Origin of the sequence: Chromobacterium paludis (assembly GCF_008275125.1) — a bacterium.
In the GTDB taxonomy this organism is placed as follows: Bacteria; Pseudomonadota; Gammaproteobacteria; order Burkholderiales; family Chromobacteriaceae; genus Chromobacterium; species Chromobacterium paludis.
In genome coordinates this window covers 3,446,814-3,898,327 of record NZ_CP043473.1, presented here as the reverse complement: position 1 = coordinate 3,898,327, position 451,514 = coordinate 3,446,814, and the positions used below count along the sequence as shown (strand labels likewise).

The following is a 451,514-nucleotide window of genomic DNA, read 5'->3' as shown; positions in this document are numbered from 1 at the left end:
TCGGTGCCCGGCCTGGCGCGGCTGGGCCTGGATTTCGCCATGGTGGCCACCTTCGCCGCCATCGTCGCGCCGCAATTGAAAAAGCGGCCGACGCTGGCCGCCGCGGCCACGGCCGGCGCGGTCGCGCTCGCCGCGCGCGGCCTGCCCTACAAGCTGGACCTGATGCTGGCCGCGCTGGCCGGCGTCGCCGCCGGCATGTTGACCGAAACAATGCAGAAAAGGAGCCAGCCATGAATGGATGGCAATACGGCGCGTTGATCGCCGGCATGCTGCTCGCCACCTTGTCGATGCGCGCGAGTTTTCTGATTTTCGGCCAAAAACTGGCCTTCCCGGCCTGGCTCAACCGCGCCCTGCACTATGTGCCGGCCGCCGTGCTGTCCGCCCTGGTGCTGCCGATGGCGCTGGCCCCGGCCGGCCATATCGACCTGTCCTGGCGCAACGCCTATCTGGTCGGCGCCGTGGTCGCCATCGCCGTGGCCTGGAAAAACGGCAGGACGCTGCTCGCCATCGTGGTCAGCTTCGCCGTCTACGGCGCGCTGCGCTGGCTGGCCTAAACAAAAAAAGGCCGCCCACACGGGCGGCCTCAGGCTTTGCGTCGCATCGCGCTCAGGCGTTTTCGCTCGCCAGCCGCGCCTTGCCGGCCTCCGGCTTCTTCAGGCGATAGCCCAGCCACAACAGGCCCAGCCAGATCGGCAGCGCATAAACCGACACGTCCATGCCCGGCGTGAACAGCATGATGCCCAGAATCATCAGCATGAAGGCCAGGCAGACCCAGTTGGACACCGGATGCCAGATGGACGGGAACACCAGCTTCTGGCCGGCCTTGGCGCGGCGGAACTTCAGGTGGGTCAAGCTGATCATGGCCCAGTTGGTCACCAGCGCGGCCACCACCAACGACATCAGCAGGCCCAACGCCTCGCCCGGCAGCACGTAGTTCAGGATCACGCAGGCGAAAGTGGCCAACGCGGAGAACAGCGTGGCGTAGACCGGCACGCCGCGCGTGTCCAGCTTGCCCAGCGCGCGCGGCGCGTTGCCCTGCTTGGCCAGGCTGAACAGCATGCGGCTGGTGGCGTAGACGCAGCTGTTGTACACCGACAGCGCGGCGGTCAGCACCACGAAGTTCAGCGCGTGCGCGGTGAAACCGGCGCCGATCTGCTCGAAAATCATCACGAAGGGGCTGCCGCCGGCCGCCACCTTGTTCCAAGGGTACAAGGACAGCAGCACCACCAGCGAACCGATGTAGAAGATCAGGATGCGGTAGATCACCTGGTTGACAGCTTTGGGAATCGTCCGCTGCGGATCGTCCGCCTCGGCCGCGGTCATGCCTATCAGCTCCAGGCCGCCGAAGGAGAACATGATCACCGCCATCATCATGAACAGGCCGGTGAAACCATGCGGAAAGAAGCCGCCGTCGTTCCACAGATTGCTGAACGAGGCCTGCGGACCGCCAGTGCCCGTCAGTAGCAGGTAGCCGCCGAAGGCGATCATGCCGATCACCGCCGCCACCTTGATCAGCGCGAACCAGAACTCGGTCTCGCCATACGATTTGACGTTGGCCAGATTGATGCCGTTGATGCAGACGAAGCACACCAGCGCGGTGAGCCAGGTGGGCACGTGCGGCCACCAGTACTGCACGTAAGCGCCCACCGCCGTCAATTCGGCCATGCTGACCAGCACGTACAGCACCCAGTAGTTCCAGCCGGACAGGAAACCGGCGAAGTTGCCCCAGTAACGATAGGCGAAATGGCTGAACGAGCCGGCCACCGGCTCTTCGGCCACCATCTCGCCCAATTGGCGCATGATCAGGAAGGCGATGAAACCGGCGATGGCGTAGCCGAGAATCATGGACGGGCCGGCGGACTTCAGCACGCTGGCCGAGCCGAGGAACAGGCCGGTGCCGACGGCGCCGCCCAGCGCGATCAGCTGGATATGGCGGTTTTTCAGCTGGCGCTGCAAACCAGGTTGGACTTCGCTCACGGTATCGTTCTCCTTGTGGGACTGGCGGGTGCAATGCCCATCTAACCATCGCGGGGCAGATGCGTCAAACGGCTGGATACAATATATATGCCAAAAATATGATAAAGGGTTTAGATTTGGAAATTAAAATCCACTTAATATGCATTTTTTTGACATATATTGCCAATATTTTCGCACTTCGCTGCAAACTGCCCAGCGCCGCGGCCATCCCCGCCGCTAACGTTCCGTTACCTGCGGTGACATTTGGCGAACACAGTTCCGGCAACTGAGCGCCTATGATCCGGGTCGAAGCCATATGTGACGACCGCGTCACCCCAGGGAGAGAACAATGAAACAATCCGTACTGATCGCCAGCGTGCTAGGCGGCGGCATCGCGCTCGGCGCCGTCGGCGTGGCCGGCATCCAGGCCTTGAAACCGTCCAAGCCGGAAATCGCCGCAACGGCCGTCGCCAGCGCCCCCTTGGCCCAGGCTTCCGCGCCGGCGGCGCAAGCGCTGCCGCCCAGCGCCGCCTCCTCCGCCATCGTCCAGGCTGCGCCGCAAGCCGCCACGGCAGCGGCCCCTGTCGCCCCCGTGGCGCCCAAACCCGCGCCCAAACCGCAACACGCCACGCATGCAAAGATCCTGGCCGTCACGCCGATCAAGGAAACGGTCAGCGAACCGAAACAGGTTTGCCATCAGGAACAGGTGGCGCACCAGGCGCCGGTGCAGGACCAAAACCGCGTCGCCGGCTCCGTGATAGGCGGGGTGGTGGGCGGCCTGCTGGGCAACCAAGTCGGCGGCGGCAACGGCAAGAAGGTGGCCACCGTGCTCGGCGCCTTGGCGGGCGGCCTGGCCGGCAACAAGGTGCAGGAGGGCATGCAGCAGCGCGATCAGGTGACCAGCACCCAGACCATCTGCAATACCGAGAACGTGGACAAGGAAAAAGTGGTGGGCTACGACGTGCGCTACTCGCTGGACGGCAAGACCGGCACCGTGCGCATGGACGAGAAACCGCAGGGCAAAACGCTGCCGGCCAAGGACGGCAAGCTGCGGATCTAAGCGCCAGACGCTCCCATGAAAAAGGCCCGGTTGCCCGGGCCTTTTTCACGAGAACCGCTCAAGCCGCCTGGCGGCGGCCCGACAGCCGCGCCCGCTGCCGCGCGGCCGCCTCTTCCGCCGCCTCCGGCGGGCCGAACAGCGCCGTCATGCGGTCGCGCCAGTTGTCCGCGCGCCAGGCCTCGGCCAGCATGTCTCGCCACTCCACCACGCTGACCCACAGCGGATTGAAGCTGTTCACCGGCTTCACCGTCCCGTATTCGCACGGCTCGCTGTCCAGTTCCTCGACATAGGTGCCGAACCAGCGGTCCCAGATCACCAGCACGCCGGCGTAGTTGTGATCAATGTAGCGCGGGTTCTTGGCATGGTGGCTGCGGTGGATGGACGGCGTGTTGAACACATACTCCAGCCAGCCCAGCTTGGGCACGATCTGCGTATGCACGAAGAACTGGTAAGCGAGGTTCAGCAGCACAATGGCCACCACCTGCTGCGGCGGGAAGCCCAGCCAGGCCAGCGGCAGCCAGAACACCCACATGCCGGCCACCGGATACATCAGGCTCTGGCGGAAGGCCACGCTGAAATTCATCTTGGTGGAGCTGTGGTGCACGCTATGCGCGGCCCACAGCCAACGCACGCGGTGGCTGACGCGGTGAAACCAGTAGTACAGAAAGTCCTGGCCCAGAAACAGCAGGAAGAAGCTGAGCCAGCTATCGGAAAAATCAAACAGACGGTGATGCTGGTAGATCCAGCCATACAAGGGCAACACCAGCACCCAGGCCAGCTTGTCCGCGCCCTGATGCAATAGCCCTAACGCGGCGCAACACGCCGAGTCGCGCCAGTCGTATACCGTCAGCCGGCCCTGCCGTCTCAAGCGCCACAACTCCCAGGCGACGAACAGCAGGAAAACCGGCACCAAGGCCAGCAGGATCAGTTCCACCGGAAATTTCATCGCAGGCCCTTTCGCCAGACAAAGCAAACACTCGATTGAAGTTTAAACTCTATCCGGCGGTAGCTGTCAATCGGCATGCGATTGCCATGAGGCGCGGCGGCCGCGCTGTGGCGCGCGCGCCATAGTCGCGGCTACTCGCGGCGCGCCAGGAAGGCGGCCAGCGCGGTGTCTTTATCCGTCCAGGCGCGGGCCACGCTGGGACGCTGTCCCAATTTTTGCAAATACGCCTCGATGCCGGGCAGCCGCAGCGTCATATCCTCGCCAAGGAAAGTGCGGCTCAGCAGCCCCACGATAGGCAGCACCCCGGCCGCGCTGAGGTCGGCGAAACTGAAGACGTCGCCGGCCAGCCACGGGCCATGCTGCGCCAGTTGGGCCACCGCGCTGATGCCGCGAGCGATGGATTGCCGCATTTCCTCGCATTGCGCCGCATCTGGGCGCCCGCCCTTGAACATATGCCCCACCAGCGGCCGCGCCGGCTGCATCACGTAGAACTCCAGCAGCAACATCAGCTCGCGCGACAAGGCGCGGCCATTGGGCGTCAGCGGCAGCAGCGAGGCGGTGGGATAGGCGTCTTCCAGCCACTCCAGAATCACCGTGGACTCCGCCAGCGGATGGCCGTTGATTTCGACGAAGGGGATCTTGCCCATCGGGCTTTTTTCCAGCAACCACTCGTCCTGCGAGGGCGGGGTCAGCACTTCCTGGAAGTTCACGCCCTTTTCCAGCAGGGCGATCTTGACCTTGTTGTAGTAGGGCGAAAAGGACACGCCGTGCAGTTTGATCATGCCAGCTCCAAAACGGGTTATGGAAAAACGGCGGGCCGGAAGGCGCTTCCCCCCGGCCCGCCGCGATAGCGACATCATCGCAGCCTTTAGCCCTATTTAGCCAGTTCCAGGCTCTTTTGCTGCAAAAGCGCGCGGATTTGCGGCAGGGCGCGCTGCGCCGCCTTCTCGCCCTCCAGGATGGCCTGGTTGCGGGCGTCGAAATCGGCGGAGCCGATATTCAATACGTCAGGCCGGATCACCACGTCGGCCTGCTTCAACTCCTGCGCCAAGGCCGGGCCGTTCATGATGTTCAGACTCTGGTCCAGCATGGACAGAAAGCCAACAGCCTGGCCGGGCTTGGGCCGCGCGGTGATGTCCACCGCGATGACGAACTGCGCGCCCATCTCGCGCGCGGCGCTGACCGGCACCGGGCTGACCAGCCCGCCGTCCACATAGCGCTTGCGGCCGATATGCACCGGCAGGAAGACATTGGGAATGCTGGCCGAGGCGCGCACCGCCTGGCCGGTGTTGCCCAGGCGGAACACCACCTTGCGGCCGGAGTCCAGCTCGGTGGCGACGGCGCCGAAGGGGATGGCCAGTTTTTCAATCGGCCGGTTGCCCACCTGGGCGTTGATCCAGTTCTGCAGCTTCTCGCCCTTGATCACACCCTTGCTGGACAGCGTCCAGTCGGTCAGGTCGGCCTGGTCCAGCTCGATGGCGCGTTGCTGCAGCTGCATGCCGTTGAGGCCGGAGGCGTACAGGCTGCCCACCACGCTGCCGGCGCTGGTGCCGGTGACGATGTCGGGCTTGATGCCGGCCGCCTCCAGCACCTTGATCACGCCGATGTGGGCGAAGCCCTTGGCCGCGCCGCCGCCCAGGGCCAGGCCGATTCTGGGCATGACCGGCTGCTTGGGCGCGGCGGGAGCGGTGGGGACAGTGGAGGTGGAACAGGCGGCCAGCAAGGCGGTCAGGCCCGCCGCCAGCCAAGGGCGGATCACTTTGGTGCTTATCATGTTTCCATCAGACTTTCAGACAACGGCGGCCTCTGCGGCCGCCTCAACGGGCGCGGGGTCCAGCATCACATAATTGAGATGCTTCGCGCCCTCCAATTCGAAATAGGTTTCGCCGTGGACCAGCATGCCCACCCGGCGATAGAAAGCGATGGCGCGCGCGTTGCCGTGCCACACGGTCAGCCACAGCCGCGGCTGGCCGGATTGAGCCTGCGCCCATTGCCGCGACGCCTCCATCAGCCGCCGCCCCAGGCCTTGCCCGGTATGGCTTTCCAGCAGATAGAGCCGCTCCACTTCCATGGTCGGGAAATCGCAGCCCTGGCACGCGCTGTCCAATTTCATTTGCGCGTAGCCGAGCAGATGGCCGTCCTCCTCCATCAGCAGCAGATGGCGCGCCGGGTCCGCGATCAAAGCCTCGAAAGTTTCCGGCGAGAACTCGGACAATACGTAATCCGCGATCCCGCGGCGGATGCCGCCGCCGATCAAATAAGTATTCAGCCATACCTGTATCGACAGCGCCGCCAGACAAGCCGCGTCATCGGCACGGGCGCTGCGGGTTGCTACTTTCATCACGGCTTTCTCCTCTGCGCGCCGCCGCTTCCCGCTCAGTCGGCCCGCGGCGCTTTCTTGACGAATTCGATCACTTGCCGGCCGTCCTCGCTCATCTTGGCCAGCTTCTTGCCGGTGCCTTTCCAGGCATGGCCGTACACCACCTCGTAGCTGGCCGGCAGCTTGCCGTCGCGGCGATGCTGCTCATAAGCCTCCTCCACCTTGCGCCAGGCCGCCTTGCCCATCAGGCCGCGGCCGCGGCCGGCGGTGGCGTTGTGCGCGCCTATGGCCTTCAGGTCGCGCATCACCGCCTTGGCGTCGTCGTAAGTCAGCACGATCTTTTCCATGTCCATCACCGGCTCGGCGAAACCGGCGCGCATCAGCGCGTCGCCGATGTCGTGCATGTCGATGAACTGATTGACGTGGGTGGCGCCGTCCACGCCGGAAAAGGCGCCGCGCAGCTCGGACAACGTGTCCGGCCCCAGGGTGGAGAACATCAGCAGGCCGTCCGGCTTCAGCACCCGGCGCAGCTCGGCGAACATCTTGTCCGGCACATTGATCCACTGGATGGTCAGATTGGACCAGATCATGTCCACGCTGGCGTCGGCCAGCGGCAGGCGCTCGATGTCGGCGTTGATCTGCCACGGCGCGCTGGGCTTGAACAGCTTCTTCAGCAGGCCGTCGCCCTCGCGGGCGCGCTCGCGCGAGGCCAGCAGCATGGCGTGCGCCAGGTCCAGCTCCACCACCCGCGCCTGCGGATAGCGCCGCCGCAGCTCGGCCGCGCCGTAGCCGGTGCCGGCGCCGGCATCCAGGATCAGCGCCGGCTGGTGCTTGATGTAATCGAGACGCTCAGCCATGCGGTCCGACACTTCGCGCTGCAGCACGGCGGCCGAATCGTAACTGGCCGCGGCCTTTTCGAACGAGGCGCGCACACGCGCCTTGTCGGTGTAAAACGCTTCACTCATGCCTGGGTTTCCAGATGCTCGGCAAGCGCGCGCACGAAGTCCGGCTCATGGGACAGGAAGGGCGCGTGCGACGCTTGCGGGAATTCATAAAGGACGGCGTCGGGCAGCGAGCCCTCCAGCCAACGGCCGGCGCCTATCGGGGTGATGGCGTCGCGCGCGCCGTAGAACAAGGCGGTGGGACAGGTGATGCGGCCGGCCAGCGCGCGCGCGTCGGCCTGCAGCAACAGTTCCAGCGCCGGCAGCAGGCCCTGCGGCCGGCCGTGGGAGAACAGTTCGCCGCGCAGCGCCTTCAGGGTGTCGCGCGCCGCCGGCGCGCCCATCATCTGCAAGGCGAGAAAACGCTCCAGCGTCTGCTCGAACGCGCCGTCCAGACTCTGGGCGACGGCTTCTATGGAGGCGCGCGCCTGCGCGTGCGGCCAGCTGTCGTCGCGCACGAAGCGCGGGCTGGTGGCGATCAAGGCCAGGCTCTTAACCTTGTCCGGATGGCGCGCCGCCCAGTGCTGAGCGATCAGCCCGCCCAACGACCAGCCCACCACATGCGTAGGCAGCGGGAAATGCGCCGCCACCAGATCGGCCACCGCGTCGGCGTCGAAGCGCGCCAGCGCCGGCGAGGCGCCGTGGCCGGGCAGATCCACCAGGTGCACGCAGAAGCGCGCCGACAATTGTTCGGCCACGCGGCTGAACACGCCGCCGTGCAGGCCCCAGCCATGCAGCATGACCACGTCCGGCCCCTGGCCCAGCGTTTCGACAAACAGATTCATGTACGGGCAAATTGGGCGAAAACGCTATTTTCGCAAGAGTGCGATGCGAAGGAAACCACCGAATCCGGCTTCTTCGTCGTGAATGCGTTGCAGTTTGGTGACGGCGACGATGTCGCCGAGGCGGCGATTGATGTCGGTGGCGACGATGCGGGCCAGCACATTGCCGGCCTGACGCCACAGCGGCGCGCGCCGGCTGTCGGCCAGGAACTTGTCGAACACCGCCACCCGGCCGCCCGGTTTCAGCACCCGCTCCACCTCCAGCAGGCAGGCTTGCGGGTCCGGTATCACCGCCAGCACCAGATGCAGCGCCACGACATCGAAACTGGCGTCGGGAAACTCCAGCTTCTGGCCATCCATCGCCTCGACGCGCACCGCCATGCCCAGCCGCTCCGCGCGCGCCTTCAGCTGCTGCAGCATGGCCGGCGCGATGTCGATGGCGGTGACGTGGCGGCAGCGCACCAGGAAGTCCAGGTCCAGGCCGGTGCCGGCCCCGACCAGCAGCACCTGCTCATTGGGCTGCGGATTGAGCAGGCTCAGCGAGCGTCGGCGCTGCGCGGCGAAGCCCTGCGCCAGCTTGTCGTACAGCGGCGCGTACAAATCGTAGCGCCAACGGTTGAAGCGGGTCGCCCATTCACGCCGCACTGCGGATTTCCTGTTCGAAGCGCGCCAGCCGCTCCCAGTCTATGGCGCGGGCCGGCGCCGGCGCGGCAAAGTAAAAGCCCTGCAGCTTGCTGCAGCCCATTTCCTGCAATATGGCCAGCTGGGTCGCGGTTTCCACGCCCTCCGCCACCACGTCCAGGCCCAGGGCCTTGGCCAGGGCCAGGATGGCGCGGACGATGGCGGCCGACTCTTCCTTGCGGTCCAATTCAAACACGAAGGACTGGTCTATCTTCAGCACGTCGAAGCGGTAGCGGTGCAGATAGGACAGCGCGGAATAGCCGGTGCCGAAATCGTCCAGCGCCAGCCTGACGCCCAGGCCGTGCAAGGCCTGCATCACCGTGGCCGCCATTTCCGGCTGGTCTATCAGCGCGCTTTCGGTGATTTCCAGATGCAGCATGGCAGGCGGCAGCTGATAGTGGGCGATGCGCTCCCCTATCCAGCTCACCAGGTCAGGGTCGTGGAAATTGGCCGAGGACAGGTTGATGTGCAGCGAAATCTGCTCGCCGACGCGGCCCTCGGCGCGCCAGGCCTGCAGCTGGGCGCAAGCGGCGTTGAGCATGTAACGGTCCAGGCGCGTGATCAGCCCGCTTTCCTCTGCGATGGGCAGAAAGACCGCCGGCGAGATCAGGCCGCGCTGCGGATGCTGCCAGCGCACCAGGGTCTCGAAGCCGACCAGCTTGCCGGTGGCGGCCTCGATGAAAGGCTGGTAGTAGGGCACCAGCTGGCTCTCCTCCTCCAGCGCCCGCCTCAGCTCGCTCTCCAGCGCCAGCTGGTCCGCCTGGTCTATGCGCAGCTGGTGGCTGAACAAGGTGTAGCCCTGGCGGCCCTGCTGCTTGGTGCAGTACATGGCGTGATCGGCGTCCCGCAGCAGCTCATCCGCCTTGCGGTAATGCTCGCGATCGGCCAGCACCACGCCGACGCTGGCGGTGGAGAAGACTTCGCGCCCGGCCAGGATCACCGGCCGCTCGAACTCGGCCACGATGCGGCGGGCGATCATCTCGCAGTCTTCCGGCACCGCGAGATCGAACATCAGCACCGCGAACTCATCGCCGCCCAGCCGGGCCAGGAAGTCGTAATGGCGCAGGCAGGAGCGGATGCGCGCGCCGGCTTCGAACAGCAGGTGGTCGCCGGCCAGGTGGCCCAGCGTGTCGTTGACCAGCTTGAAGCGGTCCAGGTCGATGAACAGCAAGGCAAAGCGGTCGCCGGAACCGGAGACATAGCTCTCCCAGGCGCGGCGCAGGGTCTTGGCGAAGTAGTTGCGGTTGGGCAGTTTGGTCAGCGGATCGTGCAGGCTGTCGAACTCCAGCTGCGCGTTGACGGCGTCCAGTTCGCTGGTGCGCTCGCGCACGCGCTGCTCCAGTTCGGCGTAGGCCTGTTGCAGGCTTTCCAGCGCGCGTACCCGCGCCAGCGCCGCGCCGATATTGTTGGCGACGAACTCCAGCACTTCCTGGTCGCGGAAGTTGTAGCTCACCTCCGCGTCGTAACTCAGCACGGCCAGCACGCCCAGCAACTCGTGGTCGCAATACAGGGGCACGCCCAGCCAGCTTTGTGGCCGCGCTCCACCGTCCTCGACCACGCCGGGGAGCTGGCTGTATGGATCCACCAGCAACGGCCGCCCGCTGTGCAGGACCTTTTCGATATACCCGGCGCCCGGCTTGCGCGGATGCAGCATTGCCACGTACTCGTCCGCGCAATAGGGAAAAGTCAGGTAATCATGGACCTTGTCGTACAAGGCCACCACGCAATTGCGCGCGGACACCATTTCCGACAGCAAGCGGTGCAGACCGCTCAGGAAGGCCTCCAGCGACAGGCTGGAGTTGGACAGCTCGGCGATGCGGAACAGCGCGTTTTGGAATTTCTCCGCCCGCTTGCGGCTGGCCACCTCGGCGCGCAGCCTGGCGTTGGCGCCTTCCAGCTCGCTGGTGCGCAGCCAGACCTGGCGCTCCAATTGACTGCGGTACAACACGCGGTCCAGAGTAAAACCGACATGGCGCGCCGCGAACATGAACAGCAGCTGCTCGGACGAGGTCAACGCCGGCTGGTCTTCGTAAGCGTGCAGGGTCACGGCGCCTATCGGGCAGCCGGCGGCATTGAGCAGCGGCGCGCCCATCCACAGCGTCGGCATCGCCGGCGGCGGCGACAAGCCCTGCTCCTGGCACAGCTCGGCGATGCGCGCCCCCGCCAGCACCATGGGCTTGCCGACTTGCTTGAGCCAGCCGGCCAGCGCGGCGTGCCCGTCGCTAAACGGCAACAGGGCGTCGGGCGAGGGCGGGGCGGCATCGCGCCGGTCCAGGTAAAACGGGAACTGCAGGGAGGCGCCGTCGTCGCCATACAGCGCGATGGCGAAATTGCTGGCGTCCATCAGCCGGGAAATCAGGCGGTGCAAGCGGGGCAGCAGCCGGTCCAGATGGGCGTCTTCGCCGGCCAGCAAACTGATCTCCAGCATGGTTTCATTGGCCAGCCTGGCGGCGGAGTACTCTTCCCGCAACAAGGCGCAATGCAGATGGCCCGCCAGCAGCGCGGCGATATCCTCCACTCCTTCCGGCGCCCGGCCGCGCCAGACCAGCCAGCCTACCGTCCGCTCGACCATGCGCAGCGACAGCGCGCCGCCATCCGGGCCGGGCAGACGGCCGCTCATCAAGGCGTCGGCCGTCGGCAGCCCTTCCACCGCGCCAAAGCCTGCGAGACGCTGCCAGGTCGCGCCGGCCTGCCCCCATACGGCGGCGGCAAACAGCGAACCATCGCGCCTCAACATCGCCAGGGCGCGCTCTGCGGCCTGGGTTGGGCTTTCCAAGAAATCAGCCGTGCTCATCATGTCGTTATCGTAGTACGAGTTAGCCGTAAATTCCGCCTGCCACACGCCTGGCGCTTCCCCATCGCCGGCGCAGCCCCCATTCAGTACGGACGCGCGCGCAAAAAAAACCGGAGTCGAAACTCCGGGTTTGCATGGCCGCGGCTAAGCGGAACAAGCTTCAGCCCGCATCCTGCAGCAGCGAATCGAGCAAGCCGTCCAACTGGGCCATTTCGTGCCGCGCCGACAAGGAAATCCTCAGCCGCGCGCCGTTCTCCGGCACCGTGGGCGGACGGATCGCGGGCACCCAAAACCCCTGCCGCCGCAAACGCTCCGCCCGTTCCAGCACATGCGCATCCGAACCTATGATAAAGGGTTGAATCGGTGTGCGGGAAGCCCCGCCGTCGAATCGGGTGCCGGCCAGCCTGTCGCGGCAGCGCGCCGCCAGTTGCGCCAAGCGCAGGCGGCGCGCCTCGCCCTCCGCGATCAGCCGCAAGCTGGTCTCCACCGCGGCGGCCAGCGCCGGCGGCTGCGCGGTGCTGAAGATATAGGTGCGGGCGCGGTTGATGAGCCAATCCACCAGCAGCCGGCTGCCGGCGACGAAGGCGCCGGCGAGGCCGGCCGCCTTGCCCAGGGTGGCCATATAAATCAGCCGCTCGCTGCGCAGGCCATGTTCGGCGGCCGCGCCGCGCCCCTCTCCCAGCACGCCGAAACCGTGCGCGTCGTCCACATACAGCCAGGCGTCGTAGCGCTCCGCCAGCGCCAGCAGGTCCGGCAAGGGCGCTTCGTCGCCATCCATGCTGTATACGGCGTCCACCGCGATCAGCTTGGTGCGGGCGGCACTCCCAGCCAGCAGCTGTTCCAGATGGCCGAGGTCGTTGTGGCGAAAGCGCTGGAAGTCGGCGCGCGACAGCAGACAGCCGTCATTCAGCGAGGCGTGGTTGAGCTTGTCGGCAAACACCGCGTCGCCGCGGCCAGCCAAACTGGTGATCACCGCCAGATTGGCGGCGTAGCCGGAGCCGAACAACAAGGCCGCCTCGCGCCCGACAAAGCGCGCCAGCGCGTCCTCCGCCTGCTGATGCGCCTCGCTATGGCCGGTGACCAGGTGGGAAGCCCCGCTGCCCGCCCCCCAGCACTCCGCGCCTTGTTGCAGCGCCCGCACCAGGTCGGGGTGGTCTGCCAGCCCCAGATAGTCGTTGCTGGCGAAGGATAGATAGGCGCGGCCATCCACCACAATATCTACGCCCTGCGGCGAAGCCAGTGTGGCCCGCCGGCGCAGGCGGTGATTCGATTCCAGGTCCGACAACGCGGCGGACAAGTCTTGCAGACGCATGATGGAGCACTCTTAACGCATGGATTGACCGCGCCAGAAGGACGGTCCGGCGCGGCATACTATATATATGTTTCCATTTAAGAAGACAGCCACTATCCATCAATATTTCTTACAAGGGCTGTAAGTCCAGCTTGGCCATCAGCGACTGGTCCGCCAACACGTCTGGATTGCCGGTGGTCAGCAGCTTGTCGCCGTAGAAGATGGAATTGGCGCCGGCCAGGAAGCACAAGGCCTGTGTCGCCTCGTCCATTTCCCGTCTACCGGCGGACAGGCGCACATAGCTGCGCGGCATGGTGATGCGCGCCGCGGCGATGGTGCGCACAAACTCGGTCCAGTCCAGCCGCTCGGCGCCCTCCAGCGGCGTGCCCACCACCTTGACCAGATTATTCACCGGCACCGACTCCGGCTGCGGATCCAGATTGGCCAGCTGCACGATCAGGCCAGCGCGGTCGCGGCGCGTTTCGTTCATGCCGACGATGCCGCCGCAACAAACCGATAATCCAGCCTGGCGCACCTTGCCCAAGGTGTCCAGCCTGTCCTCGTACTCGCGGGTCTGGATGATGTCAGCGTATTTATCCGGCGCGGTGTCCAGATTGTGGTTGTAGAAATCGAGGCCGGCATCCTTCAGTTGCTCCGCCTGGCCATCGCGCAGCAGGCCGAAGGTGGCGCAGGTCTGCAGGCCCATGGCCTTCACTTCGCGCACCATGTCCAGCGTCTGCTGCAAGTCGGCGTCCTTGGGGCCGCGCCAGGCGGCGCCCATGCAGAAGCGACCCGCGCCGTTCGCCTTGGCCTGACGCGCCGCGGCCACCACCTCGTCCACCGTCATCATCGGCTGTTCCGCCACCGGGGTATCGTGATGCACGGACTGCGGGCAATAGCCGCAATCCTCCGGACAGCCGCCGGTCTTGATCGATATCAGGGTGGACAGCTGTACTTTGGACGGGTCGAAGAACTGGCGATGGATTTCAGCCGCGCGGAAGACCAGCTCCAGAAAAGGCAGGCCCAGCAAGGCCTCCACCTCGTCCACGCTCCAGTTGGCCTTCTCCGGGTGGGGCGTCGCCGGTCGCTTGAACTCCATCGGCACAGTCTGCATCGCTTGCTCCATTCATCTAATGTCATTGCAACGAGGGCGAATTGCCCAAACCCGCACAGGCGGGCGGGCCAATCTTGGAGGGCGCGGCACCATGCTGTCAAATACATCAAAGTTAATTTTTGACAACTGCTCAATAATTAAGCAAAAGTGCCAACTCTGCGGCCACGCGGCGGCCCGCGCCGGCCTCTGCCCGCCTTGCCGCGACATGCTCCCGTCTCTGCCCGCCGAACACTGCCCGCGCTGTTCCGAACCGACGCCCGGCAGCGCCCTGTGCGGCGCCTGCCAGCGGCATCCGCCGCACTTCGACGCGCTACACGTTCCTTATCTTTTTGGCTACCCCCTCAGCGGCCTGATCCACGCCTTCAAATACGGAAAACGCCTGCAACTGGCCGGCGTCCTGGGGGGCTATTGCGCGACTTCGCCCGCCACTCCGGGGCAAAATACGACCTTGTCATTCCCGTTCCACTGGCAAATGAACGACTTGCGCAAAGGGGATTTAACCAGAGCGGCGAGCTTGCCCGCGCGATCGCTGGTACAATGAACAGCCGTTTTTCGGACGATCTGTGTTGGCGAAAATACAACACACCATCGCAGGCCTCGCTAGGCCGCGCCGAAAGACTGCGAAACGTGCGTCATGCATTCGGCGTAAAACGCCGCTGCGACGGGCTTTGCATCGCCATCGTCGACGACGTCGCCACCAGCGGCGCCACCCTCTCTTCCCTGGCCAGAGCGCTCAAAAAACAGGGAGCGAAACAGGTCGACGCATGGACCCTGGCCCGGGCGTTTTCCCCAAAAACTTGACCAAGATTTTGATTCCTTGGAACAATCCAGCCTGCCAACGATGTTCACTGTTGTTCTATTTCAGCCGGAAATTCCGCCCAACACGGGCAATGTGATTCGTTTATGCGCCAACACCGGCTGTGAACTGCATCTGGTCAAACCCATGGGCTTCCCGCTCGAGGATGCCAAGTTGCGGCGCGCGGGCCTCGATTACCACGAGTACGCCCGCGTCGTCGTCCACGAAGATTGGTCCGCTTGTTTGCGGACGCTTCAAGGACGGCGGATTTTCGCCGCGACGACGAAAGGCGCCACGCGCCATGACCGGATTTCCTACCAACCCGGGGACGTGTTTCTGTTCGGTCCCGAATCCCGCGGCTTGCCGCAAGATGTGCTGGCTGCCCTGCCGGCGCAGCAAAGGATTCGTTTGCCGATGCGTCCCGAATCGAGAAGCCTGAACCTTTCCAACGCCGTCGCGATAACGGTGTTCGAGGCTTGGCGCCAGATCGGTTTCGAAGGGGGGGCATAGCAGCTCACAAGGTTGGCCCAACAGCATAGGGAGGTTTATGCAACCTGTACTCCGATGGCTGTGGCTTGTTTTTGTCAGTCTCGTGCTTGTGGCCTGTTCCACCGTGAAGACGGCCAGCGCCACAAACCAGTCGGCTACGCCGACAAACAAGAAGACCGTCGCCAAGAACGGAGCTTATTTCCAGAACGACGGTCCGGCCGACCACATCCCGGTCAACCTGAATCTGGTGCCCGACGCCGTGCCGCAGGAAGAGCCGCTGATCAAATCGGCCAACCTGCCGTACTCGGCGCTGGGCATGAGCTTCCGTCCTGACGTGACCGAAAAGCCTTATCACGCCACAGGCCGTGCCTCTTGGTACGGCAAGCAGTTCCACGGTCGCAAGACGACCTCGGGAGAGCGCTACGACATGTTCGCCATGACGGCCGCCCACCCGACATTACCGATCCCGAGCTACGCCCGGGTGACCAATCTGAGCAACGGCAAATCCGTGGTGGTCCGCATCAATGATCGCGGCCCGTTCCACAAGAGCCGTCTGATGGACCTGTCGTACGCCGCGGCCTACAAGCTGGGCTTCGTCAAACAGGGCAGCGCCAAGATCGTGGTTGACCGCGTCTGGCCCGCGCCCGACGACACCTACACCGCCACGGCGCAGCCGACCACCCAGCCGGTACGCGAGCTGAAGGCGGGCGACAATCCAAAGTATCTGCAGCTGGGCTCGTTCTCCAAGCTGGCCAGCGCCGAGGCGCTGCTGCAGAAGATGCTGGACCAGCTGGACGACAAGTATGACTCCAAGCTGGGCATCATCAACCAGGAAGGCGTCTACAAGGTGCGCCTGGGCCCGTTCCCGTCGGACGAGGCCGTGCGCACCGTGGCGGAGAATCTGCACGTGGAAACCGTGATCTCCAGCCTGTAAGGCCGGTCTGTAGAATCGTATGGCACAGGGCGAAAGGCGAAGGATGCATCCTTCGCCTTTTTTCACGCCTGCCATCCGCGCCGCGGACATGAAAAAACCCCGGCCTGTGGGCCGGGGCAATGCCTGGATATCAACGATTCAGGCCCCGCTCAGGGAGCCAAGCGGGAGGTGCGGACACCTGCTGCTTAGTCGCAGCGTCCCGCTCAAAGTTCCAGCCCGACGTCGGCCGCCGGCGGCAGCGCGTCGAACCATCCCTTGACCACCGCCTCCACCTCGTCCACGCCGGCCTTCTTCAGGCTGGAGAACATCTGCACGCTGACTGCCGGGTAATCGGCCAGTTCGCGCTTCACCAGGGCCAGCACCTTGTTCTGCTCCTGGCGCGACAGTTTGTCCGCCTTGGACAGCAGGATATGCACGGGACGCCCGGTTTCGCGGAAAAATTCCAGCATTCTGCGATCCAGCTCCTTAAGCGGGTGGCGAGCGTCCATAATCAACAGGAGGCCGATCAGGCTCTGCCGCGTTTGCAGGTAGCGGCCCAGCAGCTCCACCCAGTGGGCGCGCACCGCCTCCGGCACTTCGGCGTAGCCATAGCCGGGCAAGTCCACCAGGAAGCATTCCGCGCCCAGCTCAAAGAAATTGATATGCTGAGTGCGTCCCGGCGTTTTCGACACGTAAGCCAGCCGCGTGCGGTTGGCCAGGGTGTTGATGGCGCTGGATTTGCCGGCGTTGGAGCGTCCCACGAAAGCGACCTCGGCGCGGGTGGCCGGCAGGTCCTTCATGTGGTTGACGGTGGTATAGAATTTAGCGTTCTGAAAAATCGACATGGTAGTAAGGTTAAATCAATTGGTATAGAATAACAGATTTGGAATTGCTACTTTTACAGATATTTTAGGGCTCACCCTAAAGGAGCGACCATGAAACGAACAATGCTGTTGGCGATGGCAACCTTTACCCTGGCCGGCTCCGCGCTGGCGGCGGCCCCGGGCCAGATTGGCGACCCGGTGAAAGGCAAGCAGATCGTCGACACCGTCTGTGCGGCATGCCACGGCGCGGACGGCAACAGCGTCGCAGCCGCCAATCCCACCCTGGCTGGCCAAAGCCCTCAATATCTGTATAACCAACTGAAGGCGTTCAAGAGCGGTCAACGCAAGAATCCGACCATGTTGGGCATGGCCTCGACGCTATCCGACGACGATATGCGCAATGTCGCCACCTATTTCGGCGAACAGAAGGTCAAAGACCGCGAAGCCACCGACAAGACGCTGCTGCCGCTGGGCGCCAAAGTCTACCGCGTCGGCAACGCCGCCACCCATGTGCCGGCCTGTATGGCATGCCACGGCCCGTCCGGCAAGGGTCTGCCTGACGAATTCCCGCGTCTGGGCAGCCAACACGCCGGCTACGTCGCCAAACAGCTGGCCGATTTCAAAGCCGGCGCGGACCGCAAGAACCCGATCATGGCCGACATCGCCAGCCGCATGACGGACGAGGAGATGAAGGCCGTGGCCGACTACATCTCCGGCCTGCGCTGAGCCTGATGCCCGACCCGCGTACCGCTCCGCGCGCGCAGCCGGCCCGCCGGGCGCAACTTTGCCGAATCGGCGCGTTCAAAAGGGAAGCTCCAGGCGAGCTTCCCTTTTTGTGTTACGGATCATGAAAAAAAACCACCGCCGCCACTCCACCGCCTACGCGCTGTACGAGCTGTTCAGCTCCATGCGCTTCGCCATCGGCCTGCTGACCATTCTGGCCATCGCCTCGGTCATCGGCACCGTGCTGAAGCAAAACGAACCCTATCCCAACTACGCCTTCGAATTCGGCCAGTTCTGGTTCCAGGCTTTTGAAAGCTTAGGCCTGTTCGACGTCTACCACTCCGCCTGGTTCCTGACCATCCTGGCCTTCCTGGTGCTGTCCACCACGCTCTGCGTGCTGCGCAACGGCCCCGGCTTCATCAAGCAGATGCGCTCCTACCGCGAGAAGGCCAGCGACGGCTCGCTGGCGGCCATGGCGCACAGCGCGGCCTTCTCCGCCGAAGCAGCCGATCCCGCCAGCCTGCAAGCCTATCTGCGGCTGCAGGGCTTCCGCTGGCGCGAAACGCCGCGCGCGGACGGCGGGCTGCTGATAGCGGCCAAGAAGGGCGCGGCCGGCAAGCTGGGCTATTTCTTCGCCCATATCGCGCTGATCGTGATCTGCATCGGCGGCCTGCTGGACGGCAACCTGCCCTTGAAGCTGGCGGAAGTCGCCGGCCGCATCGTGCCGGAAACGCGAGACATCCCGCAAAGCCAGATTCCCGCCGTCAGCCGGCTGGGCACGTCCAATCTGTCCTTCCGCGGCAACGTCAGCATCGCCGAGGGCAAGAGCGCCGACGTCACCTTTCTGAACTCCGGCAATGGCTACCTGGTGCAGGAGCTGCCCTTCATCGTCTCGCTGAAGAAGTTCCGCGTCGACTACTACAGCAACGGCATGCCCAAGCTGTTCGCCAGCGACATCGTGGTGACGGACAAGGCCAGCGGCAAGCGCACCGAAGCCACGGTCAAGGTGAACCATCCGCTGATCGTGGACGGCGTGGCCATCTACCAGTCCAGCTTCGGCGACGGCGGCTCGCCGCTGCGCTTCACCGCCTGGAACCTGGCAGCGCCGCAGGCGGCGCCGGTGCCGCTCGCCGGCGTGTCGATGAACAGCCAGCCTTTGCGCGCCAACGGCAAGGACTATTCGCTGGAATTCGGCGAAATGCGCGTGTTCAACATCGAGAATCTGGGCAAGCCGGAGGCCGCCCAGTCCTTCAGCCAGCGCCTGCACGACGCGCGCGAAGTGAAGCAGGACAAGACGCTGAAAAATTTCGGCCCGTCCATCAGCTTCAAGCTGCGCGACGCCCAAGGCCAGGCGGTGGAATACCTGCATTACATGGCGCCCATCGAGCAGGATGGCGCGCAGTACCTGATGGCCGGCATGCGCCGCACTCCCGCCGAGCCCTTCCAGTACCTGCGCCTGCCGCTGGACGACGACATGAAGCTCGACCGCTTCATGCGTCTGTACGCCGCGCTGCGCAACCCGGCGCTGTACGATGAGATCGCCGCGCGCGCCACCGCCAAGGCGCGCCAGGGCGGCGTGATCGACGGCAAGCTGGCCAGCCAGTTCGGCGACAGCGTCAAGGGTGTGCTGCAGCGTTTCGCCGACGGCGGCTTCGACGGCCTGGAGAAATTCCTGGACGAGCGCGTGCCCGCGGACAAACGCCAGGCGGTGGCGCAGACCTATATCAAGATCCTGCAGGGCGCGGTGATAGACGTGATGGCGGTGGCCGACGAGAAGGCCCATGCGCCGCCACTGAAGGCCGACGCCGCCCACTATCGCTTCCTGCTGGACGGCCTGGTGGCCGCCAGCGGCCTGCACGACTACGGCGCGCCGGTCTTCCTGCAACTGGACGGCTTCGACCAGGTGCAATCGTCCGGCCTGCAGCTGACGCGCTCGCCGGGCAAGACCCTGGTCTACCTGGGATCGGTGTTGCTGGTGCTCGGCATCGTGCTAATGTTCTATGTGCGCGAGCTACGGCTATGGATACGCATTGACGGCCGCCGGCTCAGGGTGGCCATGACCGCCAACCGGCATAACCGCGATCTGGATGCCGACTTCCAGCGTCATCTCGACGCGATCAAACAGCTGACACGGGGAGCATGATGGAACTCGTTAACTCTTCTTACGCCCGCGTGCCGTTCTGGCAACGGCTGAGCCTATGGGACTGGGCCTATGCGCTGCTGATCGCCGCCGCCGCGGCCTACGCCTTCCGCCTCTACCACGCCAATATGGATGTTTATGAACAAGGCATCCTGGCCGGCTCGGCGCTGGGCCTGATCGGCCTGGGCTGGTTCTGGAAAGCCTGGCGCTGGTTTTTCCCGCTGGCGGGCGCCCTGGCCCTGGCGGCCATTCCGCTGTACCAGCATGATCTGGCGCGCGGCCAGCACGCCTTCTGGCTCAAGTACGCGCTGTCCAGCCAATCCGCCATCATGTGGATGTGCACCTTGTTCTTCCTCGCCACCGGCGTCTACTGGACCGCGCTGCTGCGCCGCTCCGACTCGCTGGCGCGCATGGGCAGCGGCCTGACCTGGGCCGCCGCGGTGATGGGCCTGGCCGGCCTGTTCGTGCGCTGGTACGAGAGCTATCTGATCGCCCCGGATGTCGGCCACATCCCGGTGTCCAATCTGTACGAAGTCTTCGTCCTGTTCACGCTGATCACCTCGCTGATGTATCTGTATTACGAGGCTCGCTTCGCCGCGCGCCAGGCCGGCGCGCTGGTGCTGCTGGTGATCAGCGCCGCAGTGGGCTTCATCCTGTGGTACAGCTTCGACCGCAAGGCGCACGAGATCCAGCCGCTGATCCCCGCGCTGCAGTCGTGGTGGATGAAGATACACGTGCCGGCCAACTTCGTCGGCTACGGCGCCTTCTCGCTGGCCGCCATGCTGGGCGTGGGCGAGCTGTTGTCGCTGAAGGGCTGGCTGAAGGATCGCCTGCCCAGCGCCGAGGTGCTGGACGAGATGATGTACAAGGCCATTTCGGTCGGCTTTCTGTTCTTCACCATCGCCACCATCCTGGGCGCGATGTGGGCGGCGGACGCCTGGGGCGGCTACTGGAGCTGGGACCCGAAGGAAACCTGGGCGCTGATCGTCTGGCTGAACTACGCCGCCTGGCTGCATATCCGCCTGGTCAAGGGCTGGCGCGGCGCGCCGCTGGCCTGGTGGGCGGTGATCGGTCTCTTGGTCACCACCTTCGCCTTCCTCGGCGTCAATATGTTCCTGTCCGGCCTGCACTCCTACGGCGGCCTGTAAGCCCATCCGGCTATCCCGTCGCACCGAAGGACCCGGCCCTTGCGCCGGGTCTTTTGCATTTTCCGGGCCTGAGGCGATGGCATTTGGTATCCTTGTAGCGCTTTTTATCGTTTATTTACCGCACAAGGAACGCTTTACACCATCATGGACCTTTCATGGCTGTCCGACCCCGCCGCCTGGCTTGGCCTCCTGACCCTGATCATCCTCGAGATCGTCCTGGGCATAGACAACCTGATCTTCGTGGCCATTCTGGCCGAAAAACTGCCTCCCGAGCAGCGCGACCGCGCCCGCGTCACCGGCCTGTCGCTGGCGCTGGTCATGCGCCTGGGCCTGCTCGCCAGCATTTCCTGGCTGGTCACGCTGACCACGCCGCTGTTTTCGGTCTGGGGCCAGGGCTTCGCCGGCCGCGACCTGATCATGCTGGGCGGCGGCATCTTCCTGCTGTTCAAGGCCACCACCGAGCTGCATGAGCGGCTGGAGGGCGTGGAACACGCCAAGGGCGCCACCCAGCGCGCCTACGCCGCCTTCGCCACCGTCGTCGCGCAGATTCTGGTGCTGGACGCCGTGTTCTCCATCGACTCCGTCATCACCGCCATCGGCATGTCCGAGCACCTGGCCGTGATGATGCTGGCCGTGGTCATCGCCATGATCCTGATGATCGCCGCCAGCAAGCCGCTGACCGCCTTCGTCAACGCCCACCCCACCGTGGTGATGCTGTGCCTGGGCTTCCTGCTGATGATAGGCTTCAGCCTGATCGCGGAAGGCTTCGGCTTCCACATCCCCAAGGGCTATCTGTACGCCGCCATCGGCTTCTCGGTGCTGATCGAGGCCTTCAACCAGGTGTCGCAAGCCAACCGCATCCGCTACCTGAACCGCACCCAGAGCTTCCGCGAACGCACCGCCAACACCGTGCTGAGCCTGATGGGCAGCCGCCTGGCCGACAGCGCCGCCGCCGAAGCCAAACCGGAAACCGGCCCGCAGCCGGTGGAAGACACCGCCTTCGGCCACAACGAGCGCGCCATGATACACAGCGTGCTGACCCTGGCCGAACGCCCCATCCGCGTCATCGCCACCCCCCGCGCCGACATCCACAAGCTGGACCTGAGCCAGCCGGAAGCCTCCCAGCGCCAGGCGCTGCGCGACAGCCCCTACTCGCGCCTGGTGGTGATACGCGATGGCAGCATAGACGAGCCGCTGGGCATCGTCGCGCGCAAGGACCTGCTGGCGCAGCTGCTGGACGGCCGCCCGCTGGACATCGACGCCGCGCTGCGCCAGCCGCTGGTGCTGCCGGAAACCGTCACCGTGCTGAAGGCGCTGGAAAGCTTCCGCCAGCACGCCGCCGACATGGCCTTCGTGGTCAACGAATTCGGCAGCCTGGAAGGCATCGTCACCCAGAAAGACCTGATGGAGGCGATTGCCGGCGAATTCCCGGAAGAGCACGAACGCCATGAGCTGCCGGCCATCGTCGCCCAGCCGGACGGCGGCTACGACGTGGAGGGCAGCCTGGAGCTGGTGACCCTGGAGCAGTACCTGACCCTGGGCGATTTCGAAGACGAAGACTTCCATACCGTGGCCGGCCTGCTGATGGACTGCCTGGAGCGCATCCCGCGCGAGGGCGATGAGATCATCGTCGGCGACTGGAAGCTCTGCGTCACCGCGCAGAAGGGCAACCGCACCGAACGCGTGCTCATCAGCCCGCTGGCCAGCCATGGCGGCGACGAGCTGTAAATCCGACAGCCAGGGCCGGCCACGGCCCTGGTTTCTCTACGTGCTGCGCTGCGAAAGCGGCGCGCTGTACACCGGCGTCAGCACCGACGTGGACCGCCGCTACGCCCAGCACCAGGCCGGCAAGGGCGCGCGCTACACCCGCCTCAATCCGCCCGTCGCCATCGCCTTGGTCGTCGAATACCCGGACCGCTCCGCGGCGCTGCGCGCCGAATACGCTTTCAAGCAACTGTCGGTCGCCGCCAAACGGGATGTTTTGGCGCGGTATGGCCAGGCCGCCTGACCCGATCCAGTCCGTCCTCGCCGACAATTGTGAAGGGTCGTAAAGCGGCGGCCGTTTACAAATATGTACATATGCCTGGCCACACAGCGTTTCCTCCACCCGGCTTATGCTGGTTTCAGGCAATCGTCGCCTGACCCTCAAGCCGGAGAACATTATGAACACGCTCGCTCGCACCGTCCTGTCCGCCACCCTGCTCGCCGCTTGCGGCCTGGTTTTCGCGGGCGCGGCCCAGGCCAATGAAACCCGATGGCAACAACACCACCCGCGCCGCGTCGAGGTCAACAAACGCCTGGCCAATCAGAACAAGCGCATCCACCGGGAAGAGAAAAGCGGCCAGATCAACCAGGCCGAGGCGAACAAACTGCACCGGGAAGACCATAACATCCGCCAGCAAGAGCGCGGCATGGCCAAGCTGGACCACGGCCACCTGAGCAAACAGGATCACAAGACGCTGAATCAGGAGGAAAACGGGGTCAGCCGACAAATCAAAAACGGCGGCTGACGCGCTGACTGCCTTGCGCCGCCGGCCAAGCCGCCTTGCCGGCGCGCGCCTCCCCCCGCCGTCACCCGGCCTTGCCTGCGCTTGCGCCGGCAAACCGCCAAGCTGTGGGTAAAATAACTCCCTGCCCTTTTTCTGTGGATAACATCCCCCAGCGAAACCGCGCTGCACCCAAACGCCCCGCAGAAAAATTTTGCGCGCGACGCGGACACCACCCGCTCAAGACTGCGCGAACAAGGCCTCCGCCTCGGCGAAGCCGTAATGGTGTTCCGTCATGGCCGTCCAAACACCCGCTCTCGCTTCCTCCGCCATGCGCAGCGCCAGGCCCATCGCCGCCAGCATGGGGCCGACGCCCAGGCTGACCCGGGCAACCCCGACATCGAACCAGCCGGACGCGCCGGGCACGCCGGGCAGGGCCATCAGGTTCAGCGGGCCACCCAGATCCGCGGCGAGCCGCCGCGCCTCCTCCACGTCCGCCAGGCCAGGAGCGAACACCATGTCCGCGCCGGCCGCCAGATAGGCCTTGCCGCGCGCCAGCGTCTCGGCGAAACGCAGCTCGTCATCCAGGCCCAAGTCCAGCAAATAGGTGTCGACGCGGGCATTGATCCACAGCGGCGCGCCCAGCGCGTCGGCGGCCTGCCTCGCGGCCGCCAGCCGCTCGCATTGCGCCGCGATGGCGAACAAGGGCTGCGGCAGCGCGCCATGGCCATTGTCCTCCAGGTTGACGCCCACCGCGCCGGCCTCCAAGGCGCCGCGCACCGTCAACGCGACCTCATGCGGCGGCAAGCCATAGCCGGCTTCGATATCGGCGCTGACCGGCACGCCCACGCTGCGCACGATGGCGGCGATCTCCCGCAGCATGGCCTCTCGCCCCAACCGCTGGGCATCGCCCACGCCCCTCGCATAGGCGATGCCGCCGCTGGTGGTGGCGATGGCGGGATGGCCGGCGGCCTCGAACAAGCGGGCGCTGGCGGCGTCCCAGGCGCAGGGCAGCAACAAGCGGCCCTGCTGATTGAGTTGGCGAAACGATTGAAAGACGGACTGCGGCGCGATCATGGCGGCTCCTGGTGTGAAAACGCCGCCATCTTCGCCGGCCGCGGCCCGCCAGGCTGGCGGAAATCGGACCCGGACACCCCTGGGATGCTGGTCCGAAAAGCGCTGGCCCGCCGCCACGTTTGGCGCGATCATCGCGCCATGGAACTCGATCCCGATTTTTGCCACCGCGCCCTGGCCAGCCGCGACGCCCGCTTCGATGGCCGCTTCTTCATCGGCGTGCGCAGCACCGGCATTTACTGCCGGCCCATCTGCCCGGCCCGCACCGCCAAGCGCGAGAACATCCTGGTCTACCCCACGGCGGCGGCGGCGCAGGAGGCCGGCTTCCGCCCCTGCCTGCGCTGCCGGCCCGAGGCCGCGCCGGACTCCGGCGCCTGGCGCGGCGTGGCCAACAGCGGCCACTCCCACACCGTGGCGCGCGCGCTGGCCTTGATCGAGCGAGGCGCCTTGGACGAGGCGGGGCTGGAAAGCCTGGCGGACAAGCTGGGCGTGGGCGAGCGGCAGCTGCGGCGCGTGTTCTCGCGCCACGTCGGCGCATCGCCGTTGGCGGTGGCGCAAACGCGGCGCGTCTTGCTGGCCAAGCAGCTGATACATGAGACCCGGCTGCCGCTGACCGACATCGCCTTCGCCGCCGGCTTCGGCAGCGTGCGGCGCTTCAACGAAGTATTTCAGCAGTTGTATCAACGGCCGCCCGGCGCACTGCGCCGCGACGCCGACGCGGCGGACGCCTCCGCCGACCATATCAGCCTGCTGCTGCGCTATCGGCCGCCCTATCACTGGCCGGCCATGCTGGCGCATCTAAAGGACCAGGCCGCGCCGGGTTTGGAAATCATAGACCGGGAGCGATACATCCGCGCCATCGCGCTGGACGGCGCATGCGGCGTGCTGACGGCGGCGCACGCGCCGGAAAAGCGCGCGCTGCGAATCGATATTCACTTCCCGCACTTGCGCGTCCTGCCGCGGCTGCTGGCCCGGATCAAGGCCTTGTTCGACCTGGCGGCGGACCCGGAGCCGATAGAAACCCAACTGGCGGAAGACCCGCTGCTGGCGCGGCGGATTGCGATGCAGCCGGGCTTGCGGCTGCCCGGCGTTTGGGATGGCGGGGAAATCCGTTTCCGCCGGCTGTCCCCGCCGGACAAGCAGGCGTGGCTGGACGCGCATGGCCTGCCGCTGGCCCATCCGGCGTTTCCGGAGCTGCGCTACGCGCTGCCGGAATCGGATGAGGCCATGCCGGAGGAGGAGACGGATACCGTGCCGCTTGGCTTGGACTGGAGGGCGCTGCTGCGGGCCTGGGAGGGCGACGCGGCGGACCTGTCGCCCGCCCGCCTGGATAGCTGGCGCCCCTGGCGCGCCTACGCCGTCCAGCACCTGCTGCCTCGCGCTTGAGATAGCGCCTGGCCAGCCTGCGCCGAGTCCGCTTGACCGGATTCCCCTGTTCCCGGTCGCGCCGGCAGTTTGCGATATCGCGCAAGACAGCCGCCTGCAACATATGCGGCCGGGTACGACGCGACAAGGCGGCTATGGGTCTAGATGGCGGCCAGCGCGTTGATCGCTTGGGGAAAGTCAGGCGCGGTTTACCGTGCCGCTGGCCGCAAGCGTGGAGCCGTTGTTCGCGGCGCGTTCTGCCTGGCCGCCGCGGAAGACTTTGCTAGCGCTTGTCCGATCCCACTAAAATGACATGGGCTTGCCTTGCGCTCGCCGCGCCGACTTCGCCTTGGGATCGATCATGAAAACCGAACCTTGCCAGCACTGCCAACAAAACGAAGCGCTCGACTTTGCCTTCACCATGGCGTTCCAGCCCATCGTGGACATCGAACGCCGCGAAATCTTCGCCTATGAGGCCTTGGTAAGGGGCATGCAGGGAGAGGGGGCGGAGCAGGTACTGGCCAGGGTCGATGACGCCAACCGCTACCGCTTCGATCAGGCCTGCCGCATCCTGGCGGTGGAGTGGGCGGCGCGCCTGGGCGTGACGTGCTACGTCAGCATCAACTTTCTGCCCAACGCGGTATACCAGCCGGCCACCTGCATCCGCGCCACGCTGGCAGCGGCCAAGCGGCATGCCTTCCCTACCCACCAACTGATTTTTGAAGTGGCGGAACAGGAACAGGTGCGCGACCGCCAGCATCTGCAATCCATCTTCACGGAGTACAAGCGCCAGGGCTTTCTAACCGCGATCGACGATTTCGGCGCCGGCTATGCCGGCCTCAGCCTGCTGGCCGAATTCCAGCCCGATCTGGTCAAGCTGGACCTGGGCCTGATTCGCGGCATCCACCAGGACCGGGTCAAGCAGGCCATCGTCCACGGCAACGTCGGCGTATGCCGCGAGCTGGGCATCACCGTGATCGCGGAAGGCGTGGAAACGCGCGAAGAACTGGACTGGCTGCGGCAATGCGGCATCCGCCATTTCCAGGGTTTCCTCTTCGCCCGCCCCGCGATCGAGGCCCTGCCGGAAATCCACTGGCCTTGACTGGCGCCGGCCCAGGCCCCGGCCGGCCACCCTGGCGCAAAACTTACAGCCGGTTCAGCACCTGCTTGGCTTTTAGCGCGGCATCGCTCTTGGGATAGAGCTTGATCAGCCGACGGTAAGTATTCTTGGCCTGGTCCACTTGCCCCAGATCGCGCTGGCAGTTGCCGATATTGCGCAGCGCGTCCGGCGCGAAATGATTGGTCGGATACTGTTCGACGAAACGGCGGTGGATCTCGATGGCGGCGTCGTACTGGCGCAGCGCGGTATGGGCCACGCCCAGCCAGTAGCTGGCCTCCGCCGCTTGCGGCGCCTGCGGGTTTTGCTGGAGGAAGGCGGCCAGCGCGTTGATCGCGTTGGGGAAGTCGCGCGCGCGCAGGAGATTCAGCGCCTTGTCGTAGTCAGGCGCGGTCTGGCTGTCGCCGGCGGCTGCCTGCTGCTGGGCGGCGGCCGGTTGCGAGGCGTCCTGCTTGCCGCTGCCCTCCAGCTTGCTCAGGCGGCCGTCCAGATCGTTGTACAGGTCGTTCTGGCGCTTTTGCGTGGTCTGCAGATTGTAGTTCAGCACTTCAACGTCGCCGCGCAGCTTGGCGACTTCGGCTTTCAGCCTTTCCACCTCGTTGACCATTTCCAGCAATTTGTCGTTGGACAGCTTGCTTTCCACCGCGGCGATGCGGGTCGTGGCCTGCTGGTTCACCATGTCCAGCTGGCGTCGGGTGGCTTCCAGGTCACTGGTGCTGGCGCAGCCGGCCAGCGTCAACAGCAGGGCGCTACTGATGGCGATGCGGTTCATGGGCGTTCCGATGGATGAAGAATGCCGGACATCATAGCGGCTGTGCCGCCGCTTGGCATCCGGCTGGTGCAAACCAAAACGGGCGGCCATCCGGCCGCCCGCGACAGGCGCTTACTGGCCCTGGTAGACGATGTCGGCGCGACGGTTCTCGGCGTAGTCGGCCTCGGTGTGGCCCATCGCCTTCGGCTTTTCCTTGCCGAAGCTGACGGCTTCCAGTTGCTGTTCCTTCACGCCCAGCACTTCCATGGCATGCTTGACGCTTTCGGCGCGGCGCTGGCCCAGGGCCAGGTTGTACTCGCGGCTGCCGCGGGCGTCGGTGTTGCCCTGGATGATCACCTTCTGGGCGTCATGGCCCTTCAGGTAGTCGGCGTGGTTGGACACGGTGACCTTGCCGGCGCCGTCGATGGCGGAGGAGTCGAAGGCGAAGTAGACGCTGCGCTTGGCCAGCGGGCTGTTCGGGTCATGCAGCGGGTCCATCGCCACATTGCCGGTGTTGCTGCCGGAGGTCGTCGGCGCCTGAGTCACCGGCGCCTGGGCGACCGGAGCGGCCGGGGTTTCGGCCGGCTTGGTGCTGGCGCAGGCGGCCAGCAGGGTAGCGACTGCAGAGGCAAGTGCGAGTTGTTTCAGTTTCATCTTGTGGCTCCCGATCAAGGATTATTGAATGGACCCCATGCCGGGTCCTGTACATCACCATTGAGCACTGCCAGTTTCACCTTGCTGCTGCCGTCGGCGCTAGCCGCGTACAGCACGCTCTTGCCGCCGACATCGCTGGAATACAGCACCATGCTGCCATTGGGCGCGAAGCTGGGGCGCTCGCTGTAACTTCCATCTGACAATAAACGAGTGTCATTAGTTGCCAGGTCTTGCGACATCACGCGGAAATTGCCGGCCGAACGACGGATATAGACCAGGGTCTTGCCGTCCGGAGACAACTTCGGCGAAACATTATAGTTACCGTCCCAAGTAACGCGCTGGGCATCGCCGCCGTTTACCGGCACGCGATAGATTTGCGGGCCGCCGCTGCGGTCCGACACGAAGTAGATCATGGAGCCGTCGGGACTGAAGGCCGGCTCGGTGTCGATTCCTCCGTTATACATCAGCCGGCGCGGCGGACCGCCCAGCATATTTAATATATATATCTGAGAGTTGCCGCTGGTGGTCAGCACCACGGCCAGCCGGCTGCCGTCCGGGCTCCAGGCCGGCGCGGAATTGCTGCCCTTGAAATTGGCCACGGCGCGGCGCTGGCCGGTGGCCAGGTCCTGCACCCACACCACCGGCTTCTGGCTGGCGAAGGAGACGTAGGCGATGTGGCGGCCGTCCGGGCTCCAGCTGGGGGAGATGATGGGCTCGGTGGAGCGCAGTATGGTCTGGCTGCGCTGGCCGTCCACGTCGGAAATCTGCAGCGCGTAGCTGCGGCCGGATTTCAGCACATAGGCCAGGCGGGTGTTGAAGAAGCCCTTCTGCCCGGTGATGGCCTCGTAGATCAGGTCGGCGATGGCGTGCGCCACCTGGCGGCTGCGGTCCGGCGTGACGGTGAACTCGGCCCCGGCCAGCTGCTTCTGCTGCGACGCGTCCATCAGGCGGAAGCTGATCTTCAGTTGCCCCCCGGCGGCGTTTTCCACCTTGCCGATGGCGATGGACTGCGCTCCGGCGGCCTGCCACAGCGGGTAGTGGATGTCAGCCGGCTCAAACGGCGTATCTGCGACGGTGGACGGATCCACCAGCCGGAAGGCGCCGGATAGCGCCAGGTCGTTGCGGATCACCGGCGTCAGATTGCCCTGGGTGGGGGCTTCGTCCTTGAACGGCAGCACGGCAATGGCGTGGCGGCTGGCACCGCCGCCTATGATTTCGATGTTCAGTTCGGCGCGGGCGGTGCCGGCCAGCAGCATCGCCGCCAGCAGCGCCCCTCGCAACAGGGCTTTCAAACTCGGCATGTCTTCCTCAGGGCTGTGTCACACCGGCCGCTCAATGCGGCCGGAACGTCAGGGTAAACGTCCGGTAGCCATCGTTGAAATTGGCCCCGGCCGGTAATTTGGGGAAGGTCTTGGCCTCCCATACCGCACGCTGCACCGCGTCGTCATAGGCCGCCACGCCGCTGCTTTTCACGAGTTGCACGGACTTCACTTCCAGCGTGGGCAGCAGCGTCACGCGCAGCACCGCGGCGGGGTTGCCGCTTAAATTGGGCGGAACTTGCACCAGCGGCGTCACCTTGGCCTTGACCTTGTCTATCCAGCCGGCGCTGACGCCGGAGCCGTTGACCGCGCCGCCGGCGATGCCGTGCGGACTGCCGGCCTGGTCGCTGCGCGCATTGGGCTTGCCGCTGGTGCGCGTGCTGTCCAGGCTGGACAGCAAGTCATCCGCCGCCGGGTCGTAGGCTTTCGCCGTTTTATGACCGTGCTTGGCCGCGGGCGGCGGCGGCGGTTTGATGGCTTTCTTTTCCTCTACCGGCTTCGGCTTGGGTTCGGGTTTGGGCTTGGGTTCCGTTTTTTTCGGCTCAGGCTTGGGCTCGTGCTTCTTCGGCTCAGGCTTAGGCTCGTGCTTCTTCGGCTCAGGCTTGGGCGCTTCCATCGGCTTGGGCTTTTCTTCCGGCTTCGGCTTGGGCGCTTCCTTCTTGCCCAGATTGACCTCGGCCGGGGGCGCCTGGACCACGGGCGGCGGCGCTGGCGCCGGGGTCGGCGCCACGGTCACCGGGGCGGCGACGGGCGGCGGCGGCGGCGCCGTGGTCCACAGCTCCAGCGCCAGGGGCGCGGGGCTGGGCGGCGGCGTGGTTTGCAAACCGCCCCACAGCAGCAAGCCGATCACCGCGGCGTGAAATAGCGCCGACGCGATCAGCGACCATGGCCGCAGCGAACTGGACGGTTGCGCGCTCATTGCTTGGGCGTTTGCTTCACGGTCAGCGCCACGCGCTTGATGCCGGCCTGGTGCAGACGATCGGCTATCTTCACCACCTCGGCATACTTGAGGTTGGCGTCGGCCGAAATGGCCACCGGCCGCTGCGCGCCGGCCAGCAGGGTTTGCAGTTGGCTGGCCAAGTCGTCCAGCGAGTCGATGCGGGTTTTCTGCTCCCCGTCCACCAGCTCTATCTTGCCGGCGGCATCCACCGTGACTTCGATCGGCCGCACGTCGATGGCCGGCGCCTCGGACACGCTGGGGACATCAATCACGCCGGGCGTGAACATCGGGGCGGTAACCATGAAAATCACCAGCAAGACCAGCATCACGTCGATATAGGGCACGACGTTCATCTGGTTCATCTGGCGGCGGGGACGGCGGTTTAGCATGACGGATTCAGGCTCGGCTCGGTCAAACGATCATCATAGCATCGTCACTTCTAACGATGCTGAGGCCAAAAGGTTTCAGAGTGTTTGCAATTCGCGAAAGTTCTTCCGCCGCGTTCAGCGCCGGGTGCATAGCGTCAGGCCATCGCCTATCGGCAGCACGCACATGTGGACGCGCGCGTCGGTCTTCAGGCTGGCGTTGAATGCATGCACCAGGTGCACGCCGGGCGGGTCTTGCGGCTTGGGGTCCACCACGCGGCCGGACAGGAAGATATTGTCGATGGCGATGACGCCGCCGGGCCTCACCAGCTGCAGGCAGGCTTCGTAATAGTCGCGGTAGCCCGGCTTGTCGGCGTCGATGAAGGCGAGGTCGAAGCTGCCGGCGCGCCCCTGCGCCAGCAGCTCGCGCAGCGTGGCCAGCGCAGGCTGCAAGCGCAGGTCTATGCGATCGGCCACGCCGGCCTTGGCCCAGTATTCCCGGGCGACGGCGGTGAAGGTTTCGCTGACGTCGCAGGCCACCACCTGGCCGTCTTCCGGCATGGCCAGGGCCACGGTCAGCGCGCTGTAGCCGGTGAACACGCCGATCTCCAGATAGCGGCGCGCGCCGATCAGCCGCGCCAGCCAGCCCATGAACTGGCCCTGGTCCGGCGAGATCTGCATCTTGGCCAGGCGGTGGCCGGCGGTGAATTCGCGCAGTTCGCGCTGCGCCGGGTGCTCGGTCACGGCGATATCGAACAGGTAAGCGGAAAGGGCGCTGTCAAGCGCGACGGTGTGGCGGGTCATGTACGGGCTTCCAGAATGACAAAACGCCCGCGAGGGGCGTTGGATGCGAGCCGGCCGGCGCTTATTCCGGCTGGTAGACGTAAGGCTTTTGCGGCACGCGGGATTCTTTCCAGCGGCGCTGATCGTCCAGGCTGACCTCGCGGTCCCACAGCGTCAGACGCAGTTCGCGGCGCTGGCTGTCCACTTCCGGATGTTGCTCCAGGAAGCCGTTCATGAATTTGGTGAATTCGGACTGGTACATCGTCCCTACCCCTGATGGATGGATGCCGATAGTTTAAACGAATACGACGGCGACCGCCACGCCGCCTCACCGCGTTTCCTCCTCACGCAGCAGGCACTCGATGCGCTTGTCCGGCACCAGCCACATCAGCGCCACCGCCAGATACAGCGCCCCGGCCAGCCAGGCATGCCACCAGGCCAGGGCGATCGCCAGCAGGTAGATCACCGGGGACAGCTTGCCCTTGAAGTCGCCGCCCAGCGCTTCGGCCAGGCGGGTGCGGTTGCCGGGCAGGCACAGCAGGGCCTGCTGCATGATCCACCAGGCGATGGCGCACATCAGCAGCACGCCGCCATACAGCGCCACCGGCAGCGGCGCGTAGTGGTTCTCCCCCATCCAACCGGTGACGAAAGGAATCAGCGACAGCCAGAACAGCAGGTGCAGATTGGCCCACAGCACGCGGCCGTCTATGCGGTGGGTGGCGTGATAGAAATGGTGGTGGTTGTTCCAATAGATGCCTACGTAGACAAAGCTCAGCACATAGCTCAGAAACACCGGCAGCAGCGGCGCCAGCGCCGGCCAATCCGCGCCGTGCGGCACTTTCAGCTCCAGCACCATGATGGTGATGATGATGGCGATCACGCCGTCGCTGAACGCCTCCAGCCGGTTCTTGCCCATATCGTTCTCCTAGATGGCTTCAATCCGCCGCCCGACGGTAAGGCAGGCGGACGCGCGTGCGGTAGCGCTCGCCATGCCGCTCGCCGGTCAGGCTGGCCTCGGCGTCGAAAAACAATTCCAGCCGCTCCCGCAGATTGGACAGGGCCATGCCGCTGCCCACGCGGCCCCCGTCCTCCGCGGCCGGCACCGGGTTGTCCAGCGTCAGTTCCAGCTGGCTGCCGGCCAAACGCGCCGACACGTCGATCGCCACCTCGCCGGCCAGCCGCTCCGCGCCGTGATACACGGCATTCTCCACCAGCGGCTGCAGGATCAGCGGCGGCAGCGCGGCATCCAGCGGCGCCTCCAGCCGCCAGCGCACTTGCAGCCTGGGCCCCAGCCTCACCGACTCTATCGCCAGATACATCCGCGCCAGCTCCACCTCGCGCGCCAGCGTGGAGGCGCGCGCCGGGTCCGCCATCTGGGCGCGGAACAGCTCGGCCAGGTTTTCCAGCACCCCCTCGGCCTGGGCCGGCTGCTGTCGGATCAGCGCAATGGCGGCGTTCAGGCTGTTGAACAGGAAGTGCGGCCGGATGCGCGCCTGCAGCGCCGCCAGCCTCGCATCGGCCAAGGCCGGCGACAAGGCCCGCTGCCGTAGCGATAGATAATGCAGCCCTGCCGCCGCCGCCAGCATGGCCAGCAGCGGCGCGGCCGGAGCCGGCGGCGTGGCGTCGCGCAGACACCAGCCGCATCCGGCAAAACAAGCCCCAACCAGCGCCAGCGCCCACCACGCGCCGCGCCGTCGCCGCGTCAGCCGCGGTCCCGCCAACGCCAGCAGCGCCAAGGACAGCAAACTGCCCGGCACCAGGGCCAGCGCGGTCTGCAGCCAGCTCCACAACGGATCCGGCCGGCTCCAGGCCAGCAGGCCATCGCCCAGCAGCAGCGCCAGCGGCAACAGCAAGGCGCGCAGCATCACGCCCAGATTGCGAAAGTCCGGTAACGGCATCATCGGTGCATCAGTCGTGGGCGGCATGCGGCGATCATAGCAAGTCGGACGGCATGGCGACATGTAGATTGATATCAATCAAGACAAATCATGGGCAAACCATTCGCCCCATGTATAACTTTAGAGAATGCTGACAACGAGGTGAGTCCGCGATGAAAGCCCTGCCGGCGCTGCTATTGGCATTGTGCGTCTGGGCCGGCGCCGCCCCGGCCGCCGAGCTGCAGATCTCCACCGGCGAATACGCGCCCTGGTGCGGCGAACGTTTGCCCGCGCAGGGCTTCGTCAGCCGGGTGGTGCGCGAGGCCTTCGCCCGCGAAGGCGTGCAGGTGCGCTTCCGCTTCATGCCTTGGGCCAGGGCGTTGGAAGCCTTGCGCAACGGCGATGTCCAGGCCAGCTCGTTCTGGTTCGACGATCCGGTCAAGGCCAAGGAATTCCTGTACAGCGCGCCACTGTCCGAACACCGCGAAATGCTGTTCCACCGCAAGGACCTGGCCATGCCGCGCTGGCAAAAACTGCGCGACCTGAGCAGCCTGCGCTTCGGCGCCACCCGCGGCTACACCTACACCCCGGAGTTTCGCCAGCTGGAAAAGCAGGGCGCGCTATCGGTGGAAGAGGCCAACGACGACAAGACCAATCTGCTGAAGCTGCTGGCCGGGCGCATCGACATCTTCCCGCTGGATGAATTCACCGGCTGGCAGCTCTTGGCCTCCGACGCCTTCCCGCCTGGCGCGCGCGACCTCGTCACCACGGAGAATCGCCCGTTCAGCGCGCATTACGGCCATCTGCTGATGCAGCGCTCGCCGCGCAACGCGCAATGGATGGCCAAGTTCAACGCCGGCCTGGCCAAATTGCGCGCCGACGGCACCCTGGATCGCTTCAAGCTGGACCTGTATCGCGGCTCGGGGCAGTAGACCACCGCTGATCCAGCGCAAACCGCGGCGATTGCTGCGGTTTTCCCGGCTTTACACCGGCGCCGCGCGCGGCATACGGTCATCCCTTCACTGGGCGGTCACAGGCAATTCAGACGCCGCTGTCATATTTATTACATCCGCTTCCGCTTCAATCGAATCAGATCCGATGGGCACTGCACCCTGTCCAGTCTGTCAGACGATATACGGTAGCCAATATATGGCTTGCATAATGCACTGCAGCATGCTTTTAATATTTTTCAAACGTCCGTTCGAAAGCGCCGCGCACGGCCGTTCAAGATCCTGATTTCCCTATCCATTCGCAGGAGATTCTGAGATGCAAATCGCCATTCCAGCCGAAAGGCTGGCCGGAGAGCACCGTGTCGCGGCCACGCCGGAGACGGTGAAGAAACTGGTCGCCGCCGGCCACGCCGTCTCGGTGCAGGCGGGGGCCGGCCTGGCCGCCGCCATTCCCGATGCCGCTTACGCGGACGCCGGCGCCGCCATCGCCCCGCAACGCCAGCCGCTGCTGGCCGCCGCCGACATCGTGCTGTGCGTGCGCGCGCCGGAGGCCGACGACATCGCCGCGTTGAAAGCGGGCGCGGTCATCGTCGGCATGTTGTCGCCCTACCACAACCCCTTGCTGCCGCAGCTGGCCGCGCGCGGCGTCTCCGCCTTCGCGCTGGAGCTGTTGCCGCGCACTACGCGGGCGCAGAGCATGGACGTGCTGTCCAGCCAGAACAATATCGCCGGCTACAAGGCCGTGCTGCTGGCCTGCCAGTATTACCCGCGCTTCATGCCCATGCTGATGACCGCCGCCGGCACGGTGAAGGCCGCCCGGGTCCTGGTGCTGGGCGTGGGCGTGGCCGGCCTGCAGGCCATCGCCACCGCCAAGCGGCTGGGCGCGGTGGTGGAGGCCTACGACGTTCGCCCCGCCACCCGCGAGCAGGTGGAGTCGCTAGGCGCCAAGTTCGTCGAAGTGCCGATGAGCGAGGAAGAGAAGGCAGCCAGCTCCGGCGTCTACGCCCGCGAGATGACGCCCGAGTTCCTGGCGCGGCAGAACGAGTTGCTGGCCAAGCGCGCCGCCGCCGCCGACATCGTCATCACCACCGCCCTGATTCCGGGCAAGCCGGCGCCGCGCCTCTTGTCCGCCGCCGCCGTGGCCGGCATGCGGCCCGGCTCCGTCATCGTGGACCTGGCGGCCGAGGCTGGCGGCAACTGCGAGCTGACCCGCGCCGGCGAGGCGCATCTATCCGACAACGGCGTGCACCTGGTGGGGCTGGCCAATCTGCCCGCCATGCTGGCGGCGGACGCCTCCAGCCTGTACGCGCGCAATCTGCTGACCTTCCTCGGCCTCTTGCTGAGCCCGGAAGGCCTGAAGCTGGACCTGGACGATGACATCGTCGCCGCCACCCTGGTCGCGCACCAGGGCGAGCAACGCTTCGGCGCGCCGGCCAAACCGGCCGCCGCCGCCCAAACCGACAAGGAGCCGCACCATGGTTGATCCCTTCCTCACCAGCCTCACCGTCTTCGTGCTGGCCGTCTTCGTCGGCTACCACGTGGTATGGAACGTCACGCCCGCGCTGCACACCCCGCTGATGGCGGTGACCAACGCCATCTCCGGCATCATCATCGTCGGCGCCATGCTGCAGGTGGTGGATATCAACGGCCAGCAAATCACCCTCACCTCGGTGCTGGGCGCCATCGCCATCTTCCTGGCCAGCATCAACATCTTCGGCGGCTTCCTGGTCACCCAGCGCATGCTGGACATGTTCAAGAAAAAGAACAGGGGTTAAACGATGCAGAATATTTCCGCGGTTCTCTACCTCGTCGCCGCCGTACTGTTCATCCTGGCGCTGAAGGGGCTGTCCAGCCCGGCCTCGGCGCGGCGCGGCAACCTGTACGGCATCGTCGGCATGGCCATCGCCGTGCTCACCACCTTGCTGATCCTGGACAAGCCGGTGCTGGCGCTGATCGCCGGCGCCATCGCCGCCGGCGCCGTCATCGGCGGCTGGAAGGCGCGCACGGTGGAAATGACCGGCATGCCGGAGCTGGTGGCGGCCATGCACTCGCTGGTGGGCCTGTCCGCCGTGCTGATCGCCGTCGCCGCCATCTTCCACGCCGGCGTGGAGCACACGCCGGTGCAGAAGGTGGAGCTGTTCATCGGCGCCTTCATCGGCGCCATCACCTTCACCGCCTCGGTCATCGCCTACGGCAAGCTGTCCGGCCGCTTCGGCGCCAAGGCCGTCAGCTTTTCCGGCCAGCACCTGCTGAACCTGACCCTGGCGCTGGCCATGGTCGGCTTCGGCATCGCCTATTTCGCCACCGACAGCCAGGCCGCCTTCCTCGCCATGCTGGCCGTCGCGCTGGTATTGGGCGTGACGCTGATCATCCCCATCGGCGGCGCGGACATGCCGGTGGTGGTGTCCATGCTGAACAGCTACTCCGGTTGGGCGGCGGCCGGCATCGGCTTCACCCTGAACAACCCGGTGCTGATCATCGCCGGCGCCTGCGTCGGCTCGTCCGGCGCCATCCTGTCCTACATCATGTGCAAGGCGATGAACCGCTCCATCGTCAGCGTGCTGCTGGGCGGCTTCGGCGCCGAGGCGGCGGCCGGACCGGCGGCGGGCGACGGCGCGGCCAAGTCCTACAAGGCCGGCAGCGCCGAGGACGCCGCCTTCCTGATGGCCAATGCCGACCAGGTGGTGATCGTGCCCGGCTACGGCCTGGCGGTATCGCGCGCCCAGCACGCGCTGCAGGAGTTCGCCGAGCTGCTGCATGAGAAAGGCGTCGGCGTCCGCTACGCCATCCACCCGGTGGCCGGCCGCATGCCTGGCCATATGAATGTGCTGCTGGCCGAGGCCGAAGTGCCCTACGAGCAGGTGCTGGAGATGGAGGAAATCAACGCCGACTTCTCCACCACCGACGTGGTGCTGGTGATAGGCGCCAACGACGTGGTCAACCCGGCGGCGCAGAAGGACAAGGCCAGCCCGATTTACGGCATGCCCATCCTGGAAGCGCACAAGGCGCGCAACGTGATCGTGGTCAAACGCTCCATGAACGCGGGATACGCCGGGCTGGACAATGAGCTGTTTTACATGGATAAAACCATGATGGTGTTCGGCGACGCGAAAAAAGTGGTGGAAGACCTACTGAAAAACGCCGTACATTGACCACGCCGCCCGCGGTCCACACGCCCGCCGCTGGCGGGCGTTTCGCTTCTTCGCTCGATAAGAACAGGAGACCGCATGCCCACCCTCAGCGCCCTTCTCGTCAGCGGCAGCATGATACTGCCCAGCCAAGCCCTGCCAGACCTGCAACACACCGAATGGCGGCTGCAAGCGCCCGCCCAGTCCGCCCCCCTGCCCACCTTGAGCATCGCCGACAACCGCCTCAGCGGCTTCGCCGGCTGCAATCGCTTCACCCTGGGAATCGACCAGGACGGCAAACATCAGGTCGCCACCACGCGCATGGCGTGCGCGCCGGAGGTGATGCAGCGCGAACAGGCGCTGCTGAAATTCCTGGCCGCGCCCTTCCGCCTGCTGCCATCGGAAAACCGCCAATCCCTGACCCTGCAGGCCGGCAAAACCGCCTACCGCTTCCTGCGCGTCGCCGCGGGCGCGACTGCCGCTTACCCCGCCCCTGCCGCCAGTCCGGCCCCGACGGCGCAAGCCGCGCCAAGCGCCTTGCGTCCCGAAGTCGGCGAACAATACTGGTATGTCAGCAGCGGCACCTGCGTAGCCGGCGCCTGCCTGCGACTGCGCAGCCGGGAGGACCAACCCTGGCTCGACTACGACGGCTCGATCTTGGGCTTCCAGCCGCAGCCGGGACACAGCTACTACCTGAAACTGCAAGGCGAGCCGGCCGCCGACGGCGGACATCCCACCTTGCAGCTGGTCAGGGTGATCTATCAGGAAACGGCGGCGCCGCTAGCGGACTGAGGGAACCGCGGCGTCCCTCTCGCGTCCTATCCTATTTACATTAGGAAATCATGATGCGCATGAGTCTGATCGCGCCGACGCTGGCCGCCGTCGTTTTGGCCGGCTGCGCCGCCACGTCCCCCGTCCGCGTCGCGGACGCCCCCACGCTGTCCCAACTTCAGGGCGAGTGGCGCCAAGTGGACGCCGGCCCCGCCGCCGCCAAGCTGCAAATAGACGGGCAGCGCCTGTCCATCCGCGCCGGCTGCAACGGCATGTTCGGCCCGGCCGCGCTGGAAAACGGCAAGCTCAGCGCCAAGCCGCTGGCCGCCACCATGATGATGTGCCCGCCGGAAGCGATGCAGCGCGACGCCGCGCTGAGCCGCCAGCTGGAAGCCGGCATGCCGGTCAAGCTGGCGCGGGGCCAACTGCTGCTGGGCGAGGGCAAGGACGCCATGCGCTTCGAGAAGCTGCCGCAGGGCGAGATCAAGTTCATCTACGTCGCCGCCGAGCGCAAGCCATGCAGCGGCGTGGCGCCCATGCAGTGTCTGCAGGTGCGCGCCGACAAGAACCAGCCGTGGCAACTGCATTACGGCGAAATCGAGGGCTTCCAGCCCGAACCGGGCGTGGCCTACCGCCTGCGCATCAAGGAAGTGAAGGTGGACAATCCGCCAGCCGACGCCTCGTCCATCCGCTGGATACTGGACATGGTGGTGGAGCAGGAAGTGGTGAACAAGCCCTGAGGACCTGTTCCCATTCTGCTTGGCATGATTTGAAGCGGTAGGGCGGGCAGGGCCTGCTGCCTGCCCGCCCGACAGCTGCATGGATGCGTCCAAAACGGATCACCGCCCCCGCTCTGCTACAATCGCGGCATTGAAATTGCAGGAGGCCGCCATGAGCCTGATTCCCGAAATCAAACCCCAGCAATCGCTGGAGCTGCTCAAAGAGCTGCACATCCTCACCCGCGACGGCAAGATCAACCAGGACACCCGCCGCAAGCTGAAGCAGGTTTACCACCTGTACCAGTTCATCGAACCCTTGATGGCCGACGTGCTGGACAAGAAAGGCGCAATGACGCTGGCCGACCACGGCGCCGGCAAGTCCTACCTCGGCTTCATCCTGTATGACCTGTTCCTGAAGGACAAGGCCGCCGGCCAGGTCTACGGCGTGGAAACGCGGCAGGAGTTGGTGGACAAATCGCGAGAGCTGGCCGAGCGCCTGGGATTCGAGCGCATGGGCTTCCTGAACCTGACCGTGGAACAGTCCATCACTTCGACCGAACTGCCGGAGCAGGTGGACATCATCACCGCGCTGCACGCCTGCAACACCGCCACCGACGACGCCATCCGTTTCGCCCTGGCCAAGGACGCGCAATACATCGTGCTGGTGCCGTGCTGCCAGGCCGAGGTGGCCTCGGTGCTGCGCCAGAAAAAGAACGAGACCTTCGGCAAGACGCCGCTGTCCGAATTGTGGCGCCATCCCATCCACACCCGCGAGTTTGGCAGCCAGCTGACCAATGTGCTGCGCTGTCTGCAGCTGGAAGCGCGCGGCTACCAGCTGACCGTGACCGAGCTGGTGGGCTGGGAGCACTCGATGAAGAACGAGCTGATCATCGCCAAGAAGACCGGCAAGGGCAAAGCCAGCGCGCGCGAGCGCCAGCTGGCCATCCTGGACGAACTGAACCTGATGGACCTGCGCGAGCGCTTCGCCTACTGAACGCCGCATTCCGCTTTCTTTCGCCGCGCGATTGCCTAAGCTCAAACCTGAACGACGGGAGAGCGCGCATGCAAGTGGCGGAAATCTTCGAAAAGGCGACCGGCAAGCTGCCCATGGTGCCCAAGGTGGTGCAGGAGCTGATGGCCAGCTTCCATCGCAACGATATCAATATCGGCGAGATCACCGACATGGTGATGCATGACCAGGTGCTCAGCGCGCGCGTGCTGCGCCTGGCCAACAGCGCCCGCTTCGGCGGCAGCCGCCGCGTCGGCTCGTTGGACGATGCGGTGCTGCTGCTCGGCTTCGACAACCTCAGGGTGCTGGTGATCGCCTCCGGCATCACCGGCGCCACCCTGGGCATCCCCGGCTTCGACATGCGCGCGTTCTGGCTGCGCAGCTTCGCCATGGCCAATACCGCCAAGCTGCTGTCGCGGCTGTCCGGGCTGGATCCGCAGCTGGGCTACACCTGCGGCCTGCTGTCTAATATCGGCGAACTGGTGCTGTATGTCGCGGTGCCGGATCAGGCGCGCCAAGTGGACCGCATCATCGCCGGCGGCATGGACCGCATCGCCGCCGAACGCATGCTGCTGGGCATGGACCTGACGGTGCTGGGCGCGGAGCTGGCCAGGCGCTGGAATTTTCCGGACGAAATCCAGGAAGCCATCCTGAACCAGCATGACTTGCTGAACGAGGATGCCTCGCCGTTCGCGCTGTTGATCGGCCTGACCAACTGCATCGTCTCCGGCTTCCGCCACGGCATGCCCAGCGAGGAGATGCTGGCCAGCCTGCCGGAACGGGTGCTGGAGCGGCTGAACCTGGAGCGCGAACGCATGGAAAACGCGATAGACCCGTTGCAGCAGTCCAGCACCCTGGTGGACGAGCTGTTCTAAGCCACCTGCTTGCCGCTATGCCGGCTGGCGCAGTTCGCGCCGCAATATCTTGCCGACGTTAGACTTGGGCAGCTCCTCGCGGAACTCGACGTGGCGCGGCACCTTATACGCCGTCAGCTTGTCGCGGCAGAAGCCCAGCAGTTCGTCCGCCTGCAGCGCCGGGTCCTTGCGCACCACCACGATTTTCACCGCCTCCCCGCTGCGCTCGTCCGGCACGCCGATGCAGGCCACCTCGCGCACGCCCGGATGCTGCGCCACCACGTCCTCGATCTCGTTGGGATAGACGTTGAAGCCAGACACCAGCACCATGTCCTTCTTGCGGTCCACCAGCTTGAGCATGCCGTCAACCGTGCGCACGCCGATGTCCCCTGTGGCGAAGAAGCCGTCGGCATGAAACACCTTGGCCGTCTCTTCCGGCCGCTGCCAGTAGCCGGCCATCACCTGCGGCCCACGCACGCACACCTCGCCCGGCTCGCCGTCCGCCACGTCCTCGCCGGCGTCGTTGCGCAGCCTCACCTCGGTGTCCGGCACCGGCAAGCCCACCGTGCCGGTATAGGCCGGATTGGCCAGGGAGTTCACCGACACCAGCGGCGAAGTCTCGGTCAGGCCGTAGCCCTCCAGCAACGTCAGGCCGGTGATCTTCTGCCAGGAATCCGCCACCGCGCGCTGCACCGCCGCGCCGCCGCCGATGGAAACCTTCCAGCCGCTGAAGTCCAGCTTGGCGAAGTCCGCGTGATGCGCCAGCGCATTGAACAGCGTGTTGACGCCGATGAAGGCGTTGACCGGGTATTTGGCCAGCTCCGCCACCATGCCTGGAATGTCGCGCGGATTGGTGATCAGCAGGCTGGTGCCGCCGATGCGATTGACCAGAAAACAGTTCACCGTCAACGCCAATACGTGGTAAAGCGGCAGCGGCGTGGCCACCGCGGCTTGGCCCTCTACCAGGCCCCGGCCCAACACCAGCCGCGCCTGCTCCACATTGGCCAGCAAGTTGCGGTGGCTCAACATGGCACCCTTGGACACGCCGGTGGTGCCGCCGGTGTATTGCAGAATGGCCAGCTCGTCCGCCTGCACCGCCGCGTCGCGCCAGCGCGCGGCTTGACCGGCAGCCAGCGCGCGGCGGAAGGCGATGGCGTCCGGCAGATGATAGGGCGGCACCATTTTCTTGACGTAGCGCACCGCGGCGTTGACCAGCCAGCGCTTGGGCGTCGGCAGCAGGTCGCCCAGCTCGGTCACTATCACATGCTTGAGCGGCGTCTCGGCGCGAGCCTGCTCCACCACGGCGGCGAAATTGGCCGCCACCAGGATGGCGGCCGCGCCGGAGTCGGCCAGCTGATGATGCAGCTCGCGCGCGGTGTACAACGGGTTGACGTTCACCACCACCAGGCCGGCGCGCAGAATGCCATACAGCGCCACCGGGTACTGCAGCAGATTGGGCAGCATGATGGCCACGCGATCGCCGCGGCTCAGCCTCAGGCTCGTTGTCAGGTAATCGGCGAACTGCGCGCTCAAGCGCTGCAGCTCACGGTAGCTGAGGCTGCCGCCCATATTGCGGAAAGCGGGCTGATCCGGATAGCGGGCTGCCGTTTTGGCCAGCATCGCGCCCAAGGACGCGTAAGGCAGGTCGCCCAGCTTGGCGGGTAAATCCGGATGACGGGCAAAGTCCTGCATGTTTCTCCTCCTGTCGCCGCGGCGGCGGGCTTCGCGGCAGGTGACTGTTTTTATGGCGGGGATGCGGGTGAAACGGACGGCATGCGATGCGATGGGACGCCAACCCCGACGTTAATCCATCGTCATCGCAATTTCAATCAAACGTCCGAATCAATGCCGCGAGACCAGGAAGGAAAACAAGCGGACGGGCTGGCTGGCGACCGCTGCGCAAACCGCGCCGCCCGTCGCGGCAAGCCCGGAGAAAGGCTGGCATCGACGCTCCCCCGCCCATCGCCGCGCGGCACGGCATCTTGGAAAAGCGCCTAGCCGGGATGGCCGCTGCGGCGCGGACGCAACAGCGGAGGAAGCCTAGCCGCCGACGCGTATCGCCACCTTGCCGAAGTGGCCCGCCGCGCGCAGATAGGCATAGGCCTGCGCAGCCTGATCGAAATCGAATACCCGGTCGATGGCGGGCCACAAGCGATGCTGGCTCATAAACGCCGACAACTCGGCCAAATGTGCCACCGAGCCCACGGTGACGCCGACGATGTCGGCGTTAATGGTTTGCAAGCGGCTCAAGTCCGGCTTGGGTCCCAAACCGCTCAGCACCCCTATCTGGGCCAAGACGCCGCCGGCTGCCAATGCCTGCAGCGACTGCGGATAGGTGGCCGGCCCGCCCAGCTCCAGCACATGGCTCGCGCCCTCGCCGCCGGTCACTTCCCGCACGGCGCTCGCCCAGTCCGGCCTTGCTCGATAGTTGATTCCCTCACTCGCGCCCAAAGCCCGCGCCCGCTCCAGTTTAGCGTCCGACGAGGACAAAACGATCACTCGCGCCCCCAGCGCCACGCCCAATTGCAGGCCGAATAGGGCGACCCCACCCGTACCCTGCACCAACAAGACGTCTCCGGCGGACAGACGGCTGCGCGCCGCCAGCGCATGCCATGCCGTCACCCCGGCGCAAGGCAGGGTTGCCCCCTCAACGCCATCCCAATGCGACGGCATTGCCACCAGCGCGCCAGCCGGCACGATGAGGTATTCCGCCAGCACGCCGTCGCGCGCTTGGCCGCCCCAGGCCGACTCCATATAACGCGATTGGAATCGGCCTTCGATCCAATCGCGGAAAAACGCCACCGCCACGCGTTGCCCCGGCCGCCAATGGCTGACGCCCTCACCCAACGCGTCCACCGCACCGGCGGCGTCGGACAAGGGGACTCGGCCAGGCAGCATGCCGGCGCGCGCGGCGTCCTGAATCAGCAGATCGCGATAATTCAGGCTTGCCGCCTCCACTCTGACGCGTACTTCCCCCGGCCCCGGCTGCGGTAGGTCCGCCTCCTCCATGCGCAGTTCGCCGCCTGCATCGAAACGATAAATCTTCATGAATTTCATCCGATCATAATGGTGACAGCGGCATGCTAAACTGTGACACAACTGTTAGAGTCAAGCGGGGAAAACATGAAAATCGGCGAACTCTCGCGCCGCAGCGGCATCAGCGTGCGCATGCTGCGCTATTACGAGCAACAGGGCGTACTGTCCCCGCGCCGCATGGCTTCCGGCTACCGGGAATACGACGCTGCGGCGGAAGACGTCTTGCGCCGCATCGCCTTGCTGCGCGCGGCCGGACTGACGCTGGACGCCGTGCGCGAACTGCTGCCTTGCCTGCACAGCCAGCAGCGCTTCCAGCCCTGCGACAAGACGCGCCGCATACTGGGCGAGGAGCTGGCTTCTCTGGATGCGCGCCTGACCCAGCTGGGGCAAAGCCGCAAATTGCTGGCGGGCCTGCTGGCCGGCATTCCCGACGCGGACATCGCCTGAGGGTGGGCTTGCTGCGGAGCCGGCATGGCATTAATATGGAACAATCATTCCACAATTAACGATCAGATTCAGCATGCGTCCCAAGGAATTCGACGAAAACGCCGTGGCCGACGCCGCGATGCGCGTGTTCTGGCAGCGCGGCTACGCCGCCACTTCCATCCAGGATCTGGTGAATGGCACCGGCCTGTCGCGCAGCAGCCTGTACAACGCTTTCGACAGCAAGCATGGCCTCTATCTGCTTGCCCTGCGCCGCTATGGGCAAGTCGGCGCGGCCAACACAGCACGGCTGATCGCGCCGGAGCCCTTGCGGGAACGGGTGCGCGCGCTGCTGATGCGGGTGGTGGAAGACGAGCTGCGGGAGCAAGCCGGTCCCGGCTGCCTGGCCGCCAACGCCGCGCTGGAGGCGGCCGGCCGCGATGCGGCGGTGGACGCCGCGCTGGCCGAGCATTTCCGCCAGCTTGAGGCCGCCTTGCTGCAAACGCTGAACGAGGCGCGCGACGCGGGCGAGTTGCCGGCCGCGCGCGAACCTCAAGCGCTCGCCCGTTTCCTGATGTGCACCATCCAGGGCTTGCGAGTGCTGGGCAAGGGCACGGCGCGCCAGGACAAGGAGGCGCGGCTGAAAGACGTGGTAGAGGTGGCGTTGTCCTGCCTGGCGTGATCCAGGCGGCACGCGAATTTTTTTTGTCCATTTTGAAATGAATGTTCCAAAACTTATCGGCACACATGAGGAGAAAGACATGAGCCAAGCTCAACCCGCCGCCATCGCCGTGCTCGGCACCGGCATCATCGGCGCCGCCGTGGCGCGCAACCTTGCCCGCAAGAGCTTCGCCGTCCGCGCCTGGAACCGCTCGCCAGACAAGGCGCAGACGCTGGCCGCCGACGGCGTGGCGGCATGCGCGGCCGCGGCCGACGCCGTTCGCGGCGCCGATGTGGTCATCACCGCCGGCAAGGACGGCGCGGCGGTGGCGGAGGCCATGCGCCAGGCCGAGGCCGGGTTCGCGCCGGGCCAAATATGGCTGCAGCTGGCCACCATAGGCCTGGACGCGACCGCCGAGCTCAGCGCCTGGGCAACGGCGCGCGGGCTGGTTTTCTACGACGCGCCGGTGGTCGGCACCCGTCAGCCGGCCGAGGCCGGACAGCTGGTGATGCTGGCCGCCGGCCCTCTATCCCATCGCGAAACCGCGCAGGCCGCATTCGACGCCATCAGCCGCCGCACCGTCTGGATTTCCGAACGACCGGGCGACGGCAGCCGGCTGAAGCTGGTGATCAACAACTGGGTGCTGGCGCTGACCCACGGTGCGGCGGAAACGCTGGCGCTGGCGCAAGGCTTGGGCCTGGACCCGGCCATGGCGCTGGAAACCATCGCCGGCGGCCCGCTGGACGTGCCCTATCTGCAATTGAAGGGCAAGGCGATGCTGGCCGGCGATTACGCGGTCAGCTTCAGCGTGGACAACGCCGCCAAGGACGCCGGCCTGGTGCTCGCCGCGGCGGAGGCCGCCGGGGTCAGGATGGACGGCGCGGCGGCGGGGCTGGCCCGCTTCCAGCGCGCCATCGCCGCCGGCCACGGCGACAAGGACATGGCGGCCACCTTCCTTGCCTGAGAGGCCAAGTCGACCCTTGATACCGCGTCGCAGACGCTTGGCCAGCGGCGCCCAATCCAGGCAAACAAAAACCGCCGGGCCTTGCGGCGCGGCGGTTCGCTTTTCAGCATCGGAGCAAGCGGGCTCAGCCCTCTTCGTCTTCCAGGTCTTCTTCCACATGGTCCAGGCGGCCGATGTAGCGCAGCTCCACCTCCTGGGTCAGCAGGTCCACCTTGACCACCGACAGCTGGATGCGGTCGCCGCGGGCCAGTTCCGGCAGGCCGGGAATGCGCAAGCGCAGCGGCAGGCCGTCGATGCGCACCAGGTCTTCCTTGATCACGGCGGCGGTCGGCTCGGTGATGTTTTCCTGCAGCAGATACTTCAGGCACCAGTAGTGCTCCATCTTGTCCTGGAAGGACAGATAGGCGCCGTAAGTGGCGTCGAAGTCGCGCAGGATGGCGAACAGCATGGCGTCGCCCTGGGCGTATTGCGGCTTCTCGCCGCGGATCATGGACGCCAGCTGGCGCTGGTTGATGAAGTCGCTGGCGCGGCGCAGCGGCGAGGTGCTCCAGGCGTACTGGGCCACGCCCAGGCCCATGTGCGGCTCCGGACGCGTGGTCATGCGCACCTTGCCCATGCTCTGGGCGCGGTACATGGCCGGGATGTCGGCCTCGGCCAGCATGCGGCCCCATTCGCTGTTGGCCAGGATCATCAGCTCGGACACCAGCTTGTCCATCGGCGCGCCGCGCTTGCGGATGGTGATGGACACCTGGCCGTCGACCACGTCGATGTTGTAATCGTGCTGCACCGGGCGCGTCGGGTCGTATTTGCCGCGGCGCTTTTCCAGCGCCTCGGCGAACTGCCACAGCCACACCAGCTCGCGCTTGAACGGGTAGTCGACGCCCGGATCGTTGGCCAGGGTCTCCTCGTTGAATACCTGCTCCAGCTCGGCGTGGCGCAGGTTGGCGGCGATGTGGACTTTCTCGATGCGGTTTTCGAAGGCCACCGGCTCGAATTCCGGCGTCACTTCGGCATACAGAGAGAAGGCCGGGCAGTCGCGCCCTTCCTGCAGCGTAAACGCTTGCACCACATCGTCCGGCAGCATGGTGATCTTGTCGCCGGGGAAGTAGGCGGTGGACAGCCGCGACAGCACCATTTTCTCGATGTCGGAATCTAGCGGCACGCCCAGCGTAGGCGCGGCGATGTGGATGCCCACGCGCTTGTTGCCGTTGGGCAGCTCCTCCACCGACAAGGCGTCGTCGATTTCGGTGGTGTTGGCGTCGTCGATGGAGAAGGCGCGCGCGCTGGAAACCGGCAGCTCCGGCAGCTCGGCCGGCGGCGCGTACTTGCCGAAGCCAGTGCCCTTGGGAAAGTACTCCATCTGGAAGCCTGCCATCAGGTAGGCCGGCACCGACGGGATGCCGCCCACCTTGTCCGCCAGGCGCAGCGGCGGCAAGCCGGTTTCGCGGCTGGCCTGGTCGAAGGCCTTGAACTCCAGCGTGTTCTTGTCCGGCTTCCACAACAGCTGCATCAGCTGGGAGCGGATGGCTTCCGGCAATTCGCCGGCTTTCAGCTGGCTCACCCAGCCGTCGATCTGCTCCTGCTCGCGCTTTTTGCGCTCCACGCCGGCCAGGGCGGCCTGCAGCGCCTCTTGCGGCGCCTTCTTGTAGCGGCCCTTGCCCTTCTTGTAGAAGTACATGGGCGCGCCGTGCAGGCTGCTGATCAGCGCGGCGGCCTCGAAGGCGGACGGCTCATGGCCGAAGTAGTCGGCGGCCAAGTCCTGGTAGCCGAATTCATCATCCGGGCTGCACTCCCACAGGAAGTCCAAGTCGATGTCGGCCGCCAGCTTGTCCGCCGCCGGCAGGAAGTCCGCCAGCGGCGAATTGAATTCCAGGAACACGTTGGCGCTCTTGATCTTGGCGCGCTTGCCGTGCTGGGTGTCCACCTGCAGGCTGGCGTCGCTGCGCGACACAATGCTGCCCACCTTGAAACTGCCGCTCTCTTCGTAAAAAACGTTCATCAAAACATGCCAGGCCGTTGAATTTAAGGGCGGATTATAGCAGTTCGCCCCGCTTGCCGGAGAACGCCGCGCAAAACAAAACCCCCGCGCGGGGCGGGGGTGGAACAAGGGCGGCAAGCCGCCTTCCCGATCCGCGCAAGGCGGCTCGGGTGACTTCTTATTAGAAGTTGTACTTGATCGAGTAGATCACGGCGTTTTGGTACGCGGTGCTGCCCAGCTTCTGGTCAGCGTAGCGGTACTGGATGCCGGTGGTCACTTCCTTGACCGGGGTCCACCACAGCGACACGGCGCCGTTTTGGCCTACGCGCGGCTTGCCGCCGCTCTTGTACACGCCGATGAACTTGTCTTGGCGATCCAGTTCGGTTTCATGCCATTGGGTCACCATCATGTTCTGGCCGAAGGCTTGGAACGGGTACAGCAGCACGTAGCCGGTCATGAAGCCGTTGAAGCCGGAACCGGTGCCGAAAGCGTCCAGCTGGTTATGCACGCCGAAGAACGGCTTGATGTTCAGCTTGCCGAAGCTCAGGTCGGTACCCAGGCCCAGCACGCGGTTTTCGGTGAAGAAGTGGGCGTAAGGACCGAAGCCATTGCCGCGGGTGTCATAGATGTGGCCGTACAGTTGTACCGGCACGCCGCCGACTTGAGTCAGGTTGTAGCGAGCCACCACCTTAGTGGTGAAACGACGGTCACGGCCTTCGGTGTTGCCATTGCCCTTGCCCGGGTTTTCGATGTCGAAGAAGCCGTACAGCTCGCCCCAGTTGCCGCCCATGCCGCCTTCGGCTTCCAGGTAAGCGAAGTCTTTCTTGCCGCTTTGTTGGGTCGTGCGGTCAGACCAGTCCAGCCAGTTGGCGCTGATATTCTTGAAAGAGTAATCGGCGTGAGCCAGAGCGGAAGCGGCCAGCAGGGAAGCGGCCAGCAGGGTTTTGCGAGTATTCATTGTTTCACCAGACTATTTTCGTGTAGTAAGCAACCGACAGGGTCGGCGAGCGCCGCGCAGAATAGTCCCAGAAATGGCCTTACGCAAACGATTTGTCACAGTTCTGTCGTTTTTTTGCAAAGAAAGATGTCATTTCTGTAGCAAAATGCCGCCAGAATTACAAATTGTCGCGCCAATGCCACATGGAAATATCTCCACGTGGAGATAAGTATCTGAGCGCAAGCGGGATTTTAGTTTGTTTCAGGTCAAACTATCTAGCCAGTCCACTCGCAGACACGCATATCGACCTTGCCGCTGACATGAAATGCAACACCTTCTTCTTCCAAAAGCAGGCGCTGCCAGTCGGCGTGCTCGCTGCCGGGCCGGGACAGCCGCCCGCCGGCGCCGACCACGCGGTGCCAGGGCGCGGAAACGCCGTCCGGCAGATGGCCCAAGAGATGGCCGACATGGCGCGAATGGCGCGGGTAGCCGGCCAGCTCGGCCAACACGCCGTAGCTGACCACCCGGCCCGGCGGCACCTGGGCCAGCAGCGCCAGCACGCGGCGGGAGAACTCCGGCGGCATCAGCGGTAGCGCGGGTCGGCCACGTAGGGATTGCCGCGCTTCTCCGCGCCTATGGTGGTGAAGGGGCCGTGGCCGGGAATCACCGTGGTGGCGTCCGGCAGGATGAACAGCTTTTGCTGGATGGCGTCTATCAGCTGCTGATGATTGCCCATGGGAAAGTCGGTGCGGCCGATGGAGCCTTGGAACAATACGTCGCCCGCCACCAGCAAGCCGGCCGTGGGACTGTAGAACACTACATGGCCCGGCGTGTGGCCGGGGCAGTGGATCACTTGCAGCGTTTCCTGGCCCACGCTGACGGTATCGCCTTCTTCCAGCCAGCGTTGCGGCGCGAAGGCCTCGCTGCGCGGGAAGCCGAACATCTGGCCCTGGGTGGGCAGCTGGTCCAGCCAGAAGCTCTCCGCGCGCTGCGGCCCTTCTATCTCCACGTCCAGCGCCTGGGCCAGCTTGGCCGCGCCGCCGGCGTGGTCGATGTGGCCGTGGGTCAGCAGCAGTTTTTCCACGGTCAGGCCCTGGCCGTCCACCCAGGCGCGAATCCGCTCGATGTCGCCGCCCGCGTCCACGATGGCCGCCCGGCGGCTGACGCTGCACCACAGCACGCTGCAGTTCTGGGCAAACGGGGTGACCGGAATCACGTGGTATTTCAGGGCCATGGCTATGCTCGCGGACAAAAATCGGAATCCGCCATTCTGGCATGGCCAGGGGGGTTTGGGGAGGGGCCGGTGGCGCGGAAGTGCCGCTTGGGCTAGGAGCGGTTGATGACCGCCACCAGCCTGGGCCATCCGCGGGTGCCGTGAGTTTCTGCCGCTTGCGCATGAGCCGGCGGCGAACGGCTAACGGCGCGAGTAGCCGCAGGGGGGCGGCAAAGGCCCTAACCCCCATGCGGGCCAAGCCTGTTCAGGCTGGGTCGCTTGCGGGCATCGGAGCCTGCCCGTTGGCCGCGTCTCCGCCTTGGACATCGACATCGTCATTGACCGTGTCCTGCACGATCTTGCCCTGCTCCAGCACCACCACGCGTTCCGCCATGGCGATGGTTTCCGGCCGGTGCGCCACCAAGAGCCGGGTCATGGCGATGTCGCGCACCGCGGCGTTGACCAGTTTCTCGTTCCACACGTCCAGATGGCTGGTGGCCTCGTCCAGCACCAGCAGCTTGGGTTGCTTGTACAGCGCGCGCGCCAGCAGGATGCGCTGCTTCTGGCCGCCGGACAGGCCGGAGCCGATATCTCCGCACAGGGTGTTGTAGGCCATAGGCATGGCGATGATTTCGTCGTGGATGGCGGCCAACTTGGCGCATTGATATATGCGGCGCACATCCGGTTGGGGATCGAAGAAGCAGATATTGTCGCCGATGGAGCCGGCGAACAGCTGATCGTCCTGCATCACCGTGCCCAACATCTGGCGGTAATTGGCTAGGCCAAGCTGTTTCAGCGGAATGCCGCCGATCAGCACTTCCCCTTCGCTGGGCTCCAACAGCCCCAGCATCAGCTTGAGCAGGGTGGTCTTGCCGCAGCCGGACGCGCCGGTGATGGCCAGGCATTGGCCGGCGGGCACGATCAAATTGAGATTCTGCAGTACATAGGGCTCGCCGTCGGAGTAGCGAAAGCAGGCATTGCGTATTTCTATCGCCGGCTGCACCTGTTCCGGGTCGATCTCCACATCGCTGTATTCTGGCTCGGGCGCCGCCATCAAAATATCGGCCAGGCGTTCGCCGTGCAGACGCAGCATGCGCAGTTCGAACAGCTTGTCGATGAGGGAGGAGATGCGCTGGCTGAATTGGTCTTTGTAGCTTAGGAAGGCGATCAACATGCCGACGGAAAACTGATGATCTAGCACTGCCAGCGCCGCCAGCCACACCACGATGACGCGTTCCGCGTTGAATAGCAGAGAGTTGGCGGTTTGGAAGGAGATGGTCAGCCGGGCAATGCTCAAATCGGCGTTGAACTGATCGGCCAGCATATTCATCCACAAAATGCGGCGGGATTCCTGGCGGCCAAACAGGCGAATGCTTTGCGCGCCGCGCGCCGACTCGATGAAATGGGTGTTTTGCCGCGCGGCATGCACGATCTGTTCCGCGGTGGCTTCGCGCAGGCCTCTGAAAATGGCCCAGCGCAGCATGGCGTACAGGGCGACGGCGATCAAGCTAACGACGGAGAGCTTGGCGTTGTAGACCAGCATGACGCCCAGCGTGGCGAGCGCCAACAAGCCATCGATCGCGCCCTCGACGAATTGGCTGGTCAGGCTGCGCTGTATGGTTTGGATGGCGCCGAAGCGAGAGACGATATCGCCAAGATGGCGTTTCTCGAACCAAGCGAGCGGCAGCTTCATTAAATGGGCGAAGGCGTTGCCGAACCATTGGAAGTTGAGGCTGGTGGCCAGCGCCGTGGTGGCCCAGGCACGCACTGCTTCGATAGCCGATTGCAGCAGCACCAGCAGCAGGAAGCCGATGCCGAGCACGGTGATCAAATTGCGATCCGCCGCCAGCAGGGCCTCGTCCACCACCCATTGCAGATAGAAGGGCGCCGCCAAAGCGCACACTTGCAGCGCCAGCCCCAACAACAGCAATTGCGACACGCCGCGCCCTAAGCCGTCGACGCGGCCCATCAACGCCAGCAAGCTCACATGCTGCCTTTCCTCCATCGGCGTGAACTCGTGCCCGGGAACCAATTCCAGCGCGACGCCGGTGAAGTGTTTGGCGGCCTCTTCCAGCGACAGCTTTCTTTCGCCTACGGCTGGATCATGAATGACGATATGTTTGGCGGTGACGCGTTTCAGCACCACGAAGTGGTTCATATCCCAGTGCAACGCGCAGGGCAGCTTCAACTGGGGCAAGAACGGCATATCAAGTTTCAATGGACGGGTTTGTAGACCCAGACCTTGGGCCATGCCGATCAGGCTTTTCAGCGTAGTGCCCTTGCGCGAGACGGCGAAGCGGCGACGCATATTGGTCAGATCGATATGGTGCCCCCAATAACTGGCGATCATGGCGAGGCAGGCCAGTCCGCATTCCGCTGCTTCCGTTTGCAGCAGCAGAGGGAGCCGACGGCGGTTGAAAAAATGGAGTCCAGGGTGCTGTAAGCTCATGTCAAACCTTTCCGCTGATGCTGAACAGAGGCTCCAACACCCATTCATACAGTTTGCGCCGCTCGAGCAGCACGCTAGCATCCAGCGCCATGCCGGCCTTGAGAGCCTGCGGCTGGCCATAGGTATTCACCGATTGATTTTGCAGCCGGACGCGTATCCGATAGAGCGGCTCGGTCGCATTGGTGCCCATGGGCAGCTCATCTTTGGTCAGAGGGCTATGCGAGACCTCGCGGATCTCGCCCTGGAATTGGCCGAACTTCTCGAAAGGGTAAGCCTGGTAGCGGATTTGCACGATTTGGCCCGGCTTGGCGAAACCCGCCGCGCGGGACGGCGCATACAGCTCCGCCTCTAGCGGGGAGTCGATCGGAGACAGATTCGCCAAGGACATGCCGCTCGACACGGTTTGCCCGGCCTGCGTGGCGATGCCGCTAACGATGCCGGCTTGCGGGGCGCGAATCAGCGTCGTGCGTTTGGCTTCGTTTTCGGTGAGGTCTTGCTCCGCAGCATCGACATTGCGCTGGGCGGCAGCCTCGTCGCGGCGTATTTGGAAGCGCAAATCGTTCAAATCTTGCACCGCAGTATCCCGGTCGTTTTCAGTCGATGCTTTGGCGCGCTGAAGATCGGCAAGCTTAGCTTGCTGGTCTATCAGCTCCGCTTGCTTGTCTTGCAAGGCCGCCGCGGAAATGAAGTGCGACGATAGCAGAGTGTGATTGCGCTCAACCGCCTGCTCTGCCAGTTTGATGCGGCCTTTTTGCAGCATGATTTGTTCATCGATGCGCTGGATTTCACTGCCAAGGTCTCTCAGCCTGCGTTGCTGCGCATTGATTTTCTGCTCCATCTGATGATGCAGCAGCCCCGTTTCATTTTGCAGGCTATCGCGTCTCGCTTGCAGCAGGGCGCTAATCGCGCTTGCCGTATCGCCGCGGGTGGCGCTGGTTCTCTCGTTCGCCAGAACAAACAGCACATCGCCGGCGCTTACCCGCTGCCCTTCTTTGACTTTTACCGAGATGACCATCCCTGGCTGTAGCGGCTGAAGCCGAATCAATCCTTGCCTTGGCATTAATACGCCGTTGACTTGCTCTTTTCTCGTATAGCTAGCAAAGCAAAAGAAAAGAATGATGCAAAGCGCAAGCACGCCAAATATGCCAGTCAGCCAAGTCAGAATCCTGGGCTGTAGGATAACAATATTGCCATATTGGGTAACGCTGGCATGCGCCATGGCTTGTGGGCGAAATAAAGGCGGAGAAGGCATAGGCCGCAAAATCCATATGTCATTTTGATTCATTCTCTATTCGGATGAAACTTTTTGCAAGACAGTGCCGACATGGCATTGCCGGATAGGCTGAAAAACAAGCTAAGATATTGTTTTTAAATGGAATATTTTTCATTGAATCATTTGCTTCATAGTGTCTACCCAAGCCACACCCTGACAATCTTTGGAATTTAATATCAAAAAAACATAAAATTTATCAAAATTCTTGCGTTATACAACGATGTTGCGGAAGGCATCCACCTATTTTTCATTCATGTGACAAAAGTCCTCATTGACATATTGACCACACAAATTCCATTCGAATAGCATGAAATTGTCATGCGGCGAGATAGTTTGAAACGAGATTTCAAGCAATCTCCTGACATGTCGTCTTGTCTGGTTTTCATGTTTTCTTATGAAAAGATAGGTCGAATATTTTGACCATATCACATCAAGCCTAAGGGAGAATTAGAAATGCAAAACGAAAAGCAAGTTCAAGAAATCACCCATGACCAAGAAATCGCCGACGTGCTGGGCATTTCGGTTCTGTCTCCGCTGGAGGAAGTAACCGTTTCCGGCGGCGGCTCCGTGCATGTTGACGCCGGCAGCGTTCATGCTCACGTTGCCTGGTAATAGCTTATTTAAAGCGCTGCTAGTTTAATTTTTGCAGAGGCTCTAAATAACGAAAGCCCGGCACCTGATTGGCGCCGGGCTTTCTACATAAGAAACTTGAAACTAGAGAAATAGCTATACACAGGGAGTGCAGATGTCAGCTCAGTCCAATATATTTAGCAATGCATGGTGGGATGGGTTCGTTCGTGAGACAAAAAATCTAAGCTGCCCTGTCGTGTTTAAGAATATGCTTGCCCCTGATCGAATAAATTCGTATCGAGATGCTGTGGCTAGTATTATTTCGAGAGTGGCGGAGCTGCGAAGCACTCAATATGGCTTCCGTGTCTATTTGGATGGGCATCAAATAAATGGAGCCGAGATGGAGGCCATTTATGATGACCCTCCTCTAAGCGGGGAAAGCCTGCTTGCATGGGTTCATCGTGTATTTTCCGAAAAATCATTTGGCATTATCATAAATTCTGGGGAGAAATTTTCATCAGATTTCTCCAAGGATATTGCCACTATCATGGCACCTCTTTTTGAGAGAATTGGCTTCCCGCGCGATGGGATTCAATTCTCAATTTTCGTCGGCAATTACGACAAAACACCACTCGGCATACATCAAGATTATCGCGGTGAAAATGTCTTGCATTTTCATGTCGGGCCCGGCGACAAAACAATGCATGTGTGGGACAAGGATGAATACAGGAAGTTGACAACAGAAGGTGGGCTGCGAAAAGGAGACTTTCATGCATTGGAGCCTTATGCGCAGAGCTACCAGATACAGCCCGGGGATTTGTTTTTCATGCCGGAAGGCACATTTCATATTGGATCGCAAAAAGACCTTTCTGTCGCGATAACAGTATGGCAATACACCCATACAAATGAAAGATTCATCCAAGAGTTATTGAATCATGTTCATAAGCAGATTAAGCTTTCAGGGAAAGATGCTATTGAGCACGATGCTCGGCCTCCTCATGACGATAGCCATATCGATGATATCCTTCCAATTTCTGATTTGCCGGACGAGTATAAAGATTTGACTCTTCATGCGCTGGTTAAGAAAGCCTATCTGGACTGGCGCCTCGAAATTTCAAGCAATGCAGGATATCGCAACTCGCCTTTTAAAAATAAATGCCGAGAAATATTTTCCACTCAAGATATTGTTCAGATTGAAAATCCATACCGCATTTTAACACGAAGAATTGATGGTATGGAAAAACTGATGATTTATGTGAGGGGGCATAAATTTGAAATCAAGCACCACGATTGTTTGCTGGATTTGATAGCGGTCCTAAATGATGGGCAAGAGCATAAAGTCGATACTTTGCTGAAACTGCTGAACCCGCAATGGAGCGAGAAGGTCGGTTTGCATTTCTTGTCCGAGCTGCATGTGCATCAAGGCATTGTGAAAGTGGCTGATTCCAGCCAACCAATTCATCAAAATGAACTCAGCGGGAGCGAAGCGTAATGGGACGGATTGTGATCGACAAGCCTACTGTAGGGTTGAACTTGGAACAACTGCAGCATCAGTTTGGCGATGAGTGGTGGGATGGCTTCTTGGCGAAAACCGAGAACATGACAGTGCCGACCATACTCCCAACCTCTCTCAGCCGGGAGCAGACGCGAATCCTGCGAAGGTATATTTTGGACATACTGGCGGAAGTCGCCAGTGTTCATAAGGAGAAGTATGGATATCGTTTGTGGATAGATGGAGAACAAGTTCTCGAACTTGAAGAACACTTTGCCGCTCATCCTAAGCCAGGCGAAGATGCTGAGGAGTGGGTAAGCCGAGCATTTGGAGAGAAAAAATTCGGTATTATTTTGAATCGCGGGGAGAAATTCAGTGAGGCGCTTTCTCAGGCCACTGCCTTGATGTTGGAGCCTATTTTGAAAAAAATAGGCATGCCGACAGAGGGGATTCTCTATACGATTTTCGTCGGGAACTATGATATGACTCCGCTGGGAATCCATCGTGACTTCGCTGGCAAGAGCGTTCTGCACTTCCATCTTGGGCCAGGACCTAAGACCATGTATGTCTGGGAAGATGAAGATTATAAGACTGGGCCAGAAGAAAATCGATTCAATAATATGAATATTGAAAAGCATCTCCCCCATGCAACCAAGCATACTTTTGGCGAGGGTGAGTTTTATTTCATGCCGGAAAATAAATACCACCTTGGCATGCAAAATGAGCTTTCGATTGGGATTGCTTGCTGGTTTTTCAATCGTTGCGACTATGACTTTGCAAATCAATTGCTTGAGCGCTTCCGATCTAATTATTTGAAAAGCTCTAGAGTCATGCTGAAGGCGGACAAGAACCCCGTTGACGACATCAGCGCGGTAGAGCCGATTTTATCGTTGTTTGATCTGCCAGGCGGAGGCGATGTCGGCATCAAGTCTTTGCTTGGCGGCATCTATAAGGATTTCCGTTACTCTTTGTTCAGCAATGCCGGCTTTCGAAACCGTCCCGTTCCAAGGCACGAGGATGTCGACATCAAGCGGAGTGATCGCGTGTATGCCGACTTGCCCTATAAAATTGTCTGCCGGGAGGCAGAGGAAGCAGGCCATTTTGATCTTTTTGTCCGGGGGACAAAACTAACCCTGCGAAATTTCAAAGGACTTGACCAGATTGTCGCGCGAATCAACGATCAAGAAACCGTCGACGTGGAGCAACTAGTCGAGGCATTGGATGATCCATTAGCGGAGCAGAAAGTATGCTATCTGCTCAAGGTGCTGCATAAGCATCGCGGCATATCGCTGGCCTAGCGGCTCGCGCGTCGAGGTTGGCGCAAGCCGGCGTTCAGCCGACTTGCGCAGCGCTATTTCACCCCCAACCTCTCCATCCGATACCGCAATGACCGGAACGTCACCCCCAGCCGTTTGGCCGCCTGGGTGCGGTTGTAACGGGTGGCTTCCAGCGCCTTGACGATGGCTTCGCGCTCCACGCGGTCCAGGTAGTCTTGCAGCGGTTCGTCGCTGCCCGGCTCCGGGCTGTATTCGGCGCAAGGCGTCAGTTGCAGGTCTTCGCGCGATAGCGCGGGCGCGGCGGCCAGGGCCACGGCGCGCTCTAATATATTTTCCAGTTCGCGGAAGTTGCCGGGATAGGCGTAGTCCTGCAGCGCCTGGCGGGCGTCGGCGGTGAGCTGCGGCGCCGGACCCTGGCCAGCGAAGCGTTGCAGCAGCCGTTCGGCGAACAGCGGGATGTCTTCGCGCAGCTCGCGCAGCGGCGGCATGCGCAGCGGCAGCACATTGAGGCGGTAGTACAGGTCCTGGCGGAAGCCGCCGTCCTCCACCTTGGCGGCCAGGTCCTGGTGGGTGGCGCAGATGATGCGCGCGTCCACCGCTTCCTCTTGAGCGCTGCCCAGCTTGCGCACGGTTTTTTCCTGGATGGCGCGCAGCAGCTTCACCTGCATGGCCAGCGGCAGGTCCGCCACCTCGTCCAGGAACAGCGTGCCGCCCTGGGCCTGCTGGAAGAATCCGTCGCGTTCGGCGTCGGCGCCGGTGAAGGCGCCCTTGCGGTAGCCGAAGAATTCGCTCTCCATCAGGCTTTCCGGGATGGCGCCGCAATTGACAGCGACAAAGGGCTTGCCGGCGCGCGGGCCCAGCTCGTGGATCAGCCGCGCCGCCTGCTCCTTGCCGGTGCCGGATTCGCCGCCGATATACACCGCCGCCTGGCTGCGCGCCAGCTTGTCCACCAGCCGCAGCACCTCCTGGATGGCCGGTGATTCGCCCAGCAGCCGCTGTTGCGCAGCAGGCTTGGCGGACGGGGCCTCCACTTTCAGGGCGGATTTGACCAGGCTGCGCAGCTGGGCCAGGCTGACCGGCTTCTGCAGGTAGTCGAAAGCGCCGGCCTTCATCGCCAGCACCGCGTTGTCGGCGCTGCCGTAGGCGGTGATCACCGCCACCGGCAGGTCCAGCCCGGCCTCGCCGATGTGGCGCACCACTTCCAGGCCTTCGCCGTCCGGCAGCCGCATATCGGTCAAGGCCAGGTCGAAGCGGCCTGTCGCCAGCGCCGTTTTGGCCTGAGCCACGCTGCCGGCGCACACCGGGGCCAGGCCCATTTTCAGCAGCGTCAGCTCCAATAGCTCGCGGATGTCCGGTTCGTCGTCGACGATCAATACGCGCAGGGGGGTTTTAGTCATGGGCAAGTCGGCAGATCAGCCGGAACACGCCGCCGGGCGGGGTGTACTCCAGGCGCGCGTCGTTGGCCTCGGCCAGCTCGCGCGCGATGTACAGCCCCAGGCCGCTGCCGGCGCTTTCCGTGGTGAAAAAGGGTTCGAACAGGCGCGATTGCTCGGCTTCCGGCACGCCGGGGCCGTCATCCGTCACGCGCAGAATCAGATGGTTTTCCGCGCTGCCGGCCTCGATGCGCACCGCGCCCTGGCTTTGGCTGCCGTGGCGCCAGGCATTGGCCAGCAGATTGCCGAAGACCTGGGCCAGGTGGCCGCGGTCGAAGCTGAGGCGGCAGCCTTCCGGCAATTGGCAGACGATGGCGCCGGCCGATTGCGGCTGCACCAGCGCGAACTGCTCCAGCTGCTGGGCGATGAAAGGCCGCAGTTCTATGGTTTCGGTCTTGACGCGGTCGCGCCGGCCCAAGGTCAGCACGTCCTCCACCATGCCGTTGATGCGGCGGGCGTTGTCCTGGACGATGCGCAGCAGGCGCTGCCGCGCCGGGTCGGTTTCGTCCTCTGCCAGCAGGTCGCCGGCATGGCTGATGGCGGACAGCGGATTGCGGATTTCGTGGGCGATGTTGGCGGTGAGACGGCCCAGCGCCGCCAGTTTGACGCGCTTGGCTTCTTCCGCCATGTCCGCCATATCGCGCATGAACAGCACCACGCCGCGCAGCTGGCCCTCCGGCACGGGCACCGGCACCAGGCGCCCCACCAGCTGGCGGCCGCGCACATTGTGCTGGACAAAGGTGGACAGCGCCGGGTAGCCGTTTTGCCGCCAGCGCTGCACCAGCGGCACCAGTTCCGGCAGCAGCTGGCCGTGTTGCAGCCGGCTGAAGTAGCGTTCGGCCTGCAGATTGAATTGGCGCAGGTGGCCGTCCTCGTCCAGCACCAGCACCGCGTCGCGCTGGCTTTGCAGAATCAGCTCGTTCAGGTGGTTGAGGTTGGCGATTTCGCCGCCGCGTTGCGCCGCCAGCGCCTCCGAGGCGCGCGCCAGCCGTCCCAGCTGCCAGGTGGCGATGGCGGTGACGAAGCCGGCGGCGGATAGCAGGGCGCTGAAAGACAGGTCCACCGCGGACGCATTGCCCATCAGCCTTTCCCAGCCGGCGTAGCCCAGCAACATCAGGGTGGCGATGGCGGCGTAGAACAGCGCGTAGCGGCCGGTGGACAAGAGGCCGGCGGCGGCCAGATAGGGCAGCAGCAAGAGGCCGAAGCCGCCGCGCACGCCATCGTTCATCGCCATCAGCCACACGATCATGGCGATGTCAGCGGCGATGGCCAGCGTCAGCTGCAGCGTGTCGCCCAGGCGGCTTTGCCGCAGCGCGTACCAGCCGCCTATCAGCAGCAGGTAGACCCCGCTCCACAAATAGAAGTGCGGCCCGCCGTCTATCAGCGGCTGGCCGCTGTCGCCGCGGACAAGAGACAGCGAGAACAGCACCAGCAGCAAGATGGCGCGGAAGCCGTTGACGAACAGCAGCGCGGCGCGCGGGGACAGGGCTTGCGGCTGGGCTGTCAGTTTCATCACATCGGCAGCTCGCGGATGGCGCTGACCAGCCATTTCTTGGGCATCAGCTTGCCCTTCTTGGCGCGCTTGGCGACGAACTCCTCCAGCGCGATCTTCTCATCCGCCACCTTGCCGCGGACGGAGGTGGTGGACAGCAGCGCCTTGTCGCCGGCCACCAGGCCGACGGCGGTCATGCGCGCGCCCTCGTCCAGCGCCAGCAGCATCAGGCCGCGGCCCTTGGCCAGCTCCTTCAGCTCCGCCGCCGGGAAGGCCAGCAGGCGGCCGGCGTCGCTGGCGGCCACCAGTTGCAGCGTATCCAGCGGCGCGGCGGGCAGGCGCACCGGCTCCAGCACGGTTTCCTGCGCGTCCAGGGTGATGAAGGCCTTGCCGGCCTTCACTCGGCCCGCCATGTCGGCGATCTTGGCGATGAAGCCATAGCCGCCGCTGCCGGCGACGACAAAGCGGGCGTCGTCCGGGCCGGAGATCAGCTGCGCCGGCTTGGCGCCGTCCTGCAGGTCCACCAGGGAGGCGACGGGCACGCCGTCGCCGCGGCCGGTAGGCACGGTGGCCGGGTCTATGGTGTAGGCGCGGCCGTTGTGGTCCAGCACGATGGCGTTCCACACGGTGCGCGTTTCCACCGCCGCCGCCAGCGCGTCGCCGTCCTTGAAGCTCAGCGTCTCCAGCTCCAGATTGTGGCCGACGCGGGCGCGTATCCAGCCTTTTTGCGACAGGATCAGCGTCACCGGCTCATCGGCGGTGGTTTGGGTCAGCACGGCGCGCTCGGCGGCCTTGATTTCGCTGCGGCGCTTGTCGCCGTATTTGGCGGCGTCGGCCTGGATTTCGTCGCGGATCAGTTTGGTGAGCGCGTCCGGCGTGTCCAGGATGTGGCGCAGGCCCTCGCGCTCCTCGCGCAGCTCGGACAGCTCCTTCTCCAGCTTGAAGCCTTCCAGCCGCGCCAGTTGGCGCAGGCGGATTTCCAGGATGTCCTCGGCCTGGATCTCGGTCAGGCCGAAGGCCTTGATCAGGTCCGGCTTGGGCTCGTCTGACTCGCGGATCACCCGGATCACTTCATCGATGTGGATGAAGGCGATCATCCGGCCTTCCAGGATGTGGATGCGCTTGTCCACCTGGGCCAGGCGGTGCGCCAGGCGGCGGGTGACAGTAGCGCGGCGGAAGTCTATCCATTCGCTCAAAATCGGCTTGAGGCCCTTCTGACCCGGGCGGCCGTCCAGGCCTATCATCACCAGGTTCAGCGAGGCGTTGCCCTCCAGGCTGGTCTGCGCCAGCAGGATGTTCATGAACTCGTCCGGGTCCTGGCGGCTGGACTTGGGCTCGAACACCAGCCGCACCGGGTTTTCGCTGTCGGATTCGTCGCGCACGCGGTCCAGCAGGTCCAGCATCAGCTTCTTCAGGTTTTGCTGATCCTGCGACAGCTGCTTCTTGCCGGCCTTGAGCTTGGGATTGGTGGCTTCCTCAATCTCCGCCAGCACTTTTTGCGCGCTGGAGCCGGGCGGCAGTTCGGTGACGATGGCGCGCCACTGGCCGCGCGCCAGCTTGTCGATTTCCCACTTGGCGCGCACGCGCACGCTGCCGCGGCCGGTTTCGTAGGCGGACTGGATGTCGGCCGCCGGGGTGATGATCTGGCCGCCGCCGGGAAAGTCCGGGCCGGGGATGTATTGCATCAGCGCGGCGGTGTCCAGCGTCGGATCATCCAGCAGCGCCACGCAGGCGCCGGCCACTTCGGTCAGATTGTGCGGCGGGATCTCCGTCGCCATGCCCACCGCGATGCCGGACGCGCCGTTGAGCAGCACCATGGGCAGGCGGGCCGGCAGCAGCGAAGGCTCGTCGAAGGCGCCGTCGTAGTTGGGAACGAAGTCCACCGTGCCCATGTCGATTTCAGACAGCAACAGCTCGGCGATGGGCGTCAGCCGCGCTTCGGTGTAACGCATGGCGGCCGCGCCGTCGCCGTCGCGGCTGCCGAAGTTGCCCTGGCCGTCGATCAGCGGGTAGCGCAAGGTGAAGTCCTGCGCCATGCGCACCAGCGCTTCGTAGGCCGAGCTATCGCCGTGCGGGTGGTATTTGCCCAGGATTTCGCCCACCACGCGGGCGGACTTCACCGGCTTGGCGCCGTGGGCCAGGCCCATGTCGCGCATGGCGTACAGGATGCGGCGCTGCACCGGCTTCTGGCCGTCGGCCACCTCAGGCAGCGCGCGGCCCTTGACCACGCTCATCGCGTATTCCAGGTAGGCGCGCTCGGCGTACAGGTCCAGCGGAATCCAGTCGCCGCTGTCGGCTTGCGGCGCGGCCGGAGGCGGCGGCGTCAGGTCGCCGGCCGGGGAGTCGAAGAGATCGTGGTCGCTCATATATAAATGCTAGTGTCTTGATCTGGATGGCGGCACGCGTGCGGGCAAGATGCTATAGCATCGCTGACGACCGTGTCGGAAATGGGAGGATTCTACTATGGCAAACCGAATAGCGTGGCACTGCCACGGTTTTGACGACTTCACGCCGCGCGCGCTGTACCAGGCGCTGCAACTGCGCGACCAGGTATTCGTGGTGGAGCAGCAGTCCATCTACGGCGACGTGGACGGCGTGGACACCCACTGCCTGCACCTGAGCGGACGCGACGACGGGGACCAACTGGTCGCCTACGCGCGGCTGATCGCGCCGGGACGGAAATACCCGGACGCGGCGGCCATCGGCCGGGTGGTGGTGGCGCCGCAGGCGCGCGGCCAGGGCCTGGGCAAGGCCTTGATGGCGCAGGCGGTGGCGCAGTGCCACATCCATTTTCCGGGCCGCGCCATCATGCTGTCCGCGCAGTGCGACGCCAGCGCGCTGTACGCCGGTTTCGGCTTCCAGCCGGTGTCCGAGCCGTACGACGACGGCGGGATACTGCATGTGGATATGAGGCGGGAGGGGTAGCAAGCGTTTGATGCCCGCCGGCATGTAAAAACGGACAAGCGGCGAAAACCGCTTGTCCGTTGCCATGTCTGCCGTAGCGGCAAAAATTACATCTTGTACGAACCCTTCAGGAAGAAGCTGCGGCCGGTCGGGTCGGTCAGACGCGGATCGTAGTTCATCTGGGTCGAGCGCGTGATCTGATTGGAGAACGGCGGCTCCTGGTCGAACAGGTTCTTCACGCCGGCGGTCACGGTCAGCTGCTTGTTCCAGGTGTAGGAAGTCGACAGGTTCCAAGTGGAGTACGGCTTGACCATATGGGTCTCGTCGTTCGGGTTTTCATCGGTGTAACCGGACTTGTAGTTCTGCGACAGAATGGCGCTCCACGGGCCCCGCATCCAGTTCAGCGAGAGATTGTGCTGCCAGCGGAAGGTAGGCGCGCCATCGATGAAGACGCCAACATTGCTGAAGTACTCGCCGCCCTTCTCGTTCTGGTATTTGTACTTGGCCAGGTAGGTGCCGTCCAGGGACAGGGTGAACACGCCGACCTGGGTCTTGGGCAGGGTCCAGCTCAGCTTCAGGTCCACGCCGGATGCGCTCAGATTGCCGAGGTTGGAGTAGTCATCGATGATGTAATCCAGATTGCCCTTGGCATCCGCAACCAGGCGGTCCGAGTACTTAGAGGTGTTTTTGAAGATCAGGCTTTCATCCAGGATGCTGATCTGGTCGCGGATCATGGTCCACCACAGGTCGGCGCTGGCGGTGAAGTCCTTGACCGGCTCGATCACCATGCCAAACGACAGCGAGGACGATTTTTCCGGCTGCAAGCTTGGGTTGCCGGCGATGCGCTTGTTGCGTTGCACCTTGTTGCAGGCGTTGCCGTCGGTGCCCGGATTCTGCACGCCGTTCGGGCAGGCCACCGGATCCACATAGGAACGCGAGGTCAGCTGCAGCTGGTTCGGACGGTAGATGTTGTACAGCGAGGGCGCGCGGAAGCCGGTGCTGGCGGAGCCGCGGAACATCACTTTTTCATCGGGCTGGAACTTGAACGCCACCTTGGGGTTCAGCGAGCTGTCGGTATCGCTGTAGTGGTCGTAACGGGCGGCCAGCTGCACGTCCAGGTTCTTCAGTACCGGCACGTCGGCTTCGCCATAGATGGCATAGGCGGAGCGGCTGCCCGACGAGTCTTCCGTCTTGTCCTGGCCGGTGCTCAGCGCAACGCGCGTCACCGCCTTGTTGTAGACGGTGCTCAGGCTTTCCCGGCGCACTTCCGCGCCCAAAGCCACACCCAGCTTGCCTGCCGGCAGGTCGAACACTTCCTTGCTGACCTTGGCGTCGGCCATATCTATGGTGGACTTGGCTTCCTTGGTCTGGCCGGTCATGCCGACGGCGCGCCAGGCGGCCAAGTTGTTGCCGCTGAGGTCAAACGGATCCAGCGCGCCGCTGTCGACGGCGGCCTGCATCTTGCTCTTGCTGACGTAACCCGAGGTCAGGTTTTCCTTGATCAGGTTTTCCGAGCGGCCGATGCCGGCGCGGTAGTCCCAGCCGGCGACCAGGCCTTCCAGATTCAGCATCAGCCGCTGAGTGACGGCATTGGCCTCGGTTTCGCGGTTGCCCAGCGGCACGGTACGGACGTACAGCTTGTCGCGCTTCGTCGGATCGGTCGCGTTGGCGCGGGTGATGTCGCCGGATGTGGGCAGCGGCGCGCTTTGCGAGGTGGTGATGGTTTCGGTGCGCGTGTATTGCAGCGACAGCTCGTGATTATCGCCTATGCTCTTGGTCGCGCGCATGATGCCCGAGATTTGCTCCACCTGGGGCGTGATGCCGGTATAAAGCGGGAAGTATTCCTTGCAGATGCCGCCAATATATTGCGAGTACGGCGGGCGGCAGTTAGGCGCGGACGGGGTGACCCATTTTTTCTTCACGCTGTCGTAATAGTTGCCCGGCCAGGCGTTGGTGCTAGGCGAGGTGTCGGTGGCCGGCGTGATGGTGCTGGCAAAGCCGCGCTGGCTGGCCATGATCATGTCTTGTTTCAAATAATCGATGGCGCCGTAAACATTGAAGCCATCTTTACCCAGGTTGCCCAGGCCATAGGAGGCGTTGAGGCGCTTTTCGTCGCCGCCGCCATGTTGCGGGTTGGCGAAGCTGCCGCCCACGGTCAGGCCTTGCACACTTTTCTTGGTGATGAAGTTCATCACGCCGCCGATGGCGTCGGTGCCGTAGATGGCGGAGGCGCCGTCCAGCAGCACTTCCACACGGTCGATGGCGGACAGCGGAATGGCGTTCAGGTCAGCAGAGGTGCCGTCGATCGCCTGGTTGGCCATGCGGCGGCCGTCCAGCAGCACCAGGGTGTATTGGTTGCCCAGGCCGCGCAGGCTGGCGAAGGCGCCGCCGCCTGTAGAGGCGCCCACCGCGTAAGAAGCGCCTTGCGTGGACTGGTTGGCGGCGATGCTGTTGACCACCTGTTCCACCGTGGTCAGGCCCTGCTTAGCCAGATCCTCGGTCTTCAGGATGGTGACCGGCAGCGCCTTTTCCTGCTTGATGCTGCGCTTGATGTTGGAGCCGGTGATGGTCACGCGCTCCAGCTGGTTGTCCGATGTATCGGCGGCGTGGGCAAAGCCGCTCCCCAGCAGGCCGATAGCGGCGATCGCCTGGGCCAGAATCTTGACCTTCATCTCTTCTCTTCCTTTGTCATCACGGTCTCGTCTCCCTGAGCCGGGAAACGAGATGGATCGTCGCAGTCTCATGGCTGCGACATAATCTTGGCAGGTGATGAAAATGGCATTTAATAATGAATGGGGCAAGAAATTCGGCTGGCATTTCTCTTACAGGGCTTGCGCTTGGCATTTGCGCGCACTTGTTAAGCCACTGAAATTATGTGTGTTTTTTTGTTAATTCATGACAATTTGGCAATGTTTGTTTGTGTGTCGACTATGCAACATTCTTGTCATCCCAGCGCGTTGCGCCTGGATAGGCAAAAAAGCCCGCTCATGGCGGCCAACGGCGAGAGTCTGCGGCTGTGCTCGTTGAAGCGGTCGCTGAACAGGCCCACAGGCCGCAGACGTGAGTCGACACTCATGGCCATAATGCGGCGGTATTTGCTGCATCCTTTGAGAGATGGTTGCTTGGAGGCAGGGGATAGGTGTCGGGAATGACGCGCTACAGGCGCTCACGCGGTTGCCTAAGCCGAACCCGCTAGGCGTGGCCACACCCACAAAGGTGGCTGGTCATGGCAACCGCCGCCTTGCTCAATCTTATCCGTGGATCTCTTTTTTTCCATGAGACCGCGTAGCACAAGAAAAAAGGGAGCGATGCCCCCTTTAGTCAATACGCCGAAAAATTTATTTCAGCCGATACTCTATGCCTACAAAGCCAGATCGCCCTGTCGATAGGCCGACAAAGTCATTTTTATCGACCGAGAAGGGTGAATCTTTGCCAAACAGGTTATTGACGCCCAGCGTCACTTTACCAGACTTGTTCAATCTGTATGTTATGGCCAAATTGTAAGTGGTATAGGACGGAACATAGGTGTCCGGATTGGACGGAATTTTATTGCCTTCTGTCACATCGTGAACGCGGGCATTGGTATGGGCGGTCACCAACGTGTCCCACTTTCCAATCTCATATTCCACCGTGAGGCGGTTATCCCAGTTCGGATAGTAACGGCTATTCTTGCGCTGAGTCATCTCCATGCCTGCGACCTCAGACTGCTTGTAGCTAAGTAGGTAGCTATTTTGGTTGCGGAATGTCAGCTTGCCGAGATCGCCCAGCTTGATAGCGTACTTAATATCCGTATCGATTCCCGATGTATCAACCTTGCCTACATTCACGAAGGGGTCGGTAATGCGTTTCAGTCTGCCCTTGTTCAGGCCTGGATACTTGGCTTCGAGCGCGGGATTGCGCGGGTCGCGCTCGATCAGGGCCGCGAGGTCCGGATCGGAGTCCTCATGGTCGATAATGTATTGCGGGTCAAGACCTTGGATTACGTCCTTTTGTTTGATCTGATACCAATCAAAGCTGGCGGAAAGATCAGCGGTGGGCTGAAGAACCAGGCCAAACGAGAAATTCTGGGAGCGCTCTGGCTTCAGGTTTGGATTGCTGACAACTTTCAACTCTGGCGAATATTTACACTGCCCAGGGCCATAGCCAAGCGGGACACAGCGATCCCAGTCTTGGAGATAGTTGGGCGCGTAGGCCCGGCTGGGACCCATATGCAGTTGTTGCAGCGAGGGGGCCTTGAAGTTGGTGGTGTAGCCGCCGCGAATCAGCACCTCGTTCAACGGCTGGTATGAAAATGCCAGCTTAGGGTTCGTGGTGCTGCCAAAGTCGCTGTATTTGTCATAGCGAAGAGCCAATTGCAACTCGAGTTTTTTGGCTGCAGGGATGCTGAGCTCGCCGAATACAGATTGCACGGAGCGGCCGCCAGAGGCAGAAGTGGCGCCTCGACCCTCGATTAAATTGGCAACCAGCAAGGGATCGGGGTTGTCATTGGCGGTCTCACGCATCAGGCTGGCACCCCAAGCGAATCCTGCCGCGCCGGCCGGCAAGGTAAACAGCGTGGGATTCGACATCTTGAAGTCGAGCATGGACAACGTGGCTTTTCCGTCACGCTTTACGGTAGCAAACAGCGGATTCACAACGCTGGCCGGGTTCCACATGGCAAAGGGATCGTACCCTCCATTTTGGAAGGCATCAGTGATTTTGTCCTTGCGCAACACCTGATCAGTCTGCTTGGTTTGGTTGCTGCTATAGGTATAGCCGACCTCAGAGTCCCAGTCGCCGCGTGTCATTCGAGCACCGATCAGGCCGCGCCATGCACCAAGTTCAGTTTTTTTGTAACCATCCGGGCCATCGTATACCGCACGGTTGACGCGCAAGGGGCCGCCTGCCGTATTTCCTCCCAGGCCAGCGCGATAAGCCGAATCGCCAGGCTGAATCGGATGGTCATAACCGGAGATGGCCAAGGAACCATCGGAGAAGTAGGACTCTGTCTGGTAGTAGCTAAGCTCGGAAAAGAGCGTGCTGTTGTCATTTATTTGAAAGTTGTATTGTGCGCTGGCACCCGCGCGAGTGATGCGAGGCGCGAGCATGTCGCGATTGATATCATTGCGGCAGGCTTCATCTCCACGGTCGTCGATGGAGACTTCACCCTGGCATCCCGGCATGGCATGCGTGTGCGCATCGGTTTGCGAATAGATATACGTGCCGGGGAAATAGCTTACAGGGCGATCATCGGTTCCGCCGAATCGTCGGTGATCCTTGCTGCGCGTGGCCTCATGCTTGCTCGCATAAGTCGGTTCCGAGTGCGTGACATCCAATGACAGCAGCAGGTTTTGCTTGTCTTTGCGAATATCACCAAAACCAGCGGACACGCCCGCTACGGTCGAGGCTCCGTCTCCGGCAAAGTTCTGCGTGTAGGTAGCGTTGCTGCGTACGCCTTGGAAGTTTTGTTTGGTTTTGAAGTTGACGACCCCGGCGACGGCATCCGAGCCGTAAATGGCGGAGGCTCCATCGTACAGTACTTGGATCTCGTCGATGGCGGAGAGTGGAATGGAGTTCAAGTCGACAAAGCTGGTGTCGAAAGCCGCAAAACCATAGGCGGCTATACGGCGCCCATTCAACAATACCAGAGTGTTCTTGCTTCCCATGCGGCGCAGTCCGACTTGAGCCGCGCCTGCAGTGAAGCTATTGCTTTCCTCGCCCAGTACAACATCTGAGCCGGTCGTAATCGCGGCCAGTGCCTCGGCGGCGGTTTTGGCGCCAGTCTGTTCCACTTCGTCGCGTTTGATCACCTCCACACGCGACGGGCCTTCTTTATTGATTCTCTTGATATTGGAGCCAACTACGGTTACCCGTTCCAATTGGTTGTCTGCAGCATCGGCGGCGTGGGCAAAGCCGCTCCCCAGCAGGCCGATGGCGGCGATCGCCTGGGCCAGAATCTTGACCTTCATCTCTTCTCTTCCTTTGTCATCACGGTCTCGTCTCCCTGAGCCGGGAAACGAGATGGATCGTCGCAGTCTCATGGCTGCGACATAATCTTGGCAGGTGATGAAAATGGCATTTAATAATGAATGGGGCAAGAAATTCGGCTGGCATTTCTCTTACAGGGCTTGCGTTTGGCATTTGCGCGCACTTGTTAAGCCTCTGAAATTATGTTTGTTTTTTTGTTAATTCATCACAATTTGGCAATGTTCGTTTGTGTGTCGACTATGCAACATTCTTGTCATAAAACCCCTGCTCCGCCACCGTCCTCCCCGCACTTAGCCCTATGACTGGCGGCTGCCGCGGGACGGCGCGAAGCAGTTAGGCTAGAATGTCCTGTTTTCGTCTGCGGCCTTCGTTAGCCCATGCATCTGCTTGCCCTCGGACTCAACCACCACACCGCGCCCCTGGCGATACGGGAGAAGCTGGCCTTTCCGGCCGATGCCCTGCCGCGCGCGCTGGACAGTCTGGTGGCCTCGCAGGCCGCGCGCGAGGCGGCCATCGTCTCCACTTGCAACCGCACCGAGATCTACTGCCTGAGTCCGGACCCGCATGCGGCGCTGGACTGGCTGTGCCAGTTCCACGGCATGAACCGCGCCGAGCTGGAGCCCTATCTCTACCAGTTGGAAGCGACTCAGGCGGCGCGCCACGCCTTCCGCGTGGCGTCCGGGCTGGATTCCATGGTGCTGGGCGAGACCCAGATCCTGGGCCAGCTGAAGGACGCGGTGCGCAGCGCCGAAAACGCCGGCACCTTGGGCACGCTGCTGAACGGCCTGTTCCAGCGCACCTTCGCGGTGGCCAAGGAGGTGCGCTCCAACACCGCAGTGGGCGCAAGTTCGGTGTCAATGTCGGCGGCGGCGGTCAAGCTGGCCGAGCAGATATTTCCGTCCATCGCCGAGTTGAACGTCTTGTTCGTCGGCGCGGGCGAGATGATAGAGCTGGTGGCGACGCACTTCGCCGCGCGCAACCCGTCCTGTCTGACCGTGGCCAACCGCACGCTGGAGCGCGGCCAGCGGCTGGCCGAGCAGTTCGGCGGCAACGCCATCACCTTGGCGGAGCTACCGGAGGCCCTGGCGCGCTACGACGTGGTGGTGACGTCCACCGCCAGCCAACTGCCCATCATCGGCAAGGGCATGGTGGAGCGGGCGATCAAGGCGCGCCGCCATCGCCCCATGTTCATGCTGGACCTGGCCGTGCCGCGCGACATCGAGCTGGAAGTGGACAAGCTGGACGACGTGTTCCTGTTCAGCGTGGACGACATCGCCGGCATCGTGGAGGTGGGCAAGGAGGCGCGGCAGCAGGCGGCGGCCGAGGCCGAAACCATCATCCAGAGCCGCGTCGCGGAGTTTGCCGATTGGCTGAAGAAGCGAGAGACGGTGCCGCTGATCCGCGCCTTGCGCGACGAGGCCGACCGTACCCGCCGCCACGCGCTGGAAGGCGCGCTGAAACAACTGGCGCGCGGCGACGCGCCGGAAAAAGTGCTGGAGGCCCTGTCCGTCCAGCTGACCAACAAACTGATGCACCCGCCCACCCAGGCCTTGTCCTCGGGCAGCGGCGCGGAGCATGACGCGCAGGTGCAAACCATCGCGCGGCTTTACCGTTTACACCCGGAGTCGTAATGAAAGCGTCTATCGCGGCCAGGCTTGCCCAGCTGGCCGACCGTCTGGAAGAGGTGACCCACCTGCTGGCCAGCGAAACGGCCACCCAGGACATGGAGGCCTTCAAGAAACTGACCCGCGAACACGCCGAGCTGACGCCGGTGGTGGAAACCTTCGCCGCCTACCGGCAGTGCGAGGGCGACATCGCCGCCGCCGAAGAGATGCTGGCCGATCCGGAAATGAAGGAGTTCGCCCAGGCGGAAATCCTCGAGGGCAAGGACAAGCTGGCGGCGCTGGACATAGCGCTGCAAAAGCTGCTGCTGCCCAAGGACCCCAACGACGACAAGAACATCTTCCTGGAAATCCGCGCCGGCACCGGCGGCGACGAGGCGGCGCTGTTCGCGGCGGACCTGCTGCGCATGTACACGCGCTACGCCGAGCGCAACCGCTGGCAAGTGGAGATCGTCTCCGCCAGCGAGTCAGACCTGGGCGGCTACAAGGAAGTGATCGTCCGCTTGGTGGGCCAGGGCGTGTATTCGCGGCTGAAGTTCGAATCCGGCGGCCACCGCGTGCAGCGGGTGCCGGCCACCGAGACCCAGGGCCGCATCCATACATCCGCCTGCACGGTGGCGGTGATGGCGGAGGCGGATGAGATTGCCGAAGTGGTGCTGAACCCGGCCGATCTGCGCATCGATACCTTCCGCGCGTCCGGCGCAGGCGGCCAGCACATCAACAAGACCGATTCCGCGGTGCGCATCACCCACTTGCCTACCGGGATTGTGGCGGAGTGTCAGGACGGCCGCTCGCAGCACGCCAACAAGGCCAGCGCCATGCAGGTGCTGGCGGCGCGCATCTACGACATCCAGCTGCGCGAGAAAAACCAGAAGGAAGCGGCCGAGCGCAAGAGCCTGATCGGCTCCGGCGACCGCTCCGAGCGCATCCGCACCTATAACTACCCGCAGGGCCGCATCACCGACCACCGCATCAATCTGACGCTGTACAAGCTCGATTACGTGATGGACGGCGACCTGCAGGAGCTGACCGACGCGCTGATCGCGGAACAGCAGGCCGAGCTATTGGCCGCGCTGGGCGATTGAGGATTGCGGCCGGCGATAGTCGACGTTAGAATCACCTCCGGAAAACGGCGGACCGCAGGGTCCGCATGTTTCGGCCCGCCGGGCCGGAGCCCGTTTTTCTCCGAAACTTGGGGCCGCCGTTTGGGTGGCCTTTTCTTTTTTTCCCGCCTACAGCGTGGCCAGATAGGCCAGCAGCGCCTTGATGTCGTCCGGACTCAGCGTCTTCAAGATTTCCTGCATCTCCATGCGTGCCGGCGGCTGCGGCTGGTCCGATACCTTCATGCGTTCCGCCAGGTAGCCGGCATGTTGGCCGGCCAGCCGCGGCGCGGCGCTGCCGCCTTCGCCCTGCTCGCCGTGGCAGGTGAAGCAGGGCGGCGCGCCCACGGCCAGATTGCCCTCGGTGTACAGCTTGCGCCCGGCGGCCAGCAGGGCGGGATCAGCCGGTTTGGCCGGATGCGGCGCGGGGGACTGCGCGGCGAAGTAATGGGCGATGGCCTGGATGTCGGCGTCGCTCTTCAACGTATCCCAGACCAACTTGTGCGCGCCGCCGTCCTCGCGCTGGCCCAGCCGCATCCAATCCAGCTGTTGCGCGATATAGTCGGCCTGCTGGCCGGCCAGCCGGGGCGCCGATGGCGGACCATTGCCGTCCCGGCCGTGGCAAGCGGCGCAAAGCTGCAGCGCGAGCTTGGGCGGCGCGGCCAGCGCCGACGATGAGACGGCAAGGAGTAGGGCAAAGAGATGGGCTTTCATGCGCGGCTCCGGGCGGGCGATGATGAAGGTATAGCCGCCCATCGCCGCCGCGTCAGCCGCGCGCGCCCCAGGCGCGGAACAGCGCCATGCCGGTCAGCATGGCCGCCAGGAACAGCAAGCCGTCGGAAAGGCCGCTGCCGGCCAGCACCAGCGCCGGTCCGGGGCAGATGCCGGCCAGGCCCCAGCCCATGCCGAAAATCAGGCTGCCTATCAGCAGGCGGCGATCCGCGCGGCGCGCGGTGGGCAATTGCATGGCTTCGCCCAGCAGCGAGCATTGGCGGCGCTTAGCCCAGGCGAAGGCCGGCAGCGCCACGGCGATGGCGCCCGCCATCACCAGGGCCAGCGACGGGTCCCAATGGCCGCCGATATCCAGAAAGCCCAGCACCTTGGCCGGATTGGCCATGCCAGCCACGATCAGCCCCAGGCCGAAGATCAAGCCGGCCAGGCCGGCGCTTGCGATGCGTTTCATAGGCTTATCCCCAAATATGACGAACCAACCAGACCGTGGCGAAGCCGGCGGCCATGAAGGTCAGCGTGGCGGCCAGCGAGCGCGGCGACAACCGGGCCAGCCCGCATACGCCGTGGCCGCTGGTGCAGCCGGACCCCAGCCGGCTGCCCAAGCCCACCAGCAAGCCGGCGGCGATCAACAGCCCCGGTCTGTGGTCCAGCGCGATGGCCGGCGGCGCGGCGAACAGCCGGTATAGCCAGGGCGACAAGACCAGGCCGGCGACGAAGGCCAGCCGCCAGTCCTTGTCGCCGCCGGGAGCGAGCAGATGGCCGACGATGCCGCTGATGCCGGCCACGCGGCCGTTCAACAAGACCAGCCAGGCGGCGGCCAGGCCGATCAGCGCGCCGCCAGCCAGCGCGCTCCATGGGGTGAAATGGCTCCAGTCCAGGATCATGTCTATTCCTTGGGGCAATACAGCTGATAAAGCGTGGACAGCACGGCCAGGGCCTTGGGGTCCGCCACGGAGTAAATGATGCGTTTGCCGTCGCGGCGAGTGGCCACCAGCCCCTCGTTGCGCAAGACGCCCAGCTGTTGCGACAGCGTGGGTTGGCGGATGCCGACGGTCTCTTCCAGTTCGCTCACCGATTTTTCGCCTTGGCTCAGCTGGCACAGCAACAGCAGGCGGTCTTCATTGGACAGCGCGCGCATTAGGCCGCTGGCCTGGCCGGCGGCGGCGCGCATGTCGGAAAGGGTGATGGTGCTCATGCAGGACTTCCATGTATTCGACAAAACTTGACTTCAATATATCAATTGATATTATATAAATCAACATATCCATTCGATGGCGCATCGCAACAGGAGGCTGATATGAAAAGCAATGTGGGAGGTTGGGACCGGGTGCTGCGCGTTGTCGTCGGCGTAGCCTTGATCGTCGGCGCCGTATCCGGCGTCATCGGCGCCTGGGGCTGGCTGGGCTTGGTGCCGCTGGCCACCGGCCTGTTCCGCTTCTGCCCGGCCTATCTGCCGTTTGGCTGGTCCAGCTGCCGCGCGCCGTCATCCTCATCCCAAACGGAGCCCAAACCATGAGCCAAAACGTCAACTACCCGGAACTGACCCACGCCATCTCCAAGCACCTGGCCACCTTGCGCGCCGATGTGCCGGAGGTGATGCAGGGCTTCAACGACCTGGCCCGCGCCGCTACCCGCGATGGCGCGCTGGACAAGAAAACCAAGGAATTGATCGCGCTGGCGCTGGGCGTGGCCGCGCGCTGCGACGGCTGCCTGGGTTTCCACGCCCAGGCCCTGGTCAAGTTGGGCGCCACCAAGGCGGAAGTGGAGGAAACACTGGCCATGGCCGTCTACATGGGCGGCGGCCCGTCGCTGATGTATTCCGCCAACGCCCTGGAAGCCTTCGAGCAGTTCAGCGCCAAGGGCGGCTAGTCTCGATTCCCGCGCTGTGGGACAATCACGCGCAGCCGGGCTCATGCCCGGCTATGCTTTTTGAACCACAGCCGGATTTCACGCCCCATGTCTGTTTCTTCCCTGCGCGTGCTGTCGCTCATCCCGCCGATGACGCAGCTGAACACGCCCTACCCGTCCACCGCTTACCTCACCGGCTTCCTGCGCTCGCGCGGGGTGGCCGCGTTCCAGGAGGATCTGGCGCTGGCGCTGGTGTTGAAGCTGTTCTCCAGGGAGGGCATGGCCACGCTGCGCGAGCATGTGCAGCGCATCCCCATGCGCCAGCGCACGGACTGCATGATGCAGTTCGACATCTCTTATGATCGCTACGCCGCGACCATAGACGCGGTGATCGGCTTCCTGCAGGGCCGCGACGCCACGCTGTCCTACCGCATCGCCGGCCGCAACTACCTGCCGGAAGGGCCGCGCTTCGCCGCGCTGGACGTCTATGTGGACCCGGACGATCCGGACGGCGGCGACCCGCTGGCCTGGGCCTTCGGCGCGCTGGGCACCCAGGACCGCGCCCGCCACCTGGCGACGCTGTATCTGAACGATATCGCCGACGTGCTGCGCGAAGCGGTGGACCCTCGCTTCGAGTTTGTCCGCTATGCGGAATCCCTGGCGCTGTCCCAGCCCACCTTCGATCCGCTGGCCAAGGCCCTGGCCGCCGCGCCCAACTGGGTGGACGACACCCTGGCCGCGCTGACGCTAGCGGCCATGGACCAGCACCAGCCGCAGCTGGTGCTGGTCTCGGTACCGTTTCCGGGCGCGGTGTACGCGGCCTTCCGCATCGCCCAGACCATCAAGCGCCATTGGCCGGACATCAAAATCTGCCTGGGCGGCGGCTACGTCAACACCGAGCTGCGCGAACTGGCCGAGCCGCGGGTGTTCGATTACTTCGACTATGTCACGCTGGACGATGGCGAAAAGCCGCTGTTGGCGCTGATGGAGCACCTCGAAGGCAAGCGCGGCGTCAGCCGGCTTTCGCGCACCTTCTTGCGTCAGGACGGCGCGGTGCGCTACGTCAATATGCAGGAAGCCGACGTGCCGTTCTCCGAATCCGGCACCCCCACCTGGGACGGCCTGCCGATAGACCGCTACCTGTCCTTGCTGGACATGCTCAACCCGATGCACCGGCTATGGAGCGATGGCCGCTGGAACAAGCTGACCATCGCCCACGGCTGTTACTGGAAGAAATGCAGCTTCTGCGACGTGACGCTGGACTACATCTCGCGCTACGAGACGGCGTCGGCCGAGCTGCTGGTGGACCGCATCGAAGCCATCATCGCCGAAACCGGCCAGACCGGCTTCCACTTCGTCGATGAGGCCGCGCCGCCCAAAATGCTGAAGGCGCTGGCCGAGGAACTGCTGCGGCGCAAGGTATCCATCTCCTGGTGGGGCAATATCCGCTTCGAGAAATCGTTCACCCCGGAGCTGGCCCAACTGCTGGCCGAGTCCGGCTGCATCGCCATTTCCGGCGGTTTGGAAGTGGCCTCGGACCGGCTGCTCAAGCTGATGAAGAAGGGCGTGTCGGTGGAGCAGGTGGCGCGCGTCACCCATGGTTTCGCCGAGGCCGGCGTGCTGGTGCATGCCTATCTGATGTACGGCTTCCCCACGCAAACGGTGCAGGACACGGTGGACGCGCTGGAATACGTGCGCCAGCTGTTCGACGCCGGCTGCATCCAGTCCGGCTTCTTCCATCGCTTCGCCTGCACCGTGCACTCGCCGGTGGGGCAGAACCCGGAAGAGTACGGCGTGCAGCTGGTGCCGCTGCCGCCGGGCAACTTCGCCAAGAACGACGTCGGCTTCATCGACCCCACCGGGACCGACCACGAACTGATGGGCCGCGGCCTGAACAAGGCGCTGTACAACTTCATGCACGGCATCGGCCTGGACGGCGACGTGCGCGGCTGGTTCGATATCCGCGTGCCCAAACCCAAGGTGCCGCGCCAGTTCATCGAGCGCGCGTTGTACCAGTAGGACGAAGTCCTGGCCGGCTGCATTCCGCTGAAACAACTGGGACTGGGCAATTACCGCCAGTTATTGGAATCGTGATGCAGGACACGGACAATGCTGCGGCCATCCGATGTTGGCGCGGCGGAGGAACAAGCGCAGACGGCGGCGGCTGACCCAGCCTGAGCCACCCGCCACGCTCAAGCTTGCGGCTCCTTGCCGAACACCTGCGGATACTCTCGCCGATACCAATCCGCCGCCTGCCCATGCTCCAGCGACAGAAACTCGCTAAAGCGCGGCACCCATAGATAGCCCAGGCAAGACAGCATCATCAACAGGCCAGCCGCGCCATACACCGTCGCCACGCTGCAGCGCGAAAGCGCCACGCCTATCAGGGCGGGGCCGATGGCGCCGGCCAGCTGCGTGCTCATGGACGACACCGCGGACAAGCGCACCCGGTAATCCAGGGGCAAGCCCAGCGAGCGGTGCGTGGCGCCCACCAGGCTCATCGCCGCGTTGCAGAAGCCGCCTGCGACCAGCGCCGCCAACAGCCACGGAGCGGAAGGCGAGAAACCGGCAGCCGCAAAGCACAGCCCTTCCAACATGCCCAGCCCCACCCGCACCCGGTACCGCCCCAATCGCGCCACCAGCCATTGCGAACCCACAGCGCTGCCGGCGAGCACGCCCAATGACAATGCGGTCAGGCAATTGCCCAGCCAGCCGCCGCCCAGGCCCAACGCATGCACCTTGAGCGGAATCAGCATGCCCACCGCCGGTCCTTGGAAAATCCATAGTACGAAGTTGACCGCCGTCCAGCCACGCTCCATCGGCACCTGCCACTTGGCGCGGAAGCCCTCCGCCAGCTGCGCCGCCCATGCGCCCGGCCGCAGCGCGGGCCGCCGCGCCGGGGCCTCCCGCGGCACCCGGCGCATCGCCAGCGCGGCCAACACGTACAAAGCGGCAGACAGCCATAGCGCCCCGGCCACGCCCAGCCAATGCAAGCCGGCCGCCCCCAGCATGGGGCCCAGGATGCCGCTGAGCGATTGACCCGTCTTGCGCCACCGCAGCGCCTGCGGCAGCGCGGATGCCGGAATGCGCTCCGGCAAGATATTGTTGCGCCCCTGATCGGCAAACGCCCAAGCCAGCATCTGCACGCTCCCCAGCAGCAGCACATCCGCCAGCCGGAACGCCGGCCGCATCGCCAGCCAGGCCAGCGCCGCCCCCAGCAAGGCGAGCAGGCAGGACGAGCGGACCATCTGCGCGGACTTGCCATAGCGGTCGCCCAGGGGCGCGGCGAACAGCACCGCGGCAAACGCCGCCACGGCCAAGGCGGAGCTGAAGCGAGCCAGCGCGCCCGCCCCGCCCTGGCTGGCTATCCACCAAGGCAACACGGCAGCCTCGGCCAGGTAGGCCAAGCGCAGCAGGGCGTCAGCCAGCAGCAGGGCCGGCAATACGCGGCATGGCGCGTAAGACAAGGCGGCATCGGAAGGACGCTCAAGCATTGAGAAATAACCCAGGCAACTAAGCAATCAAGACGCAAATTAAACCAAGGGCATATCAAAGCACATGCGGAGAGCCATGGCCAAGGCATGCGGCAGGAAAGCAAGAAACCACCGGCAAGCGGTGGTTTCTTGGCGCGCGATGCGATGGGCCAGCGCCTGCGGCGGGGCTGGCGCCCCCAAAACGAGAGCCATCCGCCATTTCCTGGCGCAGCCCTATCGGACGGGCCGCGGTGGAACGCCCAGCCTAGCCGGGCTTCCGCCCTACGGCCTTACTTGCCAATACAAAAGCGGGAGAAGATCACGCCCAAGAGGTCATCGGCGGAGAATGCCCCGGTGATCTCGGACAAGGCGTTTTGCGCCAGGCGCAGTTCCTCGGCGAAGATTTCCACCAGTTCCCAGTCCGCTTCCGCCAGTTCCAGGTGGTCCGCCGCGCGGGCGATGGCGTCCAGGTGGCGCTGGCGAGCCAGGAACACGCCTTCGTCGGCGCCGCTGAAGCCTATCATTTCCAGCAGCTTGGCCTTGAGCAGGTCCACGCCCTGATGCGTCTTGGCGGACAGCCGCACCAGCGGGTGGCCGTCTTCATCGGCGATGCCGGGCGCGTCCGTGGTCAGGTCCACCTTGTTGAAGACATGCACGCGCGGCAGGCCGGCCGGGATGCGCGCCAGGATGGCCTGCACCTCGTCGGTGAGGCCGTGGCGGCTGTCGGTCAGCACCAGGGCCAGGTCGGCGCGCTCCACCGCCTGCCAGGTGCGCTCGATGCCTATTTTCTCCACCACGTCGTCGGTTTCGCGCAGCCCGGCGGTGTCGATGATGTGCACCGGCACGCCGTCGATGACGATTTCCTCGCGCACCGTGTCGCGGGTGGTGCCGGCGATATCGGTCACGATGGCGATGTCGTCGCCGGCCAGCGCGTTCATCAGGCTGGACTTGCCGACATTGGGCTGGCCCACCAGCACCACGTGCATGCCTTCGCGCAGGATGGCGCCCTGCTTGGCCGTGGCCTGCACCCCCACCAGCTGCGCGCGCAAGCGGCGCAGGCGGCCGATCGCGTCAGCCTGCTTCAGGAAATCTATCTCTTCTTCCGGAAAGTCCAGCGTGGCTTCCACCAGCATGCGCAGATTGATCAGCTCGTCCACCAGGCCGTGCACCTGGCGCGAGAACGCGCCCTTCAATGACTTCAGCGCGCTGCGCGCCGCAGTTTCGCTGCTGGCGTCGATCAGGTCGGCCACGCTCTCCGCCTGGGCCAGGTCCAGCTTGTCATTCAGGAAGGCCCGCTTGGTGAACTCGCCCGGCTCCGCCAGCCGCGCGCCCAGCTCCACGCAGCGCGTGAGCAGCATCTTCATCACCACCGGCCCGCCATGGCCCTGCAGCTCGATCACGTCTTCGCCGGTGAAGCTGTTGGGGCCGGGGAAGAACAGCAGCAAGCCGTTGTCTATGGCCTGGCCGTGGCCGTCGAAGAAGTCCGTATACATCGCGTAGCGCGGCTTGGGGGTCTTGCCATTGGAAATGGCCTGCGCGAACGGCAGCAAGTCCTTGCCGGAGACGCGGATCACGCCGACGCCGCCGCGGCCGGGGGCGGTGGCGATGGCGCAGATGGTGGCGGGGGTGTAGCTGAGGTTCATTGCCATTCCTTGGATTTTTAGCCACGAAATCCACGAAAGGACACGAAAGAACGATCGCAGGCCGGAGGCCGTCCCTGCGCCGCCTCGGAGGCGATTCGCGTTCGTGTTCTTTCGTGGGGTTCGTGGCAAATTGTTTTGAGATCTTTCCCAGATTATCCAGCAAAAAACCCGGCCAGCGGCCGGGTTTATTCAAGCTTCAGGACTAAGCGCTCAGGATTGCAGCGCCGCCTTGTTGGCCTTGTTGATCTGCTTGTTGATGAACCACTGCTGGGTCATGGACAGCACGTTGTTGACCACGTAGTACAGCACCAGGCCGGCCGGGAAGAAGAAGAACAGCGCGGAGAAGGCCAGCGGCATGATCTTCATCATCTTCGCCTGCATCGGGTCGGCCGGCGGCGGGTTCAGGAAGGTCTGCAGGAACATGGTGATGGCCATCAGCGCCGGCAGGATGTAGTACGGGTCCGGGCGGGCCAGGTCGGTATACCACAGCACCCACGGCGCGCCGCGCAGCTCCACGGAGGCCAGCAGCGCCCAGTACAGGCCGATGAACACCGGGATCTGGATCAGCATGGGCAGGCAGCCGCCCAGCGGATTGACCTTCTCGGTCTTGTACATCTCCATCACCGCCTGCTGGAACTTCATGCGGTCGTCGCCGTGCTGTTCCTTCAGGCGCTCCAGGCGCGGCGCCAGGGCCTTCATCTTGGCCATGGAGCGGTAGGAGGCGGCGGTCAGCGGATAGAAGGCGCCCTTGACGGTCAGCGTCAGCAGAATGATGGCCCAGCCCCAGTTGCTCACCAGGCCGTGCAGCTTCACCAGCAGCCAGAACAGCGGCGAGGCGAAGATGTAGAACATGCCGAAGTCCTTGGCATATTCCATGCCGTCGGCCACCTTGGAGATGATGTCGTATTCTTCCGGGCCGGCGTACAGCGGCACGTTCACGCTCAGGCTCTTGCCCGGGGCGATGGCGGCATAGTCCACCAGCGCGGCGGCGGAGTTCAGGCCGTTGCTCTGGCTCAGCTCGAAGCGGCAGGAACGCTCGTCCTTGCACACGCTCTTGCCATCCAGCGGCTTCAGAATCCAGGCGGACATGAAGTAGTGCTGCAGCATGGCCACCCAGCCGTCGGTGGTGGACTTGGCGTAGTCGCCCTTGCCCTTGGCCAGGTCTTCAAAGCTGACTTTCTGGAACTTGTGCTCGGTGGTGTACACGGCCGGGCCGGTGTAGGTGTGGGCGAAACGGCCCTCGCCTTCCGGCGCCTGGCTGTCGCGCAGCAGGCGGTAGTAAGCCGTTGGGGCCACCGGGATGGCGCCGCCGTTCACGATGTCGTAACGGACGCCGATCTCGTAGCTGCCCTTGGTGAAGGTGTAGACCTTGCTCACCTTGACGCCGTTGGCGTCCGGCGCGCTCAGCTTCACTTCCAGCTTGTCGCCGGTCATTTCATAGCTGGGCTTGTCCGCGGTGAACACGGTTTTATGCGTCGGCAGGGCCGGATTGCTGGCGGCGATCAGGCCGGTTTGCGCCACATAGGTGCGCTTGGCGTCGTCTTCGAACAGCTTGAAGGCCTTGGTGTGATCTTCCGCGTCGCCGTGTTTCAGCAGCTGCAGCTCGCGCAGGTCGCCGCCCACGGTATCGATCTCGGCCTCAACCAGGTCCGTCTTGACGTGGATGCGCTGACCACGGGTCAGCTTATTGGCCTCGGCCGGCTGGGCCGCGCCGGAAGCGCCGGCCGCGGCCTGGGTCTTGGCCACTTGCTGTTGCGGGGGATGCTTGGGCATGAAGAACTCATTCCACCCAAACAGGATGCCCACGGACAGTACAACGAAGATTATCAGTCGCTTGGAATCCATCTCTCGATACCGGAAGGTTCAGGGAACCGGGTCATAGCCGCTGCCGCCCCAGGGGTGGCAACGGCAGATGCGTCTGGCGGCCAGTGAGCCGCCCCTCAGCGCGCCGTATTTTCTCACCGCCTCGATCGCGTAGCTGGAACAGGTGGGCTGGAAGCGGCAACGCGGTGCCAGCCACGGGCTGATAGCCAGCTGGTAAAAACGGATCAGGAGGATGAGGAGGCGCGACATCGTGCCAGTTTAGCAAACAACGCCTGCAAAGCCGTTACAGCTTCGGCGCGCTGTTCATATGTAAACGCGGTCTTGGCGCGCACCACGTAGTCCACGCCGCCCAGCGTCTGCTGATTCAGGCGGAACCACTCGCGCACGCAGCGCTTGATGTAATTGCGGCGCACGGCCCGCTTGGCAACTTTCTTGCCAACCACCAGACCCACGCGGGCATGGTCCAGGCCGTTAGGGCGGGCATACACCTGGAAGAACGCATTGCTGCGTTGTTGCCGCAAACTAAAAACGGATGAGAACTCATCCGTTTTTAACAGCCGGTGCGCACGGCGAAAGCGGTAAGCCACAAGGACTTAGACGGCCAGCTTCTTGCGGCCCTTGGCGCGGCGAGCGGCGATGACGGCGCGGCCACCGCGGGTCTTCATGCGGACCAGAAAGCCGTGAGTGCGTTTGCGACGGGTGTTGGACGGTTGGTAAGTACGCTTCATGATATGGGTTTCCTGTTTCGAAACGGAAATAAACGCGTGATTTGACTCGATAATGAGCCGTTTGTCAACGAGGAATTTTCTGCACCCCTGTGGATAACTTTGCAAAAAAACGTTAGAATGTCGGGGTTTACCGTTGCCGAGCGGCTGCACAACAAATGAACGCACCCAGGGTCCACTATCCCGCCGCGTTTGAAACAGCGCAGTTCGCCGGCCGCTTCCATACCGAACATCCGCCGTCCGCGCGCCGTTGCACCCGTGCCGCGAACGGCTCATCCCGCTGTTGCCAGCCGAGCGCGCTCAGCGGGTTTTTCGCTTTCACATGCGTGTATGTAATGACTGAACTGGATCAATTCTGGCCTGCCTGCCTCGCCCGACTGGAGGCCGAACTGTCTTCGCAACAGTTCAACACCTGGATCAAGCCGCTGACCGCCGAAGCCGGCGACGAAGGCATTGCGCTGTTCGCGCCCAACCGCTTCATCATGCAGTTCATCAAGGACCGTTTCCTCGCCCGCATCGAGGAGCTGGCCGTGGAACTGATTGGCGAATGTCCGGTGGAGCTGCGCCTGGGCGCGCCGTCGGCGCGTCCGCTGCAGCCGGCCGCCAGCAGCCAGCCCAAGGCCAAGGAGCCCGCCAAGGCCACGCCCAGCGCGCCGGCCGCGCCGTCCCCGGCCAAGCAGGCGGCAGTGAAGGCCATAGGCGGCAGCCATGAAAGCACGCGCCTGAACCCGTCCTTCACCTTCGACACGCTGGTGACGGGTAAGGGCAACCAGCTGGCGCGCGCGGCGGCCATGCAGATTGCGGAAAACCCGGGCGACCAGGCTTATAACCCGCTGTTTGTCTACGGCGGCGTGGGCCTGGGTAAGACTCACTTGATCCAGGCCATCGGCAACCACGTGTTCCAAAAGAACCCGCAAGCCAAGATCCGTTACATCCACGCCGAACGCTATGTGGCCGACATCATGCGCGCCTACCAGCACAAGGCCTTTGATGAGTTCAAGCGCTACTACCACTCGCTGGACCTGTTGCTGATTGACGACATCCAGTTCTTCGCCGGCAAGAACCGCACCCAGGAAGAATTCTTTTATGCCTTCAACGCGCTGATAGAGGGCGGCAAGCAGGTGATCATGACCTGCGACAGCTACCCCAAGCAGATTGAAGGGATGGAAGAGCGGCTGATCTCGCGCTTCTCCTGGGGCCTGACGGTGGAAATCCAGCCGCCGGAGCTGGAAATGCGCGTGGCCATTCTGATGAAGAAGGCCGAGGCCGACAGCATCAAGCTGGAGCACAACGTAGCGTTCTTCATCGCCCAGAACGTGCGCTCCAACGTGCGCGAGCTGGAAGGCGCGCTCAAGCGCGTGGTGGCCTACGCCCGCTTCACCAACCAGAACATCACGCTGGAGCTGGTGAAGGAAGCGCTGAAGGACATCCTGGCCGCCGGCAACCGCCAGGTGACGGTGGACGCCATCCAGAAGACGGTGGCCGAGTACTACAAGATCAAGCTGTCCGACATGCACAGCAAGAAGCGCAGCCGCGACATCGCGCGTCCGCGCCAGGTGGCCATGGCCCTGGCCAAGGAGCTGACCCAGCTGTCCCTACCCAATATCGGCGACGCCTTTGGCGGCCGGGACCACACCACCGTGTTGCACGCGTGCAAAACCATTACCGAGATGCGCGCTAACGACGCGGACATCGCGCATGACTACGAAGCGCTGCTTTCCATGCTGCGCAATTAATCGAACCATGAAACGACTCTTCATCCTCTACTGGGAGCCCGCCACATGCTGATCCTGCAAGCCGAACGCGATGCCCTGCTCAAGCCCCTGCTGGCAGTCACCGGCATTGTCGAGCGTCGCCACACGCTGCCGATTCTGTCCAACGTCCTGATCGAGAAAAAGGGCGGCCAAGTCGGCTTCCTGGCCACCGACCTGGAAATCCAGATCACCACCGCCAGCAGCGACGAGCTGCCGGGCGAAGACTTCCGCCTCACCACCTCCGCCAAGAAGCTGCAGGACATCCTGCGCGCCATCCCGGGCAACGCCACGGTGACGCTGGAGCAGCTGGACGGCGGCCGCCTGGTGCTGAAGGCCGGCAAGAGCCGCTTCAACTTGCAAACGCTGCCGGCGGAAGACTTCCCGCTGCTGTCCGTGGCCAGCGCCGGCGAATCCAGCTTCAGCCTCTCCCAGCGCGAACTGAAGCGCCTGATCTCCCAGGTGCAGTACGCCATGGCGGTGCAGGACATCCGTTATTACCTGAACGGCCTGTTGATGCAGACCGACGGCAACCAGGTGCGCCTGGTGGCCACCGACGGCCACCGCCTGGCATTCGCCAGCGCCGACGTCACCGCCACCCTGCCCAAGGCCGAGGTGATCCTGCCGCGCAAGACCATCATCGAGCTGTACAAGCTGCTGCAAGACAGCGACGACGAAATCAAGATCGAAGTGCTGGCCAACCAGGTGCGCTTCAGCTTTGGCGCCACCGTCATCATCAGCAAGGTGGTGGACGGCAAGTTCCCGGACTACAACCGCGTCATCCCGCTGGACAACGACAAGATCTTCCTGATCGAACGCCTGGAATTCCTGCACGCACTGCAGCGCGCCGCCATCCTGGCCAACGAGAAATTCCGCGGCGTGCGCCTGGTGCTGGCGCCGGGCAAGATGTCCATCCTGTGCACCAACAGCGAGCAGGAAGAAGCCGAGGAAGAACTGGAAATCGCCTACCAGGGCGGCACCCTGGAAATCGGCTTCAACATCAACTACCTGCTGGACGTGCTGACCAACCTGCCGGCCGACACCCTGCAGCTGGCGTTTGGCGATTCCGCCCGCAGCGCGCTGTTCACCATTCCGGACGTCAGCAACTTCAAGTACATCGTGATGCCGATGCGCATCTGACGCAGCAAACGGAGTCAGCGGGCGGCCATGCGCCGCCTCCCGGATTTAAGAATGACCGGCCGCGCAGCCTGTTTCACCCCGGCGGCGCGGCCATATGGAAAGTGTGAGTATGAGCGAACAAGAATACGGCGCGGACAGTATCAAGGTGCTTAAAGGCCTGGATGCGGTGCGCAAGCGCCCCGGCATGTATATTGGCGATACCTCCGACGGCACCGGCCTGCACCACATGGTGTTTGAAGTGCTGGACAACGCCATTGACGAAGCGCTGGCCGGCCATGCCGACACCATCAAGGTCACCATCAACCCGGACAACTCCGTTTCCGTAGAAGACAACGGCCGCGGCATCCCCACCGACATCCACCCGGAAGAAGGCCGCTCCGCCGCGGAGGTCATCATGACCATCCTGCACGCCGGCGGCAAATTCGACAGCAACAGCTACAAGATCTCCGGCGGCCTGCACGGCGTGGGCGTATCCGTGGTCAACGCGCTGTCCGACTGGCTGAAGCTGAAGATCTGGCGCGACGGCAAGGTGCACGAGATGGAATTCCGCCGTGGCGACGCGGTGGCCCCGCTCACCGTCACCGGCCATACCAGCCACCGCGGCACGGAAGTTACCTTCTTTGCCAGCGTGGACACCTTCGGCCACATCGAATACCACTTTGACATCCTGGCCAAGCGCATCCGCGAACTGTCCTTCCTGAACCAGGGCGTGGGCATCCAGCTGATAGACAAGCGCAGCGGCAAGGAAGAAAACTTCGCCTTCTCCGGCGGCGTGGCCGGCTTCGTGGAATACATGAACCGCAATAAGACCGTGCTGCATCCCAAAGTCTTTTACGGCTATGGCGAGAAGGACGGCATGAGCGTGGAAGTGGCCATGCAGTGGAACGATTCCTACCAGGAAAACGTCCAGTGCTTCACCAACAACATCCCTCAGCGCGATGGCGGCACCCACATGACCGCGCTGCGCCAGGTGATGACCCGCACGCTGAACCAGTTCATCGAAGAGAGCGAAGCGGCCAAGAAGGCCAAGGTGGACACCACCGGCGACGACATGCGCGAAGGCCTGACCTGCGTGCTGTCCGTCAAGCTGCCGGACCCCAAGTTCTCCAGCCAGACCAAAGATAAGCTGGTTTCCAGCGAAATCGGCCCGGTGGTCAATGAAGTGATCAGCGAAGCGCTGAAAACCTATCTGCTGGAAAACCCCAACGACGCCAAGATCATCTGCGGCAAGATCGTGGAAGCCGCCCGCGCCCGCGAGGCCGCGCGCAAGGCCCGCGAAATCACCCGCCGCAAGGGCGTGATGGACGGCCTGGGCCTGCCCGGCAAGCTGGCCGACTGTCAGGAAAAAGACCCGTCGCTGTGCGAACTGTACCTAGTGGAGGGTGACTCCGCCGGCGGCTCCGCCAAGCAAGGCCGCGACCGCAAATTCCAGGCCATCTTGCCGCTGAAGGGCAAGATCCTCAACGTGGAACGCGCCCGCTTCGACAAGATGCTGCAAAGCCAGGAAGTGGCTACCCTGATCACCGCCATGGGCTGCGGCATCGGCAAGGACGAGTACAACCCGGACAAGCTGCGCTACCACCGCATCATCATCATGACCGATGCCGACGTGGACGGCGCGCACATCCGCACCCTGCTGCTCACCTTCTTCTACCGCCAGATGACCGAGCTGGTAGAGCGCGGCCACATCTACATCGCCCAGCCGCCGCTGTACAAGGCCAAGCACGGCAAACAGGAACGCTATCTGAAAGACGACGGCGAACTGAACCAATACCTGCTGCAGCTGGCGCTGGAAAAAGCCGAGCTGATCCCGGCCGAAGGCGAAGCCCCGCTGTCTGGCGAAACCCTGGGCGAAATCGCCCGCCAGTTCCTGCTGGCCCGCGCGGTGATGGAACGCGAAAGCCGCGTCATCGACCCGCTGGTGCTGGAAGCCATGCTCAAAACCGGCCCGCTGTCGCTGGAAAGCCAGCAACAGGCCGACCATACCGTGGCGGAGCTCTCCAAGCACCTGCCGGCGGAAACCATAGACCTGCAACTGCTGCGCGACGAAAAGAACGACGGCCACCTGATCAAGATCATCCGCAAACTGCACGGCAACGTGCTGGTGACGGTGCTGGACCAAAACTTCCTGGACAGCGGCGACTACGCGGAACTGAAGAAAACCGGCAGCCTGCTGGGCGGCCTGCTGCGCGAAGGCGCCCACGTCAAACGCGGCGAAACCGTCAAACCAGTCAACGAGTTTGGCGAAGCGCTGGACTGGCTGCTGGCCGAAGTGAAAAAGGGCATGAACATCCAGCGCTACAAAGGCCTGGGCGAGATGAACCCGGAACAGCTGTGGGAAACCACCATGGACCCAGCCGTGCGCCGCCTGCTCAAGGTGCGCATCGAAGACGTGATGGGCGCGGACGACGTGTTCACCACCCTGATGGGCGACGAGGTGGAGCCGAGACGTCAGTTCATTGAAGGCAATGCCTTGATCGCACGCAATATAGATGTTTAAAATAAATTTTTAATTTTAAACATTATGTTTAAAGCGGCCGAGCGGCCGCTTTTCTATTTCTGCTTTTGCCTGCCTGCGTCAGATCTCCGGTGGAGCGCCCCAATACAACAGGAGCCTCCGCCAACAGTGTGTGTTAGCAGTGCAAGATCAATGAGCTGCGATTGATGCTGTGGATTTCAGCGTTGTCTTTTGCGTAGCGGAAGCGCCCGGTAACCAGCCCAGGTCTTGCAGCTGTTGCCAGGCGGCAGCTACCTGCTCCGGCCTCATCAACTTTTTCTTGCGATCGTTCCACGCCTGTATGGCATGGAAGGCTTCATCTGTGGAATGGACAGACGGCTCATGCGTGGCCACCCAGTGCACGGTGGCCAGCAGCTCCATGCCATACGGCGATTGAAAACCTTCAATCAGCTGGCTCACCCGCTCCACCCGGGCGCCCAGCTCCGCCTGGCTTTCCGTGATAAACGCATCCGCCTCGGCCAGCGCCTCGGGGATGGGTTCAATCTCTGAGCTGCTTACGCCATCACCCAGGCCGCGAATAAAGTGGCCTTCCATCCGGGTCAACGCATGGCGCAGCTGATCTGAATACGGGCCAAACTGGTGTTTCACAAAAGTCAGGCGCAAGTCCTGCCCGGCGGCTTGCAGAAAGTACGCCAGTTTTTGCACTTCCACCTTGGTCAGGCCGTAATTGAGCTCGCGATAGGTATCCAGCACCTTCAGGATGGCCGCGCGGCCCGGCGTCATGCGCGGGCGTGCCGTGCGCACTTCCATGCTATGCGCGGCGGGGCTGCCAGCTGGCTCAAACAGCCGCACTGTTACATTAGGCAAGGCGGCAAAGGCCTGCTCGATCAAGGGCCGCACTTCGGCCCAGTCCAGCCTGCCGTTGCCACAACCTAATGGCGGAATCGCAATGGAACGGATGCTCAGCTGGCGAATCTGCGCCACCAGGTCTTGCAACCCGTCCTGGATGTATTCCAGTTTCGAGCTGCCACGCCAATGGTCTTTAGTGGGAAAGTTGACGATATAGTGCGGCTTGGCCAGCGCGCCGTTGTCGTGGATGAACATCTTGCCGGGGCGCAAGGTGCCGGCGCGGCAGGCCGCCTGGTAAGCCTGGAAGTTGGCCGGCCATTTGTGCTTGAATTGCAGCGCGATGCCCTTGCCCATCACGCCGACACAATTGACCGTGTTGACGATGGCATCGACATCCTCCTGCCGCAGCAAATCGCCGCGCATTGTCTCAATAGCCATGTCCGTCTCCTAGAAATACCAAGCTTGCTTCACTTTAACCGGCAAGTTTAGCCCATGCACGTCCAATATCGCACGCACTTCCTCGGCCTTAGCCTGCTTATACACCCCAATCCCCAACATATGCTGCAGCGGCACGCGCTCATGCACCAGAAACTCCGCCATGCGCCGCTCCATGCGGTCAGGATGCTTCGCATTGTTTTGCCAGTATTGGCAATAGCCATCCAGCCGCGGTTCGGCCAGCAATTCGTCCCACGCCACCAGGCTGTCCAGCTCGGCCAGATCGGTACTGGCCACGCTATAGCGCAGCGTGGCATTGCGGTCGTAAAACACAAACGGCGCGCCGTCGGCAGTAACGGCCTCCACCGTGGTGACCCAGTGCACGATATCGTCCTGCCGCAATGTGCAGCCATCCACCTGGCCGCCATGGATGGCATACAGCATGGGCGAGCGCGGCGCGAAATAGAAGGGCACAAAATCATGAATCCGCCCGCCCGGCGGATTGGGCACTTCCCGGCTCGCGCGCGTGCTCTGCGCCCCACGGTGGGCGATGTTTTGGTAATTGATGCCCGCCGCAGCACCGGCATTTTTGGCCAATAAGGCCCCCGTGGCCAGGATGGCCGGCAGATTGGCGATGGCCGTGATGTGGAACAGCTTCACCGGGCGCGGGGCGGGCATGGTTCAGTCACCGGCGCAGGCCGCCTTGCGCCCGCGTTTGGGCTTGGGTACAGCCGCGCGTTGCGCCGCCAAGCGTTTCAGCAGCTCGGCGGCCGGCTCGTCATTCGGGTCTTGCGGCACCAGCTCGCCACGGAAGGCTTTGGCCAGCAAGGATGGCGTCAGCTTGTCGGCTGCGCTTTGCGTGGCGGCGAGGCGAGCTTCCAGCCGGTCGGCGAAGGCGAATAGCGTTTCGACGCGGCGGACGATTTCGTATTGCTCTTCGAGTGGCGGTAAGTGAATAAGTAATTCCCGGACTCTTTGACAATTCAACGCCTGCGGTCCCGTACCACTACCTTCTGAGCGATTCTCCTCATATTTTGCTTGAAATGAATACCACAGATATTCTGAAGAAATCACTTCATCAAAAGGCACTACTGCAGCAATATTTTGATTAATCGTTGCTTCAATCTTCAAAATGGCTGATTGACCGCGTGTTTTCCCTTCACCAATCATAGCGATCAGCACACTACCTTTTGGCAGAACTTTAACTGAGCAAGAATCAAAACCTGCTTGCGAAATACACTCTCGGGCTTCATGAATAAGGTTATTTCTAACCTCACCGGAACTTACCCATGGTATCTCCCCACCCCAAAGTGAAACATCTGCACGCGAAGGCGTGCTACCATTCAAAACTAAGCCAACGACACCAACTGGGCATGTGTACCAATATTTTGGTAGATCTTCTGATGTTCTCACAACAGAAAAAAGTTGCATTACCTCATCACGACGTTTACCTTTTAATTCCTGCTCAATCCGTTTTCGTACGTTATTGAGTGGACTTAGAAAACTACGCTCATTGCCCAACACATTACTTTGCGTATTAGCAGGATTATCTGTCGGTCCAGCCCAGCACTGGGACGAGTAGCTAGCACTCCCTAATGATGCAGCAGCAAGCAGGCCAGGCTGAGCTTGCGAAGCCGAACATTCTTGAGATATGGCTGCCTGATCAACCAAACCGCCAACAGATACTTGAGCACCTGACTTGTAATCAGGTGCTCGCTCCGCCCGCCAATCCTCGGTCAAACGCCCCGAAGTTGCTGCCGCCAACACCGATTGGCGGAAGCGCTTGAGCAGCGGCTGGACGCGGGCCAGGCGCTCACGGCAGGCATCGACGCGCGCGAGCATGCTGTCGAGCTTGTCGGCGATACGTTTTTGTTCGGGGAGGGGGGCGAGGGGAATAGAAAGACCTCGAATATTACCCAGATTTACTCGTTGTCGAGTCGTCCCCTTAGTTATGCTCGCCAAGTAAGTGCATACTGCAGGAGAGTTTATAGCGTAAGCTATATATTTTCCGTTCGCGAAATTCTCATTGATGCGAAGGCGAACAATATCCGCCACAATTATACCAAATTCCAAAGCTGGAGGAACAATTGCCGCTTTACCAAGCGGGTCACCCAGCTTAGTTATAACAATATCCCCACTTAAAAAGTTATGACGAAATAACTGTTCCGACTTTGCACGGCTAAGATATTTAATGTTTTTTTCTATAAATTTGCATCGAGAAACATTTTGCAGTCGAATAATAGGCACGCCAGCATCAACATATTCAGACGCCTTTAGATTCGAACCAAAAGGACCATCAATAATATCTTGTTGCGGAGCAGGAACGATGTCTTGAAGCTCGGAGATTATCCATGAACCAGGGAATCTACTCATTCTTCGGTTACCTCCCCCAACTCCGCCAAAATCGCCCGCAGCTCCTCCATCGCCGCGTCCAGCTCGGCCAGTGCTTCATTGGCTAAAACTGAAGGTTCCGGCAGGTCGGCGGCGTCTTCGGCGTTGTCATCCTTGAGCCAGCTGATGTCCAGGCTGTCGCCACGCTCGGCGATCCAGGCACGGCTGAAGACGCGGAAGCGGCCGGTTTCGCCCAGGTCCTGGCGTGGGCCGTGCGACGGTGCCCCCTCGCCTCCCATGCCTCGCTCGTCAGCGGAGAGCGGGGCATAGGCGGCTTCGAACTCGGCAAAGTGACCGCGGGTCAGCGGCGTGCGTTTGCCGAACTTGGGCATATTGGCGCGCAGGTCGTAGACCCAAACTTGCTGGGTGCTGCCGGTGGCGTGTTCGCTGACTTTGTCAAAGAACAGCACATTGGTTTTGACACCCTGGGCGTAGAAGATGCCGGTGGGCAGGCGCAGGATGGTGTGCAACCGGCACTTATCCATCAGGCTGCGGCGGATGTCGGCACCAACGCCGGACTCAAACAACACATTGTCCGGCAGCACCACGGCGGCGCGGCCGCCGTCCTTGAGGTGGCGCACGATGTGTTGCAGGAAGGCCAACTGCTTGTTGCTGGTGGTGTGGGTCAGGTCGTCGCGAGTGGGGCCGCCGCCGCCCTTGGCGGTGCCAAACGGCGGGTTGCTGAGGATGATGTCGCTCTTGGGCAAGCGGCTGCCGGCGCTACCCAGAGTATTGCCCAGGTGCACCACGCCTTCCTCGTCGCCTTCCATGCCGTGCAGCAGGCAGTTCATCAGCGCCAGGCGGCGGGTGTTGGACACCAGCTCCATGCCGATAAAGGCTTTGTTGCGCTGGAAGGCTTGCTGCTGTTCGTTCAGGTCAAACAGATCATCCGTCTGCTTTTTGATGTAAGCATCGGCAGCAATGAGGAAGCCGGCGGTGCCGGCGGCTGGGTCTTGCACGGTTTCGCCCGCCTGCGGCCGCAGCAGTTCTATCATGCTGTCGATCAGCGGGCGCGGGGTAAAGTACTGGCCGGCGCCGGATTTGGTTTCGCTGGCGTTTTTTTCCAGCAGGCCTTCATACAGATCGCCCAGGCCGTCTTTCTGCGCGGAGAACCAGTCTATGGCGTCCAGGCTCTTGATCAACTGCTCCAGGTGGCGCGGTTCTTTGAGGCTGGTTTGCGCGTTGGCGTAGATGGCGGCGATCAGCGGGTCGCTATTGGTGCTGAGCTTGAGCAGCGTGGCGCGGTAATGATTGAGCAAGTTGGTTCCGCTCAATGCCGCCAGTACCGGCCAGCGCGCGGTCTCCGGCAGCATGTGCTTGGAGAGCAGGCCGCTTTGCGTGTTCTCGTGCTCCATCTTGATGAACAGCAGCAGCACCAGTTCGGTGACGTAGTCGGAGTAGTTGATGCCGTCATCGCGCAGCACATCACAGAGGTTCCACAGTTTCTGAACGATGTCGTTATTGCTCATGGGGTAGGCCTTGAATGGGAAAGCGGGCCTGGCGGCCCGCTGGAGTATCTATTGCTGAGTATTATGCCGCGCCAGTCCATAGCGTGTCTGCCAGTTGTTGTAGTACTGGCGTTAATTGGCCGCCCAGCAGCTTGTCCAACTTCTTAGCCCCGCCGTGGCTGGCGAAGACGCGGTTGACGAAGTCCGGGTCTATCACCACTTCATGCACCAGTTGCTTGGCCAGGCGGTCCAGCCATTGCCGTTGTACCGGGGTCCAGCTGGTCAACGCGTAGATGCGCTGCATGGCCTGGGCCACGCGCTGTTCAAACGGCAGCAGCGCCTCGCCCAGCGCGGCCTGGCGGATATAGCCGACGATGCTGGCGGCGATTTCATGGTTGGTCTGGTTACGCCAGGCAGTTTGCAGCTTGGCTTCGCTGTAGCCGTGTTCATCCAGCAGCAAGCGCACCGCCTTCAGTTGTTCGCGCGTCAGGTCACGCGGGCGGTTCACCACCACCGCCAGCGCGGTGGATTGGTTGAGGTGTTCGCGGATGAATTGGCCAAAGCTGTCCAGGTAGTCGGCCGGCTTGGCGTAAGCGCCATAATTTTGCTCACGCGCCACCAGTTCGTCCTTGTGCTGCGAGAGCAGCGGCAGATATTCGCTGCCCAGCAATTGCTTCACCTCGGCCAGCTGGCGCAGCAGCTGATGGTGCTGGCGCACAAAGTCAGCAGCGGCATGCGGGCCCAGCTTGCGCAAGTGTTGGTGCAATTGGTCAGGCGCCACGCCCCACAGCTGTTCTAGCTGGTTCAGCCGCTCTTTGAGCTCCGGCTTTTTCTCGGCCTTGTGACTGGCCTGACGCAAGACCCGCATTACCTTCTGGCTCAGAGCATCCAGCACGTCATGCGCGTGGCTATGATCGGGCTGGCTTCCTGGCGCATCAAAGCTGACCGGGTTATTCAATTCGTCCACCAGCTGTTCCAGCGTCACGTTGGGGTCTTTCACCAGCGGCTTCATGGTGTTGACCGCTTCCAGCGCGGCGTAGATGTCCACCGGGTCGTAAATCTTGAAGATGGTTTTGCCTATCTCGTCACAACGGCGGGTGGCGCGGCCTATCATCTGCTCGTACAAAATCCGCGAGCGTACCCGGCGCATAAACACCAGGTGGCTGATCTTGGGCACGTCTATGCCGGTGGTGAGCAGGTCTACCGTGATGGCGATATTGGGGTAGCGCTCGTTCTTGTAGCGCTTGATCAGCTGATCCACCTTGTCCGACTGGCCGGTAATCTTGCGCACGGCATCTTGGTTGTATTCATCGCCGTACAGCTCTTTGAACTCGGCATCCAGCAGGCGCTTGACCATATCGGCGTGGAGGTCGGTGGCGCAGAAGATCATGGTCTTGGCTTCGCCAAACGGGTCCAGCTCTTGCGCCAGCTGGGCGCAGATCACGCGGTTGAAGTCTTCGTTGATTACGCGCTTGTTGAAGCTTTCGACGTTGAATGTCATTTCATCGTCGAGTTCGGCGGTTTCGATTTCTCCGGTGGCGGTATTGATCGCCTCGACCTGCTCGCCCTTGGAAAAAGTAATACCGTTTTGGCTGAGTAGCGTTTGATAGCGGATGGGCGGCTCGTGGTCTATCAGCCAGTCATCCGCCACTGCCTCGCGGTAGGAGTAGGTGTATACCGGCTTGCCAAAGATTTCGGTGGTGTGCTTGGCCGGGGTGGCGGTTAGGCCGATCTTGACCGCGTCGAAGTAATCGAGCACACGGCGGTAGCTGGACAGGTATTGTGTCTGCTCACGCACCGCCATTTCGCCCTCGGTCATTTCCTGGTCCAGCGTATAGCCGCGGTGCGCCTCGTCAACGATGATGCAGTCGAACTCATCCACCGGCAGCGGCGTATCAGACTGGAAGATGCGCTTGACCATGGCTTGCACGGTGGCCACCTGGATACGGGTTTCTGCCTCTGCCGCCATGTCGCCCAGTTCCGCCACGTTATAAATGGTGGAGAGCGGCTGGTTTTGCTCTAGCGGCGCTTCGTTAAATGCATCAGTGGCCTGCTGCCCCAGCGCGGTGCGGTCTACCAGGAACAAGATACGGCGGAAGCGCTCGGCCTTAAGAAAGCGATACATCAAGCCGATGATGGTACGGGTTTTGCCCGTGCCGGTGGCCATGGCCAACAAGCAGTTGGGCCGGTTTTCCTCCAGCGCGGCCTCCACCGCCTGGATGGCTTTTTGCTGGTAGTCACGTAGCTTAAGGTAGCTGAAACCCTCTTGCTTGAGCAGGGCTTCGGCTGCCTGTTTGCTGCGCTTAAGCTGGTCGATCAGGCCGTCCGGGCTGTGGAAATCCATCAAGGGCCGCGCCAAGTTGGCCGGCGAGCGCACATCCCTAAACCAGGTGCCGCTTTGCTCGGCCAACTGCTGGATATAGTCGCGTCCATTGCTGGAATACACAAACGGCACCTGGAAATAGCCATCTTGCCCATCCGGCCACGGGCCAGCCAAACCGGCAAGTTGCCAAGCCGGCTGCTGCTCCGCCTCCAGGCGGAAACCACGCGCATAGCGCTCTGCCTGGGGGATTTTGCCTGCCACGTTGGCATTGGCACGTTTGGCCTCCACCACGGCGATAGGCGTGAGCCCGGCAAACAGCACGTAATCGGCGGCCTGGCGGCCGATGGTAGGCCACTCGGCAATGGCGCGGTATTGGTTTCTGGCTGGACGAGCCCCCTTGGCGTAGCTCAATTCGGTGGTATTGGCTTCCCAGCCGGCATCACGCAGCTGCTGGTCTATGATCTGGCGCGTAGCGGCTTCGTCCAATTGCACCTTGCGGGCCGCATCTGCCGCACGGCGGGCAAACTTGGGCAAGTCGCTACTCGCTATCGCTTTGGAGGCCTCTGCCAGTTGCTGGTCAAAGCTCGCCTTCAGCTCGGAATAGCGCTGGCTGGCTTCCTCTGCGAGCTGCTGATAAACGGCGCTCTCTTCCTGTGCACGTTGCGCCAACAGTTGTTCCTGTTCAGCCTGTTGGCTCAACAACTGCGCCATCTGCTCCTGTGCGCTTTGCGCGGCACCCAGTTCAGAATTAAGCGTGGCGATTTGCTGCTGCAGCGCTGCCAATTTGCGGCTAGGGTCATCCGGCAGCACAAACGGCCCGGGATTGAATTCTGTGGCCTTGCCAAAAGTGCGATGAAACCAGATGGCAATCTCACGTGCCACCTTGAGCGCTTCCAAGCCTTCGCGATAACCAATGCGCGCTCCCACTTCATGCGCCGCAATATTGCCGGTTTTGCGCAGCAAGTGAAAAAGATGGCGGATTTGCGGGTCCAGGTTGAAGCGGCCGTCAATTGCCCGCAGCAAGTCCACTTGGGTCTGCTGCTGCGGCACACCGATGCGGGCGGCAATTTCTTGCGCGAGTGATTCAGAAAGCAGGCGTAGCTTGACGACACAGCTTGGCGGATCAAACGGAAAAATGCGCTCGGCGGTGGCACCAAGATCTGCCAACAGCGGCGAGTGTTCACTTAGAAAGCTGAAATTACTTGGCTGAACCATGCGATTTTATCTTCCGTTTGATATGACGTAGCGCCTATCTGCTTTAGTGAATTGATTTGAACATCATCGAAAATCTCTATCCCGCAAGTGTACCCCAGATCGCACCTGCAGAGGCTGCAAACCAGCCCAGACGGAGCTGAACGGCTTCTCCCTGCCGCTGTTACCGAGCATGAAAATGAATGTTACGGCAATGATGGGTAAACCATATGGCATCTTGTATCATGACACTTTTGCATTTTTAGATCATTGACATGAGCCGCCTGTCCCAATCCCAAAAAGTTGCCCAGCTGCTGCGCAGTCACCCCGGCCAGCGTTTCACTGCCCGCCAGATTGCCAGCGCCATCGTGAATCAATACCCGGAAGACTACGCCGACAAGCGCAGTAACCCGCGCTTTGCCAACGACAAGGCATTTATCTCGCAGGTGGTGGCGGAGATTGGTGCACAGAAAGATGCCATCATCGGCGCGGATAGCCAAATACGCTGGCAGGACAAGCCTCGACCACGGGTGTACTGGTATGAAGCCATGGATGCGGCGGCAGAAACGGTAATTGAAGAAGACGAAGACGACAGCCCAATGGCCGAACAGGCCGATCTAAGCGAGCACCAGCTTTATCCGCTACTGATGCAATATCTGCAAACCGAACTGTCCTTGTATGGCCTGCGTGTAGACGAAAAACGCTCACGTAACCAGCGCGGCAGCGGCGGCAACCATTGGCTGCACCCTGACCTGGTGGCCATGCAACCAGTGGCTAAAGACTGGCACGAATTGGTGCGTAGCTGCGTGCTGCACGGTGGCGGACAAAGTGTGCGGCTGTGGGCTTTTGAAGTAAAGAAAGATCTGACCCGGGGCAATGTACGCAAGTCCTTCTTCCAGGCCGTCAGCAACGCCAGTTGGGCCAATGAAGGCTACCTGGTTTGCACCGGCATCGTCGGCAAAGACACGGAAGACGAATTGCGCATGCTATCCGCACTGCACGGTATAGGCGTCATCGTGCTGGACAGCAGCAACCCCAGCGAAAGCGAGATCGTTGTCCCTGCCCGCGCCCGTCAGGATGTCGACTGGCAATCGGTCCACCGACTAGTGGAAGAAAACGAAGACATGCGCGAATTCGTAGAACTGGTCTCCACCTACTACCAAACCGGCCGCCTACGGCCGCAAGACTGGAATAAGTGTTAATCCCAGCCTTGCCAGCCTGATCCCCCCACCGGATAATTGACCTCGTGCCGTTCAATAGCGGCACCGGGATTGGCGTCCCGACGAATCTCGGCGGACTGTAGCGAAAGCTCCAGTCCTCACACCATTGCTGCGCGCAATTATGGCGGGCCTTGGTGGGAGCATCCTAGATGCGCCGGTTCCGAGATTCCGGTAACGCCAATCCCGCCTTGTGCCTGCCACCCCCCGATTGGCGTCGGAGATGCAGGTGAGCACCTAAATCTCGGAGAGCCTTACCATGACAAGCATTTCCCGCAGTGCGTCTCACTTTGCCGTACCCCACTCCACGTCGTCCCGCCAGCGCTGGCTGGTCCATTCCGGTATGTCTACCCACCCTAGCCACGCCAGCCTGTTGGCCATGGCCCAGCTGCATACGGCGTTTGAAGCGCTGCAAGTGCTGCTGTCCCAGCCAGACCATGCAGACCTGCGCGCACCGGCAGCCCAGCTGGCCCACCTGTGCCGGGAGATCGAGCACGCGGTGGTGGAGTCTGTTTGCCTGCTGGCGCAAAGCCAGCTGGGCCTGCAGGCTTTGCTGGACCTGCTGTCTTGCCTGGGTGAGGACATCCGCCTGCCTTCCAGCCGGCTGAAGGAGCTGTTGCAGCCGGTGGATAAGCAGATCACCGCCTCGCTTGGCTACCTGAGCAAGGTGCTGTAAGCCACCCGCGCTGGCCGGGCCGGCCCGGTGCAGGCCCGGCTTTTTTCCTGTCCACGCCTCAGGAGGATGGACCATGCCCCGCGTTTTTTCCCCGCACCCCAAACCGCGCCGCCATGCCTCTGCCCGCGCCCGCTGGCTGGGCGGCCATACCCTGCCCGCATCCGCCTTGCCGCTGGTGGAACTGAACCAAACCTTTGCCCAGCTTCAAAGCCTGCTGTCCCACTCGGCCCATGCAGACCTGCGCCTGCCGGTAGCCCGCCTGGCGCGGTTGTTTGCCGATATAGACGAAACCATGACGGAAAGCAGCCAGACCCTTGCCCGCGCGGCCAACCGGTTGCACTCACTGCTGGACATGCTACGCCTGGCGGACAAAAACACCCTGCCCGCCCGCCAGCTATACAGCCTGCTGATGCCGCTTTACCAGCAACTACTGCAGGCCCGTTTCCAGCTGGAAGGCCGGGGGTAACCAAAAGCCCACCCAGCCTGATGGCGGGGTGGGCTTTATCTCTTTCAAACGCAGGCTCATTACAGATTCCGGCGCTGCTGTAGCGCGGGTTGGCTACATGCCATGTCCGCAGTCCTGCCGCTCGTACTTGGTAGCTCGGCAATCGCTCCCGCTCGTCCCTGCCACTTGCGCCATGAGAAGCAAGAGGCTTCCCGGCGTAGTGCTCCGGTTAGCGGCGCCCTCTCCGTAATCCCTGCCTGCGCCGCTTGGCTGCGCTGTTCGCCATTTCAGGCCAAAAAGTGCATGCGCCTACGGTGAAAACGGGCGGGTGGGGATGTTGAGGCTTTGGCGGCGTTGCTGGGCATGACTTATTCATGACCAATGTGTATGGCTGGCTGCTGCTACATCTATCTAGCGCGTCCATGCCGTCGGCACTTAGCAAGCCATGCCACCATAATCTCAGCAACCGTTTGCCTTAGCAGGCCGTTGAAAAACACGTCGATCTTGCCCCAACCCATTTCCGTATGAACAAAAATGGGCGGTTTCAGCGGGCAGAATGCCAATAAGTCCGTTCTCTGCCTGGGTTTTCAGGCTGTTTGCCAGTTATCCGGCGATTTTGGGCGCAATACGCCCTATACATGCGATCCGCCCCAGCAACCGGACAGGCTGCCCATGCGGATCAGGTTATAGGTCGCAAACGCTAAAAAAGTTTGCCCGGCCAGTTTGGCCCGGCCGATCAGTTTGGTTTTGCGAAGGCCTCCGACGGTTTTCAGCCAGCCGAAGCATTCCTCGATCCGTTTGCGTCGCCGCTGGCTGATCGCGTAACCCTCATGGCGCGTGGTGCGGCTGTCGATGGCGCTGCCGACACGCTTGCGCGCCACGTGCGGCGTGATGCCCAAGCCTCGGCAGCCGTTCACGAAAGCAGGCGTGTCATAGCCCTTGTCCGCGCCGACGGTGCTGCCTTTCTTGGCATTGCGCAGCAACAGGCTCAGCGCTTCGACGTTTTCGGCGTGGCCATTGACCTCGGACACCGAGACGTCCACGACCAGGCCGTTGCGGTTCTCGGTCAGGATATGGGCCATATGGCACAAGCGGCTGGCGTCGCCGGCGCTCTTGCGGGCCAGTCGCGCTTCCGGATCGGTTCGCGATTGATGCGTCTGGTTGCTTCGCTTCTCGCCCCGGAAATCGACGTCCGGGTTGCGCCCTGCGGGTGGGGAGGTATCGTCATCCTTGCGAACAAAGCTTTTGTGCGAAGCCCAGGCATCGATCAGCGTGCCGTCGACGCTGAAATGTTCGTCGCTGGTGAGCTTGCCCCACTCGGCCAGGCTGCGTACGCGAATGAAGAAGGCGCGGGCGACGTCTTCGGTAAACAAGCGGTCGCGATTTTGCGAGAAGGTCGAGTGATCCCAGACGCGGGCATCGGCGGAAAGGCCGACGAACCAGCGAAACAGCAGGTTGTAGTCCAGTTGCTCGACCAGCAGCCGCTCGGAGCGGATGGTGTAGAGCACTTGCAGCAGGGAGGCGCGCAGCAGATGTTCAGGCGGAATCGAAGGCCGCCCGACGCGGGAATATAAGCCGTCGAATACCTCATTCATCGAGCCGAGCACCAGGTCGACCATCTGGCGGATCTTGCGCAGCGGGTGATTGGCCGGGATGCGATCTTCCAGCTGGATGTAGCTGAACAGGCTCGTCTGACTGTCGTTGCGGACGCCTCTCATCGGGTGCTTTCGCGGTTCGTTGGATGTTGATGATTATACCAAATGAATGGCTGTTGGTTTTTCAACGGCCTGTTAGGCGTAGTTTGCAACGGCCTTGGACCGCACCACGGTGAAGGGGCGCAGTATCCACTGCGGGTAACGGTCGTAATCCAGCTCGGTCAATTCCAGCGGGTGCAATTTATCGGTTCCGGCGCACAGGCCAATCGCCAATGTAGGGTCGGCATAACTGATGATATCGCCTGGAGCGGAGAAGATATCCCAGCGTTGCTTATCCTTGTCCGCATCATCCAATAGCTGCATTTTCAATGGTGCGCCTAATTCGATTTTCTCTGCGCCGATGACCAGCTGGTTGCCGCTGGTGGCGAGTCCAAACAGCCCGCTGACAAAGTCCACATTAAATAGGGCCAACATGTTTCCCTGCAATGGCTTCAGCACCAATGGCGCGCCTTTGATGGAATCTTCGGCGCAGAGCGCTAATTCTGGATTGTCAGCGTAAGTAATAAAGAAGGGCACACTGGTGAAGGACATCCATATCTCCCAGAAAAAACAAGGAGGGGGCATGGCCCCACTCCCGGTGCGCGTGCGTGGAATTAAGCTTGTTCAGAGAACAGCAGTTCCGAGCGCTGGGCCGAAGTCAACGGCTTGAATGCCCATTGCTGAGCCGGCGAGGCGTTGAATTCAAACAACCAGATCAGGCTGCCATTGCCGCCGCGGTTCTGGTTATCGATCACCAGATTGGGGTTCTGGCGACTCAGGATGAAACCCGGACGGGTGTAGAAGTCCCAACGCTGAGTCATCGAACTCGAATTGTACGGCTTCAGCACCAACGGCTTGCCGCTGGCCATTTCGCTGACATCCAGCACCAGTTGGTTGCCGCTGGTAGCCAGACCAAACACGCCATTTTCGAAATCAATGTTGAACAGGGACAGGAAGTTGCCTTGGATTTGGCGCAGCGACAATTGGGAGCCGCTCATCGAGTCATTGGCAGTGATGCCCAGGGTGGTATTTTGGCTGTAGGTAAGGAAATAGGGAAAAGAAGAGAAAGCCATTTTTAGATACCCTCATTTTTTAGCCAGCAACTTACTGGCCTTGTAGCTATAGCAGAGGTTTTCTCTCAATCAAGGTCATTCACTTTAATTTCACACCCACAAAGAATTATTTCAAGAAAGTTGTTTTAAATCATAAGGATAGGTGAGCTAAGTGCAAATACCTAATTTTATTTGGGTATGGATTATTCAAATCGCCATATCCAGCTTGCAGATTATGTTTCCTATCTCAATACAATAAAACATAAGGGGGAAATTTACCGCCTGCACTACTCTTGCTTGCGGCTTTACCGTCATCACCACCACACTCCATTGCTAGGCCCATTCATTCACATCCAAACAATCAGACGAATGGCTTGTGTTTGATTTTCTTCAGTACATTTAATCTATTCAATTTCTATTCTAATGTGATCCCATGCCTGGCAAATCCATGCCCTCTCGCCCATGCCCCTGCTCTATGGGCTATGTGCGCAATGATTGATCGCCCCGCCTCGGACTGCCGTGCGCCGCCTCAAACCCAGCAGAGGAGTACCGCGGCAAATCATGATGGCCGCGAGAAGGCTGCGCCATCGCGCAGGCCCCTGCCACTGCCGCATGGCTAGGTATTCCTACGCTGATGCCTTGGCCGGCAATCCGCCTTATAACGCCAGCAGGCCTCGGTCATCCCCATGGTTCAGTTGCGCGCGTCACCGCCATTGCCGGCCGACGCCAAACTGCCAGTGCTATGCCATGGCCAGCCAAGGCTTGGCTCTGCTTTTTCATTCGCCGCAGATGGCGTTCATACAGGCAAGAAAGGATTGACATGGGCAACAATGTTTACCAGCCGCCGTTCTATGTCCCGCCGAAAACTTCCACGGCCTACCCCGGCACGTGCCCGTCTGGCCAGATCATTCTGTACAAGGACAATAACTGGAACAGCGCGTCCCTCACCATCGACACCACCAGCCCGCAGTATCCATCCGGCCATTTCTTTTCCTTCTCCGGCACCTCGCTGCAAGACAATGCAACCTGGATCGTATTTAATCTGCCGGAAGGGGTGGTTTGCACGCTGTGCGACAACGTGGTGCAAAACGCCAATCCTTACGATTTTTCCAACGCCGGCGTCTGCGTGGACCTGATCGGCAACGGACAGACCCAAACCATAGACTTGGTGGCCTACGGCGCCAACGATTGCCTCAGCGGCGGCATCTGGCGCGATGTCGAGCTGGACCAAGGCTGGTTCCAGCTGTTTGCCGACACCACCCAACGCGGCACTTTCGCCACGATCTTTCTCACGGAATGGCCCACCGCCCAGCCGGTATCCATCGCCAAATGGTGGCTGCAGGATAAAGGCTCTTCGGTCAACTTCCCCAGCCTGACGCCGCCGCAGCAGCTGACGCTGTCCAACAATGCCGATGGCAGCGGCCAGTCCATCACCCTAGGGGCGAGCAACGCTTTCGGCACGTACACCACGCCGGCCGCGGTGGACCTGACCACCAGCGGCATGAACGACAAGGTCAGCGCGTTCTCCTACAGCCTGATTGCGCCGGTCAAGACGGTGGTGTCGTCGGTCACGGTCGATGTCGACTCGCCCATTTTGCCCGGCCAGACCTTTACCGAAACCATCAAGGGCACCAATGCCTCGTCCGAGGTGCTGACCGTGACGGACACCGTGGCGGTGGGCAAGACGGTGGAAATCTCCAATACCACCACGCAGCAATACGAAACCATGGCGTCGATCTCCGCCACCGTCACGGCGACGGAGGGCGTGCCGGATGTGGATTCCATCCAGGCCAGCCTGACCACCTCGTTCTCGGTGACGTCCACCACCTCGTCGTCGCAAACCACGACCAATACCAACACCGTCAGCCTGGAGCAGCAGATCACCTTCAACGTGCCGCCGCAATCCAGCTACTCCGGCGTGGCCACCATCTCCATCGGCCAGGTGCCGCCCACCACGGTGACGCAGAACGGCTTGTACTACTACAGCCAGAACCTGCCGGGATCGGTCAAGCAGCCGGACGGCACCTATCTGCTGACCTCTCCGGTCACGGTCAATATCAGCGGCGAGGTGGGTTCTTCCGTGCAGTTCACCGTCACCTCCACCCCGCTGACCACCAAGACGCTGAACGCCAAATAGGCCTGCGATGCGCGGCCGGCCACTGGATTGGCTAGGCGCGATTCAAGCAGCCCACCCTGCCGCAAAGCGGGGTGGGCTTTTTTTCCGGGCGCGCTACAAGCGGAAGCGGCCTATCAGGCCCTCCAGCTCCTCGCCCAGCCGCGCCAGCGCTTCCGTGGCCTGCCGCGCCTGGTGGATGGAATCGTCGGTTTGCAGCAGCATGCCGTGGATGTTTTCGATATGGCGGGCGATCTCCTGGCTGGCGCTGGACTGCTCCGCCGTGGAGGCGGCGATGTCGCCCACCGCCGTCACCACCTCTTGCGCCTGGCCGCTGATTTGCCGGATGGACTGCGAGGATGCCTCGGCCAGCCGCACCCCGCGCTCCACCTGGCCCAAGGCGCCGTCCATGCTGCCGGTCGCGTCGGCGGTATCGCGCTGCATGGTCTGGATCACGCCGCCTATCTCCAGCGTGGCCTGGGCGGTGCGCTCGGCCAGCTTGCGCACTTCGTCCGCCACCACGGCGAAGCCGCGGCCCTGTTCCCCGGCGCGCGCGGCTTCTATCGCCGCGTTCAGCGCCAACAGATTGGTTTGGTCCGCGATGTCGCGTATCACCAGCACGATGCCGGATATCTGGTCTGATCGCTCCCGCATGCCGGACAGCACTTCCGCCAATTGCCGCACGCTGCCGGCGATGCGGTTGATCTCGGCGGCGGTGGCTTCCACGTCGGCCGCCGCGCGGCCGGACAGCGTGTCCGCCTCGCGCGCGCGCTGCTCGGCCACGCGGGCCGATTCCGCGATATGGCTGACGCTGACCGACAACTGCTCCACGCTGGCGGCGGTGGCCGTGGCGGCCTGGGACTGGCGCGCCGAGCTGTCGCGTATGCTGGACACCTCGCCGCCCAGCTGCCGCACCGAGCCCAGCACGTCGACGGCATGGCGGCGCACGTCCAGCATCATGGCGCGCAAGGAGGCGATGAAGACATTGAAGGCGCCGGCGGCCTGGCCGATTTCGTCGCGGCTGGCGATGGCCAGTTCGCGCGTCAGATCGCCGTCGCCGGCGGCCAGCTCGGCCATCGCGCCTTGCAGGCGGCCCAACGGCCGCAGCAACTGGCTCAGGGTGGCGCCCAGCAGCAGCAGGATCAGCGCCAGGATGGCCAAGCTGATGCCGGCGGCCTGCCAGCTGGCGGCGCGCACCGGGGCGAAGGCCTCGTCTTCCGGGATGGAGATGCGCACGGCCCACGGCTTTTCCGCCTGGCCCACCGCGATGGGCATGATGAAATGGCGGAAGCCGTCGCCGCCGCGGTACTCATCCGGCTTGCCCTCGCGGATCGCGTCCTTGGCCTCGGCCGGCAGGTCCTGCGCCGGCTTGCCGTTGCCCTCCGGCCGCAAGCCAGCCAGCTGCATGCCGCCATTGGAATACAGACTCATATAGCCGCTGCCGTAGGGCCGCACCTGCTCCGCCAGTTTCTGCAGGTGGCCCAGCGCGATGTCGCAGCCGGCCACGCCCAGCACTTTGCCGCCCAGGCTGAGCGGGAAGGAAACCGTGCCCATCAGGATTTTGACGTCGGGGTCGATATAGGGCTCGGTCAGCGTGGGCTTGCCGCTGCGGCGCGGCTCGGCGTAATACGGGCTGCTGTCCACGCCGTCGCCGCCCCACACCACGTCCACCTTGCCGCCCTTGCGCACCCAGTACACGCCGTAGCGGCCGGTGCTGTCGTTTTCCGGCTTGCCGGCCAGTTCGGCGTCGCGGCCGTCGAAGGCGTTGGGTTCCCAATCCACCCAGTAGCCCACCGCGTCGGGATTGTTGGGCAACTGGCGTTTCACCACTTCGGACAGCATCGAGCGGCCGTTCGGCGGCATGGCGCTCTTGACCGCCAGGGCAGCTTCAGCCATCGCCTGCGCGGAGTCATAGGTCTGGCCCAGCTTGCGCTGCACCCGGCCGGCCTCGCTTTTGGCCAATAGGCGGGCGTGGTCCAGCACCGCCGCCTCCGCGTTGCGGTAGCTGTTGTAGATATTGGCGCCGGCCAGCACGCCGAAGCCTATCAGGATCAATAAGCCGGAACCGGCCAGGATCTTGGCCTTGATAGTGGTAATCATGAGAGCGCCCTCAGCCTTCGCGCCGCTTATGGCGCTGTTGTCCGGCCGCGGCGGCGCACGCGCGCCGCGGTCCTTGTTGTTCAGCTAAAGGTAGCGCTGCCGCGCGCTCCGCGCAAAGGCAGGATTACCGCATGTCATTCGCCAGCGCGGCGGCCATGCGCTTGGCGGAGGCGCCGGCTATCAGGTGGTGAAAGGGCGTGACCACGGCCAGATAGCCTCGTCCCAATGGATTGTGCGCGCGCACCAGGGTGGCGACGCACAGCTGGCCCGGCCGCCAGCGCAGCACCAGCCGGAAATCCAGATGGCGGTCGTCCTCGCCCAGCACCGCCTCGTGCTCACCCAGGTGCAATATGCGGAACACGCCCAGCTGCTGCCCTTGCCGATATGGGCCGGCGACCGCGTCCAGTTCCGTTTTCGCGGTTTTCAGGCCCAGCGGCGCCACCAGCCGGTCGCGCAGGCGCATCAGCATATTGGCCCACCGCGGCATGGCCTGGGAGAAGGCGCGCAGCAGGGTGGCGGCGTCCGGCGGCGGCGCGTCCATGGCCACCGGCACCAGGCGGATGTCCTGCCAGGCGTAGCGGCCGGCCTCGGCGGCCAGCAGAGGGATGTCGGGAAAGGGATTGGCGGTGGACATGATGGCGCTCCAAAGCGATGGCACAGCCTTCAGCATGCCATCATTCCGCAGGGGCGTCTTGAAGCCAAACGACATCAGCGCCGCGGCACGCAGGCCAGTCGCGCGCCCAGCTGCCGGCACTGGCCGTCCAGCGTTTCGCCGCGCGGCGTGGCGATGCGGCAAGCTTGTTCCGGCTGCAAACCCTGGCAGGCATTCACCGCCTCCCGCGGCGGCTGGCGCGGCGCGCGGCCGCCTTCCGGCACGGGCCGGGCATTATCGGTGCCCACCGCCGGCCTGGGCAGCGCCGCCGGCTCGCCGCGGAAGCAACCTATGCTGTACGGGTACTCCCGAGTCATCACGTAGTGGTACATCTCCACATCCTTGCCGTCCCAGCGGATGCGGCTGACCCGGCCGTGGCAGGCGTCCAGATCGGCATCGCGCAGTTCGCGGCCGTTCTCGTCCAGCGGGCTGAAAATGCCGAAGCCGTCGCGGGCGTAGCCCACCAGCCGGTTGGGCTGGTCCATGCCCGGCACGCAGGGACTGGGGCCGTGATAGTGATAGCTGCCGCTGCGCTCCGGGTGGCCGTTGCAGCGGTCCTGCACCTCGTGCGCCACGGCGTCGCGATGCGCGGCGTCCAAGGCGTTGAACAGCAAGACGCCGTTGAGCATGATGCCCACCGGCCCCATGGGCACGCAGGCGGGCTGCGCCGCCGGCCGCGGATCGCGCGGCAGCCGCCAGTCGATAGACTGGGCGGCGATGGCGTTGGGATTGCGGTCTATGCGGTAGGCGGGGTCATCCCGCGCGATGGGGAATTCGCCGGTCACACCGCCCACCGGCAGCGCGTTGCCGGTCAGCCGCCGCTGCCAGTCCTCCAGCGCGCTGGCGAAGCTGGCCTGCGGCCAATTCACCGCGCCGCGCACCTGCAGCTTGCGCGTGGCGTCCCAGCTGTCGCCGCGCATCCAGTCGCCGGCATGCTCGGCGCCCTGATTGCGCATCGGCCCCGGGCAGGCGTAGACATAGCCCCCGCGCGGCGCGGCGCTGACGCGGCCATCGCCCAGCGGCAGGTGGTGCGGGTCCAGCGTCCATTGCGCCTCATGCCCCAGCGCGGGCAGGGCCAGGCACAGCAAGCAGGTAAGCAGGCGACGCATGTGCTTCTCCCAAAACAAACCGTGTTTGCAGTGTAGCCTGCCCGCCAGGCAGCGATGCCGACTTGCCGTAATTCGGCAAAATGCCGATACTAACTGGGCAATTGCCCATGGAGATTACCATGTCCCTCACCTTGTTCTCTCCCGATTTCAGCGCGCTGCCGGAACAACCACGTACGCCATCGCGGCGTTTCGCCCGCCTATCCCGTCTCATCGGCCACAGAGTCCACTCAGACATAGAGCTGGCCCGCTACGTGGCTAACGGCGCGGACACCAGCCTGATCGACCAACTCGCCGGCGAGGGGCTAAGCCGCAAGGAGCTGGAGTTCGTCATTCCGGCGCGCACCTTGTCCCATCGCATCAAGAAGCACGAAAAGCTGAGCCGCGACGAATCCGAACGCGGCGTGCGCATGGCCAGCCTGCTGGTGCTGGCGCAGCAGGTGCTGGGCGAGGAGGCCGCCGGCTGGCTGCGCCAGCCGCTGCGCCGCTTCGACGAGCAAAGCCCCTTGCAGCTGGCGCAAACCGAACAGGGCGCGCGGCTGGTGGAAAACCTGCTGATTCAGATAGACGAAGGCTACGTAGCGTGATCGGCTGGCGCATCAGCCATTACGCCGACCTCAACGGCCTGGGCGGCTTGCGCGCCGACGGCCGCTGGCACCACGCCGGCCGCCCCATCGTCTACCTGGCCGACCACGCCGCCAGCGCCATGCTGGAAATGCTGGTGCACAGCGAACTGCGCCGGCTGCCGGCCAGCTTCCAGCTGCTGAAAGTGGCGCTGCCGGACGACGGCATGTTGGACCTGGACCCGGCCGCGCTGGCGACGGACTGGCGCGCGCGCCTGGAGGATAGCCGCCGGCTGGGCGACGCCTGGCTGGCGCAGGCCCCCAGCGCGCTGCTCAGGGTGCCCAGCGCGCTGGCGGTGGACAGCCGCAACTTGCTATTGAATCCGCTGCACCCGGATGCCGCCCGCTGCCGCATTTTGGAGGTCATCGCCGCGCCGCTGGACGCGCGGCTGCGCGCATAAAAAAACCGGCCGCGCGGGCCGGTTCAAACTTCAAGACACAAATTCTCAGTGGTAGCTCTGCGCCGCCTTGACTGCGGCGGCGGCGTCCACCAGGCCGGCGGAGCAGCCTTCGCAGTCGGTCGCCGGCGCGCGCGAGGTGTCGATCAGCAGCTTGCGCGCGGACTTCCAGTCCAGGTTGGGGTTGACCGCCAGCATCAGCGCCACCAGGCCGGCCACGTGCGGGGTAGCCATCGAGGTGCCGCGGTCGGCGCCGTAGATGTCGTTGCCCGGCGTGGTCTTGCCGTCGTTCAAGGTGGAAATGATGCCGGGGTCCTTGCCGATGAAGTCGCCGCCCGGCGCCGTCACCGCCACCATCGCGCCATAGTTGGAATACGACGCGATGCCGCCGTTCATGCCGTTGGCCGCCACCGTGATCACGCCCGGGCAGCTGGCCGGGGCAAAGTCGCGCGCGTTGCGCGTGGCGTTGCCGGCCGCCACCACCACGATGCCCTTGTGCAAGGCCACCTGTTGGATCACGTCGCGGTAGGTCTGGGTGCAAGGCTGCGCGGCGCCCAGCGACATGCTGATGATGCGCGCGGGGTTGGCGTTGGCCGGCACGCCGGGCACGGTGCCGCCCACCGCCCACAGCATGGCGTCGGCGATGTCGGCGTCGGTGCCGCCGCAGCGGCCCAGCACGCGCAGCGGCAGCAGCTTGGCCTTGGGCGCCACGCCGGTCAGACCCTGGCCCGTGCCGCCCGCGGCGGCGATGGTGCCCGCCACGTGGGTGCCGTGCCAGCTGCTGTCAGACGGCGCGGAGCCCGCTCCGCAGTCGCCCGCCGCAGCCCAGTCGCCCTGGTCCAGCGCATTGGCTTGACGCGCGCTGCTGGTGCCTGTCACGGCTGCCAGACGAGCCGAAGCCGGATCGGAGACAAAGTTGTAGCCCGGCTGCAGCAGATTGGGCACGAGGTCCTTGTGCGGACGGTAGCCGGTGTCCAGCACCGCTACGGTCACGCCCTGGCCCTGGGTAATGTCCCAGGCGGCCGGCAGATCCAAGGAGCCCGGCTGGCTGGCGCTGTCCTGCATGTCCCATTGCGCGCTGGCATACATGGGGCTGGACGGCACGTAGTTGGCCTTCTTGATGAAGTTGGGCTCGGCGTATTCCACCGTCGGGTCTTGCTGCTTGATGCGCTGCGCCATGGCGCGCGCCTGGCTGGCGTTCATCAGCTTGCCGCTGTTGAACACATAGGCGCCGGTGCCCATCTGGTGGTCAAAGCGCAGCGGCAGACCGGTGATGCTCTGCACCTGCTGGGCGCGCTGGGCAAAGTCCGCCGGACGCGCCGACAGGACTTGGCCGCGCGCCAGGCTGGCCGCCTGGCGAGCCAGCAGGGTTTGCGAGCCTTGCTTGTACTTGACGATGATGCCGGCCACGTCCGGGCCGCTGGACGCGGCCAGCACGGCGCCGCTCAGTCCGGCCAACAGCAGGCCGGAAATCAGTTGATGCATTTTCACGGAAAGCTCCTTCTACTTGCGTCGCGGCGCGATCAGCTCTTCAGGTACGGGATGGTGGTCAGGCCTGCCGGCAGCTTGCCGCCGCCCGCCGATGGGCTGCCCCAGTTGACGAGCTGGCCATCCTTGGACACCGCCAGGAAACCGCCCAGGCCCGTGCTGTAGATCGCGCGGATGTTCTGCAACTTGGCCTGCACCGCCGAACTGTCGCCGCCGTGCGCGGCCGCGCCCCAGGTCACCACCGTGCCGTCCTTCTTCAGCGCGGCGAAGGCGTAATCGTTGGAGAACAGCGCTACCACATTGCTCAGCTTGGCCTGCACGGCGGAACTGTCGCCGCCGCGGGTTTCATCGCCCCAGGTCACCACCGTGCCGTCCTTCTTCAAGGCGGCAAAGGCGGTTTCGGTGCTGGCCACGGTCGCCACATTGTTCAGCTGCGCCTGCACGCTGCCGACATCGTTGCGCTGGCTATCGCCCCAGGTCACCACCGTGCCGTCCTTCTTCAGCGCGGCGAAGGCGGTCTTGCTGGCAAACACCTTGGCCACGTTGGACAGGCCGCCCTTGAAGGCACTCAGGTCGGCGCCGCGGTCGAAGATCACGCTGCCTATGGTCGACACCACGCCGCTTTGGCTCAGCGCGGCAATCACATTGCGATTGCTCAGCAGGGACAGATTGGACAGCGGCATCGGCTCGGTACCGTCATACAGCCCGGTATCGTTGTTGTCGAAATTCATGCCCCAGGTCACTACGCTGCCGTCCTTCTTCAGGGCGGTGAAGCTGTAATCGGTGGAATAAAGCTTGACCACGTTGTTCAGCTTGGCGGCCACCGCGCTGGTGTCGCCGCCCACCGACGGGTCGCCGAAGGCGAATACCGTGCCGTCCTTCTTCAGCGCGGCCACCGCGCCTTCGCTATAGCTGACGTCGGTGATGTCGCGGAACTGGCCGATGGTGGACGAGCTGAAGAAGCTGGGAATCGGCAGGAAATCGCCGTTGCCGTCGAAAGGCACTTCCAGATTGCCCCAGGCGGTGGCGCTGCCGTCCTTATTCAGGGCGACAAAGCCGCGCTTGAGCGGCCAGAGCTTGGTCACGCTGTTCAGCGGCACCACCGGACCCATGTAATCGCCGCTGCCTACGCCGCCCTTGCCGTCATGATTGCCGCCGGAAGCGCCGCGGCCCCAGCTGATCACGGTGCCGTCTTTTTGCAACGCGGCCCAGGCGCGCTCACTGCCTGCTACCTGTACCACATTTTTCGGCTGAACGGCCAGCGCCGAGGTGTCGCCGCCCAGGCGATTGCTGCCCCAGACGGCCAGCGTGCCGTCAGCCTTGGCCACGGCGAATACCGAAGGCGAGGCGAAGACGGTTTGCGGCGCCAGGCTTTGCACCGCGGTGCGGAAACCGCAGCTGGCGCGCACCAGCAGCGGCGCGCTGGGATCCGGATCGTCGATATAGCTGCCCTGCTGCGTGCTGGGCTGGTTATAGCTTTGCCAGGTCAGTTGCAAATCGCCGTTGCAATTGCTGCTGGCGGCGGTCAGCGTGCCGCCGCGCGCGCCGTATACGTCCAGGCTCAGCGGCGCGCTGACCAAGGTGTTGGTATTGCCGCTGCTGCTCGAGGCGGTGTCGCCGCCGCCCCCGCCGCAACCGGCCAGCGTGCCGATCAGACCTATGCTCAGCGCCATCGCGCTGAGACGCCATGGCGTATGCGTCCTTGTCATCACGTCTCCCTTTCTCCAATGCAGAAAATTGTTTTTGTTTAATGCTCCAGGCATTAAACAAAAATGTAACAGCCATATTGGGAAATGGAAAAACCTTTACAACAAGAACGATATTTTCTGTGCATTTTCGCAACAAATTCAATAACAATGCATTGAATTTAACATTTTATCGAAGCAATTATGCATTAAACATGCTTCGCGACACACCAAAACATTGCCAGCCAAACAGCATAAAAAATAAAGGCTTGGTCTATTTCGCACGCCGATGGCACTTCCTGCCAAGCAGGCTCCTCCACGCTGGTAAAACGCAGCAGCAACATCCATCGCCACGGCATCGGCCATGCCTGCGCCGCACGGCCGGACACGGAAATGACTTATGGATATAAACTTATTTCTTTACATGAATTGAAAAACAAAAACCGCCCACAGCATCTGCGGGCGGTTTGGCAAAACAGGAAGCTGTCGGGCGGTCAGCCGCGGGCCAGTTGCGTCGCTTCGCGCGCCAGCTGGGTGATGCGGTCCCAGTCGCGCGCGGCGATGGCGTCGTCCGGCGTCAGCCAGCTGCCGCCCACGGCCAGCACATTGGGCAGGGCCAGGTATTCCGGCGCCTTCTTGATGTCGATGCCACCGGTGGGGCAGAAACGCAGGTCCGGGAAGGGGCTGGCCAGCGACTTCAGCAGCTTGACGCCGCCCACGGCCTCCGCCGGGAACAGCTTCAGCGTGTTGAAGCCTTCGTCTTGCGCCCACATCGCTTCCGACGGGGTGGCGATGCCGGGGATCAGGGTCAGGCTGGACGCGCGCGCCGCCGAGGCCAGCTCGCCGGTGAAACCGGGGCTGATGCCAAACTGGGCGCCGGCGTCCACCGCCGCTTCCAACTGGGCGCGGTTGCGCAGGGTGCCGGCGCCGACGATGGCTTCCGGCACTTCGTCGCGCATGCGACGCATCGCCGCCAGCGCGGCCTTGGTGCGCAGCGTCACTTCCAGCACCTTGATGCCGCCGGCCACCAGGGCGTGGGCCAAGTCCACCGCCACCGCGGCGTCGTTGACGATGATCACCGGCACCACCGGGCCTTGGCGCAATACAGTCAAAGCATCCATTCTTATCTCCTGTTAGCGGCCGGCGCGCCTGGCGCCCCGGCCTGCCGAATCATGTCAGTCCGCTCAGTTCCAGGCCGGATGGCGGAAGCTCATCGCGCCGGCTTCGGCGTCGTCCGCCACGTGGCGGAACACCGAGAACAGCTCGCGGCCCATGCCGTATTCATTGTGCGACAGATCGGCCTGCGCCAGCCCGCGCGCCGCCCATTCCGCCGCGTCCACCAGGGCGGACAGCTCGCCGGTCTCGGCGTCGACGCGGATCAGGTCGCCGTCCTGGATTTTGCCGATGGCGCCGCCGGACAGCGCTTCCGGCGAGATGTGGATGGCGGCCGGCACCTTGCCGGACGCGCCGGACATGCGGCCGTCGGTCACCAGCGCCACCTTGAAGCCGCGCTCCTGCAGAATGGTCAGCGCCGGGGTCAGCTTGTGCAGTTCCGGCATGCCGTTGGCGCGCGGACCCTGGAAGCGGATCACCGCGACGAAGTCTTTTTCCAGCTCGCCGCGCTTGAACGCCGCCAGCATGTCGTTCTGGTCGTGGAACACCACGGCCGGCGCTTCCACCACGCGGTGTTCGGCCTTCACCGCCGACACCTTGATCACGCCGCGGCCGATATTGCCGGCCATCAGCTTCAGGCCGCCATCGGCGGAGAACGGATCGGCCGCGGTGCGCAGCACGCTGTCGTCGCCGCTGACGGCGGGCGCATCGCGCCATTTCAGCTCGCCGTTGTCCAGCCAAGGCTCCTGCGTGTAATGCGACAGGCCGCGGCCCATCACCGTGCCCACGTCTTCGTGCAGCAGGCCGGCGGACAGCAGCTCGCGGATCACGAAGCCCATGCCGCCGGCGGCGTGGAAGTGGTTCACGTCGGCCTTGCCGTTGGGGTAGGCGCGCACCAAGAGCGGGATGATGGCCGACAGCTCGTCGAAATCGTCCCAGTTCACGTCGATGCCGGCCGCGCGGGCGATGGCGACGATATGCATGGTGTGGTTGGTGGAGCCGCCGGTGGCCAGCAGGCCGACGATGGCGTTGACGATGGTTTTTTCATCCACCATCTCCCCCACCGGGGTGAACTGCTCGCCCTGGGCGGCGATCTTGGCGGCCTGGGCCGCGGCCGCGCGGGTCAGCGCCTCGCGCAGCGGGGTATTCGGATTGACGAAGGCGGCGCCCGGCAGATGCAGGCCCATGATTTCCATCAGCATCTGGTTGGAGTTGGCGGTGCCGTAGAAGGTACAGGTGCCGGGGCCGTGGTAAGACTGGCACTCCGATTCAAGCAGCGCGTCGCGGCCCACTTTGCCTTCGGCGTACAGCTGGCGCACCTTAGCCTTCTCGTCGTTGGCGATGCCGGTGGTCATCGGGCCGGCCGGAACGAACAGCGCCGGCAAGTGGCCGAAGGTCAAAGCGCCTATCATCAAGCCTGGCACAATCTTGTCGCACACGCCCAGGTAGAGGGCGGCGTCGAACATTTGATGGCTCAGCGCCACGGCGGTGCTCATGGCGATCACGTCGCGGCTGAACAGCGACAGCTCCATGCCGGCCTGGCCCTGGGTCACGCCGTCGCACATCGCCGGCACGCCGCCGGCGAACTGGGCGGTGGCGCCGGCCGCCAGCGCGGCTTCCTTCAGCCAAGCCGGAAAAGCGGCCAGCGGCTGGTGGGCCGACAGCATGTCATTGTAGGAAGATACAATCGCCAGGTTGGGGCGGTGTTCTTCCTTGAGATGGATCTTGACGGTATCCGGCATCGCCGCGAAGGCATGGGCCAGATTGGTACACGACAGGTGCGCCCGCTCCACCCGGCCTTGCTGGGCAGCGGCGCGCACGCGCGCCAGATAAGCGCTGCGGCGCGGCTGGCTGCGCGCGATGATGCGGTCGGTAACGGCGGACAGGGTGGGATGCAAAGCCATGGTGACGTTCCGTGTTGAATAGAATCTGATAGTAGTTTTACTACACGCAAAAGGCAAGGCGAACTACGCGCCGCCTGCGGCGTCCAGTGGCGACTATCCTCTTTTCCATGAACGATTTCCAGCCAATTTGCCCAAATTTTGAGCCAAGGCAAAAGGTGTTGCAAAAGCGGCCCCGCGCGCGGCTTTCCCGTAGACAGCCGAGTGCTGGATGGTAATATAACTACATTAATTAAACTTCGAGATGGAAGATCAGGATGGAGACTCGTTCTACCCCTACCCCGGCCTTCGACATGGTGTTGTTCGGCGGCGCCGGCGATCTGGTGATGCGCAAGTTATTGCCCTCCCTTTATCAGGCACACAACGCCGGTCTGCTCAACGAGCAAGGACGCATCCTGGCGTTGGGCCGCAAGGACCTGAGCCGCGCGGACTACCTGGCTGCCGTCGAGAAACAATCCCGCATCCACATCAAGTCCCACTTTGACGACGCCGCCTGGCAGAGTTTCTGCGCGCGCATCGACTACCTCAAGGTGGATGCCTCCCAGGCCGCGGACTACCCGGCGCTGGCCGAGAAGATCGGCGCCGACGGCGGCAAGGTAGTGGTGTGCTACCTGGCCACCGCGCCCAATCTGTTCGCCGGCATCTGCGAGAACCTAGCCGCCGTCGGCCTCAACCGCGACAACGTGCGCGTGGTGCTGGAAAAACCGCTGGGCACCGACCTGGAGTCGTCCAACGAGATCAACGACGACGTGGCCCGCTTCTTCCAGGAAGAACAGCTGTACCGGATCGACCACTACCTGGGCAAGGAGTCGGTGCAAAACCTGATGGCCATCCGCTTCGCCAACGCGCTGTTCGAGCCGCTGTGGCGCCGCGAGTGGATACACGACGTGCAGATCACCATCTCCGAAGAGCTGGGCGTGGGCAGCCGCGGCGACTTCTACGACGGCACCGGCGCGCTGCGCGACATGGTGCAGAACCACCTGCTGCAGCTGCTTTGCATCGTGGCCATGGAGCCGCCGGCCAACCTGGAAGCCGACGCCGTGCGCGACGAAAAGCTGAAGGTGCTGAAGGCGCTGCGCCCCTTCACCGAGCAAGACGTGGTCACCAAGACCGTGCGCGGCCAGTACAAGGCCGGCGCCAGCGGCGGCCAGCCGGTGGTGGGTTATCTGGAAGAGGCCGGCATTCCGGAGCACAGCCAGACTGAAACCTTCGTCGCCATCAAAGCCGAGATCGACAACTGGCGCTGGGCCGGCGTGCCCTTCTTCCTGCGCACCGGCAAGCGCATGCAGGAACGCCTGGCCGAGATCGTCATCAATTTCCGCGACGTGCCGCACCAGGTGTTCGCCGGCCCCATGGGCGGCAACCACCACGCCAACCGCATGGTGATCCGCCTGCAGCCGGACGAAAGCATACGTTTGTACTTCCTGGCCAAGGAGCCGGGCGACACCATGCGCCTGCAGCCGGCCTACCTGGACCTGGACTTCTACAAGGCCTTCAAGGTGCGCCGCGCCGACGCCTACGAGCGCCTGCTCTTGGACGTGATCCGCGGCAAGCTGGCGCTGTTCATGCGCCGCGACGAGCTGATCGAAGCCTGGCGCTGGGTGGAGCCGATCATGGAAACCTGGGCCAACAGCAGCAGCAACCCGCCCAAGCAGTACACCGCCGGCAGCTGGGGTCCGGCCGCCTCCAGCGCGCTGCTGTCGCGCGACGGCATCAGCTGGCACGAAGAGTGTTGATGTCGGGTGGAAGCCCCTCCGGGGCGTTCCGCCTTTTTTCACATCCATAGCAGCACATGGCGGAACGCCCGCGCAACGGGCTTCCGCCCGACAGATGACAAGACCGGGGCGGAACGCCCCGAGCAAGACAAAGACCGAGGTACGCGCATGAACTGGTTGGAATTCCCCGACACCAAGCAACAGATCGATGCCCTGGCCAACAGCGTGGCCTCGCGGCTGTCCGCCGCCATCGAGAGCCGCGGCAACGCGGTGCTGGCCGTCTCCGGCGGCAAGTCGCCCATTCCGTTTTTCCAGCTGATGTCCAGCATGGCCATAGACTGGGAGCGCGTCACCGTGACGCTGGTGGACGAACGCTTCGTCGCGCCGGACCACCCGGACAGCAACGCCGGCCTGGTGCGCCAATACCTGCTGCAAGACCGCGCCGCGCCGGCCCGCTTCCTGCCGCTGGTGCGCGAAGCGCTGGACATCGAGGCCGAAGTGGCCGCCGCCAGCCGCGACTTCGCCGCGCCGGACGTGGCCATCCTGGGCATGGGCGAAGACGGCCACACCGCGTCCCTGTTCCCGGGCGCGCCGGAACTGAGCGCCGGCCTGGACCCGGCGGGCGCGCAGCCCATCCTGGCGGTCACGCCGCAAACCGCGCCGCACCGCCGCGTCTCCATGAGCTATGCCGCGCTGCTGCAGAGCGGCAGCCTGATCCTGTCGGTGCAGGGCGCCAAGAAACGCGAAGTGCTGGACGCCGCCCGCCGCGCCGTCAGCGATACGCTGCCGATCAGCCATTTCCTGGCCCAGGACAAGGTGCCGCTCGATGTCTACTGGACTGCCTGAAGCCTGGCCGCGCCTCTTAGGCGACGTGGGCGGCAGCAACGCGCGCTTCGCGCTGGAAACCGCGCCCGGCGTCATCGAAGATATCCTGACCCTGCCCACCGCGCGCTATCCCACGCTGGAAGACGCGCTGCGCGACTTCCTGGCCCAGGTGGGCGCGCGCCGGGTGGCCCACGCCGCCATCGGCATCGCCAATCCGCTGAACGGCGACTGGGTGCAGATGACCAATTGCCCCTGGTCCTTCTCCATCGAGGCCGTGCGCCAGGCCCTGGGGTTCACCACCCTGCTGCTGCTCAACGACTTCACCGCCCTGGCCTTGGCGCTGCCGCGGCTGCCGCGCGGCGAACTGTCGCAAATCGGCGGCGGCGCGGCGCGGGCGGATGCGCCGCTGGCGCTGATCGGCCCCGGCACCGGGCTGGGCGTGTCGGCGCTGGTGCCGCATGAAGGCGGCTGGCGCGCGCTGGCAGGCGAGGGCGGCCATGCCTCGTTCGCCCCGCAAGATGAAAACGAAGCGCGCATCTGGCGCTATGCCCAGGCGCGCTTCGGCCATGTCTCGACCGAAAGGCTGCTGTCCGGCGCCGGTCTCGCCCTGATTCACCAGGCGCTGTGCGCGCGAGACGGCGAGGACGACGCGCCGCGTGAACCCGCCTGGATCACCGCGCAGGGTTTATCCGGACAGGACGCGCGCTGCCGCGAAACGCTGGAAATCTTCTGCGGCGCGCTCGGTTCGGCCGCCGGAAATCTGGCCTTGACCCTAGGCGCCCGTGGCGGGGTATACATAGGTGGTGGTATTGTGCCGCGTCTAAGCGGTTTTTTTGAACAATCCCCATTTCGCCGCCGCTTCGAGGACAAGGGACGGATGTCGGACTTCCTGGCCGGCATCCCGGTATATCTGATCACCAGCGCCTATCCCGCCCTGCCGGGCGTGGCCGCCCACTTGGCGGACCATCTGGCGCCGCGCAGCAACCCTCCCCGGGTGGACGTCTCCACCCCTCCTCGCGGCGGCTCAGCAGGAGACATGCATGCTTGATCGCATCCGTGGCCAACTGGAGATGCTGTCCTCGGCCGAACGCAAGGTGGCCGAACTGGTGCTGGAGCAACCCTACACCGTCATCCAGGCCGCCGTGGCCGATATCGCCAAGAGCGCCGGCGTCAGCCAGCCCACCGTGATCCGTTTCTGCCGCACCGTAGGCTGTTCCGGCCTGCCGGACTTCAAACTGAAGCTGGCCGGCAGCCTGGTGACGGGCGTGCCCTACGTCCACTCCAGCGTGCGCCCGGAAGACCCGACGTCCGAGATCGTGGCCAAGGTGTTCGACAACACCGTGTCCGCGCTCTTGAAGTGCCGCAACGACGTCAACCCGCAGGCGATAGAAGCCGCGGTGCAATTGCTGACCGATGCCCATCGCATCGAGTTTTACGGCCTGGGCAACTCCGGCATCATCGCCGCCGACGCTCAGCACAAGTTCTTCCGTTTCGGCATCCCCACCGTGGCCTATTCCGACACCCACATCCAGATGATGGCGGCGTCGGTGCTGGGACCGGACGACGTGCTGGTGGCCATCTCCAGTTCCGGCCGCACGCTGGAATTGCTGGAAGCGGTGGACGTGGCCATCGCCTCCGGCGCCAAGGTGATCGCGCTGACCACCAGCGGCTCGCCACTGGCCCGCCGCGCCACCGTGTCGCTGATCGCCGACACGCTGGAAGACAATGAAACCTACAGCCCGATGATTTCGCGCATCGTGCACCTGGTGCAGATCGACATTTTGGCGGTCAGCGTGGCCCTGCGCCGCGGACCGGGGCTGATCCGCCAGCTGGAAAAGACCAAGCACAGCCTGAAGAACCGCAGGCTGGACAATAAACAACCGGAATAGGACGAGATATCATGAGTGAACTGACCGAACTGCCGGCCTGGCAGGCCCTGTGGGACCACTTCGCCGAGGCCAAGCACCTGCACATGCGCGAGCTGTTCGCGGCGGACCCGGAGCGCGCGGAGCGCTACTCGCTGGAAGTGGGCGGACTGTTCCTCGACTATTCCAAGAACCGCATCACCGACGCCACGCTGATGGGACTGATGGAGCTGGCCCGCGAAGCCGGCCTGCCCTCGCGCATCAAGTCCATGTTCAAGGGCGAGAAGATCAACCGCACGGAAAACCGCTCGGTGCTGCACATCGCGCTGCGCAACCGCACCAACGCCCCCATCATGGTGGACGGCGAGGATGTGATGCCGCGGGTCAACTCGGTGCTGGAACGCATGGGCAAATTCGCCCACGCGGTGCGCTCCGGCGACTGGCTGGGCTTCACCAACCAGCCCATCACCGACATCGTCAACATCGGCATCGGCGGCTCCGACCTCGGCCCGCTGATGGTCTGCAGCGCGCTGAAGCCGTTTGGCCATCCGCGGCTCAACATGCACTTCGTCTCCAATGTGGACGGCGCGCAGCTCAAGGAAACGCTGAAGAAGGTGCACCCGGAAACCACGCTGTTCATCGTGGAATCCAAGACCTTCACCACCCAGGAGACGCTGACCAACGCGCTGACCGCGCGCGAGTGGTTCCTGTCCCATGCGCGCGACGAAGGCGCGGTGGCCAAGCACTTCGTGGCCGTGTCCACCAATCAGAAAGCCGTGGCCGAATTCGGCATCGATCCGGCCAATATGTTCGAATTCTGGAACTGGGTGGGCGGCCGCTACAGCCTGTGGTCGGCCATCGGCCTGCCCATCATGCTGTATCTGGGCGAAGAAAACTTCACCGAGCTGCTCAACGGCGCCCACATCATGGACCAGCACTTCATGAACGCGCCGTTCGAGCAGAACATGCCGGTGCTGCTGGCCATGATAGGCGTCTGGTACATCAACTATTACGGCGGCGGCAGCCATGTGATCGCCCCGTACGACCAGTATCTGCACCGCCTGCCGGCCTTCATCCAGCAGCTGGACATGGAGTCCAACGGCAAGCAGGTGACCTTGTCCGGCCAGCCGGTCAATTATGAAACCGCGCCCATCATCTGGGGCGAGACCGGCATCAACGGCCAGCACGCCTTCTTCCAGCTCTTGCACCAAGGCACCCACATCTCGCCTATCGACCTGATCGCCTCGCTGGAGAACCGTTCCAGCCTGCCGGGCCACCACGAGATCCTGCTGGCCAATGTCTTCGCCCAGGCCGAGGCTTTCATGCGCGGCAAGACGGCCGAGGAAGTGCGCGCCGAGCTGACCGAGCAGGGCCTGAAGGGCGAGGCGCTGGAAGCGCTGGTGCCGCACAAGGTGTTCGGCGGCAACCGCCCCACCAACACCCTGCTGATGAGTCGGCTGGACCCGCGCAACCTCGGTTCGCTGATCGCGCTGTACGAGCACAAGATCTTCGTCCAGGGCGTGATCTGGCACATCAACAGCTTCGACCAATGGGGCGTGGAGCTGGGCAAGCAGCTGGCCAAGACCATCCATGCGGAACTGACCGGCAAGCTGGAGCACGCCGAGCACGACTGCTCCACCCGCCGCCTGATCGAGCTGTACCGCAAGGCCAACGGCTAAAACGCGCGCCACTGCTTGACCGCCGCCCCTCGCGCCAGCCTGGGGCGGTTTTCATTGGCCGCCGCGCATTGGGGATAACCCCGATTGCCCGGCTGGCGCGGCGCTGCTCAAATGACGGATTAATCCGAATAAAAACAATGCACTGAAGAAGACAGACAGGGATGAGTAAGTTACGCAGCATCATGCTGGCCAGCCTGCTGCTGACCGGCAGCCTGGCCGGCCATGCCGCCGGCCGGCTGATTCAGGTCGGCGAATCCGCCGACGCCATCACCCTCAGCGGCACCGTGGTCGGCCCCGTCGCCAGCGGCAGCAAGGCCGAAGGCACATTTTCCGAAACCTACCACCTGAAGCTGAGCCAGCCCATCGACCTGAACGACGCCGGAGCCTGCGGCCGGCGCCGCGTCTCCAGCCTGGCCCTGAGCCAGGAAGGCATGGCCCGTCTCAAGGGCCGCGCCGTCACCGTGAAGGCGCGGGTGTTCTGTCAGGAAGACCGCGGCGTGGCTTACCGGCTGGCCGACATCAGCGTGCGGTAAACAGACGGGCTAGCGCGCGCGCCGCCGTTTCGGCGTCCGGCGCGTCGAACAGCCCGCCTATCACCGCGACCGCGTCCGCGCCGGCCGCGATCACTTGCGCCGCGTTGTCCGGCGCGATGCCGCCTATCGCCACCGCATTCGCCCCCAGCCCCGCCGCTTCGGCAAACAAGGAAAGGGGCGCGGCCACCGCATGCGGCTTGGTCTGCGACGGAAACACCGCGCCGAAAGCCACGTAACTGGCGCCGGCCGCCATGGCTTGCCGCGCCAGCGCCAGCTGGTCGTAACAGGAGGCGCCGATCACCGCGTCCGGCCCCAGCGCCGCGCGCGCGGCGGCGATGTCGCCGTCGTCGCGGCCCAGATGGACGCCGTCGGCGCCGACCCGCCTGGCCAGCTCCACATCATCGTTGACGATGAACAGCGCGCGGTGGCTGCGGCACAGCGCGGCCAATAGATTGGCCTGCCACAGCCGATGCGCCGCGTCGCCGCTCTTGTCGCGGTATTGCAAGACGCGCGCGCCGCCGGCCAGCGCGGCGGCGGCCAATTCCAGCAGCCGCTCGCTGTCGTCGCACTGCGGGGTGACGGCGTACAGCCCCTCAACTCTTGGCGGCATCGCCGTCTTCCTCGTCGTCGCCGCGCGCCCAGAACATGCGGTCCGGCAAGAACTGGCCCATGCCGGGGCGGAAGCCGTTCAGCAAGGTCTGGTAGGTGTATTCCTGCGCCTCGCGCACCGCTTCCGGCAGCAACAGGCCGGTGGCCAGCATGCCGGCGATGGCCGAGGCCAAGGTGCAGCCGGAGCCGTGGTAGCTGCCCGGCAGCCGCTCCCAATGGTCGGCGCGCACTACGCCGTCCTGGCCGTACAGGCTGTTGATCACTTCCTTGGAATTCTCATGCGTGCCGGTGATCAGCAGATAGGGAACGCCCAGCGCCAGAATGCGCTCGGCGCACTGGTCCAGCGTCAGCTCCTCGTCCTCGTCCGGGTCGTTGCTGGCCAGGCGGCGCGCCTCCAGGCTGTTCGGCGTCAGGATGGACACCTGCGGGATCAGCATGTCGCGCATGGCCGCGATCACGTCCTCGTCGGCCAGGTCATGGCCGCCGCCGCTGGCCAGCACCGGGTCCAGCACCACCGGAATGTCCGGATAGTCGGCGATCAGCTGCGCCACCACGGCGACGTTTTCCACGCTGCCCAGCATGCCGATCTTGAACGCCGCCACCGGCATGTCCTCCATCAGAAAACGCGCCTGGTCGTTGACCCAGTCCGCGTCCATCACCATCAGGTCGTTGACGCCGACGGTGTCTTGCACCGTGATCGCGGTGATCACCGACAGCGGATGGCAGCCCAGGCTGGCCAGCGTCAGGATGTCGGCCTGGATGCCGGCGCCGCCGGACGGATCGGAACCGGCCAGGGTCAACACCAGCGGCGGGGTGGCGGGAGTGGTCAAGGGCAAACCTCTTCTGTCTTATTGCGTTGGCAAGATTTAGAATACCCATTTTATCCGAACACGAGGGTGAAGCGATGCGTACTTGGATGTGTCTGATCTGCGGTTTCATCTACGACGAAGAATCCGGCCGGCCGGAAGACGGCATTCCGCCGGGCACCCGCTGGGAAGACCTGCCGCCCAACTGGACCTGTCCGGACTGCGACGCGCGCAAGGACGACTTCCAGATGGTGGAAATCTAAGACATGGGCGCGCTGAAACGCTGGCTGGGCGGCGCGCTGCTGGCGGCGGGCCTGGCGGCCTGCGCCCAGGTGGCCACCACCTCGGGCGGCGCCGTCGGCGTCAACCGCGGCCAGAGCATGCTGCTGTCCAGCCAGGAAGTGGAACGCATGTCCGCCCAGGCCTACGCCCAGCAGCTGCAGCAGGCGCGCGCGGCCGGCAAGCTCAATGCCGACCCGGCGTTGACGGCCCGGGTGCGCCGCATCTCGCAGCGCTTGATCGCCCAGACGCCGGCCTTCCGCCCGGACGCGCGCAACTGGCGCTGGGAAGTGAACGTGCTGTCCACCGACGACATGAACGCCTACGCCATGGCTGGCGGCAAGATCATGGTCTACACCGGCTTGGTCAAGCAGCTGAAGCTGACCGACGCCGAGCTGGCGGCGGTGATAGGCCACGAGATTTCCCACGCGCTGCGCGAGCACACGCGCGAGAACATGAGCCAGGCTTATGTGCAGCAAGTGGGCCTGTCGCTGGTGGGCGCGCTGGCCGGTTTCAGCGCGGACCAGATGCGTTTGGCGTCCATGGTCACCGACGTGACGCTGAACAAGCCGCACAGCCGCGCCATGGAGTCCGAGGCCGACATCATGGGCCTGGAACTGATGGCGCGCGCCGGCTACGACCCCAACGCCGCGGTCAAGGTCTGGCAGAAGATGCAGGCGGCCGGCAACGGCGGCGGCCCGGAGTTCCTGTCCACCCACCCGTCCGGCCCCACCCGCATTCACGACCTGCAGGCGCGCATTCCGCAAGTGTGGCCGCTGTATCAAGCGGCGGCGCGGAAAGACTGAGCGATGCCGCTGCCCGCCGCCCTGTTAGACGAACTGCTGGCCCACGCCTGCGCGCTGCCCGGCGCGGCCTTCGACGTCAAGTGGGGCGGCCAGCGCGTCGTTTCCATCGGCGGCAAGATGTTTCTGGTTTGCGGCGGCGACGCGCTCAGCTACAAGGTGGACGACGAGGACTTCCTGCCGCTGTCCGGCCTGCCCGGCGCGCGGCCGGCGCCCTATCTGGCCCGCGCGCGCTGGATACAGGTCAGCGACACCGAGGCGCTGTCGCCGGACGCGCTGCGCCAAGGCATCGCGCGCTCGCGCGAGCTGGTGTTGCAAAAGCTGCCCAAGGCGCAAAGAGCCTGGCCATGAAACGCAGGAACCACCAAGCGGCGCCGACGGTCCATCGTTCATTCCTTCAATCCTGCCCTGCCTCGGTCATCGCATCGTGAACTACCTCTATCTCAAAGCGTTTCACATCTTCTTCGTCGTGTCCTGGTTCGCCGGCCTGTTCTACCTGCCGCGGCTATTCGTCAACCTGGCCCAGGCCGGGCACCCGGCGGAATATGACCGCCTGCTGCTGATGGCGCGCAAGCTGCTGCGCTTCATGACGCCGCTGGCCGCGCTGGCCATCGCCTGCGGCCTGTGGCTATGGCTGGGCTTCGGCATAGGCGGCGGCTGGCTGCACGCCAAGCTGACCCTGGTGCTGCTGCTGATCGCCTATCACGGCTACTGCGCCAAGCTGTACGCCGACTTCGCCGCCCGCCGTAACCACAAAAGCCATGTCTGGTTCCGCGTGTTCAACGAGCTGCCGGTGTTCGCGTTGCTGGCCATCGTGATCCTGGTGGTGGTCAAGCCGTTCTGAGCCGGGAGAGCAGGATGAGACCATTATTCGCCGCCAGCCTGTTGTTGATCGCCGCCACCGCCTGCGCGCGCGCGCCGCTGGCCCCGCCGCGGCCGGCTGCCCTGCAACTGAGCATGGAGCGCGACGGCGAGGCGCGGCGTCCCTTGACCATGTGCCTAGCCGCCGACGGCAGCTTCGCCGGCGCCAGCCACGAGGACGGCATGACCCTCAGCGTCAGCGGCCGCCTGACGGCGGCGCGCGGCACCGCCCTGCCTACCGTGAACCTGCATCTGGAAAAGCGAGAAGGCGAAGCGCGCCAACGCCTGGACAACCAGCTTGCGCTGGAAGCAGGCAAGACCCTGCTGGGGGCCATGCTGCTGCAGGTTCATCCGCAGGACGAGGCCTCCGGCGTGGAGCCGCAGCAGAGCAGCCTGACCTTTTACCTGGAGCCGCTGGCGGCCTGCCCGCCGGCTCCGCAACCGTGATTTGAAAAGGAGGGTGCGATGGCACTCGAAATCGAACGCCGCTTCCGCGTGAGCGGCGACGCCTGGCGCGGCCTGGCCCCCGGCGTGCCATACCGCCAGGGCTACCTGTCGGTGGAAAAGGAACGCACCGTGCGCGTGCGCGTGGTGGGCCAGCAGGCCTGGCTGACGCTGAAGGGCAATATCAGCGACGTCACGCGCCACGAGTTCGAATATGAAATCCCGCTGGCCGACGCGCAAACCATCATGGGCGCGATGTGCCCCATGGTGGTGGACAAGCTGCGCCACCGCATCGAGCATGGCGGCTTCATCTGGGAGGTGGACGAATTCTTCGGCGACAACGCCGGTCTGGTGCTGGCCGAGATCGAGCTGCCGGGCGAGGACACCCCGTTCGACAAGCCGGCCTGGCTGGGCGAGGAGGTGACGCACGACGGCCGCTTCACCAATGCCTACCTGTCCAAGCACCCGTTCAGCCGTTGGTAAGTCCTGTCCCGTCTCCCGAGCGGGAGACGGGCACCGCGTCACTTATCCACACCCGCCCCCCATTTCCCGTTTTTATCCACACCCCGCCCATCCGGCCCGCCTCTCGGGTAAAATGCCCGCATCACGGCGGCCCTCGTCGCGCCGCCGCGCCCTCTCACTTAGCGGCAGACGCCGCCAGACAAGGAAAAACCATGTCCCGCAATCTGGAACTGTTCGAACGTGGCAAGCAAGTGATCCCCGGCGGCGTCAACTCGCCGGTGCGCGCCTTTGGCCAGGTGGGCGGCACGCCGCGCTTCGTCGCCCGCGCCGAAGGCGCCTATTTCTGGGACGCCGACGGCAAACAGTATCTGGACTACGTCGGTTCCTGGGGCCCGGCCATCGTCGGCCACGCCCATCCGGAGGTGGTGAAGGCGGTGCAGGACGCGGCCGTGGGCGGCCTGTCCTTCGGCGCGCCGACCGAGGGCGAAGTGGTGATCGCCGAGGAGATCTGCAAGCTGCTGCCGTCGGTCGAGCAGGTGCGTCTGGTGTCGTCCGGCACCGAAGCGACCATGACCGCCATCCGCCTGGCGCGCGGCTTCACCGGCCGCGACCTGATCGTCAAGTTCGAAGGCTGCTACCACGGCCACTCCGACAGCCTGCTGGTGAAAGCCGGCTCCGGCCTCTTGACCTTCGGCAATCCGTCCTCCGGCGGCGTGCCGGCCGATTTCACCAAGCACACCCTGGTGCTGCAGTACAACGACGCGGAGCAGCTGGCGCGCACCTTCGCCGAGATCGGCGACCAGATCGCCTGCGTGATCCTGGAGCCGATCGCCGGCAACATGAACCTGATCCAGCCGTCGCGCGAATTCGTCCAGGCGCTGCGCAGCCTGACGGAAAAACACGGCGCGGTGCTGATCTACGACGAGGTGATGACCGGCTTCCGCGTGGCCAAGGGCTGCGCCCAGGGCCTGCACGGCATCACCCCGGACCTGACCACGCTGGGCAAGGTGGTGGGCGGCGGCATGCCGCTGGCGGCCTTCGGCGGCCGCGCCGACATCATGGGCAAGATCGCGCCCTTGGGCACGGTCTACCAGGCCGGCACCCTGTCCGGCAACCCGCTGTCCGTCGCCGCCGGCCTGGCCACGCTGAAGCTGATCCAGCAACCGGGTTTCTACGAGACGCTGGGCGGCCGCACCGCGCGCCTGGCCCAGGGCCTGGCCGACGAGGCCAAGAAGGCCGGCGTCACGCTGTCCACCGACAGCGTGGGCGGCATGTTCGGCTTCTACTTCAGCGACAGGGCGCCGAAGTCCTACGCCGAAGCCACCGGCTGCGACATCGAGCGCTTCAAGCGCTTCTTCCACGCCATGCTGGACGAGGGCATCTACTTCGCGCCCTCGGCCTACGAGGCGGGTTTCGTCTCCATCGCCCACAGCGACGACATGATTGAACAGACCGTCGCCGCCGCCGGCAGGGCCTTTGCCCGCGTCGCGGGCTGAGCCCGCCGGGTTGATCTGGCATAATGGCCGTCCGACATCTGTCCGACGGCTTTTTCATGTCTGCCTCCCCCCTGACTGCCCGCTTTGATGCCCTAAGCGAAATCCAGCAAGCGGTATTGTTCGCCCTGCTGATGTCGCTGTCCGGGCGCAACAAGACCGCCTTGCTCGCCCTCCTCAAAAGCATGGGCGTGCGCGCCAGCGCCACCCGCCAGCTCGATCACGCCGCGCTGGCCGGCCCGCTGGACGAACTGCTGGCGCAGGAATGGCTGGGCCTCAGCCAGGCCGGTTTGTACCGCATGCGGCGGCTGCGTCACAACGAGGCCTTGCTGGGTTTGTGGCGGCGCGGCGCGTTTGCCCGCTGGAAAGACGGCGTCAAAGCCTATCTGGATGGCCAGCGGCCCAGCTGGGGCCAGACCGGAACCGAACACTGCCCCATCGAAATGTGGCAGGCCCTGCTGGAAGGCGATGTCGCCAGCCTGATACGCTGGCTGCCGATCTGGGAATCCCACAGCCGGATGAAGCAGCATCCGCCGCTGGCGGAGATGCTGCTGGCCGACGCAGCCGGCCAACAGCTGTTGGCAGCCTTGCCGGCCACGGCCCAAACGGCGCTGCTGCTGCCGGTGCTGATCAGCCAGGGTTGGGAAATGCAAGCCGCCGCGCCGGCCTATCAATACGTCATCGGCAGGCTGGAGCATGACTTCAAGGACCAGCTGGCGCTGCAGGACGCGGCCGGACTGCTGGCCATCTGGCGCGGCGAGCTGGACCTGCTGGGCGAAATCTGTCCGGAAGGACTGGTCCTGGTGCCGGCCATCGCCCTGCATCTGGCACAGGGCCAACCCGAAGAAGCCCTGCAATCCATCGAATCCTGGCTGGCCCAGGTGCGCGCGCAAACGCGCAAGCGCAAGCTGGAACTGCCGCCCAACCTCAACCTGCTGTACGCGCTGGCCCTGGTGGCCAAAGGCGACATCGCCGGCAACAAGACCCTGGCCGAGCTGATCAAGCACGGCATCAAGCACCAATATGGCGAAGCCTATCCGCTGTTGCTGCGGCTGCAATGGCAAAGCGAGGGCAATGCCAAGGTGGCGCTGGAGCGGGAACCGCGCTTGCAAGGCCTGGATGGCCTGGTCTGCGCGCTGCTGCGCTACTGGCTGGATGATCCGGCAGCCAACACGCCGCAATGGGAAGCGGCGCTGCAGATGTTCGCCAAGCAGCTGCGCCGTGATGGCTACGCGCTGGCGGCCGAGGAAATCGACGCGCTGATGGAAGCGCAGTTCGGCCAGCCGCGCGCGCAGTCGGACTGGCATAGCCAGCGCAAGCTGGCGCCGTGGTTCCAGCTGTACCAGAAGCAGGCCGCCTGGCAACACGCGCTCAATGCCCTGGCCTTGCTGGGCAAGCCTGCTCCGCAGGCGGACAAGCCGGCGGCGGAGTCGCGCCTGGCCTGGTTGCTGACCCTGGGCCGCGGCGGCCCGACGCTGGAGCCGCGCGAGCAGAAGCTGTCCGCCAAGGGCCTGTGGAGCAAGGGCCGCGCCGTGGCACTCAAGCGCCTGCGCGAGGAAAGCGACAGCTTCGACTACCTGCTGGAGCAGGACCGGGAAATCATCGGCCATATCCGGCAAAACTATGATTACTACTACGGCGGCAGCCACTACGAACTGGATGGCGAGGCCGCGCTGCCGGCGCTGGCGGGCCACCCGGCGGTATTCTGGGCCGATGCGCCGGACACCCGGCTCGATGTGGCCATCGGCCAAGTCGCCTTGCAGCTGAAAGAATCGGCAAGCCAGATCCGGCTGCGGCTGATGCCGGACAAGATCCGCCCGGATAGCGCCCTGGTCTGGGACAAGGAAACACCCACCCGGCTCTTGGTCTATCCCGTCAGCGACGAGGCGCGCCAGATCGCCGCCATCGTCGGCAAAGAGTTATGCATTCCGCCGCAAGGCAAGAAACAGCTGATCGACGCCATCGGCGGCATCGCCCCCTTGCTGCCCATCCACTCCGACCTGCCGGAGCTGGCCGCCCACATCGACAGCGTGCCCGCCGACAGCAAGCTGTACGCCCACCTGCTGCCGTTGAACGAAGGCCTGCGCCTGCAATTGCTGGTGCGGCCGCTGCCTGGCGGCGGCTGGCAGCGGCCGGGCCAGGGCATGGAAAACGTGCTGGGCGAACAGGACGGCAAACCGGTGCAGGCGGTGCGCGATCTCAAGGCGGAGAAAAAAGCGCTGAAAACCGTGGAGGCCGCCTGCCCAGCGCTGCGCCTGGCCGACAGCGACGGCCGCGAATGGCAGCTGGACGAACCGCAGGCGGCGCTGGAAATGCTCAGCCAACTGCACGACATCGACCCTGCCTTGCTGGAGTGCGTCTGGCCGGAAGGCGAGCGCATGCGCATCCAGGGCCGGCGCGAAATGGGCGGCATGCGCTTCGCCTTGCAGTCGCACGGCGGCTGGTTCGAACTCTCGGGCGAGGTGGCGCTGGACGACGGCACCGTGCTGCAGCTGCGTCAATTGCTGCAGCTGATGCGCCACAGCCGCGGCCGCTTCGTCAAACTGGGCGAGGGCGACTGGCTGGCCTTGGGCGAAAGCCTGCGCCGCCGCCTGGAACAGCTGGCGCTGCTGGCCGATGGCGACGGCAGGCAGGGCGTGCGCTTCCATGCGCTGACGGCGCCGCTCCTGGCCGAGCTGCAGGCGGAAGCCGGCGCCTTCGAGGCCGACAGCGGCTGGCAAAAACAGCTGCGGCAACTCGAATCCCTGCGCGACTGGCATCCCGCCGCGCCCTCCACCCTGCAAGCCGAGCTGCGCGACTACCAGCAGGAAGGCTACCGCTGGCTGTCCCGGCTGGCGCGCTGGGGCGTCGGCGCCTGCCTGGCCGACGACATGGGCCTGGGCAAGACGGTGCAAACCCTGGCGCTGCTCTTGGAACGCGCGCCGGACGGCCCGCAGCTGGTGGCGGCGCCCACCTCGGTGGCGATGAACTGGCTGGCGGAAGCCGCCCGCTTCGCCCCCACGCTGAACCTGCGCGCCTTCCACCAGAACCGCGACCTGTCCGGGCTGGGACCCTTCGATGTGGTGGTGACCAGCTACGGCCTGCTGCAGCAGGAAGCCGACGCCTTCACCGCCCAGCATTGGCGCAGCGTGGTGCTGGACGAGGCGCAGGCCATCAAGAACGCGCAGACCAAGCGTTCCCAGGCCGCCATGGCGCTGAACGCTGACTTCCGCCTGGCCGTCAGCGGCACGCCGCTGGAAAACCACCTGGGCGAGCTGTGGAACCTGTTCCGTTTCCTCAACCCCTGCCTCTTGGGCAGCCAGGAACAGTTCAACCAGCGCTTCGCCGCGCCGATCGAAAACGGCGATGACGCCGCGCGCAAGGCGCTCAAGGCGCTGATCCAGCCCTTCATCCTGCGCCGCAACAAGACCCAGGTGCTGGACGAGCTGCCGCCGCGCACCGAAATCACCCACAAGGTCACGCTCAGCCGCGACGAGATGCACCTGTACGAAGCCCTGCGCCAGGAGGCGATGGACAAGCTGGACGCGCTGGGCGACGAGGACGGCAAACCGCTGCAGGTGCTGGCGGAAATCACCCGCCTGCGCCGCTTCTGCTGCCACCCCTCGCTGGCCGTCAAAAACAGCGCGCTGCCTGGCAGCAAGCTGGCCGCCTGCGCGGAAATCATCGACGAGCTGCTGGAAAACCGCCACAAGGCGCTGGTTTTCAGCCAATTCGTCGATCATTTGACCATCGTGCGCGAATATCTGGATCAACAAGGCATCGCCTACCAGTACCTGGACGGCGCCACCAGCGCCAAGGAGCGCAAGAACCGCGTGGACGCCTTCCAGGCCGGCGAGGGCGATATCTTCCTGATCAGCCTGAAAGCCGGCGGCACCGGCCTCAACCTCACCGCCGCCGACTACGTGATCCACCTGGACCCGTGGTGGAACCCGGCGGTGGAAGACCAGGCCTCGGACCGCGCGCACCGCATCGGCCAGCAAAGGCCGGTGACGGTGTACCGGCTGGTGGCCGAGCACACCATAGAAGAACAGATCGTCGCCCTGCACGCCAAGAAGCGCGACCTGGCCGACAGCCTGCTGGAAGGCGGCGAAGTCAGCGCCAAGCTGGACGCCGACGCGCTGCTGGCCTTGCTGAAAGGCGCGTGAGTTTGAGCGAAACCCTGCGCCTGATCTGGCGCCTGCGCCTGGCCGAATCCGGCGTCCAGTTGCAGCCGCTGCTGCAAAGCGCCGGCCCGGAGGGCTGGAGCCGCGGCCGCGCCTGCTCGCTGACTTCACTGTTGAACGAAGCGCGCGCCGCCGTAGCCGAACGCGACTTGCCCTTGCTGCGCCGCCTGCTCCACTGGCTGGAACAGCACGGTGGCGACGCCGGCTTGATCGACGCCGCGCCGCTGTTGCCGGTTTTGATAGACCACCCGCTGCTGTTCGACGCCGACGCGCCGGCGCGGCGCCTCCGCGTCGAGGCCGGCCAGGCCGCGCTGCAGCTGGAGCGCGTCGGCGCGGAGCTGCGCTTGAAGCTGCTGCCCGAGGGCCTGGCCAGCTGCGGCGGCCTGTTGTGGCAGCGGCCGCAGCCGGAGCGGGTATTGGTCTATCAACTGACCGACGAGCTGACGGCGCTGGCCGACCTGGTGGGCAATGGCCTGACCGTGCCCTGGCAGGCGCGGCAGCGCGTGCTGGAGGCGATACGCGAGGTCGCGCCCGGCCTGCCGCTGGTGGACGCCAGCCCGCAATTCGATCCCGCCCAGCCCTGCGAACCCGCCGATCCGACGCTGTACGCCTTGCTGACCCGCCAGCCGGAAGGCCTGCGCCTGCAGCTCAAGGTCAAGCCGCACCCGGCCGCCGCCTGGAGCGCGCCGGGCCGCGGCGCGGCCGGCCTGGTGCTGGACATAGACGGCGCCTACCGCCAGTTCGCGCGCGATCTGGCCGAGGAGGCGCGCCGGCTGCGCGCGCTGCGCGAGGCTTGCCCGGCCATCGCGCGCGGCCAGCGCGACGGCGACGGCTGGCTGTTCACCGACCAGCACTCGGCGCTGTCTCTGCTATCGCAATTGCAGGCGGCCGGCGAGGCGCGCGTGGCCTGCCTATGGCCGCAGGGCGACAAGATCCGCCTGGCCGCCGCCGAGGGCATGCCGCAGCTGAAACTGAAAGTGAAGCGGCGCGGCGGCTGGCTGCAAGCCGAGGGCGAGCTGGAGCTGGACGACGGCCGCATTCTGACCCTGCGCCACCTGTTGGCGGCGCTGGCAAATCAGAAGGGCAAGTATCTGCAGCTGTCCGACGGCGACTGGCTGGCCTTGTCCAGCAGCCTGCAACAGCGGCTCGGCGAGTTGGCCAGGATGGTGGACCACGCTGGCCCGGACGGGCTGGCCATCAGTCCGCTGGCCGGCCCGCGCCTGCAGGCGCTGGGCGAGGAGGCCGGCCAGTTCGACGGCGACGCCGGCTGGCAGCGGCAGGCTTCGCGCTGGCGCGAGGCGACGGCGTTCGAACCGCAAGTGCCGCCCACGCTCCAGGCCACTTTGCGGCCTTACCAGTTACAGGGTTTCGCCTGGATGGCGCGGCTGGCGCACTGGGGCGTGGGGGCCTGCCTGGCCGACGACATGGGCCTGGGCAAGACGGTGCAGACGCTGGCGCTGCTGCTGACCCGCGCCCAACTGGGCCCGCAACTGGCGGTGGCGCCCACCTCGGTCGCGCTGAACTGGCTGGCCGAAGCCGCCCGCTTCGCGCCCAGCCTGCGCCTGCGCGCCTACCACCAGCAGCGCCGGCTGGACGATATCGGCCCCGGCGACCTGGTGGTGGTCAGCTACGGCCTGCTGCAGCGCGAGGCCGAGGCGTTCGGCGAGGTGCATTGGGCATCCGTGGTGCTGGACGAGGCGCAGGCGATCAAGAACCCGCAGAGCCAGCGCGCCCAGGTGGCGCAAAGCCTGCGCGCCGATTTCCGCCTGGCGGCCAGCGGCACGCCGGTGGAAAACCATCTGGGCGAGCTGTGGAGCCTGTTCCGCTTCATCGCGCCGGGATTGCTGGGTAATCTGGCGCAGTTCGAGCAGCGCTACGCCCAGCCGATAGCCGATGGCGACGAGACCGCGCGCGCGCAGTTGAAGGCGCTGATCCAGCCTTATCTATTGCGCCGAACCAAGCGCGAGGTGCTGACCGAGCTGCCGCCCAAGACCGAGGCCACGCGCCTGATCGAGCTATCCGAGCAGGAGCGCCACGTCTACGAGGCGATGCGGCAGGAAGCGCTGGCCCGCGTGGCGGAGGCCGATCCGGCCGCCGGCGGCCAGACCATGCAGGCGCTGGCCGAGTTGACCCGGCTGCGCCGCTTCTGCTGCCATCCCAAGCTGGTACAGCCCGACAGCGCGCTGCCGGCCAGCAAGCTGGCGGCCTTCGCCGAGATCTGCGAGGAGCTGCTGGACAACGGCCACAAGGCCCTGGTGTTCAGCCAGTTCGTCGACCACCTGGCGCTGGTGGCCGAGCACCTGAAGCAGCAAGGCGTCCGCTTCCATTATCTGGATGGATCGACGCCGGCCAAGCAGCGCAAGGCCAGCATGGACGCCTTCCAGGCCGGCGACGGCGACCTGTTCCTGATCAGCCTGAAGGCCGGCGGCACCGGCCTCAACCTCACCGCCGCCGACTACGTGATCCATCTCGACCCCTGGTGGAACCCGGCGGTGGAAGACCAGGCGTCCGACCGCGCCTACCGCATGGGCCAGCAGCGGCCGGTGACGGTGTACCGGCTGGTGGCGGCCGGCACCATCGAGGAAAAAATCGTCGAGCTGCACCGCGACAAGCGCGCGTTGGCCGACAGCCTGCTGGCCGGCGGCGACGCCAGCGCGCGGCTGGACGGCGAGGCGCTGCTCGCCTTGCTGCGCGGGGTGGGCGGTTAGCGGAAGCGCCTGCCCGCGACGCCTCGTGGCGGCCGCATGTTCAAGGCCAACGTCGCCTTCGACGACCATCCCAACGAGCTGCGCTTCGCCGACCGCATCCAGACGGTGTCGGTCGACTCCATCATCCACTTCCTGGATGGCCGCGAGGAAGGCTGGAAAGTGGAAGAGATCGCCGGCCCCCAAGCCAGACGCTACTGAGGGCCGCCAACCAAACCCGGCAACGCGGCACCAGGAGCGGTCATCGGCGCTAAGCGCGATTCAGCCCCGGCGACAAGCGGGCAGCCGTGGCCGTCGGCTTGCCCTCCCGCGCCGCCAGCCAGGCGCCCAGGCTGACGCAAACCAGGCCCGCGGCCAAGTAGCCGGTCAACGGTTCGCCCAGAATCGGCACCGCCAGCAGGCCGGCCAGAATCGGGATCAAGGCGAACAGGGCGCTGACGCGCACCGTGCCCAGGATGGCGCTGGCGCGCAGATACAGCAGCATGGCGCAGATGGCCGCGCCCACGCCTTGGTACACGGCCTGGAAGGCCAGCGCGCCCCAGGACGCCTCCGCCAGATGCTTGGGCAGGAACAAGACATAGATAGGCAGGTAGAGCAGGGCCGCCATGATGGTGATGGCGCGCGTCAGCGGCCAGGGCTGGAAGCCCCAGCGCCGCGCCAGCACGCCGAAACTGGCCCAGCTCAGCGAGGACAGCAGCAAGAGCAGGTCGCCCGGCAGGGTATGGCCGCCGGCCGCGCCGAACATCGGCATGGCGCTGATGGCCAGGCCCAGCGCGATCAAGGCATAGCCCGGCAGCTTATGGCGCTGCAAGGCCTCGCCGGCGAACAGCCAAGCGAACACCGCCGCCAAAAAGGGCTGCAGCCCCGGCAGCAGCAAGCCGCCATGCGCCGCCGGCGCGTATTTGAAGCCGCAATAGGCGAAGATGCTGACGCCCAGGCCGCCCAGCAAGGTCAGCAGCCAGATCCTGGCGTCGCGCAGCGCGCCTGCCGGCAGGCCGCCGGCAAACAGCAAGGCCAACGCCGCCGTGCCCACGCGCAGCGCCAGCACATCGGTGCCGGCCAGCGCGCCCTTTCCCGCCAGGCGCGACACGATGTTGAAGCCGGTCCAGATGGCGACGGCGCCGAAGGCCGCCAGATAGCCCCGGCGCAAAGAGTGAACGGACATATCGGTTCTCCAGTGAGGAATGCGCCCATGCTAGCCCGCCCCATCATTCATTAAAAATGAATTATTATGATAATAATCATCTCAAGGAGAGAATGATGGAGCTAGACGAACTGCGTATCTTCCAGGCCGTGCTGCAGGAAGAAAGCGTCACCCGCGCCGCCCAGCGCCTGCACAGGGTGCAATCCAACGTCACCACGCGGCTGCGCCAGCTCGAAGACAAACTGGGCGTGGCGCTGTTCCTGCGCGAGGGCAAGCGGCTGATCCCCACCGACGCCGCCTGGCGGCTGGACGACTACGCCGAACGCCTGCTGGCGCTGTCCGAGGAAGCGGGCCAAGCCGTGGCCGACGGCGCGCCGCGCGGCCGCCTGCGGCTGGGATCGATGGAAAGCACGGCCGGCGCGCGGCTGGCGCCGCCCCTGGCCGCCTACCACCGCCGCTACCCCGAGGTGCAGCTGGAACTGCAAACCGGCGTCTCACGCGACCTGGTCCACGCCGTGCGCGAAGGCAGGCTGGACGCGGCGCTGGTCAGCGGCGCCTTCGGCGACGAGCGGCTGGAGGAAATCCCGGTGTTCGAGGAAACCATCGTGCTGGTGGCCGCGGCCGGCCGGGAGCGCCTGTCGCTGGACTGGCTGGCGGACTCCACGCTGCTGGCCTTCGGCAGCGGCTGCGCCTACCGTCAGCGGCTGGAGTCCTGGCTGCAGGAGCAGGGCCTGCAGCCGCGCCGCGTCATCGAGATGGGCTCCTATCACGCCATGCTAGGCTGCGTCGCTTGCGGCATGGGCCTGGCCATGCTGCCGCAAAGCCTGCTGGACAGCATGCCGCTGCAAGCGGCCCAGGTCTCGGTCCATCCGCTACCGGACGACTTGCGGCTGTCGCAGACCCTGCTGGTGCGCCGCCGCGGCGTGCGCCACCCGGCGCTGGACGCCATGCTGGAGCTGTTGCGGCAGGCGCCAGCCGCCGCGCTTGAGCCGGCGCAAGCGCCATCCATTCCCGCCCTTGGCGCGATGCACTAAGATGATCGGTCTAAGGAGAAATACATGACGCTGAACCTTGCCGACATCCGTTTGGAATACTCAAAGAAAGAGCTGTCGCCGGATGACTGCCTGCCCGATCCAGTCGCCCAGTTCGAGCTCTGGCTCAACGAGGCCATCGCCGCCCAGGTGCACGAGCCCACGGCGATGAACCTGGCGGCGGTCGGCGTCGACGGGCGGCCGTCTTCGCGCATCGTGCTGCTCAAGGGCGTGGAAGACGGGCAGCTGCTGTTCTACAGCAATTACCAAAGCCGCAAGGGACAGGCGCTGGACGCCAATCCCTTTGTCGCGCTCACCTTCTTCTGGCCGGAGCTGGAGCGCCAGGTGCGGGTGGAAGGAAAAGCCTGCCGCGTGGCGCCGGAAGTGTCCGACGCCTACTTCGCCAGCCGCCCCTACACCAGCCGCCTGGGTGCCTGGGCCAGCGAGCAGAGCAGCGAAATCTCGTCCAAAGCCGTGCTGGTGACGCGCGCCGCGATGTACGGCGCCCGCTACCCCATCAACGTGCCGCGCCCGCCGCACTGGGGCGGCTACGCCGTGGTGCCGGACCGGGTGGAGTTCTGGCAAGGCCGCCCCAGCCGCCTGCATGACCGCGTGCTGTACACCTTGGGCGAAAACGGCGGCTGGACGCTGTCTAGGCTGGCGCCCTGAGCCTGTCCGGGCCAGCCAGGACGCGAGTGTCATTTTTTTGCAAAAACCCTCTGTGAATAAAACCAAAGCCCGGATCATCCGGGCTTTTTCATTACCACGCTCCCGCCTCAAGCAGCACATCCCGCCCCGCCAGGCAAACGATCCAGCAAATTCCTGCGCAGAAAATCCCTGGCAACTGACTCAAAGAACAGATGCGGATGAGGGCGAAAAATCCAATACCTAACTTATGCATTTGGGATTAAACGGGTCAGGACACTAGCCTTTGTCCCGATCGCGCCGCCCGCCTGGCAGGGCGCCGGCCGATCCCCGCCCTCCCAAGGCTGCCGCGCAGACGCGGCCCGGACCAGCAAAACCGGGTGGCGAACCATGCAGCGGGGCGATGCGCACGGCCGCAACAGACAGCCGGCGAATCCACATCGTCCAGGCAGCATCGTTCGTCCTTTCTCCGACAAGAGAACGACAACCCGTCCGGCCCCGTATCGCGGCCCGTAGCCGCCGGCCATCCGCCGTCGGCGTATTGCGAGACACACCCAACTCTCGCCTTGTCTACATATGGAGTTACGTGATGAGAAAACAGCAACTGATGCTGCGTGGTCTGGTCCTGTCCGCCCTGGCTGTCTTCAGCTCGGCGGCGATGTCGGCGGAACGCATCAATCTGGAAAAAATGGGCAAGCTCCAGGCTGACAGCGCCTCGGCGTTCACCGGCGTCAATCAGGCAGACCTGAAGCCGCTGCGCAGCACCCAGTTCTCCACCGGCAAGGTGGTGACCCGCTATCAGCAGTACTACCAAGGCGTGCCGGTATGGGGCGAGGCCGTGGTCGAGGAAAAATCGGCCGCCGCGCTGAAAGCCGTGCCGGGCAAGCTGTCCGGCCACTACATCGCCGGCATCCAGTCCGACCTGGCCTCCGCCAAGCCGACCCTGAGCCGCGAGCAGGTCCTGTCCCAGGCCAAGTCGCTGAAAGCCAATGGCCAGCGCACGTACAACGACAAGACCGAACTGGTGGTGCGCCTGAACGATCGCAACGTCGCGCAGCTGGTCTACCTGGTGTCCTTCGTCGTCGACGACGGCAAGGCCCCCAGCCGTCCGAACTTCATCATCGACGCCAACAGCGGCCAGGTGCTGAAGCAATGGGAAGGCCTGAGCCACGCCGAAGCCAACGGCCCCGGCGGCAATGCCAAAACAGGCCAGTACTATTACGGCAAGGACTACGGCCCGCTGATCGTGACCAGCGATTGCAAGATGGACAGCGGCAACGTCATCACCGTCAACCTGAACGGCGGCACCAGCGGCAGCACGCCGTACAAGTTCGCCTGCCCGACCAACACCTACAAGCAGATCAACGGCGCCTATTCGCCGCTGAACGACGCGCACTACTTCGGCAACGTGGTGTTCAACCTGTACAAGGACTGGTTCGGCCTGCGCCCGATCAGCCAGAAGCTGTACATGAAGGTCCACTACAGCCGCAACTATGAAAACGCGTTCTGGGACGGCAGCGCCATGCACTTCGGCGACGGCTACCGCACCTTCTATCCGCTGGTCTCGCTGGACGTCTCCGCGCACGAAGTCAGCCACGGCTTCACCGAGCAGAACTCCGGCCTGGTCTACGACGGCCAATCCGGCGGCATCAACGAAGCCTTCTCCGACATGGCCGGCGAAGCCGCCGAGTACTACATGAAGGGCAAGAACGACTTCCTGGTGGGCGCGGAGATCTTCAAGAAGACCGGCGCGTTGCGCTACTTCGCCGACCCGACCAAGGACGGCGGCTCCATCGGCAACGCCAAGGACTACTACGACGGCCTGGACGTACACTACTCCAGCGGCGTGTACAACAAGGCCTTCTACCTGATCGCCACCAGCGCCGGCTGGAACACCCGCAAGGCGTTTGAAGTGTTCACCGACGCCAACCGCCTGTACTGGGACGCCAACGCCACCTACAACAGCGCCGCCTGCGGCGTGATCAAGGCGGCCGATGCCCGCGGCTACAACAGCGCGGACGTGACCAAGGCCTTCAGCGCCGTCGGCGTAAGCTGCCAGTAAGCCCCGCCTCGCGGCCCTTCGCGGGCCGCGGCTGACCACGGGCCGGCGCCGGGAGGCGCCGGCCTTCGCTCGGGAGTTCCTCATATGTTGAAACCCAAACCATCCGCGCTGCTGATCCTGATGGGCCTGGCCGGCGCGGTCCAGGCCAAACCGGTCTGGATATCCGTAGGCGATCAGGGCTACCAGCTGCTGCGCGGCATCGACGCGTCGGCCCACAGCCAGGAAAGCCGCAAGCTGGCGGCGGACGGCCGCCTGGCCAAGGGCAGCGCCGCCGCGGAAACCGTGCATCTGGTCCAAGTGGACGACGCGCTGCTGCCCAAGCTGTCCGACGCCATCCACCAAAACCTGCGCCACTGCGGCGGCTACATCGTGCACGGCAGCCTGAAAGAGGCCCAAGCCGCGCTGGCCGGCCCGGCCGCGCCGCTGGCTGCCCTGGCCGCGCCCAGCTACGCGATAGACAATCAGGCCGCGGTGAACAAGCTGCTGCCGCAGCTGCAGGACAGCAACATCCTCGGCACCATCCAGTCGCTGTCGAGCTACCAGAACCGCTTCTACACCACCAGCCACGGCGTCAATGCGTCCAACTGGATCGCCAGCCAGTGGAAGCAACTGGCCGGCAACCGCGCCGACGTCACCGTCGAGCAATTCAGCCACGCCGGCTTGCCGCAGAAATCGGTGATCCTGACCATAAAGGGCACCGACAACGCGGCGGAAACCGTCGTGCTGGGCGGCCACCTGGACTCCACCGTGGGCAGCGGCACCGGCGAGAACAGCCGCGCGCCGGGCGCAGACGACGACGCCTCCGGCGTAGCCAGCCTGACCGAGGTGGCGCGCGTGCTGCTGGCCGGCAACTACCAGCCGCGCCGCACCATCAAGTTCATGGCCTACGCGGCGGAAGAAGTGGGCTTGCGCGGCTCGGCCGACATCGCCAAACGCTTCAAGCAGCAACAGGCCAAGGTGGTGGGCGCGCTGCAGCTGGACATGACCAACTACCAGGGCGACGCGCAGGACATCTTCCTGTTCACCGATTACACCAACGCGGCGCAGAACGCCTTCCTGGCCAATCTGGCCAAGGCCTACCTGCCCAACCTGAGCGTCGGCTACAGCCGATGCGGCTACGCCTGCTCGGACCATGCCTCGTGGAACGCGCAGGGTTACGCGGCGTCCTTCCCCTTCGAATCCAGCTTCGACAATTCCAATCCCTACATCCACAGCCGCAACGACACGCTGGCCAGTTCTGGAAGCCAGGCGCGCCACGCGCTGAAGTTCTCGCAACTGGCCCTGGCCTACGTCGTGGAGTTGGGCAGCGACGGCCCAAGCGGCAAGGCACGCTGAGCGTTTTCCGCCGCGGTGGCGCGCCAGCCACGGCGCTTGTGGAAACGCGGGTCCGGCATAGCCGGCCCCGCGTTTTTTTTCCGCTGCTGGACGCGGTTTAACCGGTGTTGCGCAAGCCGGCGGAGGTGCCGTTGATGGTCAGGTGGATGGCGTACAGCGTGTCCTCGTCGTCCGGCTCGGCGCGCAGCCGCGCCAGCAGGTCCGCCTGCAGCAGGCCCAGCGCGTCGAGGAAGGGCAGCCGCGTCTCCAGGCTGCGGCGCAGCGTGGGGTTGCCCTCCAGCAGCTCATGCTGGCCGGTAATGGCGAAGAAGGCGTCATGCGTCTTCTGCCACTCAGCCTCGATGGCGCCGAACAAGCGCGCGGCCAAACCGCGGTCCGCCACCAGTTCAGAGAAGCGGCGCGCGATGCCCAGGTCGGCCTTGGCCAACACCTGTTCCATATTGGACAGCATCACCTGGAAGAAGGGCGAGTGCCGGTACAGGTGCTGCAACCTGGCCAGGCCGGCGTCGCCGTGCGCCTGCACATAGGCAGCCACCGCCGAACCCACGCCGAACCAACCCGGCAGCATCAACCGCGACTGCGACCAGGAGAACACCCATGGGATCGCGCGCAAATCGGCGATGGACGACAGGCTCTTGCGCGAGGCCGGGCGGCTGCCGATATTGAGCCGGGCGATGGCCGTCACCGGCGTCGCCTCCAGGAAGTACTGCATGAAGCCCGGCGTCTCCACCAGGCCGCGGTAGGCGGCAAACGCGCTGGCCGACAGCTCGTCGAACAAGGCGGCGTCGATCTCGCCGCCCGGAATATGCCCCAGGCTGGCTTCCAGCGTGGCCGCCACCAACGCTTCCAGGTTGCGGCCGGCGATGGCCGGGTCGGAATACTTGGCGGTGATCACCTCGCCCTGCTCGGTGATGCGGATGCGGCCGGCCACGCTGCCGGCCGGCTGGGCGACGATGGCCTCGTAGGACGGGCCGCCGCCGCGCCCCACCGAACCGCCGCGGCCGTGGAACAGCTGCAGGCGCGCGCCGGCCTCGGCGAACACCTTGACCAGGCGAGTTTCCGCCTGATACAGCTGCCACTGGCTGGTCAGGTAGCCGCCATCCTTATTGCTGTCGGAATAGCCCAGCATCACTTCCTGCACCCGCTCGCGGCTGTCCAGCAGCTGCTTGTACCAAGGCAGGGCGAACAGGGCGCGCATCACCGTCTCGCTGTTTTCCAGGTCGGCGATGGTCTCGAACAGCGGCACCAGGTTGACGCTGGCGCGCGGCACGCCATTGTCCAGCCGGATCAGGCCGGCCTCCTTGCACAGCAGGGCCAGCGCCAGGATGTCGCTGACGCTGGCGCAGTTGGAAATGATGCACTGGCCGATGGCCTCGACGCCGAACTCGCGCTGGATGGACGCCGCCTCGCGGAAGATGGCCAGCTCCTTCTCGGCCTGCTCGCCGTAGCGCAGATAGGGCGAGAACAGCAGGCGCGGCGTGGCCAGCTCGCGGCTCAGCACGCGCACGCGCGCCGCCTCGTCCAGCGCGCGGTACTCCTCCAGGCCGGCGGCGCTGAACAGTTCGGCCACCACGCCCTCATGCACGGCGGCGTGCTGGCGCAGGTCAAGCGGCATCAGGAAGAAGCCGAACACGTCCACGCTGCGCAGCAGCCTGGCCAGGCGGCCCTCGGCCAGCAAGGCGCTGCCGTGGGCGCGCAGCGAGGCCGACAACGCGGCCAGGTCGCGCGCCAGACCGTGGTGGTCGCGGTAGGGCGCGCGCTCGTCCCAGCGGCAGGCCAGCTCCACGCCGCGCAGGCGCGCGCTGGCGCGCAGCTTGCCCTGTATCGTCGCCAGCGCGCGGCGGTAGGGCTCCTCGGCGCGGCTCACCGCCGTGTCCGGCGAATCCTCCGCCAGCGCCATCACATCGGGGCCGGCTTCCACCAGCCGCGACGACAGCGACAGCTCGCGGTACAGGCTCTTCAATTCCTGCAGATAGTATTCGAACGCCTGCTGCGCCTGCCGCGTCACCGCGTGGCGCAGCAAACCGGCGTCGACATTGGGATTGCCGTCGCGGTCGCCGCCTATCCAGCTGCCGACGCGGATAAAGGACGGCAGATTGGGCGTCTCCTCCCACAGCTGGCCGATCTCGCGCTCCAGCCGCTGATACAGCGCCGGCAAAGCCTCGAAGAAGGCCAGCGGGTGGTAGGCCACGCCGTTGCTGATCTCGTCGCGCACCGTCATTTTGAAATGGCGGATTTCCGAGGTCTGCCACAAGGCCAGGATCACGCGCTTCAGCTTGGCCTCCAGTTCCTCGCGCTCCTCCGGCGTCAGGTCCGGCGCATTCAGCTGCGACAGGAAGCGGCGCACCGCGCGGTGGCCGTCCAGCACGCTCTGGCGCTGCACCTCGGTCGGGTGCGCGGTCAGGACGGCCCCGATCTGGGCATGGCTCAGCAGCTGGTGCAGCGCATGAAAGCTGACGCCGTCCTGGCGCAGCTTGGCCAAGGCCCGCGCCACGCTGCCTTGCTGCGGCGTGGAGCCGGCCTGCTGGTGGGCGCGGCGGCGGCGGTTGTGGTGCAGGTCCTCGGCGATGTTGAACAGCTGGGCGTACAGGCCGCAGGCCCGCAGCAAAGAGGCGGCCGCCTGCGGCGCCAGCTGCGGCAGCGGGTGGCTGCGCTCGTCGCCGCGGCGCAGGGCGATGGCCTGCACCGCGCCGGACACCAGCGCCCCTTCTTGTTCATTCACCACCTCGGCCAGCAAGCGGTCCAGACAGGCCAGGTCGGCCCGCAGCGGCAAATCCTTGTCTTGATCGTGCATATTATTGTCGTCCCTGGTTTTGACTCGTCAGGCATGGCCACGGCGGCCATGGCCATGCCTCACCGGTCAAGGGCAAACATTCATCATAAGCAGCTTGCGCCGCGTAGTGGTCACGCTACGCCATTTTTCCGCGCTTCGCCTTGATCTTGCCGCATCGCAGCAACAGGTAGGACAAGCCCATGACGGCCGCGTGGTAGAATTCCGCCCATCAACTGCAAGGGAATCCGCTTTCATGGACAAAATCGTCATCGCCAGCCGCGAGAGCCGGCTGGCCATGTGGCAGGCCGAACACATCCAGGCCCGCCTGCAAGCGCTGTACCCGCATCTGGCGGTGGAAATCCTCGGCATGACCACCCAGGGCGACCAGATTCTGGACAAGACGCTGTCCAAGATAGGCGGCAAGGGCCTGTTCGTGAAGGAACTGGAGCAGGCCTTGCTGGACGGACGCGCCGACCTGGCCGTGCACTCCTTGAAGGACGTGCCGATGACGCTGCCGGAAGGCTTCGCGCTGGCGGCGGTATGCGAGCGCGAAGACCCGCGCGACGCCTTCGTCTCCAACCGCTACCACAGCCTGTCCGAGCTGCCGGCCGGCAGCGTGGTGGGCACCTCCAGCCTGCGGCGCGAAGCCCAGCTGCGCGCGCGTTTCCCGCAGCTGGCGGTGAAACCCTTGCGCGGCAATGTGCAGACCCGGCTGAAAAAACTGGACGACGGCGAGTTCGACGCCATCATCCTGGCCGCCGCCGGCCTCAAGCGCCTGGGCCTGGCCGAGCGCATCCGCAGCGAGCTGGCGCCGTCGGAAAGCCTGCCGGCCGCCGGACAAGGCGCGCTGGGCATCGAGACCCGCGCCGACCGCGCCGACCTCTCCGCGCTGTTGGCGCCGCTGAATGATCCGGCCACCCGCGCCTGCACCGCCGCCGAGCGCGCGCTGGCCAAGGAGCTGGGCGGCAGCTGCCAGGTGCCGCTGGGTGCCTTCGCCACGCTGGCCGAGGGCACGCTGACCCTGGGCGGCCTAGTGGCGCACCCGGACGGCTCGGTGGTGCTGACCGCCAGCGCCAGCGCGCCGGCCGACTACGCCGAGGCGCTGGGCCGCGCCGTGGCCAAGAAACTGATAGACGACGGCGCCCGCCCGCTGATAGAGGCGGTGCTGGCCGATCCGCGCTGACGCGGAGCGAGCGATGGAAGCCTGCGTCGCGCTGCTCAGAGGCGTCAATGTCGGCAAGGCCAAGCGCATCGCCATGGCGGACTTGCGCCGCCTGGCGGCGGAGCTGGGCGCGGCGGATATCGCCACCCTGCTCAATAGCGGCAATCTGCTGTGCCGCCACGCCTCGGCGGCTACCTTGGCCGCCGGCCTGGAAGCCGCCATCGTCCGCGATTGCGGCTTTTCCGCACGCGTGCTGGCGCTGAGCGGCGCCGAGCTGGACGCCGTCGTCGCGAACAACCCCTATGCCGGACAAGCCGGCGACCCCGCCCGCCTGCTGGTGGCGTTTCCGCTGGAGCCGGCCGCGCTGGCCGACTGCGCGCGGCTGGACTGCGGCCGCGGCGGCGTCGAGCAACTGCATGTCGGCGACGGCGCGGCCTATCTGTGGTGCCCGGACGGCCTGCGGGACAGCCCGCTGGCCGCCGTCTTCTCCAAGCGGCTGGGCGAACGCTTCACCCTGCGCAACTGGGCCACCACGCTCAAACTGCAACAGGTCCTGCCGCGATGAAACGCGTCCTCGCCGCCCGCCCGCTGGCGCAGTGCGCCGGCCTGCTGGACAGGCTGCGCGGCGAGGGCTGGCAGGCCGAGCATCTGCCGCTGATGGAAATCGAGCCCTTGCCGGCGGCGCTGGCCGCGCTGCCGGCAAGGGCGGCGCGGGCGGACACGCTGTTCTGGGTCAGCCCCAGCGCCATCGACGCCAGCTGGCCCGCGCTGGCAGGGCAGGATCTGGCCGGCAAGCGCCTGGCCTGCGTCGGCGCGGCGAGCGCCAAACGGCTGGCCGCTCTGTCCGGCCAAGCCGTGCTGCATCCTATTGAAAACAGCGACAGCGAGGCGCTGCTGGCCTTGCCCGAGCTGGCCGATGTCAGCGGCCAGAACTGGCTGATCGTCCGCGGCCAGGGCGGCCGCGCGCTGCTGGCGGACACGCTGGCCCGGCGCGGCGCGCGGATAGACATCGCCGAAGTTTATCGCCGCGTCGCCGGCGCGCCGGATTGGGCGGCTTTCGACGCCGCGCCGCCCGATGCCGTCATCATCACCTCAGGCGAAATGGTAGAGCAATTGTTCCGTCTGGCTGGTCCGAGCCGGACCGGAGCGCTACAATGCTTGCTGTACTGCGTGCCGCATCCGCGCATTGCCGAGCGCCTGGCCGCCTTCGGCGCGGCGCGCGTCGTGACAACCCGGGCCGACGACGCCGCACTGGTCGCCGGCCTCAAAGAATGGTTCCGTCGTCACCCATGAGCGAATCCCAGATCCACGAAGCCATCCCGGCCCAGCCAACCGTTTCCCGCAAGCGCCACAACTTCGCCATCCTGGTGGCGGTGGCTGCCCTGGGCATATCCGGCTGGCAATTCTTCACCACCCAGCAACAACTGGATTCGATGCGCCAGGAGCTGGCGCGCCGACTGGCGGAAGGCAGCGGCGCCAGCAAGGAGCAGCGCGCCATCGCCGAGCAAGCCATGATGGCCGCGCGCGCCACCGACGGCAAACTGGCGCTGCTTGAGGCCCGCGTCAACGAATCGGCCGGCCAGTACGCCACCCTGAACGGCATGTACCAGGAGCTGACCAAGAACCGCACCGACTGGCTGCTGTCCGAGATCGAACACTCGCTGGCCATCGCCAGCCAGCAGCTGCAGCTGGCCGGCAACGTCAGCGCCGCCATCTCCGCGCTGGAAATGGTGGACGCGCGGCTGGCCAAGTTCGACCGCCCGCAGCTGATCAGCGTGAAGAAGGCCGTGGCCTCGGACCTGGAAAAACTGAAGGCGCTGCCCTATCTGGACAGCGTCGGCCTCACGGTCAAGCTGGACCGGCTGATGCTGGGCGTGGATTCGCTGCCGCTGGCGGTGGACTCGCACCGGCTGGCCAGCGTGCAGGCCGGCAAGCCCGTGCTGCCGCCGGCCACCGCGCCGTGGTGGGAACGGTTGTCCGCCGAAATCAGCGGCAGCCTGGGCGAGCTGGTGCACATTCGCCGCATGGACAAGCCCGAGGCGCTGCTGCTGTCGCCGGAGCAGGCCTTCTTCCTGCGCGAGAACCTGAAGATGCGGCTCTTGGACGCGCGCCTGGCGCTGCTGCAGCGCGACGGCAAGACCTACGCCGCCGACATCGCCGCCGCGCGCAGCTATGTGCAGCGCTACTTCGACCGCGACGCCGCGGCCACCACGCAGTGGCTGGCCACGCTGGGCGAGCTGGAAGGCGCGCCCCTGGACATCAGCCTGCCTGACATGAACGCCAGCCTGAAGGCGGTGCGCGACGCGCAAGGCAACAGCGGGGAGTAAACGGTGAGATTCGCATTGTGGATTACCGGCCTGTTCGCGCTGGCCGTGCTGGTGGGGCTGGCCTCCACCCTGAATACCGGCTACGCCATCCTGTTTTTGCCGCCGTACCGGATGGAAGTGTCGTTCAACCTGATGATCGTGCTGGTGGTGCTGCTGATCGTCGTCACCCATATCGTGCTGCGCCTGATCGCCTTGGCCGCCGACATGCCGCGCCAAGTGCAGCGCTTCCAGCGGCAGAAGAAGCTGAAGGCTTCCCGCCACGCCCTGCGCGAAGCCGGCATCGCCTTCTTCGAAGGCCGCTACCAGAAGGCCGAGCGCGAAGCCGCCAAGTCGCTGGATGACGAATACTCACAGGAAAACCGCGCGCTGGCGCTGTTGATCGCCGCGCGCGCAGCCGGCTATGCCGGCGCCGGCGACAAGCGAGACGGCTACCTCGCCCAGCTGGACGCCATGCCGGACAAGCTGCAACTGGCCCGCCACATGCTGGACGCCGAGCTGCGGCTGGAAGAAAAGGACGCGCTGGGCGCGCTGGCCGCCATCGAGCGCGCGCGCGCGCTGTCGCCCAACCTGACCAACGCGCTGAAGCTGGAGCTGAAAGTGCGGCTGATGCAGAAACAGCCCGACGCCATCCTCGGCCTGACCGAGAAGCTGCTGAAAGCCGACGCGCTGGAGCCGGAGCAGGCGCGGCGCTACCGGCTGGCGGCCTACCAGCAGCAGCTGGGTGGCCTGCTGTCCGAGCGAGAGGTGCGCGACTGGCTGCGCCGCATCCCCGACGCCGAACGCGGCAACCCGCAGCTGCAACAACAGGTGGTGGCCCACCTGATCCGGCTGCAGGCCTATGACTATGCCGCCACCCTGCTGGCCGAGGCGCTGTCCGGCGACGACATGGAGCTGCCGGAACTGGCGCGCGAACTGGGCCAGCTGGCCGCCCACCTCAGCGTGGACAAGCGGCTGGAACTGCTGAAAGCAGCCGACAACTGGCTGAAGCAGCGCCCGCGCGACCATTGGCTGCTGCTGGCGCTGGGCCGGCTGGCACAGGCGCAGCAACTGTGGGGCAAGGCGCAAACCTATCTGGAGGCCAGCGTGTCCATCCAGCCCACGCTGTGCGCCCACGCCGAATTGGCGCGGCTATTCGAGGCCACCGGCAAAGAGGAACAGGCGCAGCTGCATTACCAGAAGAGCCTGGAGCTGGCGCTGAACCAGGGCTGCTAGGCCCGCCGCGACGCGCCCGCCGCCGCCCGCCCTCGCCGGCCGGCGGCGTTTTCTTTATCTTGCGGGCAAAAAAAATCGGACCCCGCGGGGAGCCCGTGCATGCCAACGTGGACTGGCAGACAAATCATACGAGAGTGCAGCCGCCTCATTGTCAGACAATGTTGTCGCTTGTCAGACAAAGCTGTGCCAGAATCAACCGTTATGCATGATTGCGTTGTCAGCCATGCATTCCGGTTGCGACTGCCCACCGCCGCGACTGGCGGCGGCACTGCAGCAGAATAAGCGGTGGCGCCGATTCGCACAAAGCAGTTAAACTCATGAAAACTATGAAGAAAAGGCATGTAACAGCATGAAGCTGCCTCCGCTGAATGCCCTGCGCGTTTTTGTCGTCGCCGCCGAACATCTGTCGTTTACCCGCGCCGCCGCGGCGCTGAGCCTGACCCAGGGCGCGATCAGCCGCCACGTCCAGACGTTGGAAGAATACTACGGCGCCTCCCTGTTCACGCGCCAGGCCCGAGGCCTGGCCTTGACCGCAGAGGGCGAGGCCCTGGTCAAGCCGGCGCGCGAAGCCTTCCAGTTGCTGAACGAAGCCAGCGAAGCGCTGCGCCTGCGCCAGAGCGACCTGCGCGTGCGCATGCCGCCGACGCCGGCCATGCGCTGGGTGCTGCCCAACCTGGCGGACTTCCAGGCCCGCCACCCGGAATACACCCTGCACCTGCTGACCCAGCTGATCCACAACAAACCGTTCAACCGCGCCGAGTACGACCTGGCCGTGGTCGGCCTGTCCAGCCCGGAAGCCGCGGCGGACCTCCGACTGGAATGCATCTGCCGCGAGAAGCTGATCCCGGTGTGCGCACCCGGCCTCCTGGCCGGCAAGCACCCGCTGCACACGCCGGACGACTTGAAGCACCACACCCTGCTGCACCCCTGGCGCGACCAGAACACCTGGAAGCGCTGGCTGAAGCTGGCCGGCGTCAACAGCGTCAACCCGGAGAGCGGCGTCACCTTCGACGCGCTGGAGTACGCGCTGCACGCCGCCGTGGCCGGCATGGGCGTGACCCTGGCCCAGGCCTCCATGGTGACGCAGGACCTGGACAGCGGCCGCCTGGTGATCCCGTTCGATACCGTGCTGGAAACCGAGTGGGCCTACTATCTGGTCTATCCGCACGAGTTGGCCGAACTGCCCAAGGTGCGCGCCTTCCGCGACTGGCTGGTGCATACCGTCGCCCACAGCGAAGAGGCCAGCTGGCTGGCGCGCCAGGGTTACTGACCGCGTCCCGCAATATTTCTTAACCACTGCGTTCGCACAGCCGGCTCGGCTGGCGGCAAAATAGTTGCCTAAGCAACTATTGCCTTGTCAAGAATGAACGCTCCACAACCCCATCCTCCCCTTTCCGCCGCCTTGGATTTCCGCCAACGCCTGCTGGCCATGCTGGGCCTGTGCTGCGTACTGATCATGGTGGCGCTGGACCAGACCGTGGTCGGCACCGCCATGCCGACGGTGGTGGCCGACCTGCGCGGCTTCGCGCTGTATGCCTGGGTCGGCACCGCTTATCTGCTGACCTCGGTCATCACTGTGCCCATTTTCGGCAAACTGGGCGACGACCACGGCCGCAAGCCCTTCGTGCTGACCGCCATCGTCCTGTTCACCGCCGCCTCCATGCTCTGCGGCCTGGCGCAGACCATGCCGCAGCTGGTGCTGGCGCGCGCGCTGCAGGGCGTGGGCGGCGGCATGCTGGTGGCCACCACCTTCGCCTGCGTGCCGGACCTGTTTCCGCACACCGCGGAGCGGCTGCGCTGGCAGGTGATGCTGTCGGCCTCCTTCGGCCTGGCCAACGCCGTCGGCCCCTCGCTGGGGGGCTTCCTGACCGAGTACTTCGGTTGGCGCTCGGTGTTCTTCGTCAATCTGCCGGTGGGCCTGATCAGCCTGGGCTTTGTCTGGCGCTTCTTGCCGGTGATCCGCCACGCCACGCGGCCGCCGTCGCGGCTGGACTGGCAGGGCGCGGCGCTGATCGCGCTGTTTCTGGGCTCGCTGCAGCTGGCGGTGGAATGGCTGCCGTTGCACAAGCCGCCGCTGCTATTGGCTCTGCTGGCCGCGCTGAGCCTGGCCGCGCTCGCCATTCTGGTCTGGTGGGAAAAACGCAGCGACAACCCGCTGCTGCCGCCCAGCATGCTGGCCCACCCCGGCCTGGCGCCGCTGTTCGGCCTGTCTCTGCTGATGGGCTTCGGCATGTTCGCCGTGATGTATTACGCGCCGCTGATGTTCCAGGCCGGTTTCGGCCTGTCGCCGAATCAGGCCGGCCTGCTGGTGACGCCGCTGGTGGTGTTCATCACCATAGGCAGCATGGTCAACGGCCGCATCGTGCAGCGGCTGCGCCATCCCGCGCGGCTGCTGGGCCTGGGACTCTTGATGTTCGTGCTGACCGCGGCCCTGCTCAGCCGCGTGCAGGCGTCCACCGCGCACGCGGCCATCATCGCCATCATGATGGCGGGCGGCCTGGGCCTGGGCCTGCTGATGCCCAATCTGACCATCTTCGTGCAGCAGCTGGCGCCGCGCCAGCAATTGGGCGTGTCTACCGCCATGCTGCAATCCACGCGCATGGTGGGCGGCATGCTGGGCACCGCGGTGATGGGCGTGGTGGTCAGCCACCGCTTCCAGCAGGGCGTCGCCTCCATGCTGGCGACGCGCGGCGATGGACAATGGCAACGCTGGCTGGCCGATCCGCAAACCCTGCTCAACGCCGACATCCTGGCCCAGTTCCGCCACGCCGCCGCCGCGGCGCAGCCAGAAGTCTTGCTGGCCGCCACTCGGCTGGCGCTGGTGGACGCCATCCACTTCAGCCAGATCCTGGTGGCCGCATCGCTGTTGCTGGGCTTGTGGCTGGTGCGCAAGGTGCCGCCGGTGCAACTGGACACCCCCCTTTCCGCACAGGCGCCGCAACATGAATGACAGCCAACCCAATCTTCTGCAGCAGCTGGGCCGCAGCAGCCGCGCCATGTACGGCGCCTTTGAAAGCCTGGTGGGCGAGGCGCTGCCGCGCTGGCGCGTCCTGCGGGCGCTGGAAGAGCTGCGCACCGCCAGTCAGAAGCAACTGGCCGCCCATCTGCAGATGGACCCAGGGGCGCTGACCCGGCAGTTGAAGCAGCTGCAGGCCGATGGGCTGGTGCGGCGCGACACCGATCCGGCGGACAACCGCCAGACCCTGGTCACCCTGGATGCAGGCGGCCGCGCCCTGTTGACGCAGGCAGCCCCCCACAGGCAGGAATTTTTCCGCCAGGCGCTGGCGGACATTGATCCCGAACAGCTTGAGGTGACGCTGGAAGTGCTGCGGCAGCTGGAGACGCGCTTTCGCCGCATGAGCGCGCGCTAGGCGTCGTCCGCCGCCGGCATGTCCAGGCCGGCCACGATCATGCGGTTGCGGCCCTGCTGCTTGGCGCGGTACATCTCGCGGTCCGCCGCTTCGATCAACTGGCGGCTGTCCAGGTCTTCCCGCGGCATCATGTTGGCGCCGCCGATGCTGACGGTGACATAGGGGGCAACCGAGGAGCCGGCATGCGGCAGGCGCAGCTCGCGCACCGCCTCCAGCACCGCCTCGCCGACATAGGCCACTCCCTCCGGCGTGGTGTCAGGCAACAGGCAGATGATTTCCTCGCCGCCGTAGCGGGCCACCAGGTCCTGCGGCCGGCGCACGCTGCTGCGGATGGCCTGCGCCACTTCGCGCAGGCAATAGTCGCCGCTGACATGGCCGTAGTGATCGTTGTAAAGCTTGAAGAAGTCGATATCTATCATCAGCATGCCCAGCGCCGTCCCCAGCCGTCGCGCGCGCCGCCACTCACCGTCCAGGCTCTCCTCGAAGCAGCGGCGGTTGGCGATGCCGGTCACCGGGTCCACCCGCGACAAGGCCAGCACCTCGGCGTGCGACTGCTCCAGGGCCAGGGTGCGGATGCGCACCTGCTGTTCCAGCATCTCCTGCTGCTGGCCCAGCTCGCTCTTGATCCTGCGTTGCTCGGACATCAGCGCGCTGACGCCCAGCGACACCACGGTCAGGATGCCAAGGTAGGTCTGCAGGATCACCAGGGTGCTGTAGGCGGAATAGCCCAGATAGGGCCCACCGCCGTGGCGCGTGCCCCACAGCGCCAGCAGCATGATCAGCAGCAAGGCCAGCAACACCTCGCGCGTGGTGAAGCGGAAGGCGGCCCAAGCCACCAGCGGCAGCGCCAGCATGTCCAGCGGATAAGTGGTGTCCACCGTGGGATGCCACCAGATGAAGATGCCCGCGGTCAGCAAGGAAACCATGCCCAGATAGGCCAGGATTTCATACCAGGTTTCCCGGCTGTGGCGCGGGCGCCCCTGGTGGTAGAGATTCAGGAACACGCTGCCGAACAACAGGGTGCCGCAGCTGCTGCACAGCCACCACAGGCATAGCCGGGCCACCAGCTCCTTTTGCGGCAGCAGATGGGCAAGGTACAAGGTGGCGGTGCCGATCAGGCTGCCCAGCAGGGTCATGGCCACGATGATCACGCAAAACGCGATGCACTGGCTGAAGCTATCCAGCGGATTGCGCCGGCCAAAGTGACGATGCATCAGCCAGACGCCGAACAGCGTTTGCGCCAGCACGCCCAGCGCCACGCCCAGCGCCGGCTCCAGCCAGTGCATGCCGGCCAGCGCCAGCCGCCAGCGCCAGGCCTCGCTGAGCAGCGCGCCCAGCAGCACGCCGGGCCACACCCGCCAGCCCAGCAGCAGCATGGCCACCAGCGCCAGGCCCGGCTGCGGCCAGACCACGTTGTCCATGCCCAGCTCCAGCGTCAATAACTGGTCGCCCAGCCAGCTGGCCAGACAGTAAGCTGCCGCGGCCAGCAAGATGGCCACCCCGTCCGGCAGTCGGTAAATGCTCGAAACTACGCCGCGCATAATCTCCCTTTGCGTAAGAACCGCAAGGCGGCCTCGCAGGCGGCGGCAAATCGGTATTGTTCCCTCCCGCTCTGGCGGAAAGCGCCGCGCCTAGTGTCATCGTAGTTGGCGAATCCGCGCCTCGCACCTAGGACAATTTGACCCAAATAAAAAAGCCGAAGCGACGCTTCGGCTTTTTCATGGATCGGGCTCGACTTACATCTTCACGCCCAGCTCGCGCAGGCGCTCGTCCAGATAGCTGCCGGCGGTGTGGCGATCGGACAGCACCACCTCCGGGCGCGGGTGCAGGAACAGCGGCAGCGATACGCGGCTCTTCTTGGCGCCTTCGCCTGTCGGGTTGACCACGCGGTGCTGGGTGGACGGGTAGTAGCCGGCGGACGCTTCCTGCAGCATGTCGCCGATGTTGACCACCAGGGTGCCGAAGTCGCAGGGCACGTCTATCCAGTCGCCGTTCTTGTCCTGCACTTGCAGGCCCGGCTCGTTGGCGGCCGGCAGGATGGTCAGCAGATTGATGTCGCCGTGGGCGGCGGCGCGCAGCGAGCCGGCCGGCTCATCGCCGGTCAGCGGCGGGTAGCGCAGCACGCGCAGCAGGGTCTGCTCGCTGCCCTCTATCATGTGCGACAGCGGTTCGCGGTAGTTGGCGGCGATGTCGGACGGGGTGTACTGCTGCACCCAGGACAGCAGCTCTTGCGCCAGCTGGTTGGCGATGCCGTAGTAGCGGTCGGCGTCGGCCTTGAGCGCCGGCGGCACGCGGCCCCACGGGTAGATGTGGAAGTATTCCTTGATGTCCTTGAGCGTGGCGCCCTTGGCGGTTTCCGACACTTCCGGCGAGAACCAGCCATCCTGCTTTTCCACCGAGTAGGCGTAGTCGAACTTCTCTTCGCTATTGAAGAAGGCCAGCCAGTCGGCGTAGATCTTCTCGACCAGGTCTTGCGGGATGGGGTGGTTGGTCAGCACGCCGAAGCCGGTTTCGTGCAGGGAACGGGTGAACTGCTCCGCGGCGTCGGCGGCGCGGTAGTCGACAACTCTGACGTTCATGGGGTGGTTTTCCTGATGAACCCGGCGCCGCCATGCAATATCGGGGCGGTCGCCGGCCGCGCGCATTGTAACGGCTAAATTACACGCGGCCAAGCCGTCGACATGGCGACTGTTGGAAAACGACCAAGCGCCGGATTCGCTTGCGGCGCAAGGGCCATGCGCCATGCGGACGCGCGGGACCCGCCCGCGGCCCAGCTGCTCGACAGGCGCCGCCCCGGGCCAGGGCATGGCGCTTGGGTGTACTTTAATTACACGACGCTGTCAGCGCGCTACACCCGCTGATCCATGTCCAGCGCCGGCGTGCCCGGACAGGCCTGGGCCACCACGCGCGCCGGCACGCCGGCCACCGTGGTGTGGGCCGGCACGTCCTCCAGCACCACGCTGCCGGCGCCCACCTTGGCGCATTCGCCGACGCGGATATTGCCCAGCACCGCCGCGCCCGCGCCCAGCATCACGCCGTCGCCTATCTTGGGATGGCGGTCGCCGCGCTCCTTGCCGGAGCCGCCCAAGGTCACGCCGTGCAGGATGGACACATTGTTGCCGATGACGGCGGTTTCGCCCACCACCAGGCCGGTGCCGTGGTCCAGCATCACGCCCTCGCCGATGCGCGCGGCCGGGTGGATGTCGGCGCCGGTCACCTCGGAAATGCGGTTTTGCAGGAACAGCGCCAGCGTGGTGCGCCCCTGCTGCCACAGCCAGTGCGTGATGCGCTGGCTCTGGATGGCATGGAAGCCCTTGAAGTACAAGAGCGGCGTGGAATAGCGGTCGCAAGCCGGATCGCGCTCGTAGCAGGCGCGGATGTCCGCGCGCATCGCCGCGCTGATGGCCGGATCGGCCTGGAAGGCCTCGCGGAACAGCTCGAGCAGCGCGCGCGGGTCCATCACCGGACTGGCGAGCTTGCTGGACAAGTGAAACGCCAGCACGTCTTCCAACGTGGCGTGGCGCAGTACGGTCATGTGCAGAAAGCTGGCCAGCAGCGGCTCATCGTCGACCGCCGCCAGCGTTTCGTCGCGGATGGCCGACCACAGCGGATCAACCAGGGAGGCATTCATCGGGGACTCCGGAAATGAAATCTAGCCAGCTAGTGTAGCCTGCCGCGGGCCGGCTCGTCAGCCGACAGAATGCAGGCGCGGCGGCGACTAAGCTGAAAACAGGGGAGGGTGGACATGAAACGTCTTGCGATCTGGCCATTGCTGTTCAGCTTGGCCGCGTTGGCCGCCGCGCCGGAAGTGCCGGGCTGGGCCGATTACCAGGCAGGCCGGCTGGCCGCGGCCCGCATCGCCTTCTGGCAGGCGGCCGAAAAGGGCGACCGCGTGGCCGCCTTCGACCTGGCGATGATGGATTGGAAAGGCGAGGCCGGGCCCGTGGACAAGACGCAGGCGCTGTACTGGCTGCGCCGCGCCGCCGATCTCAAACTGGCCCAGGCGCAGCATGCGCTGGGCCTGTTGGCCGAGCGCGGCGACGGCCTGCCCAAGTCGCTGACCGAGGCCACGCGCTGGTTCCAGCTATCCGCCCGCCAGGGCTATCTGCCGGCGCAGATCGACCTGGCCACTCAATATTTCCTTGGCCGCGGCGCGCCGCAGGACGACCGCCTGGCCGCCTACTGGTACGAGGAGGCGGCCAAGCAGGGCGACGCCGGCGCGCAATACCTGACCGCCAGCATGTACGAGCACGGCCGCGGCGTGAAGCAGGACATCCCGGCGGCGATACGCTGGTACGCGCGCGCGGCGGCGCAGGGCGATGCCGGGGCGCGCGCCAAGGCACTGGACCTGGCCCGCCAGGAAACGGCGCGCCGCGCTCACAGCGCGTCCAGCGGCAGCTTCAAGTAGCGCACGCCGTTGTCCTCGGCCGGCGGCAATTGGCCGGCGCGGATATTGACCTGGATGGCCGGCAGGATCAGCCGCGGCATGTCCAGCGTCGCATCGCGCGCCTGGCGCATGGCGACAAATGCCGCCTCGTCCACGCCGTCGCGCGCGTGCAGATTGGCGCGTCGCTGTTCGGCCACGGTGACGCACCAGGCTGGCTGGCGGCCCGGCGGCGGGTAGTCATGGCACAAGAACAGCCGGGTGGCGTCCGGCAGCGCCAATAGCTTGCGGATGGAGCGGTACAGCTGAACGGCGTCGCCGCCGGGAAAGTCGCAGCGCGCGGTGCCCACGTCCGGCATGAATAGCGTATCGCCGACGAAAACCGCGTCTTCCACCTGATAGCCGATGTCGGCCGGCGTGTGCCCGGGCAGGGCCAGCACGCGCGCTTCCAGCTGGCCGATGCGGAACACGTCGCCGTCTTCGAACAATTGGTCGAACTGCGAGCCGTCGCAAGCAAAGCCCGCTTCCAGATTGAACACCCGCTTGAATACGGCCTGCACTTCGCCGATGCGGCGGCCGATGCCGATGCGGCCGCCGGCCCGCTGCTTCAGATAGGCCGCGGCGGACAGATGGTCGGCATGGGCGTGGGTTTCCAATATCCACTGCAGGGTCAGGCTTTGCTCGGCGAGGAAGGCCAGCAGCCTGTCGGCGAAGCGGTGAGCGGTGCGGCCGGATTTGGAATCGAAATCCAGCACCGGGTCGACAATGGCGGCGTGGCCGCCTGCCTGGTCGTACACCACATGGCAAATGGTCTCGGTGGCATCGTCATGGAAGCTTGCGATCTGGACGGGCATGGTTTTCTCCGCGTTGAGTCCTTTACATCATTATATTTATTTATATAATATTGTAAAGTATATCTTCCTGGAGCCATCATGACATCCACTCTAGACTACCTGGCCAGCGCCAGCCGCCCGCATCCGCGCCAAACGCGCCTGGAGGACTCGCCATGCTGCTGACGCTGACCCTGGGCGCACTGGTGGGGGCGGTGCTGGGCCTGACCGGCGCAGGCGGCGGCATCCTGGCCATTCCCGCCCTGATGGCGTCCCAGGGCTGGAGCCTGCCGCAGGCTGCCCCGGTGGCGCTGCTGGCCGTGGTGGCAGGCGCGGCGCTGGGCGCTTACGAGGGCTGGCGACGGCGGCAGGTGCGCTACCGCGCGGCCTTGCTGATGGCCGTCAGCGGCGTGCCCTTCACCTCGCTGGGCATCCGCCTGGCGCATCAGGTGCCGGCGGCCTGGCTGAGCGCGCTGTTCGCGTTGATCATGCTGATCGTGGCGGCCCGTTCCTGGCGCGCGGCCCGCGCCGCGCCAACGGCGGCCGCGCCGCACAGGGATGCCGTTTGCCAAGTGAATCCGGACACCGGCCGCCTGCGCTGGAACCCGGCCAGCCTGGCCGCGCTGGCCGGCGTCGGCGCCTTCACCGGCCTCCTGACCGGCTTGCTGGGCGTGGGCGGCGGCTTCGTCATCGTGCCGGCGCTGCGCCGGCTCAGCGACCTGGGCATGCACGCCATCGTCGCCACGTCCTTGCTGGTGATCGCCCTGGTGGGCAGCGGCGGCGTGGCGTCCGCGCTGTGGCATGGCGCGCGGTTGCCCGCGCTGCCCAGCATGGGCTTCGTGCTGGCGGCGATGGCCGGCATGCTGCTGGGGCGACGGCTGGTGCACCGGCTGTCACCCTCCCAGCTGTTGCGCGGCTTTGCCGCGCTGGTGGCGGCGGTATCGTTTTCCATGCTGTGGCATGCGGCCACCAGCCTGGCGTAAACCAAAAAGCCGCGGACAGGCCGCGGCTGAGGAGAGCGAAATCGGGTCCGCTCAGATATAGGCTTCTTCGCCGTGCAGGCTGACATCCAGGCCGGCCTGCTCCACGGCGGCCCCCACCTTGACCGGCGTGACGCGGTCTATCAGCCACAGCATGCCGTAGGTGAAGCCGAACGCCCAGGCGCCGGACACCACGGCGGCGACGATTTGCTTGAACAGGAAGCCGGCGTTGCCGTACAGCAGCCCGTCGGCGCCGGAGGCGTTCCAGCCCTTGGTGGCGAACACGCCCAGCAGGATGGTGCCCAGCAAGCCGCCCACGCCGTGCACGCCCCACACATCCAGCGCGTCGTCCCATTGCAGGCGGTTTTTCAGCTGCACCGCGTAGTAGCACACCACGGCGGCGATCAGGCCGATCACGGCGGCGCTGCTCAGCGACACATAGCCGGCGGCCGGGGTGATGGTGGCCAGGCCGGCCACGGCGCCGGTCAGCAGGCCGACGAACTTGGGCTGCTTGGCGTGCGACCATTCCAGCAGGAACCAGGCGGTGCCGGCGAAGGAGGCGGCCACGTCGGTGTTCAGGAAGGCGGAGGCAGTCACGGCGTCCACCTTCAATTCAGAACCGGCGTTGAAGCCATACCAGCCGAACCACAAGAGGCCGGTGCCCAGCGCGATCAGCGGCACATTGTGCGGCTTGTTTTCCACCAGCGAGCGGCGGCCGACATACAGGATGGACGCCAGCGCGGCGAAACCGGCGGTGTTGTGCACCACGATGCCGCCGGCGAAGTCCAGCACGCCCCACTTGGCCAGCAGGCCGTCCGGGCTCCACACCATGTGGACGAAGGGGAAATAGACCAGCACCAGCCAGCCGGTCAGAAACAGGAAATAAGCCTTGACCGTCACCCGGTTGGCGAAGGCGCCGGTGATCAGCGCCGGGGTGATGATGGCGAACATCATCTGATAGGCCACGTGCACGATCAGCGGAATGCCGGCGTCGTTGCCGGCGTACATGGTGTTCAGCGTGACGCCGCGCATGAAGGCGTAGTAGGTGGGATCGCCGACGATGCCGTGCCAACTGGGGCCGAAGCACATCGAGTAGCCGAAGGCGAACCACAGCACCGTGGTCCAGCCCAGAGACATGAAGCTCTGGGCCATGATGGTAAGCACGTTCTTGCGGCCGACCAAGCCGCCGTAAAAGAAAGCCAGTCCGGGCGTCATCAGCATGACCAGGCTGGCGCACAGCAGCATGAAGCCGGTGTTGCCGACATTGATGGTTGGGGAGAGCATGATCCAGTCCTCGCAAAGCAATATTAGAAAATCGTCTCGCTCGAATATTGCTGCTTGTAGCTGGACTATTACCTGCTTCAGATCAAGTTCTTACCAGAACATTAACAAATGTAAACACTTTGTAAATGCATTGATTTTCAAGACATAAAACCGCTTTGGCATATCCAATCAAACGGCAAAGTCGAATGCTTCGCCGCTGCCGGCGCGGATCGCCTCGGCCAGGGTGGAGAAGAACTCGGAGCCGTCGCGCGCGGCGATCCAATCCTCGCCGCGGCGGGCGAAGTGGTAGCCGCCGCTCTTGGCCGCGATCCACATTTCCTGATTGGACGCATGGCGGTTGACCACCACTTTCTCGCCGCTGTCGAACTCGATCTCCAGCACATTGCCCTGGCGCACGGTATCGACGTCCAGCTCGTGGTCGTCCAGCGCCTGTTCGATGCGGTCGAAGATGGCGTCGCTAAGTTGCAGAAATTCGCTTTCGGTCATGATGGTTCCTATGGCGCTGGCCGGCGCAACACGGCGCGGCGTGGTTTTGCTAGTATGTCGATTTTGCCACAACGGACTTCCAGTATGCGTACCCTGCTCGCCTGCGCCGGCCTGATCCTGCTCCTGACCGCCTGCGGCTACAAGGGCCCGCTAGTGCTGCCGCAGCAGCCCGGCCCCCAGCATGCGGCCTCCGCGGCCCGATGATACCGTTAGCATAAGGATATTTCCAAACGATTGCTTGTCCGATAAGGCCCTTGGCCTAGAATGGCCTCAATCCATTGGAATACCGGGAACCGTCATGCCTCATTACGCGCGCCATCTGGAACACCACACCATCGTCAACCCGTTTCCCGGCATCGCCAAGCTGGAAGCGGCGCTGGGCCACAAGGTGGCCAGCCGGCTGGGCGCCAATGAAAGCCTGGTCCGCGTCGACTCCCCACTGCTGGCGCAATGGGGCGAGGCGCTGGCCGAGCTGGCGCGGCTGTATCCGGATCCCTACGCGCTGGCGCTGCGCGAGCGCGCGGCCCGGTTGCACGGCGTGGAGGCCAGCCAAGTCTTGTTCGATGCCGGCGCGGACAGCCTGATCCTGCTGGCGCTGCGCCTGCGCTGCAACGCCGGCGACGCCGTGGTGTGCAGCGCCGGCACCTATCCCACCTTCCGCTATTTCGCCGAGGGTGTGGGCGCCCGCATCCTGGAAGTGCCCTATCGCCAGCAAGGCATAGGCCTGCGGCCTGACCTGGCCCGGCTATGCGAGGTGGCGCAGGCCGAGCGCGCGGTGGCGCTGTACCTGGCCAATCCGGATAATCCCACCGGCCACTACTGGTCCGCCGCCGACATTCAGGCGCTGCGCCAACAGCTGCCCACCCACACCATGCTGATCCTGGACGAGGCCTATGTCGACTTCTGCGTCGCGCCGCAGGAGGCGCCGCCAGCCGGCGTCCTGCCCAACACGCTGCGGCTGCGCACGCTGTCCAAGGCCTACGGCCTGGCCGGCCTGCGCATAGGCTTCGCGCTGGCCTCCGCCGACATCATCGCCAAGGCGGACCAGATCCGGCCGCAGTACGCGCTGTCCGGCCTGGCCCAGCACGCCGCCGCCCTGGTATTCGATGACCCGGACTACTCGCGCCAGCTGGTGCAAGCCACGCTGCAATTGCGCGACAAGCTGGAAACGGCGCTGCGCGGCCGCGACCTGACCGTGCTGCCCTCCCACACCAATTTCGTGGCCGTGCTCTACCCCAACGCCGCCGCCGCCGAAGACATCCAGCGCCGCCTGCTGGCCGACGGCGTGGCCGTGCACCGGCCGCCGCACCCGGCGCTGCGCCATCTGCTGCGCGTCACCGCCCAGCCTCCGGCCCTGTCCAGCAAGGTGCTGGACGCGCTGGCCGGACACCACTAAGACCCATCCAGCCAAGGCCGGCTTCTGCGCTGCGCCGCCTTGGCCCAGGCTCGCCAAAGAAGTTTGCCCAGCAAGGCCAAGCGCCGCCTAGCCTGACGCGCCGCCGCCGCTGCCGTTATCATTGCGGATGAGCCCACTATATGGAGTCCGCATGTTCCTGCCGTCCTCCCTGCCGCTGGCCGCCTTCGCGCTGCTGGCGCTAGGCCTGCTCTCCGCCAGCCTGCGCCACCAGCCGCCCGCCTGGATCGCGCTGTCTGCTAGCGCCGTGGTGGCGTTGGCCGCCGGCGTGCTGCAACCGCTGGGCGTGGTTTTCGCCGCGGCCGCCGTCGGCCTGACGCTGGCACAATTGCGCGCCCCCCGCGCCGAGCTGACCGTGGTGTGGATCGCCCTGCTGCTGGCGCTGGCGGTGCACGCACTGCCCGGCTTCGACAACCCCCTGCTATGGCAGGGCAAGGCCAGCGTGGACAGCGCGCCATACCGGCTGTTCTGGAGTTACGACAAGGGCTTGGCCGGCCTGCTGCTGCTCTTGGGCCTGAGCGCCTCGCCGCTGCCGGAGCGCCGGCTGGGCTGGCCGGCGGCCGCGGTGGGCGCGCTGGCGCTGCTGTTCGTGCTCGGCATCGCCGCCGCCACCGGCATCATCGGCTTCGCGCCCAAGTGGCCGGCCTGGCTGCTGCCCTGGCTATTGGCCAACTGCTTTTTGACCTCGCTGGTGGAGGAGGCTTTCTTCCGCGGCGGCGTCCAACGCTGGCTGGAGCTGCGCACCGAGCCATTCGCCGCGCTGCTGGCGGCCTCGCTCTTGTTCGGCTTGGCCCACCTGGCCGGCGGCTGGGCTTGGATGGCGCTGGCCACCCTGGCCGGCATAGGCTACGGCCTGGTCTACGCCGCGCGCCGCCAGCTGTGGCTGGCGGTGCTGGCCCACCTGGCCTTCAACACGCTGCACCTCTTGCTGTTCACGTATCCGAAACTGGCGTGAACCGTGCGATTCCAGACGGCTTTATGCGCTAACTGTCTTGATATGAAAATAAAAAACCATAACGGATAGCCGCCGGCCTCGGTTAAAATCGCGGTCTTCGTTCACCATACGCGAGCAGCACCGCCATGATTGAAGTCGGCATCGTGATGGGTAGCAATAGCGACTGGGAAGTGATGCAGCACGCCGCGAGCATGCTGAAGCGCTTCGGCGTCGCCTGCGAAACCCGCGTCGTCTCCGCCCACCGCACCCCGGACCTGTTGTTCCAGTATGCCGAAGAGGCCGCGCCGCGCGGCCTGGCGGCCATCATCGCCGGCGCCGGCGGCGCCGCCCACCTGCCCGGCATGCTGGCGGCCAAGACCCACGTGCCGGTGCTGGGCGTGCCGGTGCCGTCCAAATACCTGCGCGGCGAGGATTCGCTGCTGTCCATCGTGCAAATGCCCAAGGGCATACCGGTGGCCACCTTCGCCATCGGCGAGGCCGGCGCCGCCAACGCCGCGCTGTTCGCCGTGGCCATGCTGGCCACCACGCGGCCGGAGCTGGCCGAGAAACTGGTGGCCTTCCGCCGGGAACAGGAACAAACCGTGCTGGCGATGACGCTGCCGGAGGTCGAATAATGGCCGCCATCCTGCCGCCGGCCATGCTGGGCATACTCGGCGGCGGCCAGCTGGGCCGCATGTTCGCCGTGGCCGCCAAGACCATGGGCTACCGCGTCACCGTGCTGGACCCGGACGAAAACGCGCCGGCGGCGGCCTTCGCCGACCGCCACATCCGCGCGCCGTACAATGACCCGGCCGCGCTGCGCGAGCTGGCGCAAAGCTGTGCCGCCGTGACCACCGAGTTTGAAAACGTCAACGCCGACGCCATGCGCGAGCTGGCCAAGACCACCCGCGTGTCGCCGTCCGGCGACTGCGTGGCCATCGCCCAGGACCGCATCGCCGAGAAAAGCTGGATCAACAAGGCCGGCCTGCCGACCGCGCCGTATCTGGCCATCGAGAGCGTGGAAGATATCCAGGTGGACCTGGCGCCCTATCTGCCGGGCATCCTGAAAACCGCCCGCCTGGGCTACGACGGCAAGGGCCAGGTGCGGGTGAAAACCGCCGCCGAGGCGCGCGCCGCCTACGCCAATCTGGGCGGCCAGGCCTGCGTGCTGGAAAAGATGCTGGACCTCAAGCTGGAAGTGTCGGCCATCGTCACCCGCGTCAGCGCGGCGCAAAGCGCGGTGTTCCCGGTGGCGGAAAACCTCCACCAGGACGGCATCCTGGACGAATCCATCGTGCCGGCGCGCATAGCCCCGGCGCTGGCCGCGCAGGCGCAGGACATGGCCCGCAAGCTGGCCGACGCGCTCGATTACGTCGGCGTGCTGGCGGTGGAGTTCTTCGTATTGGCCGACGACAGCCTGGTGGTCAACGAAATCGCCCCGCGCCCGCACAACTCCGGCCACTACACGCTCACCGCCTGCCTGACGGATCAATTCCAACAACAGGTGCGCGCCCTATGCGGCCTGTTGCCGGGCAAGACCGACCTGCTCAGCCCGGTGGTGATGGTCAACCTGCTGGGCGACGTCTGGAAAGAAGACGGCGGCGAACCGAACTGGGACGTGCTGATGGAGGCGCCCAACGCCCAGCTGCACCTGTACGGCAAAAAAGCCGCGCGCCCGGGCCGCAAGATGGGCCACTTCAACGTGATGGCCGCCACGGCGGACGAGGCGCTGGAGCAGGCCAGGGCGTTGAAGGACACCTTGTAAGCCCGAAATGCCCATGTATAATCGTTCCATCCAGCCCCTGTCAGTAAGCCTGTTCACCCATCCCGAACTGCGCCGAACCCCGGGGCTTTTTGCTTTGTTGCCCCACGAAGCCGCTGCCCGGAAAACCCGCGCATGAACACGTCACTTTCGTCTTTGCGCGCGGCGCTGAACTCAGTCGCCAACCCATCTCGCGCGCCGGCGATGCGCGCCTATATGCGCGAGCAGTTCGATTTCCTCGGCGTCCCCGCGCCGGCCAGGCGCAAGGCCGCCGGGCCGTGGATCAAATCGCATGACGCGGCCGGCCCCGACGGCTGGCTGGAACTAGCCGAAGCGCTGTGGCGGCAGCCGGAGCGCGAATTCCAATACGTGGCGGTGGACCTGCTGGCCCGGCACGCCGCCATGCTGCCGGCCTCCGCCTTGCCGCGGCTGCTGGCGCTGGTTAGCGACAAATCCTGGTGGGACACCGTTGACGGCTTGGCCGCCTGGATCATAGGCGAACAGGTCCGCGCGCGGCGCGAGCTGCAGAGCGACATGGACAGGCTGTCCGGCGACGGCGATTTCTGGCTGCGCCGCATCGCCATCCTGCACCAGCTGTACTGGAAGCGCGACACCGACGTCGAGCGGCTGTTCCGCTATTGCGCGGCCAATGCCGCCGACACCGAATTCTTCATCCGCAAGGCCATAGGCTGGGCCTTGCGCGAATACGCCTACACCGACGCCGATGCCGTGCGCGGCTTCGTCGCGTCCGCCGCGCTGTCGCCGCTGTCGCGGCGCGAAGCGCTGAAACGAATCCAACAGAACCCCCTGCCCGCGAAGGAAGCATGATGACCGGACTGAACACCACCCACCTGACCAGCCTGAAGAAGATCTACTCCGGCAAGGTGCGCGATCTGTACGAGATCGACGAGCAGCGCATGCTGATGATCGCCACCGACCGGCTGTCCGCCTTCGATGTGATCCTGGACGACCCGATCCCGGCCAAGGGCCAGATTCTGACCGCCATCTCCAATTTCTGGTTTGAAAAACTGAAGGACGTGGTGCCCAACCACCTGACCGGCGACCAGCCGGAAGACGTGGTGGCGGCGGAAGACCTGCCGCAGGTGCAAGGCCGCGCCGTGGTGGCCAAGCGCTTGAAGGCGGTGCCGATCGAGGCCGTGGTGCGCGGCTACCTGGCCGGCTCCGGCTGGAAGGAATACCAGCAGTCCAACTCCATCTGCGGCGTCGCCCTGCCCGCAGGCCTGAAGGAAGCGGACCAGCTGCCCGAGCCCATCTTCACCCCCTCCACCAAGGCGGCGGTGGGCGATCACGACGAGAACATCAGCTTCGCCCAGTGCGAAGCCATCGTCGGCGCGGAGCTGGCGGCCCAGGTGCGCGACACCGCCATCCTGCTGTACAAGACCGCGGCCGCCTACGCCGCCACGCGCGGCATCATCATCTGCGACACCAAGTTCGAGTTCGGCCTGGACGAAAACGGCGTGCTGACGCTGATGGATGAGGCGCTGACGCCGGACTCCAGCCGCTTCTGGCCCGCCGACAGCTACCAGCCGGGCAGCAATCCACCGTCGTTCGACAAGCAGTTCGTGCGCGACTGGCTGGAAGCCTCCGGCTGGAACAAGCAGGCCCCGGCCCCGGCCGTGCCGCTGGACGTGCGCGAGAAAACCGCCGCCAAGTACCGCGAGGCGCTGGAGCGCCTGGCCGGCTAACGTCCTCTCCCAGCTGCCGCCGGCCGCGCCGGCGGCATGACTTGAGCATCAGGCCTAGTTGCGACTACCATCTACTGCCTTGTCATAAAGCCGCCACGCCATGAGCCTGATCCAACCCGCACTCGACACCCCGCGCCTGAAGCTGCTGCCGGCCCACCCGGACCTGACGGCGGCCGCGCTGGACTACCACAGCCGCAACCGCGCCCACCTGGAGCCCTGGGGGCCGACGCCTGGGCCGCAGTACTACAGCGAAGACTATTGGCGCACCCAGATGCGCCAGGGCGCGCGCTCCTGGACGGAAGGCCACAGCGCGCGCTTCCTGCTGGCGACGCGCGAACAACCTGACCGCGTCATCGGCACCGTGGGCTTCAGCAATATCGTGCGCGGCGTGTTCCAGGCCTGTCACCTGGGCTACGGCGTAGACCAGGCCTGCGAAGGCCAGGGCCTGATGCGCGAGGCGCTGCAGGCGGCGATACGCTTCGCCTTCGATGACTTGAAGCTGCATCGCATCCAGGCCAATTACCAGCCGGCCAACGCGCGCAGCGCGGCCCTGCTCCAACGCTTGGGCTTCACCGTAGAGGGTCAGGCCAAGGATTACCTGTTCCTGAACGGCGCCTGGCGCGACCACGTGCTGACTTCACTGCTGAACCCTAATTTCGACAGCCGCGTCTTGCTCGGCTGAGAGGCACCGCATGCAACGCTCCACCCTGACCGCCGCCGACGGCGTCGCCATTCCGCTGTGCCGCTGGCGGCCGGAAGGGCCGATCCGCGCCGCGCTGCTGATCTCCCACGGCATGAGCGAATACGGCGCGCGCTACGACCGCTTCGCGCGCACGCTGGCCGCCGCCGGCTACGCGGTGTACGCGCACGACCACCGCGGCCACGGCGCCTCGCCCGCGCCGCGCGGCTTCTTCGCCGCCGAAGACGGCTGGCGCAAGGTGGTGGACGATGTGGAAGCCGTGCGCCGCCACGCCGCCGCCGAACATCCCGGCCTGCCCATCATCCTGCTGGGCCACAGCATGGGCAGCTTCATCGCCCGCGCCTATTTCCTGCGCTACGGCGGCCAGCTGTCCGGCCTGATGCTGTCGTCCACCGGCTATCGCCAGCGCCCCTTGGCGCGGCTGCTGGGCGCGCTGGCGCGCTTCCTGGGCCGCCGCAATGGCTGGGATAAACCCAGCCGGCTAATGGCGGCGCTGGTGTTCGGCAGCTTCAACCTGGGCTTTCCGCCCTGGCGCACCGGCATGGACTGGCTGAGCCGCGACGCGGCCGAGGTGGACGCCTATCTCGCCGACCCGGACTGCGGCTTCGATCCGACGCCGGGCCTATGGGCCGACCTGTTCGGCGGCATCGTGGAGATGGAGGCCGGCGAGGCCGCCGGCGCGGGCATCAACCGCCGCTGCCCCATCCTGCTGTTCGCCGGCAGCCGCGACCCGGTCAGCCTGGGCAAGCTGGCGCTGGGCCAGCTGGAAATCCGCTACCGCGACGCCGGCGCGCTGGACCTGCAAAGCCAGGTCTATCCAGGCGGCCGCCACGAGATGCTGAACGAGAGCAACCGCGCCGAGGTGGAAAGCGATATCCTCGCCTGGCTGGCGCGCGTCGCGCCCGCCGCCTGAATCCCGGAGTCCGTCATGATAGAAGTCCACCACCTGAACCAATCGCGCTCGCGCCGCATCACCTGGCTGCTGGAAGAGCTAGGCCAAGACTATGCCGTCGTGCGCTACGAACGCGACCCGCAAACCCGGCTGGCGCCGCCGGCGCTGCAGGCCATCCACCCGCTGGGCAAGGCCCCGGTGCTGCGCGACGGCGACACGGTATTGATCGAATCCGGCGCCATCATCGACTACCTGATCCGCACCTACGGCAACGGCCGCTTCGCGCCCGACATCGCCTCGCCGGATTACAACCGCTACGCGCAGCTGCTGCACTATGCCGAAGGCTCGGCCATGCTGCCCATCCTGCTGCAGCTTTACGTCGGCTTCCTGGGCGAAGCCGGCGCGCCGCTGCATCCGCGCATCCACAGCGAGCTGGACAACCACCTGGGCTACCTGGAGCGCGAGCTGGACGGTCGCGACTACTTCGTCGGCGACGAGTTGAGCGGCGCGGACGTGCAGCTGTCCTTCGTCGCCCAGATCGCGGTGCGCGGCGACGGCCGCCAGCGTTATCCCAATCTGGCGCGCTTCGTCGACCGCATCGAGGCCCGCCCGGCCTACCGCCGCGCCGCCGAGAAACACGGCGAATAAACCAGCCCGCCATCAGGCGGGCTTGTCGCTTCCGTCTCTATCCGCAAGCCGGGGGCAACGATCAGGCTGGAATCGCCTCGGCCTTGCCGTCCAGGGCCATCAAATACGTGTCCACCGCCAGCTGCGGATGCTTGTCCAGAACGGCCTGCTTCAGCGCCGTCAGCGCCTTGGCGTGGATGGCCGTCTCCTTCTCCGGCTCCTTGGCGAAGTCCTCGCCGAACACCACCTTGTAAGCGCCGCAATCGCGGTGATCCAGCAACACCACCTTCTTGATGTGATGCAGGTCTATCGCCACGCCCAGGTGCTGCCAGAAGGTGGTGTTCCAGGCCGGGAACTTGTCGGTGATGGAAATCAGCGAGGCGCCGGCCAGCACGATGTGGTCGTAGTTGTCGCGCAGGCCCAGGCCGTTCATGAAGGCGGCGGTGTCGTCGACCAGCCGGTAATCCATGCAGGACAACAGCAGCACGTCGGTGCCGCCGGCCGCCCAGGCCGTGCGCGGCACGAAGCTGCCCAACAGCGCGACGCCGCCACCCAGCGCGGCCAGTTTAAGAAAACCGCGGCGGCCCAACGGGCGCTCCTGCAGCGGGGTCAGGCAATCGGTATGAGCGTGGTGCGTTTGGCACATCTTTTATTCTCCTTTGTTGGCGACGGCGCTAGCCGTCCGCAAGGATTATAAGTAGCGTTGGCCTTGGCATGCCAAGCGGTTTTTGGACAGCCTCGTTGACAACTTACTTACCAGTAAGTATCTTGACCGGCAGGGTTGACATCGCCAGACGAATCAAAGGCTTGGGCCTGCCCCAAGCGATAACGACACGAGGAAGAAACATGAGCGCTTACCCGCACCTGCTGGCCCCGCTGGACTTGGGTTTCACCACGCTGAAAAACCGCGTGCTGATGGGTTCGATGCACACCGGCCTGGAAGAATCGCCGAACGGCTTCGAGAAAATGGCCGCCTTCTACGCCGAACGCGCCAAGGGCGGCGTGGCGCTGATCGTCACCGGCGGCGTCGGCCCCAATCCGGAAGGCTGCGTGGCGGAAGGCGCGGCCCAGCTGTCGGACGAACACGAAGTGCCCAAGCACCAGCTGATCACCGACGCCGTGCACGCCGCCGGCGGCAAGATCGCGCTGCAAATCCTGCACTCCGGCCGTTACAGCTTCCAGGAAAAGTGCGTGTCGGCCTCGCCCTTGATCGCGCCGATCAACTTCTACAAGCCGCGCGAGCTGTCCGACGCCGACGTCTGGCAAACCATCGCCGACTTCGCGCGCTGCGCCAAGCTGGCGCAGCAGGCCGGCTACGACGGCGTGGAAGTGATGGGCTCGGAAGGCTATCTGATCAACCAGTTCATCGCCCGCGCCACCAATAAGCGCACGGACGACTGGGGCGGCAGCTTCGAAAACCGCATCCGCTTCGCCATCGAAACCGTCAAGGCGGTGCGCGAGGCGGCCGGCCCGGCATTCATCATCATCTACCGCCTGTCCATGCTCGATCTGGTGCAGGACGGCAGCAGCTGGGACGAAGTGGCCCAGCTGGCGCGCGAGATCGAAAAGGCCGGCGCGACGATCATCAACACCGGCATCGGCTGGCATGAGGCCCGCGTGCCCACCATCGCCACCATGGTGCCGCGCGGCGGCTTCGCCTGGGTGACCAAGAAGCTGATGGGCGCGGTGAAGATCCCGCTGATCACCACCAACCGCATCAACACGCCGGAAGTGGCCGAAGACATCCTGGCCAGCGGCTGCGCCGACATGGTGTCGATGGCGCGCCCCTTCCTGGCCGATCCGGACTTCGTCAACAAGGCGGCGGCAGGCCGCGGCGACGAGATCAACACCTGCATCGGCTGCAACCAGGCCTGTCTGGACCACATCTTCCAGGGCAAGCTGACCTCCTGTCTGGTCAACCCGCGCGCCTGCCGCGAAACCGAGCTGAACTACGAGAAAACCGCCGCGCCGAAGAAGCTGGCGGTGGTGGGCGCCGGCCCCGCCGGCCTGGCCTTCGCCACCGTCGCCGCCGAGCGCGGCCACGCCGTCACGCTGTTTGACGCGGCCAATGAAATCGGCGGCCAGTTCAACGTGGCCAAGCAGATTCCGGGCAAGGAAGAGTTCTACGAAACGCTGCGCTACTTCCAGCGCCGCATCGAAACCACCGGCGTCGCGCTGAAGCTGAACACCCGCGTCGCCGCGGCCGACCTGGCCGGCTTCGACGAGGTCATCCTGGCCACCGGCATCGCGCCGCGCACGCCGGCCATCCCCGGCGTCGATCACCCCAAGGTGCTGAACTACCTGGACGTGCTCAAGCACAAAAAGCCGGTGGGCAAGAAGGTGGCCATCATCGGCGCCGGCGGCATCGGCTTCGACACCGCCGAATACCTGACCCACGAGGGCGAATCCACCTCGCTGAACACCGAGGCCTTCATGCGCGAGTGGGGCGTGGACATGACGGGCGAAACCGCCGGCGGCCTGGCGCCGCAAGGCCCGCAGCCGCACAAGAGCCCGCGCGAGGTCTACCTCTTGCAGCGCAAGACCAGCAAGGTGGGCGAGGGCCTGGGCAAGACCACCGGCTGGATCCACCGCGCCAGCCTGCAGATGAAGCGCGTGCAGATGCTGTCCGGCGTCAGCTACGACAAGATCGACGACTCCGGCCTGCACATCACGGTGAAGGGCGAGCAGCAAGTGCTGCCGGTGGACAATGTGGTGATCTGCGCCGGCCAGGACCCGCTGCGCGAACTGCAGCAGCCGCTGCTGGACGCCGGCAAGACCGTGCACCTGATAGGCGGCGCCGACGTGGCGGCCGAGCTGGACGCCAAGCGCGCCATCGACCAGGGCTCGCGCCTGGCCGCGGCCATCTGAGCCTTCTCGCCCGCGTTCACTAGCCCCCGCCCAGCGGGGGCTTTTTCGTTAAATGGCAGGAATACGTTAAAAATTGTTTCCTGCCGCCCCTTCTTAACACGTCATACACAGTATTCCATCAGCATGACGCGCGGCCCCATGCCGGCCGCTTCACGTCAAAAAATCCCTATATCGGAGAAATGCCATGCCTGTTCCCGCCACCCTGCGCCGCAGCGGCCTGATCGCCGCGCTGACGCTGAGCGCGCTCGCCCCCCTGTCCCACGCCGCCCCATCGCCCTTGCTGGACGCCAGCCACCCGGTCAACTGGTGGTTCGCCTTCAAGTTCAACGCCGCGTCCTTTCCCGGCTGCGGCAGCGCCGCGCCGGTCAACAGCTGCCAGTTCGGCGGCAGCCCGCAGAGCTACAGCAGCGGCAAAAGCTACAGCCAGCAGTATGTCTACGCCAGCAGCAGCCAGCCCGTCTTGAGCCAGGGCGGCGGCTGCGTGGGCGACACCCCGGCCGACCCGGTGGGCGCCACCTTCGGCGAGATTTACAACGGCAAGCTGAACTATGTGGTGTGGAACGACCAGTTCTATGATGACCCGTCGATCGCCTCCTGTTCCGGCAATTCCTGCGGCGCGCCGTGGGGCCATTCCAAAGGCGTGCTGGCTTGGGACGACCAAGGCAACGGCGTGGTGATGCAGGTCAGCACGCCGTCCTGGCCGGCGTCCGGCAGCGCGCAATACCCGCGCACCAGCGACGGCAACACCCTGGGCTGCGTGCAGGACAACGACGTGGAAGTCAGCCAGCACTTCTTCTCGCTGAAACTGAGCCACGCCGACGTGCTGGCCGTGCTGCAGGGCTTGGCCAACGCCAGCGCGGTGACCGATCCGGGCAACCCGCAGATCGCCAAGAACGGCGGCCCGGCCGACATCCAGGCCGCAGTCAGCCAACTGGGGCAAAAATCCGACGGCGTGGCGCCGCAGGTCAGCAAGCTGTCCAGCGGCGTCACCCTGATCGCCAAACCTTCCAAGCTGCAAGTGCCGCCGTGGCAGCTGGTTTCGGCCGAATTGGGCGGCATCGCGCTGCGCGCCGCCACCTGGTGGGAGAGCAGCAAGACTACCGCCATCCCGACCACGACCAAGGCCGGCGCGCCGGCCTGCTGGGACAGCAGCCTGCCCAAGCCAGGCCCGGTGGCCATCGCCACATCGGGCAGCTGGGGCGGCAAAACTTTCTCGCTGAAGGGCGGCCTGGGCAAGAACTACAACCACGCCAAAATAGGCGTCAGCACCAGCGGCGGCACGGCTTACGCGATCTTCGGCGACATGAACCAGGAGGGCGCGCTGGCCGGCAATTGCGCCAGCGCCCAGAACGGCCGCGGCGGCCTGTTTTTCGCGCTGCCCAACGCCGCGCTGGCCGGTTCCATCGCCAAGCTGATAGGCGGCGACACCGCGCCGTCCACGAAGAGCCGCTAACCGCGCCCCTGAGCCAGGCCATGCCGGCGGCGGCGCGCCTCGGCTCAGGCGCTTGACTGGATTACGGAAGAATCGCGCAGGAGAGCGCATCGCCGCGGCGTATTGAAAACTCTGGGTTTGAAGTGATGGTCGCGCCGCCGGCTTAATCTCGGGACGATCCTGGGCGACACTGCATGCCAGATGCATGGGCATCAGCCAATCGACAAGGAACTCAACCATGATTCGCCAAGACGCGCAGTATCAAAAAGGCCTGGAACTGATAGAACGCTTGCACGGCGGCCACACCGGAGGAGAACGGGTGGCTGCCGTGGCGGACATCAGCCCGGATTTCGCCGACATGACCATCGCCTGGGCCACCGGCCACATCCTGAGCCGGCCCGGCCTGGACCTGGCCACGCGCGAACTCATCCTGGTGGCGGCCTGCGCCACCCAGGGCTTCGCCCAGGTGCAGCTGGTGGCGCATGCCGAGGCCGCGCTGCGCGCCGGCGCCACGCGGCAACAAATACACGAAACCATTCTGCAGCTGACCTTCTACGCCGGCGGACCGGCGGTCAGCAACGCGCTGGTGGCTTTGAAAGAGGTGCTGGCGGAACCCGCCGCCGTCTAAACCCGCGCAGGCTCCCGCGCCTGGGCGCCGCGGGCGGGTTTGGACACGCAAACCGCGCGCAAGCGCGGTTCTGCATTCCTCCTCCAAACCCGCTCTGCGCGGCGGCCCCCGGCAGAACGGCCTATTGCCATTGCTATTTGTCTATCCGTTTGCCATTTTCATCTTGAACCGTTCTATTGGAACAGCTTTCGCGATTTCCCCTTCACGCCGGCGCCGCCGGCTTTCTATCGAGGAGTTGCAGATGAAAATCCCAGCCTTGTTCGGCCTCATCGCCCTGCTGGCCTTGCCGGCGCTCGCCGCTGAGCCGTTGCCGGCCTTTCGCGGCGATCCCGCGCAATCATCGGTATCGGGCCTGTCCTCCGGCGCCTTCATGGCGGCGCAGTATCAGGTGGCCTATTCGGCGTCTGTCGTGGGCGCCGGCGTGGTGGCAGGCGGTCCGTACTACTGCGCCAGAGGCACCCTGGCCGGCGCCGGCCCCTGCATGAACATCGGCCAGCCGCCCGCGGTCGGCCCCTTGCTGGCCACCGCGCGCCAGTTCGCCCGAGCCGGCCATATCGACCCGCTGGACAAGCTGGCCAGCCGCCGCATCTATCTGTTCAGCGGCAGCGAGGACAATACGGTGAAAACCCAGGTGGTGGACGCGGCGGCGGAGTGGTTCCGCCAGGCGGGCGTGCCGAACGCGCAAATCGCCTATGAGCGCAGCCTGCCGGCCGGCCACGCCCAAATCACCCCGGCTTACGGCAACGATTGCGCCGCCACCCACACGCCCTACATCAATCATTGCGAGTCACAAGGCAAGGGCTACGATCAGGCCGGCGTGATTCTGCAACAGATCTACGGTCCGCTGCGGCCCAAATCCCAGACGCTCACCGGCAGCATCGTTCCCTTCAGCCAAAGCCGCTACGCGCCGGCGGGCAGCAGCATGGCCGAGGTGGGCTACGTCTACGTACCGCGCGCCTGCGCCGAGGGCGAGGCCTGCCGCGTGCACATCGCGCTGCACGGCTGCCAGCAATACGCCGCCAAGGTGGGCGACGCCTTCTACGCCCACGCCGGCTACAACAACTGGGCCGACAGCAACCACATCCTGGTGCTCTATCCGCAAACCACGACCTCCGCCGCCAATCCGCAAGGCTGCTGGGACTGGTTCGGCTACACCGGTCCGGCTTATGCCTGGAAGAGCGGGGTACAGATGCGGGCGATCAAGCGCATGGCCGACCATCTGGTCTCCCGCTAAGGCGGCCATCGGACCGCGCGGAAACGACAATGCCCCGTCTAAGCGGGGCATTGCTGTTTTACCACGACGCCGGCTTATTCGGCGCGCGCCCGGCGCGCCTTGACCGCATCGGCCAGTTCACGCAGCAGTTTTTCGGTATCGTCCCAGCCCAGGCAGGCATCAGTGATGCTCTGGCCGTATTTCAGCTCGCAGCCCGGCTTCTGGTCCTGGCGGCCTTCCACCAGGTGGCTCTCCACCATCACGCCGAAGATGTTCTGGTCACCGCCGGCGATCTGGCCGGCCACGTCGGCGCTGACCTCCATCTGGCGGCGATAGTCCTTGCGGCTGTTGGCGTGGCTGAAATCCACCATCAGCTTGTGCGGCAGGCCGACGGCGATCAGCTCGGCGGCGGCGGCGCGCACGTGCTCAGCCGAATAGTTGGGTTCCTTGCCGCCGCGCAGAATCACGTGGCAGTCCGGGTTGCCGCCGGTGGAGACGATGGCCGAGTGGCCGGTCTTGGTCACCGACAGGAAATGGTGCGGCACGCTGGACGAGCGAATGGCGTCGACGGCGATCTTCAGGTTGCCGTCAGTGCCGTTCTTGAAGCCCACCGGGCAAGACAGGCCGGAAGCCAGCTCGCGGTGCACCTGGCTTTCCGTGGTGCGCGCGCCGATGGCGCCCCAGCTGATCAGGTCGGCGAAATACTGCGGCGTGATCATGTCGAGGAATTCGGTGGCGGCCGGCATGCCCAGATTGTTCAGCGTCAGCAGCAGGCGGCGCGCGATGCGCAGGCCGGCGTTGATGTCGTAGGACTCGTTCAGGTGCGGGTCGTTGATCAGGCCCTTCCAGCCCACCGTGGTGCGCGGCTTCTCGAAATAGACGCGCATCACCACCACCAGTTCGTCCGCCAGCGCCTGGCGCAGCGGCGCCAGCTTCTGCGCGTATTCCACGGCGGCGTCGACGTCGTGGATGGAACAGGGGCCGATCACCACCAGCAGGCGGTCGTCCTCGCCGCGCAACAGGGCCGAGATTTCGCGACGCGTGTTGTAGATCAGCTCGGAGGCCGATTCGCTGATCGGCAGCTCATACAGGTGGGCGATAGGCGGAAGCAGTTCCTTGATCTCGCGGATTCTGACGTCGTCGGTCTGGCGTTGCATGCGGTTGTCCCTTGTGGCTATTTCGTTTTCTGCATAGCAGCAAGATAACCGGATTTGTCCGCGCTAGACAACCCGCCGGCGCAGGGAATGCTAAAGCGCCGCGGCCCGAGGGCGGCGGCGCTTGATGGAAAACGGTTGGGAGATCAGTCCGCGTACTGGCGCTTCATGCGCTCGCGGCGTTCCTGCGCCTCCACCGACAGCGTGGCGGTGGGGCGAGCCATCAGGCGCTTCAGGCCGATGGGTTCGCCGGTGTCTTCGCAGAAGCCGTAGGAGCCGTCTTCGATCTGGCGGATGGAAGCCTGGATCTTTTGCAGCAGCTTGCGCTCGCGGTCGCGGGTGCGCAGCTCCAGCGCGTACTCTTCTTCCAGCGTCGCGCGATCAGCCGGATCGGGCGTGGCTTCCTGTTCTTGCAGATGGTTGGCGGTCGCGTTGGCGTTGACCAGCAACTCCTGCTGCATCTGCAACAACCGGTCCTTGAAAAACTCAAGGTGGTCGGCGTTCATATAATCATCGCCTTCCCAGTTGAGGATATCCTGTTCGGTCAGCTTGGCCATGTTTGGTGCTTCCAGCATAGAGTTGGCAACAGGCGGAGAAGATTACCGGTGGGCCAATATTTGCGCAACTGTCTTGAGCTTATTTCCAAATAATCACTCGCAACTGCTAACATTTTTTATAGTCCGCTCCGGCATTGATAACAAGTCCGCCCGAATTCATAAAACATCAATAGACTCGCCGTTTTCGACAAAGCCATTACCCTACAAGTTCAAAGGCGGCCAAGGCCGCCTTTTTCAGCAGGCGGAAACGTTGCGCTTCCGCCTCAGCACAGCCGCCACGGCTGTTTATTTCTGGCTCAATACCCACTTCACCAGCGCCTTCAGGTCGGCGTCCGGAATATTCGGGTGCGGGGTCATCGGGATCGGGCCCCAGACACCGGAACCGCCGTTTTTCACCTTGGCGATCAGCTTGGCCTCGGCGCCCTTGTCGCCGGCGTACTTCTTCGCCACGTCCTTGTAGGCCGGGCCGACGATCTTCTTGTCCACGGCGTGGCAGGCGGTACAGCCGTATTTCTGGGCCATCTGCATATTGGCCATGGCCGGCGCGGCGACGGCGCTCAGCAGCAGGGCGGCGAGCAGGGTCTTCTTCATGTGGATTCTCCCTATCGTTCACATTGCCGCCGGCCAGAATGACCGGCGGACATCAAAAGTATGACAAATAACCCGCCTTACTGGATCACCACCTTGAGTTGGGTCAAGAAACCGGCTTCCAGCCAGCGAACCGGCAGCATCATGATCACCTGGATGATCAGCAGCAGCACCAGCGGCGACAGGTCCACCCCGCCGACCACGAAACGGCGGAACGGCCGCAGGAAGGGCCGGGTCAAGCTGTCCAGCACCGGCGCGATCGGGTTGTAGGGATTGACCCAGCTCATCACCGCCTGCACGATCACCGCACCCATCAGCAGGGTCAGCGACTGCTTGAACACTTCCAGCAAGGACAATAGCGCCAGCGCCACCCATACCTGCGGAAAGGCGAACACCTCCGGCAGCGAGCCCAGCAGCAGCATCAGAATATTGGCCAGCAGGCTCACCAGCCAGGCCAAGAGCATGGTCGCCGTATCGTAGCTGCGCACGGCCGGTATCAGCTTGCGCGCCGGCAGCACCACGAAGTTAGTGGCGGCCATGACAAACTGGCACAAAGGGTGCTTGAACGGCGCGTGCGCCACCTGCAGGTAGAAGCGCAGCAGCAGCACCAGCACGAACAAGCCGGACAGGGTTTTGATCAGGAACTGCAAGGTATCGACAAACATGATCGCGATTTACTCCTGGCTCAGTTGTTGGCCCATCTCGATGGAACGCTCGCGGCAGTCCATGGCGCCGGCGATGATGGCGGCCTTGACGCCATCGGCTTCGAAGCGGGCGATGGCGCGCTCGGTGGTGCCGCCCTTGGACATCACGTTCTGGCGCAGCGTGGCCACCGGCAGCGGGCTTTGCCGCGCCAGCTCCACCGCGCCGTCGAAAGTCGCCAGCACCAGCTCGCGCGCCTGGGCTTCGCTGAAACCGGCCTTCACGCCGGCTTCTATCATGCTCTCGATGAAGTAAAACACATAAGCCGGGCCGCTGCCGGAGACGCAGGTGATGTCGTCGATGCCGACCTCATCCTGCAGCCAGACGGTCAGGCCGGCGGCGCGCATCACGGTTTCAGCCGCCTCGCGGTCAGCCGCGGACACCGCCGCGTCGGCGTACAGGCCGGACACGCCCTTGCCCACCATGGCCGGGGTGTTCGGCATCACCCTCACGATGCGGTCCGAAGCCAGCCAGCGCCGCAGCGCGTCCAGGCGGATGCCGGCGGCGATGGACACCAGCAGGGCGCCGTTCAGCCGCGGCGCCAGCGCCAGGCACAGTTCGCGCAGCTGCTGCGGCTTCACCGCCAGCACCACCACGTCCTCGGCCGAAAAACGCTCCGGCAACGCTTGGCCGCCGCTGCAGCCGAAGCTGGCCGCCAATTGGTCCAGCTTGTCCTGCTGATGCTCCACCACGTGGATCTGGTGGCCGCCCTGGCGGGCCAGCCCGCCTATGATGGCGCCGGCCATATTGCCGCCGCCGATGAAGGTGATCCGCATGCGGTTCTCTCCCGGTCTGCTTGCCCGCCGGCGCATTGCCGACGCGCGGTATTTTAAAGTGGGTAGCTGCGCTGGCCGAAAATGGCCGAGCCCACGCGCACCACGGTGGCGCCCTCGGCCACCGCCAGCTCCAGATCGGCCGACATGCCCATGGACAGCGTGTCCAGGGCCAGGCCCTCGGCCGCCAGCTGTTCCTTCAAGCGGCGCAACTCGACGAACTGCGCCGCCAGCCGCGCCGCGTCCTCGGTCGGTTCCGGGATGCACATCAGGCCGCGCAGCCTGAGCCTGGGCAGCGCCGCCACCGCGCGCGCCAACGCCAACGCCTCCTCCGGCGCGCAGCCGCTCTTGCTGTCCTCGCCGGACACATTGACCTGCACGCACACGTTCAGCGGCGGCAGTTCGTCCGGCCGCTGCGCCGACAGCCGCTCGGCTATCTTCAGCCGATCTATCGAATGCGCCCAGTGCGCGCGTTCGGCGACGATGCGGGTTTTGTTCGACTGCAAGGGGCCGATGAAGTGCCATTCTATCGCTAGGCCGGCCAGGGCCTCGCTTTTCTGCTGCAATTCCTGCACATAGTTCTCGCCGAAGGCGCGCTGACCGCAGGCATGCGCCTCTTGCACATCGGTGGCGGGAAAGGTCTTGCTGACGGCCAGCAGCGTCACCGCCTCGGCCGGGCGCCCGGCCGCGGCGCAGGCGGCTTGCAGCCGGCCCCGCACCTGTTGCAGGCGGGTAGATAGGGAATCTGTCATGTAATGAGGGTCCATGAGCGTATGCCGGCCGCGGCCGGTCGTCACGGCGATTGTAGGGAAAGCGGCGGAGGACCACAATCAAGCCCCCGCCACGCGCAGGCAGACGCCGGGCCGCCGGCGGGTGCGTTTCGGGCACAGTCGGCCGGCGCCAAGCGCGAATGTGTTGCGCCGTCGCCCCGCTACGCTTGAGAATGCACGCATTCGCCGCGCCGCGAAGCGCGCCCCCGCAATCACGCAACGGGTCAAGACATGGAAATCTCCGAGCTGCTGGCATTCACCGTCAAGAACAAGGCCTCCGACCTGCACCTGTCGGCCGGCCTGCCGCCGATGATCCGCGTCAACGGCGACATCCGCCGCATCAATCTGCCGCCGATGGACCATCATGACGTGCACGACATGGTGTACGACATCATGAACGACTACCAGCGCAAGATCTTCGAGGACAGCTACGAGTGCGACTTCTCGTTCGAGCTGCCCGGCATCGCCCGTTTCCGCGTCAACGCCTTCGTGCAAAACCGCGGCATGGCGGCGGTGTTTCGGGTGATTCCAAGCAAGGTGCTGACGCTGGAGCAGCTGTCCGCGCCCAAGATTTTCCAGGACATCGCCAACTTCCCGCGCGGCCTGGTGCTGGTCACCGGCCCCACCGGCTCCGGCAAGTCCACCACGCTGGCGGCGATGATAGACTATGTCAACGAGAACTCTTTTTCGCACATTCTTACCGTGGAGGACCCAATCGAGTTCGTCCACGAGAGCAAGAAGAGCCTGATCAACCAGCGCGAACTGGGCCTGCAGACGCACAGCTTCGCCAACGCGCTGAAAAGCGCGCTGCGCGAGGACCCGGACGTGATCCTGGTGGGCGAATTGCGCGATCTGGAAACGATACGGTTGGCGCTGACCGCGGCCGAGACCGGCCACCTGGTGTTCGGCACCCTGCACACCAGCAGCGCGGCCAAGACCATAGACCGTATCGTGGACGTATTCCCGGCCGGCGAGAAGGAAATGGTGCGCTCCATGCTGTCCGAATCGGTGCGCGCGGTCATCGCGCAGACATTGCTGAAAACCAAGGACGGCGCGGGCCGCGTGGCGGCGCACGAGATCATGATGGGCACCCCGGCCATCCGCAACCTGATACGCGAAAACAAGATCGCCCAGATCAATTCGATGATACAGACCGGCCAGCAGCACGGCATGCAGACGCTGGACCAATGTCTGTCTGACCTGGTGCGGCGCAATCTGGTGTCGCCGGGCGAAGCGCGCGCCAAGGCCAGCAACAAGGACGCCTTCTAAGCCGCCCCGGCGCTAAGGATGCACCGCAATCGGCCGCAGCCAGCCAAGGCGGCGGACTAAACTGAAAGCAGCACACGCAGGATACGCCGTCATGGAAAAGGACCAGGCTTCAAAATTCATTCACGATCTGCTGAAGCACGCGATCGGCAAGAACGCCTCGGACATCTTCATCTCGCCGGAATTTCCGCCGGCGATGAAGATAGACGGCAAGATCACGCCGGTGGCGCCGCAGCCCTTGAGCCCGCAGCAGAGCAAGGCGCTGGTGCGCTCGGTGATGAACGACCGCCAGACCGAAGAATTCGAATCCAAAAAAGAAGCCAACTTCGCCATCAACCCGCCCGGCATCGGCCGCTTCCGCGTCAGCGCCTTCGTGCAGCAGGGCATGGTGGGCATGGTGCTGCGCAAGATCAACACCGAGATCCCCAACTTCGACCAGCTCAATCTGCCCGAGGTCTTGAAGGACATCGCGCTGATCAAGCGCGGTCTGGTGATCTTCGTCGGCGGCACCGGCTCAGGCAAATCCACCTCGCTGGCCGCGCTGGTGGACTGGCGCAACAGCACCAACCAGGACCACATCATCACGGTGGAGGATCCGATCGAGTACGTGCACGCGCACAAGAAATCCATCGTCACCCAGCGCGAGATCGGCGTCGACACCGAGAGCTGGGAAATCGCGCTGAAGAACACGCTGCGCCAGGCGCCGGACGTGATCCTGATGGGCGAGATCCGCGACCGCGAAACCATGAACTACGGCCTGCAGTTCGCCGAGACCGGCCACCTGTGCCTGGCCACCATGCACGCCAACAACGCCAACCAGGCGCTGGACCGCATCCTCAATTTCTTCCCGGAGGAGCGCCACCAGCAGGTGCTGATGGACTTGTCGCTGAACATGCGCTCCATCGTGTCGCAACGGCTGGTGCCGCATAAATCCGGCCGCGGCCGCGTGGCGGCGGTGGAAATTTTGCTGAACAGCCCCCTGGTCTCGGATATGATCTTCCGCGGCGAGATCGCCGGCCTGAAAGAAGTGATGTCGCGCTCGCGCGAGGCCGGCATGCAGACTTTCGACCAATCGCTGTTCGAATTGTACGAGGCGGACCTGGTCAGCTACGAGGACGCGCTGCGCAACGCGGACTCCATCAACGACCTGCGCCTGAAAATCAAGCTGTACAGCGAAAGCGCGCGCAATCGCGACCCGCTGGAAGGCATAGACCACCTGGACATTGTTTGACCCCGGCGCCACGCCCTTATCCATCATGCCTCTTGACGCCAACACCACCGTACTGATTGTCGAAGACTCCCACACCGTGCGCCAGAGCCTGCGCACCATGCTGTCCTCCGCCGGCATCACCCGCTCCGAGGCCGTCAGCAGCGCCAGCGAGGCGCGCAACCGCATGCGCAACAAGGACTACGACGTGGTGCTGTGCGATTACAACCTGGGCGAAGGCATGGATGGCCAGGAGCTGCTGGAAGCGATGCGCAAGGACGGCAACCTGCCGATGTCCACCATCTGGATCATGATCACCGGCGAGCGCCACTACGAACGCGTGGTGGCCGCCGCCGAGATGGCGCCGGACGACTACATCCTGAAGCCCTTCGCCTCGCAGATGCTGCTGGACCGGCTGAGCCAGTCCTACCAGCGCAAGGCCTTTCTCGCCCCGGCGCACCGGCTGGTGGCGCAGGGCAAACCGGAGCAGGCGATACAGGTGCTGATGCAGCAGGCGCGTGAAACATCCAACCCGCAGTACCGCATAGACGCGCAAAGACTGGCGGCCGAGCTGCTGGTGAACGAGGGGCGCCAGGGCGAGGCGCTGGCCATCTACCAAGAACTGCTGAACCTGCGCGTGATTCCGTGGGCCAAGATGGGCGTGGCGCGCATCGTGGCGGAGCAGGGCGAGACCCAGGAGTCCAACGCGCTGTTGCGCGAGATCATCGCCGATGCGCCGCGCTACACCGACGCCTACGACTTGCTGGCGCAAAACCTGATCGACGACGGCCAATACCAGACCGCCGCCATCGTGCTGGAAAAGGCGGTGGCCATCTCGCCGCGCAACTTCAACCGGCTCAAGAGCTGCGGCACCGCGCTGTTGCGCTGCGGCGACCCGGCCAAGGCCGCCGACTACCTGCAGCGCGCGGTGGAAGTCGGCCGCAACAACAATTTCTTCGGCCCGGACGTGCTGGTGGACCTGCTGCAAGCCTTCAGCGAAAGCGGTCAGACCCAGCAGCTGGACCGGCTGCAGGCCGAGATCGCCGCGCGTTCCGGCGAACTGGCGGGCGGCCAGCTGACCATGGCGGTCTGCCGCGCGATGACCGCGCTGGCGCAAAAGCGGCCGGCCGACGCCTTGGCCCAGCTGCAAACGGTGGCCGACGCGCTGCGCGCGCGCGAAACCGACTTCACCGCCGCCCAGCGCTTCCTCGCCGCCGCCGTGCGGCTGCCGCCGGAGCAAAACAGCGAGCTGCCGCCGCAATGGGCGCACAGCATCGCGCTGCGCTTCGCCGACGGCCGCCACGAACTGGGCACGCTCTTGGAAATCGCCCACAAGCACCCGGCCTGCCACGAGGCCATCCAGACCGCCTACGACACGCTGCAGACCGACAGCAACAAGGCAGTGGAGCTGGCCAGCAACGGCATGCTGGAAGAAGCCGCCGCCATGCTCTATCTGCTGTCGCAAAAGACGCTGAACGAGCGCATCAGCATGAACGCCTGCGCGCTGCTGCTGCGCACTTGCGAGTCCCGCAAGAAAGCCGGCCAGCCCTTCCCGGAAGAGGAAAAACAGGTGCAGCAGCTGCTGCACTGGCTGCCGGAAGAAAACGAGCGGGTGCGCGGCTTTGTGCGCCGCCACCAGGCACTGGACCCCGACTGCGCCTGACCGTCTGCAAACGAACCGTCTAAACTGAAGCCATGGCCGGACCGCCGGCCGCCACACTCTCGCCGCGAGGCAGCCCATGGCTTTCGATGACCACACCACCGCCCTGATCGTCGAGGATGCCCTCAGCATGGCGCAAAGCCTGCGCGCCATCCTGGCCATGGCCGGCATCACCCAGACCGACACCGCCAGCAACGCCGCCGACGCGCAGAACCGCCTGCGCGGCCGCCGCTACGACGTGGTGCTGTGCGACTACAATCTGGGCAGCGGCATGAACGGCCAGGAATTACTGGAAGCCCTGCGCAAGGACGGCCATCTATCGCTGTCCACGCTGTGGGTGATGATCAGCGGCGAACGCAATTACAGCCAGGTGGCCGGCGCCGCCGAGATGATCCCGGACGACTACGTGCTCAAGCCCTTCACCGCGCAACAGCTGCTGGACCGGCTGGACGCCGCCGCGCGGCGCAAGGACTGGCTGGCACCGGCGCACAAGCTGCTGGACAAGGGACGAACCGAGCAGGCCATCGCCCAGCTGCAGGAACTGGCCAAGCAGACCGAGAACCGCCAGCGCCGGCTGGACGCCCTGCGCCTGTGCGGCGAGCTGCAGACCCGAGAAGGCCAGCACGAAGCCGCGCTGCAGCTGTACCGCGCCGTCCTGGCGCAAACCGACCAGCCCTGGGCCAAGATGGGCGTGGCGCGCATCCTGGCCGAACAGGGCGACGGCGACGGCTCGCGCAGCCTGCTGGACCAGGTCATCGCCGTCGCGCCGCGCTACACCGAGGCCTACGACCTGCTGGCGCAGAACCTGATAGACGAGGGCGGCTACGCCCAGGCCGCCGCCGTGCTGGAAAAAGCGGTGGCGATCTCTCCGCGCAACTTCCGCCGGCTGCACCATTACGGCACCTCTCTGCTGCGCAGCGGCGAGGCCGAGCGCGCGGTGGCGCCGCTGCAAAAAGCGGTGGATATCGGCCGCAACAACAGCTTCTTTGGCCCGGACGCCATGGTGGACTTGCTGCAGGCGCGCTGCGAGAGCGGCCAGACCCAGCAGCTGGACCGGCTGCAAAAAGACATCGCCGCGCGTCAGGGCAAGCTCAAGGGCGGGCCATTGACCATGGCGGTGTGCCGCGCCCTGGCGGCGCTGGCGCTGCAGCAAGCTGGCCTGGCCCTGCCGCATCTGCAGGAAGCAGCGCAATGGCTGCGCGCGCCGGAAGTGGATTTCGCCAGCGCCCAGCGCTTCCTCGCCGCCGCCGTCCAGCTGCCGGACGACGCGGGGGGCGATCCGGCCCGGGACTGGGCCCGGCTGATCGGCCTGCGCTTCGCCGACGGCCGCCACGAGCTGGGCCTGTTGCAGGAAATCACGCGCGAACGCCCCGCCTGCCGCGAGGCCGTGGAGCAGGCCTTCGAGGAGCTGCGCGCGCTCAGCCGCAACGCGCTGGAGATGGCCAACCAAGGCCGGCTGGAAGAGGCGGCCTACCAGCTGCATGACGAAGCCATGCGCACGCTGAATGGCCATCTGGCCCACTACGGCTGCGCCATGCTGCTGCGCATCGCGGAAAACCATCATCAGCAAGGCCTGCCGGACGCGGGGGAAATGGCGGCGCTGCGCGAGCTGCTGTCCTGGCTGCCGCAAGACAACGAGCGCGTGCGCGGCTTCGTCAAGCGGCGCCAGGCGCTGCTGCGCCATGCCGCGTGAGATGCGCGCCTTTCTCGCCTGCTTGCCGCCGGACAGCTGCCTGCCCACGCTGCGCGCGTGGCAGCGCCAGTTGTGCCAGCAGGTCGGCGGTCGCGCGCTGCCCTCGCGGCAGCTGCATCTGACCCTGGTTTTCCTGGGCGAAGTGACGCCGCTGCAATTGCTGCTGGCCGCGGACTGCGCCGAGCGCGCGGCGCCGGCCCTGCCGCCCGCCGTGACGCTGGACGGTTGCGGCAGCTGGCACGACGTCGGCTGGTGCGGTCCCGGCAGGCCGCCGCCAGCCTTGCGCGCCTGGGTGGAAAAATTGAAAACGGAACTGCGCGCGGCCGGCATCGCGGTGGACGCCCGGCCCTATCGGCCGCATCTGACCTTGCTGCGAAGCCTGGAGCGCCCCTTGCCGCAGCAGGCCCTGCCGCCGCTGACCCTGCTGCTGGACGAAGTGACGCTGTTCGCCTCCGACTTGCGCGCCGGCGGCGCGCGCCATTACCGGCTGGACGGCTGGCGCCGCGCCGCCGCGCCCAGCCCGGATGCGTGAGTCAGTTCTTGTCGTTGAACAGGCCGCCCAACAGCGAGCCCTGCTCTTTCGATTCGCCGCCGGCGCGCGGCGCGGCGGCGACGATGCGGTCGGCCAGCCTAGACAAGGGCAGCGACTGCAGCCACACCTTGCCCGGCCCGGTCAGCTTGGCGAAGAACAGTCCCTCGCCGGAGAACAGCGCGCTCTTCAGCTTGCCCACGTATTCGATATCGAAATCGACGCTGGGCTGGTAGGCGACCACGCAGCCGGTGTCGACGCGCACCGTCTCGCCCGGATGCAGCTGCAGCTCGGTCAGCGCGCCGCCGGCGTGCAGGAAGACGTAACCGTCGCCCTCCAGCTTCTGCATGATGAAGCCCTCGCCGCCGAACAAGCCGGTGCCGATGCGCTTCTGCCAGGCCAGGCCCAGGCTGACGCCCTTGGCCCCGGCCAGGAAGCTGTCCTTCTGCGCGTACAACACGCCGCCCAGCTCCAGCAGGTGCACCGGCACGATCTTGCCCGGCGTGGCGGCGGCGAAGGCCACCTTGCGCCGGCCGGCCGCCTGATTGGCGAACACGGTGGTGAACACCGATTCGCCGGTCAGCAGCCGCTTGCCGGCGCCCAGCAGCGAGCCGAACACGCCGCCGTCGCGGTTGGAGCCGTCGCCGAACACCGTGTCCATGGCGATGCCGTCCTGCATGTAGTACAGCGCGCCGGCCTCGCCCACCGCCGCCTCGCCCGGGTCCAGTTCCACTTCGACGTACTGCATGTCGTCGCCGAACACCTGATAGTCGATCACGTCCATCGTCATGCCTGCTCTCCCGTTTCGTCCCAGCGCGCGGCGGCGGCTTCGTCGCTGGCCTTGGCGTCCACCCAGTGCCGGCCGCCGTCGGCCAGGATTTCGCATTTCCAGAACGGCGCCTGCCGTTTCAGATAATCCATCAGGAAGGACGCGGCCTCGAAGGCGTCGCGCCTATGACCGCTGGCCGCCACCACCAGCACGATATTGTCGCCCAGCGCCAGCCTGCCGACGCGGTGGATCAGCGTCACGCCCTTCAGCGACCAGCGCCGGCGCGCCTCGCAAACGATGTCGGCCAAGGCCTTTTCCGTCATGCCCGGATAATGCTCCAGCTCCAGCGCCACCACGTCCTGGCGGTCGCCGTAGTCGCGCACCAGGCCGGTGAAGCTGACCACGGCGCCGCAGGCCGGATTGGCCGACCAGCGCCTCACTTCGGCGCCGACGTCGAAATCCTCCGCCTGCACGCGGATGTGGTTGACCGCCATCTCAGCCCCCGGTCACCGGCGGAAACACCGCCACTTCGTCGCCGTCGGCCAAGGGCGTGTCCAGTGCGGCCATTTCCTGATTCACCGCCACGCGGAATACCTTGTCGGCAGACAGCGCCTGCGCCCAGGCCTGGCCGCGCTGGCGCAATTCGGCCAACAGCTCCGCCACGGTGGCGGCCTCGCTGTCCAGTTGCTCGGACTCCACGCCCAGCGTCTCGCGCAGCCGGGCGAAATACAGCAGATTCAATTTCATGTCATCCTCGCGATCGGGTTCGCTGCCTCGTTACGGCCAGTGTATGCAAACGGCGGCGGCGGCGAAAGCGCGCTCAATGCGCCAGCGCCTGTTTCAGCCACGCCAGCAACTCAATGGCGGCATCGGCCTCTCCACGCCGCTGGGCGGTGCACTCTGTCAGACCGGCACCAAGCAGCGGCGTACGCGCCGCCACCGCGCGCATCGCGCGCAGCAGGACATCGCGGCTCAGACCATCCGGCGTCGGGCAGCAAACATGGGGAAACTCGGCCGGATCGAGCACGTCGAGGTCCAGGTGCAGATAGGTAGGCCAGGCGGGGTTTAAGCCTTCCGCCAGGCACTCCGGCCTGGTCTGTAACGCGGCCGTCTTATGCCAGGTTATGCGGTTAGACTCGATATAAGTCGCCTCCGGCGGGTCTACCTCGCGCACGCCTGCCAGATGCACTTGCTCCGGTCTGAGAGGCACCGGTACGATGCGCAACAGGTCAGCATGGCCTTCGCCCAACAACAGCCGCAGCGGCATGCCGTGCAAGTGACCACTGGGCGAACTGTGCGGCGTATTCAGGTCCGCGTGTGCGTCCAGCCATACCACGTTCAGCCGGCCGCCATACAATTGGTTCAGATAGGCCAACGGCGCGATCTCGCAAGCACAGTCCCCTCCGCACAGCAGAATGCGCTGTGGAGCGACGGCGGCGATGGTCTCGGCACAAGCGTATAGTTGACGCCGCAGCGCCGGCAGGTGATCGACGCCATCTTCGCGCACGCAGCTCGGGCAAGCTTCGATAGCGATCTCAAGCGGCGCGTCCAGTTCCGCCTTCAGCAAATGGCCGCCATCGGCGATGCGGCGCCCGTCGCCGCTGCCCTGCCATTGCGCGAAACTCAAATGCAGAACCATGCTGTCTCCTCAAAAAAAAAAACCCGCCCTGCCGGGCGGGTCGGGCATGTCGCATGACGGCGCCGCACAAGCTGCGGACGGCGCTGCATAGCATTCCCTCTCCTGAAATGACAAATGAATTATCGCAGCGGTTAATTAGCGTGACAAGAGCTTTTACACTACGCTTACAAACCGCTGTCGCATTTTGTCATCGCCGGACTTAGCGCACGATCTGCGCCAGCTCGCCTTTCAGGTAGCGGTTAGCCATGGTGTCCAGATTGATGGCCTTGATCTTGCTGGCCTGGCCGGCGGCGCCGAAAGCCTCGTAGCGGGCGATGCAGACATCGCGCATCGCGTCTATGGTCTTGGCCAGGTATTTGCGCGGATCGAATTCGGCCGGGTTCTTGGCCATGAACTGGCGGATGGCGCCGGTGGAAGCCAGGCGCAGGTCGGTGTCGATGTTCACCTTGCGCACGCCGTGCTTGATGCCTTCCACAATTTCCTCGACCGGCACGCCATAGGTTTCGCCCAGATCGCCGCCGTATTGGTTGATGATTTGCAGCCATTCTTGCGGCACGCTGGAAGAGCCGTGCATCACCAAGTGGGTGTTGGGGATGCGGGCGTGGATTTCCTTGATGCGGTCGATGCGCAGCACGTCGCCGGTGGGCTTCTTGCTGAACTTGTAGGCGCCGTGGCTGGTGCCGATGGCGATGGCCAGCGCGTCCACGCCGGTATCCTTGACGAAGCGGGCGGCTTCTTCCGGATCGGTCAGCAGCTGGCTGTGGTCCAGCACGCCCTCGGCGCCGACGCCGTCTTCCTCGCCGGCCATGCCGGTTTCCAGGCTGCCCAGGCAGCCGATCTCGCCCTCCACCGACACGCCGCAGGCGTGGGCGAAGTTGACCACGGTGCGGGTGACGCCGACGTTGTAGTCATAGTCGGCCGGGGTCTTGCCGTCGGACTTCAGCGAGCCGTCCATCATCACCGAGGAAAAGCCCAGCTGGATGGAGCGCTGGCACACGTCCGGGCTGGTGCCGTGGTCCTGGTGCATCACCACCGGGATGTGCGGGAATTCTTCCACCGCGGCCAGGATCATGTGGCGCAGGAAGGGCGCGCCGGCGTATTTGCGCGCGCCGGCGGAGGCCTGCACGATCACCGGAGCGTCCACCTTGTCGGCGGCCTCCATGATGGCGCGCATCTGTTCCAGGTTGTTGACGTTGAAGGCCGGCAGGCCGTAGCTGAATTCAGCCGCGTGGTCCAGCAGCTGGCGCAGGGAAACGAGTGCCATGAATCTCTCCTCACGAAGCCCCGCCGCGCGGGGCCGGTTCGAAAAAAACGGCTGTCGATGGCGAATCGGCAGCCGTGATGCTTATTGACGAGTCAGGCCGGTCAGCAACAGGCCGGCGCCGACGAAGGCGCCGCCGCTGAAGCGGTTGACCAGGCGCAACCGGCGCGCGCTGTTCAGCCAACGCGCCAGACGGGCGCCGCTGCCGGCGTAAGTCAGCTGCCAGCAGGACTCGATCAGGAAAAAAGAGCTCGCCAGGATGGCCAGTTGCGGGCCTTCCGGCTGGTGCGCGTTCATGAACTGCGGGAACAGCGCGGTAAAGAAAATAAACGCTTTGGGATTGCTCATCGCCACCAGGAAACCGCGGCGGAACAGCGCCCATGGGCCATGCTTGCCGCTGTCGTCCTCGGCCACTTCCGCCACCGGCTGCGGCAGGCTGCGCCAAGTCTTGACCCCCAGATAGACCAGATACAGCGCGCCGGCGTATTTGACGATGGCGAACAGCAGCTCCGAGGTGGCCAGCAGCGCGCCCAGCCCGGCCACCGAGCCGGCCATGATCAGGCCCAGCGCGCTCATCAGCCCCAGGCAGGTCATAAGGGTGCGGCGCACGCCGTAATGGATGCCGTGCGTCATGGCCAGCAGCATATTGGGACCAGGCGTGGCGGAGACGAAAAACACGGTGGTGACGAACAACAGCCAAGTTTGCAGCGACATCACGTTCTCCTGGTGGGGGCATAGCCGCCAGTATAACGGAGCGTCAGAACTGGGCGTCGACTCATCTCGCATCCTTCATTTCGCACAAGCATCCTTCGACTCCGTCACAGCGGCATCGCCGCCATGACGGTCTCTCCCTTAGTTGGCGCGTTCGGCCAGGATGGCCACGGCCGGCAGTTCCTTGCCTTCCAGGAATTCCAGGAAGGCGCCGCCGCCGGTGGAGATGTAGCTGATGTCGTCGGTGATGCCGTACTTGGCGATGGCCGCCAGGGTGTCGCCGCCGCCGGCGATGGAGAAGGCCTTGGACTGGGCGATGGCCTGGGCCAGGGTCTGGGTGCCGTTGCCGAACTGGTCGAACTCGAACACGCCCACCGGGCCGTTCCACACCACGGTGCCGGCCTGGGCGATGATGGCGGCCAGTTCCTTGGCGGAATCCGGGCCGATGTCCAGGATCATGTCGTCGGCGGCCACTTCGGCCACGTTCTTGATGGTCGCGGCGGCGGTTTCGGCGAACTCCTTGGCGCACACCACGTCGGACGGCAGCGGCACATCGCCGCCGCGGGCGCGGATCTTGGCGATCACGCGCTTGGCGTCTTCCACCAGGTCGGCTTCGGCCAGGGACTTGCCGATGGCCTTGCCTTCGGCCAGCAGGAAGGTGTTGGCGATGCCGCCGCCCACGATCAGCTGGTCCACCTTGTCGGCCAGCGCTTCCAGAATGGTCAGCTTGGTCGATACCTTGGAGCCGGCGACGATGGCCACCATCGGGCGGGCCGGCGCCTGCAGCGCCTTGGAGAGGGCGTCCAGCTCGGCCGACAGCAACAGGCCGGCGCAGGCCACCGGGGCGAACTTGGCCACCGCGTGGGTGGAGGCCTCGGCGCGGTGCGCGGTGCCGAAGGCGTCATGCACGAACACGTCGCACAGCGCGGCGTAAGCGCGGCCCAGGTCTTCGTTGTTCTTCTTCTCGCCCTTGTTCAGGCGCACGTTTTCCAGCATCACCACCTCGCCCGGAGCGAGTTCGACGCCGGACTGGAAATCGGCTTGCAGGCGCACCGGCTTGCCCAGCAGCTCGGACAGGCGGGCGACGACCGGGGCCAGGCTGTCTTCCGGCTTGGGTTCGCCTTCGGTCGGGCGGCCCAGGTGGGTCATCAGCATCACACCGGCGCCGGCTTTCAGGCACAGTTCGATGGTGGGCAGGCTGGCGCGGATGCGGGTGTCTTCGCCGATCACGCCGTTTTTCAGCGGCACGTTCATGTCCACGCGGATCAGCACGCGCTTGCCGGAAAGATTCTGCTCGGAGAGTTTGTTGAATTTCATCGCTTCGCTCGCTCAAGTTGGGATGCGGGACGGTCCGGCAAGCGGACGAGGCTTGCGCGGGATAAGACGTAACCATGGCGATGGCGCCGCGCGCTGTTGCAAAGTTTCTGCCTGGGCTGCCCCGGCTTGCCGGGAGGCGGGCAGTCGCGCGCGGTGATCGCCCCTATCCGGCAGTGTATGCCGATTAAGCGGCGTCACTTTAACACCAATCAAATTTCTTGCGCGCGCCGTGTAACAAAACAACAGTGCATTTGGCATGCGGTCGCGGTTCTTGGTAGGGCGGAAGCCCGGCATGGCCGGCGTGCCGCCCCGCCAACCTGTCCGCCTCCAAGCCCGCTTGCCGAAGAAGATGGCGGATCGCCCCTAACGAGGCATCCGCCCTACGGCTGGATCAGCAGGCGAACATCGCGCGCGCGGTGCGCAGCATCTGGCAGCTGAAGCCCCATTCGTTGTCGTACCAGGCCAGCACCTTCACCAGATTGCCGCCGGTCACCTTGGTCAGCGTGGAGTCGAAGGTGGACGCCTGCTCGGTGTGGTTGAAGTCGCCGGACACCAGGGGCAGGGTGTTGAAGCCCAGAATGCCCTTCATGCTGCCATTGGCCGCGCCCTGCAGGATTTCGTTCACCTCTTCCTTGCTGGTATCGCGCATCGCGGTGAAGGTCAGGTCCACCAAGGATACGTTGATGGTGGGCACGCGCACGGCGAAACCGTCCAGCTTGCCCTTCAGCTCCGGCAGCACCAGGCCGACGGCCTTGGCCGCGCCGGTCTTGGTGGGGATCATATTGTCGGTGGCGGAGCGGGCGCGGCGCAGGTCCTTGTGCTTGACGTCGGTCAGCACCTGGTCGTTGGTGAAGGCGTGGATGGTGGTCATCAGGCCCTTCTTGATGCCCAGCGCGTCGTGCAGCGCCTTGGCCACCGGGGCCAGGCAGTTGGTGGTGCAGCTGGCGTTGGACACCACGGTCATGTCGGCCGTCAGCACGTCATGGTTCACGCCGTAGACGATGGTGGCGTCCACATCGTCGCCGCCCGGCGCGGAGATCAGCACTTTCTTGGCGCCGGCGGCGAGGTGGGCCTGGCACTTTTCCTTGGTGGTGAAGGAGCCGGTGCATTCCAGCACCAGGTCCACGCCCAGCGCCTGCCACGGCAGCTCGGCCGGGTTGCGGGTGCTGAAGAACGGAATCTTGTCGCCATTGAGGATCAGGTTTTCGCCGTCCTGCTCCACGGTGCCGGGGAAGCGGCCGTGCACGGTGTCGAATTGGGTCAGGTGGGCATTGATGGCCAGGTCGCCGGAGGCGTTGACCGCCACCACCTTGAAGTCGTCGTGCAACTTGTTTTCGTAGATGGCGCGCAGAACTTGGCGGCCAATGCGGCCGTAACCGTTGATGGCGAGGCGGATGGTCATGCTTCTCTCTTCTCCAGATGCTTTTTTGTAGTGCGACGACTACATGACACGGCAAAAAAAGACCACCGCTGCTCAGCGGTGGTCTGTCGATTGCTTAGCGCAGAACGGCGCGGGTCTTGGCGACCACGTTTTCCACGGTGAAACCGAACTCCTTGAACAGCTGGCCAGCCGGGGCGGATTCGCCGAAGTGGTCGATGCCGACCACGTCGCCGTCCAGGCCCACGTACTTGCGCCAGAAGTCCGGATGGCCGGCTTCGATGGCCACGCGCGGCAGGCCGGCCGGCAGCACGCTGTGCTGCCAGGCCTTGTCCTGGGCGTCGAACACATTGGTGCAGGGCATGGACACCACGCGCACGGCGATGCCTTCGGCGGCCAGGGTTTCCTGTGCCTTCAGCGCCAGCTCCACTTCGGAACCGGTAGCGATCAGCACGGCGCGGGCGTTTTCCGCGTCGCGCAGCACGTAGCCGCCCTTGCGGATAGCGGCGATCTGCGCCGCGTCGCGGGCGACGAAGGGCAGGTTCTGCCGGCTCAGCACCAGGCTGGAAGGCGTGGTCTTCTGCTCGATGGCGTGCGCCCAGGCCACCGCGGTTTCCGTGGTGTCGCACGGGCGCCAGGTGTGGTGGTTGGGGATGTAGCGCAGGGTGGCGGTCTGTTCCACCGGCTGGTGGGTGGGGCCGTCTTCGCCCAGGCCGATCGAGTCGTGGGTGAACACGAAGATCGGGTTGATCTTCATCAGCGAAGCCATGCGCAGCGCGTTGCGGGCGTATTCGCTGAACATCAGGAAGGTGCCGCCGTAGGGGCGCAGGCCGCCGTGCAAGGTCATGCCGTTGATGATGGCGGCCATGCCGAACTCGCGCACGCCGTAGCTGATGTAGTTGCCGTTGCCTTCGCCGTCAATCCATTTGGAGCCGGACCAGTTGGTCAGGTTGGAGCCGGTCAGGTCGGCGGAGCCGCCGACGAACTCCGGCAGGGCCGGCGACAGCGCTTCCAGCGCGATCTGGCTGGCCTTGCGGGTGGCCACGGTCTGGGCGGCGTCGTTGATCTTGGCCAGCGCGGCGGCCTGGGCTTCGGCCCAGCCTTGCGGCAGCTCGCCCTTCATGCGGCGTTCGAACTCGGCGGCCAGCGCCGGATGGGCGGCGCGGTAGGCGTCGAAGCGCTTGTTCCATTCGATCTCGGCCACGGCGCCCTTGTCGCGGGCGCTCCATTCGGCGTAGATCTCGGCCGGGATCTCGAACGGCGCGTGCGGCCACTTCAGGCCTTCGCGCGCGGCAGCGATCTCGGCGGCGCCCAGCGGGGAGCCGTGGCAGTCGTGGCTGCCTTGCTTGGTGGGCGCGCCGAAGCCGATGGTGGTGCGGCAGCAGATCAGCGTCGGCTTGTCGGCGCTCTTCTTGGCGGTGGCGATGGCGGTGGCGATCTCGGCCGGGTCGTGGCCGTCGACATTGCGGATCACCTGCCAGCCGTAGGCTTCGAAGCGGGCCGGGGTGTCGTCGCTGAACCAGCCTTCGACGTGGCCGTCGATGGAGATGCCGTTGTCGTCCCAGAAGGCGATCAGCTTGTTCAGACCCCAGGTGCCGGCCAGCGAGCAGGCTTCGTGGCTGATGCCTTCCATCAGGCAGCCGTCGCCCAGGAAGACGTAGGTGTGGTGGTCGACGATGTCATGGCCGTCGCGGTTGAACTGGGCGGCCAGCATTTTCTCGGCCATCGCCATGCCCACGGCGTTGGTGATGCCCTGGCCCAGCGGGCCGGTGGTAGTTTCCACGCCCGGCGCGTAGCCGTATTCCGGGTGGCCCGGCGTCTTGGAGTGCAGCTGGCGGAAGTTCTTGAGGTCGTCGATGGAGAGATCGTAGCCGGTCAGATGCAGCAGGCTGTAAATCAGCATCGAGCCGTGGCCGTTGGAGAGTACGAAGCGGTCGCGGTCGGCCCAGGACGGGTTGGCCGGATTATGCTTCAGGTGATCGCGCCACAGGACTTCGGCGATGTCTGCCATGCCCATCGGGGCGCCCGGATGGCCGGATTTGGCTTTTTCCACGGCGTCCATGGCCAGGAAGCGGATGGCGTTGGCAAGCTCGGTGCGGGTAACCATTTCGGTAAAACCTCAAGACTATTGGGAACCGGTACGACGGTTCATCCCTATGCGCTCATGCTGCCGGCGACAAGGTACACCGTCGCAAAACCGCCGGATTATCGCCGATTTTGGCCATTTCCGGCAACCGGCCCGACACCTCGCAAATTGAGTAGAATCAAGCAGAACCATGTTCAGACGGCATGGTCTAGCCTTATTTCCCACTTTCCGGCGCAAGATGCGCCTCAATGGAGACCAAGATGCAGGCATATGAAACTCCGCCCCCGGCCCGCAAGGTGAGCGCTGCCCGCGGCTGGCGCTGGTGCGTGGAAGCGTTCCACATCGTGCGCGAACAGCCCTTGACCTGGGTGCTGCTGACCCTGGTCTACCTGCTGATCCATTTCGTCATCCACGCCGTGCCCTTCATCGGCAGCCTGGTGGGCGCCATCATCGGTCCGGTGTTCGCCGGCGGCTTCATCCTGGCCGCGCGCAAGTCCGAACGCGGCGAGGAGCTGGAGCTGGCCGATCTGTTCGCCGGCTTCCGCCTGATGCCCGGCCCGCTGCTGCAAGTGGGCGCCATGTTCTTCGCGCTGATGGTGGCGGCGATGCTGATCGTCGGCATGGCCGGGGTGTCCACCGGGATGATGAGCGGCATGGCGAGCGGCCATCTCGCCATCGATGCCAAGCCGGCAGCGGCCGGCGGTTTCGTCGCCCTGTTGCTGCTGACGATGTCGGTGGTGATGTTCGTCGTCAGCCTGAGCTACTGGTTCGCGCCGTCGCTGGTGACGCTGGACCGCGTGTCGCCGTGGCAGGCCATTCTGGCCAGCCTGCGCGCCGGCCTGGCCAACTGGCTGCCCATGCTGGTGGCCGGCCTAGCGCTGGGCCTGTTGCTGATTCCAGTCATGCTGACCCTGGGCCTGGGCCTGCTGCTGTGGTGCCCGGTGGCCTTCGTCACCGCCTACACCAGCTGGAAGGACGTGTACGGCCAGCCGGAGCCGGCGGCTCAGCCGTAAGCCGGTTCAAGCAGTCAAACAAAACGGGCAGCCTTGGCTGCCCGTTTTTTGCGCGCGCGGCTCAGCCCTCGACCACCGCCAGGGCGAAACCGTCGTAGCCCTTGGCGCCCACCGTCTGCATCGCGGTGGCGGACAGGCGCGGATTGTCGCCCATCAGCTCGATGAAGCGGCGTATGCCCTGGATGGCCGGGTCAGGATTGGCCGCATTGGCCACTTCGCCGCCGCGCGCCACGTTGTCGCCGACGATCACCGTGCCGGGGCGCGACAGCTGCAGCGCCAGTTCCAGATAGAGCGGGTTGTTGGGCTTGTCGGCGTCGATGAAGATGAAGTCGAACGGCGGCTCGCCCTGCTCGATCAGCCGGCGCAGCGTATCCGCCGCCGCGCCCTGCAGTATCCGCGCCTTGTCGGCCAGACCGGCGCGGGCCAGATTGGCGGCGGCCACTTCGACATGCTTGGCCTCATATTCCAGCGTGACCAGCTGGCCGTCTGCCGGCAGCGCGCGCGCCAGCCAGATGGCGCTGTAGCCGCCCAGGGTGCCGATCTCCAGCACCCGCTTGGCGCCGTGGATGCGCGCCAGCAGGTTCAAGAACTTGCCCTGATTAGGCGGCACTTGGATGGCCGGCAGCCCCGCCGCCGCGCTATCGGCCAAGGCCGCCTCCAGCGCCTCGTCCTGTTTGACCAGCTCCGTGCTGTAGTAATCGTCCAGCGCGGCCCATTGTGCGTCGTTCATGTCTGTTCTCCTGGCAAGGTAAGTATCTGCAGCGGCTCAGGCCACGCCCGCGCCGCCATGCGCCTGATAAGCCGGCCGCCGGCGCAGCCGTTCGAAATAGGCTTCGGTCCTGGGCAGCGCCGGCTTGTCGAACGGCGTCAGCAGCCAGCGCTGTATCGACACGCCCAGGACAATGTCGGCCAGGGTGAAGGTTTCGCCCAAGATCCAGCCCTCGCCCAACTGTGATTCCAGGGTGGCCATTTGCTTGGCCCAGTCTTCAATGCTTTTGCCAACACCGCCCGAGTCTGGGTAGTCTGGGTTATGCCTGCTTAGCGCTTGGAACGCATAGACCCATGCAGGATTCAGCTCCGCGAGCTGCCAGTCCATCCAGCGTTCGACTTGCGCCCTCGCGGCGGGATCGGCCGGCAGCAGATCATGCCGGCCATGCTTGGCGGCCAGGTAGCGGCAGATGGCGTTGGATTCGGACAGCGCCACGTCGCCGTCCACCAGCGCGGGGATTTGCGCGAAGGGATTCAGCGCCAGAAACTCAGGATCGCTGACGGGCCGGAAGCCGCGTCCCCAGTCCTCACGTTGGTAATCGAGGCCGATTTCATGGCAGGTCCACAGCACCTTGCGGACATTGATGGAGTTGGCGCGGCCGAGCAGGCGGAGCATGGGTTCATCCTGATGGAGGAGGAGGGATGAACAGCATACCACCCGGCATGCCAAATGTTTATTTTAGCCATTTGACCGTGTGTTCTGCTCAACGCGACAAGCTGTCAAATCGCAAGATCATGCACAGCCGGGATTTCAGCCGGCGGCTTGAAGCATGAACAAGGGCCGGCACCCGCCGCCCCTATCAGAGTCTCTCGCCGAGAACCGCGGCGGGCGGCCTTAACCGTCCTCCAGCCCGGCGCGCAGCAAGCGGGCATGCAGCACCAGGTTTTCCAATGTCAGCCGCGCGGTGGCGGCCAGATACACCAGCATGCGCTTGGCCTCGTCCGGCTCCTCGGCGCGGAACAACAGCTCGCGCTCCAACAACGAGTCCACGATCAGTTCGCGCAGGTTTGGTTCGTCGAAAGGCAGGTCGGCGTAGTCGATAGGGTCTTCCGCCTCCACGTCCTCCACCAAGCACAGCAGGTTTTCACGGCTGAGCGCGTCCATGGCTTTTCCTCCTGTCGCAAGACTGTCGCGGGACTGCCATTTTCAGTGTAGCGGTTTGCAGACGGGGATGAGCCTGGCGGGCATCGGCCGGAGGCAAGGCGCTTATCCACAGAAACCTCGTCATTCCCTTTTTACCCACAGACGCCTAAGCCGGATGCCGCGCAAAACAAAACGGGCGATCGCATCAGCGCATCGCCCGTTCTTGCCTCGCCGCTTCACGCCATGGCGGCGCGGACAGGCGGCACGCCCGGCTTGGCCGGGCTTCCGCCCTAGTGCAGCACCACGTCGAACTGCTCCTGGGTGTAGCTGGACTCCACCGACAACGACACCGGCTTGCCGATGAAGTCCACCAGCATGGCCAGGCTTTGCGATTCCTCGTCCAGGAACATGTCTATCACCGACTGCGCCGCGAGAATGCGGTAGCTCTTGGCGTCGTACTGGCGCGCCTCGCGCACAATCTCGCGCTGGATTTCGTAGCACACCGTCTGCGCCGTCTTGATCTCGCCGCGGCCCTGGCAAGTGGGGCAGGGCTCGCACAGCACATGGGCCAGGCTTTCGCGGGTGCGCTTGCGGGTGATTTCCACCAGGCCCAGACTGGTGAAGCCGTTCAGCGTGACGCGGGTGCGGTCGCGCGCCATGGCCTTGGCCAGTTCGGACAACACCGCCGCCTGATGCTCCTCGCTGTCCATGTCGATGAAATCGACGATGACGATGCCGCCCAGATTGCGCAGCCGCAGCTGGCGCGCGATGACCTGGGTGGCTTCCAGATTGGTCTTGAAGATGGTTTCGTCAAAATTGCGGTTGCCGACGAAGCCGCCGGTGTTGACGTCTATCGTGGTCATCGCCTCGGTCTGGTCGATGATCAGATAGCCGCCGAACTTCAGGTTGACGCGGCGCGCCAGCGCCTTGTCTATCTCCGCCTCGATGCCATGCAGCTCGAACAGCGGCCGCTCGCCGGCGTAGCGCTCGATCTTGTCGACGGCGATCTGCACGTACTGCTCGGCGAACTCCACCATGCGGCTGTAGTTCTCGTTGGAGTCCACCAGCACCTTGTCGGTGTAGCCGCTGACCATGTCGCGCAGCACCCGCACCGCCAGCGGCAGGTCTTCGTACAACAGGCTTTGCGCCGGCAGGGTTTGCGATTTATGCCGGATGTCGCACCACAGCTTGCTCAGGTATTCGATGTCGGCGGCCAGCTCGTCGTCGCGGGCGGTCTCGGCGCTGGTGCGGATGATGTAGCCCCGGGGGCTGTCCGCCGGCAGCAATTTCTCCAGCCGGGTCTTGAGGCTGTGGCGCTCGGCGTCGCTTTCTATCTTCTGCGACACGCCGATGTGCTCTTCCTGCGGCAGATGCACCAGGAAACGGCCGGCCAGCGAGATCTGCGTCGACAGCCGCGCGCCCTTGGTGCCTATCGGGTCCTTGATCACCTGCACCAGCACGGTCTGGCCCTCGAACAGCATCTTTTCTATGCGTTGCGGCTCGGTGGGATGCTGGCGCTGCTCCAGCACGTCGGCGATGTGCAGGAAGGCGGCGCGTTCCAGACCGATCTCGATGAAGGCGCTCTGCATGCCCGGCAGCACGCGCTTGACCTGGCCCAGGTAGATGTTGCCGACGATGCCGCGGCTGGCGGCGCGCTCCACATGCAGCTCCTGCACCACGCCTTCCTCCAGCACGGCGACGCGGGTTTCCTGCGGCGTGATGTTGACCAGGATTTGTTCCTGCGGCCGCGGCAGATCGCGCGGCAGCGGTATTGATTGATGCAGCATATTGGTTCTCCGGCTTACGGCAGCGCGAAGCCGAATTCGGCCAGAAGCAGCGCGGTTTCATGCACCGGCAGGCCCATCACGCCGGTGTAGCTGCCCTCGATGCGTTCGATGAACACGCCGGCGCGGCCCTGGATGCCATAGGCGCCGGCCTTGTCGAACGGTTCGCCGCTGGCGAGGTAGCGCTCGATCTCGGCGTCGGACAGCGCCTTGAAAAACACGTCGGTGACCGAGGTCTTGACGAGCAGCCTGTCGCCCCGCATAACGGCCACGCTGGTGATGGCCTGGTGGCGGCGGCCGGAGAAGGCGCGCAGCATGCGGCGGGCGTCGTCGGCGTCTGCCGGCTTGCCGAAGATTTCGCCATCCTGCGTCACCGTGGTGTCCGCCGCCAGCAGCGGACGTTCCGGCAATCCGCAAGACGCCACCACGCGCCAGCCTGCCTCGGCCTTTTCCCTCGCCAGCCGTTCGGTATAGGCCACCGCGTCCTCGCCGGGGCGCACGCTTTCGTCGATGTCAGCGTGGATGCGCTCCAGATTCAGGCCAAGCTGCTCCAGTAGCTCGCGCCGGCGGGGGCTGCCGGAAGCGAGGTAGATTCTATTGTCATTGGCAATCATGTCAGGCTGCTCGTTTGTTCTTGGGCTGCCGCCTAGGTTACCAGAGCGGCAGGCCGCCAACCATGGTCCCGCCGCCGCTCCGGCGCCGCGGCGCGGCGCAAGTCTCGTGGATTCAATCACTTAATTCGGCATGCATTTCAGTAAACGATTGTATGCAAGACTGGGTTGACCCGGCACGTAGAATGACATTCAATTTGCAATCAACTTTTATTATGCAAATTGAACAATGCATGCCTGTTTTGATAACATGGGCATTTTCCGCCACCAGGCTATTCCATGTCGCACGCCAGCCTCGCCGCCCGCCAGGCCAATCCGGCTACCGCCGCCGCCATCCTGCTGATCCTGTTCAATCCGCTGGGCATAGACCTCTACCTGTCCGCGCTGCCCATGCTGCAGCGGCAATTCCATGCCGATGCCTCGGCCAGCATAGGTGCCTTCGTGTTCAGCCTGGGCCTGGGCCAGCTGCTGTTCGGCCCGCTGGCGGACCGGCTGGGCCGCCGCCCGGTGGCGCTGGGCGGCCTGCTGGTCTACGCCCTTGCCTCGCTGCTGGCGAGCCGATGCGACACGCTGGTCAGTTTCCTGCTGGCGCGCAGTCTGCAAGGCCTGGCGGCCAGCGCCAGCGCGGTCTGCGCCTTCGCCATCATCCGCGATTGCTTTTCCGGCGACGCCGCCGCTCAGCGTTACAGCCTGCTCAACGGCACCCTGAACATCGTGCCGGCGCTGGCGCCGGCCTTCGGCGGCTTGTTGGCAGAGCGCTACGGCTGGCGCGCCTGCTTCTACCTATTGTCCGCCTCGGCCCTGGCGGCATGCGCGCTGCTGGCGGCCGCCATGCCGGAAACCCGTCCCCAGCGCCCGGAGCGGTCGGCCGGCATCCGCCTGGCCGAGTTGCTGGGCCATCCTGCGCTGTGGCGCTACGGCGCCTGCAGTTGCACTGCCCTGGGCCTGATCCTGAGCTACGTGACGCTGGCGCCCGGCGTGCTGATCGCGCGCGGCGGCCTGCCCGCCACCACCTTCGGCGTGCTGTTCGGCGGCAATGCCTTGCTGCTCATGGCGGCCAGCTTTGTCGGCCTGCGCCTGATCGGCCGCTTCTGCCAGCTGGCCGTGCTCAAGCTGGGGCTATGCCTGATGCTGGTCGCCGGCGCGCTTCTGCTGTTGCTGGCGGGCAGGCCAGAGGCCTGGCATTACCTGCTGCCGGTAGGGGTGCTGAGCGTGGGCTTCGCCTTCACCCTGGGGCCGGCCAGCAGCCTGGCGATGGGGCCGTTCGGCCATGCCGCCGGCCGCGCCGCCGCGCTGCTGGGCTGCGCGCAGATGCTGTTCGCCTCCGTCCTGTCCGGCCTGCTGCCCCAGTTGCCGTTGCCAGGCGAGTGGGCGCTGGCACTCGCCGTGCTGCCGCTCGCCGGCGGCTGTCTGTTGCTGTTGCGTTCGGCGCCTGCGCCGCAAGCCAGGGCGGCAACTGCCTGAATCGCTTGGGACATTCGCCGCGGCGCGAGTACAATCGCGGCTGTTCCCAAGATTGGCAGATTCATGAGCAAGCACATTCCGCGCAAGCGTTTCGGGCAGAACTTCCTGCAAGACGCCAGCGTCATCGCCGGCATCGTCCACGCGGTCAATCCGCAGCCGGACGATGTCGTGATCGAAATCGGCCCCGGCCTGGGCGCCATCACCAAACCGCTGCTGGCCCGCCTCAAGCACCTGCATGTGGTGGAAATCGACCGCGACATCATCGAGCGTCTGCGCGCCGAGCATTCGGCAGACAAGCTGACCATCCACGCCGGCGACGCGCTGGCCTTCGACTTCGCCTCGGTCAGCGACGCGCCGCTGAAGATCGTCGGCAACCTGCCGTACAACATCTCCACCCCGCTGCTGTTCCACCTGGCCACTTACGGCAACCGCGTCACCGACATGCACTTCATGCTGCAAAAAGAGGTGATCGAGCGCATGGTGGCGGAGCCGTCCACCGCCGATTACGGCCGGCTGTCGGTGATGCTGCAATACCGCTTCTACATGGAAAACATCCTGTTCGTGCCGCCGGAAGCGTTCTGGCCGCCGCCAAAAGTGGACTCCGCCGTGGTGCGGATGATCCCGGCGCCGGGCGCGCGCGGTGTGGCCCGCGACGAGGGCCTGCTGGAGAAACTGGTGACCCAGGCCTTCGCCCAGCGCCGCAAGACCCTGCGCAACAATCTGAAGGGCCTGGCCGACGTGGCCGACCTGGAGGCCGTGGGCATAGACCCCGGCCTGCGCCCGGAAAACCTGCCGGTGGAAGACTATGTTCGCTTGGCGAACCATTTGTCTGACAAAGGCATTTCGTCCTGACACGAATAAAAAATAACTGCATACTGTCGGACAAACACTACAAAGAAAGTCTAAGGCGCCGCCCTTGCCGCGGCGGCGCCTTCCTTCGCAAAGAGAGTCATAAGGAGAAACACTCATGCGTATTCGCGCTTCCGTCGTCGCCGGCTGCACCCTGGCCGCCCTCGCCGCCCTGGCCACTCAATCCGCCGCCGCCGCCGAGCTGACCGGCACGCTGAAGAAGATCAAGGATTCCGGCGTCATCGTGCTGGGCAACCGCGACTCCTCCATCCCGTTCTCGTACTACGACAACAACCAGAAGCCCATCGGCTATTCCGTGGACCTGGCTAACAAGGTAGTGGACGAGGTGAAGAAGGAATTGAAGATGCCCAATCTGCAGGTGCGCTATAACTTGGTGACCTCGCAGAACCGCATCCCGCTGGTGCAGAACGGCACGGTGGACCTGGAGTGCGGCTCCACCACCAATAACGCCGAGCGCGGCAAGCAAGTGGCGTTCTCGGTCGGCATCTTCGAGATCGGCACCCGCCTGTTGACCGCCAAGAACTCCGGCGTCAAAGACTTTCCGGACCTGAAGGGCAAGAACGTGGTCACCACCGCCGGCACCACCTCCGAGCGCCTGATCAAGTCCATGAACGCCAGCAAGAACATGGGCATGAACATCATCTCGGCCAAGGACCACGGCGAATCCTTCTTGATGCTGGAATCCGGCCGCGCCGTCGCCTTCATGATGGACGACGCGCTGTTGTACGGCGAAATGGCCAAGGCCAAGAATCCGTCCAACTGGACCGTGACCGGCAAGTCGCAATCGTATGAAATCTACGGCTGCATGCTGCGCAAGGACGACCCGGCCTTCAAGAAGGTGGTGGACACCGCGCTGGAAAAAACCTTCAAGTCCGGCGAAATCAACAAGATCTACGCCAAATGGTTCACCAGCCCGGTGCCGCCCAAGGGCCTGAACCTGAACTTCCCGATGTCCGACGAGCTGAAGGCGCTGTTGGCCAAGCCGACCGACAAGCCGGCCGAGTAACCTGCCTGGCCGCCAATGCGGCCTCCGCCCTGAAGCTTTGTCCGTCGCGCCGCCCGTCAGGGCGGCGGTTTGACCCTGCGCGGCCGCCATCCGGCCGCCGCGGGGAGCATTGATCGCCGCGCCGCCGCCCCGGCCGCGCGGTTGGGAGTGGTTGCAATGAATTATCACTGGGACTGGGGAGTCTTCTTCAAACCCACCGGCGTCGGCAGCGAAATCTATCTGAACTGGTTCGTCTCCGGCCTGGGCTGGACCCTGGCCGTGGCGCTTTCCGGCTGGATCGTGGCGCTCGTCGTCGGCACCGCGGTCGGCGTGGCGCGCACGCTGCCGCATCGCGGCCTGGCCGCCCTGGCCACCGCCTATGTCGAACTGTTCCGCAATGTGCCGCTCTTGGTGCAGCTATTCGTCTGGTACTTCCTGGTGCCGGACCTGCTGCCTCAGGGCGCGCAGGTCTGGTTCAAGCAGGACCTGGCGCCGGCCACCTCGCAATACCTGTCCGTCGTGGTCTGCCTGGGCCTGTTCACCGCCGCGCGCGTGGCGGAGCAGGTGCGCACCGGCATCGAGGCGCTGCCGCGCGGCCAGCGCAACGCGGCCATGGCCATGGGCTTCTCGCTGGGCCAGACTTACCGCCACGTGCTGTTGCCGCAGGCGGCGCGCATCATCATCCCGCCCTTGACCAGCGAGTTCCTGAACATCATCAAGAACTCGTCGGTGGCGTCCTTGATCGGCCTGATGGAGCTGCTGGCGCAGACCAAGCAGACGGCTGAGTTCTCCGCCAACCTGTTCGAGGCCTTCACCCTGTCCACCATCATCTATTTCACGCTGAACATGAGCCTGATGCTGATGATGAACGCGCTGGAGAAGAAACTGCGGGTGCCCGGCATGATGGGAGGCAAATAATGGATTTCAGCCAAATCATTCCGGCCATGCCGGGCCTGTCGCAAGGCATGATGCTGACCTTGAAGATGACGGCCGGCGGCGTGATCGGCGGCGTGGTGCTGGGCATTTTCCTGGCGCTGGCGCGGCTGTCCGACGTTAAGCCCTTGTCGGCGCTGGCCAAGTTCTACATCTATTACTTCCGTTCCATTCCGCTGCTGCTGGTGATTTCCTGGTTCTACCTGGCGGTGCCCATGCTGCTGAACTGGATCACCGGCAATCTGGAACCGGTGGGGGCCTTCACCTCCTGCCTGGTGGCCTTCGTCATGTTCGAGGCGGCCTACTTCGCCGAGATCGTCCGCGCCGGCATCCAGGCGATACCGAAGGGCCAAGCCAACGCCGCCTACGCCCTGGGCATGCGCTACCATCAGGTGATGCGCCTGGTGGTGCTGCCGCAGGCCTTGCGCAAGATGATGCCGCTGCTGTTGCAGCAGTCCATCATCCTGTTCCAGGATACCTCCCTGGTTTACGCTGTCGGCTTGATGGATTTCCTGAACACCGCCCGCTCCAAGGGCGACATCGTCGGCCTGCCGCATGAATTCCTGATATTCGCCGGCACGGTCTACTTCGTAATCAGTTTCGGCGCCTCCCGCCTGGTGAAGCGCCTGCAACAAAGGTTGGCTGTATGACTGCAATGATTTCGCTGAACAAGGTCAGCAAATGGTATGGCGACTTCCAGGTGCTGACCGATTGCACCACCGAGGTCGCCAAGGGCGAGGTGGTGGTGGTGTGCGGGCCGTCCGGCTCCGGCAAATCCACCCTGATCAAGTGCGTCAACGCGCTGGAGCCGTTCCAGCAGGGCGAGATCATCGTCGACGGCATCTCGGTGGGCGATCCGAAAACCGACCTGCCCAAGCTGCGTAGCCGCGTCGGCATGGTGTTCCAGCATTTCGAGCTGTTTCCGCACCTGTCCATCACCGAGAACCTGGCCATCGCCCAGATCAAGGTGCTGGGCCGCGGCCGCGACGAAGCCATGGCCAAGGGCCTGAAGCTGCTGGACCGCGTGGGCCTCAGGGCGCACGCCGACAAGCATCCCGGCCAGCTGTCCGGCGGCCAGCAGCAGCGGGTGGCCATCGCCCGCGCGCTGGCCATGGACCCCATCGCCATGTTGTTCGACGAGCCCACCAGCGCGCTGGACCCGGAGATGATCAACGAGGTGCTGGACGTGATGAGCGAGCTGGCGCACGAGGGCATGACCATGATGTGCGTGACCCACGAAATGGGCTTCGCCCGCCGCGTGGCCGACCGCGTGATCTTCATGGACCAGGGCCATATCGTCGAGGACTGCAAGAAGGAAGAATTCTTCGGCGATCTGGACGCCCGCAGCGAGCGCGCGCGACAGTTCCTGTCCAAGATCCTGCAACACTAAGACCCGCTCCACCCGATCCTGCCTCGCGCCTGGGATCAGGCGCGGTAGGGGGCTTAGCAGGCCGTTGAAAAACCAACAGCCATTCATTTGGTATAATCATCAACATCCAACGAACCGCGAAAGCACCCGATGAGAGGCGTCCGCAACGACAGTCAGACGAGCCTGTTCAGCTACATCCAGCTGGAAGATCGCATCCCGGCCAATCACCCGCTGCGCAAGATCCGCCAGATGGTCGATCTGGTGCTCGGCTCGATGAATGAGATATTCGACGGCTTATATTCCCGGGTCGGGCGGCCTTCGATTCCGCCCGAACATCTGCTGCGCGCCTCCCTGCTGCAAGTGCTCTACACCATCCGCTCCGAGCGGCTGCTGGTCGAGCAACTGGACTACAACCTGCTGTTTCGCTGGTTCGTCGGTCTTTCCGCCGATGCCCGCGTATGGGATCACTCGACCTTCTCGCAAAATCGCGACCGCTTGTTTACCGAAGACGTCGCCCGCGCCTTCTTCATTCGCGTACGCAGCCTGGCCGAGTGGGGCAAGCTCACCAGCGACGAACATTTCAGCGTCGACGGCACGCTGATCGATGCCTGGGCTTCGCACAAAAGCTTTGTTCACAAGGATGACGACACGTCCCCACCCGCAGGGCGCAACCCGGACGTCGATTTCCGGGGCGAGAAGCGAAGCAACCAGACGCATCAATCGCGAACCGATCCGGAAGCGCGACTGGCCCGCAAGAGCGCCGGCGACGCCAGCCGCTTGTGCCATATGGCCCATATCCTGACCGAGAACCGCAACGGTCTGGTTGTGGACGTCTCGGTGTCCGAGGTCAATGGCCACGCCGAAAACATCGAAGCGCTGAACCTGTTGCTGCGCAATGCCAAGAAAGGCAGCACCGTCGGCGCGGACAAGGGCTATGACACGCCTGCTTTCGTGAACGGCTGCCGAGGCTTGGGCATTACGCCGCACGTGGCGCGCAAGCGTGTCGGCAGCGCCATCGACAGCCGCACCACGCGCCATGAGGGTTACGCGATCAGCCAGCGGCGACGCAAACGGATCGAGGAATGCTTCGGCTGGCTGAAAACCGTCGGAGGCCTTCGCAAAACCAAACTGATCGGCCGGGCCAAACTGGCCGGGCAAACTTTTTTAGCGTTTGCGACCTATAACCTGATCCGCATGGGCAGCCTGTCCGGTTGCTGGGGCGGATCGCATGTATAGGGCGTATTGCGCCCAAAATCGCCGGATAACCGGCAAACAGCCTGAAAACTCAGGCAGAGAACGGATTTATGGGCATTCAGCCCGCTGAAACCGCCCATTTTTGTTCATACGGAAATGGGTTGGGGCAAGATCGACGTGTTTTTCAACGGCCTGTTAGCGTCGACAAGCGGCGCCATGTCCGCTCCCCAGCCCGGCCGCCAGCCGGGCTTTTTCATCGCTGGCGTCATGGCACAGGGCGCTTGGCCGGGCTTTGGCCCCATTTTTGCAACAGCCGCTTGCAAGAAAAGCAATAAATGCTCCATGCATTCCTTAACGGTACTAGCATGGCCAAAAATATCGCCGGGTCCATTCCGTGAAGAAATTGATCGCCCTGCTGCTGCTTGCCCTGTGCAGTCAGTCCGCGCTGGCGGCGCCAGAGCTGGTCCTTGCCTACAGCGTGTTCGAACCGTGGAAACGCCTGGACGCGCATGGCCTGCCGGCGGGACCATATGCCGACATCGTGCGCGAGCTGGCGCGCCGGCTGAAACTGCCGCTGCGCTTCGCGCATTGCCCGCTGTCGCGCTGCCTGGCCATGATGGAGCAAGGCCGCGCCGACCTGATGATAGGCGTGCGGCCCACGCCGGAACGATCGCGCTATCTGGACTTTCTGGAACCGGCGTTCGCCAATGGCGACCATCTGGCGTTTTATCAGCGCAGCGACGACAACAGCGTCATCGCCCGCTACGAGGATCTGCACGCTCGCCGCGTGGGCGTCTCCGAAGGCGTCAGCTATACCCCCCGCTTCGACGGCGATGCCCAATTGCGCCGCGACGCCAGCCCCGGCATGGAGTCCGGCTTCCGCAAGCTGGCGCAAGGCCGCGTGGACGTGTTGATCGTCAACAGCAGCCAGGGCCGCGAACTGGCGGCCCGGCCGGAGTTCGCGGGCAAGGTGAAGCGCGCCGTCCTGACCCTGGACGACCACCACCCCAACCGCCTGGCCCTGGCGCGGCGCTCGCCGCTGCAGCCGCAAAAGACCCGCATCCAACAAGCCCTGCGCGGCATGGTGGCCGACGGCACCATTGCCCGCCTGCTGTCGGCCACGCCGTAGTCTATCCGCCAGGACACTGGCCGCGAGCGGTGGCGGCTGGCATAGTAGAGTTTTCGCACTCTCACCGCAGGACGTCACGCCATGCAAGACCAACACGCCTGGTCCGGCCGTTTTTCCGAGCCGGTTTCCGAACTCGTCAAGCACTACACCGCCTCCATCGGCTTCGACTACCGTCTGGCCGAGGTGGATATCGCCGGATCGCTGGCCCACGCCGCGATGCTGCACCGATCGGGCGTGCTCAGCGACGCCGACCTGGCCGCCATCCAGCATGGCATGGACGACATCCTGGCGGACATCCGCGCCGGCCGGCTGGAATGGAGCGTGGACCTGGAAGACGTGCACATGAATATCGAGCGCCGGCTGACCGACCGCATCGGCGACGCCGGCAAGCGCCTGCACACCGGCCGCAGCCGCAACGACCAGGTGGCCACCGACATCCGGCTGTGGCTGCGCGGCGAACTCGACGCCACCGTCCATCTGCTGTCCGAGCTGCAAAAGAGCCTGCTGGACCTGGCGGAGGCGAACGCCGATACGGTGATGCCGGGCTTCACCCACCTGCAGGTGGCGCAGCCGGTCACCTTCGGCCACCACCTGCTGGCCTATGTGGAAATGCTGGCGCGCGACGCCGAACGGATGCAGGACTGCCGCAAGCGCGTCAACCGCCTGCCGCTGGGCGCGGCGGCGCTGGCCGGCACCACCTACCCGATAGACCGCCACTACACCGCTCAGCTGCTGGGCTTCGACGACGTCTGCCACAACTCGCTGGACGCGGTGTCCGACCGCGACTTCGCCATCGAATTCGCCGCCGCCGCCAGCCTGGTGATGATCCACCTGTCGCGCTTGTCGGAAGAGCTGATCCTGTGGATGAGCCCGCGCGTCGGCTTCATCGACATCGCCGACCGCTTCTGCACCGGCTCGTCCATCATGCCGCAGAAGAAGAACCCGGACGTGCCGGAACTGGTGCGCGGCAAGTCCGGCCGCGTCGTCGGCCACCTGATCGCGCTGATCACCTTGATGAAGGCGCAGCCGCTGGCCTACAACAAGGACAATCAGGAAGACAAGGAACCGCTGTTCGACACCATGGACACCCTGCAAACCACCCTGCGCATCTACGCCGACATGATGCGCGGCGTGACGGTGAAGCCGGAAGCGATGCGCGCGGCCGTGCTGCAGGGCTTCGCCACCGCCACCGATCTGGCAGACTACCTGGTCAAAAAGGGCCTGCCCTTCCGCGACAGCCACGAGGTGGTGGCGCTGGCGGTGCGCCACGCCGAGGGACAGGGCGTGGACCTGGCCGACCTGCCGCTGGCCCAATTGCGCGAATTCTCGGCGCTGATCGAGGACGATGTGTTCGCCGTGCTGACGCCGGAAGGCAGCCTGGCCCAGCGCGACCACGTAGGCGGCACCGCGCCGGCCCAGGTCAAGGCGCAGATCGCCCGCCACCGCGGCCGGCTGGGCTGAGTCTCCCCGTTACGCCCTCCCGCTGGAGGGCGTTTTGATTTTCCGCCTCCGCGCAACGCCATCTCGCCATGAATCCTCTGCATCCCCGCCGCCAGCATCGCCTGTCCCATCTGCTGGCCAGTTTGCTGGTCGCCGCCTTGCCGCTGCTGGCCATCGCACCCACCCTGCTGTGGCAGGAAAAGCGCGACCTGGCCGAACAGGCGCGGCGGCAAGCGGAGCAAGCCAGGAGCCAGCTAGACGAGATTCTGGACCAGGCCGCGCTGGCCAGCCGCGCCATCCAGCCGCTGGCCGGCAGCGATTGCGCCAGCGCCGCGCCCGAACTGCGCCGCCAGGCCACCATCGTACCCTTCGTGCGCAGCACCGGTTTGCTGCGCGACGGGGCCATCTACTGCACCTCGCTGTCCGGCGCCATCCCGCATCCCAAACCCTACTCCAGCCCTTTTGTCGGCGGCGCCTTGCGCCTGCTGCCCGGCAACCGCACCACGCCGGACGTGCCGCTGATGCACTTCCGCACGGCAGGCCCGCATGGCGATACGCTGGCCGCCGTGGACGGCCGCTATCTGCAGCTGGCGCTGCAGGACGCCAGCGACGGCGCGCCGGTCTACCTGATCGTAGGCGGGCAATGGCTGGGGCCGCGCCTGGCCGGCGCCGGCCAGCCGCCGCTGCCGGCGCAAATCCAGATCCGCCTGTCATCGACGCGCTACCCCTACGCCGTCGCCACCGGTTACGCGCTGCCCGGCAACCGCGAATGGCTGTGGCGCCGCCATGCCGCGCTCTTGCTGGTGGTGGTGGCGCTGAGCCTGCTGGCCGGCGGCGCGCTGTATTGGCTGCTGGGCCGGCCGGCCTCGCCCAGCGACGAATTGCGCCGCGCGCTGGAAAACGATGAGTTCGAGGGTTTTCTGCAGCCGCTGGTCAAACCCGGCCAGGCCGGCTGGCAGGGCGCCGAGACGCTGATGCGCTGGCGCCACCCGCGCGAAGGCCTGGTCCGGCCCGACCTGTTCATCCCGCGCGCCGAGGAAAGCGGCCTGATCGTGCCGATGACGCGCGGCATGATGGACAGGCTGATCCCGCGGCTGGCGCCGCTGCGGCTGCCGGCGGGCTTCCACCTCGGCTTCAACATCAGCCGCGCGCACCTGGACGACCCAGGCTTCTTCGACGACTGCGCCCGCTGGCAGCGCGCGCTGGCGGCACGCGGCGCGGTGCTGACGCTGGAACTGACCGAACGCGAGATCATCGCCATCACGCCAGAGGTGGAGGCGCTGTTTCAAAGGCTGCACGCGCTGGGCGCGAAGATCGCGCTGGACGATTTCGGCACCGGCCACTCCAGCCTGGTCTACTTGCAGCAACTGGCGGTGGACGGGCTGAAGATAGACCAAAGCTTCGTCGCCGGCATCGGCAGCGACGGCTTGTCCGCCCATATCGTCGACAGCGTGGCGGAGCTGGCGGCCAAGCTGGGCCTGGATACGGTGGCGGAAGGCGTGGAAACCGCCGCCCAGTTCGATTACCTGGCCCAATTGGGCGTGGGCTGGCTGCAGGGCTATCACATCGCCCGCCCCATGCCGCTGGACGAGTTCATCCGCCGCTGGCGCGCCGGCGACACCTGGAATGGGTAAGATAGATTGCCTCAACAATGCCGCATGCGTAAACTGCCCGGCATCGCGCCGCCCGCGGCGTTTCACTTTGGCAGAACCATGCAAGCGAAAACCATAGGCATTGCCGGCGTCACCGTGCCCGGCGCCGTAGACTGCCTGTCCAAGATGCACCGCCTGTGCGCGGGCCGTTTCCCACCCCTTCATCACCCGCGCTTCGTTTTGGATCAGCCCGACTTCGGCGCGGTGCACCAGGCGCAGGACGACGACCGCTGGGACCGCGTAGCCGACTCCATCGTCGGCTCGCTAGATCGGCTAGCCGGCGCCGGCGCCGAACTGGCGGTGATCCCGGCCAACACCGTGCACCTGGTGGTGGACGACATCCGCGCGCGCTCCCCCATCCCGCTGATCAGCATGCTGGACGTGGTGGCTGAGGCCTGCGCCGCGCGCGGCCTGAAGCAAGTGGCGATACTCGGCACCCGCTGGACCATGGCGCGCCGGCTATATCAAACGCCGCTGGCCGAGCGCGGCATCACGGAGATCATCCCGGACGAGGCGCAGCAGGCGCTGATCCAAAACGCGATCTTCGCCGAGCTGGTGCCCACCGGCGGCGCCAGCGCAGTCACCGTGGCCGCGCTGCTGGAAGTGGTAGAGGCGATGAAGGCCCAGGGCTGCGACGGCGTGGCGCTGGCCTGCACCGAGCTGCCCCTGGTCCTGAACGACGCCAATTGCGGCGTGCCGGCCATAGACACCACCCTGGTGCTGGCCGAAGCCGCGCTCAACGCCGCCTGCGTCTAATCCGGCTGGGCCGCGCGCCGGTACTCGCCCGGCGGCAGGCCCGCCAGCCGCTTGAAGGCGCGCTGGAAGGCGGCGTCGCTGTCGTAGCCCACCCGCGCCGCCACCTCGGCCAGCGATAGCCGGCTTCCGCTCAGCAAGGCCCGCGCCCGCTGCATGCGCCAGCCGGTGAGATGGTTCAGCGGCGTATCGCCTACCCGCTGGCGGAAATGACGGGCGAAGGCCGAGCGCGACATGCCGGCGCGCGCGGCCATGCTGTCCAGCGTCCACGGCGCGGCCAGATCGTCATGCAGCGCGCGCAACACGGGCGACAGCCGCCTATCCGCCAGCGCGCCCAGCCAGCCCTGTCCCTGGCCCGACAGGCAATGAATGCGCAGCGCCTCGATCAGCAGCACGTCCACCAGTTTTTGCACCACCAGCCGCGAGCCCAGCCCCGGCTCGGCGTTCTCGCGGGCGATCATCTCCAGCGCCGCCTGCAGCAGCCGCGCCCGCTCCGCGTCCAGCCGCACATGCAGCACCGGCGGCAGCATGTCCATCAATGGCGCGCCGGCGGCGGCATCGAACACGAAGCGGCCGGACACGATGCCGGTTTCCTCGCCGTCGCCGCCGAAGCGGATCACGCCGTCGCGACGGCCGTCGAATACGGTCTCGCACGGCAAGGCCTGACGGCCTGGCGCGTCCATCAGGCAGAAACGCTGGCCGCCGCTGACGATGAACAGATCGCCCGCTTCCACATGCAGCGGTTCGGCCTGGCCCGCTCCGGCCAGCCAGGCCTGGCCATGGGCGACAATGCCGAAGCGCGCCGACACCTGATGGGCGAAGTCTATTCCCCACGGCGCGCGGGCCTCCAGCCGAGCATACAGCGCGCTCTGCACCCGCATCGCGGCAAACAGGTCTTCCAGCAAGTCCATGATGAGACTCCGGCACGAATGGTGAAAAAACGGATACGGCCAATCATTCATCATCTCCGCGCGCCGCGGCAAGATGTTCCTGCGATATTTCACGCAAGGACATCCGCAATGCAAAGCTACCGTTTTTCCCGTTTCGGCTCGCTCGATTCCCTGCGCATGCAGGACGAAGCCATGCCCGCGCCCGGCCGCGGCGAAGTGCTGGTCAAAGTGCATGCCAGCTCTTTGAACTACCGCGATCTGGCCCTGCTGCACGGCCATTACCCAATGAGCTGGAGCGACGGCCTGGTTCCGCTGTCCGACGGCGCCGGCGAGATCATCGCGCTGGGCGAAGGCTGCCGCCGCTTCGCCGTGGGCGACCGCGTCTGCAACAGCTTCTTCCCGGAATGGTTCGGCGGGCCGTTTCCGCTGGAGCAGGCCGCCCGCCAGTACGGCAGCAATCTGGACGGCTGGTTGTGCCAATACAAGACGGTGAGCGAGGAGGCGCTGGTCCGCGTGCCGGACCATCTGAGCTACGCCGAGGCCGCCGCGCTGCCCTGCGCCGCGCTGACCGCCTGGACCGCGCTGACCGGGCCGCAGCCGGTCAAGGCCGGCGACACGGTGCTGACCCAGGGCACCGGCGGCGTGTCCTTGTTCGCGGTGCAGCTGGCCAAGCTGATGGGCGCGCGGGTGATCGCCACCACCTCCAGCGCGGACAAGGCCGAGAAATTGAAGGCGCTGGGCGCGGACGAGGTGATCGATTACCGCGCCGCGCAGAATTGGGGCGAGCGGGCACGGGCGCTGAGCGGCGGCGGCGTGGACCGCATCATCGAAGTGGGCGGCCAGGGCACCCTGGAACAATCGCTGGCCGCCATCGCCGTCGGCGGCGAAATCGCCGTGATCGGCTTCCTGGACCAGGGCGGCGCGGCGCTGGACTTCATGCGCTATTTCATGAGCGGCGCCACGCTGCGCCGCATCGCCGTGGGCCACCGCGAGGGCATGGAGGCCATGCTGCGCGCCATCGGCCAACATAAGCTGCGGCCGGTCGTCGATCAGGTTTTCTCATTTGGCGAGGCGCGCGCGGCTTTTGAGCATTTCGACGCGCGCCGCCATTTCGGCAAGGTGGTGATCCAGCACTAGAAATCGTGCCCGCCGCCAGTGTGGCGGGCACGCCTAGCCGGTCTTGCGCCAGCGCGCGCGGCCGGCTTTTTTTGCATCCCGCATTTGCTAAGCCGGGTGCAAATATGTTACTAAAGTAACGTGATTTTCGATTCCGAATAGTTATGAGCCGCTCTCCACGTCACGACAAAATTCTGCAACTGGTCCGCGAAAACGGCTTCATGCCGATTGAAGAGCTGGCCCGTCTGCTCGACGTCACGCCGCAAACCATTCGCCGCGACATCAACCAGCTGTGCGAGGCCAATCTGTTGCGCCGCTATCACGGCGGCGCCGCGCTGGGCAACAGCGTGGAGAATGAGGACTACTTTGCGCGCAAAGGAAAGTTCCAGAGCGAAAAGGCCCATATCGCGGAAATGATCGCGCGCAGCATCCCGGACCACGCCTCGCTGTTCATGAGCATAGGCACCACCATAGAAGCGGTGGCGCAGGCGCTGACGGCCACGCACAAAGGCCTGCGCGTCATCACCAACAACATCCACGTCGCCTCCATCATGTCCACCAACCCGGACTTCACCGCGATGATCACCTCCGGCACCGTGCGCGCGTCTGACGGCGGCATCACCGGCGTGGCGACGCTGGACTTCATCAACCAGTTCAAGGTGGATTACGCCATCATCGGCGTGTCCGGCATAGAAACCGACGGCTCGCTGCTGGACTTCGACTACCGCGAAGTGCGCGTGGCCCAAGCGATGATGAACAACGCCCGCCACCGCTATCTGGCCGCCGACCACAGCAAGTTCGGCCGCAACGCGCTGGTGCGCATGGGCCACATCAGCGAATTCCACACCGTATTCACCGACGCCATGCCGCCGGAGCCGGTCAGCAAGCTCTTGGAAGAGCACAGCGTGCGCCTGGTGCTGTCCGAGGCCTGAGTCCACATCCTCATCCTGTTTCGCGAAACCCGGCCGCTGGCCGGGTTTTCTCATTGCGGCGGCGCAGGCCGCGCCATACCGCCAGCAGCGCGGGCTCGCCCACGGCGCTGCCCGCGCAAACCTTAGCCGGCGCTCAGCCCGCAAACACATGCGCCGCCATGTAGTCGATAAAGGCGCGCAGCCGCGGCGGCATGGCCGGCGTGGACGGCCAGAGCAGATACAGATTGCCGCTGCGCCGCACCTGGGGCGTCTCCAACGCCAGCAGCGCGCCGGAAGCCAGCTCGCGGCGGATGGAGAAGTCCGGCATGCAGACAATGCCCATGCCGCGCTCGGCCAGCTCGATCAAGGCCTCGCCGGTATTGCAGCTGGCGCTGACCGGCGGTTCCGCCTCTTCGCCGTCCGCCAACACCAGCGGCCATGGCAGCAGCTTGCCGCTGCTGGGAAAGCGGTAGTGCAGGCAGCGATGACGCGCCAGATCAGTGGCTGCGCGCGGCGCGCCGTATTCCTGCAAATACGCCGGCAACATTTTGGCATGATTTTGAGCTATGCAACAAAGTCCATTTGCATTACTTTACATGAGCCGCCTAATGCAGAGTTAAGCGGCAGACCCGCCGCACACAAAATTCTCAGAGCCCAGCATGCACCGGACCGGTGAGGCTGTCTGCTTGAACGACGAGTTAGACAGCATCTTTTTTACCTCGCGCCATTGAGAACAACAGCACTGAAAGCACGACCTCAGTGCCTCCACCTACTGCCGCCGCTAGCGCCGGTGCCGCGCTAGCCAGCGCCAAGGCAATGCCCAGCGAACAAAGCGTGCCACCCGCCCACCAAAAAGCACGAAGCCCGTAAAGGGTTTGAAAAGTGAAGTAGCGCCCTCCGATCATGAGCAACATTGACGGATAGAACCACTCCGGCCTTAACACCTGTATTCCGAAGGCCACTGCTATACCTGCCAAGAGCCAAAACGTGCCCTCCAATGCGAGCTTTCCGAGCGGATTGTCAGCACTGTGCTTGGCTTTAGCACCCAATGCCCGGCACACAACGAGCGATAGCGGAAAAATGACTGTGCCACCAAGCAATAACGACCACACTCCAGCCTTAAAGCTGACAAAGGAAGCAAACAAAGCGGAAATAACCCACACTGCACCGGACACTGACACCCCAGGAGCACCCCACAGGTAAGCAGAACGCATGTCAGCCTGTGCGTCTTCGAAGCTACTTGAGATCATATAAATGTTAGTGCTGTCTAAGTTGTAATTAGCCACCCGGAACATCGAGTGAAAACCACCAGATTGGTGGTGTATGAAAATTATGCGACAAAGTTTGCATGTCAAAATAATGACAATGCCATATTTGCGTGATTCTTGCAAGGACCTAAAATTGGACGAAACACGCTACTTGGCTGGGGCGATGCCGTATCCCCCGAGTCATTGATGGGTGTTTTGCATATGGCTTTGGCACATTGTGCTGGCACGCCCGTGAAACCCCGTAGCGCAGCTTGGCCGCAGGCGGTTCCCGCGATTTGCCCGTAGCCCCCCGCGCCCTACAACTGGCGCATCACCGGCAGCTCTCCCGGCCGGCCCAGGAAGAAGCCCTGATACAGTTCCACGCCTAGCGCGCGCATCGCTTCCAGCTGCTCGGCGGTTTCCACGCCTTCCACCAGCATGCGGCAGCCTATCTGCCAGCCCAGCTCCAGCAGCGCCGGCAGGCGCTGGGTTTCGCCCGCCATGTAATCCAGCAGCAGGCTGCGGTCTATCTTGAGGATGTCCGGGCACAGCTCGCTGGTCTTGCCGTGGCGCGAGCCTAGCGCGCCGAAGTCGTCCACCGCCAGGCCGAAGCCCATGTCTGAGGCGTGACGCAGGCCGTCCAGCAGGGGCGCGCCGTGGTGCTCCACTTCAAATTCCGGGATTTCGAAAATCACGCCGCCGCTGTCCAGCTCCACGGTCTGCAACAGGGTTTTCAGCATGGGCAGGTGGCTGCGGCCGCTATGGTCTTCCTGCACCGTGGCGGCCAGCAGGTTCAGGGTCAGGCAGCCGTCCTGGCTGCTTTGGGCGAAGTTGCGCACGTGGATCAGCCGCGCCAGCCGGTCCGCCAGCTGCGCCTGTTCCGGCGGCAGGCCGCCCAAGTAGCGGTCCGGCGGCTGCCATTCTCCGCCCTCGTCCACCACCCTGAGCAGCGCTTCGTAGCCGAACAGGCTGCCGCCCTTGTAGAAAATGGGTTGGAAGACGCTGAAGAAGCGATGGCCGGCCAGGCTGGCGCAATAGCGGCCGGAGGCGTCGCGGAACAGCGCGCCGTCGGCCAGCGGGGGCGGGGAGAGTTGCATGAAGCATGCCGTCTAGTGGACGCGATGCTTCAGCATAGCAAAAATACGTATCCAGACTATTCGGCCACATGCAGCTGGGTGCCGCTCTCCTGCATGAGGCGGGCGATGGCCGGCGGCACCGGCTTGTCGGTGAACAGCGCGGCGATCTGGCTGAGCCGGCCCAGCTCCACCAGCGCCGGCCGGTCGAACTTGCTGTGGTCCGCCGCCAGGAACACCTGGCGCGATTGCTGGATGATGGCCTCGGTGGTGCGCACCTCGCGGTAGTCGTAATCGCGCAGCGTGCCGTCGGACTCGATGCTGGACACGCCGATGATGCCGTAGTCCACGCGGAACTGGCGGATCATCTGCACCGTCGCCTCGCCGGTCAGGCCGCGGTCGCGCTTGCGCAGCGAGCCGCCCAGCACGATGACCTCGCAGTCCGGGTAATCGCACATCTGCTCGGCCACGTGCAGATTATTGGTAATGACCCTGAGGCCGCGATGGCGATGCAGCGCCTTGGCCACTTCTTCCGTGGTGGTGCCCAGATTGATGAACAGGGACGCGTTGTCCGGAATGTGCCGCGCCAGGCAGTCGGCGATGCGGCGTTTTTCTTCTATGCACAGCACCTGGCGCGCCTGATAGGCCACGTTCTCCACGCTGGACAGCACGCTGGCGCCGCCATGGTAGCGCTGCAGCTGCTGATGCTCGGCCAGGAGGGCGATGTCGCGGCGTATGGTCTGCCGGGTGACGGCGAAATGATCGGCCAGTTTTTCCACGCTGACATAGCTGTCGCGCCTGACCATGTCCAGCAGCTCTTGTTGTCTTTGATTCAGGATCAGCATGCTTGTCGGTTTCTCCCCTTTGCCGGGGATTGTAAGCGATTTGCTCTAATCCAGCAGCGCGGCCACGGCCTCGGCGATGGCCAGGCAACTGGTCAAGCCCGGCGACTCGATGCCGAACAGATGGATTAGGCCTGGCACGCCATGGGCCGCCGCGCCCTGGATGACAAAGTCCGCGTCCGGCTGCCCCGGCCCGGCGATCTTGGCGCGGATGCCGGCATAGCCGGGCGCCAGCGCGCCGTCCGGCAACTGCGGCCACCAGGCGCGCGCCGCGCGGTAGAAGGCCTCCGCCCGCGCCGGGTCGACGCGGTAGTCCACGCCGTCCACCCATTCCACGTCCGGGCCGAAGCGCGCCTGGCCGGAGAGGTCCAGCGTCAAGTGGCTGCCCAGGCCGCCGGCCTCCGGCAAGGGGTAGATCAGCCGCGAAAACGGCGCGCGGCCTTGCAGCGAAAAATACACGCCGCGCGCGTAATGGGCCTGCGGAATCGAATCGGCGGGTAGGCCGGCGATGGAGCGCGCGACACCGGGCGCGAACAGGCCGGCGGCGTTGACCACCCGGTCCGCGATCAGCTCCATGCCGGCGACGCGCAGCGCGATGCCGTCAGCGGTGGCCGCCCCGCCCTCCAGCGGCGAGCCCAGCGCCAGCTGCGCGCCGGCCGCCTCCGCATCGCCCAGCAAGGACAGCATCAGCGCGTGGCTGTCGACGATGCCGGTGGACGGCGACAGCAGGGCGGCCGCGCAATCGAGCGCCGGCTCCAGCGCGCGGGCCTGCTTGGCGGAAAGCCGCTGAATATCGTCCACGCCATTGGCGCGCGCCTGCTTCTCCAGCGCCTCCAGCTTGGCCAGCTGGCCCTCATGGCTGGCGACGATCAGCTTGCCCAGCCGCAGGTGCGGAATGGCACGCTCGGCACAGTAGCGGTACAGCAAATCGCGGCCCGCCACGCACAAGCGCGCTTTCAGGCTGCCCGCGGGATAGTACAGGCCGGCGTGGATCACCTCGCTGTTGCGGCTGGAGGCGTGCTGGCCCATGGCCGGCTCCGCCTCGATGATCACCACCTCGCGCCCGGCCTCGGCCAGCTGCTTGGCCACCGCCAGGCCCACCACGCCGGCGCCTATCACCACGCATTCCACACGCTCCATGAACGGTCTCCGCTAGGATTCAGACGATATCGCGCCGCATCGCCACGCGATGGCGCAGCCCGGCCGCCGTCTCGGCGCGCAAGCGCTCCGCCAGCGCGCTGCCGGCAGGCGGCTCGAACGCCATAAAACCGCGGCGGCGATAAAACGGCGCGTTCCACGGCAGGTGGGAAAAAGTGGTCAGTGTGACGCCGTCGAAGCCGGCTTGCGCGCTGTGGGCAAGCACATGCTCCAGCAGCGCGGAGCCGATGCCGCGGCGGGCGTGGTCCGGGTCCACGTCCATTTCGGCCAGATGCAGCTGGCCATCCAGGATTTCCGCCAGCGCGAAACCGACCGGCTGGCCGGCGTCGTCCGCCACCCACAGCAAGCCGGCGTCGCGGGCGGCGCTCAGGATCTCGGCCGGCAAGGTGCGCTCGCTGAGCGCGGAAGGCAGATCGTCCGGCGAAAACAACCGCGCGGCGCGGCGCTCGATTCGCGCCAGCCACGCCAACTCGTCCGCCTGGGCCGGGCGGATGCGCAAGCCGTTTTCTATCATGTGGTCCTTAGTTGTTCGGCGGCCAGCGCGCCCAGCCGGGCGATGGCCGCCTGCTGCGCCGCGTCCCAAGGCTGGCCGAAATTCAGCCGCAGACAGTGGCGGAAGCGGGGCTCGGCCGAGAACAGCATGCCCGGCGCGAAGCTGATCGACTCCTTCAGCGCGGCTTCCAGCAGCTTGCCGCTGTCCAGGCCCGCTGGCCCTTCCACCCACAGCAAGAGGCCGCCGCGCGGCCGCCGCACCAGGGTGCCGCGCGGGAAGGACCCCAGCACGGCGTCGGCCACCCGCTCCATCTGCCCGGCCAAACGCGCGCGCAGCTTGCGGCTGATGCGGCCATAGTCGCCGCTGGCCAACAAGTCGGCCAAGGTGCCCAGCAGCAAGGCCGGGCTGACCAGGCTGCTGCTGGCGCGCAGCCGCTCCAGCGCCGCGTGGTGGCGGCCGCCGGACAGCCAGCCCAGACGGAAGGACGGCGCCAGGCTCTTGGTGAACGACGCGCAGTAGATCACGTCGCCGTCGCGGTCCCAGGCCTTCAGCGGCGTCGGCCGCGGGCCGCCGAAATACAGCTCGCCGAACACGTCGTCCTCGATGATGGCCACGCCGTGGCGGCGCGCCAGCGCCAATAGCCGCTTTTTGTTGTCGTCCGGCATCAAGGCGCCGGTGGGGTTCTGGAAATTGGTCACCGTCACCAGGCAGCGCACCGGCGGGCCGTATTGCAGCGCGAATTCCAACGCTTCCAGCGACAGGCCGGCATCCGGCGTGCACGGGATTTCCAGGGCCTTCAGCCCCAGCGCGGCCAGCGTCTGCAGCAGGCCGAAGTAGACCGGCGTCTCCACCGCCACCGTGTCGCCGGGCCGGGTCAGGTGGCGCAAGGCCAGGCTGATGCCCTCGGTGATGCCGTTGCAGAACAGGATTTCGCCGGCGGGCAGGTCGAGCTGCCAGCCGGCGGCCAAACGGCGCAGCTGGCCGCACAATCTATCGTGCAGCGCCGCCGGCAAATAGGCGCCGATCAGTTCCGGCTGCCGCTGCAGCGTTTGCTGCAACCGCCGCGCCAGCTCCGCCGCCGGATACAGGCTGTGATGCGCCTCGGCCATGTGCAGCTGCACCGCCACATCGGAGGAAGACAGCGCCACCAACTGCGACATGCGGCTGTCCATATCCACCAGCGTGGCGGGCGAGGGCAGGGCGCGGGCTTGGGCTTGCCCTTCGGACTGCGCCGGCAAGGCGGCGTAGAAGCCGGCGCGCGGCCGCGCCACCACCCGCTGCCGCTGCTCCAGCCAGCGGTAGGCGGCCAGCGCAGTCAGGCTGTTGACCCCGTGATCGGCGGCCAGCCGCCGCACCGAGGGCAGCCTGCCGCCGGGCGGGAACTCGCCGCCGTCTATGCGCGCCAGCAGTTGCCGCGCGATGTCCTGATATTGATGCATGGCTTCAGTCGACGATGAACAGCTTGGCGCCCTGCGGCGCGCGGGAGCGGTGGGCCTCCGCCTGGTCCGCCACCTGGTAGCTCATGCCGGGCGTGAGGATGAAGACGCGGCCGTCGTCCAGCTCGGTATGCAGCTCGCCCTCCAGGCACAGCAGGATGTGGCCCTTCTCGCACCAGTGGTCGGCCAGATAGCCCGCCGTGTACTCCACCATGCGCACCCGGATGTCGCCGAACTGGCGGGTGCGCCAGTAGGCGCGGCCCTGTTCGCCAGGGTGCTCGGTGGCGGGGATATCAGACCAATCGGTGACGCCGAAGGGAATGCCGGTCAGCCGCATGCTGGGCTCCTGAAAATGGCTGTTATATAGAACAGATGCGGATCAGCATAAACTGTTTGGCCCGCTTGTGGGAGGGCGACCGGCCGGCGCGTGGCACGCTGGCGACATTCGCATCGACAAGAAAGCAAGACCCATGAGCTTTTGGCGCACCCTGCGGCGCGACGCCGCCCCCTCCGCCCTGCTGGCCGCCGCGCTGGCCTTGATGGTCGGCTTTTCCGGCCCGTTTCTGATCATCGTCCACGCCGCCCAGTCGGCCGGCCTGAGCCAGGCGCAGCTGGCCTCTTGGGTGTGGGCGGTATCCATAGGCTCAGGCGTGGCCGGGCTATGGCTGAGCCTGCGCTGGAAAGCGCCGGTGATCACTGCCTGGAGCACGCCCGGCGCGGCGCTGCTGCTGGCCGCCCTGCCCGGCGTGCCTTACCCGGAGGCCGTGGGCGCCTTCCTGGCCGCCGCCGCCATCGTCACCCTGGTGGGCGCCAGCGGCTTGTTCGATAGGTTGATGGCGCTGTTCCCGCCGGCGCTGGCGGCGGCCTTGCTGGCCGGCATCCTGTTTCATTTCGTCGGCGAGGTGGTGAGCGAGGCGGCGGGCCATCTCGGCCTGGTGCTGGCCATGGCGGGGCTGTTTTTCATCGGCCGCCGCTGGTTTCCGCGCGGGGCCTTGCTGGCGGCCATCGCGGCGGGCGCGGCGCTGTCGGCGGGCGAGCTGCATGCGCCGGCCGGCGCATCGCTGCATGCCATCGCCGTGCCGCTGTTCACCTGGCCGGCCTGGTCGTGGTCCGCTTTCGTCAACCTGGCCTTGCCGCTGGCCCTGCTGGCGCTGACCAGCCAGTTTCTGCCCGGCATGGCGGTGCTGCGCGCCTTTGGCTATAACGTTCCGGCCCGCTCGCCGGTCAGCGCGCTGGGCGTCGCCTCCCTGCTCACCGCGCCCTTGGGCGGCCACGGCGTGACCTTGGCCGCCATCATCGCCGCCATCTGCACCGGGCCGGAAGCGCACCCGGACCGCAGCCGCCGCTATGTGGCCGGCGTGTTCTGCGGGCTGATCTACATCGCGATGGGCATGATGGGCGGCGCGCTGGCGGCGCTGGCGCTGGCCTTGCCCAAACCCTTGCTGGTGACGGCGGCCGGCTTGGCGCTGTTCGGCACCCTGGCCTCGTCGCTGAGCGCGGCCGTCGCCGATGCCGAACATAGAGAGGCGGCGCTGCTGACTTTCGTGGTGGCCGCCTCCGGCGTCAGCTTCGCCGGACTGGGCGCGCCGCTGTGGGCCATGCTGGCCGGCGGCCTGCTGTGCCGGCTGCTGGCGCCGCCCAAGTCTTTGTCGGACAAGGCGGAAACGGCGGCCGCGCGCTAGCGTTCCGGCTGGCCGCCGCGCGCCGGGCGTGTTAAGTTAGGAAATTGTATACAATCCGCGCGGCATCCCGCCGCGCGCCAAGGAGAAAACATGTTCGCCCCCTCCGTCTACGCCCAGCGCCGCGCCCGCCTGCAGCAAGCCGGCCTGTCCGGCCTGTTGCTGTTCGTCGGCAACGTCGATTCGCCGATGAATTACCACGACAACACCCTGCCCTTCGTGCAGGACTCCAGCTTCCGATATTTCTTCGGCCTGAACGAGCCCGGCCTAGCCGGCGCGATCGACGCCGACAGCGGAGAGGCGGTGTTGTTCGGCAATGACCCGGACGTGGCGGACATCGTGTGGACCGGCCCCTTGCCGTCCCTGGCCGAGCGCGCCGCGCTGGCCGGGCTGCAGCGCAGCCGGCCGTACGCCGAACTGGCGCAGGCCGTGGCCGATGCCCGCGCCGCCGGCCGCCCGGTGCGCTACCTGGCGCCGTACCGCGGCGAGACGCTGATCGAGATGGGCCGCCTGCTGGATACGCATCCGGCCGAAGTCAAGGCAGGTTTCTGTCCCGAGCTGACCCGCGCCGTGGTGGCGCTGCGCGAGATCAAGGGCGAGGAAGAAATCGCCGAGATGGAAGCCGCGCTGGGCGTGACCCACGCCATGCACATCGCCGCGATGCAGAACGCCAAGCCCGGCGTGGTGGAATACCAGGTGGTGGGCATCATGGAAGGCATCATGCGCCGCCATGACTGGCAGCTGGCCTACCCGTCCATTTTCTCCAAGCGCGGCGAAGTGCTGCACAACCATGGTCACGCCAATGTGCTGCAGCAGGGCGACCTGGTGCTGAACGACACCGGCTGCGCCAGCGGCGGCGGCTACGCCAGCGACATCACCCGCACCTTCCCGGTGGGCGGCAAGTTCTCCACCCGCCAGCGCGAGCTGTACGACATCGTGCTGGAGATGCAGGAAGCCTCCATCGCCGCCATCAAGCCCGGCGTCAAATACCAGGACATCCATAAGCTGTCCGCCGCCGTGATGGCGGAGCGCATGGCCGCGTTGGGCTTCTTCAACGGCAAGGCCGAAGACATCGTCGAATCCGGCGCCTACGCCATCGCCTTCCCGCACGGCCTGGGCCACCAGATCGGCATGGATGTGCATGACATGGAAGCGCTGGGCGAAGACCTGGTGGGCTACGGCGAAGGCGCCGAGCGCAGCCAGCTGTTCGGCCTGGGCTATCTGCGCCTGGGCAAGCCCTTGAAGGCCGGCATGGTGGTGACGGTGGAGCCGGGCGTTTACTTCATCCCGGCGCTGATCGAGGCCTGGGAGAAGGAAGGCCGCCACAGCCAGACCATCAACTACGCCAAGTTCCGCGAATACGCCGATTTCGGCGGCATCCGCATCGAGGACAATGTGCTGGTGACCGCAGACGGCAGCCGCGTGCTGGGCGAGCCGATTCCGAAGACGGTGGAAGAGATTGAAGCCGTGATGGCGATGTAAGCGCCGTCTTCAAAACGCATCGCAACCGCGCCGTCAGGCGCGGTTTTTTCATTGCTGGACTTATCCACTGCCGCAGCCGCGCCCCGAATTTATCCACACCCCGCAGTTTGCTCGCCCCTGCGTCTCCCAAATTGCCCTGCCGGACTGAAACATCGCTGTCGTCTTGTGCGTCGACATTAAATTTAAATGTCATTTAAATTTAATAGCGTAGACTTTAGTTGCTTTTTGAATTTTATGCATAAAAATCATATTTTCAATTCAATTGTCATTGTCTATAAATTCCCTATCCCGGCTATCTGACCAGATCGCCGCCCATCCGAATGGAGCCAAGCGCATGAAAAAAGAACACGCCGCCTGTCCCAGCGCCGACTTCCACGCCAACGGCCAGCGCGTGTTCGGCATGCTGGGCGGCAGCGCGGGCGATCGCCGCATCATTTATCTGAAGCAGGCCATGCCGGTGGAGCAGATCGACGCCGCCAAACTGAACGGCATCGCGCCCGGCGAAGTGTTCCGCACCGCCGGGCCATGCGCCGGCGGCAAATGCGCCCACCACGACGCCGCCAGCGAGCAATGCACGCTGGTCAACCGCATCATCGACAAAGTGTCCCCCATCAGCGAGGAACTGGCTTACTGCGCCATCCGCCCAGACTGCGTGTGGTGGCACCAGCATGGCCAAGACGCCTGCATGCGCTGCGCGCGCGTCATCACCCAGGATTTGCAGGCGCCGTCGGGCATCGCCGAGGCGAGAGTGCCGCCGCGCCGCGACGCCGCGCCTTCCCAGTCATAACAAGAGCGGCGCCAGCCGCCTCACTCTCAACCTGTCTATGAAAGGCAACAAAATGAAGAAGAACGAAACCCTGCAAGCCGCTGACTTCGAAACCCAACTGGAAACCAGCGTGGAACTGGCTGCCATGGTTCGCCTGGAACAAGCGGAAGTGGAGCAAGTTTCCGGCGGCATCGTGTCGGTGACCCATCCGGCCGGCTACCTGCCGACGGAATAAGCCGGGATAGGTTTCCCGGCGCGGCGGTGGCCTGTCCCCGCCGCAAACGGCTGCTCCGCGCATTTCGCCCCCTTCTGCCTCGCCCCATCCCAGCCCGCTCCCGCGTCTCCGTCCGCCCTGCTGCGGCACCAGGCACAACAGCAAAAATCCATTGAGTATGACAAGGAGCCGGCAGGCCGCCAGTGTACAGCGCCACGCCATCGGGATATCGTGCACGGAATACTGCTCCCAACTGGAAATCCTGCCCATGCGCTACCTGGACTGGCTGCCGCCCGAGGCGACGCAAATCACCCTGGTGCTGTTCCTGGCCTTCTTGATCGGACTGGAGCGCGAAGAGCGCAAGGCCGGCGGCGAACATTACGTCTTCGGCGGCGTGCGCACCTACCCGTTGATCGGGCTGATCGGCTACGTCGCCGCGGCGCTGTCCGGCGGCGATTGGGCGCTGGTCGGGCTAGGCTTTGCCGTGGTGGCGGCCTTTTTGCTGATGTCGTATTGGCACAAGCTGGGTTCATCAGGCTATTCCGGCGTCACCAGCGAGATGTCAGGACTGGCCACCTATCTGATCGGCGTGCTGGTCTGCCGCGAGCTGTACTGGCTGGCCACCACGCTGACCGTGGCCAGCCTCTTGCTGCTGGAGTTCAAATCGCGGCTGGAAAGCCTGGCGCAACGCATAGACCCGGCCGATATCCTGACCTTCACCCAATTCCTGCTGCTGGCGGCGGTGATCCTGCCGCTGCTGCCCGACGAGACCATCGGCCGCTTCCAGATCAATCCGTTCAAGACCTGGCTGGTGGTGGTGGCGGTCAGCGCCGTGTCCTACGGCAGCTACTTGCTGCAAAAGCTGCGCCAGGGCAGCGGCGGCCTGCTGCTGGCCGCGCTGGCCGGCGGCGCCTACTCCTCCACCGTCACCACCGTGGTGATGGCGCGCCGCTCCGCCGAGGGCGCCACGCCGCGGCTGTTCTCAGGCGCCATCCTGATGGCTTCCGGCGTGATGTATCTGCGCTTGATGGCCTTCCTCGCCCTGTTCAACTTCGCGCTGCTGCTGCGGCTGTGGCCGGCCTTCAGCGCGCTGGCGGCGCTGGCGCTGCTGGGCGGCTGGCTGTGGTCGCGCAGCGGCCCGCCGCCGGAAGCCGGCAAGCATAGCGACTACCGGCCGCAAAACCCGCTGGAGATCGGCGCCGCCGTCCTGTTCGCCCTGCTGTTCATCGCCATGCTGGTGGCCACCCGGCTGGCCGCGCAATACCTGGGATCGGCCGGCGTCTATACGCTGGCGGCGGTGATGGGCGTCAGCGACGTGGACCCCTTCATCATGGGCATCACCCAATCCACGCCGCAGCTGACGCCGCTGCCGGTGGCCGGATCGGCCATCCTGATCGCCGTGGCCGGCAACAACGTGGCCAAGGGCGTCTACGCCTGCATGCTGGGCGCGCGCGCGGCCGGACGGCAGAGCCTTGGCTTTTTGCTGGCGCTGGCGGCGCTGGGCCTGCTGCCCTTGCTCTGGTGAGCCGGCAGCCTGCGCGCCCCTAACCGCCAGGAGCTTGCCTGGGTCAGGTTTCATGTCTCAAAAATGACACAAAATATGACTTATGGCTGATGGCCGCGCCCAGCCCAGTCGCTCCTTCTTCCTGCCCGCGCCTAGCTATTTCTACTTATTTTTCAATGTCGCGTCCCGTTTCCCATTCGGCCGGAGCGGGCGCGTCCGTCGGGCGGCGTCCACCATCCCCATTTGCAAAAAATACCTTTGTCATTAATATTTCTTCGTGCATTTCATGAAAATTAACAAACAACATGCACGTAAAAATATCCGTGACCGGATGCAAAGGAGATTACATGCCCAGGGCAACAACAACGTGGCGTCTCAGCACGCTCAGCATCAGCATGGCGATGATAGGCACGCTGGCGGGCTGCGGAGGCGGCAGCGATGAGCAAGGCGGCCGCAGCACCAGCAATCTGCAAGAGCAAGCCAAGCTGACGCTGGACGTATACGGCGCGCGCGGCGCCCGATTGAGCGCCAGCAGCGAAGGCTGCGTAGGCGGCGCCAAAATCAACTGGAGCGCTGCCGACGACGCCAAGCTGACGGCCAGCGGCGCCAGCGTGGACGACCCCGCGCCCGACCATCCGCTGCAAGTGACCGCCAGCTGCGGCAATGCCAGCGCCACGCTGACGCTGGCCGCGCAAAGCGTGTTCACCACCCCCGGCGTGTTTGCCGTGATCCAGCCAGACCGAACGCTGGCGGTATGGGGCGATAAGCTGCTGGGCGGCGATCTGTCGTCGCTCAAACCGGAGCAGCAGCCCAAGAACGTGGTGCAGGTGGTGGGCAACGAGCGCGCGCTGGCGGCGCTGCAAGCCGACGGCAAAGTGGTGTCCTGGGGCAGCGTCTGGGCCAAATCGCCCTTCGTCTCGGTACAGGGCGTGACCACCAACCGCTTCATGACCGCCGCCGGCGCCTTCGGCAAGGTGGTCAAGCTATGGCCCACCCAGCGCAGCTTCGTCGCGCTGAATGAAGACGGCAGCGCCGCCACCTGGGGCCTGACGCAAAAAACCTTCGGCGGCCTGGGCGCCTGGAAAACCGCCGCGCAATCCTTCCCGTCGGCGGACGCGCTGGCTGGACTGCGCGACATCCGCGACGTCAGCTATAACCTGGCCGCCGCCGCCGCGCTGAAGAAAGACGGCACCGTCGTCGCCTGGGGCGACCCGGAAAGCGGCGGCGATACCGCTCCCGTCGCGGCTAAACTGAAAGATGTGGTCAAGCTCTACGCCACCGATTACCAGTTCGCCGCCTTGAAGCAAGACGGCAGCGTGGTCAGCTGGGGCATCAATTGGGATACCGAGGACTTCTTCAATGGCCAGGAAGCCGCGCCGCAAAACGCGCTGAACCTGGTCAGCAATGGCGCGGTGCTGGCCGTGCTGGGCAAGAACGGCCTCGTCTCCACCATCGGCAGCCCGCAGTTCGACAAGGGCGCCAACCTGACCTTGCTGGAAGCCAGCCTCAGCAATGTGGCCAAGGTATTCGCCAGCAAGGCCGCCTTTGCCGCCCTCAAGCAGGACGGCAGCGTGGTGACCTGGGGCGACAAGCTGCGCAACGACCCAAGCGCCGCGCAGTCGCAGCTGAACAATGTGGTGGACATCGCCAGCACTGAGCTGGCCTTCGCCGCGCTGAAGAAAGACGGCAGCGTGGTCACCTGGGGCGATGAAACGCGCGGCGGCGACAGCGGCGCCGTGCAGCCGCAGCTGAACAATGTCGTGGCGCTGTACGCCAACGACTACGCCTTTGCCGCACTGAAAAAAGATGGCTCCGTCGTCACCTGGGGCGCGCCCATGCACGGCGGCGACAGCAGCGCCGTGCAAGGCAAGCTGAAAAACATCCGCGCCATTTACAGCACCGCGCTGGGCGGCTTCCTTGCCGTCGCCAAGGATGGCCAATTCATCAGTTGGGGCAGCCCGTCCGCCGGCGACGCCGCGCCGCCGGCCAGCCTGAAAACCATCCCCTATCTGAAGAGCTAAGCGCAACGCCTACGGAAAGAAAAAATATGAAAAAGCTCAATCTTCTGCCCCTGCTGCTGGCAGGTCTCGCCAGCGCCGCTGCCCAGGCGGCGCCGGGCAGCGACGTGGCCGGCATCATCGTCAAATACCGCCAGGTCTCCTCCGCCCAGCTGGCGGCGCAGGCGGCCAGCCTGCCGCGCGGCGCCGTGCTGTCCGCGCAACCGGCCGACGCCAGGCAACGCACGCTGCAACTGCAGCAACTGACCGGCGTGCCCTTGCAGTTCGAGCGCCAGATGGGCACTGGCGCCTATGTGTTCCATACCCGCAAGGCGCTGAGTCCGGCCGAGGCCAAGCAGCTGACGCGCCGCATCCGGCAGGACCCGAATGTCGAATACGCCGAGCCCAACTACATCAAGCAGGCCAACTTCGAACCCGCCAGCCCGCTCTATCAGCAGCAGCAATGGGACATGAAGTCCAACGCCGCCGAACCGGGCGCGATGAATCTGCCGGATGCGTGGAACACCAGCAAGGGCCTGGGCGTCACCGTGGCGGTGCTGGACACCGGCTATCGTCCGCACAAGGACCTGAAGCCCAATCTGCTGGCGCCGGGCTACAACTTTGTCTCCAAGCCGGAGGACGCCCGCCTGCCGGTGGGACCGGACGGCCAGACGGCGCGCCAGGCCAATGCCCTGGACCAGGGCAGCTGGAAAAACGCCAATGATTGCTACCCCGGCTCCGCGGCCGACGGCAGCAGCTGGCACGGCACCCATGTCGCCGGCACCATCGCCGCTGCAGGCGGCGACAAGGGCGGCATCACCGGCGTGGCCCCGCGCGCCAAGATCCTCCCGGTGCGCGTGCTGGGCCGCTGCGGCGGCACTGACGCCGACATCACCGACGCCATGCTGTGGGCAGTGGGCGCGCCGATTCCCGGCGCCCCGATCAACCCTTCGCCGGCGCGCGTGATCAATATGTCCTTGGGCGGCAGCCAGCCTTGCACCCAGTCCTACCGCAGCGTGATCCAGCAGATCCATGCGCGCAACGGCATCGTGGTGGTCTCGGCCGGCAACAGCAACCGCAACGCGCGCTCCGCCTCGCCGGCCAGCTGCTACGGCGTGATCACGGTGGCGGCCAATGGCCAGGCCGGCGCCATCGCCAGCTATTCCAATTACGGCGCCACCGTGGCCGTCACCGCGCCCGGCGGCGACCTGAACGTGGGCGACCCCGGCATCTACTCCACGGTCAACAGCGGCGCCACCGCGCCGGAGGACGACAACGCCTACGAGGCGATGATGGGCACCTCCATGTCCGCACCGCACGTGTCCGGCCTGGTGGCGCTGATGCTGTCCATCAACCCCAGCCTGGACTGGAAAGCGGTGCGCAATCTGCTGATCCAGACCTCGCGCAAGGCCCCGGCCAATTGCACCGGCTGCTCGGCCGGCCTGGTCGACGCCGCCGCCGCCGTGCGCGCCGCGCAGAACTACCGCTGAGCGCGGGCAATAGAAAACCGGCTTGCCTCGCGGCAAGCCGGTTTACACTGAACGAATGATAACAGTCCCACAAGCTTATACTTATAGGACTGTTTTTTAAAAAAATGAGCGCAATCTATACTCGAATATAGCTTTTTTGAACAACAGCATTTTCCAACAAATCTTTCAAGTGGCTCATTAAATTAATGATCTCACTCCTAAAGAAAAGAAAATCTTCCCAATCAAATTCTACCCACTGCCCATGGGCAATTCCATTTCTCTTTTCCAAAATAGGGTTAATTACTGTTTTTTCTTTACTCTCGAAGAAGTCATATTTCAAACCAAGCAAAAAAATTATATTTCTCAACACAACAGGCTTTAGGTTTGATCCTGTATCAATTATGTCTTTATATGGCAACTTAGCTTTTTCATCTATAAAATCTACAAAATTCTTTGCCAACTCCTCAAACAGCTCTGCTTTCGTTGACTTAGATGAAAAAATCTCAATTTTTTCTCTTATTACCAGCCCAAGTAAATTATTACTAAGCTGCCCTCGACTCAAGGACAAACATGATATAAAGCAAAGATAATATGTACAGCTATTTTTAACAAACCCTTCCCAATGCGCATACAACATTGGTGCCGTTGCTCGTAATGCATGAATATTCTTCCGCTCACGCATTACAACTCCCTCAAGCGTTAAAATCTCACTCCGTCTCCATGCTAACTCTTGGCTGATTTTATCAATTACCTCTTCATCTGTTCTAATCTTCATGGCATTAGAAAAAATTCCTAGCAACTGTCAAAATGTTATTTATTCTATAATCTGCCGTTCTGCCGACACCGACATACTTCTGGAAATCACGTTCACCCCATATTTTCTTAACTTTAACAGGTAGGTCGGCTTTCCTCTTTGGGCTTTCACTTATTTCATCGATATGGTAAGCCACACCCAACGCGATTGCCTCAAACGCTGAGATTAGAAAACCACCAAGGAATTTAGATTTGCCTGCATCATAACGCCTAAAGCAGTTTTCACCGACAAGATCCCTCAGCGCTTTAAAGGTTTTTCTAAATCTCTCTTCGACCATTTCCTTATCAAATTGTGGATCACTTGCAAATGCAAGCATATTTTCAGCCAAGTAATCTGAAATACTTCCAAAATAGCCGATATTATCAACTTTTCTATCATAGAAAACAATAAATCTTGACACCAGTTCTAGATCATATTGTTCCTCAATTTTCGAGTCAGATAAATTACAGCAATCGATGAAATTTTCATCTTTACCAAGAGATTCAAACCAATCGTAGAATTCTTCATTTGTATCGATCAACATACAATTCAGAACCTCTTGAAAGGTTGCACTGGAGCCACCTGTATTCAATCGCTGAAAGAGTTCATATTTTGTAAATCTCTGACTTTCTCGTTGAATTATATTTACATTTAACTTCGCCCTTTTAAAATCTATGCGCTGAGAAGTTGAAAATGCTTGATTATTATCATCACCATCTACTTCCCATCGCTTCCCCTCAAGACTTGGCAAATAGCGGGTACCTTTTGTACATAGCTGGGGCAAAATCTCACCACTTTCAGATTTTAATATCCCAACAAACTGGAAAATTGTCGATAGCCGCTGTAATCCATCAACGACTTCCCATATCCCATCCTTATCCTGAGCCATAAAGAGGGATGGAACAGGAATACCTAGCAATATTGATTCAATAAATTTTGACTTCTGTTCTATTGACCATCTAAAAAATCGCTGATATTTAGGCTTAATATTTAACTCACCATCTCGATATAAGTTAATTAACTCCCCAATAGACATACTATAAGAATCGGTTTTAATTTCACCACGCCACTTCTCAATCTCAACATCAAGAGCCATTTTCAACTCCCTTCATGTATAAGTGCTAATTAAATTAATAAGCAAATCAATAAATTTATTTATCATACCCCAAGTTAGGCGCCAAATCGCGCTCAGCCTGCTCCAGCGTCACGCCGCGGCGCTGGGCGTAACTGCTCACTTGGTCCTTCTCCACCTTGCCGACGCCGAAGTAACGCGCAGCCGGGTGACTGAAGTAGAAGCCGGACACCGCCGCCGTCGGCAGCATGGCGTAGCCCTCGGTCAGCGTCATGCCTATGGCCGGCGCGTCCAAGAGCTGGAACAGCTCGGTCTTCACGGTGTGGTCCGGGCAGGCCGGATAGCCTGGGGCGGGACGGATGCCGCGGTATTGCTCGTTGATCAGCGCCTCGTTGTCGAGAAGCTCGTCGGCGGCATAGCCCCAGAACTCGCGGCGCACGCGGGCGTGCATCAGCTCGGCGAAAGCCTCGGCCAGGCGGTCGGCCAGCGCCTTCAGCAGGATGGCCGAGTAGTCGTCGTTGGCCTCTTCAAAACGCTTCACATGCGGCTCGATGCCGATGCCGGCGGTGACGGCGAAGGCGCCGATATAGTCTTCCACGCCGCTATCCCGCGGCGCGATGTAATCGGCCAGCGCCCAGTTGGCCTTGCCGTCCAGCTTGGGCAGTTGCTGGCGCAGGCCCACCCAGGTCATCAGGCTGGCGCTGTTGTCCGGGTTGCGGATTTCAATGTCGTCATCGCCCACGCTCGCCGCCGGGAATAGGCCGATCACCGCGTTGGCGGCCAGCCAGTTCTCGTCGATGATCTGCTTCAGCATGGCTTGCGCATCGGCGTACAAGGCACGGGCCGATTCGCCGACGATCTCGTCGTCGAGAATGCGCGGGAAGCGGCCGGCCAGCTCCCAGCTCTGGAAGAACGGCGTCCAGTCGATGTAGGCGGCGATCTCGGCCAGCGAGTAATTCTCGAAACGGCGCACGCCCAGCCACGCCGGCTTGGGCGGCGCATAGCCGGCCCAGTCGATTTTTTCCTTGTTGGCGCGGGCCTGCTCCAAGGAAACCACCTTGCGGCCCGCCTTGTTGGCGTGGCCTTCGCGCGCGCGTTCTTGCTCGGCCAGGTTTTCCGCGACGAAGCCGTCGCGCAGCGTGTCGGACAGCAGATTGGAGCAGACGCCCACCGCGCGGCTGGCGTCCGGCACGTAGACCACCGGATGTTGGTAATGCGGCGCGATCTTGACCGCCGTGTGCACCTTGGAGGTGGTGGCGCCGCCAATCAACAGCGGGATGTCGAAGCCCTGGCGCTGCATCTCCTTGGCCACGTGGCTCATCTCCTCCAGGCTGGGGGTGATCAGGCCGGACAGGCCGATGATGTCGGCCTTGTGCTCGCGCGCGGCGTCGAGGATGGTCTGGCACGGCACCATCACGCCCAGGTCGATCACCTTGTAGTTATTGCAGCGCAGCACCACGCCGACGATGTTCTTGCCGATGTCGTGCACATCGCCCTTGACCGTGGCCATGATGATCACGCCCTTGGCCGGCGCGTCGGCCAGACCCAGGCGGATTTTCTCTTCCTCGATGAACGGTTCCAGGTGGGCGACGGCGGCCTTCATCACGCGGGCGGACTTCACCACCTGCGGCAGGAACATCTTGCCGGCGCCGAACAGGTCGCCCACCACGTTCATGCCGTCCATCAGCGGGCCTTCGATCACGTGGATGGGCCGCTCGCTCTTTTGCCGCACTTCCTCGGTGTCTTCGACGATATACGTCGTGATGCCCTTCACCAGCGCGTGCTCCAGCCGCTTTTCCACTGGCAGGGCGCGCCAGGCCAGGTCTTCGCCCTTTTTCTCGCCGGCGGCCTCGCCCTTGAACTTCTCCGCCAGTTCGATCAGCCGCTCGGTGGCGTCGCCGCCGGCCTTGGGATGGCGCATCAGCACCACGTCTTCGATGCGCTCGCGCAGCTCGGCGTCGACCTCGTCGTACACCTCCAGCGCGCCGGCATTGACGATGCCCATGGTCATGCCGCGCTGGATGGCGTGATACAGGAACACCGCGTGGATGGCCTCACGCACCTTGTTGTTGCCGCGGAAACTGAAGCTGACGTTGGACACGCCGCCGGAAATCTTGGCGTGCGGCAGGTGCTGCTTGATCCAGCCGGTGGCCTCGATGAAGTCCAGCCCGTAGCGGGCGTGCTCGTCGATGCCGGTGGCGACGGCGAAGATATTGGGGTCGAAGATGATGTCTTCCGGCGGGAAACCCACTTCGTCCACCAGGATGCGGTAGCTGTGGTCGCAAATCTCGATCTTGCGGGCGTAGGTGTCGGCCTGGCCTTTCTCGTCGAAGGCCATCACGATCACCGCCGCGCCGTAGCGGCGGATCAGCCGCGCCTGCTCGACAAACTTGTCCTTGCCTTCCTTCATGGAAATAGAGTTGACGATGCCCTTGCCCTGTATGCATTTCAGGCCGGCCTCGATCACTTCCCACTTCGAGCTGTCGATCATGATCGGCACGCGGGCGATGTCCGGCTCCGACGCGATCAGGTTCAAAAAGCGCACCATCGCGGCGTGGGCGTCCAGCATGCCCTCGTCCATATTGATGTCGATGACCTGGGCGCCGTTCTCCACCTGCTGCCGCGCCACATCCAGCGCGGTGGCGTAGTCGCCGTTCAGGATCAGCTTGGCGAAGGCGCGGCTGCCGGTGACGTTGGTGCGCTCGCCCACGTTCACGAACAAGTCTTCGTCGCCGATATTGAACGGCTCCAGGCCGGACAAGCGGCACTTGGCTTCGATCTGCGGCAGCGCGCGCGGCGCGACGCCGTCCACCGCCTGGGCGATGGCGGCGATGTGTTCCGGCGTGGTGCCGCAACAGCCGCCGACGATATTGATCAGCCCGCTCTCGGCCCATTCGCGCACGTACTCGCCCATCTTTTCAGGTTCGAGATCATAGCCGCCGAAGGCGTTGGGCAGGCCGGCGTTGGCGTGCACCGAGACATAGGTGGCCGACACCCGCGACATTTCTTCCACATAAGGCCGCAACAGGTCCGGACCCAGCGCGCAGTTGAGGCCGAAGCTCATGGCATTGGCGTGGGACAACGAGTTGTAGAACGCTTCCGTGGTCTGGCCGGTCAAGGTGCGGCCGGACTGGTCGGTAATGGTGCCGGACACCATGATGGGCAGGCGCGGCGTGTCCGGGCGATTGTCGAAATACTGGTGGATGGCGAACACCGCCGCCTTGGCGTTCAAGGTGTCGAAAATGGTTTCCACCAAGAGCAGGTCCGCGCCGCCCGCCACCAGGCCGTCTATCGCCTCGGTGTAGCTCGCCACCAGCTCGTCGAAGCTGACGTTGCGGTAGCCGGGGTCGTTGACGTCCGGGCTGATGGAACAGGTGCGGTTGGTGGGGCCCAACACGCCGGCGCAGAAACGCGGCTTGGCCGGGTTCTTGGCCGTTTGCGCCGCGCACAGGTCCTTGACCAATTTGGCGGCGGCTTGATTGATCTCCCACACCAGGCTCTCCATCCGGTAGTCGGCCATGGCGATGGAAGTGGCGTTGAAGGTATTGGTTTCGATGATGTCGGCGCCGGCGTCCAGGTAAGCCTGGTGGATGCCGCCGATCACGTCGGGACGGGTCAGGACCAGCAGGTCGTTGTTGCCCTTGACGTCGCAGGGCCAGTCGGCGAAGCGTTCTCCCCTGTAGTCTGCCTCGTCCAGCTGGTGGCGCTGGATCATGGTGCCCATGCCCCCATCCAGAATCAGAATGCGTTGCGACAGGTGCTGAAAAACTGGATGAGGTAATGGCTTTGTCATGTTAATTGCAGCGTATTTGTCTAAAACGGTATCTAATGGCCGCGCGGCCTGTTAGGGTCATCATAACATCGGCGTCACCCGCCCCAGACAGCACCCATTAGAATAAGAGAGCGTATTCATATGGCCATACAGAATAATAAGTGGTGGTTTTCCACTTTGCTGCTGCTCGCGCTCAGCGCGTCCGCCGCTCCGCTGCGGATCGGCGTGTCCGACAGCGACGGCCCGCCCCTCGCGGTGATCTCAGAAGACGGCAACACGCTGAACGGCGGCTTGACGCGCGACCTGGGCGCGCTGCTGGCGGCAGAACTGGAAATGAAGCCCGAGTTTGTCATACTGGCGCGCAAAAGAGTGGAGCCTGCCATCGAAAGCGGCAAAGTGGATATCGTCTGCAACGCCAATCCCGACTGGTACGGCAACTCTGCCCGCCTGGGCTGGAGCCACGTGATCTACCCCTTGACCGAGCGCGTGCTGTCGCCCAAAGGCCTGCCCCCCATCCGCAAGTTCGACGATCTGGCCGGCAAGCGCATCGGCATCCAGCACGGCTACCACTATCCGGAGCTGGAATACCTGTGGGCCAGCAACCGCAGCAGCAAGGATACCGAGGCCCGTTTCGACCTGCTGTTCAAATCGCTGGAAAAGCGCCTGAGCGACGTCGCCATCGTCACCGAGATCATTTACGTCTGGTGGGCGCATGAACACACGCGGGAAGCCGCCAGCTTCAAGCTGCACCCGCTGGTGGTATCGTCCATGCCCACCATGTGCGCCTTGTCGCCCAAATCGCCGATCAAGCTGGAGCAGCTGAATCGCGCCGTGGACAAACTGCAGAAGAACGGCAAGCTCAAGACCATGCTGACGCATTACCTGTCGCAGGAGTAAGCCCCAGGCAGCGCCGGGACGCATGCTAAAATGGCGTTTTTGCAGCGAAAAAGCGTCCCGTCATGAGCGATCTGTTAGCCGGCCTCAATCCCGAACAACTGCGCGCCGTCACCTGGCCCGCCAAGAGCGCGCTGGTGCTGGCCGGCGCCGGCAGCGGCAAGACCCGGGTGCTGACCACCCGCATCGCCTGGCTGTTGTCCACCGCTCAGACCTCGCCGGCCGGCATCCTGGCGGTGACCTTCACCAACAAGGCCGCGCGCGAGATGCAGACCCGGCTGTCCGCTCTGGTGCCGGTCAATGTCCGCAATATGTGGATCGGCACCTTCCACGGCCTGTGCAACCGCTTCCTGCGCATCCACTACCGCGACGCCGGCCTGCCGCAAACCTTCCAGATCCTGGACTCCGCCGACCAGCAGGCCGCGATCAAGCGCCTGCTGAAAAGCCTGGAGCTGTCGGACGAGAAATACCCGCCGCGCGCGGTGCAAAGCTTCATCAACGGCAATAAGGAGGCCGGCCTGCGCGCCGAGTCGCTGCCGCCGGCGCTGAACCCGTACGAAGCCAAGCTGGTGGAGCTGTACGCCGCCTACGACGCCCAGTGCCGGCGCGAAGGCGTGGTGGACTTCGCCGAACTGCTGCTCAGAAGCTACGAGCTGTTGTCCCGCAACGAGGCGCTGCGCGCCCATTACAGCAGCCGCTTCAGCCATATCCTGGTGGACGAGTTCCAGGACACCAACCGCCTGCAGTACGCCTGGCTCAAGCTGCTGGCCGGCGAGCACGGCGCGCTGTTCGCCGTGGGCGACGACGACCAGAGCATCTACGCCTTCCGCGGCGCGGAAGTCGGCAATATGCGCGCGCTGCTGTCCGACTTCCACGTGGCCGAACCGGTGCGACTGGAGCAGAACTACCGCTCCGTGGGCAATATCCTGAACGCCGCCAATGCGCTGATCGAACAGAACGACGGCCGCCTGGGCAAGAACCTGTGGACCGATGCCGGCGAGGGCGAAAAAATCCGCTTCTTCCAGGCCGGCAGCGACGGCGAGGAGGCAGAGTTCATCATCGACGAGGTCAAGAGCCTGCACCGCGACGGCCTGGCGCTGTCCGACATCGCCGTGCTCTACCGTTCCAACGCCCAGTCGCGGCTGCTGGAGCATGTGCTGGTCAACGCCCAGATTCCCTACCGCATCTATGGCGGCCTGCGCTTCTTCGAACGCCAGGAAATCAAGCACGCGCTGGCGTATCTGCGCCTGGTGGCCAACCCGGACGACGATAACGCGCTGCTGCGCGTGATCAACGTGCCGACGCGCGGCATAGGCGCGCGCAGCGTGGAAAACCTGCAGGCCGCCGGCCGCGAGCAGGGCATCTCGCTGTGGCAGGCCGCCTGCGGGGCCGGCAGCGGCCGCACCGCCGCCAAGATCGGCGAGTTCGTGCTGTTGATCGAGCGTCTGCGCGAGCAGAGCCGCGACTTCAGCCTGGCCGAAACCATCAGCCTGGTCATAGACCGCAGCGGCCTGCGCGACATGTACGAGCAGGACAAGAAAGACGGCGAGGAGCGGCTGGCCAACCTGGACGAGCTGGTCAACGCCGCCGCCAGCTTCCTGCCCGACCAGCCCGAGCAGGCGCTGACCGAATTCCTGTCCGCCGCCAGCCTGGAAGCCGGCGAGCACCAGGCCGACGCCGGCAGCGACGCCTTGCAGCTGATGACGGTGCACGCGGCCAAGGGCCTGGAGTTCGACGCCGTCTTCGTCAGCGGCCTGGAAGAAGGCCTGTTCCCGCACGAAAACAGCATCATGGACGGCAAGGGCCTGCAGGAAGAGCGGCGGCTGATGTACGTGGCCATCACCCGCGCGCGCAAGCGGCTGTATCTGTCCAGCGCGCAAAGCCGCATGCTGCACGGCCAGAGCCGCTATCCCATCCCGTCGCGCTTCATTGACGAGATTCCGGCCGAACTGATCCATGCGCTGTCTGCTACAGTGAAAGCACCCGTTGCAGCCTGGCAGGCCCGCCCGGCGGCAGCCGCGCCGCGCCGCCAAGCGCAAAACGCCTACGGCCTGTCCATCGGCCAAGCCGTTAGCCACGCCAAATTCGGACTGGGCGTCGTGATCGATGCCGAAGGCAACGGCGAAGACGTGCGCTTGCAGATCAATTTCGCCGAACATGGCGTAAAGTGGCTGGATCTGCGCTACGCCAAGCTGACGCCGGCCTGAGTGGCGCGGGGCAGGGCAGCCGCAGACACCGCGGCCACATTCGATTAAACCAGGACCATGCCGCAAGCGAACCAAGGTGCGATGAGCGACTCCCCTTCCAGCCCCCCGCCCGCTGCCGAAGCGCCGCGCCAATCGCGCGCCGCGCCGCAGCGCAACTACGACAATCCCTACGCCAAGCGGCTGTTCCTGATCATTGACAGCCTGCCGCAAATGCAGCGCGCGCTGGCGATGACGCTGTCGTCGTTCGGCGCCAATTCCGTCGAGTACGCCAGCAAACCCAGCGACGCGCTGGCCAAGATGGCCAAATTCGAATTCGACGTGGTGCTGTGCGACTACGATCTGGGCAATGGCTACGACGGCCTCTACCTGTTTGAGGAAATCAAGGCGCGCAATCTGCTGAAACAGTCCTGCGTGTTCATGATCGTCACCGGCGAACGCCGTTCTCAAAGAGTGATTTCCGCCGCGGAACTGGCGCCGGACGACTATCTGCTCAAGCCCTTCACCGGCGAAGTGCTGCGCGCGCGGCTGGAGCGCGCCATGCGCAAGCGCGAAGCGTTCCGCCCGGTGGACGAGAACATCCTGCGCCACGAATACCTGAGCGCCATCGATACCTGCAAGCGCAAGATTGAGCAAAACGATGAATTCGCCTACGACTTCATGCGGCTCAAGGCCTCTCTGGCGCTGAAAATCCAGGACTTCGACACCGCCCGCGACGCCTATATGCAGGTGTTGCGCGTCAAGCCCGCCACCTGGGCCAAGATGGGCCTGGCCAAAGCCTTGGCCGGACTCAAATCGTTTGAGGAAGCCCGGCTGCTGTTCGAAGCGGTGCTGGCCGACAACAATCAGCTCATGGAAGCCTATGACTGGCTGGCCAAGCTGTACCGCGCCAACGGCGACCTCAAGCGCGCCCAGCAGATGCTGCGACAGGCAGCGGACAAGTCGCCCGTGGTGTTCGCCCGCCAGCAACAGCTGGCCGAGGTGGCCATGCTGAACAAAGACTTGGCCACGGCCGAGACGGCCTACCAGCAAACGCTGGACATCGCCAAGTACACCTGGCACCGCAGCCCCACCCACTACGCCACGCTGGCGCGCATCCAGCTGGCGCGCGGCGATACCGCCACCGCCGGCCGCACCCTGGGCAATCTGCGCCACGACTACCGCTACAACGAAGAGGCGGAATGGCTGGCCGGCGTGGTGGATAGCCAGCTGCAAGCCAAAAACGGCAATCCCGACAAGGCGGCCGAACTGCTGGACGCCGCCGACGAGCGCTTCCGCCAACTCTCGTCCAAGCTGGGACAGGATGCCCAGTTGGAGTACGCGCGCGCCTGCTACCAGCAAGGCCGCGAGGATCGCGGCGATGCGGTGATGGAGTTCCTGATCCGCAATCACCACGACGACGAGGACATGCTGGCCCGCTTCGGCGACATGTTCGAGGAAATCGGCCTGGGCGCGCAGGGCCACCAGCTGATTGCCAACAACGTCAAATCCGTGGCCGAACTGAACAACCAGGCGGTGCACCTGGCGCAATCGGGCGAATTCGAGGCGGCGATCGAGCGCTTCATCAAGGCGCTGGAGGAAATGCCGCAGAACGTGCAGATCATGCTGAACCTAGTCAGCTCCGTGCTGGCCTACGTCAGCCAGAACGGCTGGCACGAAAGCCATATGCGGCGCGCCTACGAGCTATTGGGCAAAGCGCGCGAGCTGGCCCCGACCAACAACAAGTTCCAGAAGATCCTGCAGTCCTGGCGGCTGCTGGTCAACAAGATGGACAAACCGCAATGGGTGATTTGAGCCGGCTACGCGTGCTGGTGGTGGACGACGAACTGCTGGCGCGGGAGAGGCTGCGCCAACAGCTGACGGACCTAGGCGTGTTGCAAGTGCACTGCCAGGGCGATGGCCAGGCGGCGCTGGACTGGCTGACGCGCCATCCCGCCGACGTGGCCTTGCTCGACATCTGCATGCCCGGGCAGGACGGCATGGCGCTGGCCCGCCAGCTGCGCCAGCTGCCGCAGGCGCCGCAGCTGATCTTCAGCACCGCCCATGATGAATACGCGGTGGAGGCTTTCGAGCTGAACGCCGCGGACTATCTGCTCAAACCGGTGCGGCGCGAACGGCTGGCCGAGGCGCTCAGGCGGGCGCTGGCCCGCGTCGGCGCCCGCCTGGAGGCGCCTTGCTTCGTGGTGCGCCAGCGAGGACGGCTGCTGCATGTGCCGCTCAGCGAGGCGCGCTACCTGAAGGCGGAGCTGAAATATGTCACCCTGGTCACCCGCGACGGCGAATACCTGCTGGACGAACCGTTGGTTGCCCTGGAAGAGCAGCTGGGCGAAGCCGTGTTGCGCATCCACCGCAACTGCCTGGTGATGCGCGAGGCCGTGCAGGAACTGACCCTGGCCGGCGACGAGCAATGGCAGATCCACCTGCGCGACATAGACGCGCCGCTGGCCGTCAGCCGGCGCCAGATCCCCGCGCTCAAGCGCGCGCTGGCCGGTTCCAGCGTGGTACGTACTATTACTTAAACCGCGCTTTCCCTGATTTATTGCTAAAAAATAGACCTCCCTTCTTATAGAATCAGTCATTGCCGAATTTATGTCGATGGTTTTAACATGCAAGCAAGACTGGTTTATGCTGGTTGCATAGCTCTATGGCTGATGCTCAGCGCGCTCGCCGCGTTGTCCATCGCCAGCCGCACCCTATTGGGCGCCGAGCAGCAATTCAACAGCCAGTTGCAGCAAGTGACCGAGCAGTTGAAACAGCGTCAGCTGACCAATGAAACCGTGCTCGACAGCTATGCCACCTTCAGCGCGCTGGACCATGGCGGCGAAACCCGGCAAAAACACCCCTTCGTGCTGCAATTGCTGCGCCGTTATCCGCAAATCATCGCCCTCGCCCACCTCGAACGCGTGCCGGTCAGCCAGCAGGCCGATTATGAACAGCGGCTGCGCCGCGAATATGGCCGCGCGTACCGGCTGCACGCCTTTCAGGGCGGGGAAAAGCCAGCTCCGGGCCAGGAGGCGTACTTCCCGCTGATGTTCGCCGAGCCGCAATCCACGGCTAATCTGCAATTGGTGGGCTGGGATGCATGGCAGCAATCCCAGCTGCGCGACGCGCTGGACGAAACGATGAACAGCGGCCGCACCACCCTGTCCCGCCAGTTGAACGTGCCTCAAGGCCAGACTGCCTATGCGCTGCTGCGCGGCATCGATACCCGCCAGTCCGGCGGCGTGCAGGACCTGCTGCCCAAGCACTTCGCCCTGCTGTTCATCCGGGCCGACTCCCTGCTGCCAAGCGATCTGAACTTGCCCATAGGCATGGAGCTAAGCATCCGTCACCGCGACGACCCGCAGCCGCCGCCAGACGGCTTGGCCCTGCGCCTCGGCGCGGATCACGCCAGCGCGATGGAGCGGCTGCTGTTCCCCAAGCTGGAGGCGACCCAGCAACTGGGCGGCAGCAACCAGCCGCTGATCCTGACCCTGCGTTGGCAGCAAGGTTGGGCGCAGATCGGCCTGTTCGAGTGGTCGGTCTGGCTGATGCTGTGCCTGCTGCTAGGCATCGGCCTCGCCGCTGCCGGCTACAGTTTCGTGCGCAGCAGCAATCTGCGCCGCCAGCGCGAAAACCAGTTGTTTCACCTGGCCAACCACGACAGACTCACCGGCCTGGCCAACCGCAACTTGTTCTATGACAGGCTACAGCACGCCATCAGCCGCGTGGACCGCAACGGCAAGCGCCTGGCCTTGCTGTTCCTGGACCTGGATCGCTTCAAGCCGGTCAACGACACTTACGGCCACGTGGTGGGGGACCGGGTGCTGCAGCTGATTGCCGCCCGCATCCGCGAAGTGGTGCGCGACGAAGATACCGTGGCGCGCATAGGCGGCGATGAATTCGTCATCCTGATGGAAGATGTCGAATCGAACCGCGAGGCGGACAAAGTGGTCGAGCGCTTGAAGCAGGCCATTCACCAGCCCTATCAGGTCGATCATCACCGCGTCATGGTGGGTGTCAGCATCGGCACTGCCTATTACCCCGAAGACGGCCTATTGATAGACGAGCTGCTGGCGGTAGCCGACCGCAAGATGTACGGCAACAAGCAATCGCCCAGCCGCCAGTCCGAAGCCGTGAATTGATTGTCTCTTCCCAGCCAAAACGCGCCGCCCTTATCCAGGAGCGGCGCGTTTTGCATCGAGCGCAGGGTCAAAAGTCGCTAACTCAGTCGTTAGCGCGCCTGAGCCAAAGCCTGCCTAAGTAGGCAGTCACATCATACGGCCAGGTGAGGCAACGCAAGATCAGGGGTCGGGTTAGCGGGTTTTAAAGCAGACTCAGCTCCACTTCGATATTGCCGCGCGTGGCATTGGAATACGGGCAGATGCCGTGCGCGCTGTCGATCAGCTTCAAGGCAGTCTCGCGCTCCAAGCCCGGCAACGACACCGCCAGCTTGGCGGCAATGCCGAAACCATGGGCGATCGGCCCGATGGAAACCTGCCCTCTCACCGCCACCTCGGCCGGCAAGCGAACGCCGGCTTGCTGTGCGGCTACCTTCAGCGCGCCGATGAAACAGGCGGAATAGCCCGCGGCGAACAGCTGCTCCGGATTGGTGCCCTCGCCGCCCAGCCCGCCCAATTCGCGCGGCGTGCTCAATTTGACTTGCAGCGCCTTATCGCTGGACTCCGCCCGTCCATCACGGCCCCCCGTGGCGGTGGCTTCGGCGGTGTACAGCACTTTTTGCAGAGGATTCATTTTGCAGCTCCTGAGACATCCCGCCCGAGGCGAGAAATTGTTTACTATTAAATAGCACGCTATATTTTAAAAAAAACCGCCAGGGCTCTACAGCAGGCGGTCGCGCAGATCGCACAGACTCTGGCGCAAACGCGCAATCTCGTCTATCTCCAGTCCGCTGCGGCACACCAGCTGCACCGGAATCTGTTCGGCTTGCCTGCGCAGGGCGCGCCCCGCTTCGGTCAGCGCCACCACCACGACCCGCTCATCACTGGCCAGCCGCTGCCGCGATACCCAACCGGCAGCCTCCATGCGCTTCAACAACGGCGTCAGCGTGGCGGAGTCCAGAAACAGCCTGTCGCCAATATCTGATACCGAGCGCTGGTCCTGTTCCCATAGCACCAGCAATACCAGATATTGCGGATAGGTGATGCCCAGCGGCTTCAGGCTGTCGCGGTAAACCTTGTTCATCGCCAGAGAGGCGGAGTACAAGGCGAAACACAGCTGACTGTCCAACTGCAGCATTTGGTCCGGGGTCGGGCATGGGTCAAGATGAGTCATGTCCGCATGATAAATAGTACACTATTTAATTGCAAGCTATTTCACCCAAAAATCGACGCCGCCGGACGCGCGGCGGCATCGAATCAGGCGGCCACCTTCACCGGCCCGCGTCCCAGCTCGGCCAGAGAGCGGCAGACTTGCAGCCATTCCGGCAAGGAGCGCACCCCCTGCAACAGAATGCGCGCCAGCGATTCGTTGCACACGGCCGGGCCAAACTGCATCAACATCTCGTGCAGGGCGAAACGCAGGGTGTGGCTGTCGCGCAGCAAGGCATTCACTTCCTCATGCACGTCCGGGAAAGCCCGCATGCAGCCCTGCGCATCCAGCTGCACCTGATGGCGCGGGCAAAAACCGGAGCGGATCAAGGCCGTATCGGCATCGATGTCGTCGGCGAACAACTGGGCGCTGTGCTGCAAATAACCGCAAGCAATGATCAGGCTTTCCAGCGAATGCGGCGTGGCGGTGTTGCCGCCGGCAATCAGTTTATTCATGTGGCTTCTCCTCATATTGATATTTTTGGCGCATATTTCAGCATCACTCTCAACGCCATGACAATGGTAGGAAACCATTAGAAAGGAGTTTTTACTCCATATTAACAACATGCCCCTTCACGCTGACAATGGCTTGCAAGAGGCTTACCATCTTTGACTTTCCTCGGCGGAACTTGTCATGCATATCGTCTATCTACACGGCTTCAACTCCGGTCCCCAATCCTTGAAGGCTGGAGAAACCGCGGCCTGGCTGGGCCGGCATGCGCCTGACGTCGCGCTGCACTGTCCGCGGCTATCGCCGCACCCAGCCGAGGCGATCATGCAAGCCGAGACGCTGCTGCGGACTTTGCCGCCGCAAACGCTGCTGATCGGCAGCTCGCTGGGAGGCTTTTACGCCACCTGCCTGGCGGAGCGCCATGGCCGCCCCGCCGCGCTGATCAATCCTGCCGTGCGCCCGGACCGCGATCTGGCGCGCTTCGCCGGCGAGCAGACCAATCCTTACACCGGCGAGGTCTACACCCTAGGCGAGGCCGATCTGCAAGCCTTGCTGGCCCTGCGCGTGGCCAAGCCCTCTCCCGGAAGGCACTGGCTGCTGCTGGGCAGCCGCGATGAGGTGCTGGACTGGCGGGAGGCCGCGTGCCACTACCCCGGCAGCCGCCAGTCCGTATTCAACGGCGACGACCACAGGCTGAACAACTGGCCCAAGGTATTGCCGGCGGTGGTGGAATGGGGGCGCGCGCAATTGTCCAGCGCGTCTTGACACCCCGTTCAGCCCTGCCGGCTTGCCGGCGGCGGCGCGGACGGCCACACTGAAACGTCATTTTTCTAGGAGCAAGCCATGGGCCAGAGAATCGTTTTCGACGCTACCGGCGGACCGGAAGTGCTGCGGCTGGAAAGCGCCGGGATCGGCAACCCGGGGCCTGGCGAAGTGCGGCTGCGCCACACCGCCATCGGCGTCAACTTCATCGATACCTATCAACGCAGCGGCCTGTACCCGCTGGCGCTGCCCAGCGGTCTGGGCAGCGAGGCGGCCGGCGTGGTGGAGGCGGTGGGCGCAGGCGTGACCGGCTTGCATCCAGGCGACCGCGTAGCCTATGCCAGCGGCCCGCTGGGCGCCTACGCCGCCGAACGGCTGATCGGCGCCGAACACCTGGTCAAGCTGCCTGATGGCGTGTCGGACGAAACCGCAGCCTGCGCCATGCTGCAAGGCATGACTGTGGAATATCTGGTGCAGCGCGCGTTTCCGGTGCAGCCGGGACAGACCGTGCTGTGGCATGCCGCCGCAGGCGGCGTCGGGCAGATCGCGCTGCAATGGCTATCCGCGCTGGGAGTCCACGTCATCGCCACCGTCGGTTCCGCCGCCAAGGCCGACATTGCCCGCCGCCTGGGCGCGGCCCATGTGATTTTGTATCGTGAGGAAAACGTGGCGCAGCGCGTGCGCGAGATCACCGGCGGCCGGGGCGTGCCGGTCGTGTTCGACTCCGTCGGCAAGGATACTTTCGAGTCGTCTCTGGACAGCCTGGCCCCGCGCGGCATGATGGTAAGCTTCGGCAACGCGTCCGGCGCCGTGCCGGCGGTGGCGCCGCTGGAACTGACCCGCCGCGGCTCGCTGTTCCTGACCCGGCCCCGGCTGGGCGACTACATCGCCACGCGCGCCGAGCTGGAGGCCTCATCGGCGGCCCTGTTCCGCCGCTTGCAGGACGGCACGATCCGGCTCTCGCCTTCGCATCGCTATCCGCTGGCGGAGGCGGCGCAGGCGCACCGAGACCTGGAGGCGCGCCTCACCACCGGCTCGGTGATTCTGCTGCCTTGAGCCGGCCTCAGTCTCCCAGCAGCACGGGCGGCTGACACCAACCCGCATCGCGCCGCCTATCGCCATCGCAGCGCTCGTCCTGCGGCTGGCAAGGCGGCGGCTTGCGCGCGCAGTCGGCGCCGGGCAGCCGTTCATTGACGCATTGCCGCCTGGCTTGGCCAACCGCGCCCTCGCAAGAGGCCTGCGCGGCGACCAGCGCTTCGCAGCGCTTGGCGTCGCGTTGCCGCTGGCAGTTCAAAGGAGGCGTGTAGTAGGCGAGACAATCGCGCCGGCGCGCCGAGTCCAGATCCTGGCAACTGAGCGCGCCCTGGCGGTACAGCTGGCAGCGTTGCGGCGCGATGGCCTGGCTGCAATCCCCTTCCGCGGCGGCGGGCGCCTGCCCGCACAGCAGGCCAAGCGACAGCATCATCGCGGCCCGCGAATCTTTCCACCAACTGGCGTTCCCCTGCGGCTTCATCACGGCGATCCTTTTCCGATCGGCCGGCGAGTGGGCAGCCATGCAGCGGCATGGCGCGTGCTACGCGGCCCGCGGTTTTATTCGGACTGGTTGTGCTCCAGCTCCTGCTTATGCTTATCCTGCCAAAAATTGGGATTGTTGGGTATGGTTTGCGGATGGCCCTCGGGAGGAGGGGGCATGCGGAAGCGGCCGCGCGCGGGATCGAAGCCGCCGTCGCCGTTGCGCTCGGCCTCGCGCAACTGCAGCTGTCTCAGCCGGCGCGCTTCCTTGCAGTCCAGGCTTTCACCGCAGGCGGCGCGGCGTTGCATCTGGCTCCACACCATTCTGTCATGCGGCGGCGGCGCCTTCGGCGGGCGCGCCCAGGCCGCCTGTGCCATCAACAAGCCGCCGCTCAGCAGAATGATCAGAAACTGTTTCATGTCGCCATTTTACCCGGTACGCGAACCATAGGGCAGCTTTGCGCCGCCAGGTTCCGATAATGCGGCGAGCGCCAGTCGCCCGCCTTTCACTGCTTGTTCAAAGTCTTTGCGGCCGCGTCCAATTGCTGATGCAGCGCAGTAGGGGAAGTGGCCGTCGCGGCATGGGCGTTTGGCACATCCGCGCGGCGATGAAAAAGGCTTTTCAGACAACAACGTCGCGGCCTGCCGGCCCGCTTACACGAAGCGGCCGGCAGCCGCGCCTCTCAGCCTTGTTACAAGCCTAAGCACAAGCATTTGCTCAGACATCAACCGAGGCCTCACAATTGTTAAGGACTGTGGCGCGACGCGCCGACTTAACATCTGTACAAACAAGCCGGGACAGCGCCCGCGCGCCTGCGCTTAAGCTGCCAACCGGAACCCTGAAGGAACAGCCCATGGAACACAATAAAATCCTGGTCGTCGACGACGATGCCAAGCTGCGCGAACTGCTGACCCGTTACCTGACTCAGCAGGGCTACAGCGTGGAAACGCTGCCCGATCCGAAAGACCTGGACCGCAAGCTGGCGCGCAACCGACCGGACCTGATCGTGCTGGACGTGATGATGCCGGGCGAAGACGGCCTGGCCGTGGTGCGCCGCCTGCGCGCCCAGGGCGAGACGCTGCCGGTGATCATGCTGACGGCGCGCGGCGAAGACATCGACCGCATCCTGGGCCTGGAAATGGGCGCCGACGACTATCTGCCCAAACCGTTCAACCCGCGCGAGCTGACCGCGCGCATCCAGTCCGTGCTGCGTCGCCATCACGCCACGCCGGCGCTGGCCGCCCAACACAATGCCGACGACGTGGTCGAGTTTGGCGAATTCACGCTGAACCTGGGCCAGCGCGAGCTGCGCCGCTCCGGCCAGGCCGTGGCGCTGACCAGCGCGGAATTCGCCGTGCTGTCGGTGCTGGTGAGCCACCCGCGCCGCCCGCTGACGCGCGAGCAACTGATGGAGCTGGCGCTGGGCAAGGGCAACGGAGAATCGCTGGACCGCAGCATAGACGTGCACATCTCCCGCCTGCGCAAGGCGCTGGAGAACGGCGACAGCCCCCTGCGCTATATCCAGACCGTGTGGGGCTACGGCTATGTGTTTGTGCCAGACGGCTCGCCCAGGGAGTAAGTCTTGATACGCAAGCTGTTCGGCTCGCTGTTTTTCCGGCTGGCGCTGCTGGTGGTGACCGTGGTGATCGTCACCCAGGTTTTCACCATCTCGCTGGCCAGCAATGAGCGCCACAAGCTGCTGGAGCGCCAGCTGTACATCCAGGTGCTGGACACGCTGTCCTTCCTCGAAGATTCGATGACCGGCATGAGCGACGAGGAAAAGCAGGCGTTTCTGCTCAACTACAACCGCCCCGGCCTGCCCAGCCTGCTGCCGTTCAGCGCGGACCGCGGCCAAACCTTCGCCCCGGAGCTGCCCAACATCGGCGCCATGCTGGCGCAGCGCCTGTCGCAAGACCTGAACGAACCCATCCAGGCCCATTACGCGCGGCGCGACGACCACGGCGAGCTGTGGGTGCATGTGCACGTGTTGGATCAGCCTTACTGGCTGGTGATTCCGTTCGGCCGCTACCGCGACCGCATGATAGGCACCATGCTGCAGGCGTCCTTGCTGGCCGCGCTGTTCGCCACCATCCTGGCCTCGCTGTTCGCCTGGCGCATCACCAGGCCGATCAGCCAGGTGGTGCGGGCCAGCCGCCAGCTGGCCGGCGGCGCCATGCCGCAGCGGGTGCCGGAAAGCGGCCCGCGCGAGGTCAAGTTGTTGGCGCACAACTTCAACAGCATGGCCCTGGCCCTGGACAACGCGGCGCGCGAGCGCCGGCTGATGCTGGCCGGCCTGTCGCATGATCTGCGCACGCCGCTGACCCGGCTGAAGCTGACGCTGGAATTGCAGGAGGCCAGCTCGGATCAGCACGACATGCTGTCCGACATCGACGAGCTGTCGCGCATCGTGCGCCAGTTCATCGACTTCGCCCGCGCCGAGGAAAGCAACCAGATGGTGCCGGTGGCGCTGGCCGACCTGGCCGCCAGCGTGGTGTCGCGCTTCCGCCGCGAGGGCATGGACGTGAGGCTGGACATCCGCGGCGAGCCGGAGCTGCAGGCGGACGCGCTGGCGCTGGAGCGGCTGTTGAGCAATCTGCTGGAAAACGCTCGCCGCTACGGCCGCCCGCCGGTCCAGGTGCGGCTGGAAAAAATCGCGCAGGAAGCGGTGCTCAGCGTGATCGACCACGGCGACGGCATTCCGGCGGCCTTGCGCGAGACCGCTCTGGCGCCGTTCGAGCGGCTGGCCGAACACCGCGGCACCGACGGCGGCAGCGGCCTTGGCCTCGCCATCGTCTCGCGCGTGGTCAAGCAGCATGGCGGCAAGCTGGAATTGTCTGACACCGAAGACGGCGCCTTCCAGGTGGCTATCCGCCTGCCGCTGGACGAAGCGGTCAACGAAAGCGCAGCCGCCTCCGCGGACCCGGCCGTCTGAGTCCGGGGCCGCCGGCCTAGCGGGAGGCGGCCGCTAACGCCGCCAGCCCAGCGGCGCCATCAGCGCGGCCACCCGCATGAACAAAAAAGAGCCGCCCCATAGCGCGGCCAATAAGACCAGCAGGCCAGACTCGCGCTTCAAACCGACCATGCGGCCCGCTCCTCGCCGGCCAGGCAGGCGGTTTCCCAGCCTATCAGATCCAGCTTGCGCGCTTCGCCCCAGCGGTATTGGCCCACGGCGCCTTCGGCGCGGATCACCCGATGGCAGGGAATCAACCAAGCCACCGGATTGGCGCCCACCGCGCCGCCCACCGCGCGCGCGGCGCCTGGCCTGCCCATGCCGGCGGCCAGCTGGCCGTAGCTGACCAAAGCGCCATAAGGCACGCTCAGCAAGGCGCGCCAAACCTGGATCTGGAAATTGCTGCCCTGCACCCGCAGGGCCAGCGGCGCGCCGCCGCGCTCGGACAAGGGCGCGAACAGGCGTTCGCGCAGGGCGGCATCCCGCCCCGGCCGCCAACGCAGTTCGGCATGCGGCCATTGCGCGCGCAGCCAGGCTTCGCCGGCCGCTTCTTCGGCGACGAACTGCAAGGCGCAGACGCCGCGCGCGGTTTGCGCCAACAGCGCCGGGCCGAAACGGCTGGCCTCGACGCTCCAGGCGATATCCAGCCCGGCGCCGCCGCGCTGGTATTCGCCCGGCGTCATCGCCTCCAGCGTGACGAACAAATCATGCAGCCGCCCGCCGCCGGATAGGCCCAACTCATGCGACAGCGGCAGCAGGGCCGCGCCGGCGGCCAGCCGCGCCTTGGCCGCCTCGCAAGTCAGTTGCTGAATGAAACGCTTGGGGCTGACGCCGGCCCATTGGGTGAACAGGCGCTGCAACCGCGATTCCGACAGATGCAGCGCGGCGGCCAGATCGGCCAGCTGCGGTTGTTCGCCGGCGTGCGCCACCAGATAGCGGATGGCGTCGCGCACGCGGCCGTAGTCGCGGCCGCTTTCCGGATCGGCGTTAGGCAGGGTTTCCATCTCAGGCCTCCCGGTTCAGCCTCAAGGCATAACAGCCATGGGCGGGGAAGCGCAGCATGGCGAAAACAATGTCCGTACGCGCTGCCCATTGGTCCAAACAAGTTTGAAGGGCGGAGCGCGGCAGGATGGCCGCCTCGATGATGGCTTGTTCCGCGTCATAGGCGCGCAGCGCCATCCGCTCGCCTAGATAGGCGCCGCTCCCCGCCAACAAGGCCTCCAGCGATGGCAGCGCGGCGGCATCCGGCTGAGCGCCCAGAAACACCGGCCCGTACTCCTTGTACGGCCCGCTCTGGCGAAACGGGCTGTAACTCGCCAGCAGCAGCGCCTCGCCTGGCCGCGCCCGCGCCAGAAACGCCTCATCCAATGCTTCCATCCGCCACGCCATCGTCCGCTCCCCAAGATTCGTCATGATGCCCGAAGTCTAGGGAGGCGGCGGCGCGGCGGCGACCCGATTCTTGCCGAAATCAACCGGTGTAGAGCAGGGAGTACTGGATTTCCGACAGCGCCTTGGGCACGCGGATGAAAGACAGGGGCATGCCCAAGAGCCGCGCCAGATGGGAGGTGGAGAACAGGCCGCACAGCTCGTGGTGGCCGTTGACCGGGTTCACTTCCACCACCAGCGCGTGCTGCCGCCCCAGCTGCTTCATGGTGGCGACCAGCTGGCCGACGCTGGCCGCCGCCACATCCTCCAGCCGCAGGGCGTCCAGCTTGTCGCGCGGCGTCATCACGTCGGATACCTGGATGTCGGCATGATGCTTGCCGTGCTCCTTCATGCACTGGATGGGCCGCTCGCCCAGCAGGTCCACCGCGGTGACGATGCCGAGCAGGCTGCCTTCGGCGTCATGCACGAACAGGAGGCGGATGCCGTGGCTGATCATGCGCTGATGCGCCTCGCGCAGGCCGGCGTCGCCGCGGATGCCGATCGGATTGACCAGCCTGAGATCGGTCATCACGCTCAAGGCGGGACTGCTCATGCCTATGGGGGGGTGAGCACGCTGCTCCAGTTGCACCAGATCGGTGGTGCGTGGCAGAGTCAGCGTGGGCAAGGGTTGATATTCTGTTGCCATGACGGTTCCTCGCAGGGCGCATTCAAAAAACGAATCGGGCAGGCCCGCCCGTCGCGGCCCGCCCTCATTTAAAGGTAGTGGAAAAGCCGCCCCCCAGGCGGAAACTTTCCGTCAAGAACCTGACTCATTTTTGTCTTTGTTTGAAATCATGCGAGCGTTCATGAAGCCTATTTCCCGGCTGGAAAACCATGCCAAAAGCTTGAAAAAAGTCTCCCTCGCGCTGTGCCTGCTCAGCGCCGGCGCCGCGCATGCCGATGGCTGGAACTATCCAGGCTGGCATGACGACGCCGCCACCCGCGTCAAGGCGCTGGCGCTGCTGCAAACCGTCAATGCCACCCTATTGAGCCATCCCAGCGCCACCCGCACCTTGCAGCAATGGTGCGAGGCGCATCGCCTGGCCGTAGAGCCGCGCATCCGCGCGCTGCGCGACGCGTCCATCCGCAAGCCGGCCGACGCGGAAGTGCGCGCCCAGCTGCAAGTGGGGCCGGACGAAGCGGTGGGCTATCGCCGCGTCGAGCTGGCTTGCGGCGAGCGCATATTGTCCGAGGCCGACAACTGGTACGTGCCTTCTAGGCTGACGCCGGAGATGAACAAACTGCTGGACAGCACCGACACGCCTTTCGGCACCGCCGTGCGCGCGCTCAATTTCACGCGCCGCACCGAGAGCGCCAAGCTGCTATGGTCGCCGCTGCCGGCGGGATGGGAAACGCGGCCGCTGCCCGCGGCAACGGGCAAGGCCGGCCTGGAGATTCCGGAGCAGGTGCTGCAGCACCGCGCCGTGCTGTACAAGGATGGCGGCACGCCATTCAGCCTGGTGGTGGAGACCTATCGCCGCGATCTGTTCGCTTTTTCGCTCAACGCCACGCAACAACCCTGAAATCCGCGGTGAAAATGCGGCCAACTGCCAGCGCCTGGCGACGCGTCTTGGCGCGGGCGCGCGCTGCGCGCCGCAAACCCAAGCTCGTTGAGGAACACGAGCCAAGGCGCGCCGACCCAAAGCCTTAGGCAACGAACGGCAAGCAGGCGCAAGGCAAGATCAGGGATGGGGTGGCGGGTCTTAAGCCGTCGGCTCCAGCACGGCCTTGAGCAGGTCCAGCATGCGCTCGCTGGCGCCGCGGTGGGCTTCGCGGAAGCGCGCCGCGCCTTGGCGCATCGCTTCGGCCGCCGCCGCGTCATTCAGCAAAGCCAAAGCCGCATTCACCATTTCGTCGGCATCGGCCACTTGGCGGCCGGCGCCAGCGGCCATGGAATCGGCCGCCGCCTGCTGGAAATTGAACACCGAGGGGCCGAACAAGGCCGGCACGCCCATCAGCGCCGGCTCGATCAGGTTCTGGCAGCCAAACGGCAGCAGGCTGCCGCCGATGAAAGCGACATCGCAGGCGCCTAAATAACCGAACATTTCGCCCATGCTGTCGCCTAGCCAGACGCGGGTATCGGCCACCACCGGCGCGCCGTCGCCGCGGCGCTGCAATTTCAAGCCGCGCGCCTCGGCCAAGGCGGCCGCCTCATTCCAACGCTCGGGATGGCGCGGGACAAGGACCAGCAAGGCGTCGCCCGCGGCCGCGCCGGCTTTCAGCCAGGCATCCAGTATCAGCGCCTCTTCGCCCTCGCGGGTGCTGGCGCACAGCAATACCGGACGGGTTCCCAGCCGCGCGCGGAAAGCTTCCGCCAAATGCCGTTGCGCCGCCGGAATCTCAATATCATATTTGCTGCTGCCGCAGACCCATATTTTTTCCGCGCCCAATTGCCGCAAACGATCGGCATCTTTCGCCGTTTGCGCGGCAACTGCCGTCAATTCACGCATGGCAGGCCGAATCAGCCCCAATACCTTGCGATAGCCGTTCAGCGATTTTTCCGACAATCTGGCATTCGCCAACACCAGCGGCACGCCCTGGTCGGCGGCGGCATGAATCAGGTTCGGCCAGATCTCGGTTTCCATCAGCACGCCGCAGCGCGGCCGGTAGGCGCGCAAAAAATCGGCGACGGCCTGTGGATAATCGTAGGGCAGGTAGCGCACTTCAGCGTCCGGATACAGCGCCTCGGCGGTGGCGCGGCCGGTCGGCGTCATTTGCGTCAGCAAGAGCGGCACATCCGGCCATTGCCGGCGGATGGCGGCCACCAGCGGTTGGGCGGCGCGCGTTTCGCCAACCGAGACCGCGTGTATCCAGATCGCGCCGGCCGCCTTGGGCGACAAGGCCTGGCCGAAGCGCTCGTCCCAATGCTCCAGATAAGCCGGCGCCTGGCGCGCCCGCCGCTTCAGGTAACGGCGAATGAAAGGGGTCAGCACCCGCCACAAGCCGTTGTACAGCGCGCGCTGCCAGTTCACGACCAGTCCCGCCTGGACCGCAGCGCCGCCATCACCTCGCCCACCGACGGACACTGGCCGATATTGCCCAGATTGGTGGCCCACGGGGTTTCCACCACGCCGGTCTGCTGCGGATCGGTGTCGGTGTAAATGGCCGCCACCGGCACATTGAGCGCGTTGGCCAGATGCACCAGGCCGGTATCGACGCCGATGACCGCGCTGGCATGGCCCAGCAGGCCCGCGGCCTCGATCAAATCCATCCTGGGCGCCACCACGGCGGCCGGCAGCCGCGCCGCCAGACGCTCGGCGCGCGCCTTTTCCTTGTCATTGCCCCAGGGCAGCACCGTCACCAGGTCGTGCCGGGCCGACAACTCGCTCCCCAGCGCGATCCAGCTGGCCTCCGGCCATTCCTTGGACGCGCGGCTGGTGGCGTGCAACAACACGGCGTAGCGGCCGGACAGCATCCAGGCCGGGCGGTCGCCGGGCCGCACGCCGAACTGCGGCGGCCCCTCCGGCGTGTAGCCAAAGCTGAGGCCGAACAGCAGGCGATTGCGTTCGATGGCCGACAGGCGGCGCGAAACCGTGTGCTTCTTATCGTAAAACAGGCTGGCCAGCGACTCGCGCGCGCTGGACCAATCCAGGCCGGCCAAAGGCGCGCGCGCCCAGCGCGCCGGCAAGGCGCTCTTGAGCAGGCCTTGGCTGTCCAACACCAGGTCGTAGCGGGCTGCGCGCAGTTTTTGCCGCAAAGCGAGCAATTCCCACCAAGTGGAAGGCAGCAACAAGCGCTTGCGCCAGCCGCGCCAACGCAGGGTCAACACCTCCGCCACCTGGGGATGCAGCCGCGCGATGTCGGCGAAGTTTTCCTCGGCCAGCCAACTCAAGCGGATATTGGGGTAGTGCGTCTTCAGCTCGGTGATGGCGGGCCAAGTGTGGATAAGGTCGCCCATCGACGAGGTGCGCACGATCAGCACATTCATCATGGCGCGCATTGTACCCGAGCGAGGCTGTGGTTAACCAAGGAAAATCCGGGTCCCGCAGATGTGGATAAGCGCTTGTGAATAATTTTCTCCAGATTTATCCACAATTTGCCCGCGTATTGCGCGGTGCAATAATCCAATGCCTATCAACAGGGCAAATCCATGAAAAAATGGGTTTTTTTTTAATTGTCCACATAAAATCGCGCCTTCATTAGTTTCTTCATTTTATAGCTGCGTTAAAGAAAACCCGATGCCGAGAGTCTCTCCCGCGCAAAAAAATCCACTCACAAGACAGTCTGCAAAAACGCGTCTCAGCATGTGGGCAAGTCAGCTTTGCTCAACGCCACGGAAGTTATCCACAACTGATCATGGCTAGACAACCAGGGTAAGCAACAGCTTGATATACCATTCAACACCATGTTTTTAAAAGACTAATCATGGTTATCCACAAGGAAGTGAAGCCTTCTACCAGTATCTTCATTTTTTAAATGGGAAAACATAGAAAAGACTTGGAACGTGGTCGCCATACCGCGTCGCAAAGTCTTCAGGAAAGCAAACCCGCATACGCGCGGATTCATGTGGATAGGGAAAGCTTGGGCAGGACAAGCGCAATAGGCACAAACTATCGTGCTTGAGTTATCCACCAGTTGGCGCCGCAGCTTGCGGCGAGCGTTAAAAAAATTCCTCAGCAAATCAATGTGATGTATGCGATTTCTTGGCCGGACGGCCGTCAGGCAGGCGGATTTCGCCAGCGCTTTGCTCAAGCCCGGTGGCGACACCGCGCGACAGCTGTCATGAGGTTTGGCTTGGCTGGCCAATGCGATTAGCATGTCGCTTTAACCGGAAAGCGTTGCATGAACAAACCTTCCATTCACATCCGCCCGATGCGAGAGGCGGATATCCCCGCCGTAGCCAGGCTGTGCGGCGACCTGGACTACCCGACCTCCCCTGAAACGCTGGCTGCGCGTTACGCCGCGCTGCGGGCATTTCCCGACAATGAAATCTGGGTGGCGGAACAGAATGGCCTGGTCGTGGGCTGGGTCCATGGCCATGGCGGCCATTTGCTGGAGGCCAGCAGCTATGTCGAGATAGGCGGCATCGTGGTAGATCCGGCCTGCCGCGGCCTGGGCATAGGCCGTTTGCTGCTGGAAGCCTGCGAGCAATGGGCGCACCAGCGCGGTTATACGCGCATACGGCTGCGTTCCGGCGTGCAGCGCGTCGATGCCCACGCTTTCTATCGCCATATCGGTTACCAGCAGAAAAACACCGGCATCACCTTCGCTCTGGATCTGCCGCGTCAGGATTGAGCGGCGGACGGATCCACATTGCCCGCAGAAAGATCGCGCATGCGCATTCGCTTTCCCGCTCCGCTTCAGCCCGGCGACGCCATCGCCGTCACCGCTTTTTCCTCCGGCGTCCATCCGCGGCTGCATGGCCGGCTGGACGACGCTTTGAACGAGCTGCGCGCGCGCGGCTACCGCGTGGTGGAGGGGCGTTGTTTGCGCGAGGAAAAACAGGACGCCAGCGCGCCCGCCGCCGCGCGGCTGGCCGAACTCAAGCGCTTCTTGTTCGACCCCGAGATCCGCGCCATCCTGCCGCCCTGGGGCGGCGAACGGGCGATCGAGCTGTTGGCTGGCCTGGATTTCGCCGCGCTGGCCGAGTTGCCGCCAAAGTGGATCGCCGGCTTCTCCGACGTGTCCACCGTGATGGCGCCGCTGACGCTGTTATCGGGCTGGGCCACGCTGCACGGCCCCAATCTGATGGACCTGCCGCTGAAAGAGCGCGTATTTGGCAACCTGGCGCTGCTGGCGGCGCTGGAAACCGGCGTGCCGCCGGCGCAGGCGCAGCATGAGTTTTATTGGCGCTGGGACGAGCCGGGCAAAACCTTCGCCAATCGGACGCGGATGCTGGACGGCGGCGCGGGAAAGATGGAAGGACGCGTGATGGGCGGCTGCCTGGACGTGCTGGCGTCGCTGCAGGGCACGCCGTATTTCGATCTGGCCGCGTTCAAGCGCGAGCCGGCCATCCTGTACCTGGAAAATGCCGAACTCGCGCCCTGCGCCGTTTTAAGGGCCCTGGCGGGCCTCAGGCTGTCCGGGACGCTCGATGGCCTGTCCGGGTTGGTATTGGGCCGCAGCGGCGCTCAGGACGCCGCTGACGGGCAGGCATTGCGCTATGAGGACGCCGTGCGCGCCGCTTTGGACGGTTTGCCCTATCCGGTCGTGATCGATGCCGACATCGGCCATGCGCCGCCGCAATGGACGCTGCTGAACGGCGCCTGGGCGGTTTTGGAGGTATTCGGCGAGGGCAGGGCCACGCTTGGCCAGCGGCTGGAGCCGTCGGGCGGAAGCCTGGCCTCGCCGGGCGTTCCGCCTATGTGCTAAATGGGAAATCTGGCGGCAGATCGCCCCTGCGGGCATCTGCCCTACGGGGAAGGCGTCACAGCGCCATGCGGTAGAACACCACGCGCTCGGTCTCCTCGAAGCCCAGGGCCAGATGGGCTGCTTGCGCGGCCAGATTGTCCAGCGCGGTGTCGGAGGCCAGTTCCGCGCAGCCGCGCTGGCGCGCCCATTCCTGGGCCGCGCGTAATAATTGAGCGGCGACGCCGCCGCGCCTGTGCTCGGGCGCGACGTAAAGGCCTTCGACAAAGGCGACCGGCGAGCGCGCGGTCCCGTTGACGTAATCGTTGCGTAGCGCAAGCTCTAGCAGGCCGATGGGACCTGCGGCTTCGTCCAGGGCGAGGAAGGCCGCGCAACCGTCAGCCCGGTCCAGCTGCTGGGCGATTTCCTGCTGGTGTCGCGCCAAGGGGCAATGCGGCCATAGCGCGGCGCGCAGCCGCAGCCAGTCTGGGGCGAGCGAGGCAGACGCTGGGGCGATCGCCATCTGGGTCAAGCGGTCTTTCATGTTTTCTCCGGCGAGAACGGGTCTAGGCGGGAGGACGGCGCAAGATCGGCAACGTTCCCCGCCCTTTAGATGGATTCGAACTCCGGCTGCGGCAGGTGGCGGCGCTGCACCAGGATCTTGTCCACCCGCGTCTTGTCCATGTCCACCACTTCGAAGCTGAAGCCGTTCCAGTCGAAGCGGTCGGTGACGCTGGGGATGCGGCCCAGCCGGTACATCATCACGCCGCCCAGGGTATGCACATTGCCGCCGGCCTCGCCGGGCAAGGCCGTGTCTTCGTCCAGCTCGAAAAACTCGCGGAACTGGTGCGGCGACACCATGCCGTCCATCAGCCAGCTGCCGTCTTCGCGTTGCACGATCTCGTCGTCTTCGCCGCCGATAGCCGGAATATCGCCGACGATGGCTTCCATGACATCATTGATTGACACCAGGCCCGCCAGCTCGCCGTATTCGTCCACCACCAGCGCGCTATGGCTGCGCGCCTGCTTGAACTGCTCCAAGAGCTGCATCAGCGACGAGGTGGCCGGCACGTACAGCGGTTGCGCCAGCTCGGCGGTGAAGTCCACCGCTTCGCCGCGCAGCAGCCGGTCCAGCAGGCGCTTGGCGTTCAGTATGCCTATCACCTGGTCCGTGTCGCCGCGGCACACCGGAAAGTGGCTGAAACTGTGTTCCAACAGCACGGCGCGGTTGTGCTCCGTCCCGTCTTCTAGGTCCAGGATCACCACGTCCTTGCGCGGCGTCATCACCGATGCCACCTTGCGGTTGTCCAGACGGAAGATGTTTTCCACCAGTTCCTGTTCGGCGCGGTCGAACACGCCTTCGTCGGCGCCTTGTTCCATCAGGGTGCGGATCTCGTCCTCGGTGATGGAGGGTTCGTCGCTTTTCCTGGCGCCCAATAGCCGCAGCATGCCGTCGGTGACGCGGCTGAATACCTGCACCAGCGGCGCGCTGGCGCGCGACAGCAGCAACATGGGGCGGGCCAGCGCCATCGCCACGCGTTCCGGGTTCAGCAAGGCCAGCCGCTTGGGCACCAGTTCGCCGAACAGCAGCGACAGCGTGGTGATGAATAGCACCATCAAGGCCACAGACAGCGGCTTGCTATAGGCCGCCAGCCAGGGAATCTGGATCAATCGTTCGCGCAGGTGCTCGGACAGCGCCGCCTCGCCGTAAACGCCGGACAGGATGCTGATGGAGGTGATGCCGATCTGGATGGTGGACAGGAAGCGCGTCGGCTCGGCGGCCAGTGCCAGCGCGGCGCGCGCGCCTTTGTGGCCGTCTTCGGCTTTTTGTTGCAGTCTGACTTTGCGCGAGGAGACGATGGCGATTTCGGCCATGGCGAACACGGCGTTCAGCAGGACCAGGCCCAGCAGCAGCAGAATTTCCACGATGCGATGAGGGGAGTTGCGGAGCTACTAGCTTAGGGCAAGCCGTCCGCCGCGCAAAGTGGCGAGGCGGATGGCATGTTTTAGAACAGGCTGTTTTGCGCGGCGGCGGGCGCCCAGCGTACCGGCTGGCGGCCGCGGGCGAGCAGCCAGGCGTTGACCTGGGAGAAGTGGCGGCAGCCGTGGAAGCCGCGGCTGGCGGACAAGGGCGAGGGGTGGGCGGCGGTCAGCACCAGGTGGCGGCTGCTGTCTATGCGCTCGGCCTTGGTCTGCGCCCAGTTGCCCCACAGCAGGAAGACGCAGCCGGGATTCTGCGCGTTGACGGCATCGATCAGCGCGTCGCTGACCGTCTGCCAGCCCAGCTTGCCGTGGCTGCCGGCCTTGTCGCGCTCCACGGTGAACACGCTGTTCAGCAGCAGCACGCCCTGCTGCGCCCAGTGGCTGAGGTCGCCGCTGGCCGGAATGCCCAGGCCCAGGTCGGCCGCCAGCTCCTTGTAGATGTTGCGCAGGGACGGCGGCACGCGCGCGCCGTCCGGCACGGAGAAGGACAGGCCCATGGCCTCGCCGTCGCCGTGGTAGGGATCCTGGCCCAATATCACCACCTTGACGTCCGCCGGCGCGGCGTAGCTCAGCGCGTTGAACACCAGGGGCGCGGGCGGAAACAGGGTCTTGCCGGCCTCGCTTTGTTGGCGCAGTTCGCGGTCTATGCCGGCCAGTTTGGCGGCGACGGCGGGCTGGCGCAGCACGGTTTCCCAGTCCGGATGGACGCGGGCCAGGGCGGGGGATAGATAGCTTAGAGAGGACATGGCGTTTCTTTGAGACGGGTAGGGCGGAGGATGCGACTTGGAGACGGCGCGGCGCGTTTTGTTCCAAGCAAAACACCGCCCGCAGGCGGTGTCTTGAACAGGGCGCGGCGCGCTCAGTAACGGGCGACGGACGCATCCACCTGCGTCGACCAGGCGTCGATGCCGCCTTGCAGATTGATCACGTCGTCGAAGCCGGCATTCTGCAGGAACAGCGCCACCTGGGCGCTGCGCATGCCGTGGTGGCAGATGGCGACGATGGTGGCGTCGTCCGGCAGTTCGCTCATCCGGATGGGAATCAGATTCATCGGGATGTGCACGCTGCCCTCGATGTGCGCGAGCTGGTATTCCCAGCCTTCGCGCACGTCCAGCAGCAGCGGGCGCTTGGCCTGCGGGTCAGCCAGCTGGGCGGCGAGGGCGGGGGCGGTGATTTCGCGCAGCATGATCAGAAGCTGAAGCGAGCGGGTTCGACGGCTTCGAACTTCTTCAGACGCTCGATGCAGGTTTCGAACAGCGTGGTTTCGCGGAAGCTGGTGTCGGTCTCGCGCTGGATCAGCTTGCAGCTCATCACCGGCAGATCGCCCACCACCAGGATCAGGCGGCCGCCGACGGCCAGCTGGTCCTTCAGTTCCTGCGGCACGACGGGCAAGGAGCCGCCAACCACGATCACGTCGTAAGGCGCTTGCTGCGGGAGACCCAGCACGCCGTCGCCTTCCACCAGGGTGACGTTGGCGATGCCGGCCTTCTTCAGGTGGGCTGCGGCGCGGTCTTTCTGCGCCGGGTCGATTTCCACGCTGACGACGTGTTTGCCCAGCTTGGCCAGCAGCGCGGTCAGGTAGCCGCTGCCGGTGCCGATTTCCAGAATCTTGTCGCCGGACTGGATCAGGGCGTCCTGGGCCAGGCGCGCTTCCATCTTAGGCTGCAGCATCTTGCTGCCGTTGGGCAGCGGCAGTTCGGTGTCGACGAAGGCCAGTTGGCGCTGATTGTCGGACACGAAGTCCTCGCGTTTCACGTGGAACAGCAGGTCCAGAATGGTGGAATCCAGGACATCCCACGGGCGAATTTGTTGTTCGACCATATTGAAACGGTTTTTTTCGAAATCCATCAACTTACACTCCGGTGGCTGGGAGTCCGCCGGCGGCGGCAAGACTCTGGTCATGACGATAACTTGCGATTATCCCATATTTGCCTTACCTTCACACGGCATCGCTAGGGGTCCTGCGCCTGGCGTTCGGCGTAGATGGCTACCAAAGCGTAGGACATCGGGCTGAAGCGCGGCGCGGGTGAGAAATACCCTTGGAACCTGACCCGGATAATACCGGCGTAGGGAAGCGTCACCTGCCCGCCATGGCCACGCCATACCCGCAGCCGGCCCCGCCGGATCGCTCCTTGCGCCGCTTCATCGCTTTTGGAGACACCCGCCCGATGAACGCGCCCGTAAACAAGCAAATGGTGGTGGACGCCGCCGCCATCCAGCCCTTGCCTAACTCCCGCAAGATCCATGTCGCCGGCAGCCGCCCGGACATTCAAGTGCCGATGCGCGAGATTCGCCAGGCCGACACGCCGACCCAGTTCGGCGGCGAGCAGAACCCGCCCATCTACGTCTACGACACCAGCGGCCCATACAGCGATCCGGCCGCGAAAATCGACATCCAGAGCGGCCTCGCGCCCTTGCGCGCCGCCTGGATCGCCGAGCGCGGCGACTGCGAGCAGCTGGATGGCCTGTCCAGCGAATACGGCCGCGCCCGCGAGGCGGACCCCAAGCTTGCCGAGCTGCGCTTCAATCTGCAGCGCAAGCCGCGCCGCGCCAAGGCCGGCCGCAATGTGACGCAGATGCATTACGCGCGCCAAGGCATCGTCACGCCGGAGATGGAGTTTGTCGCCATCCGCGAAAACCTGAACCGCCGCGCCTATGTGGCATCGCTCAAAGCCACCGGCAACACCCGCTTGCTGGAGCTGATGACGCGCCAGCACAAGGGGCAGAGCTTCGGCGCCAATCTGCCGGACGAAATCACGGCGGAATTCGTGCGCCAGGAAGTGGCCGCCGGCCGCGCCATCATCCCGGCCAACATCAATCACCCGGAATCCGAGCCCATGATCATAGGCCGCAACTTCCTGGTGAAAATCAACGGCAATATCGGCAATAGCGCGGTTACGTCGTCGATTTCCGAAGAAGTGGACAAGATGACCTGGGGCATACGCTGGGGCGCCGACACCATCATGGACCTGTCCACCGGCAAGAACATCCACGAAACGCGCGAGTGGATTTTGCGCAACAGCCCGGTGCCCATCGGCACCGTGCCCATCTACCAGGCGCTGGAAAAGGTGAACGGCAAGGCCGAGGACCTGACTTGGGAAATCTTCAAGGACACGCTGATCGAGCAGGCCGAGCAGGGCGTGGACTATTTCACCATCCACGCCGGCGTGCGCCTGGCCTATGTGCCGATGACGGCCAATCGCATGACCGGCATCGTGTCGCGCGGCGGCTCCATCATGGCCAAGTGGTGCCTGGCGCACCACCAGGAGAATTTCCTCTACACCCACTTCGAGGAGATCTGCGAAATCATGAAGGCCTACGACGTGGCCTTCAGCCTGGGCGACGGCCTGCGTCCGGGCAGCGCCTGGGACGCCAACGACGAGGCGCAGCTGGGCGAGTTGAAAACCCTGGGCGAACTGACCGAGATCGCCTGGAAGCACGATGTGCAGGTGATGATAGAAGGCCCCGGCCACGTGCCGATGCAGCTGATCAAGGAGAATATGGACAAGGAGCTGGAATGGTGCCGCGAAGCGCCGTTCTACACCCTGGGGCCGCTGACCACCGACATCGCGCCCGGCTACGACCACATCACCTCGGCCATCGGCGCGGCGCAGATCGGCTGGTACGGCACCGCCATGCTGTGCTACGTGACGCAGAAGGAGCACCTGGGGCTGCCGAACAAGAACGACGTCAAAGAGGGCATCATCACCTACAAGCTGGCGGCGCACGCGGCGGACCTGGCCAAGGGCCATCCCGGCGCGCAGATCCGCGACAACGCCTTGTCCAAGGCGCGCTTCGAATTCCGCTGGGAAGACCAGTTCAATCTGGGCCTGGACCCGGACAAGGCACGCGACTTCCACGACGAAACGCTGCCGAAAGACAGCGCCAAGGTGGCGCACTTCTGCAGCATGTGCGGTCCGCACTTCTGCAGCATGAAGATCACCCAGGACGTGCGCGACTTCGCCGCCAAGCAGGGCATCAGCGAGCAGGATGCCTTGCAGAAAGGCATGGAAGTGAAGTCCATCGAGTTTGTGCAGAGCGGAGCCAAGCTGTACGACAAGATCTGATGTTGCAGAGGCGGAACAACGGCGGGGCTGCCCGGCGTTTTTTATGCCTGCCGTATCGGCAAGCGGTCTAGGATGAGCGTATCCCCCAGCACAGGAGCCTGCGATGGACACCAGCAATCACCAGTTGCCCGGCCTGTTTCGCCAACTGGGCCTGGCCGACGAACCGGCGGCGATGCGCGCCTTTATCGCCAGCCATCCGCTGCCGCCGGGCGCCAGCTTGGCCGAGGCGCCGTTCTGGAGCGCCGCGCAAGCATCTTTCCTGCGCCAGGCGCTGGAATGCGACGCCGAATGGAGCGAGGCGGTGGACGAGCTGGCCGTGCTGCTGCAACAGGGGGAGGCTTAAAAACCGGTAACACAACCACTGCTTCGCAGCCTGGCGTGACGCGGGGTTTTGTGAAGGTCTCCTCGATTGTGGATAAAAACAAGAATGGGCGATAGCTTGTGGATAAGCTGTCGCCCATTCTTATTTCACCTGCTGACGCTCAGGCGGCGATGTAGACCCAGGCGCGCTCGCCATTGTCGAGCAAGGCCTGCACACGCCGGTAGTCGTCCACTTCATAGAGGTCGGCTTGAGCCAGTTCCTGCTCGCTGATGTTGAACACGCTGCCGGCGACGCGGTCTTGCTGACAGTCGCTCGGGTGGATGATGGGATGGTGGGTCTTGCCGCTGGCGCGCACTACCTCGGCATCGCGGATTTCCAGCATCTCCCGCTTGAATCCCACCAATTGCGCAGGATGGCCGTTCAGCAGGCGGCCGAAGGTAGCGAGCTGCACATTGTCTTGCTGCAAGGTGCCGTAAGAGAACAGTTTGGGCATGGTTCCTCTCCCGTTGAATGGGGTTTTCACATCGTATCATCGGGCATGGCCGATAGGCGCATTCCCCTCTCCCCTTGTGGGGAAAGGGGCTTATTGCGGGAAAAAGCCGTTATCCAGCAGCATATCCTCGAAAAAAGCGCCATATGGTTTGGACGGATGGTGGATATGGATTTCCAGCACCCAGAGCGACTCTCTGGGCGTGTGGGGGAAATCGGCCAGCGCGCCCTTATGCAGCGCGGCGGTGCGCGGCATCCGCCTGTGCTATGCCGATCTGGAGGAGGACAGGTTGCGGCTGGGCGTGGCCAGGCTGGGAGGGGCGCTGCGCGAACAGGCTAACAAATGGTAGACAAGGGCTTGGACCTGCTAGATTGAAAAAGAATGTCTGTGTTTTAGGTTTTCATGACAGTAGCCATGGATGGATATGGAATGAAACAGACCGATCAGACTTTGCTGGAGCAACTTCGCATCACGGAATTCGAGATCGAGCAACGCAAAATGCTGTTTGGCCTGGAGCCGCGCGATGAGTTGTTGCTGCGCGCGGCCGGCAATTCGATAGAGGCGCATCTGGACGATCTGGTGGACCGCTTCTACGAGTTGCAGACCAGCACGCCGGAAATCGCGCTGCTGATAGGCGACGCCGATACCTTGCAAAGACTGCGCGCGGCCCAGCGCCGCTATGTGATAGACCTGTTCAGCGGCGTCTATGATCTGGACTACGTCAACAACCGCCTCCGCATCGGCCTGGTGCACAAGCGCATCGGCGTGGAGCCCAAGCTGTACCTGGCGGCGGTGCAGACGCTGAAAACGCTGTTGGTGCAGAAGCTGGGCAACATCATCCCGGATCCGGACGTGCTGATGCATACCCAGTTGTCGCTGGACAAGCTGGTGATGTTCGACGTGGCGCTGGTGTTTGAAACCTATATCCGCAGCCTGGTGGCGGAAATTGAGGCCTCGCGCAACAAGTCCGAGCAATATGCGCGGCTGCTGGAGGAAAAGGTGGCGATGCGCACGCGCCAGCTGGAGGTGCTGTCGCGCACCGATCCGCTGACCGGCCTGTTGAACCGCCGCTACTTGGACGAGACGCTGACCCGGGTGCTGCGCGGCGCCCAGTACCGGCGCGAGAAAGTGGCGTTGGTGTATGTGGACATCGACAATTTCAAGCACATCAACGACAGCCAGGGCCATCAGCGCGGCGACGAGATTCTGCGCGTGCTGGGCGAGATCATCTGCCGCATTTCCCGCGCCGAGGATGGCTGTTTTCGCTACGGCGGCGACGAATTCTGCATCGTGCTGCCCAATTGCGACGCGCGCCACGCCGAGCAGACCTTCATGTTGCGGCTCAGAAACGAAATGGCGAAAGTCTTGCCCGAGGTCAGTTTGAGCATGGGTTGCGCCGAGACCGGGCCGGATGATTTCATTCTGCCCGATGTCTTGCTGGACCAGGCGGATCAGCGCATGTATCGGGTCAAGCAGGATGGCCGCTTGCCGCCTGCGCCTGAGGACGGCGTGCCGGAAGCCAGCCCTGGGGACTACGCGGACTAGGGGCGCTTGAGCTGGGGCTAGCGGTCGCGCCGGGATGCATTTGCGGCGCCCACGCGATCCCGTCATCCAGCGTCAACCCTTACTCTCACAGCAGGCACACCCGGTTGCGGCCGTCCCGTTTGGCCTGGTACAGCGCCTGGTCCGCCTTTTGCTGGGCGCTGGCGAAATCGTGCTGGCGGCATTGCCATTCGTAGACGCCGGCGGAGAAGCTGCAGCTCAGATCGGGCTGGCCGGGCAGGGGCCGCAACTGGCTGAACTGCTGGCGCAGCCTTTCCGCCACCACATAGCCCGTTTGCGCCGGCGTGTCCGGCATCACCAGGCAGAATTCCTCGCCACCATAGCGTATCAGCAGGTCGTTTTCGCGCACGCCGTTGTTCAGCACGCCTGCCAGGGCCTGCAAGACCATGTCGCCGGCAGGATGGCCGTAGCGGTCGTTGATGGACTTGAAGTGGTCGATGTCCAGCATCACCACGCAGACGCGCTCGGTGGAGGCCTCCAGCGTGCGCAGCCAGTATTGCAGCGCGCGGCGGTTGCCGGTCGCCGTCAGCGGGTCGATGTTGGCGGCGTCTTCCAGCCGGCTGTTCTGCCGCTGCAGTGCGATATTGAGAAAGCCCACCGCGCCGCAGACCTGGGCTGCCGCGGCGAAGGTCAGCGCCCAGTGGTGGACGGTATCCTGGGGATGGGGCAGCAGAGGGAGGCCCTGCAGATGGCGCAGGATGTCGGTGGTGTCGCGCCAGATGAACAGGATCGCGCTGACCAGGAACAGCAGGGCGGTGGGGCTGAAGCGGTTATGGCACACCTGGCGCTCCGCCCGCCAGTACAGCCAGGCGGCGGCCAGGTACAGCAGCGGGATCTCCACGGCGTCGACAATCAGTTGCGCCGTGGTCCACGGCACCCACTGGTTCAATCCGGCGTAGGCCGCCACCGCCAGCCACAGCCAGTCCGGCAGCCGCTTGCCGATCAGGCGGGCGATGACCATCAGCTGCAGGGTGATGCCGCCCGTCGTCATGGCGGGGCCGATGCTGCGCTGCAAAAAGCCCGGTCCCAGCAGATGGCCTTCCAGCAGCATGCCGCCGGCCAGCAAGAGCGAGGCCTGCAGCCAGCGGTGCCGCGCGCGCACCAGGTCCGCGCGCACGCTGTGCTGCCAGGTGATGAGGCCTATGCTGGCGACTGCCAGCGAGACCATGATGAGCAGGTAGTCTGACATGGGCGGTCAAGCGAGAATGAGCGATATTTGCTTCATTCTAGCAAAGGGCGGCCCTGCCTCTGCCGGCGCTATGGAGAAGGCTTGAGCGCGCCCTTGGCCGCCGATGCCTGCTGTTTGAGTTGGTCCAGTTGCTGTTTCCATTCCGGATTCAATGCCGCGGCGCTGTCCACTGCCTGTTTGGCTGCGCCCAGCGCGGCGCTGGCCTGTTGTTTCCATTGCCCCAGCGGCGCGCTGGCGGCATCCAGGCCCTGATGCGCCTCGCCGATGGCGGCGGAGGCGGCCTGTTGCAATTGAGCGGTTTGTTGCTGATTGCAGCCGGCCAGCGGCAGCGCGCAAACGGCGGCGAAGATGACGATGCGCATGGTTTTGTCCTGTGGTTGGCGTCTTGCTACAGAGCCGCAGGCGGATGGCAAGTTCCTGTCAACACCGGTTAAGCCAAGCCCTGATCCTGCGTTGCGGCTCGTGGCCTTACGATTTGTCCTGTCTGCGTAGGCGCGGCGCGGCTTTGCTTATCGAGATTTGCTTCGCGGCGCTCAGTTGAAATGACATTGGCAATGCTTGGCGTTTGGGTTTATGTTGTGCCTTCTTTCTTCTTGCCAGGAGTCTGCCATGATAACCGTCAGCGTTCTCTACCCGCATCACGCGGGCGCGCATTTCGATTTCGGCTATTACCTGCAAAACCACATGCCCATGGTGCAGCAATTGCTTGGCCATGCGCTGAAAGGCGCGCGGGTCGACCGCGGCCTGTCCGGCGCGGAGGCGGGCAGTCCGGCCGGCTATGTCGCGCTGGCCTTGCTGCAGTTCGATACCATGGAGGCGTTCCAACAGGCGTTTGGCCCGGTGGCGGCGCGCATCATGGGCGATGTGCCGAACTACACCGATATCCAGCCGCAGATCCAGTACAGCGAAGTGGCGTTGTGGGACGAGCGCCAGCCAGGCGTCAACGGCTGGTATGCCGACGCGCAATAAGCGTTAACTGGTCAGGCGTCCGGCCAGGCCGTCCGGCGCCTGGCTGACGGCCAGCCTGGGCGCGCCGTGCCAGGCGGCCAGCTTGTTCAGCGCGGTCTTCAAGTCGTCGGCCAGCCGCTGGCTGACGCGCACGCCCGGCTCCAGGTGCAGCGATTTGACCTCGAACACGCCCTGGGCGCGGTGAGCCTTGGCGTCCAGACGGCCCACCAGCTTGCCGCGGTTCAGTATCGGCAGCGTGAAATAGCCGTACTTGCGCTTGGGCGCCGGGGTGTAGCACTCGATCTTGTAATCGAAGTCGAATAGCTCCAGCGCGCGCTTGCGGTCCCATACCAGCGGGTCGAACGGCGACAGGATGGCGGTATTGCCGCTGTTCAGCTTGCCGGCCGCCGCCAGTTCCAGCTCCGCGGCCAGGCTGGCGTGGACGAAGGCGTCGTGGCTCCAGCCCTCCACTTTGACCGGAATCAGCTCGCCCTGGTCGGCCAGGCCATGCAGCAGTTCGCCGTAGGGCGCGCGCTTGAGCCGGTAGTAGTCGGCCACCCACGCCGGCTTGGCCAGGCCCAGCGCGCGGCAGCTGTTGCGCATCTGCTCCAGCCGCACGTCTTCGGGAGAAGGCAGGTCGCGCGCGTCGTCCCAATCCGGCAGCACCCGCTCGGCCAGGTCGTAGACGCGCTGGAAGCTGCGGCGTTCCTTCACCATCAGCCTGCCCAGCGTGAACAGCGCTTCCAGATGGCGTTTTTCCGGCTTCCAGTCCCACCAGCCATTTCCCTTGCCGCCCTGGCGCTCGAAATCGGCCGAGCGCGCCGGGCCGTGTTCGCGGATGCGCTCGACGATGGCCTCGATGTCGGCGCGGTGCTGCTCGTACCAGCGCTGTGAAAACTTCCAGCCCATGCCCTCTGCGTTCAACATGCGGTGGCGCAGCAGGCGGTAGTCCTCCACCGGCACGAAGCAGGCCTCGTGCGCCCAGTATTCGAACAGCGCGCCCTCGGCCAGCAATTGGTCCAGCCAGGCCGGGTCGTAATGGCCGATGCGGCTGTACAGCACTAGGTAGGGGCTGCGCGCCACCACGCTGATGGTGTCGATCTGCAGCAGCGCCATGCGGCGGATGGCGGCCAGCGCGTCGGCCTTGGCCGCCTTGCGGCGCGGCGCGGCGAGCAGGCCTTGGGCGGCCAATTGCAGATGGCGGGCTTGCTGCAGGGAGAGGTGTATCGTCATGGCGGGTTTGGGCGAGGGTGGGAACGAAGACTATAGCAGGCGCGACAAGCGAGGTCAGTTGTCATGCCTATGGTATGACGGGGCGGCGAGTTTGTGGCAGAGTGGTTAACCCAATGCTCAGGAGCTAGCGCATGATCAGCCATCTCGACCATATCGTACTGACCGTCCGCGACATCGAGGCGGCGGCGGCTTTCTACCAGCGCGCGCTGAAGCTGGAAGCGGTGACGTTCGGCAATGGCCGCCGCGCGCTGCGTTTCGGCAACCAGAAGATCAATCTGCAGACTTTGGGCCAGGAGACGCGCAATCACGCCGCCATCGGTTGCGGCGACCTGTGCCTGATCGCTTCCGCGCCGCTGCCGGAGGTGATTGAACACCTGAAGCGCGAGGGCGTGGCCATCGTCGAAGGGCCGGTGACGCGCAGCGGCGCGATGGGGCCCATCACCTCGGTGTATTTCAAGGACCCGGACGGCAATCTGGTGGAAGTCAGCAGTTACAATTTTTGAAAACCAGGATGCAGGATAAAGAGGCTGGCATGCCGGCGCATCCTGAGTTGCCGCAGGCGGTGGCTGGAAACTGATGCGGCTATTGATGGAAGAACGAACAGTGGAGAACGGGAAAGTGGGGAACCTGGCCGATGTGCCCAGCCCGATAGACCTGCGCCAGATGGCCGACGCGGCCGAATGGGCGGCCAAGGCAATGGAAAAGCGGCCGTGGCGCGTCGAGTTTTTCGACCGTTTCGCCCATGAGCTGGCGGGCGCCTGCAGGGTGCTGGAGCTGGGCTCCGGCCCGGGCTTTCTGGCGCGCCACCTGCAGGAACGTTTGCCGCAGCTGCGCCTGGAGCTGTTCGATTTTTCCGAGGCCATGCACCAGCTGGCGCGCGAACGGCTGGGCGTGTTGGCGGAGAGGGCCGATTTTCGCCTGGGCAGCTTCCGCGAAGCGGACTGGGCACGGGGCTTGCCGCTGTACGACGCGGTGATCACCAACCAGGCCGCGCACGAGGTACGGCATAAGCGCCATCTGCCGGCGCTGCACCGCCAGGCGCGTTCGCTGCTGCGGCCGGGCGCGTCCGACCATTACGCCGGCGGCGACGGCATGGCCAATGATCAGTTGTACGCGACGGTGGAAGAACAGGAAGCGGCCTTGCGCCAGGCTGGCTTCGGCGATGTGGCGCTGCTGATGCGTCGGGGCGGGCTGGTGTTTTTCCGCGCCGAGTGAGGGACTCAGCGCGCAGCGGGCTTGCCGGCGAAGAAATCGCGCAGCAGCGCGTCGTAGCTGCCGTCGCGGCGCATCGCCTCCAGGGCCAGGTTGAAGCGCGTCAGCAGGGCCTGTTGCTGCGAGCTTCGATTGATGGCGAGAAAGGACGGATTGCTGACTAGCACGGCCTGGGACAGCGAGATGTCGCGATAGCCGTCTTGCCGCAGCGCCAGTTGCAGCGACTCGCGTATGCCCAGCACCACGTCCAGCCGGCCCAGCTTCAGCTGGCGCAGGTTTTGCTCGTCGCTGTCGCCGTCCAGGGCGCTGAACTTGCCGTCTTTTCTGGCGTGGTCGAAATCGTCGCCATAGCTCCAGCCGGCGATCACCCCGACCCGCTTGCCATTCAAATCCGCCAGCGAGCCATAGCCGCTAGCCTTGGCCGGGTAGGCCATGACCACGCGTTCCAGGAACAGTGGCTGGCTGAAGTTGAACAGTTTTTCGCGCTCGGCGGTTTTGATGATGCCGCCGGCCGCCGCGCTGCCTTTGCCCAGCTCCTGCAGGGCCAGGCGCCAGGATCCGGCGCGCAAGGTGACGGCGATGCCGGCCCGTTCGCAGATTTTGGCGATCAGCGTGGGGTAGAGTCCGCTGGCGCCGTGTGGACCGGCATACATCAGCGGCGGGTTGCTGGCGTCGACATTGACGATCAGGCCGGGCGGCTCGCCGGCCTGGCTCTGCTGGACGAGGAGCAGCGCCAGCAGCAATAGGCCTTGGATGATTTTGTGCGGCATGCGGGACATCGTGGGAGCGGAATCACTCTTGCAGCATAGTATGCGGCGCGGCTTGCTGAATGCCGGACTGGACCATGAAAAAACGGAACCCTAGGGTTCCGTTTCGCGTTGGCGGCGGACTGGCGTTTATGGGTAAACGATGCGCAGCAGATTGGTGGAGCCGGGGGTGCCGAAGGGCACGCCGGCGATGATCACCATGGGCTTGCCCTGCTCGGCCAGGCCCAGCTTGGTGGCGCAGAAGGTGGTCTTGACGACCATGTCTTCCAGGTTTTCCGCGTCCGGGCCGTGGTAGGCCACCACGCCCCATACCAGGGACAGGCGGCGCGCCGTGGTCAGATTGGGCGAGATGCCCAGTATCGGCGTGGACGGACGTTCGCGCGCCAGATAGATGCAGGTGGAGCCGCTGGTGGTGAAAGCCACCGACACGGTGACCGGCAGCAGGGTGGCCACCTTGCGCACACAGGCGGCGATGGCGTCGGTGCGGTCCGGCTCGTCGGCCGCGCTGTAGTCCAGCGCCATCACCTTGCGGTAGTCCGGCGCGCCTTCCACGCGGCGGATGATGCGGTCCATGATCTGCACCGCTTCCAGCGGGAACTGGCCGGCGGCGGTTTCGGCCGACAGCATGACCGCGTCCGCGCCTTCGTAGACGGCGGTGGCCACGTCGTTGGCTTCGGCGCGCGTGGGCGTCGGCGCGGTGATCATGGATTCCAGCATCTGGGTGGCCACGATGACCGGGCGGCCCAGGTGGCGGCATTGATGCACGATCTTGCGCTGCGCCACCGGCACGTCTTCCGGCGGCAGCTCCACGCCCAGGTCGCCGCGCGCCACCATGACGGCGTCGGACAACATGGCGATGGCGTCCAGGTCATCGACGGCGGACGGTTTTTCGATCTTGGAAATGATGCCGACGCGCTTGCCGACGATGTCGCGCAGCTCCTGGACGTCGGCCGCGGTTTGCACGAAGGACATGGCCAGCCAGTCCGCGCCTTCGGCCAGCGCGAATTCGGCGTCCTTGCGATCTTTTTCAGTAATGACCGACAGCGGCAGCACGGTGTTGGGCAGATTGAAGCCCTTGTTGCTGGACAGGTCGCCGCCCACCGCGACGCGGGTGACGATGCGGCGCGGTTCCACTTGTTCCACGTGGAACGCCAGTTTGCCGTCGTTGACCAGGATGCGGTGGCCGGGCTGCAGCGCGGCGAAGGCTTCCGGGTGCGGCAGCGTGGCGCGCTTGTTGTCGCCGGGCACTTCATCCAGCACGAACTCATAGGCGTCGCCGGTCTGCACCGGCGTGGCATGCGGGAATTTGCCGATGCGCAGCTTGGGGCCTTGCAGGTCCACCACTACGCCCAGCGGGCGGTCCAGCGCCTTTTCCGCGGCGCGGATGGCCTGCAGCCGGGCGCGATGGTCGTCATGGCTGCCGTGGCTCATATTGAGCCGGAAGATGTTGACCCCGGCGCGGGCCAATTCCAGGATTTGTTCCGGGGTGCTGGAGGACGGCCCCAGCGTAGCGAGAATTTTGGTGTTGCGAAGCATGACAGTCCTTTGCGGCCCATCCGGCCGGTTGATCAGGAGCGAGGTGGCGTGTGGCGGCCATGCCGTCGGCCGAGCAGCGGCGCTTCGCGCCGGCTGGCGATATGGCTTCATATGAAATGATGCCATGGCGCGGCGACGGATTTCTTGCGCTGGGTCCAAAACTTGGCGTCCAGCGGCGAGAGTCATCGTGCCATATCTGGCGTGTAGCGTCATAACTACGTAAATATGGCATTTCGATTGCAAAACAACGTTTTGTGGCGATGGTTTGAGCAGGTTTCGGCAATCTTGTTTTCGAATATTTTCTTATTTTTTCCTTTTTGGTAATTGGCGTGTGGCGCAGGCAAAGGCTTGCCCCTCGGCCTTGTCGCGTGCTTTTTCCGCCTGTCTTGTTGGCCGGTTGGAGTCAGTGCTGCCACGACTCCGCACATTTTCGGCAATTTTCCGTTTTGCAGTGCATCAATTATTTTGATGTAAAAATGTAGCGTCGCGCTACATGGCGTAAGTATTTGAAATTCAATGGAATGATTGGGGTTTCATTCGGGTGGATAACCGGGGGCGGCTTGAAGAATGTACTTTTTTTAACACGACGATTGACATCCTGCCGTTCGCGAATAGAATTGTCCGCAAATAAAACGAACGTCATAAGCAAAAAAAGCAACACACAACGCAACGTTGACATCCCCGGCTGTTAACCACGCCGCCTTACCGGCAATCAGGAGAAGACACAATGAGCGATCAGTACGTACTGGCCTTGGACCAGGGCACCACCAGTTCCCGAGCCATCCTGTTCAACCGCAGCGGCGACATCGTGTCGCTGGCGCAAAAGGAATTCCGCCAGATCTACCCGCAAGCGGGCTGGGTTGAGCATGATCCGCAGGAAATCTGGGGCGGCCAGGTGGGCGTGGCCGCGGAAGCGGTGGCCAAGGCCGGCATCGACGGTCGCAGCATCGCCGCCATCGGCATCACCAACCAGCGCGAAACCACCATCGTGTGGGACCGCGAAACCGGCCAGCCGGTGTACAACGCCATCGTGTGGCAGGACCGCCGCACCGCCGAGTTCTGCGACGAACTGAAAGCCCGCGGCCTCTCCGAACTGATCCGCTCCAAGACCGGCCTGCTGGTGGACGCCTACTTCTCCGGCAGCAAGATCAAGTGGATTCTGGACAATGTCCCCGGCGCGCGCGACCGTGCCCGCGAAGGCAAGCTGGCTTTCGGCACTGTGGACAGCTGGCTGATCTGGAACTTCACCCACGGCAAGGTGCACGTGACCGACGTGTCCAACGCCTCGCGCACCATGCTGTACAACATCCACACCCTGGAATGGGACGCCGAGCTGCTGGACATCATGGGCATCCCCGCCTCCATGCTGCCGCAAGTGAAGAGCTCCAGCGAAGTGTACGGCCACACCCACGCCGCCCACCTGGGCGTGGAAATCCCGATCGCCGGCGTGGCCGGCGACCAGCAGGCCGCCTTGTTCGGCCAGCAGTGCACCACGCCGGGCATGGTGAAAAACACCTACGGCACCGGCTGCTTCATGATGCTGAACACCGGCGACACACCGATCGAATCGTCCAACAACCTGCTCACCACCATCGCCTGGAAGGTGGACGGCAAGGTGCAGTACGCGCTGGAAGGCTCCATCTTCATCGGCGGCGCGGTGGTGAAATGGCTGCGCGACGGTCTGGGCATCATTCGCCATTCGGCAGACGTCGGCCCGCTGGCGCAGGAAGTGGAAAACAGCGACGGCGTCTACCTGGTGCCGGCCTTCGCCGGCCTGGGCGCGCCGCACTGGAACGCCAGCGCCCGCGGCACCATCGTCGGCGCCACCCTGGGCACCAAGGCCGCCCACATCGCCCGCGCCGCGCTGGACAGCATCGCCTACCAGACCCGCGACGTGCTGAAGGCGATGGAAGCCGACGCCAAGATGAGCATCGCCGAGCTGCGCGTGGACGGCGGCGCCACCGTCAACGAGCTGCTGATGCAGTTCCAGTCCGACATCCTGGCCGTGGACGTGGTGCGTCCCAAGATCACCGAAACCACCGCCCTGGGCGCCGCCTACCTGGCCGGCCTGGCCGTGGGCTACTGGAAGAACGTGGACGACGTGCAGGGTCAATGGCAGCTGGACCGCCGCTTCCAGCCGGAAATGGCCGCCGACGAAGTGGCCGGCAACGTCAAGGGCTGGCAGCGCGCGGTCAACGCCGCCAAGGCCTGGGCCGACGACCAAGCCTGAGTCCCGCGGAAGCCCGTCGCCGCGGCGAGCGCGCCTCCGACTGCAACTTCCAAGCGATGAGCCGACCCGCCGCGGCAAGCGGCGGGCGGACGCACCCTTTTTCTGAAAGAGACAATCATGAATCCTTTGATGGGCGAATTCATCGGCACCGCCTTGCTGGTGCTGCTGGGCAACGGCGTGGTGGCCAATGTGCTGCTGAAGAACACCAAGGGCCATAACAGCGGCCTGATCGTGGTGGCCTTTGGCTGGGCGATGGCGGTGTTCGTCGGCGTGTTCAGCGTGGCGGCGATCAGCGGCGCCCACCTGAACCCGGCGGTGACGGTGGCGCTGGCCGTGGCCGGCAAGTTCCCGTGGGACAAGGTGCCGGGCTATATCGTGGCGCAGATGCTGGGCGGCATGGCCGGCGCCGGCCTGATGTGGCTGATCTACCGCAAGCACTATGAAACCACCGACTGCGCCGACACCAAGCTGGCTACCTTCTGCACCGGCCCGGCCATCCGCAGCCTGCCGGGCAATCTGGTGTCCGAGATCGTCGCCACCTTTGTGCTGGTGTTCGCCATCCTGTCCATGGTGGCCCCCAAGATGTCGCTGGGCGCGATCGACGCGCTGCCGGTAGCCTTGCTGGTGCTGGGCATCGGCGTGTCGCTGGGCGGCACCACCGGCTACGCCATGAGCCCGGCGCGCGATCTGGCGCCGCGCATCATGCACGCCATCCTGCCGATTCCGGGCAAGCGCGACAGCGACTGGGGCTATTCCTGGGTGCCGGTGATCGGCTCGCTGATCGGCGGCACGCTGGCGGCATTGGCCTACACCCTGTAATGAGCCTGGCGGCGCGCTTCCCGGCGCGCCGTTTTTCTTTTTTGTTCGTTTTCCTCCCCGGCACGCTCCGGGAAAATCCCTTTATATATAAGCAATTGCCAGGATTTGGCATGGCCAAGGCTGGGCTTTACACGCGTAGATCGCGCCTTTGCATTGGTTAAGAGAAAAATAACGAACAAAAAATGTTTTATTTATGTTCCTTGACAGCTATTGTGGATAGAATGGCGGTGACGGAACAAGCAAGGATTCGGGCAATGAAGCTATACGACTTGATGGTGATAGGCGGCGGCATCAACGGCGCCGGCATCGCGCGCGACGCGGCCGGACGCGGCCTGTCGGTGGCGCTGTGCGAAAAGGACGATCTGGCCTCGCATACTTCCTCGGCCAGCACCAAGCTGATCCACGGCGGCCTGCGCTATCTGGAGTATTACGAATTCGGCCTGGTGCGCAAGGCGCTGCAGGAGCGCGAGGTGCTGCTGAAGGCGGCGCCGCACATCATCTGGCCGCTGCGCTTCGTGATGCCGCACGCGCGCGACCAGCGGCCGGAATGGATGATACGTTGCGGCTTGTTCCTGTACGACCACCTGGCCAAGCGCGAGGTCTTGCCCGGCTCCGAAACCGTCAGCTTCGCCAAGCACCCATCCGGCGCGCCCTTGAAGGACGCCTTCAAGCGCGGCTTCGTCTATTCCGACGGCTGGGTGCAGGACGCGCGGCTGGTGGTGCTCAACGCCATGGACGCGGCCGAGCGCGGCGCGGACATCCACACCCGCACCGCCTGCGTGGCGGCGCGGCGCGACGGCGAGCACTGGGTGTCCACGCTGGAGCGCGAGGACGGCAGCCGTTTCGAAGTGCGCTCGCGCGCGCTGGTCAACGCCGCCGGCCCCTGGGTGCAGAGCCTGATAGAAGACAAGCTGGCCATGCCGTCCAGCAAGTCCATCCGCCTGGTCAAGGGCAGCCACATCGTGGTGAAGAAACTCTTCGACCACCCGTTTGCCTACATCTTCCAGAACCCGGACAAGCGCATCATTTTCGCCATTCCGTACGAGAAGGACTTCACGCTGATCGGCACCACCGACGTGGAATACCGCGGCGATCCTAACGCGGTGGCGATAGACGGCGACGAAATCGCCTATCTGTGCCAAATGAGCAACCGTTACTTCCACAGCCAGATTGCGCCATCCGACGTGCTGTCCACCTATTCCGGCGTGCGTCCGCTGCTGGACGACGCCTCCGACAATGCCTCCAGCGTCACCCGCGATTACGCGCTGGAGCTGGACCAGAACGGCGCGCCGCTGCTGTCGGTGTTCGGCGGCAAGATCACCACCTTCCGCAAGCTGGCGGAAGAGGCGGTGGACAAGATCGCCCCCTTGCTGGGCAACCGCCAAGCCACCTGGACCGCCGAGGCGCCGCTGCCGGGCGGCGACATGCCGGGCGCGGACTTCGGCCGCTTCCTGCAGGATCTTCGCCAGCGTCACTCCTGGCTGCCGGCCGAGCTGGCCGAGCGCTGGGCGCGCGCCTATGGTACGCGCGTGGTCAAGTTGATCGGCCAGGCCGATTCCTTGGCCGGCCTGGGCGCGGAGGTATTGCCCGGCTTGTACGAGGCGGAGCTGCAGTACCTGATGGACGCAGAATGGGCCAAGCGCAGCGAGGACATCCTGTGGCGCCGCTCCAAGCTCAAGCTGCACCTGCCGGCCAACGCCGCCGAGGTGGTCGATGCCTGGCTGGCCAAACGCGCGCAGCCGCGCGAGGCGCTGAGCGCCTGATTTCCTGTCTTGAATATGCGGCCAGGGCTGCATTGTTCCCCCTCTCCCCAACCCCTCTCCCGCGGAGGGGAGAGGGGCGGTAGGGCGGATGCCCCGCAGGGGCGATCCGCCGAGCGCGGCGGTCTATCCCGATTTTCCGTCTTGATTGTGCCGTCCTGTCTGCATCGCTTCCCTCTCCCTAAGCCTTCTCCCGAATGGAGAGGGGCGGTAGGGCGGATGCCCCGCAGGGGCGATCCGCCGAGCGCGCCGGTCTTTCCCGATTTTCCGTCTCGACTGCGCCGTCCGGTCTGCATCGCTTCCCTCTCCCCAAGCCTTCTTCCGAATGGAGAGGGGCGGTAGGGCGGATGCCCCGCGGGGGCGATCCGCCGAGCGCGGCGGTCTCTCCCGATTTTCCGTCTTGATTGTGCAGTCTGGTCTGCATCGCTCCCCTCTCCCCAAGCCTTCTCCCGAATGGAGAGGGGCGGTAGGGCGGATGCCCCGCAGGGGCGATCCGCCATCCCATTGAGCATCGTCTTGCAGGCGGAACGCCCGGCCAAGCCGGGCTTCCTCCCTGCTAATACCCCATTAAAAGCTTTCGTTTCCTCTCGCGTCCGCGCCTGGCTAGCATAGGCGTGGAATGGATATGAGGGAGAACGCCATGCGCGTCGAATTGAGTCCGGCCCTGTTGGGCCGTTTGCCGGAAATGGAAGTGGAGGGCCTGCTGGCTCTGGATCTGCAAACGGCGGACTTGCCGATGGCCGCGCTGGCTTTGGCGGAAGAGGCGGATACCGAAGCGTTGTTGCAGCGCTGGAAGGCCTTGTACCGCGAACTGCCCGGCGACAAGAAGGCGCGCTGTTCGCTGGAATATCTGGTCAAGGCGGCGCAGAAGGACAAGCTGCGCAGCATCCTGCCGCTGGTGGACCTGTACAACCAGGCTTCCCTGCTCAGCCTGGCGCCGTTTGGCGGAGAGGACATAGACAAGCTGGGGGCCAAACTCGTGCTGGACCTGGCGCGCGGCGACGAGACGTTTTTGCCTCTGGGCCGGACGGAAATCGAGCGGCCGCAGCCGGGGGAGGCGGCCTGGCTGAACGGTGAGGGCGAGGTGGTGTGCCGCTGCCTGAACTGGCTGGAGTCCGATCGCTTCAAACTGACCGAGGCCAGCCGCAACGTCGTCTTTGTCAGCGAGCGGCCCGATGCCGGCTTCCCGTCCGGCGCGCCCGGCATGGACTGGCTGGCGCGGCAGCTGGCGCCGCATGCCGGCTCGCTGATCCGTTTCCGGCTGCACGCCGCCGCGCCCGCGTTCGCGCGGTAGGGCGGATGCCCCGCAGGGGCGATCCGCCGGCAGACCATCGGCGCCGGCTGAGGCGGAACGCCCGCTATGCGGGCTTCCGCCCTACAAGCGGAATTTGACCACCATTTGCCGCATGTGCTCGGCCAGTTCGTTCAGGCTGAGCACCGCGCCGTGCAGTTCGCCGGCGGCTTGGGTGTTGTCGGCCACCATTTGCGACACCAGCTCGAAGCTGCCGGCGATGGTGTTGCATACCGTTTTCTGCTCGGCGATGGCGTCGTGGATCTGCACCACGCCGCCGTTGGCCTCCTGCACGCTGTCGTTGGCGGCCTGCAGATTGGCCATTACCGTTTCCATGGTCTCCCGGCTCTGTCGGGTGGCGTCCAGGCCGCTTTGCACTGTGCCGCCCACCGATTGCGCGTTTTGGCTCAGCTGTTCCGTCACCAGCTTGATCTCGCTGGCCGCCTTGGCCGAGTTTTCCGCCAGTTTGCGCACTTCGTCCGCCACCACGGCGAAGCCGCGGCCCATTTCGCCGGCGCGCGCCGCCTCGATCGCCGCGTTCAAGGCCAAGAGATTGGTCTGCTCGGCGATGTCCCGGATCTGCCCGGTCAGATGGCCGATGGCCTGGGTGCTGTCGCGGAAGGCCTGGGAGGCGCTGTCCACCTGGCCCATCACCGTGTCTATGGTCTCGGCCTGGCGGCGCAGCCGCGCCACTTCGTCCAGGCCGTCCTGGGTTTTTTGCGCGCTGGTGTGGGAGTCCTTGCTGATGCGCGCGGTCTGGTCGGCGATGGTGTCTATGCTGGTGGCCATCTGCTCCAGCGAGGCGGCATTGCTGGAGATGGCGTCGTTCTGCGTTTCCGCGCCGCTGGCCAGCGCGCGCGCGGAGCGGCCCAGCTCATGGCCGGTGTCGCCCACCTGCTTGGCGGCGTCTATCAGTTTGGCGATCAGCGCGCCCAGATGGGTGCGCACCGTCTCGCTGCAGGCGGCGATGCGGCCGATTTCGTCCATGCGGCCCGGCTGGAAGGGCTGGGTGAAGTCGCCCTCGGCCAGCCGGTTCAGGTCATCGGCCAGGCGGCGGGTGCGGGCGATGATGGCGCGGTTGACGTAGTACAGCAGCAGGCCCATGCCCAGCGCGGTGCCGATGGCCATGACCACGGCCACGCGCCACAGCGCGGCGTTGGCGCTGGCTACGGCCGCTTCCGAGTTGGCTTGGGCGCGCTTGGCCAGGAAGTCGCTGGCCTGGGTCAGCAGTTCGGTCGGCGGGCGGTCCATGCCGGCCACCTGCTTGTCGCCGGCCTTGAAGTCGAAGCCGGCCTGCTTGTAGGCGTCCAGCCCCTTGCGGTAGTCATCGCCCATTTTCTGATGCGCGGCGACGAATTGCTGCAGCAGCTGCTGGGCCTGCGGGTCCGGCGCCTGGGCCGCCAGCGTGTTGCCTTCCTCGCGGACCTGGCCTTCCTTCTGCTGGAAGTTGCCCCAGTATTTGTCCAGTTTGGCCGGATCCTGGCCGCGCAGCAGGGTGTCCTTCCATTCCTGCACCTGCTTTTTGAAGTCCACCTGCATGGTCAGCACCTGTTGCACGCTGCGCTGGTCCTGCGCCACTTGGTCGCGGAAGGTGCGGATGCTGCCCCACAGCTGGGCCAGAGAGAACACGGCGGCGAGCAGCAGTATGGCCATCGCCGCGCCGACGATGGCGGCCAGTTGCCCGGCCAACGAGGTTTGGCGATCCATGGCGAATCTCCGTGCTAGAACAATGCTTGTTCTAGTTGTAGGTCAGTCCGCGATGTCTTACGAATATTTACTTAGCCGAATCAAAGGTTTTTCATAAATTCCTCCACTTGCCAGCGGCTGTGGATAAATGGAGAGATGAGACTGCGCTGTGGATAAACGTTTCCGTCGCGGGGCCGCAGCGGCGGCGATGCCTCTCCCCTGGCTGGGGATGGGAGGATAAAGGGAGGGAAGCAAGCCGGCAGCGGCAAGATTGTGGATAAATATTGAAAACGCGATAGGTTGTGGATAAGGGCGAGGCGGCGGCCTCGCCCCTTGCTTTACGCGACCACCCTTACACGATCAGCGCGGCGTCTTCCTCCGCCGTCTGCGGCTCCAGCCTGGGCAGGGCCTGGCCCTGGCTGTCGAACACATGGCAGTGGCACGGGTCCGCTTGCACGAAAAGCCGGCTGCCCGGCGCCGGTTCGGCCTCGTGGCCGTTCAGCTTCAGCGAGATGGGCTCCTCGGCGCCGTCGTGGCGCAGGTAGACGATCTGCTGGTCGCCCAGGTGCTCCACCAACTGCACCGTCACCGGCAGGCCGGTTTCGGCGAAGCGCAGGTGCTCGGCGCGCGCGCCCAAGGCCAGCTCGCCCGGAGCGGATTCAGCCAGCGGCAGCGTCAGCCGGTAATCGCCGGGCAGTTGCAGCTGGACGCCGTCGGGCGAATGCTGCAGCGCGCGCGCCGGGATGAAGTTCATCTTGGGCGAGCCGAGGAAGCCGGCGACGAAGCGGTTGGCCGGGCGATTGTACAGCTCCAGCGGCGTGCCCACCTGCTCGATGCGGCCGGCGTTGAACACCGCGATGCGGTGGCCCAGGGTCATCGCCTCCACCTGGTCGTGGGTGACGTAGATCATGGTGCTGCCCAGCTCCTGGTGCAGCCGCGCCAGCTCGATGCGCATCTGCACGCGCAGCGCCGCGTCCAGATTGGACAGCGGCTCGTCGAACAGAAACACGCCGGGCTTGCGCACGATGGCGCGGCCGATGGCCACGCGCTGGCGCTGGCCGCCGGACAGGGCCTTGGGCTTGCGGTCCAGCAAGTGTTCGATTTGCAGCGTCAGCGCGGCGCGATGCACGGCGGCGTCGATCTCCGCTTTGCTGTGGCCGGCCAGTTTCAGGCTGAAGGCCATATTGTCGCGCACCGTCATGTGCGGATACAGCGCGTAGCTCTGGAACACCATGGCCAGGCCGCGCTTGGCCGGATCGATGTCGTTGGCCAGCTTGTCGTCTATCCACAGCTCGCCGGCGCTGATGTCCTCCAGGCCGGCGATCATGCGCATCATGGTGGATTTGCCGCAGCCGGACGGGCCGACGAAGACCATGAATTCGCCGTCGCGGATGTCCAGGCTGACGCCGTGAATCACGGCGTTGCCGTCGTCGTAGACCTTGCGGATGTGTTTCAGCGAGAGTCGGGACATCTCATTGCTCCTGATAGGGTTGGCCCAGCGCCACCGGCAGGCGGCCGGCGGCGGCGATCTCGCCGGCCAGGCGGCGGCTGACGGCGTCCAGCGCGGCGTCGGCGAAGCCGTAGCTGATCAAGGCCGGAGCGGCGATGTCGGCGGCGGCGTAGGGGTTCCATAATGCCAGATGCAAGTCAGGTTTCCAGCTTTGCTGCTCGCGACGGCCGTAGCGCTCGCGCGTGGTGGAGGCCAGGACGGTGAATACGCCGTCCTGCGGCAAGGTGGACCAGTTCAGCGCGGCGCGCTGCTGGAAACGCACGACTTCCAAGGCGTGGCGATGCGACAGCGCGGCTACCAGCTTGCTGGCGGACAGGCCGGCTTCGGACACGCCGTCGGACGGGGCCTGATCCTGCACCACCAGCCGCAGCCGCTGGCCGGCCGGCAGCGTGGGCACCTCGCCGTAGGGCGTCAACGCGCGCCGCCAGGCGTCGGCGAACAGGGCTTCGTCGGCCGCGCGCTGCTCCGCGGCATAGGCGTAATCGTCGCGGCTGGGGTAGCGGCGGATCAGCGCGTCCACTCGTTCGGCGGCTTCTTCCAGCCGCGCCTGCGCCAGCTCGCCGCTTTGCAGGGCCGCGCGCAGCGCCTCGAAACTGGCTTCCATTTCCTCCGGAAATTGCAGCACCAGCGCTAGGTCGGCGCCGGCTTTCAAGGTTTGCACCGAGCCGGCGGCCTGGCCCCAGCGCTCGCGTATCGCCTTCATGTTCAGCGCGTCGGTGATGGCCACGCCGCGGAAACCCAGCTCGCGCCGCAACAGGCCGGTGAGGATGGCGGGCGACAAGGTGGCCGGCCATTCCGGGTCCAGGCTGGGGAAGCGGATGTGGGCGCTCATCAGCGCCGGCGCGTGGGCGGACAGCGCCTTGAACGGCGCCAGTTCGTAATCGCGCAGCTCGGCCTGCGGTTTGTCCACCACCGGCAGGTCCAGGTGGGAGTCGGTGTGGGTGTCGCCGTGACCGGGGAAGTGCTTGACGCAGCAGGCCACCCCTTCGGCCAGATGGCCTTCCATCCAGGCGCGGGCCAGCTGGGCGGCGCGGACCGGATCGGCGCCGAAGGCGCGCTCGCCTATCACCGGGTTGGCCGGGTTGTTGTTCAGGTCCAGCACCGGGGCGAAGTTCCAGTTGACGCCCAGGCTCTTCAGCCCGCGCGCCACCGCGCCGCCCACTTTGCGCGCCAGCTCGGCGTCGCCGACGGCGGCCAGCGCCATCGCGGCCGGCGCTTGCGGCAGGAACAGCGTGCGCATCACGCCGCCGCCTTCTTGATCCAGGCCGATTAGGACATCGTCGCCCAGCGCGCGCTTGAGATCCGCCGCCAGGCGGCGGGTGGAGGCGGCGTCCGGCACATTGCGGCGGAACAGGCAGACGGCGCGCACGCGCATCTTTTGCAGCCGCGCCGCTTCTTCTTCGCTCAAGGCCGGGCCCTCCACGTCCACCATCAGGCAGCGGCCGGCCAGGGCATCCAGTTGTTCGGGGGTCAGGGTCATTTCACCGCTCCGTCGAATCCGCGCAGGAAATAGCGCTGGGTAAACAGGAAGACGATCAGGATGGGCAGCACGGTCAACACCGCGCCGGCCGCCACCACCCGCGTCTTGAAGCTGAAGGCGCCGGCCAGGTACAGCACGCCGACGGACAGCGGAAACTTGTCCGGGCTGGACATCACGATGGATGGCCAGATGTACTGGTTCCAGGCCGATACCGTGGTGAGGATGGTCAGCGCCGCCAGCGCCGGGCGAGACAGCGGCAGCATGATCTTCCAGAAAATTTGCCATTCCGAAGCGCCGTCCACGCGCGCGGCGTCGATCAGGTCTTGCGGCACCGCCTCGAAGGCCTGCTTCATCAAAAAGATGCCCACCGCGCCGGCCAGCGTGGGCAGCACCACGCCGCTGTAGCTGTCGGTCAACTGCAGCTTGGACACGGTGATGAAGTTGACCAGGAAGTTGACCTCGCTGGGCAGGATCATGGTGGCCAGGATGGCGCCGAACACCAGCCGCCTGCCGGGAAACTGCATGCGCGCCAGCGGGTAGGCGGCCAGCGCGCTGACCAGCAGCGTGCCGGCCACGGTCATGGCGGTGATGGCGAAGGAGTTGCGGTAGAAGGCCAGGATGTCGATGCTGGACACCGCCTCGCGGAAGTTGGCCAGGGTGGGCGCAGTGGGCAGCAAGGGCGGCGGGAAGGCGAACACTTCGCCGTCGCCGGACAGCGCCGTCACCAGCGTCCACCAGAAGGGGTAGACGGTGATCAGGCCGATGGCCGCCAGCACCAGATAATGGACGGCGCGGTTGCCCAGGCGGTCCAGCCGCGGCCGCGCGCGGGCGGCCGGAACGGGCAGGGTGGTGGAAGAATGCATCTCGCCTCCTCAGCGGTCGCGCGGTTGCAGGTAACGGAAATTCAGCCAGGCCAGCACGATGCAGAAGGCCGACATCACCAGGCTGGCGGCCAGCGCGCGGCCGAAGTTCAGCGACTTGATGCCGAACTCGTAGGCGTAATAGAGCGCGGTGTAGGTGGACTGCATCGGTCCGCCCTTGGTCAGGATCTGCACTTCTTCAAAGGCTTTGACCGCGGCCAGCATGGACATGATGGAGCACAAGAGGATGGTGGGCGCCAACAGCGGCACGGTGATGCGCCAGAAGCGCTGCCAGCGGTTGGCGCCGTCCAGCTGCGCCGCCTCATGCACATCGGCCGGCACCGATTGCAGGCCGGCCAGGTACAGCACCATATACCAGCCTATGCCGCGCCAGACGGTGATGAACATCACCGCGAACAAGGCGATGTGGTCGTCGGTGAGCCAACCCACCGGGTCGTTGATCAGATGCAGCCAGCGCAGCACGGCGTTGAGCACGCCGTCCTCGGTGTACATGAAGTTCCAGATGATGCCGATCACCGATACCGAGGTGACCACCGGCAGGTAGTAGGCGGCGCGAAACAGCTTGATGCCGGGCAGGTTGTTGTTGACCAGCACCGCCAGCAGCATGGCCAGCAGCTGGATCACCGGCACCACCAAGAGATAGAGCGCGGAATTCTTCAGCGCCGAGATAAACAGCTCGTCGCCGAACAGATCGCGGAAATTATCCCAGCCCACCCATTGCGGCGCGTCTATCAGGTTGTAGCGCGTGAAGGCGAGCAAGGAGCCGAAGCCTACCGGCCAGAACGAGAACAGCAGCAGCAATAGCAGCGCCGGGGCCAGGAACAGGTAGGCTTGCAGGGTGGTCTTGCGAGTATGGCGCATGGCCGGAATCCCCTGTGTGATTGCGAAAACGCCCGTCCGCCACGCGCGGCGGCGGACGGGGCGGGACAACGGTTTACAGCTTGCTGGACCAGTAGGCGGCAGCCTCGTCCAGCGCGGCCTTGGCGTCCTCGCGGCCGGTCACGGCTTTTTCCACGGCCGCCGACAGCTTGGCCGACAGCACGTCCGCGTTCTTCACCGACAGGAACAGGGTGCGGGTCTTGTCCAGATTGGCGGCGGCGATGCCGACGGCGCGTTCGGCCGGGCCGGCGTTAGCCGCAACCTTCTGGAAGTGCGGGTCCTGCGCGGCCTTGCGCGCGGTGGGCAGGGTGCCGGCCAGCTTGGCGAAGGCCAGCTGGTTGTCGGCATTGGTCAGGTAGTTGCCGAACTTGCCGATCTCCGGCAGCAGCGTCTTGTCCACGTTGCGCGCGACGGCGAAGTTGAACATCCAGCCGCCGGCGGCGATGCCGGTGGGGCCGAGCGGCGACGCGGCGACGCGGGTGTCGCGGTAGACCTTGGGCGCTTCGTCGCGCACGCGGGTCAGCGTGGTGGGCGTCGACTCCAGCATGGCCAGGCGGCCGCTGTTATACGCCGCCATCGACACCTGGAAGTTGTCCTGGGCGAACAGATTGTCTTTCAGCAGCGCGCCCGCCTTGTAGGCCTCGGCCAGCTTCTTGACGAAGGCGACGTGGGCCGGGCTGTTGAACACCGGCTTGCCATCCTTGACCACGTCCAGGCCGTTTTGCATCAGCAGGCCCTCGATCTTGGTCGGGCCCAGGGTGGGCGCGAAACCGGCCACCCCGGTCTTGGCCTTGATGATCTTGGCGTACTGCAGCTCCTGGTCAAACGACTTGGGCGGCTTGTTCGGGTCCAGGCCGGCTTTCTTGAACAGCGCGGCGTTGTAGGTGATGACGTTGGCGCCGTTGTAGTGCGGGAAGGCGTAAACCTTGCCGTTGAAGGTGACGTCCTTCAGCGCGCCGGTCACGTACTGGCTCTTGTCGATCAGGCCGTCCAGCGGCTGGATCAGGCCTTCCTGCTGGTAGTCGTAGGCCCAGGGCACGTTCAGGTTGACCAGGGCCGGCGGCTTGCCGGCGCCGACGGCGGCGGTGAACTTGGCCTGGATCACGTCCCAGGGGTAGTCGGTCCACTTGACTTCGACATTGGGATGCTCTGCGTTGTATTTGGCCACCAGCGCCTTGAAATAGCCGTCGAATTTGGGCGACAGGCTCATGGTCCACACTTCCAGCACCGGCTTGTCGGCGGCGTGGGCGGCCAGCGGCGCGGACAGGCCGGCGGCGATCAGCAGGGACAGGCTAAGGGTCTTCAGCTTCATGATTGGTTTTCTCCTTTGTGGCTTCGCCTATCGGACCCGATAGGCGAAGCGGCCGGCACTGGCATGCCGGCCACTTGTTTCATCAGAAGGTCTTGCTGTAAGAGGCGATCACTTTCACGTCGTTGCGGTCTTTCTTGCCGTAGAAATCGCCGGAGCGGAACCAAGCCGGATAAACACCGATGCTGGCGCCCTTGAGCGGGCCGCTTTGCACGGTGTAGCCGGCGTTGAGGTCGAACTCATGGGCCTTGCTGTCGGCGGCGCCGTTCGGATTTTTCAGCCCGGTGGCGTAGTTGGCGCTGGCGCCGGCGGTGAAGCCAGGCAGGCCCATCTTGCCAAAGTCGTAGTTCACGCCCAGCTTGATGACCTTCATGCCGTCCCAGACGAAGTCGTCGTCCTGGCCCCAGGTTTGGATGAAGTTGCGGTTGTCGCTATTGCCGTAGGGCGTCATGCGGAAGTTCACTTCGCCGCCGTCCGGATTACGGCTCTTGCCCAGGCCGCCCATCAGCGACAGGCCGCCGGTGGTGTAGGTCAGGCTGCCGCTGGTGTGCCAGGCGGTTTGCGAGTTTTTCATGCCTAGCTGGGCGTCGTCCTTGCCTTGGAAGTAGTAGGCGACGCCGGTCAGCGTGTCGCCGCCGGCCAGCTTCCAGGTGTAGGAGCCGGCGATCTGCGCGGTGCGGCGGTAGTCCTTGCCTTCGCCCACGCCAAAGTCGATGAAGGCGTTTTCCGGCGCGTAGCGCAGGCCCAGGCTGTTGACGTAATCCACTTTCTTGGCCGTGCTGCCATTGGTGCGGCCTTGTTCCCAGGAGTTGGTCATGCCGCGGAAGCGATCGTCCCACTCGTTGCGGAACTGGTCGGCCCAGCCATAGCCGATTTCGAAGTCGCCTATCTTGTACTTGCCTTCAAAGCCGCGATAGGCGTGGGACTGCAAGCCGCCGGAGGTGCCCATGGTGCCGATGCTGATCGGCGTGTAGCCGGCACGGAAGGACAGGCCTTGGCCATCCACGTTTTGGCGGTACTTCAGCGCGGCCTGGCTCAGCACGGCGTCGCTCTTGTCCTTGCCGCCGCCGCCTTCGTTCGGATCGCTCTTGTCGTTGTAGTCGTGGTACAGCACTTCGGATTGGCCTATGCCCTTGGTCAGGCGGATCGAGCTGTGCGCGGCGGCGTCGAAGCCCAGGTGGTCCCAGGCATAGCCGGATTTGAAGTTCAGGCCCAGGTTCAGCGCATTGACGCGGATGTCACCGCCATTGCTGTTATTGGGCTGGCTTTCCTGGCGGTCGCGGCCGTAATACAACGCGCTGAACGTGGTTTCGGATTTGCTCAGCAGGTCGTAAACGCTGCTTTCCGGAATGGCCTGGGCGGTGCCTTTCAGCGCGGGGCCATCGCTGCCGGGGGGAATCGGGGAATCGCCGGCGGCCATCGCCAAACCGGAACAAGCGGCCAGAACGGCCAACAGTATGACGCGTTGCTTGTGCATTTTTTTCTCCAGGTCCAGTTGCGGAATCCATGCTTGGAAGTCCTGGAGGCAAATTATCTGGTCTTATATTGGTCTTCAATTGGTATGAGACCATTTGTGTGCAAATCAGGTTTAATGATGTTGCAATGTTGCCATGCAAGATCAATTTTATGATTTAAATCATATAAAAAGCTATTGTCTAACAATAAATACTAAAATAATAGCGAATGTAAGCAATTTCACATGTGTTTATCTTCGAATTTCAATGTCATTTTTCGGTTTGCGAAAAAAATGTCCAATTTAATACCAGTTAATGGTTTGAAATTGAAAATAGGTGTGTGAAATAGAATTTGTGCAGCGCAGCATTTTCAATGAGAGCCAGGCGGTCGCTATCTGTTTGTCAAGCGCATGCAGGCGGTCCACCTGAGCGGCAGGACTCGGGCTGGAAGAAGGTGGGGGCAACGAGACTTGGCCTGCCGCCCGGGCTTGCCGGACGACAGGCAGGCGCAAGCTTCAGGCTTGTTGCCAGGCGGCGGGCGCCGCCGCGGTTTGCGGCGCGGGCTGGTCGGCCGTGGCCTGGCCGCCCGCAGGCAGGCGGAAATGGCTGATGGCGGACTGCAGCGCGCCGGCCATCTGCTCCACCTGGCTGGCCGTTTCCGCCGTCTGTACCGCCGCGCTGCTGGTTTCCTCCGACATCTGCGCCACCTGTTCCACATTGGCGGCGATGCCGGCCCCGGCTTGCTGCTGCTCTTGCAGGGAGGATGCCACGCCGGATAGCGAATGCTTGACCCGCTCGACATTGTCCGTGATGCCGGAGATGGCGTGGCGGGCGCGCTCGGCCTGGCTCAGCCCTATTTCCATCTGGTCCACGGTGCTGTGGATGTTGTCCACCACGTGCTGGCTGCAATCGAGCATGTCGCGGATGCTGCCGTTGATCTCGGTGGTGGATTGCGAGGTGCGCTCCGACAGCTTGCGCACCTCGTCCGCCACCACGGCGAAGCCGCGGCCCTGCTCGCCGGCGCGGGCGGCTTCTATCGCCGCGTTCAAGGCCAATAGATTGGTTTGCTCCGCCACGTCGCGTATCACCTGGATCACGCTGGCGATTTCCTGGGAGCGGCTGCCCAGCAGGTCCGCCTGTTCTTGCGAGGCGCGCGCCTGTTCGGCGACGTGGGACATGGTGCGCAGCGCGTCGTCGATGATGGACTGGCCCTGGCGGGCGAGTTCGCCGCTGGACACCGAATCCTTGGCCACGTCGGCCGTGTTGTCGCTGACCGAGCTGATGCTGACCGACAGCTGCTCGACCGAGGCGGACATGGAGGAGGCGGCGCGCGTCTGTTCCTCCGCGCTGCTGGCCACTTGTTCCGACGCGGCGGCCAGCTCGGTGGCGCTATTGGACAGCTTGAGCGTGATGTCCTGCATATTGCGCACCAGCTGGATCAGCGCGCTCTGCATTTTGGCCATGGAGGCGACGATGCTGCCCTGGTCGCCGCGCTTCACCGCCAGTTTCTGGCTCAGGTCGCCCTGGGCGATGCGGCCGGCCTGCGCCACCACGTCGCGCGGTTCGCCGCCCAGTTCGGCCAGCAGGCCGCGCACGATGGCCTGCGCCAGCAAGAGGCCTAGCAGCACGCCGCTGCAAACCAGCGCGATATTGACCAGGCGGCTGGTGCCGGCGCGCTGTTGCGACTGGGCGAACTCCTCGCCCGCCACGCGCAGCTGCAGGTCCACCAGCGCGGAGATGCGCTGCGCCACCGGGTCCAGCGCCGGATACATGTCCCTGTCCACATAGGCCTGCAGCGCGGCGGCATCGCCGCTTTGCGCGATCTGGCGCAATTTGGCCACGCTGGCGTCGGCGGCGGTCATGGCCTGCTCGGCCTGGTCCGCCAGCCGCTTTTCCTCGGGTGTCAGATAGGTGGCGCGGTAGTCGCCCCATTGCTTGCGCACGTCGGCTTGTGCTTGTTCCAGATGGGCCAGGAAACTGGCCGGCGTTTGGCTGCGGTTGCGCAGCTTCTGCGCGTTGTCGACGATGCCCACCGCGTAGCCGTCGCCGACGACCTTCAGCTGTTTCAGGCAGACCACGCGGTCGTTGTAGGTGGTGGCGAAATCGCCGAGGATGCCGTCCTGCGTATGCAGACCGTAGAGGCTGACCAGGATGGGAATGGACAGCAGAGCCAAGACCATGACGGACAGGCGCTGGAAGATGGTGAGATGGCGAAACATGACGGCCCCAGGGGATAAGAAGGAGGCTGCAGCCTCCGATATTCTTGGGTTAGCAGCTGTCATATCCTCAGGCAATCCGTATAAACAATCCTAGGTAGTCGCACTTAAGTGATCGCCGAAGGCGCGGCGCTACCTATAAGCCCATGATTCCGCTATACTTCTGCGCCCGCCACCAGGCGGAAATAACCCTATTGCCAGCCCGGAACCGTCATGAGCCTGTTGCCGCACCAAGTCGAACTGCTGTCCCCCGCCAAAACCGCCGAAATCGGCCGCGAAGCCATCCTGCACGGCGCGGACGCGGTGTATATAGGCGGGCCGTCGTTCGGCGCGCGCCACAACGCCTGCAACAGCGTGCAAGACATCGCCGGCCTGGTTCAATTCGCCCACCGCTACCACGCGCGCATTTTCGCCACGCTGAACACCATCCTGCACGACGCCGAGCTGGACGCCGCGCGCCAACTGATCTGGCAGCTGTACGATGCCGGCGTGGACGCGCTGATCATCCAGGACATGGGCATTTTGCAAATGGACCTGCCGCCTATCCAGCTGCACGCGTCCACCCAGTGCGACATCCGCGACGCGGACAAGGCGCGCTTTTTGTCCGACGCCGGCTTCAGCCAGATCGTGCTGGCGCGCGAGCTGACCATTCCGCAGATCAAGAAGATCGCCGACCGGGTGGCCGATTCCGCCACCATCGAATACTTCATCCACGGCGCGCTGTGCGTGGCTTTCTCCGGCCAGTGCTACATCAGCCATGCCGACACCGGCCGCAGCGCCAACCGAGGCGACTGCTCGCAGGCCTGTAGATTGCCGTACACGCTGACCGACGAAAAAGGCGGCGTGGTGGCCTTCGACAAGCATTTGCTGTCCATGAAGGACAACAACCAGAGCGACAACCTGGAAGCGCTGCTGGACGCCGGCGTCCGCTCTTTGAAGATAGAGGGCCGCTACAAGGACGTGTCCTACGTCAAGAACATCACCGCCCATTACCGCCTGCTGCTGGATGAAATCTTCGAGCGCCGCCCGGAGCTGGCGCCGGCCGCCAGCGGCAGTAGCGAAATCTTCTTCACGCCGGACCCGGACAAGACTTTCCACCGCGGCGCCACCGACTACTTCGCCACCGGCCGCAAGCAGGACATCGGCGCCTTTGATTCGCCCAAGTTCGTCGGCGTGGGCCTGGGCGTCGTGCACAAGGTGGGCGACACCTGGCTGGAAATCGCCACCAGCGAGCAGATGTCCAACGGCGACGGCATCAACTTCATGAAGAAGCGCGAAGTGGTGGGCATGCAGCTCAACACCGTCAAGCAGGTGGGCAAGGCCGCCGGCGGCCTGCTGGTGTGGCGCTGCGAGCCTAACGATCCGGCCGTGCTGGCAGGCCTGAAGCCCGGCACCGATATTTGCCGCAACCGAGATCACGCCTGGGAACTGGCGCTGCTGAAGAAATCGGCCGAACGCCGCGTGGGCGTGTGGGGCACGCTGTCGGAAACCGCCAGCGGCCTGGAGTTGACGTATACCGACGCCGACGGTTGCAGCGCCAGCGCCCGTGTCGACATGGCGCTGGAGCCGGCCAAGGATGCCGCCCGCGCCGAGCAAAGCCTGCGCGATGCCGCCGCCAAGCTGGGCAACACCCTGTTCCAGGCGCACGATGTGTCGCTGAACCTGTCCCAGCCGTGGTTTGTGCCGGCATCCGTCATCAACGGCCTGCGCCGCGAGGCGGTGGAAAAGCTGGAAGCCGTCCGCCTGGCCGCCTGGGTCCGGCCCCAGCGCAAGGCCGCGGTGGAGCCGCCGGTCCCCTTTCCGCAGAAGGAGCTGAGCTATCTGGCCAACGTCTACAACGCGCTGGCCTGGGACTTCTACAAGCGACACGGCGTGGAAGTGATAGAGCCGGCCTACGAGGCGCATCAGGAGGAAGGCGAAGTCAGCCTGATGATCACCAAGCACTGCCTGCGCTTCTCCTACAATCTGTGTCCCAAGCAGGCCAAGGGCGTGAAGGGCGTGATGGGCCAGGTGCGCGCCGATCCGATGATCTTGAAGTCCGGCGACGAAACCTACACCTTGAAGTTTGAATGCCGCCCTTGCGAGATGCACGTGATGGGCAAGATGAAGAAGCACATCCTCAAGTCCGCGCCGCCCAGCGAAATCCCGGCCTCCGCGCCCATCACCTTTTTCAAGCAGCGGCCGCAATAATCGACTTGGCTTCCGGACCGGGGGCAAGACACAGGCAAACCATGGCGGTTTGCCTTTTTCACGTCCGCTTTTGCCTTTTAAATGACATTTCAATTCATGATCAACGGTGTCATGCTAAACGGATTTGCGGCGCGATCAGGCCGCTCCCATGCATAGCGGAGGCGTGATGGATAGGCACGACAGGCAGCAGGAGACGGGAGAGGGCGCAACGCCCTTGTGGGTGTTGGCTTGCAGCGGCACCGGCGGCGACATCTTGCCCTTTATCGACTTGGGCAGGCAACTGGCCGCGCGCGGCCATCGTGTGAGGCTGCTGGCGCCGGCCTATCACGCCGACTGGGTGCGCCGCCATGGCCTGGAGTGCGAGGGCTTTGGTACGGAACAGGCGTTTCAAGCCTGTTTGGACAATCCTGATTTGTGGGATGAGCGCAAAGGCTTTGGCGTGGTGTGGCAGAGCGTGGCGCCGCATCTGCGGGTGTTGCTCGAACTGGCGGCGCGCGAGTCCGGCCGCTGCGCGCTGATCTGCCATCCCATCCTGTTGCCGGCCGCGCATCTGGCCAAGGCGGTCTATCCGCAGCTGCAGGTGGCGGCGCTGTATCTGTCGCCGTCCGGCTTGTGCAGCAGCCACGACATGCCGGCCCTGGGGTCGCTGGCCGTGCCGGCCTGGCTGCCGCTGTCGTGGAAACGCCAGCTTTGGCGCTGGGCATTCCGCCTGGCGCTGGACCCGGTGGCGCTGCCGGCCATCAACGCGGCGCGGCGGGAGAGGTCGTTGCCGGCGCTGGACAGCTTTCAGCGCCTGCTGAGCGAGACGCCGGACCGGGTGTTCGGCCTGTTTCCCAGTTGGTTCGCCGCGCCGCAGCCGGACTGGCCGGACGCTTGCCAAGCGCTGGGTTTTCCGCCTCCGCCCACGGTTGACGCCGACGCGTTGTCGGCGAGCGTGCTGGATTTTCTGGCGGCTGGCCCCGCGCCCATCGTGTTCACGCCCGGCACCGGCCATCGGCATGCGCGCCCGTATTTCGAAGCGGCGCTGGCCGCGCTGGCGGCTGTCGGCCGGCGCGGCATCTTCATCACGCCGTATCGCGATCAAGTGCCGGCAGACTTGCCGGCGCATGTGCTCTGGCAGTCGCACGCGCCTTTCGCCGCCTTGTTGCCCAGGGCCGCGGCGGTGGTCCATCACGGCGGCGTTGGCACTTGCGCCGAGGCCTTCCGCGCCGGCGTGCCGCAGCTGATCTGCCCTTATGCCTTCGACCAGTTCGACAATGCCTGGCGCGCGCGCCGCCTGGGCGTGGCGGAAGTCATTCTGGCCCGCAAACTGAAGGCGCAGGCCATGCTGGCGGCGCTGCGGCGCTTGCTGGCGTCCGAAGACGTGGCGCGGGCGTGCGCGCGGGTGGCCAAGCTTGCCCAGGCTGAGTCCGCTGCGCAGGCGCAACGGCTGGAGCAGGCCATGGGCATGGCAGAAAGGCCGGCGAGCGCGGCCGTGCCGGCTTGAGCGTGGGGAGGCTGAAAAGCAGATGAACGTGATCTTGAAACCGGCGGGACAGGCGGATGCGCAAGTCTTGCACCGCATGCAGGTGGAGTCATTCCTGCCGCTGCTGCTGAAATACCAGGACCATGACCTCAGCCCGGCTTGCGAGAGCCTGGCGCGGCTGACGGAAAAGCTGCGCCAGCCTGGCGCGGTCTTTTATCTGATCGAGCGCGATGGCCAGGTCGTCGGCGGCATGCGGGTGATCGCACAGGCCGAGAGCGGATGTTGCCGCATCAGTCCCATTTTCATCCTGCCGGCTTTTCAAGGCCAAGGCATCGCGCAGGCCGCGATGCGCGAGGTGGAAGGCTTGCATCAGCCCCGCCATGGTTGGCGGCTGGACACCATTCTGGAAGAGCGCGGCCATTGCCATTTGTATGAAAAGCTGGGTTATGCGCGCCTGGGCCCGGCCACTTTCATCCAGCCGGGCATGCATCTGATAGGCTATGGCAAGGCCTGTTAGCGCCGCAGAAGCCGCCCGGCGCCGTTTACGGCGCGGAATGGCGCAGCGTGGCGGGACTGAGCAGCAAACCGAGTTTTCACACTGGCTAACCCTCCCAATCTGCTCTGGGCGGGCCTGGCCAAGCTGGATTTTCGGCCGGACAAGCGGCGCGTCGCCCGCATCCGGGCCTGGCAGCGCTGACGCGGGTCGGCGCAGTCAATCGGGCCTGCCGGCCGCTTTCCAATAGGGAGAATGGATGCAAGCGCATGAATTGCAGGCTTATCTGCACGAACATATCCCGCTGTCGCGCGCGATGGCGGTGGAGGTGGAATCCCTTGGCCGCGAGCAACTGACGCTGCGCGCGCCGCTGGCGCCCAACATCAATCATCGCGCCACGGTGTTTGGCGGCAGCGCGTCCGCTCTGGCCATCCTGGCCGCGTGGTCGCTGCTGCACACGCGGCTGCGAGCGGAGGGGGTGGAGGCTACGCTGGTGATTCAGCGCAACAGCATGGAGTACGAAAAGCCGATGGCTGACGAGTTTACCGCCTGCGCCGGCCTGGTGGCCCCGGACAGCTGGCCGCGCTTCGTCAATATGCTGGCGCGCAAGGGCAGGGCGCGCATCGAGGTGGCGTCGGACTTGCGCTGCGCCGGCGCGGCTGCCGGCAGGCTGCTAGGCGAGTTCGTGGCTTTGGCGGCGGGATGAGCCAGGGCGCCGTCGTTGACGGGTCGGCGGCGGGGGGCAACAATGAGGCCTTTCATTCAGCATCGCGGCCATGACTCCTCTGCAATTGCGCCATCCTGACGCCGCCTGGCCGGATTACCACGGCGGCGGCCTGCTGAATCTGATGCAGACGCTGAGCTGGGAGCTGGGCGGCCCGGACCTGGGCTACGCGCCGCTGGCCTCCCGCGCGCTGGCCGGCATTGGCCATCATCGCCATGTTTGCCTGCTGCTGATAGATGGTTTGGGCGCCGCGCAACTGCGGCGGCTGGGGCCGGAAAGCCGTTTGCGCCTGCTGCAGCGCGAGACCCTGAGCAGCGTGTTTCCGCCCACCACCTCGGCGGCGGTGACCACGGTGCTGACCGGCCAACCGCCATCGGTGCACGGCCTGATAGGCTGGCACCAGTTGCATGGCGAAGACGTCATCGCGCCTTTGCCCTTGTATACGCGTTACGCCGCCGCCCGCGCCAGCGCGCCGCGACAGCTGGCGGAATCGCTGTTTGTCGCGCCGCCCTTGTTTGATCGCTTTGCCCGGCCATCCTTCCTGATGTTGCCGGAAGACATCTGCGGCTCGCCCTGCAGCCGCTACCATGCCGGCAGCAGCCTGCGCCTGTCTTACCACGATGCCGAGGATGCCTTTGTCCAGCTGTCCGCGCGGCTGTATTCGCCGGTGCCGGCCTTCCACTACCTCTATCTGCGGCAGATGGACGAGCTGATGCATGAGATCGGCCCGGACGACGAGGCGGTGGAGCGCTTGCTGGCGGGCCTCGACAGCGACTTCGGCCGCCTGCTGGAGGCGGCCAGGCAGAACGACGCGGCGGTGGTGGCGATCGCCGACCATGGCTTCACCGCCGCCCCGGCCGAGCAATGGGTGGACGTGGACGCCTATCCGGAAGTGTACGGTCTGCTGGCGCGGCCTTTGTCCGGCGAGACGCGCATGACGTATTGCCACGTTAAGCCCGGTTGCGCGGAGCGTTTCATCGAACTGGCGCGCGCGCGGCTGGGCCACGCCTGCTGGGTGGAACCGAGCGCGGAATTGCTGGCTGCCGGCGTGTTCGGTCCGGGGCCGGCGCATCCCGATCTGGCGCGGCGCTGCGGCGACGTGACGCTGATCGCCAAGCCGGGCTGGAATCTGCGCGACACGCTGCCAGGCGAGCGCAGGCTGCAATTGGCCGGCACGCATGCCGGCGTGCATCCGGACGAGATGGAAATCCCCTTGATCGTCTACCGCCCCTGAACGCGCCTTTTTCTGCCTGCCGCCTTGTTTCATGCAATGCTAAATACATAATTGATTTGGTATACTGGCCGGTTTCCAGGGGGAGTGGCATGCAACATCGCATAGGCGCCGGCGTGATCGTCGAGCATGAGGGCAGGGTGTTGATGGTGCGGCATTGCAAGCCGGAGGTGTACGACTTCTGGGTGGCGCCGGGCGGCGGAGCCATCGATGACGAGCCGCTGGCGGACGCCGCGCGGCGCGAAGCGTGGGAAGAGTGCGGGTTGCGGGTGGAAATCGGGCCGCTGGCCTATATCGAGGAATTCGCCAGCCCGCAAACCCGCGAGTGCAAGTTCTAGTTCACCGGCAAGCTGCTGGGCGGCGCCATCGATTGCAGCGCCGAGGAAGCGGTGCGCGAGCACATCGTCGAGGCGGCCTGGTTGGCGCGCGGCGAGTTTGCCGGTAAGACGGTGTTTCCTCCCATGCTGCTGGACGATTATTGGCGCGACCGCGAGCATGGCTTTATTGCGCCGCGCTACGTCGGCCTGCGCCAGATGGAATTCTATTGAGTCGATGGGCTCGCTTTAAACCGGGATAGGCCATGTTTCCGTTGATTGTGACGCTGCAAGTGAAGGCGCCTGCCGAGGCGCCGGCGGTGGCCGCCGCGCTGGCGCGGATGCGGCCGATGTGTCTGGCCGAGCCGGGCTGTCTGCTGTGGGAGGCCTATCATTCCCAGGCCGACGCCAGCCAGTTTGTGCTGGTGGAGCATTGGGAAAGCCGCGGCCATTGGGAGTCGCACGGCAAATTGGCGGCGATTCAGGAGATTTATCTGCCTGAGGTGCTGCCGCGGGTCCATCGCGCCGCGCATCCGTGCGACAGGCTGGGACGGGAGGCGGTGCGCGATGACTGAGCACCCCTTGTTGCTGCAGGCCTACTCGCAGCTGCTGATCCAGCTGGAAGAACTGCCGGTGTTTTTGCGCAGGACCCTGTCCGGCTTGCCGGGCGAGGTGTGGGGCCGCCAGCCGATACATGACCGTTCGCCGCTGTTGGAGCATGTCTGGCATGTGCACGATTGCGAGACCGATCTGTACGGCATGCGCATCCGCCGCGTGCTGAGCGAGGAGCGGCCGCAGCTGGCGCCGATGGAGGTGTCGCACTGGCCCGAGACGCGCGCCTACCATGCGCGCGACGGCGAGGCCGGCATTGCGGCCTTCGTCGCGCAACGGGCGGCGCTGCTGGCCCAGTTGAAAAGCCTGGATACCAAGCAATTGGGCCGCAGCGGCATCCGCGGCGACGGCACCACGATCAATGTGCTGGGCCTGGTGGAACAACTGGCCGAACACGACCGCGACCATCGCTGGCGCATCGCCGCCATTCTGCGCAGCTATGCCGGGATGTGAGACGCCGCGCCGGGTGCTGATCGTCGGCGGCAGCGGCGCCGGAAAAAGCACCTTGGCGAAGTTTATCGGCCGCGCGCTGGCCTTGCCGGTGGTGGAGCTGGATGAATGGTTCTGGGGGCCGGGCTGGATTCGCCAGGACGGGTTTGAGGCCAGGGTGGCGGCGTTGGCTCAGGACGAACGCTGGCTGGCCGAAGGCTGCTATGGTTCCGCGCTGCGCCAGTTGCTGCCGCGCGCCGATCTGGTGATCTGGCTCGACTATCCCCTCCGCTTGATGGCTTGGCGCATCGTGCGCCGCAGCCTCTGGCGGGCATGGCGCGGCGAGACGCTGGCGCATGGCAACCGCGAAACCTTGCGCGGTACGCTGTGGGGGCCGGATTCCCTGCTGCGCTGGGCCTGGCGCAGCCACGACAAGCGCCGCGCCGAACTGGCCGCGCTGCGCGACGCGCATCCGTTGGCGCAGTGGCATGTGCTGCGCGGCCCGGACGAGACGACGCGCTGGCTGCGCGCCTTTCGCTTGCCGGTTTGACGCGGCATCCGTAGAATGCGCGCTTTCCCGCAACGGGAAAGTATCGCGTATTCAATGTGTTAAGGATGCCCCGTGGCCGATATCAACCGCCTGGAAACCTGGATCAAGTACAAGAACGGCCTGTGCGGCGACTGCATGGCGTCCTGCTGCACCATGCCGGTGGAAGTGAAGCTACCGGATCTGGTGCGGATTGGCGTGGTGGACGAGTTCGAGCTGGAAGAGCCGATCAAGAACATCGCCAAGCGGCTGGAAAAGCAGCGGGTGATCCAGCATTTCAACTTCAAGAACAGCCTGTTCACCTTGGCGCAGCGCGCCAACGGCGATTGCCTGTATCTGGATGCGCAGTCCCGGCGCTGCACCATTTACGAGCGCCGCCCCAATACCTGCCGCAACCATCCCAAGATCGGTCCCAAACCGGGCTTTTGCGCCTATACCCGCGATAGCCGCCCGCGCGCCAGGTAATTCATTTATCATGTCCGGCTCATGCGTTGACGGAGCCGACATGTCCCAAGACCTGATACGCCGTTACTGGGATTGCGCCAAGGCGCGCGACTGGGACGGTTTCGCCGCCACTTTGCATCCTGAGGTGGAATACCGGGTGCCGCAGACGCGCGAGCGCATCCGCGGCATCGCGCCGTACGTGGCCTTCAATGCCACGTATCCCGGCGACTGGACGCTGGACATCGTCCGCCTGCTGGCGGACGGCGACCAGGCGGTCAGCGAGATCGCGTTCCACGTGGAACAACAGACGATGAGCGGCATCTGTTTCTTCACCCTCCAGGATGGGTTGATCCGGCGCATAGAAGACTGGTGGCCGGAACCGTATGCGGCCCCGCCGCGCGCGGTGGCGATGGAACGATATTGAGAAAGGCGTGACGATGCAGGCGATGTATCCCTTGCTGGCGTTTTTGATCGGCGTGGTGGTGCCGCTGCAGGCGGCGGTGAACAACCAGCTGCGCCAGCTGATAGGCGGTAGCACCGTGCTGGCGGCCCTGGTGTCGTTCAGCGTGGGTTGTGTGACGCTGGCGCTGCTCGGTGTGGCCACCGGCCAGCGCTGGCAAAGCCTGGCGGCGTTGAGCCGGGTGGAGTGGTGGATGCTGCTGGGCGGCGTGCTGGGCGCGGGCTTCGTGTTCGGCACCACGCTGCTGGCGCCGCGGCTGGGCGTGGCCACCATGGTGTCGCTGATCATCGCCGGCCAGGTGTTCACCTCGCTGTTGTTCGACCGTTTCGGCTGGCTGGCGATGCCGCTGCGCGACTTGAGCGCGGCGCGGCTGATCGGCGCCTTGCTGGTGGTGGCGGGCGTGTTGCTGGTGAATTTCGGCGACCGCTGGTTTGGCCGCTAGCCCCGCCGGGAGGCGGGGCCAGCGCTCAGCGCGAGGGCGGGGCGACGACGTCGCTCGGTTGGGTGGGCTGGTTCAGCTCGTGCAGCGACAGCGGCACGCTGGGCAGCACCACGGTGCTGTCGAAGGGGCGGGTATTGGCATCCTGGGCTTGGGCCAGGCCGGCGGCCAGCAACAGGCCGGCCAGCAGCGGGGCGCATCGTTTCATGGCGCACTCCTCTAAGGATTGAACGGATGGTCGCGGCCCATCCGGTTCTGTTCCGCCGGCGAGCCTGATTCCAGTATTAGGTCCGCCATCATGCCCTTTCCGTAGTCATTGATTTCCTTTTGTTTCAATATTTTATCATCATGTCGGTGCGAAGCCGGCTTATCCCGTTGGTATGATGGTTTACCAGCGCGGCGGAGGCGGGTAGGCGCGCGCCGGTCTTTGGCCGGGCAACTGGTTGCCCTTGGCGTACATGCATTGCTCATAGGAAATGTTGTAGCGCGTCTGCGCGTCGTAGCCGGCATAGGCACCATTGCCGCTTCCCGCCGCGGTGCCCGCCAGCATGCCCACCCCCGCGCCGACGCCGGCGCCTTGGTGATTGCCGCCTATCAGCGCGCCGGCCGCGGCGCCGACCACCGTGCCCAGCGCCATATTGCCGGCCATATTGGACGCGGCGGCCTGGTTGTTGTCGGTACCCAGGCTGGCGGCGGCGTAGGCGCGGCATTGTTGCTCTTCCTGCGCGAACACTTCAAACGGTTTGCCCGGCGCCGGCATCACCGCGACGGTGGGGCCGTTGGGCAGAGTGGCGCAGGCGGCCAGCAGCGGCGGCAGCGCCAGCAATAGAAGGTAAGGTGTTTTCATGATGAGGCTCCCGCTTACTTCGGCGGCTGCGCCGGCACGGTTTTCCAGCCGCCCGGACATTCGCTGACGTAGGGGTAGTATTGCTTGGCGGCCTTGCAGTAGTACCAGACCGGAGTGGGCTCCTGCGGCGCGACGGCAACGGGTGGCGGGGCGGGCATAGTCGGCGCGGCCGGGACCACGGGAACGACCGGGACCATGGCCACGGCCGGCGGCGCGTATAGGCTGGGATAGGGGTAGATCGGGGCGGTGTAGAAGTACCAAGCGCCGCCGGCCACCCACCACCAGCCTGTCCGGCCGTGGTAGTAGCCGTGGTGCCAGTAGCCGCCGCGCCAGATGTCTATGCTGACGCGCGGCGGCCCGCCGTGGTAGTGGTGGTAGGCCTCTGCCGGCGCGGCGGCGGCCATGGCCAGCGCGGCTGCCAGCAGGGCGCCGCTCAAGCGGAGATAGCCTTGCATGATGAACCTCGGTCAGCGTTACTTTTGGGCGGGAGCGGCGCTGTCCGGCTTTTTGTGATGTTCCCACTTGCCGCGCGGACCATGCATATGGTCCATGATCTTCTGCTGTTCCGGCGTCAATTGGGCGTAGAAAGCCTTCAGCGCCTCCAGGCGCTTCTGCATCTCAGCCTGATGGCTTTGCATCATCTGTTCCATGCGTTGCGGCGCGGTGGCTTTGTCGTCCATCGGCGGTTTGGCCATGCGCTCCGGCTTCATCGAATCGGCGAAGGTCTTCCAGGCGGCTTCCTGCTGCGGCTGGATTTTCAATTTGTCGTGCAGCATCTGCATATGCTTGGCCATCATCGCTTCGCGCTTGGCTGGATCCATCTGCCAGCCTTGGTGCGGCTTGGTCTTGGGCGCGTCATCCGCGTAGGCGGCGCTGGCGCCGACGAGCAGCAGTCCGGCGATGAGCAGGGGCTTGAGCAGCTGGGTCATGGTTGCATTCCTTCTTCGAGTGAAGTGACGGTGAAAGCAGTATTGGACGCAATTGTCAGTAGAGTTTTACCGGCAAAATCCCGGATGTTCATGACTATTAAGCCGCAATAACTGCTTGATACTTTGGGCAGAGCAGTGTGTTGCAGTGCGGTGGGCTACAGTGAAAGCTGCTGAGCGACAGGGAGAGCGGCATGGCGGATTCCGACAAGGCGGGCTGGTGGTCGTGGGGGCAGCAGTGGATGGACTATTGGACAGACGCGTTCCAGCGCGGGCTGTTGTATTGCGACGCGCTGCGCGAACGCGGCGACACCTATCTGGAGCATGCCGCGTCCGGCAATCCGCCGGTGCTGGTGTTTGATTTCGACATCATCATGGATGGGCGCGAATTGCCGCAGCCGGTCAATTACGCGCTGGCGGCGATCCGGCCGCCGGCCAACTCGCCGCCCACCGATCCGGAGCTGCGGCCCTTTGTGGTGATCGATCCGCGCGCCGGCCACGGTCCCGGCATAGGCGGCTTCAAGATGGACAGCGAGATCGGCATCGCGCTGCGCCAGGGCCATCCTTGTTATTTCGTGATGTTTTTCCCAGTGCCGGAGCCGGAGCAGACCATAGAGTGCGTGTGGCGGGCGGAGAAGGCCTTCTTGCGCAAGGTGCGCGAGCTGCACTCGGGCAACGCCGGCAAGCCCTTCGTCATCGGCAACTGCCAGGGCGGCTGGGCGCTGGCCATGGTGGCGGCGTCGGCGCCAGAGGATGTCGGCCCGATACTGCTGGCCGGCTCGCCCCTGTCCTACTGGGCCGGCGTGGCCGGCAAGAACCCGATGCGCTACCAGGGCGGCTTGCTGGGCGGCACCTGGCTGGCGTCGCTGACCGGCGATCTGGGCCACGGCCAGTTCGACGGCGCGCATCTGGTGTCCAACTTCGAGCAGCTGGACCCGGCCAATACCTACTGGAAGAAGGGCTATCACCTGTATGCCAACATCGACAAGGAGCGCAATCGCTTCCTGGAGTTCGAGCGCTGGTGGGGCGGCCACTACCTGCTGAACAAGGAAGAGATGGAGTGGATCAGCCAGAACCTGTTCGTGGGCAACCGGCTGAGCCGCGGCGAGGTCTACCTGGATGACGGCGCGGTGCGCATAGACCTCAGGCAGATCCGCTCGCCCATCATCGTGTTCGCGTCCTGGGGCGACAACATCACGCCGCCGCAGCAGGCGCTGTACTGGATAGCGGACCTCTACAACAACGTGGAGGACATCCGCAGCAACGAGCAGACCATCGTCTATTGCCTGCACGAGCAGATCGGCCACCTGGGCATCTTCGTCTCCGCCGGCGTGGCTAACAAGGAGCACAGCGAGCTGGCCAGCGCGCTGGACCTGATAGACGTATTGCCGCCAGGCCTCTATGAGGCGGTGATCCTGGACACCTACCCGGAAACGCCGGGCCTGCAGTATCTGCAGGGCCGCTACGTCATCCGCTTTGAGCCGCGCGAGCTGGAGGACATCCTGGCCTTGGGCGATGGCCGCGAGGGCGAGCGGGCCTTCCAGGTGGTGAAGCGGGTGGCGGAGATGAACCAGCAGCTGTACGACAGCTTCGTCTCTCCCTGGATCAAAGCCTGCACCTCGCCGTGGACGGCGCATGCATTGCGCGAGTCGCACCCGTCGCGCGTGGAGCGGCGCTGGTTCTCCAGCCGCAATCCCTTATTGGCGGCCCTGCCGGACTGGGCGGCCAAGGCGAGGGCGGCGCGCCAACCGGTCGGCCAGGACAATCTGTTCTGGCAGTGGCAGCAGACGGTGTCGGACTGGACGGCTAGCTGGCTGGATGGCTACCGCGACCAGCGCGACGCGCTGAAGGAAATGACTTTCCGCGCCGTTTACGACGCGCCCCTGACCGCCGCCCTGGTGGGCCTGCCCCCCAAGCGCGCGCTGGTGCGCGGCTACCACGCCGGCTGGGAGCGCGAGGAGATGCTGCGCCTGAAGAAGCGCGAGCTGGAGCAGCATTACTCCGAAGGCGGCGCGGTGGACGGCTTCCTGCGCTTGCTGATCTACGTCGCCATCGGCAATGGCGTGGTGGACGTGCGTCCCTTCAATGCCATTCGCCGCGTGATGCAAGATACCGGCATGGGCGAGGAGCTGACGCTGGAAGCCTTCAAGCAGGTGGTGCGGCGCCAGACCTGGCTGGTGCGCAACGACGAGAAACGCGCGCTGGCCACGGTCAAGGACCTGCTGCCCACCGATCCGCAGCGCGAAATGGCGCTGGAGCTGGTGATGCTGCTGTTGTCGGCGGCCGGCCCCATTAGCGTGGACAAGCAGCAGCGGCTGGGACGCATGGCGCTGGCCATGGGCGTGCGCGGCGCCCGGCCGCCGGCGCCGGAAGCGCCGGCCGTGGCGGCGGCAACCCCCAGCGCCGCGCCGGAGCCGGCAAAGAAGACGCGGGCGGCGCGCAGCCGCAAGCCGTCCGCCGCCAAGTGACTTGGCCACAGCCAGCCGCGGGCTTACACTCGCGGCTTTCGCATTTACAGGACTTGCGGCATGCAGAACCAGGCCAACAATCCCACTCACGGCGTCACGCTGGAAAAGATGCTGAATCAACTGCAGGCGCATTACGGCTGGGAAGGCCTGGCGGAGCGGATCGACATCCGCTGCTTCCGCATCGACCCCAGCGTCAAGTCCAGCCTGGTCTTCCTGCGCCGCACGCCGTGGGCGCGCGCCAGGGTGGAGGCGCTGTACGTGGAAATGACGTCCAGGCCGGCGGACACGCGGCCGCGCTTGTTCGGCAAGAAGCCCGCCGGGTGAGCCAGGCCTGCGCGGGCTTGTCAACGGCTGGATTTTGGCCCAGGCTGTGCGGGTTTGCGGTGCGTCCCATTTTGTCCCCTGTTTAAGGAGTCATGAGATGAAACTGTATTATTCGCCCGGCGCCTGTTCGCTGGCTTCCCACATTGTCTTGATCGCCAGCGGCCTGCCGTTCTCCACGGAAAAAGTGAATCTGCGCCAACAGCCGCACACTACGGCCGGCGACGGCGACTATTCCGCCATCAATCCCAAGGGCTATGTGCCGGCCCTGCAGTTGGACGACGGTGAACTGCTGACCGAAGGCGCGGCCATTCTGCAGTACATCGCGGACCAGGTGCCGGACAAGATGCTGGCGCCGGCCAACGGCACGCTGGCGCGCTATCGGCTGCAGGAGTGGCTGAATTTCATCGCCACCGAGGTGCACAAGAACTTCTCGCCCATGTTCTCCGGCAAGACCGAAGAGGTGAAGGATGACGCCTGGGCGCGGCTGCAGCCGCGGCTGGCGCTGTTGCAACAGCGGTTGGAGGCCTCGCCGTATGTATTGGGCGAGCAGTTCGGCGTGGCCGACGCCTATCTGTTCACTTGCCTGTGCTGGACGCAATATGTGCAGCGCTCGCTGGCTGATTATCCCGCCTTGCTGGCTTTCCAGCAGCGCGTCGGCGCGCTGCCTGCCGTGCAGCAGGCCTTGCAGGCCGAGGGGCTGCTGGGCTGAGGCAGGTTGGCTTTTCCGACATGCCCGGCGCGTCCGGGCATTTTTGTTGGCGCGGGCGGCGCCGCAATGTTCCACGTGAAACCCGGAGCGATGAGATGAACGACGAAAAATTGATCGACACGCGCGGCCTGACCGCCGCCTTGCAGCGCTTCGCCGACGCGCGCGACTGGAACCGCCACCACTCGCCGCGCAACCTGCTGCTGGCCCTGGTGGGCGAGGTGGGGGAGCTGGCGGAAATCTTCCAATGGCTGGATGACGACGCGGCTGCGCGGCTGCGCGACGATCCGGCCCGTTTTACCCATCTGCAAGAGGAAATCGCCGATGTGTTGTTGTATCTGACGCGGCTGGCGATGGTGACAGGGGTGGATCTGGATACGGCGGTTCGAGATAAGATGGTCAAGAACGCGATCAAATACCCGGCGCCATGAGCGCTGCGCTATAGTGCCGAGGAGGCACCGGCGGCAAGGATGGGGTGGATGAGCGCGACAGAGCAGCAACTGCGGTATTTGCAACAAATGATAGACGATGCCGGACGCATCGCGGTGCTGACCGGCGCCGGCATGAGCACCGAATCCGGCATTCCCGACTTCCGTTCCGCCGATGGCTTATGGTCGCGCGATATCAGCCTGGCCGACGCCGTGTCCATCGACTACTTCCGCCGCGAGCCCGCCGCTTTCTGGCGGGCCTTCCGCGACATCTTCCGCATCAAGCTGGTGGGCGGCTACCAGCCCAACGACGGCCATCGCTACCTGGCGGCGCTGGAGGCTGCGGGCAAGGAAGTGACCATCCTCACCCAGAACATAGACGGCCTGCATGGCCGCGCCGGCAACCGGCAGGTATTGGAGCTGCACGGCACCCTGCTTACCTCCAGCTGTCCCGATTGCGCGACGCCGCATGCGCTGGACTATGTGCAGCAACACGAGACGCCGCCTTGCCGCCGCTGCGGCGCGGTGTTGAAGCCCGACGTGGTGCTGTATGGTGAGGCGGTGCCCTTGATCGACGTCGCCTTTGAGGCGGCCTTGAACGCCGACCTGCTGCTGGTGATGGGCTCCTCGCTGGAGGTGTCGCCGGTCAACCTGATCCCGCTGGAGGCCGCGCGCGCCGGCGTGCCCTGCGCGCTGATCAATTACACGCCCACCCGTTTCGACACGCTGTTCGATCTGTGCGTGCAGGCCGGCATAGGCGAAACCTGCCGCCGGCTGACCGCCTGAGCCAGCCGGCCGCCGCGGCTTACTGCGCCGGCGGGAAAGCGCCGTCGTCCTGGCAGTTCTCCACTTTCAGGTCGTCAGGGCTGCTGTTGGGCACGTAGACCTGATTGACCGGCGACGGCGGGTAATCCGGGTCCGGCGCGCAGCTGGCGCTCTGGCCGGTGCCCACCGCCACTTGGGTTCCAGGCCGCAATTGGCAGCGCACCACATGGCTCAACTGGCTCCAGGACGGGCAGATGGCGTTTTCCGCGCGATATTGCGCCACCGGGCCTTGCGGCTGGCTGAAGGACCACCAGCGGCCCATGCGCGACTTGGGCCTCGCCTCGTCCCATACCCGGTAGACGGTCACAGCGGCGGCGGCGGCGTCCTGCTGGTAGACCGCGCCTTCGCACAGCCCGCCCTTGCCTGGCGCGCCCAGCGCCTCGGCCAGCAGCGCCGGATTTGGCGCCGCGCGCATGCCGGCAGGCGGCGGCATCACGCTGCCGACGCAGCCGGGCGCGGCCAGCTTGGCCGGCGGGGTGCTGGCGCAGGCGGCGAGGAGGAGGGTCAGCGAAACCAGAATCAGGCGAGTCGAACGCATGGCGGGTCTCCGGCTAGCGGTTTATTGAGCGAGGTCTTGCTTGAGTTGCTGGGACAGCGCCTGCAGGCGCGGCCGCAGATGGGTCTGCATGTCCTGCATCAAGGCTGGCATGATCTTGGTCGCGGCCTGGGGGCCCAGGCGCAGCTGCTTCTGTCCAACCGGCGTACGGTAGAAGGCGTCGATTTGATGGATTTCATCCAGCGTGAAATTGCTTTCATAGAAGTCGGAGATGCCGCTGAGCATTAGCTGGCGCAGGCGGGGGGAGGCGAAATAGTCGGCCATTTCCTTTTGCAGCTTGTCAAAGGCGGCCTGGACTTTCTGCTTGCAATCCGGCGCCGGGCCGCATCCCTGGCCATCCAGTTCCTTTTTGAACTGCTGGGCCATCACCGGCATCATCTGCGCCTGCATCTGGTCCAGGGTCTGGTTGAAGTGCAGGGTGTTCAGCAATTGCAGCACGGCTTGGTGCCGCGCCGCGTCGGCGGCGAAGCAGGGCACGGAGAGGCCGCAAAGCAGGGAGGCGGTCAGGGCTAGCGTTTTCAGTTTCATACCAGGCTTTCGAATCACGGGGAGGTTGGTGTCGAGGCATGCTATTTGAAGCTCATGCCAATTATTGGTATGCCAAAAAAATAGCGCCGGCAAGCCGGCGCTGAAAGCTGCGGAAAACGGGTGATCAGGCCACGGCGGCCTTGGCGGCCGGTTTGCCCGGCTGAGCGGGCTGGCCTTGCAGCTCGGCCTGGCGGGTCTTGGCCTGGCGGTAGTTGGCCAGCTTGATGTGGCCGAAGCCGCGCACGCCTTCCCAGGTCTTGACCCACTCCACGGCCTGCGACAGCGCGGCCGGGTTCAGTTTGGCCAGCACGGCGGGCAGCTCGCGCTCGAATTCAGCGATCAGCTGACGCTCCAGTTTGCGGTCTGCCTGCCAGGCGAACGGGTCCAGCGCGCTGCCGCGCAGGAAGCGCAGCTTGGCCAGCAGCTTCATCGCCGGCATCAGCCATGGGCCGAACGGGATTTTCACCGGCTTGCCGCCGGTGAGCCAGGCCACGCCGATATGGAAGCGCAGCTTGTAATCGCCTTCAAACTGGCTGGCCACGTCGCGCTCGAACTCGCCGTCGCTGTACAGCCGCGCCACTTCGTACTCGTCCTTGTAGGCCAGCAGATGGTAGTAGGCGCGGGCGGCGGCCAGGGTCAGCGCGTTGCTGCCCGGCTGGGCGGCTTCCTCGGCCTGCTTCACCTGCTGCACCAGCGCCTTGTAGCGTTCCGCCAGCGCCTCGTTCTGGTAGGCGGCCAGCAGGGTGGCGCGGTGATGCACCACGGCGTCCGGCGTTTCGCGCGGCACGAATTGCACCACGGCGCTGGGCGTCACCAGCGCTTCCACGCGCGCCTGGTCGTGCGCGGCGTGGCGGCCCCAGCTGAAGGCGTCCTGGTTGAACTTGACCGCGGCGCCGTTCAGCCGCACCGCTTCCATGATGGCCTCCAGCGACACGGGCACCAGGCCCTTCTGCCAGGCGTAGCCGAGCATGAACATATTGCTGGCGATGGCGTCGCCCATCAGCGCGGTGGCCAGCTTGTTGGCGTTGACCTCGTTGAAGCGGCCGGCGCCGACGGATTCGATGATGGCATCCTTCATCGCCTTGGCCGGGAAGCGCACGTCGGGGTTCTTCAGGAAGGCGCTGGTCGGCGATTCGTAGTTGTTGACGATGACGTGGCTGAAGCCCTCGCGCATCTTGGCCAGCGCTTCCTCGGCGGCGGTCACCACCAGATCGCAGCCCAGCACCAGGTTGGCGTCGCCGGCGGCGATGCGCACGGCGTGCAGCTTTTCCTGGCTGTCGGCGATGCGCACGTGCGACCACACCGAGCCGCCCTTTTGCGCCAGGCCGGCCATGTCCAGCACGGTCACGCCCTTGTTGTCGAGGTAAGCCGCCATGCCCAGCACCTGGCCGATGGTGACCACGCCGGTGCCGCCGACGCCGGTCACCATGATGCCGAAGGGCTCATGCACGGACGGGATCTTGGGTTCCGGCAGGGCAGGCATCTTGGCCAGATCGGCGCTGGCGCCCGCCGGCTTTTTCAGCTTGCCGCCTTCCACCGTGACGAAGCTGGGGCAGAAGCCCTCGACACAGGAGTAGTCCTTGTTGCAGCTGGATTGGTCGATCTTGCGCTTGCGGCCCAGCGGCGTTTCCTGCGGTAGCACGGACAGGCAGCCGGACTTCTTGCTGCAGTCGCCGCAGCCTTCGCACACGCGCTCGTTGATGAAGGCGCGCTTGGCCGGGTCCGGAAACTCCTTGCGCTTGCGGCGGCGGCGCTTTTCGGCGGCGCAGGTCTGGTCGTGGATCAGGATGGTCACGCCCTCGATCTCGCGCAGTTCGCGCTGCACGCGGTCCAGCTCGCGGCGGTGGAACACGTCCACGCCGGCCGCCAGGCCTTCCTTCAGGCCGTGCGCGGTGCGGTATTTGTCCGGATCATCGCTGGTGATGACGATGCGCTTGACGCCTTCGGCCGCCAGCTGGCGCGTCATCATCGGCACATCCAGATAGCCGTCCACGTGCTGGCCGCCGGTCATCGCCACCGCGTCGTTGTACAGGATCTTGTAGGTAATGTTGACCTTGCCGGCCACTGCGGCGCGGATGGCCAGGATGCCGGAGTGGAAGTAGGTGCCGTCGCCCAGATTGGTGAAGATGTGCTTGGTGGTGGTGAACGGCGCCTGGCCCAGCCAGGTGATGCCTTCGCCGCCCATCTGGGTGAAGGTCTTGGTGTTTTCCGGGCTGATCCAGTGCGCCATGTAATGGCAGCCGATGCCGGCCACGGCGCGGCTGCCTTCCGGCAGCTTGGTGGAGGTGTTGTGCGGGCAGCCGGAGCAGTAGTGCGGCACGCGGGCGATGGATTCGCGCGGCTGCACCAGCTGGGCTTCCTTGTCTTCGTAGAACTTCAGCCGGTCGTGGATCACCGGGCTGTCGTAAATCTTGGCCAGGCGGCTGGCGATGGCGCGGGCGATCATGGCCGGGGTCAGCTCGCCGGCGGCCGGCAGCAGCCAGTCGCCATGCGGCAGCGCCCATTCGCCTTTTTCGGCGAACTTGCCCACCACGCGCGGGCGCACGTCGTCGCGCCAGTTGTACAGCTGTTCTTTCAGCTGGTATTCGATGATCTGGCGCTTTTCCTCGATGACCAGGATTTCCTCCAGGCCCTCGGCGAAGTGGCGCACGCCTTCCGGCTCCAGCGGCCACACCATGCCCACCTTGAAGATGCGCAGGCCGATTTCCGCCGCCTGCGCTTCGCTGATGCCCAGGTCGTCCAGCGCCTGCATCACGTCCAGATAGCTCTTGCCGCAGGTGATGATGCCCAGGCGAGGCTTGGGCGAGTCCAGGGTGATGCGGTTGAGCTGGTTCTCGCGGGCGTAGGCCAGGGCGGCGTACAGGCGATGGTGCAGCACGCGCTTTTCCTGGGCCAGCGGCGTGTCCGGCCAGCGGATGTTCAGGCCGTCCTCCGGGATGGGGAAGTCCTGCGGTATCTTGAACTGGAAACGCTCGGGCGAGATGTCGACGATGGCCGAGCTTTCTATGGTGTCGGTGATGGCCTTGATCGACACCCAGCAGCCGGAATAGCGGCTCATCGCCCAGCCGTGCAGGCCCAGGTCCAGCACTTCCTGCACGCCGGACGGGCTCAGCACCGGGATCATGCTGGCGGCCAGGATGTGGTCGGACTGGTGCGGGAAGGTGGACGATTTGGCGGCATGGTCGTCGCCGCAGACCAGCAGCACGCCGCCGTGCTTGGAGGTGCCGGCCACATTGCCGTGCTTGATAACGTCGCCGGAGCGGTCCACGCCGGGGCCTTTGCCGTACCACATGGCGTAGACGCCGTCGTACTTGGCGCCTTCGAACATATTGACCTGCTGGGTGCCCCACACGGCGGTGGCGGCCAGGTCTTCGTTGAGGCCGGGATGGAACACGACGTTGTGTTCGTCCAAGTGCTTCTTGGCCTTGAGCATGGTCTGGTCGACATTGCCCAGCGGCGAGCCTCGATAGCCGGTGACGTAGCCGGCGGTGTTCAGGCCGGCGGCCTGGTCTAGTTGCTTCTGCAGCATGGGCAGGCGCACCAGCGCCTGAATGCCTGTCATCAGTACCTGGCCGGTGGGGGCGGTGTATTTTTCTTCCAGGTCTGCATGGCGGATTGACATGGTTTCTCCTCCTGTCGTGCTCGCTTGTGGCGATCAGCCCTTGGGCGGCCTTGTGGGCGGCGTGTTCCGGGCGCTTGCTGCGCTGGCAAACGTCATCGGACACTTTATTTTTATACCGTGTGCCCAGGGTATGCGCGGCTGACGCAGCTTAGAGTGTTCACCCTAATGCCGCCAGACTATAGTTTACGTTTACGTCAACGTCAAAGAGATCGAACGCGACGCTGCCCGGACTGCGGTTTATGTGCCATTGCAACAAGCATGCTGTTAAGCGCTTGTAAACGCTGTGTGCAGGCTGCGCGGCTTATCCGGGCGGGGCAAAGCGGTTAAGCTGACCTTCGAAAATTGTTTCAGGAATTTCCGTGTCAGTCTCTTCTTCAAACGGCGATAACCGCGGCGTGTTGTACACGGTGGGCGCCTTCGTCTGCTGGGGCCTGTTTCCCTTGTACTGGAAACCGCTGCACGCCATCCCGGCCTTGCAAATTCTGTGCCATCGCATCGTGTGGTCGGCCTTGTTCGTGGCGCTGATCCTGTCCGCGCTGGGGCAGTGGGGCGAACTGCGCGAGGCCTTGCGCCGGCCGCGCCAGCTGGGGATTTTCGCCCTGTCGTCCAGCGTGCTGTCGCTGAACTGGCTGATCTATATCTGGGCGGTGAACGCCGGCCATGTGGTGGAGGGCAGCCTGGGTTACTTCATCAATCCGCTGGTCAATGTGCTGCTGGGGAGGCTGTTTCTGGGCGAACGCCTGAGCCGGCCGCAGACCCTGGCGGTGGGGCTGGCGGCGGCAGGCGTGGCCTGGCTGACCTTCAGCGCCGGCGCCTTGCCGTGGATCGCGTTGTCGCTGGCCGCCACCTTCGGCGCCTACGGGCTGCTGCGCAAGATGGCGCCGCTGGCGTCTTTGCCGGGCTTGGCCTTGGAGACTTTCCTGATGTCGCCGCTGGCCCTGGCCGCGTTGCTTTATTTTGCCTGGCGCGGCGACGGCGCCTTCGGCCACCTGGGCTGGAACCGCGACCTGCTGCTGATGGGCGCGGGCGTGGTGACGGCGGTGCCGCTGCTGATGTTCGCCGCCGGCGCGCGCCGGCTGAAGCTGGCCACGGTGGGCGTGATCCAGTACATCGGTCCCACCATCCAGTTGGCGCTGGGCGTGCTGCTGTTCGGCGAGCCGTTCGATGCCAGTCGCGCCCTGGGTTTTTCCCTGATCTGGGCCGCGCTGCTGTTGTATTCGCTGGCTGGCCTGCGCGAAGTGTGGCGCGGAAGACGCACCGCCAGCGTGTGAACCCTGATTTTCCCACCCACTGCGCCCCGCCCTGCTGCGGGGCTTTTTTTCGCGTGCGACTGCGTATGTCTACGTAATTTCCGACGGACGGTAGCCGATCCGCCCGCCAGTGTCGGCCTGGCCTGGCCTATAACCGGAGAAAGCTCGCCCCGGCGGGAAAGTCCCGCCGGCGACGCGGTGGAAAGGAGAAGCAATCATGACCCTCTACCTCCTTGGCCTGGTGTTCTGCCTGACCGATATCGGCACGCGGCTGGCTCTGCGCACCCGTTCCTGGCGCGCGGTGGAACTGACCCTCGTGGCGGGCCTGGCGCTGGCTTGGCTGCTCTATCCCCGGCTCAGCGATTGGGCGGTGCCCCTGATGCCGAGCGAGCAGGGCATGTGGCTGTACGCGACGCTGGTAGGCCTGCAATTGGGCCTGATGGACGCGGTGCTGCGCACCAGCTTGGGGCGCTGGCGGCTGGCGTATCTGCGCGCGCATGCCATCAAGGGCGTGCGCAAGCATGAGGACATGTTTGTTGAATGATTTAAATGCTTGACGGATAAAGCGCGCGGCGGCAGACTGCGCGCACTCCATGCCGCGCGCCTTCAAGCGCGGCGTTGGTTTGTTCGGCCAGGCGGCAAGCGCCGGCCATTGTTCTTTATCGTTCTTTACAGGTAACGCCATCATGGCATCGTTCTTTATGGTTCTGTCGCGCCATCTGCTGCGCGACATGCTGGGCGACGAAGCGCGCCCTGCCGATGCGGCCCTGCGCCGCGACATCTCTTCCACCGATCCCCGCGACGGCGACGAGCGCCTGCGCCTCATGTTGCGCCTGGAGCAATGCCGTCTGGAGAAGGGCGGCCTATGCTGATTCTTCCCTTGATTTCTCCGCGGCTGGAATTGCGCGACTTCCGCGAGGATGACCTATCCGGCTACCAGGCGCTGCGCGCCAGCGCCGCCTTTGGCCGCCATTATCGGCGGGACGAGGTTTCCCCCGCGTTTTCCGCCATGCTGTTGCGGCGTTTCATCGAGCAGCAGGGCGCGCCGCGGCGCAACTGGCAGCTGGCCATCATCCGGCGCGACGACGGGGAGCTGATCGGCTCCGTCGGCCTGCGCGACGGCGCGGCGGCCGGCGTGGCCAGTTTCGGCCTGGAGCTGGCCGAGTCGTCTTGGGGCCAGGGGCTGGCGCGGGAGGCGGGCCGGTTGTTGCTGGACGCCGGCTTCAACCAATTGGGCCTGCGCCGGATCGAGGCGGATACCGCCGAGGGCAATCTGCCGGCGCGCCGCCTGGCGGCCAGTCTGGGGTTTGTGGAAGGGCCTGCGCGCGATGGCAGGGCGACGCTGGCCCTGAGTTTGGCCATGCCAGGCGCGGAGAGCGACTGGCGGCTGGAGGGCGGCGTCTTGAACCGGCTGGACGGCTGTTGGCGCGTTTTGACGCCGGGACAGCCGGGCTATTACTTCGGCAATGTCTTATGGCTGGACCATGCGCCGGCGGAGCAGGCGCGCGCGGATTGGGAGCGGCGTTTCGACGCCGCCTTCGCCGATGCGGCGGGCGTCCGCCATCGGACCTTGCTGTGGACCTTGGACGAGGCGGGCGGCGCGTCCCGCTATGCCGAGTGGACGGGGGCGGGCTATCGCTACGAGGAAAACGTGGTCTTGCTGTTGAACGAGGCCGAGTTGCGGCCGGTTCCGGCCAGCGCCGGGCTGGCCCTCCGGCCCTTGGCCGGGGAGGGCGACTGGCGGCAATGGCGCCAGTTGATGGCCGATACGCGCGCGGCAGGCCACGACGAGGCCGATTACCGCGCCTATCTGCAGGGCCGGGAGCGGCGCTTCCTGGCGCTGGAGGCGGCCGGCCAGGGCTATGTCTGGGGCGTGTTCGACGGCCAGGCGCTGCTGGGCAGCGCCGGCCTGTTCCTGCTGCCCGGCATGGCGCGCTTCCAACATGTGGTCACGGCGCCGCATGTGCGGCGGCTGGGCCTGGCCAGCCAGCTGATCAGCCATCTGGCGCAATGGGGGTTGCAACGGACCTCGCGGCTGCTCATCGTGGCCGATGCCCATTATCACGCGTTGGACTTATACCGGAAGCTGGGCTTTGTCGAGGCTGCGCGCGAGGCTTCGCTGTGCTGGTGGCCAGCGCTGGACCCTATAGACCAGCAATGCTGATAACTCATGTTTTTCTTGTGTTAAATGAAGTAAATTCTTGACCTTGTGGGGTGTTTGAAATGAGACTTGCTCATGCATGCCGTCGTCCTTTTCGACGGCGGGAAGCAAGCCGCCACCCGAGCGGCCACACCCTCAAGGAGAAATGGGAATGACTGCACTGGCAGCGCTGCGCCGCGAGTTCGACGCGCTCAATCACGATTACCTGGCCGTGCACAAGGCCAAGGAAGACTTGTTCTGGGACACCTATATGGCGGTGTCCGACGACGACGCCGGCTTCGCCCGCGCCGAGGCAGCCTACAAGGATTTCATTTCCAGCCCGGCGCGGCTGGCGCGCGCCAAAGACGCCATCGCCGAGCTGCAGGCCCTGCCGGCCGACGCCGAGCGCGATGCCTTGCTGCACGGCTTCAAGGGCTGGCTGGCCGTGTTTGAAAGCAACATCATCGAGAGCGACGAAGCGCGCCAACTGATGACCGAGCTGGTGGAGCTGGAGGCCGAGCTGTTCGCCAAGCGCCGCGCTTATAAGATGCATCACCTCAACGAGGCCGGCGAGCGCGAAGAGGCGACGCTGAGCATGCTCAGCACCAACTTGGGCACCAACCGCGACGAGGCGGCGCGCAAGAGCTCGCTGGACGCTTACCTGGCGCTGGAGCGCTGGGCGCTGGACAACGGCTTCCTCGCCATCGTCAGCAAGCGCAACGCGCTGGCGCGCAGCCTGGGCTACGCCGATTATTTCGAATGCAAGGTCAAGAAAAACGAGCAGATGACGCCGGATCAGCTGTTCGCCATTCTGGACGATTTCGAGGCGCGCACCCGCGACGCCAACCAGCGCGCGCTGGATGCATTGAAAGCCAAACACGGCGAGACCGCGCTGTCGGGCCACAACCTGCGCTTCCACATGAGCGGCGACGTCACCCGCCAGATGGACCCCTACCTGCCCTTCGCCAAGGCGGTGGAGCGCTGGGTGATGAGCTTCCGCCGCCTGGGCATCCAGTATCGCGGCGCCACCATGCAGCTGGACCTGGTGGAGCGCGAGGGCAAGTATCAGAACGGCTTCTGCCACGGTCCGATCCCGGCCTTCTATGACGGCGCCCAGTGGGTGCCGGGCCAGATCAACTTCACCGCCGAGGCCACGCCGGACCAGGTGGGCAGCGGCGCGCGCGCCATCAACACCCTGTTCCACGAAGGCGGCCACGCCGCGCACTTCGCCAATGTGACGCAGAATTCGCCGTGCTTCTCGCAGGAGTTCGCGCCCACTTCCATGGCTTACGCTGAAACCCAGAGCATGTTCTGCGACAGCCTGCTGGAAGACGCCGACTGGCTGAAGCGCTATGCGCGCAACAGCAAGGGCGAGGCCATCCCGGACGAGCTGATCCGCGCGCGCATCGAGGCGACGCAGCCGTTCGCCGCCTATGCCGAGCGCTCCATCGCCGTCGTCGCTTATTTCGAACGCGAGCTGTACGCGCTGCCGGAGAGCGAACTCTCCGCCGAGCGCGTGCTGCGGCTGGCCCGCGATTGCGAGAAGCGCATCCTGGGCGTGGACGTCAGCCCGCGCCCGTTGATGGCCATTCCGCACCTGCTGAACCAGGAATCGGCCGCGGCCTACCACGGCTATCTGCTGGCCAATATGGCGGTGTACCAGACCCGCGCCTACTTCATCGGCAAGTTCGGCTACCTGACCGACAACCCGGCCATCGGCCCGCTGCTGGCCGAGCACTACTGGGGCCCGGGCAACAGCATCAACCACAACGCCACGCTGGTGCGCCTGACCGGCGAGCCGTTCAACGCGCGTTACCTGGCCGACAGCTGCAACCAGAGCGCGGCCGAGGCCTGGGCCGAGGCGCAGCGGCTGATCGCCGATGCCGCCGCGCGCGACTATCCGGCGCAATACCCGGCCGATCTGGACGCGCATATCCGCCTGGTGCACGGCGCGGAGCGGATCGCCGACAACGCGGCCGGCGACGCGGCGATGTTCGACCGCTTCGAGAGCTGGGTGGCCGCGCATTACCCGGCCAGCGTGCATTGAGCGCGAGCGGTAAATCAAACCAAACGGCCGGGATGCGTCCCGGCCGTTTTTCATTGCTGCCTTGCGCGCCGCAGCGGCGGCGTTATAGCTGGCGGTAGATCAGCCGGCCTTCCAGCAACAGCTCGGACGGGGTCAGCCGCAGATTGCCGCCGGAGGTGGCGCGGTCGAACACGAAGCGCTGGCCCTGGTATTCGATCCAGGCGCAGATCGGTTCGCCCTGGAAGCGGCCCAGGATTTCCTCGGAGCGGACCACCTCGGCATCGGCCGACAGCATCAGGCCCTGCGCCGGCTCAGCCTCCACTTCCCAGCTGTCGTTGTCCGCCGGCTGCGGATCATGGCGGGTGGCGGTGCGCAGCCAGAGCCGGAACATCCACAGGGGCAGCATCACGCGGTGCACGCGCTTGTCGTCGGTGATGACGCAGGCCACCGGGAAGGTTTCGCCGCATTTGGGGCACTGCGCGTCGGCGGACAAGAAAATCTTGCCTTGCATCAGGCTGGCGATGCCCTCCATATGCTCGGCGCCGACCATGGCGCGGCATTGCGGGCAATGCTTGCCGAAGCGGCGTACGCTGTTGCCGTTGGCAAAGGTCAGCGGGAGGAAGCGGGATATCTTGTCTGGTCGAGCCATTGCTGCGGTGTCCGGTGAGCAGGAAAACGCCGCCGTATCGCCACGGCGGCTAGTCAACGATTATAACGCCTCGCCGCTGCGAGAGAAATCCAGGCGACAGGCCAGCACATGGGTTGCGCCCGGGGCCAGCTGGCGGGCGTCGTCGCCGGCGTTGGCGGTTTCCACGCAGACGAAGCACCGCCAGTCCTCATCCGGCAGATCCGCCAGCCGCGCGGCCTTGGCCGGCGCGGGGTTCCACACCACGGCGCTATGGGAGCCAGCGCTGGCGATGCGCACCTCGCGCCGCCAGCCGGCGTCGGCGAGGGTGATGGCCGCGCCGCGATAAACCAGCAAGTCCACCTCGCCGTTGAAGCGGAAGGGCTGGGCCGGCAGGTTGAGCCGCGCGTCCGCCACCTTGTCGTGCGCCGGCGCGCTTTCCAAGCCCAGCAGGCGGACTTGTTCGATGTCCGACACCGCGAAATAGCTATGCAGCGCGGCGCTGACGGTTTGCGCGGACTCGCCTTGATTCATCGTGGCCAGCGCGATGTCCACGCCGTCCGGACCGATGCGGAAGGTCAGCTTGGCGGCCAGGCCCTCATGGCGCGGGCCATCCAGTTCCACGTGGAACACCGCGCCGTCGCGGCGGGCCTCGCTCAGGGACCAGACTTGCTGGCGCGCCACGCCGTGCGCCGGCTGGCCGGCGTCGGACGGATGCGCGCCGAACCAGGGCCAGCATACCGGCACGCCGCCGCGTATCGCCTTGCCTGGCTGATAGGCGGTTTGCGGCGACAGGTAGAACAGCGGCGCGTCGCCGTCGCGCCGGTAGTCTATGAGTTGGCCCCCCAGCAGGGCGATGCGGGCGGAGAAGCCGTCGCCGGCCAGCAGAATCTGTTCGACGCCCGGCGCCAGTTCGGCCAGGCTCATTCCTTGCGGATAGGACATGCGCGCTCCATCGAAGTCCATCAAAAGCTCGATGATAACGCGCAGCCGTTACGGCGCGCTGCGGCGGATCAGCTTTTCAGTCTATCAGCCCCAGTCGCCGCCACAGCGCGCGCAGCGTCCACAGGGGGCCGATCAGCAGGAATTGCAGGTCTTGAGTAAAGGAGGGCTTGCGGCCTTCGCGCGCGTGGCCCAGAAACTGGCCCACCCAGGCCAGCGCGAACACCAGCAGCGAAGCCTGGCCCAGCGGCAGGCCGGCGCTTTGCGCCAGGGTCAGCAGCAGCAGCGCCAGGCTGCTGAGCAGAGCCATCACCAGCGCGGCCTGCTGCGACAGCCGCCAGTACCAGACCACGCCGGCCAACACGGTGAGCCAGGCCCAGGGCAGCGGCCCGGGCAGCACCATCAGCATGCCCAGCAGCGATAGCGCGATCAAGGGCACGCACAGCTTGTGCATGGCGATATTGAAAGGATGGCGGTGGCTTTCGTCGTAAGCCGCCAGCCATTGCGAGAGGGTCATCATGGCCTGCCTCCGGTTTTCTGCGCTGGATCATCCAGCGATGCGGCCGCTCGCGCTACAATCGGCCATTCTCTAATCCATGGAGCCACGGTGTCAGACGCCCCGCAACCCCGTTATCAACGGATCAAGGACTACATCCTGTCCGGCATCCGCGACCGCCATTTCCTACCCGGCTGCAAGATTCCGCCGGAACTGGAGCTGGCGCGCCAGTTCGGCGTGTCCCGCATGACGGTGAACAAGGCGGTGCGCGACCTGGCCGAAGCCGGCATTCTGCTGCGCTTCGCCGGCGACGGCACCTATGTGGCCGAGCGCAAGGCGGAATCGCCGCTGCTCGACATCAACAATATCGCCGCCGAGATCGAGGCGCGCGGCCACAGCCACACCGCCCAGGTGATTCTGCTGGAGGCGCTGCCGGCCAGCGAGGAAGTGGCCTTGCGGCTGAGCGTGCGCGCCGGCGGCATCGTCTATCACTCGCTGATCGTGCACTGCGAGGACGACGTGCCCATCCAGTTGGAAGACCGTTACGTCAATCCGGCTTTCGCGCCGGACTATCTGAAGCAGGACTTCAGCCAGCGCACCCCCAACGACTACCTGATGCAAAGCTGCCCGCTCACTGATATTGAGCATAGCGTGGAAGCCGTGCTGCCGGGCGTGGCGGAGCAGGCCTTGCTGGGCATCGCCGCGGCGGAGCCTTGCCTGCTGGTGCTGAGGCGGACGTGGTCGCACAAGAAGCTGGTCAGCTTCGCCCGGCTCACCCATCCGGGGCTGCGCTACAAGCTACGTTCGCAGACGCGGGTGAAAAAGTAAATCTGTATATACAATTTGCACAGGTTTAGACAGGCTGCCCATGGGCAGCCTTTTTTATTGCCGTGCAACATCAAGGATTTGTCGGTTTTTTTACAAGCAGCCCGCTTGACAGCGGCAGGCCATGCGCGTAATTGTATATACAAATCACTGCGCGAGACCGTCATGCCGCCGATTCACGCCCACCGCCCCAGCCTGTGGCTCAATGCCAGGCTGGCCACCATGGACCCCGTCCACGCCGCGCCTTACGGCGCGCTGGAAGGCCACGCCTTGTTGTTGCGGGACGGCCACATCGAGGCGGTGCTGCCGCAGGCCGAGGCGGACGCCGCGTCTTTCGACGGCGAGGTGTTCGACTTGCAGGGCCGCTGGATCACGCCGGGCTTGATCGACTGCCACACCCATCTGGTGTACGGCGGCAGCCGGGCGGCGGAATGGGAAAAGCGGCTCGCCGGCGTGCCTTACCAGCAGATCGCCGCCGAGGGCGGCGGCATCGTTTCCACCGTGCGCGCCACCCGTTGGCTGGACGAAGAAGAGCTGGCCCTGGCCAGCCTGCCGCGGCTCAAGGCCTTGATGGCCGAGGGCGTGACCACGGTGGAGATCAAGTCCGGCTACGGCCTGACCCAGGCCGACGAGCTGAAGCAGCTGGCCGCCGCGCGCCGGTTGCAGGACTCCTTGCCGGTGGAGGTGGCCGCCACCTTGCTGGCGGCGCACGCGGTGCCGCCGGAATACGCCGGCGACGCCGACGGCTATGTCGACCTGATTGTCGAATCCATCCTCCCAGTCGTCGCCCGCGCCGGTCTGGCCGAAGCGGTGGACGCGTTCTGCGAATCGGTGGGCTTCAGTCCGGCGCAAACCCGCCGCGTGTTCGAGGCGGCGCGCGCGCACGGTTTGAAAGTGAAGGGCCATGTCGAGCAGCTGTCCAATCTGCATGGCGCGGAGCTGGTGGCCGAGTTCGGCGGCCTGTCGGCCGACCACATCGAATACCTGGACGACGCCGGCGTGGAGGCGCTGCGCCGCGCCGGCACCGTGGCGGTGCTGCTGCCCGGCGCCTTCTATTTCCTGCGCGAGACGCAGAAGCCGCCGGTGGACAAGCTGCGCGCCGCCGGCGTGGCCATGGCGGTGTCCACCGATCTCAATCCCGGCACCAGCCCGTTCGCGTCTATTCGCCTGGCGATGAACCAGGCTTGCGTCTTGTTCGGCCTGACGCCGGAAGAGGCGCTGGCCGGCGTCACCCGCCACGCGGCGCGGGCGCTGGGCCGCGGCGACACCCATGGCAGGCTGGCCGCTGGCTGCGTGGCGGACCTGTTGGTGTGGGACATCGGTCATCCGGCTGAAATCGCCTACAGCGTGGGCGTGCCGCTGCTGAAGCAGCGCGTGTTCCGCGGCGCGGCGCAATCTATCGACTGATCATCGTTCGGCCCGCCGGACGCCAGCGCGCTTCCGGCGGGGCGGCAATAAAGGAAGCATGCAAATGGTGGACATGAAGGTTTGGACCGGCCGCGTGGACGCGGTCGAAGGCGAGGCGGCCAAGCGCTGGCACCAGTCGGTGCAAGCCCTGCCGGAAAGCGGCGCGCCCGGCATCGCCATCATCGGCTTCGCCTGCGACGAGGGCGTGCGCCGCAATCAAGGCCGCGTCGGCGCGGCCGGCGGTCCGCAGGTCTTGCGCAAGGCGCTGGCCAACCTGGCCTACCACCCGACCTTGCCGCTGTACGACGCCGGCGACGTCGCCTGCGCCGACGGCGATCTGGAGGCCGCGCAGCAGCGCCTGGGCCAGCGCGTGGCGCAGGTGATCGCCGCCGGCCATCTGCCGCTGGTGCTGGGCGGCGGCCATGAAACCGCCTATGGCCACTGGCTGGGCCTGTCCGCCGCGCATCCGGACAAACGCATCGGCGTGGTCAATTTCGACGCCCACTTCGACCTGCGCGAGGCTCCCGAGGCCACCAGCGGCACGCCGTTCGCGCAGATCGCCGCCGACTGCGCCCGCCACGGCCGCGTGTTCCGCTACCTGTGCCTGGGCGTGGCCGAAACCGCCAACACCCAGGCGCTGTTCGACACCGCCCGCCGTTTGGGCGCCGAATGGCGTCTGGATACCGACATGAACGGCTGGCAGCTGGCCGACATCCGCGGCCAATTGGCCGACTTTCTCGACAGCGTGGACGCGGTCTACCTGACCATAGACCTGGACGTATTGCCGGCGGCGCAGATGCCGGCGGTGTCGGCCCCGGCCGGCTACGGCGTGGACATCGCCGTGGTGGAGGCCTTGGCTGGCCGCATCGCCAAGAGCGGCAAGCTAGCCGGCGCAGACCTGGTGGAATTCAATCCCGATTTCGACATCGACAGCCATGGCGCCAAGGCGGCGGCGCGGCTGGCGTGGTCGATGACGCGCCATCTGCGACGCTAGAAGCTGAATTTCAGCCACGAAACCCACGAAAAACGTGGGTTATGGATGGACGAGAGAAAGCGTTGAGCTTGGTTTCTTTTCGTGTCCTTTCGTGGTTTTCGTGGCCAATCAGGCATGTAAGTTTTACAAAGGAGAGCCCCCATGACCGACCCGCGTTTTGACCCATCCCGCCATATCCGCGCGCCGCGCGGCAACCAGCTGACCTGCAAGAGCTGGCTGACCGAAGCCGCCTACCGCATGATCCAGAACAATCTGGACGCCGAAGTGGCCGAGCACCCGCAAAGCCTGGTGGTGTACGGCGGCATCGGCCGCGCCGCCCGCAACTGGGAGTGCTACGACAAGATTCTGGAAACCCTGCGGCGGCTGGAAGACGACGAAACGCTGCTGGTGCAGTCCGGCAAGCCGGTGGGCGTGTTCAAAACCCACGAAAACGCGCCGCGCGTGCTGATCGCCAACTCCAATCTGGTGCCGCACTGGGCCAATTGGGAGCACTTCAACGAGCTCGATAAAAAAGGCCTGATGATGTACGGCCAGATGACGGCCGGCTCCTGGATCTACATCGGCTCGCAGGGCATCGTGCAGGGGACGTACGAAACCTTCTTCGCCGTCGCCAACCAGCACTTCGGCGGCAAGCCGCAAGGCCGCTGGATTCTGACCGGCGGCCTGGGCGGCATGGGCGGCGCGCAGCCGCTGGCCGCCACCATGGCCGGCTTCAGCATGATCGCCGTCGAATGCGACGAAACCCGCATCGATTTCCGTCTGAAAACCCGCTATGTCGACCGCAAGGCCACCACGCTGGACGAGGCGCTGGCTATCGTCGAAGACGCCAAGCAGAACGGCAAGGCGGTGTCGGTGGGCTTGCTCGGCAACGCCGCCGACGTGTTCGCCGAACTGGTGGCGCGCGGCATCACCCCGGACGTGGTCACCGACCAGACCTCTGCCCACGACCCGGTGCACGGCTACCTGCCGCAGGGCTGGACCGTGGCGCAGTGGCGCGACAAGCAGAAGACCGCCGCCGCTGAAATCACCGCCGCCGCCAAGCAATCCATGGCCGTTCAAGTGCGTGCCATGCTGACGCTGCAGGAACGCGGCGCGGCCACGCTGGACTACGGCAACAATATCCGCCAGATGGCGCTGGAAGAGGGCGTGCAAAACGCCTTCGACTTCCCCGGCTTCGTCCCGGCCTATGTCCGCCCGCTGTTCTGCGAGGGCATCGGCCCTTTCCGCTGGGTGGCGCTGTCCGGCGATCCGGAAGACATCTACAAGACCGACGCCAAGGTCAAGGAGCTGATCCCGGACGATCCGCACCTGCACAACTGGCTGGACATGGCCAAGGAGCGCATCGCCTTCCAGGGCCTGCCGGCGCGCATCTGCTGGGTAGGCCTGAAAGACCGCGCCCGCCTGGGCCAGGCTTTCAACGAGATGGTGAAGAACGGCGAATTGAAGGCGCCTATCGTCATCGGCCGCGACCATCTGGACTCCGGCTCGGTCGCCAGCCCCAACCGCGAAACCGAAAGCATGCGCGACGGCTCTGACGCCGTGTCCGACTGGCCGCTGCTGAACGCCTTGCTCAACACCGCCGGCGGCGCCACCTGGGTGTCGCTGCACCACGGCGGCGGCGTGGGCATGGGCTTCAGCCAGCATTCCGGCGTGGTCATCGTCTGCGACGGGACGGATGCCGCGTCCGAACGGCTGGGCCGCGTATTGCGCAACGACCCGGGCACCGGCGTGATGCGCCATGCCGACGCCGGCTACGACATCGCGGTGAACTGCGCCAAGGAGCAGGGCCTGGACCTGCCGATGCTGAAGTAAGCGCGAGGGGGCGGCGAACCGGGCGGTCTTTCCGCCCCGATGCGCATCGCCGCCCGCCACGCGGCGCGCAAGCAATAGAACAAAGAAGCAAGAGAGACAGAAGCCATGAGCATACTCAACATCGTACCGGGCCAACTGACGCTGGCCGACCTGCGCCGTGTTTCACGTGAAACCGGCCTGCAACTGCAGCTGGACCCGTCCAGCCACGCCGCCATCGACGCCTCCGCCGCCACCGTGGCGCGCGTATTGTCCGAAGGCCGCACCGTTTACGGCATCAACACCGGCTTCGGCCTGCTGGCCAGCACCAAGATCGCGCCGGAAGAGCTGGAGCTGCTGCAGCGCTCCATCGTGCTGTCCCACGCCGCCGGCATTGGCGCGCCGATGGACGCCAGCACCGTGCGCCTGGTGATGGCGCTGAAGATCAACTCGCTGGCGCGCGGCTTCTCCGGCATCCGCCGCCAGGTGATCGAGGCCTTGGTCACCTTGTTCAACCGCCAGATCTACCCGGTGATCCCGCAGAAGGGCTCGGTCGGCGCCTCCGGCGACCTGGCGCCGCTGTCGCATATGAGCGCGGTGCTGATCGGCGAGGGCGAAGCCTTTGTCGACGGCGTGCGCGTGCCGGGCGCGGTGGCGATGCGCTCCGCCGGCCTGGAGCCCATCACCCTGGCGCCCAAGGAAGGCCTGGCCTTGCTCAACGGCACCCAGGCGTCCACCGCCTTCGCGCTGGAAGGCCTGTTCGCCGCCGAAGACCTGTATGTTTCCGCCACCGTGGCCGGCAGCTTGTCGGTGGAGGCCGCGCTGGGCAGCCGCACGCCGTTCGACGCGCGCATCCACGAAGTGCGCGGCCATCAGGGCCAGATCGACGCCGCCCGCCTGTACCGCGACTTGCTGGCGCACAGCCAGATCGAGCAATCGCATGAGGACTGCGGCAAGGTGCAAGACCCGTACAGCCTGCGCTGCCAGCCGCAAGTGATGGGCGCCTGCCTGACGCAAATCCGCCAGGCGGCCGAAGTGCTGCGCGTGGAGGCCAACTCGGTGTCCGACAACCCGCTGGTTTTCGCCGGCGACAACGACATCCTGTCCGGCGGCAACTTCCACGCCGAGCCGGTGGCCTTCGCCGCCGACAACCTGGCCTTGGCCATCGCCGAAATCGGTTCCTTGTCCGAACGCCGCATGGCGCTGCTGATCGACAGCAATCTGTCCAAGCTGCCGCCCTTCCTGGTCAACAACGGCGGCGTCAACTCCGGCTTCATGATCGCCCAGGTGACGTCCGCCGCGCTGGCCAGCGAGAACAAGTCGCTGGCCCACCCGGCTTCGGTGGACAGCCTGCCCACCAGCGCCAACCAGGAAGACCACGTGTCCATGGCCACCTTCGCCGGCCGCCGCCTGCGCGACATGGCGGGCAACACCGCCGGCATCCTGGCGGTGGAGCTGCTGGCCGCCTGCCAGGGCATAGACTTCCGCGCGCCCAACAAGACCAGCGACAAGCTGGAAGCGGCCAAGGGCATGCTGCGCGAGCAGGTGTCGTTCTATGACAAGGACCGTTACTTCGCGCCGGATATCGAAAAAGCGGCCACGCTGGTGGCCAGCGGCCGCTTCAACGGCCTGGTGGACGGCGAGGTGTTGCCGTCGCTGTAAAGTAGGGCGGAACGCCCCGGCAGAGCCGGGGCGTTCCGCCGAGTTCGTGTCATCGGGAAATGGGTGACGACAAATAGCAAGGGCAGGCCGAGAGGCTTGCCCTTCGTCATTCTGTTCATGGCATGGCGAGCGAATGGCCGCCCAAGGCGTTCGTGGCAATGGTTGCGGCCGCCTTGCCGGATGATGGCGCATGTACTATCCAGCCAGTTTCTAAGCTGGCTTGCTGTGATTGCGGGTGGCGGAATTGGCATGAGTATGGATTTATATGCTGGTTTTTACGAATAATTCATTTAGTTATGGCTGTTTTGTATTTTGTATGGCAACATCATGCCGGTCTGGCATCGAGGGCGTCGCCTCGATGCGAAGGGCTAAATAGGAATTCGTATATGAAAACAATGCAATTAGCGTTGCTTGCGGCGTTTGCCTTATCCACACCTGCGTTCGCGACATCGGCTCAACCTTTGAATGCGGCTGCCGTGGCCAATATCTTCGCCTCTTGCGATATGGCCGCTATCAAGAAAAACACCAAGATTCACGGCGTGGTATTCAATGGGGTCAAGGTGCTGCATATCTCGCGCTTTGATACGCCGGAGGAAAATATCAAGGGTTTGCAATTGGCGGTTGAAGTGAATGGTCGTCAAGATAATCCATCCCGTCTTGCTTTGGCAGGCATTTCCAAACAAGTGGGCAAACCGCTGAAGGCTGGCGCCAGCACTGGAACAGTCAAGGCACCCGGCTATCAGTTGCTGGATACCGCCTATGATGATGGGGCGGATGGAGACTACTTGCGCTGCCTCGTTAAGCGGTAAGGGCTATCTGGAGGCCGTGCTCATCCAGGCTCACAAACGGCTATTCTCACGCTTGGGGCACGCACTGATGAGCGATGAGTGAAAGGGCGGCGGAAAGGTCGCCCTTTCTTATGCAGGTCGATACGATTCCGCCACTCATCGCGAGTAAGGTGCGCATTCTTTATCAAGGCAAGGCCTTTAGGGAGTAGTAGAGATGGCCCGTCTGCTCAAGAAGTATCTGCTATGGATGTTCGGCCTCAATGCCGTTTTGCTGTTTGTTCTGTCTTTATGGGCTGAGCAATGGGGCAGCGCTTGTGTGGCGCAGTGGGGGTGGTCGGCAGCGCTATGGTATGCGGCAGGGGTGTTGGCGCCCTTGAATGCGATCTCCGGTGTTATGGTTTTTGCTCGCTTTAATATCTGGCGAGCCATCGCGATCGAAAAAATCGGGCTGCCGCATTTTCTCGTATCGACAGGTGTCACGGCGATTGCCGCTTCGCCATTAATTGCGGGCATCATGAAGTGTTCGCCCAAAATGGCTTCTTCAGGAGAAACCTTTCTATACATGCAGTTGCTGGCCAATGAACTGGGCTTTTTGATCTGTTTCGTCGCGTTTTTGGTAGCGGCGGGAGGCGTGGTGAGAAAATACGGCTCATCGATATAGCGCGTTAAGTTGGTCTTTAAGTTGATCTTTGTGTGTGGCGCGGCGAGGCTCAACGTTTACCTCACATGAGTCAGCCTGGTTTAGTGTTTGCTGCGCGGACGGATGGCTTGGATGCCGGTTCCGCCCGGCTGGCAGCACTCTAACCCACCCAAAGGCGGAACATTGTCATGGCGTATGGCTTGAGAGGCGTAGACCCCTGGAGCTATCGCGCATATGTGTAAATCCAATTGGCATTTTTGTTGTGGTGCTTCCAGACTGAAGGGAAGAGAGCCAATTGGAGCAGGCCATGCTGAAGGATTTGTTGATCGAGCTGTTGCCGTATGGCGGCAGCTACCGCGGCGGTTTGAGCAACCACTTGCCCATGGCGCTGGCCGCGCTGGACGAGCTGGGCGCGGGCGAGGCGGAGCTACGGCTGTTCGCGGCGCGGCGCGGCCATTTGGAGGCGGTGCCCGACGATGGACGCGATATCGCGGATACCGCCGGCTGGCTGGGAGAACGGGCCAGCGAAGGCGCGTGGCGGCGGCGCTTGGCCTGGGAGCGCGAGCGCGGCGAGTGGCTTGGCCAGTGGCCGCAGCGGCTGCGGCAGGTATTGGCGGCGCCGGCATCGGCCTCGTTTCACGGCGCGATCCGGCTGGCCTACGCCCTGCGCAGCGAGGTGGCGGAGGAGGTGGACGCCGCGCTGGCCTACGCGCTTAGCCATTGGCAGCAGCTGGCCTTGCCCGGCCGCGCCAGCGCGCCCTGCAATCTGGGCGAGGTGTTGCGCGATTGGCGAGATCACCCCCTGTCCAGCCCGGACGACGGCAAGCTGATCGTGGACGGCATCGAACAGGCGCTGGCCTTGCCGGAATTGCCGGATAGGCTGCCGCCGGGCCTGCTGGCCGGCGCGCGCGAGCAGCGCCGTGTCGCGCGCCAGCTGTTCCTGGCGCGGCGCAGCTTCGACGCCTTGCATCTGATCACGGGCTGGGAGGCGGTGCTGAGCCTGGCGCGCGGCCATGGCCTGAGCGATGCGCCAGACGATGCGGCCTTGCAGATGCAGGCGGCGCTGCTGGGCATGTACATCTATAACGGCTGCCCGGACTTGTCGCGGAAGCTGGCAGGGAGTTCGGCGGACATCGGCGAAATCGCCGGCATGGCGCGTGGGCAGCCGGAGGATCATAGCGTGAAGCTGGCCTTGAGCTGCCTGCGCCTGGCCGAGCTGGAAGACGACGGCGCCTGGCTGGCGCTGGCGGCTGAGGTGGCTGCGCATGGCTGGCGCGGCCGCGCGGCGGCATGAAAAAAGGCGGCTGCTTGGCCGCCTTGCTTGAAACGCCGGGAGGCGCTTACTGCACCTTGGCGAAGGACTCGGCTACATAGGGCGCGTTGGCGGTGTTGAGGCCGGCCACGCACATGCGGCCGCTGCCCACCAGGTAGACGCCGAACTGCTCGCGCAGCTTGTCCACCTGGGCTTGGCTGAAGCCGGTGTAGCTGAACATGCCGCGTTGGTTCACTAGGTAGCCGAAGTCGCGCTCAGGCAGCGCTTCCTTCAGCACCTGCACCAGCACGCCGCGCATGGCCTGGATGCGCTCGCGCATTTCGTTGACCTCGGAAACCCACAGCGCCTTCAGTTCCGGCGAGCTCAGCACGGCGGCGATCACCTTGGCGCCGTGCGTCGGCGGGCTGGAGTAGTTGCGGCGCACGGTGGCCTTCAGTTGGCCGGATACCAGCGCCGCTTCGGCCGCGTCGTCGCAGACCACGGACAGGCCGCCGCAGCGCTCGCCGTACAGCGAGAAAATCTTGGAGAAGGAGTTGCTGACCAGGAAGGCGATGCCGGCGTCCGCCATGGCGCGGATGGCGTAGGCGTCTTCTTCCAGCCCGGCGCCGAAGCCCTGGTAGGCGATGTCCATAAACGGAATCAGCTGGCGCTCCTTGGCCACGGCCACCACCTGGTCCCACTGCGCGTTCGTCAGGTCCGCGCCGGTGGGGTTGTGGCAACACGGATGCAGCAGCACGATGCTCTTGGCCGGCAGCGTCTGCAGCTTGGCCAGCATGGCCGGGAAGTCCACGCCGCGGGTGGCCGGATCGAAGTAGGGGTAGCATTCCACCGCCAAGCCCGCGCCTTCGAAGATGGCCACGTGGTTGTCCCAGGTGGGGTCGCTGACCCAGACGCCGGAGGCCGGGAAATAGCGCTTGAGGAAGTCCGCGCCCACTTTTAGCGCGCCGGAGCCGCCCAGCGTCTGCAGCGTGGCGATGCGGCCGCTGGTCACCGCGGGGTGGTCGGCGCCGAACAGCAGCGCCTGCACCGCGTTGCGGTAGGCCGGCATGCCGTCCATGGGCAGATAGGTGCAAGGCGGCTGCGGCTGGCTGGCCAGCAGCGCCTCGGCCTGCTCCACGGCCTTCAGGCGCGGGATGCGGCCGGCCTCGTCGTAATACAGGCCGATGCTGAGATTGACCTTCTGTTCGCGCGGATCTTTGCCGAAGGCTTCCACCAGCGACAGGATGGGGTCGCCGGCGTAGGCGTCTACATGTTGGAACACGAATCTTCTCCTCTTGGTTGACGGGTGCCCGCCTGTTGGCCGGCGAGTCGCCCGGTGTGCGGCGCGGCGCTCAGGCCAGATCGTCGCGTTTCAAAGCCAGGCCCATCGCCAGCAGCCAGGGCAGGATCAGCCAGCCGCCCAGCACGTTCAGCAGCGCCACGGTTTTCAGGCGCGGGCTTTTCACCAGCACTGCGGTGGCGGTGGGCACCAGATAGGCGCCGGCCATGGCCAGGCCGTCGCCCAGCCAGATGGCGGCGTTCACCAGTTCGGGGCGGTTCTGCCAGCTGCCGTAGCTCCATAGCAGGATGGCCAGGGCCAGCAGGGCGAACAATAGCTTCCTCAGCAGCGGCAGCAAATTCATGGCGTCAGGCTTGCGATGGGTAAACGCTTATCGTGCGAGTTTTTCGCGCCGCTGGCAACGGGGTTTTTGCGCCGTCATGGCAATGAAATGCCATAAATTCAGCCATTCAAGCCATTTGACAGCCGCCAACATGCCAAACGCTTGTTCGAAGACTGGGACTTGTTTAGGCTGGGAATTTTACGATGCAAACGGAGGGCGCCATGCCGGTGCAAATTGATTGCGATCCGCGGCGGCTGGATAGGGAGCGGATTTATGATTATTTGTCGCGCCAGTCGTATTGGGCGCAGGGTTTGCCGCGCGCCATCTTCGAGCGTTCCATTGAGCATTCGCTGTGTTTCGGCGCCTATGCCGACGACGGCGCGCAGGTGGGTTTCGGCCGCGTCGTCACCGACCGCGCCACCTTCGCCTACCTGGCCGACATCTTCGTGCTGGAGGAATGGCAGGGGAAGGGCGTGGGCAAGCAACTGGTGGCGGCCATGCTGGCGCACCCGGCGTTGCGCGACCTGCGGCGCATGATGCTGGCCACGGCCGACGCGCATGGTTTGTATGCGCAATATGGTTTCACGCAGCTATCCAAGCCGGAGCGTATCATGGAGCGTTTAGAGCAGAATGTGTATCAGCGTTTAACGGCCGAAACGGCTGGAGCGCAAGATCGAGGATAGAAAGCGATGAAGCTGGCGGAAGATTTGCTGCGGGGACGCGGCGTGGAGCTGGGACGGGCTGCGCATAATCCATTGGCGCCGTACGACTGCATCAGCGTGGCGCCCAGCGACGGGGTGAACGCCTTGGAGCCGGAAGACCTGGCGGATTACCAAGTGTATGTGGCCGAGCAACGGCGTTGCGGCCAAGGGCCGGCCAGAGTGGATTGCATCGCGGAGGCGATCGCCTTGCCGTTTGGCGATGGCGAGCTCGACTATGTAGCTTCGTCGCATGTATTGGAGCATTTGCCGGATATGTTCGGCGCCTGGATGGAGTGGGAGAGGGTATTGAAGCCTGGGGGCATCAATTTCATGATCGTGCCCAAGCGCTTTGCCGAACCGACCGATAGCAGCCGTCCGATCACCCATCTGGACGATTTGGTGGCTGCGCGCGAGCGGCGAGACACGCCGCGCTCCCTCCTGCCTGGGCAGCCTTGGCGTTCCCACTATCATGTCTTCATCCTGCAAGTGTTGTTGGCGGCGCTGAATTGGTACAACGCCAACCAGTTAGGCTGTTGGCTGCTGGAGGCAGTGGAGGAAACCGACAGCAAGGTGGGAAACGGCCACACCCTGGTGCTGCGCAAGGCAGGGCAGAGCCTGCCTGGTTTGGAGCAACTGGTGCCGGAAATGATAGGCAGCTTCCGCAAGGGCGATGATTTTGCGCAATTGGCCCTATTGGCGCGGCAAATTCTGTCGCAGAACTTCAGGGTGCATGATGCCTGGCTGGTCTGGTCCTTGGCCGAAGAGCAGCTAGGCAATAAACATGCGGCGCTGGAAGCGATGACGCAGGCTCTGATACTGCAGCCTTGCAACGGGGAGTTCCGCCAGCGCTACCAGCAGCTGAGCGGCCGCGACTTTGTCTACCCGCTGAGTCTGGTGGATTATCTGGCGCGCTTGTTGTGAGCCGCAAGCGCTTCTGGGACGCGCCTTACCAGACCCGGTTGACCACGCATGTCAGCCGGGTGGACGGCGAGCGGGTATGGCTGGAGGAGACCCTCTTCTATGCCTTTTCCGGCGGCCAGGAGAGCGACAGCGGCCACATTGCCGGCCGCCCGGTGCGGCAGGCGGAAAAGCAGGGGCGCGACATCGTCTACACGCTGGACGCGGACCACGGCCTGCAGGCTGGCGACACGGTAGAGGTGGCGATAGACTGGCCGCGCCGCTACCGGCTGATGCGGCTGCATTTCGCCGCCGAGCTGGTGTTGGAAGTGGTTTGCCGCCAAGTGGACGGCGTGGAGAAGATAGGCGCCCACATCGCAGAGGACAAGGCGAGGATAGACTTCGCGTTGGACATGCCCATCACGCCCTGGCTGTCCGGCATCGCCGCCGAGGCGCAGCGCTGGATAGACGCCGACCTGCCCATCGTCAGCGCGTTTTCCGACGAAGCGGCCGAGCGCCGTTACTGGGAGCTGCCCGGCTTCGCCCGCGTGCCTTGCGGCGGCACCCACTTGCGCCGCAGCGGCGAGGTGGGGCGCATCGCGCTCAAGCGCCGCAATATCGGCAAGGACAAAGAGCGTATCGAAATTCATTTATTGGATGCATGATGCTGTATGACTTCGCCGCGGTCGGCGCCGCCGGCTGCTGGGCGCTGGGCGGCATGCTCGGCGCCACGCCCTCCCGCCATTTCGGCCCTTTCGCCTTCACCCGTTTGCGGCTGACCTTGCTGACCGTGCTGTTGGGCGGCGTCAGCCTGCTGTCAGGCGGCTGGCACTCTCTCAGCGCCGCCGCCTTGTGGCCGGTTTTATTATAGGGTTTGACCGGGATTTTCCTGGGCGACACGGTGATGTTCGCCTCCATGAACCGGCTGGGGCCGCGCCGCACCGGTCTGTTGTTCGCCACCCATTCGGTGTTTTCGGTGCTGCTGGGCGTGCTGCTCCTGTCCGAACGCCTGAGCGCGGGCGCGCTGCTGGGCAGCCTGCTGGTGTTCGGCGGCGTGCTGCTGGCGGTGGCCTTCGGCCGGCGCGAGGTTGACGCCCACGTGTGGGAACGCAACGACAAGCTGGCCGCCGGCGTGGCGCTGGGCCTGACGGCGGCCTTGTGCCAGGCCTTGGGGACCTTCTTCGCCAAGCCGGCGATGGCGGCCGGGCTGGAGCCGGTCACCGCGTCGGCGCTGCGCATGGGCGTCAGCTGCGGCGCGCATTATCTGCTGTGGCTCAGCGGCTGGCGGCTGGCGAAAAGCCGCGGGCCGTACACGCCGCGCATGCTGGGCCAGACCGCGCTGAACGGTCTGGTGGCGCTGGGCCTGGGCATGACGCTGATCATGCTGGCCTTGCAGCATGCCAACGTCGCTACCGTTGGCATCTTGTCCGCGCTAAGTCCGGTGCTGATCCTGCCCATGCTGTGGTGGAAGCTGAAGCGTCCGCCGCCGCCGCTGGCCTGGATAGGCGCGGCGGTCAGCTGCGCCGGCACCGCGCTGGTGGTGTGGCGCTAAACGGCAAGGCCGCGTGCAAGACGCGGCCTTTATTCTAGTCAGGGGAAAATCCCCCTGCTCATTTCGGAACGCTTGAATCAAGCATGAGGCGCGGAGTTGCCTGTCTCCAACCGGCCGCCGAAGGCGCGGAACAGCGCGTCCGGATCGGCATCGCCCTGCGGCGCCGGCCAGCGGCCGTTGTCCAGCGCCTCGTCCAGCCAGTAGGTGCTGAAATCGCAAGCCACCAGACTCCACGGCTGGCCGTCGCGCGCGGCCTGGCCCAGGGGGCGGACTTTTTCCGGCAGCAGCGGATTGACGGCAAGGCCGAAGTCCTGGGAGGCGAGCAGCCGGCGCGCCGCGTACACCAGCTGCCAGACGCCGGCGCCCTTGTAGTCGGCGTCGATCTGCAGGCGGTCGCCGACGACGACCGTGAACAGCGCGTTGGCCTTGTAGCGCAGGCGCTGGCTGGATTGCGGCTGGCTGGAGGTGATGCCGCCGGCCACGGTCCATAGCGCCGGCAGGCGGGCCAGCGCCTGCGGATGGATGGTGGGGCTGGACTGGCCCGGCGTGAGGCGGCTGCTGTAGTCGCCGTGGGCCAGCTGCAGGCCGCAGAGGCTGGTTTCGTCTAAGTCGGCCGCCACTTCGCGCACCATCTGGCCCATGCCTTGGCGCAGGCGGTCGACGATGGCAGTTTGCAGCGTGATCAGCATGGACATGATCATTCCTTGAGCAGTGCGGGGATGGGGGAGTGTGCGGCGAAAGCGGCGGCCGGCTTCGTTGAGGGAGGTCAGTGCAGCACGCGCTTGAGCATTTCGCCGGCCAGGGTGACCAGCAGGGCGGAGAGCGCGCCGGACAGCGCGCCGCTCTTGGCGGCTTGGACCTCCACGTCGCGCAGGCGGCCATCCAGTTCTTCCAGTTTTTTGTCCTGTTTGGCCAGATGGGCGACGATCATGTCGAGCTTGCCCTCTATCCGGCCCAGGGCCATCAGGTTGTCGTGTTCCACGTGAAACCTTTCATCGTTCGGCCAGCTGTTGGCAGATCACGCAGCGCGTGCTGCTGGGCACGGCGGCGCGGCGGACGTCGGGAATCGGGTCGCCGCAGTCCTCGCAATGGCTGTAGCCGCTGTTTGGCAAGGGCTGGAGGTGGCGGGCCAGGGCCTGTTCGCGGAATTCGGTTTCCAGTTCGCTGGCGCGATCGAAGAAGTCGCTCATGGTTGCTTGTCCTGTCGGGCGTAGAGTTGTTTCAAGGCGAGGAGGCGTTGCTCGAGCTCGCCGCACCAGGCGCCGTAGTCGGCGGCGTGGGCGAGAAGGTCGGGTGGCGGTAGCCCGCCATCGGCGCCGGCGGCTTGGGCGGCAGCTCCAGCAGGTAAGGGCTGGGCGCCGGGCAGCTCGGCGGAATAACCGAGGAGCTGGCGGTAGAGGCGCAGGCTGTCAGGGCCAAGGCCAGTAAAACGGGAGCCATCGTTGCGGGCGACATCGTCTATCCTTTGCGCGTTGCGGCGCTGCAAGGCTTGCAGCGCGCTCTGTTTGTCAATCAGCTGCTTTTCCAGCTGGTTGCCGCGCGCCTGCCATTGCCGTAGCTGGGCCAGCGCGGCAGCCTGCTGCTGCTGCTTTTCCTGGCTGTGTTCTGCCTGCAGCGTGGCAAGCTGGGCGGCCAGTTCCGCCTGCCAGACGTGGCGGGTGTGCGCGCAGCCAGCGGCGTAGCCGGCTAGCGCGGCTACGATGGGCAGCAGCAGACGCAGAGAGGCGAGCGGAATCATGGCGGGCTCCCTTTGTCGCGATAGGCGGCAATCATGCGCAGCGAGGCGGAATAGCCGCCCACCACGCCCAGGTAGATCAGCCAGATGTCCGGCGTCAGCGCGCCGCGCCAGCCGTCGCGCAGGAACATGGCGGTGGCGGCGGCGCAGGCCACGTTGGCCCATAGCCGGCTATGGCTGACGCGACGGTTGTGCGGGCTGCGCAACAGATCGGCGAGAGGCATGCTCAAGGCTCCAGTGACAGTTGAAAATGCGGAAACTCGTGGTAGGGCGCGTCCAATTGGCCGTGCCAAAACAGGCCCAGGCCGAGCGCGATGCTGCCCATGGTCTGCCAGTGAGGGTGGTCGACATCGCAGACCGGCTTGCCGCCTACCAGCGGCACCACGTCGAAAGCGCGCGCGGCGGGGCTGCCGTGCAGCATGGTGTTGTGGGCGGATTCGCCGGCGCGGGCATAGGTGACGATGAGGCCAGGTTTGTTGCGTCCTTGCTGGTACAAGGCGTCTTGTTCGGCGTCCGATCGCCAGGTGCAGACGATCAGCGGGTCTACGCCGCGGTCGCGGCAGCGGCGCAGAAAGATTTCGGCCAGCGGTTGTAGTTGCGGATGCAGATCGGAAATGGCGCGGCTGGCCATGCGGTTCTCCTAGGCTCGGCGGTCAATCAATGCACGTCTCCGGGCAACGGCGGCGTTTTCAGCACGCGCCAGATCATGCGATCGCTCAGGTGGTAGCGCATGGCCAGCACGCTCACCGCCTCGTTGGCGCCCAAACCATCGGCCAACATGGCGTCGAAATCGCGGATCAACTGCTGATTGCGCGCCTGACGCAGGACCTTGCTGCATCGCGGGATATAGAGGATGTCGCCGCCGAAGTGGTGGGTCAGCTGTTCCGCCGCGTCCTGGCCGATCACATCAACCAGGGCGGCGAAACGCAGTTGGCCGGCGCGACTCTGATTCTTGGAAAACGGCAGGGTGGTGCCGCCCAGCGCCTGCACCAGTTGCAAGGTGCGCGGCATGCCGATCAGCTTGGCGACCAGCTGCATCGTGGAGGGAAGAGCGGGATATTGCGTTTGCGTGTTCATCACGGCACTCCTGATAGTCGCAATCGACGTTGCGAAGACAAAAAGTTCTAAACAAGTTACAATCTGTCTATAACCGCTTTTAGTAATCAAGGCGGATTTTCTTCTAAACAGTTGAACTGACGGCTTGGGTTATTGGCTGTGAATCGCAAGTTAAAACTGTGGAAATCAACAAATAGAACTTGCAATGTCAATTTTTGCTATTCTAAATAGCTAATTTGAACTGCACAAGCTATGAAGTGTCACCAGGCATGTCAGTTACCGTTGCTGAAATGACAAAAGAATAGTACCCTGGAGGGCGACTCCAGCCGTGCTTGTTACTGATGGAGTTCTAAATGGATCATTCTTTGCAGGCGATGGAGTTCAAGCAAAGGCTGGCGTTGCTGATCGGCGCGGAAAAGCCCTATGCCTGGGCCGCGCGTATCGGCATCAACAAGGGCTCCTTCACCAATATGTGGTACAAGGGCGGCGTGCCCAGGCGGACGACCGCGCAGAAGATCGCCGAGACCGCGGGCTGCCGGCTGTCCTGGCTATTGCATGGGGAGGGCCCGATGCGCGACGAGACCCGCGCCGAGCGAGAATCCGAAGCGTCCGGAGGCGTCGCCGCGCCGGCGGAGCGCGATGAATATTTCGTGCCACCCGCCGTGCATGAGGAGTTCTGTTTCATCCCGCGTTATAACTTGAAGGCGTCGGCCGGTTTTGGAACCAGCGCCTCGGGCGAGCAGGCGGTGTTTTATATGGCGTTTCGACGCTACTGGGTGAAGAACTATCTGAACGCTTCGCCGCGCGATCTGGCCGTGATCAGCGTCAAGGGCGACAGCATGAGCGGGGTGCTGGAAGACCGCGACACCATTCTGGTGAATACGGCAGAGCGCAATCCGGGCGAGGGCCTGTTCGTGATCCGCATCGGCGACGACATCTTCGTCAAGCAGCTGCAGCGCTTGCCGGGGGGCGCGGTGCAGGTGAAGAGCGCCAATCCCTTGTACGAAACCTTTACCGTGGATCTGGCCGGCGCCGGCAGCGAGTTCGAGGTGATCGGCCGCGTGGTGTGGTTCGGCCGGCAGATCGCTTGAGCCATCGGAGCGGACGATGGGTGTAAACTGTGTTCCGACTTCGCTAGATCAGGATTCATCATGCAAAACCACATTCAGGCCAGCCTGGGCGAGGCCCAGCGCGCGTTGAACAATTTGCTGGCCAATGCGCAGGCCTTGTCCGCCATCGAGGCGGCGGGCCAGGCCATCATCGACGCGTTGGCGGCCGGCGGGCGGATCTTTTCCTGCGGCAACGGCGGTTCCATGTGCGACGCCATGCATTTTGCCGAGGAGCTCACAGGCCGCTACCGCGACAACCGCCGCGGCATGGCGGCAATCGCGATCAGCGATGCCAGCCACATCAGCTGCGTCGGCAACGATTACGGTTACGACGAGATCTTTGCCCGCTACCTGGAAAGCCATGGCCGCGTCGGCGACGTGCTGCTGGGACTGAGTACCAGCGGCAATAGCCGCAATGTGATCCGCGCCGCCGAAGTGGCGCGCGAACTGGGCATGAAGGTGATCATCCTGACCGGTCGCGCCGGCAGCCAGCTGGAGCCGCTGGCCGATGTCTACGTCAACACCCCGGGCGGACAATACGCGGACCGGGTACAGGAGCTGCACATCAAAGTGCTGCACATCCTGATCGAGCTGACCGAGCGCCATTTCTGCCCGGAAAACTATCCGGCCTAAGCATGCCCGGCCGGCCGACGCGCTTCAGTCCGCGTTGAGGAAGGCGCCGATGCGGCGGTAGGCCAGCTCGCACGCTTCCGGCACCAGCGCCTCCATATTGAGAAAGGCGTGCATCTGGTCGCCAAGGTGCAGCTGCTCCACCGTCACGCCGGCGGCTTGCAGCTTGCGCGCGTACAGCTGCCCCTCGTCGCGCAGGATGTCGAAACCAGCGGTGATGACCAGCGTGGCCGGCAGGCGCCGGCTGAACTCCCAGTGCAGCGGGGACATCTGGCGGCGGTCTTCGCCATGCTGGAAATACTGGTCGAAATACCAGGCGGTGCGGCTGGTGGTGAGGAAATAGCCCAGGCCGTTTTCCTGCACCGAAGGCTGGGTCAGCGTGTAGTCGACACAGGGGTAGATCAAGGCCTGGCGCGCGATGTCCAGCGAGGCATCGTATTGCGCCTTGCCGCTGAGGCTGGCGCACAAGGCGCCGCCGGCGGAGTCGCCCGCCAGCGACAGGCGGCGGCGATACGGCAGCCGGCGCTGCTCCAGCACGCTCCATATGCCCTTGGCGACGCTGAGCGCGTCGTTCAGCCCTGCCGGATAAGGGCATTCCGGCGCCAGCCTGTATTCCACGGAGACCACGATGTGGCGGCTGGCGGCGGCCAGACGGCGGACGATGCCGTCATAGACGCTGACGCTGCCTGCCATATGGCCGCCGCCATGCAGGAAAACCAGCACCGGCAAGGCCTCATCCGGCGCCGGATGATAGAGGCGCACCGGCACGCTGTATTCGCGGCCGGGCACCAGGTCGTCGTTGACCCAGGCGATGTCGGGTCCGGGCGACACCATCTGCGCGGTCAGCTGGGCCAGCGCCTCGCGCGCGCCTATCGCCGTGGCCTTGTAGCCGGCGGCGATTTTCTGCTCGACGGCGCGGTTGAACTGCGCCAGCCAGGGCTGCAACTGGGGATGGAGTGCGTGCATGTAAGATCTCCGCATGCTGTTGAGCAGAAATGCTGTTCGAAATCTATACCATGCGCATTGTTGCGGCAACCAATATGACCCACGTGTCGCTCAGCCAAACAGCATTTCCAACAGGCCAGGCCGCTTGCGCGGCTGCAGCCGCTGGTTTTCCGCCAACAGCCGGTCTATCAAGCCGTTGTTGGCGCGGGGCTGGCGCGCCCTGACCAGGTCGCGCTGGCCGGTGGGCGACAGCGCCAGCGAGCCGTCGCGGCGGCTGATACGGTAGCCGCCGCCACAGGACGGGCAATGGATTTCCGTTCCTTCCGGGCTGTCCGAAGGCACGGCGATGATGGGGCCGCAGGATAGGCAGGCCTGCATCGGCACGCCTGGCTCGCTATGCCCCAGGATGTGATCCAGCTTGCCGGTGCGGCCCAGCGCGACGAAGCGGCCCGCCAGATCGGCATCGAACTGCGTGCCGCTGCAGTCCTCGATGATGGACAGCGCTTTTTCCAGCGGCATGCCCTTGCGATAGGGACGGGTGCTGGTCATGGCGTCGAAGGCGTCGGTGATGCCGACGATGCGCGCCACCAGCGGAATGGCCTTGCCGGACAGCCGGTTGGGGTAGCCTCTGCCGTCCGGAGTTTCATGGTGGCTGAGCACGGCGTCTATCACCAATCCGGACAGCGGATGATCCACCAGCAGATCCGCGCCCACTTGCGGGTGGGTCTTGATGACTTCGTACTCTTCGTCGCTAAGCCGGTCCGGCTTGTTCAGCACCGCGTCCGGCACGCCTATCTTGCCCAGATCGTGCAGAAAGCCGCCCAGGGCGATGCGTTCCGCCTCGGCCTGAGGCAGTTGCAGATCCTGAGCCAGCAGCAGGCTGTAGCGCGAGACGCGCCAGAGGTGGCCGCCGGTGTAGGCGTCGCGCGCCTCCACCAGCATGGCCATGGTGTACAGGGTTTTCAGCAGTTCGCGGCTGGCTTGCATGGCGGCGCTCTCCTCTGCGGGTGGACTCTCACTCACTATGGCATATGCGATTCGAATCGACAGCGCCCATGTTGCGCTGGCGAGATCACGACAGTCAGTCGAGCGTTTGATCTATTTCTTACAGCCTTTTCGTCCGACAAATATACAAATTTCATATTCTCTTCCTATGGTGCTGGAGCCGTATCCATTTTGCCGATGTTTTACCCACCGACTCATCCGAGAGGAGAATGCATGAAAGCATGGATGTTGCTGGGCGCCGCCTTGAGCGCGCCCGCTTTTGCCGGCAATGCCGATGTGGCGCCGGACGCGCGTTACACCCACGTTCTGTCGCCTGCCGGCCCCTTGAGCCGCGCCGCATTGCTCAAGCAGGGCCTGCCCAAGGCCAAGCGGTCGACCGGTGCCGCGAGCGCGTCGGCGCGCATGAGCGCCGCCTCGGTGCCGGGCTCCGCCACCTACACCTATGTGCGTTGCTATTACCGCACCGGCAGCGGCAACACCCAGCCGAGCACCGACTATGTTTGGGCGCTGGACCCCTCCAGCGGCGATTACTACCGCCTGAACGGCCACTGGTGGGGGAGCGGCGTGTTCGACTGGAAGAACATGTTCTACAGCGACGTGACGCAGGACGCGCTGCGTTCGGTCTGTCAGAGCACCCTGGCGTCCAAGGGCATCCCGCAGCAGCCGGCCATGGTGTTCGCCGCCGACAACGCTCTGTCCTTCAATTACAGCGTGTGGAGCAATGACCCGGCCGGGCAGGGCAGCCGCATCAATAAGATCATCGCCTTCGGCGACAGCCTGTCGGACAACCAGAATGTCTACAACGCCTCGCAGTGGACGCTGCCCAACCGGAACAGCTGGTATATCGGCCACTTCAGCAACGGCCCGGTGTGGGTGGAGTACCTGGCCTCGCGGCTGAAGCTGCCGTTGTATAACTGGGCGATAGGCGGCGCCGGCGTCACCACGCAGCAACTGGTGATTCCGGGCGTGGTGCAGCAGGTGCAGTCCTGGCAGCAATACATGCAGCAGGCGCCCAACTACAACCCGGCCACCACGCTGTTCACCATGTGGATAGGCGGCAATGATCTGGTCAATTACGGCAGCACGCCGGACAAGGTGATCGCCGGCGAGCAGCAGGCGCTGACCAGTCTGATCCAGTCCGGCGCCCGCAACATCCTGCTGCTGAAGCTGCCCGACGTGTCGCGCGCGCCGGTGTTCCAGCTGAAGAGCGGCGGCGCCGCCGTGGCGGCGCAGGTGCTGGATCTGAACCAGAAGCTGGACGCGCTGGCCGTTTCGCTGCGCCAGCAGTATGGCGTCAATATCCAGGTGTTCGACAGCTACGCCTTGTTCAACGACTTGCTGACCAATCCGGCCAAGTACCAGGTCGGCAATACCACGCAGTCCTGCCTGAACATCAATCAGGATTCGTCGCTGAACTATATGCAGACGCAGTCGCCGCGCAGCAATTGCGGCAATGCCGACAGCTTCGTGTTCTGGGACACCCTGCATCCGACCACGCATACCCACATGCTGCTGGGCAACGCGGTAGCGGACTTCTTGGCTTCGTCCGGCGCGCTGCCGGCGCTGGCGAAGGCGCGCTAAGGCTCGCCGGACGGTGCGGCGTTTGGCGCGCCGTCCGCCAGGGCTTACAATTCGGTTTTGAGCCGGCCGCGGCGTGTATCGCGGCCCGGCCGAACCGAAATCGAAAGCCTCCATGTCCACTCTGACCGAACTCCTCCGCCGCGCCGACGCGGCCCGCGCCGAACTTGTGGCGCGCCTCGCCGCCGAAGACACCGATTGTTACCGCCTGTTCCACGGCAGCGTGGAGGGCGCGCCCGGGCTGACCATAGACCGCTACGGCGCGCAGATTCTGGCGCAGAGCTTCCACCGCCCGCTGGAGGAGGCCGAATTGGCCGAGATCCGCGCCCATTACCGCGAGACGCTGCCCGAGCTGGCGCTGGTGTACAACGACCGCAGCGAGGCCCACTCGCGCGTGCGCAACGCGCTGCCGCTGGCGGAGCAGGCGGTGGCGGAGCAGGACGTGACCATCCGCGAAAACGGCGTGGCCTTCCACTACCAGGCCCGCCACAAGGGCCAGGACCCCTGGCTGTTCCTGGACCTGCGCGCCGCGCGCCGCCGCGTGATGCAGCTGGCCGAGGGCAAGAGCGTGCTCAACCTGTTCTCCTACACCTGCGGCGTGGGCGTGGCGGCGGCCAAGGCCGGCGCCACCTTCGTGCTGAATGTCGACTTCTCCGAGTCCAGCCTCAGCGTGGGCCGCGCCAACGCCAAGCTGAACCTGCTGGCCACCCGGCCGCGCTGCCTGCACAGCGACGTGTTCGCCGCCGTGCGCCAGCTGTCCGGCATCGGCCAGCCTGACCGCGTGCGCGGCAAGAAGATGCCGCCCTTCCCCAAGCTGGAGGCGCGCCAGTTCGATCTGGTGTTCCTGGACCCGCCGCGTTACTCCAAGAGCCCCTTCGGCGTGGTGGATCTGGTCAACGACTACCAGGCCCTGTTCAAGCCGGCCCTGCTGGCCACCGCGCCGGGCGGCATGCTGATTTGTTGCAATAATGTTGCAGAAGTGGACGGCGAGGCCTGGCTGGAGTCGCTGAAGCGCAGCGCCGCCAAGGCTGGCCGCGAAGTGCGTTCGGCGGAGTGGATCGTCCCGGACGAGGATTTCCCCAGCGCGGACGGCAAACCGCCGCTGAAAACGGTGCTGCTGGGCGTTTGAGCCTGAATGCCCCTGGAGGAAACCGCCGCTTGCCGGCGGTTTTTTTGCCGGTTTGTCCGGCAAGGCCGGTGATTAAATCAATTATTTTGTTAAAAATTAACGCTTCATTTTAAATTTATTTACTTGGTATCCTGTGCGCATGCGGTCGATGCGATGCCTTTGTCCACGGTTTGGACCTGCCGCGCGGACCGCTGTCCAAAAACAAGATATCGGGTGAACACATGAAACGATTTTTCGCATTGACCGCCCTGGCCGGCATGCTGGCCGGTCCGGCGCTGGCGCAAACCGCGCAGCCGCCCAGCGATGAGCTGGACGGCGTGCTCTCCGCCGGCAAGCCCTTGTCCGATGGCGAGGCGCGCGCCGCCGCCAGCCAGGCCAAGCCGCAGGCCGGCAGCGCCACTTATACCTATCTGCGCTGCTACTACCGCCTGGACGCGGCGTCGACCAAGCCGCAAACCAGCTATGTCTGGGCCACCGATCCGTCCAGCGGGGATTACTACCGCGTCAACGGCTACTGGTGGTCCGGCAGCGTCGTCGCGCTGAAGAATATGTTCTATAGCGACGTGTCCCAGGACGCGCTGCGCTCGGTCTGCCAGCAGACCCTGGCCAAGCAGGGCATCAACAAGCCGCTGGCGCTGGTGGCCGCCGCCAATAACTTCATGTCCTACAACCACACCATCTGGTCGCTGGACAGCGCGGCCCAGGGCAATGCCATCAACAAGCTGGTGGTGTTCGGCGACAGCCTGTCCGACACCCAGAACATGTACGGCGCCTCGCAATGGAAGCTGCCCACGGCCAAGAGCTGGTATGTCGGCCGCTTCAGCAACGGCCCGGTATGGGTGGAGTATCTGGCCGACAAGCTGAAGCTGCCGATGTACAACTGGGCGATAGGCGGCGCGGCGGCCGATCAGCACCTGGTGGTGCCGGGCTTGCTGCAGGAGGTGGATTCCTGGACCCAGTACATGCAGAAAGCGCCCAACTACCGGCCGGAGAACACCTTGTTCACCATGCTGATCGGCGGCAATGACTTGTTGAACTACGGCCGCACCGTGGATCAGGTCATCGCCGACCAGGGCAAGGCGTTGGAGAAGGTGATCGTCGCCGGCGGCCGCAACATTGTGGTGCTGAGCCTGCCGGACCTGTCGCGCACCCCGTCGGGCAGCAGCGGCGGCAAGGCCGCCCAGCTGTCGCAGCAAGTCCGCGACTACAACGCCAAGCTGGCGACCTTGGTGGCCAATCTGCGCCTGAAATACGGCGCCAGCCTCAAGCTGGGCCTGTTCGACGCGTACGCCATGTTCAACGACTTGCTGGCCAATCCGGGCAAGTACCAGGTAAGCAATGCCACCCAGTCCTGCCTGAACATCGCCGCCAACGCTAGCCTGCCCTATGTTTCGGCGCAGACGCCGCGGCCGGAGTGTGCGAACGCCGACGCTTATGTGTTCTGGGACAATCTGCACCCGACCACGCACACCCATCTGCTGCTGGGCGGCTTCGTGGCCGACTTCGTGCGCCAGCAGGGCTACGCCTTGCCGATGCAGTCGCTGGCGCGCAAGCGCTAGGCGACGCCGGGCGGCTTGCCGCCGGCCTTAGGCAGCAGCTAAGCTTGTTTCTGTGAAGAAACCATTACGGGGCCCGCCAGGGCCCCGTCTGCTTGAGGAAGAGAATATGACCGAAACCGTCCCGCTGGCCCCGCAGCCATGCCCGAAATGCGGCGCGCGCGCCGAGCTGGTCAAGGCTGGCTCCCGCCGCATCTGGGTGCAGTGCAGCCGCTATCCGGACAAGGGCAATTGCCCGGCCATCGGCGCCCAGGCCGACAACAAGAAAGAGGCGATCCTGAACTGGAATCGGCTGAAATAGCGCTTACTGGTTGGCGCGCACCCAGCGGTGCCACTGAGCGAACAGCTCCGGCGTGATGGCCGCCACCACCGAGCGTTTCCAGATCACGTCGCTCCAGTAGTCGTCGGTATTGAGGCTGGCCAGGCAGGCGCCGGCCTCCTCGGCGATGACGGCGCCGGCGGCGTAGTCCCACAGCCTTTGGCCGCCGTGCAGGTAGAGGTCGTAGCGGCCGGCGGCCAGGAAGCACCAGTCCAAGGTGCTGGAGCCCATATTGCGCTGGCTGCCGCACGGCGCCACGCTGCCGATGCGAGCGGCCAGCTTGCCGGAACGCAGGTATTTGACTTCGACGCTGGCGATGGCGTCGCCCATGCAGTTATTGATGGTCTTCAAGGGCAGGCGTTGGCCGTTCAGCCAGGCGCCGCGGCCGCGGCGGGCATAGAACATTTCGTCCGACACCGGGTTGTAGATCACGCCCAGCTCGCTTTTGCCGTTCACCAGCAGGCCGACCGAAATGGCGAAATAGGGCAGGCCGTTGACGAAGTTGGTGGTGCCGTCTATCGGGTCCACCACCCACAGCCCATCCTGGTTGGCCGCCCACAAGGCGTCCTGTTCCTCGCGCTCCATTTCCTCGCCCAGCACCGGGTGCGGCAGGATGGCGGGCAGGCCTTGTTGCAAGGCTTGCTGGCAGGCCAGGTCGGCCTCGGTGAACAGGGTGCCGTCGTCCTTGCGGCTTTTGCCCACATGCAAAAAGCGCGGCATCACCTCGCGGGCGGCCACCTCGCGCACCAGCTGCATCACCTGTTCCAGCACTTGCATCCTGTTCCTCCTGCCCACGCCGTCGGCCCGACGCGAAAGCGGTTTGCCGAATGGCGCAAACCTAGCAAAATACCGGTATCAACAGCGACTTTCAATATCCGATGCCAAGGTTTTATCTAGACGCCGACCTCGCGGTCGGCCAGCAACTGTCCCTGCCGGACGCCGTGGTGCGCCATGTCCAAGTATTGCGGCTGAACGCCGGCGACGCCATCACCTTGTTCAACGGCCGCGGCGGCGAATACCACGCCGAGCTTTCCGCCGTGTTGAAGCGCGACGCGCAATGCGTGATCGAGCGCTTTGATGACGTTTCACGTGAAACGCCGCTGTGGCTGGGTCTGGCCCAAGGCATTTCCAGCGGCGACAAGATGGAGTTCACCTTGCAAAAGGGCGTGGAAATGGGCGTGGCGGTATTCCAGCCCATCGCCGCCGGCCGTTCCGTGGTCAAGCTCAGCGGCGAGCGCGCCGACAAGCGCGTGGCGCGCTGGCAGGAAATCGTGATCTCGGCATGCGAGCAGAGCGGCCGCAATACGGTGCCGCAAGTGTTGCCGATCCTGACCTTGAATGAATGGCTGGCGCAGCGGCAAGCGGCCGATATCCGGCTGATCCTGTCGCCGCGCGGTGACAAAAGCCTGGCCGAGCTGGCCGAGCGCCCGGCGCGCAGCTGGCTGATGGTGGGGCCGGAGGGCGGCTTCTCCGGGCCGGAAGAGGATGCCGCCCTGGCGGCGGGCTGGACGCCGCTGAAGCTGGGGCCGCGCATCCTGCGCACCGAAACCGCCGCCTTGGCAGCCGTCGGCGCCATGCAAGCGGTGTGGGGGGACTACCGGTAGGGCGGAAGCCCGCTAGGCGGGCGTTCTGCCTGGCCTTGGCTCATTGGGGACGCTTGGCGCGGCGATGGCCGGGCGGATCGCCCCGCGAGCGGGGCATCCGCCCTACAGGAAGCGCAGCGGGTCGATGTGCCACTTTTCCGGCGACTCGTGCTTGACGATCTTGTCGCCGCCGCCGGCGCCCATGCGGCGAGACAAGTCCACGATTTCCGGCGCGATGTGGGTATTGCTCTTGAGGCTGAAGAACACCTTCACCTTGGGCGAGACCAGGTTGCTGTCGTTCTGCTCCACCACCACCCCCAGGCGGCCGCTTTCCAGCCGCACCAGGGTGCCGATGGGGTAAATGCCGATGGCGCGCATGAAGGCCTGCACCAGCTCCGGGTTGAAGTGGAACTTGGACCATTCGTAGATCTTGCGCAGCGCGTCGGTCGGCGCCATGCCCTTGTGGTAGCAGCGTTCCGAGGTCAGCGCGTCGTAAACGTCGACGATGGCCGCCATCTGCCCCAGTTGCGAAATCTCCTCGCCCTTCAGTCCGGCCGGATAGCCGCTGCCGTCGTGGCGCTCATGGTGCTGGCCGGCCACCAGGATGGCGGTTTCGGGGATGCCCGGCGTGGCGTGCAGGATTTTCTGGCTTTCCACCACATGGCATTTCATCACCTTGAACTCCTGCTCGGTCAGCTTGCCCGGCTTGTTCAGAATCTCGTCCGGCACCTTCATCTTGCCGATATCGTGCAGCATGCCGCCTATGCCGGCATGGTGGATGGCCTCGCGGCTCATGCCCATGGCGTTGCAGAAGCTGACCATCAGCGCGCCGACGCTGACCGAATGCTGGAAGGTGTAGTTGTCCTTGTCCTTGATGCGGCATAGCGACAGCAGGGCGCCGTTGTTGCGCAGGATGGATTCGGTGAGCTTTTCCACTTGCGGCTCCACCTGCTCCAGCTGTACCTGCTTGCCCAGGCGCACGTCCTGCAGGATGTTGCGCACGATCAGATTGGCCTCGCTGTGCACCAGCTGGGCGCGGCCGAACTCTTCGGCCGCCTCCACTCGCCGCGGCGGCGCGTTGTGGCGGCTGGCGATCTCGATCAGCTCGCTTTCCAGCTTTTGCCGCACCTCGTGCTCGGTCGGCGCGGACGGCAAGTCCAGGCCTTTGCTGGTGTCGATGTAGACCTCGTGAATGCCGGATTCGATGATCTTCTGGATCTCCGATTCCTTGCGCACCATGAAGCGGTTGACCAGGAAAGGATGGGACATCCAGTCGCTGTTCAGATCATGGATATACATGCCGACCTTGAGGTCGCTGACGTCGATGCGCTTTTTCATCTGTGTTCGGGATAGGGGTGGGTCCAGGCGCGGTAGGCGGCGTTCTTACTACAAGCATCAGCCCGCTTGGCGCGTTTTGCAAGACCGTTGCGCGCCCGTCATGGCAAGCGGGCATTCGCCCTGGCCAATGTCAACTCATATGCATGTAGTGATGGCCTGGGCTTGTCAAGCGCGGAGTGGCGTTATATATTCCCGCAATTTTGTTCGGAACGCAGGCATGAAACAGGCAGCAAGACAGCGCAGCAAGACCGTTGACACCCGTCTGGGTGGCGCGGCGGCGTCGCCGTTCCGCTCCGTCGTTCCCGAAACTCCCGTATTTCGTAAAAAGAGCCCCTGATTTCAGGGGCTTTTTTTTCGTCCACACCACGCCAACATGAGGAAAGCGATCATGGCCAATCCACTGTACCGCAAGCACATCATCTCCATACCCGACTTCAGCCGCGAGGAACTGGAACTGGTGGTGGATACCGCCGGCCGCCTCAAGCAGAACCCGCGCCGCGATCTGCTGCAGGACAAGCTGGTGGCCAGTTGCTTCTTCGAGCCGTCCACCCGCACCCGCTTGTCGTTTGAGACCGCCGTGCAGCGCCTGGGCGGCAATATCATCGGCTTCGCCGACGGCGGCAACACCAGCGCCAAGAAGGGCGAGACCCTGGCCGATTCGATCAAGATCATCAGCTCCTACACCGACGCGGTGGTGATGCGCCACCCCAAGGAAGGCGCGGCGCGCGTGGCCAGCGAATTCTCCGCCGTGCCGGTGATCAACGGCGGCGACGGCTCCAACCAGCACCCGACGCAGACGCTGCTCGACCTGTTCTCCATCCGCGAGACCCAGGGCCGGCTGGACGGCCTGACCGTGGCCTTCGCCGGCGACCTCAAATACGGTCGCACCGTGCACTCCTTGGCCCAGGCGCTGTCGTTGTTCGGCGCGCGCTTCTACTTCGTGGCGCCGGAAGTGCTGGCGATGCCGGACTACATCTGCGAGGAGCTGGACGAGAAAGGCATCCAGTACACCGTGGCGGAGAGCCTGGAAGACGTGATCCCGGAAGTGGACATCCTGTACATGACCCGCGTGCAGCGCGAACGCTTCGACGAGGCCGAATTCAAGAAAATCCAGGGCCAGTACGCGCTGCGCGCCGAGATGCTGAAAACCGCGCGGCCCGGCATGAAGGTGCTGCACCCGCTGCCGCGCGTGGACGAAATCGCGGTGGATGTGGACGCCACGCCGCACGCCTACTACTTCGAGCAGGCCAAGAACGGCGTCTACGCGCGCCAGGCGCTGCTGTCGCTGGTACTGAACGAGACCGTGTAATCAGGCAAGAAAAGGACAAGATCATGCAATATACCCGCACCGTAGAAGCGCTGAAGCAAGGCACGGTCATCGACCACATCCCGGCCGGCGAAGGCATCAAGATCCTGCGTCTGTTCAAGCTGGCCGAAACCGGCGAGCGCGTCACCGTCGGCCTCAACCTGTCCAGCCGCCACATGGGCAGCAAGGACCTGATCAAGGTGGAGAACGTGGCGCTGACCGAGGAGCAGGCCAACGAGCTGGCGCTGTTCGCGCCGCAAGCCACAGTCAATGTCATAGAAAATTTTGAAGTGGTCAAAAAGCACAAATTGACCCTGCCGGAAGCAGTGGAGGGCATTTTCTCGTGCCCGAACTCGAATTGCGTCTCTCACAACGAGCCGGTGACCAGCTATTTCTACGTCAAAACAGTCGCTCACGATACAAAAATGAAATGCAAGTATTGCGAAAAAGTGTTCACTAGGGATATTGTTGCGGAAGTGCGCTGAGTCGTACAAAGGACGAGAATAGAGACAATCAAGAAAAAAGCACTGCATTCGACAGTTGCGATCAGAGAGGCGCCGCAGGAAACTGCGGCGCTTTTCATTTCCCGTCCCTGGCGCCTCTGCTAGTCTTGGCGCCAGTCATCGTCACCTCGCGTTCCGCTCCATCGCCATGTTCCAGTCGTCCCGGCATCATCGCTTTGTCCTCATTCCGTTGTTCGCGGCCGCTTGCGGCGCGCTGGGCGCCTTGCTGGTGCTGTGTTTTCAGGGGCTGCTGCACCTGGGTGAGCACGCGCTGGCGCGGCATGGCGGCGGCCTGGTGGAAATCGCCAGCCGGCTGGCGCCGTGGCAGCGCGCGTTGGCGCCGATCATCGGCGGCCTGGTGGCAGGCTGGGTGCTGGAGCAGGGCCGGCGCCTGCTGCGCGGCGCGGCGGCCGGCGACTACCTGGAGGCGGTGCGTGTCGGCGACGGCCACCTGAGCCTGCGCCGTACCCTGGTCAACAGCCTGTCGTCGTTTTGCACCGTCGCCAGCGGCGGCTCCATCGGCCGCGAGGGCGCGATGGTGGCGCTGTCGGCGCAGGGCGGCTCCTTGCTGACCCGCTTGCTGCCGATGTCGCTGCCGCGCCGGCGGCGCATCGTGGCCTGCGGCATCGCCGCCGGCTGGGCCGCCGCCTATCACGCGCCGCTGTCAGCCGTGATTTTCGTCTGCGAGGTGGTGTGGCGGCGGCTGGACTGGCGCGCCCTGCCGGCGCTGGCCCTGGCGGCCTTGACCGCCAGCCTGACCGTCGATCATCTGTTTGGCCTGTCCCCCTTGTATCAGCCGCCGCCGCTGGCCTTGCCTGATCGCCTGGCCCTGGCCGGCTACTGCCTGCTGGCGCTGGGGCTGGGCGCGGTGTCTCCGCTGTTCTTGAAGCTGATGGAGCTGGGCCGCCACGCCTTTGGCCGCCTGCCTATGCGTTTGCCGCTGCGCATGGCGCTGGGCGGCTCGGTGGTGGGGGGGCTGGCCTGGTTCTGGCCGCAGATGTGGGGCAACGGCTACAGCACGGTGTCGTGGCTGCTGGGCCACCAGCCGGCTTGGCAGCTGGTGTTGACCCTGCTGCTGTGCAAGCTGGCCGCCACGGCCGCCACCAGCGGCTCCGGCGCGGTGGGCGGCATTTTCACGCCCATGCTGTTCGCCGGCGCGGCCGGCGGCGCGCTGGCCGGCCAGTTGCTGAATCTGGCGCTGCCGGGCTGGCTGCCGGGCGGCGGGGCGGTGCTGGTGGGGATGGCGGCTTTCCTGGCGGCTACCGCGCGGGCGCCGCTATTGGCGGTGGCGATGCTGATGGAGCTGACCGGCGCGTATTCCATGCTATTGCCGGTGGCGCTGGCCGCCGCGCTGGCGGCGCGCGTCAGCCGCCTGCTGGGCGGCCGCGCGCTATACCAGGACGAGGCCGGGGCGGTCAGGCGTCGGCGGCCGGGCCGCTGGTGGCGTCGTCGTCGATGAAGCGCTGCAGATAGACCAGGTCCAGCCAGCGGCCGAACTTGAAGCCCACTTGCGGCAGGCGGCCCACCTGGACGAAGCCCAGCTTTTCGTGGAAGCGGATCGAGGCCTCGTTGTCGGCGTCCACCGCGCCCAGCATGGTGTGCTTGCCCATCGCCTTGGCGCGCGGGAACAGCGCCTGCACCAAGGCGGTGCCTATGCCCTTGCTGCGGGCGTCGGCGGTCAGGTGCACGCTGTGCTCCACGGTGAAGCGGTAGCCGGGGCGGGTGCGGAAATCGCCGAAGCTGGAGAAGCCCAGCACGCGGCCGTCGTCCTCTTCTGCCAGCAGCACCGGGTAACCGGCGGCGGTGCGGTCCTGGAACCAGACGGCGAACTCGCCGGGCGTCAGCGGATCGTCGTTGTAGACGGCGGTGGTGGTGGCGATGACTTCGTTGTAGATGTCCAGTATCGCGGCGAGGTCTTCCAGATTGGCTTCACGAATCTGCATGATCTGTCCTTGCTTGAGGTCGTTGGGGCCTTGGGGCAGGCCATTGCAATTAACGTACCAGCTTCAGCCGGTCGTCGCGGGTTTCTTGCGCGGGCTGCGCTTCTTGCGCGCTGCCGCCGGCGCCGGCGTTTCGTCGAGCGGCGCGGCGGCCTCTACCGGCGCGTCCGGGACGGGCGGCTCGGCATCCTGCTTGAGCCGGATTTCGCTGTGCAGCTTGGAGCCGTTGCGGCTTTCCTGCACGGTCAGAAAATCCAGCTTCTTCACCATTTGCGACAGCCGGCCGTGGCCCCAGTTGCGCGGGTCGAACGAGGGATCGTTCTTGGCCAGGTAGGAGCCGACGGCGGACAGCTCGGCCCAGCCGCTGTCGCGCGCCACCGCCTCGATGGCGGAGGTGAACATGTCCTGCAGCGGATGGCGTTCCTTCGTGGGCGCGGGCTTGGCGCGTGAGCGGGTGGCGCGGGTCTTGGGCTTGTCGGCGGCCGGTTCCGGCTTGGCTTTGGCCGGCGGCGCCGGACGCAGGATTTCCGTGAACACGAATTTGTCGCAGGCGGCGATGAAAGGGCGCGGCGTCTTGGACTGCTCGCCCAGGCCGATCACGGTCAGCCCGCCCTCGCGCAGCCGGGTGGCCAGGCGGGTGAAGTCGCTGTCCGACGACACCAGGCAGAAGCCGTCGAAGTTGCCGGTGTAGAGCAGGTCCATCGCGTCGATGATCAGCGCGGAGTCCGTGGAATTTTTGCCCTTGGTGTAGGCGAACTGCTGAATGGGCGAGATGGCGTACTGGTGCAGCACTTCCTTCCAGCCCTTGAGCTGGGTGGTGGTCCAGTCGCCGTAGGCGCGCTTGACGATGGCGGTGCCGTACTTGGCCACTTCGGCCAGCAGCTCGGCGATCAACGATGATTGGGCGTTGTCGGCGTCTATCAGCACCGCCAGTTTGCGGTTTTCCATTGATGCTTTCGGTTGGGGCAACGCCACATGCTAAGCCGCGCTTTTTGCATCTGTCAAAACGAGGGCGTGGGATCTCGCTCGCGTTCCGCCTGCAGCGCGTGCTCGACGATGCGGTCGATCTCGCCATCCTGGCGCATGGCGGTGAGTGCCCGGTTCAGCTGTTTCAGAAAGTCCTGCTTGTAGGGAAAGTGGCCCGCGTCGCGGTTGGTGAAACCGACATAGCCCTGCTCTTCCGACACGGTCGCGGCCTTGGCCAGCTGGCCGGCTTCGTACAGGTGCTGGCGTTGCAGCCGGGCCAGCTCCAACTGGATGGCCAGGTCGTCGTTCAGATAGCAGTCCAGACGGCCGCGCAGCACTTTCAATAGATTGGCGCGGATATTGGCAGCCTCTTCCAGGGCGATTTTGCCCTGGCTCACCAGCCGCCAGAACGCGTCGCCGCCCGGCTTGAAGCCCGCGTTGTTGCCGAAGCGCAGGCCCTGGTAATCGTCCGGCCAGTTCGGGCGCGGCCGCTTCATCGCGTCGGGGCGGCAATAGACGGCGATGCGCTCGGTCAGCATGGGCACGGAATAGGGCTGCATGAAGGGGCGGTCATGCGGGCGGAAGTAGGGCGGCGACAAGGCCAGGGCGCGTCCGGCCTCCAGCTCGGCCAGGCCGCGCTTCCACGGCACGGGCCGCAAGTCCACTCGATAGTCCGGCATCCGCTCGGCGGCGGCGCGCAGGATGTCGTTGTAAATGCCGCGGGCCAGGCCGTCTGCCTCGTAAGAGTACGGCGCGTAGTCGTTGTCGGTCAGGATGGTAACGCTTGTTGCGGCGAGCGCCAGGCAAGGCGCGGCGGCGATCCAGACCAGGAGGATGGCGAACAGGCGCATGGGCGGCATCGTGGCGGACGGAGCAATGTGTCAGTTATAGCCCGAGGCGACCGAGGATGGATGGCATGGGTTTTGCGTGGGGTGCGGCAGGCAATTTTGCGGGGAGAGCGACATGACGGCGACAGGCACGGTCAGGACCAGCGACATGGTGGTGTTCAATTACCAGCGGCCGGTGCGGGCGCGCCGGGTGGAGCTGCAAGGCGGCAGCCGCTTGTGGCTGGTGGAGATGCTGGATCGGCGCTGCCAGGTCTGGGTGTGGCAGGACGAGTCGACCGGCGCCGACGCGGCGCTGGAGCGCGCGCGCCGGCTCAGCCTGATGCTGGATTGATTACTTCTTGGCGATGGTCTTGCCGTAGGTTTCCGCGGCGGCCTGCATCTTGGGCAGCAGGGTCTTTTCCGCGGTCTTCAGCGTTTCGCCGGCGATGCTGTTGATGATCTGCGGCTGCTGCTTCATCAGTTTTTGGCCGGCGGCGGACTTGTAGAAGGCGTTGATCTGCTTCAGCTCGTCGGCGCTGAACTGGGCGCTGAAGCTCTTCACCACGGTCTGCTCGAACTGCGCCTTGACTGCGGCGGAGCCGAAATAGTCGGTGGCCAGCTTGTGGATGTTTTCGCCATAGCCCTTCAGGCCGGCCTGCACCTTCTTCTGCTGCGCCTCATTCAGCTGGACCTTGTTTTTGACGAAGTATTCCTGCAGCAGCGGCACCGCGCTGGCGGAAGTGCGTTGCGCCAGGTCCGGCAGCATATTGCTGAGATTCAGCGTGGCGGCCAGTTCCTTGGCGCCGGCTTCCTGGGCGGCGTCGGCGTGAGCCAGCAGCGGCATGGCGAGCAGCGCGGCGAGAAGGCCGGCCTTGAGCGGGCGGGAGGCAAACATGGCAAATCCTTTGATCTGGTGAACGATGTCGGACCGGCAGTGTGACATCGCGGACGACCCAGGTCAAAGCGGTCGCGCGGCTCAGCGCGGCGACGGCGCGGCTAGCTGGCTCTGCCAGCCGCGATAGGCGCGCAGATTGTCGCGGGTCAGCAGCGTCACCGGCACCGTGACCTCGCGCGGCGTCTTCTGGCCCATCATCAGCCGCAGCGCCAGCCGCATCGCTTCGTGGCCCAGGCGGTAAGGCGACTGGCTGGCCGAGGCGACGATGGGCCCGGGCCGGGCCAGCGCTTGTTCGATGTCGGGCGAACCATCCACCGATGCGATGCGGACATGTCGCCATTCTTGCGGCGACAGCGCTTTTTCGCAGCCCAGCGCCTGGCGGTCGTTGATGGCGAATACGGCGTCGATGTCGGGATGGCGCGCCAGATCGCTTTGCAGCGCGCGCTGGCCGCCCAGGCTGGAGCCCAGTCCATTGGCGCCCTCCCGCACGCGGATGCCTGGAAACGGCGCCAGGGCGGCGCGGCAGCCGGCGATGCGGTCGCTGACCGAGCTGACCGGCGGCCCGCCCTGGATCAGCAGCGCGCCCTTGCCGCCCAGGCGCTCGGCCAGGTAGCGGCAGCCGATCTCGCCGGCCTGCCGGCTGTCGGACTTGACGATGCCGTCCGCCCCCGGCGCATCCACATCCACCGCCACCACCACGATGCCGGCGGCGCGCGCGGCCCGCACCTGCGGAGCGATGGCATGGCTGTCCACCGCGCCAAGCAGGATCAGGTCCGGTTTCTGCGCGATCAGCTGGCGCATTTGCTCGCGCTGGCGCGGCAGGTTGAAATTGGCTGACAGCGAGGTGATCTGCACGCCCGGGTTGATGCCGTAGGCGGTCTGGATGGCGCCGCGCACCAGCGCTTGGTAGAAGGGATTGTCCAGCGCGCCCACGGTGATGCCGATGCGCTGCAGCGGCATGGGCGTGGCTTCGGCACGCAGACAGAGCGACAGCAGACCGAACAGGGCGGCAAGGGCTAGACGCATGGCATGGGACGGGCAGCGTGAACGATGCTTCAGTCTAGACCATGCTTGTCGCGTCGGATTCGACGGGGGAGGGCAGACCGAGGCGGGCGCGGCCAGCCAGGCGCAGCAGCAGCGGCCAGCCTTCCTCCCATTGGCGGTGGCCGGAGTCCACGTTGATGTGGCCGGCGTGTTGCAGCCAGGCAATGGGCGCCTGCCAGTAGCCGGCCAGACGCGCGGCGCGCGCCGGCTGGCAAAAGGGGTCATCGCTGCTGGCGACGATATGGGCCGGAAACGGCAGCGGCTGGCGCGGGATGGGCGCGAAATCCATCAGTTCGGCGGGGACGAAAGCGCGCTCCACATCGGCCGGCGCCACCAGCAAGGCGCCGGCGATGCGGCCGGGATGACGCGCCGCATGGTGGGCGACGGCGATGCAGCCCAGGCTATGCGCGATGACCAGCGCCGGTTTGTCGCAGCGCGACAGCGCCGTCTCCAGGCCATGCAGCCAGTCTTGGCGTTGCGGCCGGTCCCAGTCGGCGTTGTCTACGCGGCGTGCGCCCAGACGGCGCTGCCAGTGGCTTTGCCAATGTGCCGGGCCGGAGTTGCGCCAGCCGGGCTGGATGATCAGATCGAAATCGTGCAAGGAAGTGAGCATGGCTGGCCCCGGCGTGTGCGATGCTCGACTGTAGCGTGGCCTTTATAGGTTTAAAAATAATAAAAAACTAAAATGTTATTATTAATTGAAATATATAAAATTCAGGACAGGCCCAGGTCGCGGCAGTTCAGCCACAATCGCAGGTCGAATTCCAGTTGGTGGTAATCCGCCAGCATGTGGCAGCACAGCTGATAAAAAGCCTTGTCGTGTTCGCGCTCCTTGAGGTGGGCCAGCTCGTGCACGACGATCATCTGCAGGAAGGGCAAGGGTAGCTCGCGGAACAGCGCGGCGATGCGGATTTCATTCTTGCTTTTCAGCCGGCCGCCCTGCACCCGTGAGATGGCGGTGTTGGTGCCCAGCGTGCCCTTGAGCGGATGCTGCTGGCTGTCGTACAGCACCTTGGCCGGCAGCGGGGCGTTTTTCAGATAGCGCTGCTTGAGATCGGCGACGAACTGGTACAGCGCCTTGTCGGTCTGCACCTCGTGGCGGTCCGGGTATTTGCGGCGCAACAGGGCATCCAGCTCGCCGGCGTCCAGCAGAGCCTGGGCCTGTTGCACCAGGGCGGGGGGATAGTGAAGCAGGTATTTGAGGGTGGCCATGGCGCTCATTGTAAGCGCCGCGGGGTCCGGCGTGTTGCCTGCCCCCGCACTCCGGCGCGATGCCTCACTTCAAGCGCTGCGGCGCGATCAATATGTTCTGGGCGTCATTGGACAGCCACAGCTGGCCATCCTGGATGGTGGCGGTCAGCTGCATGCCGCGCTCGGCAAGCGCGGCCAGCGCCTGCAGGGACTCAAAGTCCACGCGGTATACTTCCAGCTTGTCCAGGCGCGACAGTTTGCTTTCGTTCTGGCCCCACCATACTTCGCTGGCGCGGCCGCCATAGCTGTACAACACCACGCGGTCGGCGCGGGAGCAGGCTTTCTTCAGCCGCTTCTCGTCCGGCTCGCCCAGATCCACCCACAGTTCGATTTCATCGGAATAATTCTTCTGCCACAGCTCCGGCTCGTCGTCCGCGCACAGTCCGCGGGTGAAGGCCAGGGTCTCGCTGGCGTGCAGGGCGAAAGCGACGATGCGCAGCATCATCCGCTCCAGCGTCTCGGACGGATGCTGGGCCAGGGTCAGCGGATGGGTGGCGTAATAGCCGCGGTCCAGGTCGGACAGGGTGAGCGTGGCTTTGTAGATGGTGGCGTTCAGGGCCATGACGGGTCTTTGCGGCTTGCGGTTGACCGCGGCGCCGGATTGCGCGCGGGGCCTGATTCTAACGCTTGCCGCGCGACGGCGCCATGTCAGGGCGTGGGCAGGGTGTTGCACTCCAGCGATTCGCCGCGCCAGTTGACGCTGGCGTCGCGGCCCTTGATCCAGAATTCCACGCCCTGGCCCTGGTAGCGCGCGCCGCTGCCGCTGATGTCCTGGTGCACGATGACCAGGGCGTTGCCGCGTTCCAGCTTGGCGGTGGCGGGGCGGGTGCGGTAGAACGTGGCCAGGATGGTGACGTCGAACTGGCCGCGGCACTGATAGCGCAGCGGCGTCAGCGCCGGCGCCAGGCCCCAGGCTGCCTGCAGCTGAGAGATGCGCAGGATGTAGGTGTCGCCCAGGCACATGTGCGGGTCGTCGTTCTTCATGCACTCCCGCAGGCTTTTGACCCAGCGCCTCTGTTCCGACAGCAGCTTGCCGCGCGCGCTGTTGCCGCTCTGCTCGGCCTTGTTCAGCGCCTGGCTCCAGGCTTTTTCCAGACGGTTGTCCAGGCGGGTCAGGCCCTCATCCTGGCATACCATGCTTTCCACGGCGTTGGCCGGTTGCTCGCAGTGAAAGTCGGTGGCCACCGGCTGCGTGTCGGCGGGACTCTTCGCGGTCTGGACCGCAGGCCGCTCCGCGCCACCCGCGTGCGGGCGGTCGTTCTGGCTGGCCAAGGCCAGCGCCGGCAGCAGCAGCAGCGAACCGATCAGCCGGGAAGAGGCATGGGGCATATGGAATCCTCTGAAACAACATCAAAAAACGCCGCGTTGCCGCGGCGGGGCCTGCATGTTCCCATCGCTGGCGATTGACTGTAAACTTCGGCGCTCCGCGCGAGTGCCAGTCCCGCGCGCCACCCACCCAGAGTGTACAACTCAATTCACCCGTCAGCCTGGATTGGTCGCAGTTCCTGCGATGGGCCGTCGCAGGAGCATATTATGTCCGATCTTACCTTTGCTGACCTAGGCCTGGCCGAACCGTTATTGCGGGCCGTGGCCGACACCGGTTATACCACGCCGACGCCGATTCAGGCTCAGGCGATTCCCCAGGTGCTGCAAGGCGGCGACCTGCTGGCCGCGGCCCAGACCGGCACCGGCAAGACCGCCGGCTTCACCCTGCCGCTGCTGCAGCTGTTGATGCGCGCGCCCAGCCATCACGCCGGCCGCCCGCGCGCGCTGGTGCTGACGCCGACGCGCGAGCTGGCGGCCCAGGTGGAAGAGTCGGTGCGCACCTACAGCAAATATCTGCCCTTGAAGTCGCTGGTGATGTTCGGCGGCGTCAACATCAATCCGCAGATCAAGGCGCTGCGCGCGCCGGTGGACATCCTGGTGGCGACGCCGGGCCGCCTGCTGGACCACGTCGGCCAGAAGACCGTCGACCTGTCCGGCGTCGAGATCCTGGTGCTGGACGAAGCCGACCGCATGCTGGACATGGGCTTCATCCACGACATCAAGAAAGTGCTGGCCAAGCTGCCGGCCCAGCGGCAGAACCTGCTGTTCTCGGCCACCTTCTCCGACGAGATCAAGGCGCTGGCCGACAAGCTGCTGGACAACCCCAAGCTGGTGGAAGTGGCGCGCCGCAACACCACCAACGAGCTGGTGACGCAGAAGGTACACCTGGTCGACCGCGACAAGAAGACCGAGCTGTTGATCCATCTCATCCGCGAGCACAATTGGTTCCAGGTGCTGGTGTTCACCCGCACCAAGCACGGCGCCAACCGGCTGGCCGAAAAGCTGGACAAGATCGGCATCCCGGCCGCCGCCATCCATGGCAACAAGAGCCAGAACGCGCGTACCCGCGCGCTGGCCGACTTCAAGAGCGGCGAGCTGCAAGTGCTGGTGGCCACCGACATCGCCGCGCGCGGCCTGGACATCGACCAGCTGCCGCACGTGGTCAACTTCGAGTTGCCCAATGTGCCGGAAGACTACGTGCACCGCATCGGCCGCACCGGCCGCGCCGGCAGCCCGGGCGAGGCGCTGTCGCTGGTGTGCGTGGATGAATTCAGCTTCCTGCGCGACATCGAGAAGCTGATCAAGATGTCGATCGAGCGCTTCACCGTGCCGGGCTTCGAGGCCGACCTCAACGTCAAGCCGGAACCGATTCCGATGGGCGGCGGCGCCCGCGGCCGCGGCCAGGGCGCGCCGCGCGCGCAGGGTCAAGGCCGTGGCCAAGGCCAGAACCGCGGCCAAGGGCAGGGCCAGCCGCGCAACGCGCCGGCTAAGCCGCGCCACCAGACCGAAAGCAAGCCGGCCGGCCATGGCCGCAACGGCGGCCCGCGCCAGGGGCAAGGCCAGGGCGCGCGCACCGAGGGCAGCCGCTCCGCCAAACCGGCCGCGCCCAAGTCCGCGCTGTTCAGCCCGCCCAAGAACCGCTGATCGCCCAGCCGTTTCCAGTCGCGCCCGGTGTGAATTGCACCGGGCGTTTTTCATTGCTGCGGCCGGGCTGGGCGGTTATTCTCACCAAGAGACCGTTTGCGGCATATATAACAAACTGACGGCTCCTTACATTGCAGGAATCGGGAAAACGAAATGCGATACCACGGCATGCTGCTGGGTATCCTGAGCTGGGCCGCGCTGCTGACGGCTCCGGTTGAGGCTGCCCCTCGCCTCAAGATCACCCTGTCCAATCAGGAATGGCCGCCGTACATGGGCCAGGAGCTGCCTTACGACGGGATATTGTCGCGGCTGGTGAAGGAGGCCTTCGCCCGCGGCGGCGTGGACGTCACCTACCGCTATTACCCCAACAACCGCACCTTGCAATCGGCGCGCAACGGCCAAGTGGACGGCAGCTTTGGCTGGGCGCCGACGGCGGAGCGCAAGCGCGATTTGCTCTACACCGTGCCGGTGCTGTCCGCGCGCATGGTGTTTTTCCAGCGCAAGGACCACCGGTTGAACTGGAGCCAGTGGAGCGACTTGAAGGGCGCGCACGTCGGCGTCACCGTCGGCAATTACTATTCGGATGACTTCGACGCCCAGGTCAAGAATGGCTCGCTGCTCGTCGACAGCGCGCCGGACGACATGATCAACTTGCGCAAGTTGCTGGCCGGCCGCATCGACTTGTTCCCCATAGACCTGGAAGTGGGCAAGTATCTGATCGCCCATCACCTGTCCCCGGCGCAAGGCGCCTTGCTGGAGCCGCAGTCCAAGACTTTTTGGGCGGCGCCGCTGCACGTGGTGATCTGGCGCAAGCACGCGCGCGGGCCGGAACTGGTGGATCGCTTCAATCGCGGCTTGAAGGCGTTGCAGGACAGCGGCGATTTCGACCGCCTGCTGCAGGAGACGCGCGAGGCCTGCCTGCAGCCGCGCAGCGCCGCGCCTTAGCCGGCAGCCAGGTCCAGCGCCCTGCGGTAGATTCCCCGGCGCGCGGTCTCGTTGAAGCCCAGCTTGCGATGCAGGGCCAGCGAGGCGGCGTTGATATCCGCCACCATCGCCTCCAGGGCGGCGACGCCGCGGGCATGGAAAACGCCGGCCGTAGCGCCGTACATCGCGGCGGCGACGCCCTGGCCGGCGCAAGCCGCCTCCACGCCCACCGCTTCGATCCGGCCAGCGGCCGTGGCCAGCAGAAAGGCCTGATAGCGGCCGTCCGGCGCCGCCCATACCTGGCTGGCTTCGCCATCGGCCTCCAGCCAATCCTGGCGCAATTTTTCCACCGCGTGATACGGCACGTGGGGCACCTCGGCGAAGGCGCGGCCAAACAAGGCCGCCAGCTGCGGCCAGTCCATGTCGCGCAACGCGACCCGGCGCCAGCCGGCGGGCATAGGCCTGGGCGCGATGGACGCGCTGGCGGCGCGCAAGGTCAGGAAGTGGAAAGTAGGCCGGAAGCCGTGGGCCAGCAACGCTTCGTGTTTGTCCGTTTCGTTTTCGTTTGCTGCGACATGAACGAAACGCGCGCCTGCGGCGGCGGCTTCCCGCAGCAAGGCCGCTATCAGGTTGTCCAAGGCCGGCCTGTGCGCGGCGAGCAGAGGGCCGCCGTAGAGTTCGCCGTTGTGCGGCACATTGGACGCCACCCAGCCGACCACGCCCATGGCCCGGTCCTGTTCCAGCCAGACGCGCGCGTTTTCGCCGCGGCCGCGCATCGGGTCGTTCAACAGGGCGCGCAAAGCGCTGACCGGCTCCACGCCGGCGGGCGTCGCGCGCAGGGGCGCCAGTTCCGGCAAGAAGCGCTCGTGGTAGGGATGGATGCCGTTGCGCATGGCGCGTCCTGAAATGAAAAATTATGACGTTGCTATTTTTCGTTGGCAAGCCGCTCCCGCGCCTGCCGCAGCAGCCGCTGTGAGAGTTCTGGCTCGTCTATCAGCCGCGCCAGCGCCAGGCTGCCCATCATCAGGGCGAGGTCGGTCAGCGCTTCGCCGCTCCGGCCGTCTTTTTGCCGGGCTTGGTCCAGGGTGGCCAGCAAGGCGCGGACTTCCTCGCCGATTTGGCGGCGCACGGCAGCGCCCTGGCGCGCCAGCTCGTCGCCCAGCGCCGCCAGCGCGCAGCCGGAGTCGGGCAGGTCGCGGTGGGCGGGGCTGAGGTAGTCCGACGCCAAGGCCGCCAAACCGTCGCCCGGGGCCGCTGCTTCCAGCCTCTGCCGCCATTGCTGGTTTTGCTGGCGCAAGGCCTCGCCGCAGGCAGCGGCCACCAATTGTTCCTTGCTGTCGAAGTGGGCGTAGAAGCCGCCATGCGTCAGGCCAAGGTCAGCCATCAGGTTGGCGATGCCGACATTGGCCAGGCCCTCGGCGCGGAAGCGCAAGGCCGCCATGGCCACGATGCGTTGGCGGGTCTGGGCCTTGTGAGAGTCTGGATAGCGCATGCTTGCTCCCGTCGGGTTTTCATATGATTGCCATCATCTGAACAATACCAAGCAAAAACAGCAAGATAAAGTTCAGCCCTGTCCGCAAGAGCGATTCATGCCTTGGAGCAGCTTGGCATTGGCGTTGCTGGTCATTCAAGTCTAATCTGTTATGCATAAACAGGGCGGCTGCGGCTTGCCCGTCTACAGGATGGAGACGAGATGCCGTTCCGCGAAGTGACATGGCGTACCGGATGGAACTTTATCGGCTTGCAGGCGGCGGCAGCCTTGGCGTATGCGCTGTTTGCGACGCTGCTGGCGTGGTGTCTGCCCACGCCCCACCAAGGCGGGATGCAATTGGGCCTGCCTTTGGCGCTGGCGCTGTTGTTGCGCTTGGGTGGCCGCGTCTGGCCCGGCCTGGCGCTGGCCATGCTCTGGCTGGCCTGGCGGGAGCCCGGCCTCTTGGCGGCTGACCGGTCGCTGCTGGCGCTGAGTTGCCTGGCCGCCGCCCTGCTGGGCGCCAACTTGCCGCCGCGCCGCCGCTTGCCGTTTTACCGCCTGACCGACGTACTGGCTTTTCTGGCCGGCGCGGTTGGCTTGGCTAGCCTGCTGGCGGCCTTGGGCCGTGTTTTCGCCTTGTTGCCGGCCTACCGTCACGCCTTGACGGAGCTGGCATGGCTGGGCGCGCGGATGTGGCTGGGCAATGCGGTGTTGCTGCTGACCGTGACGCCGGTGTTGCTGCTGGCCGGACGCGGCGCGCGCAACGGGCCCGGCACGGCCTGTTGGCGCGAAACCTCGCTGGTCGCCGGCGTCACGCTGCTGTTGGCGGCGCTGGTGTGCTGCGGCCTGCATGGACAAGGCGGCCACTACGCCATCCTGCCTTATCTTTTCATCATGCCTTTGCTATGGCTGGCTTTCCGCAGCGAATTACGGCTGGCGCATGGCTTGTCGCTTGCCATCGTCGCGCTGGCGTTGACCGGCGTGCGCCTGGGCGTAGGCGCGCTCGCCATCGCCACGCCGGAAGAGTCCTTGTTGAACGTGGCGCTTCTGGCGCTGGTGCAGTCGGTGACCCTGCTGGTGTTCGGCGCGCTGCTGGACGAACGCCGGCAGGTGGAGCGTCGCCTGCTGCTGGCCAATCAGTCGCTGGAAGCCAAGGTGGGCGAGCGCACCCGCCAGTTGGCGGAAAGCGAGTCGCGCTTGCGGCTGATGGCCGACGCGGCGCCCTTCCCCCTGACCATGAACCGTCTGGCCGGCGGCGAACTGATCTACGCCAACGAAAGAGCGGAGGAATTGTTCGGCGCCAGTCTGCGGCCCGAGCGGGCATTGCGGGTGCAGGACTTTTACGTTCATGCCGGAGAGCGTGAAGAAGTGGCGCAGGCGCTGCGCGTGCGCGGCCGGGTGGAGGACAAGGAGGTCAGGCTGAAGGACGCGCAAGGCCGCGAGTTCTGGGCGCAGATTTCCTGCGCGACGGTGAAGAGCGACAAAACCTGGTATGTGATCAACGGCGTCAACGATATCAGCGAGCGCAAGCGCCTGGAGCAAAGCCTGCAAGACGCCAATACCGCCTTGCGGCGCCAGGTGGACGAAATCGAGCTGCTGCAGCAAGGGCTGCGCGAGCAGGCGCTGCGCGACCCGCTGACCGGCTTGTTCAATCGCCGTCATCTGGACGAGATCCTGCCGCGCGTGCTGGACCACATGCTGGCGCTGCACCGCGACGTGGCGGTGCTGATGGTGGATGCCGACCACTTCAAGCGCGTCAACGACACCTATGGCCACCGCTGCGGAGACGTGGTGTTGACCGCGCTGGGCGCCTACCTGAGCGACCACTTCCGCAGCGGCGACATCGTTTGCCGCTATGGCGGCGAGGAGTTTTTCGTGCTGCTGCCCGGCGCCTCGCTGGAGGCCGCCTTCGTCAAGGCGCAGAAGCTGTGCGAGACGGTGCGGCAGATGGAAATCGAGGCGTTGGGACACACGCTGTCGGTGACGCTGTCCATCGGCCTGGCGCTGTGCCCGCTGCACGGCGAGGACGCGGAAAGCGTGGTGCTGGCGGCGGACGAGGCCTTGTATCAGGCCAAGCAGCAAGGGCGGGATCGCGTTTGCGTCGCCGCGCCGCTGCAGACCCTGCTGTCCTGAGCCGGCGCGAAAAACGCCCGGATTCGTCCCGAAACGCATCCCGGCGCGACCGCTCCGCAAACGTCAACTGCCTCTAGCGTGCTACCATCCGGCCATGGAACTCTATCGACTGTTGCAACAACAAGGCTTTGGCGGCCGCAAGGAGTGCCGCCAGCTGATCGAATACGGCCTGGTGGAAGTGAACGGCGAGGTGGTGGACAACTATCGCGCCCAGTTCGAACTGGCCGACATCACCAGCCTGGCGGTGGACGACGAGCCGTGGCCGCTGGTGCGCGGCCCGCTCTATCTCTTGCTGCACAAGCCGGCCAATTATGAAACCTCGCACAAGCCGCAGTGCCATCCCAGCATCTACCGGCTGCTGCCGGACCCGTTTTCCAATCTGGACGTCAGCGCGGTGGGAAGGCTGGACGTGGACACCACCGGCCTGATCCTGCTGTCCAACGACGGCCAGTTCATCCACGCGCTCTCCTCGCCCAAGAAGCTGGTGCCCAAGGTCTACCGCGTGACCTTGAAGCATGAGGCGACGGAAGAGCTGATCGCCAAGCTGCAAAGCGGCGTCTACCTCAACGACGAGGCGCGAGAATTCGCCGCCGACAGCATCGAGCAGGTCGACGCCCACACCATTCTGCTGACCATCACCGAGGGCAAGTACCACCAGGTGAAGCGCATGGTGGCGGCGGCCAGCAACCGGGTGGAGGCCTTGCACCGCGAAAGCCTGGGCGCGATCGTGCTGGGCGAGTTGCCGGTGGGCGCGTGGCGGCATCTGACGGCCGAGGAATTGGCGGCCTTCGGCTTCTGATCGCATCGGCGGCGCAACAACGGCGGGAAGCTTGGCTCCCCGCCGTTTTTCATTGCGCCGCCGTTTCCATGGCAATGGGCTGTGGGACACCGCCGCGCGGCGCGGCCACATGGGCCCAAATGCCGGAGCGTTCCGGCGCGATGTGCCCGGCCAGGCGGTGGCCGTCCGGATAATCGCCGCCGTTCTGGCGGCGGAACGGAATCGGCGCTTCGTCGAACAGGCCGGCCAGCCGCGCCCGCCGCCTAGCGCCGCCGCACTTATTTGGCGGCTTTGCCTAAGCGCCGGTACAGCGTGGCGCGGCTGATGCCCAGGGCGCGCGCCGCGGCGCTGGCGTTGCCGCCGCAGCGGCGCAGAACTTGCGCTAGCGCGTTATCCGTCACAGCATGGCCCGCGCTGGCCATGTCCTCGCGCAGCGCGGCCGGTAGCTGCTCCAGGGTTAGCGTTGCGCCGTCGTCCACCAGCGCCAGCAAGGTGGCCAGCAGATTGGCCAGTTCGCGCAGATTGCCGGGCCAGCGGTAGCCGCGGATGGCGCGCGCCAGCTCCGGCGACAGCGTGACGCCGCGTTTGGCCGCGCCCATGCCGTCCAGCATGGCCTGAGCGATGGCGGCGATGTCGCCGCGTTCGCGCAGCGGCGGCAGGCTGAGGGGGTAATGGCACAGCCGGTAATACAGGTCGGCGCGGAAGCCGCCTTCGTCCACTCTGGCGCGCAAGTCGCGGTGGGTGGCGCAGATCAGCCGAATGTCCACTTTTTGCGCCGGCCCGCCGCCCAGCGGCGTCACCTCGCGCTCCTGCAATACCCGCAATAGCCGCGCCTGCATGGCCAGCGGCATGTCGCCTATCTCATCCAGGAACAGCACGCCGCCGTCCGCCTCGCGCAGCCTGCCTTTGCTGCCCTGGCGGCTGGCGCCGGTATAGGCGCCGGGCAGGTAGCCGAACAGCTCGGCCTCGATCAGCCCTTCGGGGATGGCCGCGCAATTGACCGCCACGAAGGGCTGGCGGCGGCGGCTGCCGGCGGCATGCAGCGCGCGCGCCAGCCTGTCCTTGCCGGTGCCGGTTTCGCCTAGGATCAGCACGGGGATGTCCGCTTCGAACAGCTTGTTCGCGATGGCGAACACCTCTGGCGGCATGCCGTCCAGCGGAGCGGCGTCGGCGGGCGTGGTCGGCCTGACGGCCGGCGCGGGCGGCGCGGGCGGCGTTGCCGGTGTGGCGACGGCCGGCGGTTTGAGGCGCGCGGACAGGCGTTGCGCGCCGATCCGCAGCAGGCTCAGCGCCTGGCCATGCTGATCTAGCCAGTGTTCCAGGCTTTGGCCGAACAGGGCGGCGAAATGGCGCGCTTGCCAGCCGCCGGGCTGCAGGCCGCATAGCGACAACCCGGCCCGATTGGCGGCCAGCAGGTGGCCATCGCCGTCGAAAACCAGCTGGCAGGCGGTCGGACTGTCGAGCAGGCGCGGGTCGGCGTGCAGGCTGAGCTGCCAGCCGTAACGGGCGGCCTCCTCCAGCAGCCGCGCTTCGATCAGGCCGCGCGCCGCTTGCAGCGCGCGCACTTGCACTTGGCCCAGCTTGCGGCTGGCGCCGCTGATGTCGAGCGCGCCCAGCAGCTCGCCCTGCGGACCGAGCAGCGGCGCGGCCGCGCAGGCCAGCACCCGGTTGCGTTCCAGATAATGCTCGGCCCCGCGCACCACGATGCTGTCGCGCGCCGCCAGCGCGGTGCCGATGGCGTTGGTGCCGCGCGCGGCCTCGCTCCAGTCCATGCCGGGCGTCAGCGCCAGCCGCGCCGCCTTGTCCAGAAAGGCGATGTCGCCGCTTTCGTCCAGTATCAGTCCGCGCCTGTCGGACACCACCAGCGCCAGGTCTTGGCCGGCCAGCTGCTCGAACAGCCCGGCCAGCGCCGGGCGGGCGGGTTCCAGCCAGGCCGCGTTGGCCTCGCGCCGTTCGCGCAATTCCATTTCCGTCAGCCTCTCGCCGCCGCGCGCGCCGGCGCTCAGGCCCAGGCCGCGGCAGCGTTGCCAGGAGTGCAGGATGGATGGCGGCAGCGCCTGTCCGGGCAATGGTTGGTCGGAGAAGAAGCGGCGGCGGATTTCGTCCAGCGGCAGGCGGGCGGCCTGGGTCATGCGCGTCTCCTGAGGTGTCTCATGGCCTTGCGACAGCTGTCGCGGCGCGAGACAGTTTCATGGGGCAGATGGGCCGATTATGGCCAGCTCATCGCCCTTGGCAATACGCTGATTTTTATCGGGATTTGCTGCGCTGCGGAATGTGGGAGTGAAAAACCGCGCGCGCCAAGGCAATCGACGATATTGCAATGCAAAATTCATAAATCTGGCATGGCCTTTGCGCTGTGGCGGAATCCGTTACACGGATACGCACCATCCACCTCAAAAGGAGACGCAAGATGGCAAACCTGCAACCCGGATTCCCGCTCAAAACGCGCTACGCCAACTATATCGGGGGCCAATGGGTGCCGCCGGTCAACGGACGCTATTTCGAGAACGTCACGCCCATCACCGGCAAGCCCTTGTGCGAGATTCCGCGCTCTGACGAGCAGGACGTGGAGCTGGCGCTGGATGCCGCCCATGCCGCGCGCTTCAAGTGGGGCCATACCCCGGTGACCGAGCGCGCCATCATCCTGAACAAGATCGCCGACCGCATGGAGGCCAATCTGGGTTTGCTGGCCGAAGTGGAAACCTGGGACAACGGCAAGCCGATACGCGAAACGCGGGCCGCCGACATCCCGCTGGCCATCGACCATTTCCGTTATTTCGCCGCCTGCGTGCGCGCCCAGGAGGGCAGCCTGGGCGAGATCGACGCCGATACGGTGTCCTACCACTTCCACGAGCCGCTGGGCGTGGTGGGCCAGATCATCCCGTGGAACTTCCCCATCCTGATGGCGGCGTGGAAGCTGGCGCCGGCGCTGGCGGCCGGCAACTGCGTGGTGCTGAAGCCGGCCGAACAGACGCCGCTGTCCATCCTGGTGTTGATGGAGCTGGTGGGCGACCTGCTGCCGCCCGGCGTGCTCAACGTGGTTAATGGCTTTGGCGTGGAGGCCGGCAAGCCGCTGGCCAGCTCCAAGCGCATCGCCAAGATCGCCTTCACCGGCGAAACCGGCACCGGCCGCCTGATCATGCAATACGCCAGCCAGAACCTGATTCCCGTGACGCTGGAACTGGGCGGCAAGTCGCCGAATATCTTCTTCGACGACGTGGCGGCCAAGGATGACGCCTTCTTCGACAAGGCCATCGAAGGCTTTGTGATGTTCGCGCTGAATCAGGGCGAAGTGTGCACCTGCCCCAGCCGCGCGCTGATCCATGAGTCCATCTACGACCGCTTCATGGAAAAAGCGCTGGCCCGCGTGGCCGCCATCAAGCAGGGCAACCCGCTGGATCCGTCCACCATGATAGGCGCGCAGGCTTCCATGGAGCAGATGGACAAGATCCAGAGCTATCTCGCCATCGGCCGCGAGGAAGGCGCCCAGCTGCTGGCCGGCGGAGCGCGCGCGCACTTGGACGGCGATCTGGCCGGCGGCTTCTACATTCAGCCCACGGTGTTCCACGGCCACAACAAGATGCGCATCTTCCAGGAAGAGATCTTCGGCCCGGTGGTGTCGGTGACCACCTTCCAGAATCGCGACGAGGCGCTGGCCATCGCCAACGACACGCTATATGGCCTGGGGGCCGGCGTGTGGACGCGGGACATGAACACCGCCTTCTTCATGGGCCGCCATATCGAAGCCGGCCGGGTGTGGACCAACTGCTACCACGCTTATCCGGCGCATGCGGCATTCGGTGGTTATAAGCAATCGGGCATCGGCCGCGAGACGCACAAGATGATGCTGGAGCACTACCAGCAGACCAAGAACCTGCTGGTCAGCTATGCCGAGGACAAGCTGGGCTTCTTCTAAACGCCCCGCGGATGCATCCGGCACCAACCGCCCTTGCGAGGGCGGTTTTTTTTGGCCCAGGGCTTGCGTCGGCCTGGATTGAGGCTGAAATAGAAGGAGAGGAATTCACATCAAATTATGCCTATGAATTTTTGTGGATTGCAAAATGTAATTTTTAAAATGAAATACATTTCATATTTACGTATAAGTTTTACATTTAGCCGCGCGCCCTACTCGTTTTATAGTCAGAAATCGAATGCCAAGCGCCGTGGCTGGGTTTGCGGCTGGCATGGGTGGACCTGATGGGAATGGCGGCGGCGAAGGGCCTGTGCCGGTTGCCGAGAGGACGGCGCAGGGGAAGAGAGGGCATCCGCGCTTGCGGCAAGACGCAAAAAAACCGGGCCTGGCTGGCCCGGTTGGCATGTGGAGCGGCGTGGCTTTAGCCTGCGCTCAGGTTGTCCAGCTCGGTTTGCAGCTTGACGCTGATCTGTTCCATGGACTTCATGCGGCCCAGAATGCCGGCCTCGTCCAGCTGTCCGCTTTGCGCGGCAGCGGCGACGGCGGCGTCCACCTGCTGCTGCAATTGTTGCAGCGGCGCGCGCAGCGCCTGCGCGGCGCTGCCGAACAGGGCGGCGCCGTCGCCTTCCAGCCAGGCGGCCAGTTCCGGCGCCGGCGCTTGAGCCAGCGCCTCCTCCACGGCGTGATAAGCGCTTTGCTTGTAGATCACGTGCGCGACTTTCTGCAGCGAGGTCTGCGATTTCATCTGCACTTCGCTGACTTGGCGCAGCACCTGATCGGATTGCTCGGCCAGGCTGGTGAAGCGCAGGCGGAAGGCTTCCACCGAGGTTTGCACCTCGCCGGCCACGCCGCCGGCCGCGCTGGCTTGTGTCTGCATGTCGCCGATACGGCTGGACAGAGTTTCCAGCACGCCCTGCACCTGGTTGGCGGTGCTCTTGCTGCGTTCGGCCAGTTTGCGCACTTCATCCGCCACCACGGCGAAGCCGCGGCCCATTTCGCCGGCGCGCGCCGCCTCGATCGCCGCGTTCAGGGCCAGCAGATTGGTCTGATCGGCGATGGCGGAAATATCGGCCAGCGACCGTTCAATGCCTTGCCATTCCTGCGCCAGCATCTGGCTGGCGGTGTCCATGCTGGTTACGCTGCCGGCGATGGTTTGCAGGTGGCCGGATAGCTCTTCCGCGCTGCGCAGGCTGTCGCGCGCGCCGGCCGCGTTGTCGCGCGTGATGCCGGCCACGCTGTCCATGGCCTGGTTGATCGTGGTCAGGTCCCCCTGGCTGCCCGCCAGGTCTTGCCGCAGATGCGGATTGCCCAGCGCCGCCAGCTGCGAGGACAGCCGATTGCGGCGGACGAAGCGGTCGTTTTCGGCCATGGCCTCGATCGCCTTGTTCACGTTTTCCAGCGAGCTGGACAGAATGCCCGGCAGGCCCTGGCTGAGCGGCCGGCGGCTGAAATTGCCCTGGCTGATTTCCTGGAAGCAGGTGTTGATTTCCTTGAAATAGGTTTCCACCAGGTCGAGAAAATCGTTGAGTTGCCAGGCCACCTGGCCCACTTCGCCCATTTCGCGGGTGTCGCGGCTGCGATGGTGCAGCTCGCCGCTGCAGGCGAGCCCCAACTGGCTGGTCAGCGAGTTCAGCAGCAGGAAGATGCGGCTGCCCTTTTGCCAGAGCCAGAAAGACAAGAAGAGGGTAGTGACGAGCAGCAGGGCGCTGATGGCGTGGTGGGCGAGCGGAGGCAGCAGGTAGTCGTCGATTATGGACAGCAGCACCAGCAGGTTGAAGCTGGCCAGGCCCCAGACCAGGTGGGTGCGCAGGAAGGGGGTGGGTTTGCGCGGCGAGCTCATCCGGTGACTCCTTTGGCTTTCAGTACCTCGGCGTTCAGTCCCAGGATGAAGTCCTGGTAACTGCAGCCTTTTTCTTGCAGCAGCGCGAGCAGCCAGTCGCGCGAGGCGTCCGGCGCGGCAGCCTTGCCGTGGGCGGCTTCTATCTTGCGCATCTCGGCGTAGATGGACTCGATGGCGGCGATGGCGGAGCGGCTGGGCGGACGCCGCACCGAATAGTAGCCTTGTAGCTTGCCGTACAAGTCATAGTCCGGCGTCACATTGGCCAGCACCCAGTAATAATTGCCGTCGGCGGTGGCGTTTTTCACCAGGGCGAAGAACTCGTGGCCGCCTTGCAGCGTTTGCCACATCAGGCGGTAGGCGCCGCGCGGCATGTCGGGATGGCGGATGATGTTATGCGGTTTGCCCAGCAGCTGGTGTTCGGCATAGCCGGAGATGCGCATGAACACGCGGTTGGCGTAGGTGATATGGCCGCTGGGATCGGTCTTGCTGACGATCAGCTCGTTGGGGGCCAGCTGTACTTCGCGGCCCGGGCCAGTGGGGTGGAGTTCCATGCTCGCTTCTTTCTGAACTTTACCCTTTGTAGTAGTACGGGCAAATGGGCATTGTCATGGGCAATGCATCATACGGCAAGCATTTATTTAAATGTTCTTTATGTATTAGCGCCTTTATTTAAAACAGAAAGCGCCTGGCGGGCGTGGCGTTTTGGCCAGCAAAACTGGCCTTTGGGCGAGCCGGCCGCGGGGCGGGAGAGGTCGAGGCTGGCGGGGCCAGGCCCGGCATGGCCAGGCCCTGGCGCGGGGCTTAGAGCTTGAGGATCTGTCTGGCCTGAATCGCGCAGGCGCGGGCCTCGGCGTTCAGCTTGGCGAAGGCGGGGCTGACGATGTCCTCGTGGCGGAGCCAGCGCACTTTGCGGACCAGCCGCCATTGATAGTGGATGCCCGCCGCATTGCTGGTTTGCTTCAGGTCCAGGTCAAACCACGGCGAGCGCGCCTGGCAGCTGAAGGCGGGCTGGATGGCCTTGGCGCCTTGCAGCGTGACGTTGCGCTCCAGAATTTCCGGATCGCCCAGGTAGAGGTCAGCCTGGTTGCCATTGCTGCGGTAGCTGTCGAATTCGTTCCAGCGCCTGTCCAGGTGCGGGTCATACAGATAGAGGCCGGAAATCTTTTCCAGCGCGCGCATGTCGACGGCTTGCAGGCGGATGGGGTAGCGCTCCGGCAGCAGGAAGCCGGTGGCGGCGCGTTCCACCTTGCAGCCTTGCGGCTGGTTGCCGCTGCCGTGGCAGATGCTTTGTTCCGTGCTGCTGGCGCCCTGGAAGCGGTCGCGCATGGTCAGCTCCACCAGCGGCCAGCCGGAAAGCTCCGTCTGGCTGGCGATCAGCGCGCTGCCATCCTTGCGCAGCACTTCATGCCGCTTGACGGATAGGCTGACGGTTGCCGGCTGGATGGGGATGTAGTCTTGGCGCACCTGGCCGTCGCGGCCCATCAGGTAGGTCGGGCGTTCCTGCAGGTCCGGCATGATGCGATCGGGCGCGAAGAAGGGATTGGTGGCGTCCAGCCATTCCACTTTGCCGTTTACCACCGCGCGCACGATCATGTGGTTGACCGTGCCCAGGCCGGGCAGCAGCGGCGGGGGGGCGAAGCGGCCGCGGAACACCAGCGCCGGTTCCGCGTCTATGCCCGCGGCGCGCAGCATGGCAGTCAGCAGGGTGGCCAGGTCCTTGCAGTCGCCGTAACCATGCTGTTCGATCTCGGCCAGCGTGAACGGCACCAGGCCGCGCTCGGCCAGCCGCTGATCGTTCAGGTAACGGTAATGGCTGTTGATGTGCTGCATGAAGGCCGCCACCTGCTGGGCGGCGGGCTTGCCCTTTTCGGCCGCCACCGCTGCTGCGGCGCCGGGCGGCAGCGGCGCCGCCAGGATTTCGTTGTAGCGCGCGGCATAGCTGCCGAAGTGCTGCTGCGGCTGTTCGCTGGTGGCCACGCTCAGCCGCGGCCAGGCGCGCAGGGCGCTGTCGTCGGCCTCATTGGTGAGGTTAAGGTAGCGCACGCCTTTCTGGTCGACGCTGATGGACCGCTTGTCCGCGCTTTCGCTCACTTGGAAGCCGTCCATTTTTTCGCCGCGCCAGATCAGCGGACGCGGCGAACTCAGTTCGAAATGATAGCTGTCATAGCGCACCGGTTCCGGGTCGAAATCCAGGCGGTACAGCAGCTCGCGGCTCAGCGGGGCGGCGGCGATGTGATGCTTCACTTCGTAACTCACCGTGCTGCCCACGGCCAGCTCCGGGAATGCCAGCCAGGTTTGCTTGTCGCGGCTTACGCCGGCATAGGGGTTGGGCGCGGCGCGCGTTTCCACTTGGGACTTGGCCAGCTGGATCACGCGGCCATCCTGTTGGCGGACGGCTCCGCTGAGGACTTCTAGGCGGTCGGTGTCCGGATAGGTGAAATCTATGCGCGACAGCAGGTCCTTGCCGGCGGGTTTCAAAATGGTGAATTGGTTGCGCGTGGTGCAATCGAGGCTGTTGTCGGTGTTGTGCTGGCAGCGGATGCTGGTTTGCAAGGCCAACGGCGCTTCGCTGACGGGCTGCAGCGCGGCCAGGGCAACGTGGCCGGAGCAGGCCAGGGCGGCGGCCAGGCTCAGGCGGGGGGCAGACTTTCGCATCGTGGTGAAACCATGAGTTGGGCCAGGCTGGACAGCTTGGCGTGTTAAATCGTCAGGAATGTCGATGATATTGCCATGAAGAGGCGGCGAAGGCCAGGTCTTGCGTCCAGGGCCCTTGCCGCGCCAGGGGGTTTGGACCGGCGCCAGCGGCGGGGGTTGCAGTGGAGGAATCAGGGGGCGGCGGTGACGAAGCCGATCTTGGCGACCCCGTTACGCTGCGCGGTGGCCAGGGCCTTGGCCACCGTTTCATAGCGCACGGCCTTGTCGGCGGACAAGTGCAGCTCAACGCCAGGGTTAGCCGCGGCGGCGGCGGCAAAGCGCGCCGGCAGCGCGGTCTCCGCCACCGGCTGGTCGTTCCAGAACAGCTTGCCGTCCGCCTGTACCGCCAGGCGGATCTGTTCCGGCTTGGCCTGATCGGCGGCGGCCTGGGCGCGCGGCAGGTCCACTTGCACCGCATTGGTCAGCAGCGGCGTGGTGATGATGAATACCACCAAGAGCACCAGCATCACGTCCACCAGCGGCGTGGTATTGGGTTCGGCCATCGGCGCGGCCGGGCCTGGGTTGAAGCTACCGAAGGCCATGGCCGTCTCCGGATTGGGTCAGTAATTGGGCGTGCAGGTCGTGGGCAAAGTCGTCCAGCTCCTGCGCCATCACGCGCTGGGCGCGGGTCAGCGCGTTATAGGCCAGCACCGCCGGGATGGCGGCGGCCAGGCCGGCAGCGGTGGCCACCAGCGCCTCGCCTATCGGGCCGGCCACTGCGCCTATGCTCATCTGGCCGGCGTGGCCGATATTGACCAGGGCGTGATAGATGCCCCAGACGGTGCCGAACAGGCCGACGAAGGGCGCGGTGGAGCCGATGGAGGCCAGCACGGTCAAACCGGCCTCCTGGCGCGCGTTTTCCCGCGCCAAGGCCTTGCGGATGGCGCGGGTCAGGAATTCGTCCACGCCGCAGGCCTGGCCCAGCGCGCGGCCGGCTTGGCCTTGGTATTGCCGCAAGGCGGCGATGCCGGCGCGGGCCAGCGCGGCGAATTGACTGGCGCTGCCCGCCAGGCCGTTCTCCGCCGCGCGCCAATCCGGCGCGCCCCACAGCGCGCTCTCGGCTTCGCGGTTGGCGCGGCGCAGCCGCCAGGCTTGCGCGCCGCGCACCAGGATCAAGTACCAGGTCAGCACCGACATCAGGATGAGGAGCAGGAACACCGCGATCAATACGGCGTCTCCTTGTTGGAATACGGTCAGAATGTTCATGAGCGGATCGATTTCAAAGAAAATTCAACGGGAACGATAAAGGTGTAGGCGATGGACTCGTCGCCGCGCTTGGCCGGAATGAAGCGCCAGCGTTTGACGGCGGCCAGCGCGGCGCGGTCCAGCCGGAAGAAGCCGCTGCTTTGCTGCACGCTGACGTCCAGCGGCAGGCCCTGGGCGCTGACATGGACGCGCAGCCGCACGGTGCCGGCTTCGCCGTCCTCCTGCGACTCCGATGGATAGGTCGGCGCGGGATTGTTCAGATAGCCGCCGCGCGCCAGCGGTTCGGTGATGGCCTGGGGCTTGCCCGTGGCTGCGGGTTTGTCATTGGTTTTGGGCGCGTCGGCAGCGAGGGAGGCGGCCGGCTGGGCCGGCGCGCTGATGGCTTGGGCCGGCGCGGGCGTGTCGATGGGCGTCTGGCTGGTCTGCAGCCGAGGCGTTGGGGGCGCGGTCTTGATTGGCGTCGGTTTCGCTTCCGTCTGGCGCGGTTTGGCCGGCGCGGCGGGCGTAGGCTTTGGGTATTCTCGCGGCGGCGCCGGCGCCACCATTTCCATGCTGAGGAGACGCGGCGGCGTGACGGCGGGCCGGCCGGCGCACGAGTCGTTCAGCAGCCACAGCGCCAGGACATGCGCCGCCAGCACGCCGCACAAGGCGGAAAATTGCAGAAAGGGTGCGGACTTCATGTGAATGATAGTAACGCAAATCATTCTCATTTTCTAGGCCGGGTGGGCAAGCCCTGTTGCCCATGCTTGCAATCGGGACAATCGCCAGCATATACCTGCCTATATCGGACAAAGGCCGGCACACCGCCGGCCGCCATACACTGGAATACCAATATGCAGCAGTTTGACGGAACCACTATCGTTTCCGTCCGGCGCGGCGAGCGCGTGGCGCTGGGCGGCGACGGGCAAGTGACCCTGGGCAATATCGTGATCAAGGCCACTGCGCGCAAGATACGCAAGCTGCACGGCGGCAAGGTGTTGGCCGGTTTCGCCGGCGGCACGGCCGACGCCTTCACGCTGATCGAGCGCTTCGAGGCCAAGCTGCAAAAGCACCAGGGCAACTTGCTGGTGTCGGCGGTGGAGCTGGCCAAGGACTGGCGCACCGACCGCATGCTGCGCCGGCTGGAGGCGATGCTGATCGTGGCCGACAAGGACCATACGCTGATCATCACCGGCAACGGCGACGTGCTGGAGCCGGAGCAGGGCATCGCCGCCATCGGCTCCGGCGGCGCCTTCGCCCAGTCCGCCGCGCGCGCGCTGTTCGAGAACACGGACCTGGCGCCGGAAGTGGTGGTGAAGAAGTCGCTGGAGATCGCCGGCGACATCTGCATCTACACCAACCACAACCACCTGATTGAAACCCTGGGCCCGGACGACGAGGCCTGACCCCGAATGCAAGACCCGGCCATCGCGGCCGGGCGGAGAACGTCATGACGCAAATGACCCCGCAGGAAATCGTCCACGAACTGGACCAGCACATCATCGGCCAGCACAAGGCCAAGCGCGCCGTCGCCATCGCCCTGCGCAACCGCTGGCGCCGCCAGCAGGTGGCCGAGCCGCTGCGCAGCGAGATCACCCCCAAGAACATTCTGATGATAGGCCCCACCGGCGTGGGAAAGACCGAGATCGCCCGCCGCCTGGCCAAGCTGTCCGGCGCGCCCTTCATCAAGGTGGAAGCCACCAAGTTCACCGAGGTGGGCTATGTCGGCCGCGACGTGGACACCATCATCCGCGACCTGATGGACGTGGCGATCAAGGACACCCGCGAGGCGGCGATCAAGCGCAACCGGGTGCGCGCCGAAGACGCCGCCGAGGAGCGCATCCTCGACGTGCTGCTGCCGCAGCCGCGCAAGCAGCCGTCGGGCTTCTTCGCCGAGGAGCCGGTTGCCGAGGAGAAGCATGAGGACGGCGCTACCCGCCAGAAATTCCGCAAGATGCTGCGCGAGGGCAAGTTCGACGATAAAGAGATCGAGCTGGAAATCGCCGCGCCGGTGGCGCAGATGAACGTGATGGCGCCGCCGGGCATGGAGGATTTCGCCAGCCAGCTGCAAGGCATGTTCCAGGGCATGGGCGCCGGCAAGAAGCAGACCGCCAAGATGAAGGTGGCGGACGCCTTCAAGCAACTGATAGACGAAGAAGCCGCCAAACTGGTCAACGACGAAGAGCTGAAGGCCGAGGCGCTGAAGAACGTCGAGCAGAACGGCATTGTCTTCCTCGATGAGATCGACAAGGTCACCAGCCGCGGCGAAGGCCACAGCGGCGCCGACGTATCGCGCGCCGGCGTGCAGCGCGACCTGCTGCCGCTGGTGGAGGGCACCACGGTGTCCACCAAGTACGGCATGGTGAAGACCGATCACATCCTGTTCATCGCCTCCGGCGCTTTCCAGCTGTCCAAGCCGTCCGACCTGATCCCGGAACTGCAGGGCCGCCTGCCGATCCGCGTCGAGCTGTCGTCCTTGTCCGTCGACGACTTCAAGGCCATCCTGACCAGCACCAACGCCTGCCTGACGCGCCAATACCAGGCGCTGCTGGCCACCGAGGGCGTGGAGCTGGCGTTCGAGGAATCCGGCATCCAGCGCCTGGCCGAGATCGCCTGGCAGGTCAACGAGAAAACCGAGAACATCGGCGCCCGCCGTCTGTACACGGTGATGGAGAAGCTGCTGGAGGAAGTGGCTTTCGACGCCAAGGCGGGCGAGTGCAAGATCGACGGTGCCTACGTGGACGGCAAGCTGGGCGAAGTGGCCGAACGCGAGGACCTGGCGCGCTACGTGCTGTAATCATTCCGCAGACGCCTGTCTGCGCGTGACGCCCTTCTCTCTCGCGGGAGAGGGGCGGGGAAAGGGGGCGATCCGCCCCCTTTGCCTATATAAAGACAGAACGACATATATATAGAGACAACGGCGGCCCCAGGCCGCCGTTTGGCTTTATACCGGCTGCTTCAGCTTATCGACAGCCGGCGCGATGACTTCGAAGGCCTCCGGGTGTTGCTTCAAGTACCAATCCTTCACCTCTTCATGGCTCAGGTTCAGGAAACGGTTGACGCCGGGCAGCAGCAACATGGGCGGCACGGTCAGCAGGTGAAAGACTGCGAAGAACAGATACACCGCATCCAGCGACCAGTGGGCCAGCAGCATGCCTGCCAGCGCCGGCCCCAACATGCCGCCCAGCTTGGCCACCAGCACATTGATCGCCGATACCCGCGCGCGATAGGCTTCCGGCACCGCCAGGGTGCGATGGGTCTGGCCGATCAGCATGGTGATGGACAGCAGCACGCCTTCCATGCCGAACATGGCCAGCATCACCATCGGGTGATCGGTCAGCGCCACCACCAGGAACACCGCGCCTAGCGCGCACATGGCGAAGGCGCGGGCGCGCGGCCGGCTGCAGCGCTGCAGCAGGCGGTGAGTCAGCCATAGCGAGCCGACCAACAGGCCGCCGCTGACCGCCGCCTCGCAGGCGCCCAGCCAGAATGCCGGCAGCTTCAGCTGGTGCAGCTTGATCGGCAACAGCGTGGCCACCATGGGAAAGTAGGCGGTCATCACCAGCAAGCCCCAAAATGCCCAGCTGCGTTCCAGTGGGATGCGCCAGCGCAGGCGCAGGCCGCTGCGTATCTGCTCGATGAAGCTTTCGGCCCGGACATGCTCCAGGCTGCGTGGCGGGATCTGGATGCGCAAGGCGCCGACGGCGGCGATGGCCAGCAGCAGCGCATAGCTGCTCAGGGCCAGCCAGGCGGGCGCGACGGCCATCAGGCTGCCGCCGATGACCGGGCCAATCAGATTGCCCATCGACTGCGAACTTTTTTGCAGCGACAAGGCGTCGGACAGGCGCGCCGCCGGCACCAGTTCCGAGGCGATGCTGAGCATGGACGGAATCACCATGGCCCAGGCGAGCATGGCCAGCGACTCGCTGGCTACCACCCAAGCCAATTTATAGATATGGAACCAAGCCATAGTGGCCAAGGCCAAGCCGGACAGCATGGCCAGTACGATGCCGCCGGCGATGACGCGGTTCTTGGGAAAGCGGTCGCCCAGCGGCGCGGTCAGCGGCAGCGCCACCAGCATCACCAGCGCGGTCAAGGTGCTGAACCAGGCCATGTCGCTGGCGCCGCCCATGGTCACCACCCACCAGCTGATGCTGACATAGCCGGCGCCCATGGCCAGACCGCTCAATACATCGCTGAGCATCAGCAGATGAAATCCCGAAGGCAGGCCATGGATGCGTTGTTTCAGGGAAATGTTCATGGCTTGCTCCTTAAGGATGAAGGGCGGTTGATTCTAGCCTGAAATGACAATGTCAAAAAGCTGGAGGATGAAAAATAGGTAACTTCCGCTTTTCTCAGAAAATAAGCGGTGAATTGAGTGGGTTTCAAAAGTTTTCAATGCTTGGATCAGTGGAGCAGGCCGTCATTTTGAAGAGTCTAGAGCGGAGATATTCAAAAGTTAATATGAATATTTTCTTTTAAATCAGTTATTTGTAGAATCTGCCGTGAAATTTTCGTCTTTTTCTCAAAAAACCTGTTGACCGAGGGTGAGGGTGCAGGTATAGTTCGCCTCCTCAGCTGACGCAGCGAACGAAACGGCGGAAACGAAACGGTTTCCGGGGTGACGAAAACAGCGTCCAGCACTGCTCTTTAACAGAACGAATAACCGATAGGTGTAAGTGCTTGGTGAAAGCCAAATACTTGCACTGCAAGAGACAAGAGATACTTGTTTATTTCTTTGAACTTGCGTGCCAGAAAATTGCTATGAGATTGAACTGAAGAGTTTGATCCTGGCTCAGATTGAACGCTGGCGGCATGCTTTACACATGCAAGTCGAACGGCAGCACGGGAGCTTGCTCCTGGTGGCGAGTGGCGAACGGGTGAGTAATGCATCGGAATGTACCGTGTAATGGGGGATAGCTCGGCGAAAGCCGGATTAATACCGCATACGCCCTGAGGGGGAAAGCGGGGGATCGAAAGACCTCGCGTTATACGAGCAGCCGATGTCTGATTAGCTAGTTGGTGAGGTAAGAGCTCACCAAGGCGACGATCAGTAGCGGGTCTGAGAGGATGATCCGCCACACTGGGACTGAGACACGGCCCAGACTCCTACGGGAGGCAGCAGTGGGGAATTTTGGACAATGGGCGCAAGCCTGATCCAGCCATGCCGCGTGTCTGAAGAAGGCCTTCGGGTTGTAAAGGACTTTTGTCAGGGAGGAAATCCCTAGCGCTAATACCGCTGGGGGATGACAGTACCTGAAGAATAAGCACCGGCTAACTACGTGCCAGCAGCCGCGGTAATACGTAGGGTGCAAGCGTTAATCGGAATTACTGGGCGTAAAGCGTGCGCAGGCGGTTGTGCAAGTCTGATGTGAAAGCCCCGGGCTTAACCTGGGAACGGCATTGGAGACTGCACGACTAGAGTGCGTCAGAGGGGGGTAGAATTCCACGTGTAGCAGTGAAATGCGTAGAGATGTGGAGGAATACCGATGGCGAAGGCAGCCCCCTGGGATGACACTGACGCTCATGCACGAAAGCGTGGGGAGCAAACAGGATTAGATACCCTGGTAGTCCACGCCCTAAACGATGTCAACTAGCTGTTGGGGGTTTGAATCCTTGGTAGCGTAGCTAACGCGTGAAGTTGACCGCCTGGGGAGTACGGCCGCAAGGTTAAAACTCAAAGGAATTGACGGGGACCCGCACAAGCGGTGGATGATGTGGATTAATTCGATGCAACGCGAAAAACCTTACCTGCTCTTGACATGTACGGAACTTGGTAGAGATATCTTGGTGCCCGAAAGGGAGCCGTAACACAGGTGCTGCATGGCTGTCGTCAGCTCGTGTCGTGAGATGTTGGGTTAAGTCCCGCAACGAGCGCAACCCTTGTCATTAGTTGCCATCATTCAGTTGGGCACTCTAATGAGACTGCCGGTGACAAACCGGAGGAAGGTGGGGATGACGTCAAGTCCTCATGGCCCTTATGAGCAGGGCTTCACACGTCATACAATGGTCGGTACAGAGGGTCGCTAAGCCGCGAGGTGGTGCCAATCTCATAAAACCGATCGTAGTCCGGATCGCACTCTGCAACTCGAGTGCGTGAAGTCGGAATCGCTAGTAATCGCAGATCAGCATGCTGCGGTGAATACGTTCCCGGGTCTTGTACACACCGCCCGTCACACCATGGGAGTGAGTTTCACCAGAAGTGGGTAGGCTAACCGCAAGGAGGCCGCTTACCACGGTGGGATTCATGACTGGGGTGAAGTCGTAACAAGGTAGCCGTAGGGGAACCTGCGGCTGGATCACCTCCTTTCTAGAGAAGGCGATCGCCAAGCACTTACAGCCTATCGGTTATTCAAGTTAAGGGCATTTTCGATGAAAATCGGCGCAGCTCTGCGTTGAAAGCTTCCTCGTGTACTCGATGTACACGTCGTCAGCTTTCGCCTGGATCTGCTTGATTTTGATCGAAAAGGATGTGGTATCAAACGACTACTGGGTTTGTAGCTCAGCTGGTTAGAGCACTGTGTTGATAACGCAGGGGTCGTAGGTTCGAGTCCTACCAGACCCACCAGTATTTTTTGGGTCAGGCAAGGCGCGAAGAAGCGACATGTGCTTATGCACATGAGCGACTGAGCAACGCAGCATCACCCAAAAAGAGGGGGATTAGCTCAGTTGGGAGAGCACCTGCTTTGCAAGCAGGGGGTCGTCGGTTCGATCCCGTCATCCTCCACCATCGCAAACAAAATCGAATTCGGAAGAGTTGGATTCTGTTTGCGTTGTATAAACGCCCGATCTTTAACAAACTGAAGAAGCCGAATATATAAAGACGGCGAGATGAAGATGCAGAGTTAATTCTGTGCATCAACAAATCGTCATCTTGGGTATTTGATTGTATCTAAGGCTGCGTCGCGATATCAAAAGGGGCGGTGCAGTCGTCGCACAAACACTCTCTGTTGTTGCGGTAATTTAGGTTACTGAAATGATAGGGTCAAGCGACTAAGTGCATCTGGTGGATGCCTTGGCGATCATAGGCGATGAAGGACGTGTAAGCCTGCGAAAAGCGCGGGGGAGCTGGCAATAGAGCTTTGATCCCGCGATGTCCGAATGGGGAAACCCCTCCGCAAGGAGATCCCTGACTGAATCCATAGGTCAGAGGAGGCGAACCGAGTGAACTGAAACATCTAAGTAACTCGAGGAAAAGAAATCAACCGAGATTCCGTAAGTAGTGGCGAGCGAACGCGGAACAGCCTGACTGTGTTATGAGTTGCGTTAGTGGAATGGAATGGAAAGTCCAGCCGTAGTGGGTGATAGCCCCGTACACGAAAACGCATCGCAAGAACTAAGCAGTCGAGAAGTAGGGCGGGACACGAGAAATCCTGTCTGAAGATGGGGGGACCATCCTCCAAGGCTAAATACTCATGATCGACCGATAGTGAACCAGTACCGTGAGGGAAAGGCGAAAAGAACCCCGGGAGGGGAGTGAAATAGAACCTGAAACCGGATGCATACAAACAGTGGGAGCGGACTTGTTCCGTGACTGCGTACCTTTTGTATAATGGGTCAGCGACTTACGTTCAGTAGCAAGCTTAACCGAATAGGGGAGGCGTAGGGAAACCGAGTCCGAATAGGGCGATTGAGTTGCTGGGCGTAGACCCGAAACCGAGTGATCTATCCATGGCCAGGATGAAGGTGCGGTAACACGCACTGGAGGTCCGAACCCACTAGTGTTGCAAAACTAGGGGATGAGCTGTGGATAGGGGTGAAAGGCTAAACAAACTCGGAGATAGCTGGTTCTCCCCGAAAACTATTTAGGTAGTGCCTCATGTATCACTTCCGGGGGTAAAGCACTGTTATGGCTAGGGGGTCATTGCGATTTACCAAACCATGGCAAACTCTGAATACCGGAAAGTGCAAGCATGGGAGACAGACGGTGGGTGCTAACGTCCATCGTCAAGAGGGAAACAACCCAGACCGCCAGCTAAGGTCCCAAATGATCAGTTAAGTGGTAAACGAAGTGGGAAGGCCTAGACAGCCAGGATGTTGGCTTAGAAGCAGCCATCATTTAAAGAAAGCGTAATAGCTCACTGGTCGAGTCGTCCTGCGCGGAAGATGTAACGGGGCTCAAACTGATAACCGAAGCTGCGGATGCACAGTTTACTGTGCGTGGTAGGGGAGCGTTCTGTAGGTCTGTGAAGGTGTCTCGTAAGGGATGCTGGAGATATCAGAAGTGCGAATGCTGACATGAGTAGCGATAAAGCGGGTGAAAAGCCCGCTCGCCGAAAGCCCAAGGTTTCCTACGCAACGTTCATCGGCGTAGGGTGAGTCGGCCCCTAAGGCGAGGCTGAAAAGCGTAGTCGATGGGAAACGGGTTAAAATTCCCGTACTTTTATGTAGTGCGATGTGGGGACGGAGAAGGTTAGGTCAGCAGACTGTTGGAATAGTCTGTTCAAGCCGGTAGGCTGGGGTGGTAGGCAAATCCGCCGCCCCTTAAGGCCGAGAAGTGATAACGAGGGTCTACGGACCTGAAGTGACTGATACCACGCTTCCAGGAAAAGCCACTAAGCTTCAGCTACATAAGAACCGTACCGCAAACCGACACAGGTGGGCAGGATGAGAATTCTAAGGCGCTTGAGAGAACTCAGGAGAAGGAACTCGGCAAATTGATACCGTAACTTCGGGAGAAGGTATGCCTGTTGAGGTGTAGTGACTTGCTCACGAAGCTTTGACAGGTCGCAGAGAATCGGTGGCTGCGACTGTTTAACAAAAACACAGCACTGTGCCAACACGAAAGTGGACGTATACGGTGTGACGCCTGCCCGGTGCCGGAAGGTTAAGTGATGGGGTGCAAGCTCTTGATCGAAGCCCCGGTAAACGGCGGCCGTAACTATAACGGTCCTAAGGTAGCGAAATTCCTTGTCGGGTAAGTTCCGACCCGCACGAATGGCGTAACGATGGCCACACTGTCTCCTCCTGAGACTCAGCGAAGTTGAAGTGTTTGTGAAGATGCAATCTCCCCGCTGCTAGACGGAAAGACCCCGTGAACCTTTACTGTAGCTTTGCATTGGACTTTGAACAGACTTGTGTAGGATAGGTGGGAGGCTTTGAAGTCAGGACGCTAGTTCTGATGGAGCCGTCCTTGAAATACCACCCTGGTGTGTTTGAGGTTCTAACCTTGGTCCGTGATCCGGATTGGGGACAGTGCATGGTAGGCAGTTTGACTGGGGCGGTCTCCTCCCAAAGTGTAACGGAGGAGTTCGAAGGTTACCTAGGTACGGTCGGAAATCGTGCTGATAGTGCAATGGCAAAAGGTAGCTTAACTGCGAGACCGACAAGTCGAGCAGGTGCGAAAGCAGGACATAGTGATCCGGTGGTTCTGAATGGAAGGGCCATCGCTCAACGGATAAAAGGTACTCCGGGGATAACAGGCTGATACCGCCCAAGAGTTCACATCGACGGCGGTGTTTGGCACCTCGATGTCGGCTCATCACATCCTGGGGCTGTAGCCGGTCCCAAGGGTATGGCTGTTCGCCATTTAAAGTGGTACGTGAGCTGGGTTCAAAACGTCGTGAGACAGTTTGGTCCCTATCTGCAGTGGGCGTTGGAAGTTTGACGGGGGCTGCTCCTAGTACGAGAGGACCGGAGTGGACGAACCTCTGGTGTACCGGTTGTCACGCCAGTGGCATTGCCGGGTAGCTAAGTTCGGAAGAGATAACCGCTGAAAGCATCTAAGCGGGAAACTTGCCTGAAGATGAGACTTCCCTGGAGGCTTGACCTCCCTGAAGAGTCGTTCGAGACCAGGACGTTGATAGGTCGGGTGTGGAAGCGCTGTGAGGCGTGAAGCTAACCGATACTAATTGCTCGTGAGGCTTGATCCTATCATTTGAGTGGCTTGGGGAACCAAGACGCGAGATAGAGTGTGTGCGACACAATTGAATACCGAATATTCAGAATCAGAGAACCTCTCTGGTTCAGGCTTCTTGAGTTTGTACAAGTTTATGTCTGGTGGCCTTAGCGAGATGGTCCCACGCCTTCCCATCCCGAACAGGACCGTGAAACATCTTAGCGCCGATGATAGTGTGGCATTCGCCATGTGAAAGTAGGACACCGCCAGACGCCCCATACCGAAGCCCAGCTCAACCGAGCTGGGCTTTGTGCATTGGCGCCGGCGCGCGCCGACCCCAACCCGCCCCGACAGGATGCCCTGCCGGGGCTTTGCTGTTTCTGGGGCCGTTTCAAGCGGCCTTGCGGGCGTTCTTCAGTATTTTGTACACCCATTGCACCGAGATGCCGTGCTTCAACGCCAGTTCGGCATGGTTGCCGCCGTTGAAGTCTTGCAGAATTTGCCGATCGCGCTCGGCGGACTTGCTGCTCTTGCCCAACGGGAAGTAGATGTTTTGGCCGCCCCAGTGCTGCGCCATGCGGCGGGTGATTTCCTGGGCGATCTTCTCCGCCTGGCGGCTTTCGGTATTGGCCAGCTGGCGCAAGGCCAGCGTGATGTGGTCGGTCAGGTCGGCCAGCAGTTCCGGTCCCTTGCTGCGTAATTGTGCTTGCATGTGCGCTCCCGCGGGCGATGTCATCCAATGCGGCCATTTTTCCATTTCTCCCGCTCGCCCGCCTTTTGACCGGTGTCAGCATCATGTCAGCGCCATGTCAGTGACGCACTTCCTAAAGGCGGCTACAAGCTCCCTCCCTCCCTCATCCGGCATTCTTCGCCTCGTTCGGCAAGCAGTCTCGCTGGCCGGCGATCCGAGCGCGTTGGCGCATCTCTCTTCCCCCTGTCCTGGAGTCCCTTGTGGCAAGCACCTCCCAAATTGTCGATGCGCTGCTGGCGCGTTTGCGTGCCGGCGTGCCGCAGCTGACCGTCGAGTACTTCGCCGGCGCCGAGGATGACTATCCGCTGACGCACCCGCAAGGCGCGGCGCTGCTGTGCCTGCGCGGCAGCCAATTCGGCCCGCTGCGCGACGGCTACGGCCAACTGCGCACGCTGCAACTGACGATCACGGTTCTGCTCGGCCAAAGCCGCGCCGGAGAGGCGGATGGCGATGTGCTGGACGCGATCCGGCGCAGCTGCCTCGGCTTTGCGCCGCCGGATTGCCAGCCGGCGTGGCTGCTGACCGAAACCTTCCTGGGCTACCGCGACGGCGTGGCGCGCTACGCCATCGCTTTGGCCACCGACACCCTGCAGGTGGCGGATGCCGCCCCGGATGCCTTGCCTGTGCTAACCGCAGTCTCACTCGAGGAGCAACCATGAAGTATCTGTATTCCGGCCCGATCAGCGGCGTCACTCTGGCCGACGGCCAGGAAATCATGCTGTTTCCCGGCCATGAGGTGGAAATGCCGGAGAACCACAACTACACCCGCACGCTGGTGGCGCTGGGCTACCTGAGCGCGCAGCCGGTTTCCGCAGCCGAAACCGCAATCCCTTCCCACACCGCTGAACAAGGAGCGTAAGCATGGCGGCAAATTATCTGCATGGCGTTGAAACCATCGAAGTGGAGCGCGGCCCGCGCCCGGTGCGCACGGTCAAATCGGCCGTGATCGGCCTGATCGGCACCGCGCCGCAAGCCCCGGTCGGCGGCATCAATGCGCCGGTGCTGAGCCTGTCCGAAAAAGACGCCGCGGCCTTCGGCCCGCAGCTGCCGGGCTTCACCATCCCGCAGGCGCTGAGCGCCATCTATGACCACGGCGCCGGTTCCGTGATCGTCATCAACGTGCTGGACCCGGCCGTGCACAAGTCCAGCATCGCCGCCGAGACGGTGACGCTGGATGCGGTCAGCGGCGCGGCCGCGCTGCAGAAGCAGGTGGTGGCCAATGTGGTGGTGAAGAGCGCCGACGGCAGCATTACCTACGTGGCCGGCACCGACTACCAGCTGGACGCGGCCTACGGCAAGCTGACCCGCCTGAAGACCGGCGCCATCGCCGCAGGTGCCAGCCTGAAAGTGAGCTATGACTACGCCGACCCGACCAAGGTGACCGCGGCCGACATCATCGGCGGCGTCAACGCCGCCGGCAAGCGCATCGGCATCAAGGCGTTGCAGGATACCTATAACCAGTTCGGCTTCTTCGCCAAGATCCTGATCGCCCCGGGCTTCTGCACCCAGAACACCGTAGCGGCGGAGCTGGCCGCCGCGGCCGACCGCCTGGACGCCATCGCCTACGTCGACGCGCCCATCGGCACCGCCTTTGCCGACGCGCTGGCCGGCCGCGGCCCCAACGGCACCATCAACTTCAACACCTCCAGCGACCGCGTGCGCCTGTGCTACCCGTACGTGATGGTGGCCGACGGCAACGGCGGCCTGCGCCTGGACGCGCTGTCGGCCCGCGCCGCCGGCCTGCGCGCCAAGGTGGACAACGACAAGGGCTTCTGGTGGTCCAGCTCCAATCAGGAACTGGCCGGCGTGGTCGGCGTCGAGCGTCAGCTGTCGGCGATGATCGACGACCCGAACAGCGAAGTGAACCAGCTGAACGCGGCCGGCATCACCACCGTGTTCAACAGCGTCGGCACCGGCTTCCGCCTGTGGGGCAACCGCACCGCCGCCTGGCCCACCGTGTCCAGCATGCGCAACTTTGAAAACGTGCGCCGCACCGGCGACGTGATCAACGAGTCCATCCGCTACTTCAGCCAGCAATACATTGATATGCCGCTGAACCAGGCCACCATCGATTCCTTGGTGGAGTCGGTGAACGGTTACGGCCGCAAGCTGATCGGCGACGGCGCGCTGCTGGGCTTCAAGGCCTGGTTCGATCCGGCGCGCAACTCCGACGCCGAGCTGTCTTCCGGCCACCTGCTGATCAGCTACAAGTACACCGTGGCGCCGCCGCTGGAACGCCTGACCTTTGAAACCGAGATCACCTCGGAATACCTGCTCACCCTGAAAGGAGGCAATTAATCATGGCCGGCAAGATTGAAATCAACCGCATCACCAACGCCAACATCTACATCAACGGCAACTCCCTGCTGGGCCGCGCCGAGGAGATCAAGCTGCCGGACGTGGCGGCCATCATGAAGGAGCACAAGGCCCTGGGCATGGTCGGCACAATCGAGCTGCCGGCCGGCTTCGACAAGCTGGAAGGCGAGATCAAGTGGAACTCGCTGTACAAGGACGTGGCCAAGACCGTGGCCAATCCCTTCCAGTCCGTGCAGCTGCAGGCCCGCTCCAATATCGAAACCTACGGCTCGCAAGGCCGCCTGGAGCAGGTCAGCCTGGTGACCTACCTGACGGTGATGTTCAAGAAGAACCCGATGGGCACCTTCAAGCAGCATGAAAACGCCGACTTCAGCTCCGCCTTCACCGCCACCTACGTCAAGCAGGTGATCGGCGGCGAGGACATCCTGGAGCTGGATTACATGGCCAACATCTACCGCGTGGCCGGCAACGACATGCTGGAAGTGTACCGCCAGAACATCGGCGGCTAAGCGCAGCGACGGCCTCCCGCGGCCATGCTCCGCGGGAGGCTTTTAAAGAAACTTCCTAAAACGCTTTCGCATACCCCGAATCATGGAAGCCGGAAAATGACGGCATTCCCAACGCGCTTCAAGGAGCCATCATGCAAATCAAACTGCAATATCCGTTCACCAACGCCGCCGGCCAACGCATCGAAGTGCTGGACATCCGCCGCCTGAAGCGCGCCGACCTGAAGGCCGCCAGCCAGCACAGCCAGGACGACGCCGACCAGGAAGACTTCCTGTTCGCCCGCATGACCGGCCTGACCCTGGAAGACATCGACCAGCTGGACATCGCCGACAGCCGCGCCCTGGCGGACAGCTTTCGCGACATGGTGGGCGGAAACGAGCACGCTCAGAGCGTTTGATGAAGTGCTGCTGACGGTGCTGGGCCTGCCGCCTTCGGAAATCGACGCGCTGGCCATGGACGACTACTGGTTCTGGTGCGAAGTAGCCGAACGCGAAGTCCAGCGCCGCAGCGAGCGCCAGCAGCAATTGCTGGACGCCATCTGATCCCCCCTCATTTTTGGTCGGCCGCCGCCCGCACGCCGGGCCGGGGCCGGCCGCCCCCTTTTTCCCCTTCACAGGCACACACCATGGTAAGCGAGTTTTTCATCGGTCTTAAGGTGGGCGCGACGCTGTCCGGGGTCTTCGACAACGCCTTCCGCTCCGCCCGCGCCGCGCTGGATGAGCTGCGCAAGTGCAGCCTGCGCCTCAACGACGCGCAGAAGGATTTGGCCGGCAATGTCGAGCGCACCCGCCTTGCCTATGCCGGACTGGACCTGTCCGGACTGGAGCGACAGCACCGCCAGCTGGAATCCACATTGGGGCGGCTGACCCGCCAGCACGAGGCGTGGCAGGCCAGTTTGCGGCGCGGGCAGGGCATGAGCGTGGCGCCCGGAGGCGCCGTACGGTCCACCTTGCATGTTCAACAAAGCCGGATCGAGGTATTCGCCTCGGTCCGGCTGAATGCCGCCATCCGTCAGATCGAGCAGAAGCTGGAGAGCCAGCGGCGCGATCAAGACAAGGCCGAGCGCAACCTGCCGCCCGATGGCGCAGTCAAGACCAGCCCGCGCGTTGTGCAGACGGGAGACGGCAAGAGCGGCGGCGGCAAGGACGGCGGCGATGGCGACCCGCCTGCCAAACGAACATCCGCCTCGACTCCCTCCTCCCCATCCCCCTCTTCTCCATCCTCCGCCGGCGGGCGTTGGTCCCGCATCGAGCTGAGCAAGCTCAGGTTGCCGACGCGGCAGGATCTGATTCGCGCCGCCGATGCCACGCAGAAGGCTGGCGCGGCCTTCGCCAATGCCAGTCAAAAGGCCCATGCCGCTTTGTCCCAAGGCACGGGGCGCAAAGTATTGGACTTCGCCCACGGCAAGCTCAACCGCGCGCTGAACGGCAAGCTGCCCAGCGTCGAGAAGATCCTGGACGGCCTCAAGACTGCCGAGACGGTGGGCCAGGTGGTGTCCAAGAGCGGCCAGCTGGCCGGCACCGCGCTGCGCAGCCTGGACGGCGTGAAATGGTCGGACCTGAAGCCGGGCGACGCGGGCAAGAGCCTGATCGGCAGCGCCGATTACGCCAAGCGCGGCGGGGCGGTGATCGCCGACGCCAGCGGCAAGCTGCACGCGGCGCTATCCAAGGGCGAAGGGCGCGAGGCGCTGGACTTTGTCCACGGCAAGCTCAACAGCGCGCTGAACGGCAAGCTGCCCAGTGTCGAGAAGATCCTGGACGGCCTCAAGACCGCCGAGACGGTGGGCCAGGTGGTGTCCAAGAGCGGCCAGCTGGCCGGCACCGCCTTGCGCAGCCTGGACGGCGTGAAATGGTCGGACCTAAAGCCGGGCGACGCGGGCAAGAGTCTGATCGGCAGCGCCGATTACGCCAAGCGCGGCGGGGCGGTGATCGCCGACGCCAGCGGCAAGCTGCACGCGGCGCTATCCAAGGGCGAAGGGCGCGAGGCATTGGACTTCGTCCACGGCAAGCTCAACAGCGTGCTGAACGGCAAACTGCCCAGCGTCGAGAAGATCCTGGACGGCCTCAAAACCGCCGAGACGGTGGGCCAGGTGGTGTCCAAGAGCGGCCAGCTGGCCGGCACGGCGCTGCGCAGCCTGGACGGCGTCAAATGGTCGGACCTGAAGCCGGGCGACGCGGGCAAGAGCCTGATCGGCAGCGCCGATTACGCCAAGCGCGGCGGCGCGGTGATCGCCGATGCCAGCGGCAAGCTGCACGCGGCGCTATCCAAGGGCGAAGGACGCGAAGCGCTGGACTTCGTCCACGGCAAGCTCAACAGCGCGCTGAACGGCAAGCTGCCCAGCGTCGAGAAGATCCTGGACGGCCTCAAGACCGCCGAGACGGTGGGCCAGGTGGTGTCCAAGAGCGGCCAGCTGGCCGGCACGGCGCTGCGCAGCCTGGACGGCGTCAAATGGACGGACCTGAAGCCGGGCGACGCGGGCAAGAGCCTGATCGGCAGCGCCGACTACGCCAAGCGCGGCGGGGCGGTGATCGCCGACGCCAGCGGCAAGCTGCACGCGGCGCTATCCAAGGGCGAAGGACGCGAGGCGCTGGACTTCGTCCACGGCAAGCTCAACAAAGCGCTAGGCGGCGTGTTGCCCAGCGTCGACCAGATGTTGGGTGGATTGCAGCAGCTGGAGACGCTAGGCAAGACCGTGTCCAAGGCCGGCGGGATGGCGGGCAAGGCATTGCGCAGCTACGCCGATACGCCGGGCGGCGTATTGCAGAAAGCCATGGCGGCGGCCGGCGCGTTGATGGGCGGCGATGAGTCAGCGCATGCCAAGAAGAAGGATGCCAAACCGGCAGCCAAGGCCAAGCCGGGCAAGGCCGTCGCTGAGGCCAAGAAGAAAGACCCCAAACCGGCGGCCAAGGCCAAACCAGGCAAGGCAGTCTCGGAGCCCAAGAAGAAAGCCGCCAAGCCGGCAGCCAAGGCCAAGCCGGGCAAGGCGGTCTCGGAGGCCAAGAAGAAAGCCGCCAAACCGGCGGCCAAGGCCAAGCCGGGCAAGGCCGTCGCCGAGGCCAAGAAGAAAGACGCCAAACCGGCGGCCAAGGCCAAACCAGGCAAGGCAGTCTCGGAGCCCAAGAAGAAAGCCGCCAAACCGGCAGCCAAGGCCAAGCCGGGCAAGGCCGTCGCCGAGGCCAAGAAGAAAGCCGCCAAACCGGCGGCCAAGGCCAAGCCAGGCAAGGCCGTCGCGGAAGCCAAGAAGCAGGCGGGCAAGCCCTTAAGCAAGCTGGACCGCGTCGAGCATGGCGTCAATAAGCTCAAACGCGGCAGCGACATGGCGCAGAAGGCGGCTGGCGGCGCTTCCCGCTTCTTGGGAACGGATACCGGACGCCAGTTGTACGAGTCGGCGCGGGCCAAGCTGAACCCCATGCTGGGCAATAGGTTGCCGGATGCGGACCGGGCGCAGGAGATGCTGAACAAGGCGCAGCAGTATGGCGAGACGGCATCGCATTACCTGGGCAGCGCCGGAACCGCCATGCGGCGTTTCCGCAATGCCAAGGGCAGCACGGCGCAGAAGCTGCTGACGGCAGGCCTGGGCTTCCTCAAGGACGAAATGACCGGCGATGAGGGCAAGGCTGGCAAGTCCTCGCGCGGCAAAACGGGCGCGAAGAAAGCGGCGGTCCAGTCTGCGCTCAGGCCTGGCGCGGCCTTGAAGGAAGGACGCGCGGCCAGCCAGGTGGGCAAGGTCGAAAAGGTGTTGTCCGAGAGCAAGGCGCTGACGTCCGGCGCGCGGGGCGTCAAAGCCCTGGGCGGCGCCAAGGGCTTGATCAAGGGCGCAATGCGCAAGGCCGGCGTGGTGGGCGATGTGCTCAGCCTGGGCATGGACCTGGCCGAGATACATCAGTCCAAACTCAGTCCTCAAGCCAAATCGGCGGCTTACGGCAAGGCCGTGGGCGGCGCGGCAGGCTCGGTGGCCGGCGGCGCGGCCGGCGCGGCGATAGGCAGCTTGCTGGGTCCGGTGGGCACGGTTCTGGGCCAGCAGGTAGGCAGTTGGCTGGGACAGAAAGGCGGCGCGTGGCTGGGCGAAAAAGCCGGAGCCTGGTGGGGCCAGCGAGCCTCGCCGCCTAAGCCGGTGGCCGTGCCCAAGCCTACGGCCAGCGCCAAGCCGGTGCACAAACCAACGCCCAAGGCGACACCTAAACCGATAGCCAAACCCGCGGCCAAGCGCTCGCCGCCTACGGCCAAACCCGCGGCGAAACCGCCGGCGGCCCGCTCCAGCGAGCAAGCCAGGCAGGCGCAACAGCTGCAGCGCATCCAGCAAGCGGTGGCCAAGCGCGCGCCACCCGCCAAACCGGCGGGCGGCACCTACCACATCGCCTTCTCGCCGCAGATCACCGTGGGCGGCGGCGCGCAAGGCGGGACCAAGCAGCAGGTGCAGCAGGCGATGCAGACCTCGTTCGCCGAGTTCGAGCGGCTGATGAAACGCTACGAGTCCGACCGCCAGCGCCGCGGCTACGCGACGCACGGTTGAGGAGAGCCACATGACACAAGGAGCAAGCGATGTACGCGGTACTCGGTGACATCGAATTCGATCTGATCAGTTATTGGGACGGCATGGAGCAGCGCGCCGGCAGCGACTACGCCGAGCACGGCCGCATAGGCGGCAAGCCGGTGCTGCAGTTCGTCGGCGACAAGCTGGACGAAATCCGCATCGACCTGGTGCTGCACGCGGCCTACTGCCAGCCGGATGCCGAGCTGCAGCGCTTGCAGTCGGCGCGGCAGCAGCACCAGGCGCTGGCGCTGGTGTTGGGCAACGGCGATCACAAGGGCATGTTCGTGATCACCGATCTGACCAGCACCGGCCGCCAGACCGACAGCAACGGCAATCTGATCGCGGTGGAGGCACAGCTGTCGCTGCGCGAGTTCGGCGGCCAGCCCGGCCTGGGCGCGCGGCCTGGCCTGCTGGGCAGCGTCAGCGGGCTGGCCCAGGCCAAGCTGACCCAGCTGGCGCCGGGCGCCGGCCTCAAGCCCAACCTGAGCGGGCTGACCGAGGCGGTGTCCAAGGTCAAGAGCCTGGCGGTGAAGGCGCGGGTGGTGGTCAACGACGTGCGCGAGCTGAAAGACCTGGCGCGGCGCGACCCGCTGTCCGCCGTGGCGCGCCTGCCCAAGACGCTGGACGACCTGCAGGTGGCGGCGCCGGGCCTGGCCGACGGCGTGGGCCGTCTGAAGGAATTCATCCAGCCGTACGCCCATCTGGCTGAGACCATAAAGCCCTTGGTGCAGCCGCTGCAGGACACGGCGGACAAGCTGGGCCGCCTGGCACAGACCCTGCAGGGCTGCACGCTGGGCAATGTGGCCGGCAAGCTGGAAGAGGGCGCCGCCATCATTCAGGACATAGACAAGGACTGGGCGAACCGAGACCTGACCCTGGCGAAACTGGCCGCGCGCGCGGCGGTGCGCCGCATTCTGGAGTGAATCATGTTTCTCAAACACACCTGCAAGGAAGGCGAGCGCTGGGATCAGATCGCCTGGCATTACTACGGCGACGTGGGGCAGATGGTGATGCTGATCGCCGCCAACCCGCAAGCGCCCATCAGCGAGACCCTGCCCGGCGGCTTGCAGCTGGCCATTCCGCTGCTGGAAGCCAAGGATGACGCGCTGATCGACCAACTGCCGCCGTGGAGGCGCCCATGAGCGCCGCGCGGCAGGACGTGCCGGCGCCGGCCTTCGAACTCAGCTACAACGGCAAGTCCATCACCGCCGACATCGCGCTGTACGCGCTGAACATCAGCTACACCGACTACCTGTCCGGCGAATCCGACGAGCTGGAGGTGGAGCTGGAAGACAGCGACGGCCGCTGGCTGAACGGCTGGTATCCGGACAAGGGCGCGACGCTGGGCTTCAAGCTGGGCTATCGCGGCCAGACCCTGGTGGATGTGGGCGGCTTCGACGTGGACGAGGTGGAGTACAGCGCGCCGCCTTCCGTGGTGCGCATCCGCGGCCTGGCCACCGGCGTGCAGAACCCGCTGCGCACCAAGCAGGGCCGCGCCTACGAGAAGAAAACGCTGCAGGCGCTGGCGCAGCAGATCGCCGGCCATCACGGCATGCAGCTGGAAGGCAAGATCGAATCGGTGCTGATAGACCGGCTCACCCAGTACCACGAAACCGATCTGGCCTTCCTGCAGCGCGTGGCTGGTTACTACGGCTACGTCTGCAAGGTGATGGACAACAACCGCAAGCTGGTGTTCTGGAAACGCGGCGAACTCCTGGGCGAAGCGGGCGTGAAGCGCTTTGGCCCTGGCGATTTGATCAGCTGGCGCGCCCGCGACCAGTTGTCCCAGGTGCCCAGCGCGGTGGAGGTGAGCTACCACGATCCCAAGACCCGCAAGCTGTTGACGGCGCGGGTGGGGGCCGACGCCAAGGCGCCGGGGGGCAAGGCCAGCAGCGCCGACGTGGTCAAGCTGACGCGCAAGAGCGGCGGCCAGAGCCAGGCCGAGCAGCAGGCCAAGGCGGAAATGGAAAAGCGCCAGCTGGCGCGGACGTCCTTGTCCATCACCGTGGACGGCGCGCCGCAGCTGGCGGCCGGCCGCAATGTGGAGCTGACCGGCATAGGCAAATTGTCCGGCCGTTACCTGATAGAGCGCGCCTGCCACCGGCTGTCGCGGCAGGGCGGCTATGTGTGCGAACTCGATCTGAAGCGGGCCGCGCCCGCGGAAAAGGCCATGTGATGAACGACGTTTCCCTAAGCAACGCGCTGGCGACGCTGAAATTCGGCAGCGTGTCCGATATGGACATCCAGCGCCACCGGGTACGAGTGACCCTGCCCGAGCTGGGCGGGCTGGAAACCGCCTGGCTGCCGGTATTGACCCGCAAGAGCCTGCAGGACAAGGACTACTGGATGCTGGACAAGGGCGAGCAGGTGGCGGTGCTGCTGGACGCGCGCGGCGAGGACGGCGTGGTGTTGGGCGCCATTTTTTCCGATGTGGACACCAGTGAGGTCAACAGCCAGGACAAATGGCAGCGTCGCTTCAAGGACGGCGCGGTGCTGGAGTACGACCGCCAGGCCCACCAGCTGACGGTGAACGGCGGCGTGCAGCACGTGGTGGTGGAAACGCAGGCCGACATCACCCTCAGGACCAAAAACAATCTGACCGGCGATTCCGGCGACAGCGTGCTGATCAAGGGCGGCAACACCATCACCATCCAGGCCGGCGGCAAAGTCAGCATCAATGCGCCGGCCACCGAGATCAGCGGCACGCTGACGGTGCAAGGCGCCATCACCGGCCAGGGCGGCATGGCGTTGTCCGGCGGCGGCGGCGCGAAGGTGACGGGCAGCGTGACGGTCAGCGGCGATGTGACAGCCGGCGGCAAGAGCCTGATCGGCCATAACCACATGGGCGCGCACGGGCCCACCAGCCCGCCGTTGTAAGCCGCGGTGACGCCTCTGTAACGCGGTATTCGGCGTTTTCATCAGGGTGCCGATATCCGCAGGCGGCGGCGCATCGGATCGGTTCGAAGCGTTTCCCCGTTCCGCCTGCGCATGATTTTGCCGAACGCCCCTGGCCGTGACATTCACCGCCAGGGGCGTTTTTCGCGGCCGCCGCCGGGCCGCCGTCATGAACAGGCGCTATGCGGCGCGCTCTCCCAGTCTTAACGGGCGTTGCGAGCCGCCCCGGCCCCGCTCGGCTTCACGATATTTCCTAAGTCAGTTTAAAAGCCGCGGCCTGCGGCATTTGAGATGATTTTGTCATATTGCGATAGGTCGGCTGGCTGAGCCGCCCCACGCACTCCTTCCGACGCGAATCCCCGACATGGACCAGAACATGAGCCTGAATCCCGCAGAGCCGTTCGCGCCGCCGGCCGATCCCGCCGTCGTCGCCAGCGCCCTGGCCGACGCCTACCTGCAGCAGGGCGGCCAGGAGCAGTATCCCAAACAGATGGAGCAGTTATTGGCTGAGATGCTGGCCAACCGCCAGCTCGGCCTCGCCTACGCCGATCTGCCTAAATTCGTCGCCGACGAACCCACGGCCATCGTCGCCGAAATGGCGCAAACCTATGAGCAAATGGCCGGCAAACCGCTATATCCCGGCCAGGTCGAGCAGTTGCTGATCAATCTGTTCGCCTACCGCGAGAGCTTGGCGCGCGCCGCTTTCAACGATGCCGGCAGGCAAAACCTGGTGGCCTTCGCCCGCGCGCCGATGCTGGACTATCTGGGCGAGCTGGTGGGGGTGTCGCGGCAGCCGGCCCAGCCGGCCATGGCCCAGGTCAAGCTCACGTTTCCCGCCTATGCCGATGCCGGCGGCGCCAGGCAATTGACGCTGCCGGCCGGCGCGCGCATCGCCGGCAACGGCGAGGTGCAATTCCAGACCACATCGCAACTGGCGGTCCGGTTGAGCGACAAGGCGCAGGAATTCGTCTGCGATGTCGTGGCCACGACGCCGGGCGAGGCGGGCAATTTGCTGCAGGCCGGCGATTTGAACCAGCTGTTGGATGACATCGGCGCGCCGGTGGCGGTGGCGGGGGTGAGCGCCCCGCGGGGCGGCGCCGGACCCGAGGACGACGAGCGCCTGCGGCAGCGCATCCGGCTGGCGCCGGAAGCCTACTCGTGGGGATCGGTCAATCGCTATCGGCTGGCGGCGATGTCCGCGTCGGTCGATGTCGCCGACGTGCGGGTGATCTCGCCGCGGCGGGACGGCACGGTGCAGGTGGTGGTGCTGGGCCGCGCCGGTTCGCCGGAGGCCGAAACCCTGCAACGCGTCCAGGCGGCGCTGGAGGACGGCAAGGCGCGCATGATCAATGACCGGATCGAGGTGGTCCCGGCGCAGATCATCGACTACGCCATCCGCTTGGAGGTGGATGTGCTGAGCACCCGCATCCCCGAGCTGGTGCGCCGGACGGTGGCGGAGCGCTGCCAGGCGCATGCTGACAAGCTGGCGCGCCGTCTGGGCGGCGACATCGTGCCGTCGCAGATCAAGACCGCCTTGCACGATATCGACGGCTTATACGACGTGCGCGTGCTGGAGCCTGTCGATACGCGGGTGCTGTCGGCGGCCGAGTGGCCGCGCTGCGTCGCGGTGGAGGTCAGCTTGGGCAGGGTGGTGAACGATGTCTGATCTCCTGGTGCCGCCTTTGGCGCGCGACGCGCGCGCGCCGGTGTTCGATGCCTTGGCCGCGCGCAGCGGCCGGATCGATCTGACGCCCGTGCTGCTGTATCTGATCGATCAGGCGCCGGCCGGTTTGTTGCCGCTGCTGGCCGAGCAGTTCAACGTGCTTGGCCCCCTGTGGGCCTATCTGCCCGACGACGACGCCAGACGGCGGGCGATCAAGGAATCGACAGCCTGGCACCGGGCCAAGGGCTCGCCCTGGTCGGTGGAAACCGCCCTGTCCTGGGCCGGCTACGCGGCCCGCGTGGAGGATGCGAGCGATTCCGCCAGCCGCTGGGCGGAGTTCCAGTTGGCGCTGGCCGCGCCGGTGGGAAGCGAGGCGCTGCCGACAGTGCTGGAGCTGGCCCGCTTCGCCGCGCCGGCGCGTTCGCATCTGGCGCGGCTGCATAGCGGCTATGACCGCCGCCTGCTGCGCGCCTCGCAGACGGGGCGTTGGTCGGATGCTTTTTTATCCGACGATTCCGGCGTGTGGCGCGACGACGTGCAGCTGAGTTTTGGACGTTTGCTGCCGCTGGCGGCGGTCAGGGCGGAGGGCGGCGTGCTTTCCGCGCGCGGGCGGCGGCATGTCTCCCGCGCGTTCTATCCCGACGTGCTGCGCTACGGCATCTTCCGTTTCGGCGACGCGCCGGTGCTCAACCACCCGGTGATGCATAGCCGCCTAGTTGGTTTGGGCAATGCGCAAGGCTTGCGCGACCCGGTCATCCTGGCGGGCAATCCGCCCGCGCCGGCCTGGCGCGGCGGCTGGGATGCCCGGCAGTGGGGACGCTGGATGCCGATGACGCCGCATCGCCGCATCGCCCGCGCCGCGCTGGTGTTGTCGGCGGATGCGCGCCTGGGCGAGCCGAACACCCGTTTCGGCGGGGATGCCGAAACCTCTTCCACGCGCTTCCTCTGGTCGGACCCGGCGTCCCGCCTGTCCGATTTCGACCCCGGCCGCGAGCGCTTCCCCATCGAGGCGGTGGAGGTCGCCGCGCATGGTTACGCGACGGTCTGCCCTGGCCAGGCGCTCGCCGGCGGCGTGCGTCATGCCCGCCACGCAGGCTTGGCCGATTGGCGCGGCCCGGTTCGGCTGGGCGGCGGCCTGCGTTGGTCGGACCTGCCGTTCTCCCTGCCGACCGGCAGCGGCGCTAACTATCGCCTGCACGGCGGCGATACGTCCGGCATTGGGCCGCGCGGCGGAATGTACCGCTGGCTGGGCGCCTGGGACGACCGCAGCTGGCGCGGCGACAGCAGTCTCACCCATCACACCCTGAACCCATGAGGAGAAACAAGCAATGGCAACTCTGACCCATAGCGGCCGGACGGCGCTGGCCGCCGCGCTGGCCTCCCAGACGCTGCATTTCGCCTGGGGCGTCGGCGACGCCGCCTGGGACGACAAGCCGGTTCCCGAGCCGGTGGACGCTACCGCGCTGCTGTCGGAAGTGGGCCGCCGGCTCATCACCGAAGTGCGTTTCGTCACCGAGGACCCGGCCGGCGAAGTTGTGGTGCCCACCGGCCGTTACCGGGTGTCGGCCGATCCGACCCGCCACCTGCTGCTGCGCATCGCTTTCGAGTTCGGCGACGCCGCGGCCTCGGTGATCCGTGAGGTCGCTGTCTTCGCCGGCACCCGCACCAAGCCAGATTTGCCGGCCGGGCAGCGTTATTTCACGCCTGACCAGATGGTGGCGCCCGGCACCCTGGTGGCGCTGGAGCGCATCACGCCCATTCATCGCTCGCCCGCCACGCGCGAGACTTTCGAACATGTCATTTCCCTGTAAGGACAGCAGCCATGTCTAATATGCCCGACGGTTACTACAACCGTTTCGATCCGGCCAAGCACTTCGACGCGCACCTGTTCCGGGTGGGTTACGCGGTGCAGGCGGCCGAATTCAATGAAGTCCAGTCCGGCCTGGCCGCCCGCATCCAGGGCGTGGCCGACGCCATGTTCCGCGACGGCAATGTGGTGCGCGACGCGCGCATCGTGGTGCAGGCCGACAGCGGCGACACCGTTTGCGAAGCCGGCGCCGTCTATCTCAAGGGCGCCGTGCGCGGCGTGGCGCCGAAAAAGCTCACCCTGCCGGTGGCGGGCGTCATCGCCGTCGGCCTGTATCTGCAAGAAAGCGTGGTGACGGAGCTGGAAGACCCCAGCCTGCGCGATCCGGCCGTGGGCGCGCGCAACTACCAGGAGGCCGGCGCCGCCCGTCTCAAGGTGGAGGCGGTGTGGGGCTATGCCGGCGATGGGCAGCCGGGCGAGTTCTTCCCGGTGTACCAGGTGGAAAACGGCGTGCTGCGCGCCAAGGAGCCGCCGCCGCAGCTGGATGGCGTCACCCAGGCGCTGGCGCGTTATGACCGCGACAGCTCCGGCGGCTCCTATGTCGTTTCCGGCCTGGCGGTCGCCGCCGCCGCCGACTTACCGACCGGCGAGCAGGTTTACACCGTCAGCGAAGGCCGCGCCCGCGTCAACGGCTATGGCGTGGAACTGAACACCTCGCGCCGGCTGGTGTATGCCGCCGCGCCCGATCTGCGGCAAATCGACAGCGAACCGCACACCAGCGCCAGCGGCGACGCCCAGCGCATCAATCTGGATCGCTCGCCGGTGGCCGCCATCAGCCAGGTGCGCATCACCAAGGAGGTGACCGTCACGCTGACGCATGGCGGCTATACCGGCGCCCAGGATCCGTTGCCGGACACCTCGGTCATCTCGGTGCTGGAAGTCAAACAGGGCGCGACGGTTTACGCGGCGGGCACCGATTACAAACTCAATGCCGGCAAGCTGGATTGGAGCCTGCCGGGCAGCGAGCCGGCGCCGGGCAGCACCTATACGGCGCGCTACCAGTTCATCGCCGCCGCGCAGCCGACCCAGGCCGATGCGACCGGCTTCACCGTGGCGGGCGCGGTGCCGGGCAGCCTGGTCTTGGTCAGCTATAGCCAGAAGCTGCCGCGGATAGACCGCCTGGCCATGGGCGCCGACGGCAAGCTGGTGTGGATCAAGGGCGTGGCGGCCGACTGGAATCCGCAGCCGCCGACGGTGCCGGACGCGCTGCTGCCGCTGGCCTCGGTCGTCCAGAACTGGAGCGGGGAGCGCCAAGTCGGCAATGACGGCGTGCGGGTGGTGCCGATGTCGGACTTGGCCGGGCTGCAAGGCCGGCTGGACCATATGGCCGAGCTGATCGCCCAGCAGGGCCTGACCGCCGATGCCCAATTGCGCGAGGCCGGCACCAAGAAAGGCTTGTTCGTCGATCCTTTCCTGTCGGACAGCATGCGCGACGCCGGCATCGCCCAGAGCGCGGCCATCGTCGGCGGCGAGTTGACCCTGCCCATTGGCGCCAGCGTATCGGCCATGCCCGGCGATGTGGCGGCGCGCGTCAGCCTGGACTTCAGCCTGTCGCCGGTATTGGAGCAGCCCATGCGCACCGGCAGCATGAAGGTCAATCCCTACCTGGCTTTCGACCCGCTGCCGGCGCCGGTCACGCTGACGCCGGCCGTGGACCGCTGGACCGAGACGCAAACCAGCTGGGCCAGCCCGATGACGGAGCGCCTGACCATAGGCTACGGCAACCGCGCCAGCATCAGCCAATCCACCAGCGACATGCTGCTTTCCACCAGCCGAAAGCCGATCGAAACCCTGCGCGCGATCGACGTGAATTTCACGGTGTCCGGCTTTGGCCCCAACGAAGCCCTGTCCAGCTTGAAGTTCGACGGCATCAGCCTCGCGCCCGCCGCCCAATAAGGAAAAACCATGCCTCTCAATGCCAATAGCGCCGGCGTGCTTGCCGGCATGTTCACCATCCCGGCCGGCGTGCCGGCCGGCGCCAAGCGCGTGGAGTTCGTCGGCGCCGGCGGCAGCCGCGGCGAAGCCGTCTTTGTCGGCCAGGGCGAGCTGCAAACCGATTTGCGCCGCTTGGTGACCCGGATTACCGAGACCCGCTGGCAGGTCGATCCGCTGGCGCAGACTTTCACGCTCAATGCCGACACCCAGCTGGGCGGCGTCGAATTGTGGTTTACCGCCAAGGGCGCCACGCCGGTGGCGGTGCAGATCCGCGAAACCTCCAGCGGCGTGCCTTCCCGCGCGGTGCTGGCGGAGGCGCGCCTGCTGCCGGGAGACATCGCCCTGGCCGGCCCCACCCGCATCCAGTTTTCGGCGCCGGTGTGGCTGCAAGGCAGCGTCGAATACGCGCTGGTGGTGCTGTGCGACGATGCCGACACCGCGCTGGCCATCGCCGAGCTGGGCAAGTGGGATAGCGGCGCCGGCCGCTGGGTGACCAGCCAGCCCTACCAAGTGGGCGTGCTGCTGTCGTCCAGCAATGCCAGCAGCTGGACGGCGCACCAGGACCGCGACATGGCGTTTCGCCTGTTGGCCGCCAGCTACGCTGTCACCGTCAAGACGCTGGACTTGGGCAAGGTCGCGGTGCAAAACGCCACCGACCTGATGCTGCTGTCGCTGTCCGACAGCCCCTCTGCCTCCGCCCGCGTCGAATACAGCCTGGGCTTGCCGGATGGCGGCGTGGTGCAAGTGGCGGACAGCCAGCCGGTGCGCTTGCCCGCGCCCCTGAGCGGACAGATCGGCGTCACCGCGCGCCTGCTCGGCACCGAGCAATCGTCTCCGGTGTTGTTTCCCGGCACTCAACTGGTCAGCGGCCAGCTGGCGCAAACCGCCGACTACGTCAGCCGCGCCATTCCGGCCGGCAGCAACGCCCGCGTGCGCGTGGTGTTCGAGGCGCTGATTCCGGCCGGCGCCAGCGTGGCGGTCTCCGCCTCCGGCATCGATCCCGGCGACGCGTTCCAGCCGGTGGCCTACTTGGGCAGCAAGCCGTTTGGCGACGGCTGGATGGAGATGACGCACGAACTGGCCTCGATCAGCGAAGCCATGGTGCGGGTCAAGCTGACGCTGAGCGGCAACAGCGCCGCCCGGCCGCGCGTGCGCAAGCTGCGCGTCATCATCTTGTAAGGAGCCGCCATGCCGGAAATCCTGACGACGCCCCATCTCAACCTGCCGCTGCCGCATCCGGCCAACAGCTTGGCCGAGGATGTGCTGCGCATCCGCGACGCCTTCAGCGCACTGGACCAGAAGTTGGCCAGCCTGGACGCGCTGCTGGCCAGCGACGATCTGAATCTGGACACCTTGCAGGAACTGGTGGCCGCCATCAAACGCGAACGCGGCGATCTGGATCAGGCCGCCGCGCAGCTGACGGAATATAAGAATGCCGTCAACGCCCGGCTGGCCGGGCACGACGACCGATTGCAAACCTTGACGGCGCTGGCCTGCGCCGGCTTGTAGCCTGGAGGAATCATGTCAAAAGACTTGCAAGACTATCGCGGCCAGCTCTTGGCGCGGATCAAGAGCCAAATGCTGGCCGCCGACTTCGGCAATGCCGGCGCCAGCGATCTGGTGATGCAATCGGCGCTGCTCAAGGCGTATAGCTTTGTCGGCAATCTGGACGCGCTGGATATCGATTATCTGCTGGACATGACGGCGGCGGATCTGGACAACCATTTGCAAGACGCCGCCAACAGCGCGCGCTTCAGCGCCTTATTGCAGTCCACCCGCACGGTCAGGGCGCTGGCCGCCAGCGCGCCCATCATGGCCGCCATCGCCGGCAGCGCCGCCGCCATGGCCTTGCTGGCCGCCAACGGGCCGGCCACGGCGGCGATCGCCGACAATGCGCAGGCCATCGGCCAGCTGGCGCTCAGCGCCACGGCGATGAAAGTCTTGGCGGGCAGCGCGATTGCGATGTCAGCCGTGGCGGCGTCTTCTACGGCGATGTCTATTGTTTCCGCCTCCGCCATCGCCATGACGGCGCTGGCGGCTTCGACGCCGGCGATGGGCGCGCTGGCGGCCTCGGCAACGGCGATGCTTCTCATCGTCTCCTCGGTGACGGCGATGTCTATCGTGGTGGCTTCTCCGACGGCCCTTGCGGCGCTGGCCGCCTCCGCTACGGCGATGGGCGTATTGGGCGCCTCTCCCGTCGGCATGTCCATTCTGGCGGCGTCCGCCACCGCCATGGCTGTGGCGGCGGCCTCCAGCGTGGCGATGACCGCGCTTGCCGCGTCATCGGTGGCGATGGCGGCAATCGTGGCTTCCGCTCCGGCATTGAGTGCCGTGCTGGGGTCGACCATCGCGATGAATGTATTGGCGGCATCCGCCGTGGCGATGGCTGCGGTGATGGCGTCCACGCCAGCGTTGAGCGCCGCCTCGGTTTCGACCGTCGCGATGAGCGCGTTGGCAGCCAGTCTGGCTGCGCGGTCGGCGCTGCTCGGGTCGTCTACAGCCTTGGGCATCATTGGCGGCAGCACGATGGCGGTCGGCAAGCTGGCGGCGGGCATTATCGGATTGGATGCGCAAGCCATCGCCGACATCGCCGCGGTGATCGCGTCGCCGGCCGCTCTGACCGCCATGGCGGCCTCTCCGGCGGCGATGACTGTGCTGGTGGCATCCCCGTCTGCGATGACTGCGCTGGCGGCGTCTTCGCCGGCGATGGCTGTATTGGCGGCGTCCGCTACGGCGATTAACGCCCTGAACGCATCGGACATCGCCATGGACGCATTGTATGCGTCGCCGCTGACGACCAAGGTCAGCTACAACTCCGCCCAGATTTGGAGCGGCGTCAATACCTTGCGTTCCGGCATCACGCTGTTTGTGCGCTTGACCACCAAGGCGGGCGGGGCGGGCTGGGGCGAAGGCAATAGCACCAATGAATGGATGCTGTTTGACGGCGCCCAGATCAATTTCGCGGAACGCAAAGCGAACCCGTACAACCACACCGGGTTGTCGTCCGCGCCGCGTCTGCCGCTGCGCCGCTGCGCTTCCACTTTGCAAATCCGTGTCTACCAGGCGTGTGAAATCGCCTATATCGCGCTGCCGGCATAAGGAAAATTCTGATGAAGCAATTTATTTTCGACAAGGTCACGCGCCGTTGCATCGGCTGCGTGGAAGGCGTGTCCGATGGATACAACGGGCAGGGCTTGTTGGTGGATGCGGATCGCATCGCTCCAGAAGTGGAGACCGACGATATGGGTAGTTTGTACCTGTCCGCTGATGGCGTAACCGTCACGCAAGACAGGGCCGCGCAGCTGGCGCAGGCCAAAGCCAGCCGCAAGGCCCGCATCAAGGAGGAGGCCGCTCGGCTGATCGAGGCGACCGCTTGGAAATTGGAGCGCGCCCGCGAGCGCGAAACCGCCGGCTGGGGCACCCTGGCCGAGGTGGACGCGGCGTTGGCCGAGCGCGAGGCGATACGCCGCTCGTCCAACGCCGCCGAACAGGCGCTGGATGCCTTGACCGACATGGCTAGCGTCCAGGCCTTCGCCTGGTCGGTCGATGTCCAGGTCGCCGCGCCGCGGCGGCTGACCCACAAACAATTCATGGCCCGCTTCAGCGACGCCGAAATCCAGGCCATGTTCAAGTCGTTCGCCGATAACGCTCAGTTGAGGAGCTGGTGGGAGCGTTTCAGCCTGGCCAGCGACATCAGCCTGGACGATCCGGCCACGCAGGCGGGCGTGCAGGCCTTGGAGGACGCCGGCCTGATCGGCAAGGGCAGGGGGGGCGAGGTGCTGGGCAAGGCGCCGGCCAAGGCGTAGCGCGTTTTATCGGCGGCCTCCTCCCGGGCGCAGCTGGCAAGGGAGAGGGGCCGCTTGGCCGCGAAGCGTCCGGCCATGCGCGATTCTCGCGTTTTCCTGCCCATTCGTTGTGCCAGGTTTCTCTTCAATCGCCTCTCCCTTCCGCCTTGCTGGGGAGGGGCTGGGAGGCCTTCCTCGCCAAACCGCCCCGCCTATTTCCCTAACCCGGTTTACAAGCCTCCGCCCACGGCGGTTTGGCACTATGACGCCATGACCAAGCTAAGCGACATCCTCTCCCTGCGCTAAGCGCGCGCCGCCGATGGATGACTTCCGTATCAAGCAGGATGTCGTCGGCGTGGGCGTCGTCTCGGGCGCCATGGCCGCGTCCGGTGGCGGGACCTCCGTGAGCGGCAGCGTGACGGCTGGTGGTAAGAGACGGATCGGGCACCCTCAATGGGCGGGCATGGTCCCGCCAGTCCCCGCGGTAAACCGCTGTCTGGTTTTCATCCATCTTCCTTCATTCAATCGGAACGCATGATGAGCAACGACTTTTTCACGATTCTGACCGCCGTCGGCAAGAACAAGCTGGCGGCGGCGGCCACCGGCGGCGCGCCGCTCAAACTCACCCAGATGGCGGTGGGCGACGGCGACAACGGCGGCTACTACACCCCCAGCGAGGCGCAGGCCGCGCTGAAGCATGAGGTGTGGCGCGCGCCCTTGAACAATCTGGCCACCGACCCGCAAAACCCCAACTGGATCATCGCCGAGCTGGTGATCCCGGACCATGTCGGCGGCTTCACCATCCGCGAAGTGGGCGTGTTCGACGCCGACGGCGCGCTGATCGCTGTCGGCAAATTCCCGGAAAGCTATAAGCCGGTGCTGGCGGACGGCGCCGACAAGCAGCTCTACGTGCGGCTGATCATGGAGGTGAGCAACGCCGCCGCGGTGACGCTGCAGGTGGACCCCAGCGTGGTGCTGGCCACCCGCGCCGCGGTGGATCAGCGCATCGCCGAGGAACTGGCCAAACTGGACGGCAAACCCTCCGTCCGCGCCGCCACAACCATCGCCATCGCGCTGGCAGGTCTGCAGACGGTGGACGGCGTGGCGCTGCAAGCCGGCGACCGCGTGCTGGTGAAGAACCAGGCCAATGGCGCGGACAACGGCATTTACGTGGCCGCCGCCGGCAACTGGGGCCGCAGCGTGGACGCCAACGCCAGCATGGAAGTGACGCCGGGCCTGTTTGTGGCGGTGGAGCAGGGCGTGGTCAACGGCGGGGCGATTTGGCAGTTGACGGCGCCATCGCCGATCACGCTGGGCTCTACGCCGCTGAATTTCGCCATGTTGGGTGGCAATACCGGCGTGGCGGCTGGCACGTATCGCAGCGTCACCGTCAATGCGCGGGGGCTGGTGGTGGGGGGCAATAACCCATCGTCCGCTGATGAGTACGGTTTGAGCGCGGACCTGGCTTTGCCATTGGCGGCCTTGCCCTTGCCGGTAATCGGGACGCCGGATAACCGACTGACCGTGACGGCCTCAGTCGTTGCAGGGCAGGGAGGCGCCATTTCCATACCGGCTGGCGTGACGCTGGCCTTGGCGCAGGAGGTGGTTGCAGGGCAAAACGGCCGTGTTCGCTCGTTTGTCTCTTCTGTGTGGACTAGTCCAGCACTGCAAGCCAATGCCGAATATTACCTACGCGCGCAAGCCGGGGCTGGCGGTTTGACGATCTATGTTCAGCGTGGGCAGTTGAATGATGCGAAGCCGGATGGCTTGAAAGGCAGTCCCAATGGCGGCAGCGGCGGCGGATTTTACTCCACAGCCCTGGACATCTGTCTTGCCCGTGTGTTGACCGGCGCGCCAGGCGCCTTGCCGACAGTGCAGAGGGTGATCAACCGTGGCGACAATAGCTGGGCTGCGACGATGAACGGGAGCGGGACGGTGTATTTGCCGTTCGATCCCTTCATGCGTACCGGACGTATCTCCACTGGCATCGTGACCCCTCATTCATCAGCCATATCTTCCGTGATGCATGGTTCCGCAGGGTGGACTGGATATGCATATTGGTATGCTGCTCCCAGTGGTCAAAATGGTAGTAGCTATATAACTGGCAGTTCTTTGAATTGGACCGCCAATACAAGCGGAGTCCTGACTTCAAGTAATGTTGTGGGCGATGCGACTGTTTCGACGAGTACTGGAATATTTGAGCACATGGCTGGTAAATCCATGTGGCAAGTGCTGCAGTTGGAACATCAGATCGGTGATTTGACTGGCGCCAATGGCGATGAACACTTGATGGCGGAGGCGACTAAGAACCTACTGCAAGCCGACTATGACTCTGGATTGGCTATCAGCTTTGCCAATTGTGTCAATGCTTTGATTACTTGGGAGGTCGTACGATGAGAATCATACAAGACTTGCTGGCATATGATGGCGAGCTGCGTCCGGCGCAACCCAGTCCGGATCATATTTGGGATGGGGCTGCTTGGCAGTTTTCTGTTGAGAAACAGATCGCAATGTTGACCCAGATGAAGATCGAAATTTGCATCCGTCTGGATGCTTCCGCGGACGCCGCCAGCCAGCCTTACGCCGGCAGCGAGCTGCGCGCGTTGGAATACCAACGCGCCGCCGCCGAGGCCCAGGCGTATAAGGATGCCGGCTACAAGGGCGACGCGCCGGCCGGTGTGCGGGCCTGGGCGGACGCCAAGGGCCTGAGCGGCAAGGACGCGGCCGACGGCATCCTGGCCAAGGCCATGGCGGCGGATCAGGCGCTGGCAGCCATCCGCGCCATCCGGTTGAAGGGCAAGGAGGCGGTGCGCGCCGCCGCTAGCCTGGATGCCGTCCAGGCCGCCGCCGATGGCGCGCTGGCGCAGCTGCAGGCCGTGGCCGCGGGTACGCCGGATGCCGCCGCGCCGCAGGCCGCCGCCAAACCCAGCCTGTGGCGCGCACCGCTGCAGTTGTTCTCGCGCTAAGTCCCTTAGCGGCGTCCGCCGCGTCCTTCCCGCCCGCGCGGATGCGAAAGCGCCGCGCGGCATCCGCGGAGCCTGATCCATGATCGACACCACCCCCAATCTCTTGGCGGGCGATGATCGGCTTGCGCCCATCGCCGAGCTGAGCCGTCGTTTTCAGCAGATCGCGCTGCCGCCGTTTCTGGTTTACCTGATAGACAGCGTGCAGGCCGAGTGGCTGCCAGCCTTGGCCGAACAGCTGCACGTGGCCGGCGACGAAGGCTGGCTGCTGGCACGCACTGAACGCCAGCGGCGCGACCTGATCCTGCAGGCCATCGCCCTGCACCGGCGCAAGGGCACGCGCTGGGCGCTGAGCCAGGTGCTGGCCACCTTGGGCCTGAACGGCCGCATCAGCGAGTGGTTCGAATACCAGGGCGAACCGTACCGCTTCCGCATTGATCTGGAGCTGTCCGCCGATGGCTTGCCGGAGGCGACCTATCACGCCTTGCGCCGCATGCTGGAGCAGTACGGCAACGCCCGTTCCTTGCTGGAAGGCCTGAGCCTGCGCTACACCCGCCATGATGTGACGCCCTGCCTGGCGTCCACGACCGAAGGCGGCGAGCTGGCCACCGTTTATCCCTATGCCACCCGCGAGCGCGAGCAGCGCAACGCCTTGTATTCCGTCGCCGTTGCGGGCGGCGCGGAGCGCGCCGCCGTCTATCCCTACCGGCAGACCCGCTGGCAGGGCGGGCAGCCCCTGGCCTGGGGCGGCGCGCCTTTGGCGCGGGAAACCGTCGCCGTTTATCCGTTCCGGCCCGCGCTTTTCGAGGGCCAGTCTCCCCTGCGTTGGGCCGCCGGCTTGCTGTGCCGGGAAACCGTCACCGTGCCGCCGCTCGGCTTCAACGCTTTTTCTAAAACTCTTTAAAAGCCTCCGCCCACAGCGGTTTGGCACCATGACGCCATGACAAAGCTAAGCGAAATCTCCTCCCTGCACTGGCAGCCGGCGCTGCAACCGCGCGCCGCCAACCCCGGCCCCAACGGTTTTCCGGATGTTGTGGAGAACCTGGACGACATCCATCAGGCGCTGCGCATCATCCTGGGCACGCCCAAGGGCAGCGACCCGCTGCGGCCGGAGTTCGGCAGCGATCTGCACCGCTACCTGGACTACCCGGTGGACCGCGCCCGGCCGCATGTGGTGCGCGAGGCGGTGGCCGCCATCGGCCATCCGCAATACGGCGAGCCGCGCGTCGAGCTGGTGCGCGTGCTGTTCAGCGTGGAAGCCGACGGCAGCGCCCGGCTGTGCGCGCAGTGGAAGCTGGCCGATGGCGTGGTCCGCGAGACCGAGCTGAAGCTGTAAGCCACCCGACAAGGACCCGACCATGAGCCCGATAACGACCGACTTGCCCAAGTTCATCAACGACGATCCGACGGCCATCGCCAAGGAAATCGCCGCCTATTACCAGGAAAAAGCCGGCAAACAGCTGTATCCCGGCCAGGTGGAGCAATTGCTGATCGACCTGATCGCCTACCGCGAAAGCATGGCCCGCGCCGCCTTCAACGACGCCGGCCGGCAAAACCTGGTGGCCTTTGCCCGCGCGCCGATGCTGGACTACCTGGGCGAACTGGTGGGCGTCACCCGGCTCAGCGCGCAGCGCGCCACCGGCAAGGTCAAGCTGACTTTCCCCGCGCTGGCCAGCGATTCGGGCATGACTCAGGTGATTCTGCCCGTCGGCAGCAAGATAGCCGGCAACGCCAATGTGCAGTTCCAGACGACGGCCGAACTGGTGGCGACGCTGAATGCGGGCAAGCAGGAATTCACCATGGACGTGGAAGCCACCGTGCGCGGCGACATCGGCAACGGCTTCCAGCCGGCCGACCTGAACCAGCTGGTGGACGATCCTGGCGTCAAGGTGGACGTGGTCGGCGTTGGCGTTACCGCGGGCGGCATAGACGTGGAGGATGACGAGCGGCTGCGCGAGCGCATCCGCCTGGCGCCGGAGTCGTTCAGCGTGGCCGGCAGCGTGGCGGCCTATCGCCACCACGCGCTGAGCGCCACCCAGGGCGTGCTCGATGTCGCCGTGGTCAGCGCGTCCAACCTGGGCAAGATCGCGCCGCCGGGCGACCCGGTGCAGCCGGGCGAAGTCAGGCTGTTTCCGCTGTTCCGCGGCAACCAGCCGGGGGCGGGGCAGCTGGATCAGGTCAAGAGCGCCTGCAGCGCCGACCGGGTGCGGCCGCTCACCGACAAGGTCACCGTGGCGCAGCCGCCGAGCTTCGAATTTCAGGTAACGGCCAAACTGCAGCTCTACGCCGGCAGCGACAGCCAGCAGACGCTGCAAGCCGCCAACGCCTCGCTGGACGCTTACCTGGCCGGCCGCGCCGACAAGCTGGGCTGCGATATCGTGCCTTCGCAACTGGTGGCCGCGCTGTCCGTGCCGGGCGTGTATCAGGTGACGCTGAGCCAGCCGGCCGCCGCCGTGGTGGTGCCTTACTTCGGCTGGTCCCACTGCACGGCGCGCGACATCCAGCTCGACGCCGCCGACTTGGACGGCGTGGACCATGACTGAACGCTACGACCGGGTCTATCCGCCCCTGCTGCGCGGCGACGCCCGCTTCGGCGCGCTGGCCGAGCTGACCCGCCGCCTGGGCGCGCCCTACGCCGATCCGGAGCGGGCCGAGGTGCAGGGCCAGTTCGAAACCGGCGAGTTGCTGGTGTACCTGGTGGACAACGCCCAAGAGGCGCTGCTGCCAAGGCTGGCCGAGCAGTTCCACGTGAGCGGCGACGAAGGCTGGCTGCTGGCCAGCGATGACGCCAAGCGGCGCGAGCTGATCAAGCGCGCCATCGAGTTGCACCGTTACAAGGGCACGCGCTGGGCGCTCACGGAAGTGTTCCGCGTGCTGGGCATACGCATCGAGCTGAAAGAGTGGTGGGAGGCCGATGGCTCCGGCCAAGCCTACACCTTCGACCTGACCGCCTGGGCCAATGACAACCTGCTGCCCGGCCAGGCCGTGCTGAACCCGCGGCTGTACCAGCGCCTGCGCAGCATGATCGAGCAGGTCAAGCCGGCGCGCAGCGCTTACGGCTTCAAGATCGGCGCCGCCTTCCGCCAGCCGCTGCGCTGGGCCGGCGTCTTGCAGGGCAGGGCGCTGAACCGCGCCGACGCGGCCTGCCGGCCCAATCCGGCCAAGCCGCTATCGCAACCGCTGCGCCTGGCCGCCGCGCTGAAACCGCGGGCCGTGATGCGCGCTTACATGGAGAGCAATCGATGAGCAGCACCCCCTTGATCCCGCTGATCCTGGATTGCGGCCTGGCCGCCATCCAGCTGGCCGGCCACGACGGCGTCCAGCTGCGGATCACCCATATCGCGCTGGGCGACGCCGGCTATGCGCCGGATGTGGCGCAAACCGCGCTCAAGCATGAAATCGTCCGCTACCCCATCGCCGACGGCCAGAGCCAGGGGCCGCGCCAGCTGCACCTGACCGCGCTGGCCAGCGACCAGACCGAGTTCTGGGTGCGCGAGGTGGCCTTCATCCTGGAAAACGGCCAGCCGCTGGCCATCTGGTCCGACCCGCAGCAGGCGCTGGCCTACAAGCAGGCCAATCTGGAGCTGCTGCTGGCCTTCGACCTGGCCCTGTCCGGCGTGCCGGCCGACAGCGTGACGGTGCAGTCCACCGGCGCCGGCCTGAACCTGGCGCTGGGCGAGGAGCTGGCCAGCCTGGGCGCGGCGCAAGTGGACGAAATGACGCGCGGCCTCAAGCGCGACGACGCGCTGCGCGGACAGCAGGCGCGCCAGGACCAGGCCGAGCAGCGGCTGGCCGGCCACGACAGCCGCCTGAACGGCCACGACGCCGCCTTGTTAACCCTCGATCAGCGCGGACAGCAGTATCGCGACGATCTGGCCGAACTGGCCACCGCTCAGGCCGCGGCGCTGATCCAGCTGCAATGCCTGACCCTGCAACGCAGTGTTTTGAATCCCAAGTGAAGGAGAGAACATGAGTCTGGAACAACAAGTCGCCGCCCTGGTGACGGCATCGAACAATCTGACCGGCGTCGTCGCCGGCAAGCAGGCCGATATCGACGCCAAGGTGGCGGCGAAGATCAACGATCTGGAGCAGTGGCGCAGTCAAAATATTGCGTTGATGCCGCCTAATCTGATCGACAATGCGCACATGATGAATTTGAATGACAAAGGTGTGCCGCTTGGGTTCAGCGTATATGGCGATGGCGCAATCATTCAAGCCGTCCATCCGTATACCAAGGGTTATGAGGGACCGTATGTCGATACTAAGCCGGCCAATGCCGCGAATAGCCCGGTAGAAGCCACACAAGATAAACCATATTGGTATGGTTCTTACAATATGGGTGCGCGTAGCGGGCGAGGTGGGCTATCCGGAGGCTGGGGGGGGCAAACGACTGGTCATATTATTAGGGTTACAACGCCTAATACAAAAGGGGCAAATGGCCAGTTTAGAGCAGTATTCACTGGAGCAAAGCTTCCGGTTGAGCTGAGTGCAGTATATTTCTCTGCTTGGTTTTATATCGAAAAAGGTAGTATTGGCCTTGGGGTTGATGCAGGTTATACAGGTAATAATAATTTCTATCCTGGGGCTGTTGTGATTGATAAGAAAATGACGGCAGCCTCACCGGATGGGTGGTATAGATATTCCGGAATTATCGGGGTGTCGCAGGTCACATCTCTAGGGGCAAATCAGATGTGTATCGGGTTCGGTGAAGGTGAGACAGAGTTCTACATGGCCCTTCCCTATATTGGCGTTCCGTTTAATGCAAACTTTATGGTGGGTTGATAGGAGGATTTATGTACGTTTTCTTTAAAGGACAGCCAAATGGTTTTATTCAGGATCGAACCATTGTTGATGATATGATTGCGCGTGGCGGCTTGAGCCGTGATGACTTCAGTTATGTCTGCACGGATCAGGAAGCCAGAGAGCAGTGTGAAGCCTATATTCTTCAAAATTATCCGTTATGGAAACAGGCCAATATCACAAGGGATGGTCCCGATGCGAGCCGAACCGCGATGGCGGATTTTATCAACGCTTGCCGGGCTTGGAGTAATGCTCAACCTTGCAATCCTTTGGTCCTGGAAAATATCAAGCCGAAGATTTAAGGTGCGTCGCGATTTTTACTCTGAGCATTAAGTTGATGGACAAGTTTTGTTTCCCGTAAGCTAGGGTCTCAATCTGGCTATGAATACACATAGCATCCATCTTGGTTACGCCGGGCTTCGCCCGAAGCCCGGCAGCTTCTCCTTCCTTGTCGTTTCCCCGGCGTCTCCGCCATCGCGTCTCTTCCGCTTCCCTCATACTCTCTCTCACGGTTTCCGCTTTAACCCCTGCCTTTCCCCGCGTTCGGCCGCCACGGTGGCTCGTTCCATATCCCCTTTCCTTTGTTTGCCTCTAGCCCGCCGCGCATCGGCAGCGTCCACCTTTCTCCTTTTCGGAGCCTTTCCCCATGTCCATCTTCTCCGCGCTGGTCCTTCCCCTCGAATCGCAAACCCCTTCCCATGCCAACGTCGATACGCCGCGCTTGGCTGAGGCCATGCCGTCTCCGCGCCTGAGCGCCGTCTTCCGTCCGCTGGCCGTATTGCGCCTGTCCATGCAGGCCGAGCGCCGCTGACCCTTCTCGGTTTTCTCCTCTTTCGCGGGCCGCTGTCCACGGCCCGTCCCGCCCCTTTCCCTTCACCCAGGAGGCTGTATGCAGCTCCATCCCCGCGTTCGTCCGCTTGCCGCGGCGGCGCATCATTCCGCGCCCGCGGGGAGAGGCGGCCATGGCTGACGCCGTCTCTCCCATCCTGAAACAAGACGCCCGCTTCGGCCCCTTGGCCGCGTTGACCGAGCGGCTGACCGACATCGACCTGACCCCCTTCTTGGTCTACCTGCTGGACAACGTCGACGCCAAGCTGCTGCCGCAACTGGCCGAGCAATTCCACATCGGCGGCGACGAGGGCTGGACCCTGGCCGAGTCCGACGAGGCGCGCCGCGCGCTCTTGCACAGCGCCAACGAGCTACATCGCTACAAAGGCACGCCCTGGGCCATACGCGAAGTGATACGCCGCCTGGGCCTGGGCGAAGTGGAGCTGATCGAGGGCTTGGCCGGCCAGCGCCGCAACGGCCTGATCCAACGCAACGGCTATTACGTGCATGGCGACCCAGGCAGCTGGAACCAGTACCGGGTCCTGCTGGGCAAGCCCATCACCAACGACCAGGCCGCCCAGCTGCGCCGCATGCTGGCGCTGTACGCCCCGGCGCGCAGCGTGCTGGCCAGCCTGGAGTACCAAAAGGTGGCCAACCGCCACAACGGCGCCATCCGCCGCAACCGCCAATTCAACCGAGGGAGTGCCTAATGGCCAATCTGCAAGAAAAACCCGTCTGGGAGACGGGCATCTATCAACTGGAAACCACCGACCCTGTTTTGGGCGGACCGGACGGCGTGGACAATCTGCAGGCCAAGCAGCTGGCCAACCGCACCACGTTTTTGAAGAAGCAGATAGACGATGTGGTGGCCGGCGCGCTGACCGCCGAATACGCCGATCGCTTGAAGACGCCACGCAATATAGCCATGACCGGAGACGGCAGCTGGAACGTGTCCTTTGACGCCAGCGGCGATGTCAGCGCGCAGATGACGCTGAAGGACAGCGGCGTGGCAGCCGGCAGTTACGGCCAGGTGACGGTGGATTCCAAGGGCCGCGTCACCGCGGCCCGCGCCATCCAGCCCGGCGACGTGCCGGCGCTGGACTGGGGCAAGATCGTCTCCGGCAAACCGACCACGCTGGCGGGGTATGGCATTACTGATGCGGCGCCCATCGCGCAAAGCATGGTGAGGCGAGCGGATTTTGACCAATCCCAAATCGATGCGGCCACACAGTCAGGTTTTCGAAGCGTGCTACATCCCGGTGATACGAGCTTGCTGATGACGATGGATGCGGGAGGTTCTGTCGGGCCATTCCAGCTAGAGGCTTTCTATGCTGGAAACTTACGCTGGCGTAATCAGACAGACGGCCGGAGTTGGACTGATTGGAAAAATATATGGCATAGCGGCAACTTCAGTCCTGATGGCAAGGCAGATAAGGCAACGACTCTGGCTGGGTATGGAATCAGCGACGCGGCGAGCAAGAGTGATCTGAAAGCGATTTCCGATAGCGTAAACGGTGGCAAGGCGGATAAAGCAACGACGTTGGCAGGTTATGGAATTATTGATGGCGCCAGCAAAACCGATCTGAAAACAGCCATCGATGGCGTGATAGCCGGCGCGCCTGGCGCGTTGAATACCTTGCAAGAGCTGGCTTCCGCTCTAGGCAATGATGCCAACTATGCGGCAAGCATCACCAGGCAGTTGTCTGGCAAGGCCGATAAGGCGACGACGCTGTCGGGCTATGGCATTACCGATGCAGCACCCATCGCGCAAAGCATGGTGAGGAGAGCGGATTTTGACCAATCCCAAATCGATGCGGCCACACAGCCAGGTTTTCGAAGCGTGCTACATCCTGGCTATACGAGCTTACTGATGACGATGGATGCGGGAGGTTCTGTCGGGCCATTCCAGCTAGAGGCTTTCTATGCTGGAAACTTACGCTGGCGTAATCAGACAGACAGCCGGAGTTGGACCGATTGGAAAAATATATGGCATAGCGGCAACTTCAGTCCTGATGGCAAGGCAGATAAGGCGACGACTCTGGCTGGGTATGGAATCAGCGATGCGGTGAGCAAAAGCGATCTGAAAGCCGCAGCCGACAACGCAGGCAGCGGTAAGGCAGACAAGGCGACAACCTTGGCGGGCTATGGCATTACTGATGCGGCTAGTAAGAGTGATCTGACTGCTGCAGTCGATGGGGCGTTATCTCCCCGTAATAATGTGTTGACGGCGTCGCAAACGACTCGAATTATTAAAACTACACCAAATACTTACGATGCAGGAATTTATACCAGTGGGACATTGGAGCTGAGGTCGGCAGGCGATGACTTTCCATCTCTAGGCTTGCACCGCCCGGGGAAAACTGCGGTAGCGTTAGTGCACAAGGCATATGGTGATGATTCGCTGGTTCTGAAGGAGGCTAATAATAATGAATATCGTGTTTGGCACGCTGGGAATGATGGGAGTTTCATCAAAAGGCGGCGCACACGTATTCATGCTGATGATAAAACCTCTCTGGACAGCTCTATTGTCTCTGGTGAAATGGGTTTCAATTATGGCACTTCAAGTGGTGTAACGGGGCCATTTATCTCATTTGGTGGTTTGGACACGAGCGCTAACTATAGTTGTCAATTGAATGCCGATTATATGTCTGGCAATGTGATGCGTTTTCGGACAAAGAATGATGATGGGGCAAACCCGCGCTGGAATCCATGGCATACCCTCGTGCATGAAGATAGCCTAGTATTGACAGCAAAGGCGGATAGAGCGACAACTTTAGCAGGGTATGGGATTACAGACGCTGCACCGAATGCACAAAGCATGGTGATGCGTGCTGATGTTGATCAATCACAAATTGATACGGCCACTATGCCTGGTTTTAGGAATGTAGTTCATCCTGGCGATACTAGTTTGCTGATGACAATGAATGCAGGTGGATCTGTTGGTCCTTTCCAATTGGAAGCCTTTTATAGTGGAAACCTGCGCTGGCGTAATCAGATAGACAGTAAGACTTGGACAGACTGGAAAAAAGTCTGGCATTCCGGCAATATGACTTTTGAGTTCTGAATCATGCCTAAAACTTATGTCGATCAAAAGCAGGTTAAACACTGGTATGTGGATGGCCGGAAAGTGCAGAAAGCCTATCAGGGTGGCCGTCTGGTGTTTCAGGATGAACTCGTCGTGGTATTAGCTGCCAGCAATTACAATTTCGATACGGGGAGTTTGCATCAACAGATGGTGACTGCCGCAGGCGGTAGTTGGCCGCAAGGCGCGACCTTCCGCGTCATCGTTCAGCCCGGTGTTCAACTGGTGTCTAAAGATACGTCCAATGCCTGCTTCTGGTTTGGTGGCGCCATCGTCGGCAATACCGTGATCGTGGAGAACTATGGCCAGATTTTAGGGAGAGGTGGGAAAGGTGGCGATTGTGGAAATAGGCCTATGCCTGGGGAGAATGGTAGCGCAGCCATATGGGTGGACGGCGGTATTAAGTTGTTTGTTAGCAATCAAGGCTTAATCGCTGGCGGCGGAGGTGGGGGGGCTGGGGGCTTATCGATACGCAATGTAGGGACTCGACGTTACCGATGCTCAGGTGGTGGAGGGGCGCCATTCGGACCGGCCGGCGCATGTGATGATGCGAGTGGAGGCAGTGCGAATTATGAACAGGCAGGAAACACTCACACGTCTTGGGTTGCTTCAGGTTCTGGCGGGGCCTGGGGGCAAAGTGGAAGTGGCGGCATCTATTCGACCTATAACGGCCGGCCTGGTGGCAAGCCTCAAGAAGAGCCAGAGGACCCCTACCAAGATGAATCCATTCCCGGCGGCACCGCAGGCCCGGCCATTGGCCTAATCAACGGCGCAACTTGCTCGTATTTGAACCGCGGCGATCTGCGCGGCAACGCCCCATAACTCTCGGAGACGACTCATGCTGTTTTCTAACTCTCAACAAACCACCCTGGTTCAAAATGACCAGACTTATCGAACTTTGCTCAAGCCCTCTCTGCCCGCAGGTCCGCAAGAGCAAGGCGCGATTCGCGAAATCCGTTATGCCCCAATTAGCAAGACGCGCGAGGCGCTGGACGATCAATACACTTGGCAGCTTACGAGCGAGCAAGAAGCCGCGCTGCAGCAATGGATAGCTGCTTTTGATCCACAAGATAGGCTGGTCTACACCTATGACCAGAGCGGCCAATTTAGCGGCGAGGCTTGCTTGCGCAGCTTGCAAGCCAGTGGCAATCCGCGTCATACCGAGCTAGCGCCGTTGGAGCGCCATGTGTTCATCGATGGTCAATGGCAAGCCGATGATGGTTTGCTGGCTGAGCAGGCCCGTCAGCAGCGAGACGTGTTATTGCGTGAAACCTTGGACCAATTGCAGCGGCACGAACGGCAGCTCAAGTACCAGCCCTCGCTGGCGTTGAAGCCAGAGATAGCCCAGGCATTGGCGGACTATGCGCAGGCTTTGTGCGATGTGCCGGCGCAGCCGGGATTTCCGCGCAAGATCATTTGGCCGCAACGCACGGCTTAATGTGAGGATCGCCGGTCTTTCTTTGAGAGGCTGGCGGTCAGTTCTGAAGCAGAGACGTTAAATACCCTTCCTAAACTCCTTTCCAAGCCGCGCGCCGCGGGTTTAGGCACCATGTCGTCCTGACCGGAAAGCCGGCCTCTTATGGGGCCGGCTGTTGCCGCGCCTACGCGCGGCGCAGGCGCTTGGGTGCTCGCCTTGGTTCTTCGCCCGGTCATGCCTGCGTTCCATCGTTTCTCCGCAGAGACGGGACGCCCTTATCATTCAAGCAAGCGAGGAACGACATGGCTTTTTTGAAGGAAACCAACAATTGGGAAGCTGGCATTTACCAGCTGGAGACCACCGACCCGGTGCTGGCCGGCCCGGACGGCATCGACAATTTGCAAGGCAAGCAGCTGGCTAACCGCACCGTCTATCTGAAAGACCAGATCAATCAGCTCGCCAGCGGCAAACAGGTGGCCGGCAATGCCGCCAAGCTGAGTACGCCGCGCAATATCGCCATGAGCGGCGACGGCAGCTGGAATGTGATGTTCGACGCCAGCGGCGACATCAGCGCGCAGATGACGCTGAAAGACAGCGGCGTGGCAGCCGGCAGCTACGGCCAGGTGACGGTGGATTCCAAAGGCCGCGTCACCGCGGCCCGCGCCATCCAGCCCGGCGACGTGCCGGGGCTGGATTGGAGCAAGATCGCATCCGGCAAGCCGACCACCTTGGCGGGGTATGGTATTGCCGATGCGGCTGGATCTGCTTTCGTAGGGCCCATGAGTATGAATGCTTATATGCCGCCTGGCATCTATGAATATGATCCTGCAGGAGAGGGGGCTCCGACCAATATCCCCAATCATACAGTTCTATCCATGGGGCGGGCCTCTCGCTGGACTCAGTTGGCAATGCCTTATAGTCAGGATCAGTTATTCTTTAGACGGAATATAGATGGGAAAACGGGTGGGTGGAGAGCAGGGCAATCGCACCTTCTTGTCATAAGCAAACAGACTTGCCAACCCACCCAGACTTGAGGTGAACTCCCAGGTTTTACCGGTGCGGGATGGGAACGTTGATGGAACATTTGGCCGAGGTGCCCGAGCCGAGGACCGGGCGCTACATCGCCCATCCGCTGGACGAAATTCTGGTGATTGCCGTGTGCGCCATCTTCGCGGGGGCGGAGAGCTTTGTGGAGGCGGTCGAGTGGGCTGAGGTTAAGGAAGCTTGGCTGCGGCGCTTCCTGCCGTTGAAGAATGGCATTCCTTCTCACGATACCGTCAACCGCGTGTTCCGACTGCTGGATCCCAAGCAGTTCGAGAACGCCTTCCGCAGCTGGACGCAAGGACTGCTGGGCTCGTTCCAGCAGATCGCCATCGATGGCAAATGCCTGCGCGGCACCGCTCGCGGCGCGCACAGCCCGGTGCACATGGTCAGCGCCTTCGCCACCGAACTGGGCTTGGCGCTGGGGCAGGAGAAAGTCGCCGACAAAAGCAATGAAATCACTGCGATTCCGGCGTTGCTGGCCGCACTGGATGTGGAGGGCTGTCTGGTCAGCCTGGATGCGATGGGCTGCCAGAAAGAGGTTGCCAAGACCATCGTGGCGCGTAAAGCGGACTATTTGCTGGCGGTGAAGGAGAACCAGCCCAAGCTACGTCAGGCCGTAGCGTGCGCGCTGCATGACCATCCCACCGAGCGAGTGGCCAGCGCGCAAAAAGGGCATGGCCGCACGGTGTTGCAACATGTGGTGACAGCCCGGGCGGACGGCATTGTCGACGCTCAGGCCTGGCCCGGCTGCCAAACAGTGGGTCGCGTGGATTCGGTGCGGCTGGATGGTCGCGGACAATCGGCGCTGGAGCAGCGCTATTATTTGTCGTCGCGCGCGTTGAGCGCGGAAGAGCTGGCGCAGGCGGTGCGCCGTCATTGGGCGATCGAAAACGGCCTGCATTGGTGTCTGGATGTGATTTTTCGGGAAGATAACTGCCCATTGCGCGAAGATCATGGACCGCAGAATTTTGCGCTGCTGCTGAAATTCGCGCTCAACCTGCTGCGTAGTTCGCCGTATCAGGCCAAGAAAAGCATGCGGGTGCGACGCAAGCGTGCCGGCTGGGATGATGAGGCCTTGGCTGAGTTGCTGGGCATGTCGCCTTTATGACGTGAAGGTGCGATTGCCCTGGGTGGAGAGAGGTTTGGCACAATGGTAACTTTTTGCCTGAGTCTAAAGCTGATAAAGCTAGTACTTTAGCGGGTTACGGTATTAACGATGGGGCAACAAAATCGGATTTGAAAGCCGCTATAGATGGCTTGGTGGCAGGGGCGCCAGGCGCCTTGAACACGTTGAAGGAGTTGGCGGATGCTTTGGGTAGTGATGGAAATTTTGCGGCGACGGTTACCAATAAGCTAGCAACGAAGTCTGACAAGGCGACGACGCTGACAGGATATGGAATTACCGATGCGGCTGGGTCTGTATTTTCTGGCTCAAATAGTCTGAATACATATACTGTTCCCGGTGTGTATGAATATGATCCCGTAGTGGATGGAGCCCCAACCAGCATACCTAATCATACGGTTTTGTCCATGGGGCGAGTAGCGCGCTGGACGCAGCTGGCTATCCCTTATCGTAAAGATCAACTGTTTTTTCGTCGGAATATCGATGGAAATCGGGGGGAATGGCAGGAAGTTTGGCATGGTGGGAATTTTCGACCGGAACTAAAGGCAGACAAAGCGACTACGTTGGCTGGCTATGGCATCACGGATGCCACTAGCAAGGATGCCAATAACCGTTCTTGGGCCAGCGCTTTCCGTGCTAGCAAGGGGCTGCCGAATGGAGATGAATCCAGAACCGGATTTGCCTTCGAGACCGATGGTGATACGGGTCTGTTTGCCGATGGTTCCGGGATTTCTGGCAGTAGCGCGTTGGGTATGTATATTGATAGCAGCAAAGTTTTTCAGGTGGGCCGAGGAGGCCAAATATGGTCTCCTCTCTATGGTGCGCTGGAGGATAAGTTTGCGGCCAAATCGTCTACTCTGGCGGGTTATGGTATTACCGACGCCGTATCCATAAATGGAAATGGCTCGAAGACTTTTAACGTGGCAAATGCGACTTCGGCTGCCCACGCTGTCGCATATGGGCAATTTGCTAGTTCATTGGTGCCGACGGGCTATCAGTATTTGCCAAATGGCATGTTGCTGCAGTGGGGCAAGACGCCTGGTATCGCCGGCGCAGCTTCATATACAGGCAATTTTGCCATAGCCTTTCCAAATGGCGTCTTTTCCATGACTGCGAGTTCGTATCTGGATACAAATAACTCGGAATTCTTTAATGTGTTTGTCGTTAGTAATACCCAATATCGTATTACGAGTGGAGCTGTGGCGGCACAGAGTGCACCAGTAACTTGGATTGCAATTGGTTATTGATGTTTTATAGGGTAACCAGGGACTTGTTATTTCAGCTTAATTATTTGAGGTATAGAATGGGACAGAAAATCGCAGCATTTAATGAGAATGGGGAAATTACAGCATTTTATGATTCTATCGATTCCCCGCCGAAAGATGGAGAGAAAGTTATCTCTATTACCGATGAACAATGGCAAACATGCCTGAGCCAACCGGGCTGGACGGTTGTGGACGGCACGTTGCTTGCGCCGGTTCCGCCCTCGGAGGCGGAGCAGTTGCGGCTGGCGCAGCGAATCCAGTGCCAACGGCTGCAGGCGGCATGCGAATCGGCCATTACCGCCAGCTTCCCGTCTATGGCCTTGGGGCCGCAGCCATGCGTCTACGGCAGCCGGCTGACGGATCAAAACAATCTGTTGTCCGCGCTGTCCGCGGCGCGGGGACAGCCGGTCAATTGGACCACGCCGCTGTGGTGCGCGGATGGGAAGGGCGACTGGGCGTTCTTGCCCCACACTGCCGAGCAGGTTATGCGGGTGAATCAGGATTGGGTAGCGTTCCGCACCAAGCAGCAGCAAAAATACGCATCGCTGATGGCGCAGATGCTGGCCGCTCCTACCGCGCAGGCGGTCCAGGCCATAACCTGGGAGTAGCCGATGTCGTTCTGGACCGCCCGATAGAAAAGCCCCGCGATGGCGGGGCTATTTTATTGCGGAGCGCATGCCAGGGCGTGGCGGAGTTACGGCTTGCCCGCCTCCCACCCCCCGCCCAGCGCCTTGTACACGCCGATGGTGGTGTTGAGCCGGTCCAGCTTGGCGCTCACCAGGTTCAGTTCGGCCTGGAAGCTGTTGCGCTGCGCGTCCAGCACGTCCAGGTAGCTGGCGTAGCCGTTGTCGTAGCGCAGGCCGGCCAGCTTCAGCGTGCGGTTCAGCGCGGTGAGCTGGGTGGTTTGCGCGGCGACGATGTCGCGCGCCGTGCTGTTGGCGGCGAGCGCGTCCAGCGCATCCTTGAACGCGGCCTGCACCGTCTTCTGGTACTGCGCCAGCGCCTGTTTCTGGCCGGCGCTGGCGGCGTCCACGTTGTAGCCGGTGGCGCCGAAGTTGAAGATGGGCGCGGCGGCGTTGCCGGCGAAGCTCCAGGTGCGCGTGGCGCTGGTGAACAGGCTGTCCAGCGAGGGGCTTTGCGAGCCCAGGGCGCCGGTCAGGCTGATGCTGGGGAAGTAAGCCGCCTTGGCCACGCCGATGCGGGCGTTGGCGGCGATCAGCTGCTGCTCGCTGGAGGCCACGTCGGGGCGGCGCTCCAGCAGGCGGGACGGCAGGCCGGCCGGCACGTCCGGCGGCGTCACCAGGCTGTTGATGTCCTTGCCGCGGCGGAGCTTGCCTTCGGCCAGCTGCTTGGGGCTATGGCCCAGCAGCACGCCCAGCGCGGTTTCGGTTTGCTCCAGCGAACGCGTGATCTGCGGCACGGTGGCGCGGGCGCTGGCGGCCTCGGCTTCGGCTTGGCGCAGGTCCAGCTCCGAGGTAACGCCGCCGTTGAAGCGTTTCTGCCGCAGCGCCAGCGATTCCTCGCGGCTGCGCAAGGTGCGCTTGGCAATGTCCAGTTGCGCGTCCAGCGCGCGCAGCTGGAAATAGGTTTGCGCCACTTGGGCGGCCAGCGCCAGCTGGGCGGCGTCGCGGTCGTAGCGGCTGGCCTGGTAGCTGGCGCGCGCCGCTTCGTTGCCGCGGCGCAGCTTGCCCCACAGGTCCAGTTCCCACGCCGCCGTCAGATTGGCGGCGCGCACGTCGTTGACCAGGGGCGTGCCGGGGCTGACCAGCTGGCTGGAGCTGCGGCCGCTTTGGTAGCCGGCGTTGGCGTTAAGCTGGGGCAGCAGCGCCGCGCGGGCGATGCCGGCCTGGGCGGCGGCCTGTTCTACGCGAGCGGCGGCGGCTTGCAGGTCGAAGTTGTTCTTGACCGCTTCGTCTATCAGCTGGTTCAGCACCGGGTCGTCGAAGCGTTTCCACCAGTCAGCGTCCACCGTCGGTGTTTGGGCGCCGGCCTGGGCGGCCGGCAGTTCTACCTTGGGCCGGCTGTAATCGGGGCCCACCGCGCAAGCGGACAGCGCCAGCGCGATGGACATGGGGATCAGGGCGCGCTTAAGCATCTGCGTGTCCTCCTGCCTCGGCCTTGGCCTGAGGCTTGTTTTGTTTGCCGAGCTTCATGATCAGGATGAAGAACAGCGGGATGAAGAAGGTGGCGAGGAAGGTGGCGGACAGCATGCCGCCTATCACGCCGGTGCCGATGGAGTGCCGGCTGGCGGAGCCGGCGCCGCTGGAAATGGCCAGCGGCACGCAGCCCAGCACGAAGGCGAGAGACGTCATCACGATGGGGCGGAAGCGCAGGCGGGCCGCCTCCATCGCCGCGTCCATCGCGCTGAGGCCTTCTTCCATTTTCTGCACCGCGAACTCCACGATCAGGATGGCGTTCTTGGCCGACAGGCCGATCAGCGTCACCAGCGCCACCTGGAAGTAGACGTCGTTGGCCAGGCCGCGCAGCCAGTTGGCCATCAGCGCGCCGAACACGGCAAACGGCACCGCCATCAGCACGGAGATTGGCAGGCTCCAGCGCTCGTACTGCGCCGCCAGGATCAGGAACACCATGATCATGCCGAAGCCGAACACCAGGGCGGACGAACCGCTGGTGGATTTCTCCTGGAAGGCGGAGCCGGTCCAGGCCAGGCTATAGCCGTCGGGCAGGGTTTCCTTGGCCACGTCTTCCAGCGCGGTCAGCGCCTGGCCGGAGCTATAGCCCGGCGCCGGGCCGCCCACCACCTTGGCCGCCGGGAACACATTGAAGCGGTCCAGGGTTTCCGGGCCAGTGGTTTGCTGGATGGTGACCAGCGCGGTCAGCGGGATCATCTGGCCGGTTTGCGAACGCACGTAGACGTTGCGCAGGTCGTCCACCTTGGTGCGGAACGGCGCCTCGGACTGCAGCTGCACGCGGAAGGTGCGGCCGAACTTGTTGAAGTCGTTGACGTACAGCGCGCCAAAGGTGCTCTGCATGGTGTCGAACACGCTGTTCACCGGCACGCCCAGGGCCTTGGCCTTGGCGCGGTCCAGCTTGACGAAGACCTGCGGCACGCTGGCGGAGAAGGTGGTTTGCACCCCCTTCAGCTCCGGGCGCTTGGCCGCGGCGGCCACCAGTTTCTTGGTGATTTCGCCCAGCTCGGCCGGGGTGCGGCCGGCGCGGTCCTGCACATAGGCTTCAAAGCCGCCGGTGTTGGACATGCCGGAGATCGGCGGCGGGTTGAAAGCCAGCACGATGCCGTCGTCGATGCCCATCATGCCCTTGGCGAACACGTCTTTCACCACGGCCTGCGCCGACAGCTGCGGGCCTTTGCGCTCATCCCACGGCTTGAGCACGATGAAGGACACGCCGGCGTTGGACTTGTTGCCGCCGGTGAGGATGTCGAAGCCGGCGAAGGTCATGCGGTCCTGCACCGCCGGGTTCTTGGCCATCATGGCGTCCAGCTTGTCCATGGTGGCGGCGGTGCGGGTCAGCGAGGCGCCGTCCGGCAAGAAGGCCGCGGCCAGGATATAGCCCTGGTCCTCGTCCGGCGCCAGGCTGGACGGGATGATGCGGAACAGGCCGGCGGAGGCCGCGATCAGGCCGCCGAACAGCAGCACCGCCAGCACGGCGCGCTTGTTGATGAAGGCCACGCCGCCGGTGTAGCGGCTGGTCAGGCGGTCGAACCAGTTGTTGAACCAGGTGAAGAAGCGGTTGGGGTGCTGGTGTTCCGCCTTCAGGATCAGCGCGCACAGCGCCGGCGTCAGCGTCAGCGCCACGATGCCGGAGATCACCACCGACACGGCGATGGTCATGGCGAACTGCTTGTACATCTGGCCGGCGATGCCGCCCAGGAAAGCCACCGGGATGAACACCGAGCACAGCACCAGCACGATGGCCACCAGCGCGCCGGACACTTCCTTCATCGCTTTCAGGCTGGCTTCGCGCGGCGGCAGCCCTTCCTGCGTCATCAGGCGCTCGACGTTTTCCAGCACCACGATGGCGTCGTCCACCACGATGCCGATGGCCAGCACCAGGCCGAACAGCGTCAGCGTGTTGATGGTGAAGCCGAAGGCGTACATGCCGGCAAACGCGCCGACGATGGACACCGGCACCGCCAGGCAGGGAATCAGCGTGGCGCGCCAGTTTTGCAGGAACAGGAACACTACCAGGAAGACCAGCACCATGGCTTCGGCCAGGGTCTTGTACACCTCCTCGATCGACACTTCCACAAACTTGGTGGTGTCGTAGGGGATGCCGTAGGACAGACCGGTCGGGAAGCTCTTGGACAGGCGCTGCATCTCGCTTTCCACCGCCTGCGCCGTGGCCAGCTGGTTGGCGCCCGGCGCCAGGAAGATGCCGATCGGGATGGTGGCCTTGCCGTTGTGCTTGCCGTGGAAGTCATAGGACAGCGCGCCCAGCTCCACGCGGGCCACGTCCTTCAGTTTGACCGAGGAGCCGTCCGGATTGGCGCGGAGGATGATGTTTTCAAACTCTTCCGGTTCGGACAGGCGGCCCTGGGTGGTCACCGTGTAGGTGAACTCCAGCTTCTCCTGGGTGGGCTGCGCGCCCAGCTTGCCGGCGGCGAACTGCGAGTTCTGCTCGCGGATGGCGGCGGCCACGTCGCTGGGCGTCAGCTTGAGCTGGGCCAGTTTGTCCGGGCGCAGCCAGATCCGCATCGAGTAGTCCTGGCCGGCGAAGTTGACCACGTCGCCCACGCCCGGCACCCGCTTCAGCTCGTCCACCACGTTCAACAGCGCGTAGTTGCTGATGAACAGCGTGTCGTGGCTGTTGTCGGGCGAGAACAGCGACACCACCTGCAAGATGGTGGCGGATTTCTTGCGCACGTTCACGCCCTGGCGCCGCACTTCTTCCGGCAGCTGAGACAGCACCGATTGCACGCGGTTGTTGACGTTGATGGTGGCTTGGTCGGGATTGGTGCCGATCTTGAACGACACGGTCAGCGACAGCGTGCCGTTGCTGGCGCTGCTGGACTGCACGTAGAGCATGTCGTCCACGCCGTTGATGGCCTGCTCCAGCGGCGCGGCCACGGTGTTGGCGATCACTTCGGCGGAAGCGCCCGGATAGCTGGCGGTGACGTTGACCACCGGCGGCACGATTTCAGGGTACTGCTGGATGGGCAGCGCCTTGATGGCGGCCAGGCCCGCCAGCATGATCACGATGGAGATCACGCTGGCGAAGATGGGCCGCCGGATGAAGAAAGCGGAAAACATGTGTCAGGTTCCCCTTGCGATTACGGCTTGGCCGCGACAGCGGGCGCGCTGGCGTCGGCCTGGTACGGATGCGGCTTGACGGCGGCGCCCGGACGCAGCTTGATAATATTGTCGACGACGACCTGGTCGCCGGCCTTCAGACCCTGCTCCACCAGCACGCTGAGGCCTACCTCCTGCGAGGTGACGATGGGGCGCGGCGCGACCTTGCCGTCGGCGCCCACCACCCACACCATCTTGCCCTGCTGCGTGGTCAGCACCGCGCGTTGCGGCACGGTGATGGCGGCGGTGCGCACCGCGCCGTTCAGCTGCACGCGCACGAACTGGCCTGGCAGGATGCCGCCTTGCGGATTGGCGAAACTGGCGCGCGAGCGGATGGTGCCGGTGGTGGTGTCCACCAGGCTGTCGGTGAAGTTCAGGTGGCCGGTCTTGCCGTACAGGCTGCCGTCCGGCAGCTTCAGCTGCACCTCGAAGCCGCCGCCGTTGGCCAGTTTCAGCTTGCCGGCGTGCTGCATCTTGCGCAGGTTCAGCATGTCGCTGTCGGACATGCTGAAGTTGACGTAGATCGGGTCCAGCTGCGAGATCTTGGTCAGCAGGCTGGCGTCGGCCGTGGTGGCTACCAGGCTGCCCTCGGAGCGCGCCTCCTGGCTGGTGATGCCGGAGATCGGCGCGGTGACGCGGGTATAGCCCAGATTGATCTGGGCCTGCTCCACCTGGGCCTTGGCGGCGGCGACGGAGGCTTTGGCCGCGTCGAAGGCGGCCTGGGCGTCGTCGCGGTCCTTCTGGCTGACGGCGTTTTCCTTGAACAGCGGCAGGATGCGGTCGTAGTCCTGCTTGGTGCGCGACAGCTGCGCCTGCTGCACCTGCAGATTGGCGCGGGCCTGGTCCAGCGCCGCCTTGAACGGCTCGGGGTCGATCTGGAACAAGAGGTCGCCGGCCTTCACCGGCTTGCCTTCGGTGTAGGCGCGCTTCTGCAGGATGCCGCCGACGCGGGCGCGCACCTCGACTTCGCGCGAGCCGGCCGCCTGGCCGACGAACTCATACGAAACCGGCACATTGGCCGGTTCCACTTTCAGCACCGCCACCGGCACCGGCGGCATGGCGGCGCCGGTCTGGGCATTCGGTTTTTGGCCGCAGGCGGCCAGGCTGGCGGCCAGCGCCCCCAGCAACAAGCCGCGCGCGGCGCGCGGGAAGTGGGTCTTTCCTTGCATGGTCGAATCCTTGATCAAGTCTTGAAACAGGCTAGTTGTGATTTGCAGCAAATTTGGGGACAAGAGGGCGGCATTCTTATCCGGTGAATCGCCATTTTACATACATGCACGTCTGTATGTAAAATGAAGAAGTGTCCTGATATGTAAAAGTCTTGCGATATCGACACGCCACGGGTATTAAAATTCTTTAATCAGTTCTAGTTCTAGCAAAGTATCCAGATATGGCACGAAAGACACGCGAAGAGGCGGAGCAGACACGCCAGCAATTGCTGGACGCCGCGGAGCGGCTGTTCAGCGAGCAGGGCGTGTCGCGCACCACGCTGGCCGATATCGCCGCCGCCGCCGGCCTGACCCGCGGCGCGGTGTATTGGCATTTCCAGAACAAGCTGGACCTTTACCAGGCGATGCTGGACCGGGTGTCGCCCTCGTTCGACGATATGCGCGATCAGCTGTTGAGCATGTCCGGCAGCGATCCGGCGCGCGCCTTGTGGGAACACAGCCATCGCCTGCTGGAGCTGATAGAGCGCAATCCGCAGGTAAGGCGCATTCTGCTGATCGTGTTTCTGCGCAGCGAGCACGTGGGCGAACTGGAGCCGATACACGAGGAGTGCGTGGCGCACATGCACGAGGCGCGCGGCCTGCTGAGCCAGGTGGTGCAGGCGGCCAAGGACAAGGGGCAGGCCTATGACTGCGTGGCGCCGGACGAAGCCGCGACGGTGCTGCAGGCCCTGCACGACGGCCTGATGCACAAGCTGGTGATCGAGCGGCCGGGGCCGGACGCCACGCTGGCGGCCAGCCGCCTGTTGCAATACCTGTACCGCGGCATTTTCAAGCCGGAAGTCATGGAACAACTTACCACTTGAGCGCGCGGCGGCGCTATAATTGCGCTTTTTTCTCAAGCCACTAGCGCATCCCGACCTCCTCGGCAAGGCACTGGCGGCATCATGGTTTTCATGTCCCACGCAATCGAAATCGCGGCCGTCAGCAAACGCTACGGCCAGCTACAGGCGCTGGACCGGGTGAGCTTCACCGTCGAGCCCGGCGAATTCTTCGCGCTGCTCGGCCCCAACGGCGCCGGCAAGACCACGCTGATCTCGGCGCTGGCCGGCTTGGCGCGCCCGGACAGCGGCAGCATCCGCGTCATGGGCCACGACGTGGTGGCAAACTTCAAGCAGGCCCGCCGCGCGCTGGGCGTGGTGCCGCAGGAGCTGGTGTTCGATCCCTTCCTGTCGGTGCGCGAGACGCTGCGCTTCCAGTCCGGCTACTTCGGTTTGGGCCGCAACGAGGCCTGGATAGACGAACTCTTGTTCAAGCTGGGCCTGGCCGACAAAGCCGACAGCAATATGCGCGCGCTGTCCGGCGGCATGAAGCGCCGCGTCATGGTGGCGCAGGCGCTGGTGCACCGGCCCCCGGTGGTGGTGCTGGACGAGCCCACCGCCGGCGTGGACGTGGAGCTGCGCCAGAGCCTGTGGACCTTCGTGCAGGAGCTGAACCGCGCCGGCACCACCATCGTGCTGACCACCCATTATCTGGAAGAGGCCGAGGCCCTGTGCGGCCGCATCGCCATGCTGAAGAAGGGCAGGCTGATCGCGCTGGAGAACAAAGACAAGCTGCTGGCCCACAGCGCGCGGCGCGAAGTGGCGGTCAAGCTGGCGGGCGCGCTGCCGGCCAGCCTGGCGCCGCGCAAGCTGCGCGAGGAGGACGGCCGCGTGGTGCTGCAATTGGCGGACCTGTCCGAGCTGGAGAGCGTGCTGGCCGAACTGCGCCAGGCCGGCGTGGAGGTGCGCGAATTGAACGTGGTGGAGGCTGATCTGGAAAGCGTATTCGTCAAGATGATGAATGGAGGCGCGGCATGACGGGCTTCCTGACCCTGTTCAAGAAGGAGCTGGTGCGCTTCTGGAAGGTGTCCTTCCAGACCGTGGCCGCGCCGGTGCTGACCGCGCTGATGTATCAGCTGATCTTCGCCCATGTGATGTCCAAGCATGTCGAGGCCTATCCGGGCGTCAGCTACACCGCCTTCCTGATCCCCGGCCTGGCGATGATGTCGATGGCGCAAAACGCTTTCGCCAACAGCTCGTCCAGCCTGATCCAGTCCAAGATCACCGGCAACATCGTATTCTTGCTGCTGCCGCCGCTGACCGCGGCCGAGTTCTTCGGCGCCTATTTGCTGGCCTCCGTGGTGCGCGGCCTGGCCGTCGGCGCCGGCGTGCTGGCCGTCACCGGCTGGTTCGGCCTGCCGCTGCCGGCGCAGCCCTTGTGGGCCATCCTGTTCGCCGCCCTCGGCTGCGGCGTGCTGGGCACGCTGGGCGTGATCGCCGGCATCTGGGCGGAGAAATTCGACCAGCTGGCCGCCTTCCAGAACTTCCTGATCATGCCGCTGACCTTCCTGTCCGGCGTGTTCTACTCCATCCACAGCCTGCCGCCGTTCTGGTACGCCGTGTCGCACGCCAACCCGGTGTTCTACATGATAGACGGCTTCCGCTACGGCTTTTTCGGCCAGGCCGACGTCAGCCCCTGGCTGTCGGCCGGCGTGGTGGCCGGCTGCTTCGCGCTGCTGGCCGCGCTGGCGCTGCGCATGATCCAAACCGGCTACAAGCTGCGCCACTGAACCTTATTCGCAATTTCATCGGACCATCGAGATGACCCCTGAGCAAGTCAAGCAATACATCGAGGCCGGCCTCGACTGCGCCTATCTTCAAGTGGAGGGCGACGGCCACCATTTCTACGCCACCGTGGTGTCGGCCGCCTTCGAAGGCAAGCGCCTGATCGACCGCCACCGCATGGTCAAGGAAGTGATCGCCAGCCGCCTGGCCAGCAACGAAATCCACGCTTTGTCCATCACCAAGGCCGCCACGCCGGAAGAGTGGGCCAAGCTGCAAGGTTGATAGCAATACTTAGCCGCTCGGCGCGACTGAGCCATCCCTTGCTCGTCAGCCGCGCGGCGCATGAGGTTTTAGAAAAATGGACAAACTGAGAATCACCGGCAACGGCCCGCTGAACGGCGAGATCCGCGTCTCCGGCGCCAAGAACGCCGCGCTGCCCATCCTGTGCGCCGGCCTGCTGACCGCCGACACCATGCGCTTCACCAACGTGCCCATGCTGCGCGACATCGCCACCACCCAGAAACTGCTGCAAGGCATGGGCGTGCGGGTGATGACCGACAATGTGCACGAGATGGAAATCACCGCCTCGCAGCTGGACAGCCTGGTGGCGCCGTATGAGCTGGTGAAGACCATGCGCGCCTCCATCCTGGTGCTGGGCCCGACCCTGGCGCGCTTCGGCGAAGCCACCGTGTCCTTGCCGGGTGGCTGCGCCATCGGCAGCCGGCCGGTGGACCAGCACATCAAGGGCTTGGTGGCGATGGGCGCGGAAGTGTCGATCGAGCACGGCTACGTCAAGGCGCGCGCCAAACGCCTGCGCGGCGCCCGCATCGTGATGGACATGGTGACCGTGGGCGGCACCGAGAACCTGCTGATGGCCGCTACCCTGGCCGAAGGCACCACCATCCTGGAAAATGCCGCGCGCGAGCCGGAAGTGACCGACCTGGCCCACTGCCTGGTGGCGATGGGCGCCAAGATCAGCGGCATCGGCACCGACCGTCTGGTGATCGAGGGCGTGGACAAGCTGCACGGCGCGGAATACGCGGTGATGCCGGACCGCATCGAGGCCGGTACCTTCCTGGTGGCCGGCGCGATGACGCGCGGCCACGTGGTATTGCGCAACGCCGCGCCGCAGAGCATGGAGGCGGTGCTGGACAAGCTGCGCGAAACCGGCGCGCTGATCGAGTGCGGCGACGACTGGATCTCGCTGGACATGAAGCAGCGTCCCAAGGCCGTCAATTTCCGCACCCTGCCGTACCCGGCCTTCCCCACCGACATGCAGGCGCAGCTGATGACGCTGAACTGCGTGGCCGAGGGCGCCGGCGTGGTGACCGAGACCATCTTCGAAAACCGCTTCATGCACGTGCCGGAATTGAACCGCATGGGCGCCAATATCGAAGTGGAAGGCAACACCGCCATCGTCAAGGGCGTGGACAAGCTGTCCGGCGCCACCGTGATGGCGACCGATCTGCGCGCCTCCGCCAGCTTGGTGATCGCCGGCCTGGTGGCCGAGGGCGAAACCATCGTCGACCGCATCTACCACCTGGACCGCGGCTACGAATACATCGAGAAGAAGCTGGGCGCCGTCGGCGCGCTGATCGAGCGCGTCAGCTGATCGTCCGCTTGCCTGGTGTCAAACGCCGCGCGCCTTTGGGCCGCGGCGTTTTTGCATCGGCGCAAGCCGCGGTTCGGCCCGTGACGGCGGGCTGCGCGGAACGCGATGGCGCCGCGAGCGCCCGCCATGCAAAAAGCCGCCTGGCGGCGGCTTTGCAATGTCTGGCCTGGTCAGGCCTTCTTTACGAACTCGGACTTCAGTCCCATCGCGCCGATGCCGTCTATCTTGCAGTCGATGTCGTGGTCGCCGTCCACCAGGCGGATGTTCTTGACCTTGGTGCCGACCTTGACCACCAGCGAGGAGCCCTTGACTTTCAGGTCCTTGATCACGGTGACGCTGTCGCCGTCTTGCAGCACATTGCCGACGGCGTCGCGCACCACGCGTTGTTCCTCGGCCGGCGCGGCCGTCTGTTCGTTCCATTCATGCGCGCATTCCGGGCACACGAACATCGCGCCGTCCTGGTAGGTGTATTCCGATCCGCATTGCGGGCAGGCGGGCAATTGGCTCATGGTGTTTCCTGACGAAGTAATCAATAAAAACGGCCGCCCGGGCGCCGTTCAGCGCGGGGCGGCCGGCGTATTGTAACCTTACTGACGCCAGGGCTGCTTGCCGGGCCGCAACGAGGGCGAAAAAAAGCGCGCAGCCGGAGGGGCGACGCGCCTTTGTCTTCGCCTGCGGCCCTACTGCGCGGCCGAGGCGGCTTGCGGAGCCGAGCTGTCCTGGCGGATGGGCATGGCCGCAGGCGCCGAGCCTGGCTGCCGGGACGCCGCGGCCGGAGCGGAGCTGTCGCTCTTGCCGCCGGGGCTGTTCAGCAGATCGTCCAGATTGAACTCGTCGGCCGGCTGGGTCGGGTCAGGCTGGCCCAGTTGCTTGGCGCGCATCTGCATGTAGATGTCGCGGACGTAGCTGTAGCGGTCCACCGCGGCGGTGCTGAGCAGGTTTTCCGCGCCCAGGTACTTGGCGCGGGCGTTGACGCCGTAGAGGCCGTAGAAGGCGATGGCCTCGTTGGTGTTGTGGTAGACCAGCTTTTCCGGACCGGGGCCGGCCAGCGAGGTGGCCAGGCCGGTGCTGTCGCGCACGGTGGACGGGCCGAAGAAGGGCAGCACGAAGTAATTGCTGTTCTTCCAGCCCCAGCTGGCCAAGACGTCGCCGAAGGAGGTCTTGTTGTTCTTCAGGCCGGCCGGCGTGGCGATGTCGAGCAGGCCGAACAGGCCGAAGCCGGTGTTCATCGCCACGCGCATGAAGTCGTTGGCGGCTTTTTCCGGCTCGGCGCGCAGCACGTTGAAGGCGAAGCTGTAGACGTCCTTCAGATTGTCGAAGAAGTTGCCGACGCCGGTGCGCACCGGAGAAGGCACCACGGTTTGGTAGCCCTGGGCCACCGGCTTGATCACCCACTGGTCCGCCTTGTCGTTGACCGTGAACATGGCGCGGTTGTACGGCTCGTACGGGTCGTAGGCGGTGGCGGGATGGCTGGCGCAGCCTGCCAGAGACAGCAGCGCGGCGGCGGCGAGAGTGCGCGCGGGACGCATATTACACTCCGAGGGATAACAGCGGTTCAAGATCGTATAGGCTGGCCAGCGCGGCCAGATTGGCCGGCATCCCGGCCAACGACAGCTTATGGCCGGCGGCGGCGGCGGCGCGGTGCGCTTCCAGCAGCAGGGCCAGCGCGGCGGAGTCTGCCGCCTCTATGCCGGACAAGTCCAGCTGCAGCGGCCCCTGGGCGGCCAGCTTGGCCAAGGGCGCCAGCAGGGCGCCGCTATTGGCCATGTCGATGCGGCCGCTCAGCGCGGCAGCGCCCGGCGCGGTGACCTTAAGCATCAGCCCTTGCCCTTGGCGGCCGGCGCGGCGGCAACCGGCGCGGCGTTCTTGTCTTGCAGCAGCTTGATCAGGCCGTCCACGCCGCCCTTGCGGATTTCTTCATTGAAGCTGTTGCGGTACACGGTGACCAGGCTGGCGCCTTCCACGCTGACATTGTAGATCTTCCAGCCCTTGTCGCCCTTGTACAGCACGTAGTCCACGGCCACCGGGTTGGTGTTGCCCGGCAGGGTCACGTTGGACTTGACGGTGGCATCGCGGCCGTTGGCGGCCATGACCGGGTTGGGCTGCACATTGACCTGGGCGGTCTTGAAGCGGGTCATGGTGCTGGAGTAGGTGCGCACCAGCAGGGTCTGGAACTGCTGGGTCAGCTCATTGCGCTGTTCCGGCGTGGCCTGGCGCCAGCCCAGGCCCACGGCCAGGGCGGTCATGCGCGGGAAGTCGAACAGCGGCACGGCGATGGTTTCGGCCTGCTGGCGGATTTGCTTGGTGTTCTTGCCATTGTCCTGTTTCAGCACGTCCAGCACTTGGCGCGAGCTGTCCTTGATCATTTCCACCGGGTTGTCGGAGGCCGCCAGCGCGGAGGCGGAGGACAGGCCGAGCATCAGGCAGAGCAGGGTAAACAGTTTTTTCATTTTCAAGCTTCCATTTTTGCGAGTGTGGCGGCGTCGGCGGTGCCGGCGCCGCATAAACAGCGGCTCAGTGCGACTTGCTGGGGTCGTCCTTGCCGGTGAAACCAGTCATGAATTTGCCTATCAATTGTTCCAGCACCATGGCGGACGAGGTGATGGTGATGGTGCCGCCCGGCGCCAGATTGGTTTCCGAACCGCCCTGCTGCAAGCCGATGTATTGCTCGCCCAGCAGGCCGGAGGTCAGGATGGAGGCGCTGACGTCGTCGCTGAGCAGGTATTGCTTGTCGATGTTCAGCGTCACGCGCGCGCGGTAGGTTTTCGGGTCCAGGCGGATGTCGGCCACGCGGCCCACCAGCACGCCCGCTTCCTTGACCGGCGCCTTCACCTTCAGGCCGCCGACGTTGTCGAAGTCGGCGTACACCACATAGCTTTGCGAGGCGCTTTGCGGGGTCAGATTGGCCACTTTCAGCGACAGAAAGGTCACGGCGGCGATGCCCAATGCGACAAAGATGCCGACCCACAGATCAATGGTAGAACGTTTCATTCTTTAATTTTCCTAGAACATGAAGGCGGTCAGCACGAAATCAAGCGCCAGAATCACCAGGGCCGAGGTCACCACGGTGCGAGTGGTGGCGGCGGACACGCCGGCGGCGGTCGGGGTGGCGTCGTAACCTTCGAACACGGCGATCAGCGTGACGGCGATGCCGAACACCAGGCTCTTGATCAGGCCGTTGATCACGTCGTAGTGCAGGTCCACATTGCCCTGCATCTGCGACCAGAAGGTGCCGGCGTCCAGGCCTATCATCACCACGCCCACCAGGTAGCCGCCGAACACGCCGACGACGTTGAACAGCGCGGCCAGGATGGGCATGGAGATCACGCCGGCCCAGAAGCGCGGCGCGATGACCCGGGCGATCGGGTCCACCGCCATCACGCTCATCGCGTCCAGCTGCTCGGTGGTCTTCATCAGGCCGATCTCGGCGGTCATGGCGCTGCCGGCGCGGCTGGCGAACAGCAGCGCGGCCAGCACCGGACCCAGCTCGCGCAGCAGCGCCAGCGCCACCATGGCGCCCAGCGCGTCGGCGGAACCGAACTTGGCCAGCGTGGTGTAGCCCTGCAGGCCCAGCACCATGCCGACGAACAGGCCGGACACCACGATGATGATCAGCGACATCACGCCGGCGAAGTAGATCTCGCGTATGGTCAGTTGCAGCCGCAGCAGGCTCTGGCCGCTATTGGCCAGGATGGCCAGCAGGAAGCGGCTGGCGAAGCCCAACCGCCACACGGCGTTGATGACGGCGTGGCCCAGGCGGCGCAGCGGCGAGGTAATCAGGTCAAGCATGCGCGCCTCCTTGCAGGCCCAGGTCGGCCACCAGCTCGGTGGCGGCGGGGAAGCTGTAATGCACCGGGCCGTCGGCCTCGCCGTTGATGAACTGGCGCACCCACGGCGAATCCGAGTGGCGCACTTCGTCCGGCGAACCCTGGGCGATGACCTGGCCATTGGCCACGAACAAGACATGGTCGACGATGGCCAAGGACTGATGCACGTCGTGCGTCACCATCACCGCGGTGGTGCCGAGCGCGTCGTTGAGCTTCTTGACCAACAGCGCGATCACGCCCAGCGAGATCGGGTCCAGGCCGGTGAAGGGCTCGTCGTACAGCATCAGCTGCGGGTCCAGCGCGATGGCGCGCGCCAGCGCCACCCGGCGCGCCATGCCGCCGGACAGCTCGGCCGGCATCAGCTTTTGCGTGCCGCGCAGGCCCACCGCTTCCAGCTTGAGCGTGACCAGATCGCGGATCATGCTTTCCGGCAGCTTGGTGTGCTCGCGCAGCGGGAAGGCGACGTTGTCCTCGACGTTGAGGTCGGTGAACAGCGCGCCGAACTGGAACAGCATGCCCATGCGGCGGCGGTGCTGGTACAGCTCGGCCTTGCTCATGGCGCAAAGGTCCTTGCCGTCTATCAGCACCTGGCCGGATTGCGGCCGGATCTGGCCGGAAATCAGCCGCAGCAGCGTGGTTTTGCCGCTGCCGCTGCCGCCCATGACGGCCACCAGCTTGCCGCGCGGCACGCCTAGCGTGAGGTCTTTCAGGATGGGCCGGTCGCCGTAGGCGAAACGGACGTTCCTGAATTCGATGAAGTAGTCTGAGGGCACGAAATTTCCAAACAGCTTGCAAGGAGAGTCCGCTGTATGACCCCGGCTTCGTCGCGAAATTCCTCGCGGCGCGGCCCTGCGGCCTAGCGGCGCCGCAACGGGATAGAGTGGGGGAGGCACGAAAATCGCCAGGCTGGCCGATTTTATGTGTACGTGCTGGTTCGGACTCGAATAGCCGGATTTTATAGCGTTGATGACGCACCGCCAAATATCGCTATGTTACCAAGTGCAAAATTGACGCAGCATCAACAATATTGACGTGAATGGGATTGACAGCGGCGCGGCGAACCGGCATCGCGCCGCCGAGTCCGGCCCCGCGGGGGCGGGACCGGGAAGGCGTTTACACGCCGCGCAGCAGCTCGTTGATGCTGGTCTTGCTGCGGGTTTGCGCGTCCACCTTCTTGACGATCACCGCGCAGTACAGGCTGTGGCTGCCGTCCTTGGCGGGCAGGTTGCCGGATACCACCACGGAGCCGGGCGGCACGCGGCCGTACATCACTTCGCCGGTTTCGCGGTCGTAGATCTTGGTGGATTGGCCGATGTAGACGCCCATCGAGATCACCGAGCCTTCGCCCACGATCACGCCTTCGACGATTTCCGAGCGCGCGCCGATGAAGCAATTGTCCTCGATGATGGTGGGGTTGGCCTGCAGCGGCTCCAGCACGCCGCCGATGCCGACGCCGCCGGACAGGTGCACGTTCTTGCCGATCTGGGCGCAGGAGCCGACGGTGGCCCAGGTGTCCACCATGGCGCCTTCGTCCACATAGGCGCCGATATTGACGTAGGACGGCATCAGCACGGTGTTCTTGGCGATGAAGCTGCCCTTGCGCGCCACGGCGCCCGGCACCACGCGGAAGCCGGCTTCCTGGAAGCGGGCCTGGTTCCAGTCGGCGAACTTGGTGTCCACCTTGTCGAAGTAGCGGTTGACGCCGTCGTCCAGCACCGCGTTGTCGCGGATGCGGAAGGACAGCAGCACGGCTTTCTTCACCCACTGGTTGACCACCCAGTCGGCGCCGTGTTTCTCGGCCACGCGCAGATGGCCGTTGTCCAGTTCCGTTACGACTTGCTCGATGGCCGCCTTCAGTTCCGGCGACACGGTGGCGGGGGTGATTTCGGCGCGGTTCTCGAAGGCCTGCTCGATCAGGCTCTGGATCGGATGCATTTGGTTCAGTCCTTTGGCAATGTGAATCGAAGTCGTCATCTAAATTCTGTTCAGTACGGGTGGTTCAAAAGCTCAGGCCGAGGCCGCCGGCTGGCGGTCTCGGCAGAATTCTGCGATGCGGCGCGCGGCGGCCACGCATTCGGCCTCTTCCGCCACCAGGGCGATGCGGATGTAGCCGCGGCCGGGATTGGCGCCGTGCGCGTCGCGGGCCAGGTAGCTGCCGGGCAGCACGGTGACGTGCTGTTGCTCGAACAGCGCGCGGGCGAAGGCGACGTCGTCGCCGTCCGGCACCTTGGCCCATAGATAAAAACCGGCGTCGGGCATGCCCACCTCCAGCGCCGGCCGCAGCAGCGGCAGCACGGCGGCGAACTTGGCGGCGTAGGCCGCGCGGTTGGACTCGACGTGGTCCTCGTCGTTCCAGGCGGCTTGGCTTGCGGCCTGCACCGTCAGGCTCATCGCGCTGCCGTGGTAGGTGCGGTAGAGCAGGAATTTTTCCAGGATGGCCGCGTCGCCGGCGACGAAGCCGGAGCGCATGCCGGGCACATTGGAGCGCTTGGACAGGCTGGTCAGCATCACCAGCCGTTCCTGACCGCGGCCCAGCGCGCGCGCGGCGGACAGGCCACCCAGCGGCGCTTCGTCGAAATAGATTTCGGAATAGCATTCGTCGCTGGCGATGATGAAGCCGTGGCGGTCGGACAGCTGGAAGAGTTTCTCCCAGTCGGCCAGGCCCATCACCGCGCCGGTGGGGTTGCCCGGGCTGCACACGATGAGCAACTGGGTCCGGCGCCAGACCTCGCCCGGCACGCTGTCCCAGTCCGGCTGGAAGCGCCGGGACGCCTCGCAGTTCAGGTAGTATGGCTCCGCGCCGGCCAGCAGTGCCGCGCCTTCGTAAATCTGGTAAAACGGATTGGGAGAGACCACCACCGGTTTGGCCGCGCCGCTGGCGTCGATCAGGCATTGCGTCAGCGAGAACAGCGCCTCGCGGCTGCCGTTGACCGGCAGCACCTCGCGCGCCGGGTCCAGCTTGACGCCGTAGCGGCGCTCCGCCCAGGCGGCGCAGGCTTCGCGCAGCGCGGGCGTGCCCTGGGTGGCCGGGTAGCCGGACAGTCCGGCCAGATTGGCGCACAGGGCGTCCTTCACCAGCTGCGGCGCCGGATGCTTGGGCTCGCCCATGGCCAGGCTGATGTGCGGCCGCTCGGCCGGCGGCAGGCAGCCCGCCAGCAGCGCGGACAGGCGCTGGAACGGGTAGGGGTGCAATAGGGCCAGGCGGGGATTCACGGCGGGTCTCCATCAAAGCGCGGCAATCGACCATCTTAAGAACAGCCATGACACCTGTAAAACAAAAATTTCTCGCCACCAGCGGGATCCTCACCACGGCGCTGGTGTGGGCCTTGATGTGGTACCCGTTTCGCCACCTGCAGGCGCAGGGCGTCAGCGTGCCCATGGCCACGCTGGCGACGTATCTGATCACCATCGCGCTGGGCGTGGCGGTGTTTTTCAAGCTCTACCGCCAGCAGTTCCGGCTGGAGCCGCCCTTGCTGCTGCTGTTGCTGGCCTTTGGCTGGTGCAATTTCAGCTATACCCTGGCCGTCGCGGAAGGCCAGGTGATGCGCGTGCTGTTGTTGTTCTATCTGTCGCCGTTGTGGACCGCGCTGTTGTCGCGGCTGTTGCTGCATGAGCGGCTGACGCGCAGCGGCTGGCTGGTGGTGGCGTTGTCCTTGCTTGGTTGCTTCATCTTCATTTATCGTCCCGGCCTGCTGACGGGCGGGGTGCCGCTGACCCATGGCTATGAATGGCTGGCCTTGTCCGGTGGCATGGCCTTCGCCCTGGGCAATGTGGTCAGCCGCAAGCTGCAGGCGATACCCGTGGCGGTGAAGTCGGCCACGGTGTGGTTCGGCGTGGCGCTGATCGGCGCGATCAGCCTGCTGCAGAGCGGCGAGCTGCACAAGATGCTGGACATCCCGGCCCAGAGCTGGCTGATGCTGTTCATCCTGGGCGCGGTGTTGCTGTGCACCAGCGTGATCTCGCAGCATGGCGTGTCCATCCTGCCGGCCAGCCAGGCGATGACCTTGATGCTGATGGAGCTGGTGTTCGCCGCCGTGTCGGCCTATCTGCTGGCCGGGGAGGCGATCACGCTGCAGGAGGGGCTGGGCGGCGCGCTGATCGCCGGCGCCAGCCTGCTGTCCGGCGACATGACGCACCCGGCTCCGCAGAGCCATCATCCTACCCATCCGCCGCAGCAGCCGGCGTGACAAGCATTCCGGAGATTGCATGCAAATCAGACCGATGACGCCGCAGGACTTCGCGGCGTTCTGGCCGATATTCCGCGACATCGCTGCCGCGCGCGAGACTTACGCCTTCGATCCCGAGATGGATGAAGCCAGCGCCCGCCGGCTATGGTGCGAGGCGCCGCTGGAAACCTGGCTGGCCGAGGAGGACGGCGCTGTCCTCGGCAGCTATTACCTGAAGCCGAACGCCGCCGGTCCTGGCGGCCATGTGGCCAACTGCGGCTATATGGTTGCGCCCGCCGCGCGCGGCAAGGGCGTGGCGCGAGCGATGTGCGAGCACTCCCAGGCGCGCGCGCGGGCGCGCGGCTTCCTGGCCTTGCAGTTCAACAGCGTGGTGAGCACCAACGAGGCGGCGGTGGCCTTGTGGCAGAAGCTGGGCTTCGACGTCGTAGGCCGCTTGCCGCGCGCCTACCGGCACGCCCGGCATGGGCTGGTGGATTGCCTGGTGATGTACAAATGGCTGGGGGACGAAGACAAACCGGCCATGCCGGAGCCGGTCAAGCTGATAGGCCGCAAGAATATCGAGGCCATCGTGTCGCGGCGGCGCAAGGCCGGACCGCGATAAGCCGCGCCCCGGAGGGGCGCGGGCGCATCAGTAATGCGGCGGAATCTCGTCGCGCAGCGAACCGCCGGCGGCGTCGTCCGGCTGCGCGCTGCGGAACTGCTGGTACAGCAGGCGGATTTGCTGCTGCAGCAGGTCGATTTCCTTTTGCTGGCGGGCGACGGTGGCGTTGAGCGCGTCCAAGAGCTCGTCCTGGAAGGCGAGGCGCACTTCCAGCGCCTCCATGCGGTTTTCGGTATTGGCGTCCATGCCCGCCATTCTACAACACCATGGCCGCGATCCAGCCCGCCGCCAGCAGCGGCAGATTGTAGTGCAGGAAGGTGGGGATCACCGTGTCGCGGATATGGTCGTGCTGGCCGTCCACGTTGAGGCCCGAGGTCGGCCCCAGCGTGGAGTCGGAGGCCGGCGAGCCGGCGTCGCCCAGGGCGCCGGCGGTGCCGATCAGCGACACGGTGGCCAGCGGCGAGAAACCCAGGTGCAGGCATAGCGGCACGTAGATGGCGGTGAGGATGGGCACGGTGGAGAAGGACGAGCCTATGCCCAGCGTGACCACCAGCCCCACCGCCAGCATGGCGAAGGCGGCCAGGCCGCGGTTGCCGTCGAACAGACCGGCGCTGGCGCTGACCAGAGAGCCCACTTCGCCGGTGGCCTTCAGCACTTCGGCGAAGCCCTGGGCGGTGATCATGGTGAAGCCTATCATCGCCATCATCTTCATGCCCTCGTTGAACAGGCCGTCCGCGTCTTTCCATTTCACCACGCCGGTGGCCAGGAACAGCAGGAAGCCGGCCAGCGCGCCCATGATCATGGAGTCGCTGTACAGCTGCACCGAGAAGGCGACGACGATGGCGGCGAAGGCCGTGGCCAGCGATTTGCGGCTGACGTGGGCATGCGTGCGCTCCACGTTTTCAATCTTGCCCAGCGAGTACTGGCGCGGCTTGCGGTAGCTGACCAGCACCGACCACACCAGGCCGGCCACCATGCCCAGCGCCGGGATGGCCATGGCGTGCATCACATTGATGCCTTCCACATTCATGCCTGCCTTGGCGATATTGCCCAGCAGAATTTGCTTGAGGAAGATGTCGCCGAAGCCCACCGGGAACACCATATAAGGCGTCACCAGGCCGAAGGTGATCACGCAGGCGATCAGCCGGCGGTCCAGATGCAGCCGGGCCATCGCGTACAGCAGCGGCGGAACCAAGAGCGGGATAAAGGCGATGTGTATCGGCACCAGGTTCTGGCTGGCGACGCTGACCGCGCCCAGGAGCAGGATCAGCGCCCATTTCAGCTTGCCCTTGCCGTCGCTGCTCTCCAGGCGTTTGACGGCCAGGTCAGCCATCGCGTGAGGCAGGCCGGACTTGGCGATGGCGAGGGCGAAGGCGCCCAAGAGCGCATAGGACAGCGCCACGGACGCGCCGCCGGTGATGCCGTTATTGAAGGCGGCGAGGGTGGCGGATAGCGACAGGCCGCCGGCCAGGCCGCCGACCAGGGCGCCCAGCAGCAGGCTGATGACAACGTGGGTGCGCAGCAGCGCGAGTGTGAGCATGACGCCCACGGCTAGTACGACGGCATTCATTTGTATAGACAAATCAGTGGCTTATACGCTTGCGCGCGGGGCGGCGAGGGTAGCGGTTTTTGGGACGTGTGTCGAGCGCTAGGGCAAAAGACTTTTCTTATATATCAAATTGAGATTTGAAATTGATTCCATATTCGTAATGGGAATGAATGTCGCCGTTTACAGTCATCCCATTCAACTGGATTGCGCGACGCGCGAGGAGGCAGGATGGAGGCGTTGCTGATCGGGGCTGACAGCCTGGGCAATATTCCTGAGGTGCTGCGGAGCTACGGCATCCGCATCGCCCGCCACGTCTGCGGCCGCAATGTCGCCCACCAGCGCCGGTTGGCGCTGCCGGGCCGGCCGGACGTATTGATTCTGCTTACCGACTTTCTCGGCCACAACGTGATGCGCCGCTATCGCGACAGCGCCGTTGCGCAGGGCATACCGGTGCTGGCCTGCCGCCGCTCCGCCACCGCCTTGGAGCAGCGGTTGCGCCGCCATGGCTGGAGGCCGCTGCCATGATCTTTTCCGGCAATGAAAACTAGCTGGCCTGGTTGCTGGGGCGCACCGCGCTGCAGGGGCCGCCCGAGCTGGTCTGGGACGATGGCGCTGGTTCCGCGGCGGCCGATCTGCCACACTCCCCTTCTTATTGTTTGCAAGCAGGGAAGCGTTTGATGGCAGTCTTTTCCGTGGAATTCAAGGTGCGCGACTACGAGTGCGACATGCAAGGCATCGTCAACAACGGCGTGTATTTCAACTACCTGGAGCATGCCCGCCACGAGTTCCTGCTGGCCAAGGGCATAGACTTCGCCGCGTTGGCGCGCGACAAGATCAATCTGGTGGTGGTGCGTTCGGAATTGGATTACAAGGCTTCGCTGACCAGCGGCGACCAGTTTTCCGTCACCGTGGCTTTCGAGCCGGTGTCGCGGGTGCGTTTCGGCTTCCGCCAGCAGGTGGTGCGCGCGTCCGACGGCAAAGTGGTGCTGGAGGGCCTGATCATCGGCACCGCCATCAACGAGCGCGGCCGGCCGGCGATACCGGAAGGCTTTGCCGAGCGTTTGACCGCTTAGCTCACTCCGCCAGCGAATCGGGCCGTATGCCCCACTGCTCGCGCAGGAAGGCCAGCCCGGCCGGCGTGACGCGCAGCGCGCGGCTGTCCAGCCGCCGTTCCACCCAGTTGCGCGCCAGAAACTCCCGGCACAGCGCCGCGCCGTAGCCGCCGGCCAGGTGCGGTCGCCGCTCGCTCCAGTCCAGGCAGGCGCGCGCTTGCGGGCGGCGGCCGCCTTGCGGTTCCACGATATTCAGCGCCGCGGCGAACCAGTCGCGGCCGCGGGCCGTCATCTCGAACTGTCTTTCCTCGTTCAGCAGCAGCAAGTTGCCCGCCTGCATCGCGTCGGCGATGGCGATGCCCAGCCGTCCCGCCAGGTGGTCATAGCAGGTGCGCGCCAGCCGCAATTGCGGCGAGACCGGGCTGGCCGCGCGCGGCCGTTCCAGGTCATGGCCGTGGGCCGCCGCGCTCAGCGCTTCCAGGGCCTGGGCGATGGCGGCGTTGGCCAGCAGGTAGTAGCGGTGGCGGCCGTGCTGCTCCACTTTGAGCGCGCCGCCCTGCAGTAGCTTGGCCAGGTGGTTGCTGGCGGCCTGGGCGCTGAGACCGGCGTGGCGCGCCAGCTCGCTGGCCGGGTAGCTGCCGCCATCCAGTAGCATGAGCAGCATGCGGGCGCGGCCGGGGTCGGCCAGCAGGCTGGCCAGGCGGCTGATGTCGGGCAGGTCGGTGGCGTGGGTCATGGTTCACTCCAGCGTGAAACATCGTGGCGGACGGCTGGCTACGATAGCGGCATCGAAAGCGCTAGCCAAGGAGTTTCGCCATGCAGGCCTTGTTGGATTATCTGCAAAACCATTTTTTGAGCGAGCCGCAGCTGTTGCATCGCTGCGGCCTGTCGCGGGAGCGACTGGCGCGGCTGCAGCGCGAAGGACGCGCGCCGCTGTCATCCTATGCATTGCGCTGCTCGGGCACCGTGACGTCGTATTTCGGGGAACGGGCGCTGGATGGTGCATTGGCCTGGTATCCGCAGGCGATGGCCGAATGGCTGGTAGAGGCGGATCAAGCCGACGCCGCCGCGCTGCGCGAGCGTTTCGAACGGCGTTATCGGGCGGAGCGGGCGCGCTTGGCTGAATTGGGGCTGGCCGATGCGGCGGAGGCGAATCTGGATGAAGAGTGGGCGCACTTCCTGGCCGGCACCTATGGCGTGTGCACGCGCCATGGCCGGGTGGAGGAGATTGCCGCCAAGGGCGCGGCAGTCGCCGTGATTGACCGGCTGACCGCGCGCCAGACACGCGCGGCCTTGCCGGCGGGCGAGCTGGCCCTGTTGCGCCGCGCGGTGGAGGCATTGGACGAGGCAGCCGCGCCGTTCGCGCCGCATGAGCGGGCCGCCAGCTCGCGCGAGCGCTGCGTCAATCAGGTGCGGCGGCAATACCTGGGAGAAGCGGCATGAACGCCTGGCCGGAGCACGCGCTGGCCGCCGCCAGCCACCGCGATCCTTATCCTTACTATCTGGAACTGGCGCGCCAGGGCTGGGCGCGCGACCAGCGCCTGGGCCTATGGCTGGCCGCTTCGCACGCGGCGGCGTCCGCCGTGCTGGCCTGTCCCGCCTGCCGCGTCCGTCCGCTGGATGAGCCGGCGCCGGCGGCCTTGGCCGGATTGGCGCTGGGGGAAACGTTTGGGTGCTGGCTGCGCATGAGTGAAGCGCCCATCCATGCGCCGTTGCGCGCGGCGGTGGCGGCTAGTTTGGCCGCGCAGGAGGATGAGAGGGCGCAGCGCCGGGCGCGGGATTTGGCGCGGGGCTTTCTGGCAGGCGCGGCGCCGGATGGCGCGCGGCTGGACGCGTTGGTCGATTTCCTGCCGGCGGCCACCTTGGCCTCGCTGCTGGGCTGGCCGGAGCGGAGTTTGCTGGGCTGGCCGGAGCGGAGTTTGCTGGGCTTGTCCGGGCAGGTCGCGGCATGGTGCCGCGCCGTGGCTGCCGATGCCGGCGCGGCGGAACGGGAGGCGGGCGAAGCGGCCTGTCTGGCGCTCCATGCGGAGCTGGCCGCGCTGGCGGACGCCGGCTGGCTGGCGCGCTGGCGACAGGAGTTTGGCGAGTTGGGCGAGGACGCGCTGCGCGCCAACCTGCTGGGCGTGCTGTTCCAGAGCCGAGACGCCGGAGCCGGCCTGCTGGCCGCCGGCATCTCCTGGCGCTGCGAAGGGCCATGGGATTGGCGCGCCGCCGCCGAATGGCGCCGCCGCCTGCGGGCCGACCCGGTGTTGCACCATACGCGGCGTTTCGTCGCCGAGGACGCGACGCTGGCCGGCCAGCCGCTGAAGGCCGGCGATCAAGTGCTGGTGTTGCTGGCCGCCGCGGCGCGGGACCCGGCAGGTCCCGGCGAGTCTATGGATTTCGGCCGCGGCCGCCATGGTTGCCCCGGCGAGCGGCTGGCCCTGGCCATCGCCCGCGGCGCGTTGGCGGCGCTGGAGGAGATCGGTCCGGATTGGCGCGCGCTGGGCGGCGGGTTGGTTTTCCGTGGTCCGCCCAATGTCAGAATGCGCCGCTTCGGCGCGGGAGACGGCAGATGATCGCGGTGATATTCGAGGTGACGCTGGCCGAAGGCGGCCGCGACGGCTATCTGGCCTGGGCGGCGCGGCTGGCGGAGCATTTGCGGTCGATGGACGGTTTTGTCTCCATCGAGCGCTACCAGAGCCTGAGCCAGCCGGACAAGCTGTTGTCTTTGTCGTTCTGGCGCGACGAAGCCGCATTGGCCGCCTGGCGCAATCTGGCAACCCACCGGGAGGCGCAGGCGGCGGGGCGCGGCGGCCTGTTCGCCGGCTACCGGCTGCGGGTGGCGGCGGTGCTGCGCGATTACGGCCTGGACGAGCGGGAGGCGGCGCCGGCGGACAGCCGGGCGGCGCACTCAGCCTGAGGCCAGCGCCTTGATCACGTAGAGGTCGAAGCGGGTGGATTTGCCATCCAGCACCGCCGACGGCTTGACGCCGGCGATGGGCGCGCCCAGCCGCGGCCGCTTCACCACCACGCGCACCTTGGCGGCGGCGATGGCGGCGGCCAGCAATTCCGCGCTGTCCATATCGTCGCCTATCACATGTTGGAACGCCTGCATGTCTTTCTTGGCGGCGGCGGCTTTCTTGTCGGTGTCCGGGAACATCGGATCGACGAACACCACGTCCGGCCGCTGCGCCTCGGGCAGGCCCGCCAGCCAATCGCGTGAATTGGCATGCGCCAGCGTCATCCGCTCGGCGATGTCGCGGGTGGTCTCGTCGCGCAATGCGCGCTCCAGCGCGTCGGCCAGCAAGGCCGCCGCCACCGGCGAGCGCTCCACCATGGTCACCCGGCAGCCCAGGGTGGCCAGCACGAAGCTGTCGCGGCCCAGGCCGGCGGTGGCGTCCACCACATAGGGCAGCTCCTTCGCGCCCTTCAATCCCACCGCTTTGGCCACAGGCTGGCCGCGGCCGCCGCCCTGCTCGCGGCGGTGGCGCGCCGCGCCCTCGACGAACTCCGCGTACACCGCGCCGTGCTTGCCGGTGGTCAGCAGTTCCAGCCGCTCGCCGTTCAGCTCCAGCCAATAACCGTCCGTCGGGCGTTTTTTCACCTGCAGAAGGCTAAAGCGCTCGCAGAGGCGCAGGGCGGCGTCGAGGCGGGCGGGTTCGGCGCAGTAAAGCGGGGTAGCGGTCATCGGTCATCCTTGAAAACTGCCGCGAACGATACGGGATGCCGGAAAGGAGGGCAAGCCTGGGGCATGCGTTCGCATGACTAAGTAAATTTGCCTAAAGCCTATTTACGCACACGGCATTCCCATGCGGGGTGAAATAGTCTATGCCTTTAAGGTAGGCCTGCGTATTGGGCGGCTTACATATTGATCAGGCGCATCAGCGTGGGAGAACAGTCATGGCATGGTGGAAAACGGCAAAGCGGCAGCAATCCCCGCGCGCGGCGGCAAATCGTCTGTTTCTGCAGGCCTTGGAGCCACGCATGATGTACGACGGAGCCGTTGCGGCCACGGTAGCGCATGCCGTGCAGCATATCGGTGTCATGCACGAGGTATTGGATGCGTCTGCCCAGCCGCGGCATGGCGAGGCCGCCCATCCTCAGGCCGTTGCCAGCGCCACGCCGCCGGCCGCCAGCGAGGCCGCGCCAAGCGCGGTTGTCCAGCGCGACACCGGCCCGCATGCCAATGCCGCCAACGCGCCGCAAGTCGTGTTCATCGAGTCCAATGTCGCCAACTACCAGAGCCTGATCTCGCAGTTGTCGTCCAAATATCAAGTGGTGATTCTGGACAGCAGCAAGGACGGCCTGGCGCAGATCGCGCAATGGGCGCAGAGCCATAGCGGCTACGGCGCCATCCACATCATTTCCCACGGCCAGGAAAACGACCTGCAGCTGGGCACCACCGAGCTGACCACCGCCAATGTCGCCAGCCATCAGGCCGAGCTGGCTGCCATCGGCCAAGCGTTGCAGCCGGGGGGCGACATCCTGCTGTATGGCTGCGACGTGGCCGCCGGTACTGACGGCGCGGCGCTGGTCAACGCCATCGCCAGGGAGAGCGGCCGGGCGACGGCGGCCTCCACGGACGCGACCGGCGCCGCCAGTCTGGGCGGCGACTGGACGCTGGAGTACGCCACCGGCAAGCTGCACGTGGCCGCGCTGGATCTGCCGGGCTATCACGGCCTGCTGACCCAGCCCACTTCCGGCACCACCAGTTTTGACTCGTTGGACGGCTCCACCACCGTGGTGCCCACGGGCAACGCCACGCTGACGGTAAGCAATTACCTTGGCTGGAATTTCACGATGAACATGAACTCGAACAGCGATGGCCAGAACGAGATGATCATCGTCGAGAAAGATGGTTCGAGCTCCACGGAAACGGTGGACGCGCTGAGCAACGGCGTCAAGCAGATCAATTATTTCTCGGTCAAGCCCAACGATGGCAGCCTGTTCACGCTGAACTCCATCACGGTGGTGATCAACGGCTACGACTCCACCTTCAACGGCGGCACCATGCAACTGGTGGGCTATCTGAATGGTTCAGCGGTGGCCGGCGCTACCTTGAGCCAGAGCGTCAGCGACATCGACAACGACGGCTCGCCGGTCACTTTCAGCGTGTCCAGCAACAGCAATTTCGTCGGCATCGACTCCTTCCGCGTGATCGCGGCCAACGGCCACAACGTCACCGGCCTGGTCGGCATCGGCGCCATCAACGCCACCAACTTCCACTTCCCCGGGCCGACATTGACCGCCAGCGGCGGCAGCAGCGCCTATAGCTCCGGCACCGGCACGGCTGTGACGGTGGACGGCAGCATGTCGCTGAGCGATACCGCCGCCTCGACCCAGACCAGCGCCACGGTGTCGATCACCGGCAACTTCCACAGCGCCGAGGACACGCTGGCCTTCACCAACGATGGCAGCACCATGGGCAATATCAGCGGCAGCTACAACAGCGGGACCGGGGTGCTGACGCTGACCTCCAGCGGCTCCACCGCCACCAACGCGCAATGGCAGGCCGCCTTGCGCGCGGTGACCTATCAGGACACCTCGCTGTCGCCCAATACCAGCACCCGCACCATCAGCTTCGCCATTACCGACGCCAGCAGCAACACCAGTTCCACGGTGACCAAGACCGTCAGCGTGGCGGCGGACAGCGCGCCGGTGATCAGCAACCTGAACGGCGACAGCAACACCTATTACGCCGGCGGCAGCGCGGCGAGCCTGGATACCGGCACCGCGGCCACGGTCAGCGACAGCGACACCACCAGCTTCAACGGCGGCAACGTGACCGCCCACTTCTCCGCCAACGGCCAGAGCGGCGAAGACGTGCTGGGCATCAGCACCGCCGGCACGGTGACGCTGTCCAGCGGCACCAGCGTGGGCAGCACGGTATCGGTGGGCGGCGTGGCCATCGGCACCATCGCCACCAATGGCGACGGCGTCAGCGGCCATGATTTGATCGTCACCCTGAACAGCAACGCCACCGCCTCCAGGGTGGGCACGCTGGTCACCGCGCTGACGTACAGCGACAGCGCTATGGGCATACCCAACACCTCCACCCGCACCATACAGGTGACGGTCAACGACGGCCGCGGCGCCACCAGCAGCGCCTCCAGCGTGACCATGGCGGTGAGCGCCGCGCCGGTGCTGGCGGATGGCGGCGGCAGCGCGGCGTTCACGGCCGGCGACAACGCCACCTCCACGCCGGTGGCGGTAGACAGCGCGATTACCGTCACGGACAACGCCAGCTCCACGCTGGCCAGCGGCACGGTGTCCATCACGGGCAATTTCCACAGCAGCGAGGATGTGCTGGCCTTCACCAACGACGGCAGCACCATGGGCAATATCAGCGGCAGCTACAACAGCGGCACCGGGGTGCTGACGCTGACTTCGGCCGGCGGCACCGCCACCTTGGCGCAATGGCAGGCGGCGTTGCGGTCGGTGACCTACACCGACAGCGCGGTGACGCCCAACACCGCCACCCGCACTGTCAGTTTCCAGGTGACAGACGGCAGCAGCAATAGCAGCGCGGTTTTGACGCGGACGGTGACGGTGGCGGCGACGGACCAAACGCCGCTGACCACCACCAGCGGCGGTAGCGCGGCGTTCACGGCCGGCGACAACGCCACCTCCACGCCGGTGGCGGTGGACAGCGGCCTCACGGTATCGGACCTGGACAACGCCACCCTGTCCAGCGCGACGGTGTCGATCACCGGCAACTTCCACAGCGGCGAGGACGTGCTGGCCTTCACCAATAGCAGCGCGGTGACCTACGGCAACATCACGGCGAGCTACAACAGCGGGACCGGGGTGCTGACGCTGACCTCCAGCGGCTCCACCGCCACCGTGGCGCAATGGCAAGCCGCGCTGCGGGCGGTGACCTACACCGACAGCGCGGTGACGCCGAACACGGCGACGCGGACGGTGAGCTTCGCGGTGAGCGACGGCACCAAGACCAGCAGCGCGGCGACGCGCACGGTGACGGTGGCGGCGACGGACCAGACGCCGCTGACCACCACCAGCGGCGGTAGCGCGGCGTTCACGGCCGGCGACAACGCCACCTCCACGCCGGTGGCGGTAGACAGCGGCCTCACGGTATCGGACCTGGACAACGCCACCCTGTCCAGCGCGACGGTGTCGATCACCGGCAACTTCCACAGCGGCGAGGACGTGCTGGCCTTCACCAATAGCAGCGCGGTGACCTACGGCAACATCACGGCGAGCTACAACAGCGGGACCGGGGTGCTGACGCTGACCTCCAGCGGGTCGACGGCGACGGTGGCGCAATGGCAGGCGGCGTTGCGGGCGGTGACCTACACCGACAGCGCGGTGACGCCGAACACGGCGACGCGGACGGTGAGCTTCGCGGCGAGCGACGGCACCAAGACCAGCACGGCGGCGACGCGCACGGTGACGGTGGCGGCGACGGACCAAACGCCGCTGACCACAACCAGCGGCGGCAGCGCGGCGTTCACGGCCGGCGACAACGCCACCTCCACGCCGGTGGCGGTGGACAGCGGCCTCACGGTATCGGACCTGGACAACGCCACCCTGTCCAGCGCGACGGTGTCGATCACCGGCAACTTCCACAGCGGCGAGGACGTGCTGGCCTTCACCAATAGCAGCGCGGTGACCTATGGCAACATCACGGCGAGCTACAACAGCGGCACCGGGGTGCTGACGCTGACCTCCAGCGGCTCCACCGCCACCGTGGCGCAATGGCAAGCCGCGCTGCGGGCAGTGACCTACACCGACAGCGCGGTGACGCCGAACACGGCGACGCGGACGGTGAGCTTCGCGGTGAGCGACGGCACCAAGACCAGCAGCGCGGCGACGCGCACGGTGACGGTGGCGGCGACGGACCAGACGCCGCTGACCACCACCAGCGGCGGCAGCGCGGCGTTCACGGCCGGCGACAACGCCACCTCCACGCCGGTGGCGGTGGACAGCGGCCTCACGGTATCGGACCTGGACAACGCCACCCTGTCCAGCGCGACGGTGTCGATCACCGGCAACTTCCACAGCGGCGAGGACGTGCTGGCCTTCACCAATAGCAGCGCGGTGACCTACGGCAACATCACGGCGAGCTACAACAGCGGCACCGGGGTGCTGACGCTGACCTCCAGCGGGTCGACGGCGACGGTGGCGCAATGGCAGGCGGCACTGCGGGCGGTGACCTACACCGACAGCGCGGTGACGCCGAACACGGCGACGCGGACGGTGAGCTTCGCGGTGAGCGACGGCACCAAGACCAGCACGGCGGCGACGCGCACGGTGACGGTGGCGGCGACGGACCAAACGCCGCTGACCACAACCAGCGGCGGCAGCGCGGCGTTCACGGCCGGCGACAACGCCACCTCCACGCCGGTGGCGGTGGACAGCGGCCTCACGGTATCGGACCTGGACAACGCCACCCTGTCCAGCGCGACGGTGTCGATCACCGGCAACTTCCACAGCGGCGAGGACGTGCTGGCCTTCACCAATAGCAGCGCGGTGACCTACGGCAACATCACGGCGAGCTACAACAGCGGGACCGGGGTGCTGACGCTGACCTCCAGCGGGTCGACGGCGACGGTGGCGCAATGGCAGGCGGCGCTGCGGGCAGTGACCTACACCGACAGCGCGGTGACGCCGAACACGGCGACGCGGACGGTGAGCTTCGCGGTGAGCGACGGCACCAAGACCAGCACGGCGGCGACGCGCACGGTGACGGTGGCGGCGACGGACCAAACGCCGCTGACCACAACCAGCGGCGGCAGCGCGGCGTTCACGGCCGGCGACAACGCCACCTCCACGCCGGTGGCGGTGGACAGCGGCCTCACGGTATCGGACCTGGACAACGCCACCCTGTCCAGCGCGACGGTGTCGATCACCGGCAACTTCCACAGCGGCGAGGACGTGCTGGCCTTCACCAATAGCAGCGCGGTGACCTACGGCAACATCACGGCGAGCTACAACAGCGGGACCGGGGTGCTGACGCTGACCTCCAGCGGGTCGACGGCGACGGTGGCGCAATGGCAGGCGGCGCTGCGGGCGGTGACCTACACCGACAGCGCGGTGACGCCGAACACGGCGACGCGGACGGTGAGCTTTGCGGTGAGCGACGGCACCAAGACCAGCACGGCGGCGACGCGGACGGTGACGGTGGCGGCGACGGACCAAACGCCGCTGACCACAACCAGCGGCGGCAGCGCGGCGTTCACGGCCGGCGACAACGCCACCTCCACGCCGGTGGCGGTGGACAGCGGCCTCACGGTATCGGACCTGGACAACGCCACCCTGTCCAGCGCGACGGTGTCGATCACCGGCAACTTCCACAGCGGCGAGGACGTGCTGGCCTTCACCAATAGCAGCGCGGTGACCTACGGCAACATCACGGCGAGCTACAACAGCGGGACCGGGGTGCTGACGCTGACCTCCAGCGGCTCCACCGCCACCGTGGCGCAATGGCAAGCCGCGTTGCGGGCGGTGACCTACACCGACAGCGCGGTGACGCCGAGCACGGCGACGCGGACGGTGAGCTTCGCGGTGAGCGACGGCACCAAGACCAGCAGCGCGGCGACGCGGACGGTGACGGTAGCGGCGACGGACCAAACGCCGCTGACCACCGCTACCAGCGGCAACGGCACGTACACCATCGGCAGTACGCCGACTCCGGTTGTGGTGGACAGCGGCCTCACGGTGTCGGACCTGGACAACGCCACCCTGTCCAGCGCGACGGTGTCGATCACCGGCAACTTCCACAGCGGCGAGGACGTGCTGGCCTTCACCAATAGCAGCGCGGTGACCTACGGCAACATCGCGGCGAGCTACAACAGCGGCACCGGGGTGCTGACGCTGACTTCCAGCGGGTCGACGGCGACGGTGGCGCAATGGCAGGCGGCGCTGCGGGCGGTAACCTTTAACGACACCTCCGGCTCGCCCAACACGACTACGCGCGTGATCAGTTTCGTGGTTAATGATGGCGTGAAAAACAGCTCGACCGTTACGCGCAGCATCGCTATGCAGTTGCCGACACCAACGGTCACAGGTCTAACGGCTGGGACGGACACTGGCTCCAGCAGCAGTGACGGTATCACCGGCAACAATACGCCGACAGTGACAGGCACCGCTGTAGCGAACAGCACGGTGACGATTTATGTAGACAGCGTGTCGGTGGGGACTACCACGGCTAACGGCAGCGGAGCCTGGAGCTATAACTTTACTTCCAGTCTGAGCGATGGCGGCCACGCCATCACGGCTATGGCCACCAGTGGCAGTGTGAACAGCAGCGTGTCTTCCGCTTATAACACCACCATTGATACGGCCGCGCCCAGCACGCCGGTGGTGAGCGGGCTGACGGCCGCTACTGACACTGGCGCCAGCAGCGCGGACGGCATCACCAGCAACAACACGCCAACTTTGCAAGGCACGGCGGAAGCCAATAGCACGGTGACGGTGTATGTCGACGGCACGGCGGTGGGCACCACCACGGCCAACGGCAGCGGGGCGTGGAGCTACAGCCTGACGAGCAGCTTGGCGGACGGCAGCCACAGCATCAAGGCGACGGCGACCGACGCGGCGGGCAATGTCAGCGGGCAATCCACGGCGTACAGCACCACCATTGATACGGCGGCGCCTAGCGCGCCGACAGTGAGCGGGCTGACGGCCGCCACCGACACCGGCGCCAGCGGCACGGACGGCATCACCAGCAACAACACGCCAACTTTGCAAGGCACGGCGGAAGCCAACAGCACGGTGACCGTGTATGTCGACGGCTCGGCGGTGGGTACCACCACGGCCAATGGCAGCGGGGCGTGGAGCTACAGCCTGACGAGCGCGCTGGCGGACGGCAGCCACAGCATCAAGGTGACGGCGACCGACGCGGCGGGCAATGTCAGCGGGCAATCCACGGCGTACAGCACCACCATTGATACGGCCGCGCCCAGCACGCCGGTGGTGAGCGGGCTGACGGCCGCCACCGACACCGGCGGCAGCAGCACGGACGGCATCACCGGCAACAACCGGCCAACGGTACAAGGCACGGCGGAAGCCAATGGTACGGTGACGGTGTACGTCGATGGCACGGCGGTGGGCACCACCACGGCCAATGGTAGCGGGGCGTGGAGCTACAGCCTGACGAGCAGCTTGGTGGACGGCAGCCACAGCATCAAGGCGACGGCGACCGACGCGGCGGGCAACGTCAGCGGGCAGTCGACGGCGTACAGCGTGACCGTGGACACCGGCTCGCCGAACGCGCCGTCCGGCCTGGCGTTGAGCGCGGCGTCGGACACGGGCTCCAGCAGCACGGACGGCATCACCGGCAACAACCGGCCGACGGTGACCGGTACGGCGGAAGCGGGCAGCACGGTGACCGTGTATGTGGACGGCGCGGCGGTGGGCACGGCCACGGCCAATGGCAGCGGGGCGTGGAGCTACAGCCTGACGAGTGCGTTGGCGGACGGCAGCCACAGCATCAAAGCGACGGCGACCGATGAGGCGGGCAATGTCGGCAGCCAGTCCGCGGCTTACAACATCACCGTGGACACCGGTTCGCCTGCCGCCCCATCCGGCCTGGCGCTGAGTGCGGCGTCGGACACGGGCGCCAGCAGCACGGACGGCATCACCGGCAACAACCGGCCGACGGTGACCGGCACGGCGGAAGCCAATAGCACGGTGACCGTGTATGTCGACGGCTCGGTGGTGGGTACCACCACGGCCAATGGCAGCGGGGCGTGGAGCTACAGTCTGACGAGCAGCTTGGCGGACGGCAGTCACAGCATCAAGGCGACGGCGACCGACGCGGCGGGCA

431 protein-coding genes, 2 tRNA genes, 3 rRNA genes, 2 pseudogenes and 1 riboswitch (2 of these 439 cut by a window edge) are annotated in these 451,514 nt (G+C 64.8%); of the genes and pseudogenes, 246 read left to right on the top strand and 192 right to left on the bottom strand.

Annotated elements, in window-relative coordinates; translation table 11 throughout:
- Both FYK34_RS18450 and FYK34_RS18445 read left to right on the top strand, forming a co-directional pair.
- Positions 1-234: the final stretch of an AzlC family ABC transporter permease gene (locus FYK34_RS18450; protein WP_149299034.1), read on the top strand. The gene continues 477 nt to the left of window position 1, outside the view; only the last 234 of its 711 coding nucleotides appear in the window; its start codon lies beyond the left edge, outside the window; its stop codon occupies positions 232-234.
- The gene (locus FYK34_RS18445; RefSeq protein WP_149299032.1) at positions 231-554 is read left to right on the top strand and encodes an AzlD domain-containing protein; all 324 of its coding nucleotides are present in this window, start codon (positions 231-233) and stop codon (positions 552-554) included. The genes FYK34_RS18450 and FYK34_RS18445 overlap by 4 nt, the downstream gene beginning before the upstream one ends.
- 52 nt (positions 555-606) lie before the next feature.
- Here the strand turns inward: FYK34_RS18445 and FYK34_RS18440 are convergent, their stop codons facing one another.
- Positions 607-1,977, bottom strand: a complete 1,371-nt coding sequence (locus tag FYK34_RS18440; protein ID WP_149299030.1) for an amino acid permease — start codon at positions 1,975-1,977, stop codon at positions 607-609.
- Between the two features lie 328 nt (positions 1,978-2,305).
- On the opposite strand from FYK34_RS18440, the gene FYK34_RS18435 reads away from it, so the two are divergent.
- Positions 2,306-3,016: a glycine zipper 2TM domain-containing protein gene (locus tag FYK34_RS18435; protein WP_149299028.1), complete on the top strand. Its 711-nt coding sequence runs from the start codon at positions 2,306-2,308 to the stop codon at positions 3,014-3,016.
- Between the two features lie 58 nt (positions 3,017-3,074).
- Here the strand turns inward: FYK34_RS18435 and FYK34_RS18430 are convergent, their stop codons facing one another.
- From FYK34_RS18430 to bioB, 10 genes are all read right to left on the bottom strand, one after another.
- The gene (locus FYK34_RS18430) at positions 3,075-3,962 is read right to left on the bottom strand and encodes a sterol desaturase family protein (RefSeq protein ID WP_149299025.1); all 888 of its coding nucleotides are present in this window, start codon (positions 3,960-3,962) and stop codon (positions 3,075-3,077) included.
- A gap of 131 nt (positions 3,963-4,093) precedes the next feature.
- Complete coding sequence (locus FYK34_RS18425; protein ID WP_149299023.1) at positions 4,094-4,744, bottom strand: glutathione S-transferase family protein; 651 nt, start codon at positions 4,742-4,744, stop codon at positions 4,094-4,096.
- A 92-nt stretch (positions 4,745-4,836) separates the two neighbouring features.
- The gene (locus tag FYK34_RS18420; RefSeq protein WP_149299021.1) at positions 4,837-5,736 is read right to left on the bottom strand and encodes a patatin-like phospholipase family protein; all 900 of its coding nucleotides are present in this window, start codon (positions 5,734-5,736) and stop codon (positions 4,837-4,839) included.
- A 15-nt stretch (positions 5,737-5,751) separates the two neighbouring features.
- Entirely contained in the window at positions 5,752-6,303 is a 552-nt protein-coding gene (locus tag FYK34_RS18415) for a GNAT family N-acetyltransferase (protein WP_149299019.1), read from the bottom strand.
- A gap of 35 nt (positions 6,304-6,338) precedes the next feature.
- Positions 6,339-7,247, bottom strand: a complete 909-nt coding sequence (gene bioC, locus FYK34_RS18410) for a malonyl-ACP O-methyltransferase BioC (protein WP_149299017.1) — start codon at positions 7,245-7,247, stop codon at positions 6,339-6,341.
- The gene (gene bioH / locus FYK34_RS18405; RefSeq protein ID WP_149299015.1) at positions 7,244-8,008 is read right to left on the bottom strand and encodes a pimeloyl-ACP methyl ester esterase BioH; all 765 of its coding nucleotides are present in this window, start codon (positions 8,006-8,008) and stop codon (positions 7,244-7,246) included. The genes bioC and bioH overlap by 4 nt, the downstream gene beginning before the upstream one ends.
- Before the next feature lie 24 nt (positions 8,009-8,032).
- Positions 8,033-8,650 (bottom strand): class I SAM-dependent methyltransferase, encoded by a 618-nt coding sequence (locus FYK34_RS18400; RefSeq protein ID WP_149299013.1) that lies wholly within the window; start codon positions 8,648-8,650, stop codon positions 8,033-8,035.
- A complete protein-coding gene (locus FYK34_RS18395; protein WP_149299011.1) occupies positions 8,640-11,483 on the bottom strand; it encodes an EAL domain-containing protein in 2,844 nt (947 codons plus the stop codon). The genes FYK34_RS18400 and FYK34_RS18395 overlap by 11 nt, the downstream gene beginning before the upstream one ends.
- Positions 11,484-11,640: 157 nt before the next feature.
- Entirely contained in the window at positions 11,641-12,792 is a 1,152-nt protein-coding gene (gene bioF, locus FYK34_RS18390) for an 8-amino-7-oxononanoate synthase (protein WP_149299009.1), read from the bottom strand.
- Positions 12,793-12,901: 109 nt separating this feature from the next.
- Positions 12,902-13,885 carry a biotin synthase BioB gene (gene bioB / locus FYK34_RS18385; RefSeq protein ID WP_149299007.1) on the bottom strand — a complete coding sequence of 328 codons (984 nt, stop codon included), beginning with the start codon at positions 13,883-13,885 and terminating at the stop codon, positions 12,902-12,904.
- 19 nt (positions 13,886-13,904) lie between these two features.
- On the opposite strand from bioB, the pseudogene FYK34_RS20975 reads away from it, so the two are divergent.
- The 4 genes and pseudogenes from FYK34_RS20975 to FYK34_RS18370 form a co-directional block, all read left to right on the top strand.
- Positions 13,905-14,111: pseudogene (locus tag FYK34_RS20975) on the top strand (hypothetical protein); the annotation flags it as partial.
- Positions 14,112-14,293: 182 nt separating this feature from the next.
- Positions 14,294-14,686, top strand: coding sequence for a ComF family protein (locus FYK34_RS20970; protein ID WP_231137457.1), 393 nt, complete (start codon positions 14,294-14,296; stop codon positions 14,684-14,686).
- Between the two features lie 40 nt (positions 14,687-14,726).
- Complete coding sequence (trmL, locus tag FYK34_RS18375) at positions 14,727-15,191, top strand: tRNA (uridine(34)/cytosine(34)/5-carboxymethylaminomethyluridine(34)-2'-O)-methyltransferase TrmL (protein WP_149300080.1); 465 nt, start codon at positions 14,727-14,729, stop codon at positions 15,189-15,191.
- 103 nt (positions 15,192-15,294) lie between these two features.
- Positions 15,295-16,104, top strand: a complete 810-nt coding sequence (locus FYK34_RS18370) for a septal ring lytic transglycosylase RlpA family protein (RefSeq protein ID WP_231137313.1) — start codon at positions 15,295-15,297, stop codon at positions 16,102-16,104.
- 203 nt (positions 16,105-16,307) lie between these two features.
- Here FYK34_RS18370 and yihA read toward each other — a convergent pair whose 3' ends face one another.
- Entirely contained in the window at positions 16,308-16,928 is a 621-nt protein-coding gene (gene yihA, locus FYK34_RS18365) for a ribosome biogenesis GTP-binding protein YihA/YsxC (RefSeq protein WP_149299003.1), read from the bottom strand.
- Between the two features lie 90 nt (positions 16,929-17,018).
- On the opposite strand from yihA, the gene FYK34_RS18360 reads away from it, so the two are divergent.
- The 6 genes from FYK34_RS18360 (at position 17,019) to FYK34_RS18335 (ending at position 23,428) form a co-directional block, all read left to right on the top strand.
- Entirely contained in the window at positions 17,019-17,633 is a 615-nt protein-coding gene (locus FYK34_RS18360) for a c-type cytochrome (protein ID WP_149299001.1), read from the top strand.
- Positions 17,634-17,754: 121 nt separating this feature from the next.
- Positions 17,755-19,773 carry a cytochrome c biogenesis protein ResB gene (locus tag FYK34_RS18355; RefSeq protein WP_149298999.1) on the top strand — a complete coding sequence of 673 codons (2,019 nt, stop codon included), beginning with the start codon at positions 17,755-17,757 and terminating at the stop codon, positions 19,771-19,773.
- Positions 19,773-20,918, top strand: coding sequence for a c-type cytochrome biogenesis protein CcsB (gene ccsB / locus FYK34_RS18350; RefSeq protein WP_149298997.1), 1,146 nt, complete (start codon positions 19,773-19,775; stop codon positions 20,916-20,918). The genes FYK34_RS18355 and ccsB overlap by 1 nt, the downstream gene beginning before the upstream one ends.
- A 144-nt stretch (positions 20,919-21,062) precedes the next feature.
- Positions 21,063-22,646, top strand: coding sequence for a TerC family protein (locus FYK34_RS18345; protein WP_149298995.1), 1,584 nt, complete (start codon positions 21,063-21,065; stop codon positions 22,644-22,646).
- Between the two features lie 40 nt (positions 22,647-22,686).
- A complete protein-coding gene (locus tag FYK34_RS18340; protein ID WP_231137312.1) occupies positions 22,687-22,926 on the top strand; it encodes a GIY-YIG nuclease family protein in 240 nt (79 codons plus the stop codon).
- A 154-nt stretch (positions 22,927-23,080) separates the two neighbouring features.
- Positions 23,081-23,428: a hypothetical protein gene (locus FYK34_RS18335; protein WP_149298991.1), complete on the top strand. Its 348-nt coding sequence runs from the start codon at positions 23,081-23,083 to the stop codon at positions 23,426-23,428.
- A gap of 216 nt (positions 23,429-23,644) precedes the next feature.
- Here FYK34_RS18335 and FYK34_RS18330 read toward each other — a convergent pair whose 3' ends face one another.
- Entirely contained in the window at positions 23,645-24,481 is an 837-nt protein-coding gene (locus tag FYK34_RS18330; RefSeq protein ID WP_168209800.1) for an isocitrate lyase/PEP mutase family protein, read from the bottom strand.
- Between the two features lie 84 nt (positions 24,482-24,565).
- Here FYK34_RS18330 and FYK34_RS18325 point away from each other — a divergent pair, with 84 nt between their 5' ends.
- Positions 24,566-25,864 (top strand): bifunctional transcriptional activator/DNA repair enzyme AdaA, encoded by a 1,299-nt coding sequence (locus FYK34_RS18325; RefSeq protein WP_196782540.1) that lies wholly within the window; start codon positions 24,566-24,568, stop codon positions 25,862-25,864.
- 340 nt (positions 25,865-26,204) lie between these two features.
- Complete coding sequence (locus FYK34_RS18320) at positions 26,205-26,945, top strand: EAL domain-containing protein (RefSeq protein ID WP_196782538.1); 741 nt, start codon at positions 26,205-26,207, stop codon at positions 26,943-26,945.
- 43 nt (positions 26,946-26,988) lie between these two features.
- Here the strand turns inward: FYK34_RS18320 and ybgF are convergent, their stop codons facing one another.
- The 9 genes from ybgF to FYK34_RS18275 all read right to left on the bottom strand — a co-directional run bounded on the left by ybgF (position 26,989) and on the right by FYK34_RS18275 (position 33,673).
- Entirely contained in the window at positions 26,989-27,732 is a 744-nt protein-coding gene (gene ybgF / locus FYK34_RS18315) for a tol-pal system protein YbgF (protein WP_149298985.1), read from the bottom strand.
- A 111-nt stretch (positions 27,733-27,843) separates the two neighbouring features.
- Positions 27,844-28,365, bottom strand: a complete 522-nt coding sequence (pal, locus tag FYK34_RS18310) for a peptidoglycan-associated lipoprotein Pal (protein ID WP_149298983.1) — start codon at positions 28,363-28,365, stop codon at positions 27,844-27,846.
- A 14-nt stretch (positions 28,366-28,379) separates the two neighbouring features.
- Positions 28,380-29,666 carry a Tol-Pal system beta propeller repeat protein TolB gene (gene tolB, locus FYK34_RS18305; RefSeq protein WP_149298981.1) on the bottom strand — a complete coding sequence of 429 codons (1,287 nt, stop codon included), beginning with the start codon at positions 29,664-29,666 and terminating at the stop codon, positions 28,380-28,382.
- Positions 29,667-29,697: 31 nt separating this feature from the next.
- Positions 29,698-30,603, bottom strand: coding sequence for an energy transducer TonB (locus FYK34_RS18300; protein WP_149298979.1), 906 nt, complete (start codon positions 30,601-30,603; stop codon positions 29,698-29,700).
- A complete protein-coding gene (locus FYK34_RS18295; RefSeq protein WP_149298977.1) occupies positions 30,600-31,013 on the bottom strand; it encodes a biopolymer transporter ExbD in 414 nt (137 codons plus the stop codon). Before FYK34_RS18295 ends, FYK34_RS18300 begins: the two co-directional genes overlap by 4 nt.
- A 114-nt stretch (positions 31,014-31,127) precedes the next feature.
- A complete protein-coding gene (locus FYK34_RS18290; protein WP_149298975.1) occupies positions 31,128-31,793 on the bottom strand; it encodes a class I SAM-dependent methyltransferase in 666 nt (221 codons plus the stop codon).
- Between the two features lie 61 nt (positions 31,794-31,854).
- Positions 31,855-32,034 carry a DUF3460 family protein gene (locus FYK34_RS18285; RefSeq protein ID WP_149298973.1) on the bottom strand — a complete coding sequence of 60 codons (180 nt, stop codon included), beginning with the start codon at positions 32,032-32,034 and terminating at the stop codon, positions 31,855-31,857.
- Between the two features lie 66 nt (positions 32,035-32,100).
- Positions 32,101-32,688 carry a TMEM175 family protein gene (locus tag FYK34_RS18280; RefSeq protein ID WP_149298971.1) on the bottom strand — a complete coding sequence of 196 codons (588 nt, stop codon included), beginning with the start codon at positions 32,686-32,688 and terminating at the stop codon, positions 32,101-32,103.
- A gap of 19 nt (positions 32,689-32,707) precedes the next feature.
- Complete coding sequence (locus FYK34_RS18275; protein ID WP_149298969.1) at positions 32,708-33,673, bottom strand: sensor histidine kinase; 966 nt, start codon at positions 33,671-33,673, stop codon at positions 32,708-32,710.
- Between the two features lie 149 nt (positions 33,674-33,822).
- Between FYK34_RS18275 and FYK34_RS18270 the strand changes: the two genes are divergently transcribed.
- The 8 genes from FYK34_RS18270 (at position 33,823) to FYK34_RS18235 (ending at position 41,101) form a co-directional block, all read left to right on the top strand.
- Complete coding sequence (locus tag FYK34_RS18270; protein WP_149298967.1) at positions 33,823-34,581, top strand: substrate-binding periplasmic protein; 759 nt, start codon at positions 33,823-33,825, stop codon at positions 34,579-34,581.
- Positions 34,582-34,915: 334 nt separating this feature from the next.
- On the top strand, positions 34,916-36,082 hold the full coding sequence (locus tag FYK34_RS18265; RefSeq protein WP_149298965.1) for a Re/Si-specific NAD(P)(+) transhydrogenase subunit alpha: 1,167 nt from the start codon (positions 34,916-34,918) through the stop codon (positions 36,080-36,082).
- Positions 36,075-36,374 carry a proton-translocating transhydrogenase family protein gene (locus FYK34_RS18260; protein WP_149298963.1) on the top strand — a complete coding sequence of 100 codons (300 nt, stop codon included), beginning with the start codon at positions 36,075-36,077 and terminating at the stop codon, positions 36,372-36,374. Before FYK34_RS18265 ends, FYK34_RS18260 begins: the two co-directional genes overlap by 8 nt.
- A gap of 3 nt (positions 36,375-36,377) precedes the next feature.
- Positions 36,378-37,751 carry an NAD(P)(+) transhydrogenase (Re/Si-specific) subunit beta gene (locus tag FYK34_RS18255; protein WP_149298961.1) on the top strand — a complete coding sequence of 458 codons (1,374 nt, stop codon included), beginning with the start codon at positions 36,378-36,380 and terminating at the stop codon, positions 37,749-37,751.
- Between the two features lie 75 nt (positions 37,752-37,826).
- Positions 37,827-38,519 (top strand): META domain-containing protein, encoded by a 693-nt coding sequence (locus FYK34_RS18250; protein ID WP_149298959.1) that lies wholly within the window; start codon positions 37,827-37,829, stop codon positions 38,517-38,519.
- Between the two features lie 50 nt (positions 38,520-38,569).
- Entirely contained in the window at positions 38,570-39,238 is a 669-nt protein-coding gene (locus FYK34_RS20755; protein ID WP_196782536.1) for a DUF4377 domain-containing protein, read from the top strand.
- Between the two features lie 151 nt (positions 39,239-39,389).
- On the top strand, positions 39,390-40,211 hold the full coding sequence (locus FYK34_RS18240) for a class I SAM-dependent methyltransferase (RefSeq protein ID WP_149298957.1): 822 nt from the start codon (positions 39,390-39,392) through the stop codon (positions 40,209-40,211).
- A gap of 68 nt (positions 40,212-40,279) precedes the next feature.
- Positions 40,280-41,101, top strand: a complete 822-nt coding sequence (locus FYK34_RS18235) for an HDOD domain-containing protein (protein ID WP_149298954.1) — start codon at positions 40,280-40,282, stop codon at positions 41,099-41,101.
- 15 nt (positions 41,102-41,116) lie between these two features.
- Here the strand turns inward: FYK34_RS18235 and FYK34_RS18230 are convergent, their stop codons facing one another.
- Both FYK34_RS18230 and FYK34_RS18225 read right to left on the bottom strand, forming a co-directional pair.
- Positions 41,117-42,772, bottom strand: a complete 1,656-nt coding sequence (locus FYK34_RS18230) for an AMP-binding protein (RefSeq protein WP_149298952.1) — start codon at positions 42,770-42,772, stop codon at positions 41,117-41,119.
- A gap of 348 nt (positions 42,773-43,120) precedes the next feature.
- Complete coding sequence (locus tag FYK34_RS18225) at positions 43,121-44,128, bottom strand: zinc-dependent alcohol dehydrogenase family protein (protein WP_149298950.1); 1,008 nt, start codon at positions 44,126-44,128, stop codon at positions 43,121-43,123.
- Between the two features lie 75 nt (positions 44,129-44,203).
- Here FYK34_RS18225 and FYK34_RS18220 point away from each other — a divergent pair, with 75 nt between their 5' ends.
- From FYK34_RS18220 to FYK34_RS18210, 3 genes are all read left to right on the top strand, one after another.
- The gene (locus FYK34_RS18220) at positions 44,204-44,563 is read left to right on the top strand and encodes a MerR family transcriptional regulator (RefSeq protein ID WP_149298948.1); all 360 of its coding nucleotides are present in this window, start codon (positions 44,204-44,206) and stop codon (positions 44,561-44,563) included.
- 73 nt (positions 44,564-44,636) lie between these two features.
- The gene (locus FYK34_RS18215) at positions 44,637-45,221 is read left to right on the top strand and encodes a TetR/AcrR family transcriptional regulator (protein ID WP_149298946.1); all 585 of its coding nucleotides are present in this window, start codon (positions 44,637-44,639) and stop codon (positions 45,219-45,221) included.
- Between the two features lie 79 nt (positions 45,222-45,300).
- A complete protein-coding gene (locus FYK34_RS18210; protein WP_149298944.1) occupies positions 45,301-46,164 on the top strand; it encodes an NAD(P)-dependent oxidoreductase in 864 nt (287 codons plus the stop codon).
- A 124-nt stretch (positions 46,165-46,288) separates the two neighbouring features.
- On the opposite strand, the gene FYK34_RS18205 is transcribed toward FYK34_RS18210, so the two are convergent.
- From FYK34_RS18205 to FYK34_RS18180, 6 genes are all read right to left on the bottom strand, one after another.
- Positions 46,289-48,163 carry a ribonuclease catalytic domain-containing protein gene (locus tag FYK34_RS18205; RefSeq protein ID WP_149298942.1) on the bottom strand — a complete coding sequence of 625 codons (1,875 nt, stop codon included), beginning with the start codon at positions 48,161-48,163 and terminating at the stop codon, positions 46,289-46,291.
- Between the two features lie 160 nt (positions 48,164-48,323).
- Positions 48,324-49,100, bottom strand: a complete 777-nt coding sequence (locus FYK34_RS18200) for an outer membrane protein OmpK (protein WP_149298940.1) — start codon at positions 49,098-49,100, stop codon at positions 48,324-48,326.
- A gap of 254 nt (positions 49,101-49,354) precedes the next feature.
- Positions 49,355-49,663: an MGMT family protein gene (locus FYK34_RS18195; RefSeq protein ID WP_149298938.1), complete on the bottom strand. Its 309-nt coding sequence runs from the start codon at positions 49,661-49,663 to the stop codon at positions 49,355-49,357.
- Positions 49,663-50,313: an MBL fold metallo-hydrolase gene (locus tag FYK34_RS18190; protein ID WP_149298936.1), complete on the bottom strand. Its 651-nt coding sequence runs from the start codon at positions 50,311-50,313 to the stop codon at positions 49,663-49,665. Before FYK34_RS18190 ends, FYK34_RS18195 begins: the two co-directional genes overlap by 1 nt.
- A 244-nt stretch (positions 50,314-50,557) precedes the next feature.
- Positions 50,558-52,741, bottom strand: a complete 2,184-nt coding sequence (locus FYK34_RS18185) for a peptidase domain-containing ABC transporter (RefSeq protein WP_149298934.1) — start codon at positions 52,739-52,741, stop codon at positions 50,558-50,560.
- Between the two features lies 1 nt (position 52,742).
- Positions 52,743-54,026: an HlyD family secretion protein gene (locus FYK34_RS18180; RefSeq protein WP_231137311.1), complete on the bottom strand. Its 1,284-nt coding sequence runs from the start codon at positions 54,024-54,026 to the stop codon at positions 52,743-52,745.
- A gap of 441 nt (positions 54,027-54,467) precedes the next feature.
- Here FYK34_RS18180 and FYK34_RS20585 point away from each other — a divergent pair, with 441 nt between their 5' ends.
- The 3 genes from FYK34_RS20585 (at position 54,468) to FYK34_RS18170 (ending at position 57,374) form a co-directional block, all read left to right on the top strand.
- Entirely contained in the window at positions 54,468-54,626 is a 159-nt protein-coding gene (locus FYK34_RS20585; protein ID WP_168209799.1) for a hypothetical protein, read from the top strand.
- Positions 54,627-54,759: 133 nt separating this feature from the next.
- A complete protein-coding gene (locus FYK34_RS18175; RefSeq protein ID WP_149298932.1) occupies positions 54,760-56,076 on the top strand; it encodes a hypothetical protein in 1,317 nt (438 codons plus the stop codon).
- Complete coding sequence (locus FYK34_RS18170) at positions 56,076-57,374, top strand: hypothetical protein (RefSeq protein ID WP_149298930.1); 1,299 nt, start codon at positions 56,076-56,078, stop codon at positions 57,372-57,374. The genes FYK34_RS18175 and FYK34_RS18170 overlap by 1 nt, the downstream gene beginning before the upstream one ends.
- Positions 57,375-57,427: 53 nt before the next feature.
- On the opposite strand, the gene FYK34_RS18165 is transcribed toward FYK34_RS18170, so the two are convergent.
- From FYK34_RS18165 to parC, 3 genes are read right to left on the bottom strand one after another with little or no spacing between them, the layout of a single operon-like run.
- The gene (locus FYK34_RS18165) at positions 57,428-58,750 is read right to left on the bottom strand and encodes a sigma-54-dependent transcriptional regulator (RefSeq protein ID WP_149298928.1); all 1,323 of its coding nucleotides are present in this window, start codon (positions 58,748-58,750) and stop codon (positions 57,428-57,430) included.
- Positions 58,743-60,299 (bottom strand): sensor histidine kinase, encoded by a 1,557-nt coding sequence (locus FYK34_RS18160; RefSeq protein ID WP_174774531.1) that lies wholly within the window; start codon positions 60,297-60,299, stop codon positions 58,743-58,745. The genes FYK34_RS18165 and FYK34_RS18160 overlap by 8 nt, the downstream gene beginning before the upstream one ends.
- Positions 60,299-62,644 (bottom strand): DNA topoisomerase IV subunit A, encoded by a 2,346-nt coding sequence (gene parC / locus FYK34_RS18155; RefSeq protein ID WP_407923586.1) that lies wholly within the window; start codon positions 62,642-62,644, stop codon positions 60,299-60,301. Before parC ends, FYK34_RS18160 begins: the two co-directional genes overlap by 1 nt.
- 97 nt (positions 62,645-62,741) lie before the next feature.
- Between parC and FYK34_RS18150 the strand changes: the two genes are divergently transcribed.
- Entirely contained in the window at positions 62,742-63,203 is a 462-nt protein-coding gene (locus tag FYK34_RS18150; RefSeq protein WP_149298926.1) for a GNAT family N-acetyltransferase, read from the top strand.
- An 86-nt stretch (positions 63,204-63,289) separates the two neighbouring features.
- Here FYK34_RS18150 and FYK34_RS18145 read toward each other — a convergent pair whose 3' ends face one another.
- Together FYK34_RS18145 and FYK34_RS18140 are read right to left on the bottom strand one after the other, a co-directional pair.
- The gene (locus FYK34_RS18145) at positions 63,290-65,854 is read right to left on the bottom strand and encodes a TonB-dependent receptor (protein WP_149298924.1); all 2,565 of its coding nucleotides are present in this window, start codon (positions 65,852-65,854) and stop codon (positions 63,290-63,292) included.
- 666 nt (positions 65,855-66,520) lie between these two features.
- Positions 66,521-69,130 carry a TonB-dependent receptor plug domain-containing protein gene (locus FYK34_RS18140; RefSeq protein WP_168209798.1) on the bottom strand — a complete coding sequence of 870 codons (2,610 nt, stop codon included), beginning with the start codon at positions 69,128-69,130 and terminating at the stop codon, positions 66,521-66,523.
- Positions 69,131-69,526: 396 nt separating this feature from the next.
- On the opposite strand from FYK34_RS18140, the gene hemA reads away from it, so the two are divergent.
- Together hemA and prfA are read left to right on the top strand one after the other, a co-directional pair.
- Positions 69,527-70,780: a glutamyl-tRNA reductase gene (gene hemA / locus FYK34_RS18135; protein ID WP_149298920.1), complete on the top strand. Its 1,254-nt coding sequence runs from the start codon at positions 69,527-69,529 to the stop codon at positions 70,778-70,780.
- A complete protein-coding gene (gene prfA / locus FYK34_RS18130) occupies positions 70,780-71,856 on the top strand; it encodes a peptide chain release factor 1 (protein ID WP_149298918.1) in 1,077 nt (358 codons plus the stop codon). Before hemA ends, prfA begins: the two co-directional genes overlap by 1 nt.
- Before the next feature lie 147 nt (positions 71,857-72,003).
- Here prfA and FYK34_RS18125 read toward each other — a convergent pair whose 3' ends face one another.
- From FYK34_RS18125 to FYK34_RS18110, 4 genes are read right to left on the bottom strand one after another with little or no spacing between them, the layout of a single operon-like run.
- Positions 72,004-72,585: a c-type cytochrome gene (locus FYK34_RS18125; protein WP_168209797.1), complete on the bottom strand. Its 582-nt coding sequence runs from the start codon at positions 72,583-72,585 to the stop codon at positions 72,004-72,006.
- Positions 72,586-72,637: 52 nt separating this feature from the next.
- Positions 72,638-73,054: a DUF6691 family protein gene (locus tag FYK34_RS18120; RefSeq protein ID WP_149298914.1), complete on the bottom strand. Its 417-nt coding sequence runs from the start codon at positions 73,052-73,054 to the stop codon at positions 72,638-72,640.
- A gap of 4 nt (positions 73,055-73,058) precedes the next feature.
- Positions 73,059-73,487, bottom strand: coding sequence for a YeeE/YedE family protein (locus tag FYK34_RS18115; RefSeq protein WP_149298912.1), 429 nt, complete (start codon positions 73,485-73,487; stop codon positions 73,059-73,061).
- Between the two features lie 2 nt (positions 73,488-73,489).
- Positions 73,490-73,798, bottom strand: a complete 309-nt coding sequence (locus FYK34_RS18110) for an ArsR/SmtB family transcription factor (protein WP_196782534.1) — start codon at positions 73,796-73,798, stop codon at positions 73,490-73,492.
- Positions 73,799-73,900: 102 nt separating this feature from the next.
- On the opposite strand from FYK34_RS18110, the gene FYK34_RS18105 reads away from it, so the two are divergent.
- The 3 genes from FYK34_RS18105 to FYK34_RS18095 all read left to right on the top strand — a co-directional run bounded on the left by FYK34_RS18105 (position 73,901) and on the right by FYK34_RS18095 (position 76,470).
- On the top strand, positions 73,901-74,119 hold the full coding sequence (locus tag FYK34_RS18105; RefSeq protein WP_149298910.1) for a YgaP family membrane protein: 219 nt from the start codon (positions 73,901-73,903) through the stop codon (positions 74,117-74,119).
- Positions 74,116-74,472, top strand: coding sequence for a carboxymuconolactone decarboxylase family protein (locus tag FYK34_RS18100; RefSeq protein ID WP_149298908.1), 357 nt, complete (start codon positions 74,116-74,118; stop codon positions 74,470-74,472). Before FYK34_RS18105 ends, FYK34_RS18100 begins: the two co-directional genes overlap by 4 nt.
- Positions 74,473-74,559: 87 nt before the next feature.
- Positions 74,560-76,470, top strand: coding sequence for a B12-binding domain-containing radical SAM protein (locus FYK34_RS18095; protein ID WP_149298906.1), 1,911 nt, complete (start codon positions 74,560-74,562; stop codon positions 76,468-76,470).
- 173 nt (positions 76,471-76,643) lie between these two features.
- Here the strand turns inward: FYK34_RS18095 and FYK34_RS18090 are convergent, their stop codons facing one another.
- The 6 genes from FYK34_RS18090 to rpmH form a co-directional block, all read right to left on the bottom strand.
- A complete protein-coding gene (locus tag FYK34_RS18090; RefSeq protein ID WP_149298904.1) occupies positions 76,644-77,945 on the bottom strand; it encodes an MFS transporter in 1,302 nt (433 codons plus the stop codon).
- A 269-nt stretch (positions 77,946-78,214) separates the two neighbouring features.
- Positions 78,215-79,567: a tRNA uridine-5-carboxymethylaminomethyl(34) synthesis GTPase MnmE gene (gene mnmE, locus FYK34_RS18085; protein ID WP_149298902.1), complete on the bottom strand. Its 1,353-nt coding sequence runs from the start codon at positions 79,565-79,567 to the stop codon at positions 78,215-78,217.
- A gap of 210 nt (positions 79,568-79,777) precedes the next feature.
- Entirely contained in the window at positions 79,778-81,412 is a 1,635-nt protein-coding gene (gene yidC / locus FYK34_RS18080) for a membrane protein insertase YidC (RefSeq protein WP_149298899.1), read from the bottom strand.
- Positions 81,413-81,430: 18 nt separating this feature from the next.
- Positions 81,431-81,640 carry a membrane protein insertion efficiency factor YidD gene (gene yidD, locus FYK34_RS18075; RefSeq protein ID WP_149298897.1) on the bottom strand — a complete coding sequence of 70 codons (210 nt, stop codon included), beginning with the start codon at positions 81,638-81,640 and terminating at the stop codon, positions 81,431-81,433.
- On the bottom strand, positions 81,616-81,978 hold the full coding sequence (gene rnpA / locus FYK34_RS18070) for a ribonuclease P protein component (protein ID WP_149298895.1): 363 nt from the start codon (positions 81,976-81,978) through the stop codon (positions 81,616-81,618). Before rnpA ends, yidD begins: the two co-directional genes overlap by 25 nt.
- Before the next feature lie 6 nt (positions 81,979-81,984).
- Positions 81,985-82,119: a 50S ribosomal protein L34 gene (gene rpmH / locus FYK34_RS18065; RefSeq protein WP_021477546.1), complete on the bottom strand. Its 135-nt coding sequence runs from the start codon at positions 82,117-82,119 to the stop codon at positions 81,985-81,987.
- A gap of 332 nt (positions 82,120-82,451) precedes the next feature.
- Between rpmH and dnaA the strand changes: the two genes are divergently transcribed.
- The 3 genes from dnaA to gyrB all read left to right on the top strand — a co-directional run bounded on the left by dnaA (position 82,452) and on the right by gyrB (position 87,507).
- Positions 82,452-83,852 (top strand): chromosomal replication initiator protein DnaA, encoded by a 1,401-nt coding sequence (gene dnaA / locus FYK34_RS18060; protein WP_149298893.1) that lies wholly within the window; start codon positions 82,452-82,454, stop codon positions 83,850-83,852.
- 45 nt (positions 83,853-83,897) lie between these two features.
- A complete protein-coding gene (dnaN, locus tag FYK34_RS18055; protein WP_149298891.1) occupies positions 83,898-85,007 on the top strand; it encodes a DNA polymerase III subunit beta in 1,110 nt (369 codons plus the stop codon).
- 109 nt (positions 85,008-85,116) lie between these two features.
- Positions 85,117-87,507 (top strand): DNA topoisomerase (ATP-hydrolyzing) subunit B, encoded by a 2,391-nt coding sequence (gyrB, locus tag FYK34_RS18050; RefSeq protein WP_149298889.1) that lies wholly within the window; start codon positions 85,117-85,119, stop codon positions 87,505-87,507.
- 147 nt (positions 87,508-87,654) lie between these two features.
- Here gyrB and darG read toward each other — a convergent pair whose 3' ends face one another.
- From darG to hsdR, 5 genes are all read right to left on the bottom strand, one after another.
- On the bottom strand, positions 87,655-88,752 hold the full coding sequence (gene darG, locus FYK34_RS18045) for a type II toxin-antitoxin system antitoxin DNA ADP-ribosyl glycohydrolase DarG (RefSeq protein WP_149298887.1): 1,098 nt from the start codon (positions 88,750-88,752) through the stop codon (positions 87,655-87,657).
- 9 nt (positions 88,753-88,761) lie between these two features.
- Positions 88,762-89,427 (bottom strand): type II toxin-antitoxin system toxin DNA ADP-ribosyl transferase DarT, encoded by a 666-nt coding sequence (gene darT, locus FYK34_RS18040; RefSeq protein WP_149298886.1) that lies wholly within the window; start codon positions 89,425-89,427, stop codon positions 88,762-88,764.
- A gap of 3 nt (positions 89,428-89,430) precedes the next feature.
- A complete protein-coding gene (locus FYK34_RS18035; protein WP_149298884.1) occupies positions 89,431-91,122 on the bottom strand; it encodes a restriction endonuclease subunit S in 1,692 nt (563 codons plus the stop codon).
- The gene (locus FYK34_RS18030) at positions 91,119-92,609 is read right to left on the bottom strand and encodes a class I SAM-dependent DNA methyltransferase (RefSeq protein ID WP_149298882.1); all 1,491 of its coding nucleotides are present in this window, start codon (positions 92,607-92,609) and stop codon (positions 91,119-91,121) included. The genes FYK34_RS18035 and FYK34_RS18030 overlap by 4 nt, the downstream gene beginning before the upstream one ends.
- A gap of 61 nt (positions 92,610-92,670) precedes the next feature.
- The gene (gene hsdR / locus FYK34_RS18025) at positions 92,671-96,126 is read right to left on the bottom strand and encodes a type I restriction-modification system endonuclease (protein ID WP_149298880.1); all 3,456 of its coding nucleotides are present in this window, start codon (positions 96,124-96,126) and stop codon (positions 92,671-92,673) included.
- Positions 96,127-96,377: 251 nt separating this feature from the next.
- Between hsdR and FYK34_RS18020 the strand changes: the two genes are divergently transcribed.
- From FYK34_RS18020 to FYK34_RS18010, 3 genes are all read left to right on the top strand, one after another.
- Entirely contained in the window at positions 96,378-97,304 is a 927-nt protein-coding gene (locus FYK34_RS18020; RefSeq protein WP_149298878.1) for a COG2958 family protein, read from the top strand.
- Between the two features lie 358 nt (positions 97,305-97,662).
- Positions 97,663-97,995 carry a DUF1484 family protein gene (locus tag FYK34_RS18015; protein ID WP_231137310.1) on the top strand — a complete coding sequence of 111 codons (333 nt, stop codon included), beginning with the start codon at positions 97,663-97,665 and terminating at the stop codon, positions 97,993-97,995.
- A 73-nt stretch (positions 97,996-98,068) separates the two neighbouring features.
- Positions 98,069-98,461, top strand: coding sequence for a DUF1484 family protein (locus FYK34_RS18010; RefSeq protein ID WP_149298873.1), 393 nt, complete (start codon positions 98,069-98,071; stop codon positions 98,459-98,461).
- A gap of 611 nt (positions 98,462-99,072) precedes the next feature.
- Here the strand turns inward: FYK34_RS18010 and FYK34_RS18005 are convergent.
- From FYK34_RS18005 to FYK34_RS17995, 3 genes are all read right to left on the bottom strand, one after another.
- On the bottom strand, positions 99,073-100,158 hold the full coding sequence (locus FYK34_RS18005) for an IS5 family transposase (protein WP_149298871.1): 1,086 nt from the start codon (positions 100,156-100,158) through the stop codon (positions 99,073-99,075).
- 72 nt (positions 100,159-100,230) lie between these two features.
- Positions 100,231-100,686, bottom strand: a complete 456-nt coding sequence (locus FYK34_RS18000; protein ID WP_149298869.1) for a hypothetical protein — start codon at positions 100,684-100,686, stop codon at positions 100,231-100,233.
- Positions 100,687-100,748: 62 nt separating this feature from the next.
- The gene (locus FYK34_RS17995; RefSeq protein ID WP_149298867.1) at positions 100,749-101,207 is read right to left on the bottom strand and encodes an RICIN domain-containing protein; all 459 of its coding nucleotides are present in this window, start codon (positions 101,205-101,207) and stop codon (positions 100,749-100,751) included.
- Between the two features lie 799 nt (positions 101,208-102,006).
- On the opposite strand from FYK34_RS17995, the gene FYK34_RS17990 reads away from it, so the two are divergent.
- Positions 102,007-103,323 (top strand): hypothetical protein, encoded by a 1,317-nt coding sequence (locus FYK34_RS17990; RefSeq protein ID WP_149298865.1) that lies wholly within the window; start codon positions 102,007-102,009, stop codon positions 103,321-103,323.
- A 93-nt stretch (positions 103,324-103,416) separates the two neighbouring features.
- Here FYK34_RS17990 and FYK34_RS17985 read toward each other — a convergent pair whose 3' ends face one another.
- From FYK34_RS17985 to FYK34_RS17975, 3 genes are all read right to left on the bottom strand, one after another.
- The gene (locus FYK34_RS17985; protein WP_149298863.1) at positions 103,417-105,399 is read right to left on the bottom strand and encodes a methyl-accepting chemotaxis protein; all 1,983 of its coding nucleotides are present in this window, start codon (positions 105,397-105,399) and stop codon (positions 103,417-103,419) included.
- A gap of 124 nt (positions 105,400-105,523) precedes the next feature.
- A complete protein-coding gene (locus FYK34_RS17980; protein WP_168209796.1) occupies positions 105,524-106,033 on the bottom strand; it encodes a DUF2867 domain-containing protein in 510 nt (169 codons plus the stop codon).
- 74 nt (positions 106,034-106,107) lie between these two features.
- Positions 106,108-107,160, bottom strand: a complete 1,053-nt coding sequence (locus FYK34_RS17975) for a YHYH protein (protein WP_149298859.1) — start codon at positions 107,158-107,160, stop codon at positions 106,108-106,110.
- A gap of 119 nt (positions 107,161-107,279) precedes the next feature.
- On the opposite strand from FYK34_RS17975, the gene FYK34_RS17970 reads away from it, so the two are divergent.
- Both FYK34_RS17970 and FYK34_RS17965 read left to right on the top strand, forming a co-directional pair.
- Positions 107,280-107,744: an antitoxin Xre/MbcA/ParS toxin-binding domain-containing protein gene (locus FYK34_RS17970; protein WP_168209795.1), complete on the top strand. Its 465-nt coding sequence runs from the start codon at positions 107,280-107,282 to the stop codon at positions 107,742-107,744.
- A complete protein-coding gene (locus FYK34_RS17965; RefSeq protein ID WP_149298855.1) occupies positions 107,741-108,181 on the top strand; it encodes an RES family NAD+ phosphorylase in 441 nt (146 codons plus the stop codon). The genes FYK34_RS17970 and FYK34_RS17965 overlap by 4 nt, the downstream gene beginning before the upstream one ends.
- Before the next feature lie 45 nt (positions 108,182-108,226).
- On the opposite strand, the gene FYK34_RS17960 is transcribed toward FYK34_RS17965, so the two are convergent.
- From FYK34_RS17960 to edd, 4 genes are all read right to left on the bottom strand, one after another.
- Complete coding sequence (locus tag FYK34_RS17960) at positions 108,227-109,663, bottom strand: S8 family peptidase (RefSeq protein WP_231137450.1); 1,437 nt, start codon at positions 109,661-109,663, stop codon at positions 108,227-108,229.
- Positions 109,664-109,701: 38 nt separating this feature from the next.
- Positions 109,702-111,375 (bottom strand): RCC1 domain-containing protein, encoded by a 1,674-nt coding sequence (locus FYK34_RS17955; RefSeq protein WP_149298850.1) that lies wholly within the window; start codon positions 111,373-111,375, stop codon positions 109,702-109,704.
- Between the two features lie 470 nt (positions 111,376-111,845).
- Positions 111,846-112,472 carry a bifunctional 4-hydroxy-2-oxoglutarate aldolase/2-dehydro-3-deoxy-phosphogluconate aldolase gene (locus tag FYK34_RS17950; protein WP_149298848.1) on the bottom strand — a complete coding sequence of 209 codons (627 nt, stop codon included), beginning with the start codon at positions 112,470-112,472 and terminating at the stop codon, positions 111,846-111,848.
- 63 nt (positions 112,473-112,535) lie between these two features.
- Entirely contained in the window at positions 112,536-114,368 is a 1,833-nt protein-coding gene (gene edd, locus FYK34_RS17945) for a phosphogluconate dehydratase (protein WP_149298846.1), read from the bottom strand.
- A gap of 254 nt (positions 114,369-114,622) precedes the next feature.
- Here edd and zwf point away from each other — a divergent pair, with 254 nt between their 5' ends.
- From zwf to FYK34_RS17915, 6 genes are all read left to right on the top strand, one after another.
- Positions 114,623-116,101 carry a glucose-6-phosphate dehydrogenase gene (zwf, locus tag FYK34_RS17940; RefSeq protein ID WP_149298844.1) on the top strand — a complete coding sequence of 493 codons (1,479 nt, stop codon included), beginning with the start codon at positions 114,623-114,625 and terminating at the stop codon, positions 116,099-116,101.
- A gap of 147 nt (positions 116,102-116,248) precedes the next feature.
- A complete protein-coding gene (gene pgl / locus FYK34_RS17935; protein WP_149298841.1) occupies positions 116,249-116,926 on the top strand; it encodes a 6-phosphogluconolactonase in 678 nt (225 codons plus the stop codon).
- Positions 116,907-117,953 carry a glucokinase gene (locus FYK34_RS17930; RefSeq protein WP_149298839.1) on the top strand — a complete coding sequence of 349 codons (1,047 nt, stop codon included), beginning with the start codon at positions 116,907-116,909 and terminating at the stop codon, positions 117,951-117,953. Before pgl ends, FYK34_RS17930 begins: the two co-directional genes overlap by 20 nt.
- Positions 117,946-118,794, top strand: coding sequence for a transcriptional regulator HexR (gene hexR / locus FYK34_RS17925; RefSeq protein ID WP_149298837.1), 849 nt, complete (start codon positions 117,946-117,948; stop codon positions 118,792-118,794). Before FYK34_RS17930 ends, hexR begins: the two co-directional genes overlap by 8 nt.
- Positions 118,795-118,805: 11 nt before the next feature.
- Positions 118,806-120,449: a glucose-6-phosphate isomerase gene (gene pgi / locus FYK34_RS17920; RefSeq protein ID WP_149298835.1), complete on the top strand. Its 1,644-nt coding sequence runs from the start codon at positions 118,806-118,808 to the stop codon at positions 120,447-120,449.
- 161 nt (positions 120,450-120,610) lie between these two features.
- Positions 120,611-120,982 (top strand): hypothetical protein, encoded by a 372-nt coding sequence (locus tag FYK34_RS17915; protein WP_149298833.1) that lies wholly within the window; start codon positions 120,611-120,613, stop codon positions 120,980-120,982.
- Here FYK34_RS17915 and thiE read toward each other — a convergent pair.
- The gene (gene thiE, locus FYK34_RS17910) at positions 120,969-121,592 is read right to left on the bottom strand and encodes a thiamine phosphate synthase (RefSeq protein WP_149298831.1); all 624 of its coding nucleotides are present in this window, start codon (positions 121,590-121,592) and stop codon (positions 120,969-120,971) included. The genes FYK34_RS17915 and thiE overlap by 14 nt on opposite strands.
- Complete coding sequence (thiD, locus tag FYK34_RS17905) at positions 121,576-122,421, bottom strand: bifunctional hydroxymethylpyrimidine kinase/phosphomethylpyrimidine kinase (protein ID WP_149298829.1); 846 nt, start codon at positions 122,419-122,421, stop codon at positions 121,576-121,578. The genes thiE and thiD overlap by 17 nt, the downstream gene beginning before the upstream one ends.
- Before the next feature lie 74 nt (positions 122,422-122,495).
- Here thiD and FYK34_RS17900 point away from each other — a divergent pair, with 74 nt between their 5' ends.
- The 10 genes from FYK34_RS17900 (at position 122,496) to FYK34_RS17855 (ending at position 133,808) form a co-directional block, all read left to right on the top strand.
- On the top strand, positions 122,496-122,660 hold the full coding sequence (locus FYK34_RS17900; RefSeq protein WP_149298827.1) for a rubredoxin: 165 nt from the start codon (positions 122,496-122,498) through the stop codon (positions 122,658-122,660).
- A gap of 3 nt (positions 122,661-122,663) precedes the next feature.
- Positions 122,664-123,482, top strand: coding sequence for a M48 family metallopeptidase (locus FYK34_RS17895; RefSeq protein ID WP_149298825.1), 819 nt, complete (start codon positions 122,664-122,666; stop codon positions 123,480-123,482).
- A 3-nt stretch (positions 123,483-123,485) separates the two neighbouring features.
- Entirely contained in the window at positions 123,486-123,830 is a 345-nt protein-coding gene (locus FYK34_RS17890; protein WP_149298823.1) for an MmcQ/YjbR family DNA-binding protein, read from the top strand.
- A 76-nt stretch (positions 123,831-123,906) separates the two neighbouring features.
- Positions 123,907-124,323 carry a CopD family protein gene (locus tag FYK34_RS17885; protein ID WP_149298821.1) on the top strand — a complete coding sequence of 139 codons (417 nt, stop codon included), beginning with the start codon at positions 123,907-123,909 and terminating at the stop codon, positions 124,321-124,323.
- Between the two features lie 14 nt (positions 124,324-124,337).
- Entirely contained in the window at positions 124,338-124,787 is a 450-nt protein-coding gene (locus FYK34_RS17880; RefSeq protein WP_149298819.1) for a hypothetical protein, read from the top strand.
- An 18-nt stretch (positions 124,788-124,805) separates the two neighbouring features.
- Positions 124,806-125,267 carry a CYTH domain-containing protein gene (locus tag FYK34_RS17875; RefSeq protein WP_149298817.1) on the top strand — a complete coding sequence of 154 codons (462 nt, stop codon included), beginning with the start codon at positions 124,806-124,808 and terminating at the stop codon, positions 125,265-125,267.
- 191 nt (positions 125,268-125,458) lie between these two features.
- Positions 125,459-126,742, top strand: coding sequence for a glutamate-1-semialdehyde 2,1-aminomutase (gene hemL, locus FYK34_RS17870; RefSeq protein WP_149298815.1), 1,284 nt, complete (start codon positions 125,459-125,461; stop codon positions 126,740-126,742).
- Positions 126,743-126,798: 56 nt separating this feature from the next.
- Positions 126,799-130,884 carry a DEAD/DEAH box helicase gene (locus FYK34_RS17865; protein WP_149298813.1) on the top strand — a complete coding sequence of 1,362 codons (4,086 nt, stop codon included), beginning with the start codon at positions 126,799-126,801 and terminating at the stop codon, positions 130,882-130,884.
- A complete protein-coding gene (locus FYK34_RS17860) occupies positions 130,881-133,610 on the top strand; it encodes a DEAD/DEAH box helicase (protein ID WP_149298811.1) in 2,730 nt (909 codons plus the stop codon). The genes FYK34_RS17865 and FYK34_RS17860 overlap by 4 nt, the downstream gene beginning before the upstream one ends.
- A gap of 36 nt (positions 133,611-133,646) precedes the next feature.
- Positions 133,647-133,808 carry a DUF2145 domain-containing protein gene (locus tag FYK34_RS17855; RefSeq protein ID WP_231137309.1) on the top strand — a complete coding sequence of 54 codons (162 nt, stop codon included), beginning with the start codon at positions 133,647-133,649 and terminating at the stop codon, positions 133,806-133,808.
- A gap of 49 nt (positions 133,809-133,857) precedes the next feature.
- Here FYK34_RS17855 and FYK34_RS17850 read toward each other — a convergent pair whose 3' ends face one another.
- On the bottom strand, positions 133,858-134,772 hold the full coding sequence (locus FYK34_RS17850; protein WP_149298809.1) for a DMT family transporter: 915 nt from the start codon (positions 134,770-134,772) through the stop codon (positions 133,858-133,860).
- A 95-nt stretch (positions 134,773-134,867) separates the two neighbouring features.
- Here FYK34_RS17850 and FYK34_RS17845 point away from each other — a divergent pair, with 95 nt between their 5' ends.
- The 4 genes from FYK34_RS17845 (at position 134,868) to FYK34_RS17830 (ending at position 139,824) form a co-directional block, all read left to right on the top strand.
- Positions 134,868-135,785 (top strand): LysR family transcriptional regulator, encoded by a 918-nt coding sequence (locus FYK34_RS17845; RefSeq protein ID WP_149298807.1) that lies wholly within the window; start codon positions 134,868-134,870, stop codon positions 135,783-135,785.
- Positions 135,786-135,809: 24 nt separating this feature from the next.
- Positions 135,810-136,451 (top strand): pyridoxamine 5'-phosphate oxidase, encoded by a 642-nt coding sequence (gene pdxH, locus FYK34_RS17840; protein ID WP_149298805.1) that lies wholly within the window; start codon positions 135,810-135,812, stop codon positions 136,449-136,451.
- 565 nt (positions 136,452-137,016) lie between these two features.
- Positions 137,017-138,489 carry a M4 family metallopeptidase gene (locus FYK34_RS17835; protein WP_149298803.1) on the top strand — a complete coding sequence of 491 codons (1,473 nt, stop codon included), beginning with the start codon at positions 137,017-137,019 and terminating at the stop codon, positions 138,487-138,489.
- A gap of 84 nt (positions 138,490-138,573) precedes the next feature.
- Complete coding sequence (locus tag FYK34_RS17830; RefSeq protein ID WP_149298801.1) at positions 138,574-139,824, top strand: M28 family metallopeptidase; 1,251 nt, start codon at positions 138,574-138,576, stop codon at positions 139,822-139,824.
- A gap of 97 nt (positions 139,825-139,921) precedes the next feature.
- On the opposite strand, the gene ppc is transcribed toward FYK34_RS17830, so the two are convergent.
- Positions 139,922-142,618, bottom strand: coding sequence for a phosphoenolpyruvate carboxylase (gene ppc / locus FYK34_RS17825; protein ID WP_149298799.1), 2,697 nt, complete (start codon positions 142,616-142,618; stop codon positions 139,922-139,924).
- 232 nt (positions 142,619-142,850) lie between these two features.
- Here ppc and hemC point away from each other — a divergent pair, with 232 nt between their 5' ends.
- The 8 genes from hemC to FYK34_RS17785 all read left to right on the top strand — a co-directional run bounded on the left by hemC (position 142,851) and on the right by FYK34_RS17785 (position 150,669).
- Positions 142,851-143,780: a hydroxymethylbilane synthase gene (hemC, locus tag FYK34_RS17820; protein WP_149298797.1), complete on the top strand. Its 930-nt coding sequence runs from the start codon at positions 142,851-142,853 to the stop codon at positions 143,778-143,780.
- Positions 143,781-143,793: 13 nt separating this feature from the next.
- A complete protein-coding gene (locus FYK34_RS17815; protein ID WP_149298795.1) occupies positions 143,794-144,324 on the top strand; it encodes a DUF1697 domain-containing protein in 531 nt (176 codons plus the stop codon).
- Positions 144,321-145,052, top strand: coding sequence for a uroporphyrinogen-III synthase (locus tag FYK34_RS17810; protein ID WP_149298793.1), 732 nt, complete (start codon positions 144,321-144,323; stop codon positions 145,050-145,052). Before FYK34_RS17815 ends, FYK34_RS17810 begins: the two co-directional genes overlap by 4 nt.
- Positions 145,049-146,086, top strand: coding sequence for a uroporphyrinogen-III C-methyltransferase (locus FYK34_RS17805; RefSeq protein WP_149298791.1), 1,038 nt, complete (start codon positions 145,049-145,051; stop codon positions 146,084-146,086). The genes FYK34_RS17810 and FYK34_RS17805 overlap by 4 nt, the downstream gene beginning before the upstream one ends.
- A gap of 3 nt (positions 146,087-146,089) precedes the next feature.
- Positions 146,090-147,298, top strand: a complete 1,209-nt coding sequence (locus FYK34_RS17800) for a heme biosynthesis HemY N-terminal domain-containing protein (protein WP_149298788.1) — start codon at positions 146,090-146,092, stop codon at positions 147,296-147,298.
- Between the two features lie 349 nt (positions 147,299-147,647).
- Positions 147,648-148,568 carry a transcriptional regulator GcvA gene (gene gcvA, locus FYK34_RS17795; protein ID WP_149298786.1) on the top strand — a complete coding sequence of 307 codons (921 nt, stop codon included), beginning with the start codon at positions 147,648-147,650 and terminating at the stop codon, positions 148,566-148,568.
- Positions 148,569-148,661: 93 nt separating this feature from the next.
- Positions 148,662-150,248: an MDR family MFS transporter gene (locus FYK34_RS17790; RefSeq protein WP_231137308.1), complete on the top strand. Its 1,587-nt coding sequence runs from the start codon at positions 148,662-148,664 to the stop codon at positions 150,246-150,248.
- A complete protein-coding gene (locus FYK34_RS17785; protein ID WP_149298784.1) occupies positions 150,241-150,669 on the top strand; it encodes a MarR family winged helix-turn-helix transcriptional regulator in 429 nt (142 codons plus the stop codon). Before FYK34_RS17790 ends, FYK34_RS17785 begins: the two co-directional genes overlap by 8 nt.
- On the opposite strand, the gene FYK34_RS20750 is transcribed toward FYK34_RS17785, so the two are convergent.
- The 3 genes from FYK34_RS20750 to cysE form a co-directional block, all read right to left on the bottom strand.
- Positions 150,666-152,210: a sensor domain-containing diguanylate cyclase gene (locus FYK34_RS20750; protein ID WP_149298782.1), complete on the bottom strand. Its 1,545-nt coding sequence runs from the start codon at positions 152,208-152,210 to the stop codon at positions 150,666-150,668. The two genes, FYK34_RS17785 and FYK34_RS20750, sit on opposite strands and share 4 nt — an antisense overlap.
- A gap of 195 nt (positions 152,211-152,405) precedes the next feature.
- Positions 152,406-153,248, bottom strand: coding sequence for an isopenicillin N synthase family dioxygenase (locus tag FYK34_RS17775; RefSeq protein WP_149298780.1), 843 nt, complete (start codon positions 153,246-153,248; stop codon positions 152,406-152,408).
- Between the two features lie 269 nt (positions 153,249-153,517).
- Positions 153,518-154,300, bottom strand: a complete 783-nt coding sequence (gene cysE / locus FYK34_RS17770) for a serine O-acetyltransferase (protein ID WP_149298778.1) — start codon at positions 154,298-154,300, stop codon at positions 153,518-153,520.
- Between the two features lie 114 nt (positions 154,301-154,414).
- On the opposite strand from cysE, the gene FYK34_RS17765 reads away from it, so the two are divergent.
- Positions 154,415-155,077 carry a tetratricopeptide repeat protein gene (locus FYK34_RS17765; protein WP_149298776.1) on the top strand — a complete coding sequence of 221 codons (663 nt, stop codon included), beginning with the start codon at positions 154,415-154,417 and terminating at the stop codon, positions 155,075-155,077.
- Here the strand turns inward: FYK34_RS17765 and FYK34_RS17760 are convergent.
- On the bottom strand, positions 155,047-155,907 hold the full coding sequence (locus FYK34_RS17760) for an MBL fold metallo-hydrolase (protein ID WP_149298774.1): 861 nt from the start codon (positions 155,905-155,907) through the stop codon (positions 155,047-155,049). The genes FYK34_RS17765 and FYK34_RS17760 overlap by 31 nt on opposite strands.
- A 152-nt stretch (positions 155,908-156,059) precedes the next feature.
- Between FYK34_RS17760 and FYK34_RS17755 the strand changes: the two genes are divergently transcribed.
- Positions 156,060-156,866: a sulfite exporter TauE/SafE family protein gene (locus FYK34_RS17755; protein WP_149298772.1), complete on the top strand. Its 807-nt coding sequence runs from the start codon at positions 156,060-156,062 to the stop codon at positions 156,864-156,866.
- A gap of 51 nt (positions 156,867-156,917) precedes the next feature.
- Here the strand turns inward: FYK34_RS17755 and FYK34_RS17750 are convergent, their stop codons facing one another.
- Both FYK34_RS17750 and cyaY read right to left on the bottom strand, forming a co-directional pair.
- The gene (locus FYK34_RS17750) at positions 156,918-158,147 is read right to left on the bottom strand and encodes an ammonium transporter (protein WP_168209794.1); all 1,230 of its coding nucleotides are present in this window, start codon (positions 158,145-158,147) and stop codon (positions 156,918-156,920) included.
- 168 nt (positions 158,148-158,315) lie between these two features.
- Positions 158,316-158,636: an iron donor protein CyaY gene (gene cyaY, locus FYK34_RS17745; RefSeq protein WP_231137449.1), complete on the bottom strand. Its 321-nt coding sequence runs from the start codon at positions 158,634-158,636 to the stop codon at positions 158,316-158,318.
- A gap of 81 nt (positions 158,637-158,717) precedes the next feature.
- Here cyaY and lptM point away from each other — a divergent pair, with 81 nt between their 5' ends.
- The 10 genes from lptM to FYK34_RS17695 all read left to right on the top strand — a co-directional run bounded on the left by lptM (position 158,718) and on the right by FYK34_RS17695 (position 166,689).
- Complete coding sequence (gene lptM / locus FYK34_RS17740; protein WP_149298768.1) at positions 158,718-158,837, top strand: LPS translocon maturation chaperone LptM; 120 nt, start codon at positions 158,718-158,720, stop codon at positions 158,835-158,837.
- 94 nt (positions 158,838-158,931) lie between these two features.
- Entirely contained in the window at positions 158,932-160,029 is a 1,098-nt protein-coding gene (locus tag FYK34_RS17735) for a pyridoxal phosphate-dependent aminotransferase (protein WP_149298766.1), read from the top strand.
- Positions 160,030-160,180: 151 nt separating this feature from the next.
- The gene (locus FYK34_RS17730) at positions 160,181-161,002 is read left to right on the top strand and encodes a CPBP family intramembrane glutamic endopeptidase (RefSeq protein ID WP_168209793.1); all 822 of its coding nucleotides are present in this window, start codon (positions 160,181-160,183) and stop codon (positions 161,000-161,002) included.
- 125 nt (positions 161,003-161,127) lie between these two features.
- The gene (gene purE / locus FYK34_RS17725; protein WP_149298762.1) at positions 161,128-161,616 is read left to right on the top strand and encodes a 5-(carboxyamino)imidazole ribonucleotide mutase; all 489 of its coding nucleotides are present in this window, start codon (positions 161,128-161,130) and stop codon (positions 161,614-161,616) included.
- Positions 161,616-162,746, top strand: a complete 1,131-nt coding sequence (locus FYK34_RS17720; RefSeq protein WP_149298759.1) for a 5-(carboxyamino)imidazole ribonucleotide synthase — start codon at positions 161,616-161,618, stop codon at positions 162,744-162,746. The genes purE and FYK34_RS17720 overlap by 1 nt, the downstream gene beginning before the upstream one ends.
- 132 nt (positions 162,747-162,878) lie before the next feature.
- Positions 162,879-163,571, top strand: a complete 693-nt coding sequence (locus tag FYK34_RS17715) for a DNA alkylation repair protein (RefSeq protein WP_149298757.1) — start codon at positions 162,879-162,881, stop codon at positions 163,569-163,571.
- The gene (locus FYK34_RS17710; RefSeq protein ID WP_149298755.1) at positions 163,571-164,449 is read left to right on the top strand and encodes a phosphoribosylaminoimidazolesuccinocarboxamide synthase; all 879 of its coding nucleotides are present in this window, start codon (positions 163,571-163,573) and stop codon (positions 164,447-164,449) included. The genes FYK34_RS17715 and FYK34_RS17710 overlap by 1 nt, the downstream gene beginning before the upstream one ends.
- Positions 164,450-164,549: 100 nt before the next feature.
- A complete protein-coding gene (locus tag FYK34_RS17705; protein WP_149298753.1) occupies positions 164,550-165,131 on the top strand; it encodes a GNAT family N-acetyltransferase in 582 nt (193 codons plus the stop codon).
- 10 nt (positions 165,132-165,141) lie between these two features.
- Positions 165,142-166,062, top strand: coding sequence for an alpha/beta hydrolase (locus tag FYK34_RS17700; RefSeq protein WP_149298752.1), 921 nt, complete (start codon positions 165,142-165,144; stop codon positions 166,060-166,062).
- 15 nt (positions 166,063-166,077) lie between these two features.
- Positions 166,078-166,689, top strand: a complete 612-nt coding sequence (locus tag FYK34_RS17695) for a glutathione S-transferase family protein (protein WP_149298751.1) — start codon at positions 166,078-166,080, stop codon at positions 166,687-166,689.
- 61 nt (positions 166,690-166,750) lie between these two features.
- Here FYK34_RS17695 and FYK34_RS17690 read toward each other — a convergent pair whose 3' ends face one another.
- Positions 166,751-167,314, bottom strand: coding sequence for a carbonic anhydrase (locus FYK34_RS17690; protein WP_149298750.1), 564 nt, complete (start codon positions 167,312-167,314; stop codon positions 166,751-166,753).
- 200 nt (positions 167,315-167,514) lie between these two features.
- On the opposite strand from FYK34_RS17690, the gene FYK34_RS17685 reads away from it, so the two are divergent.
- The 4 genes from FYK34_RS17685 to FYK34_RS17670 all read left to right on the top strand — a co-directional run bounded on the left by FYK34_RS17685 (position 167,515) and on the right by FYK34_RS17670 (position 172,830).
- Positions 167,515-169,536: an NADPH-dependent 2,4-dienoyl-CoA reductase gene (locus tag FYK34_RS17685; RefSeq protein ID WP_149298749.1), complete on the top strand. Its 2,022-nt coding sequence runs from the start codon at positions 167,515-167,517 to the stop codon at positions 169,534-169,536.
- Between the two features lie 184 nt (positions 169,537-169,720).
- A complete protein-coding gene (locus FYK34_RS17680) occupies positions 169,721-170,989 on the top strand; it encodes a deoxyribonuclease II family protein (protein WP_149298748.1) in 1,269 nt (422 codons plus the stop codon).
- Between the two features lie 217 nt (positions 170,990-171,206).
- Positions 171,207-171,596, top strand: a complete 390-nt coding sequence (locus FYK34_RS17675) for a carboxymuconolactone decarboxylase family protein (protein WP_149298746.1) — start codon at positions 171,207-171,209, stop codon at positions 171,594-171,596.
- A 241-nt stretch (positions 171,597-171,837) separates the two neighbouring features.
- Positions 171,838-172,830: an extracellular catalytic domain type 2 short-chain-length polyhydroxyalkanoate depolymerase gene (locus tag FYK34_RS17670; RefSeq protein WP_149298744.1), complete on the top strand. Its 993-nt coding sequence runs from the start codon at positions 171,838-171,840 to the stop codon at positions 172,828-172,830.
- A 74-nt stretch (positions 172,831-172,904) separates the two neighbouring features.
- Here FYK34_RS17670 and aroG read toward each other — a convergent pair whose 3' ends face one another.
- The 6 genes from aroG to FYK34_RS17640 form a co-directional block, all read right to left on the bottom strand.
- On the bottom strand, positions 172,905-173,966 hold the full coding sequence (aroG, locus tag FYK34_RS17665) for a 3-deoxy-7-phosphoheptulonate synthase AroG (protein ID WP_149298742.1): 1,062 nt from the start codon (positions 173,964-173,966) through the stop codon (positions 172,905-172,907).
- A gap of 143 nt (positions 173,967-174,109) precedes the next feature.
- Entirely contained in the window at positions 174,110-174,520 is a 411-nt protein-coding gene (dksA, locus tag FYK34_RS17660) for an RNA polymerase-binding protein DksA (protein WP_043627703.1), read from the bottom strand.
- A 285-nt stretch (positions 174,521-174,805) separates the two neighbouring features.
- On the bottom strand, positions 174,806-175,111 hold the full coding sequence (locus FYK34_RS17655; protein WP_149298740.1) for a c-type cytochrome: 306 nt from the start codon (positions 175,109-175,111) through the stop codon (positions 174,806-174,808).
- A gap of 77 nt (positions 175,112-175,188) precedes the next feature.
- Positions 175,189-175,773, bottom strand: a complete 585-nt coding sequence (locus tag FYK34_RS17650; protein WP_149298738.1) for a YggT family protein — start codon at positions 175,771-175,773, stop codon at positions 175,189-175,191.
- A 9-nt stretch (positions 175,774-175,782) separates the two neighbouring features.
- Positions 175,783-176,586 carry a pyrroline-5-carboxylate reductase gene (proC, locus tag FYK34_RS17645; protein ID WP_149298736.1) on the bottom strand — a complete coding sequence of 268 codons (804 nt, stop codon included), beginning with the start codon at positions 176,584-176,586 and terminating at the stop codon, positions 175,783-175,785.
- A gap of 53 nt (positions 176,587-176,639) precedes the next feature.
- Positions 176,640-177,335 (bottom strand): YggS family pyridoxal phosphate-dependent enzyme, encoded by a 696-nt coding sequence (locus tag FYK34_RS17640; RefSeq protein ID WP_149298734.1) that lies wholly within the window; start codon positions 177,333-177,335, stop codon positions 176,640-176,642.
- A gap of 249 nt (positions 177,336-177,584) precedes the next feature.
- Here FYK34_RS17640 and FYK34_RS17635 point away from each other — a divergent pair, with 249 nt between their 5' ends.
- The 5 genes from FYK34_RS17635 to thpR all read left to right on the top strand — a co-directional run bounded on the left by FYK34_RS17635 (position 177,585) and on the right by thpR (position 183,711).
- Positions 177,585-178,622, top strand: coding sequence for a type IV pilus twitching motility protein PilT (locus tag FYK34_RS17635; RefSeq protein WP_149298732.1), 1,038 nt, complete (start codon positions 177,585-177,587; stop codon positions 178,620-178,622).
- 91 nt (positions 178,623-178,713) lie between these two features.
- Positions 178,714-179,850 (top strand): PilT/PilU family type 4a pilus ATPase, encoded by a 1,137-nt coding sequence (locus tag FYK34_RS17630; protein ID WP_149298730.1) that lies wholly within the window; start codon positions 178,714-178,716, stop codon positions 179,848-179,850.
- Between the two features lie 25 nt (positions 179,851-179,875).
- Positions 179,876-181,489, top strand: coding sequence for a response regulator (locus tag FYK34_RS17625; RefSeq protein WP_149298728.1), 1,614 nt, complete (start codon positions 179,876-179,878; stop codon positions 181,487-181,489).
- A 76-nt stretch (positions 181,490-181,565) separates the two neighbouring features.
- The gene (locus FYK34_RS17620; RefSeq protein ID WP_149298725.1) at positions 181,566-183,179 is read left to right on the top strand and encodes a response regulator; all 1,614 of its coding nucleotides are present in this window, start codon (positions 181,566-181,568) and stop codon (positions 183,177-183,179) included.
- Positions 183,169-183,711 (top strand): RNA 2',3'-cyclic phosphodiesterase, encoded by a 543-nt coding sequence (gene thpR, locus FYK34_RS17615; protein ID WP_149298723.1) that lies wholly within the window; start codon positions 183,169-183,171, stop codon positions 183,709-183,711. Before FYK34_RS17620 ends, thpR begins: the two co-directional genes overlap by 11 nt.
- 1 nt (position 183,712) lies before the next feature.
- Here the strand turns inward: thpR and FYK34_RS17610 are convergent, their stop codons facing one another.
- The 9 genes from FYK34_RS17610 to tkt form a co-directional block, all read right to left on the bottom strand.
- Entirely contained in the window at positions 183,713-184,498 is a 786-nt protein-coding gene (locus FYK34_RS17610; RefSeq protein WP_149298721.1) for a TIGR00266 family protein, read from the bottom strand.
- Positions 184,495-184,971: a molybdopterin synthase catalytic subunit MoaE gene (gene moaE / locus FYK34_RS17605; protein WP_149298719.1), complete on the bottom strand. Its 477-nt coding sequence runs from the start codon at positions 184,969-184,971 to the stop codon at positions 184,495-184,497. Before moaE ends, FYK34_RS17610 begins: the two co-directional genes overlap by 4 nt.
- A gap of 1 nt (position 184,972) precedes the next feature.
- Positions 184,973-185,224, bottom strand: coding sequence for a molybdopterin converting factor subunit 1 (gene moaD, locus FYK34_RS17600; RefSeq protein WP_149298717.1), 252 nt, complete (start codon positions 185,222-185,224; stop codon positions 184,973-184,975).
- A 73-nt stretch (positions 185,225-185,297) separates the two neighbouring features.
- Positions 185,298-186,116 carry an arginase family protein gene (locus FYK34_RS17595; RefSeq protein WP_149298715.1) on the bottom strand — a complete coding sequence of 273 codons (819 nt, stop codon included), beginning with the start codon at positions 186,114-186,116 and terminating at the stop codon, positions 185,298-185,300.
- A gap of 199 nt (positions 186,117-186,315) precedes the next feature.
- Positions 186,316-187,380 (bottom strand): class II fructose-bisphosphate aldolase, encoded by a 1,065-nt coding sequence (fba, locus tag FYK34_RS17590; protein ID WP_149298713.1) that lies wholly within the window; start codon positions 187,378-187,380, stop codon positions 186,316-186,318.
- Positions 187,381-187,461: 81 nt separating this feature from the next.
- Positions 187,462-188,091 carry a LysE family translocator gene (locus tag FYK34_RS17585; RefSeq protein WP_149298711.1) on the bottom strand — a complete coding sequence of 210 codons (630 nt, stop codon included), beginning with the start codon at positions 188,089-188,091 and terminating at the stop codon, positions 187,462-187,464.
- 138 nt (positions 188,092-188,229) lie between these two features.
- A complete protein-coding gene (locus FYK34_RS17580; RefSeq protein WP_149298709.1) occupies positions 188,230-189,405 on the bottom strand; it encodes a phosphoglycerate kinase in 1,176 nt (391 codons plus the stop codon).
- Between the two features lie 391 nt (positions 189,406-189,796).
- Positions 189,797-190,807 (bottom strand): type I glyceraldehyde-3-phosphate dehydrogenase, encoded by a 1,011-nt coding sequence (gene gap / locus FYK34_RS17575; RefSeq protein ID WP_149298706.1) that lies wholly within the window; start codon positions 190,805-190,807, stop codon positions 189,797-189,799.
- 94 nt (positions 190,808-190,901) lie between these two features.
- On the bottom strand, positions 190,902-192,890 hold the full coding sequence (tkt, locus tag FYK34_RS17570; protein ID WP_149298704.1) for a transketolase: 1,989 nt from the start codon (positions 192,888-192,890) through the stop codon (positions 190,902-190,904).
- Positions 192,891-193,129: 239 nt separating this feature from the next.
- On the opposite strand from tkt, the gene FYK34_RS17565 reads away from it, so the two are divergent.
- Positions 193,130-193,882 carry a BPSS1780 family membrane protein gene (locus FYK34_RS17565; protein WP_149298702.1) on the top strand — a complete coding sequence of 251 codons (753 nt, stop codon included), beginning with the start codon at positions 193,130-193,132 and terminating at the stop codon, positions 193,880-193,882.
- A gap of 61 nt (positions 193,883-193,943) precedes the next feature.
- Here FYK34_RS17565 and FYK34_RS17560 read toward each other — a convergent pair whose 3' ends face one another.
- The 5 genes from FYK34_RS17560 to FYK34_RS17540 all read right to left on the bottom strand — a co-directional run bounded on the left by FYK34_RS17560 (position 193,944) and on the right by FYK34_RS17540 (position 198,132).
- Positions 193,944-194,612, bottom strand: coding sequence for an O-methyltransferase (locus FYK34_RS17560; protein WP_149298700.1), 669 nt, complete (start codon positions 194,610-194,612; stop codon positions 193,944-193,946).
- 36 nt (positions 194,613-194,648) lie between these two features.
- Positions 194,649-195,266 carry a glutathione S-transferase family protein gene (locus FYK34_RS17555; RefSeq protein ID WP_149298698.1) on the bottom strand — a complete coding sequence of 206 codons (618 nt, stop codon included), beginning with the start codon at positions 195,264-195,266 and terminating at the stop codon, positions 194,649-194,651.
- A 219-nt stretch (positions 195,267-195,485) separates the two neighbouring features.
- On the bottom strand, positions 195,486-195,755 hold the full coding sequence (locus tag FYK34_RS17550; protein WP_149298696.1) for a hypothetical protein: 270 nt from the start codon (positions 195,753-195,755) through the stop codon (positions 195,486-195,488).
- Between the two features lie 269 nt (positions 195,756-196,024).
- Entirely contained in the window at positions 196,025-197,521 is a 1,497-nt protein-coding gene (rng, locus tag FYK34_RS17545; protein WP_149298694.1) for a ribonuclease G, read from the bottom strand.
- 14 nt (positions 197,522-197,535) lie between these two features.
- Positions 197,536-198,132, bottom strand: a complete 597-nt coding sequence (locus tag FYK34_RS17540) for a Maf family protein (protein WP_149298692.1) — start codon at positions 198,130-198,132, stop codon at positions 197,536-197,538.
- 276 nt (positions 198,133-198,408) lie between these two features.
- Here FYK34_RS17540 and FYK34_RS17535 point away from each other — a divergent pair, with 276 nt between their 5' ends.
- The 11 genes from FYK34_RS17535 (at position 198,409) to FYK34_RS17485 (ending at position 209,921) form a co-directional block, all read left to right on the top strand.
- Positions 198,409-199,593, top strand: a complete 1,185-nt coding sequence (locus FYK34_RS17535; RefSeq protein ID WP_149298690.1) for a Bcr/CflA family efflux MFS transporter — start codon at positions 198,409-198,411, stop codon at positions 199,591-199,593.
- A 63-nt stretch (positions 199,594-199,656) separates the two neighbouring features.
- The gene (gene rsmA, locus FYK34_RS17530) at positions 199,657-200,445 is read left to right on the top strand and encodes a 16S rRNA (adenine(1518)-N(6)/adenine(1519)-N(6))-dimethyltransferase RsmA (protein WP_149298688.1); all 789 of its coding nucleotides are present in this window, start codon (positions 199,657-199,659) and stop codon (positions 200,443-200,445) included.
- Between the two features lie 115 nt (positions 200,446-200,560).
- Positions 200,561-201,469 (top strand): glutamate/aspartate ABC transporter substrate-binding protein, encoded by a 909-nt coding sequence (locus tag FYK34_RS17525; protein WP_149298686.1) that lies wholly within the window; start codon positions 200,561-200,563, stop codon positions 201,467-201,469.
- A gap of 156 nt (positions 201,470-201,625) precedes the next feature.
- Positions 201,626-202,366, top strand: coding sequence for an amino acid ABC transporter permease (locus tag FYK34_RS17520; protein WP_149298684.1), 741 nt, complete (start codon positions 201,626-201,628; stop codon positions 202,364-202,366).
- Positions 202,366-203,031 (top strand): amino acid ABC transporter permease, encoded by a 666-nt coding sequence (locus FYK34_RS17515; protein WP_149298681.1) that lies wholly within the window; start codon positions 202,366-202,368, stop codon positions 203,029-203,031. The genes FYK34_RS17520 and FYK34_RS17515 overlap by 1 nt, the downstream gene beginning before the upstream one ends.
- A gap of 5 nt (positions 203,032-203,036) precedes the next feature.
- On the top strand, positions 203,037-203,771 hold the full coding sequence (locus FYK34_RS17510) for an amino acid ABC transporter ATP-binding protein (RefSeq protein WP_149300062.1): 735 nt from the start codon (positions 203,037-203,039) through the stop codon (positions 203,769-203,771).
- 129 nt (positions 203,772-203,900) lie between these two features.
- A complete protein-coding gene (locus FYK34_RS17505) occupies positions 203,901-204,986 on the top strand; it encodes an IS5 family transposase (RefSeq protein ID WP_149296396.1) in 1,086 nt (361 codons plus the stop codon).
- A gap of 352 nt (positions 204,987-205,338) precedes the next feature.
- Positions 205,339-206,073 (top strand): substrate-binding periplasmic protein, encoded by a 735-nt coding sequence (locus FYK34_RS17500; RefSeq protein ID WP_149298679.1) that lies wholly within the window; start codon positions 205,339-205,341, stop codon positions 206,071-206,073.
- A gap of 81 nt (positions 206,074-206,154) precedes the next feature.
- Complete coding sequence (gene argH, locus FYK34_RS17495; RefSeq protein WP_149298677.1) at positions 206,155-207,534, top strand: argininosuccinate lyase; 1,380 nt, start codon at positions 206,155-206,157, stop codon at positions 207,532-207,534.
- Between the two features lie 68 nt (positions 207,535-207,602).
- Positions 207,603-209,147 (top strand): EAL domain-containing protein, encoded by a 1,545-nt coding sequence (locus FYK34_RS17490; protein WP_149298675.1) that lies wholly within the window; start codon positions 207,603-207,605, stop codon positions 209,145-209,147.
- Positions 209,148-209,171: 24 nt separating this feature from the next.
- A complete protein-coding gene (locus tag FYK34_RS17485) occupies positions 209,172-209,921 on the top strand; it encodes an aspartate/glutamate racemase family protein (protein WP_149298673.1) in 750 nt (249 codons plus the stop codon).
- Here the strand turns inward: FYK34_RS17485 and FYK34_RS17480 are convergent.
- Positions 209,918-210,829 carry an AraC family transcriptional regulator gene (locus tag FYK34_RS17480; protein ID WP_168209792.1) on the bottom strand — a complete coding sequence of 304 codons (912 nt, stop codon included), beginning with the start codon at positions 210,827-210,829 and terminating at the stop codon, positions 209,918-209,920. The two genes, FYK34_RS17485 and FYK34_RS17480, sit on opposite strands and share 4 nt — an antisense overlap.
- Positions 210,830-210,937: 108 nt before the next feature.
- Here FYK34_RS17480 and FYK34_RS17475 point away from each other — a divergent pair, with 108 nt between their 5' ends.
- Positions 210,938-211,945 (top strand): zinc-dependent alcohol dehydrogenase family protein, encoded by a 1,008-nt coding sequence (locus FYK34_RS17475; protein ID WP_149298669.1) that lies wholly within the window; start codon positions 210,938-210,940, stop codon positions 211,943-211,945.
- 143 nt (positions 211,946-212,088) lie between these two features.
- Positions 212,089-212,856, top strand: coding sequence for a DeoR/GlpR family DNA-binding transcription regulator (locus FYK34_RS17470; protein WP_149298666.1), 768 nt, complete (start codon positions 212,089-212,091; stop codon positions 212,854-212,856).
- A gap of 133 nt (positions 212,857-212,989) precedes the next feature.
- On the opposite strand, the gene FYK34_RS17465 is transcribed toward FYK34_RS17470, so the two are convergent.
- The 8 genes from FYK34_RS17465 to FYK34_RS17430 form a co-directional block, all read right to left on the bottom strand.
- Complete coding sequence (locus FYK34_RS17465) at positions 212,990-213,382, bottom strand: LysR substrate-binding domain-containing protein (protein ID WP_149298664.1); 393 nt, start codon at positions 213,380-213,382, stop codon at positions 212,990-212,992.
- A 151-nt stretch (positions 213,383-213,533) separates the two neighbouring features.
- Positions 213,534-214,226, bottom strand: a complete 693-nt coding sequence (locus FYK34_RS17460) for a DUF7010 family protein (protein ID WP_196782530.1) — start codon at positions 214,224-214,226, stop codon at positions 213,534-213,536.
- 173 nt (positions 214,227-214,399) lie between these two features.
- The gene (locus FYK34_RS17455) at positions 214,400-215,179 is read right to left on the bottom strand and encodes an EAL domain-containing protein (RefSeq protein WP_149298662.1); all 780 of its coding nucleotides are present in this window, start codon (positions 215,177-215,179) and stop codon (positions 214,400-214,402) included.
- A gap of 56 nt (positions 215,180-215,235) precedes the next feature.
- Positions 215,236-216,000, bottom strand: coding sequence for a DeoR/GlpR family DNA-binding transcription regulator (locus FYK34_RS17450; protein WP_149298660.1), 765 nt, complete (start codon positions 215,998-216,000; stop codon positions 215,236-215,238).
- Between the two features lie 45 nt (positions 216,001-216,045).
- Entirely contained in the window at positions 216,046-217,137 is a 1,092-nt protein-coding gene (locus FYK34_RS17445; RefSeq protein WP_149298658.1) for an NAD(P)/FAD-dependent oxidoreductase, read from the bottom strand.
- 19 nt (positions 217,138-217,156) lie between these two features.
- Entirely contained in the window at positions 217,157-217,669 is a 513-nt protein-coding gene (locus FYK34_RS17440; protein ID WP_149298656.1) for a GNAT family N-acetyltransferase, read from the bottom strand.
- Entirely contained in the window at positions 217,666-219,087 is a 1,422-nt protein-coding gene (locus FYK34_RS17435; RefSeq protein WP_149298654.1) for an aminotransferase-like domain-containing protein, read from the bottom strand. The genes FYK34_RS17440 and FYK34_RS17435 overlap by 4 nt, the downstream gene beginning before the upstream one ends.
- A 4-nt stretch (positions 219,088-219,091) precedes the next feature.
- On the bottom strand, positions 219,092-219,421 hold the full coding sequence (locus FYK34_RS17430; protein WP_149298652.1) for a DHCW motif cupin fold protein: 330 nt from the start codon (positions 219,419-219,421) through the stop codon (positions 219,092-219,094).
- A gap of 133 nt (positions 219,422-219,554) precedes the next feature.
- On the opposite strand from FYK34_RS17430, the gene FYK34_RS17425 reads away from it, so the two are divergent.
- The 7 genes from FYK34_RS17425 (at position 219,555) to FYK34_RS17400 (ending at position 228,216) form a co-directional block, all read left to right on the top strand.
- Positions 219,555-220,766, top strand: coding sequence for a benzoate/H(+) symporter BenE family transporter (locus tag FYK34_RS17425; protein ID WP_149298650.1), 1,212 nt, complete (start codon positions 219,555-219,557; stop codon positions 220,764-220,766).
- Positions 220,767-220,856: 90 nt separating this feature from the next.
- Positions 220,857-222,245: an aminopeptidase P family protein gene (locus FYK34_RS17420; RefSeq protein ID WP_149298648.1), complete on the top strand. Its 1,389-nt coding sequence runs from the start codon at positions 220,857-220,859 to the stop codon at positions 222,243-222,245.
- Between the two features lie 334 nt (positions 222,246-222,579).
- Positions 222,580-223,032, top strand: a complete 453-nt coding sequence (locus FYK34_RS17415) for a nitrogen fixation protein (protein ID WP_149298646.1) — start codon at positions 222,580-222,582, stop codon at positions 223,030-223,032.
- A gap of 52 nt (positions 223,033-223,084) precedes the next feature.
- A complete protein-coding gene (locus FYK34_RS20575) occupies positions 223,085-223,246 on the top strand; it encodes a hypothetical protein (protein ID WP_168209791.1) in 162 nt (53 codons plus the stop codon).
- A gap of 247 nt (positions 223,247-223,493) precedes the next feature.
- On the top strand, positions 223,494-224,750 hold the full coding sequence (locus FYK34_RS17410) for an MgtC/SapB family protein (protein WP_149298644.1): 1,257 nt from the start codon (positions 223,494-223,496) through the stop codon (positions 224,748-224,750).
- Between the two features lie 326 nt (positions 224,751-225,076).
- On the top strand, positions 225,077-226,750 hold the full coding sequence (locus FYK34_RS17405) for an RCC1 domain-containing protein (protein ID WP_149298642.1): 1,674 nt from the start codon (positions 225,077-225,079) through the stop codon (positions 226,748-226,750).
- Between the two features lie 26 nt (positions 226,751-226,776).
- The gene (locus FYK34_RS17400; protein WP_149298639.1) at positions 226,777-228,216 is read left to right on the top strand and encodes a S8 family peptidase; all 1,440 of its coding nucleotides are present in this window, start codon (positions 226,777-226,779) and stop codon (positions 228,214-228,216) included.
- Positions 228,217-228,331: 115 nt separating this feature from the next.
- On the opposite strand, the gene FYK34_RS17395 is transcribed toward FYK34_RS17400, so the two are convergent.
- From FYK34_RS17395 to metH, 3 genes are read right to left on the bottom strand one after another with little or no spacing between them, the layout of a single operon-like run.
- Positions 228,332-228,970, bottom strand: coding sequence for an MAE_28990/MAE_18760 family HEPN-like nuclease (locus FYK34_RS17395; protein WP_149298637.1), 639 nt, complete (start codon positions 228,968-228,970; stop codon positions 228,332-228,334).
- A 4-nt stretch (positions 228,971-228,974) separates the two neighbouring features.
- Positions 228,975-230,084 carry a DUF262 domain-containing protein gene (locus FYK34_RS17390; RefSeq protein WP_149298635.1) on the bottom strand — a complete coding sequence of 370 codons (1,110 nt, stop codon included), beginning with the start codon at positions 230,082-230,084 and terminating at the stop codon, positions 228,975-228,977.
- A gap of 55 nt (positions 230,085-230,139) precedes the next feature.
- A complete protein-coding gene (gene metH / locus FYK34_RS17385) occupies positions 230,140-233,853 on the bottom strand; it encodes a methionine synthase (RefSeq protein WP_149298633.1) in 3,714 nt (1,237 codons plus the stop codon).
- A 120-nt stretch (positions 233,854-233,973) separates the two neighbouring features.
- Here metH and FYK34_RS17380 point away from each other — a divergent pair, with 120 nt between their 5' ends.
- From FYK34_RS17380 to FYK34_RS17360, 5 genes are all read left to right on the top strand, one after another.
- Complete coding sequence (locus FYK34_RS17380; protein WP_149298631.1) at positions 233,974-234,729, top strand: substrate-binding periplasmic protein; 756 nt, start codon at positions 233,974-233,976, stop codon at positions 234,727-234,729.
- A 62-nt stretch (positions 234,730-234,791) separates the two neighbouring features.
- Positions 234,792-236,933, top strand: coding sequence for a UvrD-helicase domain-containing protein (locus FYK34_RS17375; RefSeq protein ID WP_149298629.1), 2,142 nt, complete (start codon positions 234,792-234,794; stop codon positions 236,931-236,933).
- An 81-nt stretch (positions 236,934-237,014) separates the two neighbouring features.
- Entirely contained in the window at positions 237,015-238,724 is a 1,710-nt protein-coding gene (locus tag FYK34_RS17370; protein ID WP_149298627.1) for a response regulator, read from the top strand.
- Positions 238,712-239,449: a LytR/AlgR family response regulator transcription factor gene (locus FYK34_RS17365; protein ID WP_149298625.1), complete on the top strand. Its 738-nt coding sequence runs from the start codon at positions 238,712-238,714 to the stop codon at positions 239,447-239,449. Before FYK34_RS17370 ends, FYK34_RS17365 begins: the two co-directional genes overlap by 13 nt.
- A 132-nt stretch (positions 239,450-239,581) precedes the next feature.
- Positions 239,582-241,054, top strand: a complete 1,473-nt coding sequence (locus tag FYK34_RS17360; protein WP_168209790.1) for a sensor domain-containing diguanylate cyclase — start codon at positions 239,582-239,584, stop codon at positions 241,052-241,054.
- 181 nt (positions 241,055-241,235) lie between these two features.
- Here the strand turns inward: FYK34_RS17360 and FYK34_RS17355 are convergent, their stop codons facing one another.
- From FYK34_RS17355 to FYK34_RS17345, 3 genes are all read right to left on the bottom strand, one after another.
- Positions 241,236-241,664: an organic hydroperoxide resistance protein gene (locus FYK34_RS17355; protein ID WP_149298621.1), complete on the bottom strand. Its 429-nt coding sequence runs from the start codon at positions 241,662-241,664 to the stop codon at positions 241,236-241,238.
- Positions 241,665-241,751: 87 nt separating this feature from the next.
- Positions 241,752-242,168, bottom strand: a complete 417-nt coding sequence (locus FYK34_RS17350) for a MarR family winged helix-turn-helix transcriptional regulator (protein ID WP_231137307.1) — start codon at positions 242,166-242,168, stop codon at positions 241,752-241,754.
- Positions 242,169-242,287: 119 nt separating this feature from the next.
- Positions 242,288-242,695: a hypothetical protein gene (locus FYK34_RS17345; RefSeq protein WP_149298617.1), complete on the bottom strand. Its 408-nt coding sequence runs from the start codon at positions 242,693-242,695 to the stop codon at positions 242,288-242,290.
- A gap of 178 nt (positions 242,696-242,873) precedes the next feature.
- Here FYK34_RS17345 and FYK34_RS17340 point away from each other — a divergent pair, with 178 nt between their 5' ends.
- Positions 242,874-243,455, top strand: a complete 582-nt coding sequence (locus FYK34_RS17340) for a YqiA/YcfP family alpha/beta fold hydrolase (protein WP_149298616.1) — start codon at positions 242,874-242,876, stop codon at positions 243,453-243,455.
- A gap of 78 nt (positions 243,456-243,533) precedes the next feature.
- The gene (locus FYK34_RS17335) at positions 243,534-244,508 is read left to right on the top strand and encodes a quinone oxidoreductase family protein (protein ID WP_149298614.1); all 975 of its coding nucleotides are present in this window, start codon (positions 243,534-243,536) and stop codon (positions 244,506-244,508) included.
- A 7-nt stretch (positions 244,509-244,515) separates the two neighbouring features.
- Here the strand turns inward: FYK34_RS17335 and FYK34_RS17330 are convergent, their stop codons facing one another.
- Together FYK34_RS17330 and FYK34_RS17325 are read right to left on the bottom strand one after the other, a co-directional pair.
- A complete protein-coding gene (locus tag FYK34_RS17330) occupies positions 244,516-244,965 on the bottom strand; it encodes a hypothetical protein (protein ID WP_149298612.1) in 450 nt (149 codons plus the stop codon).
- Positions 244,966-245,042: 77 nt separating this feature from the next.
- On the bottom strand, positions 245,043-245,384 hold the full coding sequence (locus FYK34_RS17325) for a hypothetical protein (RefSeq protein ID WP_149298610.1): 342 nt from the start codon (positions 245,382-245,384) through the stop codon (positions 245,043-245,045).
- Between the two features lie 434 nt (positions 245,385-245,818).
- Between FYK34_RS17325 and ompR the strand changes: the two genes are divergently transcribed.
- Both ompR and FYK34_RS17315 read left to right on the top strand, forming a co-directional pair.
- Positions 245,819-246,544 carry an osmolarity response regulator transcription factor OmpR gene (ompR, locus tag FYK34_RS17320; RefSeq protein ID WP_149298607.1) on the top strand — a complete coding sequence of 242 codons (726 nt, stop codon included), beginning with the start codon at positions 245,819-245,821 and terminating at the stop codon, positions 246,542-246,544.
- A 3-nt stretch (positions 246,545-246,547) separates the two neighbouring features.
- Positions 246,548-247,897: an ATP-binding protein gene (locus FYK34_RS17315; protein WP_231137306.1), complete on the top strand. Its 1,350-nt coding sequence runs from the start codon at positions 246,548-246,550 to the stop codon at positions 247,895-247,897.
- 137 nt (positions 247,898-248,034) lie between these two features.
- Here FYK34_RS17315 and FYK34_RS17310 read toward each other — a convergent pair whose 3' ends face one another.
- The 3 genes from FYK34_RS17310 to FYK34_RS17300 form a co-directional block, all read right to left on the bottom strand.
- Positions 248,035-248,919, bottom strand: coding sequence for a methylated-DNA--[protein]-cysteine S-methyltransferase (locus FYK34_RS17310; RefSeq protein ID WP_149298605.1), 885 nt, complete (start codon positions 248,917-248,919; stop codon positions 248,035-248,037).
- A gap of 1 nt (position 248,920) precedes the next feature.
- The gene (locus tag FYK34_RS17305) at positions 248,921-249,292 is read right to left on the bottom strand and encodes a DUF1203 domain-containing protein (protein ID WP_168209789.1); all 372 of its coding nucleotides are present in this window, start codon (positions 249,290-249,292) and stop codon (positions 248,921-248,923) included.
- A 91-nt stretch (positions 249,293-249,383) separates the two neighbouring features.
- The gene (locus tag FYK34_RS17300) at positions 249,384-249,986 is read right to left on the bottom strand and encodes a CBS domain-containing protein (RefSeq protein ID WP_149298601.1); all 603 of its coding nucleotides are present in this window, start codon (positions 249,984-249,986) and stop codon (positions 249,384-249,386) included.
- A 160-nt stretch (positions 249,987-250,146) separates the two neighbouring features.
- Between FYK34_RS17300 and FYK34_RS17295 the strand changes: the two genes are divergently transcribed.
- Entirely contained in the window at positions 250,147-250,863 is a 717-nt protein-coding gene (locus FYK34_RS17295; protein ID WP_231137305.1) for a chorismate--pyruvate lyase family protein, read from the top strand.
- A gap of 180 nt (positions 250,864-251,043) precedes the next feature.
- On the opposite strand, the gene waaA is transcribed toward FYK34_RS17295, so the two are convergent.
- Together waaA and waaC are read right to left on the bottom strand one after the other, a co-directional pair.
- Positions 251,044-252,312, bottom strand: a complete 1,269-nt coding sequence (gene waaA, locus FYK34_RS17290) for a lipid IV(A) 3-deoxy-D-manno-octulosonic acid transferase (RefSeq protein WP_149298599.1) — start codon at positions 252,310-252,312, stop codon at positions 251,044-251,046.
- Complete coding sequence (waaC, locus tag FYK34_RS17285) at positions 252,309-253,268, bottom strand: lipopolysaccharide heptosyltransferase I (RefSeq protein WP_174774557.1); 960 nt, start codon at positions 253,266-253,268, stop codon at positions 252,309-252,311. The genes waaA and waaC overlap by 4 nt, the downstream gene beginning before the upstream one ends.
- Before the next feature lie 854 nt (positions 253,269-254,122).
- Here waaC and FYK34_RS17280 point away from each other — a divergent pair.
- Positions 254,123-254,575 (top strand): GNAT family N-acetyltransferase, encoded by a 453-nt coding sequence (locus FYK34_RS17280; protein WP_149298595.1) that lies wholly within the window; start codon positions 254,123-254,125, stop codon positions 254,573-254,575.
- Positions 254,576-254,614: 39 nt separating this feature from the next.
- Entirely contained in the window at positions 254,615-255,652 is a 1,038-nt protein-coding gene (locus FYK34_RS17275) for a S66 family peptidase (protein WP_149298582.1), read from the top strand.
- Between the two features lie 55 nt (positions 255,653-255,707).
- Here FYK34_RS17275 and aac(6') read toward each other — a convergent pair whose 3' ends face one another.
- The 5 genes from aac(6') to FYK34_RS17250 all read right to left on the bottom strand — a co-directional run bounded on the left by aac(6') (position 255,708) and on the right by FYK34_RS17250 (position 259,459).
- Positions 255,708-256,151, bottom strand: coding sequence for an aminoglycoside 6'-N-acetyltransferase (gene aac(6'), locus FYK34_RS17270; RefSeq protein WP_149300055.1), 444 nt, complete (start codon positions 256,149-256,151; stop codon positions 255,708-255,710).
- Between the two features lie 86 nt (positions 256,152-256,237).
- Positions 256,238-257,554, bottom strand: coding sequence for a hemolysin family protein (locus tag FYK34_RS17265; RefSeq protein WP_174774530.1), 1,317 nt, complete (start codon positions 257,552-257,554; stop codon positions 256,238-256,240).
- Positions 257,555-257,634: 80 nt separating this feature from the next.
- Positions 257,635-258,357: a uracil-DNA glycosylase gene (locus FYK34_RS17260; protein ID WP_149298578.1), complete on the bottom strand. Its 723-nt coding sequence runs from the start codon at positions 258,355-258,357 to the stop codon at positions 257,635-257,637.
- A 113-nt stretch (positions 258,358-258,470) separates the two neighbouring features.
- Positions 258,471-258,797 carry a rhodanese-like domain-containing protein gene (locus tag FYK34_RS17255; protein ID WP_149298576.1) on the bottom strand — a complete coding sequence of 109 codons (327 nt, stop codon included), beginning with the start codon at positions 258,795-258,797 and terminating at the stop codon, positions 258,471-258,473.
- 2 nt (positions 258,798-258,799) lie between these two features.
- Entirely contained in the window at positions 258,800-259,459 is a 660-nt protein-coding gene (locus FYK34_RS17250; RefSeq protein WP_149298574.1) for a protein-L-isoaspartate O-methyltransferase family protein, read from the bottom strand.
- Between the two features lie 96 nt (positions 259,460-259,555).
- Positions 259,556-259,701: riboswitch (TPP riboswitch) on the top strand.
- Between the two features lie 159 nt (positions 259,702-259,860).
- Between FYK34_RS17250 and thiC the strand changes: the two are divergent.
- Together thiC and FYK34_RS17240 are read left to right on the top strand one after the other, a co-directional pair.
- Positions 259,861-261,678 (top strand): annotated as a pseudogene (thiC, locus tag FYK34_RS17245) (phosphomethylpyrimidine synthase ThiC); the annotation flags it as partial.
- A gap of 103 nt (positions 261,679-261,781) precedes the next feature.
- Entirely contained in the window at positions 261,782-262,021 is a 240-nt protein-coding gene (locus FYK34_RS17240; RefSeq protein WP_149298570.1) for a DUF2789 domain-containing protein, read from the top strand.
- A 139-nt stretch (positions 262,022-262,160) separates the two neighbouring features.
- Here FYK34_RS17240 and FYK34_RS17235 read toward each other — a convergent pair whose 3' ends face one another.
- Both FYK34_RS17235 and FYK34_RS20570 read right to left on the bottom strand, forming a co-directional pair.
- Positions 262,161-262,493: a gamma-glutamylcyclotransferase family protein gene (locus FYK34_RS17235; protein ID WP_149298568.1), complete on the bottom strand. Its 333-nt coding sequence runs from the start codon at positions 262,491-262,493 to the stop codon at positions 262,161-262,163.
- A gap of 90 nt (positions 262,494-262,583) precedes the next feature.
- Positions 262,584-262,745: a hypothetical protein gene (locus FYK34_RS20570; protein ID WP_168209788.1), complete on the bottom strand. Its 162-nt coding sequence runs from the start codon at positions 262,743-262,745 to the stop codon at positions 262,584-262,586.
- 174 nt (positions 262,746-262,919) lie between these two features.
- Here FYK34_RS20570 and FYK34_RS17230 point away from each other — a divergent pair, with 174 nt between their 5' ends.
- Complete coding sequence (locus FYK34_RS17230) at positions 262,920-264,035, top strand: GGDEF domain-containing protein (protein WP_149298566.1); 1,116 nt, start codon at positions 262,920-262,922, stop codon at positions 264,033-264,035.
- A gap of 85 nt (positions 264,036-264,120) precedes the next feature.
- Here FYK34_RS17230 and FYK34_RS17225 read toward each other — a convergent pair whose 3' ends face one another.
- Both FYK34_RS17225 and FYK34_RS17220 read right to left on the bottom strand, forming a co-directional pair.
- Entirely contained in the window at positions 264,121-265,242 is a 1,122-nt protein-coding gene (locus tag FYK34_RS17225) for a GGDEF domain-containing protein (RefSeq protein WP_149298564.1), read from the bottom strand.
- A 68-nt stretch (positions 265,243-265,310) separates the two neighbouring features.
- On the bottom strand, positions 265,311-265,604 hold the full coding sequence (locus tag FYK34_RS17220) for a hypothetical protein (protein WP_149298562.1): 294 nt from the start codon (positions 265,602-265,604) through the stop codon (positions 265,311-265,313).
- A gap of 247 nt (positions 265,605-265,851) precedes the next feature.
- On the opposite strand from FYK34_RS17220, the gene FYK34_RS17215 reads away from it, so the two are divergent.
- Entirely contained in the window at positions 265,852-266,211 is a 360-nt protein-coding gene (locus FYK34_RS17215; RefSeq protein WP_149298560.1) for an EthD family reductase, read from the top strand.
- A 3-nt stretch (positions 266,212-266,214) separates the two neighbouring features.
- Here the strand turns inward: FYK34_RS17215 and FYK34_RS17210 are convergent, their stop codons facing one another.
- Positions 266,215-267,423 (bottom strand): winged helix-turn-helix domain-containing protein, encoded by a 1,209-nt coding sequence (locus tag FYK34_RS17210; protein WP_149298558.1) that lies wholly within the window; start codon positions 267,421-267,423, stop codon positions 266,215-266,217.
- A gap of 131 nt (positions 267,424-267,554) precedes the next feature.
- On the opposite strand from FYK34_RS17210, the gene FYK34_RS17205 reads away from it, so the two are divergent.
- Both FYK34_RS17205 and FYK34_RS17200 read left to right on the top strand, forming a co-directional pair.
- Positions 267,555-267,926, top strand: a complete 372-nt coding sequence (locus tag FYK34_RS17205) for a VOC family protein (RefSeq protein ID WP_149298556.1) — start codon at positions 267,555-267,557, stop codon at positions 267,924-267,926.
- Between the two features lie 85 nt (positions 267,927-268,011).
- On the top strand, positions 268,012-268,638 hold the full coding sequence (locus FYK34_RS17200; RefSeq protein ID WP_149298554.1) for a class I SAM-dependent methyltransferase: 627 nt from the start codon (positions 268,012-268,014) through the stop codon (positions 268,636-268,638).
- A 5-nt stretch (positions 268,639-268,643) separates the two neighbouring features.
- On the opposite strand, the gene FYK34_RS17195 is transcribed toward FYK34_RS17200, so the two are convergent.
- Together FYK34_RS17195 and pyk are read right to left on the bottom strand one after the other, a co-directional pair.
- Complete coding sequence (locus tag FYK34_RS17195; RefSeq protein WP_168209787.1) at positions 268,644-269,405, bottom strand: substrate-binding periplasmic protein; 762 nt, start codon at positions 269,403-269,405, stop codon at positions 268,644-268,646.
- A 126-nt stretch (positions 269,406-269,531) separates the two neighbouring features.
- Positions 269,532-270,938, bottom strand: a complete 1,407-nt coding sequence (pyk, locus tag FYK34_RS17190; protein WP_149298549.1) for a pyruvate kinase — start codon at positions 270,936-270,938, stop codon at positions 269,532-269,534.
- 727 nt (positions 270,939-271,665) lie between these two features.
- Here pyk and glpK point away from each other — a divergent pair.
- The 4 genes from glpK to FYK34_RS17170 all read left to right on the top strand — a co-directional run bounded on the left by glpK (position 271,666) and on the right by FYK34_RS17170 (position 277,041).
- Positions 271,666-273,168 carry a glycerol kinase GlpK gene (gene glpK, locus FYK34_RS17185; protein WP_149298547.1) on the top strand — a complete coding sequence of 501 codons (1,503 nt, stop codon included), beginning with the start codon at positions 271,666-271,668 and terminating at the stop codon, positions 273,166-273,168.
- A 117-nt stretch (positions 273,169-273,285) separates the two neighbouring features.
- Positions 273,286-273,987: an MIP/aquaporin family protein gene (locus tag FYK34_RS17180; protein WP_149298545.1), complete on the top strand. Its 702-nt coding sequence runs from the start codon at positions 273,286-273,288 to the stop codon at positions 273,985-273,987.
- Positions 273,988-274,241: 254 nt separating this feature from the next.
- A complete protein-coding gene (gene glpD, locus FYK34_RS17175) occupies positions 274,242-275,750 on the top strand; it encodes a glycerol-3-phosphate dehydrogenase (RefSeq protein WP_149298543.1) in 1,509 nt (502 codons plus the stop codon).
- Between the two features lie 637 nt (positions 275,751-276,387).
- Positions 276,388-277,041 (top strand): B3/B4 domain-containing protein, encoded by a 654-nt coding sequence (locus tag FYK34_RS17170; protein ID WP_168209786.1) that lies wholly within the window; start codon positions 276,388-276,390, stop codon positions 277,039-277,041.
- Positions 277,042-277,122: 81 nt separating this feature from the next.
- Here FYK34_RS17170 and FYK34_RS17165 read toward each other — a convergent pair whose 3' ends face one another.
- From FYK34_RS17165 to FYK34_RS17130, 8 genes are all read right to left on the bottom strand, one after another.
- Entirely contained in the window at positions 277,123-278,745 is a 1,623-nt protein-coding gene (locus FYK34_RS17165) for a methyl-accepting chemotaxis protein (RefSeq protein ID WP_149298539.1), read from the bottom strand.
- A 331-nt stretch (positions 278,746-279,076) separates the two neighbouring features.
- Positions 279,077-280,195 carry an ABC transporter ATP-binding protein gene (locus FYK34_RS17160; protein ID WP_149298537.1) on the bottom strand — a complete coding sequence of 373 codons (1,119 nt, stop codon included), beginning with the start codon at positions 280,193-280,195 and terminating at the stop codon, positions 279,077-279,079.
- Between the two features lies 1 nt (position 280,196).
- A complete protein-coding gene (nagZ, locus tag FYK34_RS17155) occupies positions 280,197-281,714 on the bottom strand; it encodes a beta-N-acetylhexosaminidase (RefSeq protein WP_149298535.1) in 1,518 nt (505 codons plus the stop codon).
- Complete coding sequence (locus FYK34_RS17150) at positions 281,711-282,577, bottom strand: carbohydrate ABC transporter permease (RefSeq protein ID WP_149298533.1); 867 nt, start codon at positions 282,575-282,577, stop codon at positions 281,711-281,713. Before FYK34_RS17150 ends, nagZ begins: the two co-directional genes overlap by 4 nt.
- 9 nt (positions 282,578-282,586) lie before the next feature.
- Complete coding sequence (locus tag FYK34_RS17145) at positions 282,587-283,456, bottom strand: carbohydrate ABC transporter permease (protein WP_149298530.1); 870 nt, start codon at positions 283,454-283,456, stop codon at positions 282,587-282,589.
- Between the two features lie 73 nt (positions 283,457-283,529).
- Complete coding sequence (locus FYK34_RS17140) at positions 283,530-284,786, bottom strand: ABC transporter substrate-binding protein (protein ID WP_149298528.1); 1,257 nt, start codon at positions 284,784-284,786, stop codon at positions 283,530-283,532.
- Positions 284,787-284,868: 82 nt separating this feature from the next.
- Positions 284,869-286,260, bottom strand: coding sequence for an OprD family outer membrane porin (locus FYK34_RS17135; RefSeq protein ID WP_149298525.1), 1,392 nt, complete (start codon positions 286,258-286,260; stop codon positions 284,869-284,871).
- Positions 286,261-286,752: 492 nt separating this feature from the next.
- Positions 286,753-288,456 carry a methyl-accepting chemotaxis protein gene (locus FYK34_RS17130; protein ID WP_149298523.1) on the bottom strand — a complete coding sequence of 568 codons (1,704 nt, stop codon included), beginning with the start codon at positions 288,454-288,456 and terminating at the stop codon, positions 286,753-286,755.
- 210 nt (positions 288,457-288,666) lie between these two features.
- On the opposite strand from FYK34_RS17130, the gene FYK34_RS17125 reads away from it, so the two are divergent.
- The 13 genes from FYK34_RS17125 to FYK34_RS17070 all read left to right on the top strand — a co-directional run bounded on the left by FYK34_RS17125 (position 288,667) and on the right by FYK34_RS17070 (position 297,804).
- Positions 288,667-290,643 (top strand): peptidase U32 family protein, encoded by a 1,977-nt coding sequence (locus FYK34_RS17125; protein WP_149298521.1) that lies wholly within the window; start codon positions 288,667-288,669, stop codon positions 290,641-290,643.
- A 166-nt stretch (positions 290,644-290,809) separates the two neighbouring features.
- Positions 290,810-292,129 carry a glycosyltransferase gene (locus FYK34_RS17120; RefSeq protein ID WP_168209785.1) on the top strand — a complete coding sequence of 440 codons (1,320 nt, stop codon included), beginning with the start codon at positions 290,810-290,812 and terminating at the stop codon, positions 292,127-292,129.
- Between the two features lie 22 nt (positions 292,130-292,151).
- On the top strand, positions 292,152-292,625 hold the full coding sequence (locus tag FYK34_RS17115) for a GNAT family N-acetyltransferase (protein ID WP_149298517.1): 474 nt from the start codon (positions 292,152-292,154) through the stop codon (positions 292,623-292,625).
- A 235-nt stretch (positions 292,626-292,860) separates the two neighbouring features.
- The gene (locus tag FYK34_RS17110; RefSeq protein WP_149298515.1) at positions 292,861-293,307 is read left to right on the top strand and encodes a YiiD C-terminal domain-containing protein; all 447 of its coding nucleotides are present in this window, start codon (positions 292,861-292,863) and stop codon (positions 293,305-293,307) included.
- A gap of 70 nt (positions 293,308-293,377) precedes the next feature.
- Positions 293,378-294,559: an alkaline phosphatase family protein gene (locus FYK34_RS17105; protein WP_149298513.1), complete on the top strand. Its 1,182-nt coding sequence runs from the start codon at positions 293,378-293,380 to the stop codon at positions 294,557-294,559.
- An 89-nt stretch (positions 294,560-294,648) separates the two neighbouring features.
- Positions 294,649-294,894: an NUDIX domain-containing protein gene (locus FYK34_RS17100; protein ID WP_149298511.1), complete on the top strand. Its 246-nt coding sequence runs from the start codon at positions 294,649-294,651 to the stop codon at positions 294,892-294,894.
- Positions 294,895-294,945: 51 nt separating this feature from the next.
- The gene (locus FYK34_RS20565) at positions 294,946-295,104 is read left to right on the top strand and encodes a hypothetical protein (protein WP_168209784.1); all 159 of its coding nucleotides are present in this window, start codon (positions 294,946-294,948) and stop codon (positions 295,102-295,104) included.
- A gap of 32 nt (positions 295,105-295,136) precedes the next feature.
- On the top strand, positions 295,137-295,445 hold the full coding sequence (locus FYK34_RS17095) for a putative quinol monooxygenase (RefSeq protein WP_149298509.1): 309 nt from the start codon (positions 295,137-295,139) through the stop codon (positions 295,443-295,445).
- Positions 295,438-295,935: a DinB family protein gene (locus FYK34_RS17090; protein ID WP_149298507.1), complete on the top strand. Its 498-nt coding sequence runs from the start codon at positions 295,438-295,440 to the stop codon at positions 295,933-295,935. Before FYK34_RS17095 ends, FYK34_RS17090 begins: the two co-directional genes overlap by 8 nt.
- 52 nt (positions 295,936-295,987) lie before the next feature.
- Positions 295,988-296,461: a P-loop NTPase family protein gene (locus FYK34_RS17085; protein ID WP_146042171.1), complete on the top strand. Its 474-nt coding sequence runs from the start codon at positions 295,988-295,990 to the stop codon at positions 296,459-296,461.
- A 72-nt stretch (positions 296,462-296,533) separates the two neighbouring features.
- Positions 296,534-296,923, top strand: coding sequence for a YkgJ family cysteine cluster protein (locus FYK34_RS17080; RefSeq protein WP_149298504.1), 390 nt, complete (start codon positions 296,534-296,536; stop codon positions 296,921-296,923).
- 40 nt (positions 296,924-296,963) lie between these two features.
- Complete coding sequence (locus FYK34_RS17075; RefSeq protein WP_196782528.1) at positions 296,964-297,326, top strand: nuclear transport factor 2 family protein; 363 nt, start codon at positions 296,964-296,966, stop codon at positions 297,324-297,326.
- Between the two features lie 13 nt (positions 297,327-297,339).
- Complete coding sequence (locus tag FYK34_RS17070; protein ID WP_231137446.1) at positions 297,340-297,804, top strand: DMT family transporter; 465 nt, start codon at positions 297,340-297,342, stop codon at positions 297,802-297,804.
- Between the two features lie 25 nt (positions 297,805-297,829).
- On the opposite strand, the gene FYK34_RS17065 is transcribed toward FYK34_RS17070, so the two are convergent.
- The 4 genes from FYK34_RS17065 to FYK34_RS17050 all read right to left on the bottom strand — a co-directional run bounded on the left by FYK34_RS17065 (position 297,830) and on the right by FYK34_RS17050 (position 299,577).
- Positions 297,830-298,009 (bottom strand): hypothetical protein, encoded by a 180-nt coding sequence (locus FYK34_RS17065; protein WP_149298498.1) that lies wholly within the window; start codon positions 298,007-298,009, stop codon positions 297,830-297,832.
- A 180-nt stretch (positions 298,010-298,189) separates the two neighbouring features.
- The gene (locus tag FYK34_RS17060) at positions 298,190-298,648 is read right to left on the bottom strand and encodes a YMGG-like glycine zipper-containing protein (protein ID WP_149298496.1); all 459 of its coding nucleotides are present in this window, start codon (positions 298,646-298,648) and stop codon (positions 298,190-298,192) included.
- 14 nt (positions 298,649-298,662) lie between these two features.
- Positions 298,663-299,103: a hypothetical protein gene (locus FYK34_RS17055; protein ID WP_149298494.1), complete on the bottom strand. Its 441-nt coding sequence runs from the start codon at positions 299,101-299,103 to the stop codon at positions 298,663-298,665.
- Positions 299,104-299,121: 18 nt separating this feature from the next.
- Positions 299,122-299,577 carry a Spy/CpxP family protein refolding chaperone gene (locus FYK34_RS17050; RefSeq protein ID WP_149298492.1) on the bottom strand — a complete coding sequence of 152 codons (456 nt, stop codon included), beginning with the start codon at positions 299,575-299,577 and terminating at the stop codon, positions 299,122-299,124.
- Between the two features lie 191 nt (positions 299,578-299,768).
- On the opposite strand from FYK34_RS17050, the gene FYK34_RS17045 reads away from it, so the two are divergent.
- From FYK34_RS17045 to FYK34_RS17025, 5 genes are all read left to right on the top strand, one after another.
- The gene (locus FYK34_RS17045; protein WP_149298490.1) at positions 299,769-302,042 is read left to right on the top strand and encodes a DUF3141 domain-containing protein; all 2,274 of its coding nucleotides are present in this window, start codon (positions 299,769-299,771) and stop codon (positions 302,040-302,042) included.
- A 60-nt stretch (positions 302,043-302,102) separates the two neighbouring features.
- Positions 302,103-302,366 carry a VF530 family protein gene (locus tag FYK34_RS17040; RefSeq protein ID WP_149298488.1) on the top strand — a complete coding sequence of 88 codons (264 nt, stop codon included), beginning with the start codon at positions 302,103-302,105 and terminating at the stop codon, positions 302,364-302,366.
- A gap of 97 nt (positions 302,367-302,463) precedes the next feature.
- Positions 302,464-303,075, top strand: coding sequence for a glutathione transferase GstA (gstA, locus tag FYK34_RS17035; RefSeq protein WP_149298485.1), 612 nt, complete (start codon positions 302,464-302,466; stop codon positions 303,073-303,075).
- Positions 303,076-303,170: 95 nt separating this feature from the next.
- Positions 303,171-303,503 carry a nucleotide pyrophosphohydrolase gene (locus tag FYK34_RS17030; protein ID WP_149298483.1) on the top strand — a complete coding sequence of 111 codons (333 nt, stop codon included), beginning with the start codon at positions 303,171-303,173 and terminating at the stop codon, positions 303,501-303,503.
- A 48-nt stretch (positions 303,504-303,551) separates the two neighbouring features.
- Positions 303,552-304,286, top strand: a complete 735-nt coding sequence (locus tag FYK34_RS17025; protein ID WP_149298481.1) for an NAD-dependent protein deacylase — start codon at positions 303,552-303,554, stop codon at positions 304,284-304,286.
- 19 nt (positions 304,287-304,305) lie between these two features.
- Here the strand turns inward: FYK34_RS17025 and FYK34_RS17020 are convergent, their stop codons facing one another.
- From FYK34_RS17020 to FYK34_RS17010, 3 genes are all read right to left on the bottom strand, one after another.
- A complete protein-coding gene (locus FYK34_RS17020) occupies positions 304,306-304,863 on the bottom strand; it encodes a hypothetical protein (protein WP_149298479.1) in 558 nt (185 codons plus the stop codon).
- A gap of 21 nt (positions 304,864-304,884) precedes the next feature.
- Positions 304,885-305,409: a DUF2059 domain-containing protein gene (locus tag FYK34_RS17015; RefSeq protein WP_149298477.1), complete on the bottom strand. Its 525-nt coding sequence runs from the start codon at positions 305,407-305,409 to the stop codon at positions 304,885-304,887.
- Between the two features lie 124 nt (positions 305,410-305,533).
- Positions 305,534-309,031, bottom strand: coding sequence for an indolepyruvate ferredoxin oxidoreductase family protein (locus FYK34_RS17010; RefSeq protein ID WP_149298475.1), 3,498 nt, complete (start codon positions 309,029-309,031; stop codon positions 305,534-305,536).
- A 359-nt stretch (positions 309,032-309,390) separates the two neighbouring features.
- On the opposite strand from FYK34_RS17010, the gene rarD reads away from it, so the two are divergent.
- From rarD to FYK34_RS16985, 5 genes are all read left to right on the top strand, one after another.
- Positions 309,391-310,302: an EamA family transporter RarD gene (rarD, locus tag FYK34_RS17005; RefSeq protein ID WP_149298473.1), complete on the top strand. Its 912-nt coding sequence runs from the start codon at positions 309,391-309,393 to the stop codon at positions 310,300-310,302.
- A gap of 196 nt (positions 310,303-310,498) precedes the next feature.
- Positions 310,499-310,825 (top strand): hypothetical protein, encoded by a 327-nt coding sequence (locus tag FYK34_RS17000; protein ID WP_149298471.1) that lies wholly within the window; start codon positions 310,499-310,501, stop codon positions 310,823-310,825.
- Between the two features lie 49 nt (positions 310,826-310,874).
- Positions 310,875-311,153, top strand: a complete 279-nt coding sequence (locus tag FYK34_RS16995; RefSeq protein WP_149298469.1) for a hypothetical protein — start codon at positions 310,875-310,877, stop codon at positions 311,151-311,153.
- Positions 311,147-312,445, top strand: coding sequence for a GNAT family N-acetyltransferase (locus tag FYK34_RS16990; protein WP_168209783.1), 1,299 nt, complete (start codon positions 311,147-311,149; stop codon positions 312,443-312,445). The genes FYK34_RS16995 and FYK34_RS16990 overlap by 7 nt, the downstream gene beginning before the upstream one ends.
- 148 nt (positions 312,446-312,593) lie before the next feature.
- The gene (locus tag FYK34_RS16985; protein ID WP_149298465.1) at positions 312,594-314,468 is read left to right on the top strand and encodes a M3 family metallopeptidase; all 1,875 of its coding nucleotides are present in this window, start codon (positions 312,594-312,596) and stop codon (positions 314,466-314,468) included.
- A gap of 82 nt (positions 314,469-314,550) precedes the next feature.
- Here the strand turns inward: FYK34_RS16985 and FYK34_RS16980 are convergent, their stop codons facing one another.
- From FYK34_RS16980 to FYK34_RS16970, 3 genes are all read right to left on the bottom strand, one after another.
- Positions 314,551-315,096 (bottom strand): hypothetical protein, encoded by a 546-nt coding sequence (locus FYK34_RS16980; RefSeq protein WP_149298463.1) that lies wholly within the window; start codon positions 315,094-315,096, stop codon positions 314,551-314,553.
- A gap of 60 nt (positions 315,097-315,156) precedes the next feature.
- Entirely contained in the window at positions 315,157-316,017 is an 861-nt protein-coding gene (locus FYK34_RS16975; RefSeq protein ID WP_149298461.1) for a D-hexose-6-phosphate mutarotase, read from the bottom strand.
- A 76-nt stretch (positions 316,018-316,093) separates the two neighbouring features.
- On the bottom strand, positions 316,094-316,534 hold the full coding sequence (locus FYK34_RS16970; RefSeq protein ID WP_149298458.1) for an Mpo1 family 2-hydroxy fatty acid dioxygenase: 441 nt from the start codon (positions 316,532-316,534) through the stop codon (positions 316,094-316,096).
- An 87-nt stretch (positions 316,535-316,621) separates the two neighbouring features.
- Here FYK34_RS16970 and hutC point away from each other — a divergent pair, with 87 nt between their 5' ends.
- The 8 genes from hutC (at position 316,622) to FYK34_RS16930 (ending at position 325,908) form a co-directional block, all read left to right on the top strand.
- A complete protein-coding gene (gene hutC / locus FYK34_RS16965; protein WP_196782526.1) occupies positions 316,622-317,338 on the top strand; it encodes a histidine utilization repressor in 717 nt (238 codons plus the stop codon).
- Positions 317,339-317,500: 162 nt separating this feature from the next.
- Entirely contained in the window at positions 317,501-318,742 is a 1,242-nt protein-coding gene (hutI, locus tag FYK34_RS16960) for an imidazolonepropionase (RefSeq protein ID WP_149298454.1), read from the top strand.
- Positions 318,743-318,815: 73 nt separating this feature from the next.
- Entirely contained in the window at positions 318,816-319,736 is a 921-nt protein-coding gene (hutG, locus tag FYK34_RS16955) for a formimidoylglutamase (protein ID WP_231137303.1), read from the top strand.
- Between the two features lie 141 nt (positions 319,737-319,877).
- Positions 319,878-321,548 carry a urocanate hydratase gene (gene hutU / locus FYK34_RS16950; protein WP_149298451.1) on the top strand — a complete coding sequence of 557 codons (1,671 nt, stop codon included), beginning with the start codon at positions 319,878-319,880 and terminating at the stop codon, positions 321,546-321,548.
- A 105-nt stretch (positions 321,549-321,653) separates the two neighbouring features.
- Positions 321,654-323,186: a histidine ammonia-lyase gene (gene hutH, locus FYK34_RS16945; RefSeq protein WP_149298449.1), complete on the top strand. Its 1,533-nt coding sequence runs from the start codon at positions 321,654-321,656 to the stop codon at positions 323,184-323,186.
- A 386-nt stretch (positions 323,187-323,572) separates the two neighbouring features.
- Positions 323,573-323,995 carry a hypothetical protein gene (locus FYK34_RS16940; RefSeq protein ID WP_149298447.1) on the top strand — a complete coding sequence of 141 codons (423 nt, stop codon included), beginning with the start codon at positions 323,573-323,575 and terminating at the stop codon, positions 323,993-323,995.
- Between the two features lie 193 nt (positions 323,996-324,188).
- Positions 324,189-324,635, top strand: a complete 447-nt coding sequence (locus tag FYK34_RS16935; protein WP_149298445.1) for a hypothetical protein — start codon at positions 324,189-324,191, stop codon at positions 324,633-324,635.
- A 286-nt stretch (positions 324,636-324,921) separates the two neighbouring features.
- Positions 324,922-325,908, top strand: a complete 987-nt coding sequence (locus tag FYK34_RS16930; RefSeq protein ID WP_149298443.1) for a hypothetical protein — start codon at positions 324,922-324,924, stop codon at positions 325,906-325,908.
- Between the two features lie 46 nt (positions 325,909-325,954).
- Here the strand turns inward: FYK34_RS16930 and FYK34_RS16925 are convergent, their stop codons facing one another.
- Together FYK34_RS16925 and FYK34_RS16920 are read right to left on the bottom strand one after the other, a co-directional pair.
- Positions 325,955-327,148, bottom strand: coding sequence for an amino acid aminotransferase (locus FYK34_RS16925; RefSeq protein WP_149298441.1), 1,194 nt, complete (start codon positions 327,146-327,148; stop codon positions 325,955-325,957).
- Between the two features lie 70 nt (positions 327,149-327,218).
- Positions 327,219-327,509 carry a superinfection immunity protein gene (locus FYK34_RS16920; RefSeq protein WP_149298439.1) on the bottom strand — a complete coding sequence of 97 codons (291 nt, stop codon included), beginning with the start codon at positions 327,507-327,509 and terminating at the stop codon, positions 327,219-327,221.
- Between the two features lie 200 nt (positions 327,510-327,709).
- Between FYK34_RS16920 and FYK34_RS16915 the strand changes: the two genes are divergently transcribed.
- The 5 genes from FYK34_RS16915 to FYK34_RS16900 are packed head-to-tail and all read left to right on the top strand — an operon-like array spanning position 327,710 to position 330,638.
- Positions 327,710-328,171: a GNAT family N-acetyltransferase gene (locus FYK34_RS16915; RefSeq protein WP_149298437.1), complete on the top strand. Its 462-nt coding sequence runs from the start codon at positions 327,710-327,712 to the stop codon at positions 328,169-328,171.
- Positions 328,172-328,177: 6 nt separating this feature from the next.
- Complete coding sequence (locus FYK34_RS16910; protein ID WP_149298435.1) at positions 328,178-329,110, top strand: class I SAM-dependent methyltransferase; 933 nt, start codon at positions 328,178-328,180, stop codon at positions 329,108-329,110.
- On the top strand, positions 329,107-329,751 hold the full coding sequence (locus FYK34_RS16905; protein ID WP_149298433.1) for an alanyl-tRNA editing protein: 645 nt from the start codon (positions 329,107-329,109) through the stop codon (positions 329,749-329,751). Before FYK34_RS16910 ends, FYK34_RS16905 begins: the two co-directional genes overlap by 4 nt.
- Entirely contained in the window at positions 329,751-329,957 is a 207-nt protein-coding gene (locus FYK34_RS20745; protein ID WP_196782524.1) for a hypothetical protein, read from the top strand. Before FYK34_RS16905 ends, FYK34_RS20745 begins: the two co-directional genes overlap by 1 nt.
- Positions 329,958-329,960: 3 nt before the next feature.
- Positions 329,961-330,638 (top strand): DMT family transporter, encoded by a 678-nt coding sequence (locus FYK34_RS16900; protein WP_196782522.1) that lies wholly within the window; start codon positions 329,961-329,963, stop codon positions 330,636-330,638.
- A 77-nt stretch (positions 330,639-330,715) separates the two neighbouring features.
- On the opposite strand, the gene FYK34_RS16895 is transcribed toward FYK34_RS16900, so the two are convergent.
- The 7 genes from FYK34_RS16895 to FYK34_RS16865 form a co-directional block, all read right to left on the bottom strand.
- The gene (locus FYK34_RS16895) at positions 330,716-331,333 is read right to left on the bottom strand and encodes a DUF1834 family protein (protein ID WP_168209782.1); all 618 of its coding nucleotides are present in this window, start codon (positions 331,331-331,333) and stop codon (positions 330,716-330,718) included.
- A 71-nt stretch (positions 331,334-331,404) separates the two neighbouring features.
- Positions 331,405-331,620 carry a hypothetical protein gene (locus FYK34_RS16890; protein WP_149298429.1) on the bottom strand — a complete coding sequence of 72 codons (216 nt, stop codon included), beginning with the start codon at positions 331,618-331,620 and terminating at the stop codon, positions 331,405-331,407.
- A 10-nt stretch (positions 331,621-331,630) separates the two neighbouring features.
- The gene (locus FYK34_RS16885) at positions 331,631-331,828 is read right to left on the bottom strand and encodes a TraR/DksA family transcriptional regulator (RefSeq protein WP_149298427.1); all 198 of its coding nucleotides are present in this window, start codon (positions 331,826-331,828) and stop codon (positions 331,631-331,633) included.
- Positions 331,825-332,376 carry a hypothetical protein gene (locus FYK34_RS16880; RefSeq protein ID WP_149298425.1) on the bottom strand — a complete coding sequence of 184 codons (552 nt, stop codon included), beginning with the start codon at positions 332,374-332,376 and terminating at the stop codon, positions 331,825-331,827. The genes FYK34_RS16885 and FYK34_RS16880 overlap by 4 nt, the downstream gene beginning before the upstream one ends.
- Positions 332,373-332,597, bottom strand: coding sequence for a hypothetical protein (locus FYK34_RS16875; RefSeq protein ID WP_149298423.1), 225 nt, complete (start codon positions 332,595-332,597; stop codon positions 332,373-332,375). The genes FYK34_RS16880 and FYK34_RS16875 overlap by 4 nt, the downstream gene beginning before the upstream one ends.
- A 2-nt stretch (positions 332,598-332,599) precedes the next feature.
- Positions 332,600-333,004 carry a M15 family metallopeptidase gene (locus FYK34_RS16870; RefSeq protein WP_149298421.1) on the bottom strand — a complete coding sequence of 135 codons (405 nt, stop codon included), beginning with the start codon at positions 333,002-333,004 and terminating at the stop codon, positions 332,600-332,602.
- A 26-nt stretch (positions 333,005-333,030) separates the two neighbouring features.
- Positions 333,031-333,450: a Mor transcription activator family protein gene (locus FYK34_RS16865; RefSeq protein ID WP_149298419.1), complete on the bottom strand. Its 420-nt coding sequence runs from the start codon at positions 333,448-333,450 to the stop codon at positions 333,031-333,033.
- Between the two features lie 332 nt (positions 333,451-333,782).
- Here FYK34_RS16865 and FYK34_RS16860 point away from each other — a divergent pair, with 332 nt between their 5' ends.
- Both FYK34_RS16860 and gmhA read left to right on the top strand, forming a co-directional pair.
- A complete protein-coding gene (locus tag FYK34_RS16860; RefSeq protein WP_149298416.1) occupies positions 333,783-334,520 on the top strand; it encodes a S24 family peptidase in 738 nt (245 codons plus the stop codon).
- Between the two features lie 60 nt (positions 334,521-334,580).
- Positions 334,581-335,171, top strand: a complete 591-nt coding sequence (gene gmhA / locus FYK34_RS16855) for a D-sedoheptulose 7-phosphate isomerase (RefSeq protein WP_149298414.1) — start codon at positions 334,581-334,583, stop codon at positions 335,169-335,171.
- Between the two features lie 24 nt (positions 335,172-335,195).
- Here gmhA and FYK34_RS16850 read toward each other — a convergent pair whose 3' ends face one another.
- Both FYK34_RS16850 and FYK34_RS16845 read right to left on the bottom strand, forming a co-directional pair.
- The gene (locus FYK34_RS16850) at positions 335,196-336,134 is read right to left on the bottom strand and encodes an alpha/beta hydrolase (protein WP_149298412.1); all 939 of its coding nucleotides are present in this window, start codon (positions 336,132-336,134) and stop codon (positions 335,196-335,198) included.
- A 90-nt stretch (positions 336,135-336,224) separates the two neighbouring features.
- Positions 336,225-337,100, bottom strand: coding sequence for an HD domain-containing phosphohydrolase (locus FYK34_RS16845; RefSeq protein ID WP_149298410.1), 876 nt, complete (start codon positions 337,098-337,100; stop codon positions 336,225-336,227).
- A gap of 231 nt (positions 337,101-337,331) precedes the next feature.
- On the opposite strand from FYK34_RS16845, the gene FYK34_RS16840 reads away from it, so the two are divergent.
- The 4 genes from FYK34_RS16840 to FYK34_RS16825 all read left to right on the top strand — a co-directional run bounded on the left by FYK34_RS16840 (position 337,332) and on the right by FYK34_RS16825 (position 341,682).
- A complete protein-coding gene (locus FYK34_RS16840) occupies positions 337,332-338,699 on the top strand; it encodes an SGNH/GDSL hydrolase family protein (RefSeq protein ID WP_231137302.1) in 1,368 nt (455 codons plus the stop codon).
- A 112-nt stretch (positions 338,700-338,811) separates the two neighbouring features.
- Positions 338,812-339,825, top strand: a complete 1,014-nt coding sequence (locus tag FYK34_RS16835; protein ID WP_149298408.1) for a class I SAM-dependent rRNA methyltransferase — start codon at positions 338,812-338,814, stop codon at positions 339,823-339,825.
- A gap of 221 nt (positions 339,826-340,046) precedes the next feature.
- Positions 340,047-341,384 carry an SGNH/GDSL hydrolase family protein gene (locus tag FYK34_RS16830; protein ID WP_231137301.1) on the top strand — a complete coding sequence of 446 codons (1,338 nt, stop codon included), beginning with the start codon at positions 340,047-340,049 and terminating at the stop codon, positions 341,382-341,384.
- A gap of 106 nt (positions 341,385-341,490) precedes the next feature.
- On the top strand, positions 341,491-341,682 hold the full coding sequence (locus FYK34_RS16825; protein WP_149298406.1) for a Lar family restriction alleviation protein: 192 nt from the start codon (positions 341,491-341,493) through the stop codon (positions 341,680-341,682).
- Between the two features lie 3 nt (positions 341,683-341,685).
- On the opposite strand, the gene FYK34_RS16820 is transcribed toward FYK34_RS16825, so the two are convergent.
- Positions 341,686-342,477: an inositol monophosphatase family protein gene (locus FYK34_RS16820; RefSeq protein WP_149298404.1), complete on the bottom strand. Its 792-nt coding sequence runs from the start codon at positions 342,475-342,477 to the stop codon at positions 341,686-341,688.
- Between the two features lie 101 nt (positions 342,478-342,578).
- Here FYK34_RS16820 and FYK34_RS16815 point away from each other — a divergent pair, with 101 nt between their 5' ends.
- The gene (locus FYK34_RS16815) at positions 342,579-343,304 is read left to right on the top strand and encodes a 16S rRNA (uracil(1498)-N(3))-methyltransferase (RefSeq protein WP_149298402.1); all 726 of its coding nucleotides are present in this window, start codon (positions 342,579-342,581) and stop codon (positions 343,302-343,304) included.
- A gap of 102 nt (positions 343,305-343,406) precedes the next feature.
- Here the strand turns inward: FYK34_RS16815 and FYK34_RS16810 are convergent, their stop codons facing one another.
- Positions 343,407-344,621: an HD-GYP domain-containing protein gene (locus FYK34_RS16810; protein ID WP_149298400.1), complete on the bottom strand. Its 1,215-nt coding sequence runs from the start codon at positions 344,619-344,621 to the stop codon at positions 343,407-343,409.
- 388 nt (positions 344,622-345,009) lie between these two features.
- On the opposite strand from FYK34_RS16810, the gene pyrB reads away from it, so the two are divergent.
- The 3 genes from pyrB to FYK34_RS16795 all read left to right on the top strand — a co-directional run bounded on the left by pyrB (position 345,010) and on the right by FYK34_RS16795 (position 347,889).
- Entirely contained in the window at positions 345,010-345,930 is a 921-nt protein-coding gene (gene pyrB / locus FYK34_RS16805) for an aspartate carbamoyltransferase (protein WP_149298398.1), read from the top strand.
- 23 nt (positions 345,931-345,953) lie between these two features.
- On the top strand, positions 345,954-346,412 hold the full coding sequence (pyrI, locus tag FYK34_RS16800; protein WP_149298395.1) for an aspartate carbamoyltransferase regulatory subunit: 459 nt from the start codon (positions 345,954-345,956) through the stop codon (positions 346,410-346,412).
- 166 nt (positions 346,413-346,578) lie between these two features.
- A complete protein-coding gene (locus FYK34_RS16795) occupies positions 346,579-347,889 on the top strand; it encodes a chloride channel protein (protein WP_149298393.1) in 1,311 nt (436 codons plus the stop codon).
- Here FYK34_RS16795 and FYK34_RS16790 read toward each other — a convergent pair.
- The 3 genes from FYK34_RS16790 to FYK34_RS16780 all read right to left on the bottom strand — a co-directional run bounded on the left by FYK34_RS16790 (position 347,846) and on the right by FYK34_RS16780 (position 350,187).
- The gene (locus FYK34_RS16790) at positions 347,846-348,373 is read right to left on the bottom strand and encodes a GNAT family N-acetyltransferase (protein ID WP_149298391.1); all 528 of its coding nucleotides are present in this window, start codon (positions 348,371-348,373) and stop codon (positions 347,846-347,848) included. The two genes, FYK34_RS16795 and FYK34_RS16790, sit on opposite strands and share 44 nt — an antisense overlap.
- Positions 348,374-348,436: 63 nt before the next feature.
- Positions 348,437-349,318 (bottom strand): NYN domain-containing protein, encoded by an 882-nt coding sequence (locus tag FYK34_RS16785; RefSeq protein ID WP_231137300.1) that lies wholly within the window; start codon positions 349,316-349,318, stop codon positions 348,437-348,439.
- 53 nt (positions 349,319-349,371) lie between these two features.
- On the bottom strand, positions 349,372-350,187 hold the full coding sequence (locus tag FYK34_RS16780) for a substrate-binding periplasmic protein (protein WP_168209781.1): 816 nt from the start codon (positions 350,185-350,187) through the stop codon (positions 349,372-349,374).
- 112 nt (positions 350,188-350,299) lie between these two features.
- On the opposite strand from FYK34_RS16780, the gene FYK34_RS16775 reads away from it, so the two are divergent.
- A complete protein-coding gene (locus FYK34_RS16775) occupies positions 350,300-350,515 on the top strand; it encodes a hypothetical protein (protein ID WP_149298387.1) in 216 nt (71 codons plus the stop codon).
- Here the strand turns inward: FYK34_RS16775 and FYK34_RS16770 are convergent, their stop codons facing one another.
- The 6 genes from FYK34_RS16770 to FYK34_RS16745 all read right to left on the bottom strand — a co-directional run bounded on the left by FYK34_RS16770 (position 350,516) and on the right by FYK34_RS16745 (position 354,682).
- On the bottom strand, positions 350,516-351,058 hold the full coding sequence (locus FYK34_RS16770) for a DUF2059 domain-containing protein (protein ID WP_168209780.1): 543 nt from the start codon (positions 351,056-351,058) through the stop codon (positions 350,516-350,518).
- 81 nt (positions 351,059-351,139) lie between these two features.
- Positions 351,140-352,084, bottom strand: a complete 945-nt coding sequence (locus tag FYK34_RS16765) for a substrate-binding domain-containing protein (RefSeq protein WP_149298383.1) — start codon at positions 352,082-352,084, stop codon at positions 351,140-351,142.
- A gap of 34 nt (positions 352,085-352,118) precedes the next feature.
- Entirely contained in the window at positions 352,119-352,715 is a 597-nt protein-coding gene (locus FYK34_RS16760) for an RBBP9/YdeN family alpha/beta hydrolase (RefSeq protein ID WP_149298381.1), read from the bottom strand.
- A gap of 101 nt (positions 352,716-352,816) precedes the next feature.
- Positions 352,817-353,314, bottom strand: a complete 498-nt coding sequence (locus FYK34_RS16755) for a YgjP-like metallopeptidase domain-containing protein (RefSeq protein ID WP_149298379.1) — start codon at positions 353,312-353,314, stop codon at positions 352,817-352,819.
- A gap of 64 nt (positions 353,315-353,378) precedes the next feature.
- On the bottom strand, positions 353,379-353,915 hold the full coding sequence (locus FYK34_RS16750; RefSeq protein WP_149298377.1) for a YaeQ family protein: 537 nt from the start codon (positions 353,913-353,915) through the stop codon (positions 353,379-353,381).
- Between the two features lie 86 nt (positions 353,916-354,001).
- Positions 354,002-354,682: an MliC family protein gene (locus FYK34_RS16745; protein WP_149298375.1), complete on the bottom strand. Its 681-nt coding sequence runs from the start codon at positions 354,680-354,682 to the stop codon at positions 354,002-354,004.
- Positions 354,683-354,886: 204 nt separating this feature from the next.
- Between FYK34_RS16745 and FYK34_RS16740 the strand changes: the two genes are divergently transcribed.
- Together FYK34_RS16740 and FYK34_RS16735 are read left to right on the top strand one after the other, a co-directional pair.
- Positions 354,887-356,323: a DEAD/DEAH box helicase gene (locus FYK34_RS16740; RefSeq protein ID WP_149298373.1), complete on the top strand. Its 1,437-nt coding sequence runs from the start codon at positions 354,887-354,889 to the stop codon at positions 356,321-356,323.
- Between the two features lie 153 nt (positions 356,324-356,476).
- On the top strand, positions 356,477-357,268 hold the full coding sequence (locus tag FYK34_RS16735; protein ID WP_196782520.1) for a substrate-binding periplasmic protein: 792 nt from the start codon (positions 356,477-356,479) through the stop codon (positions 357,266-357,268).
- On the opposite strand, the gene FYK34_RS16730 is transcribed toward FYK34_RS16735, so the two are convergent.
- Positions 357,265-358,140 carry a GNAT family N-acetyltransferase gene (locus tag FYK34_RS16730; protein WP_149298371.1) on the bottom strand — a complete coding sequence of 292 codons (876 nt, stop codon included), beginning with the start codon at positions 358,138-358,140 and terminating at the stop codon, positions 357,265-357,267. The genes FYK34_RS16735 and FYK34_RS16730 overlap by 4 nt on opposite strands.
- Before the next feature lie 32 nt (positions 358,141-358,172).
- The gene (locus FYK34_RS16725; protein WP_149298369.1) at positions 358,173-358,739 is read right to left on the bottom strand and encodes a TetR/AcrR family transcriptional regulator; all 567 of its coding nucleotides are present in this window, start codon (positions 358,737-358,739) and stop codon (positions 358,173-358,175) included.
- On the opposite strand from FYK34_RS16725, the gene FYK34_RS20560 reads away from it, so the two are divergent.
- The 3 genes from FYK34_RS20560 (at position 358,738) to FYK34_RS16715 (ending at position 361,650) form a co-directional block, all read left to right on the top strand.
- Positions 358,738-358,884: a hypothetical protein gene (locus tag FYK34_RS20560; RefSeq protein ID WP_168209779.1), complete on the top strand. Its 147-nt coding sequence runs from the start codon at positions 358,738-358,740 to the stop codon at positions 358,882-358,884. The genes FYK34_RS16725 and FYK34_RS20560 overlap by 2 nt on opposite strands.
- Before the next feature lie 56 nt (positions 358,885-358,940).
- Complete coding sequence (locus FYK34_RS16720; protein ID WP_149298367.1) at positions 358,941-360,851, top strand: sensor domain-containing diguanylate cyclase; 1,911 nt, start codon at positions 358,941-358,943, stop codon at positions 360,849-360,851.
- Between the two features lie 94 nt (positions 360,852-360,945).
- The gene (locus tag FYK34_RS16715; protein WP_149298365.1) at positions 360,946-361,650 is read left to right on the top strand and encodes a pseudouridine synthase; all 705 of its coding nucleotides are present in this window, start codon (positions 360,946-360,948) and stop codon (positions 361,648-361,650) included.
- Between the two features lie 257 nt (positions 361,651-361,907).
- Here FYK34_RS16715 and FYK34_RS16710 read toward each other — a convergent pair whose 3' ends face one another.
- Positions 361,908-363,761: a sigma-54-dependent Fis family transcriptional regulator gene (locus tag FYK34_RS16710; RefSeq protein ID WP_231137299.1), complete on the bottom strand. Its 1,854-nt coding sequence runs from the start codon at positions 363,759-363,761 to the stop codon at positions 361,908-361,910.
- 278 nt (positions 363,762-364,039) lie between these two features.
- On the opposite strand from FYK34_RS16710, the gene adh reads away from it, so the two are divergent.
- Entirely contained in the window at positions 364,040-365,545 is a 1,506-nt protein-coding gene (gene adh, locus FYK34_RS16705; protein ID WP_149298363.1) for an aldehyde dehydrogenase, read from the top strand.
- A gap of 418 nt (positions 365,546-365,963) precedes the next feature.
- On the opposite strand, the gene FYK34_RS21235 is transcribed toward adh, so the two are convergent.
- From FYK34_RS21235 to FYK34_RS16675, 6 genes are all read right to left on the bottom strand, one after another.
- The gene (locus FYK34_RS21235; RefSeq protein ID WP_456236752.1) at positions 365,964-366,785 is read right to left on the bottom strand and encodes a methyl-accepting chemotaxis protein; all 822 of its coding nucleotides are present in this window, start codon (positions 366,783-366,785) and stop codon (positions 365,964-365,966) included.
- Between the two features lie 593 nt (positions 366,786-367,378).
- A complete protein-coding gene (locus tag FYK34_RS16695) occupies positions 367,379-367,933 on the bottom strand; it encodes a PAS domain-containing protein (protein ID WP_149298359.1) in 555 nt (184 codons plus the stop codon).
- 250 nt (positions 367,934-368,183) lie between these two features.
- Positions 368,184-370,037 carry a DUF3857 domain-containing transglutaminase family protein gene (locus FYK34_RS16690; RefSeq protein WP_149298357.1) on the bottom strand — a complete coding sequence of 618 codons (1,854 nt, stop codon included), beginning with the start codon at positions 370,035-370,037 and terminating at the stop codon, positions 368,184-368,186.
- A gap of 170 nt (positions 370,038-370,207) precedes the next feature.
- The gene (locus tag FYK34_RS16685; RefSeq protein ID WP_149298354.1) at positions 370,208-370,618 is read right to left on the bottom strand and encodes an ExbD/TolR family protein; all 411 of its coding nucleotides are present in this window, start codon (positions 370,616-370,618) and stop codon (positions 370,208-370,210) included.
- A complete protein-coding gene (locus FYK34_RS16680) occupies positions 370,605-371,282 on the bottom strand; it encodes a MotA/TolQ/ExbB proton channel family protein (RefSeq protein WP_149298352.1) in 678 nt (225 codons plus the stop codon). The genes FYK34_RS16685 and FYK34_RS16680 overlap by 14 nt, the downstream gene beginning before the upstream one ends.
- The gene (locus tag FYK34_RS16675; protein WP_231137298.1) at positions 371,279-371,986 is read right to left on the bottom strand and encodes an energy transducer TonB; all 708 of its coding nucleotides are present in this window, start codon (positions 371,984-371,986) and stop codon (positions 371,279-371,281) included. Before FYK34_RS16675 ends, FYK34_RS16680 begins: the two co-directional genes overlap by 4 nt.
- 129 nt (positions 371,987-372,115) lie before the next feature.
- Here FYK34_RS16675 and hslV point away from each other — a divergent pair, with 129 nt between their 5' ends.
- Both hslV and hslU read left to right on the top strand, forming a co-directional pair.
- On the top strand, positions 372,116-372,667 hold the full coding sequence (hslV, locus tag FYK34_RS16670) for an ATP-dependent protease subunit HslV (protein WP_011133956.1): 552 nt from the start codon (positions 372,116-372,118) through the stop codon (positions 372,665-372,667).
- Positions 372,668-372,711: 44 nt separating this feature from the next.
- The gene (hslU, locus tag FYK34_RS16665) at positions 372,712-374,058 is read left to right on the top strand and encodes an ATP-dependent protease ATPase subunit HslU (protein ID WP_149298348.1); all 1,347 of its coding nucleotides are present in this window, start codon (positions 372,712-372,714) and stop codon (positions 374,056-374,058) included.
- A 147-nt stretch (positions 374,059-374,205) separates the two neighbouring features.
- Here the strand turns inward: hslU and FYK34_RS16660 are convergent, their stop codons facing one another.
- Positions 374,206-375,522: an MFS transporter gene (locus FYK34_RS16660; RefSeq protein ID WP_149298346.1), complete on the bottom strand. Its 1,317-nt coding sequence runs from the start codon at positions 375,520-375,522 to the stop codon at positions 374,206-374,208.
- A 511-nt stretch (positions 375,523-376,033) separates the two neighbouring features.
- On the opposite strand from FYK34_RS16660, the gene FYK34_RS16655 reads away from it, so the two are divergent.
- The 5 genes from FYK34_RS16655 to rrf all read left to right on the top strand — a co-directional run bounded on the left by FYK34_RS16655 (position 376,034) and on the right by rrf (position 381,371).
- A 16S ribosomal RNA gene (locus tag FYK34_RS16655) occupies positions 376,034-377,571 on the top strand.
- 181 nt (positions 377,572-377,752) lie between these two features.
- Positions 377,753-377,829 (top strand) — tRNA-Ile (locus FYK34_RS16650).
- Positions 377,830-377,915: 86 nt separating this feature from the next.
- Positions 377,916-377,991 (top strand) — tRNA-Ala (locus tag FYK34_RS16645).
- 253 nt (positions 377,992-378,244) lie between these two features.
- A 23S ribosomal RNA gene (locus FYK34_RS16640) occupies positions 378,245-381,133 on the top strand.
- 123 nt (positions 381,134-381,256) lie between these two features.
- Positions 381,257-381,371 (top strand): 5S ribosomal RNA (gene rrf / locus FYK34_RS16635).
- The 16S, 23S and 5S rRNA genes sit together here with 2 tRNA genes alongside, the layout of an rRNA operon.
- A 119-nt stretch (positions 381,372-381,490) precedes the next feature.
- Here the strand turns inward: rrf and FYK34_RS16630 are convergent.
- Positions 381,491-381,811, bottom strand: coding sequence for a Mor transcription activator family protein (locus FYK34_RS16630; protein WP_149298344.1), 321 nt, complete (start codon positions 381,809-381,811; stop codon positions 381,491-381,493).
- 239 nt (positions 381,812-382,050) lie between these two features.
- On the opposite strand from FYK34_RS16630, the gene FYK34_RS16625 reads away from it, so the two are divergent.
- The 37 genes from FYK34_RS16625 to FYK34_RS16455 all read left to right on the top strand — a co-directional run bounded on the left by FYK34_RS16625 (position 382,051) and on the right by FYK34_RS16455 (position 418,482).
- Positions 382,051-382,509, top strand: coding sequence for a Gp37 family protein (locus tag FYK34_RS16625; protein WP_168209778.1), 459 nt, complete (start codon positions 382,051-382,053; stop codon positions 382,507-382,509).
- The gene (locus FYK34_RS16620) at positions 382,506-382,709 is read left to right on the top strand and encodes a hypothetical protein (protein WP_149298340.1); all 204 of its coding nucleotides are present in this window, start codon (positions 382,506-382,508) and stop codon (positions 382,707-382,709) included. The genes FYK34_RS16625 and FYK34_RS16620 overlap by 4 nt, the downstream gene beginning before the upstream one ends.
- 2 nt (positions 382,710-382,711) lie before the next feature.
- On the top strand, positions 382,712-384,148 hold the full coding sequence (locus tag FYK34_RS16615; RefSeq protein ID WP_149298338.1) for a phage tail sheath subtilisin-like domain-containing protein: 1,437 nt from the start codon (positions 382,712-382,714) through the stop codon (positions 384,146-384,148).
- Positions 384,149-384,150: 2 nt separating this feature from the next.
- Positions 384,151-384,675 (top strand): phage major tail tube protein, encoded by a 525-nt coding sequence (locus tag FYK34_RS16610; protein WP_149298336.1) that lies wholly within the window; start codon positions 384,151-384,153, stop codon positions 384,673-384,675.
- A 131-nt stretch (positions 384,676-384,806) separates the two neighbouring features.
- The gene (locus FYK34_RS16605; protein ID WP_149298334.1) at positions 384,807-385,070 is read left to right on the top strand and encodes a phage tail assembly protein; all 264 of its coding nucleotides are present in this window, start codon (positions 384,807-384,809) and stop codon (positions 385,068-385,070) included.
- Positions 385,071-385,074: 4 nt separating this feature from the next.
- Positions 385,075-385,215 (top strand): hypothetical protein, encoded by a 141-nt coding sequence (locus tag FYK34_RS20555; protein WP_168209604.1) that lies wholly within the window; start codon positions 385,075-385,077, stop codon positions 385,213-385,215.
- Positions 385,216-385,298: 83 nt separating this feature from the next.
- Complete coding sequence (locus FYK34_RS16600; protein WP_149298332.1) at positions 385,299-389,186, top strand: hypothetical protein; 3,888 nt, start codon at positions 385,299-385,301, stop codon at positions 389,184-389,186.
- Positions 389,187-389,215: 29 nt separating this feature from the next.
- The gene (locus tag FYK34_RS20740) at positions 389,216-390,130 is read left to right on the top strand and encodes a phage tail protein (protein WP_196782518.1); all 915 of its coding nucleotides are present in this window, start codon (positions 389,216-389,218) and stop codon (positions 390,128-390,130) included.
- A 3-nt stretch (positions 390,131-390,133) separates the two neighbouring features.
- Positions 390,134-390,349: a tail protein X gene (locus FYK34_RS16590; RefSeq protein WP_103904417.1), complete on the top strand. Its 216-nt coding sequence runs from the start codon at positions 390,134-390,136 to the stop codon at positions 390,347-390,349.
- Positions 390,346-391,383 (top strand): phage late control D family protein, encoded by a 1,038-nt coding sequence (locus FYK34_RS16585; protein WP_231137297.1) that lies wholly within the window; start codon positions 390,346-390,348, stop codon positions 391,381-391,383. Before FYK34_RS16590 ends, FYK34_RS16585 begins: the two co-directional genes overlap by 4 nt.
- Complete coding sequence (locus tag FYK34_RS16580) at positions 391,383-392,084, top strand: phage baseplate assembly protein V (protein ID WP_149298328.1); 702 nt, start codon at positions 391,383-391,385, stop codon at positions 392,082-392,084. Before FYK34_RS16585 ends, FYK34_RS16580 begins: the two co-directional genes overlap by 1 nt.
- Before the next feature lie 394 nt (positions 392,085-392,478).
- Positions 392,479-393,768: a baseplate assembly protein gene (locus FYK34_RS16575; RefSeq protein ID WP_168209777.1), complete on the top strand. Its 1,290-nt coding sequence runs from the start codon at positions 392,479-392,481 to the stop codon at positions 393,766-393,768.
- Positions 393,761-395,080, top strand: coding sequence for a phage tail protein (locus FYK34_RS16570; protein ID WP_149298324.1), 1,320 nt, complete (start codon positions 393,761-393,763; stop codon positions 395,078-395,080). Before FYK34_RS16575 ends, FYK34_RS16570 begins: the two co-directional genes overlap by 8 nt.
- Positions 395,081-395,093: 13 nt before the next feature.
- The gene (locus FYK34_RS16565; protein ID WP_149298322.1) at positions 395,094-395,576 is read left to right on the top strand and encodes a hypothetical protein; all 483 of its coding nucleotides are present in this window, start codon (positions 395,094-395,096) and stop codon (positions 395,574-395,576) included.
- Positions 395,577-395,587: 11 nt separating this feature from the next.
- The gene (locus FYK34_RS16560; RefSeq protein WP_149298320.1) at positions 395,588-397,528 is read left to right on the top strand and encodes a DUF4815 domain-containing protein; all 1,941 of its coding nucleotides are present in this window, start codon (positions 395,588-395,590) and stop codon (positions 397,526-397,528) included.
- 9 nt (positions 397,529-397,537) lie between these two features.
- Positions 397,538-398,746 carry a hypothetical protein gene (locus tag FYK34_RS16555; RefSeq protein WP_149298318.1) on the top strand — a complete coding sequence of 403 codons (1,209 nt, stop codon included), beginning with the start codon at positions 397,538-397,540 and terminating at the stop codon, positions 398,744-398,746.
- Between the two features lie 9 nt (positions 398,747-398,755).
- Positions 398,756-399,076: a hypothetical protein gene (locus FYK34_RS16550; RefSeq protein WP_149298316.1), complete on the top strand. Its 321-nt coding sequence runs from the start codon at positions 398,756-398,758 to the stop codon at positions 399,074-399,076.
- 12 nt (positions 399,077-399,088) lie between these two features.
- Positions 399,089-400,666 (top strand): hypothetical protein, encoded by a 1,578-nt coding sequence (locus FYK34_RS16545; protein WP_149298314.1) that lies wholly within the window; start codon positions 399,089-399,091, stop codon positions 400,664-400,666.
- Between the two features lie 11 nt (positions 400,667-400,677).
- On the top strand, positions 400,678-401,373 hold the full coding sequence (locus FYK34_RS16540; RefSeq protein ID WP_149298312.1) for a hypothetical protein: 696 nt from the start codon (positions 400,678-400,680) through the stop codon (positions 401,371-401,373).
- A 516-nt stretch (positions 401,374-401,889) separates the two neighbouring features.
- Positions 401,890-403,749, top strand: coding sequence for a phage tail protein (locus FYK34_RS16535; RefSeq protein ID WP_149298310.1), 1,860 nt, complete (start codon positions 401,890-401,892; stop codon positions 403,747-403,749).
- A 113-nt stretch (positions 403,750-403,862) separates the two neighbouring features.
- On the top strand, positions 403,863-404,318 hold the full coding sequence (locus tag FYK34_RS16530) for a hypothetical protein (protein ID WP_149298308.1): 456 nt from the start codon (positions 403,863-403,865) through the stop codon (positions 404,316-404,318).
- Positions 404,319-404,397: 79 nt separating this feature from the next.
- Entirely contained in the window at positions 404,398-405,219 is an 822-nt protein-coding gene (locus FYK34_RS16525) for a phage tail protein I (protein WP_149298305.1), read from the top strand.
- Between the two features lie 36 nt (positions 405,220-405,255).
- Entirely contained in the window at positions 405,256-405,651 is a 396-nt protein-coding gene (locus FYK34_RS16520; RefSeq protein WP_149298303.1) for a GPW/gp25 family protein, read from the top strand.
- Between the two features lie 22 nt (positions 405,652-405,673).
- Entirely contained in the window at positions 405,674-406,858 is a 1,185-nt protein-coding gene (locus tag FYK34_RS16515; RefSeq protein ID WP_149298301.1) for a baseplate assembly protein, read from the top strand.
- A complete protein-coding gene (locus FYK34_RS16510) occupies positions 406,851-407,561 on the top strand; it encodes a phage tail protein I (protein WP_149298299.1) in 711 nt (236 codons plus the stop codon). Before FYK34_RS16515 ends, FYK34_RS16510 begins: the two co-directional genes overlap by 8 nt.
- Positions 407,558-408,274 carry a phage tail-collar fiber domain-containing protein gene (locus tag FYK34_RS16505; protein WP_168209776.1) on the top strand — a complete coding sequence of 239 codons (717 nt, stop codon included), beginning with the start codon at positions 407,558-407,560 and terminating at the stop codon, positions 408,272-408,274. The genes FYK34_RS16510 and FYK34_RS16505 overlap by 4 nt, the downstream gene beginning before the upstream one ends.
- A gap of 10 nt (positions 408,275-408,284) precedes the next feature.
- The gene (locus FYK34_RS16500; RefSeq protein ID WP_149298297.1) at positions 408,285-409,097 is read left to right on the top strand and encodes a hypothetical protein; all 813 of its coding nucleotides are present in this window, start codon (positions 408,285-408,287) and stop codon (positions 409,095-409,097) included.
- A gap of 11 nt (positions 409,098-409,108) precedes the next feature.
- Complete coding sequence (locus tag FYK34_RS16495; protein WP_149298295.1) at positions 409,109-409,417, top strand: hypothetical protein; 309 nt, start codon at positions 409,109-409,111, stop codon at positions 409,415-409,417.
- A gap of 344 nt (positions 409,418-409,761) precedes the next feature.
- Positions 409,762-409,926: a hypothetical protein gene (locus FYK34_RS20550; protein WP_158253782.1), complete on the top strand. Its 165-nt coding sequence runs from the start codon at positions 409,762-409,764 to the stop codon at positions 409,924-409,926.
- A gap of 151 nt (positions 409,927-410,077) precedes the next feature.
- On the top strand, positions 410,078-410,653 hold the full coding sequence (locus tag FYK34_RS16490; RefSeq protein WP_149298293.1) for a phage tail protein: 576 nt from the start codon (positions 410,078-410,080) through the stop codon (positions 410,651-410,653).
- Positions 410,653-413,007 carry a hypothetical protein gene (locus FYK34_RS16485; protein WP_149298291.1) on the top strand — a complete coding sequence of 785 codons (2,355 nt, stop codon included), beginning with the start codon at positions 410,653-410,655 and terminating at the stop codon, positions 413,005-413,007. Before FYK34_RS16490 ends, FYK34_RS16485 begins: the two co-directional genes overlap by 1 nt.
- 3 nt (positions 413,008-413,010) lie before the next feature.
- Positions 413,011-413,847, top strand: a complete 837-nt coding sequence (locus FYK34_RS16480) for a hypothetical protein (RefSeq protein WP_149298288.1) — start codon at positions 413,011-413,013, stop codon at positions 413,845-413,847.
- A gap of 16 nt (positions 413,848-413,863) precedes the next feature.
- Positions 413,864-414,463: a phage tail assembly chaperone gene (locus tag FYK34_RS16475; RefSeq protein WP_149298286.1), complete on the top strand. Its 600-nt coding sequence runs from the start codon at positions 413,864-413,866 to the stop codon at positions 414,461-414,463.
- Positions 414,464-414,744: 281 nt separating this feature from the next.
- Entirely contained in the window at positions 414,745-415,476 is a 732-nt protein-coding gene (locus FYK34_RS20735) for a hypothetical protein (RefSeq protein ID WP_196782516.1), read from the top strand.
- A gap of 41 nt (positions 415,477-415,517) precedes the next feature.
- Positions 415,518-416,594 (top strand): ISAs1 family transposase, encoded by a 1,077-nt coding sequence (locus tag FYK34_RS16465; protein WP_149294873.1) that lies wholly within the window; start codon positions 415,518-415,520, stop codon positions 416,592-416,594.
- A 53-nt stretch (positions 416,595-416,647) separates the two neighbouring features.
- Complete coding sequence (locus tag FYK34_RS16460; protein ID WP_149298285.1) at positions 416,648-417,856, top strand: gp53-like domain-containing protein; 1,209 nt, start codon at positions 416,648-416,650, stop codon at positions 417,854-417,856.
- Positions 417,857-417,912: 56 nt separating this feature from the next.
- Positions 417,913-418,482 (top strand): DUF4376 domain-containing protein, encoded by a 570-nt coding sequence (locus FYK34_RS16455; RefSeq protein ID WP_149298282.1) that lies wholly within the window; start codon positions 417,913-417,915, stop codon positions 418,480-418,482.
- 86 nt (positions 418,483-418,568) lie between these two features.
- Here the strand turns inward: FYK34_RS16455 and FYK34_RS16450 are convergent, their stop codons facing one another.
- Genes FYK34_RS16450 through FYK34_RS16440 form a run of 3 tightly spaced genes read right to left on the bottom strand, consistent with a single transcriptional unit; the run spans position 418,569 to position 424,313 of the window.
- Positions 418,569-419,969, bottom strand: a complete 1,401-nt coding sequence (locus FYK34_RS16450; RefSeq protein WP_149298280.1) for an efflux transporter outer membrane subunit — start codon at positions 419,967-419,969, stop codon at positions 418,569-418,571.
- Positions 419,962-423,105, bottom strand: coding sequence for an efflux RND transporter permease subunit (locus tag FYK34_RS16445; protein ID WP_149298278.1), 3,144 nt, complete (start codon positions 423,103-423,105; stop codon positions 419,962-419,964). Before FYK34_RS16445 ends, FYK34_RS16450 begins: the two co-directional genes overlap by 8 nt.
- Before the next feature lie 20 nt (positions 423,106-423,125).
- Positions 423,126-424,313: an efflux RND transporter periplasmic adaptor subunit gene (locus FYK34_RS16440; protein WP_149298276.1), complete on the bottom strand. Its 1,188-nt coding sequence runs from the start codon at positions 424,311-424,313 to the stop codon at positions 423,126-423,128.
- A gap of 221 nt (positions 424,314-424,534) precedes the next feature.
- Here FYK34_RS16440 and FYK34_RS16435 point away from each other — a divergent pair, with 221 nt between their 5' ends.
- The 5 genes from FYK34_RS16435 to murA all read left to right on the top strand — a co-directional run bounded on the left by FYK34_RS16435 (position 424,535) and on the right by murA (position 428,528).
- A complete protein-coding gene (locus tag FYK34_RS16435; protein ID WP_149298274.1) occupies positions 424,535-425,176 on the top strand; it encodes a TetR family transcriptional regulator in 642 nt (213 codons plus the stop codon).
- A 90-nt stretch (positions 425,177-425,266) separates the two neighbouring features.
- Entirely contained in the window at positions 425,267-426,169 is a 903-nt protein-coding gene (locus tag FYK34_RS16430; RefSeq protein ID WP_149298271.1) for an ABC transporter ATP-binding protein, read from the top strand.
- A complete protein-coding gene (locus tag FYK34_RS16425; RefSeq protein WP_149298269.1) occupies positions 426,166-426,921 on the top strand; it encodes an ABC transporter permease in 756 nt (251 codons plus the stop codon). The genes FYK34_RS16430 and FYK34_RS16425 overlap by 4 nt, the downstream gene beginning before the upstream one ends.
- Before the next feature lie 31 nt (positions 426,922-426,952).
- On the top strand, positions 426,953-427,198 hold the full coding sequence (locus tag FYK34_RS16420) for a BolA family protein (RefSeq protein ID WP_149298267.1): 246 nt from the start codon (positions 426,953-426,955) through the stop codon (positions 427,196-427,198).
- Positions 427,199-427,274: 76 nt separating this feature from the next.
- A complete protein-coding gene (gene murA, locus FYK34_RS16415) occupies positions 427,275-428,528 on the top strand; it encodes a UDP-N-acetylglucosamine 1-carboxyvinyltransferase (RefSeq protein ID WP_149298265.1) in 1,254 nt (417 codons plus the stop codon).
- A 170-nt stretch (positions 428,529-428,698) separates the two neighbouring features.
- Here the strand turns inward: murA and FYK34_RS16410 are convergent, their stop codons facing one another.
- The 9 genes from FYK34_RS16410 to dapC form a co-directional block, all read right to left on the bottom strand.
- The gene (locus FYK34_RS16410; RefSeq protein WP_149298263.1) at positions 428,699-429,037 is read right to left on the bottom strand and encodes a zinc ribbon domain-containing protein YjdM; all 339 of its coding nucleotides are present in this window, start codon (positions 429,035-429,037) and stop codon (positions 428,699-428,701) included.
- A gap of 171 nt (positions 429,038-429,208) precedes the next feature.
- Positions 429,209-430,057, bottom strand: coding sequence for an MlaA family lipoprotein (locus tag FYK34_RS16405; protein ID WP_149298261.1), 849 nt, complete (start codon positions 430,055-430,057; stop codon positions 429,209-429,211).
- 1 nt (position 430,058) lies between these two features.
- Positions 430,059-430,346 (bottom strand): STAS domain-containing protein, encoded by a 288-nt coding sequence (locus FYK34_RS16400; RefSeq protein ID WP_149298258.1) that lies wholly within the window; start codon positions 430,344-430,346, stop codon positions 430,059-430,061.
- Complete coding sequence (locus FYK34_RS16395) at positions 430,346-430,978, bottom strand: MlaC/ttg2D family ABC transporter substrate-binding protein (RefSeq protein ID WP_149298256.1); 633 nt, start codon at positions 430,976-430,978, stop codon at positions 430,346-430,348. The genes FYK34_RS16400 and FYK34_RS16395 overlap by 1 nt, the downstream gene beginning before the upstream one ends.
- 64 nt (positions 430,979-431,042) lie before the next feature.
- The gene (gene mlaD / locus FYK34_RS16390) at positions 431,043-431,519 is read right to left on the bottom strand and encodes an outer membrane lipid asymmetry maintenance protein MlaD (protein WP_149298254.1); all 477 of its coding nucleotides are present in this window, start codon (positions 431,517-431,519) and stop codon (positions 431,043-431,045) included.
- A gap of 12 nt (positions 431,520-431,531) precedes the next feature.
- Entirely contained in the window at positions 431,532-432,317 is a 786-nt protein-coding gene (gene mlaE, locus FYK34_RS16385; RefSeq protein ID WP_149298252.1) for a lipid asymmetry maintenance ABC transporter permease subunit MlaE, read from the bottom strand.
- Positions 432,310-433,128 (bottom strand): ABC transporter ATP-binding protein, encoded by an 819-nt coding sequence (locus tag FYK34_RS16380; protein ID WP_149298249.1) that lies wholly within the window; start codon positions 433,126-433,128, stop codon positions 432,310-432,312. The genes mlaE and FYK34_RS16380 overlap by 8 nt, the downstream gene beginning before the upstream one ends.
- Before the next feature lie 340 nt (positions 433,129-433,468).
- Entirely contained in the window at positions 433,469-434,290 is an 822-nt protein-coding gene (gene dapD, locus FYK34_RS16375) for a 2,3,4,5-tetrahydropyridine-2,6-dicarboxylate N-succinyltransferase (protein WP_149298247.1), read from the bottom strand.
- Between the two features lie 72 nt (positions 434,291-434,362).
- Entirely contained in the window at positions 434,363-435,568 is a 1,206-nt protein-coding gene (gene dapC / locus FYK34_RS16370; protein ID WP_149298245.1) for a succinyldiaminopimelate transaminase, read from the bottom strand.
- A gap of 47 nt (positions 435,569-435,615) precedes the next feature.
- Between dapC and FYK34_RS16365 the strand changes: the two genes are divergently transcribed.
- Both FYK34_RS16365 and FYK34_RS16360 read left to right on the top strand, forming a co-directional pair.
- Positions 435,616-436,542 (top strand): DMT family transporter, encoded by a 927-nt coding sequence (locus tag FYK34_RS16365; protein ID WP_149298243.1) that lies wholly within the window; start codon positions 435,616-435,618, stop codon positions 436,540-436,542.
- Positions 436,543-436,561: 19 nt separating this feature from the next.
- Positions 436,562-437,143 carry a GNAT family N-acetyltransferase gene (locus tag FYK34_RS16360; protein ID WP_168209775.1) on the top strand — a complete coding sequence of 194 codons (582 nt, stop codon included), beginning with the start codon at positions 436,562-436,564 and terminating at the stop codon, positions 437,141-437,143.
- Positions 437,144-437,170: 27 nt separating this feature from the next.
- On the opposite strand, the gene FYK34_RS16355 is transcribed toward FYK34_RS16360, so the two are convergent.
- On the bottom strand, positions 437,171-437,398 hold the full coding sequence (locus FYK34_RS16355; protein WP_174774529.1) for a SlyX family protein: 228 nt from the start codon (positions 437,396-437,398) through the stop codon (positions 437,171-437,173).
- A 1-nt stretch (position 437,399) separates the two neighbouring features.
- Entirely contained in the window at positions 437,400-438,713 is a 1,314-nt protein-coding gene (locus FYK34_RS16350; protein ID WP_149298239.1) for a Na+/H+ antiporter family protein, read from the bottom strand.
- Positions 438,714-438,920: 207 nt separating this feature from the next.
- Between FYK34_RS16350 and FYK34_RS16345 the strand changes: the two genes are divergently transcribed.
- Together FYK34_RS16345 and FYK34_RS16340 are read left to right on the top strand one after the other, a co-directional pair.
- Entirely contained in the window at positions 438,921-439,217 is a 297-nt protein-coding gene (locus tag FYK34_RS16345) for a DUF2325 domain-containing protein (RefSeq protein ID WP_149298236.1), read from the top strand.
- Between the two features lie 152 nt (positions 439,218-439,369).
- Positions 439,370-439,765 carry an acyl-CoA thioesterase gene (locus tag FYK34_RS16340; protein ID WP_149298234.1) on the top strand — a complete coding sequence of 132 codons (396 nt, stop codon included), beginning with the start codon at positions 439,370-439,372 and terminating at the stop codon, positions 439,763-439,765.
- 1 nt (position 439,766) lies between these two features.
- Here FYK34_RS16340 and FYK34_RS16335 read toward each other — a convergent pair whose 3' ends face one another.
- Positions 439,767-440,480, bottom strand: a complete 714-nt coding sequence (locus tag FYK34_RS16335) for an ArsR/SmtB family transcription factor (protein ID WP_149298232.1) — start codon at positions 440,478-440,480, stop codon at positions 439,767-439,769.
- Between the two features lie 80 nt (positions 440,481-440,560).
- On the opposite strand from FYK34_RS16335, the gene FYK34_RS16330 reads away from it, so the two are divergent.
- Genes FYK34_RS16330 through FYK34_RS16320 form a run of 3 tightly spaced genes read left to right on the top strand, consistent with a single transcriptional unit; the run spans position 440,561 to position 442,646 of the window.
- Positions 440,561-441,187 carry a DUF6058 family natural product biosynthesis protein gene (locus tag FYK34_RS16330; protein ID WP_149298230.1) on the top strand — a complete coding sequence of 209 codons (627 nt, stop codon included), beginning with the start codon at positions 440,561-440,563 and terminating at the stop codon, positions 441,185-441,187.
- A complete protein-coding gene (locus FYK34_RS16325; protein WP_149298228.1) occupies positions 441,184-442,302 on the top strand; it encodes a cytochrome P450 family protein in 1,119 nt (372 codons plus the stop codon). Before FYK34_RS16330 ends, FYK34_RS16325 begins: the two co-directional genes overlap by 4 nt.
- Positions 442,299-442,646 carry an antibiotic biosynthesis monooxygenase family protein gene (locus FYK34_RS16320; RefSeq protein WP_114060816.1) on the top strand — a complete coding sequence of 116 codons (348 nt, stop codon included), beginning with the start codon at positions 442,299-442,301 and terminating at the stop codon, positions 442,644-442,646. The genes FYK34_RS16325 and FYK34_RS16320 overlap by 4 nt, the downstream gene beginning before the upstream one ends.
- Here FYK34_RS16320 and FYK34_RS16315 read toward each other — a convergent pair.
- Positions 442,638-443,414 carry a class I SAM-dependent methyltransferase gene (locus FYK34_RS16315; protein ID WP_149298225.1) on the bottom strand — a complete coding sequence of 259 codons (777 nt, stop codon included), beginning with the start codon at positions 443,412-443,414 and terminating at the stop codon, positions 442,638-442,640. The two genes, FYK34_RS16320 and FYK34_RS16315, sit on opposite strands and share 9 nt — an antisense overlap.
- 299 nt (positions 443,415-443,713) lie before the next feature.
- Here FYK34_RS16315 and FYK34_RS16310 point away from each other — a divergent pair, with 299 nt between their 5' ends.
- On the top strand, positions 443,714-451,514 hold the 5' portion of the coding sequence (locus FYK34_RS16310; RefSeq protein ID WP_456236751.1) for an Ig-like domain-containing protein. Its footprint extends 2,342 nt past the window's final position; the window shows 7,801 of its 10,143 coding nt (coding positions 1-7,801); it begins with the start codon at positions 443,714-443,716; its stop codon lies beyond the right edge, outside the window.

Coding starts and splice junctions, on each gene's coding strand:
- FYK34_RS17120 (WP_168209785.1), top strand. CDS start 290,810: ATGGATAGGCACGACAGGCAGCAGGAGACGGGAGAGGGCGCAACGCCC.
- FYK34_RS17775 (WP_149298780.1), bottom strand. CDS start 153,248: ATGAACGTCAGAGTTGTCGACTACCGCGCCGCCGACGCCGCGGAGCAG.
- thpR (WP_149298723.1), top strand. CDS start 183,169: ATGCCGCGTGAGATGCGCGCCTTTCTCGCCTGCTTGCCGCCGGACAGC.
- FYK34_RS20570 (WP_168209788.1), bottom strand. CDS start 262,745: ATGCCGCGCACCGCCGCGCTGCATAAGGGCGCGCTGGCCGATTTCCCC.
- FYK34_RS18355 (WP_149298999.1), top strand. CDS start 17,755: ATGAAAAAAAACCACCGCCGCCACTCCACCGCCTACGCGCTGTACGAG.
- FYK34_RS17835 (WP_149298803.1), top strand. CDS start 137,017: ATGAGAAAACAGCAACTGATGCTGCGTGGTCTGGTCCTGTCCGCCCTG.
- FYK34_RS17110 (WP_149298515.1), top strand. CDS start 292,861: ATGCAAGCGCATGAATTGCAGGCTTATCTGCACGAACATATCCCGCTG.
- edd (WP_149298846.1), bottom strand. CDS start 114,368: ATGGCTTTGCATCCCACCCTGTCCGCCGTTACCGACCGCATCATCGCG.
- pgi (WP_149298835.1), top strand. CDS start 118,806: ATGAGTGAACTGACCGAACTGCCGGCCTGGCAGGCCCTGTGGGACCAC.
- FYK34_RS17430 (WP_149298652.1), bottom strand. CDS start 219,421: ATGCGGCTGACCGGCATTCCCTTCGGCGTCACCGATTGGTCTGATATC.
- FYK34_RS16330 (WP_149298230.1), top strand. CDS start 440,561: ATGCAGGCCTTGTTGGATTATCTGCAAAACCATTTTTTGAGCGAGCCG.
- FYK34_RS16430 (WP_149298271.1), top strand. CDS start 425,267: ATGTCCCACGCAATCGAAATCGCGGCCGTCAGCAAACGCTACGGCCAG.
- gmhA (WP_149298414.1), top strand. CDS start 334,581: ATGCAAAACCACATTCAGGCCAGCCTGGGCGAGGCCCAGCGCGCGTTG.
- hutH (WP_149298449.1), top strand. CDS start 321,654: ATGAGCATACTCAACATCGTACCGGGCCAACTGACGCTGGCCGACCTG.
- FYK34_RS18195 (WP_149298938.1), bottom strand. CDS start 49,663: ATGCCGCCGGAGTTCTCCCGCCGCGTGCTGGCGCTGCTGGCCCAGGTG.
- FYK34_RS16735 (WP_196782520.1), top strand. CDS start 356,477: ATGCGATACCACGGCATGCTGCTGGGTATCCTGAGCTGGGCCGCGCTG.
- FYK34_RS17040 (WP_149298488.1), top strand. CDS start 302,103: ATGCAGAACCAGGCCAACAATCCCACTCACGGCGTCACGCTGGAAAAG.
- FYK34_RS17685 (WP_149298749.1), top strand. CDS start 167,515: ATGAGCGCTTACCCGCACCTGCTGGCCCCGCTGGACTTGGGTTTCACC.
- FYK34_RS16490 (WP_149298293.1), top strand. CDS start 410,078: ATGGCTGACGCCGTCTCTCCCATCCTGAAACAAGACGCCCGCTTCGGC.
- FYK34_RS20560 (WP_168209779.1), top strand. CDS start 358,738: ATGCTTGCTCCCGTCGGGTTTTCATATGATTGCCATCATCTGAACAAT.
- FYK34_RS16985 (WP_149298465.1), top strand. CDS start 312,594: ATGACTGCACTGGCAGCGCTGCGCCGCGAGTTCGACGCGCTCAATCAC.
- ybgF (WP_149298985.1), bottom strand. CDS start 27,732: ATGAACCGCATCGCCATCAGTAGCGCCCTGCTGTTGACGCTGGCCGGC.
- FYK34_RS18110 (WP_196782534.1), bottom strand. CDS start 73,798: ATGAGCACCATCACCCTTTCCGACATGCGCGCCGCCGCCGGCCAGGCC.
- FYK34_RS17455 (WP_149298662.1), bottom strand. CDS start 215,179: ATGCAACTCTCCCCGCCCCCGCTGGCCGACGGCGCGCTGTTCCGCGAC.
- FYK34_RS17585 (WP_149298711.1), bottom strand. CDS start 188,091: ATGTCGCTGCAAACTTGGCTGTTGTTCGTCACCACCGTGTTTTTCGTC.
- FYK34_RS16750 (WP_149298377.1), bottom strand. CDS start 353,915: ATGGCCCTGAACGCCACCATCTACAAAGCCACGCTCACCCTGTCCGAC.
- FYK34_RS18090 (WP_149298904.1), bottom strand. CDS start 77,945: ATGCTTGAGCGTCCTTCCGATGCCGCCTTGTCTTACGCGCCATGCCGC.
- FYK34_RS16550 (WP_149298316.1), top strand. CDS start 398,756: ATGCCGGAAATCCTGACGACGCCCCATCTCAACCTGCCGCTGCCGCAT.
- FYK34_RS18280 (WP_149298971.1), bottom strand. CDS start 32,688: ATGGGCAAGAACCGGCTGGAGGCGTTCAGCGACGGCGTGATCGCCATC.
- nagZ (WP_149298535.1), bottom strand. CDS start 281,714: ATGACCCTGACCCCCGAACAACTGGATGCCCTGGCCGGCCGCTGCCTG.
- FYK34_RS16775 (WP_149298387.1), top strand. CDS start 350,300: ATGACGGCGACAGGCACGGTCAGGACCAGCGACATGGTGGTGTTCAAT.
- FYK34_RS16555 (WP_149298318.1), top strand. CDS start 397,538: ATGCCTCTCAATGCCAATAGCGCCGGCGTGCTTGCCGGCATGTTCACC.
- parC (WP_407923586.1), bottom strand. CDS start 62,644: ATGAGCGACCACGATCTCTTCGACTCCCCGGCCGGCGACCTGACGCCG.
- FYK34_RS17930 (WP_149298839.1), top strand. CDS start 116,907: ATGTCTACTGGACTGCCTGAAGCCTGGCCGCGCCTCTTAGGCGACGTG.
- FYK34_RS17830 (WP_149298801.1), top strand. CDS start 138,574: ATGTTGAAACCCAAACCATCCGCGCTGCTGATCCTGATGGGCCTGGCC.
- FYK34_RS18265 (WP_149298965.1), top strand. CDS start 34,916: ATGCAAATCGCCATTCCAGCCGAAAGGCTGGCCGGAGAGCACCGTGTC.
- FYK34_RS16405 (WP_149298261.1), bottom strand. CDS start 430,057: ATGCGTCCCGCGCGCACTCTCGCCGCCGCCGCGCTGCTGTCTCTGGCA.
- FYK34_RS17060 (WP_149298496.1), bottom strand. CDS start 298,648: ATGAAAACACCTTACCTTCTATTGCTGGCGCTGCCGCCGCTGCTGGCC.
- FYK34_RS16605 (WP_149298334.1), top strand. CDS start 384,807: ATGCAAATCAAACTGCAATATCCGTTCACCAACGCCGCCGGCCAACGC.
- FYK34_RS17690 (WP_149298750.1), bottom strand. CDS start 167,314: ATGTGCCAAACGCACCACGCTCATACCGATTGCCTGACCCCGCTGCAG.
- FYK34_RS16475 (WP_149298286.1), top strand. CDS start 413,864: ATGCTGTTTTCTAACTCTCAACAAACCACCCTGGTTCAAAATGACCAG.
- FYK34_RS17195 (WP_168209787.1), bottom strand. CDS start 269,405: ATGCCGCACAAAATCATCCAAGGCCTATTGCTGCTGGCGCTGCTCCTC.
- tolB (WP_149298981.1), bottom strand. CDS start 29,666: ATGCCGAGTTTGAAAGCCCTGTTGCGAGGGGCGCTGCTGGCGGCGATG.
- FYK34_RS16690 (WP_149298357.1), bottom strand. CDS start 370,037: ATGCGAAAGTCTGCCCCCCGCCTGAGCCTGGCCGCCGCCCTGGCCTGC.
- FYK34_RS17395 (WP_149298637.1), bottom strand. CDS start 228,970: ATGAAGATTAGAACAGATGAAGAGGTAATTGATAAAATCAGCCAAGAG.
- FYK34_RS16350 (WP_149298239.1), bottom strand. CDS start 438,713: ATGAATGCCGTCGTACTAGCCGTGGGCGTCATGCTCACACTCGCGCTG.
- FYK34_RS18150 (WP_149298926.1), top strand. CDS start 62,742: ATGGCAAACCGAATAGCGTGGCACTGCCACGGTTTTGACGACTTCACG.
- FYK34_RS17255 (WP_149298576.1), bottom strand. CDS start 258,797: ATGCTGCGCGAAATCACCGCCCCCGCCCTCGCCGCCCAGCTGGCTGAC.
- FYK34_RS18255 (WP_149298961.1), top strand. CDS start 36,378: ATGCAGAATATTTCCGCGGTTCTCTACCTCGTCGCCGCCGTACTGTTC.
- ompR (WP_149298607.1), top strand. CDS start 245,819: ATGGAACACAATAAAATCCTGGTCGTCGACGACGATGCCAAGCTGCGC.
- FYK34_RS17525 (WP_149298686.1), top strand. CDS start 200,561: ATGCGTATTCGCGCTTCCGTCGTCGCCGGCTGCACCCTGGCCGCCCTC.
- FYK34_RS17950 (WP_149298848.1), bottom strand. CDS start 112,472: ATGGATGCTTTGACTGTATTGCGCCAAGGCCCGGTGGTGCCGGTGATC.
- FYK34_RS16995 (WP_149298469.1), top strand. CDS start 310,875: ATGCCGCGCGCCTTCAAGCGCGGCGTTGGTTTGTTCGGCCAGGCGGCA.
- FYK34_RS16840 (WP_231137302.1), top strand. CDS start 337,332: ATGAAAGCATGGATGTTGCTGGGCGCCGCCTTGAGCGCGCCCGCTTTT.
- FYK34_RS18275 (WP_149298969.1), bottom strand. CDS start 33,673: ATGATGCCGTTACCGGACTTTCGCAATCTGGGCGTGATGCTGCGCGCC.
- bioB (WP_149299007.1), bottom strand. CDS start 13,885: ATGCAGACTGTGCCGATGGAGTTCAAGCGACCGGCGACGCCCCACCCG.
- gcvA (WP_149298786.1), top strand. CDS start 147,648: ATGAAGCTGCCTCCGCTGAATGCCCTGCGCGTTTTTGTCGTCGCCGCC.
- purE (WP_149298762.1), top strand. CDS start 161,128: ATGATTGAAGTCGGCATCGTGATGGGTAGCAATAGCGACTGGGAAGTG.
- FYK34_RS16865 (WP_149298419.1), bottom strand. CDS start 333,450: ATGAACACGCAAACGCAATATCCCGCTCTTCCCTCCACGATGCAGCTG.
- bioF (WP_149299009.1), bottom strand. CDS start 12,792: ATGCGTCTGCAAGACTTGTCCGCCGCGTTGTCGGACCTGGAATCGAAT.
- FYK34_RS17165 (WP_149298539.1), bottom strand. CDS start 278,745: ATGGATCGCCAAACCTCGTTGGCCGGGCAACTGGCCGCCATCGTCGGC.
- FYK34_RS17560 (WP_149298700.1), bottom strand. CDS start 194,612: ATGAACGACGCACAATGGGCCGCGCTGGACGATTACTACAGCACGGAG.
- mnmE (WP_149298902.1), bottom strand. CDS start 79,567: ATGAACCTCAGCTACACCCCCGCCACCATCTGCGCCATCGCCACCGCC.
- FYK34_RS17620 (WP_149298725.1), top strand. CDS start 181,566: ATGGCTTTCGATGACCACACCACCGCCCTGATCGTCGAGGATGCCCTC.
- pdxH (WP_149298805.1), top strand. CDS start 135,810: ATGACGCTGAACCTTGCCGACATCCGTTTGGAATACTCAAAGAAAGAG.
- FYK34_RS17855 (WP_231137309.1), top strand. CDS start 133,647: ATGTTCAAGGCCAACGTCGCCTTCGACGACCATCCCAACGAGCTGCGC.
- FYK34_RS17340 (WP_149298616.1), top strand. CDS start 242,874: ATGCATATCGTCTATCTACACGGCTTCAACTCCGGTCCCCAATCCTTG.
- FYK34_RS17580 (WP_149298709.1), bottom strand. CDS start 189,405: ATGAAATTCAACAAACTCTCCGAGCAGAATCTTTCCGGCAAGCGCGTG.
- FYK34_RS17975 (WP_149298859.1), bottom strand. CDS start 107,160: ATGCGTCGCCTGCTTACCTGCTTGCTGTGCCTGGCCCTGCCCGCGCTG.
- hemC (WP_149298797.1), top strand. CDS start 142,851: ATGGACAAAATCGTCATCGCCAGCCGCGAGAGCCGGCTGGCCATGTGG.
- FYK34_RS18115 (WP_149298912.1), bottom strand. CDS start 73,487: ATGATCCTGGACTGGAGCCATTTCACCCCATGGAGCGCGCTGGCTGGC.
- FYK34_RS16845 (WP_149298410.1), bottom strand. CDS start 337,100: ATGCAAGCCAGCCGCGAACTGCTGAAAACCCTGTACACCATGGCCATG.
- FYK34_RS16720 (WP_149298367.1), top strand. CDS start 358,941: ATGCCGTTCCGCGAAGTGACATGGCGTACCGGATGGAACTTTATCGGC.
- FYK34_RS18435 (WP_149299028.1), top strand. CDS start 2,306: ATGAAACAATCCGTACTGATCGCCAGCGTGCTAGGCGGCGGCATCGCG.
- FYK34_RS16740 (WP_149298373.1), top strand. CDS start 354,887: ATGTCCGATCTTACCTTTGCTGACCTAGGCCTGGCCGAACCGTTATTG.
- bioH (WP_149299015.1), bottom strand. CDS start 8,008: ATGAATCTGTTTGTCGAAACGCTGGGCCAGGGGCCGGACGTGGTCATG.
- FYK34_RS17015 (WP_149298477.1), bottom strand. CDS start 305,409: ATGAAACTGAAAACGCTAGCCCTGACCGCCTCCCTGCTTTGCGGCCTC.
- pyrI (WP_149298395.1), top strand. CDS start 345,954: ATGCAATATACCCGCACCGTAGAAGCGCTGAAGCAAGGCACGGTCATC.
- FYK34_RS17100 (WP_149298511.1), top strand. CDS start 294,649: ATGCAACATCGCATAGGCGCCGGCGTGATCGTCGAGCATGAGGGCAGG.
- FYK34_RS18270 (WP_149298967.1), top strand. CDS start 33,823: ATGAAAGCCCTGCCGGCGCTGCTATTGGCATTGTGCGTCTGGGCCGGC.
- FYK34_RS17095 (WP_149298509.1), top strand. CDS start 295,137: ATGTTTCCGTTGATTGTGACGCTGCAAGTGAAGGCGCCTGCCGAGGCG.
- FYK34_RS16680 (WP_149298352.1), bottom strand. CDS start 371,282: ATGAACATTCTGACCGTATTCCAACAAGGAGACGCCGTATTGATCGCG.
- FYK34_RS16610 (WP_149298336.1), top strand. CDS start 384,151: ATGGCCGGCAAGATTGAAATCAACCGCATCACCAACGCCAACATCTAC.
- rng (WP_149298694.1), bottom strand. CDS start 197,521: ATGCTGCATCAATCAATACCGCTGCCGCGCGATCTGCCGCGGCCGCAG.
- FYK34_RS17335 (WP_149298614.1), top strand. CDS start 243,534: ATGGGCCAGAGAATCGTTTTCGACGCTACCGGCGGACCGGAAGTGCTG.
- proC (WP_149298736.1), bottom strand. CDS start 176,586: ATGCGGATCACCTTCATCGGCGGCGGCAATATGGCCGGCGCCATCATA.
- FYK34_RS18120 (WP_149298914.1), bottom strand. CDS start 73,054: ATGAAACGCATCGCAAGCGCCGGCCTGGCCGGCTTGATCTTCGGCCTG.
- FYK34_RS17515 (WP_149298681.1), top strand. CDS start 202,366: ATGGATTTCAGCCAAATCATTCCGGCCATGCCGGGCCTGTCGCAAGGC.
- FYK34_RS16395 (WP_149298256.1), bottom strand. CDS start 430,978: ATGAAAAAACTGTTTACCCTGCTCTGCCTGATGCTCGGCCTGTCCTCC.
- FYK34_RS16510 (WP_149298299.1), top strand. CDS start 406,851: ATGACTGAACGCTACGACCGGGTCTATCCGCCCCTGCTGCGCGGCGAC.
- adh (WP_149298363.1), top strand. CDS start 364,040: ATGGCAAACCTGCAACCCGGATTCCCGCTCAAAACGCGCTACGCCAAC.
- FYK34_RS18325 (WP_196782540.1), top strand. CDS start 24,566: ATGCTGGTCCGAAAAGCGCTGGCCCGCCGCCACGTTTGGCGCGATCAT.
- FYK34_RS16675 (WP_231137298.1), bottom strand. CDS start 371,986: ATGATTTGCGTTACTATCATTCACATGAAGTCCGCACCCTTTCTGCAA.
- pyk (WP_149298549.1), bottom strand. CDS start 270,938: ATGCTTCGCAACACCAAAATTCTCGCTACGCTGGGGCCGTCCTCCAGC.
- FYK34_RS16565 (WP_149298322.1), top strand. CDS start 395,094: ATGGCAACTCTGACCCATAGCGGCCGGACGGCGCTGGCCGCCGCGCTG.
- FYK34_RS18205 (WP_149298942.1), bottom strand. CDS start 48,163: ATGAACGTTTTTTACGAAGAGAGCGGCAGTTTCAAGGTGGGCAGCATT.
- FYK34_RS18140 (WP_168209798.1), bottom strand. CDS start 69,130: ATGAAGGTCAAGATTCTGGCCCAGGCGATCGCCGCCATCGGCCTGCTG.
- FYK34_RS18230 (WP_149298952.1), bottom strand. CDS start 42,772: ATGCAGGACTTTGCCCGTCATCCGGATTTACCCGCCAAGCTGGGCGAC.
- FYK34_RS17115 (WP_149298517.1), top strand. CDS start 292,152: ATGAACGTGATCTTGAAACCGGCGGGACAGGCGGATGCGCAAGTCTTG.
- FYK34_RS16530 (WP_149298308.1), top strand. CDS start 403,863: ATGTTGACCCAGATGAAGATCGAAATTTGCATCCGTCTGGATGCTTCC.
- rsmA (WP_149298688.1), top strand. CDS start 199,657: ATGAGCAAGCACATTCCGCGCAAGCGTTTCGGGCAGAACTTCCTGCAA.
- FYK34_RS17700 (WP_149298752.1), top strand. CDS start 165,142: ATGCAACGCTCCACCCTGACCGCCGCCGACGGCGTCGCCATTCCGCTG.
- FYK34_RS20755 (WP_196782536.1), top strand. CDS start 38,570: ATGATGCGCATGAGTCTGATCGCGCCGACGCTGGCCGCCGTCGTTTTG.
- FYK34_RS16795 (WP_149298393.1), top strand. CDS start 346,579: ATGTTCCAGTCGTCCCGGCATCATCGCTTTGTCCTCATTCCGTTGTTC.
- FYK34_RS18005 (WP_149298871.1), bottom strand. CDS start 100,158: ATGAGAGGCGTCCGCAACGACAGTCAGACGAGCCTGTTCAGCTACATC.
- FYK34_RS17300 (WP_149298601.1), bottom strand. CDS start 249,986: ATGGCAACAGAATATCAACCCTTGCCCACGCTGACTCTGCCACGCACC.
- FYK34_RS18285 (WP_149298973.1), bottom strand. CDS start 32,034: ATGTACCAGTCCGAATTCACCAAATTCATGAACGGCTTCCTGGAGCAA.
- FYK34_RS16660 (WP_149298346.1), bottom strand. CDS start 375,522: ATGAACATTTCCCTGAAACAACGCATCCATGGCCTGCCTTCGGGATTT.
- FYK34_RS16940 (WP_149298447.1), top strand. CDS start 323,573: ATGAAAACAATGCAATTAGCGTTGCTTGCGGCGTTTGCCTTATCCACA.
- FYK34_RS17440 (WP_149298656.1), bottom strand. CDS start 217,669: ATGATAGAAAACGGCTTGCGCATCCGCCCGGCCCAGGCGGACGAGTTG.
- FYK34_RS17045 (WP_149298490.1), top strand. CDS start 299,769: ATGGCGGATTCCGACAAGGCGGGCTGGTGGTCGTGGGGGCAGCAGTGG.
- FYK34_RS17815 (WP_149298795.1), top strand. CDS start 143,794: ATGGAAGCCTGCGTCGCGCTGCTCAGAGGCGTCAATGTCGGCAAGGCC.
- FYK34_RS16920 (WP_149298439.1), bottom strand. CDS start 327,509: ATGAATTTGCTGCCGCTGCTGAGGAAGCTATTGTTCGCCCTGCTGGCC.
- FYK34_RS17785 (WP_149298784.1), top strand. CDS start 150,241: ATGAATGACAGCCAACCCAATCTTCTGCAGCAGCTGGGCCGCAGCAGC.
- FYK34_RS17160 (WP_149298537.1), bottom strand. CDS start 280,195: ATGTCCCGACTCTCGCTGAAACACATCCGCAAGGTCTACGACGACGGC.
- pal (WP_149298983.1), bottom strand. CDS start 28,365: ATGAAACTGAAACAACTCGCACTTGCCTCTGCAGTCGCTACCCTGCTG.
- FYK34_RS18220 (WP_149298948.1), top strand. CDS start 44,204: ATGAAAATCGGCGAACTCTCGCGCCGCAGCGGCATCAGCGTGCGCATG.
- FYK34_RS18175 (WP_149298932.1), top strand. CDS start 54,760: ATGTCAGCTCAGTCCAATATATTTAGCAATGCATGGTGGGATGGGTTC.
- FYK34_RS17970 (WP_168209795.1), top strand. CDS start 107,280: ATGTCCCTCACCTTGTTCTCTCCCGATTTCAGCGCGCTGCCGGAACAA.
- FYK34_RS17105 (WP_149298513.1), top strand. CDS start 293,378: ATGACTCCTCTGCAATTGCGCCATCCTGACGCCGCCTGGCCGGATTAC.
- FYK34_RS18395 (WP_149299011.1), bottom strand. CDS start 11,483: ATGATGAGCACGGCTGATTTCTTGGAAAGCCCAACCCAGGCCGCAGAG.
- FYK34_RS17215 (WP_149298560.1), top strand. CDS start 265,852: ATGATAACCGTCAGCGTTCTCTACCCGCATCACGCGGGCGCGCATTTC.
- FYK34_RS16400 (WP_149298258.1), bottom strand. CDS start 430,346: ATGCTTAAGGTCACCGCGCCGGGCGCTGCCGCGCTGAGCGGCCGCATC.
- FYK34_RS17130 (WP_149298523.1), bottom strand. CDS start 288,456: ATGTTTCGCCATCTCACCATCTTCCAGCGCCTGTCCGTCATGGTCTTG.
- FYK34_RS17450 (WP_149298660.1), bottom strand. CDS start 216,000: ATGCTGATCCTGAATCAAAGACAACAAGAGCTGCTGGACATGGTCAGG.
- FYK34_RS16685 (WP_149298354.1), bottom strand. CDS start 370,618: ATGGCCTTCGGTAGCTTCAACCCAGGCCCGGCCGCGCCGATGGCCGAA.
- FYK34_RS18145 (WP_149298924.1), bottom strand. CDS start 65,854: ATGAAGGTCAAGATTCTGGCCCAGGCGATCGCCGCTATCGGCCTGCTG.
- FYK34_RS17955 (WP_149298850.1), bottom strand. CDS start 111,375: ATGACAAGGACGCATACGCCATGGCGTCTCAGCGCGATGGCGCTGAGC.
- FYK34_RS17755 (WP_149298772.1), top strand. CDS start 156,060: ATGCTGCTGACGCTGACCCTGGGCGCACTGGTGGGGGCGGTGCTGGGC.
- FYK34_RS18345 (WP_149298995.1), top strand. CDS start 21,063: ATGGACCTTTCATGGCTGTCCGACCCCGCCGCCTGGCTTGGCCTCCTG.
- FYK34_RS18250 (WP_149298959.1), top strand. CDS start 37,827: ATGCCCACCCTCAGCGCCCTTCTCGTCAGCGGCAGCATGATACTGCCC.
- thiE (WP_149298831.1), bottom strand. CDS start 121,592: ATGCCGCCAAGAGTTGAGGGGCTGTACGCCGTCACCCCGCAGTGCGAC.
- murA (WP_149298265.1), top strand. CDS start 427,275: ATGGACAAACTGAGAATCACCGGCAACGGCCCGCTGAACGGCGAGATC.
- FYK34_RS17550 (WP_149298696.1), bottom strand. CDS start 195,755: ATGGACGCGCTCAGCCGTGAAAACCTGCTGTGCTTGGTGGAGGACGTG.
- FYK34_RS17325 (WP_149298610.1), bottom strand. CDS start 245,384: ATGAAACAGTTTCTGATCATTCTGCTGAGCGGCGGCTTGTTGATGGCA.
- FYK34_RS17490 (WP_149298675.1), top strand. CDS start 207,603: ATGAATCCTCTGCATCCCCGCCGCCAGCATCGCCTGTCCCATCTGCTG.
- FYK34_RS17915 (WP_149298833.1), top strand. CDS start 120,611: ATGAGTAAGTTACGCAGCATCATGCTGGCCAGCCTGCTGCTGACCGGC.
- FYK34_RS17140 (WP_149298528.1), bottom strand. CDS start 284,786: ATGAAGCTGAAGACCCTTAGCCTGTCCCTGCTGATCGCCGCCGGCCTG.
- FYK34_RS17360 (WP_168209790.1), top strand. CDS start 239,582: ATGCTCAGCGCGCTCGCCGCGTTGTCCATCGCCAGCCGCACCCTATTG.
- FYK34_RS20745 (WP_196782524.1), top strand. CDS start 329,751: ATGCTGTATGACTTCGCCGCGGTCGGCGCCGCCGGCTGCTGGGCGCTG.
- FYK34_RS17400 (WP_149298639.1), top strand. CDS start 226,777: ATGAAAAAGCTCAATCTTCTGCCCCTGCTGCTGGCAGGTCTCGCCAGC.
- FYK34_RS21235 (WP_456236752.1), bottom strand. CDS start 366,785: ATGGACAGCGTGGCCGGCATCACGCGCGACAACGCGGCCGGCGCGCGC.
- FYK34_RS17125 (WP_149298521.1), top strand. CDS start 288,667: ATGAGCCTGTTGCCGCACCAAGTCGAACTGCTGTCCCCCGCCAAAACC.
- FYK34_RS18300 (WP_149298979.1), bottom strand. CDS start 30,603: ATGAGCGCGCAACCGTCCAGTTCGCTGCGGCCATGGTCGCTGATCGCG.
- FYK34_RS17880 (WP_149298819.1), top strand. CDS start 124,338: ATGAGACCATTATTCGCCGCCAGCCTGTTGTTGATCGCCGCCACCGCC.
- mlaD (WP_149298254.1), bottom strand. CDS start 431,519: ATGAAACGTTCTACCATTGATCTGTGGGTCGGCATCTTTGTCGCATTG.
- FYK34_RS16410 (WP_149298263.1), bottom strand. CDS start 429,037: ATGAGCCAATTGCCCGCCTGCCCGCAATGCGGATCGGAATACACCTAC.
- FYK34_RS16820 (WP_149298404.1), bottom strand. CDS start 342,477: ATGCAAGTGCTGGAACAGGTGATGCAGCTGGTGCGCGAGGTGGCCGCC.
- FYK34_RS16480 (WP_149298288.1), top strand. CDS start 413,011: ATGCCTAAAACTTATGTCGATCAAAAGCAGGTTAAACACTGGTATGTG.
- FYK34_RS16895 (WP_168209782.1), bottom strand. CDS start 331,333: ATGTCCATGCTGATCACGCTGCAAACTGCCATCGTCGACCGCCTGCGC.
- FYK34_RS18015 (WP_231137310.1), top strand. CDS start 97,663: ATGTCTACCCACCCTAGCCACGCCAGCCTGTTGGCCATGGCCCAGCTG.
- ppc (WP_149298799.1), bottom strand. CDS start 142,618: ATGCACGATCAAGACAAGGATTTGCCGCTGCGGGCCGACCTGGCCTGT.
- FYK34_RS17345 (WP_149298617.1), bottom strand. CDS start 242,695: ATGAATAAACTGATTGCCGGCGGCAACACCGCCACGCCGCATTCGCTG.
- FYK34_RS18165 (WP_149298928.1), bottom strand. CDS start 58,750: ATGACTAAAACCCCCCTGCGCGTATTGATCGTCGACGACGAACCGGAC.
- FYK34_RS17425 (WP_149298650.1), top strand. CDS start 219,555: ATGAGCTTTTGGCGCACCCTGCGGCGCGACGCCGCCCCCTCCGCCCTG.
- FYK34_RS16590 (WP_103904417.1), top strand. CDS start 390,134: ATGTTTCTCAAACACACCTGCAAGGAAGGCGAGCGCTGGGATCAGATC.
- FYK34_RS17505 (WP_149296396.1), top strand. CDS start 203,901: ATGAGAGGCGTCCGCAACGACAGTCAGACGAGCCTGTTCAGCTACATC.
- FYK34_RS17275 (WP_149298582.1), top strand. CDS start 254,615: ATGCGCATTCGCTTTCCCGCTCCGCTTCAGCCCGGCGACGCCATCGCC.
- FYK34_RS16335 (WP_149298232.1), bottom strand. CDS start 440,480: ATGACCCACGCCACCGACCTGCCCGACATCAGCCGCCTGGCCAGCCTG.
- FYK34_RS16745 (WP_149298375.1), bottom strand. CDS start 354,682: ATGCCCCATGCCTCTTCCCGGCTGATCGGTTCGCTGCTGCTGCTGCCG.
- FYK34_RS18185 (WP_149298934.1), bottom strand. CDS start 52,741: ATGAGCTTACAGCACCCTGGACTCCATTTTTTCAACCGCCGTCGGCTC.
- FYK34_RS18260 (WP_149298963.1), top strand. CDS start 36,075: ATGGTTGATCCCTTCCTCACCAGCCTCACCGTCTTCGTGCTGGCCGTC.
- hslU (WP_149298348.1), top strand. CDS start 372,712: ATGACGCAAATGACCCCGCAGGAAATCGTCCACGAACTGGACCAGCAC.
- FYK34_RS17465 (WP_149298664.1), bottom strand. CDS start 213,382: ATGTTGCCGGCGTATTTGCAGGAATACGGCGCGCCGCGCGCAGCCACT.
- FYK34_RS16980 (WP_149298463.1), bottom strand. CDS start 315,096: ATGGCTCGACCAGACAAGATATCCCGCTTCCTCCCGCTGACCTTTGCC.
- FYK34_RS17865 (WP_149298813.1), top strand. CDS start 126,799: ATGTCTGCCTCCCCCCTGACTGCCCGCTTTGATGCCCTAAGCGAAATC.
- FYK34_RS16570 (WP_149298324.1), top strand. CDS start 393,761: ATGTCTGATCTCCTGGTGCCGCCTTTGGCGCGCGACGCGCGCGCGCCG.
- FYK34_RS17370 (WP_149298627.1), top strand. CDS start 237,015: ATGAGCGACTCCCCTTCCAGCCCCCCGCCCGCTGCCGAAGCGCCGCGC.
- FYK34_RS20575 (WP_168209791.1), top strand. CDS start 223,085: ATGAAGAAGAACGAAACCCTGCAAGCCGCTGACTTCGAAACCCAACTG.
- tkt (WP_149298704.1), bottom strand. CDS start 192,890: ATGGTTACCCGCACCGAGCTTGCCAACGCCATCCGCTTCCTGGCCATG.
- yihA (WP_149299003.1), bottom strand. CDS start 16,928: ATGTCGATTTTTCAGAACGCTAAATTCTATACCACCGTCAACCACATG.
- pgl (WP_149298841.1), top strand. CDS start 116,249: ATGAACTGGTTGGAATTCCCCGACACCAAGCAACAGATCGATGCCCTG.
- FYK34_RS16580 (WP_149298328.1), top strand. CDS start 391,383: ATGAACGACGTTTCCCTAAGCAACGCGCTGGCGACGCTGAAATTCGGC.
- FYK34_RS17705 (WP_149298753.1), top strand. CDS start 164,550: ATGAGCCTGATCCAACCCGCACTCGACACCCCGCGCCTGAAGCTGCTG.
- FYK34_RS16875 (WP_149298423.1), bottom strand. CDS start 332,597: ATGCCTCTCGCCGATCTGTTGCGCAGCCCGCACAACCGTCGCGTCAGC.
- FYK34_RS17480 (WP_168209792.1), bottom strand. CDS start 210,829: ATGGACTTGCTGGAAGACCTGTTTGCCGCGATGCGGGTGCAGAGCGCG.
- FYK34_RS17845 (WP_149298807.1), top strand. CDS start 134,868: ATGGAGCTAGACGAACTGCGTATCTTCCAGGCCGTGCTGCAGGAAGAA.
- FYK34_RS17485 (WP_149298673.1), top strand. CDS start 209,172: ATGCGTAAACTGCCCGGCATCGCGCCGCCCGCGGCGTTTCACTTTGGC.
- FYK34_RS16790 (WP_149298391.1), bottom strand. CDS start 348,373: ATGCAGATTCGTGAAGCCAATCTGGAAGACCTCGCCGCGATACTGGAC.
- FYK34_RS17805 (WP_149298791.1), top strand. CDS start 145,049: ATGAGCGAATCCCAGATCCACGAAGCCATCCCGGCCCAGCCAACCGTT.
- FYK34_RS17610 (WP_149298721.1), bottom strand. CDS start 184,498: ATGACGATGGACGTGATCGACTATCAGGTGTTCGGCGACGACATGCAG.
- FYK34_RS16815 (WP_149298402.1), top strand. CDS start 342,579: ATGCCAAGGTTTTATCTAGACGCCGACCTCGCGGTCGGCCAGCAACTG.
- FYK34_RS16630 (WP_149298344.1), bottom strand. CDS start 381,811: ATGCAAGCACAATTACGCAGCAAGGGACCGGAACTGCTGGCCGACCTG.
- FYK34_RS17240 (WP_149298570.1), top strand. CDS start 261,782: ATGGACACCAGCAATCACCAGTTGCCCGGCCTGTTTCGCCAACTGGGC.
- FYK34_RS17135 (WP_149298525.1), bottom strand. CDS start 286,260: ATGCACAAGCAACGCGTCATACTGTTGGCCGTTCTGGCCGCTTGTTCC.
- FYK34_RS18180 (WP_231137311.1), bottom strand. CDS start 54,026: ATGAATCAAAATGACATATGGATTTTGCGGCCTATGCCTTCTCCGCCT.
- FYK34_RS20740 (WP_196782518.1), top strand. CDS start 389,216: ATGTACGCGGTACTCGGTGACATCGAATTCGATCTGATCAGTTATTGG.
- FYK34_RS17010 (WP_149298475.1), bottom strand. CDS start 309,031: ATGTCAATCCGCCATGCAGACCTGGAAGAAAAATACACCGCCCCCACC.
- zwf (WP_149298844.1), top strand. CDS start 114,623: ATGGAGACTCGTTCTACCCCTACCCCGGCCTTCGACATGGTGTTGTTC.
- FYK34_RS18000 (WP_149298869.1), bottom strand. CDS start 100,686: ATGTCCTTCACCAGTGTGCCCTTCTTTATTACTTACGCTGACAATCCA.
- hutI (WP_149298454.1), top strand. CDS start 317,501: ATGCCGCCGATTCACGCCCACCGCCCCAGCCTGTGGCTCAATGCCAGG.
- FYK34_RS17990 (WP_149298865.1), top strand. CDS start 102,007: ATGGGCAACAATGTTTACCAGCCGCCGTTCTATGTCCCGCCGAAAACT.
- FYK34_RS17375 (WP_149298629.1), top strand. CDS start 234,792: ATGAGCGATCTGTTAGCCGGCCTCAATCCCGAACAACTGCGCGCCGTC.
- FYK34_RS16540 (WP_149298312.1), top strand. CDS start 400,678: ATGAAGCAATTTATTTTCGACAAGGTCACGCGCCGTTGCATCGGCTGC.
- FYK34_RS18020 (WP_149298878.1), top strand. CDS start 96,378: ATGAGCCGCCTGTCCCAATCCCAAAAAGTTGCCCAGCTGCTGCGCAGT.
- FYK34_RS16600 (WP_149298332.1), top strand. CDS start 385,299: ATGGTAAGCGAGTTTTTCATCGGTCTTAAGGTGGGCGCGACGCTGTCC.
- aroG (WP_149298742.1), bottom strand. CDS start 173,966: ATGCAACGCCAGACCGACGACGTCAGAATCCGCGAGATCAAGGAACTG.
- FYK34_RS17850 (WP_149298809.1), bottom strand. CDS start 134,772: ATGTCCGTTCACTCTTTGCGCCGGGGCTATCTGGCGGCCTTCGGCGCC.
- FYK34_RS17470 (WP_149298666.1), top strand. CDS start 212,089: ATGAGCCGCTCTCCACGTCACGACAAAATTCTGCAACTGGTCCGCGAA.
- FYK34_RS17710 (WP_149298755.1), top strand. CDS start 163,571: ATGACCGGACTGAACACCACCCACCTGACCAGCCTGAAGAAGATCTAC.
- FYK34_RS16615 (WP_149298338.1), top strand. CDS start 382,712: ATGGCGGCAAATTATCTGCATGGCGTTGAAACCATCGAAGTGGAGCGC.
- FYK34_RS17170 (WP_168209786.1), top strand. CDS start 276,388: ATGCGCGTCGAATTGAGTCCGGCCCTGTTGGGCCGTTTGCCGGAAATG.
- cysE (WP_149298778.1), bottom strand. CDS start 154,300: ATGAATGCCTCCCTGGTTGATCCGCTGTGGTCGGCCATCCGCGACGAA.
- FYK34_RS17765 (WP_149298776.1), top strand. CDS start 154,415: ATGAAACGTCTTGCGATCTGGCCATTGCTGTTCAGCTTGGCCGCGTTG.
- FYK34_RS16525 (WP_149298305.1), top strand. CDS start 404,398: ATGATCGACACCACCCCCAATCTCTTGGCGGGCGATGATCGGCTTGCG.
- FYK34_RS16850 (WP_149298412.1), bottom strand. CDS start 336,134: ATGCACGCACTCCATCCCCAGTTGCAGCCCTGGCTGGCGCAGTTCAAC.
- FYK34_RS18240 (WP_149298957.1), top strand. CDS start 39,390: ATGAGCCTGATTCCCGAAATCAAACCCCAGCAATCGCTGGAGCTGCTC.
- FYK34_RS17540 (WP_149298692.1), bottom strand. CDS start 198,132: ATGATTGCCAATGACAATAGAATCTACCTCGCTTCCGGCAGCCCCCGC.
- FYK34_RS17635 (WP_149298732.1), top strand. CDS start 177,585: ATGGAAATCTCCGAGCTGCTGGCATTCACCGTCAAGAACAAGGCCTCC.
- hutG (WP_231137303.1), top strand. CDS start 318,816: ATGAAGGTTTGGACCGGCCGCGTGGACGCGGTCGAAGGCGAGGCGGCC.
- FYK34_RS17220 (WP_149298562.1), bottom strand. CDS start 265,604: ATGCGCATCGTCATCTTCGCCGCCGTTTGCGCGCTGCCGCTGGCCGGC.
- FYK34_RS16830 (WP_231137301.1), top strand. CDS start 340,047: ATGAAACGATTTTTCGCATTGACCGCCCTGGCCGGCATGCTGGCCGGT.
- FYK34_RS16500 (WP_149298297.1), top strand. CDS start 408,285: ATGAGTCTGGAACAACAAGTCGCCGCCCTGGTGACGGCATCGAACAAT.
- FYK34_RS18190 (WP_149298936.1), bottom strand. CDS start 50,313: ATGGCCCTGAAATACCACGTGATTCCGGTCACCCCGTTTGCCCAGAAC.
- pyrB (WP_149298398.1), top strand. CDS start 345,010: ATGGCCAATCCACTGTACCGCAAGCACATCATCTCCATACCCGACTTC.
- FYK34_RS16440 (WP_149298276.1), bottom strand. CDS start 424,313: ATGCAAGGAAAGACCCACTTCCCGCGCGCCGCGCGCGGCTTGTTGCTG.
- metH (WP_149298633.1), bottom strand. CDS start 233,853: ATGACAAAGCCATTACCTCATCCAGTTTTTCAGCACCTGTCGCAACGC.
- gap (WP_149298706.1), bottom strand. CDS start 190,807: ATGACCATCCGCCTCGCCATCAACGGTTACGGCCGCATTGGCCGCCAA.
- FYK34_RS16455 (WP_149298282.1), top strand. CDS start 417,913: ATGGGACAGAAAATCGCAGCATTTAATGAGAATGGGGAAATTACAGCA.
- FYK34_RS18320 (WP_196782538.1), top strand. CDS start 26,205: ATGAAAACCGAACCTTGCCAGCACTGCCAACAAAACGAAGCGCTCGAC.
- hexR (WP_149298837.1), top strand. CDS start 117,946: ATGCTTGATCGCATCCGTGGCCAACTGGAGATGCTGTCCTCGGCCGAA.
- FYK34_RS16770 (WP_168209780.1), bottom strand. CDS start 351,058: ATGTTTGCCTCCCGCCCGCTCAAGGCCGGCCTTCTCGCCGCGCTGCTC.
- FYK34_RS17980 (WP_168209796.1), bottom strand. CDS start 106,033: ATGTCCACCGCCAATCCCTTTCCCGACATCCCTCTGCTGGCCGCCGAG.
- FYK34_RS17985 (WP_149298863.1), bottom strand. CDS start 105,399: ATGATTACCACTATCAAGGCCAAGATCCTGGCCGGTTCCGGCTTATTG.
- FYK34_RS16755 (WP_149298379.1), bottom strand. CDS start 353,314: ATGGCCACCCTCAAATACCTGCTTCACTATCCCCCCGCCCTGGTGCAA.
- FYK34_RS17435 (WP_149298654.1), bottom strand. CDS start 219,087: ATGCATCAATATCAGGACATCGCGCGGCAACTGCTGGCGCGCATAGAC.
- FYK34_RS17305 (WP_168209789.1), bottom strand. CDS start 249,292: ATGGAAGCATTGGATGAGGCGTTTCTGGCGCGGGCGCGGCCAGGCGAG.
- FYK34_RS16515 (WP_149298301.1), top strand. CDS start 405,674: ATGAGCCCGATAACGACCGACTTGCCCAAGTTCATCAACGACGATCCG.
- FYK34_RS18295 (WP_149298977.1), bottom strand. CDS start 31,013: ATGCTAAACCGCCGTCCCCGCCGCCAGATGAACCAGATGAACGTCGTG.
- FYK34_RS16575 (WP_168209777.1), top strand. CDS start 392,479: ATGAGCCTGAATCCCGCAGAGCCGTTCGCGCCGCCGGCCGATCCCGCC.
- FYK34_RS18335 (WP_149298991.1), top strand. CDS start 23,081: ATGAACACGCTCGCTCGCACCGTCCTGTCCGCCACCCTGCTCGCCGCT.
- FYK34_RS17235 (WP_149298568.1), bottom strand. CDS start 262,493: ATGCCCAAACTGTTCTCTTACGGCACCTTGCAGCAAGACAATGTGCAG.
- FYK34_RS20735 (WP_196782516.1), top strand. CDS start 414,745: ATGGCTTTTTTGAAGGAAACCAACAATTGGGAAGCTGGCATTTACCAG.
- FYK34_RS16345 (WP_149298236.1), top strand. CDS start 438,921: ATGGAGGCGTTGCTGATCGGGGCTGACAGCCTGGGCAATATTCCTGAG.
- FYK34_RS16810 (WP_149298400.1), bottom strand. CDS start 344,621: ATGAAAAAGCGCATCGACGTCAGCGACCTCAAGGTCGGCATGTATATC.
- FYK34_RS17210 (WP_149298558.1), bottom strand. CDS start 267,423: ATGACGATACACCTCTCCCTGCAGCAAGCCCGCCATCTGCAATTGGCC.
- FYK34_RS18330 (WP_168209800.1), bottom strand. CDS start 24,481: ATGATCGCGCCGCAGTCCGTCTTTCAATCGTTTCGCCAACTCAATCAG.
- FYK34_RS16915 (WP_149298437.1), top strand. CDS start 327,710: ATGCCGGTGCAAATTGATTGCGATCCGCGGCGGCTGGATAGGGAGCGG.
- FYK34_RS17520 (WP_149298684.1), top strand. CDS start 201,626: ATGAATTATCACTGGGACTGGGGAGTCTTCTTCAAACCCACCGGCGTC.
- FYK34_RS16420 (WP_149298267.1), top strand. CDS start 426,953: ATGACCCCTGAGCAAGTCAAGCAATACATCGAGGCCGGCCTCGACTGC.
- FYK34_RS17205 (WP_149298556.1), top strand. CDS start 267,555: ATGATCAGCCATCTCGACCATATCGTACTGACCGTCCGCGACATCGAG.
- FYK34_RS17145 (WP_149298530.1), bottom strand. CDS start 283,456: ATGCGCCATACTCGCAAGACCACCCTGCAAGCCTACCTGTTCCTGGCC.
- bioC (WP_149299017.1), bottom strand. CDS start 7,247: ATGAGTGAAGCGTTTTACACCGACAAGGCGCGTGTGCGCGCCTCGTTC.
- FYK34_RS17380 (WP_149298631.1), top strand. CDS start 233,974: ATGGCCATACAGAATAATAAGTGGTGGTTTTCCACTTTGCTGCTGCTC.
- FYK34_RS17555 (WP_149298698.1), bottom strand. CDS start 195,266: ATGCTCCGCCTGCTCGGCCGCGCCAACTCCATCAATGTCCGCAAGGTG.
- FYK34_RS18360 (WP_149299001.1), top strand. CDS start 17,019: ATGAAACGAACAATGCTGTTGGCGATGGCAACCTTTACCCTGGCCGGC.
- FYK34_RS16315 (WP_149298225.1), bottom strand. CDS start 443,414: ATGACCGCTACCCCGCTTTACTGCGCCGAACCCGCCCGCCTCGACGCC.
- FYK34_RS16990 (WP_168209783.1), top strand. CDS start 311,147: ATGCTGATTCTTCCCTTGATTTCTCCGCGGCTGGAATTGCGCGACTTC.
- FYK34_RS17020 (WP_149298479.1), bottom strand. CDS start 304,863: ATGCGTTCGACTCGCCTGATTCTGGTTTCGCTGACCCTCCTCCTCGCC.
- FYK34_RS17625 (WP_149298728.1), top strand. CDS start 179,876: ATGCCTCTTGACGCCAACACCACCGTACTGATTGTCGAAGACTCCCAC.
- FYK34_RS16780 (WP_168209781.1), bottom strand. CDS start 350,187: ATGCGCCTGTTCGCCATCCTCCTGGTCTGGATCGCCGCCGCGCCTTGC.
- FYK34_RS17810 (WP_149298793.1), top strand. CDS start 144,321: ATGAAACGCGTCCTCGCCGCCCGCCCGCTGGCGCAGTGCGCCGGCCTG.
- FYK34_RS18420 (WP_149299021.1), bottom strand. CDS start 5,736: ATGATAAGCACCAAAGTGATCCGCCCTTGGCTGGCGGCGGGCCTGACC.
- FYK34_RS17895 (WP_149298825.1), top strand. CDS start 122,664: ATGGGCGCGCTGAAACGCTGGCTGGGCGGCGCGCTGCTGGCGGCGGGC.
- FYK34_RS16730 (WP_149298371.1), bottom strand. CDS start 358,140: ATGCGCAACGGCATCCATCCCTACCACGAGCGCTTCTTGCCGGAACTG.
- FYK34_RS18030 (WP_149298882.1), bottom strand. CDS start 92,609: ATGAGCAATAACGACATCGTTCAGAAACTGTGGAACCTCTGTGATGTG.
- FYK34_RS17030 (WP_149298483.1), top strand. CDS start 303,171: ATGAACGACGAAAAATTGATCGACACGCGCGGCCTGACCGCCGCCTTG.
- FYK34_RS17735 (WP_149298766.1), top strand. CDS start 158,932: ATGCCTCATTACGCGCGCCATCTGGAACACCACACCATCGTCAACCCG.
- FYK34_RS17075 (WP_196782528.1), top strand. CDS start 296,964: ATGTCCCAAGACCTGATACGCCGTTACTGGGATTGCGCCAAGGCGCGC.
- FYK34_RS16485 (WP_149298291.1), top strand. CDS start 410,653: ATGGCCAATCTGCAAGAAAAACCCGTCTGGGAGACGGGCATCTATCAA.
- FYK34_RS16360 (WP_168209775.1), top strand. CDS start 436,562: ATGCAAATCAGACCGATGACGCCGCAGGACTTCGCGGCGTTCTGGCCG.
- FYK34_RS17630 (WP_149298730.1), top strand. CDS start 178,714: ATGGAAAAGGACCAGGCTTCAAAATTCATTCACGATCTGCTGAAGCAC.
- FYK34_RS17900 (WP_149298827.1), top strand. CDS start 122,496: ATGCGTACTTGGATGTGTCTGATCTGCGGTTTCATCTACGACGAAGAA.
- FYK34_RS16365 (WP_149298243.1), top strand. CDS start 435,616: ATGACACCTGTAAAACAAAAATTTCTCGCCACCAGCGGGATCCTCACC.
- FYK34_RS16325 (WP_149298228.1), top strand. CDS start 441,184: ATGAACGCCTGGCCGGAGCACGCGCTGGCCGCCGCCAGCCACCGCGAT.
- FYK34_RS18215 (WP_149298946.1), top strand. CDS start 44,637: ATGCGTCCCAAGGAATTCGACGAAAACGCCGTGGCCGACGCCGCGATG.
- FYK34_RS17230 (WP_149298566.1), top strand. CDS start 262,920: ATGAAACAGACCGATCAGACTTTGCTGGAGCAACTTCGCATCACGGAA.
- FYK34_RS16585 (WP_231137297.1), top strand. CDS start 390,346: ATGAGCGCCGCGCGGCAGGACGTGCCGGCGCCGGCCTTCGAACTCAGC.
- FYK34_RS17420 (WP_149298648.1), top strand. CDS start 220,857: ATGTTCGCCCCCTCCGTCTACGCCCAGCGCCGCGCCCGCCTGCAGCAA.
- FYK34_RS17445 (WP_149298658.1), bottom strand. CDS start 217,137: ATGGAGCGTGTGGAATGCGTGGTGATAGGCGCCGGCGTGGTGGGCCTG.
- FYK34_RS17410 (WP_149298644.1), top strand. CDS start 223,494: ATGCGCTACCTGGACTGGCTGCCGCCCGAGGCGACGCAAATCACCCTG.
- hslV (WP_011133956.1), top strand. CDS start 372,116: ATGCAGCAGTTTGACGGAACCACTATCGTTTCCGTCCGGCGCGGCGAG.
- FYK34_RS16785 (WP_231137300.1), bottom strand. CDS start 349,318: ATGGAAAACCGCAAACTGGCGGTGCTGATAGACGCCGACAACGCCCAA.
- moaE (WP_149298719.1), bottom strand. CDS start 184,971: ATGGCGGTCAACCACATCCGCGTGCAGGCGGAGGATTTCGACGTCGGC.
- FYK34_RS17730 (WP_168209793.1), top strand. CDS start 160,181: ATGTTCCTGCCGTCCTCCCTGCCGCTGGCCGCCTTCGCGCTGCTGGCG.
- FYK34_RS17065 (WP_149298498.1), bottom strand. CDS start 298,009: ATGAAACGATGCGCCCCGCTGCTGGCCGGCCTGTTGCTGGCCGCCGGC.
- FYK34_RS20550 (WP_158253782.1), top strand. CDS start 409,762: ATGTCCATCTTCTCCGCGCTGGTCCTTCCCCTCGAATCGCAAACCCCT.
- trmL (WP_149300080.1), top strand. CDS start 14,727: ATGTTCACTGTTGTTCTATTTCAGCCGGAAATTCCGCCCAACACGGGC.
- FYK34_RS17055 (WP_149298494.1), bottom strand. CDS start 299,103: ATGCAAGGCTATCTCCGCTTGAGCGGCGCCCTGCTGGCAGCCGCGCTG.
- FYK34_RS18105 (WP_149298910.1), top strand. CDS start 73,901: ATGAAAAGCAATGTGGGAGGTTGGGACCGGGTGCTGCGCGTTGTCGTC.
- FYK34_RS16695 (WP_149298359.1), bottom strand. CDS start 367,933: ATGGAACTCCACCCCACTGGCCCGGGCCGCGAAGTACAGCTGGCCCCC.
- FYK34_RS16425 (WP_149298269.1), top strand. CDS start 426,166: ATGACGGGCTTCCTGACCCTGTTCAAGAAGGAGCTGGTGCGCTTCTGG.
- prfA (WP_149298918.1), top strand. CDS start 70,780: ATGAAAGCGTCTATCGCGGCCAGGCTTGCCCAGCTGGCCGACCGTCTG.
- FYK34_RS18425 (WP_149299023.1), bottom strand. CDS start 4,744: ATGATCAAACTGCACGGCGTGTCCTTTTCGCCCTACTACAACAAGGTC.
- FYK34_RS16545 (WP_149298314.1), top strand. CDS start 399,089: ATGTCAAAAGACTTGCAAGACTATCGCGGCCAGCTCTTGGCGCGGATC.
- hsdR (WP_149298880.1), bottom strand. CDS start 96,126: ATGGTTCAGCCAAGTAATTTCAGCTTTCTAAGTGAACACTCGCCGCTG.
- argH (WP_149298677.1), top strand. CDS start 206,155: ATGCAAGACCAACACGCCTGGTCCGGCCGTTTTTCCGAGCCGGTTTCC.
- glpD (WP_149298543.1), top strand. CDS start 274,242: ATGAAGCTATACGACTTGATGGTGATAGGCGGCGGCATCAACGGCGCC.
- FYK34_RS17260 (WP_149298578.1), bottom strand. CDS start 258,357: ATGTCCTCTCTAAGCTATCTATCCCCCGCCCTGGCCCGCGTCCATCCG.
- FYK34_RS16450 (WP_149298280.1), bottom strand. CDS start 419,969: ATGCTTAAGCGCGCCCTGATCCCCATGTCCATCGCGCTGGCGCTGTCC.
- FYK34_RS17390 (WP_149298635.1), bottom strand. CDS start 230,084: ATGGCTCTTGATGTTGAGATTGAGAAGTGGCGTGGTGAAATTAAAACC.
- FYK34_RS17535 (WP_149298690.1), top strand. CDS start 198,409: ATGTCGCACGCCAGCCTCGCCGCCCGCCAGGCCAATCCGGCTACCGCC.
- darG (WP_149298887.1), bottom strand. CDS start 88,752: ATGGCTATTGAGACAATGCGCGGCGATTTGCTGCGGCAGGAGGATGTC.
- FYK34_RS18235 (WP_149298954.1), top strand. CDS start 40,280: ATGCAAGTGGCGGAAATCTTCGAAAAGGCGACCGGCAAGCTGCCCATG.
- FYK34_RS16885 (WP_149298427.1), bottom strand. CDS start 331,828: ATGAGCGACTTCTTCGATCGCGCCAGCGAACTGGAAACCGAATTCCGC.
- fba (WP_149298713.1), bottom strand. CDS start 187,380: ATGGCACTCGTTTCCCTGCGCCAGCTGCTGGACCACGCGGCTGAATTC.
- FYK34_RS17280 (WP_149298595.1), top strand. CDS start 254,123: ATGAACAAACCTTCCATTCACATCCGCCCGATGCGAGAGGCGGATATC.
- FYK34_RS16930 (WP_149298443.1), top strand. CDS start 324,922: ATGCTGAAGGATTTGTTGATCGAGCTGTTGCCGTATGGCGGCAGCTAC.
- FYK34_RS17025 (WP_149298481.1), top strand. CDS start 303,552: ATGAGCGCGACAGAGCAGCAACTGCGGTATTTGCAACAAATGATAGAC.
- FYK34_RS17180 (WP_149298545.1), top strand. CDS start 273,286: ATGAATCCTTTGATGGGCGAATTCATCGGCACCGCCTTGCTGGTGCTG.
- FYK34_RS17200 (WP_149298554.1), top strand. CDS start 268,012: ATGGAAGAACGAACAGTGGAGAACGGGAAAGTGGGGAACCTGGCCGAT.
- darT (WP_149298886.1), bottom strand. CDS start 89,427: ATGCCCGCCCCGCGCCCGGTGAAGCTGTTCCACATCACGGCCATCGCC.
- FYK34_RS16435 (WP_149298274.1), top strand. CDS start 424,535: ATGGCACGAAAGACACGCGAAGAGGCGGAGCAGACACGCCAGCAATTG.
- FYK34_RS17565 (WP_149298702.1), top strand. CDS start 193,130: ATGCAGGCATATGAAACTCCGCCCCCGGCCCGCAAGGTGAGCGCTGCC.
- FYK34_RS17000 (WP_149298471.1), top strand. CDS start 310,499: ATGACCCTCTACCTCCTTGGCCTGGTGTTCTGCCTGACCGATATCGGC.
- FYK34_RS17510 (WP_149300062.1), top strand. CDS start 203,037: ATGATTTCGCTGAACAAGGTCAGCAAATGGTATGGCGACTTCCAGGTG.
- dapD (WP_149298247.1), bottom strand. CDS start 434,290: ATGCATCCGATCCAGAGCCTGATCGAGCAGGCCTTCGAGAACCGCGCC.
- FYK34_RS16560 (WP_149298320.1), top strand. CDS start 395,588: ATGTCTAATATGCCCGACGGTTACTACAACCGTTTCGATCCGGCCAAG.
- ccsB (WP_149298997.1), top strand. CDS start 19,773: ATGGAACTCGTTAACTCTTCTTACGCCCGCGTGCCGTTCTGGCAACGG.
- FYK34_RS17715 (WP_149298757.1), top strand. CDS start 162,879: ATGAACACGTCACTTTCGTCTTTGCGCGCGGCGCTGAACTCAGTCGCC.
- FYK34_RS17405 (WP_149298642.1), top strand. CDS start 225,077: ATGCCCAGGGCAACAACAACGTGGCGTCTCAGCACGCTCAGCATCAGC.
- FYK34_RS16355 (WP_174774529.1), bottom strand. CDS start 437,398: ATGGCGGGCATGGACGCCAATACCGAAAACCGCATGGAGGCGCTGGAA.
- yidD (WP_149298897.1), bottom strand. CDS start 81,640: ATGTCGCGCCTCCTCATCCTCCTGATCCGTTTTTACCAGCTGGCTATC.
- FYK34_RS16710 (WP_231137299.1), bottom strand. CDS start 363,761: ATGACCCAGGCCGCCCGCCTGCCGCTGGACGAAATCCGCCGCCGCTTC.
- FYK34_RS17050 (WP_149298492.1), bottom strand. CDS start 299,577: ATGACCCAGCTGCTCAAGCCCCTGCTCATCGCCGGACTGCTGCTCGTC.
- FYK34_RS20750 (WP_149298782.1), bottom strand. CDS start 152,210: ATGCGCGGCGTAGTTTCGAGCATTTACCGACTGCCGGACGGGGTGGCC.
- FYK34_RS18415 (WP_149299019.1), bottom strand. CDS start 6,303: ATGAAAGTAGCAACCCGCAGCGCCCGTGCCGATGACGCGGCTTGTCTG.
- mlaE (WP_149298252.1), bottom strand. CDS start 432,317: ATGCTTGACCTGATTACCTCGCCGCTGCGCCGCCTGGGCCACGCCGTC.
- FYK34_RS16320 (WP_114060816.1), top strand. CDS start 442,299: ATGATCGCGGTGATATTCGAGGTGACGCTGGCCGAAGGCGGCCGCGAC.
- rpmH (WP_021477546.1), bottom strand. CDS start 82,119: ATGAAGCGTACTTACCAACCGTCCAACACCCGTCGCAAACGCACTCAC.
- FYK34_RS16765 (WP_149298383.1), bottom strand. CDS start 352,084: ATGCGTCTAGCCCTTGCCGCCCTGTTCGGTCTGCTGTCGCTCTGTCTG.
- FYK34_RS17415 (WP_149298646.1), top strand. CDS start 222,580: ATGAAAAAAGAACACGCCGCCTGTCCCAGCGCCGACTTCCACGCCAAC.
- FYK34_RS16725 (WP_149298369.1), bottom strand. CDS start 358,739: ATGCGCTATCCAGACTCTCACAAGGCCCAGACCCGCCAACGCATCGTG.
- FYK34_RS17720 (WP_149298759.1), top strand. CDS start 161,616: ATGGCCGCCATCCTGCCGCCGGCCATGCTGGGCATACTCGGCGGCGGC.
- FYK34_RS18160 (WP_174774531.1), bottom strand. CDS start 60,299: ATGAAACTGACAGCCCAGCCGCAAGCCCTGTCCCCGCGCGCCGCGCTG.
- FYK34_RS16935 (WP_149298445.1), top strand. CDS start 324,189: ATGGCCCGTCTGCTCAAGAAGTATCTGCTATGGATGTTCGGCCTCAAT.
- FYK34_RS17295 (WP_231137305.1), top strand. CDS start 250,147: ATGAAGCCTATTTCCCGGCTGGAAAACCATGCCAAAAGCTTGAAAAAA.
- FYK34_RS16860 (WP_149298416.1), top strand. CDS start 333,783: ATGGATCATTCTTTGCAGGCGATGGAGTTCAAGCAAAGGCTGGCGTTG.
- FYK34_RS18430 (WP_149299025.1), bottom strand. CDS start 3,962: ATGAAATTTCCGGTGGAACTGATCCTGCTGGCCTTGGTGCCGGTTTTC.
- FYK34_RS16465 (WP_149294873.1), top strand. CDS start 415,518: ATGGAACATTTGGCCGAGGTGCCCGAGCCGAGGACCGGGCGCTACATC.
- FYK34_RS17680 (WP_149298748.1), top strand. CDS start 169,721: ATGCCTGTTCCCGCCACCCTGCGCCGCAGCGGCCTGATCGCCGCGCTG.
- FYK34_RS16620 (WP_149298340.1), top strand. CDS start 382,506: ATGAAGTATCTGTATTCCGGCCCGATCAGCGGCGTCACTCTGGCCGAC.
- dnaN (WP_149298891.1), top strand. CDS start 83,898: ATGCTGATCCTGCAAGCCGAACGCGATGCCCTGCTCAAGCCCCTGCTG.
- lptM (WP_149298768.1), top strand. CDS start 158,718: ATGCGTACCCTGCTCGCCTGCGCCGGCCTGATCCTGCTCCTGACCGCC.
- FYK34_RS16910 (WP_149298435.1), top strand. CDS start 328,178: ATGAAGCTGGCGGAAGATTTGCTGCGGGGACGCGGCGTGGAGCTGGGA.
- FYK34_RS16975 (WP_149298461.1), bottom strand. CDS start 316,017: ATGTCCTATCCGCAAGGAATGAGCCTGGCCGAACTGGCGCCGGGCGTC.
- FYK34_RS16835 (WP_149298408.1), top strand. CDS start 338,812: ATGTCCACTCTGACCGAACTCCTCCGCCGCGCCGACGCGGCCCGCGCC.
- FYK34_RS17250 (WP_149298574.1), bottom strand. CDS start 259,459: ATGGATTTCGAAAAAAACCGTTTCAATATGGTCGAACAACAAATTCGC.
- FYK34_RS17750 (WP_168209794.1), bottom strand. CDS start 158,147: ATGCTCTCCCCAACCATCAATGTCGGCAACACCGGCTTCATGCTGCTG.
- FYK34_RS16535 (WP_149298310.1), top strand. CDS start 401,890: ATGAGCAACGACTTTTTCACGATTCTGACCGCCGTCGGCAAGAACAAG.
- FYK34_RS18445 (WP_149299032.1), top strand. CDS start 231: ATGAATGGATGGCAATACGGCGCGTTGATCGCCGGCATGCTGCTCGCC.
- hemA (WP_149298920.1), top strand. CDS start 69,527: ATGCATCTGCTTGCCCTCGGACTCAACCACCACACCGCGCCCCTGGCG.
- FYK34_RS17670 (WP_149298744.1), top strand. CDS start 171,838: ATGAAAATCCCAGCCTTGTTCGGCCTCATCGCCCTGCTGGCCTTGCCG.
- FYK34_RS18200 (WP_149298940.1), bottom strand. CDS start 49,100: ATGAATACTCGCAAAACCCTGCTGGCCGCTTCCCTGCTGGCCGCTTCC.
- FYK34_RS18100 (WP_149298908.1), top strand. CDS start 74,116: ATGAGCCAAAACGTCAACTACCCGGAACTGACCCACGCCATCTCCAAG.
- FYK34_RS17355 (WP_149298621.1), bottom strand. CDS start 241,664: ATGAATCCTCTGCAAAAAGTGCTGTACACCGCCGAAGCCACCGCCACG.
- FYK34_RS20585 (WP_168209799.1), top strand. CDS start 54,468: ATGCAAAACGAAAAGCAAGTTCAAGAAATCACCCATGACCAAGAAATC.
- FYK34_RS17995 (WP_149298867.1), bottom strand. CDS start 101,207: ATGGCTTTCTCTTCTTTTCCCTATTTCCTTACCTACAGCCAAAATACC.
- dksA (WP_043627703.1), bottom strand. CDS start 174,520: ATGGCCAAGCTGACCGAACAGGATATCCTCAACTGGGAAGGCGATGAT.
- FYK34_RS18125 (WP_168209797.1), bottom strand. CDS start 72,585: ATGAAAGCCCATCTCTTTGCCCTACTCCTTGCCGTCTCATCGTCGGCG.
- FYK34_RS18170 (WP_149298930.1), top strand. CDS start 56,076: ATGGGACGGATTGTGATCGACAAGCCTACTGTAGGGTTGAACTTGGAA.
- FYK34_RS17875 (WP_149298817.1), top strand. CDS start 124,806: ATGGCACTCGAAATCGAACGCCGCTTCCGCGTGAGCGGCGACGCCTGG.
- FYK34_RS17365 (WP_149298625.1), top strand. CDS start 238,712: ATGGGTGATTTGAGCCGGCTACGCGTGCTGGTGGTGGACGACGAACTG.
- FYK34_RS17595 (WP_149298715.1), bottom strand. CDS start 186,116: ATGGTTCTGCATTTGAGTTTCGCGCAATGGCAGGGCAGCGGCGACGGG.
- glpK (WP_149298547.1), top strand. CDS start 271,666: ATGAGCGATCAGTACGTACTGGCCTTGGACCAGGGCACCACCAGTTCC.
- FYK34_RS17350 (WP_231137307.1), bottom strand. CDS start 242,168: ATGCTGCAGTTGGACAGTCAGCTGTGTTTCGCCTTGTACTCCGCCTCT.
- FYK34_RS17310 (WP_149298605.1), bottom strand. CDS start 248,919: ATGGAAACCCTGCCTAACGCCGATCCGGAAAGCGGCCGCGACTACGGC.
- FYK34_RS17225 (WP_149298564.1), bottom strand. CDS start 265,242: ATGTCAGACTACCTGCTCATCATGGTCTCGCTGGCAGTCGCCAGCATA.
- FYK34_RS17760 (WP_149298774.1), bottom strand. CDS start 155,907: ATGCCCGTCCAGATCGCAAGCTTCCATGACGATGCCACCGAGACCATT.
- FYK34_RS16340 (WP_149298234.1), top strand. CDS start 439,370: ATGGCAGTCTTTTCCGTGGAATTCAAGGTGCGCGACTACGAGTGCGAC.
- FYK34_RS16825 (WP_149298406.1), top strand. CDS start 341,491: ATGACCGAAACCGTCCCGCTGGCCCCGCAGCCATGCCCGAAATGCGGC.
- FYK34_RS16445 (WP_149298278.1), bottom strand. CDS start 423,105: ATGTTTTCCGCTTTCTTCATCCGGCGGCCCATCTTCGCCAGCGTGATC.
- FYK34_RS17675 (WP_149298746.1), top strand. CDS start 171,207: ATGATTCGCCAAGACGCGCAGTATCAAAAAGGCCTGGAACTGATAGAA.
- FYK34_RS17695 (WP_149298751.1), top strand. CDS start 166,078: ATGATAGAAGTCCACCACCTGAACCAATCGCGCTCGCGCCGCATCACC.
- dnaA (WP_149298893.1), top strand. CDS start 82,452: ATGACTGAACTGGATCAATTCTGGCCTGCCTGCCTCGCCCGACTGGAG.
- FYK34_RS16520 (WP_149298303.1), top strand. CDS start 405,256: ATGACAAAGCTAAGCGAAATCTCCTCCCTGCACTGGCAGCCGGCGCTG.
- FYK34_RS17070 (WP_231137446.1), top strand. CDS start 297,340: ATGCAGGCGATGTATCCCTTGCTGGCGTTTTTGATCGGCGTGGTGGTG.
- FYK34_RS17640 (WP_149298734.1), bottom strand. CDS start 177,335: ATGACAGATTCCCTATCTACCCGCCTGCAACAGGTGCGGGGCCGGCTG.
- FYK34_RS18095 (WP_149298906.1), top strand. CDS start 74,560: ATGTCTGTTTCTTCCCTGCGCGTGCTGTCGCTCATCCCGCCGATGACG.
- FYK34_RS16505 (WP_168209776.1), top strand. CDS start 407,558: ATGAGCAGCACCCCCTTGATCCCGCTGATCCTGGATTGCGGCCTGGCC.
- FYK34_RS18010 (WP_149298873.1), top strand. CDS start 98,069: ATGCCCCGCGTTTTTTCCCCGCACCCCAAACCGCGCCGCCATGCCTCT.
- FYK34_RS16880 (WP_149298425.1), bottom strand. CDS start 332,376: ATGATTCCGCTCGCCTCTCTGCGTCTGCTGCTGCCCATCGTAGCCGCG.
- FYK34_RS17650 (WP_149298738.1), bottom strand. CDS start 175,773: ATGTTTGTCGATACCTTGCAGTTCCTGATCAAAACCCTGTCCGGCTTG.
- FYK34_RS16760 (WP_149298381.1), bottom strand. CDS start 352,715: ATGCTCACTTCCTTGCACGATTTCGATCTGATCATCCAGCCCGGCTGG.
- FYK34_RS18225 (WP_149298950.1), bottom strand. CDS start 44,128: ATGAAGATTTATCGTTTCGATGCAGGCGGCGAACTGCGCATGGAGGAG.
- FYK34_RS17475 (WP_149298669.1), top strand. CDS start 210,938: ATGCAAAGCTACCGTTTTTCCCGTTTCGGCTCGCTCGATTCCCTGCGC.
- FYK34_RS18035 (WP_149298884.1), bottom strand. CDS start 91,122: ATGAGTAGATTCCCTGGTTCATGGATAATCTCCGAGCTTCAAGACATC.
- waaC (WP_174774557.1), bottom strand. CDS start 253,268: ATGAATGTGCTGATCGTGCGCACCTCGTCGATGGGCGACCTTATCCAC.
- FYK34_RS17330 (WP_149298612.1), bottom strand. CDS start 244,965: ATGAAGCCGCAGGGGAACGCCAGTTGGTGGAAAGATTCGCGGGCCGCG.
- gstA (WP_149298485.1), top strand. CDS start 302,464: ATGAAACTGTATTATTCGCCCGGCGCCTGTTCGCTGGCTTCCCACATT.
- hemL (WP_149298815.1), top strand. CDS start 125,459: ATGTCCCGCAATCTGGAACTGTTCGAACGTGGCAAGCAAGTGATCCCC.
- hutU (WP_149298451.1), top strand. CDS start 319,878: ATGACCGACCCGCGTTTTGACCCATCCCGCCATATCCGCGCGCCGCGC.
- FYK34_RS17655 (WP_149298740.1), bottom strand. CDS start 175,111: ATGAAGAAGACCCTGCTCGCCGCCCTGCTGCTGAGCGCCGTCGCCGCG.
- gyrB (WP_149298889.1), top strand. CDS start 85,117: ATGAGCGAACAAGAATACGGCGCGGACAGTATCAAGGTGCTTAAAGGC.
- FYK34_RS17150 (WP_149298533.1), bottom strand. CDS start 282,577: ATGCATTCTTCCACCACCCTGCCCGTTCCGGCCGCCCGCGCGCGGCCG.
- FYK34_RS16870 (WP_149298421.1), bottom strand. CDS start 333,004: ATGGCCAGCCGCGCCATTTCCGATCTGCATCCGCAACTACAACCGCTG.
- FYK34_RS17090 (WP_149298507.1), top strand. CDS start 295,438: ATGACTGAGCACCCCTTGTTGCTGCAGGCCTACTCGCAGCTGCTGATC.
- FYK34_RS16970 (WP_149298458.1), bottom strand. CDS start 316,534: ATGATGACCCTCTCGCAATGGCTGGCGGCTTACGACGAAAGCCACCGC.
- FYK34_RS16495 (WP_149298295.1), top strand. CDS start 409,109: ATGTACGTTTTCTTTAAAGGACAGCCAAATGGTTTTATTCAGGATCGA.
- FYK34_RS17890 (WP_149298823.1), top strand. CDS start 123,486: ATGCCGCTGCCCGCCGCCCTGTTAGACGAACTGCTGGCCCACGCCTGC.
- yidC (WP_149298899.1), bottom strand. CDS start 81,412: ATGGATTCCAAGCGACTGATAATCTTCGTTGTACTGTCCGTGGGCATC.
- FYK34_RS17790 (WP_231137308.1), top strand. CDS start 148,662: ATGAACGCTCCACAACCCCATCCTCCCCTTTCCGCCGCCTTGGATTTC.
- FYK34_RS18290 (WP_149298975.1), bottom strand. CDS start 31,793: ATGACCCGCCACACCGTCGCGCTTGACAGCGCCCTTTCCGCTTACCTG.
- FYK34_RS16715 (WP_149298365.1), top strand. CDS start 360,946: ATGGAACTCTATCGACTGTTGCAACAACAAGGCTTTGGCGGCCGCAAG.
- moaD (WP_149298717.1), bottom strand. CDS start 185,224: ATGAAATTGAATCTGCTGTATTTCGCCCGGCTGCGCGAGACGCTGGGC.
- FYK34_RS18210 (WP_149298944.1), top strand. CDS start 45,301: ATGAGCCAAGCTCAACCCGCCGCCATCGCCGTGCTCGGCACCGGCATC.
- FYK34_RS17960 (WP_231137450.1), bottom strand. CDS start 109,663: ATGCATCAACTGATTTCCGGCCTGCTGTTGGCCGGACTGAGCGGCGCC.